Raw genomic sequence first — 461,373 nt, 5'->3', positions numbered from 1 at the left:
GGATGAGTTCGCCGCACCAGACGCGCCACATATGGACTTCATCATCACCGTTTGCGATAACGCGGCCGGCGAAGCCTGCCCGCACTGGCCAGGGCACCCAGCGACAGCACACTGGGGCTTTGAAGATCCAGCTGCGGCAGAAGGTACTGATGAAGAAAAACGTGCCGTGTTTGAAAAGATATATCGTCAGATTCTGGCGCGGATGAATACTTTCCTCAGCCTTCCACTGCACGTGCTGGAAAAGCACGCCATCCAGCAAGAACTCCGCAAGATTGGTGAAACACCGGTCGCAGCCTAACCGTCATGACAGCTTCACAAGCGGCCGTCGCGAAAGAGGCAGCACCAAGCATTGGTTTTTTTGAGCGATATCTGACGGTCTGGGTCGCGCTATGCATTGTTGTCATCGGCATCGGGCAGGTCTTCCCTTCCGTGGTACGTGTAGTTGGCGGCATGGAAATCGCCCAGGTCAATCTGGCGGTGGGCGTACTGATCTGGGTGATGATCATTCCAACTGCCCATCAAGCGCCATGTAGTGGCAAGTTTGCCATGCGAATAGATGGCAACTTTCAGATGCGACCCGTAGCAGGTTTGTTATGCGATCAGATGGCAAGGTTGCGATGCGAATCGATGGAAGTTTTGATGCGAATATTCACTTTAGAGCGTACCGTAGAAATTTCAGCCAAGATATCAATGCCAGATAAGGCAAGTATAGAAAAGTTAGGAAAGTTATCGAAATTTCCTAACTTTGACGACTGAGACTTGGTTATGCGATTCGCCTTCAACTGCAATGATGACAAATTAACAAATTGTTGGTAAATATTCCTAGTATCGGATCTCACCTTCCTGAATAATTATCGGGCGCCATTTGCGCATGAATTACTTGGGAGGAAACATGAAAAAACTATTAGCCGTGGCATGCATGCTTTTGATGAGCTCTGCAGCCTTTGCTCATTCGGGCGGAACCGATAAAAATGGTTGCCACAATGATCGTAAAAATGGCGGTTATCACTGCCATTAAGATTGACGATGTGATTGGTGGCTTACGACAGGATGCAGTAAGCCACCTTCTTCTACCCTTCCCCTAGGGATTGGGGTTGGAATTTGTCGAGCAACCCACGCAGCTCTGCAATCCGGTTTTCTTGAGAATCAATTTGAGCGGTCGCGGCGGCAAGCTGTAGTTGCGACTGTTGTAGATCCACAACGGACCGCGCATATTGTGTATCGCGCTCGACCAACATTTTCTCCTTTTGCGCCAAATCCTTTTCAAGCAAGTTGCAGCGTTCCTGGAATGGCCGTAACACATCTATTTTCTGTTCGGTCTGATGCAGACGGGTATCCCGTTCGCGTAGCGCCAATTCAGCATGTGAAATTTCATTGACCAGTCGACTTCCCTCTTGATTGAGCCGCGTCACTTCTTCTTGCTTAACGACCAGGCTTTGCTGGAGGTGTCGCATTTCGGCTTGTAGTTGCTGAATTTGCTGCTCATGCCGGCGACTATCCTGATCGCGCTGCTCTTTTACCGAGTGTCGATAATGCTCCAGCGCTTCTCTGGCATGCTGATGCTTTTCTTCCAGCGAACGTCGATGCCCTTCGTTTTCCAAAAGGCGCTCTTTGAGATCAGCCACTTGCTGTTCAGCCGTATGTCGCGCAATCGATTCTGATTGGAGTTGCGTTCGGCGTTGCTCCTGACTATCTGCCAGAGCGTTGTAAGCGTTTCGTACCTGGTCAAGCTGGGCAGTCAAGGAATCGATTTGCGCCCTGAACTCGGCAGCAGTGTCCGCGTGGTACCGCTCGCGTTCAGCCGCTTGTACCTGACATTCATCGATCTTGGCGCGCGATTCGTTTTCCAACTGCATGGCCAACCGCTCCACCAGGTCCAGCACTGCCTCGGAGACGGTCATGCAGCCATTAGCAACACCGCCCTCTTCGTCTTCCAGTTCCTTCAGGTATTTGTGGATCGTTGTTTTGGAGCCGGTATTGCCCAATTCAATACGTATGGCATCAAGCGATGGGTGCCGGCCAAGCGCCAACAACGCATCACGTGCCTTTTTCACGTCAGTCTTATATAGACCGCTTCGCGCCATTGGATCGTCCTCAATCAATATCATACCGTGGTACGTACCACGTATATACATACTAATAATACCGCAATTCTGGAGAAAAATTTGAACTGATTGATGCCAGATAATAAAAAATTATCCTATGTGATGCCTCCAGAATGCACATTTAGCACGGTGCTTGCCTGTACCGCAGCGTTAGGCAGCACGATCGTTAATGCAACGAATAAAGCTTTAATCAGGACGCGAATTTGCAACGATGATGGCTGTCAAATCAACGTCGGAATAATATTTGGAATAATTTGTTGAATATTTTGTTGTTGCGGCATATGATTCAGACATTCCGATCCTATGGAGTCTGTATGCCGTTTCTGATCAAGTCCCAAGCTGATACTCTGCTACGTCCATTTTTCAACGATTTCGAACAAATCATGCGTGCCGCCTGGCAGGATTGGCGGGATAACCGGTTGGCAGCACAGATGCAACATAAGCGTGTGCGAGCAGCCATTGTATGGAACCAGATGTTGGCACATGCCAAACGGCAGTTTGATGGCCGCGAGGACGTCACTGTTGATACGGTCAAGGAATGGGAAGGCATCCTGATTGATGGGCGAATCTTTATCCGCATGAAAAAAGGGACGGATAAGCTACTTTCCCGCAATTTTCCTACACAGACAGCATTGGCGTTTCATGATCAGGATCAGGATTTGTTCGGCGGAATTGTCCGTCTAGAATTACTTTATGTGTTGAACACGGCCGAAACAGACATTGAGCGCATCGTTTTGATTCAACGACACAAGAAGCAAATTGTTTGGTCGATTGACTTGCTCGACGAAGCAGACGACAGGCACAATGTACAGCCGCTTATTCCGCTGGAACCCGCCCCCGAAACGGGCTCTGTGGCGGACCGGATTATCAAACCGAAGACAGATCAAATAGACAAGAAGCAATATGGAAGCTCAGGCGTCGATTCCTAACGCGGTATTTCGCCCGGATTTATTGGGCCTGCGTCGCCGCATGCGCGACATGGGGCAGGCCCAATTGGCCGATGCATGTGGGATTGGCCAAGGAACCTTGTCCAAGATTGAACAAGGCCTGCGTGAACCAACGGAAGAGATCGTACATAAGCTGGCCTCAGCCCTGCACTGCTCTCCCTCATTCTTTTATCAGGCAGAGCGTGAATACGGCTCACCGATGAGTGCGCATCCGATGTTCCGCAAAAAGGCTTCGGTCGGACAGAAAGTGCTCGATCGCGTCATTGCGGAATTGAATGTCCGCATCGGGCATATTCGGACGTTTCTATCGAGCGTCGATTTTGCACCTGAATTGCCTTTTCCGCAGTATGACGTGGATGACTATAACGGCGACATCGAAACAATCGCCGAACACGTGCGCCGCGCCTGGTACGTGCCCCGTGGTCCAATCAAATCGTTAACGGAGTTTGCCGAACGTGCCGGCTGTCTGGTTGTGCACTGTGACATGGAAGCAGCGCGCATCGATGGTGTCAGCTACCGTATTCCAGGCCTTCCGCCAATTATTTTCCTGAATCGCAATCAGCCGGCTGACCGTATGCGGTTTTCACTGGCCCATGAACTAGGGCATTTGATTCTGCATGACTATCCAACGCCAGACATGGAGAAGCAGGCCGATCAGTTTGCGTCTGCATTGCTGATGCCGAAAAGCGATATTGGTCCAGAATTGAATGGGTTGACGATCGAAAAAGCCGCGTACATGAAACCGCTGTGGCGCGTGTCGATGGCATCGCTGATTTATCGCGCCTCAACGCTCAATCGCATCGATCAGGGGAAATACATCTATCTGTGGCGTCAAATGTCGGCACGGAACTTCCGCTTACGTGAGCCAGCTTCACTGGATTTTCCTCATGAGGTTCCCAGCGTCATGGACGCCCTGGTGACCAATCTCACCCACAACATGGGTTACTCCCATGACGAACTGGCCGCGATTCTGCACCTGTATTACGACGAAGTTGCACATATGTACAACTTGACGCCGTCTGCTCCGAAAACTGGCTTGCGTGTTGTGAAGTAATGTCTGGTGTCACAAAAGTCGAGCAATACCTGCAAGCCGCCATACGGGAAAACACCCGTAAAAGCTATGATGGGGCAATCAGGCACTTCGAGATCGAGTGGCGAGGATTTTTACCGGCAACGGCTGATAGTGTTGCCCGTTATCTAGCCGACTATGCTGGCAATCTATCCGTCAGTACGTTGCGCCAACGTCTTGCCGGACTAGCGCAATGGCATGTCGACCAAGGCTTTCCGGATCCGACAAAAGCGCCGGTAGTAAAAAAGACCATGCGTGGTATCCAAGCGCTGCATCCAGCGCGAGAAAAGCAGGCACGGCCGCTGCAGCTGGCGCAGCTCGATCAAGTCTCTAAATGGCTGAATCAAGAAATCCAGCATGCCCAAGACTGCGGCGACAGGCCCACATTTTTGCGTCATTCCCGTGACAAGGCTCTTCTTTTACTGGGATTTTGGCGAGGCTTTCGAGGAGACGAGCTATCGCGATTGGAAGTGCAAAATGTGGAGGTCGTTTCCGGCGCAGGGATGACGGTGTTTTTGTCGCGCACCAAAGGCGACCGCAACAACCAAGGAACATTTTTTAAAGTGCCTGCATTGTCCCGACTCTGCCCAGTCGAAGCGTATTTGGACTGGATCTACGCGGGAGGTCTAACTGAAGGGGCAGTTTTTCGCCGCGTCGATCGCTGGGGGCACATCGGCGATCGCGGACTGCATATAGACAGCCTCGTACCGTTACTACGTATCGCATTCGCATCTGCGAACGTGCCATTTGCAGATCAATATAGCGGCCATTCGCTGAGACGTGGATTTGCCAACTGGGCGACTTCCAATGGATGGGATCTAAAAACCTTGATGGAATATGTCGGATGGAAGAGTGTTCAATCTGCTATGCGCTACGTTGACTCCGTAGATCCATTTGGACAGGCGAGAATCGAAAATGCGCTGTCAGCGAACCAATCGCGCCATATTCCTTCATAAAACTGCTATCTATTAATGTTCGTGCTCTGGTTCGTACGACTGACAATAGCAATCACGGATATTCCTCTACTAAATCACTAACGAGATGCACTGTTAGACTGGTCTTTCCACTTGGAATGTCCCATACGTGAAGGTCGGGACGTCCCCCAAGTATGGCACGCAAGGACCGTCAATATCCGCAACGCTAGTCTCTTCCTGGCACACTTTCCAACAGCACATTGAGACTGCTTCTAAGTAAGGTCCACGTTCGCGGTAGCACCCAAAAACAGATTGCCACTGCTACTACAGAATCGCCCCATGTCCACCCCGTATAGCGGATGATGACGGCGCCTACAATAACACCAAGCGAACCAAGCATATCGCTCCTCACTTCGAAATACGGCCCCTTCATGCTCTTGTCTTTACCACCGGACAGAACACACATGCTGACGAGGTTGGTTATCAACCCAAGTATGGCAATGATCAGCATGCCGGCGGACTGGATTTCTGACGGTAATTGCAAGCGCCGATAGATGTCAAAGAGAATATATAAGGCGACACCGAACAGCAATACAGCGATGAATGCAGCAGCCAGAATCCCGAAACGGTAGTAACCGAAGGTTCGCATTCTGTTCGTTGGTCGCCTACCAATACGGATTGCGGCAAATGCGATCGCTAGCTCCGTGGTATCAGTAAACATATGGGCTTCATCGGATAGCAACGCCAGACTGCTGGTCAATATGCCACCAATCACTGTAGCGATCAGGAAGTCGGTAATCAGACCCAGCGCGAGCAGCAATGCCTTCTCACTCCCCTCACCTTGCGGCACGTGGGAATGCGAATGACCCAAGTGAGAATGCCCGTGTCGCATCATGTCGCTCCTTTCGGATAAGCTCGCCGCCTCCAAAACAGGAGTCTCGCGTACCATGAACTGTCCTGTGCGCCATTCATTCCAGTCGATTCATCGTCACGATGCATAATCTCGTACAGTAGCGGCAATACCAGCAGCGTCAGCAGCGTCGAGGATAAAATGCCGCCAATAACCACTGTTGCCAGTGGTCGCTGTACTTCGGCTCCGGTACCGGTGGCCAATGCCATCGGCACGAAGCCGAGTGAGGCGACAAGCGCAGTCATCAATACCGGGCGCAACCGTGTCATCGCTCCTTCATGGATGGCATCAGACAACGCTCTTCCCTCTTCCCTCAAGTTGCGAATGAACGAGATCATCACCAATCCATTCAACACGGCCACGCCAGACAGTGCGATGAAGCCGACCGCAGCCGAGATAGATAAGGGAATCCCGCGCAACCATAGTGCGATCACACCGCCCGTCAGGGCAAACGGGATGCCCGTGAAGACCAGCAAACCGTCCTTGATATTGCCGAACATGGCAAACAGCAGCACAAAGACCAGCAGCAAGGAGATTGGCACCACGATTTGCAGTCGTTGTGCTGCCGATGCAAGGTTTTCGTACTGGCCGCCCCATGCTATCCAATAACCAGGAGGAATCTTCACGCTTTGGTTGACTTGCACCTCGGCATCCGCAACAAAGGAACCGAGATCCCGTCCGCGGACATTGGCGCTGACCACTACCCGGCGCTTGCCGTCTTCACGGCTGATCTGGTTCGGGCCCGGTGCAATATCCAGGCCAGCGATCTCCCCCAGAGGGATATAGCTGGCGTTCTGGTTCGGGTTCGTCGCCGGCAACTGGATCGGCAAGCGTTTCATCGCTTCGGGATCACCACGTATCGATTCTGGCAGGCGGACGACAATATCGAAGCGGCGGTCCCCCTCGAATAAGGTTCCGGCTTCCTGACCACCTATCGCTGTCGAAATCGCCTGCTGGACCGTGGCAATGTTGAGGCCATAGCGCGCCGCTTTGTCACGGTCGATATTGATTGTCAGCATAGGCAACCCGGTGGTTTGCTCCACTTTGACTTCAGACGCGCCGGAGACGCCCTTCAGAGCTTGGGCAATACGATTTGCCGTTTCATTCAACACATTCATATCGTCACCGAACACCTTCACCGCGACGTCACTTCGCACACCGGATATCAACTCATTGAATCGTAGTTGAATCGGTTGCGAGAACTCGTAGCTATTCCCCGGTATCTTGTCGACTACCTCTTGAATCTGCGCAAGCAGCTCGTCACGTGACTTTCTCGGTTTGGGCCACTGATCTTCCGGCTTCAGCATGATGTAGCCGTCGGAAATATTCGGCGGCATCGGATCGGATGCGACTTCCGCAGTGCCAGTGCGTGCGAAGACACGCTCGATCTCAGGGAAGGTCTTTATCAAGGTCGTTTCGATCTGCCTTTGCATTTCGACGGATTGCGTCAGGCTGGTAGCGGGAATCCGTAAGGCTTGAATGGCAATATCGCCTTCATTCAAGCTGGGTACAAATTCGCTTCCCATGCGTGAAGCGATTAACAAGCACAACACAATGATTGCCCCAGCCAGCGCCAGAATCACCGGTTTGTTCGCCATTCCATGCTTGAGCAAGGGCTCGTACCGAGCTCTGGCGTATTCCATCAGCCGATTTTCTTTTTCCTGAACCTTATCCCCGATGAACAGCGCCACCGCGGCTGGAATGAAAGTTACCGAGAGGATCATCGCACCGAGCAAGGCCGTAACAACGGTGAAGGCCATCGGATGGAACATTTTCCCCTCTACGCCAGAAAGAGCAAAGATGGGCAGGTACACGATCATGATGATCAACTGGCCGAAAATCAGCGGTCGGCGCGCCTCCCTGGAAGCGGCGTAGACCTCGTGGAAGCGTTCGGAGCGCGTCAACGGACGGCCGTGATGCCTTTGCGCGTGCGCGAGCCGCCGCACGCAGTTCTCGACGATGACCACCGCACCATCGATAATGATGCCAAAATCCAGCGCGCCCAGACTGAGCAGATTGGCGCTGACCTGATTGCTGACCATGCCGGTGAATGTGAACAGCATCGCGAGTGGGATCACCATCGCGGTGATGAGCGCCGCACGAATGTTCCCAAGAAACAGGAACAGAACCGCGATCACGAGAATGGCACCCTCCAGCAGATTCTTTTTGACCGTGTGAATCGCCTTGTCCACCAGGACGGTTCGGTCATAGACGGTGATGGCTTCCACGCCAGGCGGCAGGGTCTTGTTGATCTGCTCCATGCGTTTGGCTACCGCCTTGGAGACTGCACGGCTGTTCTCTCCCATCAGCATGAACACCGTTCCAAGAACCACTTCGCGCCCATTGTCTGTTGCTGCGCCCGTGCGCAGCTCGCGGCCGATATCGACCGTTGCCACATCGCGGATGCGAACCGGCACCCCACCGGTATTGGCGACAACGATATTGCGTATGTCGTCCAGCGTGCTGACCTGCCCTGGCACACGGATCAGATATTGCTCACCTCGGCGTTCAATGTAGCCTGCGCCGACATTGCTGTTGTTACTCCCCAGCGCCGTGACCAGGGATTCCAGCGTCAGATGGTAAGACGCGAGTTTTTCGGGCGAAGGCGCGACGTGGTATTCCTTCGCATAACCACCGATCGAGTTTATCTCAGTGACACCGCGCACGTTGCGTAATTGCGGTTTGATGATCCAGTCCTGGATCTCACGCAAGTCTGTTGCGGTGTAACCGGTACCGTCAGGCTTTTTGGCGTTTGGCTTCGCTTCGACAGTCCACAGGTAGATTTCACCCAGGCCCGTGGAAATTGGACCGAGCTTAGGCGTGATGCCAGCTGGCAAACTGTCTTTTGCTTCCTGTATCCGCTGATTGACCAGTTGGCGAGCGAAGTAGATATCCGTACCATCCTTGAAGACAACGGTAATTTGCGATAAACCATATCGCGACAGCGAGCGCGTCTGCTCCAGGTCAGGCAAACCAGCCATTACCGTTTCGATCGGATAGGTAATGCGTTGCTCTGTTTCGAGAGGTGAATAGCCAGGTGCCGCCGTGTTGATCTGGACCTGGACGTTTGTGATGTCGGGAACTGCGTCGATTGGCAGCTTCTGGTAGCTGTATATTCCATATCCTGCCATGCCCAGCACGGCAAGTAATACAAGCCAGCGATGGGCGATTGAAAATTGAATGATGCGTTCAAACATGTCGTTTTCCTCTCGCATCAATGCTCATGTTCGACATCGTTCTTGCCCTGTTCTGCCTTCAGGACAAAGCTGCCAGTAGCTGCATATGAAACGCCCTGCTGCAAGCCTTCCACTATTTCGACGTAATGGACGTCACTACGGCCCGTCTCTACGTGTACAGGAATGAAGCCCTGTGGCACCCGCACGAAGACGGTCGGCTTTTCTTCCACCGACTGGATCGCATCGGACAGCACTGCAAGGGGGACCTCAAATTCGCCGGACGCGATCTCCACGTTGGCAAACAGACCGGGGCGCCATGCCCCCTTCGGATTCGGCAATACGATGCGCGCCGTTGCGGTTCTGGTCTGTTCGCCCAGCAGTGCTCCTACGTACGAGACCCTCCCCTTGGCTTCGGAATCAAAGGAGGTGGCGCGCACCACAGCGCTTTCTCCCACGCGGACAGCGTCGAGCTGATGCGCTGGCACGCTGATTTCCGCCCACACGGTTGACAAGTCGGAAACGGTGAAGACATTCAGGTCTTCACGTACCGACTCTCCCTGCGAAATGTGCTTTTCGACGACCATGCCGTCGAACGGCGCGCGAAGTTCGAAGCGGTTCAATGCGCCAGTGTTTGCACTTGCACCAATCGCTGTCAGCTTTTGGCGTGCATTGCGTGCAGCGATTTCCGCCTCACGCAGCGCCTGCTGCGCCTGCAGATAATCCTGCTGTGCGGAAATTTTCTCCTCCCATAGCTGTCTCTCGCGCTTGTAGGTTGCGCGTGCCAATGCCAACCGTTCCTCAGCATTCAGCAAATCGCTGCGCAGATCCGAGACCACGGTACTGCTGATCGTTGCGAGCAACTGGCCTTTTTTGACTTGCTGACCGAGGTCGGCGGAAACCGACTCGACAATACCCGTTACGCGAGGGACGATATGCGCCGTTCGATCCTGATTGAACTTGATTTCCGCTGGAAGCTGGATCGTCGACGCAATGGTCGCCGGGCCGCTGGTCGCCAGTTTGATTCCTGCTTGAGCTATCTGCGCCTCATTCAGTACGATCGGCTTTTCTTCATCGGCGCGATGCCCAGCTTCGCCTTCATGTGCGTTGCTGTCTTGTGGGCGGTTCGCCGTTTCCGCAGTGGCGTGCGTTTCGCTTGGTTCGGCTTCGTTGCCGCTACTCTGCGGACGATCCAGCACAAGGATCAATGCACCAAGCAGCGCCGTGACGACAACGATGGCCAGAATGGCCGTCTTCTGTTTCTTGTTCATAAGTTCTCGCTTATTTTGTTGTGCCGGCGGCGCCGGTCAGCCGCTCGATCTCGGCCGCCGCGATATGGGCCTCCGAAAGAGAGCGCAAATATTGGGATTCGGCCTGAAAGAGGGTTCTCTGCGCATCAAGTACGTCGATGAAGTCAAATTTGCCGTATTCGAATCCCTTGGTCGCCGCTTGGTAGGCCGTCGTCGCGTCAGGCAGTATTTCCGATCGGTAAAGCGTCGCTTCTTCGTGCGCCGTCTTCAAGCGTTGATATTCACGGCGTATTTCATTTTCAGCTCTTACGCGCACAGCCGTAAGTTCGTCGTTGGCTGCATAGCTGCGGCTCAATGCCTCGTGGAGACTGCCTTGATTACGGTCGAATAGTGGCAATGGAATGGAAAGACCGATTACCGTCTGATCCCGGCCCAGCGTTTCATCGCGCTTGTTGCCGATGGTGAGCGTCAGATCACCGACCCGCTTGGAACGCTCGACGGCTACAAGTGCTCGCCGCCGCTCAAACTCCAGCCGCGCACGTATCACTTCTGGCGATTGACCTACCTGTGCCTGTACCGTGCTCCATGCAGGCAGTGCAGGCAAATCGTCGACCTCACCCCGTACCGTATCGAAATCCGGCTCGCCGATGCCGAGAAGCGCTGCCAAGCGGAATCGCGCATTGATCAGATCGCTGTTCGCCTGACTCAACTCCACCTGCGCGGCGGAGCGAGCCACACGGGCCTTGGTCTCATCTAGCGGAGAAACCTTACCGGCGGCGACGCGCTTTGCCGCAATATTCCTCGCTCGTTCTGCCAATTCGAGCGAGCTCTGCGCGATGCGGTATCGCTCTTGCATCGCCAGAACGGTGTAAAAAGCGCCCACGACTTCAGTTCTGATCTCAATACGTTTAGCGCGCAACGCCTCATCCGCAATGTCGGCGCCACGCTGAGCCGCTTCCATACGTGCAGCACGTTTTCCACCCAGCTCGATCGGCTGGCTTAACTGTACCGTCGTCGTGCGCGTTTCCTTGTGCAGATCTTCAAGCAGATAGCCGAGTTCGGGATTCGGTATCGCACTGGCCTGACGTTTCAATCCGGCATTGGCCTCTACTTCATGCAGCGCGATGCTAATCTCCGGGTTGTTTTGCAAGGCGCGGTCGATCGCTTGCTGCAGGGTGAGCGCACCATCGTCCTGGTGAAGATAGAACGTTTTTTGCTCGCTGCGCGATTGAATATTTTGAGGCGGTTCTGCGAATGCGATTTGCATGACAAACGGCACGGCGCAAATGAGCCAATATGACTTCGATGTCATCAGATTCTCCAAATGAAAAACAGGAAAAATCCGGCGACAAGCTCAGCGAGTCAGCAATGCAAAAATATGAAGACTGAGGTCAACGCCGGACTAGACGGCAGCTGACCACTTGGGACGCTCAGGGCGAGGAGAAGGAAGTGACGCGAAGAAGGTTGCTGTCGAAATCAGCGATTTAAAAGCTATGACGTTGAATATTGGTGCAGCCAAGCCAAGCGGTGGCAGAATGACATTGGAATGATGCGCCAGATGGCATACCGAGCAATTGTCATCAAAACCAACAGGCGTTTTATTGGTGTGAGAGTTGTCCGCAACGACTTCTCTACTCCCGTCATCATGATTATGAGCGAAATAGCCGCCTGTCGCCTCCGCCAGCTCGGAAGAGCTATAGAGGACAACGGCTCCCCAGCTCGCCTGAAGCGGCAATATGAAAAGCATGAAGATAATCACAAGACGACGCATGTTCCGAATAATAAGGTCTGGAAGCGCCGAATGCAATCCTCCAGAATTGCTAGTGGTCGCAACTACTTGAACGTACGCTCACCATACTTTTTATTCGCCATTTTTGAACCTTTTTCAGAATAGGGTTTGCCACAGCCCCTCTTAATTAACTCATCTATTTGCTTCAAGCCGCTCAACAGTGAAAAATGCTTGACCTTCCCACATGGGAAGGCCTAGGCTTGCGAAAATAAGAGAAAATTGCGCTGTCGACATGACTCGTTTCGTAAAAACCGTTCTGCTTTGGCTGTTGATCGCCGCGCTGCCCCTCCAGGGAATAGCCGCTGCGGTAAAGGCCGCTTGCGGCCCGGAACATCACGAAACAATAAGTTCAAATATCATGTCGTCTCATGAGGCGATGCCGGACGAAGAGCATGCACATCACACAATGGTGATGAACGATGCCGGAAATCCTTCCGATCACGGTTCGAAGAGCCAGCATCAGCATAAGAGCGCCTTTTGTAGTTCCTGTGCAGCCTGCTGTGTCGGTGCAGTCGCTCCGCCTGTCAGCTTGAAACAACCTTCCCCGCCGACTCTTTCTGAGACGGCACATGTTCTTGCCTCGCCATGGATTGCAGGATTCATTCCCGCCGGTCCTGAACGCCCTCCTCGACACCTTTCCGCTTAATCGAACGCGAATCTGCGCGTAGCGACACTTGTCGTTTGCCGTAGATCTATTGTGATCGCGCATTTGCGCGATCGCCTCATCGATTCTGAGGGAAATTATGGTCTTTTCATATCGGCTTATCGCCGCTGCTGTCGCGCTTCTGCCGGCAGTCGCGATGGCCAACCCATCGCACACCGCGCCCGATCCGGTCAGTGCAAACACAGCAGTACCGACACTGCAATATCAATCGAGTTTTGCATCCTATCGCGCCGCCGTCGATGAAGAAGCGACGCCTGATGCCCGCTGGATCAGCGCCAATCAGGAAGTTACTGGCGGCGGGCATTCCATGCACGGCATGCATGACATGCAGACCTCCAGTCCCGCCCCCATGCAGATGAATATGCAGGCGCATGAGGGACATGAAATGGGAGGTCACTAGGATGCGGCAGAACAAGAAACTTCGCCGTTATGTCGGCATTCCATTGATGCTTTCAATGCTCATCCTGGGCGGTTGTGCTTCCTTTTCGCAGGACGGCGGCTTTGACTCGGTATCGGCCCTGACAAAGGAACGTTCTGGCCAAAGCGTCCAGAAAATCGCTTCGCCGGATGCAGAAGATGCTGCGCGCGCAAAAGTGCGTGAGCTGCTTGCCACCCCTCTTACACCCGACACCGCCGTTCAGATCGCACTGCTGAACAACAAGGGATTGCAAGCATCGTTTGCCGAACTCGGGATCGCGGAGGCGGATTATGTGCAGGCCGGGCGCATGCGTAATCCGGGATTCTCGTTCGGAAGACTCGGTAATGGCAGTGACGCCGAGATCGACCGCAGTGTCATGTTCGATTTGATTGGTCTGCTCACAATCCCGGTAAGAAGCGGAATCGAACAGCGTCGCTTTGAACAGACGAAGCTACAAACCGCCAAGGAAGCGATCATGCTCGCTGGCGAAACACGGCGTGCCTATTTCAACGCCGTTTCTGCCGCGCAAACCGCGCAATACATGCAGCAGGTCCAACAGGCAGCCGAGGCCGGTGCAGAACTCGCACAACGAATGGCACGCGTGGGCAACTGGAGCAAATTGGATCAGGCGCGTGAGCAAGCATTTTATGCCGACGCAACCGCTCAGGTAGCCCGTGCCCGTCACAACGCAGTTGCTGCGCGTGAAAAATTGAATCGACTACTTGGGGTCTGGGGTAGCGGTTTGACCTACGAGCTGCCAGACAGGCTGCCTGATCTTCCCAGTTCTGTCGTGGAGGCAGGGAATATTGAGCAAAAAGCATTGGAACAACGGCTCGACGTCCAAATTGCAAAAGGCGATGCCGTGGCAACCGCTCGAGCCCTTGGCCTGACCAAGGCAACGCGGTTCATGAATGTGCTGGATGTCGGTTACATAAACAAGAGCGAGGCCGGCATGCCACGCGAGAACGGCTATGAAATTTCGCTCGAATTGCCGATCTTCGATTTCGGCGGCGCCCGCACGGCGAAAGCTGAAGCGATCTACATGCAGTCGGTAAACCGTACTGCGGACATCGCTATACGTGCCCGCTCCGAGGTACGTGAAGCTTATTCCGGATACAGAACTTCCTACGACATCGCGAAGCACTATCGGGATGAGGTAATCCCACTTCGCCAGAAGATTTCAGACGAAGTCATGCTCCGCTACAACGGCATGCTGGTGAGTGTTTTTGAATTGCTGACAGACGCCCGCGAGCAGATAAGCAACGTCAATGCGGCAATCGAAGCACAACGGGATTTCTGGATCGCAGAAACTGACCTTCAAGCTGCGATGAATGTTGGAGGCGCGGATAACGGCAGCTCGATGCAGGTTGCCAGTGGCGGCGCACCAAGCGCAGCTGCACACGATTAAAAGGACGCAATAAATGGTTTCTCGTAGAAATTTTTTCAAAGGTGCCGGTGTGGCGGTTACCGCTGGTCTTGTCAGCCGCGTCAATGCCGCGACCTTGCCCGAAATCGTCAACATGTCAGGGCCCGCGACGCAGCAGCCCTCGTTGCCCGCCAGCGGCCGCCCGTTCAATCCGGTCATCACGCTCAACGGCTGGTCTTTACCTTGGCGAATGAATGTCGGTGTCAAGGAGTTTCATCTGGTGGCTGAACCTGTCGTGCGCGAAATTGCGCCGGGCATGAAAGCGAACCTGTGGGGCTACAACGGCCAAAGCCCAGGCCCCACGATTGAAGTGGTTGAAGGCGATCGCGTCAGGCTGTTCGTGACCAATCGCCTGCCAGAAGCGACAAGCGTGCACTGGCATGGCCAGCGCTTGCCAAGCGGCATGGATGGCGTAACAGGCCTCACACAACGTGCAATCGAGCCGGGCAAAACATACGTGTACGAATTTGTCGCCGAGCATGCTGGCACGTTCATGTATCACCCGCATGCCGACGAAATGGTACAGATGGCGATGGGGATGATGGGATTCTGGGTCACTCACCCACGCAACCCGGCAGAGCATCGCGTCGATCGCGACTACGTCATGCTCCTCAACGCCTATGACATCGATCCCGGCAGCTATACGCCCAAAGTCAACACGATGCTGGACTTCAATTTATGGACCATCAATTCGCGTTCCTTCCCTGGCGTGGCGCCGATGGTCGCGACGACCGGAGATCGGGTTCGGGTGCGTATCGGCAATCTCACGATGACGAACCATCCGATACACCTGCACGGCTTTTCGATGGAAGTAACGGGCACCGATGGTGGCTGGGTACCGAAATCGGCACGCTGGCCGGAAGTGACAGTGGATATTGCCGTGGGCCAAATGCGCGCGGTCGAGTTCGTGGCCGACAAGGCGGGAGATTGGGCTTTTCACTGCCATAAGTCGCACCACACGATGGGACCAATGGGCCACTCGGTACCGACCATGATTGGCGTCAAGCAGGACGATATCACCAGGAAGATCAACAAGCTGGTGCCGGATTACATGGCAATGGGACAAAACGGCATGGGAAGCATGGCAACCATGCAGATGCCGATTCCCGACAATACCTTGCCGATGATGGACGGGCAAGGGCCATTCGGCGGAATCGAAATGGGCGGCATGTTCACGGTCCTGAAGGTACGAGATGGCCTGCCGCGTAACGACTATCGGGATGTCGCTTGGTACAAGCATCCGAAAGGCAAGCTCGCCTATGAATGGACTGGTGACAAGCCGCCAGTTAGCCAGGCGCCGAAGATGGACAGCGGTGTGCCGGCAACGGAAGTCACTGTCCGCAAACCTCAAAGTCATCAGCATTAAATTTAACCAAGGAGCTTTAAATGAAATCCGCAAAGAAATTCGTTCTGTCCGCCCTTTTTATTGCCGCGACTGCAGGACAGGCAACGGCATGGGCGCACGCAACCTTGCAAAGCGCGACGCCGGCAAAGGATGCCGAGGTCACCGTTGCGCCAAAAGAAGTCGTGATGCACTTCAACGAAGACCTTGAACCAGCATTTATTTCGGCCAAAGTCGTGGATAGCACGGGCGCAGTGGTTTCCACTGAAAAGGCCGCCCTGGATGCAAAGGACGCCACCGTCATGAAACTGGCTGTGCCGGCGCTGTCGCCGGGCAAGTACACCGTACAGTACAACGCCGTAGGCCATGACGGCCATCGTCGCAAGGGCGAATATTCCTTCACGGTGAAATAGCACATGGAAGCTTCGCTCCCACAGGTCATTGCGACCTCCTTCATTAACGTCAGCCTGGCATGGGTCGTCGGCGCGCTGGCCGCTCGCGCCTGGCTGACGAAAGTGAGCGCCGATTGGCGCATTCCGGCCAGCCGAGCCTTGTACCTCCTTATGCCGTATGCACTAATCACTTGCGCGTGCGCCCTCCTCTTTTCTCTCTGGTCTGAAGCCGTAGTTATGGCTGACGTTCCATTTTTTGAGGGAGGAGCGGCATTTAAGGAAATGCTGAAATCAACGCATTACGGACATGCGGGGCTGACCGCAATTACCGCCGTCGTATTGGCGCTGGCAGGACATCTGGTTTTGGCAAATCGGGAGACACCAAAATTCTACGCAGCGACAATCGCCGTCTTCGTCGTTCTACTCGGCGCTGCCCGCGTAAGTATCGGTCACGCATACGAATATGGCGCGTTCAGTCTGGCGACAGCAGTCGAGCTTGTCCACGTCCTTGCGATGGCCATGTGGGCCGGCATTGTCTTTATCGCCGGTTGGGTAGCGCTGCCAATAGTAAGCAAATCAGAGCACACCGCGATACCGGATCGCGCATCTTTTCTTAATAGCCTGTCGGACTGGGCGACCGTGGCGCTGATTGCGATCGTGGCCACTGGTGCATACAACGCTTACCGTGTTCTGCATGCGCCGGCAGACCTGTTCAGCTTTTACGGCAACGTACTGCTCTTCAAGCTCGCCATGGTAGCGATTGCGATTCTGCTCGGTGCCTACAACAAGTTTTTCGGCCTGCCTGGCGCATCCGCCTACGAGTTCAACGACAACACATCTGGTTTGCGCCGTGTAATCACCGTCCTGCGTGTGGAATCGGTTGCTCTATTTTTGGCAATAGTTGCCGCTGCAGTGCTGACTGGCAGTGCGCCGCCGGCATGATCACCCCACTTTTTATTTTTTGAAAGGAAGTCTATGAAATCAATCTCTACCGCCATCTTTTCCGCCATGTTGGTAATGGCTGCCGCTCCGGCTCTTCACGCCCAAAACGCCCCTGCTACAACGGATGCGTCTGCAGCGATGTCGAGCGGAGAGATAAAGAAAGTCGACAAGAGTACGGGCAAGCTCACCATCAAGCACGGGCCGCTCGTGAATCTCGGCATGGATGGCATGACGATGAACTTCAAGGTGTCCGATCCTGCGATGCTGGATGCCGTGAAGCCGGGCGACAAGGTGAACTTTATTGCCGAAGAGCCCAACGGCCAGTTGACTGTAACGAAGATCGTTAAACAGTAACTGATGCGCCGCTGCTTGCAGCGGCGAATTTAACACGATCTTGACGAGCGAAATGTTCGGGGAGGCGTACGTCCGTACGATTGGTGTTGTACCAGAAAACTTGAAATGTTATTTAAAAAATGATGAACATTTTTCCAATTCTTCGCTCGTAAATTGGTATCTACACCGTCGAGAAATCAGGGATCTGAGGTAGAAAACTTTGATGAGCACACGAAAGAATGACGGAATAGAACAAGGAATGGAATCTTACAGATAAAGGTGCTCACCCACCCCCAACCTGAAGGAGAAATGCCATGAATCAACAGCAATTCCAATCTTGTATCAACGCCTGTAACGACTGCGCAAATGCCTGCGATTACTGTTCCGCCGCATGTTTGGGCGAACAAGATGTGAAAGCGATGACGCGTTGTATCGCTCTCGATATCGACTGCGCACAGATCTGCCGCATGGCGGCGGCCTATATGGCGCGTGGCAGTGAATTCGCAGAACTGATTTGCCGCGCCTGCGCCGATATCTGCGACGCCTGCGGAAAAGAATGTGCGAAGCACAAGATGGACCACTGTCAGCAGTGTGCTCAAGCTTGTCGGCGCTGTGCCGAAGAATGCCGCAGCATGGCCGCGCAGCCGGCATAAGAACAGGACAGTAACGCCGCTTGCTGAATCCATGATGGAAGACGCAACGAAAGCTCGCGTATCAGGAGGTTGCCATGTACAAAATACAGGTAGAGAAGATGAGCTGCGGCGGATGTGCCAGCCGCGTGACCGAGGCAACCAAGGCCGTTGATCCGGCCGATCCCATTCCGGGGGCCGGATATTTCACCTTGGCGCGAACCTGACGCGCCTGGACGAGGGAGAAGACATGGACACGAAAACGCATTCTCACCATCGGGAACATGCCCACCAGACGGTCGAAGCTGGGACTGGTAAGCCCTTTATCGATCCCGTCTGCAAGATGACGGTGGCGGACGATCCGACTAAGCGAATTGAGTTTCAAGGAACGACCTACCACTTCTGCAGTACCGGCTGCATGGCCAAATTCCGCGAACATCCGAATACTTACCTGGCACCCTCGCCGTCAAACGACAACAAAAACGAACAAGCGGACACGGTCTACACGTGCCCAATGCATCCGCAGATTAGACAGAGTACACCGGGCGATTGCCCGATTTGCGGCATGTCGCTTGAACCGGTGATGCCTTCATTGGAAGAAGAATCGAATCCAGAACTTGCTGATTTTAGGCATCGCTTCTGGTGGACACTTCCCCTTACCGCTGCAGTCGTGCTGATTGCGATGTTTGGACATCAATTTGTCGCTGGTGGCCTTCCCAAGCAAAGTTGGATCGAACTGGTTCTCAGCTCGCCGGTGGTCTTGTGGGCCGGATGGCCGTTTCTGGTCCGATGTGTGCAATCTATCCGTCGTCGAAGCCTCAATATGTGGACGCTGATCGGCGTCGGCGTTTCCGCGGCATACTGGTATAGCGTTGCCGCCACCCTGTTTCCACAAATATTTCCCCAAAGCTTTGCCATGCAAGGACGCGTCAGCGTCTATTTCGAAGCGGCGTGCGCTATCGTTTCGCTGACCTTGCTCGGTCAAATTTTGGAGCTTAGGGCACGTTCACAGACTTCAGCCGCAATCAAGCTGTTGCTTGGCATGGCACCGAAAACCGCGCGCCGCATACTTTCAGACGGCACCGAAGAGGATATTCCGCTGACGCATGTTCATCCAGGGGACATCTTGCGCGTGCGGCCAGGAGAAAAGATCCCGGTGGATGGCGAGGTCATTGAAGGGCAAAGTGCGGTAGATGAGTCGATGTTGACCGGCGAACCGGTCCCGGTCACCAAGAAACTTGGCGACAAGATCATTGGCGCTACCTTGAATACCAGCGGTAGTCTCGTCATGAAGTCCGAGAAAGTCGGTGCTCAGACCGTGCTTTCTCAAATCGTACAAATGGTTGCGCAGGCACAGCGTTCGCGTGCGCCCCTGCAACGACTGGCCGATGTCGTCGCAGGTTATTTCGTGTTTGCCGTCATCGGTATTGCTGGCCTTACGCTGCTGGGATGGGGATTGTTCGGCCCGCAACCGAGCTGGGTATACGGGTTCATCAATGCGGTCTCCGTATTGATTATTGCCTGTCCCTGCGCGCTTGGTTTGGCCACACCTATGTCGATCATGGCCGCAACAGGCCGCGCTGCAGGGCACGGCATCCTGTTTCGGGACGCCGCCGCGATTGAGGCATTACGCAGCATCGATACGCTCATTGTCGACAAGACAGGCACCTTGACAGAGGGGCGTCCCGTGTTCAACCGCGCTCTCCCCGCCACCGGCCATTCTGAAGATGAAGTCATTCAGCTGGCTGCCAGCATTGATCAAGGTAGCGAACATCCCCTGGCGCAAGCCATCGTGGCGGAGGCGAATAAACGCAATCTATCCCTGGACAAACCGACCATGTTTGATTCAGAAAGCGGGATTGGTGTACGTGGGGTCGTGAAAGAACACCAGATCGCTTTGGGAAACTCGGCATTGATGGATGCAGAACAGGTTGATTGGTCATCATTGGCACAGCAAGCAGAAGCGCTGCGGCGTGAGGGTGCAAGCGTGATGTTTCTAGCCGCCGACGCACGTCTGGTTGGACTTCTCGCCGTTTCCGATCCGTTGAAGGCCAATACCAGCGAAGCTCTGCACGCCTTGCTGGGAAGCGGTATGCACGTCGTCATGGCGACCGGCGATGGCCTTACGACCGCACGGGCAGTTGCCGAGCGCCTGGGGATTAAAGACGTGTATGGCGAAGTCAAGCCGCAGGACAAATTACATCTGGTTGAAGATTTGCAGAAAGCAGGAAAGAAAGTCGCCATGGCGGGCGACGGCATCAATGACGCGCCCGCACTTGCACGCGCCGATGTCGGCATTGCGATGGGAACTGGCACCGATGTCGCAATCGGTAGTGCGCACATAACGCTGGTCAAGGGGGACTTGCGCGCCATTGCACGCGCCAGGGATTTATCGGAAGCGACGATCAAAAACATGCACCAGAACCTGGGATTCGCATTTATCTACAACGCGCTTGGCATTCCGTTGGCCGCCGGCCTGCTTTATCCGTTCACCGGACATTTTTTATCACCAATGATTGCCGCCGCCGCAATGAGCCTCAGTTCGGTTTCGGTCGTCATGAACGCGCTACGCCTGCGGCGGGATTGATGCCGAATTCACAACAAAAAGTTATTTATTGAAGAGGGAATGATGAGCTCCTATCAATTTGAAGAAGTGGACACATGGAGGCGGCGGCTGTTGAAAAGCGCAGGCGCTGTCGGCGCGTTGATGGGCTTCGGACCGGCGGGACGTTTTGCGTGGGGAGGCGATGCACCGGCACCGCAACCATCGGTATTACGGGGAACTGAATTCGAGCTCGATATCGCGCCAACGCCAGTGAACATTACCGGACAGGCACGCATTGCGACCGCAGTGAATGGTCAAATTCCAGCACCAACCCTGTACTGGCGCGAAGGCGACACAGTCACACTGCGTGTCACCAATCGTTTGTCGGTACCGAGTTCGATTCACTGGCACGGCATTCTTCTGCCGGCTGGTATGGATGGCGTGCCAGGCCTGAGCTTCCATGGCATTGCCCCTGGAGAAACCTTTGTCTATCAATTCGAAGTCAAGCAGACCGGCACTTACTGGTATCACAGCCACTCCCGATTCCAAGAACAAACGGGACTGTATGGATCCATCGTTATTGAACCGCGCGATGGAGAACGCTTCAAGGCCGATCGCGAGCATGTGGTGATGTTGTCGGACTGGACCGACGCGGAGCCCGAATCCATTTTTGCCAAGTTGAAAAAGACCGGGGATTTCTTCAACTTCAATCAACCCACGGTGGGTGGCTTCATGCGCGACGTTTCCCGCATGGGACTCAGCGAAGCGGTGAAAATGCGAAAAATGTGGAACCAGATGCGTATGATGCCCACCGACTTCAGCGACGTTACGGCAGCACTGGGCACCAGCGCCAGATTGACCTACCTTGTCAACGGGCAATCCGCTTCCAGAAATTGGACCGGCCTCTTCCAGTCAGGGGAAAAGCTCAGGCTGCGTTTTATCAACGGTTCCGCGACAACGATTTTTGACGTTCGGATACCTGGCCTGAAAATGACAGTCGTATCGGCTGACGGACAGGACGTCGAGCCAGTCCCCGTTGATGAGTTCCGGATATCCGTTGCCGAAACATACGATGTGCTTGTTGAGCCGCAGGGGGATAACGCCTACACCATCTTTGCCCAATCCATTGACCGTACCGGTTACACCAGGGGCACGCTGGCGCCCCGCCTCGGCATGCAAGCTGCCGTGCCGGCAGTCGATCAGCCGGAATGGTTGACCATGAAGGACATGATGGGTGCCATGGCCAGCATGGGGGGCATGAGCGGCATGGGGAAGATGGACGGCGCGGCCATGGATCATTCGATGATGCCCGGCATGCAACATGACCAGATGAACGGCATGTCGGACATGCCGATGCCAGCGGTACGCCATGCGAGGACTGAATACGGGCCGAACGTGGATATGCACGTCAATATGCCGCGCACCGACCTGCAGGATCCGGGCGTCAATCTGCGCAACAACGGAAGGCGCGTTCTCACCTACAACGATCTGCATACCATCGGCGGGCCGCTGGACAAGCGTCAGCCGTCACGCGATATCGAGTTGCATTTGACAGGCCACATGGAACGTTTCGTGTGGTCCTTCGACGGCCAGAAGTTTTCGGAATCCATGCCTATCCATTTCCGCTTTGGCGAACGCCTTCGGATTATTCTGGTGAATGACACCATGATGAATCATCCCATTCACCTGCATGGCATGTTCAGCGAACTGGAGTCGCCAGACGGTCAATTCCTGGTGCGCAAACATACGATCAATGTGCAGCCCGCGCAACGCATCGCCTATCAGGTAACGGCAGATGCGCCGGGACGCTGGGCCTTTCACTGTCATTTGCTGTATCACATGGAAGCGGGCATGTTCCGGGAGGTGGTGGTGTCATGAACATTCTGAAAACAAGCGGTAGAGCCGCGCTCTCTGCAGCCCTTTTGATTTCCATCCTGCAGCCGCACAGCGGCATGGCGCAAGCGACGATGTCGGATCACATGTCGACGATGCCTGGCATGGAGATGCCGGCCACCGAGACAATGTCTCACGGCAAATCGATGAACGGAATGTCCGGAATGGACCATGGCGACATGCCGATGCAGGGCATGCCTAATATGCAAGAAAAGCCGGTTTCTCCTGCCAGTGACATGTCGGATATGAAGATGGACGACATGCCGCAAATGGATATGAGCGGCATGCAAGGTGGCAAGGCGCCTCCCGACGCCCGCGATCCTGATGCCTATGCTGAAGGACTATCAAAGGAGCCCATGCCAGGTATGGACATGGCGGATGACCAATCGTTCGGTCGGCTACTGGTAAATGAACTGGAATACACCAATAGCAATAGCGCCCACGGACAGAATCTCGATATGGAGGCGTGGTATGGCGGCGATCTGAATAAAGTCTGGTTCAAGGCCGAAGGTGAGCGAAGAAATGGGACTCTGGAAGATGCACGCACCGAGGTACTGTGGGATCAGAATATCGCCACCTACTGGAGCAGTCAGCTCGGCTTACGACACGACAATGGAAACGGCGAATCGAAGAACTGGTTGGCCATCGGCGTGCAGGGCCTGGCGCCATATTGGTTCGAGACCGAAGCTACTGCCTATGTCGGAAGTGGCGGTTCCCTCGCCGCCCGCCTGGGAGCACGCTATGAATTACTGTTTACCCAGCGGTTGATTCTCGAGCCGAAAATCGAAACGAATTTGTATAGCAAGAATGATGCTGACAGAGGTATCGGGTCTGGCTTGTCCGATATCTCCGTTGGACTGCGGCTGCGTTACGAAATCAACAGGCAATTTGCCCCTTATATAGGTGTTTCATGGAATCGCAAGTATGGAAACACTGCGGACTATGCGAGGGAAGCCGGCGAAGACGTTCACGATACGGAGTTGGTTGCCGGTGTGCGGATGTGGTTTTAGCCTATTAACATCGGAGTCATCGAAAGCCACACCTGGATTTTTTTTGGAAAACGGAGTAGGAATGAAAAAATTGTTCATCGCGAATTTGCTCTTGATGACGGCGACGCTCGCCAACGCTGCTGGCGAAACCATTACCGTCTACAAAGACCGTAACTGCGGTTGCTGTGCCGCTTGGGTCGATCACTTACGCGAATCGGGCTATCAGGTCAAAGCAGTCGACTCGGAAGATATGTCGGCAGTGAAAAAGCGCTTTGGCGTTCCCGCATCCCTGCAGTCGTGCCACACGGCTGTTATCGACGCCTCTGGACAAATCATCGAGGGCCATGTGCCGGCTGCGGCGGTGGCAAAACTCATTGCCACCCCTGGAGTAAAAGCTGTAGCTGTGCCGGGAATGCCCATGAATTCACCTGGGATGGGAAAAATGGATGGCAAGCTTGTCACGGTGGAATTTTCGGGTAAGCAGTTTTCCAAGAATTGACCGCGCAATATTGCCGACCGTTTGTGCTTCGCTTCATTGAAGATTTAACTTTAGGAGGTCATCATGAAATCACCATACTCTCTATCAATGCTGGCGGCCGCCGCCTTGATCGCAACAACGCTGGCTGGCTGCGCAGCCAGCCAGTCACAACGCCCCCAGCAATCGCAAGGTTCAATGGGGTCAATGGACATGTCCAACGCTGACTCGATGGCGATGTGCAAAGAGATGCACACGCAAATGATGAATGCAAAGACACCGGAAGAACGGCAGGCGATGATGGCGGAACACATGAAAAACATGTCTCCGGAGATGATGCAGCACTGTCCTATGATGCAGGGGCAGCAAGGCGGAGCATCCACGAAGTAAGTCTGGTTCGGCAGAAAGACGCGGGCTGAAGCGTAGTCAACGTCGCAAAGGCTTCGTTTTTTGGCCTTCCTGCGTACAGGGCTTCTCTATTCCGGGTAATTCTGTTATACACTCGGCGAAATTCAAAAAGCCATGCGCCAATTCATTTCATCATTTCGACGCGGTATCGCCGCCTTCCTGGCATTGTCGATTTTGACATCGACCATTGCCATGGCGGCTTACCTGTGTCCGCAAGTGCCGGTAGCACCGATGCCAGAAATGGCTATGGATGCACCTTGCGCGAGCGTGGATGTAGAAAAGCCGGTGCACTGCGCAACATCGCAATCGCCTGTCCAGTTGGCGCTGGAGCACCTATCCGCAGCGCCGGCCTTGGCCTTGCCGATGATCGTTTTCGTCTTGGCGATCCTGGCGCCTCGCTCCTCCTCTTTCGTCCCTCGCTCGGCATGGATTTCGAGCCCACTCGGGGCGGATCCCCCCTACCTTCGTACGCAGCGCCTTCGCATTTGATCTAACCCTCTGTTGCTCTATCGGCAGGCATTAGCCGTCGATTATTTTCGTCTTCACACAGAGGGTTGTATGACCATATCGCTATTAACGCGAGCACGTTCAGGATGCTCGCATTTCGCATGGCACATGAGTGCGTGCGCATTTTTCTTGTCTGTTTCTTCCTTCGCCTTCGGCCAGGCGAATGACTTGCTCCTCGATCAGGCCCTTCAATTAGCCCAAGATCGTGCCGGTTCTGTAAAGGCAGCTGGCGCCTCAGTACAAGCCAGCCGGGAACTGGCTGTCAAGGCCGATCAGTTACCAGACCCCATGCTCAAGGTTGGCATCGATAATCTGCCTGCTACCGGCGCCGATCGCTATAGCACGACCAGCGACTTCATGACGATGCGCCGCATTGGCATTGAACAGGAATGGGTATCGTCCGATAAACGTGCCGCCCGTGCAGCACGTGCGCAGCGTGCGATCGAAATGGGGGACGCCACCTACCTTGAAACGATCGCCAACGTCCGAGAGCAGACAGCAAAGGCTTGGCTGAATGTCTTGTATGCCCAGCGCAAGCTGGACTTGGCCCATGAAATGGAAGCAAACGCTGCGGACACGCTGAAAGCCGTGAAAGCGGCACATCGGGCGGCAGCAGCGGCAGCCGAAGAAGCCGTTCAAGCTCAAACCGCACTATTGCTCGCCCAAGATGCAAAAAGACGCGCCGAGCAAGAACTGCGCATCGCACAGCGAAGCTTGAGCCGCTGGACGGGCATTCCCTCCCCGACCGTAGCAGACGTAACGCCGACACTGACTTCCCACGTCGCCAATCTTCCTGTTGAAGAACTTGAAAAATATCATCCGATGCTGATGGCGGCGCGTCGTGCGATTGCACTGGCTGACGCAGACAGCACTGTCGCTGTAAAGGAAAGTTCACCGAACTGGAGCGTGGAAGCGTCTTACAGTCAACGCGGCAGCCAGTATTCCAACATGGTCTCCGTCGGCATCAGCATCCCGCTCACTTTGAATCGTGAACGCCGGCAGAACCGCGACATCGCTGAAAAAGCTGCACTCGGCACCAAGGCCCGAATGGAATACGAAGAGACCTTGCGTGCCCTGCGCGAGGAAATCGAAAATCTGTCGACGACGATCAATAGCGACAAGGATCGCATCGCATTTCTCAATGCAAATCTTCTTCCTTCCGCCAGGCAGCAAGTGCAATTGGCCGAGGCTGCCTATCGCGCAGGGTCTGGCAAGCTCGCCGGAGTGTTTGCCGCGCAAAAAAATCTTCTGGATCAGCGGCTGCAAGTTCTGGAACTCGAGCAAGCGGCCTCGATTGCCTGGGCCTCACTGGAATACCACGTCATCCCGCATGACATGACAGTATCTGGAGACACAAAATGAAAAAACACACTCTCATCAAAACAGCGGTAGCTGCCTTTTCTGCTGCAGCACTTCTCCTGATCGGCTACAAACTTGGTCAATCGAATCAGTCGATGGACATGAACACAGATGCATCCATGTCAAAGGGCAACGCCTCCGTCGATCCTAAAACAGGCCGGAAAGTCCTGTACTGGCATGACCCGATGGTTCCGGGACATCGTTTTGACAAACCGGGCAAAAGCCCTTTCATGGACATGCAGCTCGTTCCGGTTTATGCGGACGAAGGCGCACAAGACGGCGGTGTCAGGATCGATCCTTCTCTGCAACAGAATCTTGGCATTCGCCTCGCCACTGTTCGCCAGGAATCGATCGCACAGGCCTTCGATGTCGTCGGAACGACGGAATTCGATGAAAGTGCCGCCGAGGTCATACAAAATCGCGCAAACGGCTACATCGACAAGCTTTATGCCCGCATTCCGATGCAGCGGATCAAACGCGGCGAAGCGGTCGCATCGATTTTTGTTCCAGATTGGGTGCCGCCGCAAGAGGAATATCTGGCACTGAAGCGTAACGGAAATAGCGAACTGGCTGCAGCAGCCCGACAACGCATGCGCGTCCTGTCGATTCCAGACTCCTTGATCGCACAAATTGACCGAACCGGACGATCCCAATCACACGTGGTGCTCACCTCCCCGGTCACCGGCGTCGTAACGGAGCTGCCGCTACGCGAAGGTGCGGCGGTCACGCCCGGGATGACGATTGCGAAGATCAACGGGCTGAGCAACGTGTGGTTGACGGCCGAGATTCCGGAAACACTCAGCGGTAGCGTCAAGCCCGGCATGCAGGTCACTGCCACGGCATCGAACAATGACGCCGAAGAATATAGCGGAAAGATCCGCGACATCTTGCCGGGTGTGAACGCAGCCACCAGAACCGTGCAGGCGCGCATCGAGCTCGCGAACAAGGACGGTCGCTTGATCCCGGGATTGCTGATGCGCGTCCGATTGTCATCGACAGAAAAGCGCAGCCGGTTGCTGGTGCCGACCGAAGCCATCATCTCGGACGGCAAGCAAACGGTGGTCCTGCTCAAGGAGCAGGAAGGCGGCATTCGCCCGGTGGTGGTCGCCGTCGGCCAGGCCTTCGGCAACGACACGGAGATCACAGCCGGTTTGACGGAGGGTCAGCAAGTCGTCGCATCCGGACAATTCCTGATCGATTCGGAAGCGAGCCTGAAATCAGTCCTGCCAAAGCTGTCGGGCGGTATTCCCCCAGCCAAGACGCCTGCAGCAGCCACCATTTACGAAGGCAAAGGCCGCGTTGAAAGCGTCAGCAAGGATGGAATCACCTTCTCGCACGAACCGATACCGGCGCTCGGCTGGGGGGCCATGACGATGGAGTTCAACAAGGCCAAGCCGAACGACTTCGCCGACATCAAGCCAGGACAGCAGGCCAACTTCCGTTTCCACGAAACGGAAAACGGCTACGTGCTGGAGGAAGTTCATCCGACTGGAGTGCAGCCATGATCCCGCGCATCATCCGTATCTCGATCGAGCAACGCTTCTGGGTCATGCTTGGCGCGATCGCCATTGCTGTCTGGGGCGTCTGGTCGGTTGGCAAGACGCCTCTGGACGCGCTCCCGGACCTGTCGGATACGCAGGTCATCATCCGCGCCCAATTTCCCGGTAAAGCCCCGCAGCTGGTCGAGGATCAAGTCACCTATCCGCTGACCACTGCGCTGCTTGCCGTGCCAGGTGCAAAGACTGTTCGTGGCTACTCCTTCTTTGGCGACTCCTTCGTTTACGTCCTGTTCGACGATGCCACTGACCAGTACTGGGCGAGATCGCGCGTACTGGAATACCTGAGTCAAGTGCAAAGCCGCCTTCCACCGGGAGTCAAGACCGAGCTCGGTCCTGATGGCACGGGCGTGGGCTGGATCTACGAGTACGCGCTGGTTGACCGCACCGGCCAGCACGACTTGAGCCAATTGCGCACCTTGAACGACTGGTTCCTGAAATTCGAGCTGAAGACCGTACCGGACGTCTCGGAAGTCGCAAGCATCGGCGGCATGGTCAAGCAGTACCAGGTCGTGCTTGACCCCGACAAGCTGCGCGCATTCGGCATTTCGCAAGCCAAGGTGCTGGAAGCGCTGGATAAAGGAAACCAGGAGTCTGGTGGCTCGGTTGTGGAAATGGCAGAAACCGAATACATGGTGCGTTCTCACGGTTATCTGCATACGCTGGACGACTTCCGCAACGTCGTCATCAAGGCCAATAATGCCGGCACGCCCGTCCTGTTACGTGATGTGGCGACCGTCCGATTGGGTCCTGAAATGCGGCGCGGCATTGCCGAATTGAATGGTGAAGGCGAAGTGGCCGGTGGCGTCGTCGTCATGCGGTCGGGGAAAAATGCGCTAGAAACCATCAAGGCAGTCAAAGCCAAAATGGCATCGCTGCGGTCTTCCCTTCCTGCCGGCGTGGAAGTGGTGACCACCTATGACAGGTCGACCTTGATCAAGGCCGCGGTAAGCAACCTGACGCACAAGTTGATTGAGGAATTCATAGTCGTTGCATTGGTATGCGCGATCTTCCTGTTTCATCTGCGAAGCGCCTTCGTCGCAATCGTATCGCTTCCCCTTGGCGTCCTGGCTGCTTTCATTGTCATGCGATATCAGGGAGTGAATGCCAATCTGATGTCGCTAGGCGGCATCGCGATCGCCATCGGCGCCATGGTCGACGCTGCCATTGTGATGATAGAAAACGCGCACAAGCGCCTTGAGGCCTATGGCCACCAGTATCCGGATCGTCCGCTGGAGGGAAAGGCGCGCTGGGATTTGATTGCGGAGGCAGCAAGTGAAGTCGGGCCAGCGCTGTTTTTCTCGCTTCTCATCGTCACGCTGTCGTTCGTGCCGGTATTCGCGCTTGAGGCGCAAGAGGGCAAGCTGTTCGCTCCCCTCGCCTATACGAAAACCTACACGCTGGCTGCCGCAGCCGGACTGGCCATCACGCTCATCCCGGTTCTCATGGGATACATGATCCGGGGACGCATCCCGAGCGAAGCGTCGAATCCGATCAACCGGATTTTAATCAACGCATACCGGCCGGCGCTGGATCTCAGCTTGCGGCATCCTGTCTGGACACTGTCGATCGCTGTGCTGGCGCTCGTGTTGACCGCCATTCCTGTGTCGCGCCTGGGCGGCGAGTTTCTTCCGCCGCTGGATGAGGGCGATTTGCTGTACATGCCGTCGGCCTTGCCGGGATTGTCCGCCTCAAAGGCGGCCGAGCTGCTGCAGCAGACCGACCGCCTGATCAAAACCGTGCCGGAAGTTGCGACCGTATTCGGCAAGGCGGGCCGGGCCGAATCCGCCACCGACCCTGCCCCGCTGGAAATGTTCGAGACCACTATCCAGTTCAAGCCTAAAGACCAATGGCGGCCGGGAATGACGCAAGCCAAGCTGATTGAGGAACTGGATCGCGTCGTGAAAGTGCCGGGACTGTCCAACGTATGGGTGCCGCCCATCCGCAACCGGATCGACATGCTGTCCACCGGGATCAAGACACCGGTCGGGGTCAAGGTATCCGGCCCGGACCTGGCCGTTATCCAAACGGTGACAGAGCAAATCGAATCTGCGGTGAAATCAGTTCCCGGCGTGACCTCCGCCCTTGCAGAACGCGTCAGCGGCGGGCGTTACATCGATATCGATATCGACCGTCTGCGCGCGGCGCGCTACGGGCTTTCCATCACCGACATTCAATCGGTCATTTCGTCGGCCATCGGCGGCGAAAACGTGGGCGAAGTGGTCGACGGACGACAACGGTTTCCCATCAATGTACGTTACCCGCAAGCCTACCGCGATTCCGTACAGACGCTGCGATATCTGCCGATCGTAACCGATGCTGGTGCGCAGATCCGTCTGGCCGACGTCAGCGATATCAAGATCATTGACGGCCCGCCGATGATACGTAGCGAGAATGCCCGTCTATCCGGTTGGGTCTACGTCGACGTTCGCGGGGTGGATCTCAGCACTGCCGTCAAGGACATGCAAGCTGCTGTATCCCAGAAAGTGAAGCTTCCGCCAGGCTATGCGATTGGCTGGTCAGGTCAGTTCGAATATCTGCAGCGCGCCGCAGACAAGCTCGAAACGGTGATACCGCTGACCTTGGGCGTAATCTTTATTCTGCTCTACCTGGCGTTTCGCTCGTTCTCGGAAGCGGCACTATTGATGTTGACCGTTCCTTTTGCCCTGATCGGCGGTTTCTGGTTTATCTGGCTGCTGGGACACGCGGTCTCCGTCGCCACCGCAGTCGGTTTTATTGCATTGGCGGGGCTGGCGGCAGAGTTCGGCGTCGTCATGCTTGTGTATCTGCGGAATGCGCTGAACGAACGACTTGCCTCCGGACGTGCGCTCGACAAAGGCTTGATCGAAGAAGCGATTCGTGAAGGAGCCGTGTTGCGTGTTCGTCCAAAAGCCATGACCGTTGCCGTCATTCTGGCTGGCCTTATTCCCATCATGATCGGTAGCGGTGCGGGCTCCGAAATCATGCAGCGTATTGCCGCGCCCATGGTGGGCGGCATGGTAACCGCCCCCCTGCTATCGCTTTTTGTTATCCCCGCAGCATGGCGCCTGCTTCAAGAGCGCAAATTGAAATCAACCCAACCAAAGGAGTCAATATGAAACATTTGCCTATCGTCATCGCAGTCGTCGCCGCCCTTGCGGCATCGAGCAGTTTCGCCCAGCAATCGCATCAAGGTATGGATATGGGAGGCATGAAAATGGATGGCACATCATCCATGGGCACCAGCTATCCCTTGACTACGGGTGAAGTAAAGGCTGTGAACAAGGAGCGGCAAATGATCACGCTCAAGCACGCAGCGATCAAGAGCGCGACAGTGGAAATGTCGCCAATGACAATGGCGTTTCCAGTGAAAGACGCTGCCATGCTCAAGAACGTCAAGGTCGGTGATACAGTGAAGTTCACCGTTGAGAACGTAAAGGGACAGGCGATGGTGACTGTGCTGGATCCACAGACATAACGCACTTCTATCGTAATTTTTGCGATTTTTTATGCTCGCAAAAGCTCGCCTTGGCAGCTTCCCACGGTCTAGTCATGCGCTATTCGGTCAGGAAACTGTTTGGGGCGAGCAGACAACGAAAAACGATAGCGAGACTATCGCAGAGATGCCACGCACTCTCTTGTGGCCGGCGGCAACAGGCCGCATCCCCGGCCGAGACACACATAGGCCAGCATCTATTTGATCAAGTTGACTTTGGAACACCTCATTGGCAGTGTATCAATTTTTTTCAAAATTGACTGCGTATGGCGGGAGCATAGTTTGAGCAGCATCCATGAAACGGCTTACCCACGCTTCAAGCCGGACTTGACCCAGCGTGAATTAGAAGAAATCTATACACCAAATGAGACTGAACAGCGTTTTGCACGCCGACTTAGTCGTAGCAATGCTTCACGGCTGTATTTGATGGTTCTGTTGAAAACCGTTCAACGGCTGGGTTATTTCCCGATGTTCGCGGAAGTGCCAGAAGCCATCGTGACTTTTATCACTAAATCCATTGGCGTACCCCCGGTACCGTTACGCGCAATGGTGGCGGAAGAGAAATCGCGCTCTCGGCGTGATTTTATCGATGTAATCCGTACATATTTGAAGATCCAGCCAATCTCAAAAGAGACGGACAAGGCAATCGAGTTGGCGGCAACGCAAGCCGCCCAAACCAAACAAGAATTGGCAGACATCATCAATGTCGTTATCGAAGAATTGATACGTCAGCGCTACGAACTTCCTGCATTCAGCCGCTTGAATCGCGCCGCATTTCGAATTCGAAATCACGTCAATGAACAATACTTTCACACACTGGCTGATCCATTGCCATCAGCCGTCATCAACCAGTTCGATGCCATGCTGATTCTCTCCCCCGGCCAGTTAATCACCGGTTGGCAACAAATAAAACAAGATCCGAGAAAGCCGACCAACACCGAAGTCCGCCAATATCTCGAGCGTGTGAAATGGCTCAAAAGCTGGGCTTGCGGATTGCCACAAGTTGACCATATTCCGGTGGCCAAGCGCACACAATATGTCAACGAAGCACGTGCGCTGGATGCAGCAGATCTAAAGGCCATGCAGCAGAACAAGCGCTATGCGTTGATGGTGTTGTTATTTCATTCGCAATTGAGTAAAGCACTAGACGATGCAGTCGATATGTTTATCCGCAAAATGCGAAAAATCCATACCGGTGCGGTAGAACAACTGCAACTGTATTATTTGGAACACCAAAAGCGTACGGAAAAACTCGTTTCGCAATTGCGTGATGTGCTTGAAGCGTTTCAAGAGGGAGAAACCGATCAAGAACGAGGCAAACGGATTGCCATTGCCATGCATGGCGATCCCGAAAGCCTTCTCGCCGAATGCGAGGAGCACATGGCCTATGCAGGAAACAATTATCTTCCGTTTATGTTGGCGCCATACCAGACACAACGGCCTTTGTTGCTGAACTGCTTGAGTCTGCTTGACCTGGAATCCACATCTGCCGACGTGTCTCTCATAGAGGCGATTCGGTTTGTTCTGGCGAATCGACAAAGCCACAAAGAATGGTTATCGATCGTTGGCACGAATATCAACTTGAAATGGCTCCCGGAAAAATGGCGGCGGCCTGTGACTGGCCAAAAATCGGGCGCTGTCATAGAAATCAACCGCAAGTACTTTGAACTCTGTGTTTTAACCGAAGCAATGCAGGAACTGCAGTCGGGCGATCTTTATGTGTCCAATAGCGATCAATATAGTGACTACCGCACCCAGCTAGTCGACTGGGATACCTATGAAGCCCAAGTCACAGAATATGGGGCGATGCTTGATTTCCCTACTGATTCCAAACAATTTGTCAGCAACCTCAAAAAATGGTTTTCTGACACAGCTTTCCGCGTCGATCAGGGTATGCCAAACAACGAGCATCTTGATTTAAACGGCAATGAAATCGTCTTGAAAAAACACGGCAAGGACACCAAACCTGCAGCTCTGGACCATATCGACAAAGAGATTACGGCGCGCCTTCCAGAAAAGAATATCCTCGACATCCTGGTTGAATCAGAGACGTGGCTCGATCTTCACAAACAGTTCGGAACCTTATCTGGCTTTGAAGCCAAAATTGACGATCCGCGTAAGCGATTCGTCACGACATTGTTTTGTTATGGCTGCAATCTCGGCCCTACTCAAACGGCGCGATCGGTCAAAGGGCTAAGCCGTAAGCAAGTAGCCTGGTTAAATTTGCACCATATAACTGAGGAGCGATTGGAAAAGGCAACTGTTCAAGTTATCAACGCCTATAACAAATTCGCACTCCCCAAGTTCTGGGGATCTGGAAAAAGTGCGTCGGCCGATGGCACCAAATGGAACATGTATGAGCAGAACTTACTGTCCGAATACCATATTCGGTATGGCGGATATGGTGGAATCGGGTATTACCACGTCTCAGACATGTATATCGCCTTATTCAGCCACTTTATCCCTTGTGGGGTCTACGAGGCTATCTACATTCTGGACGGTCTTATCAAGAACGAATCGGATATTCAGCCTGATACGCTGCATGGTGACACGCATGCTCAGAGCGCACCGGTCTTCGGCTTGGCATATCTGCTGGGTATCAATTTGATGCCGCGTATTCGTCAGCTGAAAAAACTGGTTTTTTACAAGCCAGAACGAGGCGTACGGTATGAACATATTAATGGCCTGTTCAGTGAAGCCGTCAATTGGGAAATTATCGAGACCCATTTGCCAGATATGTTACGCATTGCCTTATCGATTAAAGCCGGCAAAATCACGCCATCGACGATCCTACGGCGGCTCGGGACTGCAAGCCGAAAAAATAAGCTTTATTTTGCCTTCCGTGAGTTGGGGCGCGTGGTCAGAACAGAGTTTCTGTTGAAATATATTAGCGACCTCGATCTGCGCAAAACTATCAACGCAGCGACAAACAAGAGTGAAGAATTCAATCAATTCATCAAGTGGCTATTTTTTGGCAATCAGGGCGTGATTGCTGAAAATGTCCGTCATGAGCAACGTAAGGTAGTGAAATACAATCAGTTGGTGGCCAATCTGGCAATTTTGCACAATGTCGAGGCAATGACGGGCGTGCTGAAGGATATGCAGGAAGAGGGACTGCCCATAACCGAGGAAGTGTTGGCCTCTTTGGCGCCATATCGTACTGAACATATCAACCGATTCGGGGATTACACCTTAGATTTTGATCGAGTGGTTCCGCCAATGAACTACAAGACAAAAATTATTTAAATCAAAAAGTTAGGTGGGATTTTGGCAAATTTTGCAAGAATCCCGGCCGTCCCTCCTGTTGCGCGATTTCGAGCGGTACATCAACAGGAAGTACGCCAAACAACTCGGCAAACGGCCGCTGACCATCTATATCATCCCGACCACGCGCGACAAACTGATCAGCGGCCTTGAGCAAGGTCTGGGAGACATCGCGGCCGGCAATCTGACGGCAACGCCAGAACGCATGAAGATCGTCGATTTCGTCGCGCCCAAGGATGCGTTGCCGGCATCCGAATTGCTGATTACCGGCCCCAAATCCCCTGCCGTCGCCACGATCGACGATCTTTCCGGCAAGACGGTACATGTGCGTCCTGCGTCGAGCTACTACCAGAGCCTGGTCGCGCTCAATGAGCACCTGAAGAAGATCGGGAAAGCGCCGGTGAAAATCACGCCGCTGCCGGATGAACTGGAAGACGAGGACATCCTCGAAATGCTCAACGCAGGCCAGCTTGCATTTACCGTGGTCGACGCATGGAAAGCAAAGATATGGGCGCAGGTGCTGCCCAAGATCAAGGTCAGAAACGACATCGTGCTGCGCAGCGAAGGCTATATCGGATGGGCCATACGCAAGAAAAGTCCCAAGCTTGAAGAAGCCATTGTCGACTATTACAAGAAGCAGGTCGTCAAAACCGGCGGCATCGCCGGCCGTATCGCCAGCTACAACAAGCGCATCAAGCAGATCTCGAACAACACGTCCAGCGCCGAAATGAAGCGTTTCGAAAGCACGCTGGATCTATTCGAGGAATACGGCGCCAAGTATGGTTTCGATCCGTTGATGCTGGCCGCGCAGGGTTATCAGGAATCGCGGCTCGACCAAAATGCGCGCAGCCATGTCGGCGCCATCGGCGTCATGCAGATCATGCCGGCAACCGGCAAGGAGCTTGGAGTCGGCAATATCCACAAGATCGAGCCGAATATCCATGGCGGTGCCAAATACATGGACAAGCTGATGACGCGCTATTTCCCCGATGCCAAGTTCAGCGAATCGGACCGGCCGCTGTTTGCTTTCGCCAGTTACAACGCTGGCCCCGGCAATATCTCCAAGATGCGCAAGCTGGCGGCGAAGCGCGGGCTCGATCCGGACAAATGGTTCAACAACGTTGAGATTGTGGTCGCCGAGAAGATCGGCATCGAGACTACGACTTATGTGCGGAACATCTACAAATACTACGTTGCCTACAAACTGATCCTTGACGCCCAGGCAGCGCAGCAAGGTGCACGGAAAAAATTCGGCAATTAGAACAGGCAATGCAACCAATCCACAGGCGACAGCGGCATGCCACATGGAAAGAGGCATCCGCTGTCCAAGTGCATGAAACAAAATTGATTTAAGATGCGCGCTTCCCTCCTCCGCGCCAACGATGAACTCCCATTTTTATAAAAACGCCCTTGTACTGGGCCTGCTGTCGGCCATCGGTCCATTCGCCATCGACATGTATCTGCCGGCATTGCCGTCGATCGGCGCCAGCCTCGATGCGCCGGCCAATGCCGTGCAGGCCAGCCTGATGGCGTTTTTCATTTCGCTCGGCATCGGCCAGTTGCTGTACGGCCCGATCTCGGACATGGTCGGCCGCAAGCCGCCGCTGTATTTCGGATTGCTGCTGTTTGCCGTCTGCAGCGTCGGCTGCGCGCTGGCACCGAATATCCATACGCTGATCGTGCTGCGTTTCCTGCAAGGACTGGGCGCAGCAGCCGGCATGGTGATTCCGCGTGCGATCGTGCGCGATCTGCATACCGGCCATGATGCGGCACGGCTGATGTCGCTGCTGATGCTGGTGTTCAGCGTGTCGCCCATTCTGGCGCCGCTGGCCGGCAGTTTTCTGATCGAATGGAGCGGCTGGCGCAGCGTATTCTGGGCGGTGGCCATTGCCGCCGGGCTGGCGCTGATTCTGCTCGCCAGCGGCCAGCAGGAAACGCGTACACCCGAGCAGCGGGTCGGCAGCAGCGTCAGCGGTGCGCTGAAAGCCTATCTGTTCCTGTGCCGCGACTGGCATTTCCTGGGACTGGTCTTCATCGGCTCGTTCGGCGTGGCGAGCTTCTTCACCTATCTGGCCAATTCGTCGTTCGTGCTGATCAACCATTACGGCCTGTCGCCGCGCGAATACAGCCTCGCCTTTTCGGCGAACGCGGCATCCTTCATCGGCGTATCGCAGTTCACCGGCCGGCTGAGCCGGCGCTACGGACTGGTGCCGGTCGTGAAGGTCGCCGTCACCGGATTCACCATCATGATGGCAGCGTTGATGCTGCTGAATCTGGCCGGCGTGACGCGGCTGGATGTAATGCTGGTAATGCTGTTCATCGGCTACGGCTTTCTCGGCCTGGTGGTGCCGACCACGGCCGTGTTGGCGCTAGAGGAACACGGCGAAATTGCCGGCACCGCTTCGGCATTGATGGGAACGCTGCAGTTCGTGACCGGCGCCGTGATGGTTGCGCTGATCGGCCCGTTCGCCGACGGCACCGCGCGGCCGATGGTGGTCGGCATCGCCGTTTGCGCGATCGCGGCTTGGGTGATCTCGGCGATCACCTTGCGCCATGTGAGAGAACATTCTGCTGGATCGAACTGATTCGATTCGCTGTTCTCACCGCTTCAGGAAAAGCCGGAAATCAGGAAACGGTCGCCTCGCCCCAATAGTTATACGAAAGCGAGCGCGGCCAGGCGACATAGGCCGATTCGCCGTTCACGGTAAAACCAGCCTGCTTCAGCAGCGACGGCACATGACGTGTCAGGTGGCAGCCGCCAGCGACTTTCGACCAGTACGGTTCCAGCCGCGCCTGATGGCGCGCCACATGCGCATCGGGCGCTAGCCCGTGTTCTGCGTACAGCAGTCTGCCGCCGGGACGCAGCACACGGCGCATCTCGTGCAAGGCCGTCAGCGGATCGGGAATCGAACAGAGCGTGTAGGTGCAGACGATGCAGTCGACGCTTGCGTCCGGCAGTGGCAGCCGTTCTGCCGATAGCTGCAGCAATTCGACCGGCAGATCGGCGCGCAGACTGCGACGCCGCGCCAGCGCATGCATCTGCGCGGCCGGATCGACGCCGATCAATTTTTCGATTTGCTGCCGCTTGTAGAACGCCAGGTTCAGGCCGGTGCCAATGCCGATTTCCAGCACCTGCCCCGCCGCACGCGGCACGATCAGTTCGCGTTGCCGCGCGATCGGCGCCATGCCGCAAGCGACATCCAGCAGATACGGCAGCACGTGCCGGTCGTACCAGCCGGGCGAATGGCTCATTTTCGGAACCGGCTGGTGCGACATATGCGGGCTATGCGATACATGTGATCTCGCAACCGCAGGCCGGCAACGGCCATCATTTCGTGGCGACCTGATCGAGAATATGCTTGGGCACCGGCGCGTAGTGCTTGAACTCCATCGTGTACGTTGCCCTGCCCTGCGTCAGCGAACGCAGCGTCGTCGAATAGCCGAACATCTCGGCCAGCGGCACTTCGGCGCGTACCAGCTTGCCGCCGCCACCGGCGATGTCGTCCGTGCCCTGCACCATGCCGCGCCGCGACGACAGATCGCCCATCACGTTGCCGAGGAATTCCTCCGGCGTCTCGACTTCGACGTGCATCATCGGCTCCAGCAGCACCGGATTGGCGCGGCGCATGCCTTCCTTGAAGGCCATCGAACCGGCCATGCGGAAGGCATTCTCGTTCGAGTCAACATCGTGATACGAACCGAAGGTCAGCGTGACTTTCACGTCCACCACCGGATAGCCGGCCAGCACGCCGCTCTTCAGCGTTTCCTGGATGCCCTTGTCGACTGCCGGAATGTATTCGCGCGGAATCACACCGCCCTTGATCGCATCGACGAACTCATAGCCTTTGCCCGCTTCCAGCGGTTCCATCGTCAGCACCGCATGGCCGTACTGGCCGCGGCCGCCCGACTGCTTGACGAACTTGCCTTCGACGTCGCTCACCGTCTTGCCGATGGTTTCGCGATAGGCGACCTGCGGCTTGCCGACCGTGGCTTCGACGTTGAATTCGCGTTTCATGCGATCGACCAGGATTTCCAGATGCAGCTCGCCCATGCCGGAAATGATGGTCTGGCCGGATTCCTCGTCGGTATGCACGCGGAACGACGGGTCTTCCTGCGCTAGGCGATTGAGCGCGATGCCCATCTTTTCCTGATCGGCCTTGGTCTTCGGCTCGACCGCCTGCGAAATCACCGGCTCCGGAAAGATCATGCGTTCCAGGATGATGACCTTGTCGGTGTCGCACAGCGTGTCGCCGGTCGTCACATCCTTCAGCCCGACGGCGGCCGCGATGTCGCCCGCGTAGACTTCCTTGATTTCCTTGCGCTCGTTCGCGTGCATCTGCAGGATGCGGCCCAATCGCTCCTTCTTGCCCTTGATCGGGCTGTAGACGGTATCGCCCGAATTGACGACGCCGGAATACACGCGGAAAAAGGTCAGCTGGCCGACGAAGGGATCGGTCATGATCTTGAAGGCGAGCGCGGAGAACGGCTCGTCGTCGCCGGGATGACGCTCGATTTCGCGGTCCTGTTCGTCGTGACCCTTGATCGCCGGCACGTCGATGGGGGACGGCAGATATTGAATAACTGCATCAAGTAACGCCTGTACACCCTTGTTTTTAAAAGCACTTCCGCACAGCATCGGCACGATTTCCCCGGCCACCGTACGGCGACGTAGCGCGCCGACGATTTCCTCTTCGCTCAGCATTTCGCCGCCGAGGTATTTGTCCAACAAGGTTTCATCGGCTTCGGCAGCGGCTTCGACCATCTTGTCGTGCCATTCCTGCGCCTGATCCTTCAGCTCTGCCGGAATCTCGCCGTACTCGAATTTCACGCCCTGGCTGGCTTCGTCCCACAGGATGGCCTTCATCTTGACGAGGTCGATCACACCCTGGAAATGGTCTTCCGCGCCGACCGGCAGCTGAATCGGCACCGGATTGCCCTTCAGGCGATCCTTGATCTGCTGGTAGACGCGCAGGAAATCCGCGCCGATGCGGTCCATCTTGTTGACGAAGGCCAGACGCGGCACCGCGTACTTATTGGCTTGGCGCCAGACGGTTTCGGATTGCGGCTGCACGCCGCCGACCGAATCGTAGACCATCACCGCGCCGTCCAGCACGCGCATCGAACGCTCGACCTCGATCGTGAAATCGACGTGGCCCGGCGTGTCGATGATGTTGATGCGGTGTTCGGGGAAATTGCCGGCCATGCCTTTCCAGAAGGCGGTCGTCGCGGCCGACGTGATCGTGATGCCGCGCTCCTGCTCCTGTTCCATCCAGTCCATGGTTGCCGCGCCGTCGTGCACCTCGCCGATCTTGTGGTTCACCCCGGTATAGAACAGCACGCGCTCGGTGGTCGTGGTCTTGCCGGCGTCGATATGCGCCGAAATACCGATATTGCGATAACGCTCGATGGGGGTTCTGCGGGTCATGACTGTGCCTTTCGAAAATAGGATTCGCGCCGGCGACGGCAGGTGTTGCATGTTACTGCTTTCGCGGAAAAGTCGCGGGAAATGCAGGTGGAGCGCGATTTTCTCGTCCCGTTGGATGCCGGAGAGCCGACTATATGCCGGCTGGAATCATGTTTTCAAGTAAGGAGAAATCGTCTTGCGGGATGAATAGTCCGGCAGCCGGGCAGCATAAAAATGGCAATAAAGTGGCAATAAAAAAGCCCGCCGAAGCGGGCTTTGAGGGAAGCGGACTACGGCATTCGCATGGATTATTCGTCGACATCGTCCGGCCCGAGTCCTTGCTCGATACGGTCGACGTCGATATCGCGCATGCCCGTGTTGTCGTCGCTGCGCTCGACACTGGCGCGCTCGCCGGTTCCGGTCGCGTCGGTGTCGCCATGACGACCGGGCGTGCCGACCATGTCGCTGCCGCTATCCGACGAATCGCTTGGACCGAGGGCATCGATGTCATGTCCCTCACCCAGCCTGTGTTCCTGTGCGCGATCCAGTTCAAGATTGTCGGCATTGTCGGGATCGATGGTGCTTTTGCTCATGATGTCCTCCTTGGTCTGGAATACCTTCATGCTAGCAATCGACTGCCGCATCGCGCATAGGAAAACACGGGCAATCCATGTAAGAAATTTACAGTGACATTTTCTGCAATATCACTTTAATTTTTATTCACAAGTCATTGTTTTTAAATGAACATAAATTATAGAGAATAGTTGATGTCATGGATGAGATACGGTCACGAATAGAGCAACTTTTCTTTGCGGTAATGGCGAACGTCATTCCTTCTTTCCATTCAGGTCGTAAGCCACACTTCCCTTCGGATGCCTGTACCAGCCCGGATCCTTGTAATCGCCGGGCCGCTGATCCTTCCTGATCTTGACGGTGGTAAACATGCCGCCCATCTCGATCGGTCCGAACGGGCCATTGCCGCTCATCATCGGCAACGTGTTTTCCGGCAGCGGCATCTGCATGGTGCCCATGTCGGCCATGCCCTTGCTGCCCATTGCCATGTAATCCGGAATGATGCGTACGATCTTTTCGGCGATCTTGCGCTGGTCGACGCCGATCATTGTCGGCACGTCATGCCCCATCGCATTCATCGTGTGGTGACCCTTGTGGCAATGGAATGCCCAGTCGCCCGGCTCCGTCGCATCGAACTCGATCGCGCGCATCTGGCCGACGGCAACATCCGCCGAGACTTCCGGCCAGCGCGCACTCGGCGGAACCCAGCCGCCGTCGGTGCCGGTCACCTCGAATTCATGGCCGTGCAGATGAATCGGATGATTGGTCATGCTGAGATTGCCGCAGCGAATGCGCACGCGGTCGCCCTGCCGACAGACGATGGGATCGATGCCCGGGAAGACACGGCTGTTCCACGTCCACAGGTTGAAATCCAGCATCGTGTTGACGCGCGGCGTGCTGCTGCCGGGCTTGATGTCGTAGGCATTGAGCAGGAAGACGAAGTCGCGATCGACGCGATATTGCTGCGGGTCTTTCGGGTGCGTGACCCAGAAGCCCATCATGCCCATCGCCATCTGCGTGACCTCGTCGGCATGCGGGTGATACATGAAGGTGCCAGGACGTTTCGCCTCGAATTCATAGACGTAAGTCTTGCCCGGCGGGATCTGCGGCTGCGTGACGCCGCCGACGCCGTCCATGCCGTTCGGCAGGCGCTGGCCGTGCCAATGGATGGTCGTGTGCTCGGGCAGTTTGTTGGTGACGAAGATGCGGACCTTGTCGCCCTCCACCACTTCGATCGTCGGGCCGGGGCTGGAGCCGTTGTAGCCCCATAGCGTGGCGTGCATGCCGGGCGCCAGCTCGCGGATCACCGGTTCGGCGATCAGGTGGAATTCCTTCCAGCCGTTCTTCATCCGCCATGGCGCGCTCCAGCCGTTCAGTGTGACGACGGGGTTGAACGGTCGGCCGTTCGGCGGTGCCGGCGGCGGCATCGTATGTGCGTGCGAGATGATCTGCGCCTCGGGAATGGCGGCCGCATTGGCGCGACTGACCAGGCCTGCGCCGATCAGCGCCGTTGCGCCGCTCAGGAAATGTCTGCGTGAAACCATGTTCGTTCCTCGTCAATGTTCTTGGTTGCCGGAGATGGCCGTCGATGTGGACGACAAGGCCGTACTCCCTTGCTGGTTGATGGGGCCTGTGCCGTTGATCGCAGTCTGCAGATCGATTTCGGCCAGCCAGTAGTCGCGTTGCGCGGCGATGGCGGCGCTGACGCTTTGCATCTGCATGCGTGCGTCGGCCAGCAGATCGAAGACGCTGGCCAGCATGCCGTTGTAGCGCAGCAGCATGTCGTCCGATAGCTGCTTGCGTAGCGGGATCACTTCATCGCGATAATGGCGTGCCAGATCGTAGGCCGTGCGCCAGGCGAGATAGGCTTCCCGCACTTCGGATCGGGCACGGATCGCCGTCTCGGCGGTGCGATGCACGGACTGCATGTACAGCGCCTCGGCCTTGCGGGTCCTGGCTTCGCCCCAGTCGAACAGCGGCAGTTCGATGCTGACTTCGTAGCCGTTGCTGCGCGATTTGCCGGTCTCGCTCTTGTTGACGTACCCGGCATCGAGCACGTTGATGAAGCGCGTCGTCTTTGTCAGGCCCAGTGCATCGGCGGTGGCGGTTGCGTTGTGCTTTGCGATCTGTATGTCGAGTCGCTGCGTCATGGCACGCGCTTCCAGATCGGTCATTGCAGGCAGTTGTGCCGGCAGTGCCGGCAAACGGTCGGGCAACGTGAATGCCATATCGGATTGCCACAAGCCGAGCAGACGCGTCAGCCTTTCGCGCGCAGCCGAGGCCGTCTGGCGGTCGCGTGCCAGTTGTGCCGCCGCTTCGGCATGGAACAGTTGTTCGCGCGTGGCATCTTGCAGGTTCCAGTTGCCGACTTGCCGCATCTGCCGGGCCAGTTCGGCGCCGGCTTGCGCCGCTTCGTTTGCACGCTCCATCAGTTGCGCGCGCTGCTCCGATGCCACGGCTTCGAACCAGGCGCGACGCACGTCGGCGGCCAGCGCGATGACGTCGGCTGCGGCTTGCAGCTTGGCCTGCTCGAAACGGCCGCTTTCGATACGGCTGCGCATCGACATCGTCAGCAGGCCGGCGAGATCGAAGAAGACGCCGCGATCGATCTCGTCATCGCCGCCCCCGCTCAGGCGCCCGAATGAAAAGCCCGGATTGCGCAGGCGGCCGGCCTGCACCAGATCTGCTTCGGCCACGCCAACCTCGGCCAGCGATGCCTGCAAGCCGCGATTGTTGAGCAATGCGATGCGCACGGCACTATCTGCATCCAGCGGCTTGGCCAGCATGTCGCGCACTGCCTGCCGGCTCGCGTCGTTCTGGTTGAGGCCATTCTGCGATATCGGTTGGCCGATGCGCTCCGCCGTCATCGCAGAGACGTCGTTCATGCCGCCGTCCGTAGAGAACGATGCGCAACCGGACAGCAATATGACGACGGCAAGCGCAGCCGTGCACTTCAGCGCAGCGGGACGTTGGGAAAAAGACGGACGGCGCGTCATTTCCCGCCTCCATGATGGTGCTGATGCATGTCATGTCCAGCGCCGTGCCCGGTATTGCGATCGACAGGATGAGCAGTCTGGTGGTCAGTTTGGTGGTTGGCCTGATGGCCGGTTTGATGATTGGCGTGATCGGCATGCGATGCATCGCCCTGCGATTTGGTGTCGGACGACGGCATCTGCATGTGGCCCGCATGCATATCCGACTTGCTCACGGCATCGTTTGCTGCGCGCCAGGCGTGGCTGGACGGACGCACCGATTTGCGCATTTCAGCGCTTTCCCGATAGCCGTCGAAAACGGAACGGTATGCAGGCGCAGAAGCGGAATATGCCGCGTCCGCCGGATCAGCGGAAGGTGCGGAGACAGGCGGTTGTGCGTGGGCGCTCAACGCGAAGACGGCCGACAGCCCTGCCGGCAATAGAAAAATCGATTTCATGATGTTCTCGTTCGTGAAGATCAAAATGATCAAAAACGCGCGATCGGGCGAATACGCCATCCGCTAAACGGACGGACGCATCAGCTTGCGACCGGCGGGAACCGGATAGCTAAACGAGAACGGTTCTGGGAGGACGCTTGATGCCGTCGGGAACGTGGCCGACGAAGGAGGAAGCCGGCGTGACGACGACCGGAGTGGAAGCAATGGCCGACAGCGGCCAGTCGGAAGAAGACGGCAATGCAGTCAGGCCGACGTAACAGGCAGCACAGGCGCTGCATTTTGCATCGCCAAGCTTGGCGGGAACCGGCGAGGAATCGCCGTGCATGTCTGCGGCGGCCGCTTCGTGCATGCCGTCATGCATCGCGTGATGATTCTGCGCACGCGGCGTTTCATGCGATGTGTAGCCGGATGCCTGTGCCGGATGATGCATCGTCGGCGCGCAGGAAATCTGCGTGGCTGCAGCCCATCCCTGCACCGGCAAGGCCAGCGCAAGAAGCCACAGCAATACGATTTTGACGATGCGATTCATGCGGGAAAGTGTAGCACGGCAGTTTTGCGCATCGTTCATCCTGTGTCATTTTTCTGCGTCTGTTTTCGTATTACGACAGCTATCTGGATGACTATTTCAGATAGGAACGCAAAACGCCGACCACCTGTTCCAGATCGTCGCGCCTCTGTGCCGCCGTCACCTTGTCCGAGCCCAGATGTTCGCGGATATGCGTTTCCAGCACCTGTCCCATCAAACCGTTGGCTGCACCACGGATGGCAGCGATCTGCTGCAGGATGGCGCCGCAATCGGCTCCCTGTTCCAGCGCCTTCTCCAGTGCCTGCGCCTGCCCCTTGATGCGCCGCACGCGGGCCAGCAGCTTGCCGTTGTCGCCTGTCATGTGTGACATTTCACTCTCCCATCCTCGGAACTGATAATATACTGGGGTACAGTATATTCGGAAACGCACTCATGTCCACATTCGACGATCATCTTCCCGTTCATGACCATGTCTTCAACGACGACAATCCGCTGGCGGAAAGAAAGACGCTATGGGCGCTGGCCCTGACGATGACGATGATGGTGGCCGAAATCAGCGGCGGCTACCTGTTCAATTCGATGGCGTTGCTGGCCGATGGCTGGCACATGAGTTCGCACGCCGTGGCGCTCGGCCTGTCGGCGCTGGCCTATGTGCTAGCAAGACGGCTGGCGCATGACGTGCGCTTTGCATTCGGCACCTGGAAGATCGAGATTCTCGGTGGTTACACCAGTGCCCTGCTGCTGCTCGGCATGGCCGCGCTGATGTTCTGGCAATCGTTCGAACGCCTGTTGAATCCGCAGGCCGTTCATTACGACCAGGCGATTTCCCTTGCCGTCGTCGGCCTTGTTGTCAATCTGGCTTGCGCCTGGCTGCTGAAGGATGATCATCATCACCATCATGGCCATGAACATGCGCACGACCACGACCATGATCACGATCATCATCATGGCCATCATCACCATGATCTGAACCTGCGTTCAGCCTATCTGCATGTAGTGGCTGACGCCGCAACGTCGGTTCTGGCAATCGTCGCACTGTTCGGCGGCAAGCTGTACGGCGCGACCTGGCTGGATCCGGTGATGGGCATCGTCGGCGGCGTGCTGGTGTCGGTGTGGGCAGTCGGATTGATACGCGACAGCGGCCGTATCCTGCTCGACGCGGAAATGGATGCGCCGGTCGTCGATGAAATACGCGATGTCATTGCCGCCAGCCCGATCGCTGCACGTATTTGCGATCTGCATGTCTGGCGCGTGGGCAGGCAGAAATACGCCTGCATCCTGAGTCTGGCTGTCGCCGAGGATGTGCCACCGGATTACTTCCGCCGGCAGCTCGCCATCCATGAAGAATTGGCGCATGTGACTGTGGAGATCACGCACGCCCCGTCGCTACAGACGCCATAAGAGACTGCCGGCGCCGTTGGACGATCAGTCGGCGGCCGGCCGGTCGAGGAAGAAATTGACCGCGAGCTTGACGATAGGCGGATGGATGATGTGCTTTTCGTTGAACTCGACGTATTGCACATCGTAGCCTGCGGCTTTCAGCTGATCCGCATGCTTGCGGCCGCTGGTCTCGATCGGCAGTTGTTCGTCGATTAATCCGTGCGAGATGAAAACCTTGGGCGAACCCTCTTGCATGAAGACCGACATGAAGCCGCCGGAGAATACGATCACATGGCTGACCAGATCGCCGTTCGTGATGCCCATCGACAGCGAATAGCTGCCGCCGTCGGAGAAGCCGGCAAAGCCGAAATGGCTGGTATCGATCTGGTAACGCGAGAAGACTTCATTCAATTCCTGTTCCAGGCGTTCCAGATCCGGGCCGCTGCCACCGATGACGATATCCCAGGTCGGATACAGCGAATGCGGCGCCAGGATCAGGAAACCTTCGCGTTCCGCATGCTCTTCCAGGAACGGCAACACCTTCTCCGGGAAGCCGCCCGCGCCGTGAAACATCACCAGCAGCGGAACCGGCCCTTCCTTCGGCAAGCTGGATGGCACGTACAGTACGGCATCCCGTTCGGCGAAGAGGCCGAGATGATTGCGGCCCGGATTGGCGAACGGCGGCTTGCTCGGTGCAATGTGCGTGAAGGAAAGACGGCCCATCAAGGAAGGTGCAAACATGGCGATCTGATCGTTGTGATTGTTGTGGATGAAAGCAGCGGCCGCATGCAACATTTCGCATCTGCATCAAATGCGCATCGACTTGGCGTCAATGGCGGCCAACCTCGGATTATGGCAAATTTTATCCCGGCCGGACATGGCCGGAATCTGGCAATCCTGTTGGAACAGACGCAAAGCCGTCATTGAGTGAGGTATTTCACGGTATTTCGCCTGCCAGAGCGGGATGTTCGTATTTCCTGCCAGCCTCGCACCGTCTTTCACTCATCAAATAGCTTGGTTCAAGGTAAAACACCGGCATTTCTGCGTCGATTACCGACGCGTGCGTTATCAAGCAATTTGCTGCATGTCCTTTTCCGCGCGTTTATCGTTGCCTGTGCGGCCGGCTACGTCGCTTTGTTGCCAAGCAAGCCGATTCCGGCCATGCATGGCACAGTCGTCGGAGGCTAAAATAGACGACGATTGCAACCAAACAGGAGAATACGATGAGCGACAATGCCGCCGACAACACCAATGACGCATCGACCGAAAAGCCGAAAACCATCAACAAGAGCGAATTTGAGTCATTGTGCCGCCATGTTGGCCGTAGCCTGAAAGGCACAGGCAGCAGCGATGCAAGCCTGGCCATGCACATGATGAAGGAAGCCGAACATCTGCGGGCAAACGGTTTCGACAATGCAGCGGACATGTTCAGCACGATTGCGGGCACACTGGATCCCAGCCTGCCAGTGAAGATGGAAATCGCCCGCCGTCAGGCAAACTGACGCCATGAGCGACGACGATCTTCCGCCGCCCAGCAAGCTGACTCTCAGCAAGGAACGCTGGGCGCAGGATGGACGTCGCCCCGCAGGCAGGCAATCGAACGATGCACGCCTGCCGCCGGGCCAGCATCGCACCAGCGACTGGCCGGTGCTGGATCTGGGCGAACATCCCGATATCGCGCCGGGCGCGTGGCAATTGCAACTGTTCGGCGCAATTGCGCGCCCCGCCATCTGGCGCTGGACCGACCTGATGGCGCAACCGCAGATCGATGTCGTGTCCGATATCCATTGCGTGACCAGCTGGTCGCGCTACGACAACCAGTGGCAAGGCGTATCCACCATCGATCTGCTGGAATCCGTGGTGCCGCTTCCCGCCACGCGTTTCGTACTGCTGCACTCTTCCGATGGCTACACGACGAACCTGACGCTGGACGACTTTGCCGCCGAAGGCGCAATGCTTGTGCACACCTGGTCCGGCAAGCCGCTGGCGCGTGAGCATGGCGGGCCGGTGCGGCTGGTCGTGCCGCATCTGTATTTCTGGAAAAGCGCAAAGTGGATCAACAGGATCGAGTTCCGTACGCAGGACGCGCCGGGATTCTGGGAGGTGCGCGGCTATCACAACCGCGGCGACCCGTGGCGCGAACAGCGCTATTCAAGCGACGAATAGACAACGAACTCAGCAATAGTCCGCAACAAGCAGCAACAAGCAGCGACGAATGACGGTCGTGCAATCAAACTGCTGTCAAAGAACAATCAAGCCGCCGTCTGACGCCATCAAACATTTTCAAACTTTTATCGGTTACAAAAAATAGTCGCGAATAGTCGCGCCTACGCATCACAACCGTATCATTCCTGCCGGAAACAACGCTATTATCGCTGCTCGATGGAAACTTTCCGAGCGCAGACATGATCCGTTCGTTTCTTCTCTCCGCCCTTCTCGTCCTTTCCGCCATTGGCCAGCAGGCCGGTGCCGTGTCGCTCGGCTCCAAGCATGCGATCGTCGTCGATGAAGATACCGGCCAGGTCCTGTTCGAAAAGAACGCGACCGATATCGTGCCGATCGCCTCGCTGACCAAGCTGATGACGGCCATGATCGTGCTCGATGCCCATCAGGACATGCAGGAGCCGATCACAATCACCGAGGACGACGTGGATACGCTGAAATTCAGTTCGTCGCGCGTGCCGGTCGGTGCCGTGCTGACGCGCCATACGCTGCTGGAACTGGCCCTGATGTCGTCCGATAACCGCGCCGCGCATGCACTGGCGCGCACCTATCCGGGCGGCATGCCGCATTTCCTGGTCGCCGTGCGCAACAAAGCGCATGCGCTGGGCCTGCGCCGCACCAACATCGAAGAGCCGACCGGCCTGTCGCCATACAACACGTCCACCGCCAGCGATCTGGCGAAACTGGCGATGGCCGCAGCGCGCTATCCGGCAATCGAACAGATCACGACCGTCTCGGGTGATCTGATTGACGTCCACGGCATGCCGCGCCACTATCACAACACCAATCATCTCGTCAGCGACAAGAACTGGAACATCCTGCTATCCAAGACCGGCTTCACGCGCGAGGCTGGCCGCTGCATCATCATGCGCGTGCGTACTGCCGGCCGCGATGCCGTCATGGTGCTGTTGAATGCACGCGCCACCGCAACCCGCACCGCCGATGCAAACCTGCTGCATCGCCTGCTGATGGGCGACACGCATTCGACCGAAGTCGTCGCCGGATTACAGCTGCAATAAAACCTGCGGCGCAACATCAAAAGAAAACGGCCGGCGATACAACGCCGGCCGTTTTTTATTTTTGTTTGCTTTCCTGTTTGTCTTCCGTGAGGACGGCTTGCCAGCCGTTGCGTTCTTACCGGATGTTTTCTAAATGTTCCGGTGAAATTTCAGCGGCTTGACGTCGCCTTCCAGCTTGTCGTTCTTGCCATCGGCTTCCGGATTCGATTCGCAAGTGGAACAGGTATTGCAGCCGCTGCCGCAACCGCCGCCCGCCTGGTCGCCGGGATGCAACCATCTCCCCAACGCGCGCAATGCTGCCGGGCGCTGCGGCTTGTCCAGCAGCGTCGCCAGTTCCTGCTGCCGTGCATGCATCCACTTCGGCAGCAGGCGGCGCAACACGTGCAGCGCGCTGACCAGCACGATCGCGCCGATGATCAGTTGCTGCACGGTATCGGAATGCATCATGTCAATGCCTTGGTAATTTGGTACGTCACAAACGAAGCCAGATAAGCCAGTCCGAATAGGTAGCCGGCCATCACTGCTACTGTACGCCAGGAATTGGTTTCGCGTCGGACCACGGCCAGCGTGGACAGGCATTGCGGCGCGAAGATGTACCAGACCAGCAGCGAGAATGCGGTCGCCAGCGGCCACTGTGTCGCGATCAGGGTACCCAGTTGCGATGCCACCGCATCTTCGCTGCCGGACATCGCGTAGACGGTGCCGAGCGCGGATACCGCCACTTCGCGTGCCGCCATGCCGGGAACCAGCGCGATGCAGATTTGCCAGTTGAAACCGATCGGCGCAAACACATGCTCCAGCGCATAGCCGATGCGGCCCGCGATACTGTAGTCGATCGCCGGTAGCGTCGCGCCTTCCGGCGGCCCCGGGAAAGTCGTCAGGAACCACAGCAGCACGGTCAGCGACAGGATGATCGTCGTCACGCGGCGCAGGAAGATCAGTGCGCGCTCCCACAGACCGATCGCCACGTTGCGCACGCTAGGCAAACGGTAGGACGGCAATTCCATCAGCAGCGCATGTTCGCTCTTGTCCTTGCGGATGCGCTTGATGAACCAGGCGACTGCCAGCGCGCTGACGATGCCGGCCACATACAACACGAACAGCACGATGCCCTGCAGATTGAAAAGTCCCCACACCGTGGTGCCCGGAATGAAGGCGCCGATCAGCAGCGTATACACCGGCAGACGCGCCGAGCAGGTCATCAGCGGTGCGACCAGGATCGTCGTCAGCCGGTCGCGCGGATCCTGGATGCTGCGTGTCGCCATGATGCCGGGAATCGCGCAGGCGAAGCTGGACAGCAACGGAATGAAGGAACGCCCGGTCAGCCCTGCCTTGAACATGATGCGATCCAGCAGGAAGGCCGCGCGCGGCAGATAGCCGGATTCCTCCAGCACGAGAATGAACAGGAACAGGATCAGGATCTGTGGCAGGAATACCAGCACCGAGCCGAGGCCGGCGAAGATGCCGTCGACCACAAGGCTGCGCAGCAGGCCGTCCGGCAGCGTCGCACCGAACCATTCGCCGGTCACGGTCACGAGTTCGGTGATACCGTCCATCAGCGGTTCTGCCCACGAGAACACGGCCTGGAAGATGAAGAACATCACGACGGCAAGAATTGCCAGGCCCAGCACCGGATGCAGCAGCCAGCGATCCATCGCATCGTCGATCGCCGACGTCGAACGCGGCATCGTCACCGCAGCCGACAGGATGCGGCGCACCTGGCCGTGGACATCGGCATCCACCTCATCCGCACGCGCCGGCGGCGGCGCGTCGATCGCATCCAGATGATCGACTAGCGCCTGCGTGCCGCCGTGCTGAATCGCTACCGTTTCGATGACGTCCATGCCCAGTTGGCGCTGCAGTTCTTCGCGATCGATGCGGATGCCTCGCTTGCGTGCCGCGTCCATCATGTTCAAGGCGAGGATCATCGGCCGGCCGAGCTTCTTCACTTCGAGCACGAAGCGCAGGTGCAGTCGCAGGTTGGTCGCATCGACCACGCAGACGATCAGTTCGGGAATTTCCTCACCGGCTACGCGACCGAGGCAGATGTCGCGCGTGATGACTTCGTCGGGGCTGGTCGCATCCAGGCTGTAGGCGCCCGGCAGATCGAGTATGCGGAAGGCGCGGCCGGAAGGTGCGGTGAAGCGGCCCTCCTTGCGCTCGACCGTCACGCCGGCATAGTTGGCGACCTTCTGGCGACTGCCCGTCAGTTGGTTGAACAAGGCGGTCTTGCCGCAATTGGGGTTGCCGACCAGCGCAATACGAGAAATAGCCATTGAATATTCAGAAAAGGATCAGGCGGGATGGATGTTGACGCGCTGCGCTTCGGAGCGGCGCAGCGCAAAGCGCGTGAAGCCGATCTGCACCAGCAGCGGATCGGCGCCGATCGGGCCGCGCGCGACGATGCTGACGGGTTCGCCTTCGACGAAGCCCAGTTCGCGCAGGCGCTTTGCGATCGGATCGTCGCTGTCGAGACCGGTGACGGTATCCACTACTGCGGCGGTAAATGGGGAGAGTTCGGAGAGGTTCACGGCATCTTCTCAAATAACAATGATTCTCATTATAGCGACATTCCGTTTCCTATGGTCACGCATGCAACGCAAAGAAACGGCAAAACTGCATTCATATCGCTTCGTGCCGCTTGAATGTGGCCGCAATCTTGTCAGGAAATCATGGAGAGCAAGGTTCGGCCGAATGATTTTTGAGATTTTCGCGCAGCGATGACCGCATGCGATCGACGAATGCATGTCGATATGCGTGCGGCCCCGCTATCAGGAAGCGGAAAAGCCTTCGTGATAAATGACGTTCCCCGACGTCTCGGCATCGCCGAACGACAACCGCATGAAGTATTCGGGTGGCACGCCTTCATAGCGAATCGCCGGATCATGCGCGAAGCCGAAGCGCTGGTAGTAACCCGGATCGCCCATGACGACGCATCCACGCGCGTGCATTGCTTTCAGGCGAATCAATCCTTCGCGAATAAGCGCGCCGCCTATTCCCTGCTTCTGCAAATCCGGCCGGACCGAGACCGGTCCCAGACCGAACCAGCCGACCGCCGTGCCGATCGTGACCGGTGAAAAGGCAACATGGCCGACGATTTCTTCATCCACCGTCGCAACCAGGGAAATGACAAGCGCATTTGCCGCACGCAGCGCATCGATGATGGCGCTTTCCGTGCCGCTGTGATGTTCTGCAAGCGCAAAAGCCGCCTGCGTGATCCGACGGATGGCATCTGCATCGTCGGGCCGCTCGGCGCGGATGACATATTTCATCGTTTCGTCTTTCTTCAATTCTTTCTCCGCTTTTCTTTTGTCATACGTAATTTCGTGCTTATCTTGTGTGTACAGACACATGAAGCGAAAATGCATCGAGCGCTTTCAACCGGCAATCGATAAAATCAGCGGTCTACCGGCACGCCGGCCTTCCCTATCTGCGCTCGCATCATGCATCCCGATCACCTGCACAAGCTCGTCACCACGGCCATGCCTTACGGTAAATACAAGGGACGCATGCTGGCCGATCTGCCCGGTCATTATCTCGGCTGGTTTGCGCGCGAAGGTTTTCCGAAAGGCGAACTCGGCAGTCTGATCGCATTGATGTACGAGCTGGACCACAACGCCTTGCGCCATCTGCTCGATCCGCTGCGCGCGGAACAGGCACGGCGTTAATGCAATTAGCCGAGATTAACCGAGTAGCCAGACCAGCCGTGCATCGTCACGGCAAGCCGCGCTCAACCATGTCCAGCAACCGGCCGCCTAAGCCTTCGGCTTGCTGATCGTCCAGCCAGCGCAACGGACCGTCGATCAGCAGCATCGCCAATCCGTGCACCGCCGACCACGCCAGAAATTCCGCGCCCTGCCGCCGCTCCGGACGCAGCACGCCGGCCTGCTGCAATTCGTCCAGCGACCGGCTCAATAACTGGAACGGCGTCAGACCGCTCTTGCCTGCCATTTCGGGAATCGTCGCCTTCTGCAAATCCTCGTGCACGGAGAATGCCGTGCGGAACAGGCCGCGCTCGCTGCGCGCAAAGCGCAGATAACCGGTACCGACTGCCGCCAGATGCGCGCGCGCGATATCGGCCAGATCGCCTTCGGTCGAACAACGCTCCCATTCCGCCTCGATCGCCAATGCCAGTTCGGCCTGCGCGGCGGAGCAGACCGCCTGCAGCAAGGCATCGCGATCGGCAAAATGCCGGTACGCCGCATTCGGCGCCACGCCGACCTGGCGCGTCGCCTCGCGCAGCACGACCGCGTTCGGCCCGCCCGCGCGAGCCAACTTGGTACCGGCTTCCAGCAAGGCCCGGTAGAGGTCGCCGTGCCGGTAGGTTTCTCTTTTGGTATTTCTTTTCGGTTCGCTTTTTGCCGACGCTTTTTGTGTCATTTTTCTGTCATTTTGAATAATTGTGTACATCGTACACTTTTTGCGCTATCGTCACTGGACACTGTACACAATAACGGATTCCAAAGGAGAAACAACATGAGCACAAATACCAACGCGGGCGAAAATACAGCCGCCATCCGCGCCCTGCTGGACGAATGGGCGAAAGCCGTCATCAAGCGCGACGTCCCTGCCATCATGTCGTTCTATGCCGACGACATCGTTTCGTTCGACGCAATCGGCCCGCTGCGCTTCGTCGGCAAGGCCGTCTACGGCAAGCACTGGACCGATTGCATGCAGATGTGCCAGGGTGAGATGATTTTCGAACCCGGCAACTGGCACATCGAAACCGGCGGCGACATTGCCTTCGCCCACAGCCTGTTGCATTGCGGCGGTACCGGGCCGGACGGCAAGACGATGACATCGTGGATGCGCCTGACCAGTTGCTGCCGCCGCACCAGCGGCAAATGGCAGATCGTTCATGAGCACTATTCGATGCCGATGGACATGACCAGCGGCAAGGTCCTGACCGACCTGCAACCCTGATCCGCCTATTTCGTCCAACGATGTCCCTGCCCGTTCAACCTGACGCCCCAACTCCTGCTGCCACGGCGGCGGAACGGCAATATCGCCAGTGGATTGCACGTTTCGACGCCTTGTGGGCAATGCCGTCGTCATCGGAACGGCACCGGCAGGAAATGCAACAGTTGCTGCAACACATCGAGCTTTACGAGGCATCGCACGCTGCGCAGGCAACGTACCCGGTAACGCAACACCCTTCACTTTCACAAACAGGAGACATGCAATGAGCCAACCCGCCGTAAAACCCATCCCCGACGGCATGCACACCGTCACCCCGCACCTAGTCTGCGCCGATGCGGCTGCTGCAATCGATTTCTACGTCAAGGCATTCAACGCTGTCGAACTTGCGCGCCTGCCCGGCCCGGACGGCAAGATGTGGCACGCCATAGTGCGCATCGGCGATTCGCCGGTGATGCTGGTCGATGAATTTCCGGATTACGGTTCGCTCGGGCCGAAGGCGCGCAAGGGCACGTCGGTCACGCTGCACATGTACGTCAAGGATGCCGACGCCGCATTCAAGCAAGCCGTCGATGCCGGCGCCACCGTCAAGATGCCGCTGGATAACGCTTTCTGGGGCGACCGCTACGGCATCCTGGAGGACCCGTTCGGCCATTCGTGGTCGATCGCCACGCACATCAAGGATCTGACGCCGGAAGAAATCGGCAAGGCCGCACAGGAAGCGATGAGCAGCGGTGCTGGCTGTTCGGAAAACAAATGAGCATCCGGCGGTCTAGAGGTTGAACGAACATTCAGCGAACGAATGTTCATAATTTGAATATTCGTTCGCGCTGCATTGCGCATAAATACTGCGCATAGGCATTGTGCGAGAAACAAGCGATTGCAAGTAAGTAACAGGAAGCGGGAAATAAGAGGAACCAGGAAATAAGAAACGAGTGGCCAATCGCCAATCCTAACCGGCCTTGCGAAAAGTCAGATTAACGCGGCAGTCTCCCGTCAGCGGGTGGCTGCCGTTTTTCAATGGTGCGATGCCGTGGTAACGCAAGCGCGCCGTGCCGCCCCAGACCACCACATCGCCGTGCAGCAGCGGCACGCGCAAGGCCTTGTCCTCCCGCTTCAATCCGCCGAACAGAAACACCGCCGGCAAGCCGAGCGAAACGGAAACGATGGGCTGGTCGAAATCCCGTTCGTCCTTGTCCTGGTGCAGCGACATGCGCGCACCCGGCGGGTAGCGATTGATCAGGCAGGCATCGGGAACGAAGCCGGCAAAACCGGCGGCCTCCGCCGCTCGCCCCGCCAGCGACTGCAACGCTTCAGGCATCGCCGGCCACGGCTTGCCACTGACCGGATCGCAGGCTGCATAGCGATAGCCGCGTCGATCCGTCATCCAGCCCAGCGGTCCGCAATTCGTCATCGCCACCGACATCCGGAAACCGCCGGGCGTCGTCATCTGGCGAAAAGGCGCATCGGCTGCAACCTGCGCGACCGCATCGAGCACGCTTTTTTCTTCAGGCAAGGCGAAGCCGCGCAACAAAACGGCATCGGCGCACAGGGTTTCGCTCCCTGTGCGCCGATGCGCTTGATCGCCGATCGGATCGGCTGTCGAATTGTCGATCAAGTTGTCAAACAGGTCCCGCGTCATCGTTCGCTCACTGATCTTTCATCGCTTGCGCCGCCGTCATGCAGGATGCACGAAGGGGCGACATGAAGGATCAGTATGAACGATGTTCGCCGTCGTTACCGGTTGACCAGCTCGCGCGGCTGCAGCAATGCCAGCAAGGCGCCCAGCACCAGTGCACCGGCGACGAAGTACATGCCGGCGTTCGTGCTGTTCGTCACGTCCTTCAGCCAGCCGACGATGGACGGGCTGACGAAGCCGGCCAGATTGCCTACCGAATTGATCAGGCCGATGCCGGCTGCCGCGGCAGCGCCGCTCAGGATCGCACTCGGATAGGTCCAGAACACCGGCATCGTCGACAGCATGCCGGCCGTGCCGAGCGACAGCGCACACAGCGCCAGCACGACGTTGTCGCCGAAGATGGTGCTCAGGTACAGGCCGAGGCCACCCAGCGCGCTGGCGATCGCGAAGTGCCAGCGGCGTTCGCGCGTGCGGTCGGCGCTGCGCGCCACCAGCAGCGTCGCGATGATGCCGCAGGTATACGGAATCGCCGTCAGCAGACCGACGTCCAGCGCATCCTTGACGCCGGATGCCTTCACCAGCGTCGGCAGGTAGAAGCTGATGCCGTACAGGCCCATCATGCAGCAGAAGTAGATCGCCGCCATCAGCCATACGCGCGGATTCGAGAACACGCCGGCGACCGAATGTGATTTGGCCGCGCCGCCGCCATCCTGCGCGATGTTTTCTTCCAGCACCTGCTTTTCTTCTTCGGACAGCCAGTGCGAAGCGCGGATGCCGTTCGGCAGATAGAACAGGCACATGATGCCCAGCGCCAGCGACGGCAGCGCTTCCAGCAGGAACAGCCATTGCCAGCCGTGCCAGCCATGCACATCGGCAAAGGCCTGCATGATCCAGCCCGACAGCGGGCCGCCGACCACGCCGGCGACCGGGATGCCGATCATGAACAGCGCATTCATGCGGCCGCGGCGCGAGGCCGGGAACCAGTACGTCAGGTACAGCACGATGCCGGGGAAAAAGCCGGCTTCGGCCACGCCCAGCAGGAAGCGGATCACGTAGAACATCGCCGGCGTGGTAACGAACATCGTCGCCGCCGACAGGATGGACCAGGTGATCATGATGCGCGCGATCCAGACGCGTGCGCCGACGCGATGCATGATCACGTTGCTCGGCACCTCGAACAGGAAGTAGCCGATGAAGAAAATGCCGGCGCCCAGGCCGTAGACGGTTTCGCTGAACTGCAGGTCGTTCAGCATCTGCAGTTTGGCAAAGCCGACGTTGACGCGGTCCAGATAGGCGGCGACATAGCAGAGGAAAAGGAAAGGCAGTAACCGCAAGGTCACCTTGGTGTAGATCGCGTCTTCCAGCCGGGCATGTTCGCCGGTAAGACTGCTCGAATGAATGGCACTCATGGAATTTCGTTTCGGAATGTTCGTGACAACACAAAAGACCGCGCACAGGCGGGCACCGGCATTCGCACACAGCAAATGCGAGGCCGGGCAAGGTAGCCCGGCAAGAGATCCGATTCGCAGGTAATTGAGACGGATACCGGAACGAGATAGGCATTCCGGAAGATGGACGTCGATTTTGCCGACGTGACGATCCTAGCCCGACGCTGCCTTGCCATGGGTGCAAAATTTTCATCGGCCGGGAAGAATGCTGCCGGTTGCATGCAACTGTTGCCGTCCCGTCATGCATGCGCGGCTTGTGTTTTCGCTGACGTCTCCGCTGCGGCATCTCTGCTGTGGCCTTGCTGCATGTCGAACATTCCGATTGCTGCACTGCCTGTTTTTGTTCGCTGTCTGTTCGTCTTTTATCCGACCCTTGACCGCTTTCCTTGCCTGTTTTGTATCGGCATGTATCGAACTGGCCCCGCGATACGCAGGCTTACCGTTCTCCGCCTTCGCCGACACAGAAGCGATACATGGCTGCGATGTAATGGCCGCATTGAAGTCGTGCGTTTTCGAACGCTTCAATACGCAATCATTCATTCAATCAGAAAAGGGAAATCACATGAACGCCATTCCACGCCGCATCCGCCTCGCCATCAACGGACTTGCCGCCGCTGCCCTGCTCGGCTCCGTCGCACTGCCGTCCGCCTCGTTCGCCGCCGAGACAGCCGGAATCAAGCCGACCGTCGTGCTGGTACACGGCGCCTTTGCCGATTCGTCCAGCTGGGATGGCGTCGCCGCCAGGCTGATTGCCGACGGCTACCCGGTCATCGGCGCCGCCAATCCGCTGCGCAGTGTCAAGAGCGATGCGGATTACGTCGCGCGCATCGTGCACAACGTGCAAGGTCCGGTGATCCTGGTCGGCCATTCCTACGGCGGGTCGGTCATCACCGAAGCGGCCAACGGCCGCGACAACGTCAAGGGTCTGGTCTACGTTGCAGCATTCGCGCCGGAAACCGGCGAAACCGTCGCCGGGCTGGCCGGCAAGTTCCCCGGCAGCACGCTGGGCACGGCGCTGGCGCAACCGGTCGCCTTGCCGGACGGCGGCAAGGATCTGTATATCGATCAGCAAAAATTCCGCGATCAGTTCGCCGCCGACGTGCCCGCCGCCAAGGCGCGCCTGATGGCTGAAGCGCAGCGTCCGGTGACGGAAGCCGCGTTAAACGAAGCGTCCGGCACGCCGGCATGGAAGTCGTTGCCGTCGTGGTTCATCTACGGCAGCGCCGACAAGAACATCCCGCCCGCCGCCCTCGCCTACATGGCGCAGCGCGCCGCGGCAAAGAAGACGGTGGAAATCGCCGGCGCCTCGCACGTCGTCATGACCTCTCATCCGGCCGAAGTGACGAAGCTGATCGAGGAAGCGGCGAAGAGCGTGAAATAAGCCACGCAGCAAAACAAAAAGCAAAAAACAAAACGCCCCGGCGTGCAGTGCGCCGGGGCGTTTTTATTCAGTGTTTTAATTCGGTGTTTCTTGTCGATCTCCGTGCCTCAGGCGCCGACCAGTTTCTTGAACGTCGGCAGCACCGCATCGCCCTTGAACGGCTTGACGATCCAGCCCTTGATGCCGGCCGCCTTGCCGCGTTCCTTCATGATCGGCGAATTCTCGGTCGTCAGCATGATGATGTTGACGTTCGCATTGCCCAGTTCGCTGCGGATTTTTTCCGCCATCGTCAGGCCGTCCATGTTCGGCATGTTGACGTCGGAGACGACCAGCTTGATGCCGGAATCTGCCTTCAGCTTGGTCAGGCCGTCGCGGCCGTCCACTGCCAGCGCGACGTCCAGCCCGTTCTTCTTCAGAAAATCGCCTACTTCGTTACGCACCGTGCTCGAATCGTCGACCACCAGAATTTGTGCCATGATTTTTTCCTTGCAATGATTTAAAACAGTTCCAGTTCGCCGGTGTTCGCGCCCAGCTCGTCTTCGGCGACAGCGAAATCGATGTCCGCATAATCCGATACGCACAACGTCACGTGGAAGCGCGGCGCGTCGGCTATGTCCACCGCAAAATGCTGGACGTGGCCGCAGTTGAGCATCTGCAGATATTCGGCGCAGCGGCGGTCGATCACGATCGGTGTGGACATGCCGATATGCGGGAAAAAGCTGCCGAGATCGCGGTTCAGGATGCCGCAGCACAGGTTGCCGCATTCGGCAATCGCGTCCATGAAGGCCTGCTCGTCCAGTTCGCCGTCGACGTTGTTCAGCCGCGCGAAATGCGCCTTGGTGGCTGCATCCGGCGTGAAGTAGAACATCACCATCAGGCGGAACAGATAGGACGATACGGTCAGCACAACCATGCTGCGTTCCTGAATCGCTTCGTCATGCGGCAGCGCAGTCACTGTGCAGGCGGCATCGAACGGCACCATGCTGTCCTGCAACGCGCGCGTCAGCAGCGCATCGAAACCTTCCTTGGCGGATTGCGTGATCATGGTGTCCGCCTCAGGCTGCCAGCGCTTCGCGCGTTTTCTTGTTGATCTGATCCAGTCCGATGACGGCACCGACGATCATCTTGCCGCCGGCCTGCAGGTCCTGGAAAGTCGTCGTCGTGATCAGATCGCTCTGGTACAGGCTGCCGCGATAGCTCTTCGACAGCTTTTCCGCGCGCTGCGCCAGCTCGCGCACCTCGGCCGCCACTACCGCGAAGCCGCGGCCGTGCACGCCGGCGCGCGCCGCCTCGATCGACGCGTTCAGCGCGACGATGATGACCTGGTTGACGATCAGTGCGAACTCGTCGTTCTTGCGATGCATGTCGCGGTTGTGCGTGATCAGCACGTTCATGTCGTCGTGCCAGCGCTCGAAGGTGCGCATCAGGCCCAGCAGGTTCGCGATGGTTTCCTGCGAGGCATTGCAGTTCTCCACGATGCGCGCCATGCTGTCGGCATTTTGCTGCTGCAGTTCCGACAGTGAGCGCGTGTTTTCGCTGCGCATGCTTTCGATGCGCTTTTCGGCCGCGTGGCGTTCGTCGTCCAGTTCCTGCCGGTGTTTTTCCAGGTCCTGCTGCTGTTCCTGCATCGTCAGGTGCACGCTGTGCTTCAGCGCTTCCACCTGCTCCACGTCGATCATGCGTGCGATGCGCTGCTTCAGCCTGGCGATTCGCCACAGCAATGGCGCGGCGCCCAGCACGATGCCGAACGCGAAGAAAAGGTATGGGAAAAGTGATGAATCCAGTGTCATGACATTCCGTATTTCTGATGATTCTCGCGGTCGCGCTGCACGCGCGCCGCTTTCTGCATGCGTCTTGATCTTGTATGCGTATCCGTTCAGGCCACGCGCGAATCGTCGCTATCGTCTTCCGGCGGCAGTTCGGCAGACGCGACCGTATTCGGTTCCTGCCCTGCGACTGGATAGGGAACGTCGATGCCGTCCACTTCGACGACCACGCGTTCCGGCAGCATCACGATGACCTGGAAGGTGCGGAAGTCCGCGCCTTCTGCATTGTCAGTGAAGCGGATCTCGATACGGCCCTGTTCGCGTGTGACGAAATCCAGCACCGCATCCATGCCCACGCCGCGGCCGGAGACGTTCGTCACCTCACTGCGGGTGGAGAAGCCCGGCTGCATGATCAGACGCGCCAGTTCGGCGTCGTGCATCGTTGCCGCCGCATCGGCCGTGATCAGATGGCGATCGATCGCGATCTGGCGAATCCGCTTCAGCGCCAAGCCGCGGCCGTCATCGGACAAGGCCATGTGCGCCATGTTGTCCATCACGCCGACTTCCAGCTTGATCGTGCCGGCCGCCGGCTTGTTCTTGATCACGCGCTCTTCGGCCGATTCCAGTCCGTGATCCATCGCGTTGCGCACCAGATGCATGAAGACGTTTTTCAGCACTGGCGCGGCATGCGCGTGAACGACATAGCCGTTGTCTTCGATGACGAAGTTCGGCGCCGGTTTTTCCAGTTCGTCCGCCAGTGCCGGCAACGAGGCGGTGATGCCGTCCAGCATGTCGGCGATCGGTTCCGTGCCCAGCAGGCGCAGCGTGCGGCGCACTGCATTCCGCACGGCGACCAGTTCGTGCAGGTTGGCCGTATTCACCGTTTCCAGACGGTGCAGGCTTTCCTGGATGTGCTTGCGGTCTATCGTCAGCGTGTGGCGTTCGATCTCGCTGGCGGCTTCCGCGTTCTTGCGGCCCAGCGTCACTTCGTTGATGCGTGCGTAGCGGTCTATCGTGTCGCGCACGGCGACCAGCCCTGCCAGCAGTTCTTCGCGATCCCAGACCGCGCCGGTTTCCGGGTGGCGCAGGTCGTCGTAATGCTGTTCTGCCGTATGCACGACGTTGGCCAGATGCAGCAGGCCGTAGGTGCGGCCGTTGCCCTTGATCGTGTGCATGTTGCGGAACAGCTTGGCAATCGCGAACGCGGTCGCTTCCGGGTTCTGGCGCACGATCTGCTCGTTCTCGTCGAGGAAGCGGCGCGAGGTGGCGATGAATTCCTGAAACTTGCCGGCTTCGACCGCGAGGATTTCGCCGATCATTTCCAGCTCGCGCTTCTGTTCGTTGGCTTCGGCGGTCAACTTGCGCAGCTCGGTGACGTCGCGCACGCACAGCATCAGACGAATGACCGTGTCGGCCTCGTCGGTGATCGGCGACCAGCCGAGATCGAGAATCTTGACGCGGCCATCGGCCATCTTTTTCTCGACTTCGCCGACCATCAGGTGTTCGTTGAACGCGAAATTCATCACGTCTTCGCCGATGCAGGCGCCGCCGATCGCTTCGATCTGCGACAGCGTATCGGCGCCGAGATTGGTATCGGCAAACACCAGCTCCATCAGATCGCGGCCGGCGATGTCCTGCGTTTCGAACACGGTTTCGAGGAAGGCTGAATATTCAGGATGAATCCGGTTGCCGTCGACGATGGTCAGGATGCCTTGCGGGATATTCTGCAGCATCGCCTGCATGTCGGCCGTCTTCTGCTTGACCTGCGCAGATGCTTCCTGGATCTTCTCGATCATGCCGTTGAAGGCGACGATCGAATGACCGACCTCGTCCATGCGCTGCACCGGCAGGCGGCGCGTGAAGTCCTGGCTGGTGGCGATCTCGCTCATCATCGTCTGCATGCGGCTGATCGGGCCGGTGATCTGGCGATACAGCAGGATGCCGATCAGCGTCAGCAGCACGACCGCCGTGGCGGAGACGATGGTGATTGCGGTGCTGGTGGTCGACAGGTTTTCGTTCAACGAGGCGATCGCGACATCCTTGCTGCGATCCTTCTCGATGCGCATCGTCGAAACGATGCTTTCCAGTTCTGCCTGATACTGCATCACGCCACCGAAAAAGGTCGCCTGCGCGATATCGTTCTTGCCAGCCAGCTTGAACTTGGCGACGCCGTCGATCGCATCGAAATAGTTGTCCAGGCTTTCCTTCGCCTGTTCGACCAGGCCGCGCTGCGCATCGCTGTCGGCATGCTGCGACTGGAAGACCAGCGCTTCCTGCAGCGCCGTCTTCTTCGCGGCGAGCTTCTCGTTTTCCTGCGGGATGAGAGTGTCGTCCGTCTCGCCGACCATCACCATCGCGGCGAGTTGCACGTCCTTCAGCTTGCCGACCAGATCGGACGAGGCCAGCACGCTGGGCACCACGCCTTCGGTGACCGATTTCACCTCGACGGCGCTGCTGCGCGACTGGAACACGGCATAGCAGCCGATGGCGGAAATGACGATGAATGTCAGGGCGACAAGCAGGCTGATGCGCAGGCGGATGGTCATGCTGTTTCCTTCAAATCTGTGGCGGAACGGCTCAGCCTTTTTCGGATGACGAATTGATTTGAGGAAATTATTGGCGCGGACTATGACCCTGCCATGACATCAATGTGACAAAAGGTGACATCGCATGACAATTCACGCGAAAACGGAAGATCAAAAACAGAAAGAGCAGGACGGCATTGCACCGTCCTGCCGTCGGCATCAGTACTCCAGCTTTTCCAGTTTCAGGTAGGAAGCTGCCGCGACCATACCGAAAATCACATGGGCCGCACAGGTTTCCACACCACGCATGGCGACGAACCAATCGAAAACATGTGCCATGACGTAGAAATTGAACAGATAGAGCACGACGCCGAACACTGCGCCGGTCATCAACACCGTACTCATCCTGGCATCGAAATGATACGGTGCGACGATACCCGCCAGAACCAGGCCGAACACGATGCCGAGCACGTAATGCGTGACCAGGGCAACGACCACCACAGGCAGGCTGAAATCAGTCGGTTGCAGCACATCCTGTCCCATGACGATAGCCGCCACCATGTGGACCGTCTGCCAGGGATTGCCGTCGTTCACCAGCGTCGACCACAGCAGTTCCAGCACCATCACCACGGCACCTGCGACGAAACCGGATACTATTGCTGCCCGCCAGTCCGGCAACGGACGATCCCAGCGATGCGAATGCATGAGTTCCATGTCAACCTCCGTCAAAAAGCGATCACCAAGTACGGCGCATGGCGCACGGCCATGTCCGCAGGCGCCGTCCGGCAGTTTTCATACTGCCTTCGCCATTCCCTTTCCTCCTTGTCAGGGGAAGACGGGAATGTGCGATTCCTCGCCGCCGAATCGCGTTTCCGGATGGCGCTCGGCAAGCATGTGTTCGATCTCGCCGACGCGCCGCGACGGCACATCGGCAATCATCAGGATTCTTCCCTTCTGCAGCTCCGGCACGAAGGCCTTCAATCGCGAGTTCGGCAAAGCCGCAGCAGCCATGCTCGAAGCCCATGCGCCGAACAACAGTCCCATCAGCGCCGTCAGCAGCACGGTCGCCTCGCCCAGTCCGGCGTAGGCAACCAGCATCACGCCGAGCAGGATACCCAATATGCCGCCGACTGCCATGCCGGTTGCAGCACCATGCAAGGCATCGGTCTTCAACAGAAAACCGGCTTCGGGAAGATCGTGGGGCAACGGCGCGCCGCCGGAAAGAAAGCGGACGTGCCGCTGTTCAATGCGATGCAGAAGAAGATCGTCGAAAGCGCGTCGCGCGCTGTCCGTATCCGGAAGGAAATAGTAAAGTCTGTGTCTCATGACCGACTCCTCGTTTGCCTTCATGCTTACAGTATAGAAAGGGAACGGGCGTTTTCAATGCATTAATTTTGCCGCTTTGCTTCATAAAAAATGCATCATCCGATTTCTCTCAAACGCCTTGCCTGTGCGCACTGCCTGCGTCCGCAATCCGCCTGCATCTGTCGCTGGATTCGTCCGCTCGATCATGCAACGGAAGTGTTGTTCCTGCAGCATCCGCTGGAGGTCGGCAATGCCAAGGGCAGCGCACGACTGCTGCATCTGAGCCTTGCGCGCAGCAGGCTCGTCGTCGGCGAAACGTTCGACGAACGCCAGTTGCATGCCTTGTTGTACGAACCGTTCGACGAGAATGAAAAGAAAAGCGGCAGCAATATCGAAGGTCTGCAGAAAAACGCCACCGTGATTCGTCCCGTACTGCTCTATCCCGACACCGCCGACCGGAAAAACGCCGCATCCATTGCTGCGTCAATCGGTGAACCGCCGCCGGCAAGCGCACGCATCCGGCTGGTGGTGCTCGACGGCACCTGGCGCAAGAGCGGCCGCATGTTGCATGCCAATCCGCTGTTGCAGCAACTGCCGCGATTCACTCTCGATAATCCGCCGCCGTCGCATTATGCGATCCGCAAGGCGCGCCGGCCGGATCAGTTGTCCACCTATGAAGCGACCTGCCTGGCGCTGGCCGAACTGGAAGGCGATGCGGAAAAATTCGCGCCGCTGCTGGATGCTTTCGACGGTTTCGTCGCGCAACAGCAGGCATACGTTCCTACGCGCCCGAAGTAACGCAAAACTGCAGTGAAGTATCGCCGGCAGCCTTTGGCGTTCCTTCCTATAATCGCTGCAGCTTTGCCCTTCAACGCTGTCACGATCCAAGGAAAAACCATGGCCATTTCTCTCTACGCCGCTTCCATCCCCGTCTACAAGCAGATGCTTCACAGCCTGTCCGATATCCTGAAAAAGGCCGAAGCCCACGCGACCGACAAGAAGATCGATCCGAACGCACTACTGCAGGCGCGTCTCTATCCGGACATGTTTCCGCTGCTGCGCCAGGTGCAGATCGCCTGCGACTTTGCGCGTAGCGCCGCCGCCCGGCTGTCGAATGCCGATATCCCGAAAGTAGCCGACGATCAGCAGAACTTTGCCGACCTGCAGAAGCTGATCGCCGACGCGATCGCCTTCATCGATACCGCCACCTCGGACAAGATCGACGGCCAGGAAGCGCGTGAATTCGTCGTACGCGCCGGCACGCCGCACGAACGCACGTTCAACTGTCAGCACTATCTGCTGCACTACGCACTGCCGCAGTTCTTCTTCCACGTGACGACCGCCTACGACATCCTGCGCCACAACGGCGTGGAAATCGGCAAGAAGGATTACATGGGCGCGTACTGATCGCTGCCCTGCGATTTCGCGAGCGGCCTTGTGCCGCTCTTTTTGTTTCTTCCTTCGTTTCTTCGACCGATTGCATTTCGGGGCTGTGCGGTAGGCAAACTGGTACAGCACGTTATACTGTACAAATAACCAGTAATTTGCCGCTTCGCCGTTTACCCATGTCCGCCGCCCTACCCGATTCGTTTACTGATCTCCAGGTCGATTCCCAAGCTGATTCCTTACCCGGCCAGCTGCCCGATCCGTTCTACTACCTGCAGAACTTCGAGCGCGTGCTCGACTGGATCGCCGCGCGCTACGACGATCTGCTGGACGATGCTGAACGCGGATTCATCGCCCGTTTCCCACAATTACCGAAAACCTCCCGCGCGCTGCTGGTTCGCATGGTCATGCGCAAGGGAGACTGTTTTCGTTCCGGCAAGCTGCGCTATGCAGAAATCGGCTGCCCCGTTGCCGCCGCCGAGGCCTTGATCGCCGAAGGCTGGCTGCAGCGCGATCCGGCGCTCGATGCCGATCAGCTGTTTTCGTTGCTGAAAAAATCCGAACTTGCCGCCGTGCTCGATCTGTCGTCATCCCAGCTACAGGCAAGCAAGGCGGCATTGCTGGAGCAGCATCGCGAACGGATCGTCTCGCACCGGCTGACCGGCTGGCAGGAACGCATCTACCGCGTGACGATTGCGCCGCTGTGCGAACGGCTGCGGCTGATGTTCTTCGGCAATCTGCGGCAGGACTGGTCGGAATTCGTGCTGGCGGATCTGGGCATTTATCGTTACGAGCAGGTGGAGTTTTCGCCATCGTCGCGCGGTTTCCAGAATCGTCACGACATCGACGATTACCTGCATCTGCATCGCTGCCGCGAACGCTTCGATGCCGGCGATTACCTCGACGACATCCTGCCGGACATTCCCCTGCAGCCGCATGCGAATCCATGGCTGGAGACTCGCCGCAACCGACTACTGTTCGCAATCGCGCAGCAATACGAACGCTGCAGCGAATGGCAAGCCGCACGCGAGCTGTACCGCCGCTGCCGCCATCCTGAAGCGCGCCAGCGCCTGATCCGCGTGCTGGAAAAACTGCAAGCCTTCGACGATGCTCATGCACTGGCCGAATCAGCGCAGCAGGCGCCGGAAAACGAAGCCGAACGGCAGGCGCTGGCCCGCATGCTGCCGCGCCTGCGACGCCGGCTCGGCCATCCGAAACTGGCGGCGGCGAAACGTGCCGACGTCGCGCGGCTTGACCTCGTATTGCCGCTTCCGGAAGATGGCACCTGCGTCGAAATTGCCGCCGTGCGCCACCTGTCGCGTGACGACGCGCCGGTCTTTTATGTCGAGAATGCGCTGCTCAATTCGCTATTCGGCCTGTTGTGCTGGCCGGCGGTATTCGCCGCGATTCCCGGCGCCTTCTTCCATCCTTTCCATGCGGGGCCGGCCGATCTGCACAGCCCGGATTTTCTGTCGCGGCGCAGTACGCTGTTCGCCGATTGCCTGTCGCAGCTCGACAGCGACGCTTACCGCGAAACGATGCTCGCCACCTACCGCGCCAAGCAAGGCATCGTGTCGCCCTTTGTCTACTGGGAGACGATCGACGAACCGCTGCTGCAGTTGGCGCTGGACTGCCTGCCGCCTATGCATCTGAAGCATTGCTTTGTGCGCATGCTGGACGACATCCGCGCCAACCGTTCCGGCTTTCCGGATCTGATCCAGTTCATGCCGATGGAAAAACGCTACCGGATGATCGAGGTCAAGGGACCGGGCGACCGGCTGCAAGACAACCAGATTCGCTGGATCGACTACTGCCTCGCGCGCGGCATGCCGGTCGAAGTCTGCCACGTGCAATGGGCGGAAACAGCGTGAACGGCACCGCTTACACAGTCGCCGTGCGCGCGCTGTGCGCGTTCACCGCCAGGCAAGGTGATCTTGACCTGCGTTTCACGCCGTCGCCGACGGCACAGGAAGGCATCGTCGGCCATGCTACCGTCACCAGCCGCCGCGGCGCGCAATACGAAACCGAAGTCGCACTGAACGGCAGCTTTCGCCACCTGCAGGTGCGCGGCCGTGCCGACGGCTACGATGCAAAACGCAATCGCGTAGAAGAGATCAAGACTTTTCGCGGCAGGCTGGAGTCCGTGCCGGACAATCACCGCCATCTGCACTGGGCACAGGCCAAGATCTACGGCTGGTTGCTGTGCACATCGCGCGGACTGGCCAGCATCGACGTCGCCCTCGTCTATTTCGACATCGTCAGCCAGAAGGAAACGGTGCTGGTCGAATCCTGGACCGCCGAAGCGCTCCGGGAACACTTCGAACAGCAATGCGAACGATTCATCGCATGGGCCGATGCAGAACTGCAGCACCGCGCCGCACGCGATATGGCACTGACGGAACTGGCATTCCCGCACGAAAGCTTCCGCAGCGGACAACGCGAACTGGCAGAAGCGGTCTATCGTAGCGCCGTCTCGGGCCGTTGCGTGCTGGCGCAGGCGCCGACCGGTATCGGCAAGACCATCGCCACCCTCTTCCCGCTGCTGAAGGCTGCGCCCGGGCAATCGCTCGACAGGATTTTCTTCCTCGCCGCCAAGACGCCGGGCCGCGCACTGGCGCTGGAAGCCATCGCATTGCTGCGTCGCGCCCAATCGACATTGCCGTTGCGCGTACTGGAACTGACCGCGCGCGACAAGGCCTGCGAACATCCAGACAAGGCCTGCCACGGCGAATCCTGTCCGCTGGCGCAAGGCTTCTACGACCGCATCGCCGCCGCGCGCGAGCAAGCCGTCGCGGCGAGCACACTGGATCGCGCATCGCTACGTGCCATCGCACTGGCGCACGAAATCTGTCCGTATTACCTGGCGCAGGAGCTGGCGCACTGGTGCGACGTCGTGATCGGCGATTACAACTACTACTTCGACGCCAGCGCAATGCTGTACGGTCTGACGGTGGAGAACCAGTGGCGCGTCGCATTGCTGGTGGATGAAGCGCACAATCTGATTGACCGCGCGCGCGGCATGTACACGGCCGAACTCGACCAGACTACGCTGCACTTCGCGCGCAAGTCCGCGCCGCCGGTGTTGAAGAAATCGCTGGACCGCGTACAGCGGCAATGGAACGAGCTGACCCAGGAGCAGAAAGAAGACTATCTGTTGCATGCCGCGGTGCCGGACAAATTCCAGTTCGCACTGCTGAAAGCCGGCGCCGACATCGCCGATGCCATGACCGAGCAGCCGGACGGCTTGCCGGAAGACCTGCAGCGCTTCCACTTCGATGCCCTGCACTTCATGCGCCTGGCTGAAGTCTTCGGCGATCATTCACTGTTCGATGCGACGCGCCAGGCGGAAAGCAGCCACGACTACAGAGCAAGACGCACTACGCTATGCCTGCGCAACGTCGTGCCGGCGCCTTTCCTGAAGGCACGCTTCGCCGCCGCTCATTGCGCGACACTATTTTCTGCGACGCTGAGTCCGCCGCATTTCCAGATCGACATGCTGGGCCTGCCGGACGACACCGTATGGATGGACGTCGCCTCGCCGTTCGACGCCGATCAGCTCGCCGTGCACGTCGCGCGCCATATCTCGACCCGCTATCGCGACCGCCACCGTTCGCTAGATGCCGTTGCCGATCTGCTGGCGCGCCAGTACCGGCAGCGGCCTGGCAACTATCTGGCCTTCTTCAGCAGCTACGATTACCTGGAACAGGTTGCGGCCGCATTCACCTCGCAGCATGCAGCCATTCCGTCGTGGCAGCAGGCCCGCCGCATGCAGGAAGCGGAGCGCACGCAATTCCTCGAACGTTTCGTGCCCGGCGGGCAAGGCATCGGCTTCGCGGTGCTCGGCGGCGCGTTCGGCGAAGGCATCGATCTGCCCGGCGACCGTCTGATCGGCGCATTCGTCGCCACGCTTGGCCTGCCGCAATTGAATCCGGTCAACGAACAGATGCGGCAACGCATGGATGCGCTGTTCGGCAGCGGCTATGACTATGCCTATCTGTATCCGGGTCTGCAAAAGGTCGTGCAAGCCGCCGGGCGCGTGATCCGTACGCAGCAGGATCGCGGCGTGTTGCACCTGATCGACGACCGTTTCGGCCGTGCCGATGTGCAGGCGCTGCTGCCGGGTTGGTGGGATATCGATGGTTGTGCCGCCGACGATAAGCAATAACGATGATCATCAATGACGACTGCTAATGATGCTTGCCGGCGATGGCCGATGATGACTGATGAGCAATCGCATAATTGTGCAAATAATTTCGCGAATAATTACCAAAATAAGTAATGAAAAAGTAAGCGAATGAGCATTCCGTCATCGCCACGCATCCGGAATGTGGAAATTGCGCATCGGATTGCGCTTCCGATGCAACTTGTCCTTACGGATGTGCGATCCGGCTCCTATAATGAATCAGGGCAACCACCGAGCGAGTCTTGCCATGAGCGACAGGAAAATGTTCTCCGAAATGGACAGCGACAGCCGGCGCTTCTACGCGAAGATCGTCAATACTGCACTGTCGAATCTGTATGCCGTCGAGCATCAGCTGTTCGATACGCTGATCTGCGAATCCGACGATCCCGACGTCATGCTGCGCTGGGAAGAAGCCGAACCGCTGATCCTCGAAACGATACAGCGCCGCATTGATGCCGATCCCGAGGATCGCAGCTGGCTGGGACTCTGAGCCGCCCTGTCTGCGCCTCCGCATTGCCCACCGTTTTCGGCGGGACGTCACCATTCTTTCATCGTCATCCTCTACACTGCATCTTTTGCCTGAACAGCTGAACGATGCAAATGCCTTTCCCGCTCCCGTTTTTTCCCCGTTTTTCCGATCGACTTCGTGGCACCACCCTGCTGGCCGGTGTCGCGTTGCTAGCCGGCTGCAGCCAGTTGCAGCCGGCGCACAAGACCGAATCCGCCTCTGAATCCGCACCCGTGTTGTCGCCTGCACAAGCGGCGACACCGATGCCATCCGCAGGCAGCGCCGACGAAGCGTCGGTCAGGGTTCGCATCCTCGCCTTCAACGACCTGCACGGCAATCTGGAACCGCCGCATCTCGCCATCGCCGTACCGGATGCAGACCGCAAGACCGTCCTCGTGCCGGCCGGCGGCATCGCCTACATGGCCGATGCAATCCGCCGCCTGAAGCAGGAAAACCCGAACCATGCCGTCGTCTCTGCCGGCGACATGATAGGCGCATCGCCGCTGCTGTCCGCACTGTTTCTCGACGAAGCAACGATCGATGCCGTCAACGCGATCGGCATCGATTTCAATGCCGTCGGCAATCATGAATTCGACAAGGGTAGCGACGAACTGCTACGCATGCAGCACGGTGGCTGCGAACGCTACACGCCGCGTCTGCCGTGCGCACTGGATGGCCATTTCGCTGGCGCCAATTTCGGCTTTCTCGCTGCCAACACGCAACGCAAGGACGGCGGCACGCTGTTCCCCGCCACCGGCATCAAGACCTTCGGCGACGGCGCACGCGGCGTCAAGGTCGGCTTCATCGGCCTGACGTTGAAAGGCACAGGCAAGCTCGTCGCCCCCGGCGGCGTGCGGAATATCCGCTTCGCCGACGAAGCTGCGACCGTCAATGCGCTGGTGCCGCAATTGAAGGCGCAAGGCGCCGATGCGATCGTCGTGCTGATCCATCAGGGCGGCACGGCCGAAGGCGGCATCAATGGCTGCAGCAATCTGTCCGGCGGGATCGTGCCGATTCTCGACCGGCTCGATCCCGCCGTCGACGTTGTCGTTTCCGGCCATACCCATTACGCCTATATCTGCGACTATCGCCCGCCACATGCGAGCCGCGCCCTGTTGCTGACCAGCGCCGGCCGCTACGGGATGCTGCTCACCGATATCGAACTCGCCATCGATCCGCGCACGCATAAAGTCGCCGGCAAATCGGCACGCAACGTGATCGTGCAGAGCGAAGGCTATGTCGACGGCAACGGCCGCACAATCGCGCCGGTTGCCGCCTATCCGCGTTTCGACAAGGACCCGGCCGTCGCCGCCGTCGTCGCACGCTATGGGGAAGCGGCAGCGCCGCTGGCACAGCGCACGGTCGGCACACTGACGGCTTCGCTGTCGCGCCGGCCGGTCGCCTCCGGCGAAAGCCCGCTGGGCAACATGATCGCCGATGCGCAACTGGCCGCGACACAGGCACCACAGAACGGCGGCGCGCAACTCGCGTTGATGAATCCCGGCGGCGTGCGTGCCGACATTGAAGTGCCGCCGGAGGGTGGCACCGTGAATTTCGCGCAATTGTTCAAGGCGCAGCCGTTCGGCAACAACCTCGTCGTGCGCCGCTTCACCGGTGCGCAGCTGCGCGCGATACTGGAACAGCAGTTCCACTCCGGCAGCAACGCAGTACGGCCGTGTGTGCTGTTTCCGTCGCAGGGATTCAGCTATGCCTACGATCTGCTGCAACCACCGGGAAAACGCATCCGCGACATGCGCCTGCACGGCCAGCCGATCCGTAACGATGCGCACTACCGCGTCACGATGAACAGCTATCTGGCGGCCGGCGGCGACAATTTCAGCGTATTCACGCGCGGAGAACGCGTGGCCGGCGGCATGCCGGACATCGATGCATTGGAAGGCTATCTGCAGATCAATTCGCCAGTTTCTCCGCCGGCAACCGACCGCATTCACCGGCTAGACCGCTAGAGATGCGCAAGTTCAGAGCAGGCACCATGGCCGACGGTTGCCAGTTGCCGCTACACCCGCTGCACCTTCACAGCATTTCTGGCCTGAACTTCGCGCGGCGGCTCACCTGTTTTCCCGACAGCGTGAAGATGCCGTCGCCGGTGTAGTGCACGGTCTGCGGATATTTCGGTGAACGCGCGACGTGCGCCTTGACCACTTCGAAGATGAAGAAATCGTAGCGGCCAACCAGCCGCTTGTCGTACAGATGGCATTCGAGATTGGCGAAGCATTGCGTCAGCAGCGGCACATCGACGCGCGCTGCCGCGGCAGTCGCCAGTGAAAAGCGTGCAAACTTGTCCGTGTCCGCACCCGAGCAGTTGCCGATGCCGACGACGGTATCCAGCATGTCCGCCGTCGGGATATTGATCACGCATTGCCCGCTCTTGCGGATCAGCGCGTGGCTGTGATTGCCGCCGGCGATGATGCAGCCGACCAGCGACGGTGTGAATTCCATCACCGTGTGCCAACCCATCGTCATCACGTTGTCCTCGCCCTTCCAGCGCGACGTCACCAGCACGATCGGGCCGGGTTCCAGATAGCGGCGGATTTCCGCCACCGGCAAATTCCTTTTGGCCTTCGCTTTGGCCGCCTTGATGCCGCTGCCTGCCGTGATTTTCCTGCTCGTTGCCCGCATGCCGAACCACCTTTCGTTCGCCGATGTCATAACGAAACACGCCTTACTGTGCCGCTTGCGTATCGTTTGTGTGCCGCTTGCCTGTCGGCATTTCGACCGGGCACAGCGCCGAAAGTTGTCTTCACCCTCGTCATGGAGCTTGCGATGTCCAACCGTACCCTGAATCTCGACGATACGCTGTACCGCTACCTGCTCGACGTCTCGCTGCGCGAGCATCCGGAGCTGGCCGAACTGCGTGCCGCCACGCAGACGCATCCGCGCAGCAACATGCAGATCGCGCCCGAACAGGGCCAGTTCATGGCATTGCTGATCCGCCTATTAGGCGCGCGGCGTGCACTCGAGATCGGCACTTTCACCGGCTACAGCGCGCTGGCTGTGGCATTGGCGCTGCCGGACGACGGCCAGTTGATCACCTGCGACGTCGATGCCGGCACTACCAGCTTGGCGCAGGAATACTGGCAGCGCGCCGGTGTCGACCACAAGATCGATCTGCGCCTCGCTCCCGCACTGCAAACGCTGGACGCGCTCATTGCCGAAGGACAGGCCGGCACCTTCGATTTCGTCTTCATCGACGCCGACAAGGCCAGCTACGACGCTTACTATGAACACAGCCTGCAACTGCTGCATCCTGGCGGGCTGATCACGATCGACAATGTATTGTGGGACGGCAAGGTCGCGCATCCGGCGGAACACGGCGACGCCGATACGCGCAGCCTGCAGTCGCTCAACGAAAAACTGCACCGCGACGAACGCGTCGATCTGTCACTGCTGCCGCTGGCCGACGGCCTGACGCTAGCAAGGAAACGTTGATCGACATTTGCGCTGTTCAAGCGATCGACACACGGCAAACTGCATACGTAATACGCCCCTCATTCCGGAAAATCGTTGTATTTTTATTGATTACGCATGACATCTATTTTATTTATGACGATTGTCATCTATTATTCCGTTTCATGCAGAATGGAAAGGATGAATCGTCATGCCACGTGTCTCCAGGGAACAGGCCGGGTTGAACCGGCAAGCGATTGAATCCGCCTCCACCAGGCTCTTCAAGGAAAAGGGATTCGGCGGCGTCAGCGTTGCCGATCTGATGTCTGCCGCCGGCCTCACCCATGGCGGCTTTTACGGACACTTTTCGTCCAAGGACGAACTTGCCGCGGTTGCCTGCGCCAATGCATTCGGCCAGTCTGCCGAACGCTGGGAAAAACGCATTGCGGATGCGCCGGACGAAAAAGCCGCACTCCGCACCATCGTCGAACATTATTTGTCGCAGAAGACTTTGCGCGATGCCGGCAACGGCTGCCCCGGTGCGGCGCTGGCGGTCGACGTCGCTCGCGAACCGGACGACAAGCCGGTGCATGCCGCCTACCGAACCGGCACCGCCGAGCTGGTCGAAATCCTGGCGACGCTGGCATCCGGCGACGCCGATCAGCGGCGCGCAACTGCCTTGACACAATGGTGCACGATGGTCGGCGCTGCCGTGCTGGCGCGGGCGACGCGCGGCGATCCGATGGCCGACGAACTGCTGGCCGCTGCACGCGACCATTTGCTTTCCGATCGCTGATCCGCTCTTCATTTTTTCCCGAGAATCTGCATGCTTGCCCATTCTTTTTCTTCATGGCTGCAGCGCCGCGGCCTGCATTATTCGTGGCTGATCGTCGCCATCACCTTCCTTACGATGCTGACGTCTTCCGCCGCTCTCGGCTTGCCAGGTGCGCTGCTGCAGCCGCTAAGCCGCGAGTTCGGCTGGAATACCGACCAGATTTCATCGGCACTGGCGATCCGTTTCATCCTGTTCGGCCTGATCGGCCCGTTCGCAGCGATTCTCATGGAGCGCTTCGGCCTGCGCCGCGTGATCTGCATCGCGCTGATGCTGATCGCTGCCTGCCTGATTCTCTCCACGCAGATGACGCAGCTGTGGCACCTTTTTGCATTATGGGGATTGGTGCTCGGCGTCGGCTCGGGCATGACGGCGCTGGTATTGGGTGCAGTGGTTGCCAATCGCTGGTTCGACAAGCGGCGCGGCCTCGTCATCGGTTTGCTGACTGCCAGTTCGGCTACCGGTCAGTTGATCTTCCTGCCCTTCGCCGCATGGCTGATCGAGCATTTCGGCTGGCGCACCGCCGTGTTTCCGGTCTTCGTCAGTTGCGCCATCGTCTGCGTATTGGCGTTTCTTTTCATCCGCAGCCATCCGCATGAAGTGAAGCTGACGCCATACGGCAGCGATCCGAATCTGGCGCCGACAGCACCGGCAACGACCATGCGCATGACGATCTGGGAACCGTTGCGCATGCTGGCGGAAGCGTCACGCAACCGCACTTTCTGGGTTCTGGCCGGCACCTTTTTCATTTGCGGCCTGAGCACCAGCGGCCTGATCCAGACGCACTTCATTTCATTGTGCGGCGATTACGGTCTGTCCGCCGTGCCGGCCGCCAGCGTGCTGGCGATGATGGGCGCCTTCGATTTCGTCGGCACCATCCTGTCCGGCTGGCTGTCGGATCGCTACGACAACCGCAAGCTGCTGTTCTGGTATTACGGGCTGCGCGGCCTGTCGCTGCTGTGGCTGCCGCATTCGGAATTCACGCTGTACGGTCTGTCGCTGTTTGCGATGTTCTACGGACTGGACTGGATCGCCACCGTACCGCCGACAGTACGTCTGACCGGCGCGACTTTCGGCAAGGAACGCGCCGGCATGGTGTTTGGCTGGATTTTCGCCTTCCACCAGCTCGGTTCGGCCTTCGCCGCCTATGGCGCAGGATTGAGCCGTACCTGGCTGCTGACGTATACGCCGGCGCTGTATGCAGCGGGCGGTGCCTGCCTGTTCGCGGCGGCGATCATCTTCATGATCCGCAAACCGCAAACGCAGGCGGCACGCTCCTAGCCTTTGAAGCCGGAGTCTTGCTCCGGCTTCAATCTGCCTTGCGCCAGACCGAAGCCAGCCACGGCTGCTGGTCGCGCGGCAGGCCGGCTGGCCGATAGTAATGTTCGAGTTCGACGAAGCCGGCATCTGTCATGTAGCGCTGCCAACTTTTCAGCGTGTGATAGCTACCGTAGCGGCCGCGGTTCCAGCCTTCTTCATCGTTGCCGCGCGGATTGGAGGCAAACAGCACGCCGCGCGGCTTCAGCGTCGCCTGCAATTCACGCAATACGCGCGGCAGTTCGACAGACGGCACATGGAACAGCGAGGCATTGGCGAACACGCCATCGAAATACGCAGGCGGCAATTCCAGCTTCAGGAAATCCTGCTGCCAGACGTCGCAACCGCTTTCCGCTTTTGCCATCTGCACGAACTCCGCCGTGCCGTCGAGGCCGATCGGCGCATGGCCGCGTGCGACGAATGCTTTCAAGTCGCGTCCCGGACCGCAGCCGAAATCGAGAATGCGCAATGGCGGCGTTCCCTCGATATGCCGCAACAGTGCATCGATGTTCTGGCTGACGTCGTGATCCCGGGTGCCTTCGCGGAAGGCGTCGGCAGATTCGCTGTAATGTGCGATCGTGACGCCGCTGACTCGCTCCGGCGATTCGCCGGCATTTTCTTCGTTGAATTTTTCGTTCATCCTGTTTTCCGTCTATGCGTCAGCGTTTGTGGACTTTCATGATGCGCTGCTGTTCGCGCTGCCAGTCGCGTGTTCTTTCGGTATGACGCTTGTCGTATTCACGCTTGCCCTTCGCCAGCGCAATGCTGCATTTCACGCGGCCGCGCACCCAGTGCAGATCCAGCGGCACCATCGTGTAGCCGGCTTGCGCGACCTTGGAAACCAGCTTGTCGATTTCCCGCGCATGCAGCAGCAGTTTGCGCGTGCGGCGTGCTTCCGGATGGCTGAACGACGACGTGCTTTCGAGCGAGCTGACATGCGCGCCGAACAGGAAGATTTCATTGTCGCGTGCGATCACATAGGCTTCCTTCAACTGCACGCGGCCGGCGCGGATCGCCTTGACTTCCCAGCCCTGCAGCATCACGCCGGCTTCGTAGCGGTCTTCGATTGCATAATCGTGAAATGCCTTTTTGTTGTCTACAATGCTCATGTTCCATTCATCCTTCTCGATAACAAGAGTGTAACCGCGATACCGGAACGCCAAGACACCTTGCCAGCCGCCTTCCCGCCGATTCCTTCATGACTTCCTATATCTTCGTCCTGCTGGTCGGGCTGATTGCCGGTGTCGTCAGCGGCGTGATCGGCACCGGATCGTCGATCATGCTGCTGCCCATCCTGGTCTATACCTTCGGCCCCAAGCAGGCGGTGCCGATCATGGCGGTGGCCGCCGTCATGGCGAACCTTGCGCGCGTGCTGGCATGGTGGCGGCTGGTGGACTGGCGGGCCTTCGCCGCATATTCGGTCACCGGCATTCCGGCAGCGGCACTGGGCGCACGTACCTTGCTGGCACTGCCGTCCGATATCGTGAATGCCTGCCTCGGCATTTTTTTCCTCTTCATGATTCCGGCGCGGCACTGGTTGAGGAAACACAATTTCCGCCTGAAGCTGTGGCAGCTTGCCGTTGCCGGCGCCGGTATCGGCTATCTGACCGGCCTCGTGCTGTCGACCGGGCCATTGAGCGTACCGGCCTTTACCGCCTATGGCCTGACCAAGGGCGCGTTCATTTCGACCGAGGCAGCCAGCTCGCTGTTCCTCTACGTCAGCAAACTGGCGACTTTCGGTGAACTTGGCGCGCTGCCGCCGGATATCCTGACGAAAGGCCTGCTGGTCGGCGCATCGCTGATGGCCGGCACCTTCGCCGGCAAGGTCGTGATGCTGAAACTGAGCGACGACGGCTTCCGGCTGCTGCTCGATGCGTTGCTGTTCTGCTCGGGACTGTCGCTGCTGTGGGCGGCCATTCGTTGAAAAAGCCGCAAGGTTGACGAAAATCCCCCAGCGGCTATACTCGGTCGTTCTGCTGTCCCGTTTTGCTTTCCCGATTCATTTAATTTTCATTCCGATATCACGCGATGATTTCGTACGCCGCCCTGTCGAACCGCATGTCTTCCCTCCGGGAAGCAGCGTGCGCGCGCGCGTCGCGAATGACGGCACACCTTGCCGTCGCGTTCGCCGCCTTCGCGGCCTTCACCAAAGACCTCGCCTGCCTCCCTTCGGCTCGGTGAGTGTCCCTCCGGAACCGGTACGGTTCCTTCTTCGCTCCCGAGCCTTCCACACAGTTTCTTCGTTCGTATTCCGTTATCTGCCGGTGCGCTGACGCGTCGGCATCGATCGTTTTTCTTTGTGCCGGCTGATGCCGGTCGGGAGTTATATCGCCATGAGCCAACAAATCCGTCTGAATCGGCAGGATGCCACCCGTCTGCAGGCACTCGCCGAACAAATCCTTCACCACGATGGTGCGGAGAGCGCAGCAGCCGAACGCCTGCTCGACATCGTTTCCGCCGCATTGCTGCCGGACGAAGCGCCTGAACATGCATCGCTGCATTCCACCGTCACCTATGCCGCCGCCGGCGCCACGCAAACGGTCACGCTGGTCGAACCGACCGAAGCCGCTCCGGGCACGACGCGCATCTCGGTGCTCGCGCCCGTCGGGCTTGCCTTGCTGGGACGCAAATCGGATGACGAATCCGAGGTCATATTGCCGTCCGGCCGTATCGCGAAAATCCATATCGTCGCCGTCACGCAGCCGGCCACCGACGCATGCGCCATCCCATGAACGACCGCTATCGTCCGCGCCACGGCAATGCTGCACGCATCATCGAGAATGTCCGCCAGAGACGCAGACGGTGGTGCATCGCTGCACTGGTCATCGCCAGCATGTTCCTGGCCGCACCGTTGCTCACATTGCTCGACAACTGATCCTGTCGACAATGCGAAGGCTCGCCCTGTCCACGCCCTCATCCCTGCTCCGCCTGCTGCATAGCCATAACGGTCGACGAGGCGACGGCGTGACACATTGTTCTAGGGATTTTCCGAATTACAACCGGATCGCCGCAAATCAGGGCATGTTCATGCGAGAATGCACGCCGCTCGCGCGGCATGCATCATGCCGCCCAGCCTTTGCCAACCTCCATTTGATCATCGGCAGGCACGAAACGGTCTGCCAAAGGAAATCTCATGCTGCAAGGACTTTCGCTGCTCTATGTCGGCGCCGTTCTCTTTCTCAATGGCCTGTGGCTGCTCGATCGCATCGGCGACCGGGAAATATGGGTCATCAATCTGTTCTCGGGCGGCATCACGCTGCTGGTCGCCCTGCGGATGGCTTTCGGCGCCGATGCGGATGCCGAATCGATCCGGGGCGCGGCGCTGACGCTGTTGTTTACGTTCACCTATCTGTGGGTCGCGCTGAATCGCTTCAACGGCGCCGACGGCCGCGGGCTGGGATGGTTCAGCCTGTTCGTTGCGATCACCGTCGTTCCCGTCACCGTCGATGCACTGTCGCACGCCGAGACCGTGCGCGATATCTGGCTCGGCCTGTCGTGGGGAAGCTGGGCCATGCTGTGGTTCATGTTCTTCCTGCTGCTGGCCAAGGGGCGCAATATCGCCCGGCAAACCGGCATCGTCACCTTGCTACTCGGCATCCTGACAGCCTGGCTGCCCGGCTGGCTGATCCTGGACGGCATTCTTTAGCGCGGCCTCCCCCTAGCCGAATTCCATAACCAATATGCAGGGCGCGCGTCCACGGACTGCGCGCCGAAAGCATCAGGGCAGTTGCTGCGGCGTACGCGCCGACTTGATTCGGCGTAATAAATTATTCAACCAATTGGTTTACTTTTCCAAAAACATCGCCTATATTCAACCATATGGTTGAATTACATTCCGAAAAACTCGACGCCGTCTTCACGGCGCTGGGAGACCCGACGCGGCGGCAGATGCTGCGTCGTCTGGCCGATGGCGACTGCACGATCGGTGAACTGGCCGCACCGTTCGACATGTCGTTCGCCGGCGCATCCAAGCACGTGAAGATGCTGGAAAACGCCGGCCTGATCAGCCGCAGCGTGCAAGGCCGTACGCACGTCTGCTCGCTGCAGGCCGCACCGATGGCGGAAGCGGAGCAATGGCTGCGTTTCTACGAACGTTTCTGGAACGGCCGGCTCGATGCGCTGGAACGCGAATTGCAGCGAGCGGCCGCCGACAAAAGGAGAAAGCGATGAACGATTTCGGCAAATATATCGATACGCAAACCGTCACGATCGAACGCGTGCTGTCCGGCTCTGTGGAGGACGTCTGGGCCTATCTCACCGATCCGGACAAGCGGCGTACCTGGCTGGCGTTCGGGCCGATGGAATTGAAGGTCAGCGGCAAGGTCGTGCTGATGTTCGATTTCAGCTACGCCTGCAACGAGAATCCGCCCGAACGCTTCCGTTCGATACATCAGGATGGCCATACGGTTCGCGGACAGGTCACATTATGTGACCCGCCGCATCTGCTGGCATTCACATGGGACGAAAAGGACGGGACGAATTCCGAAGTACGCTTCGATCTTCAGCCGCAAGGAGAAAAGACAGTTCTGACCGTCACGCATTTCAGGCTGCGCAACCGCGGCGAAATGGTCAGTGTCTCCAGCGGATGGCATACGCATCTGGGCATTCTGGAAAGCCGTCTCGAAAATCGGCCTCAGCGCCTGTTCTGGGATACCTTCCTTGAGGTAGAAGCGGAATACGAGAAACGCATTCCGCAAGCCGGCACGGCAAAGTAAATCAGGACACGAGACCCGATTCGCTCAACAGATCGACGACACCGTGCCAGAAGATTTCGATGCCGATGCACAGCAGGATGAAGGCCGATAGCCGCAACACGACCATCGTGCCGAGGCGACCCAGCATGCGCACCATGCCGTTCGCATAGCGATAGCACAGCAGGATCACCAGCGTCGTCAGCCCCACGCCCAGCACCGCACTGCCCGCCGAGATCACGATGTCGGGCAGCCGCATCGGCGTATTCGCGCCCAGCGTGATCGAAGCGGCGATTGAGCCGGGGCCGACCGTCAGCGGAAAGCTGATCGGATAGAAGCTGCGCACCTTGAATTCGTCTTCCGACCAGACCTGGCGCGTCGCCACCTGCGCGCGGATCGCATCGCCGTCGCCGCTGTTGCTGTCGTCGTTCAGCAGCCGCCAGCCGGTCGCGATCACCAGGATGCCGCCGCCGACGCGCACGATCGGCAGCGAGATACCGAAGAACGCCAATACGTGCGAGCCGATGAACATCGCGCCCAGCAGCATGAAGAAACAGTTGATCGCCACCTGCCGCGCCAGCCGCTTTTCCGCATCGCGGCTGATGCCGGTGGACAGCCTGGCGAACACCGGCGCATTGCCGAACGGATTCAGGATAGGCAGCAGCGTGATCGGCACCAGGATGGCGGCCTTGAAGAATTGGATCAGGATCGGTTCGGTCATCGTATAAGGATACAGGGGCGCGGCGTCAGTCGGATGCCGTCGAGATCAATTCTGTTCCAGCGAATAGCCCGCGGCGATCCACGCATCGATGCCGCCGGTCAGCGGCCGCACGCGCGTATAACCGCGCTGCATCAGCCGTTTTGCCAGCCGCGCGGCCGATACCTCATTCGGGCAGGCGCAATAGATGATGACTTCGGAATCGGTTTCGGGATTGATGACCAGCGCGCTCAGATCGTCGTCGGCCGACATCACCATCGCACCGGGGATGCGTCCGTTCTGCTGCGCTAGGCCGGTACGCACATCGATAATGGTTGGCGGATTACCGCCCTTCAGCAATTCATCGAGCTCCTTCACCGTGATGCGTGCCATCCGCAGATCCTTCAGGAAGGAATAACGCTGCCACCACTTCTTCGCCAGATAGACGGCAAAGGCCAATGCCACCAGCGCCAGGCCCCATTGCCCCAGGCTGGCCAGGATATCCAGCAGATCGGAGACCGCCGAACTGAACAGCGAACCGAGAAAAATCGCCGAGCCGCTCCACAAGGCCGCACCCAGCGCATCGAAGAAGAGAAACTTTCCCGAACGCGTGCCGATCGCTCCCGCCAGCGCGCTGGCGACCGACGCAAAACCCGGCACGAATTTGGCCACCAGTAGCGATGCAGGGCCGTAACGCATGTAGACGCCTTCGGTCTGCCGCACGCAGGAATCCGGCGACAGCGAGATGCGGCAAAGCTTCGCCATCACGCGTCCGCCGTAACGGCGGCCTGCCAGATACCACGCGTAATCGGCAATCAGCGCCGCCACCACGCCGGTCAGCAGCAGCATCGGCGCCGAGTATTCGCCGCGCCCCAGCAATGCTCCGGTGATCACCAGCGTCGGATAGGCCGGCACCGGCGCGCCAAGCTGCTCCACCAGCACGTTGGCGAAGACGAATAGCAGGCCGTATTGTTCGATCAGATCCAGCAGGAAGCTCATGGCGATTTCCGTTTGTGCAGCGAATGCAGAGAAATTTGTGACGCGATGCGAAGCATATCAGCCCATATCGGGGCGTGGCGTAACATTTCAAAACGGCAAGCGATTGTTTTTTGCCATGACGGCCATAGCCGAGCCGAATCTTTGGCCATACTGCGAGTCCAACCGGCATATTTGCACGAGGAGAACGACATGGCGCGTACGAGCAAGGAGAGCGGCAACCACATGATGGAAGAAGCGGATATCGGCAGCGGCGAGAAAAAGCCGGCCGATCACGAAACGGAACAGGAAATCAGAAAGATCAATCCGTCCGGGCACAAATCCGCAGATGAAGCCGAACGCGATGGAACGGACAAGGGCTTGCTGCAGGATGAGCCGTTTCCGCCCAAGGGAAACTAGACGACAAGATCGGGAATCGAAGGCCGGCAATGCTGCCATCAGGAAACATGACGGCATTGCCCTTCATGCAGCGCTTACACGTCTGCTTATATCCCTTATATCCCTTATATCCCTCAGGCACCACGCAACGCCGGCATGAACAGGCCAGCCACGAACCAGACCGCATGGCAAATCCACCACAGCAGCACATACAGGCGAATCTGCTCGGCCGACCACCACGCCGCATGAAACCAGTCGATGAACAGCACGGCGCGCCAGCCTTCCATCCATTCCGCACCCTGCCCGCGCAGCACCCATAGCATGTAGGCAGTATCGGCGGCGAAGAACAGGAGCCAGATGCCGAGACTCATGCGCCTGTTGTGCCGCCTGCGCTATCGTCCGCTGCGTCGGACATGCTTGCCGCATCGGCTGCCGCGCCCGCCTTCGCTTCGGCCACGACTTCGCTCATCGCCTCGCCCAGGCGCACCGGCCCGGACGCCAGCCAGTTCGCATTGAACGTCAGCCTGTCCTTGGGAAACAGCATGACCACCGTGGAGCCGAGCAGGAAGCGGCCCATCTCGTCGCCCTTCTTCAGCGTCAGGTGCTGCCTGTCGTAACGCCATTCACGCACCTTGCCGGGACGCGGCGGATTGACGACGCCATGCCAGACCGTCTGCATGCTGCCGACGATGGTCGCCCCCACCAGCACCATGACAAAAGGGCCGCGCTCGCTCTCGAATACACAAACCACGCGTTCGTTGCGCGCAAACAAGCCGGGCACGCCGCGCGCCGTCGTCGGATTGACCGAGAACAGACTGCCGGGCACATAGACCATGCGCATCAGGCGGCCGTCGCACGGCATGTGGATGCGATGGTAGTCGCGCGGGCTCAGGTACAGCGTCGCAAAACTGCCGTCGATGAAATGCGCAGCCAGGTCGGCATCGCCGCCGACCAGCGCGGTCGCCGAATAGCTGTGTCCCTTCGCCTGGAAAATACGGTCATGCTCGATGCGGCCGAACTGGCTGATTGCGCCGTCGACCGGACAGATCAGATCGGCCGCAGCGATCGGACGTGCACCGCTGCGCAAGGCACGCGTAAAAAATTCGTTAAAGGTCGAATAGCTGGTGATGTCCGGGTTGGCGGCCTCGTGCATATCGACGCCGTACTTGCCGACGAACCAGCGGATCAGCGCCGTCGTGATGCGGCCCAGGCGGGCGCCGGCGATGCAGCCGGCGAAGACGGTCAGCGCCCTTTTCGGCAGCAGGTATTGAGGGATGACCGGCAGGCGGGTAAACAACATAGAGTAAATCGCTGGTGGAAGTCGAAATGATTCGGAATGATCCGAAATGCGTGCGGCCTAGGTCGTCCGGATCGCCGTGACGCGATCGACGAAGAATGCGCCATCGATGAAACGGCGATGCGGCACACCGACGAGCTCGAAGCCGTCCGCGCCGCCATCGGCGATCCATTGCTGCGCCAGTGCATCGAATTCCTCCGGCTGCATGCGCAGCATCTGTGCGGAGAGGACGAACTGCGCGCCATCCTTCTGCTTGTCGACGATTTCCTGCACACTGGCCATCCGCTCTCCCGGGGAATCAAAAGTGCCGTCATCATAGCGGGTGTTGCGTTCGAATTCCATCAATGTCCCGTTAAGGCATATGAATGCCCATCAATAGCCGTGATGCCCATTGTTGTCTATTGATGCCAGGAATCAATCCACTGCATGCGGTTCGTGCGCTGGCGCAGGCTGTGCAGCACTTTTCCCGGCATCTTCCCTTTTCCCGTCGTTCCGCCCGCGAAAAACCTGCTGGCACGGATCGGATTCCGGATTTGCGCCATCCCAGATCGAGGTGACGATGATGCTCGCACCGCTGGTCAGGATGGCGGCACCGATGCGCGCGATGGTGCCGACCTTTCCTGCTTCGTCTGTTTCCCATTGCGGCTTGGCGATCGGCCCGCTGATCTTCACGTTGCCGCCGAAGGTAGACCAGCCAAGCGCCACGCCGGAACGCGCGCGCACGCGGCCGCGCAGATCCAGCGTCTGCGAACGCATGTCGATCGTGCCGCTGGTCAGCAGTTGGCTGACGTCGCTGCGCGCGCCCGCGATGCCTTCTCCGCTCGCCACACCGTCGCGGAACGGCAGCCGCGCACTGATGCAGGACAGATCGATGCTATCGGCATCCTTGGCCGACAGCAAACCGGTCAGCCAGAATTCCGCCTGCCCCGCCTTCTGCGACAGCACCTGCGCACGCGCAATGCGGATATCGAGCGGCCCCGTGACAGATGCCGCCAATGCCTTCATCGACGCGCCAGCCGCATGCACGCGCATTTCCACCTGCATGCGCCCTTCGCTCAGCGCGACCTTCTTGTCCGTTTCCTTGAACCAGCGGCCGAGCAGCGTATTGTCCAGCTTCAGGTTCAGATCGACTGCCTGCCGCTTTCCTTCGAACACGGCATCGCCGCTGGCGCTACCGTCCAGCAGCTTGCCGCTGAACGACGGCACGGCCATCCTGTCGTCACGAAAATCCAGCTGTGCCGCCGCTTCGCTCACTTCGATGCCGTTGCGCAGCTTCAGGCGGTCGATGGCAATCTCCGCATGACCATCCTTGCCGGCCAGCGCGGCCAGCAATGGCCACGGCAACGGCTTGTCGCGAAACAGTTGCCCCGTTTCCTTCGCTGGCAACGGCGGACGCCCGGCATCGAGAAAAGTCTGAATCATGTCGACACGATCGGCATGCAGATTGGCATTGAAACGCGGCCGCGCGCCGCGCTCCAGCCAGGCCTCAGCGCGCAGGTTCAATTGCCCCATCTGCAGCTTTCCTTCACGCAGATTAAGCCGCTTGCCATCGCCCTGCAGCATCGCACTGGCTTTCAGCTGCACCGGCGGGCGTTCGGTAATATCAAGAAAGGCATAGGCTTGCTGCAGCGATTTCGCATCGACGGAAACAGTAAACGCATAACGCTGCAGCGCCGGATCGAGCGGCAGTTCTCCTTCGAGCGCCAGCGCCGCTTCGCCGATCCGCGCATTCAATCGTCCCTTCGTCGTTGCACCGGGCGTGCCGGTTGCAGACAGATCTGCCAGCGTGCCATCTAGTTCCAGCAACTGCCCGTTGCGTCGTACTCGGGCATCGATCATCAGATTATGCAGACGGCTGCCAGCATGCAGGCGCAAGGTTTCAAGCTGCCATTTGCGCTGCGTACCGTCGGCACTGCGAAAAGTGATACTGCTGCCGTCAGCGCGCAGATAGCGCAAGTCGAACGTCGACTGCTTGCCGTTCACTGGCGGCAATAGCCAGTTTTGCCGACCGTCGCGATCGGTTTCGGCATGCATCTTCAATTCATCGAACTGCAGGCCATCGACGATGAACTCGCCATGCAACAGCGGCAGCAGCGCAAAACGTGCGGTAATGCCGGAAGCGCGCAGCATATCGCGCTCCTGCGTCCAGTCTGGGTTCGACAGCGCGACGTCTGCCGCGTGCAGGCGCGGCGTCGGCAGCAACGACAGCGAAACTTCACCCATCGTCAGTTCGCGTCCCCACGCCTGAGCGACGTATTCACGCGCAAGCTGCTTCAAGCGATTGCTGTCGGTTAGCGCGTGCAGTGCGATGACGCCTGCTGCCAACAGCAGCATCAGGAGCGCCGCTCCCCACAACACGCCTTTTTGCCATCCGCGCATCCGCCCTCCGACATGTAATGCGGATGAGCATAGTACAGACGCCATGCCGCGTCATGCCGGACAGTCGGCCAAGCCGCGTAGGAAAGCGACGACAAGACAGGCGCCGGAAACGTGGTCGCATTTCACAACGCACAGAAAGAGGCGGCTAACGCCACCGCGGCAACATGGCAACGCAATGGAGCAACCAGATAGCCGCAGTGTTACAGTAATTACCGTCGGTCAACGAAAGGGAGAATCTGCATGCCGCATCGCCCGCATTCCGAACAGCATCCCAACGAACGCATCGGCTGGCTGCGCGCGGCCGTTCTCGGCGCCAACGACGGCATCATCTCCACCTCCTGCCTGCTGCTCGGCGTGGCCGCTGCCAACGCCGAACGCGGCGAACTGCTGACGGCCGGCGTCGCCGCACTGGTTGCCGGCGCCATGTCGATGGCAGTCGGCGAGTACGTCTCCGTCAGTTCGCAAAGCGATGCCGAAAAGGCGTCACTGGATCGCGAACGCCAGGAACTCCGCGACCGTCCCGTTGCCGAACAACGCGAGCTGGCAGCGATCTACGTATCGCGCGGCGTGACGCCCGAACTGGCAACACAGGTTGCACAACAATTGATGGCGCACGATGCGCTGAGCGCCCATGCACGCGACGAGCTCGGCATCCGCGAGGACACGGCTGCACGCCCGGTACAGGCAGCGGTGACATCGGCCGTCACGTTCTCGACCGGCTCCGCGCTGCCGCTGCTGATGGCGATCGTGGCGCCTGCCGAGATGCGTATTCCATTGCTGGCGGCAACGTCGCTGCTGTTCCTGATCGTACTCGGCTGGCTGGGTGCCGCCATCGGTAATGCACCGCCGCTGCGTGCCGCGTTGCGCGTCGGTGTGCTGGGCGCAATCGCAATGGCCGTCACCACCGGCATCGGCGAACTGCTCGGCACCGCAGTCGGCTAGCAGCGAGAAAACGCACGTATCACGATTCGATCGTCATCAAGGATTTCTGACCAGGCAAACGCAAGAGGCGCAGATGAAATTCAAGGACTACTACGAAACGCTGGGTGTCAAACGCGACGCCACGCAGGACGAGATCAAGAATGCCTATCGCCGGCTGGCGCGCAAATACCATCCGGACGTCAGCAAACAGGACGACGCCGAAGAACGCTTCAAGGAAGTCGGCGAAGCCTACAAGGTATTGAAAGATCCGGAGAGCCGTTCCGCCTACGACCGCCTCGGCGCCAACTGGCAGAACGGCCAGGATTTTCAGCCGCCGCCGGATGCAGGCGGCTTCGAATTCCGCAGCAACGGCGGCGGATCTGCCGGCTTCGAAGGCATGGATTTCGGCGATTTCTTCGAACAGATGTTCAGTCGCCAGGCCGGGCATGGCGGCTTCCGTACACATGGCACACACGGCACGCACACGATGCGCATGGCCGGCGAGGATCATCACGCCAAGGTACAGATCGATCTGGAAGACGCCTATCGTGGCGCGGAACGATCGATTTCGCTGCGCCTACCAGAAGTCGACGAACACGGCCACGTCGTGCATCGCACGCGCACGCTGAGCGTGAACATTCCCAAAGGCATACGCACCGGACAGAACCTGCGGCTCGCCGGCCAGGGCGGCGCCGGCATCGGCGGCGGGCCGGCCGGCGACCTCTATCTGGAAATCGCGTTCCGCCCGCATCCGCACTATCGCGTCGACGGCGCCGACGTCTACATGGATTTGCCGCTGGCGCCGTGGGAAGCGGCATTGGGCGCAAGCGTCACCGCCAACACGCCGGCCGGTGCGGTCGAACTGACGATCCCGCCGAACTCCACCGCCGGCCGCAAATTGCGGCTGAAAGGAAAAGGCATTCCCGGCAAGGAAGCCGGCAATCTGTACGTCGTACTCGCGATCGCGCTGCCGCGTGCCGAGACCGACAGCGAGAAGGAAGCCTATCGCGCCTTCCAGCAGGCATTCAACTTCCATCCGCGCACCAAGTAAGGAGAGACGATCATGACCGACACTGCAATTCACAGCCAGTTGATCGACGACGACATCACCTTCAGCATGACCGAACTGTGCCACTGCTGCGGCACCTCGCACGACACGATAACGGCCTGGGTATTCGAAGGCGTATTACAACCGCAAGGCGAACAGCCGCAGGACTGGCGCTTCAGCGGGCCGATGTTGCGGCGCGCACGCCTGGCACAGCAACTGGCGCAGGAGATGGAAGTCAACGCACCCGGCATCGCGCTCGCGCTCGATCTGCTGGAACGCATCGATGCGTTGCAGGCAGAGCTGACACGCGTCAGCCATTTCCATGCCCGCTTCTGATTTCGGCTACACAGTAATCAGGGCGGACTAGGCCTATCTCAAATCCGACCTTATCCGATTGACCCAACATCTCAATCCGGCTCCAGCAGACGCGGCCCCGTTCCCTCTTCCGCCAACGTGTCGGCCGGATTGCGCAAGCGGCAATCGCGGATCGACAGGCAACCGCAACCGATGCACTGATTGAGCTGATTGCGCAGCTTCAGCAGGTTCTCTATCCGTTCATCCAGATCTGCCTTCCAGACGGCCGACATGCGCCGCCAGTCTTTCGCCGTCGGCGTGCGCCCGGACGGCAGCGTTGCCAGCGCCTCGCCGACTGCCGCCAGCGGAATGCCGATCCGCTGTGCGACCTTGATGATGGCGACACGCCGCAGCACGTCTCGCGCATAGCGACGCTGGTTGCCGGCATTACGCCGGCTGGCAATCAATCCCTTCGCTTCATAGAAATGGACGGCCGAAACCGCCACGCCGCTGCGCTCCGCCACCCCGCCGACCGTCAGTTCTTCATGCAAACCGTGCGGCCCGGCCTTTCTTTCCATTTTTTTCATATCAAGCGCTTGACCTAAAGTTAAGTTGAGGTTTTACACTGGCCGCCGCTCAATTGCAAGAAATCGATGGAGATCGCAGAGATGGCGGGAAACGATGTGAAAGATGAGGAACACATACGACTGGCACTGCTGCTCGGCAGCACGCGAGAAGGCAGATTCTGCGACACCGTTGCCGGCTGGGCATCGCGCCAGATTGGCCGGCATTTGGATTTTTCACTGGATATCATCGATCCCGACGTACTCGATCTGCCGCCGCATCTGGAAAGGAATTGCAGCCCTGCGCTGGCCACCCTGAAACGGCGGCTGGACGAAGCCGATGCCTTCGTGATCGTCACGCCGGAATACAACCACGGTTATCCGGCCGTGCTGAAGCAGTTGATCGACTCAACCTACGGCGTCTGGCAGGCCAAGCCGGTCGGCTTCGTCTCGTACGGGGGATTAGCGGGCGGCGTTCGCGCCGTCGAGCAGTTACGCCAAGTATTCGCCGAAGTGCATGCGATGACGGTACGCAATAGCGTTGCCTTCATTGATGCATGGGAACAGTTCGATTGCAACGGCAATCTGGCATCGCCAGCGCGTGCCGAGCAATCGATGACGATGATGCTGGCGCAGCTACGTTGGTGGGCGATGGCGTTGAAACAGGCTCGTGAGTTGCAGTCTTATGCTGAAATCGCTACCTGAGGCATTTGCGTGTTCAATGATCTGGTTAACGGCAGGTTCTGAAGGGTAACCTGTCCAACAATACAGGTCGAACGATCGTTTTTCCACCGTCAAGTGCAACAATCTGTCGTATTCGCACTCCCTGACAGACGCCACGACGAAACTCCATCGAGGTATCGTAATCCTGGCCGGGGCGTGGTGTAAAAATCGTATATAGTGGACCGCAAGATTCCCACGTTCGACTGGCATTCTGTGCCTGCCAATACATTTTCACCGTAAGGGGTTTGTTCGCCGGAACCACATACTCGTTGTATGAAAATGGAATGTCATTCGTAGCCGGCATACCTATTCTCTTGTTCTGCGCCAGATAAGAGAAACCTCCATTGCCCGCATGAATAACCTGATGAGTGTCGCCGTCACAAACATCCCCAAGATAGAGGTATGCTGCCGTTCCGTGAAACACACGAATCCGCGCTTGGACAGTCGGATCGAATTCGGCTTGCATGCCGGATGACATTGCGCATCCCTGCAAAAACGCGAAAAAAACGATCGCCAGGAAAATCTGAACTAGGGAACAGAAAGAGCTACACCGCATGAACGTCATTTCTATCTGGCTGAAGCCATCACAAAGGGAATTCCAGCAACATCAGATAAGTTTCATGTTCCGGAGCACCAACAAAACATACAGGCCTGCTGGAACGCACTGTCCCTTGTGGCAATTTGAGTAACGCAGCCTCCAAAGTCGCAGCAGTTACCTCCTCGTTATCACCGACGACGATAATTGCCGGTCTAACGAACAACGACATCGTTTTTACCAATGAATCCATGGCATTAGAACCAGTCGACTTTACGGTTGCAACGATCAATTTATTCGAGATGAAATTGTCAGCCGCCGGGACATCGACAATTAGGAAATCTGATCCTTTGACTGCAGCAATACAAGCACTGGTGTCATCTTTTGAGTTATGGATATTTTCCGTACCTAGCACAACCGGATATGAAACTTGCAGCAAATAATAGAAATAAGATTCTTTTCATTTTTGTGAAATAGCGAAATTATTAGAACTCTTTTTTATTTTCGATTTTTCAAAGATTGACATGACGGCAGATGCTGGAATTCAGGATAAATATCCTTGCATTGTCTATGAGCATTTTCATAGGGAGAATCTATAAAAATAAAACCATTTCTTAGCATGCAATTGTCTATATCCTTCTGGATCTGCATATTCCAGTTCGAATCGTTATAACCACATTTAATATATGCACGCCGAACCTGTTCTTTATTCAATCCATCTTTGACCCATCTATCGCCAGCGTCCAACGGAGGATTACCCATTTCAGGAAGACTACATGCCGTGCAAATACATGTGACCACAAAAATCTTGGCAAAAGATTTACTATTCATATATCAACCTTCTCAGCGGAGTTTAAGGTGCAGCTGGCACAGATAAACTACCGCCATTAGTTCCCCAAATCCGATATTGATCATCCCTTTGTACATTCGGCCCATAGTTCGTATGAGCATCCACAAAACTACTTATGAATCCACCAGTTGCAGGATTTCTTCCCAAAAACGTACTTACCAAGTCATTTTGATGCGTTGATTGAAATACCTTGGCATTTAATCTTGTAGCAACATCCAATACCTGCTGTGCAGCCCATGCATTAACCGGAGATCCATTCATCTGCATTACGCTTAAAGGCACATCCGTTTCTCCGCTCTGAAGTTGTGCCTGTGTTGCATTAAAGCTGGTGATGTTGCCACGGCTATGATCAACCTCAACAATCATGCCGCCCGCAGCCTTGACCTGTTCACGTATATCTATATTTGCTTCGCTAGCATTACTAATGCCAAAAATTGGGGAAGCCACTGTATCCCACGCCGCATACACTATTTCTGCCAAGGGGCTACCTGTATGAGGATTAATCACGACGTAGACCCCTTGTTCAAGTGCGTTCGCATTACTTTGTTTCGCGGCGTTGTCCAAAGCCTGTCCTTCTGAATTCATGATCCCATGATTGAAAACATATACCTTGCCATCCGGCCCTATCGCAAGCTCATGAGTATTCATATCAACTTCTACCGCATCACAATTCTTTCCTTGTGCATTGCATTTTTGCAGCATTATTTTCTTTGGCCCGGTAGCTGATCTATAAACTGCATCCGTCACCATGACCGCTTGCTTGAATGCCTCCTGCTTTATCATCCGCTCCGCTTCTACTGCTCTTTCCATTGCTTCCACATCCAGCCTCTGCGCGGCATTTTGTGCATTTGCAGTATCACGATTCAAGCTCGCAACCGTTTCATCTGCGGTCTTGCCGGTCCATACCAATTGCTTGGTCTCATTAGTCAGTACAATTACCCCGTCCTCTACTGCACTGTGAGTAATTCCCCGAGAAGAACCTGACTCTTTTCCAGAGTTCAACGCATTGCCGATTAATCCCTTGGCAATACCATATTTTCCTTGCGTTGCTATATCACTGGAAAGGCTGATGCCGCTGCTTTTCGCACTGGCATTGGCATAATTTTCTATGTCGCTGGTAGTAAGGGTCCCTGTAGTAAGAATATTCCTTCCATTACCTGCAGCTTCACCCGTGCTGGCTATCACACCTCCTTTAAGGTCGGTATTTCCCCCGACATTGATCTGAAAGCCATCATCGCCAGTCTTAATCCCGCTCTGCTCGGTCACGCTGGCGTAGTCACTCTTGACGCTACTCTTGCTGTAGCTGATGCTGCCGGAGACACCCGCGCCAACCGTGATGCTGCCACCGATGTTCTTCTGTTTGCTGTCGTATTGGCTGGTGTCCTGCAGGCTTTCGATATTCAGGTCGCCACCCACGTTGGCGATGACCTGATTTCCGCTGACGACCGCCCCCTTTATGGTCGTATTGCCGCCAGACTGCATGGCAACTTGATCCCCGGCCGTTACATGCGTATTGCTCCAGCCAACATCACTGCCATCCGCCTTGCCACGACCGGAACTGGCGGATGCCGTTACACCGAAACCGCTAGTACCAATGCTAACGCCCAGGCTTCCGCTACTACTCTTGTTGCTACTATGCTGCTCCGCCGTATTTCGAGCGGCGATCAACTTGATTTCATCCTCCGCCAGCATCGCCAGATTATTCCCGGCCGTGATGTTGGAACCGTGAACCGTGATATCGGAATCTTTTCCCGCTCCGGCAGCAACGATCATTACGTTGCCACCTGCAGCAATCTCAGAGCCAACAGCCGCGCTGCTGGCTTGCATCGACTTGCTTTCGCTCTTGGAAGAGCCAATACTAATGCTGAGATCGATTCCGCCCACCTTTTCTGCCGCGTTGGCATCACGCGTTTCAGCTTTTCCTTTAGCATCTTTTTTGCCGGTTTCTATCTGATTTTCTTTTCCATTGATCTTCGTTCCCTGTCCACGTTGTATCGCGCCATAAGCATCGTTAATCGCCAATGCCGAAGTGGCTCGAGCAAGTTTTTTCGTTCGCCCATCATCGGTTTGGCTTGCCGCCTCAGCCATCTGTTGCACCGTTTGAATCGCACTGATAACCGGACTGCTGATGGCAATCGTCAAGCCGCTCTGCTTGAAGCGCTGCTCGCTTTGAGCGAGTTGCGAATCCGCGATCGCATTGATATCGACCTTCTGGGCAATGATATTGATGTCCCCTCCCGGAGAACTGACCTGGCTGGCCGTCTGCGTATACTGCTTGCCGGCTGTAAGGTCTACATTGCCATCAACGCTACCGACAATAGAGCCCACATTTGTCTCTTTCGTTACCCATTGCTTCTGGGTGAGTTTCTGGCTACCTATGGTCACACCGAAGCCGCCCCCGGAGAACATGCCGGATTTCTTCTTTTCGTAAAAATAATATGATTTGGATTGCTGTTGATCCGCTCCGAGGGTTAGATTTCTGCCTGCGGTGATTTGCAGATCATTGTCTGCAACGATCTGGCTGGCCTTGACCAACACGTCGCCGGTCATATCAATCAGATTTCCTGCCTGAACGGCAACCGATTTTCCGCTGACGACGCTGCCTTCAACCTGCTGCCTGGTCGCCAGATCTGCGATCGTGACCACTTTGGTACTGAACATGCTTTTCGACTTCTTGTAATACTCATACGCGGTCGAATGTTCAGTCTTGATCGCACCAATTTCCACATTGTTGTTGGCAACAACGCCAACCTGTCCATTCTGAGACTGCAAATAAGCGCCCGACAATTTGACGTTACCCGTGCCAGCGATCGGCTTTACTTTGTCATTCTCTCCGACACTTCCTGCCTCTCCCGTCGCACGGACGATCAGATCGTTTCCTGCAGAAATGACACCACCCGAGAGCGTTTCGCCTGATCGCATGTGGCGTAGATAACGGTTCTTGCTGACGTTCTGGATATCGTCAAGCTGGGAGTCCTTGACTGCTTCGATCGTGACATTGGTTCCCTGCATGACGATGCTGTCACCAGCCGCCGCATTCACGCCGGTGAGTGCAATATCGCCCTTGCCCGCCGTTCCTGCGGCCATGACAATGCTATTGCCAGCACCAAAAACACCCAGCTGGTTAGTAACATTTTCTTCCTTGAGATAGGCGGTACGTCCTTTTGTAACGCGGCCGCCACGCTGATCGTTGATGGTATAGCTGGTTTCGAGGGCGCTAACCTTGATGTCGCGACCGGCGACTACCGCAAGATCCTTGTCGGCGAGTACGGCGCTTGCCTTGCCGATCATGTCACGGCCGGCATCAAGCGTGACATCGCCACCTTGCACCGTCGCAATCCGATCCGCGTTCACACGTTTGGAGGCGACCGTGGTAGCAGTTCTGGTGGTTTCACCGGAAATCGTGCGCGTTTCCAGCACAATGTCGCGGCCGGCCGACAAGGCGACCTTGCTGTTTTCTCCTGTTCCCAGGATCGTTCCAGAAATATTCTTCAGATCATTGTTGGCGCGTACGTAGACATCCTGACCATCGATACGGCCATCGCGATTGATCAGGTCGCCACCTGCCACCAGCGTGGTTTCGTTATCGGCGGAAATCTGACCGCTATTGACGATATCACCTACAGACTTGATCGTCACATCCGATCCCGCGATCAATCCACCGCTCGGCAACAGGTCTCCTTCCTTCGGTCGACGCAGATAAACCTGCGGCACCAGAACTTCCTGCGCGCTGCCGTCGGCTAATGTAACGAACTGTTTGATCAGCAACACAACATCGGTCGTCAGCAGCGCCATTTGTTCTGCCGACAACGCCACGCCTGGACTGATCTGGTATTGCTGCGCGAAGGCAATACCTGCATCCATCAGGCCCTTGTATTCGCTTTCCGTATCGGTGTAACCGCTAAGATAACGCCTTCCCGTCAATGCAAGAATCTGATCATTGATCAGCTGCTGTTCTGCGAAACCGTCTCCATAACGCTTGATTTGCAGCTCCGGGCTAGCGCTTAATTTATTGGCGTAATAGTCGCTCGACAGGAAATTTTTCTCGATAATGAAACGCGGATCAGTTTCGATCAGATATTTCGCATCCGGTGCAGCCTTGGTAGTAAAGATGCTGCTGTTCGGAATCGTCCATTCGCGGTGTTGCACCTGACCGGACAATTGATCAATCGCCTCGTCCGGAAGCGGTGTCACTGGTGTCGAACCGGCACTGGATGTCAGGTCCCTTGATGCGACGGGTGCCGATGCATTCTGCTTATAGGTATACGCTTGCAGCGTCGTTGTGGTGACGACAGGAGCGCCGGTAACCGCTCCCTGATCATACCAATCCAGTTCAGGATCATTCGTCGTGCGTGTCACATAACGAATCCGCAGATGACCGACATCCGTCTCTGTTCGCGTACCTTGCGTGCCGCGATTCTCGACATTCGCACCGACAATGTTGATTGCACCGCCGGCCACCATGCTGCTATTGTCATTCAATACCGAATTGCTGGCATCAATGCTCAATGCACCTCCGGCCAAAATTTCGGCTGGGCGTGTGGAATCGACAACCGTATTGGTGATGTTCCTTCTTGTCCACTTGTATTCGTACCAGTCGTCGAATGAACGCGCAGTTAGATTCGCATTGAAAGCAAGAATCTTGTTATTTAAGGTACGGGCGTGCTCAATATCCTGCCCTGGCGTTACTCCGAAAAGTTTCCATATCGGATCAGAATTGGTGTAATTGAATATGTAATTGCATTTATTAGTTTCTGAATCACACCCGCCTCTATACGCCACCTCTTTAGGCTCAGTACCGTAGGTAGTAAACGGATAAGCCGCGCTTGGCAACACATAAGCGCCCATGCCTCTTCCCAACTTCGAAGACCAGCCTAATTGCGACGGATCGTATTTCGTCAAATCGCTGCTTTCGTGACGCCGAATTTGTGTTTTGTTGATCGGCGTGCTGCTCGTCACTGTACGTGTCACCAGTTCATCATTCCGGTTGGTCAAATTCCTGACTGCGATATCGATGTTTCCTGCCGCTTCTATCTTTGACGAAGCATTAAGCAGCATCTCGACCTCTCCCGTAGCATTGCCATTGCCATCGAAATTCCCTGCAACTGCAATGTCTCCGTTGCTGTAGACTAGTCCGCCATCCGTATTACGAATGTTCCTTGCACCCAGCAAAAGGTTCTCGCGCGCAGCAATGACGCCCGTTCCGCTATTGTCCAGCGTATCGGTCTGGATCTTCAGCAAATCGCCATAGACACGCCCCTTGTTATCGATTGCATTCGCACTGATTGCCGTGGTGTTGCCGTCCACCAGACCGGTAGCGGTGTTCGTCAACGTGCCTGCAAGATTCAATGCCGTTTCACTACCGGCACTCAGTTCGCCTTCATTCAGCAGATTCCCCGTAGTGGCAGTCAGTTTCTGGCCGGCATTCATCGTGCCGCTATTTACGATATTTGTGGCGTTGACGCTCAGATCCTGTGTGGACGACAGGATGCCGTGATTGGTGTAATCGCCGTTAATGTCGAGCATCAGATTTCCGGAGGAAGCGAGCGTACCGTTCGTGTTGTCCAGCAGCGCCGTAGAAACTGCCGCATCGGTACCCGCATGCATGTTTCCTTCCGCGTTATTCAATTGCGCCCCTTTGGTATCTATATGCAAGGTGCCATCCGTTGCAATCGTTCCCTGTGCATTGCGTATCTCGCCGCCGACCAATGCAACAGCTGTATTGCCGACCAACGTACCGGACTGGTTGTCTAGCAAACCGCCGTCAGATGTCATCAACGATAGCGCCCGATTGGCGAGAATGCTGCTCGCACGATTATCGATGCTCCCTGCCTGTAACGATGCATTCCCGGCCGTCTGCCACGTACCACCCGCATTGGCGACTCGCCCGGCCGCAGCGATATCCAGGTCGCCTCCTGCATAGAGCGTGGCCTTGTCTCCTTCCACATTACCGGTCAATGCGGTCAGCATGGCATTGCCGTCCGCCGTGAGTGCCGTCTCGTTCAGAGTAATTTCATTAGCATGCAGCGACAAATCACGAGCAGCCATCAGCTTGCCTTTATTGTCGGTCAGGCTGGCCGCCTTCATTTCGAGATTTCCACCGCTGAACACGATGCCTAGATTGTCGAGATTACCGACAGTGGCAACGCGCACTGCGTTATCACCGATGGCTTTGCTCTTCAAGGTGACATTTCCGCTTGCCGCAACCTGTAGATTCTGTCTGGCATAACTATCGCTCAATGCCAGATCGCCATTGGCCGCCAGTGTCAAATTACCCTGCAAAGCCGCGAGACGCCCTGTGCTGTTGACACCGAGCCCCTGCTCGGTTGCGACCATGTAAATCTGGTTGGCATACATGCCGCCCAGTTCCTTGATATCGATTGCGAATCCGGTAGTCGCATCGCTTCCATTCTGTGCAATGGCTTGCAGTGTGCCGTAGAGAACCTGGTTTCTGCCAGCAATGACGTTCAGGTTTTTGCTCCAGACTTCGCCTTCGATGACGATACCGCGTGCAATCAGATCGAGTTGCTCGACATTGGCGGCGCTCAATCCCTGGGCGCCGATATTCAACTTCCCCTGACCGACGTTAAAGCCGGTCAAAGCGCCACCAGCGCCGAATTGTGGCGAACCAGCAGCCAGCGTTGCGCGGTCCGTGTTCAGGAAACCACAACCGTCGCAAGTCACGCCGTTGGGATTGGCAATGACGATAGCAGCCCTCTGGCCTGCCACCTCGATCGTGCCCCTCAATTGGGATGGATTGCCGGATACCACTTCATTGAGAATGACGCGCGCAGCTTGCGCTCCCATCTGCGGATTGCCGGCAACCCAGCCGCCGAGCTGCGTCTGGCTGTTGTTGCGGCTGTTATTCAAAATCAACCCTTTGGAATTGACATTGAAATCCTGGTATTGATTGCGGCTGACACCCTTGGCTGAGGGCGGCGCGATGTTAACGATGGGTACACCGTTGTTGGCTGCATCCATGATGGGACGCCGTCCGGCCGGCGCGTTCTTATACGCGACGACCTGCGCAAAGGCAGAGGCGATCGGTCCGAAGATTTGGGCAAGGTAGAGGAAGGTGACAACCTGAGCAACCAGGCGTACCCATGGACGGCGCACAACACGTGTTTCACCCGGTTCGATCAAATCAATATTGAGATTGGATTGCTGATTCATCGTCGATTCCCCTTGTCCCTGCCAATACCTGGTGTCGTTCAATTGCTCTTCGCTGTTTCTTGGAAACTTAGAATCCGTATGTCACCGACAGGTACAGATTCGTATTACGTGTCGTGAAACCTTCCGGCTTGTAGAGCGGCGTCGCCACCGCCACATCCCACTGCAGCGCCTTCCATTGGCCGCGCAGACCAGCCACGGCACCGGCCAGCTTGGTACCAATCAGCAGGGTGGCGCTCTCCCCCCATACCCTGCCAAGATCGATACCTGCATACGCTTGCATGCCGACGCTCTCGCCTAGTTGAAACGAGGTGGCTACTTCGTTGCGCAGCGAATAGCCGCTTTCGGCCAGCAGGATGCTTTCTCCATCAAAGCCGCGCACGCTATATCGATTGCCGATCGAGAACTGATCGTTCGATGTCGTCACATCCCTGGTGTGCTGGCCGTTAAGAGATAGGCTGTACTGGAAAGGCCGTTCCGCGATCTTGAAAGGCTTGCTGAAATTTGCAGAGAACAACCACAACTTCGGGCGCAACGTCAGGCCGTCTATGCTTTCTTCAAAATCTTTCTGCGCATCCTTCCATCCCATGCCGCGTCGATAACCGACTTCCAGATAAACCGTGGCATCGCCAATGAGTTTCTTGTAGTTGATGCCCGTCTCGAAGTTGGTGGTCCGCCGCTTCTGAACCAGCAGTTCCACATCGTCCAGAAAACTTTTGGCACGTCGTGTCGACACGGCGGCATAGACGCCGAATTTTGAGGAGGCATCCCGCAGGACAACATGATCCAATTGGAACTGATCCGAACTACTGGAACCGCTGGAGAGGAAGTGCGCTGTCGTGCCTTGCACGACCTGGGCGTAGCGACTTTTGGAGTGGTTATAGGAAAGTGTGCTGTAGCCGAAAGGAATGCTGTAGCCGACGGAAGCACTTTGACTGCGATGTTCGGAGTTCAAATTCTCCGTATTGCTGCTGACGTTAAGACTAAGGATGTCATTCAGGCCAAGCGGATTATCTACAGATATGCATCCTGAAAACTGTTTTTTCCCCAATGGTTCGGTGCCTGAATTATCCAGCGTCAAACATCCGCGAATCCGGTCGGCGAAGCTGCCTGTTTGCCGTTCGACGACAACGACGCTGGTGTCGGCCTGCTCGCCCGGCTCGATCCTGTTGCGCACCGTCTGGCTCGGCAGCCGCTGCATTTGTTCAGTGCCTTGCTCCAGATCGCGGATATTCAGCACATCGCCGACGGATACCGGAAATGCATTGCGCCACGTCCCCCATGCCTTGTCCGGCATATTGGTCCCGGCTTCGACGAATCGCACCTCCGATACTTTGCCGACATGCAAATGGAACGTCAGCGTGCCGCTGCTCAGGTTCTGTGCAGGCAAGCTGCTTTTTGTCGTCGCATAGCCCCATTCGACCAGCTTGGCATCCAGCAAAGAAGCAATCCTGCGTACGCCTTCCAGACCGATGCAATGCCCCTGATAGGGAGCCACGACGTTCTTCAACCAAGCGAACCGCTTTGCCCCGCTCCCTTCAAAACGGAAGTTTTCAATGACAAAACAGGGAGTTTCGTCCGGCAGCGTTGTAACCAAGGACTCCTTCTGCTCTGGTCTCAACACATCCTGCTTCGGCATCTGCTGCTGCAGTTGCTCACGCAAACGCTCTTCCTGCCGACGCAGACCTTCTTCTGCCCGTTGTGCAGGTCCGGCACCCGCGGATTGCGCCGATGCAGGGATTGATGGCAACAGCAAAAACGCCATCAAGACACAAAAGGCCGTCGATAAACGCGGAACTGTGAAGGAAAGAGAAGGAAGCATCGAAAGCAAGAAATTGCTCAACCGCTTGCTTCCAATCACATTGAAGAATTTGCCTTGTAACTGCATCTGTCCAGCTATCCGTACATCAAATCGAATAGCGGAAGTTACCTCAAGGAAATTTTCTTTAAAGCCCCATATCTATGGGGTAATTGTTAATTATTGTGTCTTTACTTAATTTAAAAATGAGAGCATCGCGCTTTATCACATTGATTTATCGATTTATTTTTCTCTGCCGGTTTGACGATCACCGTACAAGTCATGCCCGCCGCCAGCTTGTGATCCTTCGGCAAATCATCAATGCGAATGCGCACCGGAATGCGCTGTGCCAGCCGCACCCAGTTGAAGGTCGGGTTGACGTCGGCCAGCAATTCCCTGCCCGTCGTCGCATCGCGGTCGGTGATGCCGCGCGAAATGCTGTCGATGTGGCCGTGCATCGCCGGGCTACCGTCTAGCATGCGGATTTCCACTGCGTCACCGACATTCAGATAAGGCAGCTTGGTTTCCTCGAAATAGCCACTGACGTGGAAGGAATTGCTGTCGATTACCGCCAGCCTTGCCACACCGGCTGAAACATAATCGCCGGCATAGACGTGCAGATTGGTCACATAGCCGTCGGCCGGTGCGCGCACGTCGGTTCGCTCCAGATTCAGCTTTGCCGTATCACGCGCGGCGATGGCGGCTTCATAACGCGCAGCGGCGACTGCCGATAGCGATGCGGCCGATTCGCGATCCTCGCTGGTGACGATGGCCGCATCCAGTCCTGCGCGGCGGGCTGCTTCCCGCGCGCGCATGTTTTTCTCCGACTGTTGTGCGGCGACGTTTGCTTCCGCCTGCGCCAGCGCCTGTGCATAGCGATCCTTGTCGATCGTGAACAGCAGATCGCCCTTGTGCACGAACTGGTTGTCGATGACGGACACGCCAGTCACGATGCCCGACACATCCGGCGCGACGTGGATGATGTCGGCCTTGATGCGTCCATCGCGCGTCCATGGCGAATTCATGTTGTCGTTCCACAGATAGCGGCCGAATAAGAATGCGATCAGCAGCAGTACCGCTGTGATCAGATAACGCAGATAGACAGATTGACGCATGATGCGCTCCCGTTTCTTGTTGATGTGTTCAATAAAGCAGCAAGGCCAGCACGCCGAAGATGCAGACCAGCAGGCACAGGCGGAACAACGACTTGTGCCAGACGTAGCGATAGACGCCGAAATGGCCGCACAGCCAGTCGACCCCGACATGGATCAGCAGGCTCAGTACGAAGACCAGCAGCAGCGACGGCATCAGGATGCCGAAAACAGCAATTTCACGCGCCATGTTCGGCACCTCCATTCAATGCGGCGGCGAACGGCCGGGATGTGTTCAGCGAGGAATCCAGCAGCGAAGCGTAGATCAGATGCAGATCCGTCAGCGCACGTTGCAGTACGCCGGCTTCGTCGCCATCCGGAGCCGCTTCCGCCTTCAGTGCGCGCAACTCGACACCGGCCTCGCGCGTAGCCACGAGCGCACGCGCGTGCGTGGTCGATTGTGGCCGGCTGAAATAAGTTGCCAGCACGTCCATGCATTTCTCGGTTTCGATGCGCGCCAGATGGCCGGACGGCAGTTGTGCATTCAGCGCGCGCAAATCGAGGATGGCGTGGCCCAGTTCCAGCAGCGCAATCGCCTGGTTCAGCACGCGGCGCGTTTCGGCATCGGCCGTGCCACGTATGCCCATGTTCAACTGGTTCAGCAGATCGCGCATGCGATTCTCGAAGTGATGGCGCAATTGCAGCCGGTCGCTGATGCACAGCAGCAGCGCTTCTTCCCACATGGCGCGCTCGATATGGCGGCGTGAACCCTGGCGATGCTCTGGCAGGATCAGTGCAAACATCACCGACGCCAGCACCAGGCCGATGATCTGAGCGATTGCGTCGTTGAAGAATGTGACGACGTTGAAACGCATCAAATTTTCCGGCGCGATGATCTGCGCGAACATCAGGTTAAAGCCGAGGCCGATGCCGGCCACGCGGCGCCACGTCGTCGCATATAAACCGAACACCAGGAAGCTGCCCATCGACAGCACCAGCATCAGATAGCCCTCGACGTGATTCAGCATGTAGAACGCGCAAATGAAGGCGAATGGCGTCGCTGCGGCAAAGCCGATCGTCACCTGCTTGATCATCTGATTCGGGTCCGGCGACGAGGCTGCCAGCGCACAGAAAACCACCGTCAGGATCACCGCGCCGCCGGCGCTCGGCCAGTTCAGTCCATACCAGGCCAGCGCCAGGATCAGCAATGCAGCGGCGGCGCGCAGGCCGGCTGCGACGGCGATGACGCCGGGCGTGCGTGCGCTGTATGGCAATGGCTTGGCCTGCCCTGCGCGCGCTGCTTCGGTCAGCCGCCCCGGCAGCGCGTGATAGATCGCGATTAGTTGATACATCTCATCGTTGAAGCGCTGCATCAGTTCGAGCGCGGTATCCATGTCCAGCCGCTGGCGGCCGGAAGGATCGGCCAAGGCAAATTCGGCGCGTGCCTGTTCGATCATCTGCGGCAGTTGCTGCTGCAGCGATGCAAATCGTTCACGCGTCACGGCGGCTTCCGCCGCCGTACGCGCCGGCAACTCGGTCACCAGCAAGGCTTGCGAAAAGGAGGCATACAGCGGCGCCATCGCATGCGGCACCGGCGAATCGCCACGATCCCGCAGACGCTGCATCCACTGATGCAACGTATGGAACGTCGTCAGTGCCGCCATCGCCGCTGCGTTGAACGCATGCAACTGTTGCGTGCGTGTGCGGATGTCGCCGGCTTCAAAAAAAGCAGCAGCGCGGTTCGATTCCAGCGCCGCGACTTCGGTGGCGAACTGCAGATGCAGCTTTTCCAGTTGCGTCTCGCTGAGCTTGCCGCGCATCGCGTCATGGCATAGCTGTGCAAAGTTCAAATAGAGACGGCGTACCGCCTGCACCAACTGCTCGCTCTGGTGTCGCGGAAACAGCGCATCGTTGACGACCGCCACGCACAGGATGCCGAGCGTGATTTCGGTAACGCGTGCAACGGCAAGATTGAAAACACCCAGAGGATCGTCGATCGCCGGAATCGCGATCATGCAGGCCGTATAGCCGGCCAGCACGAAGCCGTAAGAACGCGCATTGCGTAGCAGCGTGGAGCCGCCCGTGCACAGCGCAACCCAGATCGCCAGCGCGATGAACAGCAGCATCGGCTGCTGCGGAAACAGGCCGACGATGGCCAGCGCCGCACCGCAGCCGACCAGTGTGCCGATCAGCCGGTAGAAACCCTTTTCCAGTACCAGGCCACTACTCGGCAGCGCGACGATGAAGACCGTCATCATCGCGCTGCGCGGCGAATCGAAGCCGAGCCGGAACGCGATCCATAGCGCGAGAAAAGCGGCGAACAATGTCTTCAGCACGAACAGCCAGCGTTCGCCTTCGCTGCCAAGCCAATCCTGCGCAACGGCCCGCGACAGGCGGCCGAGATGGCGCCGGCGTGCCGGTCGCGTCTCTGCCGCTGTCTTTGCCGCTGTATCGGCTGACACGCTCACTGCGCCTCCGCTTCGAGATTGGCGAGCTGGCGCTTCAGCAATTCTTCATGCTGGCGCAGATCGCGTTCGGCGATGCCTTCATAGGTGCGATGCAGAATCGCCCAATGTTCCGGCGACAGCTGCTCGACGCGCTTGCGCCCTGCCGCCGTCAGCGAGATCGTCACGCTGCGGCGATCTTCCACGCCGGAGCGGCGCTTGATCAAGCCCTGCTGTTCCAGCTCGTTACAGATGCGCGTCATGTTGGCCGGCTTTTCCGAGCAGGCTTCGCCCAGATCGGACGCGCGCTGCGTTTCGTTTTCCGAGCCATACAGCACCATCAATGCAGTGAAGCTGACGTTCGTCAGTCCGTGCTTTTTCAGCACGGCGTTCAACTGGTCCTGCGAGCGTTTCTGGATGTGATAAGCCAGACGGCTCAGGGTCACCAGCTGCCCCGGATAATCCGGCATGCGTTCGCTGCAGCGCGCAATGCGGCCGGCCGTACTGTCGAATGCGCTCATGGCTGCTCCGTTTTCGGTTGATCGTCGCCCGTTTTGGTTGCCTGCACCGGTTCGGGTTGATAGCCGCCGCCCAGCGCCAGCATCAGCGCTGCATGGCTTTCCAGCATGCGCGCGGCGATCCGCGCCTGCAATTGCTCCTGCGACAGCAGCCTGACTTCGCTGTTCAGTAATACGAGAAAGTCAGCCAGGCCTGCGGCGAATCCCTTGCTCGCCAACGTGCGGGCATGCTCGGCCGTGGCGACCGCCGCATCGTTCATCTTCTTCTGCTGCTGCAGCGATTGGGCAGTGACCAGCGCATTGGAAACGCTTTCCAATGCATGGATGACGGTGGCGTTGTAGTTCTCTACCGAGGCGTCGTAGACGGCGGTGCGCGCACCCAGATTGCTGCGCAGGCGGCCGCCGTCGAAGATCGGCAGAGAGATTGCCGGACCGATGCCGCGTATCGCCGATTCGTTGTTGATGAAACGGCTGAAACCGACCGACTGAAATCCGATGAAAGCCATCAGGTTGATGTTGGGATAAAAGGCTGCCTTGGCCGCATCGATTTCACGCGCAGACGCTTCCACGCCCCAGCGTCGCGCCGCCACGTCGGGACGGCGCCCGATCAGATCGGCCGGCAGCGTCGACGGCAGGCTCAGCCAGTCGTTGTTCTCCAGTTTCATCGTCGGCCGCGCGATCTGCGTGCCGGCGGATGGTCCCTTGCCGGTCAATGCAGCCAGTTGATTGCGCAGCAGGATGATTGCTTCGTCGTACTGCTCGACCTGGATTTGCAGCGGCGGAATGGCAGCTTCCAGTTGCGTGACGTCCATCTCCGTCGCCAAACCGACCGCCAGCCGCTTGCGCACGACTTCCAGGCCTTTTTCGCGATGCTTGAGCGTTTCCTCGGCGATATCCTTCAGCGCGAACTGCAGCGACAGCTGCACATAGGCGCGCACGATATTGTTTTCCAGCGCCAGCCGCGCGATCTGCGATTCGGCCTCGGCCACCTTTACTTCATTGATGGCAGCTGCCAGCGCCGAACGCTGCCTGCCCCACAGATCGAGATCGTAGGTCGCTTCCAGCGCAGCGCGGTTGTACCAGTCGACGTGGCCGGCCTGCGGCGGCGGGATGAAATCGTGTTCGGAAAACAGCTGGTAAGTCATCGCCGTCTTCGCCTCGACCTGCGGCATGGTTGCCGCTTCGGCGCCGCCGGCGATCGCCTGCGCCTGACGCACGCGTGCTTCAGCAATGCGCAGGTTCGGATTGCCGGCCAGCGCCTGATCGATCAGCGCATCGAGCTGCGGATCGCCATAGGCTTTCCACCATTGCGCCTGCGGCCACTGCGCTGCCTCGATGCCCTTGCCTGCCTGCTCCGTGCCGACGCCGCCCAGCGTATTCGCGTCCACCTGCTGCGACTGCGGCACGATGTGCCCCATGTCGGCGCAGGCGCCGAGCAAGGCTGTGCAACAAATCAGGCTGAGACTGGCAATCGTTTTCATCTTCGCGCCGCGTTCGAGTTGGGATGCTTTTTATTTTACTCCAAAATATTTTACTAATGAAATATAAATTTCTGAAATATTTACATCTGCCGTTGCACCTGCGTCGAATCCGACGCGAATCCATTATTTACCGGTAGAAACGGTGCGGCAAGATTGTCGAAAAGAAAACGGGAAAAAAGAGAAGCGATGCAAAACGGCGGTTGCCGGAAAATCCGGACAACCGCCGTAAACGGGGAAATTTGCGGTTATTTTGCTGCGGTTTTTCGCGCCCCCAGATGAAAGGCCATGTAGATGCCGTACAGTGCCGACAGGCCGACCAGCAGATAGATCAGGCGTGCGCCTGGTCCGTCGCCGAAAATCATGGCGACGACATCAATGTTCATCAAGCCGATCAGTCCCCAGTTCAGGCCGCCGAGAATCAGCAGCGCCAGCGGAACCCAGTCGGCTCCCGTCAATCCAGGTCTGACCGTATTTGTACGACGATCGAGCAGTTGGCGCCGTTCGACCATGGGAGTATCCAGTGTTGCCATGACGATCTCCTATATGTTGAATGTCGTGTTGCCTGCATTATCGATATTGATAGAAAACAACAATACCAACGGCCGATCCGTCGACCGCCTGCCCGCATTCTTCCACACCGTGCGGAAACATCCAGTAGGAAAACACCTTCAATCCTCGTCAGAATTCTTTTTGAGAGGAGCGCCGATTTACTGTTTTCTTCCGACGAAAACGTCGACAGGAACGATTGATGTGCCCCGCGTTCTACCGGTCATAACCTTTGCAAAGGAGAACGCATGAACATCCTGATTACCGGCCACCATCTGGAATTGACGCCCGGCATCCGCGAATATATCGTCGGCAAGCTGGATCGCATCGTCCGCCGTTGCGATCGCATTATCGAAATCGACGTCGTGCTGAGCGTCGATACGCTGCCCCAGAAGGAAATCCGCCAGCGCGCCGAAGTCACTCTGCGCCTGAAAGGCGAAACGCTGCATGCGGAAGAACACGCACAGGATCTATACGCTGCCATCGACGGTCTGGTCGAAAAACTGGACAGGCAGGTCGCCAGATATCAGGGAAAGATAAAAGACCATCGCCGCGAAAGCCCGAAGCGCATGCAGGGAGAAAGTACGAACGAAATCGGCGACGAAGATGCCGGCACGATTGCCGACGAAGCAGCAACCGCCAGCGAACCGCAATCAGCGCCGCGATGAAATCACGATGCCGCCGACGATTAGCGCGAACGCCACACCGTGATACAGGTGCGGCATTTCACCGAGAAAGGCCGATGACATCAGCGCCGCGAACAGCGGCGTCAGGTTGCTAAAGAAGCCGGCAATCGTCGGCCCTACGCGCTGCACGCCAATGCCCCAGCAGCGCAGCGCGATGATGGCCGGGCCGATGGCGACGAACAGCAAGGCCGCGGCCAGCGGCCAACCCCAGACGATTTGCTGCGCGCCGATCGCCCATTCTCCCGCGGTGAACAATGCCGACCAGGCGACGCCGAATGCCACCTGTGCCAGCAGGAAGGCCGCCCAGTCTTGCCGTATCTCCTGCGGATCGCGCGGCAGCGTCAGCAGCCAGCTGTAGAACGACCAGATGATGGCCGCGAGAATCATCAGCAGATCGCCCGGCACCAGCCGCATGGACAGCAGCACCTGCCAATCGCCGCGGCTCAGCACCAGCAACACGCCGCAGATCGACAGCACCGCACCTATCGTCTGCCGATGCGAGATGGACGAGCCGAAGAACATGCGTCCAATCAGCATCATCCAGACCGGCATGCTGGCCGCGACCAGTGTCACGTTGATCGGCGACGATGTATGCAGCGCCAGATACTGGAGTGTGTTGTACAGCCCCACGCCCAGCAATCCCAGCAGCGAAAAACGCTTCCAGTTCGGCCACAGCGCACTGCCGCTGCGAAACACCTGGCTTGCCAGCGGCAACAGGATCAGCATCGCAATCGTCCAGCGCAGCAGGTTCAGCGTGACCGGCGGCACCATCTCGTTGACCGTGCGGCCGACAATCGCATTGCCGGCCCACAACAACGGTGAAATCGTCAGGAACAGTACGGTGGACGGCGTGAGCTTCTGGGTCATTGATAAGTTTCCTGCAATCGAAAGGCGGCCAGTGTAGGACCTCAACCTGAGTTGAGGTCAACATCTGCATCGACCAAATGAAAAACGACCGCAGCGAGCTACAACAAAACGAAAGACAGAGAATACCGGATTACGCCTGCGCAATGTTTTTCCGGCATTGAACTTCACCTCGCATTCACGATCAATCGGGCTGAAACAGGCAATACCGGATACTCAATACCGATCCGCATCGACGACGCTCATGCCGATGCCGACGCTAACCCAATCGTTTCTACAGGCGGCGTTCATGGCAAATCAGGATTCCTCTTTCCCCCTCCCCGCGGCCGGCAACGCTCCCTCCCTGCCGTCGCAGCCGGCACGGCGTGATTTCCTCAAGCCGGTGGGCGCAGCCTCCGGGCTGGCGGTGACTGGCAACAATGCATGGGCGCAATCTGCACACACTGTGGAAGCGCCGGCAGCAGCGGCACAAAAAGCTGACGGCAGTCACGCCATCAACATCACGGTCAACGGCAAGATGCACACGCTGCAGGTGATGCCCAACGCCATCCTGCTGGACGTGATCCGCGACCAGTTGCAACTAACCGGCACCAAGAAAGGCTGCGACCACGGCCAGTGCGGTGCATGCACGCTGCACATCAACGGCAAGCCGATCAATTCATGCCTGTCGCTGGCCGTGTCGCACGACGGCGACACCATCACGACCATCGAAGGGCTAGAGCGCAACGGCCAGCTGCATCCGGTCCAGCAGGCATTCTGGGAACACGATGCGTTCCAGTGCGGCTACTGCACATCCGGCCAGATCATGACGGCCGTCGCCGTGCTGAACGATCCACACATCGGCAGCGACGACGCCAGCGTACGCGAAGCGATGAGCGGCAACATCTGCCGCTGCGGCGCCTATAAGAACATCCTCTCCGCCATACAGGATGCACGCGGAAAACTGAAAGGAGCCGGCTGATGCGCAACTTTGACTACACGCGTGCCGCCGATCCGGCTCAGGCCATTTCTTTCCATGCGCAACTTCCCTCTTCCTATCTTGCCGGCGGCACTACGCTGCTGGATCTGATGAAAATCGACGTGATGCGCCCACAGCGCGTCGTCGATATCACGCGGCTTGCGCTGGATCGCATCGAGCCGTTGCCCGACGGACGTCTGCGCATTGGTGCGATGGTCACCAATACCGCACTTGCGCAGGACGAGACGGTGCTGCGCGACTATCCGGTGCTGTCGCAGGCGCTTTTGTCAGGCGCCACCACGCAGCTGCGCAACAAGGCGACGACAGCCGGCAACGTGATGCAACGTGTGCGCTGCGGCTACTTCCGCGACGGCGTCTCCCCGTGCAACAAACGAGAACCGCATTCCGGCTGCGCCGCCATCGACGGCCATAACCGCAGCGTGCATGCCGTGCTCGGCACCAGCGAACACTGCATTGCCTCGCATCCGTCCGACATGTGCGTGGCGATGGCGGCGATCGGCGCGACCGTGCATGTGCAAGGCCCGTGCGGCGAACGCACGATCGACTTCCTCGATTTTCACCTGCTGCCCGGCAGCACGCCGTGGAAGGAACATGCATTGCAGGACGACGAACTGATCACGCACGTCGTGCTCGCATCGCCGATCGCCGGCAGTCGTTCCGGCTACCTGAAGCTGCGCGATCGCGCGTCCTACCAGTTCGCACTGGCGTCCAGCGCCATCATCATCGCAGTGGACGGCAGTACCGTACGCGATGCGCGCATCGCACTGGGCGGCGTCGCCACCAAGCCGTGGCGTGCGCGCAATGCCGAACAGGCGCTGATCGGTCAGACGATGACACCGGATACGTTCCAGCGCGTCGCCGCAGCAGCGATGCAAGGCGCAGTGCCGTACAGGCACAACGCCTACAAGATTCCGCTGGGCCAGCAGGCTGTCATACGCAATCTGCAAACCTTGGCTGCGTAACGACAGAAGCTCGACGATGGAGAACGGCATGACAGACAACAACATGATCGGTGCAGCCGTACGGCGCGTGGACGGCCGCCTCAAAGTGACCGGAGCGGCCATGTATGCGGCAGACCACTATCTGCCCGGCATGACCTACGCCTACGGCGTGTTCAGCACCATCGCCAGCGGCCGCGTACGCCGCATCGACGATAGCGATGCAAAGAAAGTGCCGGGCGTGATCGGCATCTATCATTACCAGCATTTCTCCAAACTGTTTCGCACCCCGAAGAACGCCTTTTCGCCACAGGACATCGCCAACAGCAGCAAGGTCGACGAGAGCCGGCTTCCCTTCGAGGACGATCGTGTCCATTACGCAGGCCAGTTCGTCGCGCTTGTCGTGGCAGACACCTTCGAGCATGCGCGCGAAGCGGCCTATCGCGTCAAGGTCGATTATGCGAAAGACAAACCTGTCGCCAATCTCGCGCAAAGTCTGCGCAAAATGGAGCCCAAAGCCACGCCGAAGAACTTCAGCAGCGGCAATGCCGCCAGTGCATTCAACAGCGCACCGCGCAAGGTGGATACCGTCTATGTCACGCCGGTCGAAACGCACAACCCGATGGAAATGCACGCCACCACCGCCAGCTGGAACGGCGATGCGCTGCACGTCTATGAAGCCACGCAAGGCGTCGTCATTCATCGCAACACGCTGGCGCGCATCTTCGGCCTGCCGCCGGATCGCGTGACCGTCGAGGCGCCGTTCATCGGGTCCGGTTTCGGCAGCAAGCTGTGGGCGTGGCCGCATTCGATCGCCGCCAGCGCCGCCTCGCGGCTGGTCGGCAGACCGGTGCAACTGGTCGTGCCGCGCGGTCAGATGTTTACCACCACCGGCCATCGGCCGGAAACGCAACAGCACATGAAACTGGCGACCGATACCAACGGCCGGCTGGTATCGCTGCAGCACGATTCGATCAACACCACATCGTTCACCGACACCTATGTCGAGAACTGCGGCGGCATGACGCAAGGCGGCTACAGCTGCCCGAACATGACCGTCACGCACAAGACCGCGCAGGTCAACCACGGCACGCCGACGTCGATGCGAGCGCCCGGTGCCGCGCCCGGCCTGTTCGCGCTGGAATCGGCCATCGATGAAATGGCGATCGCCAACGGCATCGATCCGCTGGAATTTCGCCGGAAGAATTTCGCCGAGACCGACGAAAGCGAAAAACTGCCATGGTCCAGCAATCATCTGCGTGAAGCCTATGACCAGGCCGCGAAAAAATTCGGCTGGGAAAAGCGCGATCCGCGTATCGGCAGCATGCGCGACGGCAATGAAATTATCGGCTACGGCATCGCGGCCTGCAGCTGGGATGCAATGCGCACACCGGCCGAAGCGCGCGTCTCGCTGCGCAACGATGGCACTGCGCATGTAACGTGTGCAGTGCAGGACATCGGCACTGGCACCTACACCGTGGCCGCGCAAACGGTCGCCAGTCTGACCGGCCTGTCGCCGGAACGCATCGTCGTGCGGCTCGGCGATTCGTCCTTTCCGGCGGGGCCGGTATCCGGCGGTTCATGGGCCACGGCCAGCGTGATGCCGGCCATCGCGCAAGCTACACGCCATGCACTGGATCAATTGAAAACGCTGGCTGTCGCCGAAGGTGGCAGCTTCCAGGGCGCCGACCAGGAAGAACTGACCGTAGGCAACGGCATGCTGAAACAAGGCGCGCGCGCCATCACCTTCGCGCAAGTGCTACAGGCGCAGAAAACCGCCAGCGCGGAAGGCCAGGGAAACACGATGCCCGAACAGGCCGGCAAGGTATCGTTCCGCTCGTTCGGCGTGCATTTCGTTGAAGTACGTTGGGACCCGGGCATTTCTCGCCTGCGCGTGGCGCGCGTGGTCAGTGCGATCGACGTCGGCCGCGTGGTCAACCGGACGACGGCAAGCAATCAGGTGGAAGGCGCCATCGTGATGGGCATCGGCATGGCGCTGTTCGAAGCAACCGAGTACGACGAACGCAGCGGCCTGCCGGTCAACAACAACTATGCCGAGTACGTGGTGCCTGTGCATGCCGACCAGCCACAGATCGACGTGATCCTGCTCGACTATCCGGATTACAAGCTGAACGAATTCGGCGTGCGCGGCATCGGCGAAATCGGCATCACCGGACTGGCAGCTGCCGTCGCCAATGCCGTTTACCATGCCACCGGCAAGCGCATCCGCACACTGCCGATCACCAACGACAAGTTGATGGATGGTGTGCCGGCCGTACATGCCTGACGATTACGACCGGCAAAACAGTGCGCCAAGTCAAACCAGCCGATTCGATACTTCGATCAAATTCAAATCCGGATCGCGGAAATAGATAGATGATCCAGATGGTCGATTTTCATTTTCCTCTCCGGCATCAGTCTCGCGATTGCGGCTCAGTGGTGATGGTGATGATGGATTTGACCGGTGGCGACAAAGGTCTCGACGGCTTCCCTGTCTCCCGTTGCATGGCGGCGCAGTTCGCCGCAATCGCAAATGCCCTGATACGGTTGCAGGTGTGTGCAGGCGGAAACCTTTTGCAGGCGCACCTGCACCGGCTTGCCGCACTTGGCGCATTTGAAGTTTAGAAAACGTGCCGGTTTGTTGGCCATGTGAATACTCCTTGATTCCTTGTATCGAAAAATCTTCCTGCCGTTCAGCGCGCCGCCAATCGCCACAGAGACGTGATTTCCTGCGAACGCGCTGCGTGCAGCGGATCGTCCGGATCGGTGGCGCGTCCATGCTGCGGCTTGGCATCGTGCCGGGCGATCACCGTCAAACCGGCATCCGCAATCATCTGCAGCAAGGCATCGCGCGATCGCAACCCCAGATGTTCGGCCAGATCGGACAGGATCAGCCAGCCCTCGCCGTCTTTTTCCAGATGCGCCGCCAGTCCGTCGAGAAAACCGCGCAGCATGCGGCTGTCCGGGTCGTAGATCGCGTATTCGATCGCCGCATTCGGCCGCGCGGGAATCCACGGCGGATTGCAGACAATCAGCGGTGCCCTCCCCGGCGGAAACAGATCGGCTTCGACGATTTCGACACGATCGGCATAGCCAAGGCGATCGATATTTTCTCTTGCGCAAGCCAGTGCGCGCGCATCCTGATCCGTGCCGATCACGCGCGCCACGCCGCGTTTTGCCAGCAGCGCCGCGATCACGCCGGTACCGGTGCCGATGTCGAAAGCCAGTTCGGTCGACGGCAGCGGCGCCGTCGCGATCAGATCCAGGTATTCGCCGCGCACCGGCGAAAACACACCGTAATAAGGGTGAATACGCGGTTGAATGTTCGGATCGCCATGCCCGGCCAGCGCAGCGATCGGCACGCCTTTCCTGCGCCATTCGTGCGCGCCTATCCAGCCCAGGATCTCGCGCAGCGATACGATGAAGGTGTTTGCATCGCCGCCGCAGGCCTCCGCACAGGCTTGACGAATGTCGGGTGCACGGCGCAACGGAATGGCGCCATCGACCACCTCGATCAGCAGCATGCTCAATGTACGGGCACGCTGCGACTGCAATTGGCGATGACGGTTGAAGGTATCGACCGGCGATGCAACAGCCGGGACTTTTTTCGGCTTGCGGTCGATGCGGCGCGTCAAGGCCTGCAGCAATTGCCGCGCATTCTGATAGTCGCCTCGCCACAGCAAGCCAGTGCCTTCGCTCGCCAATCTGAACGCGGTATCCGCATTCAGCGTATCGTCGGCCAGGACCACACGGCGCGGCGGCGCGGCATGGCGTTCCGATCGCCAGCGGGCGGAACGTGTTGCGCCATCCTCTTCCCAGACGATAATCGGTTCTTCGGGTTCTTCATTCATGGGCATGCGTCCTTCGTATGGGAAACAGCAAAAAGGGAAAGAATCATGCGCAATCCGGCAGGCAGGGGCAACAAAGCAAAGGCAGCATTGTGCGGCAATGCCCGCCAACGGAAAAGGAAGTTTTATCGGTGAAGGGAACGAAGCGGCCGCAATGCCTGTCCATTCGGGGGAGCATCGTTTCCATCCAGACAATATCCAGCCGGCAAAAAGCAGCGCAGCAGCACAAGAAAGCAATGCAGGAAACGGATGCAAAGGCTTGAAAATTGCCTATATTGAAACAGAACCATGCCGTCAACCGGCGTTCATTTGCATTAATTGGCAAGCAATAGTCGCCCTATTCTTCCATTAGCTGTCGCCGGAACATGTCAGAATGATCTCGCAGCACGCATGACAACAATCTCGACAGGATGAATAAACGCCAGGCTGCACGAACAAACAAAACATGAAATTCAAGGACTACTACGCAACGCTGGGCGTGCCGCCCGATGCCTCGCTGGATGCCATCAAGAAGGCATATCGCCGGCTCGCGCGCAAATACCATCCCGACGTCAGCCGCGAACCGCTGGCCGAGCTGCGCTTCAAGGAAGTCGGCGAAGCCTATGCTGTGCTGAAAGACCCTGAAAAACGCCAGATCTACGACCTGACGCCGCGCCCCTTCAGTTTCACCCGCCGCGAAACACCGCAAGCCGAGCGCCGCGCCGATCCTCCACGCGAAAGCGCCCGCCAGCGCGAATCGCGCCAGACACACGAAAAGACCGCCGGAACGGCTGGCGGTGCACGCCGCGAACGCCCGGAAAACTTCGGCAACATCCTCGACGAAATGATGGGCCGCCCCGATCTGCAGCCGCCGCGCCAGCGCAACATCAACGTGCACGGCAGCGACCAGCACGCCAAGGTGCAGATCGATCTGGAAGACACCTACCACGGCACGGCACGCAGCATCTCGGTGCCGACCTGCACGACCGACGATTACGGCATGCCGCTCGTTTCCAAGCGCACGTTGAAGGTCAGCATTCCGAAAGGCGTGCGCGCCGGCCAGACGCTACGCCTCGCCGGCCAGGGCTTCCCCGGCATGGGCGAAGGCAAGGCTGGCGACCTGTATCTGGAAGTCGTGATCCGTCCGCATCGCCGCTATCGCGTCGAGGGACGCGATGTCTATGTCGATGTACCGGTCAGCTCCCATGCCGCCATGCTGGGCACGACCGCCCATGTCTTCACGCCGGAAGGTTCGATCCAGCTGTCGGTGCCGCCCGGCACCATCGCCGGCCGCAAGCTGCGCGTGCGCGGCAAGGGCATTCCCGGCGAACCGGCCGGCGATCTGTACGCCGTCATCACGACGATCGCGCCGCCAGTTCATACGGTCGTCGCGCAGAAGGCTTATCGCGCGTTGAAGGCTGCCTTCGATTTCTCGCCGCGCACCAGCAACGGCCGCTGATTTCCGCATCCTGCATCGCCGTTCTGCGGCGATGCAACTTCCCTCTTGCTTCCCGCTTCTTTCTCGGTCGTGGCGCAACCCGCTATACTTGCCGGATCGCCTGAGCAAAATGCCTGGGCATCCGTGCACCGATTTTTCCAAGAAAAACAGCAAGCCTCATGACATACGACGTAGTCGATACGCAACTCTCCCCCGAAGGCCGTCTGGACGTTCTCTCCAAAGCCGAAGTCCACAGGCTGCTCGATACCCGCAACGGCGGCCTATACGAACTCTTCCGCAACTGCGCGCTGGCCGTGCTCAATAGCGGCAGCAGCACCGACAACGGCAAGGAACTGCTGGAGCGTTATCCGTCGTTCCAGATCGACATCATCGAACGCGAACGCGGCATCAAGCTCGACATCAAGGGTGCGCCCGCTTCCGCCTTCGTCGACGGCACGATGATCAAGGGTATCCACGAACATCTGTTCTCGGTGCTGCGCGACGTGCTGTTCATCCACGACGAAATCCTGCTCAACCCGACCTTCGATCTCGAATCGTCAGCCGGCATCACCGATTCCGTCTTTCATATCCTGCGCAACGCCAACGTGCTGAAACCGCACATCGACCCCAAGCTGGTCGTCTGCTGGGGCGGCCACTCGATCTCGCGCGAGGAATACGACTACACGAAGAAAGTCGGCTACGAGCTCGGCCTGCGCGACATGGATATCTGCACCGGCTGCGGACCGGGTGCAATGAAAGGGCCGATGAAAGGCGCGACGATCGGCCATTCCAAGCAGCGCATCGGCGGCGGCCGCTATCTCGGCATTTCGGAGCCGGGCATCATCGCGGCCGAAGCGCCGAACCCGATCGTCAACGATCTGGTCATCATGCCGGACATCGAGAAACGCCTCGAAGCCTTCGTACGCGCCGGCCACGGCATCGTCGTCTTCCCCGGCGGCGCCGGCACGACGGAAGAAATTCTCTACATCCTGGGCATCCTGCTGCACCCGGACAATGCCGATCTGCCTTTCCCGCTGATCTTCACCGGTCCGCTCAGCTCGGAAGATTATTTCCGCCAGATCGACCACTTCATCGGCATCACGCTTGGACCGGATGCGCAGAAGCTGTACGAAATCATCATCGACGATCCGGCACGTGTCGCGCGCACCATGCAGGACAGCGTCGCCGAAGTGCGCGCCTTCCGCAAGAACAAGGGCGATGCCTACTATTACAACTGGACGCTGAAGATCGACCATGAATTCCAGCAGCCCTTCGCGCCGACGCACGAGAATATGCGCAATCTGTCGCTGCACAGGAATCAGGAACGCCACCTGCTGGCGGCCAACCTGCGCCGCGCGTTTTCCGGCGTGGTAGCCGGCAACGTGAAGGAAAGCGGCATTCGCGCCATCGAGAAATATGGCCATTTCGAAATCAGCGGCGATCCGGACATCATGGAGCCGATGGATGCACTGCTGGCGGCCTTCGTGCTGCAAGGCAGGATGAAACTGCCGGGCACTGCCTACACGCCCTGCTATCGCATCATCAAATAAGGGAAACCGATTAAAGCATCGCTGGGTACGCCAGCGGTGCTTTAGATGCAAATTGCGTGGAATGCGCGTTATGAGATGCGGCTGCTTTTTGGGCGGTTACTTTTTTGCCGCATTTTCCATACGTTCTTCTTTCTCACTTCACTCTATTTAATCGAGCGGCTTCAACAGCGCCAGCTGTGCCTCATCGAGATAGGTCCACTCGCCTTCTGCCAGTTCCAGCGAAGCCAGCGTCAACCCGCCAATCGCCACGCGCGTCAGCGCCGCGCAATGATTGCCGGCCGCTGCCAGCATGCGCTTGACCTGATGGTATTTGCCCTGTTCCAGCACCATTTCGAGTTGATGCTCGCCCAGCATGCGGCAACTGACTGCCGCCAGAGGTGCCGGCTCGTCATGCAGCTGCACGCCTTCCAGCAATTGCGCGACCAGTTCCGGTGATACCGGATCGGCCGTCGTCGCCACATACACTTTGGGTACGTGCCGCTTGGGCGACGATTGCGCATGGATGAACGGTCCGTCGTCGGACATCAGCAGCATGCCGGTCGTGTCGTGATCGAGCCGGCCGACCGGCTGCAGTTCACGCCAGGTGAACTGTTCCGGCAGCAGCGTCAGCACGCCAGGATGATGGCTGGGCTTGCGCGAACATTCGAAATTGGGCGGTTTGTTCAGCACGATGTAGACGTGCTCGCGATAACGCCAGGTCTCGTCGAAGATCGTGAATTCCAGGCCGTCGGTCTCAAAGGCGGCCTTCCAGTCATCGACGACTTCACCGGCTATCGTTACTTCGCCGTCCGCGATCAGCGCGCGGCAGTATTTGCGGGTGCCGAATCCCTGCGATTGCAGGATGCGATCCAAAGTCAGTTTTGCCATGGGCGGCACTCTACCAGAATCTCCCGAAAGGCCGGGCTCCGATAGAATAGGCGGTTCGTCAACAAAGGAAGCCGTCATGAGTCAATTCTGGAGCCCGCTGGTACGCACGCTGACCCCCTACGTGCCGGGCGAACAGCCGAAAATCACCGGACTGATCAAGCTCAACACCAACGAGAATCCCTACCCGCCGTCGCCCGCCGTGATGCAGGCGATGCACGACGTCAGCGCCGATGCGCTGCGCCTGTATCCGGACCCGGATTCCAGTGTACTGAAGCAGACGCTGGCCGATTATCACGACGTGCAACCGAACGAAATCTTTGTCGGCAACGGCTCCGACGAAGTACTGGCCTTCGCCTTCATGGCGCTGCTCAAGCATTCCGCACCTTTGCTGTTTCCGGACATTACGTACAGCTTCTATCCGGTCTATGCCAGGTTGTGCGACATCGACTACGAAGAAGTGCCGCTGAACGATGCGATGGAGATCGACATCGCCGATTACGTCAAACGCGAATGCGGCGGCATCATCTTCCCGAATCCGAACGCCCCGACCGGTATCCCGCTGCCGCTGTCGAAGATCGAGGAACTGCTGATCGCGCAACCGAATGCCGTGGTCGTCGTCGACGAAGCCTATGTCGATTTCGGCGGCGAGACCGCGCTGCCGCTGATCCGCAAATATTCGAACCTGCTGGTCGTGCGCACATTCTCGAAGTCACGCTCGCTGGCCGGCCTGCGCGTCGGTTTTGCGATGGGCAATGCCACCCTGATCGAAGGCATGGAGCGCGTGAAGAACAGCTTCAATTCCTATCCGATGGATCGTCTTGCGGTGGCCGGAGCCGTCGCCAGCTACGGTGACGATGCGTATTTCCGTGAAAAGGTGCAAGCCATCATCGACAGCCGCGAACAGATGGCACAGGAGCTGCAGCAGCTCGGCTTTACGGTACTGCCGTCCTGCACGAATTTCATTTTCGCGCGCCACCCGACGATTCCGGCAGAGCAACTGGCTGCCGGACTGCGCGACCGTGCGATCATCGTGCGGCATTTCAAGCATCCGCGCATCGACCAGTATCTGCGCATCAGCATCGGCAATCCGGACGAATGCAGACTGCTGGTGCAAACCCTGGAAATGCTGACGTCACGCTTCTGATCAGCTCGACCATTGGATGCGACGATAACCGCGTCTTGATGAAAACGATGGCAGTCCACACGCCATCGCTATAATCGCAACATCACAACCAGCGAGGATGCGATGCACGGAGACGACGAACAATCGAAAGAAGCGCCCGCCCGGAAGATGTCCTTCTTCGAAACGCTGGGCGCGGTGTTCTGGTCCTTCATCGGACTGCGCCGCCGTTCCGATTACGAGCGCGACGTAACCGGGTTGAATCCGGTCTACGTGATCGTGGCGGCGCTGGTCGGCGTTGCTCTCTTCATCGCCCTTCTGCTGCTGGCCGTTTCGTTCGCGCTCAAATAAGAAACTAGGCATCGCGGCGGCAGCAATCCTCGGACTGCCTCTTCCCGATTCATCAGGCGGCTTCGCCACCTGCATGAATCCTGCGCAATGATCCTGCTCAATGGCAGGAACGAAAGCCGGACAATTCTCTCGAATCTCCATCACGGACAGGAAAGGATTGCCATGCGCGCCAAGCTCATCAATGACGGTTCAGAGAAAACCTACGCACTGATACTGGAAAGCGGCGAGGAAGCCGTTTCACAGTTGCAGCGTTTCGCACGGGAAAACAAGCTGGATGCCAGCCGCTTTACGGCGATCGGCGCCTTCAGCAGTGCCACGCTCGGTTATTTCAACTGGGAAAGCAAGGATTACGAAAACATCCCGATTAACGAGCAGGTCGAGGTGCTGTCGCTGATCGGCGATATCGCGCTGCAGGATGGCGAACCGAAAATTCATGCGCACGTCGTCGTCGGCATGCGTGACGGCAGCGCGCACGGCGGCCATCTGCTGGCGGCCTACGTGCGCCCCACACTGGAAATCCTGCTGACGGAATCGCCAGGCTGGCTCAAGCGCAGCTACGATGCGGAAAGTGGCCTGGCGCTGATCAATGTAGACAGGGAATGAACATTGCCGGCAGGCCGGCGCATGCATCAGAATGCCGAGCGCACCACACCGCCATCCACACGCAGCGCTGCACCGTTGGTAGCCGAAGAGGCTTCCGAACAGACGTAGACCACCATGTTCGCGACTTCTTCGGTCGTCGTGAAGCGCTTCAGCAACGAGGTCGGCCGTACCGTCTGGAAGAACTCCTTTTCGATGACATCGAACGGCTTGTCGCCGGACAGTTTGTGCACGAAGTCGGATACGCCTTCCGATTTCGTCGGTCCCGGCAGCACCGAATTGACAGTCACGCCGGTGCCCGCACAGCTTTCCGCCAGGCCGCGCGCGAGACTGATCTGCGCAGTCTTCGTCACGCCGTAATGGATCATCTCGACCGGAATCTGCACGCCGCTTTCGCTGCTGATGAAAACGATGCGTCCCCAGTCGCGCGTCTTCATGCGCGGCAGATAGGCGCGCGACAGACGCACGCCCGACATCACGTTGACATCGAAGAAGCGCTGCCAGTCTTCATCCGGAATTTCTTCGAACGGCTTGGGGTCGAAAATGCCGAGATTGTTGACCAGCACGTCCACAGCCGGATGACGCCGCACCAGTTCGTCGATCCGCGCAGCATCCGATAGGTCGCCCGCGTAACCTTCCACTTGCGCATCGGGTACTTCCTTGCGCAATGCCGCCAGTGCCTGATCAACCGATTGCGAGGTGCGCCCATTGATGATCACGCGCGCACCTTCACGCGCCAGTCCTGCCGCAATCGCATAACCGATTCCCTTCGTCGATCCTGATACCAGAGCGAGCTTGTTCTTCAGATGCAGATCCATGAATGTTCTCCAGTGATGAAATTGGAAGCATGAGGCAGGGAGCACTGCACGCGGACAACGACAGCTTCGTGCGTTCCTGCACGCAGTGTAGGACATCGACGACAACGATGCCGCAGGTCTTGAAACGACGGCGTCATGCGTTTGTAAAAAATACCGGCGCGTTCGCTTCTTTTCTCTCTATTCATCCCCGAAAAACGGCCTGAAGAAATCTCGTTTCAGGCCGCAAAGCATTGCAGTACAAGGCTTTCAGATGAAAACACGATGACTGGCACGGTAAATGCCTCATACATATCGGAAGCCATCGCGTTGCCGCATCTGTTCCGGCATGCATTGCATACCGTGCGGCAATCCTTCTTCATTCCAAAAACAAGGAGTAACGCCATGAAAAAACTGATGACCATCCTGCTGACGCTGACCTTTGCTGCCTTTACCGCTGCATGCTCATCTACCGCGACCTCGCGCAGTACCGGACAGACCTTCGACGATGCGACACTGACCAGCAAGGTCAAGAACGAGATCGCCCAGAATCAGGGCATCAGCAAGGCGGCTGCCATTAACGTCGACACCTATCGCGGCGTCGTATCGCTGGCCGGCTTCGTCGACAATCGCGACCAGGCCGCTGCTGCCGTTCAGTCGGCAAAAAGCGTCGAAGGCGTGAAAGACGTCAAAAACAATCTGCAGATCAAGCCGTCCAAATAACCGGCTTTGCAGAACGGCTTCATAAGAAGCCATCAGAAAGAAACAGCCCCGTCGGCCTTGTGCCATGACAGGGCTGTTTCTCTTGGGAGAATGGCTCGCATTCACGCCCTTATCCGCATTCTTGCGCTCCCGCGCTCTTCCTTCCCTGGAGCTGTATAGCTTGCCTATCGTCTAGCGAACGCCGGACGGGCCTTCAGAGCGAAATGCGGCAAAATTGCCACATCCATCATGCAGCCTCTTCCAATACTGTATAAACATACAGTATATTTGCGTTGTCGCGGCGCTGCCGCACTTCGTCAACCACTCAGGAGGTCCCATGGCTGCAGTCCCGTCCGCTATCCCGTTTAGCTCATTGGGCGCATCGTCGACGCCGTTGTCGTCCCGTTCCGCTTCCATCGGCTCCGGCCATCCTTCGCTGGACCGCAGTCTCCCTAACGGCGGCTGGCCGACCGGTACGATGACCGAACTACTGCTCGCCCATCCTGACAGCGGTGAACTGCGCCTGCTGGCACCAGCACTGATACGCATCGTTCATGCAGGCAAGAAATTGGTGGTACTGGCACCCTCCTATATCCCGTTCGCGGCAGCGCTGCATGAACTGGGCATCGACAGCAGACACATCCTGTCCATCGAGGCAGAGCAACCTGCCGATCGGCTCGCTTCGGTAGAACAATTGCTGAAGACGAAGAATGCAGGTGGGCTGCTGTGCTGGCTGCCGGAAGCGCGTGACGACCATCTGCGTCGCCTGCAGCAAGCCGCTGCCTGCTTCGACGGACCGACTTTCCTGTTTCGTCCGCTGCCGGCACAGAATCAGCCTTCTCCCGCACCGCTGCGCCTGCTCTGCCAGCCGATGCCGGCAGGCCGGATGTCGGTCGAGATCATCAAGCGGCGTGGTCCGGTGCATCTCGATCCGATGATCCTGCCGCTGTCGTTGCCGGAAATCATGGCGAGATCGCTGCCGACGCGCACGCCAGCAACGATGGCAAGCGCAACGGCCAAACCGCTGATGTCCGTGGTACGCCCGTTACGGCCGCTGCGCGGGATTCAAACGCCCTTATCCGTCTGAGCCGCTAGGTCGCCGAGTCGTTGAACCGCCAGGCTGTTTAATCGGGATTGCCCTGCAAGGGAAGATTGATCTGCCTGACTTCCATGCGGCCATCGCGGATCTTCAGACGCTGTACGCCGGGCAGCGCAATCAGGTCGCGATCATGGCAGGCCATGATGATGCTGTGTCCTTCGGCGACCAGTGCGGGGATCAGCGAAATCACCTGCTCACGCGCGGCGCCATCGAGGTTGGCGGTCGGCTCGTCCAGCAGCAGCAGCTTCGGCGACAGCACGCGCGCGCGCGCCAGCGCCACGCGCTGCTTTTCACCGCCTGACAGGTAGTTCGGCACGCTGTTGCGAAGATGCGTGATGCCGGCCCAGACAATCGCTTCCTCGACCTTTTCCTTGATGATCTTCTTCGGCACGCCGCGCGCAGCGAGTCCATAGCCGATATTGTCGGCAACACTGGTCGAAAACATCACCGGATGCTGATGCACGTAAAGAACATCGTCGCGCATCGCGCGCGGATAGGGCGACAAGCTGACCGACTGCCCCATGAAACACACATCGGCCACATCGGCCGACTCCAGACCGGCCAGGATGCGCATCAGCGTGCTCTTGCCTGAGCCGTTCACGCCCGTCAGCACATAGGCGCGCGACGCCATGATCGACAGGTTTTCGATGTCGAGCAGGCGCCGCCGGTGAAAATTCTTCTGCAGATGCCGGATTCCGAACAGTTCCATCGATGTCTCCATCAGGCATTCCTTATCAGGCGTTTCTTGCAGGACGCGTATCGCCCTGAAGCAACAGCATTCCCGCATTGATCAGCAGCGCGATTGCGATCAGCACGATCCCGAGCGCAATGCCTTGCGCAAACTCGCCCTTGCTGGTTTCCAGCGCAATCGCAGTCGTGATCGTGCGCGTCTCGCCTGCGATATTCCCGCCGACCATCATGGCGCAGCCGACTTCCGAAATCACCCGGCCGAAGCCGTTGATGACCGCCGCCATCACGCCGAAACGTACTTCATGCAAGACCGTAAGCATCACACGCCACGGGGATGCGCCATGCACGATGGCCGTCTCCGCCAGCCGCGGATCGGCAGCCTGCACCGCCGACAGCGTAAACGCGACCAGCACCGGCAGCACGATCAATATCTGGCCGAATATGATGCCGGTTTGCGTAAACAGCCATTGCATCGGGCCCATTGGTCCCTGGCGCGACAACACCAGATAAAGCAGCAGACCGACCAGCACCGTCGGCAGCGACAGCGTCGCCTGCGCAATCCAGATGACGATGCGGCGGCCGATGAATTCACGCGTGGCGATCAGGTAGCCGATCAGCACGGCGATCGGCGTGGCGACCAGCAAGCCGACCAGGGAGGTCTTCAGCGATATCCAGATGATTTTCCAGAGCACCGGATCGCCGGAGAACAGCAGGCCGAACGCATCGCGGGTAGCGTCGATGAGGGACATGGCATCGAAGAGTGAGACGGCGGCAGGCAGTTGCCATCGTCATGTTGAACAGCCGCAATTCTAGCGCACCGTCACGGTGCGGCAAACGATTACGCGCGAGATTGCACGTGATGCGGCTGGTGAGAAGTTTTCAGGAGAATCAGGCGACGCGCAGCGAAGCGTCGAGCAGATGCGGCTCGTAGACCATTCGCTGCTTGCCCGTCACCAGCAGGAAATGGCGTCCCGTGCAGCGGGCCAGCAGCGTCATGCCGGTTTTTTCCGCGACTGCATGGCCGGTCTGCGTCGTGCCGGAACGCGAAATGAGGAAGGGAATGCCCATCTGCGCGCCCTTGATCACCATCTCGGAAGTCAGCCGTCCGGTCGTATAGAACACCTTGTCACCGCCCTGCACATCGTCCAGCCACATCATGCCGGCAATCGAATCGACGGCGTTGTGACGGCCGACATCCTCGATGAAATACAGCAGATCGCCGTCGGCCGAGAACAGCCCGCATCCGTGGACGGAACCGGCCTTCACATAGATGGAATCCTGCGTGCGTATCGTATTGACGATGCGATACAGCACCGATTGCTTCAGCCGCGCATCGGCCGGTAGCGCGATCGCATCGATCTCGTCCATCAGATCGCCGAACATCGTCCCCTGCCCGCAACCCGTGGTCACCACGCGGCGCGCAGTCCGTTGCTCGATGTCGTCGATACCGCCGCGCGTAGTCACCATGACCTTGTTTGCCGGCCAATCGACGTGGATGGAAACGATATCCTCCACGCGCTCCACCAGCCGCTGGTTGCGCAGGTAGCCGAGCGTCAATGCCTCGGGGGCTGCGCCCAGCGTCATCAGCGTGATCAGCTCGCGTCCGTCGACGAGCACCGTCAGCGGACGCTCGGCCGGAATCGAAATCGTCGAGACGTGCCGCGTCTCGTCGATCGCATCGACTTCGTAGGTCAGCTTGACCGGCGAACCGGTGAATTCTGGGCGGTACGGCATGTTTGCAGATAGTGAAAGCCGGATGACGGCGTTTCTGAAGGCGATATATGGTGCGCTGGTGTGTCAGTGTGATTTCAGGCACGACATCGAGGCACAAAAAGCAGCATGTAGAAAAGCTAATTTCCACGCTGCGCGAATATCGAATTATAGCCGGGACACCCTGTTTTTGCCCTGCGATGGTGCGGATGATCGCGCGGATTGACGGGCTTGATGGCTCGCCTGCGTAATATCGAGGATAATGCCGTCCTTATACGCATTTACGCACTTATATGCAATTTTGCTATACGCAGTTTTCTGCGTAGCGATCACGTAACCATCTTCTTCGATGAAATACCCCGCCCTGCTTCCCATCCAAGACGTTTTGTCGCGGCTCGACCAGTTCGATACCGTGATCGACGTGCGCAGCCCGGGTGAATTCGAAGAAGATCATCTTCCCGGCGCCATCAACTGCCCGGTTCTCGGCAACGACGAACGCATCAAGGTCGGCACGCTGTACCGCCACGCCGGCACCTTCGAAGCGAAAAAGATCGGCGCGGCGCTGGTCGCAAAAAACATCGCGCTGCATATCGAAACCCGTTTCATCGACCAGCCGCATAACTGGAAGCCGCTGGTCTATTGCTGGCGCGGCGGCAATCGCAGCGGCGCAATGGCCCACATCTTCGGACGCATCGGCTGGCAGGTCGTGCAGCTCGAAGGGGGCTACAAATCTTTCCGCGGACAGGTCAACAGCGATCTGGCCGTGCTGCCTTCCGGACTGCAATTCACCGTGCTGTGCGGGCCGACCGGCAGCGGCAAGAGCCGCCTGCTGCAGACGCTGGCCGCCGAAGGCGCGCAGGTGCTGGATCTGGAGCAGCTGGCCGCGCATCGCGGCTCGGTACTCGGCAACCTGCCGGCGATGCCGCAACCTTCGCAGAAACTGTTCGAAAGCCGCATTTGGCAACTGCTGCGCAGCTTCGACCCATCTCGCCCCGTCTTCGTCGAAGCGGAAAGCAAGAAGGTCGGCAAGCTGCGCGTGCCCGACGCGCTGATGGACAGGATGCGCGCATCGGCCTGCATCTCGGTCGAACTGGCGCTGCCGCTACGCGTGCAATTGCTGATGGAAGACTATCCGCATTTCGTCGCCGATCCTGAGCAGCTGAATACGCAGCTCGGCTTCCTGACGCCGCTGCACGGCAAGGAAAAGATCGCCGAATGGCAGCAGCTGGCGCTGGCCGGCCGCACGGCCGAAGTCGTGGAAGCGCTGCTGCGCCAGCATTACGATCCCGGCTATATGCAATCGATACGCCGCAATTTCAGCCTCTTCGACCAGGCCACGCCGCTGGCCTTGCCGGGCATCTCCGACAACGTCTTCCGAGAGACGAGCTCACAGTTACGCGCAGCCGAACTGGTCCATTCCTGATGCACCGATCGGCCCGCCCTGGCGCAGCCGACCGTTGCACTGTCCGCAGTACAAATCAGCAGCAACGATTAGAAGTAACAACCCGCAGCAATCACCAAACGCACTGACAACATGACCGATCTCAAGACACCCGATATTCGACTGACCTCGTTCTCGCACGGCGGCGGCTGCGGCTGCAAGATCGCGCCCGGCGTGCTGACGGAAATTCTCAAGGGAACCGGCGGCCTGCCGATGCCGAAGGAACTGCTGGTCGGCATCGAAACCTCCGATGATGCCGCCGTCTACAAGCTGAACGATGAACAGGCGCTGATCGCCACCACCGATTTCTTCATGCCCATCGTCGACGATCCGTTCGACTTCGGCCGCATTGCCGCAACCAACGCGATCTCCGACGTCTATGCGATGGGTGGCACGCCAATCATGGCGCTGGCGCTGGTCGGCATGCCGGTCAGCCAATTGCCGCCGGGCGTCATCGGCAAGATCCTGAAAGGCGGCGAGACCGTCTGCGCGCAAGCCGGCATCCCGATCGCCGGCGGCCATACGATCGATTCGGTCGAGCCGATCTACGGTCTGGTCGTAATGGGCCTTGTCCATCCGTCGAAGATCAAGCGCAATGCCGATGCACGTGCCGGCGATAAGCTCATTCTCGGCAAGCCGCTGGGCGTGGGCGTGCTGTCCGCCGCGCTGAAGAAAAACCTGCTCGATACGGCCGGCTATACGACGATGGTCGCCGCCACGACCAAGCTGAATACGCCAGGCCGCAAGCTCGCGCAGCTGGACGGCGTCCACGCGCTGACCGATGTCACCGGCTTCGGCCTGCTCGGCCATCTGCTCGAACTGGCACGCGGTGCAAAACTGCGCGCACGCATCGACATGCAGGCGGTGCCTTTCCTGCCGCAGGTCGTGTCGCTGGCAGAGCAAGGCTGCGTGACCGGCGCATCCGGGCGCAACTGGCAAAGTTACGGCCACGATGTGGCACTGGCAACGTCGGTTCCTCCACTTCAGCAAGCGCTGTTGACCGATCCGCAGACCGCCGGCGGCCTGCTGGTATCCTGCTCGCCCGAAGCGGTCGATGAAGTATTGGCGGTTTTCCGCGAGGAAGGCTTTGCCGATGCCGCCGTGATCGGCGACATGCAACAGGGCGCCGCCGGCATCGACGTCGCCTGAATCATTGCGCAGCATTTTAACCAGCCGTTTCCTGTTCTCGTTTCCTATTCTCATCAACCAGAAAGAGACCATCATGATCCGTTCCTCCTTCTTCAAGCTTCCCGTACTGGCAGCAGCATTCCTGACGACGATGGCCATCGGCCTGACGCCGGCTGCGCACGCGCAGCAGAAAGTGTTCCGCGTTTCCGCCATTCCCGATGAAGCGCCGACCGAACTGCAGCGCAAGTTCAAGCCGCTGGGCGAATACCTATCGCAGAAGATCGGCATGAAGGTCGAATTCACGCCGGTGACCGACTATGCAGCCTCGGTCGAAGGCCTGATCAACCACAAGCTGGACATGGTGTGGTTCGGCGGCTTCACCTTCGTACAGGCCAACGTGCGCAGCGGCGGCAAGATCGTCCCGCTGGTGCAGCGCGAGGAAGACGAGAAATTCCGTTCGGTCTTCATCACCACCGACAAGTCGATCAACAAGCTGGAAGACCTGAAGGGCAAGAACTTCAGCTTCGGCGCCGAATCGTCGACGTCCGGCCACCTGATGCCGCGCTCCTTCCTGCTGTCCGCCAAGATCAATCCGGACATGGACATGAAGCGCGTTTCCTATTCCGGCGCGCATGATGCAACCGTGGCAGCCGTCGCCGGTGGCAAGGTCGATGCCGGCGCGCTGAACATCTCGGTCTGGGAAAAACTGGTCGAGGCCGGCAAGGTCGACACGAGCAAGGTCCGTGTGTTCTACACCACGCCGCCGTACTTCGACTACAACTGGAGCGTGCGCAGCGACATCGATCCGGCCGTGCGCAAGAAGCTGACCGATGCCTTCCTGTCGCTGAACGCCGATACGCCGCAAGGCAAGGAAATCCTGCAATTGCAACGTGCGACGCGCTTCATTCCGACCAAGCCGGAAAATTACAAGGCCATCGAGGCAGCCGCGCGCAATGCGGGCCTGCTGAAGTAATTGCACAAAGATAGATTGATACGGATTCGTCGATGACGTTCGAGCTTCAAGACATCGCCGCGCGCCACATCGGCGCGGCGAAAAACGCCTATGCGCTGCGCGGCCTGTCGCTGCGCATCGCACAGGGAGAACAGATCGCACTGATCGGGCCGTCCGGCGCCGGCAAGACCAGCCTGCTGCATACGCTGGCCTGCGCGCTGAAACCCGAACAGGGCAGCCTGCGCGTCTTCGACGAAAATCCGTGGGAAGCACCGGGCGGCGCACGCCACGCCTTGCGCGCCCGTCTCTTTCTTGCACCGCAGACGCCGCCGCTGCCGCCGCGCCAGCGCGTCGTCAATGCGGTACTGGCGGGACGCCTACCGCAGTGGAACATCTGGCAGGCGATCCGTTCGCTGATCCACCCTCTCGATCCGGCGGCGGCCTACGATGCGCTCGCGCATTTCAACCTGCAGGACAAGCTGTACGCGCGCGTCGATCGCCTGTCCGGCGGCGAGCGCCAGCGCTGCGGCATGGCGCGTGCACTGGTATCGCAGGCCGAGGCCTTTCTCGTCGACGAGCCGCTGTCCGCGCTCGACCCGACACTCTCCGTACAGACGCTGAACGTATTGCAGCGCGAAGCGCACAATCGCAATGCCACGCTGGTCTGCAGCCTGCACCAGGTCGAACTGGCGCGCGCGCATTTTCCGCGCATCGTCGGCCTGCGCGACGGCCGCATCGTCTTCGATGCCGCCAGCGGCGACATCAGCGATGCGATGATCGCCGAGCTGTATCGCAACCGGCAGGACGAGTTGCTTCCGGCATCGTCCGACCATTCGGAAATCGCCGTTGCGGCGACGCCGCGCTGCTGATGTCCGCGCTTCATCCCTCCATTCATCCATCCGGCATGCCGCCGCGCGATCCTGCATGGCGTGGCCGCATCATTGGCTGCATCGTCTTCGTGCTGGTGTTGTGGCCGATGCTGGTGCAAGCCGAGTTCAAGCCGTGGATACTGTTCGATGCACAAAGCCTGCAGGCCACCGGCAATTTCGTCGCCAGCTTCTTCCCGCCTGCGCACTCGGCCGAATTCCTCCAGCTCGTTGCCGTATCGACGTGGGAAACCGTCGCCATGGCCACCGCCGGCATGGCGCTGGCGATGCTGGCCGCCATCCCCATGACGCTGCTGTCGACCGAGCTGCTGTCCGTCTCGCGCCTCGGCAGCGGCCGCGTGGCGCGCCTGCCGGCATGGCTGCGGCAAACGGTACGCTGGTTCCTGATCGTGCTGCGCAGCATTCCGGAACTGGTGTGGGCGCTGCTGCTGGTGCGCATCGTCGGCCTCGGCCCGACCGCCGGCGTCATCGCGATCGCGCTGACCTATTGCGGCATGCTGGGTAAGGTCTATGCCGACATTCTGGAATCGTCGGAAGCAGCCGCATCGAATGCATTGCTGCAGAACGGCAGCGGCCGCCTCGCCGCCTTCCTGTACGGTGCGCTGCCTGAAGCTGCGTCCGAGCTGCTGTCGTATACGGTCTATCGCTGGGAATGCGCGATCCGCGGCTCCATCGTCATGGGCTTCGTCGGCGCAGGCGGACTGGGTCAGCGGATGGACGAGTCGATCAAGATGATGGCCGGCGGCGAACTGTCGACCATGCTGATCGTGTTCATCCTGCTGGTGGCGGCGGCCGACGCCGTCTCCGCCCTGCTACGCAGGAGGCTGGATTGAAACCTGCATTCAAAGCCGAATTGAAGGCCGAGCGCATCCTGCCGCCTGCCCCGCGCACCCACTGGTCGAACGTGCTGCTGCTGATCGGCCTGATCGCGCTGGTCGCCGCCAGCTTTGCGACACTGCCGCTGAAGTGGCACGACTTCTTCAGCGCCGATGCAATCCGCACCACGCGCGAATTCCTGCACGGATTCATGCCGCCCGAATTGCGTCCTGCCTTCCTGACGAAAATCGCGATCGCCACTTTCGAAACGTTTGCGATGTCGGCCATCGGCACGCTGATTGCCGCGTTCCTGGGTGTACTGCTCGGCCTGCCGGCCAGCGGACGCTTCGGATTGACGGCACGGCTTGCCACGCGCGGCGTGCTGAACGTGCTGCGCTCGATCCCGGAACTGGTCTGGGCGTCGGTGCTGCTGATCGCTGCCGGACTCGGCCCGTTCGCCGGCACGCTGGCGCTGGCGCTGCATACGTTCGGCGTGCTCGGCCGCCTGTTTGCCGATGCGTTCGAGAACTGCCCGCCGCAGGCTGCCGCGACGTTGCGCATCAATGGCGCCCATCCGATTGCTGCATTCTTCTATGCGACGCTGCCGCAAAGCAGCCCGCAACTGATGTCCTACACGCTGTACCGCTGGGAAAACAATATCCGCGCTGCCGCCATCCTCGGCGTGGTCGGCGCCGGCGGGCTGGGGCAGATGCTGAAATACCATCTGTCGCTGTTCCAGATGCCGCAGGCAGCCAGCGTGATCATCGCGATGATCCTGATGGTGGGCGTGGTGGATGGATTGAGCTATCTGCTGCGCAGAATGATGACGCGTTGATCCCGGATGACCGCAACGGCAACCGGCTTCCCGGACGATGGCTGCCCTGTTAAAAAGAAAACCGCCGCATGAAAAACGCGCGCCGACGAGAGCATCGCCGGCGCGCGTTCGTACAGGAAAACGATCGGCCTATTTCTTGGCGCCTGCCGCAGGAACAGGTTTGGCATCCGCCACCCCGACATCGGCCGCAGCCAACGGGACATAGGGGCCGGGATTTGTGCACGGCGGCACCTGCGCGTTCGGTTTCGGCTTGCCCTTTTCTCTCAGATATTGTGCTGCGACGCGGTCCTGCACCAGACACAGCTTGTAGGCGGCAACCTTGCTGCTCCAAGCCGTCTTGTTCTTGGCTTCCGCAGCCTTCGCCTTGGCAGCGTCATCCAGCGGCGGCAGTTTGGCAGCAGCCGCTCCGGCAACCATCATCGCAGCCAGCGCAATCGACAATTTCGCGTTCATCTTCCTCTCCTTCCGGCTCACACGGTCTTGGTCGTCGACGTTGCCGCCGGCTTCGCTGCACCATCCTTGCTGCGCACGCGTGGCACCTTGCCGCTCTGGATATCGTCGTACCAGAGGTCGTGGTGCTCCTTCGCCCATGCATCGTCGACATAGCCGGTGCGCATCGCCTGGTAGGCGCCCTCGGTGCCCAGCGTGCCCATGTAGATATGCGCCAGTGCCGCGCTGAAGATCAGTACGGCTGCCACCAGATGAATCACGTTGGCGATTTGCATGTTGCCGCGCGTGTAGAGAATGCCAGGCACCAGCATATCCAGCACGAAGCCTGATGCGCTGACGATCACGCCGAGAAAGACCACGCCGCCCCAGAACCACAATTTCTCACCCGCATTGAAACGACCGGCATGCGCATGGCCGCGCGCACCGCCCAGATTCTTGATCCAGTCGACATCACCCCTGCCGGGGAAATTGTCACGCACGAAGATCGCGAACATCACGATCAGCGCGACGGCAAACAATGGGCCGACGAAGTTGTGCACGGTCTTGCACGCATAGGCAATCCAGCCGAACAGCGTATGCCCGAATATCGGCAAGATGACGTGCTTGCCGAACAGCATCAGCAGGCCGGTGAACGCCAGCACCAGAAAACTGATCGCCACCGTCCAGTGCGTGATGCGTTCAACCGACGTGAAGCGTTCGATCAGCCGTCCCGTGCGCGGCTCTTTCGTGCGCAACGGGCCGAATACGAAATAGAAGGCGATGATGCCGACCGCAGCGACGATGATCAGCCAGCCGCCGTACAGCGTCAGCGGACCATTGCGATACAGCCGCCACGCCTCGCCGGCAGTCGTCGCACGGGCCTGCCCCGGAAACTGCGCATGCGGCTGGATCAGCATGCCTGCCTCCAGCGCGGGCAGACTGGAATAGTGAGTCTGGCCTTCCTTGATCTGGCGATAAACCGGCGCCATGTTGCCGGGCTGCACGCGCGTACGCTCTGCCTGGTTCTGCTGCAGATAGCGGATATCTTCCGAATCCACATTCGGCAGTCCCTGCGCCGTCGGCATTGTCCCTTGAGCGGACTGCGCACTTGACTGCACATCCGGCTGGGAGCCCGATTGCGCCAGCGCTGCGCCGGACGTCAACGCCGCAAAGGACATGGCGATGGCGAGCTTGATGAACCATGGTTGTCTCATGACTATCCCCTCGCTGAGATCAGTTGCCGCCGATCTTCACGTATTCGTTCTGCGTCTGCGTTCTAGTGCGCATCTGGTTGTCCCATTCCGTCTTGTTACCCGGCGTCCAGCCCTTGGCGACGAACGGATCCTTCGCACCCTGATACGGCGGCACGTCGCCGGAATCGCGCGCATCGGCCTGCGACTGGCTCTTCTCACCGCAACCGGCCAGCACGGCCGTCGCTGCCAGCATCATGAATAGCAAACGTTTCATGGTTTCTCCTTCGCCGGTGCCTTGGCTTGCGGATTGTGCGACTGGCCGTAGGCCGTGCCCCAGCCCCACACTTCGCTGCCTTTGCCGCGATGCACGACGCGCGTGCGGAAGATGTCGGCGATCACGTCGCCGTCGCCGCCCAACAGCGCCTTGGTCGAACACATCTCGGCGCAGGCCGGCAGCTTGCCTTCGGCCAGACGGTTGCGACCGTACTTCTCGAATTCCGCCTTGGAGCCGTTTTCTTCCGGGCCGCCGGCGCAGAACGTGCACTTGTCCATTTTGCCGCGCAAGCCGAATGCGCCGTTCGACGGGAATTGCGGCGCGCCGAACGGGCAGGCATACGAGCAATAGCCGCAGCCAATGCAGATGTCCTTGTCGTGCAGCACGACGCCTTCGTCGGTGCGGTAGAAGCAATCGACCGGGCAGACCGCCATGCATGGCGCATCCGAGCAGTGCATGCAGGCGACCGAGATCGATTTTTCCTGGCCGATCATGCCGTCGTTGATCGTCACCACGCGACGCCGGTTGACGCCCCACGGCACCTCGTGTTCGTTCTTGCAGGCGGTCACGCAGCTATTGCACTCGATGCAGCGTTCCGCATCGCAAATGAATTTCATCCGTGCCATGTCAAGTCCTCCTCATCCCTGATGTCGTGCGGCTGTCGCATGCCTTATGCCCACTTTTCGATATTGCAGATCGTGGTCTTGGTTTCCTGCATCATCGTGACCGAGTCATAACCGTAGGTGGTCGCCGTGTTGACCGCCTCGCCGCGCACGATCGGATGCGCGCCTTCCGGATAGAAATCGATCATGTCCTTGCCCTGCCACCATCCGGAGAAGTGGAACGGAATGAAGGCCGTATCCTCTCCCACGCGCTGCGTGACGAGCGCCCTGACCTTCAGGCGTGCGCCAGTCGGCGTCGACACCACCACGTAATCGTTGTTGCGGATGCCGCGCGCCGAAGCCGCTTTCGGATTGATCTCGACGAAGTTCTCCTGCTGCAGTTCTGCCAGCCATGGGTTGGAACGCGTCTCTTCGCCGCCGCCCTCGTATTCGACCAGGCGGCCGGAGGTGAGGATGATCGGGAATTTCTCGTACAGTTTTTCTTCGACGTTCTTCTGCTGCAGCGACTTGTACAGCGTCGGCATGCGCCAGAAGGCTTTCTTGTCGTCGTGCGTCGGGTATTTGGCGACCAGATCCGGGCGCGTGCCGTAGATCGGCTCGCGATGCAGCGGCACGCCGTCCGGGAAATTCCAGACCACCGCGCGCGCCTTCGCGTTGCCCCACGGATGCACGCCGTGCACCTGCATGCAGACGCGCTGGATGCCACCGGAAAGGTCCGTCTTCCAGTTCTTGCCTTCGGCTGCCTTCTTCTCAGCCTCGGTCAGATCGTCCCACCAGCCCAGTTTCTTCAGCAGGATATGATCGAACTCCGGATAGCCGGTTGTAATCTCGGAACCTTTTGAGCACGAGCCGTCTTCCGCCAGCAGATTGACACCGTCCTTCTCGACGCCGAAGTTGGCGCGGAAGTTGCCGCCGCCGTCCATCATGCTCTTCGATGTGTCATACAAATTCGGCGAGCCCGGATGCTTGAGTTCCGGCGTGCCATAGCACGGCCACGGCAATCCGAAATAATCGCCGCTCAGGTCGTAGCCCGTTTCCGCGTCCTTGCCGGCCTTGCAGCGCAACGTCTTCACATCGAACATGTGCATGTTGCGCATGTGCGCTTTCAGGCGTAGCGGCGACTGGCCGGTATAGCCGATCGTCCACGAACCGCGATTGATTTCATCCAGCATCGATTCCGGTTCCGGCTCCATCATGCCGCCCTTGCCCGGCACCAGCTTGATCTTCGCAACCAGTTCCTTGCCGAAGCCAAGCTTCTGCGCGAGCTGGTACATGATCATGTGGTCGGTGCGCGATTCGAACAGTGGCTCGATGACTTTTTCACGCCATTGCAGCGAGCGGTTGGATGCCGTGACCGAACCCGACGTCTCGAACTGCGTAGCAGCCGGCAGCAAGTACACGGCGCGGTTTGGATTCAATTCCTGGCCGTCGACTTTCATCGCCGCCATTGCGGCCGTTGCCGACGGATACGGATCGATGACGACCAGCAGATCCAGCTTGTCGAATGCCTTCTTCATGTCGAGGCCGCGTGTCTGCGAGTTCGGAGCATGCCCCCAGAACACCATGGCCTTGACCGTGTTGTCCTGGTCGATGTTCTCGCTCTTCTCCAGCACCGCATCGACCCAGCGCGACACGGTCGTGCCGGATTTTTCCATCATCTCCTGCGACACGTACTGCTTCTTCACCCATTCGTAGTCGACGCCCCAGACCGCGCACCAGTGCTTCCACGAACCGGTCGCCAGGCCGTAATAACCCGGCAGCGAATCCGGGTTCGGACCGACGTCGGTCGCGCCCTGCACGTTGTCATGGCCGCGGAAGATGTTGGCACCGCCACCGGAAACGCCAATGTTGCCAAGCGCCAGCTGCACGATGCAGGAAGCACGCACCATCGCATTGCCGATCGAGTGCTGCGTCTGGCCCATGCACCACACCAGCGTCGACGGACGATTCTTGGCCATCGTCTCGGCGGCCTTGTACATTTCCGCTTCCGTCACGCCGCAGGCATCTTCCACCTTGTCCGGCGTCCACTTCATGACTTCTTCGCGAACCTTGTCCATGCCGTAGACGCGGTCGTTGATGTATTTCTTGTCTTCCCAGCCGTTCTTGAAGATGTGATACAGCAGACCCCACAGGAACGGGATATCGGTGCCCGAGCGGATGCGAATGTATTGATCGGCCTTCGCCGCCGTACGCGTGAAGCGCGGATCGACCACGATCATCTTCGTGCCGTTTTCCTTCGCATGCAGCATGTGCAGCATCGATACCGGGTGCGCTTCGGCTGCGTTCGAGCCGATGTACAACGCAGCCTTGGAATTCTGCATGTCGTTGTAGCTGTTGGTCATGGCGCCGTAGCCCCAGGTATTCGCCACGCCGGCCACCGTCGTCGAGTGGCAGATGCGGGCCTGGTGATCGGTATTGTTGGTGCCGAAGAAGGAAACGAACTTGCGCAGCAGTGCCGACTGTTCGTTGTTGTGCTTGGAAGAACCGACGAAGAACACCGAATCCGGGCCGCTGGCTTTCTTGATGCTCAGCATGCGGGCGGAAATCTCGTTCAATGCTTCGTCCCAGCTGATGCGCTGATATTTGCCGTTGACCAGCTTCATCGGGTATTTCAGCCGATGTTCGCCGTGGCCATGCTCGCGCAGCGCGGCGCCTTTCGCGCAATGCGCCCCCAGGTTAAGCGGCGAATCGAATACCGGCTCCTGGCGTACCCAGACGCCATTTTCGACGACCGCGTCGGAAGCGCAGCCGACCGAACAGTGCGTGCAGACCGTGCGGCGCACCTCCACCTTGCGGCCGTCGGCACCGGCGGCCTTGCCTCCTTCGGCTGCCTTGGCCTTCTGGATCAGGCCGACCTGCGCCGCCGCGATCCCGGCACCGATGCCGATACCCGAGCGCTTCAGGAATCCGCGCCTGTCCATTGTCGGCAAGGCACGTGCAAGACTGCCCGCGAGGCTGGAAGAAAGTCCGGATGAGACGCGTGCAGGCGCACTGCCGCCAGCAACATTGCTTTTGCGAGTCAACAGCATGGTGTCACCTCAAGTCAGATTGTGGTGGTGCGATAGTATTTTTTGACGTGCTCGGTGAGCCGATAGCTGTCGCCAGTCGGCTCGGGCGCCGCAACGGCGCTGTCGGTCAAGGCTTGGGGGGCTTGCGGAAGCAGTTTGGCGGCAGTACCAGCGGCGGCTACGGCGCCAAGTCCTGCAAAGAAACTGCGGCGGGAAAGTTTGGGTTGTTGCTCAGCCATGATCGTCTCCTGATTGAGGGGCAGGACGTAATATGCTTTTTTGAAGCTTATAACAACATGGCTGGAATTTAACACGCTTTTCACAGCTTGCATCCCTTTTTGCAATAAAAGATGCTTTTTTTCAATTCCGATGACAAGAAGATGAAATTAATTCAACGGATCATCTTGAAGTAAACGTCAGGCCATGTCGAACGCTTGCATTTCGACTTCGAAAAACCGGCGTGCCAATGCTGCCGCCAACCGATAAAACTGCGCATTCGGATGGTTTTCCACCGCTTCGCAGCAGGCCAGCACCCAGGAACGCATGTGTGTATCGAAGAATTTTTGCTGTGCCGCTAGGCTGCCATGCACGGCATCGTCGGACGTAATCAGATAGCGCATCACGTCGCACAGCGCCGCCAGGTGGTCCTCGCTCTCCGACATCGATTCACTGCGCTCCAGCCCCAGCTTCGCCAGATCGGCGCGCAATTCCGCCAGCGGCTTCTCCATCAGAAAGCCCGACAGATAGAACGATCCATACAGAAGCACATCGGGTTTGCCGACGCCGATGAACAACCCGTCATATTCTTCCCGCACTTGCGACGGTTGCGCATGCCGGCATGCAGCGGCCAGCTCGTTCCACGCCTGTTCAAGCAGGCTTTCGCCGACAGCCGGTGCTGCTGCGATCGCGTCCAGCAACGCCTGTGCCGGCGGCGCATAGAACAATGCGGCCAGCAAGCCGTAAACTTCTGCCCGCGCCGCTTCTTCGCCTTGATCCGGCGTTTCGAACGCCACCGCTTGCGCCGTGAGTTTTGCTGTCATCCGTCTCCCCTCGTATCACCGCTCTCTGTATTACCGCTTTCTTTTATTACCGCGCTTATCAATGCCGCTTCAGATCGGCAATCGTCGATTCCTGGCGGTTCGCCATCATGTCGACTACACGGCAGTCCGCGCACATCTTCAATCGGTCGGTGTTGCCCGAAAATGCGCCATGTTGCGACAGTTTCGCCACCATGTTGGCAATCATCTGCGCCGTGCCGAACGGCTTGCCGCAACTGATGCAATGGAAGGGTTGCGCCTCGTTCAGCACCACGGGCTGCCTGACAGTATCGGCAAGCGACAGGCGCGGCTTCAGCGTAATGGCATCTTCCGGACAAGTCGTTTCGCACAATCCGCACTGCACGCAATTGGTTTCGATGAAACGCAGTTGCGGCAGATCCGGATTGTCTGCCAATGCGGCTTCGGGACAGGCACCGACGCATGACATGCACAGCGTGCAGGCCTGTTTGTTCACCTGCACCTCGCCGAACGGCGCACCCGCAGGCAGGACGATTTCCTCCGGTGTGGCTGGCGCCACGCTCTTCAGGTGATCGATTGCCAATCCCAGTGTCGTCCGTTTTTCGGCAGCCACATGGAACAACGCTGTCTTTGCCGGCACTTGTGCAGGCTGCAGGGCCGCCAATGCCGAATCCAGCTCTTTCGGCGTTGCCGCCTCGATCAGCGAAAAATGGCTGCCGGCATATCCCATGCCGCTCAGGATGGTTTGCGCCACCTCCATCTGCCGCTTCAGGGCCATCATGTATTGCGGCGCTTCGCTGCCGGTCGTCAGTACAGCGATATGCGCGGCGCCATACGCCACAGCCGCCAACCAGACATCGATGCCGGTCGATGCAGTGTGGTGCAAGGCGATCGGCATTACGCGTGCCGGCATGCCGGAGAGGCTCTGCGACAGTCCGTCCTTCGCCTGTGCCGCGCGACCGAGCCGGTTGATGAGGTTCGCACCGTTTTCCTGATCGTGCAGCAGCAGCATCGGTTGCGTGCCGCCGGCCTTGCCGTACGCCCCCAGCATCGTCTGTATCCGCAAACCGATATCGGTCGCGCGCGGATAGGCGTAGGCCAGCGCGCCGGACGGACACTCCGTCGTACATGCGCCGCAGCCGACGCACAGGTTCGGATTGACCTTGATCCGATTGCCGTCGTGACTCACTGCCTCGGCCGAGCAGACGTCGATGCAGGCCGTGCAGCCGATCTGACCGTTGCGGCCATGCGCGCACAGTTTTTCCTTGTAGAGGAAAAACTTCGGCTTGCTGAACTCGCCAACCATCTGGGTCAGCTTCAGCGCATCGTCGATCTGCTTCTGCACATCCGCGCCGGGAGCAAAATAGCCTTGCGGCGGCTGATGCAGGGTCAGCAGAGATTTATCCGAAAGATCGAAGAGCAGATCGGCTACCGTATTGCGACGCGTATCGCTGCGTGCAAAATCGATGGCGCCGATCGCACCGCATGCCTTGACGCAATCGCGATGCGAACGGCATTTCGCCATGTCGATCTGATAGTCCAGGCCGATTGCCTGCTCTGGGCAAGCCGTCACGCAAGCATTGCAGCGCGTGCAGATTTCCAGGTCGATCGGATTGTCCTGCTGCCATTCCACCGTAAAAGCACCCAGCCAGCCGGTGACCGAGATCTGCCCACCGGAAAAAACCGGGAAGGTTCGCTCGGCCGGCATTTCAACATGCGTCTCTCCGGTCAGCAGCACGCTTACTTCCAGTTGATCCTGCAAGCGCCGCGCCCATGGCAAGGCACGATCTGCCGGTCCGACGATCAGGACATGGCCTTCGGAACGGTAATCGACGATCGGCACGGGCTCCGGATCCGGCAATGCGGCGGCGGCCAGCAACGCTGCCATTTTCGGCAAGGCCTGCTTCCTGTCCGCGCCCCAACCGCCCGTCTCCCGGAGATTGACGAAACGCAGCGGTGCCACGCTGCCCTTTTGCTGTGCCAGTTCGGCAAACAACGCCCTTTCCTGCGTACAACCGACGATGACGTCGTCGACGCCATCCAGCGCGCTCAGATAGGAGGTCACATCATGCCGGCACAGGTCAGTCGCTACGGGCAACGATGCGGTACCGAGCACTGCACCGATCTGTTCTGCCGCAGTACCGTCGATCGGCATGCTGCGGTTGCAATTGCATAATTTGAATGTCGTCGTCATTGGCTGGCTGGAATTGCTGGCTGATTGCGATTGCTGGATAGATTACTGCGTATGCTCCGCTTCTAGTTATCGTCCACTTTATGTGCGGCGGCATCCTGTTCTTTTGCGTACGTCGTTTCATCCTTGTCCGGCGGCTCCGTTTCGCCGGCGTCGGCTATCTGTCGTGGAGCATCGAGGTGAACGCGTTCCTGCAAATGCTGTTCCTGCGGGTCTTGCTGAGAGTCTTGCTGCGAGTTTTGTTCATGCCGCGCCTCGGCAGTATCGCCCTCGACTGCACTCGCCGGCCGATCCTCCTGCTCCGGCAAATCGAGCAAGCGCATCAGCGATGCCTGTTTGCCCGCGACCGGACTGAGCAACTCCTTTGCATGCTCCAGCGATGCCAGCATGGCCGGTGTGATCGGTTCGAATTTGGTGAAGTCCTCGATATAGACATCGAGGCCGTCCATGACATTGAAGTGCGGATCGGAAAAGAGTTTCTTCATGGCGGAACGCTTCACTGTCTCGTCCACGCCCTTTGCCATGAAAGGCGAATAATCGGAATCACGCGTCAGCCGGGCGACATCCTCCATTGTCGGCAATGGCTGTTCATCCTTGCGAATCTGCTGTCGGTCCTGCCCGTCCTGTGAAGATTGCGGAGTCTGGGGAGTTTGAGTCAGGCCCTGTCCGCCGGCAGATGATTCCGTAGTGGCCGACATATCGGCCGGCGCTTCCGATTCCTGCCGCTTCTTCGCCCATCGCGCAAAAAAATCTTCAGCCGCCATGCACCTTCTCCTCGGCGCGCGCCATCCGCTCGACACCTTCGCCGCCCTCGAACGACGGCTTTTTATGTTTGCGCTTGGGTTCGGGATGATAGTGTTCGCGCGTGAATTCAGTGAGCCATGCGATGACCTCGTCCGAAGCCGGCAGCGTATCGACACGCTCGCCGCTATCCATCTGGCGTGCGGCTTCGTTATAGGAAAGCGTGACTGTCTTGGGAACGGCAATCTCTTCGCCGTCGATCTCTTCGATGCGCCACATGATGAACCAGCACGGTTCGGGCGCGCTAATGTTCAGGAAATAACCTTCCGCTTCGCTGGAACACAGATTGAAGGAAAGGTCGTTGAAGAGCCAGAGCGTATTGGTATTGGCAGGATCGTCATGCAGACGGCGCGGCGCATGCGGGGAACCGGCCTCCCCGACGATCTCGACGGGCTGCCATTGAAAAGGTTGCCATCTGCTCGCTACCGACGTGCGTCGCATGACGACGCCGACGCGTATTGCTTCCGTCTCCATGTTTCTCCAATGCGGCAAGGCCGCCTTCGTTGCAACGATGGCGCCGCTTCGGCGCCGGAACCGCATGCCGGTCTGCGGCATACGGATGCAGGAAGATCATGTCGCGCGGGCATTTTGCCCACGCATAGAGAAACATCGCTGTTTCGGGATGAACATACCCCGAAACAGGAACAGCATCAAGCGCAGAAAATCAATCGTTCTTGACGACGATGGTCGGAAACTTCGACGACATGTCCTTCGCCTTTTCCGCCACCTTGATCGCGATGGTGCGTGCAATCTGCTTGTAGATGTCGGCAATCGGCCCTTCCGGATCGGCAATCACCGTCGGCCGGCCGGAATCGGCCTGTTCGCGAATCGACATCGTCAGCGGCAATGCACCGAGGAAATCCACGCCGAAATCCTTGCACATCTTTGCGCCACCGCCTTCACCGAAGATCGGCTCGGCATGTCCGCAGTTCGAACAGATGTGCATGCTCATGTTTTCGACGATGCCGAGGATGGGAATACCGACCTTCTCGAACATCTTCAAACCCTTGCGCGCATCCAGCAACGCGATGTCCTGCGGCGTCGTCACGATCACCGCGCCGGTTACCGGCACTTTCTGCGACATCGTCAGCTGCACGTCGCCGGTGCCCGGCGGCATGTCGACGATTAGGTAATCCAGATCGCGCCAGTTGGTCTGGTCCAGCAACTGCGTCAGCGCCTGCGTGACGATCGGGCCGCGCCAGACCATCGGCTCGTCCGGATCGATCATGAAACCGATGCTCGATACCTGCAGGCCGTAGTTTTCCATCGGCTCCATCGTCTTGCCATCCATCGTTTCCGGGCGACCGGAAATGCCCATCATCATCGGCTGCGACGGACCGTAGATGTCCGCGTCCAGGATGCCGACCTGCGCACCCTCGGCCGCCAGGGCCAGTGCCAGATTGACGGCTGTCGTCGACTTGCCGACGCCGCCCTTGCCGGACGCGACCGCGATAATGTTCTTGACGTTGGATTTCAGCTTGACACCGCGCTGCACCGCATGCGCGACGATTTCCGAATAGACGTTGGCCGTGACTGCGCCAGCGCCCTCGACGCCGCGCACTGCCTCGACCGCGGCCTTGCGGATTCCATCGATCTGGCTTTTCGCCGGATAGCCGAGTTCGACGTCGAATAGCACGTTGTTGCCATTGATCTGGATGTTTTTCGCCGAACGGCTGCTGATCAGATCCTTGCCCGTATTGGGATCGATGACGGTGGACAAGGCTGCCTTGACTGCTTCGATGGTAATGCTCATTGGTTCTCCTGATTTGATGGTGCAAGTCTAAACCAATTTGCTCCTTGTCCGCTTTGCAAGAACGTGCCGAAGACAAGTTTTCGCACCTTCCCCAGGCGACTTCGGTTCAATATCGAATTCCGCATCGAATCCCATCTCTTATTTCATGACATATCGCCATCTCCACATTGAATTTCGGCGACAAAACCGCATCTTTTCCACGAAACCGCGTTCCTTGCCGGCAAAACGGCGATCCCTGTTCGACAGTGCCAGCGCGAAACACTTACAATGTAGGCTTGACGCCTTTCCTTGCCATGACCGAAAAAATCATTCCGCTCGCCGACCAGCGGTATCTGAATCAGATACCGATCGTGCCGGCACATCTTGAAGCGCCCACCGGGCTGCTGGCGGACAAGCGTGCGCGCCCGCTACACGACTTGCGGATTTCGATCACGGACCGTTGCAATTTCCGCTGCGTCTACTGCATGCCGAAGGAAGTCTTCGACAAGGATTACGCCTACCTGCCGCACAGCTCGCTGTTGTCGTTCGAAGAAATCACCCGCGTCGCATCGCTGTTCGTCGCGCACGGCGTCGAGAAAATCCGCCTCACCGGCGGCGAACCGCTGCTGCGCAAGAACGTCGAAAAGCTGATCGAGATGCTGGCCGCACTGCGCACGCCAGATGGCCGCGAACTAGACCTGACGCTGACGACCAACGGCTCGCTGCTGGCACGCAAGGCACAGGCGCTGAAGGATGCCGGCCTGAAGCGCGTCACTGTCTCGCTGGACGCGCTCGACGATGCCGTCTTCAAGAAGATGAACGACGTCGATTTCGCCGTCACCGATGTGCTGGAAGGCATAGAAGCCGCGCACCGTGTCGGCCTGGGTCCGATCAAGATCAACATGGTCGTCAAGGGCGGCATGAACGATCAGGAAATCATCCCGATGGCGCGCCACTTCAAGGACACGCCTTACATCCTGCGCTTCATCGAATACATGGACGTCGGCACCTCGAACGGCTGGAAGATGGATGAAGTCATCCCTTCCGCCGAAGTCATCCGCCGCATCAATGCAGAGATGCCGCTCGAACCGATTGCGCCGAACTACACCGGCGAAACGGCCAATCGCTGGCGCCATGTCGACGGCAATGGCGAAATCGGCGTCATCTCCAGCGTTACGCAGGCATTCTGCAGCGACTGCAGCCGCGCCCGCCTGTCCACTGAAGGTAAGCTCTACACCTGCCTGTTCGCCACCAGCGGACACGATCTGCGCGCATTGCTGCGCAACGGCAGGAGCGACGAGGAAATCTCCACCGTCATCGCCCATCTCTGGCGCGCGCGCGACGACCGCTACTCCGAATTGCGCACGGCCAATACCGCCGAGCTGAAGGAACGCAAGGTCGAGATGTCATACATCGGCGGCTGACGCCTACCAACCTTCTTCGATTACACGATCACATGAATACCAGCCGCATCACAGGACTCATACTTGCCGGCGGACGCGGCACGCGCATGGGCACGGTCGACAAGGGATTGCAGGTTTTCCGCGGCGCGCCGATGGCGCTGCATGCGCTGATGCGCCTGGCGCCGCAGGTTGGTCATGTGATGATCAATGCCAACCAGAACATTGCGCCCTATGAAGGCTTCGGCGTTCCGGTCTGGCAGGACGAAATTACCGGTTTTGCCGGGCCGCTGGCCGGCCTGCATACCGGCCTGATGCATTGCGAAACCGATTTCCTGGTGACCGTTCCCTGCGATTCGCCGTTCGTTCCCACCGATCTGGTGGCGCGACTGGCGGCCGGCCTGGAAAAGGAAGATGCCGATCTCGCCGTGGCAGTCACCGGCGAAGGCGAAACCCGCCAGCCGCATCCGGTTTTCTGCCTGGTCAAGGCATCGCTGCTGCCGCATCTGACGCTCTACCTGCAGGAAGGCGGTCGCAAGTTCGATAAATGGTATGCATCGCTCAAAACGGCCGAAGTGCATTTCGACGATGAAGACGCCTTCCGCAACATCAACACGCTGGATGAATTGCGCAAATACGAAACGGAGTGACCGATGAATCTGCGCAATACCCGTTTCCTCCGCGACTCCGATCTTTCCGCTCTCGACGACGACATGGATAACGATTCCGCTTCTTCCCGCACGACGCTGGCTGGCGTCATCAGCTGCCTGTCTGACTATGATCCCGATGCGCTGCCGGTGCAGGATGCGCAAACCATCATCCGCCAGTTCATCGCACCGGTATCGGCCATCGAGAAAGTAGCGATCCGCAGCGCGCTCGATCGCGTTCTCGCCGCCGACATCGTTTCGCCGATCAACGTCCCCGCACACGACAATTCCGCGATGGACGGCTATGCCCTGCACGGCGCCGATCTGAAGGCAGATCAGGACGTCAAATTGAAGGTTCTCGGCACCGCCTATGCCGGCCGTGCATTCGACGGCAAAGTCGGCAGCGGCGAATGCGTGCGCATCATGACCGGCGCCGTGATGCCGGGCGGCTGCGATACCGTGATTCCGCAGGAATTCACGCGCGACGAAAGCGAATCCGGCGTGACTGTGCCCGCCGGCAGCGTCCGTGCCGGCGACAATCGCCGCTTGAAAGGCGAAGATCTAGCACAAGGCACGCCGGCGCTGCGCAAGGGCAAGATCCTGCGTCCGGCCGATCTCGGCCTGCTGGCATCGCTCGGCATTGCCGAAGTGCCGGTGCACCGGCGACTGCGCGTCGCCTTCTTTTCAACCGGCGACGAACTGCGTTCGATCGGCGAGACGCTCGACGAAGGCTGTGTCTACGACAGCAATCGCTACACGCTGTACGGCATGCTGACGCGGCTCGGCTGCGACATCGTCGACATGGGCGTCGTCAAGGACGATCCAGTCTCGTTGGAGAATGCGTTCCGCACCGCCTGCGAAAATGCCGATGCGATCATCACCTCCGGCGGTGTTTCCGTCGGCGCCGCCGATTACACGAAGCAGATGATGGCGCAGCTGGGCGACGTGACGTTCTGGAAGATCGGCATGCGTCCGGGACGTCCGATGGCATTCGGCCGCATCAGCTCGCACGGCAAGGATGCCTTCCTGTTCGGCTTGCCCGGCAACCCGGTGGCCGTGATGGTGACCTTCTATTTCTTCGCGCGCCAGGCCTTGCTGACCATGATGGGCGCCTCGGAAGAACAGACCCCCATGCCAGTGCAGGTTCGCTCGAAAGCGGCGATCCGCAAACGCCCCGGCCGCACCGAATTCCAGCGCGGCATCCTGAGCATTGCCGAAGACGGCGTGCGCGAAGTACGCATCACTGGCTCGCAGGGTTCGGGCGTATTGCGCTCGATGTCGGAAGCCAATTGCATGGTCGTGCTGGAGCACGATCGCGCCGAAGTGAAGGCTGGCGACATGGTGAGCGTGATCCTGTTCGATGGCTTGATCTGACGCTTGATCCAACGGAGATCGCCGCCATCTGTTCATCGAGCAGATGAAAGGAGCGCGACATGAGCAAGAAGAAGTGCTGCAAGAGCAAGAAGCCCTGCAAGGATTGCCCGCGCAATAAAAAGAAGAAGATCGGAGCGATTGGCCTTGGTACGGCCAATGCTGAAGACAAATCCTGGAAAATACTTGCCTGGAGCCGCTGCTTCGATCAGTAGCTGCCGATGACGGAAAAAATACGGCTCTCGACAGACTGGAGAATCGACGGCGGCATGCCCGTCATTTATTGCCAAAAAACAACCGCTTTTCCGCCGTTTGGATTATGCTGTTCCAAAAATATCCGCACAGGATAGGTACGGCTCGGACTGCCAGCGGCTTCGTCAATCATGCGCGATGCAATCCGGCACAGTAGTGTTATCGGGAGAACACTATGTCTGGACAAGCGGTATCCGGAACCGGCGCCACGCAGGAACTCGCGCGCCCCGTCAACATTCCCCCTCGCCCCGCCCTGCTCATCGCGCTGCAACACGAAATCACCAGGGATGAACCGCACATCGGAAAAATCGCGCGACTGATCAATCGCGATGTCGCGATCGCCGGCAACCTGCTGGCCATCGCCAATTCCGCCATGTTCAATCGGGGCCGGCATGTCGAAACGATAGAAGGTGCCATTTCCATGATCGGGCTGAATCATTGCCACGCCTTGCTGACACGTCTGATGGCGCGTCGCGTACTGGCCCACGGCAGAATGATGCTGCCGCGCTTCTGGGATGTATCGGAAAAGCGCTCGTGGGGCATGCTGCACGTGGCAAGCAAGATGCGCATCGCATCACCGGAAGCGGCGCATAACTTCGGCCTGTTTTCCGATATCGGCATTCCGTTGATGATGGCCTCGTTTCCGTCTTACCCTGAGACGCTGCTGCTGGCAAACCGTATGGAAACCTGCGGCTTCGTCCAGCTGGAAAACCAAAGGCATCGCATCAACCATGCAGTGGTCGGTGCCATGCTGGCCGAACACTGGAATATCGATGCCGACATCGTGCTCGCTATCCGCAAGCACCATTCATCCGACGTGCTGGACGATGACGCGGTATCGGACTCAGTGCGTCAACTGATCGCCGTACATCTGGTCGTGGAAAAGGCCGTTCAGGATTTCCGGCATGCCGTCTCCGGCGAATGGAACAGCCGCGGCACGTTGGCAATGGCGGCCCTGCGATTGTCGGACAGCGACGTCCAGGCATTATGCGAGGAACTGCAGACGCTGTTCCTCAGTCCCGGCTTTCGCTTCCCGCGATGAAGCGCGAACGAAGTGTTCGCGGTATCCGCCGGCCTTGTGAATGACGCTGCAAATTACAGTTTGCCGGCCTTCTTCAGGCGGTAGGTCAATCCCTCGACGATATCCTTGTGGCCGCCCTGTTGTGCAAAATCGATGGCCGTCATGCCGGCATCATTCTTCAACGTCGCATCTGCGCCGGCATCCAGCAGCAGCTTGACGGTCAGGATATGGCCGCCGCGTGCCGCCATCATGATCGGCGTCGTATTGTTCGGCGATTTCGCGTCGAGATCGGCATCCTTGTCCATCAGCATCTGCACGATCTCGTTGTCGCCCGACGCTGCGGCGTAATGCAGCGGCGCCCAGCCGCTGCGATTGACCTGCGCGCCCTTCGCCAGCAGCATGCGTACTGCCTCGCGATTGGCCTTGTAGGCGGCGATCATCAGCGCCGTATCGCCGTTCTTGATGCCGTAATTGATATCGGTTCCCGGCGTATCGAGCAGCAGCTTGAAGACCTTCATCGAATCTTCGCGCAGCGCCAGAATCATGCCTGTATCGCCGCGATCCGGCTCCACCGTATTCGGATCGAAGCCGCGGCGCAGCAACTCCTTGACCGTATCCGCGTCGTCGTTCTGTGCCGCCTGGAAATAATCGTCGTAGGAGCCTGCATACGCCGGCATCGCCGTAAAAGCCAGCAGCGCCAGCGCAACCAGAAAAACTTTGCGCATGCCGCCAGCCAAGGAAAGAAAAAACGGTGGGGAAACCATCATCGCGCGATCTTGAACAGGTTGAAGAAATTATCGGTCGTCTGCCGTGCCACTTCATCCACCGCTACGCCCTTCAGCGTCGCCACGAATTCCGCGACGTGGCGCACCAGCGCCGGCTCGTTCATCTTGCCGCGAAACGGTACCGGCGCCAGATACGGCGAATCGGTTTCGATCAGCATTTTTTCCAGCGGCACCTCACGCGCCACGGCCTGCAGTTCCTTCGCACTCTTGAACGTGACGATGCCGGAAAACGAGATATAGAAGCCCAGCTCCATCGCCGCCTTCGCCACTTCCAGCGATTCGGTGAAGCAGTGCATGACGCCTGCAGCGCCGCCGTCGGCAATGCCGGCCCCTTCTTCACGCAGGATGCGGATCGTATCTTCGGAAGCGGAGCGCGTATGAATGATCAGCGGCTTGCCGGTCGCGCGCGAGGCGCGAATATGCGTGCGAAAACGTTCACGCTGCCATTCCAGATCGCCTTCCAGTCGATAGTAATCGAGTCCGGTCTCGCCAATGGCGACAATGCGCGGATGCTGCGCCAGCCGGACCAGTTCGTCGACTGACGGCTCCGGCGTGTCTTCATAATCGGGGTGCACACCGACCGACGCGTAGACGTTCGGATGCTGCTCGGCCAGCTTCAGCACGTCAGGAAAAGTCGGTAGATCGCAGGAGACGCACAGCGCATGGCTGACATCGTTCTCGTCCATCCGCGCCAGGATTTCCGGCATGCGGGCGGCCAGTTCGGGGAAATTGATGTGGCAATGGGAATCGATATACATGATCCCGCCATTGTACGCGCCTGCCGCTTGCGCCGTTATGCTGCCATGTCATTACGCCGCCGATGCGGCGCGGCAAGCACAGAAAAACGGGCGAACGGGATTACAGCGTATGCGTCGCGCGTGACGAGCCGAGCGCGGAACCGAGCAGTTCCTCGATGCGCTGCCTGACGCGCTGACCGCTCTCGTCGGCCGAGAACTGCACGCCTATGCCCTGCGCCTTGTTGTTGTTCGCACCGGCCGGTGTGATCCACGCGATCTTGCCGGCGATCGGATACTTGGCCGGATCGTCCATCAGCGTCAGGATCAGATAAATTTCATCGCCGACCCGATAGGCCTTGGTGGATGGCACGAAGATGCCGCCGTTGGCGAGGAAAGGCATGTAGGCCGCGTACAGCGCAGATTTCTCCCGGATCGGCAGCGACAGCACCGAAGGCCGGACGGCGGCACTTGCAGCTGCATTCGGTGTTTCTGCCATGTCTGTCTCCCCAGAAAATTCTTTGTGCCGATAACGATCGATCAGCGCTTGTCAGCAATCGCGTCAGGAAAAGAGCTTCGCGTAATCGAGAAGCATGTCCTCGACGAAAAGCCGCGGCGCCAATGGATGCTCGGCAATTGCGCGACGTTCGCCGACGCTCTTGATCGCCTGCAGCAGCGCCGCTGTCTCGGCACGCGCGGCCAGCGCGCCTATCTCCTTGCCGTAGCGCGGATAGTAACGGATTGTGCCGGAAAGTTTGACGGAAAGCACGTCGTACAGCCAGCGCTGTTGCCATGCCACCAATGCGGCAACCGGCGTCTTCTGCAATCGTTCGGCCGTGCGCAATGCCGTGTCGATACCCGGCTGCGCCAGCTGCCGCAGCAGATCGTCCATCGCCTCGCGGCTGTCGTCCTGCGATGCGTCGAACGCCGCCAGCGGCGCACCACCCTGCTCGGCCAGCCAGCCTTCTGCATCCTTCACTTTCTGTTCCTGCAACCATTGCAGCGCCTGTTGCCGATCCGGCATCGCCAGCGCGAACTTGCGGCAGCGCGACAGGATGGTCGGCAGCAGGCGATCGAGGCTGTGCGTGATCAGCAGGAAGACAGTCTGCGGTGGCGGTTCTTCCAGCATTTTCAGCAGTGAGTTGGCCGACGCCGTATTCAGCGCCTCGGCCGGATGCAGCAGGATCACGCGCATGCCGGATCGGTGCGTGGAAACGTTGATGAAATCGCCCAGCGCACGCACCTGTTCGATGCGGATGTCCTTCGAAGGCGCCTTGGTCGATTTGGATTTCTTCGTCTCGCCTTCCTCGTCGCCGTCGGACTCGTCATCCTCCAATGCTTCAGGGCGCACGCGGCGATAGTCGGGATGACTGTACTGTGCAAACCAGCCACAGGCCGCGCAACTGCCGCAGGCGTGACCGTCGACCGTCGGCGTTTCGCACAGTAGCGCCTGTGCGCAAGCTTCGGCGAAAGTCGTCTTGCCTATGCCTTCCGGCCCGTGAAACAGGATCGCATGCGGCAAACGTGCACGCAGCTGCTGCCATTGCCGCCAGGCCGTCTGCTGCCATGGATACAGCATGTCTTTCATGCAAGCAGTTCCTCAAGGAGTACACGCAACTGCTGCTGGATGACATCGATAGGCTGTGTGGAATCGATGACGCGAAAGCGTTGCGGAAATTCGGCGGCACGACGCAGATATTCGGTGCGCGTGGCGTCGAAGAAATCCGCCTTTTCCTGCTCGAACTTGTCCAGCGTGCGTGTGGCATCCAGCCGCGCGCGCGCCACGTCCAGCGGCACATCGAACAGCAGCGTCAGATCGGGCTGCAGATGCGGATGCACCCATTGTTCGAGTGCATTCAGCTTGTCGCGCGCCAGCCCCCTGCCGCCGCCCTGATAGGCGAAGCTGGCATCGGTGAAGCGGTCGGAAATCACCCAGTCGCCACGTGCCAATGCCGGCTCGATCACCTGTGCGATGTGTTCGCGCCGCGCGGCGAACATCAGCAACGCCTCGGTTTCCAGATGCATCTTCTCGTGCAACAGCAGATTGCGCAGCGATTCTCCCAGCGCTGTGCCGCCCGGCTCGCGCGTAACGACGACCTGCTTGCCCAAGGCACGCAGCGCATCGGCCACGAATGCCAGGTGCGTCGATTTGCCCGCGCCGTCGATTCCTTCGAAGGTGATGAATTTCGCGTCGTTCATGGTGGTTGCGGATCGCCTTTTACTGTCCCAGGCGGCGCTGGTATTTGTTGACCGCGTTGTTGTGGTCGGCCAGGTTGGACGAGAACTGACTGGTGCCGTCGCCGCGCGCGACAAAGTACAGCGCGTTGCTATTGGCCGGATGAAAGGCTGCATGCAGCGATTCAGCCCCCGGCAATGAAATCGGCGTCGGCGGCAAACCGGGGCGTGTATAGGTATTGTGCGGCGTATCCGTCAACAGATCGCGCCGACGAATGTTGCCCTTGAAACTGTCGCCCATGCCGTAAATGACGGTCGGATCGGTCTGCAACGGCATGCCGACGCGCAGGCGGTTGACGAAGACGGCAGCGATCATGTCCCGCTCCGATTTCCGGCCGGTTTCCTTTTCGATGATGGAAGCCATCGTCAACGCCTGGTATGGCGTCGCATACGGCAGCGACGGATCGCGCTGCTGCCATTCGGCATCCAGCTTCTTCAGCATCAACTTGTGCGCCTGCCTGAAGATCTGCAGATCGCTGGAGTTCTTGGCGAACATGTAGGTATCCGGATAGAACAACCCTTCCGGCAACGTGTATTCGGAAGAAACCTTCGCCATCAGTTCGCGATCGCTCATGCCGAGCGTTTCATGTTTCAGACCTGGGTGCGCGTTGATCTCGGCACGCATCTGCGCAAACGTCCAGCCCTCGATGATGACCAGCGCTTCCTGCGCAAACTCGCCACGCACCAGTTGCTGAATCAGGCGCAGCGGCGACGTGCCCGGCTTCAATTCGTAGGTACCAGCCTTCAGCTTGGTGCTATTGCCGGTCAATTGCGCCAGCGCAGTGAGCATCATCGGATGGGTCGGTACGCCGGCATTCTCAATCTGCCGCATGCTGCTGCGCAAGCTGCTGCCGGAAGCGATGGTGAATTCGATCGGAGGCTGGCCTTCGTCGAGGATGGGACGTTGCGCCCAGTAGCCGAACGCTGCGGCGACGATCGCCAGCAGGACCAGCAGCTTGAACAGTTTTTTAATCAAATCGGAACTCTGCAAGAATCGAAAACGGCACGGTGTAACCGGCGGCACAAATCGGCCGTCGCCGGACGCATTTTCACCACGCCACTATAATCAGACCCTAATGATAATCGCTGAACCCGGCCTGACTCCAATTTATTGCTGAAATCATGACTCCCTGGCTAGACTTCCTCGCACAGCGCGGTGCGCAATTCAGTGCCGACACGGTGCCGCAACTGCTGTCGTTCGGCAACGGCAGCGCCACGGAAACCGCGCGCACCAATTTCATCGCGCCGTTGACCCATCTGGGCCTGATTGCCGCCACCGGCGACGAAGCCGCGCATTTCCTGCACAACCAGCTGACCAACGACGTCGAGCATCTGGACACGGCGCAAGCGCGCCTGGCCGGCTATTGCTCGCCGAAGGGACGCCTGCTCGCCAGCCTGCTGATCTGGAAGAATGCCGACGGCATCCTGCTGCAGATTCCGCGCGAGATTCAGCCGGCCGTACAGAAGCGCCTGCAGATGTTCATCCTGCGCGCCAAGGCGAAACTGGCCGACGTCGGCGACGAATACGTGATGCTCGGCCTCGCCGGCCCGGCCGCCGCCAGCGCATTGCTGCCGTGGTTCCCGGAATTGCCGCTGGCGATCTACGACAAGATCGATACCGAAGCCGGCACGTTGATCCGTCATCCGAATGCCTTCGGCATCCCGCGCTATCAATGGATCACGACACCGGCGCTGGCGATGCAGGCTTGGCCACAACTATCCGCCGTGCTGCAGCCGGCCGCGCCCGATGCATGGCAGCTGGCCGACATCGAAGGCGGCGTGCCGCAAATCACGGCAGCGACGCAAGAGCAGTTCGTGCCGCAGATGATCAACTTCGAACTGATCGGCGGCGTCAATTTCAAGAAAGGTTGCTATCCGGGACAGGAAATCGTCGCGCGCAGCCAGTATCTGGGCAAGCTGAAACGCCGCATGATGCATGCGCGTGTGGAAGTCGCCGACGTTGCCGCCGGTACTGAAATCTTCTCGGCAGACGATCCCGGCCAGCCTTGTGGCATGGTCGTCAATGCCGCGCGTGCCAATGCGCAGAGTTTCGACTGCCTGATCGAGATCAAGCTCGCCTCCGCCGATGGCGAAGTGCGCCTGGGTTCCGCCGACGGCCCGCCGCTGTCGTTCCAGCCGCTGCCCTATCCGTTGACGGACCCGGCCGCCTGAGCCGTCGTCTGCAGCATCGACCGGAATCACGGAAAATAGGCATGGACCTTTACATCTACTACCGCGTGCGCACGGCCGATGCCGATGCCTTTCAGCGCAAGGCCGTCGCCATGCAGCAGATGCTGAAACGTCAATACGGCGTCGATGCCGCGCTCAAGCGCCGGCCCGATGCGAAGGACGGCCTGCATACGTGGATGGAAGTCTATCCAGCAGCCGAATCGGATTTCGCCGGCAAGCTGGAACAGGCTGTCGCAGAAAGCGGGTTGCTCGCCTTCATCGACGGCCCGCGTCATACGGAACAATTTGTGGATTTATCGACATGTGTCTGATCGTCTTTGCGTGGCGCGTACTGCCCGACATGCCGCTGCTGGCAGCCGGCAATCGCGACGAGTTTTATGTGCGCCCGGCAGCAGTCGCCGGCTGGTGGCAGGATCACCCGAACATATACGCAGGACGCGACCTGCAAGGCGGCGGCACCTGGATGGGCATCACGCGCGACGGCCGCTTCGCCGCCATCACCAATATCCGGGCGCCATCCGAAATGCGCGCCGACCGTCCGTCGCGCGGCGAAATCGTGCGCAACTATCTAGCCGGCAATGCCTCGCCTGCCGACTATGTGCAGACGCTGGCTGCACAACAGATCGATTACAACGGCTACAACCTGCTGATCGGCAATCAGGACGAGCTGATCTGGTATTCGAATCGCGGCGACGGCGACGAACGCAACGGCAAGCCGCTGATGTCCGGCATTTACGGTTTGTCGAATTCGCTGCTCGATTGCGCGTGGCCCAAGGTCGTGCGCACCAAGGCGCAGTTCTCCAGCCTACTGTGCCAGGGCGCGCCGGAAGACGCCTATTTCGAAATGCTGTCCGACACCACCTGCGCCTCCGACTGCCGGCTGCCGCAGACCGGCATTCCGCTAGAGCGCGAACGGTTGCTGTCGGCCGTTTGCATCGAATCGCCGGACTACGGCACGCGCGTCTCGACACTGGTGCGCCTACAGAACGGCTGTCCGCCGCTGCTGATCGAGCGGCCGGCCATGCCGATGTCTGCACCGGTGCAGGAACGTGCGCACGGGCGCTGCATGCGGGGCATCTGACGCATCTACCGCCTCAGATATGTGAAATCAGATATTCGGACGTCAATCCGGTATTTAACTGTCCGGCGCTGCCTGTTCAGCGTTTAAGTCTGGCGCGCAACAGTTCGCGCACATGCGGCGCTTCTTCGTAGGGATCGTAGGGATTGCGCTGCTGCAGCACGTCTTCCATGCGCTTGCGCACCTGTACCAGCGGTTCCTGTTCCGAGTAGATGTAGAAACGGTCTTCGCGTATCGCATCGAAGGTCAGCTCGGCCACCTGCTCCGCCGATACCCTGCCGGATGTCACCGCTTTTTCCGTGAAGCTTTGCGCTGCACGCTGGCTGACGGTCAACACTCCTTCGTTCGACATCGCCGCCGGTCGGTTACGCGCCGATTGATGAATGCCGGTCGGCACGAAATACGGACACAGCAGCGACACGCCGATCGGCGCCTCGACGATACGCAAATCCTGAAACAGCGTTTCCGTCAGCGACACTACCGCGTGCTTGGACACGTTATAGACACCCATCGTCGGCGCATTCTGCAATCCTGCAACCGATGCGGTATTGACGATGTGGCCGCGATAAGCAGGATCGTTCTTCGCGCATGCCAGCATCAGCGGCGTGAAGATGCGCACGCCGTGGATCACGCCGAACAGGTTGACGCCCAGCACCCATTCCCAGTCCGCGGCCGAACTTTCCCACACCAGTCCGCCGGTTCCGACGCCGGCATTGTTGAACAGCAGATGCACGGCACCGAAGCGCACCATCGCCGCATCGGCCAGCGCCTGCACCTGTGCGGGTTGCGATACGTCGCACGGAGAGGCCAGCACGTCGGCGCCCTGCTGCGTCAGTTCATCCGCTACCTGCATCAGCGTATCCTGCTGCACATCGGCCAGCACCAGTTTCATGCCGAGCGCGGCGCCCTGCTGTGCGAAGGCGTGACCGAAACCGCTGGCGGCGCCGGTGATGACAGCGACCTTGTTATGAAAGTCCTTCATGCCAGTTTCTTCGCGACGTCGTTGCGGCGGATGAACTTGAACGTACCGGTCGCCTTCGCCACCAGCCTGTCCTCGTTCCACAGTTCGCCTTCACAGAAGTAAATGCTGGACGACGCATGCATGACCTTGCCCTTCGCCACCAGTCGACTGCCTTCGATGCCGCCCGGCTGCATGAAGCTGGTCTTCATTTCGATCGTGACGCCGCTGCGGATTTCCGGGTCGAGCGAGCGTCCCGCCAATGACATCACGTTGTCCAGCATCGTCATCACCACGCCGCCATGCGCGACACGCCAGCTGTTCAGGTGGCGTTCCTGCAGCGTCAGCTGTACCTGTGCGGTACCGGCATTCGATTCGACCACTTCGATGCCGAGTTCCTGCAAAAAGGGAATGAGAACGGGAGAAGGTGCAGCGGGATTCGTCATTGGAACTGTCGTCTGAAAAATGCCGCCATTGTAAAACATGCGGGTGGAAAGACCGGCGATCCCGGGCTGCACGCCTTTCGCTCCGCATTCCTCGCAAACTGTTTTTCCGACGTAAGCGCCACGTAAGTTTCACGCAAGTATCGCGTAAGTTTCGCGTCGCACACTCCGCATGCGACCCGGTGCGCGGACATATTGCGACGCGCTCCCTTATAACGATTATATGGAGGACGATCATGGCGACAGCATCCACACCTGCACGCGGGATCACGGCGGAGGAGCGGAAGGTCATTTTCGCTTCATCGCTGGGTACCGTTTTCGAATGGTATGACTTTTACCTGTACGGCGCGCTGGCGGGCATCATCGCCAAGCAGTTCTTTGCCGGCACCGATCCCAACACGGCTTTCATCTTCGCACTGCTGGCTTTCGCGGCGGGTTTCATCGTGCGTCCGTTCGGCGCCATCGTGTTCGGCCGGCTGGGCGACATGATCGGCCGCAAATACACCTTCCTCGTCACCATCGTGATCATGGGCTCGTCGACCTTCATCGTCGGCCTGCTGCCCAATTACAATTCGATCGGCATTGCTGCGCCAATCATCCTGATCGCACTGCGCATCCTGCAAGGCCTGGCGCTGGGCGGCGAATACGGCGGTGCCGCAACCTACGTCGCCGAACATGCACCGCAAGGCAAGCGCGGCGCCTTTACGTCGTGGATTCAGACCACGGCCACGATGGGCCTGTTCATGTCGCTGCTGGTGATTCTGGGAACGCGCAATGCCGTCGGCGAAGAAGCCTTCGCCGACTGGGGCTGGCGCATTCCGTTCCTGCTGTCGGTCTTCCTGCTCGCCATCTCGGTGTGGATTCGCATGTCGATGTCCGAATCGCCGGCATTCATGAAGATGAAAGCAGAAGGCAAGACGTCGAAAGCGCCGCTGAGCGAATCCTTCGCCCGCTGGAAGAATCTGAAGATCGTCATCCTCGCGCTGATCGGCCTGACCGCCGGCCAGGCCGTCGTCTGGTATGCCGGCCAGTTCTACTCGCTGTTCTTCCTGACACAGACGCTGAAGGTCGACCTGTCGACCGCCAATCTGCTGATCGCCGCCGCGCTGCTGCTGGCCACGCCGTTCTTCGTGATCTTCGGCACGCTGTCCGACCGCATCGGCCGCAAGCCGATCATCATGGCCGGCTGCCTGATCGCGGCGCTGACCTACTTCCCGATCTTCAGCGCGCTGACGCACTATGCGAACCCGGCGCTGGAAAAGGCACTGAAGGAATCGCCGGTCGTCGTGACGGCCGATCCGAAAACCTGCCAGTTCCAGTTCAACCCGACCGGCACGAAGAAATTCACGTCGTCCTGCGACATCGCGAAAGCCAAGCTGGCTGCCGCTTCCGTCGCCTATACGAACGTCGATGCCGCACCGGGTACGGTCGCCACCATCAAGATCGGCGACACGCTGCTGACCTCGTATGATGCCGCCGGCCTGTCGAAAGAGGATGCCGCCGCCAAGGACAAGGCTTTCGCGAAGGAACTGGGCGACGCCATCAAGGCGCACGGCTATCCGACCAAGGCCGATCCCGATCAGATCAACTACGGCATGACGCTGCTGCTGCTGTTCATCCTCGTGATCTACGTGACGATGGTGTACGGCCCGATCGCCGCGATGCTGGTCGAGATGTTCCCGACGCGTATCCGTTACACGTCGATGTCGCTGCCGTATCACATCGGTAACGGCTGGTTCGGCGGCCTGCTGCCGACCACATCCTTTGCGCTGGTTGCCTACAAGGGCGACATCTACTACGGCCTGTGGTACCCGATCGTCATCGCACTGATCACCTTCGTGATCGGCATGCTGTTCATACGGGAAACCAAGGACAACGACATCTACGCCAACGACTGATCCCATTCCCGTCCTTCGGGAATGCTCCGCTGCCGCACGATGCTGTGCGGCAGTTTTTTTTGCGCTTTATTTTGAGCTTGACGATCGTGTGCTCCGTACATCTGTTCGCATCCTTCTATACTTCTGCGCACTTTTCGCGCATCTCTTGATTAACGCGATTTCCATATGGAAAGAACTGCGATGGCGCTGTCCAAACTGCGCAGGATTTGCTATTGTCTGGATGCTAACGCCTCAACGGCTCACGTCGACATCTCATGAATCAAAGCAACAACCTCCTCCGCCGCATCGGCACCCCTCTTTCTTCTTCCGCAACAAAAGTCATGCTGCTCGGTTCCGGCGAACTCGGCAAGGAAGTCATCATCGCGCTGCAGCGGCTCGGCGTCGAAGTCATTGCCGTCGATCGCTATCCGGATGCGCCCGGCCACCAGGTCGCGCATCGCGCACACGTGATCGACATGACCGACGGCGCACAACTCGCCGCGCTGATCGACAAGGAAAAACCTGATCTGATCGTGCCGGAAATCGAAGCCATCGCCACCGCCACGCTGGTGGAGCTGGAAAAGGCCGGCCGCGTGCAAGTCGTGCCAACCGCGCGTGCCACCTGGCTGACGATGGATCGTGAAGGCATCCGCCGGCTCGCCGCGGAAGAACTCGGCGTACCGACCTCGCCTTACCGCTTCGCCGACAATCTCGAAGAGCTGCAGCTGGGCTGCACCGAAGTCGGTTTTCCCTGCATGGTCAAACCGGTCATGTCGTCGTCCGGCAAGGGACAGACGCGCGTCAATGCACTGGAAGAAGTCGAAACCGCCTGGGAGAATGCAGCAGCCGGCGGCCGCGTCAATGCAGGCCGCGTGATCGCCGAAGGCTTCATCGATTTCGATTACGAAATCACGCTGCTGACGGTGCGCGCAGTCGGCGCAGACGGCAAGGTGGAAACGCAATTCTGCGAACCGATCGGTCATCTGCAGCAAAGCGGCGACTATGTCGAATCATGGCAGCCGCAGGCGATGCCGCCCGCTGCATTGCAGAAGGCGCAGGACATCGCGCGCCGCGTGACGGACAATCTCGGCGGCCTCGGCCTGTTTGGCGTCGAACTGTTCGTCAAGGGCGATCAGGTCTGGTTCTCCGAAGTCAGCCCGCGTCCGCACGATACCGGCATGGTCACGATGGCCAGTCAATATCAGAGCGAATTCGAGCTGCACGCAAAAGCCATCCTCGGCTTGCCCGTCAACGCTGCGCTACGCACGCCGGCCGCCTCGGCCGTGATCTATGGCCGGCACGATGCCAAAGGTATCGCCTTCGAAGGCGTGGCCGATGCCTTGCGCATCGAAGGTAGCGATATCCGCCTGTTCGGCAAGCCCGAATCCTTCGTCAAACGCCGCATGGGTGTCGCGCTGGCCGCTGCGCCCGATGTGGACACAGCACGCAGCCGGGCACGCCAGGCCGCCGCGCTGGTCAAGCCGGTCACTGCAGATCGATGAATGCGCCGCTGCTGCATACGCCCCGCGCGCCGATCGTCCTCACCGGCAACGATATCTTTCGTACCGCGTCGCTACTGCTGTATGTCACGCTGCTGTTCCACATTCTGCTGCTGCTCTATTCCAGCCACCTGACGCTGTCGCGCCCCGCGCTGTTCGCGATCGCCCTGCTGCCGCCGCTGCTGCTCACCGCCTTTGTGCGCCACTTCCGTCCGCGCAACACCTTCCTGCATTGCGAGAGTTTCCTGCTGGTCGAAATGTCGGCCGCCACTTTCGTCATCGTCGTGCTGGCGCTACTGGATCGCAGCGCGGCATTGCCGATGCCATGGCTGATCGCGGTCGCCGGCATCTTTCCGCTGGTGCTGAGCAACCGCATCGCCATCGGCGCCATCCTGATCCTGGCTTTCCTGGGCTATCGACTGAACGCCTATCTGGGCGCCGCCGTCGGCGAATGGCTGCCGAATTTCTTTGCCACCGTCTGCATCGGCTGGCTGGCATTGCTGTTGTCGCGCACGCTGAACCTGAATCGCGTCGCGCTGAATCAGGCCCGCACCAACGAACGTCGCTTCAATGCGATCGCGCGCCTGACGCGGCACGTCTTCATGATCACCGATGCGAACTACCGTGTGCAGTTCGCCAATCCTGCAATGCAGGAAGTCGTCGGCTATACGCCGGAGGAAATCATCGCCGGCAGCGTCCGGCCGGAACTGCATCCGGACGATGAGAAAGAGCACAAGGAAAAGCTGCGCTATTTGCGCGACACGCCGCATGCGACGATCTTTTCGCGCCATCGTGTGCGCCATCGCGACGGCCACTGGATCTGGCTGGAAACCTGCGGCTTCAACATGCTGCACGATACGGCGATCAACGGCCTCGTCTTCAGCATCGAGGACATCACGCTGCGCAAGGACGTCGAGCTGAAGCTGCAGGAAGAAACCGCGCTGCTGCGTTCCGTGCTCGATCTGAACCCGGCGATGATCTATGCCAAGGATACCGAAGGTCGCTTCACGATCAGCAACCTGAGCTTCCAGAAACGCTTCGGCTTTTCCAGTGAAGAGGAAATGCGCGGCAAGACCACCCACGATCTGTGCCTGAAAATGGCGAACGACGAGGACAAGCGCAGCGCCGAAGAAATCGCCGACGAAGTGCGGCAGCAGGACGTGCAGATCATGCAAAGCGGCAAGCCGATGCAGGACATGGAAATGCAGGGCTTCTGGCGCAACGATCTGGACCGCTGGTTCCAGACCAGCAAGTATCCGCTGCCCGACGCGAAGGGCCGCATCATCGGCGTGCTCGGCGTCACGCGCGACATCACCGAACACAAACAGTACGAATCGCGCATCGCCTATCAGGCCTTGCACGACATGCTGACGGGGCTGCCGAATCGCCGTCATCTGACCAACACGCTGCAGGCCGCGATGGCCACCAGCCGGCAGAATCAATCCAGCCTGACGATGCTGTTTCTCGATCTGGACTTCTTCAAGAGCGTCAACGACACGCATGGCCACGATTTCGGCGACAAGTGCCTGGTCGAAGTCAGCCGGCGTCTGGTCGCCACGCTGCCACAGAAGGATTTCGTCGCCCGCTTCGGCGGCAACGAATTCGCGATCCTGACCAATGCCTCGCTGGCCGAAGCCGCGGTCAAGGCCAACGCCGTCATGCGCGCCGTCTCCGAGCGCGTCGTCATCGACGACGTCGCCGTCAAGATCCAGACCAGCATCGGTATTGCACAATTGAACGCCGATCATCATGCGCCCGCCGATCTGGTGCGCGATGCCGATGCCGCGATGTACCAGGCCAAGGAACGCGGCCGCAACCGCATCGAAATCTACGATGCCGCATTGCAGAGCAAATCGACCAAGCATGCGCGCATGGACGTCGCATTGCGTTTCGCGCTGGAACGCAACGAGCTGTCGGTCGCCTGGCAGCCGAAAGTATCGCTGAAGGACGGCAAGGTAAAAGGCTTCGAGCTGCTGCTGCGCTGGAACAATCCGGAATACGGCCTGATCTCGCCGAACGAGTTCATTCCGATCGCCGAAGCGTCCGGCATGGTGGTGCCGATCGGCATGTGGGCGATGGAAGAAGGCTGCCGTCAGCTGGCCGCGTGGCAAGCGAAATATCCGAAGATGGGCAGCATGAGCGTGGCCGTCAACGTCTCGATGCGGCAGCTGCTGCAGACGTCGTTCTTCACGCAGGTGCGCGACATCCTGGAGAGCAGCGGCGTCGCGCCGCAAACGGTGGAGCTGGAACTGACCGAGACTTCGGCCATGGCCAATCCGCTGCAGACGATGGAAACATTGTCGATGCTGAAGAAGCTGGGCGTCCGCCTCGCGCTCGACGATTTCGGCACCGGCTATTCGTCGCTGGCCTATCTGCAGAAACTGCCGATCGACATCCTGAAGATCGACAAGGCCTTCGTGCACGGCATCGACACCAACCAGAGCGACGTCGAAATCATCCGCCTGATGATCGCGCTGGCGCAGACGCTGAAGCTGCAGACGGTTGCCGAAGGCCTGGAAACGCTGGCGCACATCGACGAACTGGCGAAGATGGGCTGCGATCTGGGCCAGGGCTACATCTTCTCGCCGCCGCTTTCCACCGCCGAGGCCGAAACATTGATTGGCCATCCGCATACCTTCGCGCTGGCCTGATTTTCTGCACAGGTCGCGCAGGCATACGCAGGCGCGCAATTTCACATTTCCCCTGGCTCTTTTCCCCTCCAATGGCGTGGTTTTTCGCCGTTCGCCGCCAAATCGAATATAGTCATGGGTTCGCTTTTCCCGTTTTGACCGATTCATCTCTATCCAGATTATGAAATTTGACGTCGCCATCGTCGGCAGCGGCCTGGCCGGCCTGTCCGTCGCCCTTCACCTCGCGGAGACCCGCAAGGTCGCTGTCATCTCCAAACGCACGCTGCTCGACGGCGCCAGCAGTTGGGCGCAAGGCGGCATCGCCGCCGTGCTCGACTCCAACGACAGCGTCGACGAACACGTCGCCGATACGCTGGTCGCCGGCGGCGGGTTGTGCGACGAAGCAGCCACCCGCTTCATCGTCGAACACGGCCGCGAAGCCATCGAATGGCTGATCGCACAAGGCGTGCCGTTCACACCGGACCCGACGGCGGAACTGGGCTTTCACCTGACACGCGAAGGCGGTCACGGCCAGCGCCGCATCATCCACGCCGCCGACGCCACCGGCCACGCGGTGCAGGTGACACTAGAACAGAAGGTACGCGCCCATCCGAACATCACGCTGATGGAGCATCACTACGCGATCGACGTCATCACGTCCGAAACGCTGGAACGCAAGAAGAACGGCCCGCGCTGCCTCGGCCTCTACGTGCAGGACGTCAAGACCGGCAAGGTGCTGACGATTTCCGCCGAACACACGGTGCTCGCCACTGGCGGCGCCGGCAAGGTCTATCTGTACACGACGAACCCGGATACCGCGACCGGCGACGGCATCGCAATGGCATGGCGTGCAGGTTGTCGCATCGCCAACATGGAATTCATCCAGTTCCATCCGACCTGCCTGTACCACCCGTATGCAAAATCCTTCCTGATCACCGAAGCCGTACGCGGCGAAGGCGGCGAATTGCGTTTGCCGATGAGCGCTGGCAAGGATGGCGGAAAGCGCTTCATGCCGGGTTACGACGAGCGCGCCGAACTGGCGCCGCGCGACATCGTCGCCCGCGCGATCGACGCCGAGATGAAGAAACGCGGCCTCGATTTCGTGCATCTCGACATCAGCCACAAGTCGTCGGCCTTCCTGAAGGAACACTTCCCGACCATCATGGAGCGCTGTGCACAGTTCGGCATCGACATCACGAAGGAACCGATTCCGGTCGTGCCGGCCGCGCACTACACCTGCGGCGGCATTATCACCGATCTGTCCGGCCGCACCGACCTCCCCGGCCTGTATGCGGTCGGCGAAGCGACCTGCACCGGCCTGCACGGCGCCAATCGTCTCGCCAGCAATTCGTTGCTCGAATGCCTGGTGCTGGGCCGCTCTGCAGCCAAATACATCGAAGCGCAGCCGAAACAGAAAGGCATCGCGCTGCCGGCCTGGGACGAAAGCCGCGTCACCGATGCCGACGAAGAAGTCATCATCGCCAACAACTGGGAAGAACTGCGCCGCTTCATGTGGAACTATGTCGGCATCGTGCGCACGACCAAGCGTCTGGAACGCGCGCAGCACCGCATTCGTCTGCTGAAGGAGGAAATCGACGAGTACTACGCGAACTTCCGCATCACACCGGATCTGCTGGAACTGCGCAATCTGGTCGAAGTCGCCTCGCTGATCGTCAACAGCGCGCTGACGCGCCGCGAGAGCCGCGGCCTGCACTTCAGCCGCGACTATCCGGACACCTTGCCGAAAGCGCTGCCGAGCGTGTTGACACCGGACCGCAAGAAATGATCCGGCAGCCATCCCGTTCGAATACGCCATAAAAAAAGCCGCGATTTCCGCGGCTTTTTTCCATAGAGGCTGACGTGCCCTATCGCGATGCGACGATCCGCAGCGAATAATCCGTTGCCCGCACATCCTTCGTCAGGCTGCCGACCGAGATACGGTCGACGCCCGTCTCGGCAATCGCGCGCACCGTTTCACGGTTGACACCGCCGGAACCTTCCAGCAGCGCGCGGCCGGCAGTCAGCTTCACCGCCTCGCGCATCGATTCCAGCGAAAAATTGTCGAGCAGGATCGATTGCGCACCGGCATCCAGCGCTTCCTGCAGTTGCGCCAGATTCTCGACTTCGATTTGGATGGAAACGCCCGCATCCAGCGCCAGCGCATTCAGCATCGCCGCTCGCACGCCGCCGGCAGCGGCGATGTGGTTTTCCTTGATCAGAATGCCGTCATACAGCGCAATGCGCTGGTTGCGCCCGCCGCCGACACGCACCGCGTACTTTTGCGCGAGGCGCAGGCCCGGTAATGTCTTGCGTGTATCGAGCACGGCCGCCTTGGTGCCGGCCACCAGATCGGCATAGCTGCGCGTTTCGGTCGCCACGCCGGACAGCAGCTGCATGAAATTCAGCGCCGTACGCTCGGCCGTCAGCAAGGCACGTGCCGGCGCTTCGATTGCGCAGACTTCGCTGTCGGCTCGCATGCGGTCGCCTTCCCCGTAGCGCCATTCGATTCGGATGCGCGCATCCAGCTGTTTCATTACGGCTTCGAACCACGGCGCGCCACACAGCACGGCATCTTCGCGCACGATCACGCGCGCCTGCACCCATTCATCTTCCGGCACCAGCTTGCCGGTCACGTCGCCGGTGCCGACATCTTCTTCCAGCGCGGCACGGATGTTCGCCTCGAACGCATCAGTCAATGCTGCGTCGAACGGCGCAAACGGATTCTTCAATGTGCTCATGCGGGGCCGATGCCGGAAAACAGTTGCTGTTCCTTCGCCAGATCGCCGGACGGACGCACATTGGCTTTCTGTGCAGCAGCGAAATCGAGCATGCGATCGATGCAGACTGTTGCCTTGCGGCCGATTTCCGGATCGACGTGGATTTCGTTGCGGCCGGTTTCCAGCACGTCCAGCAGGTTCTGCAGGCCGTTCATCGCCATCCACGGGCAATGCGCGCAGCTCTTGCAGGTAGCGCTGTTGCCGGCGGTCGGCGCATCGATGAAGATCTTGCCCGGTGCAGCGGCGCGCATCTTGTGCAAAATGCCGTTGTCGGTGGCGACGATGAATTCGGTTGCGTCCAGCGTCTGCGCCGCATGGATCAGTTGCGAGGTCGAACCCACCGCATCGGCCTGCTCGACGACGTTCGCCGGCGATTCCGGATGCACCAGCACTTTCGCGTTCGGATGTTCGCGCTTCAGCAGTTCCAGTTCGATGCCCTTGAACTCGTCGTGGACAAGGCAGGAGCCCTGCCACAGCAGCATGTCGGCGCCGGTCTGCTTCTGGATGTAGCTGCCCAGATGCTTGTCCGGCGCCCACAGGATTTTCTTGCCCTGCGCGTGCAGGTGCTCGACGATCTTCAGGCCGATCGACGACGTCACCATCCAGTCGGCGCGCGCCTTCACGGCGGCGCTGGTGTTGGCATAGACGACGACCACGCGGTCCGGATGCGCATCGCAGAATGCGGTGAACTCGTCGACCGGGCAGCCGAGATCGAGCGAACAGGTCGCGTCCAGATCCGGCATCAGGATGGTTTTTTCCGGGCTCAGGATTTTCGCCGTCTCGCCCATGAACTTGACACCGGCAACGATCAGCGTCTTGGCCGGATGATCGCGACCGAAGCGCGCCATTTCCAGCGAATCGGAGACGCAGCCGCCGGTTTCCTCAGCCAGGTCCTGCAGATCGGCATCGACGTAATAGTGCGCGACCAGCACGGCCTCTTTCTCTTTCAGCAACTGCCTGATGCGCGCCTTCAGTGCGACTTTTTCTTCCGGTGACGGCGCGGCCGGCGTGCGCGCCCACGCATGGGCGACGCAGCTGGTGCCGCTTTCCATCATCGGGCGTTCGAATTCAACGGTCTTGATTGGCTCGGTATGCATGGCTGATCAAATGGATGCGATGGCAAGGCCGCGGGAATGCGGCAATCGGAGAACGGATTGTAGCGCCATTCGAATATGGCGGCCGCAGCGGACGATACAAGAGAAAACGGAAGAAAAACGGCATGCCGGGCAAAACGCCGGCATGCCGCAATGGATGCAATTATTCGATGCCCTGGCTGGTCAGGTATTCCTCGTAGGTGCCCTGGAAATCGACGATCTCGCCATCCTTGACTTCCAGCACGCGCGTTGCCAGCGAGGAAACGAATTCGCGATCGTGCGAAACGAAGATCAGCGTGCCGGCATATTTTTCCAGCGCGATGTTCAGCGATTCGATGGATTCCATGTCCATGTGGTTGGTCGGCTCGTCCAGCAGCAGCACGTTATGGCGGCCCAGCATCAGCTTGCCGTACATCATGCGGCCCTTCTCGCCGCCGGACAGCACCTTGACCGATTTCTTCACGTCGTCGCCGCCGAACAGCAGGCGACCGAGAATCGAACGCACGGCCTGATCGTCGTCGCCCTCTTTGGTCCACTGGCCCATCCAGTCGGTCAGGTTCTTGTCGCTGGCGAATTCCTCGGTCGGATCCTGCGGCATGTAGCCGACGTTGGCATTTTCCGCCCACTTGACGTTGCCGCTGTCAGCAGCGAGACCGGCGATGTCCGGACCGCCAATGCAGCGCAGGAGCGTCGTTTTACCGGCGCCGTTGGCACCGATGATGGCGATACGTTCGCCGGCTTCGACCATGATGCTGAAGCGATCGAAAATCTTGCGGTCATAGGTTTTGGAGATGGCCTCGGCCTCTACAGCCAGGCGATGCAGTTTCTTCTCGCCTTCGAAACGTACGAACGGGTTCTGGCGGCTGGATGGCTTGACATCTTCCACCTTGATTTTGTCGATCTGCTTGGCACGCGAAGTTGCCTGACGCGCCTTGGATTTGTTGGCCGAGAAGCGGCGCACGAAATCCTGCAGTTCCGCGACCTTTTCCTTGGCCTTGGCGTTATTCGCCAGTTGCTGCGCACGCGCCTGCGACGATGCCAGCATGTAGTCGTCGTAATTGCCCGGATACACCTTCAGCGTGCCGTAATCCATGTCGGCCATGTGCGTGCAAACCTGATTCAGGAAGTGACGATCATGGGAAATGATGATCATGGTCGAGTTGCGCTGATTGAGCACGTCCTCGAGCCAGCGGATCGTGTTGATGTCGAGGTTGTTGGTCGGTTCGTCCAGCAGCAGGATGTCCGGATTCGAGAACAGCGCCTGCGCCAGCAGCACGCGCAGCTTCCAGCCCGGCGCGACAGCGCTCATCGGCCCCTGGTGCTGGTCCAGCGACACGCCTACGCCCAGCAGCAGTTCGCCGGCGCGCGCTTCGGCGGTATAGCCATCGAATTCTGCAAATTTTGCTTCGAGATCGGCGGCACGCATGTAATCGTCGTCGGTGGCGTCCGGGTTCGCATAAATCGCATCGCGCTCGCTCATTGCCTGCCACATTTCGACATGCCCCATCATCACGACGTCCAGCACGCGCATTTCTTCGTAGGCGAACTGGTCCTGGCGCAATTTACCCAGGCGCTCGCCCGGGTCCAGCATCACGTTGCCCGCGCTCGGCTCCAGATCGCCGCCGAGAATCTTCATGAAGGTCGATTTGCCGCAGCCGTTGGCGCCGATCAGGCCGTAACGGTTACCTTCGCCGAACTTGACGGAAATGTTTTCGAACAACGGCTTGGGGCCGAACTGCATTGTGATGTTTGCGGTGGAAAGCACTGAGAAAACCTTTGTGGAACGGTGTGGAACAAGCCCGCCATTCTATCATCGCGGGGTGGCAAAGACGGGACTTGCCGGAATGGAAGACGGCGCAGCGTTCAGGTCAGATGCGGATAAGCGGACATTTGCAGCGTGAACCGGCCGTTTTCCGATTGTAGATGCGCCTGCGCACCGACGGCCAGCGTGGCCTTGTCCCGTCCGTGACCGAACGGCAAACCTGTCAATAACGGCGCCTGCAGGCGCGACCGCAGGTAATCGACCATTGGCACGAAATCGTAGCCGTTGTCGTAGTCGCTCAGTCGGTAGCCGGAAAAATCGCCGAACAGGATTGCACGCTGCTTCTGCAGCACGCCGACATGCAGCAATTGCAACATCATCCGTTCGATGCGATATGGGTGCTCGTTGACATCCTCGACGAACAGGATGCCGCCGTCGATCTGCGGCAGCCAGGGCGAGCCGGCCAGATGCGTCAGCATCGCCAGATTGCCGCCCCACAGCGTGCCATGCACGTCGCAATCCGGATTGCCAGCGTCCTCCCCGGAAACCGTATGCGCCGGCTGCGTCAGGCATTGCCAGAAATCGGCCAGCGTGAAGGCGCTCGGCTCGTCGCGCACGAAGTCGTCGCACAGCATCGGCCCCGCAAAGCTGAGGCCGCCCTGCTGCAACATGCACATCTGCAGGACCGTGAAGTCGCTATGGCCGACGAACAGCTTGCCGCTGGCCGCCAGTTGCGCGAAATCCAGCGACGGCAGCAGGCGCGACAGGCCGTAACCGCCGCGCAGCGCGAGCACGATATCGATGTCGGCGTCGTTGGCAGCCGCATACAACTGCGCGATGCGTTCGTCGTCGGTCGCGCCGAAGCGCTGGAATTTCCTGTCGGGATCGGTAAAGTCGCGCACGCTGCAGCCCTGTGCACGCAACGCGGCGATGCCGCGTTCGACCAGCTCCGGACGTGGCGCATAGCCGCTGGGCGCGACGATGGCGATACGCGGTGTGCGTCGGCCGCCGTCGGTTGCCAGCATGCGCAGGCGCGCGTCCAGTCCGGATTCGGTCATGCCTGCGCGGCCTGCAATTCGGCAGATGCCTGATCGGCCGATGACGCGGCGCGGCAATGCTCGCCTATCCATTGCGTGATCTGCGGCATCAATACATCCGGCAGATCGTGCCCCATGCCGTCGACTTCCTTCATCACCGCGCCCGGCACCAGCCGCGCCGTATCACGGCCGCATTCGACCGGCACCAGAGGATCGTCCTTGCCATGAATCACCAGCGTCGGCACATGCACCTGCTTCAACAGTTCGACGCGGTCGCCGGAAGCGGCGATCGCCAGCAACTGGCGCGTGGTGCCGATCGGCTCCAGACTGCGCTCGACGCCGATGCGAATGCGCTGGTACAGCGTGTCATCCGTCGGCATGAATTCGCGGCTGCCGATCGTGCGCACCGTCTGCACGAAATGCCAGGTGACGGCATCGACGCCCTTTTCGATCGGCGGCCGGCGGAACAACACCTTACGCGCATCCTTCGTCGGCTCCGGCAATCCGCGCCGGCCGGTGGTAGACATGATGGACGTCAGGCTCAGCGTGCGCTCCGGATATCGCGCGGCGACGATCTGGCCGATCATGCCGCCCATCGACACCCCGACCACGTGTGCCTTTTCGATGCCCAGTGCATCGAGCACGCCAACAGCGTCAGCCGCCATGTCGTCCAGCGTGTAGCCGGCCTTCAACGGCAGACGCAGCATCAGCTTCAGCACGGCCATCAGCACATTCGGCTCACCCAGATGCGAAAGCTTGGTGGACAGGCCACTATCGCGGTTGTCGATGCGGATCAGGCGGAAACCCTGCTTCACCAGCGCATCGCAGAAGGATTCGGGCCAGGACACGAGCTGCATGCCCAGTCCCATGATCAGCAGGATCGGTTCACCGTCGGGATTGCCCAACGTGTCGTATTCGATATCGATGTCGTTGAGGTGTGCGGTCGGCAAGGCGCGTGCTTTCGAGGAATGAAGAATGGATACGGAAGAACGCGGCCGCGTCGGGCCGCGCATGCATGCTGCGATCATACCGTCGGACAAACGATCGTGCCAACACCGCGCAGAGCGGCTTCAGATTCGAGCTCGGATTCAGGCAGGCAGATCGGGTTCGCCCGCGCGCAAGGTCTGCGCGGCGCGGCGGCGCTCCGCGAAAAATTCCCTGAGCAGCGCACCGCATTCATCGGCCAGCACGCCACCGACCAGTTGCGTGTGATGGTTCAAGCGCTCCTGCGCGAACAGATCGACGATGGAGCCGCAGGCGCCAGTCTTCGGATCGATCGCGCCGTAGACGACGCGCGCGAGCCGCGCATGCATCATCGCGCCGGCGCACATCGCGCACGGCTCCAGCGTGACGAACAGTTCACAGCCGGGTAGCCGGTAATTGCCGAGAATGGTCGCCGCGGCACGCAATGCCATGATCTCGGCATGCGCGGTTGGGTCGTGATTGCCGATCGGCTGGTTGAAGCCGGTGGCGATCACCTCACCGTCGCGTACGATGATCGCACCGACCGGCACTTCGCCCAAGGCCCAGGCGTTACGTGCCTGGTCCAGCGCCTGGCGCATCCAGATCGCGTCGTGCGCGCCCTGCCCCATCGGCATCATTTGTGTATCATCCTTCCGCCGTGATCTCGGCCCAGCAGTTCGGTGTTTCGTGCAGCACCAGCTTGTGCAGGCGCAGGCCGGTGCCGTAGCGGTCGGTGTAGACGGTATTGAGGATATCGAACGCGGTCTGCGCCAGATTCTCCACCGTCGGGATGCGGTTGATAATGACAGTCTTGTGCCCTGGGATGCTTTCGAGGAAGGCGCGTACCTTGTCGTCTTTTTTGTAAACCAGGAAGGCGTGATCCCAGACGTCGATCAGGTGCTGCTTCGCCAACGATTTGACATCGGAGAAGTCCATGATCATGCCGTTGTCCGAGCTGCCTTCCTCATCGATGACATTGCCGATCAGTGTGATTTCCAGCACGTAGCGATGGCCGTGCAGGTTGCGGCACTGGCTCTTGTGGTCGGGAATGCGGTGGCCGGCATCGAATTCGAGCTTGCGGGTAATGGTCAGCATGGGATTACGGTATCTGTAAAAGTTTGTGGGTCTGCAGGCTGAGTTTCCATTTCGGATTGCGCTTGCAGACGTCGATCGCGAGCTGCGTGTTTGCTTCCTTTTGCGGGCCGTCCATCGGCTGCACGAAGAAATGGTCGAATTGCAGGCCTTCGTAGTCGGCCAGCGACTGGTTTTCCTGCGGAATCACGACCTTGAGTTCGCTGCCCTTGCTCACCACCAGCGGCGCACCGATCTTGGGGCTCACGCAAACCCAGTCCACGCCGTCGGGCACCGGCAGCGAACCGTTGGTCTCGATCGCGATCTCGAAGCCGACCGCGTGCATCGCGACGATCAGTTCGGCGTCCAGCTGCAGCAGCGGCTCGCCGCCGGTGAAGACGACATACTTGCTCGCTGCATACGAAGCCGGCCACAGCGCATCGATGGTCTGCGCCAGCGCGGCGGGATCGGCAAACTTGCCGCCGCCCTCGCCATCGGTGCCGACGAAATCGGTATCGCAGAAACGGCAGACCGCCGTTGTGCGGTCGCTTTCGCGCCCCGTCCACAGATTGCAGCCGGCAAAACGGCAGAACACCGCCGGACGCCCGGCCTGGGCGCCTTCGCCTTGCAATGTGTAGAAGATTTCCTTGACGCTATACGTCACGGTGAGGACCTCATTCGGCGGAAACGGAACCCGCCATTATAGATCAGCGACGCTCTGCCGGCATGGCACGCCGCGTTTGCCTTCAATGTTCCGAATCTCGCGACAAGGCGCCCTCGATCAGGTCCAGTTCGCGCAGCAAGCGCCGGTGCAAGGCATCGTCGAGCTTGCTGTGCAGCCACAGTTGGAACAATTCCTCGCGCTCGGCATGGATCGCTTCCAGCCGCAAATTGCGTTCCGCTTCGGCCACCGTGCGTGCGCGTACCGCTTCGTCGCCTTCGCTGGTGCCGTAATCCAGCCGTCGCCGGTAAAGTTCCGTCACGCGCGCAAGCGCTTCGGAATTGGTTTCGCCGCCGCGTTTCTCGCCGAGATGGCGCAGCGCCGCTTCCGCTGCCGCCGCTCGCGCCCAGCCCTCTTCCTTGCCGATCGCCGGCTCCGGCACGAACTTCAGATTACGCGTCAACAATGGCAATGCGATGCTGGCGCTCAGCAGTGATAGCAGAATCACGCCCTTGGCAAGGAAGATCAGCAGATCGCGTTTCGGAAACAGGCTGCCGTCCGGCATCAGCAGCGGCAATGTCAGGATGCCGGCCAGCGTCACCGCGCCGCGCACACCGGCGAACGCCGTCATCAGCAGCAGGCGCAATGACGGCTTGGTCGTTTCGGCCTGATCGCCGCGCTTGCGGAATAGCGTGAATTTCAGCGAGCTCCAGACCCACAGGAAACGCAGCACGGCCAGCACAGCCGTGATCGCCACGACATACAGCAGCAGCCACGCCGGATGGTTCATGCCCAGTTCCGCTGCCACCGCGGGCAGACCTTCGATGGTCGTACGCAGTTGCGCGCCAAGGATGACGAAGATCACACCGTTCAACGCCATCTGGATCGTGTCCCAGACGGCGATACGCTGCATACGCGTCGAAGCGAGCCGGCGGCCGAACATGTCGGCGTAATGCGTGGTAATGCCAGCCGCTGCCGCCGCGAGAATCCCGGACACGTGCAGGTGATCCGCCGCCAGATAAGCGGCAAACGGCACCAGCAGGCTGATCAGGATTTGGCCGCTCGGGTCCTCGCCCGCCACCGTGACCAGCCAGCGGTTCAGGATGCCGACCAGCCATGCCACCGCGACGCCGATCAGCAGGCCGCCGCCGGCCGCCATCAGAAAGGTCAGCGAAGCGTCGAACAGCGAGAACGTTCCCGTCACCACGGCCGCAACGGCAAAGCGGAAGCACACCAGACCGGACGCATCGTTGAGCAGCGATTCGCCCTCGAGGATGTGCATCAGCCGCGACGGAATCGGGCTTTGCGAGGCGATTGCCGAAACCGCCACCGGATCCGTCGGCGACAGGATGGCGGCCAGCGCCAGTGCCGCCGCCAGCGGCACCGACGGGATCATCCAGTGGATGAAATAGCCGACGCCGACCACCGTGAACAGCACCAGCCCGATCGCCAGCGTCATGATCGGCCGCACGTCGCGGAAGAAGGCGCTTTTCGGAATACGCCAGCCGTCGAGAAACAGCAATGGCGGAATGAAGAACAGGAAGAAGAATTCCGGATCCAGCGGCACACGCAGGCCGAATCCGTACGAAAGACAGGCGCCGACGGCAATCTGTACCAGCGGCAAAGGCACCTTCAACGGCAGCATGCGTGCGATGAATCCGGCAGCGACAACGGCCAGCAGCAGAACAAGCGAAATGGTGACTGAATGCATCGGCAGGATGTGCAGGTTGTCAGTCTTCGATTATGGACTAGGGATTGCCGTTTCCGCGCAGACGGTTACTTTTTTTCACGCCGTATTTCATGCGTGCGACATTTCAATCTCACTGCGGTATCGCCGCCGGAACCGCATCGCGCAGCAGGCTGGTCCACAGCACCAGCAGCGGCGGGATCACCGCGCACCAGACATCGATCAACAGATAGGCAAGCGCACCGATCATGCAGCCGATCGCAAACGCCGCCAGACTACTCGCCATCACCGAAAGACGCGCCTTGATGTCCGCCAGTTGTTCACCCGATGCGCCATGGAGCAGATCGGCGACATCGAGCATGATCTGCGTGGTGGTGCCCGTCATGAGCGTCGTCGGCGGCGCATTGGAAAGATGGACCTTTTGCACCGCATTCTGAATGGACATCGCCATCACCAGGATCATGCCGGTCGTGATCGCCTGCCAGGTATCGCCGTCATGGAACGGGCCCCAACGGATCGCCAGCACCGCGCCGACGATCAGCAGAATCAGCATCAATCCCAGAAAGGTACGCAACACTGGCAAACCCCATGCGAGAAGCCAGTAGCGCAACAGCCGCATGAGTATCACCACCGCGCAAAACACGGGCAAGGCCAGCAGCTTGGCTGCCGCGCCGGACGCTCCCTGCGCCATCGATGCGCCCAGCGTGACGAAGTTGCCTGTCACATGGGCGGTGAACAGGCCGTGCAGCATCAGGAAACCTATCGTGTCGACAAACCCGGCATTCAGGCTCAGCAGCTTGGGGACGTTCGGTTTCAGCAGCATGCGTCGTTTCCTGTTGTTCAATTCGAAGCGGCAATTCTATATGCAAGACGGCAACGTCCGACAGCATCCAAACGTGCACAACAGAGACACTCTTTCATTCCACCGGTATTCCACCGGTCGAAAACCATGATTTTCCGTGGCGTCGCATTTTTTTCACAAAATGCTTGACGCCAAGAGAACGATCGTTCTACCATTCATTCACCCAAAGAGAATGATCGTTCTACCATGATGAATTCGACCATCGATCCACAAAACGACACGCTGAAAAAGCTGCTCGATACCACCGAGCGGCTGATCTATGCCGGCGGCATCGGTGCTACCGGCATGGATCAGATCGTCAAGTCGTCCGGCGTCGCCCGCAAGACGATCTACCGCCATTTCAAGACCAAGGACGAACTGGTCGCCGAAGCACTGCGCAAGCGCGACGAACGCTGGATGAATTGGTTCATCACCGAAAGCGAAAAAGGAGATACGCCGACGGCCAAGCTGCTGGCGACCTTCGACGCGCTGGAACAATGGTTCCTCATGCCGGATTTCCGCGGCTGCGCGTTCATCAACGCGGCCGGCGAAATCGGCGACCCTGCCGATCCTATCCGTGCCGTTTCGAAACTGCACAAGGTCAGGCTGCACGATTACCTGTTGCAGTTGACGAAGGAATACGGCGCCGCCGATCCGGAAGAGCTGGCTTACGAATTCCTGATGCTGATCGATGGCGCCATCACGGTGGCGCTGGTCATGAACGACAGAACTGCCGCACGCAAGGCGCAACAGCTTGCGCGCAGACTGCTCGCCGCTTGACGCGCTTGCCGCAATAGCGCGTACGGGAATCGATCGACGCGCCATCCATGCTTCCATTTGCTGTGATTTGTCGTTTTGTAGCCCGCTGTTTTTCGCCACTTACCTCAAGGAGAACCACATGTCCGCCAATCCGAATGCCCGTCCGCCGCTGCCGCCTTTCACCCGTGAAACCGCCATCCAGAAAATCCGCCTGGCCGAAGACGGCTGGAACGGCCGCGATCCTGCCAAGGTCGCCCTCGCCTACAGCGTGGATACCAAATGGCGCAATCGCGCCGAATTCATCAAGAACCGCGACGAAGCGCAAGCCTTCCTCGCACGCAAGTGGGCAAAGGAACTCGACTACCGCCTGATCAAGGAACTCTGGGCCTTCACCGACAACCGTATCGCCGTGCGCTACGCCTACGAATGGCACGACGACGCCGGCAACTGGTTCCGCTCCTACGGCAACGAAAACTGGGAGTTCGGCGAGGACGGCCTGATGAAAGTGCGTCACGCCTGCATCAACGACCTGCCGATCAAGGAATCGGAACGCAAGTTTCACTGGCCGCTGGGCCGCCGTCCGGATGATCATCCGGGGCTGTCCGATCTGGGGCTTTGATTCCTTGATGAGTGCGACACGCCTGTTGCATACATCGAAATAAAAACGGGCACGGAGCATATTCGCTCCGTGCCCGCTTGTCGTTCTGCGTCAGAAACTTTAGAAACGATAAGTTGCGCTTGCCACCACGCTGCGGCGCGCACCATACCAGCAGTCGCCACGGGAAAGGCAGCTCGCCACATAAACTTCGTCAGTCAGGTTATTGATGTTCAGCGCATAACGCCATTGACGGTTCTCCCATGCCAGCATCGCGTCATACAGCGTAACGGACGGAGTGGTCGGCGCATCGCCATCGCGGAACGAGCTCATGTAACGCACGCCTGCACCGGCGGAAAAACCATCAAGGCCAGCAACGGAGAAGCGCCATTTCCCCCACAGTGCAGCCTGATGGCGCGGCACCTCGTCGAGTTCTTCATCCAAATCCGTGTAGTTGTAGTGCGCCAGCGCGTCGATGCTTTTCGTGATGGAACCGCGCCACTCGAGTTCGACACCGCGACTCTTCGTGCGGCCAGCTTGAATCTGGTTATTCCCGTTGTTCGGATCCTGAACCAGCTGGTTCTCTTCCCGGATGCTCCAGATCGCCGCAGTGATTTGGCTGTTGCTGTCGGCCGGCATGTATTTGACACCGCCTTCCACCTGCTTGCCGCGCTTCGGTTTGTAGCGCTCGCCGTAGAAATCGGCACCGCTAACCGGCGTAAAGGATTCGCTGTAACTGAGATATGGAGACCAGCCGTTTTCTGCCAGATACATCAAACCGAGGCGCTTGGTCGTCGCACTATCCTTTTCATCCTCGCGGCCTTCCAGTTCATTGGTGGCGCGGTCATGACGCAACCCTGCCACTACGACCCAGTTACGACCGATTTTCATCTGGTCCTGCAAGTAGAGGCCGACTTGCCGTTGCACGGCACGCGGCTCTTCCGTCAACGAGACCGGTGCTGGATTGCCATAGACGGGATCATAGATATCGATCGTGTCGTAGGATGCAATATATTGCGAATCGCGATCACGGCGATAACGCGTGTAGTCCAGACCGGCAAGCAGCGTGTGCTGCACATCGCCGGTCTGTATCTTCCCCTGCAAATGCTGATCCAGTGTTGCGATATGGACTTTCGTCACACTGTAATCGGCATCACGCTCGATGATGCGCTGGTTAACCGGGTCCAGCGGGAAGCCGGTTCCGCCAGTACGCAACCAGCCGCGGGCATAGTGGGTGAAGTAATCGACCTTGTTGACCGCGTAGCGAAAATTCTGGCGGAAGGTCCATTCGTCGTTGAACTGATGTTCGAGAAAGTAGCCCAGCGATTCACGATCGGTATCGTAACGATCAGTCGGTTCACCGATGAAACGTCCCGTCGGAATACGTCCATTCGGATTGGGTAGCACCATGCCCTCCCACGGCAGGAATTGCGACGTCGAACCGGTGCGGTCGCGCTGGATCAAACCCTGAAAGGTCAACGTCGTAGCGCCGTTCGGCTTCCATGTCAGCGACGGCATCAGCAACGAACGATCGTCTTCCACATAATTGACTTGGGTATCGGCGTCACGTCCGACTGCCACCAGCCGGTACAACCATTCACCATCGGCAGTCAGCGGTCCCGTAACGTCGGCCTGTACCTGCCGCAATCCACGGTTGCCGACCAACACACCTACTTCGCCCTGAAAAGTTTCCTGCGGCCGCTTGCTGACGAGATTCACCACGCCGCCGGTACTGCCCTGCCCGTACAGCATCGCCGCAGGGCCACGCAACACTTCTATACGTTCCAGCGTGAATGGATCGGGACGTGCTGCACTGGTGTAGTAATCGTTCGCCTGTCGCAACCCATCGATGTACAGATCCGGCGTACCGCTGCGTACCAGCACCGAATCGGTACGCGAATCAAGTCCGTATGCATCGGAGCGCACGCCGGCGGCATAGGTCAGTGCGTCCTGAAGGTTCAGCGCTCCCTGATCGACGATCTGGTCGCGGGTGACGACAGTTACGGCCTGCGGCGTTTCCGCCAGCGGGGTATCGGTCTTGGTAGCAGTTGCCGACCGCGTTGCGCGATAGCCGACGACCGGACCGACCGCGCTCTCGGCATTCGTCACCACGTTGACGGCGGGCAACGTCGATACCGGCGTTGCTCCATCTGCCTGCGGCAGCTTGCGCAGCGAGAAGCCGCCGTTGGTCTCGGCCACAGGCTGCAAGCCGGTGCCGGCAGCCAGCATCGTCAGCGCCTCTGCAGCCGTATAGCTGCCGTCAATACCGCCGGTCTGTTTGCCGGCAACATCTGCCGCCGTATAGGAGATCATGACGCCGGCACTCTGGCCGAGGCGGATCAAAGCGTTCTCCAACGAACCGGCCGGAATCGTGTAATGCTTGCGCGCAGATTGCACCTGTTCGGCATGCGCAACAGCAGGCATGGCCAGCCAGACAGCGCCGGCCGCCGATGCGAACAGAGCGTGGCTGACTGCCAGCACCAGCGCGCGATGCTTCAAGCGCCGCACAGACGGTTTGGAAATGGGACGCGCAAGCGCGCCAGGCGAATAACGATGCATGAGGAGATTCCTTTTCCCGAAAGTGAAAATATGGTCTTCACTCCCTTTGCCCCGCGAGAATCGAAAACACCTCAGCTTTTTTGAAAAATTTTCTGTGCCTTGCCGGATCAAGCATTCTTCGATGGTGTAGGCGTATTGCGCGGCTTCAGACGTACCCAGTAACGTGTCATCGCATGGATTTCGACCGGCAGCGTACGCTGCAGCATGTCCAGTACGCGATCCGTGTCGGCTAGCGGATAGATGCCCGACACGCGCAATGCGGCGATGGCCGGATCGCAGCCCAGGCTGCCGTTACGATACGGCGCCAGCGCATCGAGGAAATCGTCCAGCCGCATATCACGCGCGACCAGCATTCCCCCAGCCCAGGCAGCGGATTGCTCATCGACTTCCGCCAATGGCCTCTCCGCGCCATCTTGCGAAAATCGCGTCTGCTGCCCCGCCTGCACGACATAGTCCTGATCCCGCGCCTTCGCCGGGCGAACACGCACCGCCCCTTCGAATACCTCGACCTGCACATCAGCCTGCCGCTGATGAACGGTAAAGCGCGTACCGAGCGCCTGCAGGCAGCCTTGTACAGTCTGCACATAGAACGGGCGAGCGACTGCCCGCGGATCCGGCGCAGTCTCGATCAGGATTTCCCCTTCCAGCAGCGCGATCAGCCGTCGATCCGCATCGAAATGCACATCAACGGCACTGCGGGCATTCAATGTCAAACGCGTTCCATCATCCAGCATGACGACGCGCCGCTCTCCGGTACCTGTACGGTAGTCGGCCAGCCATTCACGTGCCGGCACGCGTTCCACTGCCAGCCATGCACCGCCAGCGGCTGCCATGATCGCCATCAGCTTGGCTGCACGACGGCGCCCTTTGTCCGGCACATGCTCGGCAGCCAGCACATCATGTGCGGCGGATGACGGCAGCGTGCGCAAACCGGAAAGAAAGGTTTCGACACGCCGCCAGGCGTGCTCATGCTCGGGCTTTTCCGTTCGCCACGTCTGCCATGCATCGCGCATGTCCTGCGTGACGTGCTCGCCTTGCAATAGCACCAACCAATGCACGGCCTGCCGGCCGATGGCATCGGGCAACGGCGATTCAGCCGAATCCGGGAAGATGGCAATAGGCGTATCCATGCATCTTCAGAAAATCAGGTCGCAAACAGGCAGCGATGAAGCGCCTTCGCGATGTAACGCTGTACGCTAGCCAGGGAAATGTCGAGCTCCCTGGCGATTTGCGGCTGCGTCATACCGTCCAGCTGCGACAGCAGAAAGGCACGGCGCACCACAACCGGTAAACCATCAAGGCGGCGATCGATCTCGATCAACGTCTCCAGCAGGATTGCCCTTGTTTCGACATCCGGCACCTCGGGCTCCGGCAAAGCCGCCAGTGCCTCCAGCCAAGCCGCCTCGACATGTCGCCGTCGATAGAAGTTGGCAACCAGTCCTTTTGCCACGGTCGTCAGGAAGGCGCGCGGCTCCTGCGGCGCAATCATCTCCTCACGATTCAGCAAGCGCATGAAGGTATCGTGTGCCAAATCCGCGGCGTCGAAAGAGTTGTCCAGCTTCTTGCGCAGCCATCCCTGCAACCAGCCGTGGTGATCGTGGTATAGGGCGTGCACTTGCTGGCGTGTCGCGGATTCGGCCACTGTCATGGAATATGGCGGCCGGGAGCACCGCGCTGGAACGAAATGATAATAATTCTCATTATATTTCCAAAAAAAGCGGCGACGCAACGATTGCTCATGTAACAAGATTGACCGCTCGAAACCGTCGCGTCTGCATCCACACTGCAAAACGTCATGTCGCGCCATCAAACGATAGGCATCTCACCGTCCCGTCCACGCCCAAGCCGAATGCATCCCTGAACGAGTAAATCCGCAATCGGGAACGTGGCGGAATCTTTCTTCATCCAATGGTCAGGCAGGGTAAAAACGCCGAACAAATTCATCGCCCTCTCGGCCAATTCAGGAACTGAAGCAAAACTGGAATGGACCACAAACCGTTCTTTATATCGACAGGTGAAACAAATGCTGACCTACACCGTTATCGTATTTGCAGTTGCCGCTGCCGGAGGCTTGCTGCTTGCGGCACATGTCCTGCGCAACAAGTTCGGGCCGTGGCTGCTGTCATCGCTGCATGCATTGCTGGGTGCAACTGGCCTGGTTCTGCTGATCGTGTTGCTCGTGCAAGGCAACACTCCGCAAAGAGTGCTGATCGGTTTCGTATTGATGTTGATAGCAGCGCTCGGTGGATTCTTTCTGGCTTCGTTCCATCTGCGTAAAAAGTTACCGCCCAAGGCCGTGGTCGTAATTCATGCCTGCGTGGCCATCGCGGGTTTTCTGACACTTGCCAGCGTGCTTCTGTAATGTCGCGCCATCCCCTGCATCCAGCCCTGGTGCACTTCCCCATTGCTTGCTGGTCGCTGGCCGTAACTACCGACGTTTCCGGGCTGTGGCTTGGTGATCTTGCCTGGCGCTGGTCGAGCGGACTTTTTGCAGTCGGCTGCATCACGGCATTGGTGGCCATGCTTGCCGGTCTGATCGAACTGTCACGCGTACCCGATGGCATTGCGATGCGAATCGCTTACTGGCATATGGGCGCAATGCTTCTGGCCAGCATCTTCTTCAGCGTTCGCTTGTTTCTGCGACTGGAGGATATGCATGCACTGGAACCGAATGTTATTTCCTTGCTGCTGGATGCCGCTGGTTTTGCCTGTTTGATCCTGGGCAGCTGGCTGGGCGGCACGCTGGTTTATCAGCATGGCGTCGGACGCTCCAATCACTGAGTCGAATACATTCCATCACAACACTAAAGAGCCCATTTATGCTGTTAGAACCTGTGCTTGAAAAAGAAGCGGCTTTGCCGAAAGAAAACGCATCCGATCGTATTCGCTATCGTCTCGTCAACGCAAAGCAGCGCTTTCACGCAAACGACAACATTGCCGCCTTCATTCGTGATGGCGAATTGGATGAACTATGTGCCGAAGTCGAGCATAAGATCCACGACCTTCTACGCTCCTTGGTAATCGATACCGCCAGCGACCATAACACCGCCGAAACGGCAAGACGGGTCGCCCGGATGTTCATACACGAAGTGTTTCGCGGCCGTTATGAAAAACCACCCCAGGTGACAGCCTTCCCGAATGTTTCGCAACTCAACGAACTCATGATTGTCGGCCCGCTCACGGTACGTAGCGCCTGCTCGCATCATCTATGCCCGATTCTGGGCAAGGTGTGGATAGGCGTGCTGCCCAATGCAACGTCCGATCTGATCGGCTTGTCCAAGTACGCGCGATTATGTGAATGGATAATGAATCGGCCACAGATTCAGGAAGAAGCCGTGGTCATGCTGGCAAACGAACTGGAACATCGCATCAAACCAGATGGCCTGGCTGTCGTCATGGAGGCAAGTCATTTCTGCATGAGCTGGCGCGGCGTCCGGGAAGATGGGGCACTCATGCAAATTCCGTGATGCGTGGCGCATTTTTGAAGGATGCGACGTTACGGCGCGAATTCTTAAGCTTGCTTAAAAACGGCAGCTGAACGCATGATCAACGCCATGCAGGAAACGTCAGTTGCGACCGAGATCAATACAGGGAAATACGTGGCAAGGAATCTCATGATCAGCGAATCATTCTCTCGCCTGCCGCAGACGGCTCCATTCACAACGTCTGTACACGAAGAACCTTATCCATTCGATAGTCCGGAGACAAGATGCTGAATGGTCGGCAAACATCCACGCTCACGCCAACGCCTCTCTCGGAAGCAGAACTCGTTTCACGCGCCGCCCGGGGAGATGAATCGGCTTTTGAAGCGATCATGCGATGCAACAACCGGCTGTTGTTTCGCACTGCGCGCAGCATTTTGAAGAACGATTCCGAGGCTGAAGAAGCGCTTCAGGATGCCTATCTACGCGCCTGGCGTGCACTAAGCGATTTTCGCTCTGATGCAAAACTGTCGACCTGGCTGGTACGGATTGTCGCCAACGAGGCGTTGGGACGCCTCAGACGAAGGGACACGCAAGTCATTCCACTGGAAACCGCCATGAATTCCATCGAACCAGAAATCCAGGCGTCACTCACCGACGATCCTGACGATCGCCCTGAACATTCGGCAATGCGTGCCGAGATGCGCAAACTGGTGGAAGCGCGCATCGATTTGTTGCCGGAAGCATTTCGTACCGTTTTCATGTTGAGGGCAGTCGAGGAAATGAATGTAGAAGAAGTTTCACAGGCACTCGGCATTCCGGAAGCAACGGTACGAACCCGTTTCTTCAGGGCACGCAGCATGCTGCGCGAAAGCCTGGCGAGCCAGATCGATCTTGCACTCAACGATGCCTTCGCCTTTGATGGTGCACGCTGCGACCGGATTGTTGCAGGCGTGTTGGCCAAGGCAAACTCCGAAGCGCTATCCATCAAAAGTTAGCGAAACTTTCAGGGCATCAATCGCACGAATCGGAAAGAAAAAGCCCGCATTAACGCGGGCTTGATATATGTTTTCTTGCTAGATAACACTGATCGGCATCAGACGTCCGAATCATTCCCACTCGATCGTCGCCGGCGGCTTGCCGGAAATGTCATAGACGACACGATTAATGCCACGCACTTCATTGATGATGCGGTTCGACACCTTGCCCAGCAGCTCGTGCGGCAGATGCGCCCAGTGCGCCGTCATGAAATCCTGTGTCTGCACCGCGCGCAACGCAACCACGTATTCGTAGGTGCGGCCATCGCCCATCACGCCGACCGACCTCACCGGCAGGAAGACGGCGAAAGCCTGGCTGGTCGCGTCGTACCAGTTCTTGTGGAAGTGACTATCGCCACCGCCGGCTGCCAGTTCGGTCGACAACGGAATCTGCGTATTGCGCAACTCTTCGATGAAAATCGCATCGGCGCGACGCAGCAGGTCGGCGTATTCCTTCTTTACTTCGCCGAGGATGCGCACGCCCAGGCCCGGGCCCGGGAACGGATGGCGATAAACCATGTCGTGCGGCAGGCCGAGCGCAACGCCCAGTTCGCGCACTTCGTCCTTGAACAGTTCGCGCAGCGGCTCCAGCAGCTTCAAGTTCAGCGTCTCCGGCAGGCCGCCGACGTTGTGATGGCTCTTGATCGTGTGCGCGCCCTTCTTGCCCTTGCCGGCGCTTTCGATCACGTCCGGGTAGATCGTGCCCTGCGCAAGCCATTTGGCGTTCTTCAGCTTGCCGGATTCGGCCTGGAAAACTTCGACGAATTCACGACCGATGATCTTGCGCTTTTCTTCCGGATCGGTGACGCCGGCCAGATGTCCCATGAACTGATCGGTGGCATCGACATGAATCACCTTCACGCCGAGGTTCTTGCCGAACATGTCCATCACCATCTTGCCCTCATCCAGGCGCAGCAGGCCGTGATCGACGAACACGCAGGTCAGCTGGTCGCCGATCGCACGATGGATCAGCGCTGCAGCAACACTGCTGTCGACACCGCCGGACAAGCCGAGGATGACTTCTTCCTTGCCGACCTGTGCGCGGATCTTCTCGACCGCCTCACTGATGTAGTCCGGCATGTTCCAGTCGGATTTGCAGCCGCAGATTTCGTGCACGAAACGGCCGAGGATCGCCTTGCCCTGCAGCGTATGCGTGACTTCCGGATGGAACTGGAAGGCGTAGAAGCGACGTTCCTCATCCGCCATGCCGGCAACCGGGCAATTCGGCGTGGATGCCATCAGCTTGAATCCCGGCGGCATGTCGTTGACCTTGTCGCCATGACTCATCCAGACCTTCAGCATGCCGTAGCCTTCCGGCGTCGTGAAATCGCTGATTTCCTTCAGCAACGCGGTATGTCCATGCGCGCGCACTTCGGCATAGCCGAACTCGCGCACCTTGCCGTTTTCGACCTTGCCGCCCAGCTGCTCGGCCATCGTCTGCATGCCGTAGCAGATACCCAATACCGGTACGCCCAGTTCGAACACGGCCTGCGGCGCACGCGGCGTATCGCCTTCGGTAACCGAACTCGGGCCGCCGGAGAGAATGACGCCGGCTGCGCCGTAGTTACGCACAAAATCGTCGTCGACATCGTACGGATAGACTTCGGAAAAAACGCCGGCTTCGCGCACGCGGCGCGCGATCAGTTGTGTGACTTGCGAGCCGAAATCGAGAATCAGAATCTTGGAATGCATGGGAAGGAAACCAGTATTAACAGAATGTTTGCGGAATAATCAAAATTGCATATCGGGCCGCGCCTGCTTCACGCAATTGCGCCCTGCGTCCTTGGCGGCATACAACGCACGGTCGGCATGGCCAATCAATTCATCGGTGCCGGCAGCCGGAAACAAATCGGATGAAGCAATGCCGGCGCTGACCGTCAGATTGACCATCGCCTCGCCGATCGGCTCCGGCTCAGCCGCAACCGCCGCACGCATGCGCTCGGCAATTGCCTGCGCTTCTTCCTGCGATGCGCCGGGAAGCACGGCCAGAAACTCCTCGCCGCCATAGCGACCGACCGAATCCTGGCGACGGATACTGGAACGCAGACGGCTCGTCACCTTGACCAGCACGGCATCACCGGCAGGATGGCCGTAGGTATCATTGATCTTCTTGAAAAAATCGAGATCGACGACGATGACCGACAACGGTTGGCCTGCTTTTTCGCAACGAACCGATTCGATACCGAGAATGCGCATGATCGCGCCGCGATTCCACGTACCGATCAGCGGATCGATCAGGGATTTGCGGCGCAAGGTCTTGTTCTTCTTCTCCAGATCGAGCTGGATCGCATTCAGCGAACGCACATGCAGTTCGCGCTCGGCAATACCAACCAGATCGGCCATCGCACGCTTGTCGATCTCGCTGAAGCTGCGTGCGCGGTAGTCGACCAGATGCACGGCGCCGACGATCGCCTTGCCCGCATCGCGGATCGGACTGGCCGCGTGGAAACGAATGCTCGGTTCGCCGCTGACCATCGGATGCGTCGCCAGCAAGGGATCGACGGAAGCATCCTGCACGATCGTCAGCGCATCGGCCTCTGCCAGACTGCGGCAGAATTCGTGCGCAATCGCCTGCCTGCCGTCGTGGAAACCGCTGCTCGCGTCGGCAAACGTTACGACGCAATGTGCGACGTTGAACAACCTTTCGCCGATGTGCTGGATGCGCAGCAACTGTGCATCCGATGCCAATGCATCCGCATCGGCCACAGCGATGGAAGCGGAAACGCTGTTCGGCGTGGTGGTCATGGCTGGGCTGGTCCGGAGGCCGTCCTGTTCCGCCTGCGATCAATCCGCGCGGTAGTTCGGCGCTTCCTTGGTGATCTGCACGTCGTGCACGTGCGATTCGCGCATGCCAGCCGACGTGATTTCGACGAATTCCGCTTTTTCCTTGAATTCATCGATCGTCGCGCAGCCGCAGTAGCCCATCGACGAACGCACGCCGCCGACCAGCTGGTACAGGATGGCGATCGCGCTGCCCTTGTACGGCACGCGGCCTTCGATGCCTTCCGGCACGAACTTGTCGACGTTGTTCGCCGCATCCTGGAAGTAGCGGTCGGCCGAACCGTCGGCCATCGCACCCAGGCTGCCCATGCCGCGATACGATTTGTAGCTGCGGCCCTGGAACAGGATCACTTCGCCCGGTGCTTCTTCGGTGCCGGCGAACATGCTGCCCATCATCACGCTGGAAGCGCCTGCTGCCAGCGCCTTGGCGATATCGCCGGAGAAACGGATACCGCCATCGGCGATGCACGGCACGCCCGTGCCCTTCAAGCCTTCTGCTACATTGGAAATCGCAAACACCTGCGGCACGCCGACGCCAGCGACGATACGCGTGGTGCAGATCGAGCCTGGACCGATGCCGACCTTGACGCCGTCCGCGCCGTGCTCGACCAGCGCCTTGGCTGCCGCTGCGGTCGCGATATTGCCGCCGATGACGTCGACATCCGGATAGTTCTGCTTGACCCAGCGCACGCGATCCAGCACGCCCTTCGAATGGCCGTGCGCAGTATCGACCACGATCACGTCGACACCGGCCTTGACCAGCAGATCGACGCGCTCGTCGTTGTCCGGGCCGACGCCGACTGCCGCGCCGACGCGCAGCTTGCCCTGGCTGTCCTTGCAGGCCATCGGATGTTCAGTAGATTTCTGGATGTCCTTGACGGTGATCAGGCCGCGCAATTCGAAATCCTCGCCGACTACCAGCACGCGCTCCAGACGGTGCTTGTTCATCAGGCGCTTGGCTTCTGCCAGATCGGCGCCATCCGGCACGTAGACCAGCTTGTCGCGCGGCGTCATCTTGGCGCTGACCGGCGCGTCCAGTTCCTCTTCGAAACGCAGGTCGCGGTTCGTGATGATGCCGACGACCTTCTTGCCTTCGACGACCGGAAAACCGCTGATGCCATGCTGTTGCGACAGCGCGATGACATCGCGGATCTTCGTGTTCGGCGGAATCGTGATCGGGTCGCGCACGACGCCGGATTCGAAACGCTTGACCTTCGCCACTTCGCGCGCCTGTTCGCGGGCCGTCAGATTCTTGTGAATGATGCCGATGCCGCCCTCCTGCGCCATCGTGATCGCCAGCCGCGCTTCGGTCACGGTATCCATTGCCGCAGACAGCAACGGAATATTCAACGTGATGTTGCGCGTCAGACGCGTGGCAAGGGAAGTATCTTTGGGGAGAATGTCGGAGTAGGCCGGGACCAGCAGCACGTCATCGAATGTGAGTGCCTTTTGTAGTAGACGCATAGTGTTTTTCCTATTGGCGCAAAAGCGAATTATACAGAAATCCGTCCGCCGCGTCCCGCCGTTTCAGGCCGGATTTAAGCCGTTTTTCAGGCCGCTCCGCCCCGCCGGGCACAAAAATGCGGCTGTCATTGACATCGCTGCGGAAGCATGGCGAAATCGCATCACTCCGCGACTCTCCAGGGATTTCCATGCATACGAATTCGCTCAAACGGCTCACCCTCGCGCTGCTGCTGTCCTGCAGTTGCACCGCAGTACTGGCTCAGTATGTCTGGCTGGACGGGAAAGGCGTCAAGCAATATTCGGACATGCCGCCACCGGCTTCGGTGCCGAACAGCCGCATCCTGAAATCGCCGGGAGCACTGCCGCAAACCGCAGTACCGGCCGCCGCTGACGAAACCGCTACCGAGACCGAAACGGCAAAGGAAGACGGCGCCGCACCAAAGGCACCCCCTACGCTCGCGGAAAAGAACGCCGATTTCCAGAAACGACGCGCGGAACAGGCGGAAAAAGACAAACAGGCAGCCGAACAGGCAAAGCAGGCTGCTGCAAGGAAGAAGAATTGTGAGCAAGTCGGCAACTATCAGCGCGCGCTGCAATCCGGCCAGCGCATTACCCGGCTGTCGCCGACCGGCGAACGTGTCTATCTGACCGACGAGGAACGTGCAAACGCCGTGCGGGAAAACCGGCAGGCGCTGTCCGACTGCAAATAACAGGGAAATGACGGGAATGAGCGGCGCCCGATAGATCGGCTGGCGGAACGATTTGGCGGCATCGAGCTGGGCGCGCCGCGGCCCTGTGCGAGGAAGTCGGGTCAGACGTCCTTGCCGCCATCCTTCCCGCTTTTATTCGCGCGGCGTCGGCGCGAATCCTTGGGATCGGCAATCAACGGCCGATAAATCTCGACACGGTCATGCTCGCGCAGCACCGTATCCAGCGTCTTCAACTTGCCGTAGATGCCAACGCGCCAGACGCTGATATCGATTTCCGGCGCCAGCTCGACAATTCCGCTACGCTCTATCGCCTGCTGGATTGTCGTGCCTGTTGCCACATCCAGCGGCAACAGGAATTGCCGGTCCATTCTTGCGTAACAGACCTGAACGGCAATCGTTGCCGGCGCATCAGCCATAGACCTGCTCCGCCCGCTTGCTGAACGAATCGACGAAACTGGTCGCGATCATGTTGAAGACCGGGCCGATCACGCCTTCGATCAACTTGTTCGAGAATTCATACTGCAAGTCGAAATCGATGCGGCAGGCATCTTCGCGCAACGGTTTGAATTGCCACGTGCCGTGCAAATGCTTGAACGGCCCTTCGAGCAATTGCATCGTCATCGAATGCGGCGGGTTGTTGGTGTTCTCCGTCGTGAAGCTCTGGCGCACGCCGTGAAAATTGATTTTCAATGTCGCGATCAGCTTGTGTTCGCTGCGCTCCTTGACCTCCACACCGCCGCACCACGGCAGAAACTGCGGATAATCCTCCACACGATCGACCAGCGCGAACATCTGTTCCGCGCTGTAACCCAGCAAGACTGTTTTGTGCACTACCGCCATCGATTATGACCCGAGTATGTCCGTTTGATAGAATCGCAAGGTTGCCATTTTAACCGACCCGTTGCAGAACCCTCATGAGCATTGTTGACAACAGAAAAGCATTCCACGACTACTTCATCGAGGAGCGCTTTGAGGCCGGCATTGTTCTGGAAGGCTGGGAAGTGAAATCAATACGAGCCGGCCACGTGCAACTAAAGGAAGCCTACGTGATTGCCCGCAACGGCGAAATCTTCCTGTTCGGCGCACACATCAGCCCATTGGCGACCGCCTCCACCCATGTCACGCCCGATCCGGTGCGCACGCGCAAGCTGCTGCTGAAGGCTGACGAGATCAAGAAGCTGAAAGCCAGGGTCGAACGCGCCGGCTACACGATGGTACCGCTGAACCTGCATTTCCAGCGCGGCCGTATCAAGTGCGAGATCGGTCTGGCAAAGGGCAAGAAACAGCACGACAAGCGCGATACCGAGAAGAAGCGCGATACGCAACGCGAAATCCAGTCGGTGCTGAAACAGAACCGGCGATAATGAACGGCAATAAAAAACGGCGCCCTCAATGTAGCGGCGCCGTCTTCAATTCGTGCAAAGCACTCAGGCCTTGCCGCGTGTTTCCTGCGATTTCACCACTGTCAACGCGCTTGCGATCAGGCCGCTGATATCGCCCAGATTGGCAGGCACGATCAGCGCATTGTTGGTCTTCGCCAGTTTGCCGAATGCTTCGACGTATTGCTCGGCCACCTTCAGGTTCACCGCACCCTCGCCGCCCGGTTCGCGAATCGCCGAGCCGGTCTTGCGGATCGCCTCGGCCGTCGCTTCGGCAATCGACAGGATGGCTGAAGCCTCGCCCTGCGCGCGGTTGATCGCAGCCTGCTTCTCACCTTCCGACCGCGCGATTGCTGCCTCGCGCTCGCCGGTGGCGATATTGATCTGTTCCTGCTTGCGACCTTCCGACGCCGCGATCAAGGCGCGCTTCTCGCGCTCCGCCGTGATCTGCGACTGCATCGCATGCAGAATTTCCTTCGGTGGCGTCAAATCCTTGATCTCGTAGCGCAACACTTTCACGCCCCAGTTGGTCGCCGATTCGTCGATCGCGCCGACGACCGCATGGTTGATCGCCTCGCGTTCCTCGAAAGTCTTGTCGAGCTCCATGCGGCCGATCACCGAACGCAGCGTCGTCTGCGCCAATTGCGAGATCGCCAGAATGTAGTTCGACGAACCGTAGGAAGCACGCATCGGATCGGTCACCTGGAAATACAGGATGCCGTCCACCTCCAGCTGCGTGTTGTCCTTCGTGATGCAGATCTGCATCGGCACGTCGAGCGGGATTTCCTTGAGCGAATGCTTGTAGGCGATGCGGTCGATGAACGGCAGCACGATCTTCAGGCCGGGCCCGAGCGTCGCATGATATTTACCGAGCCGCTCGACGACCCATGCATGCTGCTGCGGCACCACGTTGACCGTCTTGACGACGAAAACGATGACGACGAACAGCAGGAAAAACAGGATGGATGTATCGAACATGGAATTTCCCTTATTGTGACGAATCGGATGCTTCGGCCAGCTCGCGCCGGACGACGTCGGTATTGATGAGGACAAGTCGATTGCCTCTCACCTCGCGGATCATGAACAGTCCCGGCATCGCCGTGCCGCCGGGCGCCAGTTCCGCATCCCACAGCGCGCCACGATACATGACACGTGTAACGGCCGATGCGCCGTCGGCAACACGCCATTCACCGACTTCCAGCGCCTGGCCGATGTCAAGATTGATCGCCGGATCGCGCGCGGCATCGACACGCTCGCTGCGGCCGAGCTTGCTGCGACGTAGCGCGGCAGTGGCGACTGCGGCGACGACGGCCGCGATCACGCACTGCGACGTGCCGTGCAGGCCGACAAAGGCGGCAATACCGCCCGCTGCCGCGCCGAAGGCGATCATCAGCAGATAGAAGGTGCCCGTCGCCATTTCCAGTATGACGAGCACACAAGCTGCCGCAAACCAGATCATCCAGTCTGCCATTCGTTTGCATCCTTTCGATTACAAGCGTGAATCTTCGCCCCGCGCGGAGACGCCTGGAAACCGGCTGTTGCAGTTTCCCGCCACAGTCTATTCCAAAACGCTCTCGGGAAAGAACCGTTTTCTCGGTTTCGCTGGCAGGTCTATCGCCTGCCTGCGAGATTCATCCACGTCTCGACGACCGAGTCGGGATTCAGCGACAGCGAACCGATTCCCTCCTTCATCAGCCACGCGGCAAAATCCGGATGATCGGACGGCCCCTGCCCGCAAATGCCGACGTACTTGCCTTGCTTGCGGCAAGCAGCGATCGCGCGCGAGAACATCGCGGAGACGGCTGGATCTCGCTCGTCGAAATCGGCGGCGAGTATCTCCATGCCGGAATCGCGGTCCAGGCCCAGCGTCAACTGCGTCAAATCATTGGAGCCGATCGAGAAACCGTCGAAATAGGCAAGGAATTCCTCCGCCAGAATCGCGTTGGACGGCACTTCGCACATCATCACGATACGCAGGCCGTTCTCGCCGCGCTTCAGGCCGTTCTTCTCCAGCAGCGCGATCACCTTCTCCGCCTGCCCCAGCGTGCGTACGAAAGGCACCATGATCTCGACGTTCGTCAGCCCCATGTCCTCGCGCACGCGCTTCAGTGCCATGCATTCCATCGCGAAGGCTTCGGCAAAATCGGGAGCCAGATAACGTGCCACACCGCGGAAGCCGAGCATCGGATTTTCTTCGTCCGGTTCGTAGCGCGAGCCGCCGATCAGTTTCTTGTATTCGTTCGACTTGAAGTCCGACAACCGCACGATCACCGGCTTCGGCCAGAATGCCGCACCGATGGTCGCGATGCCTTCGGTCAGCTTGCCAACATAAAATTCGCGCGGCGACGCATAGCCGCGCATCGCAGATTCGACCGCCTTCTTCAGATCGGCATCGATGGCCGGATAGGCCAGCACCGCCTTCGGATGCACGCCGATATTGTTGTTGATGATGAATTCCAGCCGCGCCAGGCCGACGCCGTGATTCGGAATCGACTGGAAGTCGAACGCCAGCTGCGGATTGCCGACGTTCATCGTGATCTTCAGCGGCAAGTCGGGCAAGGCACCGCGTGCGATCTCGGTTACTTCGGTTTCCAGCTGGCCTTCGTAAATTTTTCCCTCGTCACCTTCCGCGCATGACACGGTGACCAGCGTTCCATCGCGCAGCGTCTCCGTCGCATCGCCGCAGCCAACCACTGCCGGCACGCCGAGTTCGCGCGCAATGATCGCCGCGTGACAGGTGCGGCCGCCGCGATTGGTGACGATGGCCGAGGCGCGTTTCATCACCGGTTCCCAATTCGGATCAGTCATGTCGGCAACCAGCACATCGCCCGGCTGCACGCGTTCCATTTCCGACGGATCGCGAATCACGCGCACCGGCCCAGCGCCGATCTTCTGGCCAATTGCACGGCCAACCGCCAGCACCGGGCCGTCCGCCTTCATGCGGAAACGCTGCTGCACGTCGGACGCCGTTTGCTGCGACTTCACCGTTTCCGGACGCGCCTGCAAGATGTACAGCTTGCCGTCCTTGCCATCCTTGCCCCATTCGATATCCATCGGCCGGCCGTAATGCTGTTCGATGATGACGGCGTAACGCGCCAGTTCGACGATATCCGCATCGGTCAGCGAGAAACGATTGCGCAAGTCCGCCGGTACATCGACGGTGCGCACCGATCGCCCTGCCTTCGCCTCGTCGGTGAATTCCATACGGATCAGCTTGGAACCGATGGCGCGCCGGATGATCGCCTGCTTTCCCTGCGCCAGCATCGGTTTGTGCACATAGAATTCGTCCGGATTGACCGCGCCCTGCACCACCGTTTCACCCAGCCCGTAGCTGGCCGTGATGAAGACGACGTCGCGGAATCCCGATTCGGTATCGAGTGTGAACATCACGCCGGCGGCACCCAGATCGGAACGCACCATGCGCTGTACGCCGACCGATAGCGCGACATCCGCATGTAGATAGCCCTTGTGTACGCGATAGGAGATGGCGCGATCGTTGTACAGCGATGCATAGACCTGGCGCATCGCATCGAGCACGTTGTCGATGCCGACCACGTTCAGGAAAGTTTCCTGCTGCCCGGCAAACGAGGCGTCCGGCAGATCTTCGGCCGTGGCGGAAGAACGCACGGCGAACGACGGCTCGCCAGCCGACTTGTCGGCCGATTGCGTCAGTTGTGTATAAGCTTGTGTGATCTCTTGCCGCAGACGCGGCGGGAATGGCGTCTGTACGATCCAGCTGCGGATTTCCGAACCGGCCTGCGCGAGTGCGCGCACATCGTCGATATCCAGCCCCGCCAGCCGATCGGCGATGCGTTGCGCCAGACTGCGTTCGCCGGTCTCGACATGCGCAAGAAAATCGCGATACGCCTGCGCCGTCGTCGCGAAACCGCCCGGCACCCGCACGCCGGCCGCCGCCAGCTGGCTGATCATCTCCCCCAGCGAGGCATTTTTTCCGCCGACCGCATCGACGTCGGTCATGCGCAGACTCTCGAAAGCGATCACGTAGGCATCGGCCTGCCGATCCTGCCTGCTTCGCGTGTGCAATGCTTCAGACATGGGCACCTCGTTCGATGAAGAGAAATCAGCATGCCCGTATCCCGGGCACGAGCCATTTTGTTATTCTTCAACAGCGGTATTGCGAGCGATCCGGCACTCATTCTAGCGAATCCTCGCCTGTCGCGAACGATGGTGAAGCGATTTATTAACTTACGCGATTCTTACAAATCATTTACATCGAATCATGCCCACTCCAGTCGATCCAGCCTCCCGACCGTTGCCGATGCGCACGGCATTCTTCGTTTCGGACGGCACCGGCATCACCGCCGAGACTTTCGCGCATTCGGTGCTCTCGCAATTCGACATGCTGTTCCGGCAGATACGCCTGCCCTTCGTCGATTCGATCGACAAGGCGCATCAGGCGCTACGTCGCATCGACGAAACCTGCATCATCGATGGCCAGCGTCCCATCGTCTTTTCCACGCTGGTCAAGACGGAACTGTCAGATATCGTGCGTACTTCGCAGGGGTTGTACATGGATCTGATCCAGACCTTCGTCGAACCACTGGAGCAGGAACTGGGCATGAAGTCGATGCACACGATCGGCCGCAGCCACACGCCGGCCGATTCTGCCGAATACCGCGACCGCATCGAAGCCATCAATTTTTCGCTGGCGCATGACGACGGCCAATCGAACCGCAATCTGTCGCAGGCCGACGTGATCCTGGTAGGCGTATCGCGTTCCGGCAAGACACCGACCAGCCTTTTCCTGGCGATGCAATACGGCATCAAGGCGGCCAACTATCCGCTGACGCCGGACGATTTCGCCCGCCGGAAACTGCCGCCCGCATTGCTGCAGCACAAGGAGAAGATGTTCGGCCTGTCGATCGCTCCGGAGCGGCTGGCGGAAATCCGCCACGAACGCCTGCCCGACAGTAAATATGCGTCGATTGAGAATTGCCGCTATGAAATCGATGAAGCGGAAAGAATGATGCAGCGCGAAGGCGTGCGCTGGTTGTCGTCGACGACGAAATCGATCGAGGAAATCGCCGCCACCATCCTGCAGGAAATCAAGACGGAGCAGCGTTCCGGCTAAACCGGATCAGCGTGCAGTCCGCTGGCGCACCTGTTCGAAGAAGCAGACTGCCGCGCTGGCCGCCACATTCAACGATTCGATCGCACCGAGATGCGGAATCGTCACGCGATGCGTCGCGCACTCAAGCAAGGCATCGGCAACGCCTTGTCCCTCATGGCCGAACAACCAAGCGACAGGCTGCACCAGATCGAGATCGTAGAGACGTTGCTGCGCATGCGAACTGGTCGCCACGACCGGAATGTCCGTCCTCGCCAGCAGATCGGCCAAATCGACGTGTTCGTATATCTCCAGCAGAAAATGCGCGCCCATGCCTGCACGCATGACCTTGGGCGACCAGGCGAAGGTCGTTCCCGTACTGCAGAACACCTGTTCGATCCCTGCCGCCGCTGCGCTACGCACGATGGAGCCGAAATTGCCGGGGTCCTGCACACGATCCAGCAGCACGGCGGATCGTGTCAGGCGCGGCGGTTGCGCCAATTGCGGCGTCTCAATCAGAAAGAGGATATCGATGCCGTTTTCGACCTGACTCAGCGCATTGAAAAGCTGATCCGGCAGCAGGATGGTTTGCGACGAAAGATCATCGCATCGACGCAGGATGGCTGCTACCTCGTCATTGCGCATCGCCGTTTCACCCACGATGCACAATAGCGGCTTGCCGACTTGAACAAGATAGCTTTCGCAAAGATGCACGCCGTCAAGCAGCGTCCGCCCTTCCTTACGCCGCGCCTGCGAACTGGCCGCAAGCAGTTTCAACTCCTTGTAGAGCGGATTGTCGCGCGACGATATCGGCTTGATCGACATCTTCAAGCTTCCTTTGTAACGTTCACGGTCACGCCCTCGATCAATGCACGCACCGGTGCATAGGACCGGCGGTGCACCGGCGAGATGCCATGCAGGCGCAACCGTTCCAGATGCAGTTCAGTCGGATAGCCCTTGTGCTGGTCAAAACCGTAATTCGGATACTGGGCATGCAACAGACGCAGCGCATGATCGCGCGCCGTTTTTGCAAGAATGGATGCCGCCGAAATCGCCGGCACCAGATCGTCTCCCTTGACGATTGCCTCGGAACGAACGGTCATGACCGGACAGCGATTGCCATCGATCAGTGCCAGCGTCGGCAGCATCGACAAGCCCTCGACCGCACGCCGCATTGCCAGCATCGAAGCCTGAAGAATATTCAGTTCATCGATTTCCTGCTCCGAACATTGCGCGATCGACCATGCCAGTGCATGCGTCTTGATTTCCAGCGCCAATTCGTCTCGCTTGGCTTCGGTCAATTTCTTCGAATCGCGCACGCCGGTTATCGGCCGTGCAGGATCGAGAATGACTGCTGCGGCAAAGACCGGCCCCGCCAGCGGGCCGCGGCCGGCCTCGTCGACACCGCAGATGACGTCGTTCGCATAATCGAACAACGGCAGCGTCGTATCGGTTTTCTTCTTTGCAGGCGGCATGTCTGTAGATTCGTGCAATCGGTTACGCCGTACGCGACGGATGGCCGATCAGGTTCAGTACTGCCTGCGCGCTTTCCACAGCCGTATCGCGCAACAGGGTGTGATGCATTTCGGTAAAGCGCCGTTGCAGATATTCGCGATGTGCATCGTCGCACAACTGCGTCCACATCGCATCGGCCAATGCCTGCGGTGTGGCGGCATCCTGCAGCAGTTCCGGCACCAGGAATTCGCGCGCAAGGATGTTCGGCAGGCCGATCCACGGTTGATATCCCATATGGCGCAGCACATGCCAGGAAGCACGCATCATCTTGTAGGCAATCACCATCGGTTTCTTGAACAAGGCAACTTCCAGCGACGCCGTACCGGAAGCGACCAATACCGCATCCGCTGCAGCCATTGCGCGGTACGACTCGCCATTCGTCACCTGGATCGGTACATCCTGCAATCCCGCCTGCGCGATCAGTTCGTCGAAATACCGGCGTTGCGCATCGCCGGCCATCGGCGCGACGAATTGCAGCGATGGATCACGCTGCCGCAGCAATCTGGCTGCAGCGACAAAGGCGACAGCGTTGTATTTCAACTCGGACATGCGGCTGCCCGGCATGATGGCAACGACGCGCGCATCCGGCTGCAATCCCAGCAAGGCACGCGCCGCCTGCACGTCCGGCTCCATCGGAATGACCTGGGCCAGCGGATGACCGACGTAAGTCGCCGGAATGCCGGCCTTGCGGTAGATTTCTTCCTCGAACGGAAAAATCACCAGCATGTGCGACACGGCACGCGCAATCTTCCTGATGCGTCCGCCGCGCCAGGCCCAGATCGACGGACCGATGAAATGCATGGTCGGAATGCCTGCCTCTTTCAATTGCGCTTCCAGCCCGAGATTGAAATCCGGTGCATCGACGCCGATGAACACGGCCGGACGCTCCGCCAGCAACCGATCGCGCAATGCATTCTGTATGCCCTTGATCTCGCGATAATGCGCCAGCACTTCGAACAGGCCGCGCACCGACAGCTTTTCCATCGGAAAATCGCTGACGAAACCGTGCTGCATCATGTGGGGACCGCCGATGCCGTGCATCAGGGCATCGGGCAGATGGGGACGCAGGCCCGACAATAATCGGCTTGCAAGAAGATCGCCGGACGTTTCGCCGGCGACCAGGGCGATTGCGGTCTTGTCCGCTGCGTCAGCGAATGATGCCACGCGGAGAGTCTTCGATGAATTCGCGCAGTTGGCGCAAATAATCGGCAGCGTCAGGAGAAGCGGTTTCTTCCGCACGCAAGGCGGCTTTCGCCTCTTCCAGCGGAAGTCCCGAACGATAGATGGTGCGATAGCCGCGCTTGATTGCAGCGATCTGGGTGCTGGTGAAGCCACGACGGCGCAGACCTTCGCTGTTGATGCCGGCCGGCACCGCACGATTGCCGGCAGCGGTCACGAATGGCGGCACGTCCTGGCTGACCGCAGCGGTGAAAGCCGTCATCGCATGTGCGCCGATATGGCAGAACTGGTGCACCGACGTAAAGCCGCCGAGGAACACCCAGTCCTCCAGATGTACATGGCCGGCCAGCGTCGCGTTGTTGGCAAGGATGATGTTGCTGCCGAGCTGGCAATCGTGTGCGATGTGCACGTAAGCCATGATCCAGTTGTCGTTGCCCAGTCGCGTAGCGCCGGCATCCTGCACCGTGCCGAGATTGATGGTGACGAATTCGCGGATCGTGTTGCGATCGCCGATGTGCAATTCGGTCGGTTCACCTGCGTACTTTTTGTCCTGCGGCGCCGCGCCGATCGACGCGAACTGGAAAATCTTGTTGTCGCTGCCGATGCGCGTATGGCCCTCGACGACCGTGTGCGGGCCGATCCATGTATTCGCGCCGATCGACACGTGCGGACCGATGACCGCGTAAGCGCCGATCTCGACCGAATCTGCCAGCTGCGCCTGCGGGTCGACGATCGCGGTCGGATGGATGCGCGTCATTACTGCCCCGCTGGCTGGCTGGCGTCGTTGATCGTGCGCATCGTGCACATCAGTTCGGCTTCCAGCGCGACCTGGCCATCGACGGAGCCGACCGCCTTGTATTTCCAGATACCGCGCGCATTGCGCAGGATTTCGACTTCCATCTTCAACTGGTCGCCCGGCTCCACCGGACGCTTGAAGCGCGCACCATCGATGCCCACGAAATACACCACGCTATTGTGGTCCGGCTTCTGGCCCATCGTCAGGAAGGACAGCAAGGCGGCAGTCTGCGCCAGCGCCTCGATCATCAGCACGCCCGGCATGACCGGCTTGTGCGGAAAGTGGCCGTTGAAGAATTCCTCGTTGGCGGTGACGTTCTTGATTGCGGTGATCGATTTGCCCGATTCCCACGTCAACACGCGATCGACCAGCAGCAGCGGATAGCGGTGCGGCAGGTATTCCTTGATCTGGTTGATGTCGAGCGTCTTCATGTGCTGCATAGTTCCCTGATTAGTCATTCTTGTCTTCGCCAAGCGATTTGATATGTTTTTCCAGTTCGCGGATTTTCTCACGCATCGACGACAAATTGCGCACGATGACGGCAGATTTTTCCCACTCCGCGTTCTTGGCCAGTGGATAGAAACCCGTGTATTGCCCCGGCTCATGGATAGAGCGCGACACCATGCTGCCAGAAGAAATATGGACGTTGTCGGCGATCGTCAGATGCCCCAGGACCATTGCCGCGCCGCCGAACGTGCAATGCTTGCCGATGATCGCGCTGCCAGCCACGCCGACGCAGCCCGCCATTGCCGTATGCGCGCCAATGTGGCAGTTGTGGCCGATCTGGATCTGGTTGTCCAGCTTGACGCCATCCTCGATTACCGTATCGGCCAACGCACCGCGATCCACCGTCGTGTTTGCTCCGATTTCGACGTCGTTGCCAATCTCGACTGCTCCGGTTTGCGGAATCTTGATCCACGCACCACCTTCGTTCGCAAAGCCGAAACCGTCCGCGCCGATCACCGCGCCGGAATGCAGGATGCCGCGTTCTCCGATGCGGCAACCCGCCAGGAAAGTCACGCGCGGATGGAACAGCGTGCCCTTGCCGACCACCGCGTCGCGGCCGATAAAGCAACCTGCCCCGATTACGCAATCGTCGCCAATGTGTGCGCCGGCTTCGATCGTCACATGCGGTCCGATCGACGCACTGGTCGCCACGCTGGCCTGCGGATCAACAGCCGCAGTTGGATGAATGCCTTTGGGCGCAGCATGCGCGTGCAAGGCCGCGAAAAACTGGGCCGCGCGCGCAAAATACGCATACGGGTTGGCCGTGACGATGCGCGTACCGGCATAGTCCGGGCCAACGACCTCGTCATCAGCTTCCGACAGGATCAGGGCCGCCGCCTGCGTCTGTGCCGCCTGCTTTCTGAACTTGGGATTGGAAAGAAACGTGATGTGCGATGCATCGGCATCGCTCAATGGCGCGATGCCGACAACTTGCTTGTCGGCATCACCAATCAACCGGCCCCCCAAGCGTTCGACCAAGTCTCCCAGTCGAGTGCTCATCGTAGCCTTTTCTGTTATTTGCCGAGTGCCTTCAGCACCTTGTCGGTGATGTCGATGCGTGGGCTGACATACGCTGCTTCCTGCAGAATGATGTCGTATTTTTCCGCTTCCGCGATCTGCTTGATCACTTTATTTGTGCGATCGATCGCTGCAGCAGTTTCTTCGTTACGGCGCTGGTTCAGATCTTCCTTGAACTCGCGTTGCGTGCGCTGGAAATCCTTGTCCAGATCGGCCAGTTCGCGCTGACGCTTCACACGCTCGGAATCCGCCAGTACCGGCGCATCCTTGTCGTATTTGTCGGCCATCGATTTCAGGCGCGTTGCCATGTCTTGCAACTCTTTCTGGCGCTTGGAAAATTCCTGCTCCAGCTTGGCCTGTGCCGCCTTGTATGGCGCCGCTTCACGGAAAATGCGCTCAGTGCTGATGAAGCCGATCTTTGCCGACTCCTGCGCTTGCGCGACGGAAACAAAACCGAGGCCGGCGATCAACAACACCAGGCATTTGGACATTACTGAGGATTTGATTGAAGCCTTCAAAATAATTCTCCACATCTCAAATTTCAACCACCAATTGTTTATTATGCCACCAGCCTTTAAAAGCCGGTACCCAACTGGAACTGGAAGGCCTGCTCATCATCCTCCGGCTTCTTGTTCAGCGGTTTGCCGAAACTGAGCTTGAGAGGACCGATCGGCGAGACCCAACTGAAACCGATACCTGCCGATGCCTTCAAGTCACTGCCGAAGCTTTGATTATCGTCATAGACGTTGCCGGCATCGAAGAAAGTAAACCAGCGCAACGTACGATCGTTCTCCGATCCCGGGAACGGGAATTGCAATTCCGCATTCAGAATCAGCCGTTTGGAACCGCCGAGCGGATCGCCGTTCGAATCTTTCGGACCGAGCGATGCGCTTTCATAGCCGCGCACCGAACCGATGCCGCCTCCGTAGAAGTTCTTGAAGATCGGATATACGTCTCCGCCCAAAGCCTTACCGTAGTTGATCTCGCCATTCAACGCCAGCGTCGTGCTCGAGAACAACGGCTTGAAGTACTGCTGCTGGAACGTCGCCCGGTAGTACTTCGTATCTCCGGCCGGTGAAATCTCGAAGTTGATTCGTTGATAACGACCTTTAGTCGGCACCAGTGCACTATCACGATTATCCCGCTGCCATGCGATGGTCAACGGAATACTGGTCGCGGACGCACTGTGCTCACCGGTTTGTGAGGCATCGTTATTGCCATTAAGTTCATTGACATAGTCGATGTAGCGTTGCGGGCTATCATCCTTGTCACTGTCCTCGGCGCCCAGCCCTTTATAAACGGTGATCTCGGTACGCTCCACACCTGCGCCGAAGAACACTCTATCCACTTCCGAGAACGGCACACCAAATCGGATGTTGCCACCCGTACTGCGGAAGCGATAATCGCCGGTGCTAATCGATGGCGGACGCGTAGTGCGTGTAAACAACTCGTAGGTGCGGCTGACGCCATCATCGGTGAAATACGGATTCGTTGCCGAAACCGCGATCGTACGATAATACTTGCTCGTATTAACGTTCACACCGACCGTGTTGCCGCTACCGAAGGCATTGCTCTGGTTGATCCCGCCGCTCAAGGTCAAGCGCTCGCTGCTGGAAAAACCTGCGCCCAACATGATGTTGCCGGTCGGCTTTTCCGTCACGGCGAAGTTGACGTCCACCTGATCGGTCTTGCCCGGCACGTCCGGCGTTTCCACCTTCACGTCGGTAAAGTAGTCGAGACGGTCCACGCGATCGCGCGACAACTTGATCTTCTCGCCGTCATACCAGGAATTCTCGAATTGCCGCAGTTCGCGTCGAATGACTTCGTCACGGGTTTTCGTGTTGCCCGCAATATTGACGTTGCGCACATAGACACGCCGCCCCGGATCGACGAAGATCGTGAACGCCACCTGCTTCTTCTCGCGATCGATCTGCGGATTAGCATTGACGTTGGCAAACGCATAGCCGAAATTGCCCATGCGCTCGGTGATGTTCTTCGTACTGGCCGTCAGTTTCTCGCCCGAATACACGTCGCCGGCCTTCAACTGTACCAGCGAAGCCATTTCCGCTTCACGACCGAACATCTCGCCTTCCAGCTTGACGTCGGATACCGTGTATTTTTCGCCTTCGCTGATGTTGATCGTGATGTAGATATCCTTCTTGTCCGGCGTAATCGACACCTGCGTCGATTCGACGCGCATCTCGATATAGCCGTTGTTCTGGTAGAAGGATTTCAGCGTGTCGATATCGGCCGCAAGTTTCTGCTTCGAATACTGATCCGCCTTCGAGTACCAGGTAAACCAGCCCGGTGTGCGCAATGCAAGCTTTTTAACAAGATCCTTCTCGCTGAAGGCCTTGTTGCCGATGATGCTGATGTTCTTGATGCGGGCGACATCACCTTCGTCGACGGCAAAGTTGATCGCCACGCGATTGCGTTCCAGCGGCGTGACCGTCGTCGTGATGGCGACCGAATACAGACCACGCGACAGATATTGCCGCTTCAGTTCCTGTTCTGCGCGATCGACCAGCGACTTGTCGTAGATGCGAGATTCGCCGACGCCGATTTCCTTCAGCGCCTTCGTCAGCGTTTCCTTGTCGAACTCCTTGGTACCGGTGAATTCCACACTGGCGATCGCCGGACGCTCCTCCACGAACACGACCAGCACATCGCCTTCGGTCTCGATACGCACGTCCTTGAAGAAGCCCGTTGCGTACAGCGCCTTGATCGCCGTCGTGCCTTTCTCGTCGGTATAGGTATCGCCGACACGTACCGGCAGATAACTGAACACGGTACCGGGCTCGGTACGCTGGATGCCTTCGACGCGGATGTCCTTGACGGTGAAGGGATCGACCGCATACGCATGGCTCGCGCACAGGGCGAAGGCGGCAGCGGCAATCAGACGGCGGGGAAAGAAAGGCGGGTTGAAACGCTCAGAATGTAATTTCATCGGCTATGGTAATCAAGATACTTGGTCAGACCCGGCAAGGCACGCACCATCAGGAAACAAGCCGGTTGATGTCGTTGAAGACTGCCACCAGCATCAGGGTCATCAGTATCCCCACACCTGCCCGTTGCGCGATCTCCCCGAAGCGCTCGGAAACCGGGCGGCCCGTCAAAACTTCGACAGCATAATACAGCAAATGCCCGCCATCCAGCACTGGAATGGGAAGCAGATTCATGACGCCCAGACTGATGCTGACGAAGGCGATAAAACTCAGGTAGCTGATCCAGCCGATGCGTGCCGTCTGCCCCGCATAATCGGCGATCGTGATCGGTCCGGTGACGTTCTTCCAGGAAACCTCGCCGACAATCATCTTGCCGACCATCTTGACCGTCATTGCACTGGTATCCCAGGTCTTTTTCACTGCCTTGCCGAGCGCCGCCAGCGGGCCGCTGCCGGCCGTGACCATCTCCGGCATCATCGCCACCTCGACCTTGATGCGGCCGAAGGTCTGGTCGCCCTGCTCGACCGTCTCCGGCGTGACCGGCACAGTCAGCGATACGCCGTCCCGCAGCAGATCGACCTGCAGCATCTTGCCCGGTGACGCGCGCACTGCATCGACGAAAGCCATGCCATCCCGAATCGGCTTGCCGTCGACGGCAACGACTTTATCGCCCTGTTGCAAGCCCGCGCGCATGCCGGCACCGTCCGGCACAATATTGCCGAGCACAGCTGGCGGCCGCGCCAGATCGATGCCGAGATCGGCCAGGAATTCGCCCTCCAATTTTTCGGTCGGAACGCTATCGACCGGGACGATCGCGCTTTCCTGCGCACCTGCCGCATCCACCACGTCCAGTCTTGCCGGCTTGCGATCGACAACCGCCTGTACCATCAGCCAGCGCAGATCACCCCATGCCTGCACCGGCTCGCCGTTGACGGCCGTCACACGCTCGCCGCCACGCAAGCCCGCCTTCCATGCGATCGACTGTTCGGATGGCGTGCCCAGCTTGGCGGCCGGTTCCGGAATGCCATGGCTGTACAGTCCGGCGAACAACAGGATCGCCAGCAGGAAATTGGCGATCGGTCCTGCCGCCACGATGGCGATGCGCTTCCACACCGATTGACGCGTGAATTCACGCTGCATATCCTGTGTCGAAACATCTGCCAGATCGCCGTCGCGGGCATCCAGCATCTTCACGTAACCGCCCAGCGGCAGCATCGACACCGCCCATTCGGTCTGGTCCGGCCCGAAGCGACGCGACCAGACGACCTTGCCCATGCCGACCGAAAAGCGCAGCACCTTCACGTTGCACCAGCGCGCCACCAGATAATGGCCGAGCTCGTGCACGATGATCAGCACGCCGAGAACGACGGCAAAGGCGACGATGGTTTGCAGCAGCATCATGATGGCTGGATGGTGGATAGTGCGATTTCCCGTGCACGGCGATCCTGTTCGCACACCGATTCGATATCGGCGACCGAGCAAAACGGCAGCGCGTCCATGACGCGGGCGATCAGGTCATTGATCGTGCGGAAACCGATGCGCCTGTCGAGGAAAGCCTGTACCGCCACCTCGTTGGCCGCATTCATGACGGCCGGCGCCGATCCGCCCGCGTGCAATGCATCATACGCCAGTTTCAGGCACGGAAAACGCTGCAAATCCGGCTGCTCGAACGTCAACTGCGCGATCTGCACCAGGTCAATGGGCGCGACACCGGAAGCGATGCGTTCCGGATAGGCCAATGCATGCGCGATCGGCGTACGCATGTCGGGATTGCCGAGCTGTGCCAGCACCGAACCGTCGACGTAGGACACCATCGAATGCACGACACTCTGCGGATGGATGACGACATCGATATTGGACGCCGACACGCCGAACAGCCAGTAGGCCTCGATGACTTCCAGCCCCTTGTTCATCATCGTCGCCGAATCGACGGAAATCTTGCGGCCCATCACCCATTTCGGATGTGCGACCGCTTCTTCGCAGGTGACCTTGTCCAGCGTATCCAGTGGCCGCTTCAAGAATGGCCCGCCGGAAGCCGTCAGCAGGATTTTCCCGATGCCGTGCTTTTCCGGCACGCGGCTGTAGCCATCAGGCAGGCACTGGAAGATCGCATTGTGTTCGCTGTCGATCGGCATCAGTACGGCGCCGCTGGCGGCCACTGCATCCATCAGCAGCTGGCCGGACATGACCAGCGCTTCCTTGTTCGCCAACAGCACTTTCTTGCCGGCACGTGCTGCAGCCAATGTCGGCGCAAGACCAGCGGCACCGACGATGGCCGCCATGACCGTATCGCATCCAGCCGCAGACGCCACCGCACACAATGCCGGCTCGCCGAATTCGACCTGGGTCGCTACGCCTTTTTCGCGCAGCAGGCTACTCAGCTTCTGCGCCGCCTCCGCATTGCCGACAACGGCCACCTGCGGGCGGAACTGCACGCATTGCTGCGCCAGTTCTTCCACCTTGCTCTGCGCAGTCAGCGCATAGACGGCATAGCGGTCGGGATGGCGGGCAATGACGTCCAGCGTCGAAAGACCGATGGAGCCGGTCGAGCCAAGAATGGTGATGTGCTGCATGAAATTACATCCAGTAACCGACGAGAACAGCCAGCGGCAGAGTCGGAAGCAAGGCGTCGATGCGGTCGAGGACGCCGCCATGGCCAGGCAGCAGATTGCTGCTGTCCTTCATGCCGGCACGACGCTTCAATTGGGATTCGAACAAGTCGCCGACGACGCTGGCAGCCGTCATCAGAATCAGGATCGCGAGAAAGCCGCCCCAACCCCATTTCAGATAAAGCTGTACGGCGAATGTATCCTGCAAGGCGGGAACGGCCAGCGTTGCGGCACCGGCCAGCAGCACGATGATCGCACCGCCGATCGCGCCTTCCCACGATTTGCCCGGTGAAATCGACGGCGCCAGCTTGCGTTTGCCGAAGGCCTTGCCACTGAAATAGGCGCCAATGTCGGCCAGCCAGACGATCGCCATCACGGAAAACATGTACAGCGCCGAACGCGAGAACAGCACGAGCACGGCGACGAAAGCGCCGAGAATGGCCACGCCGTAAATGCCCATCGCCAAGCGATCGCCGATGCTGCCCGGCGGCGGCAGTCCGATCGCCAGCGACGGCGTGAGCCGCAATGCCCAGATCACAACGCACAGCGCAGGCAGCAGCGGACCGTCGATACGTCCGAACAGAACCAGCCATGCAAACGCGATCGTCCACAACGCAGCGCCGATCATCGGATGGCGGTTGCCGAACAGGCGCAGGCATTCCCATGCCGCAGCAGCAAAAAATGCAATGACCAACAACGTGAATACCAGCGGATAGCCGGAAAAAATCGCCAGCAGCAGCACGGCCAGCAAAACCACCGCCGTGATGATGCGCGTCTTCAGCATTTGACTGCCGCCGCTTGTTCGGTCAGCTGCTCGCTGGTGCGGCCGAAGCGCCGTTCACGCTTCTGGTAGGAGGTGATCGCTTTTTCCAACGCGGCCGCATCGAAATCGGGCCAGTAGGTTTCGGTGAAGTACAGCTCGGTATAGGCAAGCTGCCACAGAAGGAAGTTGGAAATCCGCTCTTCCCCGCCGGTGCGAATGAACAGATCCGGCTCCGGTGCATACGCCATCGACAGGTACGGCTCCAGCATTTCCTCAGTGAATTCGGTCGCCCCGGGATGCGCCGCCACCATCTTGCCGGTCGCCTGCATGATGTCCCAGCGGCCGCCGTAGTTGGCGCAGACGGTCACCGTCATTCGCGTATTGCCGGCCGTCTTGCGTTCCGCGGAAGCGATCATCTGCTGCAGCTTGTCGTCAAAACGATCGAGGTCACCGACAATCTTCAGTCGGATGCCATTCGCATGCATCTTGGCGACTTCACGCTCCAGCGCCGTCATGAACAGGCGCATCAGCACGCTGACTTCTTCCTGCGGCCGGCGCCAGTTCTCGGAACTGAAGGCGAAGAAAGTCACATATTCGACGCCCGCCTTCGCGCAGGCTTCCACCACGCCGCGCACCGCTTCCACGCCTTTGGCATGGCCGGCGACGCGTGGCATGAAGCGCTTGGTCGCCCAGCGTCCATTGCCGTCCATGATGAGCGCAATGTGGCGCGGCACCAGCGACACTTCCGGCACGGTCTGGGTTGAACTCTTCAGCGTCATGAGCGGGCAACCGGAGTGGAGAGAGAAATTGAAAGCCGGCTCAAACCGTCAGCACTTCTTTTTCTTTTTCGGCGACGATCTTGTCGACTTCGACGACGAACTTGTCGGTCAGCTTCTGTACGTCATCCTGTGCACGACGCTCCTCGTCTTCCGAGCAGGCCTTGTCCTTTACCAGCTTCTTCAGCGATTCGTTGGCATCGCGGCGGATGTTGCGGATCGCGATCTTCGCATCCTCGGCTTCACTCTTGACCAGCTTGACCATTTCCTTGCGGCGCTCTTCGGTCAGCGGTGGCGTCGGCACACGAATCAGATCGCCTTGCGTCGACGGGTTCAGACCCAGATCGGATTCGCGGATCGCCTTCTCGATGGTGGCGACCATTTTCTTTTCGTACGGCTGCACGCCGATCGTGCGTGCATCGACCAGCGTCAGGTTTGCCACTTGCGGCAACGCGGTCGGCGTACCGTAGTATTCGACCATCACATGGTCCAGCAGGCCGGTATGTGCACGGCCGGTACGCACCTTCGCCAGATCGCTCTTCAGCGTCTCGAGCGACTTCTGCATTTTCTGTTCGGCGATTTTCTTTGCATCTGCGACAGTCATTACTGCTCTCCTATTTACTGCAAATTGGACTGGATTGGATTATCGGCGTTCCCGAATATCAACATCGTCAGTGTTACAAGCTGTATCAGACGTGCACCAGCGTGCCTTCGTCCTCGCCCATCACCACGGATTTCAGCGCACCCGGCTTGACGATCGAAAACACCTTGATCGGCAGGCGCTGGTCGCGGCACAGCGCGAAGGCCGTCGCATCCATCACCTGCAGGTGCTTGGAAATCGCCTCGTCGAAGCTGATGGTCGAATAGCGCGTCGCCGCCGGATCCTTGTTCGGATCGGCGCTGTAGACGCCGTCGACCTTGGTCGCCTTCAGCACGATTTCCGCACCGATCTCCGCACCGCGCAGCGCGGCAGCGGTATCAGTCGTGAAGAACGGATTACCGGTGCCGGCAGCAAAGATGACGATCTTGCCTTCTTCTAGGTACTGCAGCGCCTTCGGGCGCACGTACGGCTCGACCACCTGCTCGATGCCGATTGCCGACATCACGCGCGCCGTAATACCGATCTGGCGCATCGCATCGGCCAGCGCCAGCGAATTCATCACGGTGGCCAGCATGCCCATGTAATCGGCCGTTGCGCGGTCCATGCCTTGCGCGCCGGGCGCGACGCCACGGAAAATATTGCCGCCGCCGATGACGATCGCCACTTCCACGCCCAGTTTTGCGACTTCAGACACATCCGCCACCATGCGCTCGATCGTCGCGCGATTGATGCCGTACGGATCGTCTCCCATCAACGCCTCGCCCGAAAGTTTAAGGAGAACGCGTTTATATGCTGGGGTCGTCATGGGCTGGATTCCTTGTCTTGTCCGTTTTTATTGCCAGGCTGATTCTGTATTCCGGTACTGCCATTCCGCTCTGCGGCGGCCGGCAGCCACACCGCTACGGAATATTAATCGCTAACGCGCCGTCCGCGCATCAGCAAAACGCCATCGAATCAAGCATACCCGATCGACGGCGTTAAAAAAACGGGCCTTGCGGCCCGCTTTCTGCTTACGCCTGCTTTGCTGCGGCAACCTGCGCCGCGACTTCTGCTGCAAAGTCGTCCTGTTTTTTCTCGATGCCTTCGCCGACGACGAACATCTTGAACGATTTCACGGCCGTCTTGGTTTCCTTCAGCATCTGTTCGACGGTCTGCTTGTCGTTCTTCACGAACGGCTGATTCAGCAGCGAAACTTCCTTCAGGTATTTCTGCACCGAACCTTCGACCATCTTGGTGACGATATCGGCCGGTTTGCCCGATTCGGCAGCCTTCTGCTCGGCAACCGAACGCTCCTTGGCGATCAGATCGGCAGGCACGTCGCTTGCTGCCAGCGAAACCGGTTTCATTGCAGCGATATGCATCGCGACATCCTTGCCGATCTGGTCTTCTGCGCCGTCGAAGTCGACAATGACGCCGATACGCGAACCATGCAGATAGGAAGCCAGCTTGCCGGTGGTTTCGAAGCGTGCAAAGCGGCGGATCGACATGTTTTCGCCAATGCGACCGATCAGTTCGGTACGGGTTTCTTCAGCGGTCTTGTCGCCCAGCTTGACGTCGCCCAGTGCGGCCACGTCGGCCGGGTTGGCGTCGGCGACAGCCTTGGCCAGTGCGTTGGCAAATGCCAGGAAATCGTCGTTCTTGGTCACGAAGTCGGTTTCGCAGTTGACTTCCACCATCGCGCCGACGTTGCCGGACACACAGGTGGCAATCACGCCTTCGGCAGTCACGCGCGAAGCGGCTTTCGATGCCTTGCTGCCCAGCTTGACGCGCAGAATCTCTTCCGCACGCTCCATGTCGCCGTCGGCCTCCGTCAGCGCCTTCTTGCATTCCATCATCGGCGCGTCCGTGCGTGCACGCAGTTCGCCCACCATTGCTGCAGTAATAGCTGCCATTACAATCTCCTAACTTGCGGACGCCCTTCAGACGCCCTCGATACGAATATGTTCAACATGCGCTCGAAAAAAAGGGGCGAACTGCTGTTGCCCCTTTCCTTGTTCTGACGCGCAAACCATCAGAGAGTCAGGGATTACGCCTGCTCTTCGACCTCGACGAAATCGTCGCCGCCCTTGATCGACTCGACCAGATCGTTGGTCGCGTTGGCACGGCCTTCGAGGATCGCGTCGGCAACGCCGCGTGCGTACAGCGTGATGGCTTTCGACGAGTCGTCGTTGCCCGGGATCACGTAGGTCACGCCGTCCGGCGAGTGGTTGGTATCGACCACGCCGATGACCGGGATGCCCAGCTTGGCAGCTTCGGTGATCGTGCCTTTGTGGTAGCCGACGTCGATGACGAAGATCGCGTCAGGAATACCGCCCATATCCTTGATGCCGCCGATGGATTTTTCCAGCTTGGCCTTCTCACGCTCGTACATCAGCGCTTCTTTCTTGCTCATCTTGGCCAGGGAACCGTCTTCGCTGGCAGCTTCCATGTCCTTCAGACGCTTGATCGAGGTCTTGATCGTCTTGAAGTTGGTCAGCATGCCGCCCAGCCAACGCTGGTCGACGTACGGCATACCGGCGCGCTGCGCTTCAGCGGCGACGATGTCACGTGCCTGGCGCTTGGTGCCGACGAACAGGATGGTGCCGCGGTTGGACGACAGTTGGCGGATGTACTTCATCGCCTCCTGGTACATGCCCAGGGTCTTTTCCAGGTTGACGATATGAATCTTGTTGCGATGACCGAAGATATACGGGGCCATCTTGGGGTTCCAGAAGCGGGTTTGGTGACCGAAATGGACACCGGCTTCCAGCATTTCACGCATGGTTACGGACATGTTTTTCTCCAGGGTTGGGTCTGGAATCCGTTCGGTTCACCTCGCTGCCGTTTGGCGGAAACGAGGCACCCTTGTCGAGCGGATTCGCGATTTTTACAAAACAATTTACAAACCTGCCCGAAAGACGATTCAGGCAAGCCCGCAATTCTACCCCGAAGCCAGCCTTCTTTTCAAGCTTTGCGCGACTTTCCGGGCGAACAAGCGCCCGCTCGTCTATAATCTTCCCCTCACGATCCATTCTGCCGCGTTGCGGCAACTTTCTGTTTCCTTATGGGCAATATTTCCATCAAGACAGCTGAAGACATCGCCGGCATGCGCATCGCCGGTCGCCTCGGCTCCGAAGTCCTCGATTACATCACCCCGTTCGTCAAACCGGGCGTAACGACGGGCGAGCTCGATCGCCTGTGCCATGAATACATGGTCAACGTGCAAGGGACGATTCCCGCGCCACTGAACTACTGCCCGCCGGGCTACACGCCGTTTCCCAAAGCGGTCTGCACCTCGGTCAACGACGTGATCTGCCACGGCATTCCCGGCGACAAGGTGCTGAAAAACGGCGACGTGCTGAACATCGACGTCACCGTCATCAAGGACGGCTACCACGGCGATACCAGCCGCATGTTCTTCATCGGCGAGCCGTCCATCCTCGCCAAGCGCCTGAGCGACATCACCTACGAATGCATGTGGCTGGGCATTTCCAAAATCAAGCCGGGCGCGCATCTGGGCGACATCGGCTTCATCATTCAGCAGCATGCAGAAAAAGCCGGTTACAGCGTGGTGCGCGAATTCTGCGGCCACGGCATCGGCAAAATCTTCCATGAAGAACCGCAAGTGCTGCACTACGGCCGTCCCGGCACGCTGGAGAAACTGGCACCGGGCATGATCTTCACGGTCGAGCCGATGATCAATGCAGGCCGCCGCGAAATCCGTGAAATGAACGACGGCTGGACCATCAAGACCAAGGATCGCAGCCTGTCGGCGCAATGGGAACACACGGTACTGGTCACCGAAACGGGCTACGAAGTGCTGACGGTGTCTGCCGGCAGCCCGCCGCCGCCCGCCTTCATCACCGCTGGAGCCGCGCCCCAACCCGTCAGCGCCTGATATCCGCCATGCCCACGCTTGCCGTCGCCCTGAAGGAACAGCTCAAGGCAGAACGCCAGACCGCCATCGATACCTTTCTGGCACACGGCAAGGTGGAAATGCTGCTGACACGACTGAAAGACAATGTCGATGCCGCGCTGATCGAAGCCTGGAAGACATTCGAACTGCCGTCCAGCGCCGCGCTGGTCGCCGTCGGCGGCTACGGCCGCGGCGAACTGTTCCCGCATTCCGACGTCGACGTGCTGATCCTGCTGCAGGAAGCGCCAGACAGCGCACTGCAAGGCCGGCTGGAAGAACTGGTGCAACTGTTCTGGGATATCGGCCTGGAAATCGGCCACAGCATCCGCACCATCGACGAATGCCTATCTGAAGCCGCCGCCGACATCACCGTGCAAACCAGCCTGCTCGAAGCGCGGCTGATCACCGGCAATGCGGAGCAATTCCGCCTGTTAAAGGAACGCTGCGATGCCGCCATGGACCCGCAAGCATTCTTCCAGGACAAAACGCTGGAACTGCGCCAGCGCCACGCCAAATACGAAGACACGCCCTACAGCCTGGAGCCGAACTGCAAGGAAAGCCCCGGCGGCCTGCGCGACCTGCAAGTCATCCTGTGGGTCGCCAAGGCTGCACAGCTCGGCGATTCGTGGCGCAAGCTGGCCGAGCGCGGCCTGATCACCGATACCGAGGCACGCCAGCTGAAGCAGAATGAACGTGCGCTGAAGGACATCCGCATCCGCCTGCACATCATCACCAACCGGCATGAAGACCGCCTCGTATTCGACGTGCAGACCGCGATCGCCGAGTCGGTCGGTTTCAAGAATTCGCCGACCCGCCGCGCCAGCGAATACCTGATGCAGCGCTACTACCGCGCCGCCAAGGCCGTCACACAGCTGAACGCGATCCTGCTGCAGAACATCGAGGCACAACTATTCCCGCAGATGACCTCGCCGGTTGCGATCAATGCGCGCTTCAACGAAGTCAACGGCTTCATCGACATCGCCGACGACGACACCTTCCAGACCACGCCGTCGGCGATGCTGGAAGTCTTCCTGCTGCTGTCGCTGCATCCTGAACTGAAAGGCATGGCGGCGCGCACGTTGCGCGCGCTGTGGCATTCGCGCTTCCAGATCGACAACAACTTCCGCCGCGATCCGAAGAACCGCAAGCTGTTCATAGATATCCTGAAGGCGCCGCAAGGCATCACGCATGCGCTGCGCCGGATGAACCAGACCAGTATCCTCGGCCGCTACCTGCCGAACTTCCGCCGCATCGTCGGCCAGATGCAGCATGACCTGTTCCACGTCTACACGGTGGATCAGCACATCATGATGGTGGTGCGCAATGTACGCCGCTTCATGCTGAGCGAGCATGCACACGAATATCCGTTCTGCAGCCAGCTCGCCGCCAATTTCAACAAACCGTGGCTGCTGTACATTGCCGCGCTGTTCCACGATATCGCCAAGGGCCGCGGCGGCGACCATTCGCTGCTCGGCATGGAAGATGCACGCGACTTCTGCATCGATCACGGTTTGACGGAAGAAGAAACCGAACTGGTCGTGTTCCTTGTCGAGCAGCATCTGACAATGTCGCAGGTCGCACAGAAACAGGATCTGTCCGATCCGGACGTGATCGCCCATTTTGCGCAAACGGTCGGTGACGAACGTCACCTGACCGCTCTTTATCTGCTGACGGTAGCCGACATCCGCGGCACCAGTCCGAAGGTCTGGAATGCGTGGAAAGGCAAGCTGCTGGAAGATCTGTACAACATGACGTTGCGCGTGCTCGGCGGCGAAGCGCCGTCGGCCGAGCGCGAACTGAAGAACCGGCAGGAAGAAGCACTGAAGACGTTGCGCCTGTTCACACTGCCGGAAAACGCGCACCAGAAGTTGTGGGAGCAGCTCGACGTCGTCTACTTCCTGCGGCACGACGCCAACGACATCGCCTGGCAGACGCGTGTGCTCTACGACAAGATCGACAGCGCCGTCCCGGTCGTCAAATGCCGACTGGCGCCGATCGGTGAAGGACTGCAGGTGGCGGTTTACGTCAAGGACCGCTCCGACCTGTTCGCGCGCATCTGCAGCTATTTCGACCGCAAGAACTTCAGCATTCTCGACGCCAAGATCCATACGACCAAGCATGGCTACGCGCTCGACACCTTCCTGATCACCGAACCGGCCTTCGCCGCCAGCTACCGTGACCTGATCAGTCTGATCGAGCACGAACTGGCCGAACTGCTGACGCAACCGGTCGAACTGCCGGCGCCGAGCAAGGGCCGTCTGTCGCGCCTGTGCCGTACTTTCCCGGCCACACCGACTGTCGACCTGCGTCCGGATGAACGCGGCCAGTATTACCTGCTGACCGTTTCCGCCAACGACCGCAACGGCCTGCTGTATTCGATCGCCAGCGTACTGGCCAAGTACAAGGTCAATCTGCACACCGCCAAGGTGATGACGCTGGGCGAGCGCGTGGAAGACGTTTTCCTCGTCGACGGCCCCATGCTGAACAATCTGCGCAACCAGATCCAGCTGGAAAGCGATCTGCTCGACGCATTGCGTATCTGATGCTATCAATTTCAACCGCTGCACACCGTGACCGTGCAGCCGCTTTCATTTTTTCGTAACGCCATGACTGAACCGCTCCGCCTTTCCAAACGCATGTCCGAACTTGGCCTCTGCTCACGCCGCGAGGCCGACGAATGGATCGCACGCGGCTGGGTGCGTGTCGACGGCAAGGTCGTCTCCGAACTCGGCACCAAGATTCTGCCGACACAAAAGATCACGATCGAACGGCAGGCCGCCGCCGAGCAGTCGAAGCGCGTGACGATCCTGATCAACAAGCCAGTCGGCTACGTCAGCGGCCAGGCCGAAGATGGCTATAAACCGGCCGTTGCACTGGTCAAGCCCGAAGCGCGCTGGAAGGAAGACAAGACGCCGACGCAATTCCATCCGACGCAACTGCGCAGCCTGGTTCCCGCCGGCCGCCTCGACATCGATTCGGTTGGATTACTGGTGCTGACGCAGGACGGTCGCATCGCCAAGCAATTGATTGGCGAAGATACCTCGATCGAAAAAGAATATCTGGTGCGCGTGCAGTACACGAAGCCGGGCAAGCTGCCGGACGCCGAACTGCAGCGTCTGAATCATGGCCTCATGTTGGACGGCAAGAAGCTGCTGCCGGCCAAGGTCAGCTGGCAGAACGACGACCAGTTGCGCTTCGTTCTGCGAGAAGGAAAGAAACGCCAGATCCGCCGCATGTGCGACATCGTCGGGCTGAAGGTATTGGGATTGAAACGGGTGCGCATCGGCCGCGTCAAGCTGGGCGATCTGCCAGCCGGACAGTGGCGCTATCTGCGCGAAGACGAAGGCTTCTGAACGAAGCGCGTCCCGGCAGATTCCTGTTCAGTCGTCGTCGTTCGGGTCGAGCTCGGGGAACAGGATTTCGGTAAAACCGAACTGCGAAAAATCTTCTATCCGCATCGGATACAGGATGCCGTCCAGATGGTCGCACTCATGCTGCACGACACGCGCATGAAAACCGTCGGCATCGCGACTGATCCTGTTGCCGTACTGATCGACACCTTCGTAATGCATGGCTGCAAAGCGCGGCACCACGCCGCGCATGCCGGGCACCGACAGACAACCTTCCCAGCCCTCTTCGCGATCGGCCGATAATGGTCGCAGCACCGGATTGATCAGCACCGTTTCCGGCACCGGTGGTGCTTCGGGATAGCGCGTGTTCTGCTTGAAGCCGTAGATGACCACGCGCAGGTTCACGCCGATCTGCGGTGCGGCCAGACCGGCGCCGTTCGCCGCATGCATCGTATCGAACATATCGGAGATCAATGCATGCAGTTCCGGCGTATCGAATGCCTTCACCGGTTCGGCGACGCGCAGCAGGCGCGGATCGCCCATCTTCAGGATGGGACGGACACTCATTTCTTCATCGACTTCATGAACTCGGCGAAGCCGGCACCGGTTTCGGCATGCTTCAGCCCCATCGCCACCGTCGCCTTCAGATAGCCGAGCTTGGAACCGCAATCGTAGCGCTGGCCATCATAGCGATACGCCAGTACTTTCTGATCACGCATCAGCGCGGCGATACCGTCGGTCAGCTGGATTTCGCCACCCGCACCCTGCCCGATGTTTTCCAGGTAATCGAAGATACGGCCGGTCAGCACGTAGCGGCCGACCACCGCCAGCGTCGACGGTGCAACATCCGGCTGCGGCTTTTCAACGATCGCGTTGACTTCCTCCAGCCCGTCCTTGTATGGCGTCGCGCTGACGATACCGTACTGACGCGTGTCGCTGCGCGGCACGTCCTGCACGGCCAGAATGCTGTGGCCCTCGCGACTGAAGATGTCGGTCATCTGCGCCAGCACCGGCTTGGTGCCGGCATTCGTATCCATGAAATCATCTGCCAGCAGCACCGCAAACGGTTCGTTGCCGACCACCGGACGCGCACACAGTACCGCATGGCCGAGACCCAGCGGCGCCGGCTGGCGGATGTAGATGCAATTGACGTTTTTCGGAATCACATTGCGCACCAGGTCCAGCAATGCCGCCTTGCCGGCCGCTTCCAGTTCCGTTTCCAGTTCATAGGCCTTGTCGAAGTGATCCTCGATCGCGCGCTTGTTGCGGCCGGTGATGAAAACCATCTCGGTCACGCCGGCAGCGACGGCTTCCTCGACTGCATACTGGATCAACGGCTTGTCGACGATGGGCAGCATTTCCTTGGGCTGCGCCTTGGTCGCAGGAAGGAAACGGCTGCCGAGGCCAGCCACGGGAAAAACTGCTTTTCTGATCTTGATCATTCGCTATCCAATAATTGAAGTAACCCTGCTTCGTCCAGAACCGGCACGCCGAGTTCCTCGGCTTTCGCAAGTTTACTGCCTGCCTCTGCACCTGCCACGACATAACTTGTCTTCTTCGAAACCGAACCAGCCACCTTGCCGCCAGCCGCCTCGATTTTCTCCGCCGCTTCGTCGCGCGTCATGTTCGGCAACGTGCCGGTCAAAACGAAAGTCTTGCCTGCAAACGGTTTCGCTTCGCGTTCGACCACATGCTCCGGCCAGTGTACGCCGGCCGCGCGCAGTTGCTCGATCAGCTCGGCATTCATCGGATCGTCGAGGAAACTGCGGATGGATGCCGCCACCACCGGGCCGATGTCGGCGACTTCCAGCAACTGCTCCTCGCTTGCTGCCAGGATCGCGTCAAGATTGCCGAAATGGCGCGCCAGCTCCTTCGCCGTCGCCTCGCCGACATGGCGGATACCCAGCGCATAAATGAAGCGCGCCAGCGTCGTCTTTTTCGATTTTTCCAGCGCCGCCATCACGTTCTGCGCCGACTTGTCCGCCATGCGGTCCAGCTCGGCCAGTGCGCGGAACCCGATCTTGTACAGATCGGCTGCCGTCGTGACGATGTGCTTGTCGACCAGTTGTTCGACCAACTGGTCGCCCAGGCCTTCGACATCCATTGCGCGACGCGACACGAAATGCAGCAGCCCGCCCTTGCGTTGCGCCGCACATTTGATCCAGCCGCCGGAACAGCGCGCCACCGCTTCGTCTTCCGGCCGCACGATGGGCGAACCGCAGACCGGGCAGGACGTCGGCATCGCGAATTCGCGCGCATCGGCTGGGCGCCGTTCCGGCACGTAGGACAGCACTTCGGGAATCACGTCGCCGGCGCGGCGCACGATCACGGTGTCGCCGATGCGTATGTCCTTGCGCCGCACTTCGTCCTCGTTGTGCAGCGTCGCATTCGTCACCGTCACGCCGCCGACCGACACCGGCGTCAGGCGCGCCACCGGCGTGATCGCACCGGTACGGCCGACCTGCACTTCGATGTCCTGCACCGTGGTCAGCGCTTCTTCCGCCGGGAACTTGTGCGCCAGCGCAAAGCGCGGCGCGCGCGACACGAAGCCCAGTTGCTGCTGCTGCGCCGCATCGTTGACCTTGTAGACCACGCCGTCGATTTCGTACGGCAGGCTCTTGCGCTTGTCGCCGATGCCGCGATAGAAGTCCAGCAGGCCCTGCGCCCCTTTTACGACCGCGCGCTCTTCACAAACCGGCATGCCGAGTTCGCGGTACCAGTCCAGCAACGCAGAATGCGACGGCGGCATGTCCACGCCTTCCAGCGCGCCGATGCCGTAGGCGAAGAAGCGCAGCGTACGCTGTGCGGTGACGCGCGAATCGAGCTGGCGCAGGCTGCCGGCTGCCGCATTGCGCGGATTGGCGAATTCCTTCGCACCGGCTTCGCGCTGCTTGGCATTGAGCTTGGCGAGGTCGGCCTTGTACATCATCACTTCGCCGCGGATGTCGATCACTGCCGGCGGATTGTTCGTGTGCAGACGCAGCGGAATTGCGCGTATCGTGCGGATGTTTGCCGTGACGTTTTCGCCGGTAAAGCCGTCGCCACGCGTAGCGGCACCGGTCAGAATACCGTTCTCGTAACGCAGGTTGATCGCGAGACCGTCGAATTTCAGTTCGGTCGCGTATTCGACTTCCTCTTCCGTATTCAATCCGTCACGCACACGGCGATCGAAATTGACGATGTCTTCGTCATTGAAGCCGTTCCCCAGCGACAGCATCGGCACCGCATGCGCCACCGGCGGAAATGCCGTCAGCGCCAGCGCGCCGACGCGCTGTGTTGGCGAATCGGGAACGATCAAATCGGGATTTTCCGCCTCGATCAGCTGCAGTTCGACGAACAGCTTGTCGTATTCCGCATCGGGAATCGTCGGATTGTCGAGGACGTGATAGGCGTGATTGTGGCGGTTCAGTTCGGCACGCAGCCAGCGCGCGCGCTCGGCGGGATTGCGCGGGTCCGGCGCTTCGCCCGCCGCCGCGCCGAACAGATCGGATTGCGTCATCGGTCAGGCGTCAGTTGAACAGTCGCAGCGCGCGTGCCGAACCGGCGGGGATATCGGCTGCATCCATATCGGCGTAGAAGGCTTGCAATTGACCGGTAATTTCGGTCAGGGCGGCATCGGCCAGCGGCTGGTTGCCGTCGTCGACGACCGTGCCGTCGAGACGCGACGCCAGGGTGCGCGCGCAGGCGATCATCGCACCGAAACCGTCGCGTTCCGGCGCCACCACCGGCACATCGAGCAGCAGCGTCAGATGGCTGGTGGTTTCCTCCGCCAGCGTGACGTTGGTCGACAGCGAGAACAGCACGCCGCCATCACCGTCCGGCATGACCAGGCGGCCTTCCGGGCGAACGTCGAAACCTTGCCGCTCCAGCGCAGCCAGCAGTGTCGTCACCGACCACGGCGCGCCATTGGTGCGCACGTTGACGCTGAGCTTGGCATCATATTCGGTCACGAAATGATGCAAGGCGCGCGCGCTTGCCATCACTTCCGTCATGTCCGGCACGTCGGGATCGGCATCCAGGTCGTCGGCAATCTGACGCAGCTTCATCACGAATTCGGAATACTCCAGTTCATTCAGTGCGCTGCTGCGGTTGGCCAGCTGCACGCCGGCCGTCAGTGCCTTGTAGACGCCGCCATGCGTCACGGCTTCCCATTTCGCATCCATGCGCTGACCGATGAAATGCACCGGCTTGCCGCCGACGTGGCGCAGCGACTGGATCGCCGCCAGCACCTTCTCGCCGCGCAGTTGCATGACGGGCGTCAACGGAATCGTGCAGTCGATCAGGTAATCGACAGGCAGATCGCGCTCTTCGGCATGAAAAGCTAGTTCCACCGGCACGCCATCCGAAGCACTGACTGCCGCCACATCTGCCGGCATATCCTGATCGATCGCTTCCTGCTGAATCGCTTCGACGTTGGCCATCGATTCCGGCATTTCTCCCGGCGAGAATCCCGGCTCCCGGCGTTCGGCGGCTGGTTTGTCGCCACTGCCCATCAGAACATCGTCATGCGATGACGAAAAAGCGCGCTCGACGCTTTTCTTCGCCTTGTATTCCTGCCATTTGTTATAGCTGATAACGCCGCCGACGATCACGGCGCCGATCACGATCAGGCTGGTCTGTAGATCCGTCATGCTGCACCGGCCGTTTCAATGAGTTGTCGAGAAGATGGGAGCGGCATCGCGACGCAGGCGCGAAGCCGGAATGAAGAAGAGAAATCGGATTGACTCATATAAATCCAAAGGTTCGACGGGTTCCGCCAGCCGCTTCGCCACAGACCACGATACAGGCCGTCATCAGTGCGAATCCTTGGCGCGGCAACCCGCACAATGCCGTGCCTAGGGTACGTTCTGCAAAGAATTTTTGTCAAGCCGACATACCCGCCGGAAAGGCTGGCGCACTATGCTTTCGGAGGTTTTTACCGCACGAAAAGATAACGGAAGACAACAGGAAATCACGCATTCGAACACTCGGTTCCCAATTACCTCGGATCGCTTCCTCTCGTGCAACTTATGCCGCCTCCGACGCGAAGTTTGCTGCCGACTCCATATCGACCGCAACGATGCGCGACACGCCCTGTTCCTGCATCGTCACGCCGATCAGCTGCTGCGCCATCTCCATCGCGATCTTGTTGTGCGAGATGAAGAGGAATTGCGTGTGCGACGACATACGCTTGACCATGTTGCAGAAGCGTTCGGTGTTGGCATCGTCCAGCGGCGCATCGACCTCGTCCAGCAGGCAGAACGGCGCGGGATTCAGCTGGAACATCGAGAACACCAATGCGGTCGCCGTCAGCGCCTTCTCGCCGCCCGACAGCAAGTGAATCGTCGCGTTCTTCTTGCCCGGCGGCTGCGCCATCACCTGCACGCCGGAATCCAGAATCTCTTCGCCGGTCATGATCAGCTTGGCCTGGCCGCCGCCGAACAGAATCGGGAACAGTTCGCCGAAATGCTTGTTGACCTTGTCGAAAGTGTCCTGCAGCAGATCGCGCGTTTCCTTGTCGATCTTCGCGATCGCGTCTTCCAGCGTGGTGATCGCTTCGGTCAGGTCGGCGTTCTGCGCGTCGAGGAAGTTCTTGCGCTCCGATGCCGCGGCCAGTTCGTCCAGCGCTGCAAGGTTGACGGCGCCGAGGCCCGCAATCGCATTGGTCAGGCGCGTGACTTCACCCTGCAGATACGACGGGCGCACGTCGTCGTTCAGCTTTTCGGCTAGCGCGGCTTCGTCTGCCTGTGCTTCGGCCAGCTGCTGCGCGTACTGTTCCTGGTTCAGGCGCGCGGCCTGTTCCTTCAGTTGCAGTTCGGTGATGCGGTCGCGGATCGGCTGCAGGCTGCGTTCTGCCTGCATGCGCGATTCGTCGTGCGTGCGCAGTTGCTGCGTCAATTGATCCAGTTCGTGGCGCGCATCGGCCAGCGCGCGCTCCTGTTCGCTGCGCTTTTCCAGCAGCGCCTGCAGGCCGGCCTGCGCCGCCTGATCGTCCAGGCTTTCCAGTTCCAGCGTGCCCTGCTGCATGTTGGCGAACAGTTGCGCCGCCTGTTCCAGCGCGGTGGCGATGCTGCGCTTCAGCTCCTCGATCTTGTTGCGCTGCGATTTCTCGGAGAATTCCGCTTCCTGTGCCGCGCGCTCCAGTTCACGTACCTTCTGGCGCGCGTCGTTCAACTGCTGTTCCTTCGCCAGATAGTCGGTCTGGCCTTCTTCGTGCGTTTGCTGCAGTTCGGCCAGTTCGGCATCCAGTTGCTCGAACTTCGCTTCCGATTCGGCCTTGATCTGCTGCTGCTCGGCTTCCTGCGCGGCGATTTCTTCCAGATCGGTGGCGATCTGCGTGCTGCGCTGGTTGAAGCGTTCCTGCACCTCGGACAGCTTCATCACGTCGATCTGCAAGCCATGCACGGATTGCGTCAGTGTATTCACGCGCTGGCGGATTTCCTGCAGGCGCTGCGTGGCCTGCGTCAGTGCGGCTTCCGAACGCACGAAGCGCGATTTCGCCTCGTCGGCCAGCATCTGCTGTGCGCGCAACTGCTTGGTGATGTTCTCGATTTCCTGCTGGCGCGCCAGCATGCCGTCCTGCTCGGAATCCGATGCGTAGAAACGCACGCTGGACTTGCCGATCACATGGCCCTGCTTGGTGACGAAGCAGGCGCCGTTCGGCAGCTTGCTGCGATCGACGAAGGCGGAGGCGACATCGTCGGCGATATAGACATTGTGCAGCCAGTCCTGCATCAAGGCGCGCAGGCCCGGATCGTTCAACTGCAACAGATTCAGGAAAGGCTTCAGTCCCGCAACCGGTTCGCTCGTCTCGCTAGCAACGGCATTCGGCGTGAACAGGGCCAGCTTGGCCGGCGGTGCATCGTTGAAGAATGCCTTGGCCCAGTCCAGATTCGACACTTCCAGCGCCGACGTGCGCTCGCGCAGTACCGATTCCAGCGCGGTTTCCCAGCCCTGACCGATGTGCAGCTTCTGCCACAGGCGCGGCAGTTCGCCGAGTTCGTGCTTCTGCAGCCACGGTTGCACCTTGCCTTGCGTCTGCACGTTTTCCTGCAGTTGCTTCAGTGCGGCGAGGCGCGCTTCCAGTTGCGCGTTGTTGGCGGTTTCGGTATTGACCTGCTGCTGCGCCGTACGACGCTCTTCTTCCAGCTTCGGCACTTGCTCCTGTGCCTCTTCGAGCTGCATCGTCGCTTCTTCCAGCGTCGCCTGCTTTTCTTCCAGTTGCAGCTTCAGGTTGGACAGATGCGTGGTATCCGGCGCGTTCAAGCCGTGCTGCTCCTGCGTCAGGCGGTCGCGGCGCGCTGCAAGGTTCGACAGGATGCCGGAAGCATTACGCTGGTGCGCCGATTCCAGTTCGATCTGTTGCTGCGCCTGCATGATGCGGCTGCGCGATTCGGTGCTTTTCAGCTGCGCTTCGCGCCAAGCCTGTTCCATCGCCGGAATGCCGTCATTCTCGCGCTGCGCGATTTCCTGCGCCTGCTCGACGCGCATCGTCTGCTCTTCCAGATGCATTTCGGCTTCGGTCAGGTCTTCCTGATATTGCGAGCCCTGGCGCTGCCACTGGTCGCGCTGCGCGGTCAGCGAGTTGAGTTGCGACTGCAGACGGGCGCGCGATTCGATGACGAACTTGATCTGCGCTTCCAAGCTGCCGATCTCGGAATTGGTCTGATACAGATGCCCTTGCGCCTGATGCATGCGGTCGCCGGCGGCATAGTGCGTCTGGCGCATGTGCTCGAGTTCGGTTTCGACATGGCGCAGCTTGGCGGTCTGCTCTTCCAGTTCGATCTGCGCCTTTTCAATATCGCGGAAGAATTTTTCCTGCTCGTTCTTCGCCTCGTTCTTGCGCAGCAGCCACAGCAGCTTCTGCTTTTCGTCCTGCTCGGCCTGCAGTGCATGGTATTTCTGCGCGACGGCGGCCTGGCCTTCGAGTTTTTCCAGGTTGGCGTTCAGTTCGCGAAGGATGTCCTCGACGCGCAGCAGGTTTTCGCGCGTATCCTGCAGGCGGTTTTCGGTTTCGCGGCGGCGTTCCTTGTATTTCGAAACACCGGCGGCTTCCTCGAGGAAGATGCGCAGCTCTTCCGGGCGTGCCTCGATGATGCGCGAGATCATGCCCTGCCCGATGATCGCGTAGGCGCGCGGACCGAGGCCGGTACCGAGGAAGATGTCCTGGATGTCGCGGCGGCGCACCGCCTGATTGTTGATGTAGTAGGTCGAAGTGCCGTCGCGCGTCAGCGTGCGCTTGACGGCGATTTCCGCATACTGGCTCCACTGGCCCGACGCCTTGCCGTCGCTATTGTCGAATACCAGTTCGACCGACGAGCGGCCTGCTGGCTTGCGGTTGGTCGTGCCGTTGAAGATTACGTCCTGCATCGATTCGCCGCGCAGTTCGGACGCCTTGGATTCGCCGAGCACCCAGCGCACGGCATCGATGATGTTGGACTTGCCGCAGCCATTCGGGCCGACCACACCGACCAGCTGGCCCGGCACCTGGAAGTTCGTGGGATCGACGAAGGATTTGAAACCCGATAATTTAATGGAAGTTAAACGCACGTTATCGACCGTTTCCTAGGATATACAACAAATTCAGTTGATCTGACGCGGCGCGGCAGCCCTGCAAAAGGGACTAATCATAGCATTGCGGACAACGATGCCAAGCATTTGAAACGGCCCGATATGACATCAAACCGGCACCGCGCCGAGATCAAGCCAGCGCCCCGCCAGCATCGACAGGCCGCGCAGCGGCAGGACGGTATAATGTTGCCATTTTGAACCGCGCATTTTCCCGCGCCTCTTCCGATTTCCCTGCCGTGAATCCTCTCCTGAACCAGCTGCAACCCTATCCGTTCGAAAAGCTGAAGCAACTGTTCGCCGGCGTCACGCCGAATCCGGACTATCGTCCGATCAGCCTTGGCATCGGCGAACCCAAGCATCCGACGCCGCCCTTCATCCAGAAAGCGCTGGCCGACAATCTCGACGGCCTCGCCGTCTATCCGACCACGGCCGGCGCCGACACCTTGCGCGCCACGATCGCCGGCTGGCTGGAACGCCGCTACGGTCTGCCGAAACTGGATCCGGCAACGCAGGTGCTGCCGGTCAATGGTTCGCGCGAAGCGCTGTTCGCGCTGGCGCAGACCGTCGTCGATCCGCGCGGCGATGCGCTGGTGATGTGCCCGAATCCGCTGTACCAAATTTACGAAGGCGCGGCTTTTCTGGCCGGTGCGCAGCCCTACTACGTCAACTGCAATCCGGCGCGCAACTTCGCGCCCGACTTCAGCATCGTCACGCCGGAAACCTGGAAGCGCGTGCAACTGGTCTACGTCTGCTCGCCCGGCAACCCGGCCGGCGCGGTGCTGACGCTGGACGACTGGAAGGAACTGTTCGAGTTGTCCGACCGCTACGGCTTCGTGATCGCCGCCGACGAATGCTATTCCGAGATCTACTTCAAGGACGAGGCACCGCTGGGCGCACTGGAAGCCGCGCACAAGCTGGGCCGCACCGGCTATCCGCGCCTGATCGGCTTCTCCAGCCTATCCAAGCGATCCAACGTGCCGGGCATGCGTTCCGGTTTTGTCGCCGGCGATGCCGAAATCCTGAAGAAATTCCTGCTGTACCGTACCTATCACGGCAGCGCGATGAGCCCGTCAGTGCAAAGCGCCTCGATCGCCGCATGGAACGACGAACAGCACGTGATCGAAAATCGCCAGAAATACATCGCGAAATTCAATCAAGTCACGCCGATGCTGCAGGAAGTCGTCGACGTCGCCCTGCCGGACGCCGGCTTCTACCTGTGGGCAAAGGTCGACAAACTTGCGCCGATCAGCGACGTCGAGTTCGCGCAGCGCCTGTACGCCGAATATAATGTGACGGTTCTGCCCGGCAGCTATCTGGGTCGCGAGGCGCACGGCGTCAATCCAGGGGAAAATCGCGTGCGCATGGCGCTGGTCGCCGAAGTCGACGAATGCCTGGAAGCTGCACAACGCATCGTCGCCTTCTGCCGCAAGCTGGCCGCCTGATTGTCGTATCCCGTTTTCGATTCATCCATTCACCATCAGCAAAGCAAAGACATGACCCAACAACTCGAACAATTCATTGATCAGGCCTGGGAAAACCGCGCCGATTTTTCGCCGAAGAACGCACCGGCCGATGTCCGCAATGCGGTCGCGCAAGTTATCGACCAACTGAACAAGGGCGCGCTGCGCGTGGCGCAAAAGGCCAACGGCGAATGGATCGTCAACCAGTGGGTCAAGAAAGCCGTGCTGCTGTCGTTCCGTCTGGAAGACAACGTCGTGATGCCGGCCGGCGGCAGCACGCAGTTCTACGACAAGGTACCGAGCAAGTTCGCCAATTACTCCGAAGCCGATTTCGCCGCCGGCGGCTTCCGCGTGGTGCCGCCAGCGATCGCCCGCCACGGCAGCTTCATCGGCAAGAACGTCGTGATGATGCCGTCGTACGTGAACATCGGCGCCTACGTCGATGAAGGCACGATGGTCGACACCTGGGCCACCGTCGGCTCCTGCGCGCAGATCGGCAAGAACGTCCACCTGTCCGGCGGCGTCGGCATCGGCGGCGTGCTGGAACCGATGCAGGCCAATCCGACCATCATCGAAGACAACTGCTTCATCGGTGCACGTTCGGAAATCGTCGAAGGCGTGATCGTCGAGGAAAACTCGGTCATCTCGATGGGCGTGTACATCGGCAAGTCGACCAAGATTTATGACCGCGCCACCGGCGAAGTCAGCTACGGCCGCATCCCAGCCGGCTCGGTCGTCGTCTCCGGTAACCTGCCGTCGGCCGACGGCAAGTACAGCCTGTACTGCGCCGTGATCGTCAAGAAGGTCGATGCACAAACGCGCTCGAAGACCGCCATCAACGAACTGCTGCGCGACTGAGACTGACACGATGCCGCAACTCTTTGCGGCATCGTGCTTTTCATCCACCAACCTGAACGGGACAGACAGCCATGGCAATGGATCGGTTATTTCTTCTGATGAAGGGAAAGGCGGCATCCGACTTGTTTATCGCAGTCAATTCGCCGATCCACATCAAGATCGATGGCAATCTGATCCCGATCAACCAGCAGAAGCTCGATCAGCAGGCGATCATGTCGCTGCTGGGCGAAGTCGTTTCGCCCGCCAAGCTGGAAGAGTTGGAACGCGAGAACGAACTCAACATCGGCATCCCGGTCGCCGGCGTCGGCAGCTTCCGTCTGTCGGCCTTTCGTCAGCGTGGCAGCATCTCGGCCGTGCTGCGCTACATTCCGGGTGAAATCCCGCCGCTGGACAGCCTGAACCTGCCGCCGGTACTGGCCAATCTGGTCATGGAAAAACGCGGCCTGCTGCTGGTGGTCGGCGCGACCGGCTCCGGCAAATCGACGACGATCGCGTCGATGCTGGACCATCGCAACATCATGAAGACCGGCCACATCCTGACGCTGGAAGACCCGATCGAATTCCTGTTTCGCAACAAGCGCTCCATCGTCAACCAGCGCGAGATCGGCAACGACGCGAACGGCCTGCAGATCGCGCTGAAGAATGCGCTGCGCCAGGCACCGGACTGCATCATGATCGGTGAAATCCGCGACCGCGACACGATGTCCGCCGCGCTCGCTTACGCACAATCCGGCCATCTGGTGATCGCCACGCTGCATGCGAACAACAGCTATCAGGCGTTGATGCGGATCATCAACTTCTTCCCGCTGGAAACGCGCCAGTCGCTGCTGAACGACCTGGCTTCCACGCTGCGCGGCATCGTTTCGCAGCGGCTGGTGACGTCGATCAGCGGCGGCCGCCGCGCGGCGGTCGAAGTCATGCTGAACACGCCGCACATCGCCGAACTGATCGAAAAAGGCGAGATCACGCAGATCAAGGAAGCGATCGAGAACAGCATGTCGGCCGGCTCGCAGACATTCGAGCAGGCGCTGCTGGCGCTGATCAAGGATGGTATCGTCACACAGGACGAAGCGCTGGCCCACGCCGATTCCGCCAGCAACCTGTACTGGCTGCTGAACAATTCGACGCAACCCAAACCGGTTGAAGAACCGCAGCCTGAAGAACAAGGCGCCAGCTTCACCGAATTCACATTGAAGATGTAACCATGAGCATTACCCTGTACGGCATACCGAACTGCGATACCGTCAAGAAGGCGCGCACCTGGCTGGAAGCCAGCAAGACCGACTACGCCTTTCACGATTTCAAGAAGAACGGCATCACGCACGAACTGATCACCGGCTGGCTGAAGGACGTGCCGTGGGACGTGCTGGTCAACCGCAAGGGCACGACCTGGCGCAATCTCAGCGACGAACAGAAAGCCGCCATAAACAACAGCAGCGACAACGCCAGCGCAATCGAACTGATGCTGGCGTCGCCCTCCATCGTCAAGCGCCCGGTGCTGACCGGCGCCGGCAAAACGCAGGTCGGCTTCTCCGCCGACATGTACCAACAGATTTTCAAGAAATGACCATGAGCAAGACGCTCGCACTGACCGAAGAACTGATCGCCCTCTCCTCCGTCACGCCACAGGACAACGGCTGCCAGGCACGCCTGATCGAATTGCTGGAACCGCTCGGTTTCGCATGCGAAACGATTTCGTCCGGCGGCGTCACCAATCTGTGGGCACGCCGCGGTACGACGCAACCGCTGCTGGTGTTCGCCGGCCATACCGACGTCGTGCCGACCGGCCCGCTGGAACAATGGACCTCGCCGCCGTTCGAACCGACGCAGCGCGACGGCAAGCTGTATGGCCGCGGCGCAGCCGACATGAAAACGTCGATCGCCGCGATGGTCGTCGCTGCCGAGGAATTCGTGCAGGCGCATGCTGATCACAAGGGCTCGATCGGCTTCCTGATCACGAGCGACGAGGAAGGCCCGGCCACCGACGGTACCGTCATCGTCTGCAATGCGCTGAAGGAGCGCGGCGAACAGCTCGACTACTGCGTGGTCGGCGAGCCGACGTCCAGCCAGGTGCTGGGCGACATGATCAAGAACGGTCGCCGCGGCAGCATGTCTGGACGGCTGGTCGTCAAGGGCATCCAGGGCCATATCGCCTATCCGCAGCTGGCACGCAATCCGATCCATCAATGCGCGCCGGCGCTGGCCGAACTGACCGCCGAAAAATGGGACGACGGCAACGAATACTATCTGCCGACTTCGTTCCAGGTTTCGAACATGCACGCCGGCACCGGCGCATCGAACGTGATTCCGGGTGAAGTCGTCATCGATTTCAACTTCCGTTTCTGCACCGCCAGCACCGTCGAAGGCCTGCAACAGCGTGTGCACGCGATCCTCGACAAACACGGCCTTGAATACGATCTGAAGTGGTCGATCAGCGGCCATCCGTTCCTGACGCCGAAAGGCTCGCTGAGCGATGCCATCGGCGACGCGATCCGCAGCGAAACCGGCGTCGAGACCGAACTATCGACCACCGGCGGCACATCCGATGGCCGCTTCATCGCGCGCATCTGCCCGCAGGTCGTCGAATTCGGTCCGCCGAACGGCAGCATCCACAAGATCGACGAACACATCGAAGTCCGCTTCATCGATCCGCTGAAGAACATCTATCGGCGCACGATGGAGAACCTGCTGCTGTAACGCCGGTCAATACTGAAACGTAATAACACGTGCTGCCGGACCCATGCCGGCAGCATGATGATTTCCCGCCCCTACGGGAACCACCACTATTCGGACGATGCGCGCATCGTTCATCATTCTCGATCGCATCATGCCAACGACCACGCCCGCTTCCTTCTCGACGATCCGCGACCTGCTGCGCTATGCCGTCACTCGTTTCAATACCGAACAGCTGTTCTTCGGCCACGGCACGACCAATGCGCTGGACGAAGCCGCCTACCTGATCCTGCATACGCTGAAGCTGCCGCTGGACAAGCTCGATCCCTTCCTCGATGCGCAGCTGCTGCAAGAAGAAGTGTCGGCCGTGCTCGACGTCATCGACCGCCGTGCCGTCCAGCGCGTGCCCGCTGCCTACATCACCAACGAAGGCTGGCTGGGCGGCTATCGTTTCTATGTCGACGAACGCACGATCGTGCCGCGCTCCTTCATCGCCGAACTGATTCCGGAACAGTTTTCCCCCTGGATCGGCAAACCGGATAGCGTGACCAACATCCTCGAACTGTGCACCGGCTCCGGCTGCCTGCCAATCATGCTGGCCGATGCCTTCCCGAATGCGCAGATCGACGCGGTCGATATCTCGGCCGATGCGCTGGCTGTCGCACAGCGCAACGTCGACGACTACGACCTGAACGATCGCATCACACTGATCCAGTCCGACCTCTACGAGAACGTGCCGGAAAACAAGTACGACCTGATCGTCACCAACCCTCCTTACGTCAACGCCGGCTCGATGGACAAGCTGCCGCCCGAATACCTGCGCGAACCGCAGATCGCGCTGGCCGGCGGTGAGGACGGCATGGATCTGGTACGCAAGATCGTCGACGGCGCAGCCAAGCGGCTGACCTCAAAAGGCTTACTGATCGTCGAGATCGGCAACGAGCGCCCGTACGCGGAAGCGGCTTTCGCCGACCGCGACCTGACGTGGCTGACGACCAGCGCCGGCGACGACATGGTGTTTCTGCTGACCGCCGACCAGCTGAAGTAATGGCAGTAATGAATCGAAGTAACAAGCAATGATCCGCTTTCAAAATGTTTCACTCGCGCGCGGCATCAAGCCGCTGCTCGACGGCGCCGACCTGACGCTGAATCCCGGCGACAGGATCGGCCTGATCGGCGCCAATGGTGCCGGCAAATCCAGCCTGTTCGGTGTGCTGCGCGGCGAACTGCATGCCGACCAGGGCAGTGTCGATTTCCCTGCCAAGTGGCGCGTTTCCCACGTCGCACAGGAAACGCCGGCACTGGATACGCCCGCCATCGAATACGCGATCGACGGCGATACCACGCTGCGCGCACTGCAACGCCAGCTCGCGCAACTGGAAAGCCAGCCGGAAAGCGCCGACAACGGCACGCGCATCGCCGAACTGCATGCTGCGCTGGCCGATGCCGATGCGTACACGGTGCGCTCGCGCGCCGAGCAATTGCTGCTCGGTCTCGGCTTCACGCTGGCGCAGATGGAGCAACCGGTCGCCAGCTTCTCCGGCGGCTGGCGCATGCGCCTGAATCTGGCGCAGGCGCTGATGTGTCCTTCCGATCTGCTGCTGCTCGACGAACCGACCAATCACCTCGATCTCGATGCCATCCTGTGGCTGGAAGACTGGCTCAAGCGCTACGAGGGCACGCTGCTCGTGATTTCGCACGATCGCGATTTCCTCGACGGCATCGTCAACGTCATCGTGCACATCGACGAACGCAAGCTGAAGCGCTATTCCGGCAACTATTCCGCCTTCGAGCGCCAGCGCGCCGCGCAACTGGTACTGGCACAAAGCGCGATTGAGAAGCAGGCGCGTGCCCGCGCGCATCTGGAATCCTTCATCACCCGCTTCAAGGCCAAGGCCACCAAGGCACGCCAGGCGCAAAGCCGCATGAAGGCATTGGCGAAGATGGAAGAACTGGCACCGCTGCGCGCCGCCGCCGAGTTCTCGTTCGAATTCCGCGAACCGGCAAATGCGCCGAATCCGCTGCTGGTGATGGAAAGCGTCGCCGCCGGTTACCGCAGCGGTGAAGGTACGTCCGCCATCGAGAAGACCATTGTTTCCGGCATCGACTTCTCGCTACAGACTGGCCAACGCATCGGCCTGCTTGGCGTCAACGGTGCCGGAAAATCGACGCTGATCAAGACTATCGCCGGCGAACTGGCACCGCTGCACGGCACAGCCCGCACCGGCAAGGGATTATCGATCGGCTATTTCGCGCAGCATCAGGTCGAAATGCTGCGCCACGACGAATCGCCGCTCTGGCACCTGATGCACATTGCGCCCGATACGCGTGAACAGGAACTGCGTAACTTTCTCGGCAGCTTCAACTTCAACGGCAACATGGTAACCAGCAAGATCGCGCCATTCTCCGGCGGCGAGAAAGCACGCCTGGCACTGGCGCTGATCGTCTGGCAGCGCCCCAATCTGCTGCTGCTGGACGAACCGACCAACCATCTGGATCTGGAAACGCGCGAAGCGCTGACGATGGCGCTCGCACAATTCGAAGGCACGCTGCTGCTGGTCTCGCACGATCGTCATCTGTTGCGTGCTACGACCGACCAGTTCATCATCGTCGCCGACGGAAGGCTGCAACCTTTCGACGGCGATCTGGACGATTACCGCGACTGGCTGTTCAAGACGCGGCTGGCAAGCAAGCAGGAAGAAAGCGCACCGCTTCCAACGAAAGCGGAGACGACACAAATTGCGGCAACGCCGGCAGCGGCACCAGACCGGCGCGAACAGCGCAAGCAGGAAGCCGAAGAACGCCAGCGCCTGTCCGTGCTGCGCAAGCCGATAGAAACCCGCATCAAGCGTCTGGAAGAACAGATGGCCAAATGCCAGGTGAAGAAGTCCGAGATCGATATCCGCCTCGCCGACAGCACGATCTACGATGCCGCCAACAAGGAAGAATTGAAGCAGTTGCTGACGGACCAGGCTTATTGCACGCGCGACCTCGACCAGCTGGAAGCCGAATGGCTGGAACAGCAGGAAGCGCTGGAAGCGATTCGCTGAATATACGATGCCGATGTCCGCGCCCCCTACCCTGAACATCGTCGGCTGCGGCAAGGTCGGCCGTGTGCTGGCGCGGCTATGGCATGCGGCCGGCATCGTGCAATTGCAGGACATCGTCAACCGCACGCCGCAGAGCACGGCAGAGGCCGTCGCCTTCATCGGTGGCGGCACACCCGCCACGCTGTCCACGTTGCGCCGCGCCGACCTGACGCTGGTCGGCAGCGGCGACGATCAGATTCCAGCCTTGGCTGCTGCGCTGGTAGCGACCGACACCTCGTTCGACGACAGCATCGTCTTTCATTGTAGCGGTGCGTTGCCGGCATCCGTGCTCGCCCCATTGCAGCAACGTGGCGCCGCCGTCGCCAGCGTGCATCCAGTGCGCAGCTTCGCATTGCCGCAAAAAGTCGTCGCGCAATTTGCCGGCACGTGGTGTGGCGTCGAAGGCGACGCAGCGGCGCTCGCTACAATGGAACCACTGTTCGCCGCTATCGGTGCACGCTTCGTCGCCATCGACGGCGAACGCAAAGCCCTGTACCACGCCGGTGCAGTCTTCGCGTCCAACTATCTGGTCACGCTGCTCGATACCGCAGTACAGGTCTATGGCAAGGCCGGCATCGCGCCAGACGTGGCATTGCAGATGATGTCGGCGCTGGTGCGCGAAACGGCAGACAACGTGCTGCAGGATGGCCCGGAAAAGGCATTGACCGGACCGATCGCGCGCGGCGATGCCGGCACCGTGATCCGGCAATATCATGCCGTCAGGGAAAGCGATGCATTGCAGGGGGACCTATATCGCCGGCTGGGCAGACTGACGCATCGTCTGGCGAAGCGCGCACGCGCCAGTCGTCGTTAAAAGCGTCGTTTAAAACGGCAGCGCGAAGTTCGCTGCTTCACGCAACGCTCAGACCGCTTCCATCACCGCGCGCAGGAAACTCTGCGTGCGTTCCTGCTGCGGCGCACCGAACACCCGTTCCGGCGGCCCTTGTTCCAGTATCTTCCCTTCCGAGAAGAAGCAGACACGATCGGCGAATTCTTTCGCGAAACCCATCTGGTGCGTCACCATCAGCATCGTCAGATTGTGTTCGTCACCGAGGCGGCGGATCACGTTCAGCACTTCGCCGCACAGCTCCGGGTCCAGCGCTGACGTCACCTCGTCGAACAACATGATCTGCGGCCGCATCGCCAGTGCGCGTGCGATTGCCACGCGCTGCTGCTGGCCGCCGGAGAGCTGCGGCGGATAATGATCGAGCTTGTCGCCCAGGCCCACCATCTCCAGCAGTTCGGCGCCGCGCTCGCGCGCTTCCTTGCGCGACAGGCCGAGCACGCTGTTCGGTGCTTCGGCAACATTTTCCAGCGCCGTCATGTGCGGAAACAGGTTGAAGCTCTGGAACACCATGCCGATGCCGCGCCGCCCTTCGCGCTTGTAACGTTCGTCTGCCGGCACCAGCGCGCCGTCGCGTCCCGGCATATGCGTCAGCGACCGGCCATCGACTTCGATCACGCCGCCATCAATGCCGTCCAGCAGCATCAGCGTGCGCAACAGCGTGGATTTGCCGGAGCCGCTGGGGCCGATCAGCGCCACTTTCTCGTTGCGTTCGATATCCAGATTCAGGCCGTCCAGCACGGTCAGCGGGCCATAGCGCTTGCTGACGTCGCGAAAGCGAATCATCGGTTCCGCTGTCGCTTCCGTTGTCGTAATCATCGGCGTTGTTGTCATCATGTGCTCCTTGCCTGATTGGCCGGCAGCGCGGTGACGCGCTCCAGCCGCCGCACCAGCATCGCCGCCACGAGACTGATGCAGAGGAAGAAAATGCCGGCCATCGTGATCGGCTCCAGGTAGCGGAAACTCTGCGAGCCGATGTTTTTCGCCTGCAGCATCAGTTCGACGACGGTGATCGCCGACAGCACCGGCGTATCCTTGAACATCGCCACCAGGTAGTTGCCCAGCGCCGGCAGCACCGTGCGCAATGCCTGCGGGAGGATCACGCGGCGATAGGCGGCGAACGGCGGCAGACTCAATGCCTTGCACGCTTCCCACTGTCCGCGCGGCACCGCGTCCAGCCCGGCGCGATAGACCTCCGCCACGTAGCAGGCGTAGTGCAGCGCGATGCCGGCGATGCCAGCGGCCGTGGCCGACAGCATCAGGCCGAATTCCGGCATCACGTAGAACAGGAAATACAGCTGAATCAGCAGCGGCGTGCTGCGGATGAATTCGATCGTCGCCGTTGCCGGCCACGACAGCAGCGGAAAATGGCTGCGCCGCATCAAGGCCAAGGCGAGCCCGGCGACCAGCGCGATCGCAAAGCCGGCCAACGTGATGACGATCGTCGTCATCGCCGCCGACAGCAGGCTCGGCAGGATGCGCCACGCGAAATCGACATCGACCAGCGCTCCCATCAGCGTACGCTCCGCCCGTGCGACAGGCGGCGTGCCAGCATGCGCATCGCGACGTTGATGCATTGCGCCAACACGAAGTAGATCAGCAGCGTCAGGCCGAAGACCTCGCGGCTGAGAAAAGTAACCTGCACGATCTGGTTGGCGCGAAAGCTCAGGTCCGCCAGCGTGACCAGCGAGACCAGCGACGTTCCCTTCAGCAGTTCGATCAGCAGATTGGTGCCGGGCGGAATCGCATTCACCAGCGCCTGCGGCAGCACGATGCGCATGAAGCGGCGCCATGGCGGAATGTTCAGCGCGATGGCTGCCTCGATCTGGCCGCGCGGTACGCTGGCGAAGGCGCCGCGCATCACTTCCGCACCGTAGGCGCCGATGTGCAGGCCGAGACCGACCACGGCGACGGAGAACGGCGACATCGATACATTGAACGGCGGCAGCGGCAACACGAAGTACAGCCAGAACAGCTGCACCAGCAACGACGTGCCGCGAAAAACCTCGATATACACGTTGGCCGCCCAGCGCAGCGAACGCGCATGCGACATCTTTGCCAGCGCTGCAATCATCGCCAGCGCGATCGCCAGTAACGAGGCCAACAGCGTGATCTCGATCGTCACGCCGACGCCGCGCAGCAGCAATGGCAGGATGTCAGCAAGCATAGGCTGCCTCCTTCATCGTGCTGGCGATGCCGATCGGCACGCGACAGAAATCGTGATTCGGAAAATGCTCATTCTTCGGGAAAGTCCGCAAGCGTCCTGTCGGTCAGGTTGGAACGATCGAAGCCGAAGGGTGCAACCGTTTCCAGATGTTCGTCCGTGCCCAGCCATTGATGCATGACGCCGTTGACCGCGTCGCGCAGATCCTGATCGTCTTTGCGGAAAGCCAGTGCGCCATAACCGATATGGGAGGGATCGTCGGTGAAATCGGCGACGGCTTCGAGCCGACCGTCGCTTTTCGTCGCCATGTCTTTCATCGTCAGCGCAGTGCCGACGGCGGCATCGGCGCGCTGCGTCATCACGGCCTGGAATTGTGCGATCGTGTTCGGCACTTGCAGGATCTGTTCTTCTGCGACGCCGGCGCCGACTGCATAATCGTATTCCGCAGTGCCGGCCACGATCGCCAGCCGCAGTGCAGGATCAGCCGCGATGTCGGCATAGCTGGAAAGGTGCGCCGGATTGTCCTTCTGCACCAGCAGCGTATCGCGCATCTGGTAATGCGGATCGGCGAACAGCACCTGCTTCATGCGCGCCGGCGTGATGTACATGCCGGCGGCAATCACGTCGAAACGATGCGCCTGCAGTCCGGGGATCAGTGCGCCCCATTCGGTCAGTACCGGTTCGATCTGCGTCACGCCCAGTTGCGCAAACAAGGCCTTGGCGATTTCCGGCGATTCGCCGGTCACCTTGCCCTGCAGATCGATATAGGCGTATGGCACCTCGTTGGCAAAACCGATTCGGATGGTTCCGGTTCGCTGTGCGCGTTCCAGCGTGGTCTCGGCCGATGCCGTTCCCATCGCCCACAGCGTTGCGAGCAGGATGGCAATCTGCCATCGTCTGATGATGCGTCCGGTCATTCTCCCCCTTGCGTGCCTGTCACCGGCGCAGGCCGCCGGACAGCGGCAATGGTAGCCATCGATTTGATGCGATGTCAAATCATTCGTATTGAAATCATCTGATAGCGATCATCACGCCTTGCCGATCACATGGGCGAACATCAAGTCGAGGAAGTTACAGCCCAGCCCCGGACTGACGCCGTAATCCGGAAAAAGAGGCTGGAAAAAGAAAAAGCGGAGAAAGAAAGGAAATCAGTCTTCGGGCGTGACCGGCACCTCGGTCACCGTCTCCGGCAGCCCGGACAGGATCATCAGCTGTACGCGACGATTGCGCATGCGCCCTTCCGGCGTGTCATTGGAAGCGACAGGCTCGTTCGCCGCGTGTCCCATGGCAACCATGCGTTTCTCATCAATACCGCTGTCGATGAACAGCCGCACCACGCTGCTGGCACGTACTGCCGACAATTCCCAGTTCGACGGGAACATTGCATTGCTGATCGGCACGTTGTCGGTATGGCCTTCGACCTGAATCGCGTTATCCACCTTCGTCAGCACCTTGGCCACGGCACGCAACGCCGCTTCCGATTCCGGGCTCAGCTTCGCGTCGCCGAGCGCGAACAGCACGCTGGCGTTGATCTCGACGCTGACGCCGCGCGCACTCTGCGTTACCCGCACCTTGCCCTGGCTGATCAACGGCGCCATCGCTTTCAAAATGTCGCGCGCGATATCGGTCATCTGTGCGCGCTCGCGCTTGATTGCCGGATCGAGACGTGGCTGCGGTTGCGGCTGCGGCATCTGGATCGGCAACGGCACGATGGTGCGTACGCGTTCAGCTTCGCGAATCACCGTCGTCTTTTCGGTCGGGCCGCCGAAGGCGATACCCAGCGATTCGGAAAGCACGCGATACTTGCCCTCGTTGACCGACGAAATCGCATACATGACGACGAAGAACGCGAACAGCAGCGTGATGAAGTCGGCATACGACACCAGCCAGCGCTCGTGGTTTTCGTGTTCTTCCTCGTGCTTTTTACGTGCCATGCGGATTGCGCTCGCGAGTGGTGAACGAAGGCGCCGTCACGCCAGATAGATGTTCATCCGCTCTTCGATCAGACGCGGATTGTCGCCGGATGCAATGCCGGCAAAGGCATCGGCCAGCATTTCATGCCGGAAGACATCGCGGCTGACCAGCGCCTTGAGCTTGTTGGCGATCGGCAGGAAGACCAGGTTCGCAAAGCCGACGCCGTAGATCGTCGCCACGAAGGCGACCGCGATGCCGCTGCCCAGCTTGCTCGGATCGGACAGGTTTTCCATCACATGGATCAGGCCGATCACCGCGCCGAGAATACCGATCGTCGGCGCATAGCCGCCGGCCGATTCCCACACCTTGATCGCCAAGCGCTGCTTCGCTTCATGCGCAGCGATCTCCAGATCCAGCACTTCGCGCAGTTTCTTCGGGTCCACGCCATCCACGATCAGGCGCAGGCCATGCTCGGTAAAGGGATCGTCGATGTCGCTGATCACGCGTTCCAAGCTCAGCAAGCCTTCGCGACGCGCGATCACGCTCCAGCTGGTGACGTTGCGAATCAGCTCGACATAATCGTCATGCTTCGGCATGAAGACCTGCCCCGCCATCCGGATGCCCGCCGCGAAGTTGCTCCACCCGCTTTGCAGCAGAACCGCACCGACCGTACCGATGATGACGATGACGAAAGCCGCCGGTTGAACCAGCGAACCGATCTTGCCGCCTTCCAGAGTCTGCCCGACAAGGATGCCGCCGAGCGCCAGTATGATGCCGACTAAGCTACCCCAGTCCACGCTTTCTCCCTTAGATTGGCACGCATCCGCGCGATCGCCTGGCTATGCAGCTGCGACACACGCGATTCGGTCACACCCATGATGGCGCCGATTTCTTTTAAGTTCATTTCCTGTTCGTAGTACAGGCCCATCAATATCTTTTCCCGTTCCGGCAACGCTTCGATGGCGGCGATGACGGCTGAACGGAAACCGGAATTCATCAGACTCTGCAACGGATCGGCCGATGTGTCGGTGCAGTAGCGATCGAGGAAATGTTCGTTGTCCTCGTTGTCGTGGAAATCTTCGTAGTAGACCAGTTGATGGCCGCCGCCGTCGCTCAGCAGATCCTGGTAATCGGCCAGCGACAATTTCAACTGGCGCGCCACTTCGCTTTCATTCGGCGCACGGCCCAATTGCTGTTGCAACTGGTTCATCGCCACCTCGATCTTGCGCATGTTCTGCCGCATGCTGCGCGGCATCCAGTCGCTGCTGCGCAATTCGTCCAGCATCGCGCCGCGTATGCGTTGCACCGCATACGTTTCGAACTGTGCGCCGTGCGTCTCCTCGTAGCGGTTGACCGCGTCCAGCAAACCCATCATGCCAGCCTGGATCAGATCGTCCACTTCCACGCTGGGCGGCAGCTTGGCCTTCATCTGGTGCGCCAGCTTCTTGACCAGCGGGACATGCTCGCTGATCAGATGTTCCTTGTCGGATTTGCCGGTCGCTGTATACATTGCCATCATGCTCCGAAGCCCATCTCCCGCGCAGGCAACGCAAAGCGTTCCGCCAGTCGCCGGAACGCAACCGAAGCGCCAGCCATCGGAAAGGCGTCGATGACGGCACGGCCCAGACGCGCTGCACGCGTGACCTGCTCGTCGGTCGGCACCGAGCCGAGATCGTAGAGTTGCACGGCCAGATAACGGCTGGCTGCCTGCGCCATGTTGCGATAGACAAGATGCGCTTCCTGCTCGTCGGCACCGGTGACCAGAATGCCGAACGGGCGGCGCCCCAGCTGCGCATTCAAACGCTTGATCAGTGCATAAGCCTGTTTGATCGATGCCGCGTCCGGCGAAACCTGGATGACGATGTCGCCTGCGGCCATGGCTTCCAGCGGCAGGCCGGCATCGCCATCTTCCAGTTCCGCATCGACGATCAGCACATCCGATTGCGATGCGAGCACGCCGAAGGCATTCGTCAGACGTCGACGCTGATCGACGTCGTACATGGCTGCGTACAGCGAGCCTGCCGTCAATGCCGCAATACTGAAGCCTTGCGGCATCGTCTGCACGGCCTGATCGAACGCGCGCTGCTGACGCACGACATCCAGGAGCGTGGCCTGCAGTTCGGCGCCCATGCGGCGTGCGATGCCGTTCGCCGATGCGCAGGCATCGAGCAGCACGACCGCGCTGCCGCCTGCAGCGAGCGAGGCAGCAAGATTGACCAGCATCGTGCTTTTTTCAGCGATCGATGTGGCGGAGAGAAACGTGAAAATGCGCGGTTTCGGTCCGGCGAGCATGCGCCGCAGACCTTCGGCCTGATCACATTCGAAACTAGCCAAGAATCACCTCACGCAAACCTTTGTCTTTCATTGCCCGTGCCGTATTCGCCATCACCAGCGGGATTTCCGCTTCGTTGAACTGGAACGGTGCCGTTTCGCGCTTCAGCTTGAATGCGCGATCGACCAGATACTGCTGGCTGGCGACGTGCAGATCTTCCGGCACGCGTTGTCCGTCGGCGACGTAGTATAAGTTCAATTTCTGACGGATGACGACATCGAGTGCATTGCCAATGGTTGCAGCTTCATCCAGTTTGGTCAATATGCAGCCGGCAAGGCCATCACCCATGTACGAGCGTGCGACTTCGCTCAGCGTTTCACCGTTGGAGGTCGCATTCAGGCATAGCAGGCGCTTGACCTGGCTGCCTGCGGAAGACAGCATCGCGATCTGCTCGGCCACCATCTTGTCGCGCTGGCTGACGCCGACGGTATCGATCAGCACCGTGTGCTTGCCTTTCAGTTCATCGAGCGCGATGCGCAGATCGGCTTCGTCGCGCACCGAATGCACCATCACGCCGAGGATCTTGCCGTAGATGCGCAATTGTTCGTAGCCACCGATACGGTAACCGTCGGTCGTGATCAATGCGAGCTTGCCGGGGCCGTGGCGCATCACGCAGCGCGCAGCCAGTTTGGCGGTCGTCGTCGTCTTGCCGACACCGGTCGGTCCGACCAATGCGTAGACGCCGCCTTTTTCGAGAATCTCGTTTTCGTTGCCGATGGTCGCCAGATTGCGCATCAGCACCGACTTGATCCAGTCCATGCCGCCCTGATGCGAGACGCCTGCCGGCATGCGTTCGATCATGTAGCGCGCCAGGCTGGGGCTGAATCCTGCCGACAGCATTTCGCGCAGCGCGCTGCTCTTGGCCGGCTCGCGCTTTTGCTGTTCGCTGCTCCAGGCCAGTTCCGCCAGTTGCGTTTCCAGCATGCCGCGCATCGAGCGAATCTCGCTCATCAGCGTATCGATTTCGAGACGGCTGGCTTCAGGCACGGCGATTTCCTGCTGCGCCGGCTTGCCTGCCGGCGCCGCTACCGGAACGGCACCGATCTTTGCGGCGGCGCCGGAGAACGTCAACGGATTCGGCTGCGCGCTGGATTGCGTATTTTCCAGACGCTTGTGTTTGGGTGCCAGCACGGACAGCGTCTGCGCCGAGATCGCCGGCTTCTCGATCACTGGTTCCGCCAGCGAAGCCATGTCTTCGCCGGCCAATGCCAGAATCTCGACGCCGGCATCCACCGTGCGATTGGAGAGGATCACCGCGTCCGGGCCCAGCGTTTCGCGAACCATGCGCCACGCTTCCCGCGATGTCGATGCAGTGAATTTTCTGACGTTCATACCTGTCCTCCAACTAAGCTAGTTACTCTGATCGTTTTCGAATCCGGCACCTCGGCGTGCGAAAGCACCTTCAATTGCGGCAACGTGCGGCGCAGGAAGCGCGACAGCAGCGTTCTCAGTTGCGCCGGCACCAACAGCACCGGCGTCAATCCCATTTTTTCCTGCTGCTGCGTGGCAGCCTCGGCCTGTGCGGCGATCGTGTCGGCAAGTCCCGGCTCGATACCGCCGCCTTCAGGACCGCTCGATTGCAGCGCCTGCATCAGCAGACGTTCGAGACGATTGTCCAGCGTCATCACCGACAGTTCGTTGGTGGACGGGAACAGCTGCTGCACGATGGCGCGGCCCAGCGCGATACGCACCTGCGCGGTCAGTTCGTTGACGTCCTGCGTGTAAGCCGCGTGTTCGGTCATCGTCTCGATGATGGTTTGCATGTCGCGGATGTGTACGCCTTCGGCCAGCAGGTTCTGCAGCACTTTCTGCACGGTGGACAGCGGCACCAACTTCGGCGTCAAATCTTCCACCAGCTTCGGCGATTCCTTCGTCAGATGATCCAGCAGTTGCTGCACTTCGTGGCGGCCCAGCAGTTCGGCCGCATGCGTGGTGATCAGGTGATTCAGGTGCGTGGCGACGACGGTGCCGGCATCGACCACGGTGTAACCCATGCCCTGCGCCTGTTCGCGCAGGTTTGCATCGATCCAGGTTGCCGGCAGGCCGAACGCCGGATCGCTGGTGACGGGACCCGGCAGTTGGCCACTGACCATGCCCGGATTGATCGCCAGGAACTGGCCTGCATTCGCTTCGCCGCTGCCGACTTCCACGCCCTTCAGTGTGATGCGATAGGCGGACGGCTTCAGTTCGAGGTTGTCGCGGATATGTACGGACGGCGACAGAAAGCCGACTTCCTGCGCGAATTTCTTGCGGATACCCTTGATGCGGCGCAGCAGTTCGCCGTTCTGAGCCTTGTCCACCAGCGGGATCAGGCGATAGCCGACTTCCAGGCCCAGCGTATCGACCTGCACGATGTCCTTCCAGCTGGCCTCCTCCATTTCCGGCGGCGCAGTCGGCGGTGCGGCGACTTCCGCTTCCATTTCCGGCGCCTTTTTCAGGCGCTGTTCCAGCATGTAGCCGGCACCACCGATGACGGCAGCCAGGAACAGGAAGGCGATGTGCGGCATGCCCGGGATTGCGCCCATGCCGCCGACGATGGCGGCCGTGATGTACAGCACCTGCGGCTTGGCGAACAACTGGCCGAACAGCTGACCGCCGATGTCCTGCTCGCTGGCCACGCGCGAGACGATGATGCCGGCCGCGGTCGAAATGATCAGCGACGGAATCTGCGCGACCAGGCCATCACCGATCGCCAGCAGCGTGTAGTTTTCCAGCGCGTCACCGAAGACCATGTCGTGCTGGATCATGCCGACGATCAAGCCGCCGACGATGTTGACCAGCGTGACGATAATGCCGGCGATGGCGTCGCCGCGCACGTATTTGCTGGCACCGTCCATCGCACCGTAGAACTCGGCTTCCTGCGCGACTTGCGTGCGGCGCAGTCGTGCCTCCTGTTCGCCGATCAGGCCGGCATTCAGGTCGGCATCGATCGCCATCTGCTTGCCCGGCATCGCATCCAGTGCGAAACGCGCGCCAACTTCCGCAATACGGCCAGCGCCCTTGGTGACGACGGTGAAGTTGATGATGGTCAGGATGATGAAGACGACGATACCGACCGTGTAGTTGCCGCCGATCAGGAAGTGGCCGAAGGCTTCGATCACCTTGCCGGCCGCATCCGGACCGGTGTGGCCATGCGTCAGCACCACACGGGTGGACGCGACGTTCAGCGACAGACGCAACATCGTGCTGACCAGCAGCACGGTCGGGAACACCATGAAGTCCAGCGGCTTGACTGTGTATAGCGCCGTCAGCAGCACGATGATTGACAACGCGATGTTGAAGCTGAAGAACATGTCGAGCACGATTGCCGGCAGCGGCAGCACCATCATCGACAGCATCATGATGATGAGGATCGGCGCGGCGATCGCTTTGGAATTCGGGCCCGACAGCCAGGCCGGCAATCTCAGACTGTTCATTGTGGCAAGCCGTTGCTATCCGCATCTTCGGCGGAAGGGTTGAGGGGATCGAGCTGCGGCGGCACGTCCAGATCGGTCGGCGCTTCCGGCCGCATGCCGCCATGCTTGCTGTAGGCACGCAGCTGGAATACGTAGGCCAGCACTTCGGCCACCGCGATGTACAGCGATTCGGGAATCTCGTCACCGAGGTCAGCATGGCGATACAGCGCACGCGCCAGTGGCGGCGCTTCCAGCAGGACCACGTTGTTTTCGGCGGCGATTTCGCGGATCTTCGCGGCGACTTCGTCCGCACCCTTGGCGACGACGCGCGGCGCGCGCATGCCGGTTTCCGAATACTTGAGTGCGACCGCGAAGTGAGTCGGGTTGGTGACGACGACATCGGCGGTCGGCACTTCGGCCATCATGCGACGGCGCGCCATCTCACGCTGCTGCTGGCGAATCTTGGCCTTGATTTCCGGATTGCCGTCGGACTCCTTCATTTCCTGCTTCAGCTCCTGACGCGACATCATCAGCTTCTTCGCGTGCTGCCACATCTGGTACGGCGCATCGATCGCCGCGATCAGGATCAATCCGCTGACGATGAACATGAAACTGGCCAGCAGCAGCTGGCCGACGTGTTCGGCGCCACTCTGGAGCGGCTCCACGCTCAGCGCCATCACGGCGTCGATCTCGTAGCGCACCACCATCCACGCGATCCAGCCGACCAGGATGGTCTTGCCGATCGCCTTCAGCAATTCGACCAGCGCGCGGACCGAAAACATGTTGCCGATACCCTTGATCGGGTTCATGCGGCCGAAATTCGGCTGTAGCGCCTTGGCGCTGAACAGCCAGCCGCCGATCAGCAGCGGCGACATCAATGCGACGACGATCAGCACCAGTGCAACCGGTGCAAAAGCGATAAGCAGATCGACAAGATGGACCGCCGAACGCTCAAACAGCAGGTTCATGTCGTAAGCCATGTCGCGGTCGAACGACAGTCCCGCGGCCAGCATCGCGTTCAATTCCTTGATCAGGTGGCCGCCGGTGAACCAGAAAGCGGCGCCTGCGCCCAGCAGCAGCGTGCAGGGCGCCAGCTCGCGCGAACGCGGAACGTCACCCTCTTCACGCGCCTGCTCCAGCTTGCGCGGCGACGCGGGTTCCGTCTTTTCGAGATCACTTTCTTCAGCCAAGGCCGACTCCTGAACCGATCCGGCCGGCATCGGGATGACGCCATACGGACCAATGGAGTGGATTATTGGTCAGAAAGCTGTTGCACCATCGAAAGAATAAGGTGGAAAACTCCCCGCTTTTAACCGTCTGCGCAGGGAGTTTCGAGGAGAACGGGCGTCAGAGCTTGATGCCCTGCGCCCAGGCCAGTGCGGCCAGATGGGCTTCATTGACGCGGCGGGCGCTGATGAACAAGGCGTCCGCCAGCGCGGAGACATCGCCGTTGCCGGCTTCGCAGGCTTCGGCCAGCGCCAGGAACGGACCGTACATGCCGTCGCGCGTCAGCAGCGCCTGCGATACCGCGTCGGACAGATGCACTTTTGCCAGCACTTCGGTCATCGGCAGACCGAGCAGGCGGTCCAGCAACGAGAACATGCCGACTACGAACAGATTTTCCGCCTCGTTCTTCGGCAGGATGCCGTGCGCCGCCAGCTCGGCGAAACGCCCGCGCACGATGGCGGTCTGCATCAATACCGCGCCGTGGCTGTTGGTGCTCGCCGTGGCCAGCAGCAACGACAGCCAGCGATACAGCGGCGAATAGCCGAGCATCGTGACGGCATGGCGCAGCGACTGGATTTCCGCGCCGAGGCCGAAGCCGGCGTTGTTGATGTATCGAAACAGCTTGTACGACAGCCCGGCGTCCCGTTTCATAACGTCTTCCAGCTGGCGCACGTCGGCATTCTGCTGAACCATTTCCATCAACTGAACGATGATGAGCTGTGCCGAATTCAGTTCCTTGCGCTCCTGGCCGGGGCGCGGCTGCGCGTACACATTGCCGAGGAAAACGTGCATGCCAGCCGCCATGCAGGCATCGAATTCCTCCCAGCCGGCCAGGTTGCGGGCGACGATCTTCACGCCGGCAGCCTTGAAATCGGTACGCGACAGCGTACGGGCATGCGATTCCTCGTTGCCGAACGGCCCTTCGACGTAGTTGACGACAGACAGCAACGGACTGCCGAGCGGAAGCTCATCGGCATTGCACAGCGAAATGCCGTAACCGCGCTGACGTAATTCCTGCACTCGCTTCAACGTGTCGCTGTCCGACAGATCGGCTGCAGTCAAGCGAAACACCGTGCCTTTGGCCGGCAAGGTTTCGACGGCATCCGAAGCAATCACCGCAGGCGTCGTTTCGAAGAACAGCACACCGTCGCCGTACAGGCTGGCCGCTTCGTCACTTTCCAGTTGAGATGCGACGAAGGTCAGCAATTCCTGCAGCTCGTCATCGCTCGCCATGCCGCTGCTCGTCCCGCCGTCATGCCAGGACAGTTCGTAACCCTGAATCTGCTTCGCCGCGTTAAGCAGCGGTTCACGCACAATGAATCTTGTTTCTGACATGGGAATCAATACTGAAGAATCGAAAAACGGAAACCGGAAAATTCGATAAACCGCTCACGCCGGCAGTGCATCGGCGCGCGGACAACGAACAAGGGAAATGGCAGACAGGAAGCCGAACCGGCAGTCGAACAAGAGAGGCGAATGACGGAAGGCTGCGCAAGCGGCTTCACGCAAAGCGTGTTATCGGCATGGCGACGATTCGCAGATGCGCACATCGGCAGCATTCGCACTCCCCTTGATGCCGTGTCGTGAACAGACACGGCGAAGGCCGCTCAGGCCCCGCCCATTTTTTCGAAGATCTTTGCCAGCTTTTCGTCCAGCGTGGCAGCGGTGAACGGCTTGACCACGTAGCCGTTTGCACCGGCCTGTGCGGCCGCAATGATGTTTTCCTTCTTGGCCTCGGCAGTCACCATCAGCACGGGAAGCTTGGACAGTGCAGGATCGGCACGAATCTGCTGCAGCATCGTCAGGCCGTCCATGTTCGGCATGTTCCAGTCGGAAACAACGAAGTCGAACTGCTCGGAACGCAGCTTGGCCAGCGCCATCGCGCCGTCTTCCGCTTCGTCGACATTCGTATAGCCCAATTCCTTCAGCAGATTGCGAACAATGCGACGCATTGTTGAAAAATCATCAACTACGAGAAATTTGGTGTTTGGACCTGCCATGAATTGCTCCGTTCTTCCTTAATCAGTTCCGATCCCGAACAGGGTCTGCAATATTTCACACCGCTATTATGCACCGAGGAAGCCGTCTAACTTCCAAAATAATGATGCCGTACGGCAATTTTTTAAACGCGTAATGCCCGGCTGCTGTTTGCCGCCAGATAACCGAGCACCATTCCCGGCAATGCCTGCAAAGCGCCGACTTCATGTGTGGCGCCGACTGCAATCGCTTCGCGCGGCATACCGAACACGACGCACGAGGCTTCGTCCTGCGCAAAATTGTAGGCGCCGGCATTTTTCATCTCCAGCATGCCGAGCGCGCCATCCTTGCCCATGCCGGTCAGAATCACACCGACCGCATTCTTGCCCGCATGCGCAGCCGCAGAACGGAACAGCACGTCGACAGACGGGCGATGCCGGTTCACCGGTTCGCCATGATCCAGTTGCGTCATGTAGTTGGCGCCGCTGCGGATCAACTGCAGATGCGAATGGCCAGGCGCCAGATAGGCATGGCCGGGCAATACGCGCTCGTTGCCTTCGGCTTCCTTGACGCTGATCTTGCACAGATTGTCGAGCCGCTGCGCGAAGGATTTGGTGAAGCCAGGCGGCATATGCTGCGTGATCAGGATGCCGGGGCAATCGGACGGCATCTGCACCAGGAAATCCTTGATCGCCTCGGTACCGCCGGTCGATGCGCCGATGATGATCAGCTTTTCGCTACTGGTCAGCGGATTGCGGATCGCCGGCAGCACGCCATCGCCACCTGGCTTTTGTTGATCGTGCGGTGCCACCGTACGCGACTTGAGACGTGCCTTCGACGCCGCGCGGATCTTGTCCGAGATCATCTCCGTGTATTCGAGCATGCCGCTCTGAATCGACATCTTCGGCTTGGTGACGAAATCGACAGCACCCAGCTCCAGAGCGCGCAACGTGATTTCCGAACCGCGCTCGGTCAGCGAAGACACCATAACGACCGGCATCGGGCGCAGCCGCATCAGCTTCTCGAGGAAATCCAGCCCGTCCATACGCGGCATTTCCACATCCAGCGTCAGCACGTCCGGATTGGTCTGCTTGATCAGCTCGCGCGCGATGATCGGATCCGGTGCGACGCCGACCACTTCCATGTCCGGCTGGCTATTGATGATTTCCTTCATCACGCCTCGGATCAGCGCGGAATCGTCGACGACGACGACCTTGATTTTCATGCTGCCACTCCAGCAGAATGTTGATTGTTCATTGTTTCAAGAAAAAAGTTCGACATCGCCGCCAACATTTTGCGACTGCAAGCGATTTGCGTAATCCTGCTCGCGGTTGACCAGCGTGTTGTTGTTCAGCTGGCGCAGCTTCTTGACCAGCACCTTGCCGCTGCGCGGGAAGTAATACACTTTGCGCGGATGGATGTCATTGAGGTCCTCGGCGGCAATGCGAATGTTTTCCGTCTTCAGGAAATTGCGGACGAACTGCGCATTGCGCTCGCCGACGTTCATCGCGACGAAGCCGCGCAGCACGGCACCGCCGCCAAAAACCTTGGCCTCCAGATTTTCCCGTCTGGCGCCCGCCTTCAGCAAATCGTTGATCAGGATTTCCATCGCATAAGTGCCGTAGCGCGCCGATGCGGAAACCGGGCTGTCCGCATCGCCGTCCGGCAGCATGAAATGGTTCATGCCGCCCACACCGCTGACGCGATCGCGTATGCAGGCTGACACACAGGACCCCAGCACCGTCACGATCACCATGTCCTTGCCGGTGTAGTAGTACTCGCCCGGCAGGATTTTGGCGGCATCGCAATCGAATGTGCGGTCGTAGTAGACGTTGGTCGCGAAATGCTCTTTGATCGATTCATTCATGCGTTCAACCTCACGCGCGGCGCGGAATGGCGCTTTCCGCTTTCCTGTTGCGATCCAGCTCGTACACGGTCTTGCCGCGCAGCTTGAAGGCATCGGAAACGTACAGGAAGTTTTCCGAATGCCCGGCGAACAGCAGGCCGTCTTCCTTCATCATCGGCGCAAAACGATTGAGTATCCTGCCCTGCGTCGGCTTGTCGAAATAGATCATCACATTGCGGCAGAAGATCACGTCGAACGGCCCCGACACGCCCCATTGATCGGCCAGCAGGTTTACCTGCTTGAAGGTGATCATCTGGCGCAGTTCCGGACGCACACGCACCAATCCTTCACGCGCGCCTTTGCCGCGCAGGAAGAAACGCTTGGCGCGCTCCGGTTCCATCTTGTCGATGCGGTCGATCGAATAGATGCCATTGGCGCCGGTGTTCAACACGTTCGTGTCGATGTCGGTCGCGATGATGCGTACCGGCGGCGTCAGCGTGTTGTAGGCTTCGCAGGCCGTCATCGCAATCGAATACGGTTCTTCGCCGGTCGATGCGGCGGAACACCAGATCTCGATGGGCTCACGCCCTTTCCGCTTCATGTGCTCGGCGAGGATGGGGAAATGATGCGCCTCACGGAAGAACGACGTCAGGTTCGTCGTCAGCGCATTGGTGAACGCCTCCCACTCGTCGGCGTCGCCGCCCTGCTCCAGTCTGTCCAGATAGGAGGTAAACGAATCGATGCCGGTCGCGCGCAACCGGCGCGCCAGGCGGCTATAGACCATTTCCTGCTTGCTTTCGGCAAGCGCGATACCGGCACGCTTGTGAATCAGCGCCCGCACGCGTTCAAAATCGCGTGGTGTGAAATCGAATTCCTTGACGCCTTCCGCGCGCCCTTGCATGCCTGCTTTCATCGTCCGATATCCTTCATGCTTGCATCGTTTCAGCAGACACCCGCACCGCCCATCCGTCTATCCGGATTTATTAGGCGGCGATCTTCTCGATCAATCCCATTTCCGAGCTGGACATCAGCTTGTCGATATCCACCAGGATCAGCATGCGCTGGTCCAGCGTGCCCAGACCGATCAGGTAATCGGTGTTCAGCGCCGTACCCATTTCGGGAGCCGGCTTGATCTGCTCCGGCGACAGCGTGATCACGTCGGAGACGCTGTCCACCACCATGCCGACCACGCGCCCGCCGATGTTAAGGATGATCACGACAGTAAACTGATCATAGGTCGGCTCGCCCAGATTGAACTTGATGCGCATGTCGACGATCGGCACGATGATGCCGCGCAGGTTGACCACACCCTTGACGAACTCCGGCGCATTCGCAATGCGCGTGACGGTTTCATAGCCGCGGATTTCCTGCACTTTCAGGATGTCGATGCCGTACTCTTCCTTGCCGAGCGTGAAGGCGAGAAACTCGTTGCCGGTTTCCGCGCCGCTTCTGTTGTCTTGGTTTTGAATCATGTTGATTCTCCTCTTCAGGAATAAATGGATTCGTCGCTCAGTTGGCGACTTGAACGCAACAATGCTGCCACATCGATGATCAGCGAAACGCCGCCGTCACCCAGAATCGTGGCGCCCGATATACCTGCCACTTTACGATAATTCGACTCGAGATTCTTCACCACGACCTGCTGCTGGCCGACCAATTCGTCGATAAACAACGCTGCCTTGCGACCGTCGGATTCCAGAATGACAATAATGCCTTCCGACGGATCGGAAAAACGCGGCACGACATCGAAGATCTTGTACAACGGGATCAACGGCAGATAGTCGCCGCGCACCTTGACGACCCTGCCCTGTCCGGTGATCTCCTTGACATCGTCCGGTGCCGGCTGCAACGACTCGACGACATAGCCAAGCGGCAGGATATAGATTTCATCGCCGACGCGGATCGACATGCCATCCAGGATCGCCAGCGTCAACGGTAGCGAAATCGAGATGGTGGTACCAAAGCCCTTCATCGAACGGATGTCGATCGCACCGCCCATCGACGTGATGTTGCGCTTGACGACGTCCATGCCGACGCCGCGTCCCGAAACATCGGTCACCGTCTCCGCCGTGGAAAAACCCGGCGAGAAAATCAGTTGCCACACATCTTCGTCAGGCATGTCGTCCGACACCGGCATTTCCTGCTGCCGCGCCTTGGCGAGAATCCTGTCGCGATTCAGGCCACCGCCGTCGTCGCTGACCTCGATGATGATATTGCCGCCCTGATGCGCAGCGGACAGCGACAACTGCCCGGCCTGCGCCTTGCCTGCGACAACACGGGCTTCCGGCATTTCGATGCCGTGATCGATGCTGTTGCGCACCAGATGCGTCAGCGGGTCGACGATGCGTTCGATGAGTCCCTTGTCCAGTTCGGTCGCGGCGCCATGCGTGACGAAATCCACCTTCTTGCCGAGCTTGGCTGCCAGATCGCGCACCATGCGTGGGAAACGGGAAAACACGTAGTCCATCGGCATCATGCGGATGGACATCACTGCTTCCTGCAGATCGCGCGTATTGCGCGTCAACTGCGAGATGCTCTCTAGCAGGCGTTCGTTCGCGATGGGATCGAGCGTTCCGCTACGCTGTTCGATCATGGCCTGCGTGATCACCAGCTCGCCGACCAGGTTGATCAGTTGATCGACTTTCTCGATACCGACGCGGATCGACGAGGATTCGGCGCTGACGGCAGAGCGTTCTTCGCGCTTGGGGTTCGTCGCCTTGGGATTGCCCGCAGCAGTGACGGCAGCGCCTTTCGCGGACGACGCTTCACGTTGCGCGTCGTACTGCGCTTCGGGTTCTTCCTCGTCATCGGCCTTCTTCACATCCTGATCCGGCAAAGGCTTCGGCACGAACGGCGGGAAGAAACCATAACCTTGTGCTTCTTCCTTCGCCTTGTGTTCCGATTCCGCGATCGCCGAATGCAGCGGCTCGAAGAAACCGTAACCCTGCTCCGCCTCGATACGGCGACGATCGTCGATCGAGCGATCCAGTCCCTCGTACGGTGCCGGTACCGCTTCCTCCGTAATGACCAGTTCCTTCGGGTCCAGAATGAAGGAGCAGATTGCGACGATACTGTCAGGCCCTTCCTGCGTGGTCAGCGTAAAAACCGTACGCTGGTCGTCCAGCGTCGCCCTGCTGATATCGCCCAGCAATCCCAGTTCCGCAGCCAGTGCTTCCACATCGCGCGGCGTGACTGGCGGCATTTCGATCCGGAAGCGACGGTCGACATGCCCGGCCGCAGCATGTGCGTCGGGCAGCGACGTATTAGGCACGGTCACCGGTATACCATCCTTTTGCGACAGCGATTCCAGCATCATCCGCACATTGGCGACGGCATCGAGATCGACATCGGTGTGCAGGCGATGTCCATCCAGCTGCATCTTCAGGATGTCCTTGGCCGACAGGAATGCGTCCACGTGGTCGGACGTCAGCGCCATTTCGCCCTGGCGGATCTTGTCCAGCAAGGTTTCCAGCACGTGTGTCACTTCCGTCAAATCGGTGATGCCGAACGTGGCAGCGCCACCCTTGATCGAATGCGCGGCACGGAAAATCGCGTTCAGATCTTCCGGATCCGGCGCTGCCGCATCGACGGCAAGCAGCAGCTTTTCCATCTCCGCCAGCAGTTCTTCGGTTTCGTCGAAGAACACCTGGTAGAACTGGCTCATGTCGATGCTCATCGCTCTGCTCCGTTATCCGTGTTCGTGCCTGGCATGCCTGTCGTCACCGACACTCAGCCGATCACCTTGCGCACGACTTCCGTCAGCCGTTGCGGATCGAATGGCTTAACCAGCCAGCCGTTGGCGCCGGCGGCACGTCCCTTCGCTTTCATCTCGTCGCTGGATTCCGTCGTCAACACCAGAATCGGCACGCTTTGATAGGTCGGCAGCGCCCTCAGCGAACGGATCAGCGTGAAGCCATCCATGCGCGGCATGTTCTGGTCGGTCAGCACCAGATCGAACACCTGTGTCTTTGCCTTGTCGAGTCCGTCCTGGCCATCGACAGCTTCCGTTACCTGATAGCCCGCAGCCCGCAGGCTGAACACCACCATCTGTCGCAATGATCCCGAATCGTCGACTGCCAATATCGTCTTTGCCATTTCCACTCCCGTTTCCTGCTAATTCTGTCCTCGATGCGCCAACCTGTGCCGTATCGTCATCAAAACAATTCGATGTCGCCGCTTTCCATATGCGTCTGCCGTACGGCTTTCCACAGCTCGCGTTCCAGCACGGCGTTTTCCGCTTCCAGCATCTCATTGATCTTGCTCAGCGCGCAGATCATTTTATCGTCGCTCGCTTCCGCTTCCAGCCCTTCCGCGCCATTTCCGAGAATCTCCAGCACGTCGCGAAATCCGACCACGCGACGCATCGTGCGCCCGATCAATTGATTGGTCATATCCTGGAACTGCAGTCCGGTCACCGCGGAATTGACATGCAAATCGATCTGGCTTGCCTGCTCACGGAGCCGCACCATGTCCGCCTGCTGAGACGCTTCGTTCGCCATCAATGCATCGACAAGCTGCTGCTGGGCCGTCACTGCCGCATGGATCGCCATGAAACTGGCGCCGAGCTTCTCGATCGCTTCCGTCAGCAGCACGTTCGTCTGCATCAGATCGGTCTCAAGCTCGTTCAGATGCTGCCGGCCATGTTCCGACAGCGTCGACAGCAGATCCTTGATCTGAAGCGCCAGCGAATTGGAGGTGGTCGTCATGATGGAAATATGCCCGATCGTTGTTTCATCGACATGTTCAATGTGCCGCTGGCGCCTGAGGAATTTGCGGCGTCTCCATCGATTGCGGTATGCCCGGCTGTACCACGCCCGATACATTGACGGCCTCGCCCACTACCTGCTTCGCCTCCGCGCCATCCGCGACGTGCGCGTCGGTATTTTCCTTGGTAATGGATTCTTCCGTCTTCTTGTTCATGACGATGATGCTGATGCGCCGGTTGACGGGATTGTAGGGATTCTTCGCGTCGAACAGCACAGCCGACGACAATCCCACGACACGCAGCACCTTGTTCTCCGCCATGCCGCCTGCCACCAGTTCACGCCGCGACGCGTTCGCCCGGTCGGCAGACAGTTCCCAGTTGCTGTAGCTCTTCTCCCCGCTGGAATACGGCGTGGCATCGGTATGACCGGACAGGCTGACCCTGTTTGGAACGTCGTTGAGAATCTTGGCGATCTCGTGCAGGATCACCTTGGTATACGGTTGCAATTCGGCGCTCGCCAGCGCGAACATCGGGCGGTTCTTCTCGTCCACGATCTGAATGCGCAAGCCTTCCGACGTAATGTCGATCAACAGCTGCTTCTGGTATTGCTGCAGGCTGGGAATGGTTGCGATCGCTTCTTCTATCTTGTCCTTCAGGATTTGCAGACGCTTCGCTTCGGCTCTGGCAAGCTCTTCCTCTGCCGCCTTCAGGCTGTAGTTGCGGGCAGGCGTCAGATCCTCGCCTTTCTTCTGCTGGCCGTCGATGCGTGTCATGTCCTTGCCGCCGCCCTTGATGACGCTGGTCGCGTCACCACTGCCCGAACCGCCCGCCATCGCCACCTTCAGCGGCGTACTGAAATAGTCGGCAATGCCTTGCAGATTGCCCTTGGTCGTCGAACCCAACAGCCACATCAGCAGGAAAAACGCCATCATCGCCGTCACGAAATCGGCATAGGCGATCTTCCAGGCGCCGCCATGATGGCCGCCGCCCGGTTTTTTCACACGCTTGATGATGATGGGACGGAGTCCTTCGTCGGCCATGTCAGTCTCCGCTCGCTGTTCTTTTCTTGTTTATGTGTACAACTTATTTCGACTTCGACTGCCTGATGTGATCTTCCAGCTCGGTAAACGACGGACGTTCGGTCGAGAACAGCACTTTCCGGCCGAATTCCACAGCCAATGCAGGTGCATAACCGTTCAGGCTGGCCAGCAGCGTGACCTTCACGCACTGGAATACCTTCGACGATTCGTGCAGTTTCTGCTCGAGCACGCTCGACAACGGCGTGACGAAACCATAGGAAAGAAGAATACCGAGGAAGGTGCCGACCAGCGCGTTCGCGATCAGGATGCCCAGCTCTGCCGGCGGCAATCCAACCGACGCCATCGTATGCACAACGCCCATCACCGCGGCGACGATACCGAAAGCCGGGAGACCTTCGCCCATCTTGGAAATGCAGTGCACGGGAATCTCGCCTTCCACGTGATGCGTTTCGATTTCGTTGTCCATCAGGTTCTCGATCTGGAACGCATCCATGTTGCCCGATACCATCAGGCGCAGATAATCGGTCATGAATTCCGTCAGATGATGGTCGGCCAGCACTGCCGGATACTTGGAAAAGATCGGGCTTTCCTCGGGGCTCTCGACGTCGCCTTCGATCGACATCAGACCTTCCTTGCGTACCTTGCTCAGAATTTCGAACAGCAGCGTCATCAGCTCCATGTACAGCGCCTTCGAGTACTTGGAACCTTTGAGTGCGGAAGGCAGTGCTTTCAGCGTAGCCTTGATCGCCTTGCCGCTATTGCCGACGAAGAATGCGCCGGTAGCGGCACCGCCAATCATCAACAACTCGACCGGCTGGAACAGGGAATGCAAGTGTCCGCCTGCCAGTGCGAACCCGCCAAACACCGAGGCGAGGACGACCACATATCCGATAATGACTAACAAGCGCAGGCTCCCCGTTTGATGAGTATGAGTTATAAGTTGCCATTATTGCCTCAACAATTGCCAATGCGCAACCAGAGTAGCCATGGCATGCCGAGACAAATCGGCACCTTCACATACTCACTTTCAACGGCTCGGATTATCGGAACTTGATGTTCGCCTGCAAACGAAAAGCGAATAAATTTTCAAAGACGCCAGACATGCAGGTCGGGACCATCGTCCTTGAGAGAGACAATTTTGTCCGCCGGAACTCCGGCAATGGGGAATTCATAACTGAGCAACAAGCTGCCGGGACGCATCTCGGCACATGCCTTTTCCCATAAGCCCGGCATGGCAACGGGAGACAGATAAGCGAAGACGACGTCGTAATCTGCAAAATTCAGCGAGCGGTAATCGCCACGCATAAACTGCGCCGCACCACCTGCCATGCGTGCACGCAGCAAGGCGATGGCCCAAGGAAGCGGTGCAATTTCGATACCGAAAAAGCGGCCGGAAAGCCGTCGCGCAAGGTAGAGAACCAAACCGCCGAATCCGCAACCGATATCGATGAAGCGCATCCCCTCTCGCTCCGGCAGCATTCCTTCGACCGCCTGCCACACCGACAGACGCGAGGGATAGTACGGTACCTGCGTTCTGAACGTACTCCAATACAGAAAGAGGAAGACGAGAAAGGCCGCCAAAAACACAGCCGGCGGCAACTGCAGCGCCAGCGCCAGGATCAGCAGAATGGGGAAAAGAAACTGAATGATCCACCACCAGCGAGCCTGCCGGCACCAACAGGACAAGGCAGCGGCGATTGTTCCTTGCAGGATGGCCGCGGCAAGAAGATTGATCGATATCTGAAAAATCAGGTCGAGACCTGCAGCAAGCAACAGAACAATCAAAAAAGCGGATATCTGCAGCAGCAGCGCCAGGATGGCAGGCGTTTTTACGAATGCCGGAGGCGCCGGTCTTGCGCCGGAGCGCCTCTCGATTTTCACAGAAGGTAGTTGGGTTGGGTCTTTTTAAGCCGCCACGGCATTTGCGTCCTGCTTGGCACGCTTGGTCTTGCCAGCGCGGGACGGCATATGACACAGACCGCAGGTATAGTTTGCGTTCAGGTCCAGATGATGGACCACAAAATGGCCGCCGCACTCGCTGCAGCAAGCGGTCGACAGCATTTTACTCTCGAAGAAGCGCACCAACGTCCATGCGCGCGTCAACGACAACACCGGCTCGCCATCCGGCCCCGGTCCGACCTGCTCCAGATACAGCTTGTACGCCTTGATGACGGCCTGGATGCCGGTCACCTGCGCATGTTCGATCAGGTATTTATGGATACCGATGAACAGCGACGAATGGATGTTCGGCTGCCAGGTAATGAACCAGTCGGTCGAAAACGGCAGCATGCCCTTCGGCGGAGAGACACCGCGCAGCTCTTTATACAATTTCAACAAGCGTTCGCGCGACAGCGATGTTTCAGATTCCAGCAATTGCAACCTTGCGCCAAGATTGATCAGCTCGATGGCGAGTTGAATTTCCTGGGATTCCGACACAACGCTTTTCTTTGCCATTTTGTGCTCGCTGCAGATGAAATAAGGAAACGAACCGGAACAGATATCAGGCGATCTGTTCCACTGCCTGGCCTGCCATCAGAATGGCGGCGTGCGAGTGGGAAAGCGAGCGGTCCTTGTTGTAGTCGGCCAGCATGCCGAGAATCGCGCCGTCGTCGAAGCGGAAACGAGCGAGCATCATGTTGGCGCCGGCAAGCTTCAGAATCTGCGCATTGCTCATGCCTTCAATCAGGTCGGCGATTTCGTTGCTGATGCCCAGCCGGAAAATTGCAGTCGCCTTGTCAGCACGAATCATCTGTTGCGCCAGCATCAGATAACCCAGATTGGCGTCACGAATTTCAGCAATGATGTCGTTGGTTGTCATGGTCGTCCTCGCCCCTGAATGTAATCGGCTGTAACAATTTGTTTCACCGTGGAATGCATTCTGCTGCGAGCGGAAAGCTGCCGAAACTGGCGGCACTCCGTTTTTGAATACAGCGAAGACGACAAAAGGCCGGTAGGCGTTTGTCTTACAAACGTCAACCAGCAAGAGGCGCAGCCTTTAAAAAATCAGGCTGGAAACGGCTTGGGTATTAGGCCTCGGGATTTAGCAACTCCCGCAAAACCATCCCCTGAAAAAGAACAATCAAGAAAGACTCGTCTATCTTTTAATCACGCAAATTTCTGAATTTTTGACTCGTCGCGGCGAATGAATCTGCTTTTTCACCACATCTATTCTCTTTAACGGCAGCTTTTTTCAGAACTTTAGGGCTTGACCCAAAAAATTTTGAAAATATTTTCGTGCCTATCTGGATGAAATAACGGCATTGCTGTCCGGAACTTTAGGGAAGTAGATAAAATTTTTACGCGACGCCTTTGAATGCAATTTATGCAACTTTTTGCCGATTGGATTCCCGCTTTAAGGACAACTCAATAAAGAAGGAAAAGATCGCTCAGACTGGAAAGCTAGGTTCCGCAGCGGCATCAGACACCGCTTTTGATCTGTTCACGAACAAATCAAAATGAGGTAAATCAAAACCGCGACACCAAATGAAAAAGCCCTCGACTTTCATCGAGGGCTTTTCTTGATTTCTTGGCGGAGACGGAGGGATTCGAACCCTCGATACAGGTTTAAGCCCATATGCTTCCTTAGCAGGGAAGTGCCTTCGACCACTCGGCCACGTCTCCACATCGATCAACGGCAAGAACGCACCGTTGCGAGGTCCAGCATCATAACTTCTCAAGCATGTTCGGGTCAACCAAACGATGCAATCGATCCGGCTTAATTGCTCTTTTCGAGATCGAACGTCTTATGCAAGGCGCGTACGGCAAGCTCCATGTACTTCTCGTCGATCAACACGGAAATCTTGATCTCGGAAGTCGAAATCATCTTGATGTTGATGCCCTCTTCCGACAACGTACGGAACATCTGCGATGCGATGCCGACATGGCTGCGCATGCCGACGCCAACCACGGAAACTTTCGATACCTTTGTGTCGCCTTCAATGCTGGCTGCACCGATATGCGACTTGACGCTGTCGTTCAGGACGTCGATGGCCTTTGCATAGTCGTTGCGCGGCACGGTAAAGGTGAAATCGGTTTTGCCATCGACCGACTGGTTCTGGATGATCATATCGACTTCGATATTCGCATCTGCAACCGGGCCGAGAATCTGATAGGCGATGCCCGGACGATCCGGCACGCCGAGTACGGTAATCTTCGCCTCGTCGCGATTGAAAGCAATACCGGTAATTGCAGCTTGTTCCATGTTTGTATCTTCCTCAAACGAAATCAGGGTGCCGGACTTTGCTTCTTCTTCCAGCGGCATCATCGGGTCGGTCAGCGACGACAGCACGCGCGTCGGCATGCGATAGTTACCGGCAAATTCGACCGAACGGATTTGCAGAACCTTGGAGCCCAGCGATGCCATTTCGAGCATCTCTTCAAAGGTCACGGTGTTGAGCTTGCGCGCTTCGCTCACGACACGCGGATCGGTCGTATAGACGCCATCGACGTCGGTATAAATGAGGCACTCCTGCGCTTTCATCGCGGCGGCCACTGCCACAGCCGACGTGTCCGAACCACCGCGACCGAGCGTCGTCACGTTGCCCCCATCATCCACGCCCTGGAAACCGGTAATAATGACGACACGACCGGCTTCGAGATCCTTGCGTACCTTGGCGTCATCGATCGACTGAATGCGTGCCTTGGTATGCGCCGAATCGGTCTTGATCGCAACCTGCCAGCCGGCATACGACACGGCTTCCTTGCCAATGGCCTGTAATGCCATCGACAGCAACGCGACGGAAACCTGCTCGCCGGTCGAGGCCAGCATGTCGAGTTCGCGCGGATCGGGCTGCGGCATCACTTCCTTTGCCAATCCGATCAGACGATTGGTTTCGCCGGACATGGCCGACGGTACAACGATGATCTGGTAACCGGCGTCATGCCACTTGGCAACGCGTTTGGCGACGTTCTTGATGCGCTCGGTGGAGCCCATCGACGTACCGCCGTATTTGTGAACGATTAAAGCCATAAAGGGGGAGAAATGCTGAAGTGAGGAGCAAAAATCAACCCACGACTTTACAGCCTGCGGCACGGAATGACAAGCCCGACAACGATCAGAGGGGTGATTTTTCTTATCAAATCAGAATCACATCTGCAATTGGCCTGCGGCGTCGAATTCCCAGCGGAAGCGCACTCGCACGCCGGGTTCGGTCCCGAAAGCATGGCAATCCATGCCGACGCCAGCGGCAAACAACAATTGCTTTCCCGCAAAAATCAACGGCAGGCGCTCGCGCTCCCACGAAGGCACGTCGCACGCCTGATAATGCGCTTTGAGACTGCGCGTGGGACGATTCCAGGCCGGCTTCAGCCGCTCGCCGCCGCCGCGCAAGGCGATCGTCAGCGTCTGTTCGGACAACCAGCCGATGTCGATGCCCTGCTCGGCCGTTTCCACATACAACATGCCGCCGAATGCGGGAAACGGGATGGATGCTTCGCCGTTCCACCGGAAATGCTGCATACCGGTCGTAGCGCCATCGCTGCGCTTCGGCGTGATGAAGACATGATTGCGATGCCGACGCACATCGCCGTCGGGATGCATGACGCACAAACGAGCGTCAGGTTTCGCGCTCAGCAATTGTTCGCGCACTTCATCCAGCCATGATGTCGACGGCATGCGCATCCCATGCAATGCGAACCAGTATCGCAGCAGATTGTCGATGCGCTCGATATCGAATTGCGCCAGCTTCGTTACGTCCAACGCTTCGCCATCCAGGCAGACGGACAAATCCTGCGCCGCGAGCGTATCGAGCAGTTTCTGCGCGGATTGCGCATGATGCGCCGTCCTCGAAAAGCGCTGCTGGAATCCGGGGAAATGCCGTACCAGGGCCGGCATCACTTCCTGCCGCAAGGCATTGCGCGCATAACGCGTATCCGTATTTGATTCGTCCTCGACGAAAGAAATCGCCTTGTCGTCAGCCCACGCTTCCAGATCAGTGCGCGCGCATTGCAGCAGCGGCCGCCCCATCATCAGCGCCGCATCGCCGAGCAAACCGGCTGCATGATTGGCTTCGTCCATGCCGGACAGCCCCGCCACGCCCGAACCGCGCAACAGCTGCAATAGCACCGTCTCCGCCTGATCGTCCTGATGATGTGCAGTCAGCAGCAACGGCACACGATGTGCGATGCACATGGCGCCCAATGCCGCGTAACGACTATGGCGCGCCGCCTCTTCCACGCCGCGCTTCTCCGCCTGTTCGATGTCGATATGCCGAGAGTCGAAAGAAACGCCTAACTGCCCAGCTTGCTGCGCGCAATGTGCCAGCCAGCGGTCCGCATTCAGGCTCAATCCGTGATGCACGTGGAAGGCGAATAACTGCAATCCATGTTCTGCCACACAGGCATGCATCAGTTGCAAAAGCGCCGAAGAATCCAGCCCTCCGCTATATGCCACCGCCACGCGTTGCATATCGAAGCGCTCCGGATCGGGCGCAGAAAGAGAAACGCGCGTCCGGATTTCCCTGAACGCGCGTTCGCATGCCTGCTGCAACGTGGGCATCTGTTTATCGGACATGCCTCATTCCGGCGTGTTGAGTTCCTTGAATTTGCCGTAGCTCATCAGTTTTTCATGGCGAGCGGCCAGCAGATCCTTGGTTTTCATGCCTTGGAACTGGCGCATCGTATCGGCCAGCGCACGCTTCAGCATCGCTGCCATCTGCTTCGGATCGCGATGTGCGCCGCCCAGTGGTTCATTGATGATCTTGTCGATCAGGCCCATGGCCTTCAGACGATGCGCGGTCAAACCCAGCGCCTCGGCCGCATCGGATGCGCGCTCCGCGGACTTCCACAGGATCGATGCGCAGCCTTCCGGCGAAATCACCGAATAGGTCGAATACTGCAGCATCAGCACCGCGTCGCCGACGGCAATTGCCAGCGCGCCGCCGGAGCCGCCTTCGCCGATGATGGTCGCAATCAGCGGCACCTTCAGTTCGGCCATCACATACAGATTGTGGCCGATCGCTTCCGACTGGCCACGCTCTTCCGCATCGATGCCCGGAAATGCGCCCGGCGTATCGACAAAGGTAAAGATCGGCAAGCCGAATTTTTCCGCCAGCTTCATCAGGCGCATCGCCTTGCGATAGCCCTCCGGCTTCGGCATGCCGAAGTTGCGCATGCTGCGCTCCTTCGTATCGCGGCCCTTCTGATGACCGATCACCATGCACGGCATGCCGTTGAAGCGCGCCAGGCCACCGACGATCGACAGGTCGTCCGCATAGGTGCGGTCGCCGTGCAGTTCGTGGAAATCCGTGAAGATTTCATTGACGTAATCCATCGTGTACGGACGCTGCGGATGGCGCGCGATCTGCGACACCTGCCATGGCGTCAGCTTGGCGTAGATATCCTTCGTCAGTTGCTGGCTTTTCTTTGTCAGACGGTCGATTTCTTCCGAAATGTCCACGGCCGAATCGTCCTGCACAAAACGCAGTTCCTCGATTTTCGAATCGAGTTCCGCGATCGGCTGCTCAAAGCCGAGGAAAGTTGTTTTACTCATCGTGCCTCCTTGTTCAACACGGAGATAGCTTGTTCGTATCGTTTGGTCCCGCCTCAATAGGCAACGGGTACCGGCTCAAGACTGCGCCACAGGTACCAGGTTGCGACGGTACGGTATGGTTCCCAATTGGCGGCGACTTCGCGCGCATCGCTGCGCGAAACCGGCTCACCGGAAAAATAATTACGGCTGATTCCCGCCAGCAGGCCGACGTCGTCCAGCGGCAGGATATTCGGGCGGAGCAGATTAAATATCAAAAACATCTCCGCTGTCCAGCGTCCGATGCCGCGAATCTGGATCAATTCGGCGATGACGGCCTCGTCTTCCATCTCGGTCCACTTGTCACAATTGACACGTTTTGCCTTGAAATGGTCTGCCAGGTCGAGGATGTATTCCGCTTTGCGCTTGGAAAGACCGCAGGTCGCAAGCTTGTCGCCAGCCCGGATGACCTGCGCCGGCGTGCACTTCGGACAGGTTTCCAGAAGCCGCTGCCAGACGCTTTCAGCTGCCTTGACGGAAATCTGCTGGCCGATGATGGAACGCGCCAATGTCAGGAAAGGATCGCCGCGACTGACCAGATGGAGATCGCCGAACTGCGGAATCAGCTTGCGCATGATCCGGTCGCGCTTCATCAGCTCGACCTTGGCCTCCTCCCAATATGGCGGCAGGATGCATGTTTCTTCAGCGACGATCAGTTTCCCCATGCGACCTTATGCCTTTCGCCATTCGGTCAAACCACCCGGCTTGTCTTCCAGAACGATGCCCTTTTCCAGCAGAACTGCGCGAATGCGATCCGCTTCTGCAAAATTCCTTGCCTTCTTGGCATCGATGCGGGCGGCGATCTGCTCGGTCACGAATGTTTCCAGATCGCCATCGTTGGCCAGGCCGGCATGCAGGAATTCCTGCGGTGTGCGCTGCAGGAGACCGACTATACCAGCGAGACCGACCAATTGGCGCGCCAGTACCGGAGATTTTGTCTTGTTGACTTCATTCGTCAGCTCGAACAGCACGGCAACGGCCAGCGGCGTATTGAAATCGTCGTTCATCGCCTCGGCAAAACGCACCGCATGCGCTTCCGTCATGTCCAGCGGCAAGCCATCCGGTGCGACATCCTTCAATGCCGTATACATGCGGGTCAGCGCATTGCGCGCATCGTCCAGATGCGCATCCGAATAATTCAGCTGGCTGCGATAGTGCGCGCGCAGGATGAAGAAGCGCACGACCTCGGCGTCGAATTTCGCCAGCACTTCACGGATCGTGAAGAAGTTGCCCAGCGATTTCGACATCTTTTCGTTGTCGACGCGCACGAAGCCGTTGTGCATCCAGTAATTGACGAAAGTTTTGCCGGTCGCGCCTTCGGATTGTGCAATCTCGTTCTCGTGATGCGGAAATTGCAGATCGGCGCCGCCGCCATGGATGTCGAAATGCTCGCCCAGCAGCTCGCAGGACATTGCCGAGCACTCGATATGCCAGCCGGGGCGGCCGCTGCCCCACTTCGATTGCCACTTCACTTCGTCGGGCTCGGATGCCTTCGATGCCTTCCACAGCACGAAGTCCAGCGGATCGTGCTTGCCTGTATTCACGTCAACGCGCTCGCCGGCGCGCAGATCGTCCAGCGACTTGCCGGACAACTTGCCGTAACCGGCAAAGTGGCGCACGGCGAAATTGACGTCGCCGTCGTCGGAACGATAAGCCAGGCCATTTCGTTCCAGTGCCTCGATCAATCCCAGCATCTGCGGTACGTAAGCAGTGGCACGAGGTTCCTGATCCGGTTTCTGCACGCCGAGCGCGGCCGCATCTTCGTCCATCGCATCGATGAAGCGCTGCGTCAGTTGCGAAATCGATTCGCCGTTTTCCGCTGCCCGCTTGATGATCTTGTCGTCGATATCCGTGATGTTGCGCACGTAAGTGACGTCGTAACCTGAAGTGCGCAGCCAGCGCTGCACCAGATCGAACACCACCATCACGCGCGCATGCCCGATATGACAGTAGTCGTAGACGGTCATGCCGCAAACGTACATGCGCACCTTGCCCGGCTCGATCGGCGTAAACGGCTGCTTCTCGCGCGCCAGCGTGTTGTAGATCTTCAGCAAACTCATGGATATCGTGTGTCGGTCAGGAATGTACCGCTGGCTGGATGCGTTTACCGCTCGCATCCGCAACGGCATTTCGTCAGATGGCGCGGCGGTCACGCCAGACACTTGGTCATACTTCTTTTGATAAAATGCACGTTTTCGCGGCAGTATAGCATTGATGAAAACGGCTCAAGCCGGCTTATCGATTGCTGCAGACGCTCCTTCGTCTCTTTGCCACGCACAACAAGGATGTCGCAAAGGGACGGCATGATATGCCAGCAGGACTGTTATCGCAACCGCGCTCTGCCGCCCGGGCATGACATTTTTTTCAATCCGTCTTGAACAGGAAAACCGCATGCAACCACTCCGCCGCCGGCTTCTGGGTTTTGCAGCCGCATTGTCGCTGTCGATCGCGTTTCTTCCAGCTTATGCCGCAGCTCCTCGCGTGCTGCTGAAAACCAGCATGGGCGATATCGAACTGGAATTGAATGCCGACAAGGCGCCAAAATCGGTCGCCAACTTTCTGCAATATGTAGAGAGCGGCCAATACAACGGCACGATCTTCCATCGCGTAATCGGCAATTTCATGATCCAGGGCGGCGGCTTCGACAAGGATATGCGCGAAAAACCGACGCGTGCGCCGATTCCGAATGAAGCGAAGAACGGCCTGCGCAATGACGTCTATACGATCGCAATGGCGCGTACCAGCGAACCGAATTCGGCCGCTGCACAATTCTTCATCAACACGAAGAACAACGATTTCCTCAACTATCCTGGCCAGGACGGCTGGGGTTACGCCGTCTTCGGCAAGGTCGTTAAAGGAACGGAAGTCGTCGACAAGATCAAACAGGTTCCTACCAGCAACCGCGGCTACTTCCAGAACGTACCGACCACACCGGTCGTCATTGAATCCGCCACCGTCGTCCGGTAATCTCTGTCATACATTCATATCAACCCATAAGAAGGAATATCCATGGCTGTCATCCTCACCACCAACCACGGCAAGATCACCATCGAACTCGACGCCGAGAAAGCACCGAAGACGGTGGAAAACTTCCTCGCCTACGTCAATGCAGGCCACTACGACGGTACGATCTTCCATCGCGTGATCGACGGTTTCATGATTCAGGGTGGCGGCTTCGAGCCGGGCATGAAACAGAAGCCGACCAACGAACCGGTCGAGAATGAAGCCAAGAACGGCCTGAAAAACGATCACTACACAATCGCGATGGCGCGCACTTCGGCACCGCACTCGGCAACCGCGCAATTCTTCATCAACGTCAACAACAACAGCTTCCTTGACTATCCAGGCCAAGACGGTTGGGGCTACTGCGTGTTCGGCAAAGTCACCGACGGCACCGACATCGTCGACAAGATCCGTTCGGTCAAGACCACGCGTGCCGGCATGCATGCCGACGTGCCGGTTGAAGACGTCGTGATCGAGAAAGCCGAAGCTGTCTGATGACGGCGGCACGATGACCGTTCAGGCATCAAGACGAGCGCAGCCGGAAATGGCTGCGCTTTTCGTTTCCGACCTGCATCTGCAGCAAGACATGCCACGCACCATGCAGGCATTCCTTTCCTTCCTGCAGGAGCAGGCGCCGCGCGCCGCGCAACTCTATCTGCTGGGCGACATCTTCGAAGCATGGGTCGGCGACGACGATATCGACGATCCTTGCCACCGCCTCATGGCGGACGCCATCCGCTTTCTGAGCGAACAGGGAACCAACGTTTTCTGGATGGCAGGCAATCGCGACTTTCTCGTCGGCGAGCGCTTCGCACAGGCCGCCGGCATGACCTTGCTGGACGACCCAGTCGTCACCACGATTTCTGGCCGCTCTCTCGTGCTGACGCATGGCGATGCGTGGTGTACCGACGATACCGCCTACATGCAGTTCCGGGAACAGGTGCGCCAGCCGGAATGGCAGAAGAACTTCCTTGCACTGCCGCTCGCGCAACGCAAGAAAATCGCGGAAGAGTTACGTGCCGGCAGCCGGGAAGCGCAAATAGGCAAGTCCTATGCAATCACCGACGTCAACGACAAGGCCATAGCCGACCTGTTCGAACGTACTGAAGCGACGGTCATGATCCACGGCCACACACACAGGCCGGCTGTACACCAGCATCAAGTCGACGATGCCGCACGTCTACGCTACGTACTTTCGGACTGGGATCTGGATCATGGTGCGCCGCGCGGCGACTGGCTATCGATCGACAACCATGGAACGATACGCCGCCACGACCTGCATGGCGGCGAAATCGAAAACTGAACCGGGATATTTACGCCGCTGACTTGCACCGCTGACGGTTTGCGCAACTGGCAGCGGCTTGGCGGCAGACTACTCGAACTGCGCGCGAAATCTTCCGAATTGCTCGGTCAGCGCAGCAACTTCTGCCTTCAGCGCAGCGACCTCATGCTCCAACTCAGCAATGCGGTCATTTCGCGACACCGGTGCAGCAACATCGGCACCACCGGAAGCGATCGTCGATGGATCGACCTCTCCCGACAGCAGTTGCACATAGCGCGCCTCCTTCGAACCCGGCGCGCGCGATAGCTTCGCCACCAACGGCGGATACTTATCGATCAGGAACTGCAGGCAGGCTTCGACGTCTGCCAACGACGCAAACTCCTGCAGACGGCCACAGCGAGCACGTATCTCTCCTGCCGTTTGCGGGCCGCGCAGCATCAGGATGACCAGCACGGCCAGTTTGTCCTGTTCCAGCGCCCACTTGATCCGCAGCCGATGTTCGTACTTGGGAACACGTGCTCCCGACTGATTGACTTCGGCAACGAAGCGCTCCTGCATCAATCGCTGCAAGGCCTGCTGCACATCATTCTCGCTCAGTGCCATCACCGGCTCGCGGCTGGACAACTGGTTGCAGCCATTGACCAGTGCATTCAACGACAACGGATAGTTGTCCGGTATCAGCGCTTCTTTTTCCGCCAGTACTGCCAGTACGCGCAGCTCATGCGCATCGAACAAGTCCTGTCCTTCGACCGGCGTTGCGACGATCGGCTGTGTTTCTTCACTACTCATTATTTCGTCTGGTTGTCGCAGATTGTCACTTGCCGTACTTATTCGACGAGCTTGTTCAACTGTTCTGCATCGAATTTTTCGGTCGACTGCAGCGTTTCGCAATCGATGCCTGCACATTTCAACGCGGCGAGGATTTTCTCGATCTGATGTTCCTGTGTCGCTGCATTGTCGATCAGGCCGTGCAAGGCCTTGGACAGCGGATCGTCGCCATTCGGCGTCACGCCGTAGGCAGCAAACATGCGTGCAGCCGTTTCATCGCGCGCATTGGTTTCCTTCAAAATGATGCGTGCCGGATTGCCAACCGCCGTCGCACCTGCCGGCACTTCCTTGACGACAACCGCATTCGAGCCGACCTTGGCGCCCTCGCCGACCGTGAACGCACCCAGTACCTGCGCGCCGGCGCCGATGATGACACCGTTCGCCAGCGTCGGATGACGCTTGGCGCCCTTGCTCAGCGACGTGCCGCCCAGGGTTACGCCTTGGTAGATCGTGCAATCGTCACCGACTTCGGCCGTCTCGCCGATCACCACGCCGAAACCGTGATCGATGAAGACGCGACGCCCGATCGTCGCGCCCGGATGGATTTCGATGCCGGTCAGGCCGCGCGAAATATGCGACGTGAAACGGCCCAGCCATTTGCAATCACGCTTCCAGAACCAATGCGCCCAGCGATGCATGACGATGGCGTGAAAACCCGGATAGCAGGTAATGACCTCCCACGCGCTACGCGCGGCGGGATCACGCGTCATGATGTTGGCGATGTCTTCTCGGATACGGCTGAACATGGATTTCGGAATGCTGAAAAATGCGTAGGATGCAGGACTTTAATGATTATGCGTATTGCGCATGAAAAAATGCGCAATACGCAAGTTTAGCCTGTAATGGCCGATCATGAATGCCGCCGCACAGGGACGTCGGCGACAGGAACGGCTGAATGTCGTCAGACGATCCGTTGGCGGCGCGCTTCGTACAGACAGACGCCGGAAGCAACGGAAACGTTGAGGCTTTCGACCGAGCCGAACATCGGGATGCCGACCAGCACGTCGCAGGTTTCGCGTGTCAGACGGCGCATGCCTTCGCCTTCCGAACCCATGACCAGTGCCGCCGGACCGGAAAAGTCTGCCTGATAGAGGTTTTTCTCCGCATCGTCGGTAGTGCCGACCAGCAGAATGTCGCGCTCTTTCAGTTCACGCAGCGTGCGCGCCAGATTCGTCACCGTGATGTACGGCATCGTATCGGCAGCGCCGCTGGCGACCTTGGCCGCCGTCGCGTTCAGGCCGACGGCGCGATCCTTGGGTGCAATCACGGCATGCGCGCCGGCGCCGTCCGCCACGCGCAGGCAGGCGCCGAGGTTGTGCGGATCGGTCACGCCGTCCAGCACGAGCAGCAACGGCGGTCCTTCAATGCCGTCCAGCAATTCGTCCAGATTGCGTGCCAAAGACAACTGGCCAGCCTTCGCCACCACCCCTTGGTGGCGGCGCGTGCCGACGATGGCATTCAGGCGGGCGTCGTCTGCCTGGATCATGCGTACGCCGGCTGTCTGGATCGCGCGGATCAATTCCTTCATGCGCGGATCGCGGCGTTCCGCGTCGATATAGATTTCCTCGATCGACGAGGCATCGTGGCGCAGACGCGCCGTCACGGCATGGAAGCCGAAAATCATCTTGCTTTTCATTGTTATCGTTTCTTCTTGCCTGATCGGGAAGCGGCAGCGCGCTGCTTGCGTGGCGGCGCTGCACGCTTGGGCTGCGCCTTGGCTTTTTTCGCGGAAGCCGGTTTGGGCGGAGCCGCCTTGGCCGATTTCTTCGGCTTGGCTGCGCGGACGCCCTGCTCGACTTCTGCGCGTCGCGCCTCGTTTTTCAATACCGTACGAATTCCCGGTTCATTGACCAGTCGCAGATCGATCTTGCGCGCATCCAGGTCGACACGACTGACCTGCACCGTCACGCGATCCGTCAGCTGATACCGAATACCCGTACGCTCGCCGCGCAACTCGTGCCGTGCTTCGTCGAATTTGAAATGGTCTGCCCCCAGTTCGGTGACATGCACCATGCCTTCGATGTACAACGCATCGAGCTGCACGAAAATGCCGAATGCCGCCACGCCGGAAATCGTACCGGTGAACTCTTCGCCCAGTTTGTCGCGAATGAAGTAGCACTTCAGCCATGCCTCGACATCGCGCGAAGCTTCATCGGCCCTGCGCTCGTTTGCCGAGCAATGAATCCCCAGTGCTTCCCAGATAGCCAGATCGCCTTCCGCTTTCGCCTTCTGCCTGCCTTCCGCCTTGTCCTGCGCGTTCTTCTTGCGTGCTGCCGGCGACAGCATGGTATTGAGCTGGCTGGTGTCGATGCTCTTCGGCGTGTAGCGCTTGCCGTGCAGGATCGCCTTGATTGCGCGATGCGTCAGCAGATCCGGATAACGGCGGATCGGGCTGGTGAAATGCGCGTATGCCGCATAGGACAAGCCGAAATGGCCGATGTTGTCGGGACTGTAGACCGCCTGCTGCATCGAGCGCAGCAGCATCGTCTGCAGCAGCAAGGCATCCGGCCGCGTCTTGATCTTCGTCATCAATTCGGCATAGTCCGCCGCTGCCGGCTTGTCGCCGCCGCCCAGATTCAATCCAACCTGTTTCAGGAAGGTGCGCACCTGATTCAGCTTTTCCGTCGTCGGCAGCGCATGCACGCGATACAGGCTCGGATGCTTGTGCCGCTCCAGCAAATCGGCTGCGCAAACGTTCGCCGCCAGCATGCATTCTTCGATCAGCTTGTGTGCTTCGTTGCGCGTACGTGGGACGATCTGTTCGATCTTGCCAACCTCGTTGCAGACGATATACGTTTCGGTCGTCTCGAAATCGATGGCGCCGCGCGCATGACGAGCCTGCAGCAATGCCTGATAGACGCCGTACAGATGCAACAGATGCGGCACCAGCGCCTGCTTGCGCGAGGCCTCGATACCTTTCGTATTGCCGAGAATCGCGGCAACTTCGGTATAAGTCAGACGTGCAGCTGAATGAATGACGGCAGGATAGAACTGATAGGCCTTGATCTCACCCTTCGCGGTAATGACGGCATCGCACACCAGCGTCAGGCGGTCCACATCGGGATTCAGCGAACACAAACCGTTCGACAGCTTTTCCGGCAGCATCGGAATCACGCGGCGCGGGAAATACACCGACGTACTACGCTCCAGCGCATCCACATCCAACGGCTCACCAGGCTTCACGTAATGGCTGACGTCGGCAATTGCAACGATCAAGCGAAAGCCGGAAGCGCGGCCGATCTTGCACGGCTCGCAGTAGACGGCATCGTCGAAGTCACGCGCATCTTCGCCGTCGATCGTCACCAGCGGCACATCGCGCAGATCGACACGCTCGTTCAGATCCGCTGCACGGACCTCGCTCGGCAGTTTGGATGCCGCTTTCTTCGCCTCTTCGGAAAACTCGTGCGGCACACCGTATTTGCGTACGGCAATTTCGATTTCCATGCCCGGATCGTCGATATCCCCGAGCACCTCGACAATGCGGCCGACCGGCTGGCTGAAACGCGACGGCTGTTCGATCAATTCAACGCTGACCACCTGCGCTGCCTTCGCCTTGCCAGGCGATCCGGCCAACAGGATGTCCTGACCGATGCGCTTGTCTTCCGGCGCGACGATCCAGACGCCATTTTCGTTCAGCAGACGACCGATGACATGCGTGTTGGCGCGTTCGACCACTTCGACGATTGATCCTTCCGGACGGCCGCGCCGATCGGTGCCGACGATGCGCACCTGCACGCGATCGCCGTGCAACACTTTCTGCATCTCTTTTTCCGGCAGAAAGATATCCGAACTGGCGTCGTCGGGAATCAGGAAACCGAAACCGTCGCGATGACCGCTGACACGGCCTTCGATGAAGTGCGACGAATGTGCAAGTTGATAATTACCAGCGCGGTCCGGCTTGATCTGTCCGTCGCGCTCCATCGCATTCAGGCGACGCGTGAATCCTTCCATTTCGTCGGGCTTGACGCCCAGCGCCGCAGCAAGCGAATCGGCATCATGGGAAGTGGCCGCCGTGCGAAGAATGCCGAGGATTTCTTCCCGGCTCGGGATGGTATATGTGTATTGGCTCAAAAGCGCTTTCTACTGACTAAAATTTGATTGAACGAAGCGAGTGTAACGGAGCATGTGGATGTTTGCATGACAAGTCGGTGATCCGACAAATTATCTGGCAATGGGTGTTGACAGCCTCCGTAATCCCTATATAATGGCGGTCTTTCTGCAGCAGTACAGCAGCAGGCCCACGTGGCGGAATTGGTAGACGCGCATGGTTCAGGTCCATGTGCCGCGAGGTGTGGGGGTTCGAGTCCCTCCGTGGGCACCAGGTCACAAAGAGAAACCCGTTGATTCGTCAACGGGTTTTTTCTTTTCTGCCGGCACATTCGTGCCCTCTTGTACTCTCTTCTTGCTTGTGCACTTCACTGCGGCGTATTGTGTACTTGTGTCCTGGTCGCGCAATCGCTCGATTTGCGCTCGATTTGATTACGAACCTTTTCTGCGCGCCGCCAGTTGATGCGGCCGCAAATCGTCATATTGCTCGAACGGCTGATGTATCCATGGATTGTCGGCCAGGTAGTCGAGATAAAAATCCGGCTTGACCGAAGAACATGCCTTGTACCAGATGACTGCCGTTCTGATCTCGCTCACGGCGGGAAAACGCTCTGCCAGATGACGCTGCACCTGCTCCAGCGTCACGCCCGAATCCACCAGATCGTCGATCAGCAAGACCTTGCCACCCAGCGTGCCCTTGGTCATCGTGATATGCGCGGCGATATCCAGTTGCCCCTGCGCCCTGCCCGCATCCGCACGGTAGGAACTCGTCGACAGGATCGCAAGCGGCACATCGAAAATGCGCGAAAAGATATCGCCCAGCCGCAAACCGCCGCGCGCCAGACATAGCACCTGGTCAAATGCCCATCCTGATTCGTGAACGAGCAGCGCCAGCCGCTCGATGGCATCGTGATACGCGTCCCAGTCAACCCAGAGATCAGAGGAAGCCGGTTCACACGCATCACGCATTACATCACCCGTCGATTATTTGAATGGATGACGCAGAACGATCGTTTCTTCACGATCGGGACCGGTCGAAACCATGTCGATCGGCACGCCCACCAGTTCTTCGATGCGCTTGATGTAGGCACGTGCATTGGCCGGCAGCACGTCCATCGACTTGGCGCCGACCGTGCTTTCCTTCCAACCCGGCATTTCCTCGTAGATCGGTTCGCATGCTGCGGCATCCTCGGCACCGACAGGGAAGATATCGACCTGTTTGCCATGCAGTTTGTAGCCGGTGCAGATGTGCAACGATTCCAAACCGTCCAGCACATCGAGCTTGGTGAAGCACATGCCAGTCACGCCATTGATCTGCACCGAACGGCGCAGCAATGCAGCGTCGAACCAGCCGCAGCGGCGCGCACGGCCGGTCACCGTACCGAATTCGTGGCCGACGGTAGCCAGATGCTTGCCGATGCCTTGATCCGTCGGCAGTTCCGACGGGAACGGGCCGGAGCCGACACGCGTCGTGTATGCCTTGGTGATGCCCAGTACATAGTGCAGCATGTCGGGGCCGACGCCGGCACCGGTTGCGGCATTACCGGCCACGCAGTTGCTCGACGTGACATACGGATAGGTACCATGATCGACGTCCAGCAGGCTGCCTTGCGCGCCTTCGAACAGCAGGTTGGAACCGTTGTTGAATGCCGCATACAGCTCGCTCGACACATCGCCCACCATCGGTTTCAGGCGCGGCACGTCGGCCAGCGCATCGTCGAGCGTCTTTTGATAGTCGATCGCCTGCACCTTCAGATAATGCGTCAGCACGAAATTGTGATAGTCGAGATTTTCCAACAGCTTCTCGGCAAAACGCTTTTCGTTGAGCAAGTCGGCCACACGAATTGCGCGGCGCGCGACCTTGTCTTCATAGGCCGGGCCGATACCCTTGCCGGTAGTGCCGATCTTGTTCTCGCCGCGTGCCACTTCGCGCGCCACGTCCAGTGCCACGTGATACGGCAGGATGATCGGGCAGGCTTCCGAAACCTTCAGTCGCGACGGCACTTCGACGCCGATCGCCTGCAGCTTGTCGATTTCACGCAGCAGATCAGGCACGGACAGCACGACGCCGTTGCCGATGTAGCAGGCCACGCCTTCGCGCATGATGCCCGACGGGATCAATTGCAACGCCGTCTTGTGACCGCCGATCACCAGCGTATGGCCGGCATTGTGGCCGCCCTGAAAGCGCACCACGCCTTGCGAATGGTCGGTCAGCCAATCGACGATCTTGCCCTTGCCTTCGTCGCCCCACTGGGTGCCGACAACTACGACGTTCTTTGCCATGTTTTTTGTAGACATCACTTAACCTAAATTTTTGATAATCCAGTTGCCATTCTCGAAGACCAGTGCGCGATCGCACTCGAATTCGTCCTGATCGTTTTCGTCGCCGGACAGGCTGTGTATCACCACCTCGCCCGATTTGCGCAGCGACGCAATGGTTTCATGCAGCTTCGCGTCGCGCCCCCACGGTGCGCGAATGGCGCGCTTGGGTGCCGCGGCAGGCAGCAATCGCGCCAGCTCACGCAAATCCATCGAAAACCCGGTTGCCGGCCGCGCACGGCCGAACGCTTCGCCCACGTGATCGTAACGGCCGCCGCGCGCTACCGCGTTCGGCAGGCCGTCGACGTAGATCGCAAACATCACACCGCTTTCATACTGATAACCGCCGAGATCGGCCAAATCGATCGTGATGACGTTCGCCCCACCCGCCAGCTTCGACAACGATTCCAGCTCATTCAACGCCCGCGTGATGCCCGGCAATTCAGGCAGCACTTCGCGCGCGCGCGCCAGAACCGATGCATCACCGTACAGTCCAGGCAATGCCAGCAATGCGCGCCGCGTATCATCCGCATAATTCGCCGTGATCTTCTCCAGTTCCGGCACGTCCTTGGCACGCAGACAGGCATACAGCAAAGCCTCGTCCTTGCGTGCGTCCGCATCGTTTTCCAGAATCGCGCGCAGGATGCCGACATGGCACAAGTCCATGCGGACATGCTTGACGCCCGCCAGCGCCAGCGAAGCTAGCGCCAGTTCCTGAATTTCGGCGTCGGCCTCCAGGCCCGCGTGACCGTATATCTCGGCACCGATCTGCAATGGTTCGCGCGTCGCATGCAGGCCGCTTGGGCGCGTATGCAGCACGCTGCCGGAATAGCACAAACGCGTAATCGAAGGCCGATTCAGCAGATGCGCGTCGATGCGCGCCACCTGCGTCGTCATGTCGGCACGAATGCCAAGCGTACGGCCCGACAACTGGTCTACCAGCTTGAACGTGCGCAATTCCACGTCATGCCCGGCTCCCGCCAGCAGCGAATCCAGATATTCCAGCATCGGCGGCATGACGAGCTCATAGCCGTACAGATGGAAATTGTCGATGATCGCTCGACGCAGCTCTTCGATCTTGCGCGCTTCGGACGGCAGGACGTCGGCGATATTTTCGGGTAACAGCCAGTTAGGCATGACGGGAAACGAAATAACTCAGGAAAGAAACAAAAAAGGCAAAAGCCGGGTTCATCGGCATAACGCCGATCCACCGGCTAGCGGCAGACTCCTGCCGCACGGGAAAAAGGCCGCGCCTTTTTCCCCACATGCTCATACAACGGGCATCAATTCTTCTTGCCGCCCTCACTCTTGAAATACTTGAAGAATTCGGAACTCGGGTCGATGACCAGCGTATCGTTACGCGTCTTGAAGCTGGCACGATAGGCTTCGAGGCTGCGATAGAACTTGTAGAACTCCGGATTCTGACCGAATGCCTGTGCATAGATACGCGAAGCCTGTGCATCGCCATCACCGCGAATACGTTCCGCATCGCGATAGGCCTCCGCCAGGATCACCGTACGCTGACGATCGGCATCAGCACGAATCTTTTCGGATTCGGCAGCGCCAAGCGAACGCAATTCATTCGCCACGCGTGCACGTTCGGATTTCATCCGATCGAAAACGGAATTGTTGATCTGTTCAACGTAATCTACACGCTTCAGGCGCACGTCGACAATCTCGACGCCGATCTGTTTGGCTTCCTCCGACACCTTCTTCTGGATGCCATCCATCACCTTGCTGCGCTCGCCGGAAATCACTTCGCGCACGGTACGTTTGGTAATTTCCTCGTTCAGCGAAGCCTTGACGATCTGGTTCATGCGATTCTGCGCACTACGCTCGTCGCCGCCGAAACTGACGAAATACAGGCGAGGATCGACGATGCGCCATTTGACGAAAGCATCGACAAGAATGTTCTTCTTCTCTGCCGTGATGAAGCGATCGGCATCCGGCGTATCCAGCGTCAGGATGCGCTTATCGAGAAAAATGACGTTCTGGAACGGCGGCGGCAACTTGAAGTGCAGCCCCGGTTCCTTGATGACGCTCTTGACTTCACCCAGAGCAAACACAATCGCATACTGTCGCTGGTCCACCACGAACATCGTGGAGAACAGCAGCACCAGCGCAATGGCCAGCGCAATCAGATAGGAAAACAGGCGATTCATCAGCGCACCTCCCTTTCACGGGAACTACGATCATCGCCGCGCAAGCGCGGATCCTGTTGCAATTGCATCTCCAGTGTTGATTGATCGTTTCGTATGATCGATGACGATGTGGCATGCGATTGCGATGCCGTGCCCGTCGACGGCGTTGCGCCTTGCGGCTGCGCCGACTGCGAGATCAGTTTGTCCAGCGGCAGATAAATCAGGTTGTTGCTGCCTTTCGCATCCACCATGACTTTGGTCGTACTGGCGAAAATCTTCTGCATCGTGTCCAGATACATGCGATCGCGCGTCACGGCCGGCGCCTTCTGGTATTCCGCATTGATCTGCTTGAAGCGAGACGCCTCACCTTCCGCATTCGCGATGACGCTCGAACGATATGCTTCCGACTCTTCCAGCAGGCGCGAAGCCGCACCGCGTGCACGCGGGATCACATCGTTCGCATAGGCCTGGCCTTCGTTCTTCTGGCGTTCGCGATCCTGGCCTGCCTTGACCGCATCGTCGAATGCCGCCTGCACCTGCTCCGGCGGTTGCACCGCCTGCATCGTCACATTGGTGATCTGTACGCCGGCCTTGTAGCGATCGACGATCTGCTGCATCAATGTGCTGGTATCGAAAGCAACCTTTTCACGACCTTCGTACAGGACGAAATCCATCTTGCTGCGGCCGACGACTTCGCGAATCGCCGTTTCCGCCACCTGCTTGACCATTTCGTCCTGCTCGCGATTGTTGAATATCCAGTCGGATGCATTCTTCAACGTGTATTGGACTGCGAACTGGATGTCGATGATGTTCTCGTCTTCCGTCAGCATCAGCGATTCCTGCGGCTGCTTGTTCTTCACATTGCCGCGATAGCCGACTTCGACGGTACGGATTTGCGAGACATTGACGATTTCATGACTCTGGATCGGAGTCGGCCAGCGCCAGTTGAAGCCGGATTGCGTCATGTGGCTGTATTTGCCGAAGGTCATGACGACACCCGTCTGGCCTTCCTGCACGATGAAGAAGCCGCTGACCAGCCACAGGAAAGCGACAATCGCCGCGATCACCGCCGCGCCGATTCCTGCTCCTCGCATATCCGGCGTGAATCCTTCGCCGCCGCCGGCATCGTTGCCGTTGCCTCCGCCGCCTGTTTTGCGATTGCCGAACAGACCGCCCAGGCGCTGGTTGAAATCGCGCCAAAGCTGATCCAGATCCGGCGGGCCGTCATTCGGCCGCCGACCGTTCTGGTTCTTGTCATCCTGCGAACCACGTCCCCAGCGGGGATCGTTGAGAGAAAACTTCACACCAAGTCTTTTTTTAAGGGAAGCAAGCATGCGTTCGCGGTCCGGGCTGAAAAGTAAGGGGTGGATTGCCAAGTCAATTACATTACGCATTTACATCGTCCGATGCGACAAGCGATGCATCTTCTAGGCTAGCGGCGCGCGCTTTTGCGCATTCGGCTATCGCTTCTCGCAATAGATCCAATCCGCTTCCAGTCTGGGCACTGACAAAAACCCGTCGGATTTTATCATATTCATCACGCTCCAAAGCAGGTTCCAGCCCTGCTGCATCGATCTTGTTCCAGACGAGAATTTGCGGAATTTTATCGGCGCCGATTTCCTGCAAAACCATGTTGACCTGCTCGATCTGCTCCATGCGCGCCGGGCTGGCGGCATCGACCACATGCAGCAGCAAATCAGCATGAATGGTTTCTTCCAGCGTGGCGCGGAAGGCCGCCACCAGCTGGTGGGGAAGCTCGCGGATGAAGCCGACTGTGTCCGAAATGACGACACTGCCCGCCTCGCCAAGATAGATGCGGCGCGACGTCGTATCCAGCGTGGCAAACAACTGGTCCGCCGCCAGCGTCCGCGCCTTAGCCAAGGCGTTGAACAAGGTGGATTTGCCGGCGTTGGTATATCCCACCAGCGACACGGAAAACGCATTGTTGCGCCCGCGCGCACGGCGTTGCGTGGCGCGCTGCTTCTGCAGCTTTTCCAGTTTGGAGCGCAGCATCTTGACGCGTTCGCCAAGCAAACGGCGGTCGGTTTCCAGCTGCGTTTCACCGGGACCACGCAGGCCGATGCCGCCCTTCTGGCGCTCAAGGTGGGTCCAGCCGCGCACCAGGCGCGTGGACAGATGCTGCAATTGCGCCAGTTCGACCTGCACCTTGCCCTCGTGGCTTTGTGCGCGCTGCGCAAAGATGTCCAGGATCAGGCTGGTGCGGTCCACCACGCGCACCTTCAGGTGGCGTTCAAGATTGCGCTGCTGCGCCGGAGACAGGGCGTGGTTGAAAATGACGATGTCGAGGCCGTTGTCGGCAATCGCATCGCCGATCTCGTCCGCCTTGCCGGAGCCGACGAACAGGGCGGCATCCGGAGCGGAACGCTTGCCCGTGACGATGACGACCGGATCGGCACCGGCCGATCTGGACAACAGGGAAAGTTCTTCGAGGCTTGCGGCAAAATCGCCTTTGCCGAAATCGACGCCTACCAGTACAGCACGCATATCAGTACCGCACCGGCAGGGTAAAAATGCTGCGCTTACTCAACGTCGGAATCGACGTTCAGATTGACGGCACGTGCAGGAACAACGGTCGAAATTGCATGTTTGTACACCATTTGCGTCACGGTGTTACGCAGCAGGACGACATACTGATCGAACGATTCGATATGTCCCTGCAGTTTGATGCCATTGACGAGATAGATCGAAACAGGAACATGTTCCTTGCGCAAGGCATTGAGGAACGGGTCTTGTAAAAGTTGCCCTTTATTGGTCATAACAGCTCCATTGTGTTGTTGTGATAAGGAGGTTGAGACATCTTTCCTGTTTTCAAGTGCCTCTACTCAGTGGGAATGTAATCGATTTCGCGTATTTTCGCCAAATTACGCTATTTTTCGGACCGTTTGAACGGATTCTTCCCGGTACGAAACTCGATACGTAGTGGAGTCCCGACCAGTGAAAAAGTTTCTCGGAAATGCTTTTCGAGGAATCGTTTGTAATTGGCATCGATGGCTTCTACCGCGTTGCCATGGACGACGACGACCGGCGGATTCATGCCGCCCTGGTGTGCATAGCGCAGTTTGGGCCGAATCGATCCCTTGCGGCGCGGTTGCTGATGCTCGACCGCCTCGATCAGCGCGCGCGTCAGCTTCGGCGTGGACAGGTTCGACATGGCTGCCGCATAAGCCGCATCCACCGATTTCATCATCGGCCCGATACCGGTCGAATTCAGCGCCGAGATGAAATGCGTCTTGGCAAACGACAGGAAATTCAGCTTGCGCTCCAGATCCATCTTGATTTCGTCGCGTCGGTCGCTCGTCAGGCCATCCCACTTATTGACGCCGATCACAAGCGCCCGGCCCGATTCCAGAATGAAGCCGGCGATATGTGCGTCCTGCTCGGAGATATCCTGCTGCGCATCCAGCAGCAGCAAGACGACGTTCGCCTCGGATATCGATTGCAGCGTCTTCACGACCGAAAACTTCTCGATCGCCTCGAACACCTTGCCGCGGCGACGGATGCCGGCAGTATCGATCAGCGTGTAATGTCGTCCGTCGCGCTCGAACGGGATCTCGATCGAATCGCGCGTCGTGCCCGGCATGTCGAAGGCGATCACGCGGTCCTCACCCAGCAGCGTATTGACCAGCGTCGATTTGCCGACGTTCGGGCGTCCGACGATGGCCAGACGAATATGCTTGGCTAGTGACGGCGGCTCCTCTTCCTCCGACGGTCGCTGCTCTATCGCCAGATTCAGCGATTCTTCCACCAGATCGTGCACGCCGTCGCCATGCGCGGCCGAAATCACGTAGGGATCGCCCAGGCCGAGTTCGTAGAAATCGGCAGTGACCGTCGTGTATTTCATGCCCTCGGCCTTGTTGACCACCAGCATTACCGGGCGGCCAGACTTGCGCAGGAAATCCGTGATGGTCTTGTCATGCGGCGTCAGCCCCTGACGTCCATCGACGATGAAGATCACTGCATCCGCTTCGGCCACCGCCTGCTTCGTCTGCTTGGCCATTTCATGCATGATGCCGTTCTTGGCAACAGGCTCGAAACCGCCGGTATCGATCACCAGGAAAGGCCGTTCGCCGATGCGTCCTTCACCGTAGTGGCGGTCGCGCGTCAGCCCGGGCAGATCGGCAACCAAGGCATCGCGCGAGCGCGTCAGCCGGTTGAACAGTGTGGATTTACCGACATTGGGTCGGCCGACAAGTGCGATAACCGGCTTCATTGAATAGTGTTACTCGGCCGCCAGAGCAGCCACGGTTCCTGATTGAGTTTGGAAAACGAGATTGCCCCGAACTGACAGCGGCACGCTCATGATCGCGCTGCCATCGGTGGCAACGCGTGCCAGGAAGTTGCCATCGTCCTTGGAAAGGAAATGCACATATCCCTGATAATCGCCGACTGCCACTGCACGACCGGATGCGATCGGCGTCGAAAGTCGACGATTCTTCAACTTGTTGTTGCGCCACAGGATGCCACCGCCCAGACGCGAAATCGCCACCACGGTACCCTCTTCGTCGGCCGCATAGACAAAGCGATTGTCTGCCGCAACGCCGACGTCGCTCGACAGTGGTGCAGCCCAGCGCGGCGTACCGCTGGCAGAATCGAAACAGGCTACGCGCCCCTGATAGGCGACTGCGCAGACATCGCGGCCAGCCACCAGCGGCGTACCGGAAATATCGGCGATGCGCTCCAGCTCGGTCACTCCGCGCGGATCCCCGACAGCGACTTCCCAACGCGGCGCACCGGTTGCGAGAGCGACAGCCAACAGCCGGCCTCCCGACAAGCCGATGTAGGCATTCGGTCCGGCGATCGCAATGCCGGGCGACGTACGCAACGTCAATGCAGGCGCCGTACGCTGCACCGTCCACTTGCGGCTGCCATTATCAGCATCGAAAGCGGTAATCCGATTATCCATGCTGCGCACGACGACGACGCTCTGTCCGATCGCGGGCGCCGACAACACTTCGCTGCTGGCCCTCGCCTTCCAGCGCTGCTTGCCGTCTTCCGCATCGAAAGCGAGGATCGCGCCATTTTCCGCTGCCACCACGACCGACACGCCATCGCTACCGACGCCGGCAGTCAGCTTCGTATCGGCATCGATGCGCCAGACCGTACGTCCCGTATCGGCCTCGATCTTAACAATCGTGCCGTTTTCAGAAGCGGCAAAAATGAAATTGCCGACCGAGACCGGCGTAAACACGTATTTTTCCGACTTGCCAACCGAAGCAGTCCAGATGGTACGGACATCCATCGTCGACTTGAACTCGACCAGCGGCGCCGGCTGCGTACGCGGCGACGGCTTGCTGGCGAACGGGTTCAGCCACGAACAACCGGCCGTTGCAATCAACAGCCCTGTGCAAAGAATCTTTGACGTGAAGCGCATCTGATCTGTCTTCCTTCTGTTCTCGGATATTCTCGGATCGAAACGTTATGCTGCCTTGTCGGCCGGCGAACCGCCGATGGCATCGAGTTTGATCTGCATCAGCTGGCGACCGGGATTGCGTGCGTCGGTCTTGTCGATCGCAGACTGGTATGCCGCACGCGCTTCATCCAGCTTGTTCTGCGCCACCAGAATGTCGCCTTTGCGATCTTCCATCACGCCGGCAAACTGCGCCGGGAAATCGCCGGACAGCACTTTCAGTCCTTCTTCATACGCCTTCTCATCCAGCAGGATGCCGGCCAGACGTACTTTGGCAATGGCCTTGTATGCGTCATCGCGACCGTGATCGATCACCCACTGCAATTGCGTCTTTGCCGCCTGATAATCGCTGCTGTCGAAGGCCATCTTGGCTGCAGCCAGCGCACTCATCTGTGCATAGGCCGTGCTCGTATAACGCTCCTGCACGTCGGATGCCACACGCAGCACTTTATCCTTGTCCTGCGCTTCGGCAGCCTGCTGCAATTCTTCGTACAGATGCGCAGCCTGCGCCGACTGGTTGCGCTGATAGTAATTCCAGCCGTTCCAGCCCGCATAGGCAGCCAGGGCAATGATGACTACCCAGGTAATGAGATTGCCGTACTGGCCCCACCATGATTTGAGGCTGGCCAGTTGTTCCTGTTCTGCGTGATCGTATGCCATGATGGTCCGAAGAATTAGTGGTGATAGTGTACGTGCTCGTGATCGTGGTCATGATCGTCGCCGACGATCTGATCGACCAAATAGTCCGGAATCGCCGCAAAAGCGACATGCGACTGGCTGCCGCCGGTTTCCGCGCCGCGCATTTCCTTGACGACCGCCTCGCCTTTCGCGATTTCATCCTCGCCGATGATGATGGCATAGGCCGCACCGCTGGCGTCTGCCCGTTTCATCTGCGACTTGAAGCTGCCGAGTCCGGTTGCCGATGCACAGTGCAATACGACATCGAGTCCGGCGTCGCGCAAACGTTCCGCCACGACGGTCGCCTGCAATTGCGCCTCTTCGCCCTGATGGACGACATAAACGTCGCACTGGTTCGGCGTCAGCTGGTCGCCGTTGGCCTTCATCAGCTCCAGCAAGCGTTCGACACCCATCGCAAAACCGCACGCCGGCGTCGGCTTGCCGCCAAACATTTCGACCAGCGGATCGTAGCGGCCGCCGCCGCAGACGGTGCCCTGCGAGCCGAGCTGATCGGTTACCCATTCGAATACGGTGCGATTGTAGTAATCCATGCCGCGTACCAGGCGCGGATTGATCGTGAACGGAATATTGTTGTGACGCAGAATCTTCTGTACGCCTTCGAAATGCGTGCGCGATTCGTCGCCCAGATAGTCGAGCAGCTTCGGCGCCGCATTGACCATCTCCTGCATCGCCGGATTCTTGGTATCCAGGATGCGCAACGGATTCGAATGCAGGCGACGCTTCGCTTCCTCATCCAGCACGTCGAGATGCTTTTCGAAATAGGCGATCAGATCGGCGCGATGGCGATTGCGCTCGTCGGCATTGCCGATTGAATTCAATTCGAGGCGTATATTCTGCAGGCCGAGATCGTCCCACAGGCGCTGGCACATCAGGATCAGTTCGGCATCGATGTCCGGACCGGCAAAGCCGATCGCTTCCGCGCCGATCTGGTGGAACTGACGATAGCGGCCGCGCTGCGGACGCTCATGGCGGAACATCGGGCCTGCGTACCACAGGCGCTTGGGGCTGTCGTAGGTCAGATTGTGTTCCAGCACGGAGCGGACGACACCCGCCGTGCATTCGGGGCGCAGCGTCAGTTCGTCGCCATTCATCGTATCGGTGAAGGAATACATTTCCTTCTCGACGATATCGGTGACGGCGCCGAGACCGCGCGCAAACAACGCCGTCGGCTCGACGATAGGGGTGCGAATCTGCTGAAAGCCGTAGCTTTTCAATACCGTATGGACGGTATTCTCGAACAACTCCCACAAGGGAGCGTCGGCCGGCAGGATGTCGTTCATCCCTTTCACGCCGACGATTTTTTCTGTTTTCTTGTCTGACATTGGTGTTCTGCGGCCTTGCCGCCGCGTTGATATGGCCTGACTGCTCAGGCCGTCTGCGAAACGATCTCTTGTTGTTCTTTGCCGTAGCGGCGCTTCACGTAATCCAGCACGATATCCTGAAATTCTTGCGCGATATTCTCGCCGCGCAATGTGACAGTTTTCTCGCCATCGACGAATACCGGCGCCGCCGGCGATTCGCCCGTACCCGGCAGACTGATGCCGATGTTCGCATGCTTGGATTCGCCGGGACCGTTGACGATGCAGCCCATAACGGCCACGTTCATCTCTTCCACTCCTGGATACTGCTTTTTCCAGACCGGCATCTGCTCGCGCAGGAAGGTCTGGATGTCGTCGGCCAGTTCCTGAAACACGGTCGACGTCGTGCGGCCGCAGCCCGGACACGCGATCACCATCGGCGTGAACTTGCGCAAGCCCATCGTCTGCAGGATTTCCTGCGCAACGATGACTTCCTTCGTACGGTCGCCACCCGGTTCCGGCGTCAGCGAGATACGGATCGTGTCGCCGATACCTTCCTGCAGCAATACCGACAGCGCAGCCGTCGACGCGACGATACCCTTGCTGCCCATGCCGGCCTCGGTCAGGCCGAGATGCAGCGGATAGTCGCAGCGGCGCGCCAGTTCGCGGTACACCGCGATCAGGTCCTGCACGCCGGACACCTTGCACGACAGGATGATGCGGTCGCCAGCCATTCCGACTTCCTCGGCGCGCTGCGCATTCTCGATGGCGGACGTCACCAGCGCTTCGTACATGACGGCCTGCGCGCTCCACGGCGTTGTGCGTGCGGCATTCTCGTCCATGATGCGCGCCAGCAGTTCCTGATCCAGGCTGCCCCAGTTGACGCCGATACGCACCGGCTTGTCGTAGCGGCAGGCAATCTCGATCATCTGCGCGAATTGCGTATCGCGCTTGGCGCCCTTACCAACGTTGCCCGGATTGATTCGGTACTTGGCCAGCAGCTTTGCGCACTCCGGAAAATCGCTCAACAGCTTGTGACCGTTGTAATGAAAATCGCCGACCAGCGGCACAACGACGTCCATCTTGTCCAACTGTTCGCAGATCGACGGCACGGCCGCCGCCGCTTCCGGCGTATTGACCGTGATACGCACCATTTCGGAACCGGCACGCGCCAGCTCCTTGATCTGGATCGCCGTGCCGATCGCATCTGCCGTATCGGTGTTCGTCATCGACTGCACGACGACAGGCGCGTCGCCGCCGATGCGGATTTCGCGCTCGCCGGCACGCACGACCGCGGTGCGACTGCGACGGCGGGCCAATGGGCCGGAAGCGATCTGCTGTTGCTGGGACATAATTACTTCACATTCAGGCGGGCAACGTTGCTGCTGTTGCCCGATATATCGAGCGGCTTGCCGCGCAGCGTGACACTGACGCCCGCAGCATTGCCGATGACCATCGACGACGGACCGGTGATCTCGAAAGCCTCGGTCGTGCCGGCCTTGAACAGGCGCGACACCAGGATGCTGTCATCCGCACGGCGAATTTCCACCCAGGTATCTTCCTTCACCTGGAAGACCAGCGCATTCTTGCTGTCGATCGCCACCGGCGCTGCATTGTCCACCGCAGTTTCCATCGCGACCGGCGATGCAGACGTCGTTTGCGTCTTTTCTTCGGCCACGGTTTGCGACTGCACCGCTTCGACTTGCTGGCTCGCTGCAACAACCGGAGTCGACATCGTGTCTACAGGTGCTGGCGTTTCCGTCGGCGCTGAAGCATCTGCAGCTGTCGCCGGCTCTTCCGCCGTCACGGAATTCGTCGCGCTCGTCACATGATTCGATGTCTTCGACATCCAGCCCATGCGCTGCGCAAACACACCGAGCGCCGCAATGACAACCACGGCCAGAACCGCGAACAGGATCTTCGACGATGCGTTGTTCGATTTGGCGGAAGGTATCTTGCCCTCGGAGAACGTTGCCGAAAGCGACCCACGGTCCTGCAGCACGACCGGCTCACTTTGTTCGTCGGCGATGGCCGCCAGAATAGGTGCAGCATCGGCGCGCAACAGCTTTGCATAGGAACGGATAAAGCCGCGCACGATGACCATGCCCGGCAAGGCCGCGTAGTTATCGGTTTCCAGCGCATGCACCTGACGGCTGGCCAGATTCAGCTGGCTTGCCACCTGCTCGATCGTCCAGCCGCGCGCTTCGCGCAAGGCAGCCAATTGCGTGCCGGCAGATACTCGCGGCGCCGACATTTCCTCTTGCCCTTGCGGTTCTTCGCGGTTCTCCTCTACTGCATTCACTTCATCACTCATTGAATACTCCGCGCTGATAGGAGGCAAATTCCGGAGAATCCGGATAACGACGACGCAATTGCGTTCCCAGACTGTTTTCCGTCGAACGGTTACCCAACTTGTGCTCGACGCGAATCGCCAGCCACAACACTTCTGCCGTCAGCACGTTCGCGTTTACCAGCCGATTGGTATAGAACTGCGCATTCTTCAAATCGCCGCGCGCCAGATTAATGCGCGCCAGATTGACGTTGGCTTTCACATCGGTCGGATCGCGATGGAAGGCTTCATTGAAATAACGTTCGGCTTCCGCCGTATTCTTCAGCAGCAGACTGCAGCTGCCTGCGTTCGACAAAGCCTTGGCCGGCGACTGGTAGGCCTTGTTCTTCACGGCCGCTTCGAAGTATGGAATCGATTGCTGCGCACGGCCGTTCTGGCACAGGAACCAGCCGTAGTTGTTGCTCAGGTCCGGATCGTTGGGCGACAGTTTCATCGCGCGCAGGAAATATTCTTCTGCTTGCCGCGCATCGCCCAGCTCCATATAGGTCAACGCCGCCATCGTGTAGGCATCGGTCAGCGTCGGATCGATCTGGATAGCCTGGCGTGCCTCGTCCAGCGCCGTTTGCCACTGCCTCTGCTGGTAGTAACTGACGGCCAGTTGCAACCGGATACCGGCGCGACGCTGCACATCATGATCCTGGTCGGCCGTCTGGTCGCCGGCGGATGCCGCATTCTGGTTGGTCGCGCAACCTGCAAGCAAAACGGCAGAAAGCGCAGCGGTGGCCGCCCAGGCCAAACAGCGTTTTATCCTCAAGATGAAATCTCCACGATGCGTCCGAAATCTTTGCCGAATTTTTCTTGGTACTCGGTCATTTTCTTCATCCGTTCCTGCACGCGCGTACGATCCTTCACCTCGCCGGCCAACTGGCCACAGGCAGCATCGATATCGTCGCCGCGCGTCTTGCGAATCGTCGTGACAATGCCGGCATCCATCAGGATTTGAGCAAACGCTTTGATGCGCGGATTCTGCGAACGGGTCAGGCCCGATTCTGGAAACGGATTGAAAGGAATCAGATTGAACTTGCACGGCACAGGATTGCTTCCCTGCACCAGCGCGATCAGTTCCCGCGCATGCTGGTCACTGTCGTTGACCCCATCCAGCATGCAGTATTCGAATGTAATGAAATCGCGCGGCGCAAACGCCAGATAGCGGCGACATGCATCCATCAATTCGCGCAGCGGATATTTCTTGTTCAGCGGCACCAGTCCGTCGCGCAACGCATCATTCGATGCATGCAGCGATACCGCCAGCGCCACCGCGCAATCCTGCGACAATTTGTCGATCATCGGCACCACGCCACTGGTGGACAACGTCACGCGGCGGCGCGACAGGCCGTAGCCATTGTCGTCCAGCATCAGCTTCAGCGCGGTGACGGTCGGCTCGTAGTTCAGCAGCGGCTCACCCATGCCCATCATCACGACGTTCGTGATCTGCCGTTCGCCTTTCGGTCCCGGCGCAATGCCCTTGGTGCGGCGCAGCTCGAATTCCGCCATCCACAGCTGGCCAATGATTTCGCCGACGTTCAGATTGCGGTTGAAGCCCTGCTTGCCGGTCGAACAGAAACGGCAGTTGACCGCACAGCCCGCCTGCGTCGAAATGCACAGCGTGCCGCGGTTTTCTTCGGGAATGTAGACGGTCTCGACCGCATTGCCGTTACCGACATCGACCAGCCATTTGCGGGTGCCGTCGGCCGACGTGTGGTCGGAAATGATCGCAGGAGCGACGATTGTCGCGCGTGTCTTCAGCTTGTCGCGCAGCGATTTCGCCAGATCGGTCATCGCGTCGAAATCGCTGGCGCCGAACTGGTGAATCCAGCGCTGCAATTGCTTGGCGCGAAACGGCTTCTCACCCAACTCGCCGCAGTAGGCGACGAGCTGCGCAGGATCGAGGTCCAGCAGATTGGTGAGAGTCGTCATGGTCTTGCCTTGTTACCGCACCTCACGCGAAACGCTTCGCGAGAAGGACGCAATACATCAACGCGAGTAGACGTTCAGCGCCGGGAAGAAGTAGGCGATTTCGTTCTTCGCCGTATCTTCGCCGTCGGAGCCGTGCACGGCATTGGCGTCGATCGAATCCGCGAAGTCAGCGCGGATCGTGCCTTTGTCTGCCTTCTTCGGATCGGTGGCGCCCATCAGGTCGCGATTCTTGGCAATCGCGCCTTCGCCTTGCAGCACTTGAATCATGACCGGGCCGGAAACCATGAAGTCGACCAGATCCTTGAAGAACGGACGCTCACGGTGAACAGCATAAAAACCTTCCGCTTCGGCGCGCGACAGTTGTGCCATGCGCGCGGCGACGATTTTCAGGCCGGCGCTTTCGAAACGGGTATAAATCTGGCCGATCACGTTTTTCGCGACTGCGTCCGGTTTGATGATCGACAGGGTGCGTTCGATTGCCATCTGAAAAAACTCCAATAAAAATAAGGGGTTAAGATAAAAATGTGAGAATTCGGCTAACCATTGATTCTAGCATGAAACACCCATGCATAGGCGTCAAAGTCGGGCGCTTTTCGAGAGAAACCCGCATCGGCACGCGTTCTGCCGCGGATTGCCGTTCGGATATTTTTCTCATCCACGGTCAACTTTTCCCGCCTTGATGAAATGACAGCATCCCAACGAAAAACCGGCCTACGGCCGGCTTCATCAGACGCAGCGCTATGCCTACCCTTGCAGGTCGAACACCGCCATCGATTCGACGTGCGAGGTATGCGGAAACATGTTGACCACGCCGGCATGCTGCAGGATGTAACCGCCCTGTGCCAGCATCGCCGCATCGCGCGCCAGCGTCGACGGATTGCATGACACGTAGACGATGCGGCGCGGCAGCAGTTCCGGATGCGTCTTCGCCAGTTCCATCAGCGCCGCGCAGACGGCGGCAGCCCCTTCACGCGGCGGATCGATCAGCATGCGGTCGAATTTGCCCAGCGCGACGAAATCCTCGGGCGTCGCCTCGAACAGGTTGCGACAATGGAAGGCCGTGTGTTCCGCCACACCGTTGGCAGCCGCGTTTTCCAGCGCACGCTCGGTCAGCCTATCGCTGCCTTCGATGCCGACGACTTCCCTGGCCAGCGTCGCGATCGGCAAGGTGAAATTCCCCAAACCGCAGAACAGGTCGGCAACGCGATCTTCCGGTTGCACGTCCAGCAGGCGCAGTGCACGCGCCACCAGCACGCGATTGATGCGGTGATTGACCTGCGTGAAATCGGTCGGCTTGAACGGCATCTTGATACCGAATTCCGGCAACAGGTAATGCAGATCGGCATCCGACGGATCGAGAGGATGAACTGTGTCCGGCCCCTTCGGCTGCAACCACCATTGCACGCCGTACTGTGCGGCAAATGCAGCCAGTTTCTGCTCGTCGTCCGGCGTCAGCGATACCAGATTACGCAATACCATGGCCGTGGTCGCACGGCCGTTTTCTCCTTCGCCGACCGCCAGTTCGATCTGCGGCATCTGGTCGATGATGGATAGCGACGCGATCAGATGCCGCAACGGTACCAGCATCGCCGATACGTTCGGCGGCAGAATTTCGCAGCTTTTCATGTCGCAGACGTAGCTGGATTTGCGCTCATGGAAGCCGACCAGCACGCCGCCCTTCTTCGGCACATTGCGCACCGAGATACGCGCGCGATAGCGGTAGCCCCAGGTCGGCCCGTGGATCGGACGCAGCATCGTCTGCGCCCTGACCTTACCGATGTGCTTCAGGTTGTCTTCGAGGATGCGCTGTTTCATCGCCACCTGCGCGCCGGCATCCAGATGCTGCATCGAACAGCCGCCGCAGACGCCGAAGTGCGGGCATTTCGGCTGCACGCGCTGCGACGATTCCTTGTAGATATCGGTCAGCTTCGCCGCTTCCCAGTTCGGCTTCTTGCGAAACGAAGAAAAACCTACGCGCTCTTTCGGCAGCGCGCCCTCGACGAAAATGACCTTGCCCGGCGTGCCGTCCTCGTTCTGCAGATGGCCGACGCCGCGCGCCTCCATGTCGAGGGATTCGATATCGATGGTGGTTTGCTGCATAAAAATGGAAGTTGCCGGAACCGCAAGACGCGCCGGCTGATGATCGGTGAAAAAATCGCGAGTGCGGATGATAGCAAATTGCGTCGACAACAACGCATTGCCTTCGAGGCAAACTGAAGATCAGAGGGAAATCAGAGCAGCGAATCCTTGCCGACGCCGGTGCGCGCCAGCGAGCGCTTGAGCTTGATCAGCGCTTCCTGCTGGATCTGGCGGATGCGTTCGCGCGTCACATTCATTTCGGACGCCAGTTCTTCCAGCGTGGCCGGATCGTCGTTGTCCAGCCCGAAACGGCGGGTGATCACCAGACGTTGCTTGTCCGGCAGCTTATCCAGCCAGTCGCGCACCAGTACCGTCATTTCGTGATGTTCCGCTTGCGTGTCGGGATCGTTTGCATGATCGCCCGGCAGCAGATCGATCAGACTGGCTTGCGGATCGCCATCCAGTGGCGCATCGAGCGACGTCGCATGTTCTGACAGAGCAAGAATGTCCTGCACGTCCTCGACGCTGCGATCGACTAGATGCGCAATGTCTTCTGCCGTCGCATCCTTGCCGTCGTGATGCTGCGCTTCCAGATGGAATTTCGCACGCAGCGTCTGGTTCAGTTCGCGCACCACATGCACCGGCAGGCGCACGGTACGCGCCTGGTTCATGATCGCGCGCTCGATGCTCTGCCTGATCCACCAGGTTGCGTAAGTAGAGAAGCGGAAGCCGCGTTCGGGCTCGAACTTGTCGATCGCGCGCATCAGGCCGATGTTGCCTTCCTCGATCAGGTCGAGCAGCACGACGCCGCGGTTGATGTAATGCTTGGCAATCGAGACGACCAGGCGCAGATTGTGCTCGATCATTTTCTGCCGGCCGGCGAAATCGCCCTGCTTGGCCAGCGTCGCATAGCGCACTTCTTCCTCGACCGTCAGCAACGGACGCGCACCGATCTGATTCAGGTAATGCTGGGTGGCATCGGTGGACAGTTCGGTCGATAGAACTTTCTTCAGTTCATCGATGCCAGCGACCTCGGCCGGGGCCTCATGGGCCGGCTCCTGCTGTTTTTCCTCGTCCTCGTCGTCGTCGGTACGGTCAGTCTCGTCGGCGGATCGAAACGTCATGTCCGACGGCAATGCATCTGCATTTTGCTCGTCGTCGGACTGCACGTCGCGATTTCTGCTCATTATCGGGCCGGCAGGAATTTGGCAGGGTCGACAGGCTTGCCCTGCTGACGGATTTCGAAATGCAGTTTCACCGCATCGGCATCGGAATCGCCCATCTCGGCGATCTTCTGTCCTTTGCTGACGGTCTGGCCTTCCTTCACGCTGATCGTCTTGTTGTGCGCATAGGCCGACAACAGCGTGCTGGTGTGCTTGACGATCACCAGATTGCCGTAGCCGCGGATGCCGCTGCCTGCGTACATGACCTTGCCAGCGCCGGCCGCCAGTACAGGCTGGCCCGATTTGCCAGCGATGTCGATGCCTTTCTTGCTGTCATCGAAGTTGGAAACGACCTTGCCATCTGCCGGCCACATCCAGGAAACCGCGCCCTCGTCACCGTTCGCTGCTTCCGGCTTTTCGTCGCCTTTCTGCATTCCTGCCATCGTCGCATCCGAATATGGACGCTTGTCGCCATGCGGCTCGGTCTTGTTGCTGCCGGCAACCGGCGCAGGCGCCGACAGCGAACGCGTTTCAACGCCGGACGACGTCGATACCGCGCCGACCTGTGCGCCACCGCTGCGTGCGGCAGGCATGTCGGGCTGTGCAACGCGCAGCACCTGGCCGACCTTGATGTCATTTGGATCGGAGAGATTGTTCCAGGTCACCAGTTCGCTGTAGCTCTGGCCGAAATCGAGTGCGATGCGATACAGCGTATCGCCCTTCTTCACCGTATAGTAGGTGCGATCCTCCGCCTGCCGCACCGGCGTGCTGGTGCCGCCGATCGTACGTTCGGTCACCGGTGCATTGTGCTTCGTCGTGCTGCATGCGGCCAGCCCGACGGACAGCAACAGCGGAAATATCAGTCGTAATTTTTTCATTTTCTTGCGTTCAATCTTTTCCTACATGCGCGCTGCCTAACCCATCATTCCAGGGCGCAGCGGCACGAAATGGCAATCTTCCAGCGTCGAAGTCGTCCAATCGAACTTGCCGACGCGCTCTATCAGTTGCAGCACCTGCCTGCGGTCGCCTACCGGAGCGACCAGGCGTCCGCCTATCGTCATCTGCTCCAGCAGAGCCTGCGGCACTTCCAGCCCGGCTGCGGCAAGAATGATGCCGTCGAACGGGGCTGCCTGCGGCAGGCCAAGCATACCATCTCCGTAATGCAAGCGGATGTTGGCCACGCGCATAGGACGCAGGTTGGCCTTCGCAAGTTCATGCAATCCCTTGATCCGCTCGATCGAATAGACTTCCTTCGCCACCAGCGACAGCACCGCCGCCTGATATCCGCAGCCGGTACCGATTTCCAGCACGCGGTTGAGCGCACCGCCGTGGGAATTGGCGCGCATTACTTCGATCATGCGCGCAACGATGTACGGCTGCGAAATCGTCTGGTGATAGCCGATCGGCAGGGAAGCGTCGATATAGGCCTGGCTGGCCAGCGCCGGTTCGATGAAAAAATGGCGCGGCACGGCATCCATCGCGGCCAGCACTTTCGCATCCTTCACGCCCTGCTGTGCCACGCGCGCCGTCATGGCTTTGCGGATCGCATCCGACACCAGCGGCGCGCCGCGGCCGGAAGATGGTGAGGATGCGGATGTCGGCACGGTCGGCTTCAAAGCAGCATTCGACTTTACGATCGGATTCGATGCAACGGTTGCACGCTTCGCATGCTGCGCCGCATTCGACGTCGCCGTTTGCGGCGTCACCACGCGTGAGACGTGCCGTTGCGGCTGGCTGGCGATGCCTGAGCGCGGCGCTTTTTCCGATAGCGAAGACAGCGACAGCGGAAAACGTTTGCCCTTGTCTTTGTCCGTCATGCCAGCGCCTTCTTCAATCCGGCAAGCTGCGCGTTGTGCGTCAGGTCGATCTGCAATGGCGTGATCGACACATGACCGAGCGCCGTCGCATGGAAATCGGTACCTTCACCCGCATCCTTCTGTCCGCCGCAAGGACCGATCCAGTAGATTTCACGACCGTGCGGATCGTAGGCCTTGATGACCGCTTCCGATTGATGGCGCTTGCCGAGCCGCGTGGGCACCGGCGGCTTCAACTGCGCATAAGGCAGATTGGGAATATTGACGTTCAACAGGAAATGATCGGAGAACGTGTCTTCAAGGCGACGCTCGACAATATCGCGTGCCACGCGCGCTGCCGATGCCAGTTCGCCCCAGCCCTTCTCGACTTGCGAAAACGCGATCGCCGGCAAACCGAACAGATACCCTTCCGTCGCCGCCGCCACCGTGCCGGAGTACAACGTGTCGTCGCCCATGTTCTGTCCCTGGTTGATGCCGGAGACGATCAGGTCGGGCGCTTCGGTCATGATGCCGGTCAGCGCGATATGTACGCAGTCCGACGGCGTGCCGTTGATGAAATAGAAACCGTTGGATGCCTGGAAGACGGAAAGCGGGCGATCGAGCGTCAGCGAATTGGAACTGCCGGAACGATTGCTGTCGGGCGCGACGACGGTGATGTCGGCAATCGGCGCCAGCGCATCCGCCAATGCGCTCAAACCCGGCGCCAGATATCCATCGTCGTTACTGATAAGAATTCTCATGGAACGATTCTAACCGAAGCACTCTCTTTTCCCGAAGCCAACACGCGTTCTTTATCACCCTTCACCCACCCTGCATGACACTTTTATGCCACGTCTTCCGCTTGTTCGGCGGATGCAAAGAAAGCCTGCACGACGGGCAGTTCGCGCGTCCGCTTGAACGGCGGCAAGCTTTGCCAAATGCGGCGTCCGTACGGTTTGGAAATCAGCCGCGGATCGCAGATCATCAGCACGCCACGATCGGTTTCATCGCGAATCAGGCGGCCAGCTCCCTGCTTCAGATTGATGATCGCCGCCGGCAACTGATGATGGATGAAGCCGTTCATTCCCTTTTTCTCCAGCGCCTCGATGCGCGCCGCCAGCACCGGATCGTCCGGCGGCGAGAACGGCAGCTTGTCGATGATCACCAGAGATAATGCATCGCCGCGTACGTCCACGCCTTCCCAAAAACTCTGGCTGCCGATCAGCACCGCGTTGCCCGCTGCACGAAAACGATCAAGCAATTCTGTACGCCCCGCTTCGCCCTGCACCATCAACGGGAACGGCAGCTTGCGCCGCGCGAATTCGTCGCGCAAACGTTCGGCTGCACGATTGACCGCGCGTATCGTCGTGCACAGCAGGAAGGCGCGACCGCCTGCCGCCTCGATCACCGGCAGCGCGGCATCGATGACGGCATCGGTATATTCGAGCGCATTCGGCTGCGGCAGGTTTTCCGGCACATAGAGCAAACCCTGGTTGCCGTAATCGAACGGGCTGGGCCAGCTTTGCGCCGGCTCTTCCCACAATCCCATCTGCGCGCTGTAGTGGTTGAAATCGTTCTTCACCGCCAGCGTGGCTGACGTGAATATCCACGAACGCGGCGAACCTTCGCGCTGCTTGTTGAAGATGGGCGCGATCGACAGCGGCGTACGGTGCAGTTGCAGCGACGAGGCAAACGCTTCGACCCACTGTACGGTTTCCTGGCCGATGATCGGATCGGCCACCGGCTTGTTCCATGCATCCAGGCGCATCGCGAGTTCCAGCGCACGCACGCGGCACTGTTCGATCGTCTCGGCACGCTCCGCGTGTTTCTCGAGCACGGCCAGCATCGCGTCCAGTTGATCCTTCAGCCCGTCGAGCGCCGGGAAGAACGGGCTGGACGGCGCGATCTGCCCTACGGAAAAACGTACGGAATCCTGCGGGAACGTCAGGCGCAGATCGCGCGCCGCGCGCTCTACCGTCGTCACGACGGCCGGCCAGTCGGCGCCGCCACGCGCATGCGCCAGTCCTTCGGCCAACACGTCGCGACACAGCTCCAGAACCTGCGACGTCGACACCGTCTCACCGAAGAACAGCGTCGCCGTCTCCGGCAACTGGTGCGCCTCGTCGAAGATCACGGTATTCGCCGACGGCAGCAATTCGGCCACGCCGGTATCCTTCAGCGCAACGTCGGCGAAGAACAGATGGTGATTGACGACCACCACGTCCGCCTGCTGCGCTTCCTTGCGCGCTTTCATCACGAAGCAGTCCTGGTAATACTGGCATTCGGCGCCCATGCAGGTGTCGCGCGTCGACGTCACCAGATTCCAGACCGAAGCGGTTTCCGGCACCTTGGACAATTCGGCCTTGTCGCCGGTGCTCGTGGTTTTGACGAAGCGCGAAATCTCGCGAAGGTGGCCGACATCGTCGCGCGACGTCAGCCTGCCGTTCTGCAGCGTGCGTTCGAGATGGAAATGGCAGACGTAGTTGGCACGTCCCTTCAGCAATGCAACCGAAACCGGCGCATTCAGCGCGCGACGCACGGTCGGAATATCGCGCAGGTACAGCTGGTCCTGCAGATTCTTGGTGCCGGTGGAAACGATGACCTTGCCGCCCCACAGTAGCGACGGCACCAGATAGGCGAAGGTTTTGCCGGTACCGGTGCCGGCCTCGGCAATCAGCGTGCGCCGGTTGGCGATGGCGCTGGCGATCGCCTTCGCCATTTCAGTTTGAGACTGGCGCGGCCGAAACCCGCCGACCGCCTCTCCCAGCGGACTGCCGGTACCGAAGAGGACGTCGATTTCGTCATCGTGGTCCGCAGGTTCGGGTATGGCAGAGGATTCGACGGTCAAAATACAGCCTGGAAAATGCGTTGATGAATGCGTTGGTAATCAGAATCGGCAACGCCTGACGTTGCAGCAATACGCCAAGAATGCGAAAGATGCGTCCATCAGGCCGGGATATCCGGCACCAGCTGCATCTTCAGCAAAGTGATGTTGTCCTTCAATTGCAGCTTGCGCTTCTTCAGGCGGCGCAACTGCAGTTCTTCATGCCGTCCATCGCGAATCAATGTTTCGATCGCGGCGTCCAGATCGCGGTGCTCGACTTCGAGTTCGATGATCCGGCGCTGGATGTCTTGCGAAGAATTCGTTGCCATAGTGTCATTCCCGACGCAGTCGCTCATGCCCGAAGGCCTCATTCAAAACGTGGCAATTTATCTACAAAAGCCTTCATCCAACACACAATGTGCGCATCGGTTCGTGCAAATTCGTTATCTTTATGTCACGACTCGCGAAAGGCGGCTGCAAAAGATTTTTACAATTTCGCTCCGCCCGCTTTCGATTACAGAATGCATGACACATGCAATAATCCGGCGCACAACAACCGAGCCATAAGTTTAATCTACGCAGACGCATGAGCCAATACAAGATAGAAGCCGGAACCGGCCAGCACATCGGAGACCGTCAGGAACAGCAGGATAGAACCGCTCTCTTCGCGGCGCCCAAGGCGCCCGGCCACATGCTGGCCGTGATCGCTGACGGCATGGGCGGCATGTCTGGCGGCGCGCTGGCAGCCGAACAGGTCGTGCGTACCGCACAACAGATCTTCGAACGCTTTTCGCCGCTGACCGACGATCCGGAAACCGTCTTGCAGACGATCGCGCACGAAGCCGATACCGTCATCAAGTTGTCCGCGATGTCGTCCGACAAGAAGCCGCACAGCACCGTCGTGCTGTTGATCCTGACGCCGCAAAACACGGCAATCTGGGCCCATGCTGGCGACTCCCGCCTGTACAGCTTCGATGGCCCGAACTGCGTACGCCGCACCGAAGACCATACCTATCTGGCGCAATTGAAAGCGGAAAACAAGCTGGATGACGAAAAGGCAAGAGATCCGCTGCTGGCCAATCTGCTGGTCAACGTCCTCGGCAGCAGCACCAATGAATTGTCCCTGACCATCGGCCGGCGCGACAATCTGAAAAGCGGCGATGCCTTCGTGCTATGCACCGACGGCCTCTGGCAATATTTCACCGATGCCGAACTGGGCGCTGCCATCGCGATGAACCCGGCACGGCAGGCCTGCGAAATGCTGGTGGCGAAAGCTCGTGCCCGCGCCATACCCGGCAAAGCCGACAACTGCACGCTGGCAGTCGTCAAGCTCGTCAAGCCGGTTGCCGAACCCAAGGACTACACCGCGAAGAAAATGCGGCGCGCCGTCTAACGGCAGAATTCAAGAACAAAATTTCACATTTCCGCTGTTTCGCGGAAACTCTTTCCGCGCTGCCCCGGTCTGACGACACGGGAAAGCACGCTGCGGCATGGCGCATTCCGTCCATATCGACTACATTGAAAAGTGACGGCCATCGCATCCGCATCCGATGATTATCAAAAAGTCCACGCTTTGAAAAAGAATCTCGGCCAGAAGCTCAATTTCGACAGCTTGCGCAGCCGCTTGCTCGTCCTCGTTTTGCTTGCGATCGTCCCGCCGGTGATCCTGACCGTCTATGGTGCATGGAAGGAGCGGCAGCAAGCCATCCGCATCACCGAAGACAATCTGCAACAGATGACGCAGCTGGCCGCCACCAGCGAGGCGCGCATGATCGAAGGTGCGCGCCAGTTGCTGACCGTGCTGTCGACCTTGCCCGAATTGCAAGGCAGTCCAAAAACCTGCAGCCAGTTCCTCTCCGGCGTCCTGCAGCGCAACGAAGGTTATACGAACTTCGGCCTGATCCAGTTGAATGGCGACGTGAGCTGCAGCGCTCTGCCACTGCAGAACAAGGTCAACCTTGGCAGCCGCGCCTATTTCAAGCAGACGGTCGAACAACGCACTTTCACTGCGGGCGATTACGTGTTCGGCCGCATGAGCCGCAGGCACACGATCAATTTGACCTACCCCGTGCTGGACAACAAGGGCAACGTGCGCTCCGTGATCTTCGCCGCGCTCGATCTCAGCTATCTGGATCGATTCGTCAGCGACATCGCCTTGCCGAAAGGCGCCGTACTGATCACGGCCGACAGCCGTGGCACCATCATCGCGCGCCGGCCCGACCCTGAAAAATGGATAGGCACGCGCACCTCGCCATCGCTGTTCGACGTGATGATCAAGGTCGGCTTCGGCACATCCGAACTGACCGACACCGACGGCATCACGCGCCTGCATGCATTCGCACCGGTCGGTACCAGCGACGTCTCCAACTTCAAGGTCAGCATCGGCGTGCCGATGGACGACATCGTGGCACCGGCCAACCGGCTGCAGATGGTGGAACTGGGCACGCTGGCCATCATTGCTCTTCTGGCGCTGCTGGCAGCCTGGTTCGTCGGCGACGTCATCATCCTGCGTCGCGTCAAGACGCTGGTGCGAACTGCCGATCAGGTCGGCGCCGGCAATCTGCGCGCACGCACCGGCATCCGCTACGGCCGTGAGGAAATCAGCCAGCTGGCACGCGCCTTCGACGGCATGATCGCTTCGCTGCAACAGCATGAGGCGGAACGCGAGGAATCGAAGGCTGTGCTGTTCGCCGAAAAGGAGCGCGCACAGGTGACGCTGGCATCGATTGCCGATGCCGTCATCACGACTGACAAGCTGGGCAACATCGAATACATGAATCCGGTCGCCGAACAGCTGACCGGATGGAGCAAGACCGAAGCGGAAGGACTGCCGTCATCGCGCGTGTTCCGCATCATCAACGGCTTCACGCGCGAACCGGTGGCCGATCCGGTCGAAACCGCGCTGGCGCAACAGGACAACGTCGAACTGAGCAAGGACAGCGTACTGCTGAGTCGCAACGGCAACGAATATGCAGTCGAGGATTCCGCTGCGCCGATCCGCGATCGCGACGGCGAGATCATCGGCGTCGTGCTGGTCTTCCATGACGTCAGCGATTCGCGCAAGCTGGCGATCCAGCTGTCGCATCAAGCCGCGCACGATCCGTTGACCGGTCTGTTCAACCGCCGCGAGTTCGAACGCCGGCTGGAACTGGCGATCGATACGCTGGCGCGCCAGCCGCGCCAGCATGCGCTGCTCTATCTGGATCTGGATCAGTTCAAGATCGTCAACGATACCTGCGGCCACAGCGCCGGCGACGAACTGCTGCGCCAGATCACTGCCCTGCTGCAACCGCTGGTGCGCGACAGCGACACGCTGGCGCGCCTGGGTGGCGACGAGTTCGGCGCCTTCCTCGAAAACTGCTCGCCGGAATCGGCCGTGCGCATCGCCGAAAAACTGCGGCAAACGATCTGCGACTTCCACTTCATCTGGCAGGACAAAATCTTCCCGATCGGCGTCAGCATCGGCCTGGTCAACTTCAACAACAACACGCTGTCGCTGCCCGATCTGCTCAGCGCGGCGGATACGGCCTGCTACATGGCCAAGAACAATGGCCGCAATCGCGTGCATATCTATCGTGCAGAAGACCATCCGCACGGCACACGCGAAGGCGAAGTCAAATGGAACGAACGCATTCAGAAAGCGTTCGAGAACGACAGTTTCCGGTTACAGGTGCAGCGCATCGTCAACCTGAAACCGAACCGCAAAGATCACCTGTTCGAGGAACTGCGTCTTTACATGGCAGGCGAGAACGGCCGTCTGATCCCGCCGAGCGCCTTCATTCCCGCAGCAGAGCGCTATCACTTCATGCCGACGATCGACCGCTGGGTGATCCGCACCGCATTCGCGCAACACGCCGTAACGCTGCGCGCGATGGACGCCGGCGGCGACCTCGGCGCGCACGTGTTGATGCTGAAGATATCGGGCAATTCACTGGATGACGAACACTTTATCGATTTCATCCACGAACAGTTCGCCGAATTCGATCTGCCGCGCAACGCCATCTGCTTCTCGATCGCAGAAACGACAGCCATTGCCAATCTGACGCGCGCGCTGCGTTTCATCGAAGCACTGAAACCGCACGGCTGCGCCTTTGCGCTGGACGATTTCGGCAGCGGCATGTCTTCCTTCGCTTACCTGAAGCACCTGCACGTCGATTTCCTGAAAATCGATGGAAGCTATATCCGCGGCATGGCCGGCGATCCGGTCGACTATGCCAAGGTGGAAGCCATTCAGCGCATCAGCAGTGTGATGGGAATCGACACCATCGCGCAGAACGTCGACGATGCAGAAAAGCTGGCAATGCTGCAGCGTATCGGTATTGGTTACGCGGAAGGTGCGGTCGTCGGCAAATCGGCTTCCTTCTATCCGCCCGCCGAAAGCAACGCCACAGTCTGACCGCTGATCTTTAGCGGCTGAACAAGAAAAGCCCCGCAGGGAAATATTCCATGCGGGGCTTTTTTATCGGTGCATGCAGCCATGCCGAATCTTTCTGCTAACGATTATCCCGTTTTGCGAACATCACACCCAGCAGAATGCCGAGCCCGGCCGAAAGCGTGACGGCACGCCACGGTTTCTGATGCACGTACTCATCGGTGGATACTGCGACCTCCTTCGTGCGCGTCGCTGCGATCGTCGGTACTTCCTTGGCGGCGGCCATGGCGGAATTCAGGAATTCCGTGCATTTCTTGCTCAACTCGCCAGCCTTTTCCCGCACATCTTCCTGCGCTTCGCTCGACAGTGCCCTGGCATCCTTCGACAGGTTTTTCACATCCTTGGTGACATCGTCCAGTTTCGTTTCCATCATCGTTACACTCCTCCGTATCGGGTTGATATCCGATCTGCCAGTTTGATCCGCCAAGAGCGGTTGAACAGATCGCCAGCAATCGGCTGCGCAACCTAGTGTGCCGCAACGCGTGCCCGATCGCGCATGGTCTTGACGATGTCATGGTTCTTCAACACTCCCTGGTATTGACGTTCCACGACTGCGCGCACATCAGGAGGAAGGTCCTTCTCCAGTGCATTCGCGTAGCTTTTTTTTGCCACATCCTCGCCGCGCTCGCATTCGTTGAGAATCGCTTCGTCGTCCTTGCCCATGATGGCGGACTTGATGTCCACCCAGCGACGATGCAAGGTGCCGCTCAAGCTGGAACGCGTTTCGGGATCACCGCCACGAGCCAGCACAAGACCGGTCAATTCCTGTGCCGCCGCCGCACAGCCGGCTGCCAGCGTCAAGAACGGCTGGCGGTACTGACTGTCGGCGATGTCCTCTGCACAGGTCTTGAATCCTTTTTCGCCGTCCTTGCAGGTTTCGATCAGGTCGTTCAAGGTCGAAATCACTTCGCTATCTTTCATGATTATGTCCTTTCAGAAATCGCTCGGAACATAGTGCTGTCCGGCATCGCCGACGTGGCCCGGAAAATGGACCAAAACGCGCCAACGGGATTTGAAAAAACCGATGCAACCGATGCACCGGCGAATGAAGTTCACTATGAGGGAAATCGTATGCCTGCTCTGTTCGACAGCGCACATAGAAAACATCGTACAAGGCATGCGCCGTCACACTCGACTGCATGCTGCACGGTGATGCATTTCACTTTTTATTTCAACGATTGCAGAAGGCAAAGCGGGAAGTTGCCGCGACGGAATGCCATGACTCATGCAGTACGATGTATTCGGCATAATCGGAGCGGCTGCCGATGTCGACGGCTACCGCTTCGGGCAGCAATGGCACCCACGCGATAATGCCGATCGCCGCGGCCAATGTGAAGGCGACCAATATGGCGCTCATCAGAAACAATCGGAATGGTTTCGTCCTTCCATTACCTGTGCCATCCATTTCCGTCTCCCCCGCCGCCAAGATCGCGATGGAAACATCTTATGCATCCGCCCGGCAATGCTCTGTACGCTGACGCACGCAACGGAACACGCCATTGCCGCCATGCAACGCACAATGCTTTTTCTACAGTACGGCAATGGAATAAGCTTCCGGCAGAAGATGGCCGGTACCCAGAACGAGAGAAATAAACATGGGACATGCCAATAAGGATGTCCCATATAGAAATGCAGGAACGTGTCGCGCCTTCAAGCTACACGATTCAGCGCAGCCATCGCAGATCGCGCCGCAATGCTATCAAGCGTGATCGTCGTGTTCCATTTCGGTTTGCACGATACTGACCGGCTTGCCTTTCGCCAGTCGCCAGAAATAGACGACATAACCTGAAAGACCATACAGGATGAACAGGCCGAACAGCACTTTCGGCGGATCGCCCGCCACCGCGACCAGCGCCAGCACGATCAGAAAAATCGTAATGAACGGCACCGACTTGCGATAGTTGATGTCCTTGAAGCTGTAGAACGGCACATTGGTCACCATCGTCAGACCTGCATACAGCGTGATGATCCATGCGGGCCAACTCAGCTCCGCTCCCGGATAGCCCAGATCCTGCATCAGCCAGATGAAACCGGCGACCAGCGCTGCCGCAGCCGGACTCGGCAAACCCTGGAAGTAACGCTTGTCGACCACGCCGATATTGGTATTGAAACGCGCCAGCCGCAGTGCGCCGCCCGCGCAGTAGACGAAAGCCGCCAGCCAACCCAGCTTGCCCATGCCCTGCAACGCCCAGACATAGACGACCAGCGCCGGCGCCGCACCGAAGGAAACCATGTCGGCCAGGCTATCGTATTGCGCACCGAATTCGCTTTGCGTATGCGTCAGCCGCGCAACGCGTCCGTCGATCGAATCCAGCAGCATCGCGGAAAAAATCGCGATCGCCGCATAATCGAACTTCTGCCCCATCGCCATGACGATTGCATAGAAGCCGCAGAACAATCCGGCAGTCGTGAAGGCATTCGGCAGCAGATAGATGCCGCGCCGACGCAGCGTATGGCCGGACGAAACGGCATCGTCTTCCCTCTCTTCAGGCAACGCCTGCCTGCCCCGTGCCAGCTTGCCGAGCGGACGCGTTCTTGCATACGTGGAAGAAGTGTTTTTCGCCTTGCGACGATTAAAGCTTGGCATGCGATCCCGCCTTGTCAGGTAATGTTCTTAGTGGAAAATCGGAGGCCGCTAGTGTAGCAGACCGATATCCGGTGTCTGCTCGTCAAAACTTTGAAACCGGAACGAAAGCACGTGAAAAATCGCATCGGCGCCGAAGACGCACGATGCGATTTTATCTGTGACGGCCGCCGTCAGCGGATGCCAATACCGCCCATCAGCGGAAACGCACCTTGCCGACCACGCGCATCGACAACGTTGTTTCTCCCGGCTCGAAACTTGGCTCTTCGACTGCTGCCTCGGATTTTGCCATCATGGATGTCCGCATCATCTGCGGTGCTGCTGCAACGGCATCCTGCACGTAATTACCCGAACCTTCGAAATCGACGGTATCCAGCACTGCATCGGCAGGATTACGACCCATCGCCCGTGCGATCGAGACGATGCGTTCGTTCAGGTTTTTGTAGGTAGCATCAATGCGTTGCGCATCCAGCTTGCGCGTCGTTGCATCCGTCAAACCGAAACGCAGCCCGTTAAGCGACAGAATGCTCTGCACGGACGATACTGTTTTCGGCAGGCCGGACAGATTCGTCGTTTTCACATCCAGATACTGGCCGACACGCCAAGCCACCGGTTGCGGCGGTTTGTTGCTCGCCTGTTTAGGCTGCGGCTGCGTTTCCGGATAGACGGCATAGGTGTAATAGCCGCGTGTGGACAGCACCGCACCCGGGTCCTGCTTGCGGACGATGTCCATGCCCTGCTTCATCTTCTGGTTGACGCGCGATGCAGCGGCCGCCTTGTCCTTGTCCTGCTCCTCGACCGTCAGCGTCAGCACGGCCTGATCGTTGGCATGCTTGACCTCGCCGAATGCGGGAACGATGACCAGCGTGCCGCTGGTCTGCGGAGCAGATTGAGCAAAAGCGGCAGAACCGGCAACGGTACAGGCAGCGGCGAACAACAGCGATTTCAGTCGTGGCATGACGATCTCCTGAATAGCGGGCAATACAGTGTGAGATTTGCCCTGATGATGGAAATGAAGCGTGTTGTTATGACAGAAACAGAGGCGTTTTGGTTCTTTCCTTTCGGCAAGCGGTCTGTTTCTATTGCAACAAACTGTAAACGAAAAAAGCCGTAGCTGTGTACGACTTCACTCGGAAGGCCCAGAGCACAGCATGCTGCCTGAATTCGTTCTCCCCTTGTTCGATTTCTTTGCTCTTTCACTTTACGTACAAAAGAGCAATAAAAAAGCCACGCAAATGCGTGGCTTTTCGTCCGAACGCGGCATGCGCTTGCAAGCGCATGCCGATGATGCCCTGCTTCGACAAAAGCTTAGTTTTTCGATTGATCGACCAGCTTGTTCTTGGCGATCCAAGGCACGTGAGAGCGTAAAAAAGCCGCACTTGTGTGCGGCTTTTAGCTCGGACGCGGTGTTCGCTTGCAAGCGAACACCGCATGATGCCTTACTTCGATAAGAGCTTAGTTCTTCGACTGATCAACGAGCTTGTTCTTGGCAATCCAAGGCATCATCGCACGCAGCTTCGCACCGACCTGTTCGATCTGGTGTTCTGCGTTCAGGCGACGGCGCGAGATCAGCGTCGGTGCGCCAGCCTTGTTTTCCAGGATGAAGCTCTTTGCGTATTCGCCGGTCTGGATGTCTTTCAGAACCTGCTTCATGACCTTCTTGGTGTCTTCAGTCACGACGCGCGGGCCGGTCACGTATTCGCCGTATTCCGCGTTGTTCGAGATCGAGTAGTTCATGTTGGCGATGCCGCCTTCATAGATCAGATCGACGATCAGCTTCAGTTCGTGCAGGCACTCGAAGTACGCCATTTCAGGCGCATAGCCGGCTTCCACCAGCGTTTCGAAACCGGCCTTGATCAGTTCGACCGCGCCGCCGCACAGAACGGCTTGTTCGCCGAACAGATCGGTTTCGGTTTCTTCACGGAAGTTGGTTTCGATGATGCCGGCACGGCCGCCGCCGTTCGCCATTGCGTACGACAGCGCGATGTCGCGCGCGACGCCGGACTTGTCCTGGTACACGGCGATCAGGTGCGGCACGCCGCCACCTTGCGAGTAGGTGCCGCGCACGGTGTGGCCCGGAGCCTTAGGCGCGATCATGATGACGTCGAGGTCGGCACGCGGCACGACTTGGCCGTAGTGCACGTTGAAACCGTGTGCGAAGGCCAGGACGGCGCCCTGCTTGGCGTTCGGTGCGACGTTTTCGTTGTAGACCTGGGCGATGTTCTCGTCCGGCAGCAAGATCATGATGACGTCGGCGCCTTTGACGGCGTCGTTGACTTCCGCGACTTTCAGGCCGGCCTTGGCAACCTTGTCCCACGACGCGCCGCCCTTGCGCAGGCCGACGGTGACGTTGACGCCGGAATCGCTCAGGTTTTGCGCGTGCGCGTGGCCTTGCGAACCGTAGCCGATGATGGCGACTTGTTTACCCTTGATCAGCGACAGATCGCAGTCTTTATCGTAGAAAACTTTCATGATGTTCCTAGTGTGTGTTGAATTGGAATTGGTTGAAACGGTGCTTTGTACTTGTTAAACCTTCAGGATGCGTTCGCCGCGGCCGATGCCGGAGCCGCCGGTACGAACGGTTTCCAGAATGGCGGTGCGGTCGATCGAATCGATGAACGCGTCCAGCTTGGTCTTGTTGCCGGTCAGCTCGATCGTGTAGGTCTTGTCGGTGACGTCGATGATGCGTCCGCGGAAAATGTCCGCGGTGCGCTTCATCTCTTCACGTTCCTTGCCGACCGCACGAATCTTGATCAGCATCAGTTCGCGCTCGATGAACGCGCCTTCGGTCAGATCGACGACCTTGACCACTTCGATCAGACGGTTCAGGTGCTTGGTGATCTGTTCGATCACGTCGTCCGAACCGCTGGTGACGATCGTCATGCGCGACAACGTCGCATCCTCGGTCGGCGCCACGGTCAGCGTTTCGATATTGTACGCACGTGCGGAGAACAGACCGACCACGCGCGACAACGCGCCCGCTTCGTTTTCCAGCAATACAGAAATGATATGGCGCATTACAGTTCCTCCGAGCCCAGCAGCATCTCGGTCAGGCCCTTGCCGGTCTTGACCATCGGCCAGACGTTTTCGGTCTGGTCGGTGATGATGTTCATGAATACGAGACGATCCTTCATGTCGAACGCTTGCTTCAGCGCGCCGTCCAGATCGCCCGGCTTGTCGACCGTCATGCCGACGTGGCCGTAGGATTCGACCAGCTTGTCGAAATCCGGCAGCGAATCCATGTACGACTCGGAATAACGCGAACCGTATTCGAGCTGCTGCCACTGGCGCACCATACCGAGGAAACGGTTGTTCAACAGGATGATCTTCGGCGTCAGGTGGTACTGCTTGCAGGTCGCCAGTTCCTGGATGCACATCTGGATCGACGCTTCACCGGTAATGCAGGCGACGGTCGCATCCGGATTGGCCATCTGCACGCCCATCGCGTACGGCAGGCCGACACCCATCGTGCCCAGACCGCCGGAATTGATCCAGCGGCGCGGCTTGTCGAACGGATAGTACTGCGCGGCCCACATCTGGTGCTGGCCGACGTCGGACGTGATGAACGCATCGCCCTTCGTGATCTGCCAGACCTTCTCGATGACGGATTGCGGCTTGATGACTTCGGTCGACGGCGTGTATTTCAGGCATTCGCGCTTGCGCCATTCGTTGATCTGCTTCCACCAGTCGGACAGCGCAGCGCTGTTCGGTTTGGCTTCGGCCGCGTCCAGTTGCGCCAGCAGTTCCTGCAGCACTTCCTTGACGTTGCCGACGATAGGAATATCGACCTTGACGCGCTTCGAGATCGACGACGGATCGATGTCGATATGGATGATCTTGCGCGGCGTGGCGGAGAAATGCTTCGGATTGCCGATCACGCGGTCGTCGAAACGCGCACCGATCGCGATCATCACGTCCGAGTGCTGCATCGCCATGTTGGCTTCATAGGTGCCGTGCATGCCCGGCATGCCGACAAACTTGTCGCTGGTCGCCTTGTAGCCGCCCAGGCCCATCAGCGTGTTCGTGCACGGATAGCCGAGCTTGTCGACCAGACGGTTCACTTCTTCGGAAGCGTTGGCCAGAATGACGCCGCCGCCCGTGTAAATCATCGGACGTTCCGCCTGCAGCAGCAGCTGTACCGCCTTGCGGATCTGGCCCGAATGGCCCTTGTCGACCGGTTTGTACGAACGCATTTCGACTTCCTTCGGATACGAGAAGGTCGTCTTGTGCATCGTGATGTCTTTGGGGATGTCGATCAGCACAGGGCCCGGACGGCCGGTAGTCGCGATGAAGAAGGCCTTCTTCATCGTCTCGGCCAGATCCTTGACATCCTTGACGAGGAAATTGTGTTTGACGCACGGACGGGTGATACCGACCGTGTCGCACTCCTGGAACGCATCCAGACCGATCGCATGCGAAGGCACCTGACCGGAAATGATGATCATCGGGATCGAGTCCATGTAGGCGGTCGCGAGACCGGTGATGGCATTGGTCACGCCGGGGCCAGAGGTGACGATACAGACGCCGACCTTGTTCGAGCTGCGGGAATACGCATCCGCAGCGTGCACGGCAGCCTGTTCGTGACGAACCAGGATGTGCTGGAATTTGCTGATGTTGAAGATCGCGTCGTAGATGTAGAGCACTGCGCCGCCCGGATAGCCGAACACATGTTCGACACCTTCTTCTTCCAGACAACGAACGACGATCTCAGCGCCGGTCAGCTCTTCGCCGACGGCCTGACTTGTTTCTGCGGTCATGCTAAGTCCTTTCAAGGTCCATTGGAAATTGATCGGATGCTCTCTCCTGTGAAACCGCATACGGCTCCAGTGCTCTGACGTCCCTTTTTTGTGCGGTCACGGCGATTCTTCACACATCTGTGAATGTGCTGCAAACCAGCGCTAAACGCGACTCGTTCGGTCGGAGGTGCTGAAGGCGGTATTTGCGGGATTTCTCGCGCTTGTGGCGCGGGTTAGAGCAAACTAGCTTTCAAAAATTGAAGCGCGCCTTTTCGGCAGGTCTGCATCATGCGCAGGCCGCGACAGGCTATCGATGCCCCTTCGAGATGGCAAAGGGACCTGATACGTTACCGCGCTGCACCATTCAGGTCAAGTCGAAATTGGGCAAAACCGCCGTCAAATCAAAGATTTCATGCAAAAAACACGCGCGAATGAGGCTTTTTTGCTAGCATGCGTGCAGTTTTGAAAACGACGACGCCGGCGAAGGCGCCCTTCCTGCGATATCCCCGGCAGCGCACGCAGCGCTGCATCCAATGGCAACCGACAAAGAACTTTCCGATTTCCTCGAAGACGTCGAACGCCGCGCGTTCAAGCAGGCGGTCTATGCGGTACGCAAGGAAGAATCCGCGCTGGATATCGTGCAGGATGCCATGATCAAGCTCGCGGAAAAATATGGCGACAAGCCCGCCGCGGAGCTGCCGATGCTGTTCCAGCGCATCCTGCAAAACACGATCCGCGACTATTTCAGGCGGGAAAAGGTGCGTAGTTCGTGGATCAGCCTGTTTTCCAGCTTTGCCGGCAAGCAGCCGGATCAGGAAAACTTCGATGCGATGGAAATGATCGAAGCCGAGGTAGGCAGCTACGGCGCCGAATCGGGTCAGAATGCCCTCGAGCGACAGCAGATTCTCGACATCATCGAGAGCGAAATACAAAACCTGCCGCCCCGTCAACGCGAGGCCTTCCTGATGCGTTATTGGCAGGACCTGAACGTATCGGAAACTGCAGCGGTGATGGGATGCTCAGAAGGAAGCGTCAAGACGCACTGCTCACGCGCCACGCATGCCTTGGCCCATGCGCTCAGAGCCAAAGGAATCTATCTATGAACGCGAAAGACCTGACTCTTGCCTATAAAGTACGGCATGCGCTGGATCAAGGTGCCGAAAATTTGCCCGAAAATGCTGCTGAACGCCTTGCATCTGCACGCAAGATTGCCCTTTCCCGCAAAAAGCAGGAATCCGAGCAAATCGCGTTCGCACCGCGCGCGGCAGGCGTCGGCCACGATCATGCGCGCCACACCTTCCATTTTGACAACCTGACAATCTGGGCCGGACGCATGGGCGTCCTGATCCCGCTGGTAGTCATGATATTCGGCCTGATGGGACTGTACCGGTATGAACAGCGCGAGCAGATCATCGAAACGGCCAACATCGATGCCGAGGTGCTGACGGACGATCTGCCGCTGTCCGCCTATCTCGACCACGGTTTCAATGCCTTTCTGTCAAATGCCAACGAGGATGACAACTGACATGCAAGCATGTTTTCCGCCGGATTGCCGTCTCCGCTACGGAAGAATCGCCGCGTCACTGCTGTTCGCCTCCGCGCTGATCGGAACCGCTGCCGCGAATCCTGTGCCCAGCGCTCCTGCGGCAGCGCCCGAGACGCCTGCCGCACCGGCAAATAGCGCATCGGCGCCCCCGCATCCGACGCCGGTAGCCAAGGCCGCCGTGCCGGTCAAGTCCGCCAAATCGTCGAACGGCAAGTCGCCGACTTCGGACTGGAACAAACTGACGGCGACACAACGCAGCGCACTCGCGCCGCTGGCCAACGATTGGAAATCGCTCGACAGCTTCCGCCGCAAGAAATGGCTGGAACTGGCCGACCGCTATGCGGCGATGTCGCCGACCGAACAGGAACGAATGCAGGAGCGCATGCAGAAATGGGTGCGCCTGTCTCCCGAGCAGCGCCGCATCGCGCGCAAGAACTATACGCGGGTCAAGAAGCTGCACGCCGAGAAGAAATCCGAACAGTGGGAGCAATACCAGCAACTGCCGGAAGAAAAGCGGCAGGAACTGGCATCCCGCGCACCGACCAGGCGCATGGTCGCCAAGCCGCCGCGTCCGCATGCAGCAGCACCATCAGCATCCGCTCCGGCAGCTGCCTCGGCACCCGTATCCACCGCACCGGCCCCGGTCACATCCGCCGCATCCGTAATGCCGGCATCTTCTGCACCTGCCGCGGAAACTCCTCCTCCGCACGCCATCCCTGTACAATCGTCGCCTTCCACGCCCTGATCCGGTAGCGACGCATGCAAGCGAACAGTTCCGAAACTTCCTTCCCTGCTCCCACCATCAAACGCCGTCTGACCACCATGCTGTATGAAGGTGTGCTGCTGTTCGGCGTCGTTGCCATTGCCGCACTGCTGTTCGGCATCCTGTTCCAGCAACGCAGTGCGATCACGCTACGGCACGAACTGCAGTACTGGCTGTTCATCGTGATCGGCGCCTATTTCGTCTGGTTCTGGACGCACGGCGGACAAACGCTGCCGATGAAGACATGGCGCATGCGCCTGGTCACGCGCGACGGGCATGCCGTCACGCTAGGTCGTGCCGTCGCACGCTATCTGCTTGCCTGGCTGTGGTTCCTGCCCGGTGCTGCGATCGCGTGGATGCTGGGTGCAAAGGCATGGATGGCAGTAGCCCTCATCGTCGCCAACGTCATTGCCTGGGCATTGTCCGCCTGCCTGCATCCCAGCCGTCAATTTTTGCATGACCGCATCGCCGGGACCAAGATGATCCAGTTGCCGCGCAATCCTGCAGCGGCGGCATGACACACAATCCATTTTTCATTCACGTTCTGGCTCCATGAAATCGATTTGCATCTATTGCGGCTCCTCGTTCGGTAATCGACCTGTCTATGCCGAAGCCGCACGTGCGCTGGCCGCAGAAATGGTCGCGCACGGCATCGGCCTGGTCTATGGCGGCGGCAAGGTTGGCCTGATGGGCGTTATCGCGGACGAGATTCTGCGATTGGGCGGCGAAGCGACCGGCGTGATTCCGCAGGCCTTGATGGACAAGGAAGTCGGCCACACCGGACTGACGCATCTGTACATCGTGCAGAACATGCACGAGCGCAAGGCAAAGATGGCGGAACTGGCCGACGGTTTCATCGCGATGCCGGGCGGCCTGGGAACGCTGGAAGAGTTATTCGAAATCCTGACCTGGGCGCAACTGGGCTTTCACCAGAAGCCGGTCGGCGTATTGAACGTCGATGGTTTCTATGACGGGTTGGTTGCCTTCCTGCAAACGCAGGTCGACTGCGGATTCGTCAAGGCGGATCAGGCTGAACTGATGCTGCATGCGCCGACAGCGCCGGACTTGATGCAGCAATTGCGCAGTTTCGTACCGAAACACAGCACGAAGCTGCGCGATGCGCTGGCCGCGCAACAGCTGTTCAAATAAACGGAAATAAACGACGTCAGGCGTCAGGCATCAGCCGAGCGCCTGGCGGAAATCCTCGACCAGATCGGTCGTATCCTCGATGCCCACCGACACACGGATCAGCGATTCGGCGATGCCCATGCTGGCGCGGCGCTCCGGCCCCATCTCGTAGAAGATCGTGTGCGAGACCGGAATCACCAGCGTACGCGTATCACCCAGATTGCTGGCCGATACGCCCAGCTTCAGGCGATTCAGATAATCGAAGCAGTCGATGCTGTCCTTCAATTCGAAGCTGAACAGGCTGCCGTAAGAGCGAAACAATTCCGTCGACAGCACATGCTGCGGATGCGATTTCAAACCCGGATAGTAGACGGCTGCCACACGATCGTCCGCTTCCAGCATCTGCGCGACCGCCAGCGCATTCGCGCATTCGCGCTCCATCCGCAACGCCATCGTCTCGGCACCCACGGCAAGATGGTGCGCCGCTTCCGGCCCCAGCGAAGCGCCGAAGTCGCGCAAGGCTTTCGCACGGATCTGCGCCATGCCCCATTGCGGCGTCGGATAACGCTTGTAGGTTTCCAGGATGTTCGAATAGCGCGACCAGTCGTACAGGCCGGTATCGGTCAACGCGCCGCCCAGCGCAATGCCGTGGCCGCCGATCGACTTCGTCAGTGAATTGATGACGATGCCGGCGCCAACCGTTTTCGGACGGAACAGATACGGCGACGTCATCGTGTTGTCGACCACGTACAGGATGCCGCGCTCGGCGCACAGCTTGCCGATGCGCGCCAGATCAGCCACCTGCGTGCGCGGATTGGCGATCGTTTCGACGAACACCAGCTTCGTTGTCGGCTTCAGCACCGCCTCCACGTTGGCGACATCGGTCGCATCGACCATCGCCACGTCGACACCGTGCCCGGCCACCGTCTGCCACAGGCTGTTCGTATTACCGAACAGGAAGGAAGACGACACGACGTGATCGCCGGCACGCAGCAGCGCCTGCGCCAGCGCGCCGATCGCCGCCATGCCGGTGGCGAAGCAGATCGTCGAAGCGCCCTCTTCCATACGGTTGATCTTGTCTTCCAGCGCCGACACGGTCGGATTGCCCTGACGTCCATATCGGTATCCCGGCTTCTTGCCCTGGAACACCGTCGCCAGCTCACGTGCATCGTCGTAACCGAAGGTCACCGAGGTATGGATGGGCTTGTGCAGCGAGCCGTGCTCGATCGCCTTCTGGCGGTCGCTGTGCAGGATGGTCGTCGTGAAACCGTATTTTTTCTTATCGTTCATGATCGTCGTCAAAAATGAAAATGCCTGATTGCACGCACGCGCAATCAGGCATCTGATCGGCGCGTGCGCGGCTTAATCGACCTGTGCCAGATTCAGGTTCAGTTGCGAGCGCGCCAGTTCCTCGGCCTTGCTGTTATGGCGCGCAAACTCGATGCGGTCCAGGTAGTCGCGCGAGATGTCGCCGGTCACATAGACGCCGTCGAAGCAGGATGCCTCCAGGCTCTTCAGTGCCGGATTCACATCGGAGATCGAACGCTTCAATGCATCCAGATCCTGGTAGATCAGCGCATCGGCCGTAATCTCGCGGCAGACTTCTTCTTCCGTGCGGCCGTGCGCGATCAGTTCGGCACGCGTCGGCATGTCGATACCGTAGACGTTCGGGAACTTGACCGGCGGCGCGGCGGAAGCGAACAACACTTTCTTCGCGCCGGCATCGCGCGCCATCTGCACGATCTCGCGGCTGGTCGTGCCGCGCACGATGGAATCGTCCACCAGCAGCACGTTCTTGCCCTTGAATTCGGAACCGATCGTGTTCAGCTTCTGGCGCACAGACTTCCGGCGCGTGCTTTGCCCCGGCATGATGAAGGTGCGGCCGATATAGCGGTTCTTGATCAGGCCCTCGCGGTATTCGATGTCCAGGCGATGTGCCAGCTCCATTGCCGCAGGACGCGACGAATCGGGAATCGGCATCACGACGTCGATGTCGCCCAGCGGAATCTCGCGACGGATCTTCTCGGCCAGGTATTCGCCCATCTTCAGGCGCGTCGCATAGACGGATGCGCCGTCGATGACGGAATCCGGACGCGCGAAATAGACGTATTCGAATGCGCAGGGATTCAGCGACGGATTCTCCGCACACTGCTGGTTGTACAGCTTGCCGTCGATGTCGATGAAGATCGCCTCGCCCGGCAGCACGTCGCGCAGGAAGCGGAAGCCCAGGCCTTCCAGCGCCACTGATTCGCTGGCGATCAGGTATTCGGTGCCGGCGTCGGTTTCGTTGAAGCCGATGCACAGAGGACGGATGCCCCATGGATCGCGGAAAGCCAGCAAGCCGTAGCCGGCGATCTGCGCCGTCACCGCGTAAGAGCCACGCACGCGCTTGTGCAGCACGGAAACCGCCTTGAACAAGGCAGCCGGATCGAGCGAGTAACCGGTCGTCGCTTCCTGGATTTCATGCGCCAGCACGTTCAGCAGCACCTCCGAATCGGACGTGGTGTTGATGTGGCGGCGATCGTTCTTGAACATCTCGATCTTCAGCTGTTCCCAGTTCGTCAGGTTACCGTTGTGCGCCATGATGATGCCGAACGGTGCATTGACGTAGAACGGTTGCGCTTCGTCCTCGCTGGAAGAGCCGGCGGTTGGATAACGCACCTGGCCGACACCGGCATTGCCGGGCAGCGAGCGCATGTTACGGGTGCGGAACACGTCGCGCACCAGACCGTTGGCCTTGTGCATGCTGAACGCATTGCCATTGTCGGTGGCGATGCCCGCCGCATCCTGGCCGCGGTGCTGCAGCAGCAGCAGCGCATCGTAGATCAATTGATTGACAGGACTGTGGGAAACAACGCCGATAACGCCACACATGGTGGACTCCTCAACTTAAAACAAACCAAAACTCAAAACGCGCATCCATTAGAACCGGATACGCTGCGCCAGTTCTCCTGGCAGAAACGGCACCACGGTCATCGCGGCGGTTTCCGCCAGCGGACTCAGCAATGCCTGCTTCCAGAACGGCTGCTGCGGCATCGCCGTCATCCCGCACAGCAATACCGCCGCCAACACAATCAGCAGCCCGCGCGCCAGGCCGAACAATCCACCCAAGCCGCGATCCGCCAGCGTCAGGCCCGCTGCCTTGATCACCGCATCCAGCGCCATCGCCAGCAATCCCATCAGGATGCGCACGCCGATGAACAGCGCGATGAATCCGACGATCAGGCGCGCCGTGCTGCCGGGAATCGCATCCGGCAGCCACTGCGCCAACGTACCGCCCCAGGCATTGGCGACGACGAAGGCGACGATCCAGCCCAGCAGCGACAAAATCTCTTTCACCAGCCCGCGCAGCATACTGATGACGACCGAACAGATCAGGACGAACAGGACCAGATAATCGAATATCGTCACAATCGCCCTGCTTTACCGCAATCCGCTGCGCCACACAGCCGACATCAGGCCGGCACCAGCTTGCCGCTCAGACCTGCCTTGGTCAGCTTGGCACGCGCCTTTTCCGCTTCCGCCTCATTCGCGAACGGACCGACACGCACACGAATCACGCTGCCCGCCGAAGTCGACACCTTCTCCGTATATGACTTCAATCCTGCCGCCTGCAGCTTCTTCTGCAGTTCATTCACTTTATCCTGCGATGCCAATGCTGCAACCTGTATTGCGACCTTGCCGGCAGTTTTTGGCTGCGATGCGACAGCCTTGCCTTCGAGGATGGCGCGTGCGCGTGCGGCATCGGCTGCCGCCTTGTCTGTCGCAGCCTTGTCGGCGGCTGTTGGCGCAGTATGAGCTTTGTCTTGTGCGGGCGTGTCCGGCTTGTGCTCGGCCGGCTTGGTGCTCGGCTTGGGTTCGGAAACTGCCGGTGCGGCTGGCGTTTTCGCCGGCTCAGGCTGCGATTGCGGTTGCAGTTGCGGGGCAGCCGAAGCCGCTGGCGCGGCTTCTTCCGGCTGCGCGACCTTCTCCGAATTGCCAGCAACTACGGGAGCCGGAGCAGGCGTATCGCGGGAAGGAATCTGGATATTGATGTCGTCGGGCAGCGGCTTGGGTTCGGGATCGAGAATCATCGGCAGACCGATGACGACCGCCAGCACCAAGGCAATGGCGCCGACCAGGCGGCGGCGTGCGCGTTTCTTTTCCGGCAGAACCGGATCTACCGGCTCATCTCGCTTGCTGCTCTTGCGTCTGCGTCCGGCCGGGATTTCTTCATCGGCCCGAGAATAGAAATCGCTGCTGCCGGTCGACGATTCCTGCTTGTTTTTACGAAAAGACGAGAGCAAGCCCATACGATTCAATGTTCAATTCGTTGAGTGGTGCGCGGCATGGCGAATTTCCATGACGCCAGCGACGGTCAGGAACGATCCGAAAACCACAATTCTATCATTCTCCCCCGCTCTGCTCAGAGCGTTTGCATAGGCTTCTGCCGGTGATGCAAAGGACTGGATGCTGATTTCGGCCTGTGGCTCGGAATCACCGTAGACTTGCCTGAGTTTTTCGGCGATATCATCGGCCGCTGCCGCGCGCGGCAGCGGCAGGTCCGTCACGCACCAGTGATCGATATGCCCCTTCAAATGCGCGACGATACCGTCGATATCCTTGTCCTGCATCGCACCGAATACTGCATAGGTATAGGGATGGAAACCCATGTTGCCGAGGTTCTGCGCCAGCGTCGCTGCCGCATGCGGATTATGAGCGACGTCGAGGATGACGGTCGGTCGCCCCGGCAATACCTGAAAGCGTCCCGGCAGCTCGACCTGAGCCAGTCCGGAACGCACCTCCTGCGCACTGACCGGCAATCGCAGATGCAAGGCTTCCAGTGCCGCCAATACCGACGACGCATTCAGCAACTGGTTGGCGCCGCGCAGTCCCGGATAGGCCAGCGCATTACGGCGTCGTCCGCGGCCGCTGAAGTTCCATTGCTGGCGGTCGCCCGCATAGTTGAAATCGCGATTGAACAGCCAGAGGTCGGCGCCGATCTTTTCCGCATGTTCGACCAGCGATGCGGGCGGTACCGGATCGCCGCAAATTGCCGTCTTGCCGCTGCGGAAAATACCGGCCTTCTCGAAGCCGATCTTCTCGCGCGTGTCGCCCAGGTATTCGGTATGGTCGATATCGACGCTGGTGACGATCGCAACATCCGCATCCAGCACGTTGACGGCATCCAGCCGGCCACCAAGGCCGACTTCCAAGATCACCGCATCCAGCTTCGCATCGGCAAACAGCTGCATCGCCGCCAGCGTGGTGAATTCGAAATACGACAGCGATGTCTCGCCGCGCGCCGCTTCGATCTTGTCGAAAGCAGCGATCAGCGCTTCATCGCTTGCCGACTGCCCATTCACGCGCATGCGCTCGTTGAAGACCAGCAGATGCGGCGACGTGTACAGACCGACGCGATAGCCGGCGCGCAACAGGATGGATTCCAGCATCGCGCAGGTCGATCCCTTGCCGTTGGTGCCACCGACGATGATGACCGGGCAATCGAACTGCAGCCCCATCGCCTGCTTGACTTGCGTCGTGCGCTCCAGCCCCATGTCGATGGCTTTCGGATGCATGGCTTCCAGGCGAGCCAGCCAGTCGTTCAGTGTCGTTGGCAAAGTGTTCATGCAGAAGGAAACAGGAAGAATTCCAAGGAAAGCCCCGGGAAGAAACAACAGATAGATGACGCCATTCGGTCAAATAAAAAGCCCGAACCTTGCTGCGGTTCGGGCTTGTCCGGATCGGCCTGTGTTCAGGCCAGTACGTCAGCCGCCTGATTCTGCAACAGCGCCAGCACGCGCGCGATTTCCTCGCGCATCTTGCGGCGATCCACGATCATGTCGACCGCGCCTTTCTGCATCAGGAATTCGGCGCGCTGGAAGCCTTCCGGCAGTTTTTCGCGCACAGTATTCTCGATCACGCGCGGACCAGCAAAGCCGACCAGCGCCTTCGGCTCGGCGATGACGACGTCGCCGAGGAAGGCGAACGAAGCGGACACGCCGCCCATCGTCGGATCGGTCAGCACGGAGATGAACGGCAGTTTCTTTTCCGACAACTTGGTCAGCATTGCGGTCGTCTTCGCCATTTGCATCAGCGACAACAGGCCTTCCTGCATGCGTGCCCCCCCGGTTGCGGTAATGCAAATCAGCGGCACTTTCTGTTCCAGCGCCACCTGTGCAGCACGGGCAAAACGCTCGCCGACGACGGAACCCATCGAACCACCCATGAATTCGAATTCGAAGCAGGCAACCACCACCGGCAGGCTCATGATCGAGCCGCCCATGACGACCAGCGCATCGGTCTCGCCGGTCGCTTCCAGAGCCGATTTCAGGCGATCCGGGTATTTCTTGCTGTCCTTGAATTTCAGCGTATCGACCGGCAGCACTTCCTGGCCGATGTCGTAGCGGCCGCCGGCATCCAACAGCGCATCCAGACGATCGCGCGCGCGAATGCGCAGGTGATGCGAACATTTCGGACAAACGTGGATGTTGGATTCCAGATCGGTGCGGTACAGCACCGATTCGCACGACGGGCACTTGACCCACAAACCTTCCGGCACCGATTTGCGTTGCGCGCTGTCGGAGCGCTGGATACGGGGCGGAAGCAGTTTTTCTAGCCAGCTCATCGCAGACCTTTCAGAATTCGAATGGGCGAATTGTACCGAATTTGTCCTGTTCGAACGGCAATTCGCCAGTTGTTGCATGTTTTACCAAACCGGGCGGCATTGTACCCGCCCGGCCGGACAATTTCACCTTATTCGTCCAGCGCCTTGCGGATGCCGGACAGGAAGGTGCGTACGGCATCTACCGCCTTGTCCTGCGGGGTATTTTCCAGTTCCTGGATGATGCGACTACCGATCACGACCGCATCGGACACGGCCGCCACCGTCTTCGCCGTCGCCGCGTCGCGGATACCGAAACCGACGCCGATCGGCAGCTTCACGTATTTGCGGATCGCAGCGATACGCTGCGCCACTTCGGCCGTATCGATATGCGCAGCGCCGGTCACGCCCTTCAGCGACACGTAGTAGCTGAAGCCGCTGCCGAAACGGGCGACCTGCTGGATGCGCTCTTCGGTCGACGTCGGCGCCAACAGGAAGATCGCATCAAGGTCGGCGGCCTTCAGCAGGACAGCGAATTCCTCGCATTCTTCCGGCGGATAGTCGACGACGATGGTGCCGTCGGCGCCGGCTTCCTGCATCGCCTGCACGTAGGCGGCCTGTCCCATGCGCTCGATCGGATTGGCGTAGCCCATCAGCACGACCGGCGTGGCGGTGTTGGTTTTTCGGAATTCGCGCACGAAGCCGAGCACGTCCTGCATGCTGACGTTGAATTTCAGTGCGCGCTCGCAGGCGCGCTGGATGACCGGGCCTTCGGCCATCGGATCGGAAAACGGCACGCCGAGCTCGATGATGTCGGCACCGCCTTCGACCAGCGCGTGCATCAGCGGCACGGTCAGTTCGGGTGCCGGATCGCCGGCGGTGATGAACGGGATGAGTCCCTTTTTCTTGTTTGCCGCCAGCGCGGCGAATGTAGCTTGGATTCTGGACATGATCTTGTTCTGATGATTTGTTTCGGGCATCCCTGCGGACAACGGACGAAAGAAAGGCGCTCCGTGAATGCGAAGCGCCTTGCCTTCAGTCGAACTTCAGCCCAATGCGTTGCGCGACGGTATGCATATCCTTGTCGCCGCGGCCGGAAAGATTTGCCAGCACGATCTTGTCCTTCGGCAGCGTCGCCGCCAGTTTGGTCGCATAGCTGATCGCATGGCTGGATTCCAGAGCGGGAATGATGCCTTCGATATGGCAGCAATCGTGGAAAGCCTGCAGCGCTTCCTCGTCGGTAACCGAGACGTATTGGGCACGCGACGAATCCTTCAGCCATGCATGCTCGGGACCAACGCCCGGATAGTCGAGACCGGCCGACACCGAATGCGTTTCGATGATCTGGCCGTTCGCATCCTGCAGCAAATAGGTGCGGTTGCCGTGCAGCACGCCGGGCGAGCCCGCCGTCAGCGACGCTGCGTGACGGCCGGTATCCAGGCCGTCGCCAGCGGCTTCGACGCCGATCAGCTGCACGTCCTTGTAATCAATGTATGGATAGAAAATACCCATCGCGTTGGAACCGCCGCCGATGCAGGCGACGACATAATCCGGCTGGCGGCTCGCCATTTCCGGCATCTGCTGGATGCATTCGTTGCCGATCACCGACTGGAAATCGCGCACCATCATCGGGTAAGGATGCGGGCCGGCGACGGTGCCGATGATGTAGAACGTCGTTTCGACATTCGTCACCCAGTCGCGCATCGCTTCGTTCAGCGCGTCCTTCAATGTCTTCGAACCCGACTCGACCGGCACGACAGTTGCGCCCAGCAGTTTCATCCGATAGACGTTCTGCGCCTGGCGCTTGACGTCTTCACTACCCATGTAGACCACGCATTCGAGGCCGAAACGCGCGCAGATCGTCGCCGTCGCCACGCCGTGCTGGCCAGCACCGGTCTCGGCGATGATGCGTTTCTTGCCCATGCGGCGCGCCAGCAGCGCTTGGCCGATCACGTTGTTGATCTTGTGCGCGCCGGTGTGATTCAAGTCTTCGCGCTTGAAGTAGATCTGCGCGCCACCGATTTGCCGCGACCAGCGTTCGGCGTGATAGATCGGGCTCGGGCGGCCGACGAAATGCTTGAGGTCGTAATGGAATTCGGCCAGGAAGGAAGGATCCTTGCTGTAGCGCGCATAAGCTTCCCGCAATTCCGCCAGCGCATGGCTCAGCGTTTCGGAAACGAAGCTGCCGCCGTACGGACCGAAATGACCGCGTACGTCCGGCAGGTTGTAAGGAGCAGCCTGGTGCAATGCCGCTTCGTTCAGCGCTTGTCGCTCGGCGAAATTGCCGAGCGGATCGAGTTCTTTCATGTGTATTCTCTTTGTCTGTCAATCCGTACGCATCGCATCGGCTGCGCGTACGGCGGAGATGAAGGCGCGAATCTTCGCGACGTCCTTGATGCCCTTCGCTTCCTCGACGCCGCTGCTGACGTCGACTGCATGGGGGCGAATGCGCTGCACGGCGTCAGTCGCGTTTTGTGCGTTCAAGCCACCACTTAAAACGGCCCGAGGCGCGAGACTTTCTGGAATGAGAGACCAATCGAAGACCTTTCCACTGCCGCCATAGCTGTCGACATAGGTATCCAGCAACAGGCCGGAAAACAGCGAACTGGCAGCACGATATTCAGACTCGCATTCTAGCAAATCGCCTGCCGTCGTTTCCGGTTTCACGCGCACTGCGCGCATGAAGGGACGATTGACTGCCGTCGCGATCGCCGCACATTGTTCCGGCGTCTCGTCGCCATGAAATTGCAACATGGAAACAGGCGCATGCGCGAGCACAGCCTCTACTTCTTCCAGCGACGCATTGACGAACAGGCCGACAGGCGTGACGAATGGCGGTATCTGCCTGATCAGCTTGCCTGCCGCTTCGGGCACAACGTAGCGCGGACTCTTCGCATAAAACACGAAGCCGACTGCATCGGCGCCGGCCGCGACGGCCCCCAGCAGATCCTGCTCGCGCGTCAATCCGCAGATCTTGATGCGTGTGCGATGCGTCATGGTGCTGTCTTCATGTCGAGAATGAATGATCGGATTGAAAATTGAAACAATTCAATTGCATGGTTTACAACCACAGGAAATTCTGCGGCGGTGTCTGCGGCAATTTCCAGTTGGGATCGTAATCGATTTTCGCAAGGTACAAGCCGTCCGGCATGAAGGTCGGCGCAGCAACCTTGCGATCGCGCCCGTCCAGCAACTCTTTCACCCACATCGGCGGACGTGCACCGGTACCGACGAAAATCAGCGAGCCGACGATATTGCGCACCATGTGATACAGAAAAGCGTTCGCATGCAAGGTCAGCAGCAGGATGTCGCCACGCCGCTGCAGATCGATCGCATACATCGTCTTGACCGGCGATTTCGCCTGGCACTGCACGGAACGGAACGACGAGAAATCGTGCTCGCCCAGCAGATGTGCCGCGCCTTCGCGCATGCGATCCACATCCAGCGGGCGGAATACCCAGCCGGCCTTGCCATCCAGCAGCGGCGCACGCACCGGATTGTTGTACAGCACGTACTGATAGGTGCGCGAACGCGCACTGAAACGCGCATGGAATTCCTGCTCCGCGTTACCGGCCACTGCGGTCGCCCAGCGCACCGCGATCGACGGCGGCAGGAAGGTATTGACGCCACGCACCCATGAATTCATGTCGCGATCCAGCGGCGTATCGAAATGCACGACCTGCTCCAGCGCATGCACGCCGGCATCGGTGCGGCCCGCGCAAGTGGTCGCCACATCCATGCCTGCGAACTGGCGCAGCGCAGCCTCCAGACGATCCTGCACGGTTTCTCCGTGCGGCTGTGTCTGCCAGCCTTGCCATGGCGCGCCGTCGTATTGCACGCCGAGCACGATGCGTTTGGAATCGTCGTTCATTGACGGAAATGAAATCAGGACAAAAAAGAAAACGGGCGCAAGCTGCGCCCGTCGTTCAGCGGCTCAATTATCTCAGGAAAGCTTGGCGAGCAGTTCGCCGGCACGCGCCGACTGTTCGCTGTTGCCGCCTTTGACGACTTCTTCCAGCAATTCGCGTGCACCTTCCTTGTCGCCGATTTCCTGATAGGCAATCGCCAGATCCAGCTTGGTCGCCATCTCGGTATTGCTGGAGAAGCTTTCGTCGTCCAGACCTTCCAGTGGCGGCAGCGCATCGGATGGCTGTTCGGCAGCCGATGCAGAAGACGGCTCCAGTTCCAGCGTAATGTCGGACAGATCAAATTCTTCCGGCTTGGCAGCCGGCTGCTGCGCCGAAGCCGGTTCATTGGAAGACGGGAATTCGAGATCGAACGATTCCGGCAACGATGCTTCAGGCGCAGACGGTACCGCAGCTTCCGATGCCGATACCGATTCGGACGCCGCCGGCTTGTCGCCGTCGAGGAAGCCGAAATCGATGGATGCGACATCGGCCGGCAATTCGGCTTTCGGCGCAGGCGTATCTGCTTCTTTCTTTTCAGACTGGCCGATATCGAAACCTTCCAGATCGAAATCCAGATCGGTGACCGGCGGCTTCTGTTCGTCTGCGGCAGCCGCCGGCGTTTCCTTCGGCATCATCGGCTGCGTATCGCCGGTCAGCATCGTCGTATTGTTGAAATACGGCGAGCTTTCCAGTGTCGTGTTCGGATCCGGCTGCGTCGTATCGAGCAGCGCATCCAGCCCTTGCTCGTCGAGCGGCTGCGTGGAAGCAGTCAGCGACGAAGCCTTCGCCGCGACGTCTGCCGGCAGTACATTGCCCGATGCATAGAGCGGGTTGCTCGGATCGAGCGCCATGCCGAGCGCGGCGGCCTGCTGCCAGTCCTCGCCTTCGCCCTTGGTCATGCTGTACAGCTCGGTCGCAAGAATTTCGAATGAACGCACATCGTTGCGATTGGAATAGATTTCCAGCAGCTTGACGCGCACGGCATGACGGTCCGGCTGCGTGCGTAGCGCTTCCTTCAGGATTTCCTCGGCTTGCGCATCGCGGCCATAGGCGATGTAGACGTCTGCTTCGGCAATCGGATCGACTTCGTTGGTATCCAGCTGGCTGGCCGACGGCACGAAATTGGAGTTGAAGACGCTGTTGTTCGTATCCACGCTCTGGCCGCCGGTCGAACCGAACAGCGAATTCGATTTCAGGCTGGAATCGGTAATGATGCTGTCTTCAAACGACTTTGCCGGCTGCTTGCGGCGGCGCGAGCTGTAGATGCCCAGACCGGCCAGCAAGGCCAGCAAGACGGCAGCGCCCGGCAGGAACATCGGGTTGGCGGCCAGATCGTCGAAGAAGCTCGGTTGCTGCACAGGAGTCGGCGGAGGCGGCGTGCGTTTTGGTTTTGGCGCAGGTTTGGGTTGCTCCGCGGCCGGGGCTGCCGCGGCATCCGGAGAGGATGCGGCTGCTGGCGGTTCAGATGCGTCGGTAGCCGTGGCGTTCGCAGCAGCATTTGCGGACGTATTGGCTGCGTTATCGGCAGCTTCTGCTGTCGGCTTCTCTGCTTCAGCGGATGCAGCAGCAGGGCTCGTCGCCGTACCGGCAGCCGGGGCTGCGGTCGTTTCCGCCTGCTTCTGCTGTGCTGCCAGATCCTTGTTCTTGATTTCCAGGATCTTCTGCAATTCACTGACGTTCTTTTCCAGCTCCTTCACGCGCGCATTCGCCTCGGCCAGCGCCTTGTCGCGTGCGATCAATTCCTCTTCGGTGACGCCGGCATTGCCGGTCGAACCGACAGCCGTACCGGATTTCGACAGTTTCAGCTTGTCCTGCGCATCATTATTGGCAGAACCGGATTCTTCCTGGATGCGCGTGGTGATCTTGCCGCCTGCGATCTGGCGCCCCTCTTCCGAAGGCTGCGCATTGGCGGCGGCAACCTGGGCCGCCAGCTTGCTGCGATAGCGGTTGAAATCTGCCGCCTGCGCCACCACGACGCCACGCGCTTCGGATTGTTCGATGACTTCGGCCGTCGTCGCTGCAGGGATCGACAGAATCTGTCCCGCGCGCAGGCGGTTCATGTTCTTGCCGACAAAGGCGTCCGGATTGGCGCGATACAGGGCGACCAGCATTTGGTCGAGCGACACGCCGGGCTCACGGTACTGGTTGGCGATCTTCGCCAGCGTATCGCCCTTCTTGACCTCATAGTCCGGATTTGCTGCGGCATTAGCAGGCGCTGCCAAATATTGTACGGGGCGCGATGGCACCGTGTTGCTTCGTGCGGCGCTCGTCGGCGCAGCAGCTGCCGGCGCCGACCGTACAGGAGCGGATGCGGCAGGCGGCGCGGATTGCGCCGGCGCCGGAGAAGATTGTCCGATCGCGACCGGCGTCACCTGCGATGCGCGCGCCGAACGCATTTCAGGCGGATCGAGCAGGAAGGTGTATTCACGCACCAGCTTGCCCTTGGTACCGCCCAGTTCCAGCAGCATGTCGACGAACGGTTCGTTGATCGGCTGCGTCGACGTCACGCGGATGATCGGCGTGCCGTTGCGCTGCTCGGTGGCGAAGCGCAATGAAAGCAGCACCGGATTCAGATCGATATTGGCCTGACGGTAGGCATCGGCCGGCGCCAGACGCGGCACCAGTGTGCCCAGTTCATCCGGTTCGACCGATGTCAGTTCGATCTCGGCACGCAGCGGTTGCCCCAGCGACGATAGCACCGTCAATTTCCCCAACCCGGCGGCGTAGACATTCGACAGCATCGCGGCGGACAGCAGCGCCGCGCTCAAAGTCTTCAGTTGAAACGAGGAAACCTTGGAACGAGAAATTGACCGCATTTTTGGAGGCATGGGGAATCCGTTGGCGTACGTTGGAAGGACTGCAAGCGACGCTTACTTATAGTTTTTTTAAGGACTTTTACCTTAGCATCATGGACTTACACGCGCAAGCGCAAGCAGCTTGTCACATAATTTAAAACCCGCCATCCAAGCGTGAAACGCTTCGATTTGGCGGGTTTATGTTGCGTCTGGACAACGCGATCCGGACGGTAATCGGGCTTTTCAGGGGGGCCTTATTTACCCAAAATGATGCGCAGCATGCGGCGCAACGGTTCGGCCGCACCCCACAGCAGTTGGTCGCCGATGACGAAGGCCGACAGATACTCCGGTCCCTGGTTCAGCTTGCGCACGCGACCCACGCCAATTTCCAGACCGCCGGTAATCGATGCCGGCGTCAATTCCTTGACGGTGATTGCACGCTCGTTCGGCACCCACTTCACCCACTGGTTGCCACCACGGATGATCTGTTCGATCTCGGCCAGCGGCACATCCTTCTTCAGCTTGATCGTCAGCGCCAGGCTGTGGCAACGCATCGCGCCGATACGCACGCACAGGCCGTCGACCGGGATCGGCTGCGTGTTGCCGAGGATTTTGTTGACTTCGGCCTGACCCTTCCATTCTTCCTTGGACTGGCCATTTTCCAATTGCGCATCGATCCACGGGATCAGGCCGCCAGCCAGCGGCGCACCGAAGAACTCGGTCGGCACGTCCTGACGGATCGTCTGCGCTACCTTGCGGTCGATATCGAGAATCGCCGACGACGGCGTCTTCAGTTCCTCGGCCACCGAGTTGTACACAACGCCCATGCCCGACAGCAGTTCGCGCATGTGGTTGGCACCGCCGCCGGACGCAGCTTGATACGTCATCGAGCTGACCCAGTCGACCAGGCCGGCATGGAACAAGCCGCCCACGCCCATCAGCAAGATGGAATTGGTGCAGTTGCCGCCGATGTAGTTCTTGATGCCGCGACCCATCGCGTCCTTGATGACGTTCAGGTTGACCGGATCGAGCACGATGACAGCGTCGTCCTTCATGCGCAGCGTCGAAGCGGCGTCGATCCAGTAGCCATCCCAGCCTGCAGCACGCAGTTTCGGGAAAATCTCGGTCGTGTAGTCGCCGCCCTGGCAGGTAATGATGATGTCGCATTGCTTCAATGCGTCGATGTCGTTGGCATCCTGCAGCGTCTTTTCGTTCTTCGCCATCGCCGGCGCCTGGCCGCCCTTGTTCGACGTCGTGAAGAAAATCGGCTCGATGTGGTCGAAATCCTTCTCTTCCTGCATGCGTTGCATCAGGACCGAACCCACCATACCGCGCCAACCGACCAAGCCAACTCGTTTCATCATCATTTCCTCAAGAAGCGGCATTGCATCGCCGCGTTCATCAAACCGCCGTAGTACATCCTCCGGCGGCGTCTCTGTCTTATGCCAATGCCTTCACGACCGCGTCGCCCATCTGCGTGGTGCTGACCTTGGTCGTGCCGGCTTCGTAGATATCTGGCGTACGCAGGCCCTGCTTCAGTACGGCCTTGACCGCAGCTTCCACGCGATCGGCCTGCTCGGCCTTGTTCAGCGAATAGCGCAGCATCATCGCCAGCGACAGGATCTGCGCCAGCGGGTTGGCCATGTCCTTGCCAGCGATGTCCGGCGCCGAACCGTGCGACGGCTCATACAGACCCTGATTCTTGGCATTCAGCGAAGCCGACGGCAGCATGCCGATCGAACCGGTCAGCATCGCGGCCGCGTCCGACAGGATGTCGCCGAACATGTTGCCGGTGACAACGACGTCGAACTTCTTCGGCGCGCGCACCAGCTGCATCGCGGCATTGTCGACGTACATGTGGTCGAGCTCGACGTCCGGATATTCCTTGTGGACGTCAGTCACGACGTCACGCCAGAACTGGAAGGTTTCCAGCACGTTGGCCTTGTCGACACTGGTCAGGCGCTTGCCGCGCTTCTGCGCTGCTTGGAAGGCGACGTGCGCGATGCGGCGGATTTCCGGCTCCGTGTAGCGCATCGTGTCGAAACCTTCGCGCTCGCCCTTGAACGGACCGTCCGGTGCTTCGCGCATGCCGCGCGGCTGGCCGAAATAGATGTCGCCGGTCAGTTCGCGCACGATCATGATGTCCAGACCGGAGACGATTTCCGGCTTCAGCGACGAGGCGCCGGCCAGTTCCGGATACAGGATCGCCGGGCGGAAGTTCGCGAACAGAGACAAATGCTTGCGCAGACCCAGGATCGCCTGTTCCGGACGCAGCGAACGCTCCAGCGTGTCGTACTTGAAATCGCCAACGGCGCCGAACAGGATGGCATCCGCTTCCTTAGCGACTTTCAGCGTCGATTCCGGCAACGGGTGGCCGTGAGCCGCATACGCTGCGCCGCCGACCGGCACGGTTTCAGTTTCGAATTTTTCGCCAAGGACATTCATCACCTTGACGGCCTGGTTCATGATTTCGGGACCGATGCCGTCGCCGGGCAGGATTGCGATTTTCATTGGATGACTTCTTAAAAAATGGAAATGGGATCGTGAGCGTAGATCAGTGAAACAGGTTCAAATCGTGTTGGACAGCCACGGCTGCGCAGCCAGATGGCGTTCTTCGTATGCACGAATCTTGTCAGCCTTCTGCAGCGTCAGTCCGATGTCATCCAGACCGTTCAGCAGGCAGTACTTGCGGAACGAATCGATCTCGAATGGATAGGTGATGTTGCCGTTGCTGGTGCCGATGGTCTGCTTTTCCAGATCGATGACGAGGCGGAAACCCGGGAAGGCCTTCACTTCATCGAACAGTTTGTCGATCTGCGATTCGGTCAGCACGACCGGCAGCAAGCCGTTCTTGTAGCAGTTGTTGAAGAAGATATCGGCGAAGCTGGGCGCGACGACAGCGCGGAAGCCGTACTGGCTCAACGCCCACGGCGCGTGTTCGCGCGACGAACCGCAGCCGAAATTCTTGCGCGCCAGCAGGATGGAAGCGCCCTGATAGCGCGGCTGGTTCAGCACGAAGTCCGGATTCAGCGGACGCGTGGAATTGTCCTGGCCCGGCTGGCCGATATCCAGATAACGCCATTCGTCGAACAGGTTCGGACCGAAACCGGTACGCTTGATCGATTTCAGAAACTGTTTCGGGATGATCGCGTCGGTATCCACGTTGGCGCGATCCAGCGGCGCCACCAGGCCGTCGAGAAGAGTAAATTTTTCCATGCCGTTCAACTTCAACTTGATGATGGACATCGGCTAACGCCGACGTCATTAGGGCTGCAAACCGGAGGATTTACCTGCCTTGGATTTTTTCGCCTGCACGTTCGACATCCTTGCCGAAGCCGTTCACGGTATTGCAACCGGCCAGCAGCCAGACAGAAGCGATCAGCAGAAGCACAACCTTTTTCATGTTTTTCTCCCTTGCTTACTTTCGGTACTTCACACAATCAAATTACTTCAACAGGCGAACATCGACGAAATGGCCTTCGATACCGGCCGCCGCAGCCATCGCCGGGCTGACCAGATGCGTGCGGCCACCGGCTCCCTGACGGCCCTCGAAATTGCGGTTGGACGTCGAAGCACAGCGCTCGCCCGGTTCCAGACGGTCGGCGTTCATCGCCAGACACATCGAACAGCCCGGATCGCGCCATTCGAAACCGGCATCGCGGAAAATCTTGTCCAGGCCTTCACGCTCTGCCTGCTCCTTCACCAGACCGGAGCCCGGCACCACCATCGCCAGCTTGACGTTCGATGCGCGCTGCTTGCCGCGCACGACGGCGGCAGCTGCGCGCAGATCCTCGATGCGCGAGTTGGTGCAGGAACCGATGAACACCTTGTCGATGCGGATATCCTCGATCGGCGTATTCGGCTTCAGGCCCATGTAGACCAGCGCCTTTTCCATGCCGTCGCGCTTGACCGGATCCTTTTCCTTGTCCGGGTCCGGGACGCGGCCGTCGACCGGCACCACCATCTCGGGCGACGTGCCCCAGGTGACCTGCGGCAGAATCTCGGCGGCATTCAGCGTGACGACCATGTCGAATTTCGCACCTTCGTCCGAATGCAGCGTGCGCCAGTATTCGACGGCGCGATCCCAGTGCGGGCCGACCGGCGAGAGCGGGCGTCCCTTGACGTAATTGATCGTCGTGTCGTCGACGGCGACCATGCCGGCGCGCGCGCCCGCTTCGATCGCCATGTTGCAGATCGTCATACGGCCTTCCATCGACAGCGAGCGGATCGTCGAACCGCCGAATTCGATCGCATAACCGGTACCCCCGGCGGTGCCGATCTTGCCGATGATGGCCAGCACGATGTCCTTGGCAGTCACGCCGGTCGGCAGTGCGCCGTCGACCTGCACCAGCATGGATTTGGATTTCTTCTGCAGCAGCGTCTGCGTCGCCAGCACGTGCTCGACTTCGGAAGTGCCGATGCCGTGTGCCAGGCAGCCGAACGCGCCGTGCGTGGACGTGTGCGAATCGCCGCAAACCACCGTCATGCCCGGCAGCGTCGCGCCCTGCTCCGGGCCGATCACGTGGACGATGCCCTGGCGCTTGTCGCGCATGCTGAAGTAGGTCAGCTTGAATTCCTGCGCGTTGTGGTCGAGCGTCTCGACCTGCAGGCGCGATGTCGGATCGGCGATCCCCTGGTCGCGGCCGGAAGTCGGCACGTTGTGGTCGGCCGTCATCAGGTTGGCGGAACGGCGCCACGGCTGACGATGCGCCAGCTTCAGTCCCTCGAATGCCTGCGGACTGGTCACTTCGTGCAGCAGGTGACGATCGATGTAGAGAATCGTCGTGCCGTCGTCGGCAGTATCGACGACGTGCGCTTGCCAGAGTTTGTCGTAGAGAGTCTGAGCCATGTTTCGCTTGCTGTAGAGGCTGGCACTAGGCCGGGAAAGCTCTCGATTATGCCATATTTGCGCCCTGCCTGAATGAGCAAGGCTCGAGATTGCCAACGCGGCTGAACGCGTTTCGTTGACAAGATGGGGATGATTTCCGCCGTTACAACGCGGCGGAATCGACGGCAATTGTCACCGGGGCAGCGGCTATTTTTTTGCCTGTAGATAAAGTGGCATCACGCGCTGCGAATAATCGGTCAGGTCGCGGCTGCGGTCGGCGCTGGACGGGTGCGTGGACAGGAACTTGATCGGCTCGCTGCCGCCGACGCGGCCCATCTTCTGCCACAACGTCACGGCGGCACGCGGATCGTAGCCGGCACGGGCGGCCAGTTCGACGCCCATGCGATCGGCCTCGGTTTCGTGGCTGCGCGAGTTCGGCAGGCCGACCAGTCCCATGTAGGCGTATTGCGCGCCCTGCTGCCCCAGGTCGCCGAGGCCGAACAATGCCGAACCGACCGAAATCAGGCTGCCGGCCACCATCTGCTCGGACGCACGCTCACGCGCGTGTTCGCGTAGCGCGTGGGAAATCTCGTGGCCGATCACCGCAGCCAGTTCGTCATCGGTCGGCTTCACCTTGTCGATCAATCCCGTGTAGACCGCAATCTTCCCGCCAGGCATGCACCAGGCATTGACCTCGGACGACGACAACACGTTGACTTCCCATTTCCAGCTGCGCGCGTCCGCACGGAACACCGGCGTCTGCGCGATCAGCCGGTCAGCGATCCTGCGCACGCGTGCGACCTGCGCCGCATCGCGGTTCAATGCATTCTTCTTTTTCTCTTCGGCGATCAATGCCGTGTACTGCTTGGTGGCTGCCTGATCCAGTTCCTGCTCCGATACCAGCATGCGCTGCTGGCGATCGATGCCGACCGTACCGCCTTGCGTCGTCTGCACGGTTTCGCACGCTACCAGCGATAGTGCGCCGGCGATAACAGATGCGGAAATCAGGGTACGCAGGCCAAACGGTTTCATCTTCCTTCCTCCAGACATAAAGGCATAAAGAGACGTAAAGGCGCCGATGGCGCCGACCCGGCTCAGCGTGCGGCCGGAATCTTCGGCGTGGCGACAGAAACATCGCCGCATTGGGCGCGATGGCGTAATGCGTGATCCATCAGCACCAGCGCCAGCATTGCCTCGGCGATCGGCGTGGCGCGAATGCCGACGCAGGGATCGTGACGTCCCAGCGTTTCCACCGTAATCGGATGGCCGGCCTTGTCGATCGACTGGCGGCCGGTGCGAATACTGGAAGTCGGCTTGATGGCGATCGATGCCGTGATGTCCTGGCCGGTCGAAATGCCGCCGAGCACGCCGCCGGCATTGTTGCTGCCAAAACCTTGCGGCGTCAGTTCGTCGCCATGTTCGGTGCCCTTTTGCGCCACCGAGCGGAAACCCGCGCCGATTTCGACGCCCTTGACGGCATTGATGCCCATCAGCGCATAGGCGATGTCTGCATCCAGCTTGTCGAACAGCGGCTCGCCCAGGCCGATCGGTACATTCTGCGCCACCACGTCAATGCGCGCACCGCAGGAATCGCCGTCCTTGCGCAACTGGTCCATGTAGGCTTCCAGCTGCGGCAGGATGCTCGCGTTGGCCGCGAAGAACGGATTCTCCGGCACATGCTTCCAGTCCTCGAATGGAATCGCGATCTCGCCCAACTGGCTCATGCAGCCCTTGAACGTCGTGCCGTACTGTTCCTTCAGCCACTTCTTGGCGATTGCCGCCGCGCCGACGACAGGCGCAGTCAAACGCGCCGACGAACGGCCGCCACCGCGCGGATCACGGATGCCGTACTTGTGCCAATAGGTGTAATCGGCGTGGCCGGGACGGAAGGTATCGACGATGTTGCCGTAATCCTTGCTGCGCTGGTCCTCGTTGCGAATCAGCAGCGCAATCGGCGTGCCGGTGGTCTTGCCCTCGAATACGCCGGACAGGATTTCGACAGTATCCGACTCCTGGCGCTGCGTCACATGGCGCGACGTGCCCGGCTTGCGACGGTCCAGTTCTGGCTGAATGTCGGTTTCCGACAACACCATGCCAGGCGGACAACCATCGATCACGCAGCCGATTGCGGGGCCGTGCGATTCGCCGAATGTAGTAACGGTAAACAGTGTGCCTAGGGTATTGCCGGACATAATGGGACGCGAGGTTGACTTGGTAAAGTGGTCATTCTACCAGCGCAGCAGCCGACGTCGTTCCAATTCCATAGGGAAAAAGCATTGCCTGATGCCGGATCGGTGTGCAATATACGGTTTCCAAACGGGAACCCATAAGAATCGGAGACGGCACCCATGAGCAAGGCGGTCAGCCATCGCAAGGATGACCTTGTATTTCTGGAAGAAACGGTGCGCGGCTCCGGTGACAACAAGACTGAAACAAAAGATCTGCCATGGCAGATTCTGATCATCGACAACGATGCGGATGTCCATTCCGCAACGGCCTCTTCCCTCGATGGTATTGAGATACAAAACCGGCCGCTGGCATTCCTGCATGCCTATTCGGCACCGCAGGCCCACGAAATCCTGGCAGCGGAACCTCATATCGCAGTCATCCTGCTGGATGTCGCGATGGTGCAGCACGAAAGCCTGCAGTTGCTCCGTTACATCCGAGAGGATTTGCTCCGTACTGAAGTGCGCATCATCCTGCGCACCGGACAATTCGACCTCACACCGGAAATCGATGCCATCCTGCAGTACGACATCGACAACTACAAGACCAAATCCGAACTGACCCGCGTCAAGCTGTTCACCGTCGTCGCGGCTGCGCTCCGCTCCTACGAACAGATTCGCACGATCAACGCCAACAGCACCGGCCTGGACAACATCCTGCGCGCCAGCACCGAACTGATGGCGCAAACCACGCTCGAGGAATTCGCCACGAACGTCATCCGGCGCATCGGCAATCTGCTGAATCTGCCAGCCGACGGCCTGCTCTGCGTACAGGAAACGCTGCACGACAAGCAGACCGAACTGTTCGTCGTTGCGGCAACCGGCATCTACGGCAATCTGGTCAATCATCCGATTTCATCGTTCGACGATGCGCTCGTCGGCAATGCGCTGAGCCGCGCGCTGAGCGAAAGCCGTAACATTTATGGCCGCGATTTCGCCGCGCTGCATTTCACCGGTGACGCCGCACGTAACTTCGCCGCATTCATTCGCACCGAACGGCCGTTGAACGATATCGAGATCCGTTTGCTGGAAGTTTTCTGCAGCAACATCTCCGTCGGTCTTGCCAACCTGATGCTGGTCACACGGCTGCACAACTCGGCGTTCTACGATTCGCTGACCAAGCTTCCCAACCGCACGCGCCTGAAGGACATCATCGACGAAACGCTGGCCGCGGCGCGCAAGAACCGCTCGGTCAGCCGCCCCACCACGCTGGCGCTGATCGACATCGACCACTTCGCCGAAACCAATGACACGCTCGGCCACCAGTTCGGCGACCTGCTACTGTTGTCGGTCGCCACGCGCCTGCAGTCTCGACTGGGCGACCGCCTCATCGTCGCACGTGTGAGCGGCGACACCTTCGGTGTGCTCGGCGACGACAATCAGGTCAATCCAGACACCGTGCTCGCGCAATTCGAGAAACCCTTCAGCATCGATGGACAAGACGTCCAGCTGTCGGCTACCGTCGGCCTGGTCCGTCTGTCCGAACACGAGGGCCGCGGCGCCGAGGCATTGAAGAATGCGCACATCGCGCTGAAGCGTGCCAAGCTGCAGCAGCGCACCGGACACTTCTACTTCTCGCGCAGCATGGGCATCGACATCCGCGAACGCGTCAACATGATGCATGCGCTGCGCGCCGCCTTCGAAGAAAAGCAGTTGTACGTCGTCTACCAGCCGCAGATCGACATCGCCACCCGCACCCCGGTCGGCGCCGAGGCGCTACTACGCTGGCGCGACGATGACGGCACGATGATCTCGCCGGACCGTTTCATTCCGATCGCCGAATATTCGGGACTGATCATCGATCTCGGCGAATGGGTGCTGCGACAGGCGTGCCAGGAACTGGTGCGCATTCACCAGTTGGGGTTCACCGACTTCATGGTGTCGGTCAACGTATCGCAAGTGCAGTTCCGCCATCCGCATTTCCTTGCGATGCTGCGCCGCACGCTGCAGGAGACGCAGGCTCCCGCGCATTGCGTGGAACTGGAAATCACCGAATCGATGGCGATGGAAGAACCCGAAGCGCTGATCCGGCTGCTGGATCAGATCACGGCCACCGGTGTCAGCATCGCGATCGACGACTTCGGCACCGGCTTCTCATCGCTCAGCCATCTACAGAAGCTGAACGTGGACCGCCTGAAGATCGACCGCGCGTTCGTCACCGAAATCACCGAATCCGCACGCGGCAGCAGCATCGCCGAAGCGATCATCCAGCTCGGCCGCAATCTGGATCTGGACGTCGTCGCGGAAGGTGTGGAAGACGAACGTCAGGCCGAAATTCTTGCCGAACTCGGCTGTTCGGTCGGGCAAGGCTATCTGTTCGCCAAACCGCTGACTTCCGACGTACTGCACGACTGGCTGCACGAATATACGAGTCGGCACTAGGCACTAAATTGCACGGCCTTCCGCCGCTCACCTGAGTCTGGCGCAATAACGACGACAAGCAACGGGCAAGGTCAGCGACGTCCTGTCATCCACGCCACAAAACGCGTCACGAATTCCGGCATCGTCGAGAAGATCACGATGGCAACCACCGCATTCAGCAGGGCCGTCACCAGGAATATCTGCGGAATCGTCATGCCGGCACGCAGCAGCAGCATCGCCAGCAATGCCGCCACCACCATGAACAGGGCATTCAGGATATTCATGCCGGCGATCGTGCGCGAAATATGCGTGGGATCGCAACGTGTCTGGATCAAGGCGAATAGCGGCACGATGTAGAAACCGCCGAATGTGCCGATCAGCAGACAATCGAATACGATGCGCCAACTGCCTGTCTGCTGCAGAAAGCCGCCGATGTCGACCAGCATGGTATTCGTATAGCTGTCGCTGGCCAGATACAGGTCAAATCCGAACAAAGTCAGCCCCAGCGCACCCAGCGGCACCAGGCCGATTTCCACACGCCTGCCGGAGAGGCGTTCGCACAGCAGCGAACCGGCGCCGATGCCGAGCGAGAAGATCGTCAGCAGCAGCACGAAAATGCCGTAGTCGCCATGCAACCATTCCTTCGCATATAACGGGAACTGGGCCAGCACGATGGCGCCGTAGAACCAGAACCATGAATTGGCCAGCATCGCGGTAAACACCGGTCGATTGCGCATCGAGAAGCGGATGTTGCGCACTGTCTCCGCCGCAATGTTCCAGTCGACCCGCAATTCCGGTGCAGGAGCAGGCGAATACGGCATCGCGCGGCCGGCGATCCAGCCAGCAACCGCAACCACGATCGTGCCGACGGCCACGAGTTCGATGCCCCATGGTTTCTGCGATACCAGCATGGCGCCCAGCACCTGTCCCAACAGGATGCCGACGAAGGTTCCCATTTGCACCATGCCGTTGCCGCCCACCAGTTCATCGACGTGCAGCTTCTGCGGCAGATACGCATGCTTGATCGGGCCGAACAGCGTCGAATGCAATCCCATGCCGGCGACCGCTGCGATCAGCAGCCACAAATCGTGGTGCAACCAGCCAAAGGCAGCAACCAGCATGATCGCGATCTCCAGCAGCTTGATACGCCGCACCATGCCCGCTTTCTCGAACTTGTCGGCAAGCTGCCCGGCCAGCGCGGAAAACAGCACGAATGGCAGGATGAATAGGCCTGGAATCAGGTTGTTGAGGAAGCCGCGATCCAGCGTGGTCCAATCCATCGCCTCGAACGTCAGCACGGTTAGCAAGGCCGTCTTGAAGACGTTGTCGTTGAAGGCGCCAAGAAATTGCGCCCAGAAGAACGGCGCGAAGCGGCGCTGCGCGAGCAGCGAAAACTGATTGGGTTTGCGCATCTTGGAATCGGGAAAACACCCGGAACAATCGAAAAAGATGGGAAGCGATCGGCAGAAGCGAAACAGATGTACTGCTTTCAGTTCACGTCCTGCTTCGCTTTCGGCTCACCGGATTGTACGTGATGCGTTGCGGATAGTGACGCTGATGCCAGCGAATGCAAATGGGGAAGCGGGATATCGATGCCTCAAACAAAAAACCGTTCGCGCACCTGTGATGATGCGCGAACGGTTTTTCTTTCCGAGAAAATCCTATTCGTCAGGCTTCTCTCTCGTCGGCGACTGCAGGCCAATCCTGGATATAGGATTTCAGCATCTTGTTCTCGAAACTCTGCGCTTCCAGCACCGCCTTTGCGACGTCGTAAAACGACATCACGCCGACCAGTATCTTGCCGTCCAGTACCGGCACATAACGCGCATGTTTTTCCAGCATCAGCCGTCGTACTTCGTTGATATCGGTGTCGGAAGAAATGGTGATCGGGCTCCTGTGCATGTGATCGCGCACGGTACCGCCACCGACAGAACCGCCATTTGCATGCACGGCCGCCATCACTTCACGAAACGACAGCATGCCGATCAGGTTGCCGCCCTCCATGACAACCAGCGAACCGATGTCCTTTTCCGCCATGGCATTGACGGCGTCGAGCATCGGGCTGTCCGGCGTCACAGTGAAAAGGATGTTTCCCTTTACCTTCAGTATTTCGGATACTTTCATGGCCCCGTCCTCGCAAGTTATGGTTGTACTTCGACTCTGGACGATTCCAATGTAGCCCAAGCAGGACGAAAAATCCACAGCGGCGGCGCGATGTAAGTTATGCGTCAGGAACATTGCACTTCGCAGCTCCCTTCACCACTTCCGACATCGTTTCGTTCGGTACTCCCGGCAAGACAATCCATCCGCAACAGGCGGCCACGAAATAACTGCACGGCAGCGCGCACGGCTTGCATTCCTCCGTCTTGCAGACTAGTCTGAAACGAGCACCGTAGCGGGAGACCCACCATGGCTGTCATCGCACACAAGAATCATCCGACGTTCGCCGCGTTCTATGCCGATTATCTGACAGGACACACGGACCGTACGTCGCGCGAACTGCATTTCTTCGGCTCAACGCTGGCGATCTTTTTCCTGATCGCGTTGATGCTGACAGGCAATATGACATGGCTGCTGGCAGCCGCATTGTCGTTCTACGGCTTCGCATGGATCGGCCATCTGATGTTCGAAAAGAACAAGCCGGCCTCGTGGCGCCAACCCTTCTATTCGTTCGCCGCCGCCTGGCTGATGTACTGGCAATTGTTGACGGGGCAAATTTCCTTCTAGTTCGGCATTGCTGCCGGCGCAGGATGGGAAAAATGCGCTTCCAGCGTCTGCTGCAATCCCTGCTCGACGGCGCCCTCCACCTGCTTCGCCAGTTCGGCATTGCCTGACGCATCGAAGACGAACATCCGGTAGACGTCTGCCAGTGTCAGGCTGGCCGGATTTGCCACCAGTATCCAGCTGTCCAGCCCGTCAACGATGCGCTTGCCCCATTGCATGCGGCGCGGGCCATCGGCCTTGATGCGCGCTACCCAGCCGGCATCCAGCATCTTCTGCAACAACGTTTCCGCTTCGTCGAAGCCGAGCCGCGTGCATTGGCGGATATCCGCCATTTCGACCAGTGCCAGTCGCGACTGCCGTGCCCCGTACAGCACTTTCAGCAGCGCCATCGCATCGACGAAGGCGCTTCCCGGCTGCGGCACATGCCACCAGCGTTCGTACTTGACGATAGGCAGCGCCGCAGTCAGCACAGCGCCGCTCAGCGTGATCAGCCAACCCAGATAGAGCCAGACGAGGAAGATCGGAAATGCCGCCACCGCGCCATAGATCACCGTGTAGGTCGGCACCTTCACGATGAACACTGCAAACAGCCGCTTGATGATCTCGAACGCCAGCGCCGCCAGCAGGCCGCCGCACAAGGCATCGCGCCATTCGACCAGCCGGTTCGGCACGACGACGTACAGCGACGTAAATGCCACCGTCGTCAGCAGAATGGAAACCGACGAATAGAAGATCGCGCCGAGAAAAGGCACATGTTTGACCGCGCCGTTCGTTGCTGAAAACAGGTAGGACGTCAGCGTGATGGATGCGCCGATCAGCAACGGCCCCAGCGTGACGATCGCCCAGTAGACGAGGATGCGCTGCGCGATCGGCCGTTTCGTCTTCACGCGCCAGATCTGGTTGAACACGCGATCGATCATCAGCATCATCGCCACTGCCGTCACGATCAATGCCACCGCGCCGAAAGCCGATAGCCGTGTCGCCTTGCTTGAGAACTGTGTCAGATAACCGAGAATGGTATTGGCGATCCCCTTCGGCATCAGGTTCTGCACAAAGTACGCTTCCAGCGATGCGCGGAAGGTATTGAACAGCGGGAAGGTCGTGAAGATCGCCAGCGCGATCGTCAGGATCGGCACCAGCGCCAGCACCGTCGTGAATGTCAGGCTGCCGGCCACTTGAGGCAAGCGCTCTTCGTCGAGCCGGCGTGCGGCGAACCGGAATAGGTCGCGCACCTGCGGCCATGTCAGGTCGCGCGCGAAAGTAAATCGATGCTTCATGCGTCGTCTGTTCAGATGCCATCGAATTGCCATCGCTATCGCCGATGCCGTCGATGGTTGCAGAACAGAATGAGTTGTCTATAAAGCATCCTATAATACCAAGCATGCACGCATCCACACTCCCCATTCTCGTTCTTTATTATTCACGCCACGGCGCCACGCGCCAATTGGCCGAACTGATCGGCCAGGGCATCGACAGCGTCGCCGGCTGCGAAGCGCGATTGCGCACGGTGCCGGCCGTTTCTACCGTTACCGAAGCGACCGAACCGGCAATTCCCGCTGAAGGCGCGCCCTATGTCGAACTGCGCGATCTGGAAGAATGCGCGGCGCTGGCGCTGGGTTCGCCGACCCGCTTCGGCAACATGGCCGCCGCGATGAAATACTTCTGGGACGGCACCACCTCACAATGGCTGGCCGGTGCACTGTCTGGCAAACCCGCTTGCGTCTTCACCTCCACCGGCAGCCTGCACGGCGGCCAGGAGTCGACGCTGCTGTCGATGATGCTGCCGTTGCTGCATCACGGCATGCTGCTGGTCGGTCTGCCGTACACGGAAGCAGAACTGATGACCACCTCCAGCGGCGGTACGCCTTACGGCGCTTCGCACTGGGCCGGCGTCAACGGCAACCATCCGATTTCGACCGAAACGCGCACGCTGACCATCGCGCTTGGCCGGCGGCTGGCGCAAACTGCCGTCAAGTTGCAGAAGACTTGAGGAAGGCGTGAGGCCGGCATGAATGCGCAACACCAGAAATTCTTCCACGTCGGCGCCATCGCCAGTCTGATCGCGCTGATTCTGCTGTGTATCGCGTGGGAAATGCTGCTGGCGCCGCTGCGTCCGGGCGGCTCATGGCTGGTGCTGAAAGTCATTCCGTTGCTGCTGCCGTTGCGCGGCATTCTCAAACGAGATCTGTACACGATGCAATGGTCGTCGATGCTGATCCTGCTGTATTTCGGCGAAGGTCTGGTGCGCGGCGCCAGCGATCCGGGCCCGTCGGCCATGCTCGGCTGGATCGAGGTAGCGCTGGCGCTGGTCTTCTTCGCCTGTCTGCTCTGCTATCTGCGCCCCTACAAGAAAGCTGCCAAGGCATTGACGAAACAGGCGCTGAAAAAGGCCGCCGAATGACCGATTTCGTCGCCGCCTGCCGCCGCGCGATCGGCGCGCGACACGTGCTGACGGAAGAAGCGGATACCGCTCCCTACCTGCTCGACCGGCGCGGCCGTTTCACCGGCACCGCTTGCGCTGTCGTGCGCCCTGCATCGACGGAAGAAGTCGCCGCCATCGTCCGGCTCTGCAACGAATTCAACATCCCCATCGTGCCGCAAGGCGGCAATACCGGCCTCGTGCTCGGCGGCATTCCGGACCGCAGCGGCCAGGCCGTCGTCCTGTCACTGCAGCGAATGGATTCCATTCGCACCATCGATACCGTCAACAACACGATGACCGTCGAGGCCGGCTGCATCCTGCAGCGCGTGCAACAGGCCGCCGCCGAGGCACAACGGCTGTTTCCGCTGTCGCTGGCAGCCGAAGGCAGCTGCACGATAGGCGGCAACCTGTCGTCGAACGCTGGCGGCACGGCGGTTCTCCGCTACGGCAATAGCCGGGAGCTTTGCCTGGGGCTGGAAGTCGTCACGCCGCACGGCGAGATCTGGAACGGATTGCGCGGCCTGCGCAAGGACAATACCGGCTACGATCTGCGCGATCTCTATATTGGGGCAGAAGGCACGTTGGGCATCATCACCGCCGCGGTGCTGAAACTGTTCCCGCAGCCCAAGGCACAACGTACCGCGCTGGCGGCATTGCATTCGCCGGCAGACGCACTGCGCCTGTTGACACTGACGCAGCGGCAATGCGATGCGGCACTGACCGGCTTCGAGCTGATGTCCGGCTTCTGCCTGGCACTGGTTGTCCGGCATTTTCCACAGACTTCCCTGCCGTTTGCCACGCCGCATCCCTACTATGCGCTACTCGAACTGTCCGACCATGAATCGGAAACGCATGCCGCAGAACTGCTCGATGGCGCGCTCGGCGAAGCACATGCGCAAGGCATCGTCCGCGACGCCGTCGCTGCCCTCTCGCTGACGCAATCGCAGCAATTATGGGCACTACGCGAACGCATCCCGCTGGCGCAGGCGGCAGAGGGACGCAACGTCAAGCACGACGTCTCGCTGCCGATCTCGCACATCGCCGATTTCATCGATGCTACCTACGCCGAACTGCAGCAGTCGTATCCCGGCCTGCGCCCGGTGATCTTCGGCCATCTCGGCGACGGCAATCTACATTACAACATTGCACAGCCCATTAGTGAAGACGATACCTGGCTGCTGCCGCATCAGGACGCCATCACCCGCATCGTGCATGACAGCGTGCACCGCTTCGGCGGCTCGATCTCCGCCGAGCACGGACTGGGTGCGATGAAGCGCGAGGAAATCCTGCGTTACAAGTCGCCGGTCGAAATGCAGCTGATGCGCACCATCAAACAGGCGCTCGATCCCCGCAACCTGATGAATCCGAGCAAGGTCGTCTGATTCGATTTTTCAACTCTCCGCGAGACCACGATGCATCACTCTCTGCTTCTGCTTGCGTTCTTTACCATCTCGTTACTCACCTTTTCCCCGCCTGCGCTGGCAATCTACAAGTGCGAATCCGGCGACCGCGTCGTCTACAGCGACACGCCGTGCCGCAGCGGCAAGACGACCACGCTCGACATCGATGCGGGGCCGATCGGCGATCCCGAGGCTGCGCTACAGCGCACCGAGCAGGACAAACAAGAACTGCAGCGGCTGGAAAACGCGCGGCAGAAAGAGCAAGCCGCCGATGAACGTGCATACCGCAAACACCAAAAGGCGCAAGCCTCGAAAAAGAAGAAATGCGACAACCTGGCGCTGCGTCGCAAATGGGCCGAAGAAGATGCCGCCCATGCCCATCCAAAATCGTCCGAGCGCGCACGTCGCACAGCGAAACGCGCGGCCGAAAAACATGAACTGGAATGCGCAATCTGATTCACGCGCAACGGAATAAACTTTTCTGCCAGGCAGCATGCGGCCGCTTATGACTGTTTATGACCGCTTCTGACCGATTGCAGCCGTTTGTAAAACGCCGGTCACATGCCGCTGTTATTCTGGCCGCCGGCTCTGTGAAGGAGCTCCCCTGGCGGCACAGTCCCGCCCTACCGGGGCTGGCGGTCGGGAAACATACCAGCACCAGATTCGCAAACGGCGTCCGCAAAAAAGCGATGGTCGGCCGCACCTTGCATCGTCGCATGCAATATCGTCGCGCAGATGATATAAATATCGCTCGTCAAAGCCGTGCCGGGTTATCGGCGGTCCGCGATGCCCGGTTATTTTCTTGAACCTTCCAGTAAGGAGATATTCATGAAAGAAATCGCAGAATTCCGCGTCAAAAGCCCGAGCGGCAAGGAAATCATCCTGGAACAGGATGGCAAGGGCGTTACCTATCTCGATTACGGTTCGATCAAGCTGCCGCGCGACTTCACCGGCTTTCGCATCAAGGACACCGATCGCATCGCGGAAGATCTGGGCAACGGCAAGTTCAAGCTGAAGGGAGACGGCGAAGTCTATACTCGCCTCTGATCCCTGACGGCGAAACGCAACCTTTCGCTCTCACGACGGCAATCCCGATGCAGATCGGGGTTGCCGTTTGTCTTTGTGTGCGACTTTGCACGTCTCTCTTCTCCCATTTTCGTCATTCCCGGCCATCTTCTTTTTCGTCCTCGAACGATAGAATCTTCCTAGTTTCATCATCACTTTTTCCAAACGCCGCAGCGCAAAACCCGGTGCTAGAATCGTTCGGCAATATGGATTCCCGATTGGATTCCCAGTCTCTCGATCACCCACTTGAAGGAGCAAGGCATGTCCAAGAAAAAACTGACCACCGTTGCCGGCGCCCCGGTCCCCGATAACCAGAATGTATTGACCGCGGGCCCGCGCGGACCGCAGCTCCTGCAGGATGTCTGGTTCCTCGAAAAGCTGGCTCACTTCGATCGCGAGGTTATTCCGGAGCGACGCATGCACGCGAAAGGCTCCGCCGCCTACGGCACTTTCACCGTCACCAACGACATCACCAAATACACGAAAGCGAAACTGTTTTCGCAGATCGGCAAGAAGACCGACCTGTTCCTGCGCTTTTCCACCGTTGCAGGCGAACGCGGCGCGGCCGATGCGGAACGTGACATCCGCGGCTTTGCCGTCAAGTTCTATACCGAGGAAGGCAACTGGGATCTGGTCGGCAACAATACGCCGGTCTTCTTCTTCCGCGATCCGCTGAAATTCCCCGACCTGAACCATGCCGTCAAACGCGATCCACGCACCAACATGCGCAGCGCGAAAAACAACTGGGATTTCTGGACTTCGCTGCCGGAAGCGCTGCATCAGGTGACCATCGTCATGAGCGATCGCGGCATTCCGGCCTCGTACCGCCACATGCACGGCTTCGGCTCGCACACCTTCAGCTTCATCAATGCGAAGAACGAACGCTTCTGGGTCAAGTTCCACTTCCGCACGCACCAGGGCATCAAGAATCTGACCGATGCCGAAGCGAGCGAACTGGTCGGACGCGATCGCGAAAGCGCGCAGCGCGATCTGTACGATTCGATCGAGAAGAAGGATTTCCCGCGCTGGACGATGTCGGTGCAGATCATGCCGGAACTCGATGCGGAGAAAGTGCCCTACCATCCGTTCGACCTGACGAAAGTCTGGCCGAAAAAGAACTATCCGCTGATCGAGGTCGGCGTGCTGGAATTGAACCGCAATCCGGACAACTACTTCGCCGAAGTCGAACAGGCTTCATTCAATCCGGCCACCATCGTTCCCGGCATCAGTTTCTCGCCAGACCGCATGCTGCAGGGTCGTCTGTTCTCGTATGGCGATGCGGCGCGCTACCGCCTCGGCGTCAACCATCACCAGATTCCGGTCAATGCGCCGAAATGCCCGTTCCACTCTTTCCATCGCGACGGCGCAATGCGGGTGGACGGCAATCACGGCAGTCTGCTGCACTACGAGCCGAACAGCTACGGCGAATGGCAGGAGCAGCCGGATTTCCGCGAACCGCCGCTGAAGCTGAACGGGGCAGCCGACCGTTTCGATTTCCGCAAGGATGACGACGATTACTTCTCGCAACCGCGTGCGCTATTCAAGTTGATGACGCCGGCGCAGCAGCAGGCGCTGTTCGACAACACGGCACGCGCAATGGGCGATGCACCAAAGGAAATCAAGCAACGCCACATCGACAACTGCACGAAATGCGATCCGGCCTATGGTGCCGGCGTAAAGAAAGCGCTCGGCATGTAAGCGGTATTCGTACTGCATTGCGCAGTACATTCGGCGCAACAAAAAAGCCGGGCACATCGCCCGGCTTTTTTCATGCATGGCCCGTTCAGGCCTTGACGACGCGTACCGACAAATCCGGCAGGCCGTCGATATGTCCCGTCATCACATCGCCCGGAACAACCGGGCCGACGTTCTCCGGCGTGCCGGAGAAGATGATGTCGCCCGGCATCAGCTCGAAGGCCTTCGACAGATTGCTGACCTGTTCGGCAACCGACCAGATCATGTTCTTCAGATCTGAGCTTTGCTTGACCTGACCGTTGACCTTCAGCCAGATCTTGCCTTCGGTGAAGTTGCCCACCTTGGAAGCCGGATGGATCGGGCCGATCGGCGCGGCATGGTCGAAGCTTTTGCCGATTTCCCACGGCTTCTGTTCTTTCTTCATCGCACCTTGCAGATCGCGCCGCGTCATGTCCAGGCCGACCGCATAGCCGTAGACGTGCTGCAGTGCACTTTCGACCGGAATGTTCTTGCCGCCCTTGCCGATGGCCGCCACCAGTTCGATCTCGTAATGGTAGTTCTTCGTGAGTGTCGGATATGGGTGATCGATGGTCGTGCCGATCGGATCGTACTGGATCGCGTCGCTCGGTTTCTGAAAGAAAAACGGCGGCTCGCGCGTCGGATCGGAGCCCATCTCGCGTGCATGCGCCGCATAGTTGCGGCCGATGCAGTAGATACGACGAATCGGGAAGACATCACTGGTGCCGACGATAGGAAGCGTCGGTTGTTTCACGTCAAAAATGGTTTTCTCCTTGTTTGCCGCATTGATCGGCATCGCACAGCCGGTAACGGCACCTGCCGCCATCAGGCCGGCTGTCTGAAGGACGCCGCGTCGGTTCATGTCTGTCATGTTGTCTCCTGGCTCCGAGTGGTTTATTGGTTGTGCATGGTGGACAGGTCATCCGGCCGTGCGTTGCCATATATACACGCTCTGTATTGCCAGGCAATTGAAAATTATTGCACGGCCAGCCAGTCCTTGGCATCAGACAAATCAGGAATGAACGTCCAAGCCACGTTCAAAGTCGGAGACTGCATTCCTGCCGAAAAGAGATGAAACGGACTGACCATCCTGCGCTTCTATCGGGCAGATCAATGGACCTTCCTGCAGGAGAAATAAAATGGGAAAGAGGATGAAGAAGATTGGCCTGCCCAGCAGGAGTCGAACCTGCGACCTACGGCTTAGAAGGCCGTTGCTCTATCCAGCTGAGCTATGGGCAGAATGTGCAGCTACGCTGCGCCGGCACGCGGCAAGGCGTTGCATTATGCCCTGTTTGATGTGGCGTTTCAATGTTGCAAGACGGGCGGGATCGCCGCCTTCATAAGCCGCCTCGCGGCGGCCCTTATCTTTTTAATCCGTCGACCATGACATAGCCACGTGCAAAACCGGCCGCGAGCGCCGCGCTTTGCGAGGCGTAATCCGCGTCGTCTCCCGATTCCGCCACCAACTCGCTCTCCGCCGTAGCGTCGACGCCGGGTTCGCAAATGCGTACCGTATAGTCCCATCCCTGCGCCGCCTTCTCCTTTTGCAGGGTCGTCACATGGACTTCCATGCCCTTGTACAACTCGGTACTCCAGTTCAATTGCTTGTCCATGGCTTTCCTTGTTCTGGGAGGTTTTCCGGTTGGGGAGAAGGCACCGGCTCATCCTGCGGAACCGGATGTTCCCCCGGCAATGGATCCTCAGGTGGTTCCGGCGTAGGTGCGCGATGCAAATGCATCGCATGTGCCGACAATCGCCCCCCTATCGGGCAAAACGGCGCCGGCTCTGCGTACCCTGTGTACATAGCAATCATGAGAGATGCTCCCTCGATCAAATCCTCGATCCTGAAAGACATACAAGCGCGCCGATGAGTTCCGGCAACTGCATGCGCCGGCACGATTTTCCTACATGGCGATGTCATATTATCCGATAGGCATCCTGTCGCGGTCTTTTTAAGATCGGCGCATGACCCACCCACGTAGAGGAGTATTCATGCCGAATCAAGATAACCCAAGCGACAAGGCCGGCAGCAAGGAGAAGAAGCAGGAACGCATTTCCGCCAGCAAAAACAGGCAGGAGGAGAAAGGCAAGGCGGTCGACCAGAACGACTATATCGATACGGAATCGGAATTTTCCGTCATCGAGTCGTTACGCGAAAAACGCTGACTGTTTTCAGAGAATACCGGACTATCACTGGACTATTCCCTTCCTATCGCGGCAAATTCCTGCCGCGATTTTTCTGTCATTTCTAGACTATCGGAGCCGTGGAACAGGTTGCACAGGACATTACTTGATAATCGTCAGGACGTCGCCGTTTGACGTCTTGAACCGGTTCGGATCGATGGGATCCTGTTCAAGATATTCCGCATCGTCGGTGACATAGCATTCGCTTCCGGGCCGAAAATCCGTCGGCATCAACTTGATGACCGTACAGAGCGCGCCGGTGGTCTGGTTTCGAAATTCGCCGACGATGAAGGTGCTCGACATAATGAAGAAAGCAATCGCTGTGGAGGAGACGCGATTACATAGCAGCGCATACATTGTCACAATCCCATGAATATGGCGATTGCTTGCAGAAACCGGCGAATGCATGCCTGACAGAAATGACAAAACGAAAAGGGGCTGGAAGATTTCTCTTCCAGCCCCTTGATTGTCTTTATGGTCGGAGTACTAGGATTCGAACCTAGGACCCTCTGCTCCCAAAGCAGATGCGCTACCGGGCTGCGCTACACTCCGAACAAGAACGAAATTCTACCTCATTTTGGCGCTTGCGGCAATGCACAAGTTTTTTATCTTGTCGCCTTCAGGCCGCGGCAGGTTCCAGCGTGGAAGCAATCCGTTTTGCCATTTTTTCGGCAACATGCGCATCTCTCGCCTCCACCATTACCCGGATCAGGGGCTCCGTTCCTGATGCACGGATCAGCACGCGTCCTGATTCGCCCAATTCCTGCTCAACTGCCTCTTTCTCGGCAAGCAGTGCCGGATTCTTTTTCCAGTCAAAACCCGGGGTGACGCGCACATTGATCAGCGTCTGCGGGAACATAGCGATATCTGCAGTCAACTGAGCCAGGCTCTTGCCGCTACGTTTCAACGCAGACAGTATCTGCAGCGCGGAAATGATGCCATCGCCTGTCGTATGCTTGTCCAGGCAAAGCATGTGCCCCGATCCTTCGCCACCCAGCAGCCAGCCACGCTCCTGCAATGCCTCCAGCACATAACGATCGCCGACATTGGCGCGGACGAAGTCGACCCCCATTTTCCTGAAAGCGACTTCCAGCGCCATATTGGTCATCAACGTGCCGACCGCACCATCGACCGCATGCACGTTCATGCGGTCCCGCACCATGATGTAGAGCAATTCGTCGCCGTTATAGATGCGTCCGTCGGCATCGACAACCAGCAGGCGATCCGCATCACCATCCAGCGCAATGCCGAGATCGGCACGATGCGCGCGTACGGCTTCCGATAGCGCGGCAGGCGCCGTCGCACCGACCTTGTCGTTGATGTTGAACCCGTTCGGCTGATTGCCGATGGCGACCACTTCCGCGCCCAGTTCGTGGAACACGTCCGGCGCGATATGGTAAGCCGCGCCATGCGCGCAATCGACCACCATCTTCAGGCCGCGCAGGTCGAGCTCATTCGGGAAGGTGCTTTTACAGAATTCAATATAGCGGCCGCGCGCGTCGTCCAGGCGCTTTGCCCTGCCCAGCTTCTCCGAAGCTACGCACTGCATGGGCGTATCGAGTGCTGCCTCGATTTCCAGTTCGACCGCGTCCGGCAACTTGTTGCCTGAGGCGGAGAAGAATTTGATGCCGTTGTCTTCATAGGGATTGTGCGAAGCGGAGATCACGACGCCAGCCGCCAGACGCAAGGCACGCGTCAGATAAGCGATGGCAGGTGTCGGCATGGGGCCGGCCAGCATCACATCGACGCCGGCTGCGGCGAATCCCGCTTCCAGCGCCGCCTCCAGCATGTAGCCCGAAATACGCGTGTCCTTGCCGATCAGCACAACCGGCCGGCTGCCGGCGGATTCCGCTTTTGCCAGCACGCTGCCGGCCGCATAACCGAGTCGCATCACGAAATCCGGAGTGATCGGTGCGCTTCCCACGCGTCCACGTACGCCATCGGTGCCGAAATATTTACGTGTCATTTCCGCTCTCTTCTTTTCGTTTTTCTTTATCAGGCCAAAGCCTGCCAAACCTTCAACGCATCTACGGTTTCCGCCACATCGTGCACGCGCACGATACGCGCACCGTGCATGACTGCCGCCAGTGCGCCCGCGAGACTGCCGGCCATCCGCTGTTCGACGGGTCTGCCGGTCAATGCGCCTATCATCGATTTGCGCGACAAACCGGCCAGCAGCGGGAAACCCAGATCATCCTGCAAAGTACCGATATTCTTCAGCAGCATTGCATTGTGTTCAAGCGTCTTGCCGAAACCCAAGCCGGGATCGATGCACAGTCGCTGCGGTGCAATGCCGGACTGCTGCATCAGACTCGTCCGGTCGGCCAAAAATTCCCTGACTTCTGCGCAGACGTCGGCATATTCCGGATGCAGCTGCATCGTCTGCGGCTCGCCCTGCATATGCATCACGCACAGCGCGCAATCTGCATCCCGCACCGCCTGCAGTGCGCCTTCGGCCCGGAAACCGTTGATGTCGTTGATCATGTCGGCACCAGCGGCAATCGCCTCGCGCATCACTTCCGGCTTGTAGGTGTCGATGGACAATGCCTTGCCGCAATCGCGCAACGCGAAAATCAGCGGCATCACGCGATCCAGTTCCTGCTGCAACGATACGGGTGCTGCGCCCGGCCTGCTGGATTCGCCGCCGATATCGATGATGTCGACGCCGGCCGCGATCATTTCTTCCGCATGCGACAGCGAAGCATCCAGCGTCGCATAGCGGCCGCCATCGGAAAACGAATCCGGCGTGACATTCAACACGCCCATGACCAGCGGCCTGGCCGCCGCATCGACAGGAAAGCGGTAACGGCCGCATTGCAGATGAGAGAAAAGCATTCGGGATATGAAATACGGAGGCAAACACCGGTACAAACAAAAGGGGGCGAGGATCACTCCTCACCCCGTATTTGGATGCCGCTCAGCAATGCTTCACGACAAACGCCATCGGATCAGCCAATCAGGCAGGTGCCGTCGCCGGCTCCACACCATCGGACGGATTGTCCGGCGTCGTGTTCTTGGTCGGCTGACCGGCTTTCGGCGGACGCGGATCGCGGCCTTCCATGATGTCGTTGATCTGGTCGGAATCGATGGTTTCCCAGTCGAGCAGCGCCTTGGCCATTACTTCGACCTTGTCGCGATTGTCTTCCAGCAGTTTGCGCGCCAGCGTGTATTGCGTATCCAGGATGGTACGGATTTCCTGGTCTACCTTCTGCTGGGTTGCTTCCGATACCGTCTTCGACGACATGCGGCCGAAGTAGGCATCCTGCTCCGTATCTTCGTAGACCATTGTGCCCAAGGTCTCCGACATGCCGTAACGAGTCACCATTGCGCGTGCCAGTTTCGTTGCACGCTCGAAGTCGTTCGATGCGCCGGTGGACATCTGGTGCATGAAGATCTCCTCGGCAATACGGCCGCCGAACAGGATGGAGATTTCTTCCAGCATCTTGTCCTTGTACATGTTTACGCGATCATGCTCCGGCAATTGCCAGGTCAGGCCCAGCGCAAAGCCGCGCGGCATGATCGTGACCTTGTGCACAGGATCGGCCTTCGGTAGCAGCTTGGCGACAACCGCGTGGCCCGATTCATGGTACGCGGTGTTGCGGCGCTCTTCTTCGCGCATGACAGCGGACTTGCGCTCCGGACCCATGATGATCTTGTCCTTGGCATCTTCGAAGTCCTGCATCTCGACCAGACGCTTGTTGCGACGTGCGGCGAACAATGCAGCCTCGTTGACGAGGTTGGCCAGATCGGCACCAGAGAAGCCCGGCGTGCCGCGTGCCAGAATGCCAGCCTGCACGTCGGACGCAATCGGCACCTTGCGCATGTGAACATTCAAGATTTGCTCGCGGCCACGGATGTCCGGCAGGCCGACGATGACCTGACGGTCGAAACGGCCCGGACGCAGCAGCGCCTTGTCCAGCACGTCGGCACGGTTGGTTGCGGCGATCACGATGACACCGGAATTCGGCTCGAAACCGTCCATCTCGACCAGCATCTGGTTCAGGGTCTGCTCACGCTCGTCGTTACCACCGCCCATACCGGCACCGCGATGACGGCCGACCGCATCGATCTCGTCGATGAAGATGATGCAAGGCGAATGCTTCTTCGCATTCTCGAACATGTCACGCACGCGGGATGCGCCAACGCCGACGAACATCTCGACGAAATCCGAACCCGAGATCGTGAAGAAAGGTACCTTGGCTTCGCCTGCGATCGCACGCGCCAGCAAGGTTTTACCGGTACCCGGAGGGCCAACCATCAGCACGCCGCGCGGAATACGGCCACCCAGCTTCTGGAAGCGCGACGGATCGCGCAGGAATTCAACCAGCTCGCCGACTTCTTCCTTGGCTTCGTCGCAGCCGGCGACGTCAGCGAAGGTCACGGCATTCTGCGTTTCATCCAGCATGCGCGCCTTGGACTTGCCGAACGAGAACGCCCCGCCCTTGCCACCGCCCTGCATCTGTCGCATGAAGAAAACCCAGACGCCGATCAGTAACAGCATCGGGAACCAGGAAATGAATATCTGCGACAGGAAGGATTGTTCTTCCGGCTGCTTGACGTCGAACTTGACGCCGTTGTTGATCAGGTCGCCGATCAGGCCGCGATCCAGATAGGTGATGGCAGACTTGATCTTCTTGCCGTCGGTCGTAGTCGCGACGATGACGCGGTCTTCGATCGTGGCTTCGCGAATGCGCTTGGCTTTGACTTCATCGAGGAAATCGGAATACGGAATCGGTGTCGCTGCGCCGGCTGCCGTACGGCCGTCGAACTGCTTGAACACCGTGAAAAGGACCATGCCGATGACCACCCAGATGGCGGCCTTGGAAAACATGTTGTTCACTAGGACTCCTCGACGCCAGACGCGCCTTTTACTTGGAAATGTAGATCGATTCTACTCGTAAACACCGGGACGTGCAGTATCCGGTATGGGGACAATTCACCCTGAAACAAGGCTGCAAATGTTGTCAAAGCGGATTTTTCAGCGTTTTCCCGAGCAAAAACACTTCCGACGACTTGTCGCGGCTGGCTTTGGGCTTTTTCTGCGTGACGGTTTTGAATTCCTGACGGAATTTTTCCACCAGATAATTGTATCCGGAGCCGTTGAAACACTTAACCAGCAGCGAGCCGGACGGCTTCATGTGATGCTGCGCGAAATCCACCGCCAGATCGATAATATCCTGCACGCGGGCCGCATCAGCTACGGCAATGCCGGACAAATTGGGCGCCATATCCGATAGCACCAGATCAACTTTCTGGCCTTGCAACACCTCTTCCAGCTGCTCCAGGACATCCTGTTCGCGAAAGTCGCCGAGAATGAAATGCACATCGGCGATCGGCTCCATCGGCAGCATGTCCAGCCCGATGATCGTGCCGTTGATGCCGCCGCCAGCCGCACCGGCCAGCTTGTTGCGCGCGTACTGCGACCAGCTTCCCGGCGTACAGCCCAGATCGACGATGATCTGCCCGGGCTTAATCAGCTTTTCGTCCTCGTCGATTTCCTTCAGCTTGTAGACGGCGCGCGCGCGATAGCCTTCCTTCTGAGCCAGTTTCACGTACGGGTCATTGATGTGGTCGTGCAGCCAGCTTTTGTTTAATTTCTTCTTTGCCATTCGCGTAGAATACCGGTTTATTACTTGGGCGAGGATGCAATCCGCCGTCCCGCGCCCTCTACCACTTCATTCGGTTCATCATGTTGAAAATCACTTCTGCCGAGCGCAGCGCCCTGCGCGCCCAGGCTCATCCGCTCAACCCCGTCGTCATCATCGGGGAAGCCGGCCTGACGCCCGGCGTACTCAAGGAAATCGACACCAGTCTCGATTCCCACGGACTGATCAAGATTCGCGTGTTCGGCGACGATCGCGAGGCGCGCCTGGCAGTCTACGAGACCATCTGCAGCAAACTCGGCGCCGCACCGATCCAGCACATCGGTAAATTGCTCGTCGTCTATCGCCCGCAGAAAGAAGCCGTCAAGACACGTAGCGATTCACGCGGCAAAGGCCTGCGCGAAGTCACCATCGTCAAGGCCAGCGCGAGCGGCACCAAGCGTCCGTCGGTTACCAAGGTCATGGTCAAGGGAAATGAGCGCGTTACCCAGGGCGGCAACATCAAGCGCGCCAAGGCGCGCCAGAGAAGCACGAAGAAATCGGCACTCGGCAGTTAAGCCGGCGGGCTCAGCGCATTAACGCATTCTGAGGACCAGCAACGCTCCCAGGATGCTCTGCACAATGTAAAAACCGGTGGAAACGCCATGCAGGATGCCGAACTGCTTTTTCGCCTCGGCTACCTGTCCAGCGTCCACCGTCACATGCAGAACCAGACGCAGTTCCGCCATCTGCGGCTGCAGGGCGAAATAGCCGATCAATACGCAAGCCACCATGCCGAGAATCAGCCAGAGTGCACTCCGTGCATTCGCGGCGTCCATGTTCTTGCGCAACACCAGCAGCAATACGGCACAAACGATCGACAGCCATGCCGTCACGCGGAACAGGCTGCCGGCGATCGTTCCCGCCAAGGCCTTGTCCGCCAATGTCGCGAACAATGTCGGCGCGACGATGAATCCCACCGTCCACAATGCACCGACCCAAAGTACGGCAATCAGCAAGCGGCAACGCGTCAGCATGATCAGATATAACGTACTTTCAGCACTTCGTATTCGCGCAAGCCGGCCGGCGCCTCGACAGCCACGACATCGCCTTCGTACTTGCCGATCATCGCGCGCGCGATCGGCGACGTGACAGATACCTTGTTTTCCTTCAGGTCTGCCTCATCGATGCCGACGATCTGATATGTGACCGTCTCGCCCGACTCCAAATCTTCAAGATCCACCGTCGACGCGAAAACGATACGGCCATCGGCCTCCAGCGTTTTCGGATCAATGATCTGCGACGAACCCAGCTTGCCTTCAATGTCCGCGATGCGGCCTTCGATGAAGCTCTGGCGTTCCTTGGCGGCATCGTATTCGGCGTTTTCCGACAGGTCGCCCTGCGCACGCGCTTCCGAGATGGCGTTGATGACAGCCGGACGATCCTTGGTTTTCAGACGCTGCAATTCTTCCTTCAGAAGATTCGCACCGTGCAACGTTATGGGAGTGCTCATAATTTTCGATCCATAAGTGGAAAACCACAGAGGCCGCAGATAACATCGGGATATCCGATGCCCTCTGTGACCTCTGTGGTTACGGTTTGACTTTGGGCCTAGTGTAAAGTTTTATGCAGGCCTTGTAAATCGTAGACGTGCAACTCGTCCAAGTGGGCCATGCCTTCCACTGCGGCCTCCGCGCCGGCGATCGTCGTGTATGTCGTCACGCGAGCAGCCAGCGCCGAAGTGCGGATCGTACGCGAATCGGCAATTGCGCTACGTTTTTCCTCGACCGTATTGATGACCAACGCAATTTCATTGTTCTTGATCATGTCGACGATGTGCGGACGACCTTCAGCCACTTTGTTGACCGATTGCACCTCGACACCTGCAGCTGCGATCTCGGCGGCCGTACCCTTGGTCGCCACGACCGAGAAACCGATGTCGACTAGATCCTTGGCAATCTGCACGGCGCGCGGCTTGTCGCTGTTCTTCACACTGAGGAACACCTTGCCTTCGCGCGGCAGCTTGATGCTTGCGCCCAGCTGCGACTTGACGAAGGCTTCGCCGAAGGTCTTGCCGACGCCCATCACTTCACCGGTCGATTTCATTTCCGGACCGAGGATGGTATCGACGCCCGGGAACTTCACGAACGGGAACACGGCTTCCTTGACACTGAAGTATTCCGGCACGACTTCATCGGTAATCTTCTGGCTGTCCAGCGACTGGCCCACCATGCAGCGTGCAGCGATCTTCGCCAGTTGCAGACCGGTCGCCTTCGAAACGTACGGCACGGTACGCGAGGCGCGCGGATTGACTTCCAGCACGTAGACGATGTCCTGCACCTTGCCATCGACTTCCTGCTGCTGGATCGCGAACTGCACGTTCATCAGACCAATCACGTTCAGGCCTTTCGCCATCAGCGAAGTCTGACGCTTCAGTTCGGCGATCGTTTCCTGCGACAGCGAGTACGGCGGCAGCGAACATGCCGAGTCGCCAGAGTGCACGCCGGCCTGTTCGATGTGTTCCATCACACCACCAATGAAAGTACGCTTGCCGTCGGACAGGCAGTCGACGTCCACTTCGATCGCATCGTTCAGGAAGCGATCCAGCAGCACCGGCGAATCGTTCGAAACTTTCACCGCTTCGCGCATATAGCGTTCCAGATCGCGCTGCTCGTGCACGATTTCCATCGCACGGCCGCCCAGCACGTAAGAAGGACGGACCACCAGCGGATAACCGATTTCCTGCGCCAGCGCCAATGCATCCTCTTCCGTACGCGCAGTACGATTCGGTGGCTGACGCAGCTTCAGTTCATGCAGCATCTTCTGGAAACGCTCGCGGTCTTCCGCAGCGTCGATCATGTCCGGCGAAGTACCGACGATAGGCACGCCATTGGCTTCCAGATCCAGCGCCAGTTTCAGCGGCGTCTGGCCGCCGTACTGCACGATCACGCCGTGCGGTTTTTCCTTGTCGACGATTTCCAGTACGTCTTCCAGCGTCAGCGGCTCGAAATACAGACGATCCGACGTGTCGTAGTCGGTCGAAACCGTTTCCGGGTTGCAGTTGACCATGATGGTTTCATAGCCGTCTTCGCGCATCGCCAGCGCAGCATGCACGCAGCAATAGTCGAATTCGATGCCCTGGCCGATACGGTTCGGACCGCCGCCCAGCACCATGATCTTCTTCTTGCCGGTCGGATTCGATTCGCACTCTTCGTCGTAGGTCGAATACATGTAGGCGGTGTTCGTCGCAAACTCGCCGGCACAGGTATCGACGCGTTTGTAGACCGGACGGATGTTCAGCGCACGGCGTTTTTCGCGCACTTCCTTGTCGGTCGTCTTCAACAGCTTGGCCAGACGACGATCGGCAAAGCCTTTCTGCTTCAGGCGGAACAGCGTATCGCGATCGAGTGCGGATAACGATTGCGTTTCCAGCCACAGTTCGATATCGACGATTTCCTTGATCTGTGCGAGGAACCACGGATCGATATGGGTCAGTCCGTACACTTCCTCCAGCGTAAAACCCTGCGCGAAGGCATCGCCGACGTACCAGATGCGCTCCGGTCCTGGTTCGCCCAGTTCTTCCTCGATGGTTTCACGGTCGGTGGTCTTTTCGTTCATGCCGTCGACGCCGACTTCCAGACCGCGCAGCGCTTTCTGGAACGATTCCTGGAAGGTACGGCCGATCGCCATCACCTCGCCTACAGATTTCATCTGCGTGGTCAGATGGCTGTCTGCCTGCGGGAATTTCTCGAACGCGAAGCGCGGGATCTTCGTCACGACATAGTCGATGCTCGGCTCGAACGACGCCGGTGTCGCGCCGCCAGTGATCTCGTTGCGCAATTCGTCCAGCGTGAAGCCGACTGCCAGCTTGGCCGCGATCTTCGCGATCGGGAAACCGGTCGCCTTCGATGCCAGCGCAGACGAACGCGACACGCGCGGGTTCATCTCGATGACGATCATGCGACCGTCCTTCGGATTGATCGAAAACTGCACGTTCGAGCCGCCGGTATCGACGCCGATCTCGCGCAGCACCGCGATCGATGCATTACGCATGATCTGGTATTCCTTGTCCGTCAGCGTCTGTGCCGGCGCGACGGTGATCGAGTCGCCGGTGTGCACGCCCATCGGATCGAGGTTCTCGATCGAGCAGACGATGATGCAGTTGTCGGCGCGGTCGCGCACGACTTCCATCTCGAATTCCTTCCAGCCGATCAGCGATTCCTCGATCAGCAGTTCGGACGTCGGCGAGGCTTCCAGGCCGCGCTTGCAGATCGCTTCGAATTCTTCCGCGTTGTAGGCGATGCCGCCGCCTGTGCCGCCCATCGTGAACGATGGACGAATGATGACCGGGAAGCCGATTTCCTTCTGCACTTCCCACGATTCTTCCATCGTGTGCGACACGCCGGAACGTGCCGAACCGAGGCCGATCTTGGTCATCGCCTGCTTGAACTTGGAACGGTCTTCCGCCTTGTCGATGGCTTCCGGCGATGCGCCGATCAGTTCGCACTTGTATTTGTCGAGCACGCCGTTGCGCCACAGATCGAGCGCGCAGTTCAGCGCGGTCTGACCGCCCATCGTCGGCAGGATCGCATCGGGGCGTTCCTTGTCGATGATGCGTTCGACTGCCTGCCAGGTGATCGGCTCGATGTAGGTAACGTCGGCCATTTCCGGATCGGTCATGATCGTGGCCGGATTGCTGTTGACCAGAATGACTTTGTAGCCTTCCTCGCGCAATGCCTTGCAGGCTTGTGCACCGGAATAGTCGAATTCGCACGCTTGGCCGATCACGATCGGACCGGCGCCGATGATCAGGATGCTTTTAATGTCGCTGCGTTTAGGCATTTTTATTTTTCTCCATCATCGCCACAAAGCGATCAAACAAGGGGGCGATGTCATGCGGGCCGGGCGATGCTTCCGGATGCCCCTGGAAGCAGAATGCCGGTTTATCGGTACGCTCGAAACCCTGCAGCGAACCGTCGAACAGCGACACGTGCGTAACGCGGCAGCTGGCTGGCAGCGTGGCAGCATCGACGGCGAAGCCGTGGTTCTGCGACGTGATCAACACCTGCTTGCTGTCGAGATCCTGCACCGGGTGGTTGGCACCGTGGTGACCGAATTTCATCTTGAGTGTTTTTGCGCCGGAAGCCAGCGCCATGATCTGGTGACCAAGGCAGATGCCGAAGGTCGGAATGCCGCGCTCGATCAGTTCCTTCGTCGCCGCGATCGCGTAATCACACGGCTCCGGATCGCCAGGCCCATTGGACAGGAAGATGCCATCCGGATTCAGCGCCAGCGCGTCGGCAGCAGAAGCCTGTGCCGACAGCACGGTAACCTTGCAGCCACGCTGCGCCAGCATGCGCAGGATGTTGAACTTGACGCCGTAATCGAAGGCGACCACATGGTATTTCGGCGCAGTCTGCTCGCCATAGCCCTGACCGAGTTGCCATTCGGTTTGCGTCCAGACGTAGGGTTCCTTCACCGACACGACCTTCGCCAGATCGAGGCCGGCCAGCCCGCCGAACGATTTCGCAAGTTCCAGCGCCTTTTCCGGCGTGGCATCGGCACCCGCCAGAATCGCACCGTTCTGTGCGCCCTTCTCGCGCAGGATGCGCGTCAGTTTGCGCGTATCGATGCCGGCAATGCCGACGACGTTTTCGGACTTCAGGTAATCGGACAGCGTCTGCGTGGAACGGAAATTCGAGGTCAGGATCGGCAGATCCTTGATGATCAGACCGGCAGCGTGAATCCTTTTCGATTCGACGTCTTCGGCATTGACGCCGGTATTGCCGATATGCGGATAGGTCAGGGTGACGATTTGACTGTTGTAGCTGGGGTCGGTGAGGATTTCCTGATAACCGGTCATCGACGTGTTAAAGACGACTTCGCCGATGGTATGGCCGGAAGCGCCAATCGAAAAACCTTTGAAAATCGACCCGTCTGCCAGTGCCAGGATGGCGGGGACCGTTTGGTCGGAAAAGAATGGCGGCAAGGGGTAACTCCTGATGTAGTTACCGCCGCTGCGCTGCGCCAGAACGACCGTCGAAACACCCGCGTACTTTGCGCGCGTTGCGCCCGAGCCGGAGGGCTCGCAAAGGCGTCGTACAGGTCCTGTTGAGACGATGGGAAGTGGGTATGCGCTACGGCGGAAGAAAATTAGCTAAACCGCCGAATTATAGCGCAAGACGCCCTCGTCTGGCAACTTGAAACGGTGCCGCGAGAGCGTCTGGAAAGGCGTCGAATAACGGCCTGCGTCAGCCGCCGATCGCGACGATACCGGCCTTGGCAATCTGCACGTCTTCGATCGATTTCACGCCCGACACGCCGACCGCGCCCAGGCACTGGCCGTTGATGATGATCGGCACGCCGCCTTCCAGCATGCCTTCGAGTTCCGGCGCCGTGATGAACGAGAAACGGCCGTTGTTGATGATGTCTTCATAGACCTTCGATTCGCGGCGGCCCAGCGCGGCAGTCTTTGCCTTGGCCGGTGCGATATGCGACGAAATCGGCGCGGCGCCGTCCATGCGCTGCAGCCACAGCATATGGCCGCCGTCATCCACGATGGCGATCGTGACGCACCATTTGTGCAAGTTCGCTTCGGTCTCCGCTGCTGCCGCAATTTTCTTCACGTCTTCGAGCGTCAGTATCTGTTTGGTTTGCATGGTGCCTCCTATCAAATGAAGATCGCATTGTACGACAGCGATTCCGACTCAGGAACGCTGCTGCTTCAGTAGAAGATCGACCAGCGGCTGCAGTTCGGCCGACACCTTGTCGATGTGCGCCAGCACTTGTGCCTCCCTGCCTTCCTTGATCCAGCGCAACAGCGTCGCCAGATCGATGGACAGTTCCGCCGCCACATCGACCGACTGCCGCGCATCCGGCAGCAAATCCGGCGGCCGCTGGCCCTGACTCAGCAGCATTTCTTCCTGCGAGCCGATCACGCCGGTGATACCGTTCTGCAAGCCGAGCAAGGCGCGGCGATTCGCCACGTCGCGCATGTCGGCCAGCGAACCATCCGTCATCATTTTCTCGTGCGGGTATTCGGTAATCGAGACGACACCGCAGCTTGCGATCAACGCTGCCCCACCGGTATTGCCCAGATCGGCGTGGACAATTGCGCGACATACGCGTTCGGCGAAATTCCGCGCCGAATCGAAATGAATGCTGCCGGTAGCGATCGTGAATGCGATATCACCGGTACGCGCCACGCAATCGGTCTGCCGCACCGTGCGATGCAGTAATTGCCCGACTGCTTCGACGATATCGGTCGGTGGCACAACCGGTATGTTGCCATCGCTCTGCCGTACACCGATGCAGGCATTCAGGATCACGAAATTCCGGTTCTGCCGCACTGCGCTGGCGCGCATTCCTTCGGCCTGCTCTTCCCATGCCTGCGGCGTCGGCAACACGATACGTTCTGCATCGTGCTGCATCAGCGCTTCCAGGCCTCGCTCGAATTCACTCTGCGTGCTAACCAGCTTGGACAGGATTTCGAGTTGCGACAGCAGTTGCGCCGTGCCGATGCCCTTCGTGATCAGGTCTGTCGCGCCTGCCGCCTTGGCGCGCTCACGCTCGGCCTGTTCGTCGCTTCCCGATACCACCACCACCGGCATAGTCCGGATCCGGCCGATCCGCGACGAACGGATACGCTGCAGCAGGCCATAGCCATCCAGTTTCGGCATCGTCAGATCCGAAATGACGACACGGATGCTCGGATCGATCAGCAGCGTTTCCCAGGCCTGCTCGCCGTCCAGCGCCTCGCGAAACTCGAACATTCCTTCGATCTGCTTGATCAGCGCCGCACGCACGATACGCGAATCGTCGGCAATCAAAATACGGGGTTTCAGGGAAAGATCGCGGGATGAATCAGGGCGCATGCAGTTACCTTTTCAATATCACCCAAGCATACCGCCGGCGAATAAATTTTGACAGCACTTCGAGTTTCCCTTACATTCGTTCGGTCTCAATACAGGGAAATACCTTTGATGACAATTTTTCAACACACTCCCAGCCTCGGTCGACTGACGCGCGCCGCGATGTTTGCGGCTGCCCTGACGGCGGCCGGCTCGGCATGGAGTAGCGATATTTCCCTGGCATTTCCCCCTTCCGACAAACCCGTCTCCCGCCTGCACCAACTGACCGATCGCGCCTCCGAACTGGCAATGCGCGCAATGGGAATGCTGGGCATCGACTACAAGTACGGTGGCAACACGCCCGAAACCGGACTCGATTGCAGCGGCCTGGTGCATCTGATCTTCAAGGAAGCATGGGGCAAGGATGTGCCGAGAACGGCCAAGGAATTGAGCCAGACCGGCGAGCACGTCGAGAAAGCAGATCTGCAGCCCGGCGACTTGGTTTTCTACAATACGCTGAAGCGCCGCTTCTCCCACGTCGGCATCTATCTGGGCGACCACAAATTCATCCACGCGCCTTCCACTGGCGGCAAAGTGCGCATCGAAAGCATGGACGTCGGCTACTGGAAGAAACGCTTCAACGGTGCGCGACGCATCAGCGCCCCCGGGGTGTCGCAAGCTTCCATAAAATAAAAAAACCGCACCGAAGTGCGGTTTTTTATTGCAGCGCCGTCTGTTTCACCATTGCCGGTTTCACCTGAATAGCGTCCAGCTTGCGCCGGATTTCCGGCATCGCCGCCATCGTTGCCTGCTCTCCCGCCAGAATCGCGCGATTGCGTCCCGTGAAGTCGTTGCCTTTCATGCTGCCCAAGGCTGGCTGAATGACCACATCCGCGCCCGGCAGCTCGAAACGGTTGATGCTTTGCCCCATGATGGCGAACGTCTGCAACAGCACGTCGAACGAACTGGAAGCCGCCTGCACTTCCGGCTGCACCGAGATGTTGACTGCGATGATGAAATCCGCCCCCATGTCGCGCGCGAAATGTACCGGGACCGGCGCTGCTAGCCCGCCGTCCACATACAGATGGCGGCCGATCTTCACCGGCTGGAACACGCCCGGCACGGCGGATGATGCGCGCACGGCAATACCGGTATTGCCACGCTGGAACAGAATGGGTTCGCCGCTGTTGAGATCCGTGGCGACGGCGGCGAACGAAATCTTCATCCTTTCGATCGGCAGGTTGCCGACCGCCCTGTTGACGTAATTCTGCAAGGCGTCGCCCTTCAGCACGCCGCTGGAGGTGGAAAAGAACGGCACGGACCAGTCGGAAATCGCCGCCTCGTCCATCTGCATCGCCATCTTCTGCAATGCGAAGCCATTATTGCCAGCCGCATAAAGCGCACCGACCACACTGCCTGCGCTGGTGCCGACCACCATGTCCGGCACGATGCCTTGCGATTCCAATACCTTGATCACGCCGATATGCGCAAACCCGCGTGCAGCGCCGCCGCCCAGCACCAGGGCGATTTTCGGCTTTACCGGGGCAACGGCTTCAGGTTGCGCCGCCGGCGACTCGGGCGCAGATTCCGGCCGCGGCCGGGAAAGAAAGGAACAACCTGCCAGCGTCATTACGAGCGCAACAGCGGCGATACGATGGATACAAGCTGTCAACATCATGGCGTCATTCTGGACAAAGAACGGAAGGGTACACTTTTTCCAGCGACGGGGCTGCCGCGGTATCCGGCATGGATAAAGAACCCGGGGGGAAAGAATCGATGCCGGATCTACCCAAATTGGCGCCCAGATTTATCTCATGCATCCAGGCAAAGCTGCAATGCCGCCTGCCAATCGGGAAGCCCGCAAAAGGTACGCATCAACTTGTCAGATGACAAAACGGAGTTCTGCGGCCGTCTCGCCGGCAACGGATAATCCTGCGTCGCAATCGGCACCACCACAGGTTTTCTTGCGGTCGAGGCGTGATCGACGATCGCCTGCGTAAAACCGTGCCAGCTGGTCCTGCCCTGAGCCGTCAGGTGATAGAGCCCTGAATATTCGCGCCAGACATCCGCCGCAATATCCGCGCTGCCGGCCGATTGCGAAACGGACTGCAGCTTCATGACGATATGTGCCGTCGTTTCCGCAATCGTCCGGCACCAGGTCGGCGCACCGAATTGATCGGCAACGATGCGCAGCTCGTCGCGCTCCTGCGCAAGACGCTGCACCGTGCGCAGGAAATTCCGTCCGCGCATGCCGTACACCCAACTGGTGCGCAAAATAATATGCGGCACGCCGCTTGCGGCAATCGCCTGTTCGCCGGCCAGCTTGCTGCGGCCGTAGACGTTCTGCGGATTCGGCGCATCGACTTCGACATAAGCACTCGCCTTGGCGCCATCGAAAACGTAATCGGTCGAATAATGAATCAATGCCGCGCCAAGCTTCTTCGCCTCTTCCGCCGTGACAGCCGGCGCTTCGGCATTGACGCGCATCGCCAATTCCGGTTCGCTTTCCGCCAGATCGACAGCAGTGTACGCAGCCGGATTGACGATCAATCCCGGCCTGACCGAACGGATCACTTCCCGTACCTGATCCAGATTGGCCAGGTCCATGCGCGCCCGATCCACCGCAACGACTTCGCCCAACCCTTGCAGCGAACGCTCCAGTTCGTAGCCGACCTGCCCGCTCCTGCCGGTAAGCAGAATCTTCACGCGAAGACCTCCGCATCAGCCAGCGACAAGCCCCGCTTGTCCTTCTCGGACAGCACCGGCGCACCGTCAATCGGCCAGGCGACGCCGACCGCGGGATCATCCCATGCGATGCAGCGTTCATGTTCTGGCGCCCAGTAATCGGTTGTCTTGTACAGGAATTCGGCCGTATCGCTTGTCACGGCGAAGCCGTGCGCAAAGCCTTCTGGAATCCACATCTGACGCTTGTTTTCGGCGGACAGAGTCATCCCGACCCAGCGGCCGAAGGTCACCGAATCCTTGCGAAGATCGACCGCGACATCGAAAACCTCGCCCGCCACGACGCGCACCAGCTTCCCCTGTGGCTGCCGGATCTGGTAATGCAGGCCGCGCAGCACGCCGCGTGCCGAGCGAGAGTGATTGTCCTGCACGAAGGCAACCGTCCTGCCAACCGCTTCGGCAAAACGCGCCTCGTTGAAACTCTCGAAGAAAAATCCCCGGTCGTCGCCGAACACCTTGGGTTCGATCACCAGCACATCGGGAATTTCCGTACGTATGACATTCATCTCAAAACACCTTGTCCTTCAGGATGCGTAACAGATAGCGGCCATAGCCATTCTTCTTCAGCGGCTCGGCCAGCTTTTCCAGTTGGGCCGCATCGATGTAACCCTTGCGGAACGCGATCTCTTCCGGACAGGCGATCTTCAATCCTTGCCGATGTTCGATGGTCGCGATGAACTGCCCCGCCTCCATTAGCGACTCGTGCGTACCGGTATCCAGCCACGCCATCCCACGCCCCATGACCTCCACATTCAGCTGTCCGCGCTCCAGATAATGCCGGTTGACGTCGGTAATCTCCAGTTCGCCGCGTGCCGACGGCTTGATCGACGCCGCGATGTCGCACACCTGGTTGTCGTAGAAATACAGCCCCGTCACCGCATAGTTGGACTTCGGCACCGTTGGCTTTTCCTCGATGCTGACCGCGCGTTGATTGGCGTCGAATTCCACGACGCCATATCGCTCCGGATCCAGCACATGATAGGCAAACACCGTGGAACCCTCGGCCGATTGCGCCGCCTGATGCAACTGCTGGTCGAACGCATGGCCGTAATAGATGTTGTCACCCAAGATCAGCGCGGAAGGATCGTTGCCGACGAATTCGCGCCCGATGATGAAAGCCTGCGCCAAGCCGTCCGGCGAAGGCTGCACCGCATAGCGCAGGTTGATTCCCCACTGGCTGCCGTCGCCGAGCAGTTCGCGAAAGCGCGGCGTATCCTGCGGCGTGGAAATCAGCAGGATGTCGCGTATCCCCGCCAGCATCAACGTGGTCAGCGGGTAGTAGATCATCGGCTTGTCGTAAACCGGCAGCAACTGCTTCGAGATCGAAATCGTCACCGGATACAGGCGCGTGCCGGAACCACCGGCGAGGATGATGCCCTTGCGGGCAACGGATTGGGAAGGCTGGCTCATGCTATCTTCTGTGTTTCGCCTGCGCCCGACAGGCTGTCTCTCTGGTTGTAATTCCGTTCCAACCAATGCATGTAATCGCCGGATTGCACGTCGCGCACCCATGCCTGATTGTCGAGATACCACTGCACGGTCTTGCGGATGCCGGTTTCGAACGTCTCCGCCGGCTTCCATCCGAGCTCACGCTCGATCTTGCGCGCATCGATCGCATAGCGGCGATCATGGCCGGGACGATCCGTCACATGCGCGATCAGCGTACGATAACTGTTGCCGTGTGCCGCCGGCGACAATGCATCGAGGATGTCGCACAGCACGTGTACCACTTCCAGATTGGCCTTCTCGTTCCAACCGCCAACGTTATAGGTTTCGCCCGGTTTGCCGGCCTCCAACACACGGCGGATCGCCGCGCAATGGTCGCCCACGTAGAGCCAGTCGCGAACCTGTTGCCCATCGCCGTAAACCGGCAACGACTTGCCCGCCAGCGCATTGGCGATCATCAGCGGAATCAGCTTTTCCGGGAAATGATAAGGGCCGTAGTTATTGGAGCAATTGGTCGTCAGCGTCGGCAAGCCGTAGGTATGGTGATAGGAGCGCACCAGATGATCGGATGCCGCCTTGGAAGCGGAATACGGACTGTTCGGCGCATAGGCAGTCGTTTCGGAAAACGGCGGATCGTCCTTGCCAAGCGAGCCGTACACTTCGTCGGTGGAAACATGCAGGAAGCGGAAAGCCGTTTTCTCGGCCGCTTCAAGCCCCGACCAGTATGTCAATACCGCCTGCAGCAAGGTGAACGTGCCGTTGATGTTGGTTTCGACAAAGGCCGCCGGACCATGGATGGAGCGATCGACATGGCTTTCCGCCGCAAAGTGCACGATGGCGCGGGGACGGTGCTTTTCCAGTAGCGACGCCACCAGCGCGGCATCGCCGATATCGCCATGTACGAACACATGCCGCGCATCGTCCTGCAGCGAACACAGATTGCTCATGTTGCCCGCATAAGTCAGCTTGTCGAGATTCACCACCGGCTCGTCGCACTGCGCAAGCCAGTCCAAGACAAAATTGGAGCCGATGAAACCCGCTCCGCCCGTTACCAAAATCATCCGGATGATTCCTCAAAGATGCACGACGGCAGAAAATTGCCGTCTTCAGATCACCTGTTTCAGGTGCGATCGCACTTGTTCTTCCCTGCCGCTTTCCAGCTTCTTCTGGTACATGCCGGCATCCCTGTTTTCGCGCCAGAGCAGATCCTCGATCTCGCATTGCGGCGCGTACTCCTCCACTGCCTGCTGCAGCAACTCACGAATCTTCTGATAATCGAAGCCTTCGCAGGCATCTTCCAACTTTGCCAGAATCGTATTCAGCTCATCCCACGGCAATTCGGTTTCCTGTGCACGCATGATCAACGCATGCTGCGTGCCTTCGACATTGGCACCGATCAGCAGCTCCTCATACAGCTTCTCGCCCGGACGCAAGCCGACATGCTCGATTTCGATCGCATCCGGCGCATCGCTCTCACCACGCACTTCCAACCCACTCAGATGCACCATTCTCTTTGCCAGATCGAGAATCTTCACCGGCTCGCCCATATCCAGCACGAACACATCGCCGCCCTCGCCCATCGATCCAGCCTGCAACACCAGTTGCGCCGCTTCCGGAATCGTCATGAAATAGCGCGTGATCTCCGGATGTGTCACCGTAACCGGTCCGCCAGCCATGATCTGCTTGCGGAACAGCGGCACTACGGAGCCGGAAGAACCCAGCACATTGCCAAAGCGCACCATGCAGAATCGCGTAGTCTGCTGCGTACGTGCAAAAGCTTGCAGAATCAATTCGGCAAGCCGCTTCGTCGCCCCCATTACATTCGTCGGGCGTACAGCCTTGTCAGTCGAAATCAGCACGAAGCAGGAGACGCCCGCATCGACCGCAGCCTGCGCTAGTACTTTCGTCCCCAGTGCATTGTTGCGCACCCCCTGGATCGGGTTATGTTCCACCAGCGGCACGTGCTTGTAAGCTGCTGCGTGATAAATCGTATCGACCGCGAAGGTGCGCAAAATCTGCTCGCACTTGGCGCCATCCAGCACGGAACCGAGGAAAGGCAGCACCTCAAGCGGGATATTTTTGTTTTTCAGGATCCCTTGCAGCTCCTGCTCGATCTGATATAGGCCATATTCCGATATATCCAGCAGAATCAGCCGGGATGGCGAAAGCAGGACGATCTGACGACATAGCTCCGAACCAATGGAACCGCCGGCGCCCGTCACCATCACGGTCTTGTTCTCAATGCAGGTAGAAAGCAATTGCGGGTCAGGCGTAACCGCATCGCGGCCCAGCAAATCCTCAATCTCGATATCACGAATATCCTGCACACGCAGTTCGCCATTAACCAAACTGGCGATCGGCGGCGTCACCTTGATCTTGACTTTCAGCGGTTCCAACTTCTCAAGAATAGCTTTCTGCTGAGCCTTGCTGAGTGATGGCATTGCCAGCAGAATCTCCTTGACCCGCCTTTTTTCTACCAGTCTCGGCAGCTCGGCAGGCGACCATACCTGCACGCCAGCAATGGTCGCGCCATGCAATTCCTTCCGGTCATCGACTAGGGCCACCGGCAAATAATCATGCCCGGCACGCAATGCGCTTGCCAGCTGCATACCCGCGTGGCCGGCTCCGTAAATCGCCACGCGTATCGCATTGCCATCGTGATCCATCCGAAGCAGGTATCCGCGCGCCAGGAAACGACTGGCAACCACATACAGAATTGCACTAACCCAGTAAATGCCAAACACACCGCGGGACAAATGCGCCATATGCGTAAAAGTTCCTAGTGCTGCCAAGCAGACAACTGATAGTGTGACACCCAACACGACCACATATACGATCTTCTGATCGATGAATCGAATGACCGCCCGATAAAGACCAAGTCGGATGAAAATCGGAATTGAAATCAAAGGTGCCGCAACGATCATCCAAAAATACATCTCGAACAATTGCGGCGTGCTGCTGTCATAGCGCAGCAACACGCAAATGTAGAAGGTCAGAGGCAGCATGACAAGGTCAACGGCGGCTGCCAGTAATTGCTTCTGAAACCTCGGCAAGTCGAGGAAGAATTTCATCTAGGTTTTCTCAGTGGGTAATACCGTCTTTTCGGAAGACCTTCCAGAAAGTCAGCAGAATGATCTTTATATCGAACCAAAACGACTGCCGCGCCATGTACTCAGCATCCAGCTGCACTTTCTGCGGAATTGGCAGTTCATCCCGACCGTTGATTTGCGCCCAACCAGTCAGTCCCGGCTTAATGTTATCAATACCATAACTTGTTCGTAACGATATCAGATCATCCTGATTGAACAAAGCCGGCCGCGGACCAACAAAACTCATGTCCCCCACAAGAATGCTCCAGAGTTGAGGCAATTCGTCCAGACTCGATCTGCGCAGAAAGGAGCCGACAGGCGTCAGGAATTGCTTGGGGTCTGCCAACAAATGCGTTGCCACCGCCGGTGTATCCACCAGCATGGTTCGGAACTTCGGCATACTGAAAATGGCATTGTGCTGCCCGACCCTGTCCGACCAATATATAACCGGCCCCCTCGAAGTCAACCGTACCACCAAGGCAACCAGCGCGATCGGTACCAACAGCGTGATCAATGCCAGCAAGGCCACACAGAAATCGAACGTTCTCTTCATACCGGGAATCAGGAATGCGATAAAAAATGCGCAACAGTAGCATCAATCGCATCATGCATAGCGATGCAAGGCGTCCACTCCAGCTTTTCCCTGGTATGGGAAATTTCCACTTGCAGCGAGCCAAGTACCCTTTCCGCCGCCGCGCCTTTTCCCAGCACAGCGGCGGCTCCGGCCAGCAGACGCACCGGCACCGGCACCAGCATGGCATGTCGTCCCATGGAAGCAGCCAACATGCGAATGAGCTCCGGCGTACTGACATCCTGATCGTCCGAGACGAGGAAAATCTGTCCGGCAGCGGCTGGATGGCGTGCGCACACAATAAGCAGGTCGACGAGATTTCCCCACGCCACCATGCTACGTCGATTGCATACCGCCCCCAGCGGCAATGGCATGCCCTTCCGGACAAGATTCATCAAGCGCTGGAAATTCGCACCGACGCCAGGCCCGTATACCAGCGGCGGGCGGACAATCACAACCTCCAGACCGGTTTCCCGAGCCAGATCGGCCAATCCCACCTCAGCCTCCAGCTTGGACTTTGCATAAGGATCTTGCGGATTCGGCGCATCAAAGGCGGAAAACGGCCTGCCGGGTACAGTATGCTCTCCGTTCACCTTGATGCTGCTGACGAACACGAAGCGCCGGATACCTGCCTGTACCGCCTGCCTCGCCAGGTTCAGTGTCGCATCGCGATTTACGCGGAGATACTCCGTCAAAGAATCAGTCGCACTTTCCCGCATCATGTGGACACGAGCTGCGAGGTGGATCACCGTATCGCAGCCGGGCAAAGCCTCATCCCACCGCGTATATGCATCCAGATCTCCCACTTCGATCTGCCCTTCCGCGGTCGCACGACGGACAGCTGGCACGAAGGCGATGCTGCGCATTCGCAACATCTCGCACAACGCATTGCCGACAAAACCGTTTGCGCCCGTTACCAGGACTCTACCCATCGTGTTGAACTGGTTCATGATGCCAGCTCACGGAACAGATCGGCATATGCCTTGCCAAGCGCCGGCCCGGAAAAGAGCCGCTCATAACGCTGCCTGGCCGACGCCCCCATGCCATCGGCAAGCGATGCATTTGTCAACAACACAGACATGGCACGAGCCAGCTCGTCGGGAGATTCCGGCTTCACAACGAATCCAGTCTCCTCATGACTATTCACGAACGATGTGCCGGTCCCGATCTCGCAGGAAATCAGCGGACGTCCGAACATCGCCGCCTCGACCAGCACCATGCCATACGCTTCCGATCGAAGGTGCGACGGCAACACCAACGCCCGGCAGTGCTGAAGCAGCGCCACCTTCTCGGCATCGCTGACCTGACCGGCGAAAATCACGTTGTCGGCTCCCGTCTCGTCTGCCAGTGCGTGAAGACGCTCCCCTTCCGGCCCCGAACCGGCAAAGACGACCTTGGCACCCACCTGTCTCGCCGCCTGCACGAGAAAATGCGCGCCCTTGTAATAGCGAAGGACCCCAATGAACAGGAAGTACGGTTCCTCCCTTTCCAGGCCAAGACGGCTCAAAATCGTCTCATCGCCCTCCTTCAGATACGAGGACTCCTCAATCCCCAGCGGAATGATCCTGACCTTTTCCCGTATTTCCGGATGCGAAAGAATCGGGCTGGTGCGAGCATAGGCCGGTGCATTGGCGACGATCACGCGCATCTGGCGCAAGGTCCGCCACATCAACGGTGCATAAACTGTTCCCAGAAAACGCTGGCGCACAACATCCGATATGTAGGTCATTACCGCAGGACGATCCGGTCGTACCGCAGCATGCAGGACGTCGGCAAACGGCCATGGAAAGAGATAATGCAGCACGTCCGATTTCTTCGCCAACCGGGAAAATTCGGAAAAAGCAGCGATCCCACCAAGATCACAGGAAGCCGGCGCCAGCCACGAGCGCCGACGCACCACGTGTGCTTCCGGGCGCTGCAATACCGCTGGCTCCGGTTGTGGAGACAGCGTGAAGATCGTGTTGTCGATGCCATACATACCGCTCGCCAATGCAATCTGCCGGATAGCTTCCTGCAATCCTCCCGGCGGATCCGGAAAATAGGTTCGGTACACATGCAGTACAGCCGGATTCATCACATCGCCTCTCCTTGCAACTTGCTACGTCGACAGCGATGCCAGACCCCTATACCCACGGCGCATCCGAGTACTGCCTCGGTCACCACGGTCATCCAGGCCGCGCCTAATGGACCGTGTGTCGGAATCAGCCATATATTCCCCGTCACATTGACAACGGCAGCAATCGTCGCCGAAATGGCAAACCATCTCTCCAGTCCTAACGCCAGGGCTGCCTGATTCAATACGCCGTTTGGAAGAATGAAAAGAAGGGAAACACCTAGTGCTGCCAAAAGGTTATGAGCGCCGGCATACGCAGCTCCATATACCAAATTGATCAACTGCTCACTGAAAAGCATGATGCCAACCATCAATGCAAGGCCAATCAATTGCGCCCCAATCAACGCCGGTATCATTTCCTTCAACATCTTGCCGGGCGATCCACTGCCAAGCCGGAATTTGCGAAACAGGATCAAACCTACGGGAGACGCAAACAAAATGACCGCCTCAATCAGCCGATAGGCAACGCCATACTTGCCAACTTCGAACTTGGGAACATCAAGCCACTCCAGCAAGAGCATGTCCGCCCGAAAATATAGGGCAGTTGCCAGATCAAGCCATACAAACGGCAACGTGGCTGCATAAACGGCAGGAGGGATTTTCCATAGCGGTCTCATGCGCAAAAAACGCATGACCAGGAAAGCAAAGGCGGCAGCGCCAATGAACTGGGCAAAGAATATCTGCCAAGGTTGCCCCGCCCCCAACATGATAACGATACCCACACACACGGCTGTAAACGTCCGACTACCAACCTGCCAGGAAGCATCCTTCACCATGCGCCCCTCGCCACGCAGAATGGACAGCCCAAACTGGGTTATCACCGATGCGGCATAAAACCAGATCGCAGCAACCGTCGTCGGTGCATGCTTGGTAAAGAGGAACACAGCAAACAGAGACAGGACACCTGCGGCAACGATCACGTGTCCCAATGCTGCTTGCGGTAATACCGGAAGAAAGTGGAGCAATGTGTCAGTGGGATGCGCACGTTCACGCTGCAGCAAACGTCCGAAGCCACCGTCCAGCAAGATGGCTGCGATAGCACCACCCGACAGGGCGATGGAATATACGCCAAACAAATCCGGGCCCAGAGTGCGAGCAGTAAGGATGCTGACCATGAGGGAAATCGCCCCCACAAAACTTACTGCGAACCATTGCGCACTTAAAAAGCGGATGAGCATGAGGAAGTATGTATCACCATGAAACCGTAGATTTACAACTCAGGTTAAGTCGCTGCGATTGTCTTCTTATAGACATCCAGGGTCATATCGACTGTCCGGCTCCAGGAATATGTCAAGGCTCGCTCACGCCCTTTTAGACTAAAAGATTCTGCAATATCGTTATTTTCCAGCATCAACTGCATTGCGGCAGCGATCTCTTGCGTATCGAATGGATTAACCAATAACGCCGCGTCACCCGCAACTTCGGGCAAAGAAGTACTGTTTGATGTAATCACAGGCGTCCCTGCCGCAAAAGACTCGATGACAGGCAGGCCGAATCCTTCATACAACGAAGGGAACACAAGGGCAGTCGCCCCTTTTAGCACAGCCAGCAAATCAGCATCCGGCAAATGCTTGAGCCATACGAGAGTGGGGCCATATGAATTGGCATTCAACGCCTCCACAATATCTTCGCATTGCCACCCTCCCCTACCAACAATTACCAATGGCACTTCGTTGCGAACTCCTTGTGGCAGAGAACGATATGCTTCAATTACGCGCGCAATATTTTTTCGTGGCTGCAAGGTGCCGACAAATAAAAAATAATTTTGTGGCAAGCCATACCGCTGCATCGTTGCATCCATCAATTCTGCAGGAACAGGACGAAACCACCTTTCATCAACCCCAAGTGGAGTCACACTAATTCTTTCGGATTCGATTCCGAAATATTGTTCGATCTCGCGTTTCGAATATTCGGAGATGGTGATGATATGCGATGCCCAACGGGTTGTACGTTTCCACACCGCATTCTTTATCTTGCGAGACTTGATCGTTACCCATTCAGGATGCGCCAGAGGGATTGCATCCATAAGGGTGGCAACAACCGGAATCTTTCCATGATGAGGAATCAAGTGATCCGTTGCGTGAACCAAATCTACTTTCTTCTTCACCTCACTAGTGCCCGGAAACGACATTCCAGAAAGAACAGAGAAAGCAACCGAACTGGCAAATCCACCGAACTCCAATGTATTGGAAGGAATATCGGGAAATTGTGCAACCGGATGTCCGTACGAAACAGGAACAAGATCAATATCGTCCTTAACGGCCAATCTTTTCAGCAGCTCACGTGTGTAATTACCAATGCCATCCACACCATTCGATGCCAAGCATCGGGCAAGCACGGTTACGCCAAATCCTAGCCGCATCATTCCGGTGAAGCCTGCTCAAGCATGTTCTGCAAAGTTTCCTGCAAAGGTGGCAACGGAACTTTGCCGATTGCATCGATCAGCTTGGCAGGATCGCCACAGAGCCGCTTAATCTCGTTACTACGCACGAAGCGAGGATTCACGCTGACCTCAAGATCATGACCAGTCAACTGCTTCAACAGGTCGATCACCGCACGCAAAGTAAGCGGAGCACCCGTACAGATGTTGTACACCTCACCCGGTACGGCTTTCTGCAGCAAACTCAAGTAAGCTTCACAGACAAAACGAACATCGTTGAACTCGCGCTCGACATCCAGATTGCCCAATTCAACCGCAGGCGCACGGCGTGCGAAATGCGCGACAAGCTTGGGAATGACGAAAGATGCATCCTGCCCCGGCCCTGTGTAATTAAAGGGGCGCGTGAAGAACAAGGACAACCGATCCGCATACGTTCTCGCCATGTACTCCATGGCCAATTTGCTCATCGCATAGTGGTTCACGGGCGCTGGCGGTTGCGTTTCCGCGATAGGGGAACACTCTGTGTTTCCATAAACATTGGCGCTGCTTGCCAACAACACACTGCGCGGAGGTTGCGGCAACGCCACCAAGGCATCCAGCAGGTTCAGCGTGCCGACAACATTCACGTCATAGAAAGCACTGGTATCGGCATGCCCAACGAAACTGATCGCGGCCAGATGAACAACTGCATTAGGCGTCGCAGCCAAAACCGCGTCCTTCAACGCTGCCGCATCCTTCAAGTCCGCCGCCAGCGGGATCACCTGATGTCCCGCCGCTTCGGCAGCGGCGAGGAAATGGCGGCCGGTAAATCCATCAGCTCCTGTAACCAGAATCCTCAAAACGAGAATCCTTCGTTGTTGCGGCGCAGATCAGCTTCCACCATCATCTGGCACAGCTCTTCCAATGTGGCCTTCGGTTCCCAGCCCAGTTTGGCCTTGGCCTTGGCTGGGTTGCCGATCAGCAGATCCACTTCGGCAGGGCGATAGAACTTCGGATTGATGCGCATCACGGTCTTGCCGGTTGCCACATCGATCGCCGTTTCTTCCTCGGCCTTACCCTTGAATTCCACCGCAATGCCTGCGCCTTTGAAGGCCATCGTGACGAAATCACGCACGGTTTCCGTCCGGTTCGTGGCAAGGACATAGGTATCCGGCTCATCTACCTGCAGCATGCGCCACATGCCTTCGACATAGTCCTTCGCAAAACCCCAGTCGCGTTTTGCATCAATATTGCCTAGCTCCAGACAATCGAGTTTGCCCAGCTTGATCTTGGCAACCGAATCGGTAATCTTTCGCGTCACGAATTCACGGCCACGCAATGGACTTTCATGATTGAACAGGATACCGCTACATCCGAAGATGTCGTAACTTTCACGGTAGTTGACGGTCATCCAGTGCGCATACAGCTTGGCTACACCGTAGGGGCTACGCGGGTAAAACGGCGTATCTTCGGTTTGCGGAATCGCCTGCACTTTGCCGAACATCTCCGAAGTGGAAGCCTGATAGAAACGAATCTTGCGATTCACCAATCGGATCGCTTCCAGTAGATTGAGCGCGCCGATGCCGGTAATCTGGGCCGTCGTGCTGGGTTGATCGAAGCTGACGCCAACAAAACTTTGTGCGGCCAGATTGTAGATTTCATCCGGCTGCACTTTCTGTACCAAGGCAATGCTTGCTCCCAGGTCAGTCAGATCATATTCGACAAGATGAAGATTAGGATGATTTTGAACACCTAATTCTTCGATACGCCAAAAGTTGACGGAACTAGTACGGCGATAGGTGCCGTAAACAACGTACTCTTTGTCAAGTAAAAGTTGGACGAGATATGCGCCGTCCTGACCTGATATACCGGTAACAATGGCTGTTTTTTTCATTGTCTATGTAATATTTAAAAACTCGAATTATACCCAACGTAATTTTTAATTCATCGCATGCATAAAGAGAACGAGTACACCATCGAGTCACCCCCATGCTAAGCTCACGGCAGTTTCCCAGCACGGGGGGACGTCTTGACCTTATGACAAAGTAGAGCTACTGAGGATTTAATGAGATCAGCTTCCGTAGGAGATACAAGGAAGACAATGGCGTGATAGCCTCAACATCAAAATAACAGCTTCAATAGGTTTAAATATTCAAACTGTTTTCCGGACCATAATTAGTTGCAATGCAATTGTGACACCCGCCCTCATTCGTAAGCTTCTTTTCGTTAAGATCTTCATTGGTGTAGCAATTCAATTCGCTGAAGAGCAATGCCAAGCACGCGAGCATCAACTGAGAGATTCAAGGCATTTGGCGATGTCGCTTCCGGTATTGAAATTAAAATTCTTCGTACCCCCTCCGTCCCAGCCAGTGGAACATTTACTTCGATCACATCTGCTGAATTTGCCACTATTCTCTGAGACCATTGCCATCCTTGCTCCGCACTATTGAAGTTAACTGAAATAAGTCGTTCCGGACTCGCACCAAAAACACCAAATTTTAGAACTGCAAAGCAATTATTCTTTTCACATCCTTTTGGAATAGGAAGTGCCAACTTTGCGACAGCTCTCGACCAGACATGATGCGCCTCCAGTGGATACCATCCCTCTCTAAGCACATATAAGCTTTTATCAAATTCTGAATTTAATAAAATTGGGTATCGAATATTCTCCAAATCAGCAGCGCGCAATACCGCACGGGCGAATTCCCCTGAAAATTCAGGACGCAATCTTACTGTGGCAAATAGCTCGGAGTCCGACACTTCCACATAAGGCGACTCACGTAAAGTAGCAATGAAAGATTGAAGCTCTGCCTTTCGTTCACTCAAGCAGACAAACTTAGAAATACGACGGGAAGATTCGTGTTGCTCTTCATTTAATTGGCTAGGTATTAGGCGCCCGCATGGCCAATAGTGTGCGGCTTTAAGCATGTCAAAGTAAGGCAAAACTAAAACATCCGCAGTGCCATCAATTAACATTTTTACTGCGATCGGAGCTTTAAAAGCATCAAGTTTTCCTCCTAAAGCAAGCATTTCGGGTGGCCAACCCAATTGCGCAGCAGTCACATTTTTATCCCCCCCTATGTTATAGGTCTTTATGTTCAATGCTGGCGCTAAATAATTAACAAAAAAATCGTTCCCATTAGGTAAAAACGCAACTATTTCGCCTACGGAAAGTTTTTCTCTCAAAGAGCTCAATAATTCATGATTGATATCTTTAAAATTATTGTAATTCCCTTCCTTTTCATCAATAACCATTTGGATATTCGGGACATACAATAAGAAAAGACCAATAATTAAAAAAGAATTTATCCACTTAGACTTTCCAGATAAATATAAAACGAAGAGAAACCACAAAGAAAAATATGTAAGAAAAATCCATCTATAGGAAGCGCGCATATTTCTAAAACCAGGAATATTTGTAGACAAGATGGCACTGCCTGTACGAAATATCGCCTGCTCCTTCTTCATTACTCTTTGTTCAGATTCATATTCTTTCTTAGTTGAGAAAAACTTAACTGATGGACCGAGTGACATATAGAAACTAAAAAGTCCTATAGCCAATGCTGCAAAAAAAGTTGCATTACGTTTATTCAATCGGAATGAAGCAATAAATACAACCGCAAACAATGGCAATATAAATGTTGTAATCCAAACAGAGGAATCACCAAAAAATTGACTACTCAGTCTTGTAGTAGAGAAGCCCAACAAGTCCCAAAACCAATGCACACCAGAAGTTGGCAACAAAGCAAAGGACAAATCCATCCCCCATCCCCTAAAGAAATCAATGGGAGAAGATTCAAACTCAGACATGCCAATATATGAACTGAACAATATATAGGCACTCAAGAATGCGACAACATGTACAGGATATATAACTGCAAATAGTTTTCTTCTAATTTCTTTATTAAAAATAAAATGAGACACAAAAAAAATAGAGGATGAAACTGCTGCAAACATAAATACATAACCGTCAGTAAATGCAAGGACGATTACTGTTGCCACATAAAGAAATATATAAAAGAAAAGCCTTTTAGAAAAAATACTATCTATCAGCGAAAGCAAAACATAAAAAAGAAAAGGAAAAAAAACAAATCCAAAATGCAAATGTATGTAGCCTTTTGAGTTCCAAATAATGGGGAAACTCATCCAAAGCAAAGCCAAAAAAGCACAATTAAAAAAATTCACCTTACATTTTGCTGCGATAGAGCACAAACCCAAAAAGCCAAATGAATACCAAACTATAAAAGCGAGACTTATTGAGTTAGCAGGGCTGGCCCCTATAAATAAGAAGAACTCCATGACTAATGCCGGAGCGAGCATGGTGCTCATAGGGGATTGCGACGGGAAGCCCATATGTGATGCATATAGGCTGAATGTTTCTTGATGCAAAAAACTAATTGGGTAGCCAACGACAGCAACAGATTGTCCAAGTGTCGTTAAGCCAAAGAAAGGTATTGCGCCCTGTAGAATAAGGCCAAGTAAATAACAACATAGCAAAATAACAAACTTGTAAATATATTCTTCGCTCTGTTTATTTCTCATGAACGAATTCATATCTTTGTTGCCATTCCAACTTAAATTCATATTTACCATGTCTATTACTTAATTTGCGCCTTTAGTCATATTCGAAGCCACGATGCCGTAATGGCAGAAAAAACGAAGTGCTTCATCAAGAATTATTAAGCGCTTAACCCAATGGTGCCTCCAGTCATCTTTCAACCAATGTTTTAGCATTGTTTTTTTTTAATAGATGCCGCGCAAATAACGCCAGCAAAAAACAGATCCCATCTCCCAATATTGTGACTAACCTTAGGGCGAGGCTTAGTCCGACTGCAACACTGCCGCCATAAAGCGGCGTCATAAAAGACAATAGAATTGCCTCCCGTACGCCAAGCCCCGCTGGTGCACCAGGCACTACATACCCAGCAATCCACGATAAAGCAAAAATGCCTGAGAGCATCAGCACGTGGTTGTTCGTAGCGCCAAAAATGAGTTTGGCCTGAAGATCCATTATCAGTCCCATGATAAGAAAGCTGCCAAGATAGGCAGACCAGCAGAAGAGCATTGTATGGAGACGAGGAAACTCAATACCATCACTGCCGAAATAGCGCTTGCCATATCTCAACAAAAAAAAGTTACAAAGCCAAACCACGAGCCACGGCAACAACATGGAGAAAACTGCCGCCGCTATAAGAATAGAGAGTGAAATATCGTTAGCACGGTGCGCTTCATAACTGAAATAAACTAACCCTGACAACGCAACGCACGATGCAGCACTTACGCTCCATAGAAATTCATTCAACATCGAATGGCCTGTGGTGCGGGCAGGAATACCGGCTGCTTTTGCCAAGACAACCCGCCCCACATGATGTCCAACATTCCCTGGCAGATATTTTCCAAATTGAGCTAACGCGTATATGCCTAATGTTCTGCCCAACTCAAACCGTATCCCAAAGTCCTTTAAAATCCGCTGCCAAATTATGGCCCCAAGGGAAATATTCACGATCCACAATAAAATACAGATGCCAAACACCGCAATATTGTCAATTGCCCATATGCTCGACGGAATATCGTGAATGTATTTACTTGCATAGTCCAGAAAATACACTCCAGACATCAAGGCCACTGCAATGCTTGCCAAGCGCCATAACGCTTTCATTGTCATTATTTATGTGCCACCGCAATCAAGTTGACACTAGGTGACACATCACGTGCAATCATGAGATCTGATTCATTGAAACTAAATGGGCCCGCATTTTTTTGTGCTGCCTGTTTATTCTGGTTAGCCAGACGTTTCAACATCTTTAGCCCTCCAATTCGCATAGCTTCCGGCAGAAACGGTAACGTAATCGGAAGCGTTAACCACATCAACTTTTTTGTGCGTTTTATCTCCAGGTCTAACACGGACTGTTTCCCGCCCATGCGAAGTATATTAATGGTAGAAAAATAAGATCCCAACGCATGGCCCAAGCCTTCTTCATCGTACTCGTGTACATGCCACATATTCCAAGGTTTTTGACCTGGAAAAAGACGAGTGGATCGATCAGGAGTTGCACACACGAACACCCCCCCCGGCTTCAATACTCGACGGATTTCCGATAAATACGGTCCGACATCCTCTATATGTTCTATAACTTGAAATGAGAGGACAGTATCAAAACTAGAGTCGTCGAATGGAAGCGGCGCAAGGTCGGCACGTTCAATTTTTTGATACGTCAAATTATTGGCAACGTAATTTGTTTGAGCATATTCGATAGCCTCTGCAGCAATATCTACTCCAATAATATTGTCACATGATGATGCTATACGATGCGTTCCATAACCACTGCCGCATCCATAATCAAGAATCTTCTTTCCATGCACAAATTCAGCCGCAAAGTTGTACGTCGCAATATGAAACAAATATATAAGAAAGTTTTGTGGTGAACTATGGTAGAACTCTTCGACCATCCGCTCGCCTGTTGGCTCTAATTCCATTAATGATCTCCATAAGAATCTTCGCAACTCGGCAATTTTTTATTAGCCAAGTTTTATAATTGAAATTATTTCGGCATAACACCCATAGGCTTTTTTGCCAGTAAAAGATAGCCGGTCCCCCAATCTTTGAAACGACTATGATGCTGAAGTAGTAAAGCAAGGCGCATAGCCATTAGTCCTGGAAAACTTTTAAGAATAGGATATAGTCGCGATTCTGCATCTCGCTCCACACCACTTCGATCATTATTAGTTGCACGTACCGCTGATGATTCTCCATTCAAGTTTCGCGCGTGTACTCGCGCCCTTAGCGGCAACAACAGATTGGATAATGGAAAGCCGTAAGTCTCAATTTTTTCAATCTCAAATCCAACAACCATCATCAGATCTTTAATTTGTTGCATTTCATAGCGCCGATAATGTCCGGCCCATACATCGGATGACGTCCACTTTTTCATATGAGCTGGCACCGATATCAATATCGTTCCACCCGGTTTTATCCAACGATACCAATCTACCAATGCCTTCTGATCGAACTCAATGTGCTCCAAAACTTCAAAAGCAAACACATAGTCAAACTTATCATTCCAGTCACACTTTGCTTCCTTATGAAAGGTGACATTTTCACCGTTAACATGTGTAGCCACCTCCAACGCAGCGGATGATGTTTCCAACGCCTCACATATGAACTTCCGTTGGCTCAGCTCATACAAAATTGTTCCAGCGCCACACCCAATCTCAAGAAGCCGACCAGGTCGACAACCGTCCATCAAGCGCAATATTCTGTCCCTTCTTAAGAGAAAACTGGGCGCCGGAACCCATGCTTTTTCCGTAACACTGAGACCGTATAACGGGTGATATTCCATAAGGTAGCTTTATACCGATTTGTTCATATTTATAAGCTCCAGCCAACGCAATCCCAAGGACGCAGGAACGATCTGACGTCTAAACTGTTCATGCATACCTTCGGCCGCCACAGTACGGACAGCCTCACGAACGGCATCCAGCAGCGCTGTGGAATCCGATGGTGGGACAAGCCACACGCCTACACTTCCTGGTTCTATCAATTCTCTTATAGCTGCAGAATCGCGGGTAATAAGGGGCTTACCACTCATCAGTATCTGAAACACTTTATTGGGAATAACAAGCGAAGCTTTCTCGGTATTCCCAAATATTCCTAGACAAACAGAAGCACGTTGGAGCCAATTGCTTAGCTCGGAATATTTTGCCCAAGGAATCCACGTTAAACGTGGAATAGGGCTGGTATCAAGCATGGAACGTATCCATTTCGCCTCTTGACCAGTGCCAATAATCACCCAATCAATATCGTCCTGCTGCGCAGCTCGCGCAGCCTTGATGATGGTTTCGATTCCATGCAAGGGAATAAATTGACCATAAAAAACAACGATAGGCACGGCATTCGATATTTTCGTTGATAGCGGTGGAAACACCTCAGGCTCTGCTCCAACGAAGATCGCCGCCGTTTTCTGTACAGGCAATTGGAATGTCCGCACAAAATAGTCGGCGTGAGCACGGGTGTCCAAAACCACACGATTCACAGCCCGGCAGGCCAACCATTCCAACATCCATAGCAGCCGCGCTAGCGGGTTACGTGGCGAAAGCATTCGCCGATCTTCCACTACGGTGTTATACAGCGATAAAAACGCATCCCATATGATAGGGACACCGCGAAGCCGTGCGAATGGCCACAAAATTAATACATCTAAATGGCCTAAATAGCTGACAACAACCGCATCATGTTTAGGAAGACGAAGAAAACGCCAGATAAGAAATGGGTAGCTCGCTAACCATTTCAGTAATAACATTAACCGACGCCACCCGCCCTTTACTTGGCTTTTATCCTCAATTGCACCCCACACGTTTGTGTGACACTCTGAAACTGTTACACCATTCTCAATTAAACCTCGGCGTAAAATTCTGACTCGGGGCTTCCCCTCGTCATAAGTCCCCCACATCACAATATGCATGAGTTACTGCCACTCCTGAAGTTCGGTTGTAGCAGTCATCCGAGTTACAGGCAAATGCCCTACTTGTTGCTCCTCTTTTTCCCGCAAGCGAATTCGCACATCCTCTATCAACTTGCGATTTGCGGCCAGCAAATCGGCAATGATCGCGACCAACAAGGTCTGAAAACCGGCTCCGAGGAATATCGCAGCAAGAATTACTGACTGTACGTGTCCATCGCCATCGCCATTAATATAGTGATATACAAATCGCAAGCCCAACAAAGTACCAACACTAAACAGCATCGCTCCGATTGCTCCCAAAAAACGGAACGGCCGATAGATAATAAAAATACGAATGATGGTGATAACGCTACGTTTGATATAAGACGGAATGCTTTTTACCAAACGAGAGGGACGCAAGTCTTCATTGACTCGAATAGGCACTGACACAATGGACATGTTTTTCTGCCCTGCCTGAATAATCGTCTCCAACGTATAGGTATAATCATTGAAGACCATCAAACGCTGCGCTGCAGAGCGACTCATTGCACGAAAACCACTTGGCGCATCAGGGATATCAGTATTACTCGCCACGCGAACAACCCAGCTTCCTAGCTTTTGCAGCATCTTCTTGATGGGCGAAAAGTGCTCGATCGTCTCGATCGGACGCGCACCTACCACGATGTCAGCGCGGCGTTCCAGAATGGGCGCAGTCAAGGCGGGAATATCGTCCGCGTTGTACTGGTTATCTGCATCAGTATTGACGATGACATCCGCACCTAGATGAAGGCAAGCGTCCAATCCTGTCATGAAACCACGGGCCAATCCTTGATTACAGGTATGACGGACGATATGATCAACCCCATTCTCACGAGCCACGTGAACCGTATCATCCTTGCTACCATCATCGATGATCAACCATTCCACTACATCGAATCCCGGGACCTTTCGCGGCAACGCAGACAACGCAATAGATAGTGTTTGCGCCTCATTGAAACAGGGAATTTGGATGATAAGTTTCAAAATTTCCTCCCCTTATTTTTGAAACCGCCATTCTAGTTATCTAGAGGATAGGTGCAAGAAAATTCTTGCATCTATGAAAAACTATTCCGAGGAAACAGTTTTTCTTTCAATAACTCGGCACTCTGCTTCCAAGTCAGCCATGGCATGTTTTCCGAGCTGGGGGCTAATCCTTGTTTATGTAATTGCAACCAGTTCTCAATCGCAATCGCCAAATCTTCAGACTCCGTACCCGAAAAATAAAATGCGTGATTCTGCGCGACCTCTCGGAAAACTGGAATATCACGAACAATAAGAGGTTTTTTATGTTGTGCAGCCTCTATCAGAGGCAATCCAAACCCTTCGCCCTCGCTCGCAGCAATTAGGCAATCGCTGCATGAATAAATTTTCTCCAAATATTCATCGCTGATACCTTCCAGCCAGAACAACCTATGTCCCAATTCAATATGCGACTGTAGATCTGCCACTAGAGGCTCTACCAACCAACCTTTTTTCCCAACAATAACCAAATTTACATCTTCATAGTGTTGCCAAAGACGTTCAAATGCCTTCAACATCTGCGCATGTCCTTTACGAGGCTCCAACGTACCCACCGTCAAAAATGTCGTCCGCTTTGCCAACTTACTCAAAACATCCGATGCATCATCTGGGACGCCCCGCGTCGGAGCGCTATTCTGCATATCCGCTCCTAGATGAAAACTTTGAACGTTCGGCAAAATTTGGCGCTTAGGTGGATTCTGTCTCAACCACTCATGTACCTCATCTGCAACGGAAGCAGAAATACAAAGTAAGCCCGATGCAACATCACAAATATTTCGTAGCCAGCTCTCAAAAATCTGACTGATGCCCTTGACCCACCACTCAGGATGATGAATTAATAAAAGATCATAAACAATAAAATAAAGCTGCACGCCTCTTCTTCTTAACACTTGATGATATGGATGTGCCAAGGAAGCCAAATGTGCATTCAAATCTAACGCCAGATAGATGTCATCTTGGTGAAACTCAACAATTTCATCTTCACCTTCCCATAGTGAGTGTTCTGCAATCTTGGAGACAAAATGATTGGCATATCTATAATTGCCTGCATCATCAAAATAAATCGGCCTTACAGCAACATTATCTGGCGGTGATGAAAGTAATGCCAGCAACAAACTTCGTACCACTCGTTGAATTCCTGATTTCACATCCTCTCGGACAAGAACAGAAATATCTAATAAAACTTCCCGACTTCTCGCAAGAGGCAAATTAAATGTGATGCATTCTGCAATTTCCGCAAGTTCCTCTTCACCGATCTCATTAATCTTTGGGGTCTGCATTATCGAGCTTATGAGCGATTTCGAATCATTCGGAGAAACTCTATTGCCAGCTGAAGACTTCAAATCTCCGAGCGCCTTAATCGCCTTTCTTGCGCAATCGTCCCATGAGAATTTTTGGGATTGAACCATCCCGTTTTGACGAAGTCTCTCCCGGAACAATACGTCCGAAAGCGCTCTATTCATTTTTTGGGAAATGGCAACAGCGGAATCCGGATCAAATAACGCCTCTTCACACCCAATCACCTCAGGGATGCTTGTCGCATTAGATCCAACCACCGGAGCTCCACACGTCATCGCCTCCAAAACAGGCAAGCCGAATCCCTCATGCTTCGATGGAAACACAAATAATGTCGCTTCGGAATATAGTTTCACAAGATCTTCATCTTGGAGATAATCCGTCAATATCAGCTCATCGTCCTTTAAGCCTGTACTTTTTCTAATTTTCTCTAGACGGTTTTTATTCTCTTCCGTCATTTTGCTGGCAATCACCAGTTGATGGTCAGATCGTATTTCTGGTGTCAATAAGCTATACGCTTGAATCAGATTCTCAATGTTTTTTCTCGGATCAAATCCGCCAGGAGCACATAGCACCATCTTTTTGGAAATACCAAGCCGTTGTAGTAGGGGGAAAGTTTTTTCCCGAGAATAGATCCGAAATCTTTCATCTATAGCCGTAGAAATAGAGACAACTTTACTAGGCGCAATTCCTAACGTTTCAATTGCCTCTTGACAGGAATAATCAGATATTGCGAGTAGCAGCCCAGCATTTTTTAGATATTGGATTTTTTGTCGATAAAAATTTCTGTGAGCATCCGTATTCAGATAAGCCTTCGGATTTAATAACGGGATCAGGTCATACAAAATAACAGCTGTATTCCCGCCGTCACAAAAAGCTCCCACCGAAGCCACAGCATCATCGGATATCCCCTCAAACAGACTTGTTATCAGTACGGCATCGGGGTCCATCCGTTGAATAAAGTCTTCCCTAATTTTTTCTGCAACCCGGCTACGCACTAAATTTTTTGGATCAACTTCAGCTAATGGAGCAGGCACATCAAAAATGCGAATATTTTCCCTAGAAATCAATCCCGAGAAAGCTTGGAATAACTCCTCAATATTTTCATGCAAACGACCGTTCAGCACGATAAAAACCTCATGTGCTGTGGCCTGTTTCGCAATTGCCCGTGCCAGAGAAAGAGAATAACGGCCGATACCCCTATAGCGACTTTCGGTTTGTGCTCCTTGCAAATCAATCACTATACGCATTAATTACTTCCCTGTTTTCCCTGAATACCGGTTTTAAGTTGCGCGTATATTTGCTGGCCACGGGGAGACAAATTTTCTACGCTAATACGTCTTGACTGATGAGGAGAGGCATATACTCTTATCATCATCATTCTCAACCAATGCCTCTGAGTGGGTAGGTGATTTAATATACGCATCACAACACGTCTAAGTGCTGGCCTACAATTGATATACAACGCTATATGTATTAACAGCGTCTTAAGTCTTGCTTTCACGCCATCCCCATCATTTCCAATATATCTTTTACAGTTGGCTAGGCCTGCCTAATTTTTTAACCACACTAACAATTCTTCTGAGTGGGGCCGTAAGCCTCCATAAAATACTATTGCGTATCGTGTCTAATACTCTTTCAACTTGTTGTACCCTAGCCTCAATCTCCCCTATCTTAGACAACATTTTCCGATCATATTCCGAAGCAAGCATTTCCAACGTTACGCCATATCTCCTTTCAAAAAATTCCGCATTTCTCTCAAGGACGTCAGCGTTCGCCATCTTCTGAGCCACAATGGCATAATCTGGGCTTACTCCCTCCAAAACCGTCAGCAAATTTGTATGTTTATCGTTTACCGATTCCGGTTCTTGTAAACGCAATACGTTCACTTTTTTATAGCCATAATATTCTGGCAAAAATGCGAGAAGCTGCGAAGGAATGGGCCGTTGATGTGTCGGGTCTAAATAAAAAGAGGCCGTACCAACCACAATGTTTTCTGGGTTAGGTGTTTCAAGAATTAATAGTCCTCCCGGTTTTAAAACACGCAAGGCTTCTTGTACCAATAATTGCAAATTTGAAAAACAGATATGCTCCACAATATGAAAACCTGAGACAACGAGTTGACTCTCATTTGGCAATTTTTTTAGAAATGCAATGGCATCACCAGATTCGACATTTAGGCCCAATTGACGGCAACCGGCGAGCATTTCCTCATCCAGATCTACTCCTCGCGCATCAAATCCAGCAGACTGCATAAGTTCCAGCCACTCCCCCCTTCCACAGCCAAGATCTACTATTGAGGACTGAGAATATAAGCCCTGCAACGGGAGGACAAAGGGCAAATACACCTTCAAACGAGAAATAATCAAGTCACGCGAACCCCGATACCTATCCTCAAATTCCCTATAAAAAGAATCACTCATCGCTTCACCTCAACAACCGGCGCTAACCAGTTACATCCCACAAATTCTTGACGATCATAGTTAACAACGGTAAATAGAAATGCTAAATCACGCCACTCATAGTTGTCCTGCAAATGTGTATCAGCATTAGTCAAAGCCGTTGCTACAGAATAGTTGCCACTTCCAAGATTGGCAGAAAAAGTAAAGCGATACTCTATTGATTCCCCTTCCCTTACTTCGTTTAGAGGGATTCTCATATGATGAGTATTGGTACCGAACATAGGTTGCCCCAATCTGTCCTTGATCATGTAACCTAAAACGAGGCAAGGAATAGGGGCATGCGCTTTAATCTTGACAAAAAGAGTGACTAGTTGACCTACATTTATTGATTCAATTCGCTGTCCCTTATCATTCAATAGCTCAATCTTTTCAACAGTTGCTTCCCCTGTTCCAGAGGTAGTCTGCACTCTTCCGTCGTCTATTCTTCCGCGTACTATTTGATCTTCTTTCTCGGCAAGAAGCGCATTGTAGTAGTCCATTACTGCTTCAGGCTTTCCCTCCATCGCCAATTTTCCACTATCGAGCAAAATGGCACGGTCACATATAGACTGGATGGCTGCCTTATCATGCGACACGATCAACAGCGTAGTACCTTGTTTACGGAACTCACGTATGCGGTCAAAGCTTTTGTGTTGAAAATAAGTATCCCCCACCGACAAAGCCTCATCTACGATCAATACATCGGGGCGGACTGCCGTGGCTACACTAAATGCCAGACGTACCTGCATACCGCTAGAGTAGACTCGTACCGGCTGGTCAATGTAGTCACCAATTTCAGCGAAGGCCTCTATTTCTGGCATAAGAGATAGGACTTCCTCGGCGGTCATGCCCAACAGTTGACCTGCCATGATAGCGTTCTGACGTCCAGTAAAATCCGGATGGAATCCCATGCCCAGTTCGAGCAGTGCCGCAACTCGCCCCATCATCTGCACCCTACCGGTGGTTGGATGGGTAGTACCAACGATCATCTTCAGTAGCGTGCTCTTACCTGCTCCATTTATACCAATGATGCCAACAGCCTCCCCGGAAAGCACGCTGAAATCCAAGTTTTGTAGTACCCAATGTAGTTGATGATGAGGCTTACGACGCGGGTCCAACCATTCGATCAAACGCGACCAGCGTGTTGGATACTGCTTGTAAGCCTTACCAAGATTGGTGACAGTAATAGTACCCATCAGAGTTCATCCACCATTTCGCCAGCATGCTTACGGAACAACCACAATCCGAGAAAACACAGTAGTAACGCCCAAACCAGAACTGGGACAAGCTGCACCCATTGCGGCCATGCATCATGCACCATGATGGTCTGGTAGGCATTGATTATTGGCGTCATCGGATTCAGCATCACCAACCGCCGTACCCACTCCGGCAAACTTGTCAACGGATAGACAATGGGGGTCAGCCAGAACCAGAACTGCAGAACAATGCCAAAAAGTTGCCCCACATCCCGGAAGAATACGTTCAGCACGCCAATGACCATACCCAGACCAAGCGCAAAAAGGATCTGCACGCACAGAATCGGCAGCACTGCAAAAAATGGCCAACCGGGGAAATTACCTGAAGCAATCAGGAAACAGGTGAACAATCCAAAAATGATTGCGAAGTTGATGCAGGCATTGAGCACGACAATCACAGGCAATGCAATGCGCGGAAAACTGAGTTTCTTCATCAAATTTGCATTGTCGATGAACATGTTCTGGCAACGTGCCACCATTTCGGTGAACAACCCCCATGTCAGAATTCCCGCACACAGAAAGATGCTGTAACCAAAGGCGGTGTCCACGCCAGGCAAGCGCGCCCGCATCACATTAGCGAAGATCAGCGTATACACCAGTATCTGTGCTAGCGGCTGCAATACCAGCCATGAAACTCCAAGCATGGAATTACGGTAACGAGAAGCGAATTCGCGCTTGACGCTACCGAGGATGAAGCCGCGGAAACGGTAAATATCGGAAAGGTAGGGAACCATGTGCTCAGGCTGCGGATTGAATCATGTCCCGTGCGAGATGATTCGCAAGAAGGGCTTCCACTTCGGCCACACGCTGCGTGACCAGGCTGGCATCGCCTTTCGCTTCGATGTTCAGCCGCAACAGCGGTTCGGTGTTAGAACTACGCAAGTTCAAACGCCAGTCTGAAAATTCCAGACTGAGACCGTCCGTCGTGTCTTCCTTCGGATACGCTTTTGCGTAGTGCGCATGCACCGCCCGTATCGCTTCGCGTGCATCGATTACCTTGTAATTGATCTCTCCACTACAAGGATAGGCGTGGATGCGTTCGCCGACGAGTTGCGACAAAGGTTTGCCACTGCGACTGAGCAGTTCAGCTACTAGCAACCACGGAATCATGCCGCTGTCGCAATATGCAAAATCGCGGAAATAATGATGGGCGCTCATCTCGCCGCCGTAGATGGCATTTTCCGCACGCATGCGTTCCTTGATGAAGGCGTGGCCGGTCTTGCTCTGTATTGCAATGCCACCAGAACGCTGGACGATATCGATGGTGTTCCACGTCAAACGTGGATCATGGATGATCTTTTCGCCCGGATGCTTGCGCAGAAAGGCTTCAGCCAGCAGGCCTACGATGTAATAACCTTCAATGAACTCACCGTTTTCGTCGAACAAAAAGCAGCGATCGAAATCGCCGTCCCACGCGATACCCATGTCGGCCTTGGTAGTCTTGACCGCTTGGGCTGTGGCAGCACGATTTTCCGGTAGCAGCGGATTAGGAATGCCGTTGGGGAAGGTGCCGTCCGGTTCATGATGCACCTTGATGAAGGTGATCGGAACGGCGCGGACGCGAAATGCTTCTTCCAGCGCATCAATGACGTGGCCGGCTGCGCCGTTGCCGGCGTTGACGACAAGCTTGAGCGGCTTGATGGCTGTAGCATCAATGTAGCCGAGCAGATGCTCGATGTATGGCGCCAGTATCGATTGGCCAGTCAACGTGCCCTTCTTCGGTGCCGGTGCGAAGTTGCCCATTTCGGCCAGTGCCTGAATGTCCTTCAGTCCCGTATCCCCACTGATCGGCTGCGCACCACGACGCACCAACTTCATGCCGTTGTAGTCGATGGGATTGTGACTGGCGGTAATCTCTATGCCGCCGTCTACATCGAGATGAAAAGCGGCGAAATAGATTTCTTCCGTTCCGCTCATGCCGATGTCAATGACATCGGCACCAGCATCCATCAGCCCTTGTGCCAATGCTTGCTTCAGCGATTCACTGGAGAGGCGAATATCGCCGCCAACCGCTACACGTTTTGCGCCCAAGAATTGTGCGAAAGCACGACCAATACGATAGGCGATGTCTTCGTTGAGCTCCTCGCCCAGACGCCCACGGATATCATAAGCCTTGAAGCATGTCAGCGCTGCCATCAGACACGCCCGTAGTTATCCTGGAAGCGGACGATGTCATCTTCCCCGAGGTACTCGCCGCTCTGCACCTCGATCATGACCAGGTCCAACACACCGGGGTTTTCCAGTCGGTGTTTATGCCCTGCCGGGATGTACGTGGATTCATTTGTATTGACGAACAGTTCGCGATCGCCATTGACCACTTTTGCCATACCGCTGACGATGATCCAGTGCTCGCTGCGATGGTGGTGCATCTGCAGACTAAGGCTCGCACCCGGCTTGACCTCGATACGCTTGATCTTGAAGTTGCTGCCTTCTTCCAGCACCGTATAGGTGCCCCATGGACGATGCACCGTACGATGGTAATTGGCGGTAGCATGGGACTGAAGCTTGAGCTGTTTGACGACACCTTTGACATCCTGCGCACGGGAATTGTGTGCAACTAGCAGCGCATCTGGCGTATCGATTACCAACAGGTTGTCGATGCCGATACCGGCCACGATGCGGGAATCACTCTGGATATAGCAATTTTCCGTATCGACGAGCAAGGTTTCGCCGTTGACCCTGTTGCCCTTGGCATCCGGTGAAACCAACTCGGCAAGAGCGCTCCAGGAACCGATGTCGCTCCAGTCGAAATCCGCCGCAATGACGGCGACTTTCGAAGCACGTTCCATTACGGCATAGTCGATGGAGATGTCCGGGCATTGCGCAAAACTGTCCGCATGCAACATGACCGGCGCGATATCGAGACTGCTTTCAGTCATTGTGCGTTCTACTGCTGCTAATACATCCGGAGCATGCTCGCGCAAGGCGGCAATCATCGTTCCTGCCGCGAAGCAGAACATGCCGGAATTCCAGCTGAAACGTTTCGAAGCGATATAGGATTCAGCGGTTTGCAGATCCGGCTTCTCGACAAAGCGAGCAACCTGGCGTGCGACACTTCCTTCAATGCTGTCGCCACCCTCTATATAGCCGTATCCCGTTTCTGGCCGCGTGGGTTCCACGCCAAAGGTGACTAGCCAGCCCTTTCGTGCCAGTTCGACAGCCTCAGCAACAGATCGAGAAAACACTTCCTCGTTGCCGATCAGGTGATCGGCCGGCAGCACCAGGAGAACCGTATCCTCGCCGTATTGTTGCGCGGCCTGCAATGCTGCCGCGGCAACGGCGGGAGCCGTATTACGGCCGGCGGGTTCCAGCAAGTAATCGTGATCGACGTTCACGCCGGCCGCCTCATATTCGTCACGGGTCAGAAAATAGTATTCTTTGTTCGTTACCGTCAGAATGCGTTGAACATCTTTCAGCCCCGCGGCACGCTGCAAGGCCTTGCGCAGCAACGTCGCACCGTCCGGCAGTTTGATAAATGGCTTAGGTAAAGTTTCGCGCGAAACGGGCCATAGCCTCGAACCTGCGCCACCTGACATGATTACGGGGAGAAACATTCAATTGCCTCAGTAGAATTCAAAAAACCCGCCATTCTATATTCACAGCAGAAATAAACACTCTCATGAATATGGGAGGGATTATATTGCCAATCAGTCACTTCCAAACAGATCGCGTGTATAGACCTTATCCTTTACATCCATCAATGGCGTGTCCAATCTATTGGCCACGATCACATCCGCCTCTCGCTTGAATGCCGCCAAATCCTGCACAACTCTAGACCGGAAGAATTCGTCTTCCTGCAAAACGGGTTCGTAGACGATCACTTCTATGCCCTTGGCCTTAATGCGCTTCATGATCCCCTGGATGCTGGAAGCGCGGAAATTGTCTGAGCCGGCTTTCATGATCAGGCGATAGATACCCACGACCTTTGGGTTCATCCGGACGATGGAATCGGCGACGAAATCCTTGCGCGTCGTGTTGGAATCCACGATCGCCCGCATCAAGGTCTGCGGCACATCGCGATAGTTCGCCAGTAGCTGTTTCGTATCCTTGGGCAGGCAGTAGCCGCCGTAACCGAACGATGGATTGTTGTAGTGGTTTCCAATACGCGGATCCAGCGAGACGCCTTCGATGATCTGGCGCGTATCCAGTCCATGCGTGGCGGCGTAGCTGTCCAGTTCGTTGAAATAAGCCACTCGCATCGCAAGGTAGGTATTCGAGAAGAGTTTGACGGCCTCGGCCTCGGTGGAATCCGTGAACAGGACAGGAACGTCCTTCTTGACCGCACCTTCCAGCAGCAGATCGGCAAAAACTTTCGCGCGTTCGGAGCGCTCGCCGACGATGATGCGCGACGGGTAAAGATTGTCGTATAGCGCCTTGCCTTCCCGCAGGAATTCCGGGGAAAAGACGATGTTGTCACTGCCCGTTTTGGTTTTGATCGCAGCGGTATAACCGACCGGAACGGTGGACTTGATCACCATAACGGCCTGCGGATTGACGGCCATCACATCGGCGATCACCGATTCGACGGAGCTGGTATTGAAGTAGTTAGTTTCAGTATCGTAGTCGGTCGGCGTGGCGATCACGACGAAATCTGCACCTGCGTAGGCTTCCCTCTTATCCAGCGTCGCCTTCAAATCCAGATTGCGATTCTTCAGGAAATCCTCGATCTCGGTATCAATGATCGGGGATTCATGGCGATTAATTAGTGCAACACGTTCGGAATTAATGTCAATTGCGACCACCTCGTGGTGCTGCGCCAGCAAAACGGCGTTCGACATCCCCACATAACCTGTGCCGGCTACGGCTATTTTCAATTTAGTCTCCGGCATACAAATAATCCACTACTGCCTACTTCCACCTCATTTGTTTTTTGTTAGGAATTGAGGAATGGAAAGCTTCTAGGTGCAGCGATTCTGCCACAAGCCCATGCCTTTTTGTTATCTATTTACATCCGGTCACAGGAACACTCTTCCGCTCTGGAAAGTGCTTGCCTATTTGCAAAGAAAAAGGGATTAGCTAAAAGATGGGAAATTGAAACGCACAGTAAACGTACTGCCCTGCTCCGGCTCTGATTCAATCGCCAGCGCAGCGCCATGACGCAACAGTACGTGCTTGACGATCGCCAGCCCCAAGCCGGTGCCCTGCGTTTCGCGGGAGCGGCTCTTGTCGACGCGGTAGAAACGTTCGGTCAGGCGCGCGATATGTTCGGCGCTGATACCGATGCCGTCGTCCCGGACGGAGAATTCCGGGCCGGCTTCGCCGTTTTTCCATGCGATATCTATATGGCCGCCTTCCGGCGTATAGCGCACGGCATTGGAAACAAGATTGCTGAAGGCGCTGCGCAGCTCGTCGCTGCTGCCCTGCACGTCCGGTCCGTCGACAGACAACGAAATCGTATGGCGGCCGCCGGATAGCGCTCTGGCTTCCTGCAGAATCTGCTCCAGCAGATTGGGGATGTTGACGGGTTCGGCGCGCAGCGGATAGTCAATCGATTCCAGCCGCGTCAGCGTCAGCATGTCCTCGACCAGATTCTGCATACGCTGGCCCTGCTCGATCATCAGCTTCAGATGCGCCATGCGCGTTTCCTGCGCAAGGTCCGGCTGGCTATAGGCGATTTCCAGGAAGCCGTTGATAACGGTCAGCGGCGTACGCAGTTCGTGCGAGGCGTTGGCAATGAAGTCGCGGCGCATCATCTCGATGCGTTCGGACTCGGTCGCGTCGTGCGTGACGAGAATCTGGCGGCGGTTCTCGAACGGGATGATCTGCACGATCAGCTTGCGGTCGCGCAGAGAGAGCGTCAACGGCTGTTCGTAACGGCCGAGGATAATGTAGTCGATGAAATCCGGGCTGCGGATCAGGTTCGTCACCCGCATACCCTTGTCGCGGCTGTTGTTCAGACCCAGATGCCGCTCGGCGGCAGGATTGCACCATTCGAGGAACAGCACGTCGTCCATGATAGCGACGCCGTCCGGCAGCAGGCTCATCGCCTGGCGAAAGCGTGCCAGCCACTCGCTCAGCTCGGCGCGGTTGCGTTCGTCGTCGCGGCGCAGCTTGTACAGGCGGGAAAAAATGTCGGTCCAGGCGCCCCAGCCGTCCGGCAGCTTTTCGCTGTCGGGGCGATCAAGCCAGCCGGAGAGCAGGTACAGGTAGTTGAGCTGGACAAGTATCAGCGCGATCGCGCAGAAAAGTCCCACAGCCAACCCTGCGACCGGGCCGAAGAACCAACCGACAACGGCTGCACCAGCCAGGACGAGGCAAAGCCGTAGCGCAGCAGGCACCCAGAACAGCAACTGTGGACTCATGGACGGAATGGGTTCGGCTTATTTTTCAGAGAGCATATAGCCTACACTACGAACCGTCTTGATCAGGTGCTCCGCATCCTTCAACGCCTTGCGCAGGCGCAGCACGTGAACATCGACCGTACGTTCCTCGATGACGACGTGGTCGCCCCACACCTTGTCCAGCAGCTGGTTGCGCGAGAACACCCGTTCCGGATGCGCCAGCAGGAACTTCAGCAGCTTGAATTCGGCGTGGCCGATGTCGATCTTGTCGCCCTGCAGCGTAACGCTGCAGCTGATCGGATCGAGCGTGATCGGTCCGGCGCTCATCAGCGTCTGCGAATGCTCGGGCGTCTTGCGGCGCAGCAGCGCATTGATGCGCGCCGTCAGCTCGCGCGGCGAGAACGGCTTGGTGACATAGTCGTCGGCGCCGTTGTCTAGGCCGGCGATCTTGTCCTCTTCCATGCTCTTGGCCGTCAGCATGATGATCGGCAGTTCGTTGAACTGGCGGTCGCTGCGGATGCGCGACAGCAGGCGCAGGCCGCTCTGGTCCGGCAGCATCCAGTCCAGCAGGATCAGTTGCGGCAGGCGCTGCTGCAGGAATTCCCACGCTTCGGCTGCATTCTGCGCGGAAGCGACGTTCCAGCCGGCGCCTTTCAGTGTGAACGTCACCAGTTCGATGATGGGCAGTTCGTCTTCGACAATCAGGATCGTTGGTTTTTCAGCGGGCATATTCGATTAGCTGGCGGTACGTTCATCCAGGCGGGAAGCCGCATAGTCGGTATGACGGATATCCTTGCCTTCGACAATGTAGATCACGTATTCGGCGATGTTCTTCGCATGATCGCCGATGCGCTCGATCGCCTTGGCCACCCACAGCGTATCCAGCGCGCTGGAGATGGTGCGCGGGTCTTCCATCATGAAAGTGATCAGCATGCGCATGACGGAGCGAAACTCGTGATCGATCGCCTGATCCTGCGCAATCAGCCTGATCGCCTGCTTGCCGTCCAGGCGTGCGAAAGCATCGAGCGCATCATGCAGCATATTACCTGCACTGGTGGCCATGACGCGAATCGTTTCGTAATGGTTGACGGCCGTCACGCCGCGCTCGCTGATGGTTTTGGCGGCACGTGCAATCTTGGACGATTCGTCACCCACACGCTCCAGGTCGGTGATGACCTTGATCGTCGCCATCACGGTACGCAGATCGTTGGCGGCCGGCTGGCGCTTGACGATCAGGTGGCTGCACGCGTCGTCGAGCGAGACCTCGAGATTGTTGACGTTTTCGTCCGCCTTGATGATCTGGTCTGCCTGCGCCACGTTGCCGCTGCGGAAAGCGGAAATGGCATCCTGAAACTGGCTTTCGACCAAGCCGCCCATCAACAACACCTTGGAACGGATGGTTTCCAGATCCATGTCGTATTGCTTGGAAGAGTGTTCGCCTGTCATGGTTTCTCCTGAATATTCGTTTAACGGGTCGCTCGCTGATGTCGTGCGTCGCGTCGTTCTTGCATTTCTTCTCGTCGCGATCAGCCGAAGCGGCCGGTGATGTAATCCTGCGTATCCTTCTTGGCCGGATTCATGAAGATCTGATCCGTCTCGCCGAATTCGACCAGCTCACCCAGATACATGTAAGCGGTATAGTCGGAGCAGCGCGCCGCTTGCTGCATGTTGTGCGTGACGATGGCGATTGTATAGTCGCCCTTCAGTTCGCTGATCAGTTCCTCGATCTTCGCCGTGGAAATCGGGTCCAGCGCCGAGGTCGGTTCGTCCAGCAGCAACACGTCGGGCTTGACCGCCACGCCGCGTGCAATGCACAGGCGCTGCTGCTGACCGCCGGACAGCGACAGGCCGCTCTTGTTCAGCTTGTCCTTCACCTCGCTCCACAGCGCTGCCTTGTTCAAAGCCCATTCGACGCGCTCGTCCATTTCGCCCTTCGGCAGGTTTTCGTACAGGCGCACACCGAAGGCGATGTTGTCGTAGATCGACATCGGGAACGGCGTCGGTTTCTGGAACACCATGCCGACCTTGGCACGCAGCATGTTCACGTCCTGCCCCGGCTCGAGGATGTTCGCGCCGTGATACAGGATGCGGCCTTCCGCGCGCTGGCCCGGATACAGGTCATACATGCGGTTGAAGGTGCGCAGCAGCGTCGATTTGCCGCAGCCGGATGGGCCGATGAAAGCCGTCACCTTCTTGTCGTGAATGTCCAGGTTGATGTTCTTCAGGCCCTGGAAGCCGCCGTAGTAGAAGTTGAGATTCTGGATCTCGAGGGTCTTTTTGTTGATCATGTCCGCAGACGTTTGCGTAGTCATAGAGTGTGCCCGGAAGAATTCAGTGATTGATCTTTTGGTTGAACATCGAACGCGACAGGATGTTGAGCGCCAGCACGCTGAACGTGATCAGCAGCGCACCGCCCCATGCCAGCGCGCGCCAGTTTTCATACGGGCTCATTGCGAACTGGTAGATGACGACCGGCAGATTGGCCATCGGCGCGTTCATGTTGGCGCTGTAGAACTGGTTGTTCAGCGCGGTGAACAGCAGTGGCGCCGTTTCGCCGGAAATGCGTGCCACTGCCAGCAGCACGCCGGTGATCACGCCGGCCTTGACCGCACGCAGCCGCACGAAGGTGGAAACACGCCAGCGCGGTGCCCCCAGCGCGAATGCCGCTTCCCGCAGGCTGGTCGGCACCATGCCGAGCATGTTGTCCGTGGTGCGCACGACGACCGGAATCGCGATCAGCGAAATCGCGAAGCTACCGGCCCAGCCGGAGAAGTGCTGGACGTTCGCCACGTAAATCGCATAGACAAACAGGCCGATCACGATGGACGGCGCCGACAGCATGATGTCGGTCACGAAGCGCGTGACTTTCGCGAACAGGCTGACTTCGCCGTATTCGGCCAGATAGACGCCGGCCAGGATGCCGATCGGCGTGCTGATCAGCGTTGCCGCGCCCACCATCAGCAGGCTGCCGACGATGGCATTCATCAGGCCACCGCCTTCGCTGCCCGGCGCCGGCGTGGTTTCGGTAAAGATCGCCACGTCGATTGCGCCCACGCCCTTGACGACCAGCGTGAACAGAATCCACATCAGGAAGAACAGGCCGAGCACCATGGCCAGGAACGACAGCGTGATGCCAACGCGATGGATGAACAGGCGTTTGCGGTAGACGGGATTGACCTGCTCTTTTTTCATGACGGTATCGGTCATTTTGCGCCCTCCTTGCGGGCCATTCCCATCAGCATCAGCTTGGCAGCCGACAGGACGAGAAAAGTAATCACGAACAGGATCAGGCCAAGCGCAAACAGCGACGACACATGCAGCGTCGTCTCCGCTTCGGCGAATTCGTTCGCCAGCGTCGACGCGATACTGTTACCGGCCGCGAACAACGACCACGACAGCTTGTGCGCATTGCCGATGACGAAGGTAATCGCCATCGTCTCGCCCAGCGCGCGGCCCAGACCCAGCATCACGCCGCCGACCACACCGATGCGCGTATAAGGCAGTACCACCTTGCGCACGACTTCCCATTTGGTGCAGCCGAGTGCATAGGCCGACTCCTTCAGCACCGGCGGCACGATCTCGAACACGTCGCGCATCACCGAAGCGATGAAGGGAATGATCATGACGGCGAGGATGATGCCGGCGGCCAGGATGCCGATGCCCATGTGCGGGCCGGAAAACAGGTTGCCGATGATCGGCAGCTTGCCCAGTGTTACCGCCAGCGCCGGCTGAATGACTTCGGAAAACAGCGGCGCGAAGACGAACAGGCCCCACATGCCGTAGATGATGCTGGGTACACCGGCCAGCAATTCGACCGCAGTGCCCAGCGGGCGCTTCAGCCAGGCCGGGCAGATTTCAGTCAGGAACAATGCGATGCCGAAGCTAACCGGAAACGCGATCAGCAAGGCGATAAGCGAAGTAACCAGCGTGCCGACGATCGCGATCGCCGCACCGTACTGGTCGTTGACGGGATCCCATTCGATGCTGGTGATGAATGGCAGGCCGAATTCCTTCAAGGCCGGCCACGCGCCGATCATCAGCGAGGCGATGATGCCCAAGAGGACAAGCAGCACGCTCAATGCGAACAGGAAGGTAACCTTGTGAAACAGAAAATCCTGCAAACGCTGTCGGCGCATCGTGGCCATCAGCGACTTGCTGAAAACGGCGCCCTGGGTTTTGGCATCCTGGCCCATCATGGCCGGAGCGGAAAGAGTATCGGGACGTGCGCTCATGGTTTTTTCAGTGGAATTGGGCCGGGGCAAAGCGGAACCCTTGTCGGATTTCGTCATTGCAGCCGGCCCGTTATGTTAAGCAGCGTGAAACGTCGATTACCAGATCGCCTTGCCGGAAGCGTCCTTGATGTCGGCTTTCCAGGCGTCCTGCACCAGTTTCACGACAGACTCAGGCATTGCGACATAGTCCAGTTCGGAAGCCATTGCGCCACCGTTCTTGTACGACCAGTCGAAGAACTTCAGGACTTCCTTCGCACGTTCAGCCGAAGCTTGCGATTTGTGCATCAGGATGAACGAAGCACCGGTGATCGGCCAGCTGGCTTTGCCCGGCTGGTTGGTCAGCACGATTTGCATGCCCGGGGTCTTGGCCCATTCAGCGCCGGCAGCAGCTGCCTTGAAGCTTGCGTCGTCAGGCTGGACGAAATTGCCGTCGCGGTTCTTCAGCTGCGTGTGCGACAGCTTGTTCTTGTGCGCATAAGCGTATTCGACGTAACCGATCGAACCCTTGATACGCTGCACGTTGGCGGCGACGCCTTCGTTACCCTTGCCACCTACGCCGACCGGCCATTTGACAGCCGTGCCTGCACCGACTTCATTCTTGAAATCGGCATTGGTTTGCGACAGGAAGTTGGTCCACAGGAAGGACGTGCCCGAACCGTCCGAGCGGTGGACGACGGTGATGTCGCTGTCCGGGAGCTTCACGCCTGGGTTGATCGCACTGATCTTGCCGTCGTTCCACTTGGTGATCTTGCCCAGATAGATACCGGCCAGCACGTCCGGCGTCATCTTCATCTGGCCTGGCGCCACGCCGTCCAGGTTGACGATAGGCACCACGCCGCCCATGATGGCAGGAAACTGCACCAGGCCTGCTTCCTGCAGGTCTTCCGGTTTCAACGGCATGTCGGATGCGCCGAAGTCGACGGTTTTCGCCTTGATTTGCTTGATGCCGCCGCCGGAGCCGATCGACTGATAGTTCAGGCCGGTGCCGGTTGCTGCTTTATAGGATTCTGCCCATTTCGAATAGATAGGGTACGGGAAGGTTGCGCCGGCGCCGGTGATGTCTGCCGCCATTGCCGAAGTGATCGTCAAAGCCGCACCTGCAGCGATGACAGCGGATTTCACGAAGAGATTCAATCGCATAACTGCTCCTTAGATAAATAACCAACTTGGTGAGACATGCGAGACTCTACCCAGCAAATATGACAGCTTTATGACGCCGCAAAATTCGTGTCATAAATGCGAAAAATCACGATTTTCCTGTCATCAAGTTGTCATAAACGACTAATAGACTCAGCGTGTCTTCATGAAGAAATCCAGGAAAATGCACAAGAAAGCCGTACTTGAGATCGTGCCGGCCCATGTTCCGCCGAAGTCTGCCATTTATCTGAATCGTGAGCTGTCGCAACTGGCTTTCAATCGGCGCGTACTGGCACAGGCCGAAAATCCGAATGTGCCGCTGCTGGAACGCCTCAAGTATCTCTGCATCGTCAGCAACAACCTCGATGAATTGTTCGAGGTGCGCATTGCCAGCCTGCTGGCGAACAACCATATGGAAGTCGAGCCGTCCGAAGTGCCGGCGATCTCGGCTGCGTTGAGTATTGCCGGAGCGGAATGCCATCGACTGGTCGAACACCAGTATCGCGTATTGAATGAAAATATCCTGCCGCAGCTGGCGCAGCAAGGCATTTATTTATTACGCGATCAGGACCGCAGCGACGAGCAGCGCGCCTGGGTCAAGCAGTATTTCGACCGCGAAGTCCGCCCGCTACTGACGCCGATCGGCCTCGATCCCGCGCATCCCTTCCCGCAGGTCGTCAACAAGAGCCTGAACTTCATCGTCGAACTGTCCGGCAAGGATGCCTTCGGCCGCGGCACCGGGATTGCCATCCTGAAAGCGCCGCGTGTTTTGCCGCGCGTCATCCAGTTGCCGCCGGAGCTGTCGAAGGACGGCATCGCGTTCTGCCTGCTGTCTTCCGTCATCCACGCGCACATCAACGATCTGTTTCCCGGCCGCGAAGTCATGTCGTACTCGCAATTCCGCGTCACGCGCAACAGCGATCTGTGGGTGGACGAGGAAGAAGTGAAGAATTTGCGCCAGGCGCTGCAGGGCGAATTGCAAAGCCGCAACTTCGGCGTCGCAGTACGGCTGGAAGTCGCGAAGAATTGCCCGCAACAGTTGTCCGATTTCCTGCTGCAGCAATTCTCGATCGACAAGTCGCGGCTGTACGCGGTCGACGGTCCGGTGAATCTGGTGCGCCTGTCGGAGATCATCGATCACGCGTCGAAACCGGAACTGCGCTTCCCGCCCTACTCGCCGACCTACCCGCCGCGGTTGGCCAATGTCGACCTGTTCGCCGCCATCCGCAAGCAGGACGTGCTGCTGCACCATCCGTATCAATCGTTCCAACCGGTGCTGGAATTTGTGCGCGAAGCGGCGCTCGATCCGGACGTGGTCGCCATCAAGCAGACCATCTACCGCACCGGCATGAACTCGGACCTGATGGAATCGCTGATCCTGGCCGCCCAGCGCGGCAAGGAAGTGACCGTCATCGTCGAGCTGATGGCGCGCTTCGACGAAGAAGCCAACATCAACTGGGCCGACCGACTGGAGCGTGCCGGCGCGCAGGTGGTCTACGGCGTCGTCGGCCTGAAGACGCACGCCAAGCTGGCGCTCGTCATTCGCCGCGAGGAAGGCACGTTCCGCTATTACGCCCACCTCGGCACCGGCAATTACCATCCGAGTACGACCAAGTTCTATACCGATTTCGGCCTGATGACAGCCAATCCGGCGATCTCGACCGAGGTCAACGAAGTTTTCATCCATCTGACCAGCCTGACCAAGCCGAAAACGCTGCACCACCTGTGGCTGGCGCCGTTCGCGCTGCAGAAGGAATTCATCCGCGCCATCCGCAACGAAGCCAAGATCGCGAAAGCAGGCCGCCCAGGCCGCATCATCGCCAAGATGAACGCGCTGCTGGATGAATCGGTGATCCGTGCGCTGTACGCTGCTTCTGCCGACGGCGTGAAAATCGACCTGATCGTGCGCGGCGCCTGCGCCCTGCGTCCCGGCGTGCCAGGCCTGTCGGAAAACATTCGCGTGCGCTCCATCGTCGGCCGCTTTCTCGAACACAGCCGCATCTATTACTTCCGCAACGATCTGGCGCACGACGTCTACCTGTCCAGTGCCGACTGGATGAACCGCAACCTGTTCCGCCGCATCGAGGTCGCCTTCCCTGTTCTTGATCCCGCATTGAAGAAACGCGTCATCAACGAAGGCCTGAATCCCTACCTGAAAGATAACGTCAACGCCTGGGAACTCGACTCGGACGGCAACTATCACAAGAGAAAGCCGCGCGGAAAACTGGCCGCGTTCGGCGCGCAGCAATATCTGATGCAGATACTTGGCACCCCTGTGGAGTAAAACGATGGAACTGATCCTGTGGCGACATGCGGAAGCGGAAATGGGTGAGCCCGATGAAGGCCGCGCGCTAACGGCCAAGGGTCACAAGCAGGCGTCGAAGATGGCCGAATGGCTGGACCGCAACCTGCCCAACAGCTGCCGCATCATGGTCAGCCCCGCCACGCGCGCCGTGCAGACCGCCGAAGCGCTGGGCCGCAAGTTCAAGATCGTTCCCGACCTCGCCCCCGATTCGACAGCCGAACGGATACTCGCCGCCGCGCACTGGCCGGACAGCCGCGAGCCGGTGCTCATCATCGGCCACCAGCCGACGCTGGGTCAGGTCGCCGCCACGCTGCTAACCGGCACGCCACAGGACTGGACGATCCGCAAGGGCAACATTTGGTGGATCGTGCAGCGCGAGCGCGAAGGCGTGACCGAACATTTCATCCGATCGGTGATGGGACCCGATCTTGCAAAATGATTTGGCGAAATGGTGTGAAGCAAGGCTGAAATACTGAAGTAAAGCCGCTGAAACAATGACGGCAAAGTAATGCCGTCATCATGCCGAAGCTCATCAATCCGATGCCGGCATCAAAACGACAAGCGGGGGCAAACGCCTCCCGCTTTTTTCATTTCTTCCAACCGACGGTCAGGCAATCGACGAGCGCACCGCCGGCAATGCCTTGACGCCGCGCACTGGATGCAGATGCCGCACAAACTGCTGCGTCGCCTCTTCCCACGAATAGCAGAGCGCATGCTCGCGCACCGTCGAGCGTTTCATGCCAAGCGCTGCAAAGCAGGCCTTGGCCAGATCCTCGTCCAGCATGCCCGACTTGCCATGCGCCACCACGTCCACCGGCCCTTCGACCGGATAGGCCGCCACCGGCACGCCGCAGGCCATCGCCTCGATCATGACCAGGCCGAAGGTATCGGTATGGCTGGGGAACACGAACACGTCGGCGCAGTTGTAAAAGGCCGGCAGCATCTCGTGCGTCTTCGCGCCGAGGAAGCGCACATGCGGATACTTCGCCTCCAGTTCCTCGCGCATCGGGCCGTCGCCGATCACCCATTTCGCGCCCGGCAGATCCATCTGCAGAAAGGCTTCGACGTTCTTCTCGACCGCGACGCGGCCGACGTACAGGTACAACGGCCGCTCCTGCGTCAACTCCTCGCGCGGGCCCGGCTTGAAATGCTGCGTATCGACGCCGCGGCTCCACAGCACCACGTTGCGGAAACCGCTGCGCTCCAGCGCTTCGCGCATGCGTGGCGTCGGCACCATGACGGATTTCGACGGACGGTGAAACCACTTCAACCAGCGATAGGAAATCGCCAGCGGCAGGCGGAAACGCGCGCGCAGGTATTCCGGAAAGCGCGTGTGATAGGCCGTCGTGAAGTCCAGCCCGTTGTTCAGGCAATAGCGGCGCGCCGCCAGTCCCATCGGCCCTTCGGTGGCGATATGGATGCAATCCGGATCGAACGTTTTCAACGCTGCCGCCACTTTTGCATAGGGCTTGTAGGCCAGCCGGATTTCCGGATAAGTCGGGCAGGCATAGGTGCGCATGTTTTCCGGCGTCAGCATCAGCACCGCGTGGCCGAACGCGCGCAACTGCCGGCGCGTGGCTTTCAGCGTATTGACGACGCCGTTGACCTGGGGTGCCCAGGCATCGGTCACGATGGCGATACGCATGCTTCCTCCATTTTTTGCTTGGCGGCGGCCGACGGCGCAACGATTTCCTGCCAGCTCACCAGCCGCAGTTCGCCGGAATGCTCCTCCACCAGCGCCGACAGGCTTTCCACCCAATCGCCGTCGTTGCAGTAGAGAATGCCCTCGATGCTGCGGATCTCCGGTTTGTGGATGTGGCCGCAGATGACGCCGTCCAGCCCGCGTCGCTGCGCCTCCTCGGCCAGCGCATGCTCGAAGGACGAGATATAGCTGACCGCATTCTTCACCTTCAGCTTCAGATACTGCGACAACGACCAGTACGGCAGGCCAGCACGGGCGCGCCAGCTGTTCAACCATTGGTTCCATTTCAGGATCATCGTGTACAGGCTGTCGCCCACATAGGCCAGCCACTTGGCGCAGGCGATCACGCCGTCGAAACGGTCGCCGTGCAGTACCAGCATGCGCTTGCCCTGCGCCGTCGTATGCACGAGTTCGTCGCGCACGCGGATGCCGCCGAAATCCAGATCGATGAACTGGCGCACCGCTTCGTCATGGTTGCCCGGCACGAAGATGACTTCGGTGCCCTTCTTCGCCTTCTTCAGCACCGTCTGCACCACGTCGTTGTGCGACTGCTCCCAATACCAGCGGCGCTTCAGCTGCCAGCCGTCGATGATGTCGCCGACCAGATACAGCGTCTCCGATTCGGTGCGGCGCAGGAATTCAAGCAGCCGCTGCGCCTGACACCCCGTCGTCCCCAAATGCACGTCCGAAATCCAGATGGTGCGGAAGCGGACCGGTTCGCGCTTGCCGGAACCGGACGCGGTGTCCGCACCGATGAAATCTGCCGTCAGAAAGGGATCGCGTGGTTTCATGCTGGCTGGCTCTCCTTCAGGTAGTGGCGGGCGTAGCGACTGTCCAGTTTGGCGAGCGGCAGCATCATGAACAGATCCGCGCTGTGGAAATCAGGATCCCATGCCGGTTCGCCGCAGATCCAGGCGCCGCTGCGCAGGTAACCCTTGATCAGCGGTGGAATCGTCGGCGCCTGCGTGGCATCGCGATCTTCCAGCGGAAACGGCAGGTGCGGGCGAACACGGTATTCGGTCGGCGCCAGATTGCTTTCGCTGACCTTGCTGTACAGCGCCGCGGCATTGTGGCCGCCGTCCGCCAGGCTGATGCTGGCGCAACCGATCAGGTATTCGCATTTTTCACGCTGCATGAAGGCGGCCAGGCCGGCCCACAGCATCATGATGACGGCGCCGCTGCGATAGGCAGGATCGATGCAGGCACGGCCCGCTTCGGCGATGCGGTTGCGCAGGTGATGCAGGCGACCGAGATCGAACTCCTGCTCGGAGTAGAAACGGCCGGCACGGCGCGCGCCCTGCGGGCTCAGCACGCGATAGGTGCCGACCACTTTCAGCGTTTCGGCATCGCGCACGATCAGGTGATCGCAATAGGCGTCGTATTCGTCGCGATCCAGGCCTTCCGCATTGGCAAGCGCGGTCAATCCCATCGCTTCGATGAACACCTTGTAGCGCAAGCGCTGCACTTCGCGCACTTCTTCCGGCGTGCTGGCGAAGCTCAACGTCAGGCGCGAGGAGGAAGCGGCTGCATCGGCGGAGGTCGTCTGTGTCTGCATGTTTCGTCCTTTGTAGTGTGACGGGACGAAGCGTAACCACCGATTACTTCAGCAAAATGACAGCGTCATGTCAGTTTGATGACACTACAACAGATGAAAAAAGGCCGGCGCGTATTCCCGCGCCAGCCTTGGGTATTGCAACCTGCATTCTCTATAGCAACAGCCGTGTAGTTTGCTTATTTTTCCTTCTTCGGACGGCCTGCCTTGATCGGCGCCAGCGCCTGGATCACGCCATTGAGTTTGCCGATATCCGTCGTGCGGATCAGCACCAGCCCTGCGCGCAGCAATTCGGTCTTCTTGACCGAAACACCCTGCTTCAGGAATGCCTTCTTCACGTCCGCCAGCACCTGGTATTCGGATTCCGGTATCGTGAAACTGTCACGCACCAGCTTGGCCTTCTTGGCCTTTTCCTTCACTTCAGCCTTCGGCTGGCTTTTTGGCGCCGGCTTTGCCGCAGGTTTCGGCGCCGATTTGGTTGGCGACCCGGCCGTCGGTTTCGGAGACTTTACCGAGTTTGCTGCCGACGTTGCAGTCCTGGTGGTCGCCCTGGTTCCCGTCTTTCTGGCAGGCTGTTTCGCCGCAGAGCCGGTTTTCGCCGGCGCAGCCTTTTTCGCCGGTTGTTTTGCCGCCGGCCGCTTTGCTGCCGCCTGTTTCTTCACCGGCGTTTTTCCGGCCGGCTTGCCGGCCGCAACTGGTTTATCCTTCGAAACGGCTACCGTTTCCTTTTGCGCTGCCGGCTTGCCGTCCGACACCTTGTCTGCATTTTCCTTCACACCACCCTCCTCAAGAATAAATCGTATAAATAATATATATAGTTTATTCAATTTAGGCAAGACGTAAGACTGACGCAATTTACGCCCGTTTCCGCTTCGGTCTGCGGCGTCATTCATCAGACCATTCATCAACACGTCACAATCGGCAAGCAGAATCGCGCTCCAATAGGACACCTCTGCGCCAATACATGCTGCCACGCCTTTTCCGCTTTCTCTCCATTGCCTCCACCGCACTGCTGATGACGACCCCGGCCTTCCCGGCCGACGAGCCCGACACCATCGTGGTCGGCCAGGTCATCGACCTTTCCAGCCCGAATGCCGCCATCGGCCGCGATTACGTGGCTGGCATCAAGACCTATTTCGACGCGCTGAATGCGGCCGGCGGCATCAACGGCAAGCGGATACGCTACGTCACGCGCGACGATCAGGCCTCGCCGCAGACAGCCGCACGGATGGCGAGCGAGCTGATCGAGCGTGATCGCGTCGATTACCTGCTCGGCGGCGTCGGTGACGGCGTAACAAGAGGAATCCTGGATGCGCCGGCCTTCAAGCGCAGCCATCTGCAACTGTTCGCGCCGCTGGTGGCATCGACCGGAATCGACAGCCCGCGCGTCGTGTTCTGGCGTCCCGACTATCTGCAGGAAATCCGCCACATCCTGTCGCACTTCGCGCCGCTGGGCATGCAGAACGTCGGCGTCGTCTACCAGGACGATCCCTCTTCGCAACAGGCATTCCAGGCGCTATCCGCCGAACTGAAGCAACGCAAGCTGCAGTTGCGCGGCACGGTGCGCATCGGTGCCGACGAGAAACGCAATGTGCAGGAGATCGAACAGTTGGCTGCCGCCAAGCCCGGCTTCGTCATCGCGATCGGCGATGCGATCGGCACGGCGTTGTTTTTGAAGGAATTCCGCAAATCGGCGCCGCAGACCTTCGTTGCCGGCACTTCGCTGACCAATCTGGAAACGCTGCGCGAACTCGCCGGCCAGCGCGCGGTGGAATGGACGGTGTTTTCGCAGGTCGTGCCCAATCCGAACAACGGCAAGACCGCGCTGCAGCTGGAACACCTGAACATGATGAAGAAGTACCGCGACGAACCGCCATCGGCGCTGACGCTGGAAGGCTTCGCCGTGGCAAAGACACTGGCACTGACGATCCGCCGCAGCAAGCGCCCCGACGGCGCCATGCAGGAACTGACGAAGCCGGGCAGCGTGATCGAGCTCGGTGGCCTGACAGCGGTCGCCAAGCCGGACAACCGGCTGTCTGACTATGTGGATATCGCGCTGTTCATGAAAGGCGCGCTGGTGTTCTGATCAGTGCTGCGGCTTGAAGCGGATGAAACGATAGACGTAGACCGCCACTACGGTCAGCACCACCAGCTTGGACAGCGGATCGACATAGCCTTCGACCACCTCATACTGCGATTCGAGCAGGAAGCCGGCCATCGTCAGCAGCGTGGTCCAGATCAGCGAGCCGATCGTCGAATAGGCGAGAAATGGCAGCATCGGCATGCGCACGATGCCGGCCGGCACCGAGATCAGCGTGCGGATCGCCGGAACCAGACGGCCGAAGAACACCGCAGCGCCCTCGTGTCGCTCGAACCAGTCGGAGGCCATGTCGATATCCGCCGGCGAAACCGTCATCCAGCGGCCGAAACGATTCGCCATCCGCTTCAATCTGTCCTTGCCGAACAAGGCGCCGGCGTAATACCACGGCAGCGCACCGACCACGGAGCCCGCCGTGCCGGACAGGATCACCAAGATCAAATCCAGCTCGCCGCGCGCCGCGACAAAGCCGGCCAGCGGCATGATCAATTCGGAAGGAATTGGCGGGAACACGTTTTCCGCCAGCATCAGCAGAAAGATGCCCAGATAACCGCTTTGCGAGACGATGTCGGTAATGCTGTCGAACAAGATGTACTCCGGAAAAAGTGTGGGAAATATCGCGTCCGCCATTGTAATGCGGCACGTGATCTCTCTATCGTGTAGAAACCTGCGCTGATTCAGAGAGGATGCGCCGGCAAAGGTTCAGCCGACGCTGTGACAATCACGCCAGACGAACGGAAAAATCCACGCCGACCTCGCCCCAGGCCTCCTGCTCCTTGGCGATCCAGTAGGAAACCGTCGGATGGCTTTCCACCCACGCACGCGGCATTTCCAGCTCGATGCGGTTTTTCATCTTCAGGCGTACCGCATCCGGGCCGACATCGATACGCGCATGCATCAGCGTTACTGCCAGCCGCAAGGCCAGCACAGCCTTGGCGAAATCCGCATCGGCCAGGCTGTCGCCGATCTTGCGCAGATTCCCCTTCTGCGCCAGCACGAAGCGCCCCATCGTACGCTGCTCGCGCGTCGTGAAGCCTGACAGGTCGGCGTTCTCGATCATGTAGGCCCCATGCTTGTGATAGCCGCTGTGCGAGACCGACAGGCCGATCTCGTGCAGCAGCGCGCTCCAGTACAGCAAGCGCGCATAGGTATCGTCGTTCGGCTTCAGCAGTGCAAATATCGTCGCTGCAATATGGGCGGCACGATCGGCACGTCCCTCGTCTGCATGAAAACGCCGCAGGAAATCGCGCGCCGACCATTCGCGCCGGTCGCGCAGCGTTGCGCGCAGCTGCAGATCCCACAACACGCCCATCCGCAAGCCGGCTTCCACCGGCTTCATCGAACGGATGCCGAGTTCCTGCATGATGCCGATCAGCGTCGCCAGCCCGCCGGTAATGCTGGTCGCGCGGTCGGCCTTCATGCCGGCCAGATCGATGCGGCTGGCATGGCCGAACTGAATCAGGCGGCGCTTCATCGCTTCCAGGCTCTTTAGCGTCAACTCCGCGCCGTCGCCGATGCCGTTGCGCGCAATCGCATCGGCAATCGCCCGTATCGTGCCGGACGAACCGTAGGCATTCGTCCACGATTTTTCGCGATATTGCGGCGCGGCATCCTCGAAGCGCGAACGTGCGGACAGGATGGCGGCATCGAAGGCGGCCGCATCGATATTGCCGTCCGCAAAGAAGCCGTTCGTCTGCGGCACCGTGCCGATGCTGAACGATTCGACGACCTCGATTTCCGTCCCTTTGCCGAGGATCAGTTCGGTCGAGCCGCCGCCGATGTCCAGCACCAGCCGGCGTTCGTTCGACGGCAAGGCACTGGCGACGCCCAGATAGATCAGTCGCCCTTCTTCCTCGCCGGAGATGATTTCGATCGGATAGCCGATCGCCGCTTCCGCGCGCGGCAGAAAAGCCGAAGCATTCTTCGCAATGCGCATCGTGTTGGTGGCGACCACACGCACCGCATTCAATGGATAAGTGCTCAGGATGGAATTGAAACGGGCCAGTGATTCGACGGCGCTGTCCATCGCCGCGGCAGTCAGATTGCCTTTGTTATCCAGCCCGGAGCCAAGGCGGATCGGATCGCGTGCGCTCTTGATGATGCGCATCGTCTCGCCATCGTGTCGGCCGATATGCAGGCGAAAACTGTTCGATCCCAAATCCACTGCCGCAAACATCTGATCCTTTCAGGCGTGTTTTCCTGTGCGCGGCAGCATCGAGCCGCGACGAAAAGTTCGTGAAGATAATCCTGCATTGTGACCGCTTGATGACGATTCCAGTCGCCAGCAAACTGCGATCGGAATCTCATGTCGAAAAATACGGAAATTATTTATACCATTTTAGCTCTACGTCCGCCAAACAGGAAACACGCCTCATGTTGTGTGTCGCCTGAATGTCAGAAAAATGGCAAATGATCAGTGCCAATCAGTTCGCTACAAAACGCAACTGCACGAATGGCAGTCTGGAGATCGGAAATGCTTCAGCCGAATTTTCTTGCCGCATCCAGCGCCAGTCCGGCGCCAATGCTGCCGAATAGATCGCCTTCGACACGACGTGCGGCAGGCAGCAATGCGGCAATGCGTTCGCGCAGCAGATTCACGCCGCTGGAACCGCCAGTGAAGACGACGGTATCGACGTCGTGCGCGGCGATGCCTGCATCGACCAGCAGGCACGCCACCGTATTTTCGACGGAATCGACCAGCTTGCCGATGGCTTGCTCGAATCTGTCGCGCTTCAGCAGTAGCAACTCCGCCGGCTGCAGGCGATCAAGATGCAATTCGGTCTGCAGTTCCGACGACAGCGCGATCTTGCCTTCTTCCGCCTTCAGCGCCAGCCAGTGGCCGGCACGCTGCTCGATCACGTTCAGCAGACGATCCAGCTTTTCCTTTTCACGTGCATCGCGGTAGATGTCCTTGATCTGCAGCCAGGTCTTCTGCGTGTAGGCCAGATTGATCGTGTGCCAGGTCGCCAGGTTGAAGTAATAGCTGGACGGCACTTCGGTGCCGTTGGACAGGCGCGAACCCAGCCCAAGCAGCGGCATGATGCTGTCCAGACTCATGTATTTGTCGAAATCGGTACCGCCGATATGGACGCCGCCGGAAGCCAGGATATCGCTGCGGCGGTCGGCCTGTTTCGCACGCTGCGGCGACAGGCGCACCAGCGAGAAGTCCGACGTGCCACCGCCGATATCGGCAATCAGCACCAGTTCCTCGCGATCGAGTTGCGATTCGTAGTCGAAAGCGGCAGCGATCGGTTCGTACTGGAATTCGATTTCCTTGAAGCCGACCGATTGCGCGATCTCGTACAGCGTATCCTCGGCCAGCATATCCGCCTCTTCGTCACCATCTACGAAATATACGGGTCGTCCCAATACTGCATTCGTGAATTCGCGCCCCGCCGCTGCTTCCGCGCGGCGCTTCAGTTCACCGATGAACTGCGTCAGCAGCATGCGGAACGGCAACACCGTTCCCATCACTTCCGTCTGATCGTCGATCAGGCCGGTGCCGAGCAGGCTCTTCAGCGACCGCATCAGGCGGCCTTCGTAGCCTTCAAGATAGTTGGAGAGCGCCGCACGGCCGTAGTAAACCTGTTCTTCGTCCGCGTTAAAGAAGACGACGGACGGCAGCGTCACCTTGTCGTCCTCCAGCTGCAGCAGCGGCGATTGCCCCGGCCGATGCCAGCCGAAGGTCGAGTTCGATGTGCCGAAATCGACACCGCATGCGTTTGTCATGGCGCGTTCCATTGGTGAAAGGGCCATGATGATACGGCATTACGGAAAAAGAAGACGGAAGCAGGATGCTTCCGCCGGAAACGGACAGGGAGGACAATACCGAAGCATTGCACTCCCCGTCTTACGGAAAGGATTAGAAGTCCATCGAAGCGCTGACGGTGAACGTGCGCGGTGCGCCTTCGGTCAGGTAGCCATTGCCCGGATAGCCGCCGACGGACGCCCAATAATCGCGATCCGTAACGTTGTCGACACGTGCCCGCAATGTCAGCAGCTTGCCGCTCACTTCCATCATGTAGCGCGCGCCCAGATCAAGACGCGCCCAACCCGGTACCCGCTGTGTATTCGCCGCATCGGCATAAGAGCTTCCCGTCGCGACGATCTGCGAATCCAGAGAGAATCCCTGGATGCCAGGCACATCCCATTCGACACCGAGATTGCCCTGGACCTTGGGAACGCCGATGACGCGATTGCCGTCGTTCGTTCCGCCCGCCGTATCGCGCTGCTTGGCGTCAAGGAATGTCACGCCGCCCAGGACACGCAGGCCTTTTGCCGCTTCGCCGTATACCGACAATTCAACGCCTTGGTGCCTGTCCTTGCCGCCTTCACTGAAGATTTTCGTGACGGGATCCAGCACGCCACTCGGTTTCTCGGTGGTGAAGAAGGCGACGGTGCCACCAATACGGCCACCGTCGTACTTCAGGCCGACTTCCTTCTGCTTGGAGACGTACGGTGAAAGCATGGCCGTATTGTTGATGGCGTCGCCAGGCGCCGCATCTCCTTTACTGAGACTCTCAATGTAATTGGCATAGGCAGACAGACCGTCACGCACTTTCCAGACTACGCCGGCGAACGGAGAATTATTGGATTTCTTGTAGGCATCCGTTTCAGCGCTGGTATTGTAGTCATACGAGCGATCGTCAATGCTTTGATGGCGCATGCCCAAGGTCAATAGCACGCGATCGTCCGCGAACGACAGCGTGTCGCCAATTGCCGTGCTATTCAGCCGAGTACGTCCCGTGATCGCAGGATGGTCCAGAACGCCGCCCCTGAACCCGTCAAGAGCCGGTGGAGCGTAAAAAGTCGGGCGATAGAGATTGGTCGGCAATGCGTAATAACTGCTCCATGCATACGCAGCCTTTTTATCTAAGCGGTAGGTCGAGGCGGAGGCCACGATGCTGTGCCCCACGTCGCCCGTACGTACTTTCCAGCGCACGCCAACTTCCCCGCTCTTGGCCGTATCTTCGCGCGTCGTGTCGGCACGGTAAGTGCTGGCGTCTCCGGTTTGCGCATCATCCACCCTGATGCCGGCAAGCGAACTTGCCTCCTTGCTCTTGCGTATACCGACGGCACCCCATGCTGTCATATTCGGAGCAATATCATACTCGCCGCGCAGCGTTGCAAATTTGTCGCGTTCATTGGAATAGGTCCAATTCTGCGCCCAGTTGTCGTCGCTATCTGGGAGACTTGGCACAGAAGTCAATCCTGCTCCCAGCGTCACGCTTGGCCTGGTTCGCTTGAGTTGATTGTCCTGGAAGCCCAAGTCGGCGGACAACCGCACATCGCGACTATGCCAATCTGCCCCGACGGACAACACGCTGGTATCCACATTTTCCCTATCAACTCCTGTACCACCATTTCCGCGTACTGCATTGATACGGATACCAACACTTTGATCCGGCCCAAAACGACGCGCGATATCGGTCGATACCCGGTATTGCTCACCAGTCGCCTCGCCAACGGTCACGCGCGTCAAAGGTTCGTTACCCGCGCGCTTAGGCACCAAATTGATCGAACCGCCAATAGCACCGCCGCCCGGCGCCGCGCCGTTCAGGAAAGCGCTCGCGCCGCGCAGTACTTCGACGCGTTCGACGAGTTCCGTGGCGATCAACTGGCGCGGCAGAATGCCATACAAGCCGTTATAAGCAACCTCGTCGGATTGCAGAATGAAGCCGCGAATGAAGTAGGAATCCTGAAAATTACCGAAACCGCGTGCCACGCGCACCGATGCATCGTTTTTCAACACATCGCCAATCGTGCGTGCCTGCTGATCCTGAATCAGCTCATTCGTATAGCTGGTGATATTGAACGGCACATCCATATTGTCCTGCGTCCCCAAAATCCCGATACGACCGCCGCGCGCCACCTGCCCGCCTGCATATGGTTTCGACAAACCCTCCGCCGAAGCGTCTGCAGACGCATTGACGACGATGGTGCCGAGCGTCTGCTCGGGCGTGGTGACAGTCGTATCGGTCGACTGTTGTGCAAAAGCGCCGCCGGCCACGAGAAAGGCTGCAATGGCTATGGGGGAACGTCGGAATCGGGAGGACATGAGGAAATACCTGTCTTTCAGATGAGAAAGGTTCTCATTGTAGTCGCCGTCATTTCAAATGGGAATGATTTGCATTAATATTCGTCATTCATACAACAGGATCGACATGAAAGCCCACCGCCTCCGCCAATGGGCATGGATACACAAATGGAGCAGCCTGGTCTGCACCGTATTCATGCTGCTGCTGTGCCTGACCGGCCTGCCGCTGATCTTCCACCATGAGATCGGCCATCTGCTGGGCGACGATATCGAGGCGCCGGAAATGTCCGCCGATGCGCCGCGCGTCAGCCTGGATCGCGTGATGGAAGTGGCGAAATCGCAATTCCCCGACAAGGTCGGCATGTTCGCCGCACAGGAGGAAGATGACGACCGTATCTGGTTCGTCACGATGGGCGCAACGCCGACTTCCGACACCGACCTGAAGCAGGTCGCCGTCGATGCACGTACCGGCGCCGTGCTGGGGCAACCGAGACTGGAAGGCGGCTTCATCAATCTGATGTTCCGTCTGCACGTCGACTTGTTCGCCGGTCTGCCGGGCACGCTGTTCCTCGGTTTCATGGGGCTGCTGCTGGCAGTGGCGATCGTCTCCGGCGTCATCCTCTACTCCCCTTTCATGCGCAAACTGGATTTTGGCACCGTGCGCCGCGACAACTCGCCGCGCGTCAAATGGCTGGACCTGCACAACCTGCTCGGCATCGTCACGCTGGTATGGGCATCGGTGGTAACGCTGACCGGCGTCATCAACACGCTGGCCGATCCGATCATTGCCTACTGGCGCTACGACCAGATGAGCGAAATGATCGCGCCGTACAAGAACCTGCCGCCGCCTGCACGTCTCGGCTCGCTGCAGCAGTCGGTCGATGCAGCGCGGGCACTGGAACCCGGCATGAAGCTGTCTTTCATCGCCTTCCCAGGTACCTCGTTCTCCAGCCCGCATCATTACGGGATTTTCATGCGCGGCGAGACGCCGGCGACATCGCGCCTGCTCAAGCCGGTGCTGGTCGATGCGCAAACCGCAAAGGTGACGGACAGTCGCACGCTGCCGTGGTACGCAACGGCGCTGCTGATTTCGCAACCGCTGCACTTCGGCGATTACGGCGGCCTGCCGATGCAGATCCTGTGGGCGCTACTGGATATCGCCACCATCATCGTGCTCGGCAGCGGTCTGTATCTGTGGCTCAAGCGCAAGAAAGTGCCGAAAGCCAACGAGTCCGCACAGCCGGCGCTGGCTACCGCAGGAAAGGAAATCTGATGGATGCCGCCTTCAAACGCATGTGGGGCGTGCCGATCCTGATCGGCATCATCACCGCCGTCGGCCTGATCGCCGCACTGCTGGGCGACGACGTGTGGGATGCGTTATCGGCTGTCGCGCTGGCGATCCCGGTGGTCGTGGCTGGCTGGTACAGCCTGCCAAAACACTAGAGATTTCGACGGCTTCCGTTTTTCACCGCACATTCCTTGCGGCGGAACCGTAATAGAATCGACGATATCCCCGTTGTTGTTGTATCCCGTCCATTTCGATAGGAGACCATCATGGTGAACGTCGCACTGCAAGTCCGTCTGGAAGCCAAGCCCGGCAAGGAAAAGGAACTGGAAGAATTTCTGCGTGCGCAACTTTCCTATGCGCTGGGTGAGCCGGCGACCGTCTCATGGTTCGCCGTCAAGTTCGACAATCACACCTTCGGCATCTTCGATGCCTTTGCCGATGAAGCCGGCCGCAAGGCGCATCTGGAAGGCGAAATCGCCAAGGCGCTCGGCCAGCGGGCCGGCGAACTGCTGGCCAGGCCGCTGGCAATAGAACGCATGGACGTCATGGCAGCCAAGCTGCCGGGCAACGGCGAAGTGCCCGATTCGCTCGGCTGACTGACGACACTGGCAGCGCTGGCATCGGCATCGTAAAATACCGGCCTGCAAGGAGAATCTTATGAATACCAGCTGGGGCAACGACGAAGACGCGGAAATCGACGACGAGCTGATCCACGATCTCGAATTCCTCGTACCCGATCGCCAACGCAATCGCGGCGACATCGGCACGCGCGATTTCTACGATCGTCAGGACAGGATGGCGCGCGAGATCGTCGATCGTCCGCGCTGAACTGCTCTCGACACGAAAAACGGCGGCCTTGGGGCCGCCGTTTTTTCATCTCCCTCCTCAGTTTCTCTTCTCATCGCGCTGCTCGCGGGATTCGTTGCCTTTCTTCTCATATTGAAATTGCAGCATCGATAGCCGATTGTTTTCCCGGCAATAGGGTTGCGTCATTGCAGTGCGTCCATCCCTCAAGGCGATGGCACCATTATTGCTACAAGGGAACGATGAATTGTCGCCATCGTGATCCGAATCGTTCGCCCATGCTGCTGTCGATGCCATCCGCCTCCACCGATCCTGCGTTGCTGGCACGCATGCTCGGCACACTACTCGCCAACCTCGAAGGCATGGTCTATCGCTGCCGTCTGGACGAACACTGGACGATGGAATTCGTCAGCGAAGGTTGTCTGGCGCTGACCGGTTACCGCGAAGAAGACATCCTGTTCAACAGCCGCATCTCCTACGACCAGATTACGCATCCCGAAGACCGCCGGCACGTACGCACGACGATCCTGGAAGCCGTCGCCAACAATCGCCGCTTCGACATCGAATACCGGATCGTGCGCGCCGACGGCGCCATCCGCTGGGTATGGGAACGCGGCACCAACATCACACCGGGGCGCAAGCACTGGGATGTGCTGGAAGGTTTCATCCAGGACATCACTGAACGCAAGCAGGCCGACGAAGCGCTGCGCGAGGCCGAGCGCCGCTACCGCAGCATCTTCGAGAATGCAATCGAGGGGATTTATCAATCAACGCCGAACGACGGCTACCTCGCGGTGAACCCGGCGCTGGCGCGCATGTACGGCTACGATTCGCCGCAGGAAATGATCGACATGCTGCGCGACATCGATCATCAGCTCTACGTCGATCCGCATCGCCGCACCGAATTCATGCGGCTGATGGAGCAGAACGACGTCGTCACCAATTTCGAATCGCGCATCTACTGCCGCAATGGCGAGATCATCTGGATTTCGGAAAACGCACGCGCCGTACACGACAGCAGTGGCAAACTGCTGTTCTTCGAAGGCACGGTGGAAGCGATCACCGAACGCAAGCTGCACGAAGCCGAGATCCGCTTCCAGGCCACGCACGATGCCTTGACCGGCCTGCCCAACCGCACACTGCTGTACGACCGCATGCAGCAGGCGATGCTGCATTCGGAACGCTACGGCAACCTGACTGCGATCGCCTTCCTCGATCTGGACCAGTTCAAGTTCATCAACGACAGCCTCGGTCACCAGGTCGGCGATGAACTGCTGAAGATCACCGCGCAGCGGCTCAAATCCTGCCTGCGCGAAAGCGACACGGTCGCCCGCCAGGGCGGCGACGAATTCGTGCTGCTGCTGACCAGTCAGCCGAACGAGGAATCGATCACGCAGACGATGCAGCGGGTACTGCACGAAGTGGCAAAACCGTGGGCCGCCAACGACCTGGAATTCCGCATCACCTGCAGCGTCGGCATCACGCTGTATCCGAACGACGGCCGCGATGCGGAAACGCTGCTCAAGCACGCCGATTCGGCGATGTACAAGGCCAAGGAACTTGGCCGCAACATGTTCCAGTACTACTCGGCCGAGATGAATTCCACCGTCACCGACCGGCTGGAACTGCTGAACCGGCTGCGGCAGGCGATTCCGAACGACGAACTGGTGCTGCACTACCAGCCGAAACTGAATCTCGCCAGCGGTGAGATAATCGGTGTCGAAGCGCTGATCCGATGGAACAGCCCGCATTCCGGCCTCATCTCGCCCGGCGCCTTCATCCCGCTGGCGGAGGAAACCGGCCTCATCATCCCGATCGGCGAATGGGTGCTGCAGACCGCGTGCCGCCGCAATCGCGCGTGGCAGGATGCCGGCTATCCGCCAGTCGTGATTTCCGTCAACCTGTCGCCGCGCCAACTGGCTCGCGGCGACATCGTGCAGCAGGTCGAGCGCGTACTGGCGGAAACCGGCCTGGAAGCGCAATGGCTGGAACTGGAAATCACCGAAAGCGTGATGGCAACCGAAGTCGAGAAATCGTTCGCGATGCTGACCGAGTTGCGCGCGATGGGGGTGAGGATTTCGCTCGACGATTTCGGCACCGGTTATTCCAGCCTCAGTTACCTGAAACGCTTCCCGGTCGATACGCTGAAAATCGACCAGTCCTTCGTGCGCGACATCGCCACCGACGGCAACAGCGCCGCCATCGTGCGTGCCATCGTCTCGCTCGGACACAATCTCAATCTGAACGTGCTGGCCGAAGGCATAGAAACCTCGGAACAGTCCGCATTGCTGCGGCAGAACGGTTGCAACGAAGGACAAGGCTATCTGATCAGTCGGCCGGTGCCTGAAAAGGATTTCCTGCGTCTGCTGCAGACATGAAGCCATCGGCCACCACGCGCAAGGGCGGATCAAAATGAAAACGGCCGGCATGTTTGCCGGCCGTTTGCCTTCGGGCAAGACGTATCAGAACGTCATCCGCTTCACGCCTTCCGCCGTGCCCAGCAGGCCGACGTTGGCACCGCGCTGCGCGAACAGGCCGACCGTCACCACACCGACGATCTGGTTGATCTGCTGTTCCGCCGCAACCGGATCGCCAATCCGCAGGCCATGCACGTCAAGAATGTAGCAGCCGTTGTCGGTAACAACCGGCTTGCCGTCTTTCGCACGCAGTTGCGGATCGCCACCCAGTGCACGCAGGCTGCGCGCAACGGCGGCATGCGCCATCGGGATTACCTCGACCGGCAGCGGAAACTTGCCGAGCATCTTGACCAGCTTGGAACCGTCGGCGATGCAGACGAACTGGCGCGCCACCGATGCGACGATCTTTTCGCGCGTCAACGCCGCGCCGCCGCCCTTGATCATCGCGCCCTGCAGCGTGATTTCGTCGGCGCCGTCGATGTAGACGGCCAGCGAATCGACGTCGTTCAGGTCGAACACTTCGATGCCGTGGCCGCGCAGTCGCTCTGCCGTCGCCTCGGACGACGCCACCACACCCTTGATGCGATCCTTGATCGCGCCGAGTTCATCGATAAAGAAGTTGGCCGTGGAGCCGGTGCCCACGCCGATGATCTCGCCGGGCACCACGTATTCGATGGCGGCGCGCGCCACCGCCTGTTTCATTTCGTCTTGAGTCATTGCAATTCGGAAAAGGAAGTCTGGTCGGAAGGCTGCTATTTTAACGGATGCGTGCGGTTCCCTGCCGCGGGCAAGGCTGAATCGATGCGCAACGGCGTTCGCATCATGCATTGCCATCCGGCTCGCCCTTCAGCGTATCGAACAGCGCGATCTGCAGCCGCGAATGCCAGCGCACAAAAGGTCGCCACATCAATGCGGTCAGCGCTGCGGCACAGATCAGAATAATCATCAGCATCTCGGGCGACGGCAGAATGCGCCGGCTCAATGAAGCGATCAGCGCCAGGATCACGACGATCGAAACGATGGGAATCACTTCGGAAACCACGCGCCGCAGCCCGCGGCCGACAATGCCGGCGTCGCCGATCGCCAGTTCGGCGAGCAGCAGGCTCAAGGCCTTCAGCTTGCGGTAGGCGGCAATCAGGAACGGCAGCGATATCGTCAGCGCGCCGCCCCAGACGATGGCCTTCTGGATTTGTTCGTCGGAAATCGACGACGCCAGGTTCAGTTCGATCACGCCGAAGATGTAGATACCGGCGACGAACACCGCCACCGTCATCGCAAAATTCACCAGCACCTGTGCAACGATGCGCAGCACGATGCGGATCAGCGCCGCGCGGTCGCCCTCCGGCTGGCTGCTGCGCAGCCACGCCGTGTAGCGGCTCGCGACATTGGCAATCGATGCTGGCATCGCGTCCGCCGCCTGCCTCGACAGCGGATCGGCCAGCTTGATTAAATAAGGTGTCAGCAGTGTGGTCACGGCCGACACGGCCACCACGATCGGATAAAGGAATTCGCTGGTTACCCGCAGCGACAGGCCGAGCGATGCGATGATGAACGAGAATTCACCGATCTGCGACAACCCCATGCCGACGCGCAGCGAAGTTCGGCCGCCGTTGCCGGTGACGAAGGCACCCAATCCGCAAGACACCATCTTGCCCAGCACCACCGCCACCGTAATCAGCGCAATCGGCAGCGCGTAATCCACCAGCACCGCCGGTTTGAATAGCAGGCCGACGCCGACGAAGAACAGCGCGCTGAACATGTCGCGTATCGGCCCGATCAGCCGTTCGATCAAATGCAGCTGGCGCGCTTCCGCCATGATGGCGCCGATCATGAAGGCACCGAGCGCGATGCTGTAGTCCAGCTTCAGCACCAGCAGGCAGAACCCGAAGCACAAGCCGAGCACGGCAATCAGGAACATTTCCGTACTCTCGAAGCGCGCCACCCAGGCCAGCAGCCGCGGCACCATCAGCAGACCCAGCACCAATGTGACGATCATGAACAGCGACAGCTTGCCGACGGTGGCGAACACATCTCCGGCATCGACCGAACCGTTCATCGCGATGCCGGACAGCAGCGCGATCATGCCGATCGCCAGGATGTCTTCCACGATCAGGATGCCGAAGATCAGCTGCGCGAAGCGTTCGCGCTTCATGCCCAGTTCGTCGAGTGCCTTGACGATGATGGTGGTGGAAGAGATCGCCAGCATCGCACCGAGGAACAGCGAATCCATCGTGTTCCAGCCGAAGTAGCGGCCGATCTCGTAGCCGATCCACGTCATCAGCACGATCTCGGACATCGCGCAGACGAAAGCCGTCAGACCGACGCTGCTGAGTTTCTTCAGGTTGAATTCCAGCCCCAGCGAAAACATCAGGAACACCACACCCAGCTCGGCCACGATCTTGATCGTGTGGTCGTCCTGGATCAGCTCGAACGGCGGCGTGTGCGGGCCGATGATGACGCCGGCCAGGATGTAGCCGAGCACGACCGGCTGCCTGAGCCAGTGGAACAGCAGCGTGACGATGGCGGCGATCAGCATGATCACTGCAAGGTCCTGAATGAATTCCGCTCCATGCATAGCTGCCTCTTCCCAAAGTCTGAAGCCGCCCGCCGGGATTACGCAGACGGGAAGATATCCGTACCGCTGTTCGCTGCCATCAAATTACACAGTGGTGATTCCGGTGTCCACACAATGATCTTGCGCCGGCATAACGCGGCTATACTATGCCCCGCCTTCCAGACCGATCATGCTCAACTCCTTCAATCTCCTGCTGCTTACGGCCGCTTTCGGCGTCGTCATGCTGTTCGTGCTGCTGTCGCTGATGCGCAGCGGCATCCCCGGCGTGCGCGACTGGCTGCTGGCGATCGTGAGCGCCATCGTCGCGCTGCTGCTGTTCGCCAGTCGCGGCAAGATCGCTCCCATCCTGTCGTTCGAGCTGGCGAATACCTTGTATGCCGCTGCCATCTGCCTGCTCTATACCGGTTTCTGCCGCTTCTTCGCGCGCCCGGTTCCGACGAAAACGCTGGCTGGGTCGCTGGCGCTGCTGATCGCACTGCTCGCCCTGTTCCATTACGGCTATGACATGCTGCACGTGCGCATCGCACTCGTCTCGCTGTTTCACGGCGTGCTGTGCCTTGCCATCGGCCTGCTCGTACTGCGCGCCTCCGCCAACGATACGGCACGCTATTCCTGCCGTTTCACTGGCTGCATGGCGATTTTTTTTGCGTTCTCCCATGGCGTGCGTGGCATCGTGCATGGCAGCAATATCGAGCAGCTGTCGTCGGCATTCCAGTCGTCGCCGGTGAATCTGCTGTTCATCTCGATGGGTACGATGGTGATTCCCGTATTCGCGATGGGCATCATCATGATCGTCCACAACCGCATGATGGAACAGGCGATGGCCGCCGCCAACCGGGATTTCCTGACCGGTGCTTGGTCGCGCCGTGCCTTCTTCGAACTGGCCGAACGCGAACTGGTGCGCGTGCGCCGTACCGGCCGGGCGCTATCGCTGCTGCTGTTCGACGTCGATCATTTCAAGCAGATCAACGATACGCACGGTCATGCGGTCGGCGATCGCGTGCTGCAGGAAATCGTCCAGCGCGCGGAAAAGGAGATTCGCGGCATGGATTGCATCGCGCGCGTCGGCGGCGAGGAATTCGCGGTGTTGCTGCCGGAAACCGATGCGGCAGCAGCCATGGTGATCGCCGAACGATTGCGTCTGACATTGGCGGCAGCGCCCGATCCGGAGCAAGTCCGTCTGGTGTCCTGCACGGTCAGCATTGGCATGGCCGTACGCACGGGACAGGAATCGATTGCCGACCTGATGCGGCGTACCGACGCTGCCCTCTACCAGGCCAAGGCGGGCGGGCGCAACCGCATCGTCAGCGCCGCCTGATCGAGATCAGCGCAGCGCCGCTGCCGCCTTAGCCATTTCCGTAATTCGCGCCCAGTCGCCGGCTGCCAGCGCATCCTTCGGCGTCAGCCACGAACCGCCGACGCAGGCGACATTCTTGCAAGCGAGGAATTGCGCAGCCGTCTGCTGCGTGATGCCGCCGGTCGGGCAGAACAGCATGTCGGGAATCGGCCCCGCAATCGCATTCAGCATGCCGACGCCGCCCGCCGGTACTGCCGGGAACAGCTTGACCTGGCGGAATCCGGCTTCGCGGGCAGCGAGGATCTCCGACGGCGTCATCACGCCGGGCAGTAGCGGCAACCCGCTGGCCGCTGCTGCCTGGATCAAGGCCGTCGTCAGCCCTGGCGACACGCCGAATACCGCGCCTGCGTCGCGCGCCTGCGCAAACTCTTCAGGCCGCGTCAGCGTGCCGACACCGACGATGGCTTCCGGTACCTGCTCCGCGATTGCACGAATCGCAGCAATGCCGTGCGGCGTGCGCAGCGTGACTTCCAGCACACGAATGCCGCCGGCCGTGAGGGCCTTCGCCATCGGTACCGCATGACGGATGTCGTCGATCGCGATCACCGGAATCACCGGCGAGACGCGCATGATTTCAAGCAAATTCATCATGGATGGCCTATATCGATTGTTGGACGTGGGTATCTTCGTCGCTGAACGGCTCGGCATCACCCTTGGGCTGGTTGATTTCCGTCGATGCCGGCGTCATCAGATGCGGCAGGCCGAAGCTGGCCGCGCCCTCTTCCGCCGCACCGGCAGTGGCGCGGAACATCGCAAACAGTTCGCGCCCCATGCCGATCATGTTGGAAGACAAGTCTGCTGCTGCCTGCGGCCGGAGCTGCCACTCCGCTTCGTCGACCAATGCCTGCAGCGTGCCGCCTTCGGCATCGAGGCGAATCATGTCGCCGTCGCGCACACGGCCCAACGGACCGTTCGCCAAAACTTCAGGTGACACGTGGATCGCCGCCGGCACCTTGCCGGATGCGCCGGACATGCGTCCGTCCGTCACCAGCGCGACGTGATAGCCGGCATCCTGCAGACTGCCAAGCGCCGGCGTCAACGCATGCAGTTCCGGCATGCCGTTCGCCTTCGGCCCCTGGAAGCGCACCACGGCGACAAAATCGCGGTTCAGCTTGCCGTCCTGGTAGGCGTGCATGAAATCTTCCTGCGAATTGAAGACGATGGCCGGCGCCTCGACCAGATGATGCTGCGGCTTGACGGCAGAAATCTTGATCACCGCGCGGCCGAGATTGCCGGTCAGCAGACGCAGGCCGCCATCCGGCGCGAACGGGCGCTCGGCCGGGCGCAATACGTTCTCGTCGGCACTGGTATCGGGAGAATCACGCCAGACCACATTCTCGCCTTCCAGGAAAGGCTCGCAGCAATGCGCGCGCAAACCCTTGCCGAGGATGGTCGTCACATCGTCGTGCAGCAGGCCGGCGTCCAGCAGTTCGCGGATCACGAAACCGGTACCGCCGGCGGCATGGAAATGATTGACGTCGGCTTCGCCGTTCGGATAGATGCGCGTCAACAAAGGCACAACAGTCGACAGATCATGGAAATCATTCCAGTCAATGACGATGCCGGCCGCACGCGCGATCGCCACCAGATGAATCGTGTGGTTGGTCGAGCCGCCCGTCGTCAGCAACGCAACGATCGCATTGGCAATGGTCTTTTCATCCACCAGCTGCCCCACCGGCGTGAACGCCCCGCCCTGCAGGCTGATCTCGACGGCGCGGCGTGCCGCCTGCGCGGTCAGCGCATCGCGCAGCGGCGTATTCGGCGTGACGAAGGCTGCACCCGGCAAATGCAGGCCCATCACTTCCATCAGCATCTGGTTGCTGTTGGCGGTGCCGTAGAAGGTGCAGGTGCCGGCGTCGTGATACGACTTGCTCTCCGCTTCCAGCAATGCATCGCGATCGATCTTGCCCTGCGCATACAACTGGCGGATGCGTGATTTCTCGGAATTGGACATGCCGGTCGTCATCGGTCCGCTCGGGATGAACACGGCCGGCAGATGGCCGAAGTGCAGCGCGCCGATCAACAGGCCCGGCACGATCTTGTCGCAGATGCCCAGATAGACGGCGGCGTCGAACATATTGTGCGACAGCGCAATCCCGGCCGACATCGCGATCGTGTCGCGCGAAAACAAGGATAGTTCCATGCCCGGCTGCCCCTGCGTGATGCCGTCGCACATCGCGGGCGTGCCGCCGGCGAACTGCGCGACGCCGCCAGCATGGCGCACCGCTTCGCGGATGATGTCGGGAAAGCGATGATAGGGCTGATGCGCCGACAGCATGTCGTTGTAGGCGGACACGATGGCGACCGACGGCAGCTTCTGCTGCTTCAGGACCAGCTTGTCGTTCGGCGGGAAAGCGGCGAATCCGTGCGCCAGGTTCGTGCACGACAGCGTGCTGCGATGCACGCCGCGGCTGACGGATTCCGAAAGATGCTGCAGATAGGCGGCGCGATAAGGGCGGCTGCGCTCGATGATGCGTCCGGTAACGGCGGCTAGGACGGGGTGGAGCTGCATGGATTCTTCCTCGAAATCGAATGTGAAATTTTACTACAAGATGACATGCCGTCCGGCAAGCAAATGCGGAAATGCTCCCGGAAATGCTCCAGCACGCGCGGCCGGTCTTTCCCGCTATGACTGCCGATCACGGATGAAATTCATTTCTGCCCGATGACAATCGGCGGACGTCCGCGAAGCGCTTTCCCCTGTCAATGGAACTTTCCGCCGATCGCGTTATCCGTTACAGGACGCTTGCGACCGGACAATGCGTCTCCCGTTCGCTTCGCAGGCACTGCACCGAAACTATTTGTAGTGGAATTACCATAATCTGATATAGTTATTTCAATCATCGCCATACCGTCATGCCCACTTCCCTTACCGACACTCCTGCCTACCAAGCGCTGCAACAGCATCTGGAGGATGCCCGCCATTGGCAGCTGCGCGACCTATTCGCCCGCAATGCCAAGCGTTTCGAGACATTCTCCACCGAAGGCGCCAGCCTGTTCCTAGACTACTCGAAGAACATTGTCGACGAAAAGACGATGACGCTGCTGTGCGCTCTCGCACGCAATGCGCAAGTCGAGAAAAAACGCGATGCGATGTTTGCCGGCGAGGAAATCAACGGCACCGAACATCGCGCGGTACTGCACACGGCACTGCGCCGGCCGCGTGGCGACAAGCTGCTGCACGACGGCCACGACGTGGTTGCCGACGTGCATGCCGTGCTCGATCGCATCGCGGAATTCACCGAACGCGTGCGTTCCGGCGCATGGCTGGGCCATGACGGCCGCACGATTACCGACATCGTCAACATCGGCATCGGTGGCTCCTATCTGGGCCCGAAGATGACCTGCCAGGCGCTGCGCCCGTTCTGCCATCCGCGCTTGAAGATGCACTTCGTCTCCAACGTCGACGGCCACGATCTCGATGCGCTGCTGCCACAGATCGATGCGTCGACCACGCTGTTCATCATTTCGTCCAAGACCTTCAGCACATCCGAGACGATGACGAATGCGCAATCGGCACGCGCGTGGTTCCTGCAGCATGCGCCGGAAAGCGGATTGCCGCAGCATTTTGTCGCCGTCTCCACGCATCTGGAACTGGTGACAGAGTTCGGCATCGCGCCGGAAAACATGTTTCCCTTCTGGGACTGGGTCGGCGGACGCTATTCGGTGTGGTCGGCAATCGGCCTGTCGCTGGCACTGGCAATTGGCATCGACGGCTTCCGCGATTTCCTTGCCGGTGCGCATGCGATGGATACGCATTTCCGCACCACGCCGCTGGAAAAAAACCTGCCGGCCATCATGGCGCTGACCGGTATCTGGAACCGCAATTTCCTCGGCAGCACGTCGATTTCGATCGCGCCTTATCATCAGGATCTGTCGCTGTTCCCCGGTTATCTGCAACAGCTGGAAATGGAGAGCAACGGCAAGCGCGTGCAGATGGACGGCGCACCGGTATCGGTCGCCACCTGCCCCGTCATCTGGGGCGACACCGGCACCAACGGCCAGCACGCCTACTTCCAGATGCTGCACCAAGGCACCGATATCACGCCGGTCGACTTCATCGCTGCATTGAAACCGTCGCATCACCTTGAACATCATCAGGCGCGCCTGCTGGCGAACTGCTTCGCGCAATCGGAAGCCTTCATGCGCGGCAAGACCGCCGACGAAGTGCGCGCCGACATGACAGCGCAAGGCTTGCCCGATGCCGAAATCGCACGGCTGATCCCGCACCGCACCTTCCCCGGCAACCGTCCCAGCAACACGATTCTGATGGATGCGTTGACGCCGTCAACGCTGGGCGCACTGATCGCGTTGTACGAGCACAAGGTTTTCGTGCAGGGTGCGATCTGGGGCATCAACAGTTTCGATCAGTGGGGCGTGGAGCTCGGCAAGGTGCTGGCGAAGAACATCGAGGCGGAACTGGTCGGCCAGCCGAAACCGGCGCAGCACGACAGTTCGACCAATGGCCTGATCGCACGTGCCCGCAAGGCGCTGTAGTGTTCCGTAACGTTTTCAACGTTCCGATTCACGCCCCCGATGAATGACTTGAATGCGCATTGTGCGAATTGCCGCTGCCGGAAACTCCTGCTACCGTTCACGAAGCCCGAAAACCCAAGCAATACCTGACAACACATACCGGATTCCTTCATCATCATGGCACTCAACGATTTCGATCTAGTCCTGTTCGGCGGCGGCGGCGACCTGTCGATGCGCAAGCTGATTCCCGCGCTCTACGCCCGCGACCGCGCCGGCGATCTGCCGTCGACTGCGCAGATCGTCTGCGTCGGCCGCCATCCCTGGAGTGATACGGAATTCGTCGGCGCGCTGAACGAGAACGCACGGCCGCACATCGCCGAAAAGGCATTCTCGCAGGCGGCATGGGACAAATTCTGCGCACGCATCCGTTATGTTTCTCTGGACGCGACCGACGCTTCCACCTATCAGCCGTTGATCGACGCATTGCGTAACGATGCGAAACTGACGCGCGTGTTCTATCTCGCCGTGTCGCCGACGCTGTTCGCGCAGATCTGCCATAACCTCGCCGAGCGCGGCCTCGCCACCGACAATTCGCGCGTCGTGCTGGAAAAACCGCTGGGCCGCGATCTGGAAAGCGCCAAGCAGATCAACCAGGAAGTCGGCCGCGTCTTCAAGGAATCGCAGATCTTCCGTATCGACCACTATCTCGGCAAGGAAGCCGTGCAGAATCTGCTGGCGCTGCGCTTCGGCAACGTGCTGTTCGAACCGCTTTGGCGGCGCGAATGGATTTCAGACGTGCAGATCACGATTGCCGAGGAAATCGGCGTCGGTAACCGCATGGGCTACTACGAAACGTCCGGCGCGCTGCGCGACATGATGCAGAACCACCTGCTGCAGCTGCTGTGCATCACCGCGATGGAACCGCCGCTGTCGGTCGGTGCCGATGCGGTACGCGACGAGAAACTGAAAGTCCTGCGTTCGCTGAAGCCGTTCACGCCGACCACCCTGTCGCGCAACGTCGTGCGCGGCCAGTATCGCGCTGGCCACGTCGAAGGCAAGCCGGTGCCCGCCTACCGCCAGGAAGACGGTGCCGATCCCGATTCGAACACCGAAACCTTCGTCGCGGTGAAAGCCGAGATCGATACCTGGCGCTGGGCCGGCGTGCCGTTTTACCTGCGTACCGGCAAGCGCATGGCCGACCAGTTGGCCGAGATCGTCGTGCGCTTCAAGTCGCTGCCGCATTCGATCTTCGCGCAATCGGCCAGCAGCTTCCTGCCGAACTGCCTCGTCATCCGCCTGCAGCCGGACGACGGCCTGCAGCTGAACCTGATGGCGAAGACGCCGGGCGACGGCATGCGCCTGAAGCCGGTCGAACTGGAACTCGATTTTTCCGAAACCTTCAAGACGCCGCGCATGGATGCCTACGAGCGCCTGCTGCTGGACGTGCTGCGCGGACATCTGACGCTGTTCATGCGCAGCGACGAACTGGAAGCCGCCTGGGAATGGGTCGAACCCGTGCTGCGCTACTGGGAACAGGAAGGCAACGAGCCGATTCCGTATACCGCCGGCAGCTGGGGCCCGGCCGCCGCCAGCGCGCTGATCGGGCGCGACGGCTTGCAATGGCGCGAAGAAGTGCTGCCCGAATAAGCCGGATCACTTTCTCGCATGCTGCTCGACGCCATCCGCACGCAATACGATTCGCTTTCCCCGTCGGAAAAGAAAGTCGCTCTTGCCGTGCTGGAGCAGCCGGAACGCGCCATCGATGCCAACATCGCCGCACTGGCGAAGAAAGCCGGCGTATCGGAACCGACCGTGGTGCGCTTCTGCCGCGCGATCGGCTTCGACGGCTGGCATGCCTTCAAGCTGAAGCTGGCGCAAAGCCTGGCGCTGTCTCCCGGCGCGGATGCATCGCCGGCGCTGGAAGATCCCGCCGCGGATCTGGTCATCAAGATCTGCGGCCGCTCGATCAATACCCTGCTCGACCTGCGCAACAGCCTCGACCCCGATGCCGTCGAGCGCGCGCTGCAACTGTTGTCGCACGCCACGCGCATCGAGTTCTACGGCCAGGGCACCTCCGGCATCATCGCCGCCGACGCGCAGCACAAGTTCTTCCGTTGCGGCATTCCGACCGTTGCCTACAGCGATCCGCACGTGCACAGCATCGCGGCGTCGCTGCTGAAAAAAGGCGATGCCGTGGTCGCCATCTCGCAGCGCGGCACTAGCCCGGAACTGCTGCGCAGCGTGCAGCTGGCGCGCACGAGCGGCGCCGATGTCGTCGCGCTGGCGCCGAGCGGCACGCCGCTGGCCGAACTGGCGACGGCGCTGATCCCGATCGACCTGCACTTCCACACCGATCCGTACACGCCGATCTCGGCACGGCTCGCGCATCTGGTCGTCATCGATATCCTCGCCGTCGGTCTGGCACTGCGCCTGCCGGCCGAACGCCGCCGCAAGATGGCCCACGCGCAAAAGGCATTGCAGAAGATCGAGATGCAATTCGATTCTTTCCTGCAAATGCCGGACGGCGATTAGATCGCCCGGCTTCTGCCCCCACCGGCACTGCAGTCCGCGACGCAAAGCACGACGTACAATAGAACCTGCTTGCACAGATAAATAACAGAAAACGACAGAGACCGTCATGAACCAGCTCGAACAATTGAAGCAGTACACCACCATCGTCGCCGACACCGGCGATTTCCAGTCGATCAAGGCGTTTGCACCGCAGGATGCCACCACCAATCCGTCGCTGATCCTGAAAGCCGTGCAGAAGGACGAATACCGCCCGATCATGGAACGCGTCGCGCGCGATCATGCCGGCAAGCGCACCGAAGAAATCATCGATCGCCTGCTGATCGCCTTCGGCCAGGAAATCCTGAAAGTGATTCCGGGCCGCGTCTCCACCGAAACCGATGCGCGCCTGTCTTTCGATACCGAAGGCACGATTGCCAAGGGCCGTGCGTTGATCCGTCTGTACGAAGAAGCCGGCATCGCACGCGAACGCGTGCTGATCAAGATTGCTTCGACATGGGAAGGCATACGCGCAGCGCAGGCACTGGAAGCCGAAGGCATCCGCTGCAACCTGACATTGCTGTTCTCGCTGCCGCAGGCAGTCGCCTGCGCCGAAGCCGGCGTGCAACTGATCTCGCCATTCGTCGGCCGCATCTACGACTGGTACAAGAAAAGCACCGGCACCGACTATACCGGCGCCGACGATCCGGGCGTGCAATCGGTCAAGCGCATCTACACCTACTACCGCAAGTTCGGCTACAAGACCGAAGTCATGGGCGCGAGCTTCCGCAATACGTCGCAGATCGTCGAACTGGCCGGTTGCGATCTGCTGACGATCAGCCCGGAACTGCTGCAGAAGCTGGCCGAAACCGATGCGCCGCTGGAACGCAAACTAAGTCCCGAAGCGGCACAGCAGACGCAAGTCGACAAACTCGTGCTGGACGAAAAGACATTCCGCCTGATGCTGAACGACGATGCGATGGCGACGGAAAAACTGGCGGAAGGCATACGCGCGTTCTGCGCGGATGCGGTGAAACTGGAAAAGCTGATTGAGGCACTGTACTGAGGCATTGCACTGAGGCGCCACACTGATCCATCGTCGGGCCTGCTCCCGGCGGCGTCCGATGTGTTATCGCGAACCGTCATCGAAAGGAAACCAGATGCCCGTACCCTGGACCACCATCATCGCCACGCTGCCGACGCTGATCGATACGGCCAGCAGGCTGTTCAAGAAAACCAGCGCACCGCCGCCACGCATCAATCCCTCCGCCGATCACGAGGAAAAATTGAACGCGGCGATCAAACAGCTCGAATACTACGAATCGCTGCAAGCCGAGCAATCGAAACTGCTGAAGGAAACGATCGAGCAATTGCAGAATGTCTCGCTCTCCTGCTCGACGATGGCGCGCCGCGCCAATATCGCAATCGTGCTGGCCATCGTGTCGCTGCTGATCACAGCCGGCACACTGCTCGGCAAATGAATTGACCGGGAATCCTATGCATTTCGGGCGCATCACGCCCCTGCTGCGCATCTTCGATGTGGACAAGGCGACGGAATTCTATGTGGACTTTCTCGGTTTCGGCATCGACTGGACGCATAGTTTCGGCGAGAATTTTCCTCTCTATCTGCAGGTGTCGCGCAACGAATGCGTGCTGCATCTGACCGAACACCACGGCGACTGCAGCCCCGGTACGGCGCTGCGGATAGAAACAGCGCAGCTGGATGACTTCCATGCCGAACTGACGGCAAAAAATTATCGCTACATGAAACCGGGCATCGAAGACACGCCATGGGGCAGTCGCGAAATGACCGTCCACGATCCGTTCGGCAACCGGCTGGTTTTTGTCGAGACCGGGACCTGATCGCCTGCATCTACTGCTGCCCGCGCCCGCGACATTCGCTGAAAACGACAGCGGAACGAATTGCCCTGTGTCATGTCAGACCGATATCGTTCCCTCTTTTTCAGATGCATGATCACTACCCCATTGATGCGTTTCACGTCGACTTTCATCGTCGCGCTTCTCTTCTGCGCGCCGCTTGCCGCATCGGCGCAGGCGGAAACCGGCAATACTGCCGACAATGCAATCGACGTCGCCGCACCTGAAAGCGCGCCGCACAATCTTTATTTCAACACCAGCATCGCCACCCGCCATTTCCATCCCGATCCGATACACAACAACACGCAGCATCTGCTGAATCTGGAATGGAATTACCGCGACAATACCGTCGTCGGCGGTGCCTATTTCAAGAACTCGTACCGGCAACCGACCACGTTGATTTACTGGGGAAAGAAATATCATCCCTTCGATGCCGCGCCGAATGCCTACATCAAGATCGTCGGCGGCCTGATCCACGGCTACAAGGATGAATACCAGGACAAGATCCCGTTGAACAAATACGGTACGGCGCCCGCCGTGCTGCCCGCAGTCGGCTACTGCTATAAGCAGCTCTGCACCGAAATCATCGTGTTCGGCACGGCCGGCGCGATGTGGACCGGCGGGGTGCGCTTCTAAGAGCGCAAAAAGCGGCATAAAAAAATCGGGCACCGCCCTGCAGCGATGCCCGATTTTTATCTTCGACAAACGGCTTATTTCAATTCGTCCGGCACCTTGCCGCCATTCTCTGCCAGTTTGATCATCACCTGCTTGTGCAGCCAGATGTTCATCGTCGCAGAATCTCCCATGTCGCCCTTGTAACCAAGCTCCTGTGCCAGCGTCTTACGCGCCGTCAGGCTGCTGTCGAGATCGAGCAGTTTCATCAGATCGACGATGGACGTGCGCCAGTTCAGTTTCTGCGGATTCTTGACGGCCAGATCGTTCAGGATGGCGGCGACATCGACCTGTGCAGCGGGTGGAGCCGCCGCGGCTGATCCTGCCGCCGGAGCGGAAGTCGATGCCGTTGCAGTCGGTGCCGGTTCTGCCTTGGCGGACGGAAAAATCTTGCTGAAAATCGTGCTCAGAATGCCCATCTGATCCTCCTTTTCAAGTGAAGAAAATTCCCCGGCGCTTCCGGTACGACAGTCCGGCGATGCCTGAACGGCAGGGAAGCTTATTTAAGCAGATTTCCCGTGGCAGCAGAAGCCTGCAAATAAATCGGAACATGCAGCACTAACCGAAGAGGCCGTTGAACGACCAGTATCCCAGCAGGAACAAGGCCAGCGCGATCGCGAACTGCTTCCAGAATTGACGATTCATTCGTGCCCTCTCTTTCGTCACACCACGCCGTCGGCACGCAGTACGGCGATGCCTTGTTCATCGTATCCCAGCGATTGCAGCACCTCGTCGGTATGCTGTCCGAGCTGCGGCCCCAGCCAGCGCGTCTCGCCTGGCGTAGCCGACAGCTTGGGCGTGATCGCCGGCAGCTTGACCGGCGAACCGTCGGCGAACGCATGCTGCTCAAACATGTTGCGCGCAAGGAATTGCGGATCGGTCAGCATGTCGCGCACCGAATAAATCTTTCCGGTCGGCACATCGGCCTTTTTCAACGTTTCCAGTGCGCTGGCTATGGTCTGCGTTGCGCACCATGACTGGATCGCTTCGTCGATCTCGACCGCGCGCGGCACACGGCCATCGTTGCGCGCCAGTTGCGGATCATTGGCCATGTCGTCGCGACCGATGGCCAGCATCAGGCGCTTGAAGATCGCATCGCCGTTGCCGGCGATAACAATGTTTTCACCGTCGCCGGTCGTATAGGTATTCGACGGCACGATGCCGGGCAGCGCGCCGCCGGTGCGCTCGCGCACGACGCCGGCGACATCGTATTCCGGCACCAGCGATTCCATCATGTTGAAAACGGCTTCATACAAGGCCACGTCCACCATCTGTCCCTGCCCCGCCACACAATCTGTATCCGACTTTCCGTTCCAGCGTCCGCCGGTGACATCGCGATGGCGCAGCGCCATCATCGCACCGATCACGCCGTGCAGCGCCGCCAGCGAATCGCCGATCGAGATGCCTACGCGCAGCGGCGGACGATCCGGAAAGCCCGATACATAACGCAATCCACCCATCGATTCGCCGACCGCGCCGAAACCCGGCTGATCCTTCATCGGCCCGGTCTGGCCGAAGCCCGACAGGCGCACCATGATCGTGGCCGGATTGATCGCCCTCAACTGTTCGTAGCCGAGCGACCATTTTTCCAGCACGCCGGGACGATAGTTCTCGATGATGATGTCGGCATCCAGCGCGAGCTTGCGCGCGATTTCCTGCCCGCGTGCATCCTTCAGGTTCAGCGTCAGGCTTTTCTTATTGCGCGACTGCACACTCCACCAAAGCGAAGTGCCATCCTTCAGCACACGCCATTGGCGCAGCGGATCGCCGCCGTCCGGCGTTTCGATCTTGATGACGTCGGCGCCAAACTCAGCCAGCATGCGCGAGCAGAACGGACCGGCGATCAACGTGCCGAGTTCGAGAACCTTGATGCCTGCCAGCGGACCGGAGGCTTTATCAGATGCATTGTTTGATGCGTTATTCGATACGTTTGTCGTCATGTTGCAATTGGCTATGTTCAAGTCTGCGCGAGCTCGCGCAATTCCGATTCGAGATTCATTCTGGCCTGACGTTCATGCCCATCCGCCATTGTCGTCGTGAAGAACAGTGCCGGCCGTTCGAGGAAGCGCTGCAGGAAACCGCCGCGCGCGATCTTGTATTCAGCCAACGGCACCCAGCCGTACTCGGCTCGGATCACTTCGCTGTATTGCCGGTAGATTTCTTCCCGCGTACCGAGAATCGCTAGGTCAAAATCGAGAAACAACGGCAGATCGGCGATGCGCGACGATGCGATTTCATGCCGCTCGGTAGCGCTGATGCATTCCATCACCGGAGGAATATGCCGCTCGTCGATCTGCATTGCCACCATTGCACGACGCGCCCATTCAGCACTGCGCCGCTCGTTGTCCTTCAGGTGCGTATCGTAGATGACATCATGGAACCAGATCGCGAATTCCACCGTTTCCATCCGGCTGATCTGATGGCGGTGCGTTTCCGCATGACGCAACAGCGTCATCACGTGCGACAGATTGTGATAGGCGCGGTGCGGTTCGGAATAATGGCGGATCAGTTCATCCCAGACCGCATCGGAAGCTGCCGGCTGCGCCTGCACCGACATGACTAGCGCCTGCCACTTGTTGCGCAGCCAACCCTGGTTTTCCGGCGAGTGCGTAAACATGGCGATCACCTTTCGCGAAAGGATGAAGCATCGACAGATATCCGGCACATACCCAGCGCCCCAGCACCGGCAAGCAGCACATACCTGCAAGATACACGCGTGCCGCGTTCAGGTCGAGCGTCGGTCCAGCATCGCACGCGCGATAGTGCCGGCGTCCACGTATTCCAGTTCGCCGCCGACCGGCACACCGCGCGCCAGCCGGCTGACCTTCAGGCCGCGTGCCTTCAGCGTTTCGCTGATGTAGTGCGCGGTGGCTTCGCCTTCGTTGGTGAAATTGGTCGCCAGCACGACTTCCTCGACGATACCGTCGGTAGCACGGGCAACCAGTTTTTCCAGATGGATATCCTTGGGACCGATGCCGTCCAGCGGTGACAGCCTTCCCATCAGCACGAAGTACAAGCCCTTGTAGGTCAGCGTCTGTTCGATCATCAACTGGTCGGCCGGCGTTTCGACCACGCACAGCAGCGCGGCATTGCGTTCCGGATCGACGCAGGTTTCGCAGATATCGTTTTCGGTGAAGGTATTGCACATCGCGCAGTGCTGGACTTTTTCCACGGCCTGCGTCAACGCACGACCCAGCATGGCCGCGCCGTCGCGATCGTGCTGCATCAGATGATAGGCCATGCGCTGCGCCGACTTCGGGCCAATACCCGGCAAGCGACGCAATGCCTCGGTCAGGAAATCGAGACTGGACGGTGTTTTCACTACGCGCCGTTTTTAGAAAGGCATCTTGAATCCGGGCGGCAGCGGCATGCCTGCCGTCACACCGGCCATCTTTTCCTGCGAGGTGGCCTCGGCCTTGCGCACGGCGTCGTTGAAGGCGGCAGCAACCAGATCTTCCAGCATGTCCTTGTCGTCGCCCAGCAGCGAAGGATCGATGGTGACGCGCTTGACGTCATTCTTGCAGCTCATCACGACCTTGACGAGGCCGGCGCCGGACTGGCCTTCGACTTCGATCGTCGCCAGCTGCTCCTGCATCTTCTTCATATTGTCCTGCATTGCCTGCGCCTGCTTCATCAGGCCTGCCAGCTGATTCTTCATCATGGTGAACTGCTCCTCTGCAAAATCGAAAAATGGGAAAAGGTAATCAAGCCGGGATGATCAGTTCCGGCATCAGACCGGACGTATGGAGCCCGGCACGATGGTTGCGCCGAACTCGCGCATCAATTTTTGTACGAAGGGGTCGTCCTGCATTGCCTGCTCGGCTTCGCGCTGTCGCTCGGCACGGTCGGCCTGTGCCTGCACATTGGCCGTGTAGCGCACGGGACCGATGCTGGTGACGACGCGCGCCGGCTGGCCGAAGCGCTCGGTCAACGCGGCGGCCAGCTTGTCCACGCTGCCGGCGACCAGCAGTCCGTCAACGGCAACCTGCAGATCGAAACGGAAAGCATTGCCGTCCGCCTCGCATTTCAGCAGCTCGCTCTGTTGCGCCAGTTGATGCACGACGCCGCGCACCGGCAATGTGGCGGCCAGCTTGGGCCAGTCGCCGTCCCATTGCAATTCGAGAACCGGTTGCGGCACATAAGGCGGCAACGGCGCGGCTGTGGATTCGGCTGCTGCGCTTGCGGAAACAGTAGATGCGGCAGTTGCGTCGGGTGCGAGTGCAACATTTTCCGCTACGGCAGGCTCTTCAGTTTTTTTTTGAGCCGAAGGCTGCACAAAGCCTGGCTCGTCGTCCCATGGCGGTGCCGGCGGCAAATCGGGAAGATCGATGGGCGGTGCCTGATCGAAGGATGCCGGCACCTGCGCCGCTTGCAATACCGTTGCGGACGGCGCCGGTGCGGATGGTTGCGGCGTGGCCTGTGCCGTGGGAGACGGAGACAGTGCACGTGGCGACGACGACATCTTCGCACCTGCGCCAGCACGCGCTGCTTCCAGCGCTGCCCGCGCCGGGCTCATGCCGGCCGGACGTGCAGCAGATGCAGAAGATACAGGAGTTGCCGATACCGGCGCACTGGCAGGTGCGCTCGAAATCGCCGCCTGCGGCGCCGCACTCAGCCTTGCGGCCGGGGCGGAAGCGGACGATGGGCTAGCGGCTGCGGCTGGACGAGCTACCGACGACGGTGCAGCAGCCGGCTTCGCCTCTGCCGGGCCGAAGCCGGGGCGGAACGCCAGCATGCGCAGCAGCGTCATCGAGAAACCCGCGTATTCATCGGGCGCGAGGCCCAGCTCGTTACGGCCATGCACGGCAATCTGGTAGAACAACTGGATTTCCTCGGCATCGAACAATGCCGCCAGCCGCAGGATGTCTTCACGTTCAGGCAGATCGTCCGGTACCGCACTCGGCACCGATTGCGCCAGCGCAACGCGATGCAATAGTGAGCCGAGATCCTGCAGCGCCGCGTTGTACGACAGGCTGCGCGCCGCCATCTCGTCCGCCACCGCCAGCAGGCCGGCACCGTCATTCTGCGCCAGCGCATCGAGGAGACGCACGAGGAAGGACTGGTCGAGCGCGCCCAGCATGCCCTGCACCGCGTCGAGCGTGACCTTGCCGGCCGCATAGGCGATCGCCTGATCGGTCAGAGACAGCGCATCACGCATCGAGCCGTGCGCACCCTGCGCCAGCAGACGCAACGCCGGCGTTTCGAATTCGATGCTTTCCTGACCGAGGATGTTTTCCAGATGCGAGACGATGTGTCCCGGCGGCATCTGTTTCAGGTTGAACTGCAGACAACGCGACAGCACCGTCACCGGAATCTTCTGCGGATCGGTGGTCGCGAGGATGAACTTGATGTGCTCGGGCGGCTCTTCCAGCGTTTTCAACATCGCGTTGAACGCATGGTTGGTCAGCATGTGCACCTCGTCGATCATGTAGACCTTGAAGCGCGCATTGGACGGCGCGTAGATCGCCTGCTCCAGCAATTGCGCCATCTCGTCGACACCGCGATTGGAAGCGGCATCCATCTCGATGTAGTCGACAAAGCGGCCGGCATCGATCGCGGTGCAGGCTTCGCAGACACCGCACGGCGCGGCCGTGATACCGCCGTTGCCGTCGGGGCCGGTGCAGTTGAACGATTTGGCGAGAATGCGCGACAGCGTGGTCTTGCCGACGCCGCGCGTACCGGTGAACAGATAGGCGTGATGCAGCCGCTTGTGCTCCAGCGCATGCGTCAGCGCCCGCACGACGTGCTCCTGCCCGACCAGGGTGTCGAAGCCTTTCGGGCGGTACTTGCGGGCGAGAACTTGATAGGACATGGAAGCCGTTCGCGAATGAAAGCAAACCGCATTTTACCTGACAGCCGCGCCGGATTCTCCGTCATCGCATCCATCGCACCGGGCAGGCTGGCAATTCCGGCGGATGTACGCTAAAACAGCAGAAACAGCGACGGAACAGAGCGGCAAAACAGAACGACAGAGCGCGGCGACGAAGCGCAACGACGGCAGCCGTACCGTTTGTCCAGTTTGCCTTGAACCGGAAAGGAATGTTCATGCAGTGGCCCACCCATGACGTTGCCAACCAGGCGCCCGATCTGCCCGACTGCAATCTCTATGCAATCGATGCCGCGCTGCAGCAAGCCGTGCAACGTGACGCCGCCTGGCATGCCGCGGCACTGGCGCACAGTGGCGCGACGCTCGGCACGCGCGCCATGCGCGAAACTGCCGCGCTCGCGAACCGCCATCCGCCCCAGCTGCAGACACACGACCGCGTCGGTCGCCGCGTCGACAGCGTGGTCTTCCATCCGGCATGGCACGAACTGCTGGCGCTGCAGCGGCAGGCCAATCTGCAATCGCTGCCGTGGTCGGAGCCGCGCGCCGGCGCACATACGGCGCGCACGGCCGGCTATTACCTGCAGGCGCAGCTGGAATCAGGCTCGCTGTGCCCGATCACGATGACCTTCGCGTCGATTCCGCTGCTGCAGCAGGAGCCGGCACTGGCTGCCGTGCTGGGGCCGAAACTGTTCGCGCACGAACACGATCCACGCGACCTGCCGATCGCCGACAAGCGCGCCATCCTGATCGGCATGGGCATGACGGAAAAACAGGGCGGCTCCGACGTGCGCACGAATGCCACGGTCGCGCACGCCACCAATGCCCGCGGCCGCGGCCATCCCTATCTGCTGACCGGCCATAAATGGTTCTATTCGGTGCCGCACGCCGATGCGCATCTCGTGCTGGCGCAGGCCGAAGGTGGCCTCTCCTGCTTCTTCGTGCCGCGCTGGCGTCCCGACGGCGGCAAGAATGCCGTGCTGATCCAGCGCCTGAAGGACAAGCTCGGCAACCAGTCGAACGCCAGCGGCGAAGTCGAATTTCAGGATGCCTGGGGCCTGATGGTCGGCGAAGAAGGCCGCGGCATTCCCACCATTATCGAGATGGCGAACCATACGCGGCTCGACTGCGTGATGGGCAGCGCCGGCCTGATGCGGCATGCGCTGGTACAGGCGATCCACCATGCGCGCCATCGCAGCGCCTTCGGCCGGCTGCTGGCCGAACAACCGTTGATGCAGAACGTACTGGCCGACCTTGCGCTGGAAAGCGAAGCCGCCATGCTGCTGATGATGCGACTGGCACAGGCAGCGGATGCAACGCACAACAACGAAGCCGATCCGCTGGAGTGCGCATGGCGGCGCATCGTGGTACCGGCCGCGAAGTTCTGGATCTGCAAGCGCGCCATCGAATTCTGCGGCGAATGCATGGAAGTCTGGGGCGGCAACGGCTACGTCGAGGAAGCGCCGATGGCGCGCATGCTGCGCGAGGCACCGGTCAATTCGATCTGGGAAGGCTCAGGCAACGTGATGTGCTTGGACGTGCTGCGCGCAATCGAACGCGAACCGGAAGCATGGGCCGCGCTGCTACAGCATCTGCAGGAAACGGCAGCCGGACATGCCGTGCTCAAAACGCAACTGCACGCACTACGCGAGATGACTGCCTTGCCGCTGGACCAGTTGCAAATGCAGGCCAGACGCCTCGCACAGCAACTGGTGCTGGCTGCGCAAGCAGTCTTGATGCTGCGCTACGCGCCGCAGGAAAGCGCGGAAATCTTTGTCGCGAGTCGTGGCGACGCAGCCAATGGCCGCGTATATGGAACGTTGAGCCGCACCCTCATTGGAAGTCCGGGCAGTACGTCGATCAGCACATGGGACATCTCCAGCGCAGCATTGCAGCGCATCCTGCAACGCGCCTATCCGGCCTGAACCACTAACGCGCCGCCGCTTCCTGTTCGGCCGTCAATTGCAGCGGCCCTGCGCCGCTGAAACGGTCGAAGTACAAATAGATGACCGGCGTGATCAGCAGCGTGATCACTTGCGACACCAGCAAGCCACCGACCACCGCCAGCCCCAGCGGCTGGCGCAATTCAGCGCCCGCCCCCAGTCCCAATGCGATCGGCAAGGCGCCGACCGCTGCCGCCAACGTCGTCATCATGATCGGCCGGAAACGCAGGATGCAGGCCTGACGGATCGCTTCCGACGGCGGCAGACCCTGGCTGCGCTGCGCATCCAGCGCAAAGTCGATCATCATGATCGCGTTCTTCTTGACCAGGCCGATCAGCAGCAGGATGCCGATGGTCGCGATCATCGTCAGTTCGAAACCGAAGATGCGCAGCGCCAGCAACGCACCGACGGCAGCCGACGGCAGACCGGCCAGAATCGTGATCGGATGGATATAGCTTTCGTACAGCACGCCGAGCAGGATGTAGATGACGATCACCGCCAGCACGATCAACGCCGCCTGGCTCGCCTGTGACGACTGGAATACGGCCGCGTCGCCCGCATAGTTAGTCACGATGCTGGACGGCAACTGGATCGCTTTCTTGATCTGCTCGATCTTGCCGGTCGCCGCACCCAGCGACACACCGGGCGCCAGGTTGAACGAGATCGTCACCGCCTGCAATTGCCCCTGATGGTTGACCGAAATCGGCCCGGCCGTGCGATGCACGGTCGCCACGCTCAGCAAGGGCACCAGCGCGCCGCTACCGCCGCGCAGATAGATCTTGCTCAATGCCGATTCGTCCAGATCGCCGACACCCGCATCCTGCAGGATCACCGAATAGCTGTTGCTGCTGGTATAGATCGTCGAAATCTGGCGATCGCCATAGGCGCTGTACAGCGCCGTGCGGATCGCCTGGATATCGATGCCTGCCTCATTGGCGCGATCGCGGTTGATGTCCACTTGCGCCTGCAACCCCTTCAGTTGCGAATCGCTGGTGACGTCGATGAAGCTGCGGTCGGTGCGCATTTCCGCCTGCATCTTTTCCGCCCATTCGGTCAGCTCTTCGGCACGCACGCTCTGCAACACGAACTGGAACTGGCTCTTCGTCGTACGTCCGCCCAGCCGCAGGTTCTGCACCGGATTCAGATAGACGGTCACGCCGGGTATCGCAGCGAGCTTGCGGCGCAGGTCGTGCAGCACCTTGTCCATCGCATCGCGCTCACCGCGCGGCTTCAGCGCGATGAACAGATTGCCGACATTGCTATCGCGCGTGCGCGAAGTCGTCGTCGCCACGTTCGGATCGTTCTGGATGATGTCGGCTGCCTGCGTTATCAAGCTCACCATCGTCGGATACGACGCATCGTCCGGCCCTTCGACGGTGGCGCTGATCTGGCCGATATCCTCGACCGGAAAGAAACCCTTGGGAATCGTGATGAACAGCCAGGCCGTCATGGCAAACGTGACGAAGGCCAGTGCCAGGATCGTGCGGCGATGTGCGAGCGACCAGTCGAGCGCGTGCGCATAAAGGGCCAGCGTGCGATCGAACAGACGCTCGAAGGCACGGCTGACCGCATTGTCGCGATGTTCTTCCGCTTGCTCTTTCCCCTTCTCGTGGCGCAGCACGCGGCTGCACAGCATCGGCACCAGCGTCAGCGACACGACCGCCGACACCAGCACGGCCAGCGACACGACTGCGGCAAATTCATGGAACAGCAGGCCGATCACGCCCGGCATGAAGAAGATGGGGATGAAGACGGCCACCAGCGAAATAGAAATCGAGATGATGGTGAAGCTGACTTCGCGCGAGCCTTTCAGCGCAGCCGCCAGCGGTTCCATGCCGTCCTCGATGTGGCGCACGATGTTCTCCAGCATCACGATGGCATCGTCGACGACCAGGCCTACCGCGATCGTAATGCCGAGCAGCGACACGTTGTCCAGGCTGTAGCCCAGCCAGTACATCAGCGCGCAGCAGCCGATCAGCGAAATCGGCAGCGACAGTACCGGGATCATGGTCGCCGTCAGCCGCTTCAGGAACAGGAAGATCACCAGCACGACCAGCACGATGGTTAGCGCCAGCGTGAAGTTGACGTCGTGAATCGCCTCGCGGATCGACGTCGAACGGTCGTTCAGCACCCGCATCTCGATCGAGTTCGGCATCTGGTCACGGAATTGCGGCAGCGTATTCTTGACGGCATCGACGACCGCCACCGTGTTCGCGTTCGGCTGGCGCTGCACTGCCAGCACGATGGACGGTTCACCGTTGGCCCAGCTGCCGCTCTTCGTCACTTCGACGCTGTCTTCCACCGTCGCTACGTCGCGCAGCCGCGTGACCTGGCCGTCATTGGTCGCGATGATCAGATTGCTGAAAGCTGCCGCATTCTGCAATTGCCTGTTGGCCTGCAACGTCAGCGTCTGGCGCGGGCCGTCGAGCACGCCGACCGGCGAATTGGCATTGGCGGCGCGGATCGCACCGGCCAGTTCGTCCAGCGTCATGTTGCGCCCGGCCAGCTCGTCCGGCTTGACCTTCACGCGCACCGCATAGCGGCGCTGGCCGTACACCTGCACCTGCGCCACACCGTCGATCGTCGACAGCGATGGTGAAATCAGGTTCTCGGCATAATCGTTCAGTTCGGACAGCGACAGAGAAGGCGATGTCAGCGACAGCAGCAGCACGGCCTGATCGGCCGGATTGACCTTGCGATAAGCCGGCAGGTCCGTCATTTCCTCCGGCAGGCTGCGCTGCGCGCGCAGCAATGCAGCCTGCACGTCCACCGCGGCCGCATCGATGTCGCGGTCCTGGTCGAATTCGAGAACGATGGACGTGTTGCCCAGCGTGCTGCTGGAACTGATGACGTCGATACCGGCGATCGTCGAGAACTGTTTTTCCAGCGGCGTCGCCACCGAGGACGCCATCACCTCGGGACTTGCGCCCGGCAGCCTGGCGGTGACGTTGATGACCGGTCGGTCGTAGCTCGGCAGCGCGGCGATCGGCAGCTTGAAATAACAGAACAGGCCGATCACGACTACCGCGATCGACAGCAGCACGGTCATGACCGGCCGGCGTATGCACAGTTCGGAAATATTCACGCGCTATGCCGCCTGCAGGACGATGATCATGGCTGGATGGAAATGCGCCACCATCAATCGGTACCCGGCGCCGGCTTCTTGCGCGCCGCGCTTTCGTCTTTTGCTTCGACGATGCGGCTGCCGGGGCGCAAATTCTGCGAACCTTCGACGACGACTCTTGCGCCGGCTGCCAGCCCTGTCACCGCCGCATTTCCGTTTTCGATGGCAACCACGTCGATCTTCTGCTGCACGACCTTGTCGTCAGTGCCGACCACATAGATGAACTTGTCGACCGGCCCGGTGACGACAGCCTGTGCCGGCACCAGCACCGCGTTCTCGACATTGCGCGAAACCAGGCTGACGCTCACATAACTGCCCGGCCACAATTTGTGTGAGCCATTGGCAAATTCAGCCTTCATCTTGATCGTGCCGGTCTGCGGATCGGTGGTGTTGTCGATAAAGACCAGCTTGCCGGTCATCTCCGGCTGGCCCGGCAACTGCACGCGCACGGGCGCGCCGCCGTTCGGATAGGTCGTCGTGATGTTGGTCAGCTCACGCTCAGGCAGCGAGAAGCTGACATGGATGGGATCGATCTGCGTGATCGTCACCATAGGATCGCCGGAAGGTTGCGCCAGGCTGCCCGGATGCACGTTGATGACGCCGAGACGCCCCGTGATCGATGCCGCGATGCGGTTGTAGCCGAGCGCCACGTTGCTGGCCTGCGCTGCGGCCTGGTTCGCCTGCAGCGTGCGACGCAGCGATTCCACCTTGTTGCGCGCAGTATCGACGACGGATTGCGAAACGAAATTCTTTTCCAGCAGTTCCCGATTACGTTTCAGCGTCAGTTCGGCGTCGGCCAAGTCGGCGCGCCCAGCTTCCGCTTCGGCACGCGCACGTTCGAGATTGGAACGGTCGCTGCGATCGTCCAGCGTAAACAGCAGTTGCCCCGCTTTGACGAACTGCCCTTCCTTCACATGGATTTCGCGCACGATGTTCTGTACCTGCGGCCGCACGTCAACGGTATTGATGGCAGTGACGTAGCCGTTCGCATGCACGGTGATCGGAATCGTCTTGCGTTCGGCCAGTGCGGTGCGCACCGATTGCGCCGTAGCGCCATGCGTTGCCTGGCGTTCGTCCGACAGGGCGAAATAGGCAATCGCGCCGACGACTATCAGTCCGGCACCGATCGCGAGAATTTTTCTGGTGTGTTGCATGTTCACGCTTGCGAGACGCCGCCAACGGGCAGCGAGGTAAGAGACTGTTAGAAATCCGTTAGTCGCATAGGATAACCGGCAGCAGAATAGCATGTCCCTCGTACCGGACGGCAACAGGGCTTCGAATGACTGAAAGAGAAATGCCCCGACAATCTGCGGAAAGAAGAACCGCAGGACAGATAAAGAAAAATCGAGGGAGGAAAAACAGGTAAGAGGCGAGCCTTGTCTACGGCACTTGCGGGGAATGGCTGTGGCTGCTTCGTTCCCGACCTGACCAGATTGACCATGCCACAATGCGCAGGGGCCCGCCGACGAATATTTTACCAGTAATGACAGGCAGCCGCTGCGAAAATTGCGGCTACGCTGTCATTCCCGATGCTGCAGTTCTTTTCGACAAGGCGCGTCCGACACCCGACACTGGTCGCCCGCCTTCCTTGTTCGATTTCAAATACCCAACTGTTGCCAGATCTGATCGACGCGCTGCTTCACGTCGTCGCTCATCACGATCGGCGTGCCCCATTCGCGGCTGGTTTCGCCCGGCCACTTGTTCGTCGCATCGATGCCCATCTTGCTGCCGAGGCCGCTGACCGGCGAGGCGAAATCCAGATAGTCGATCGGCGTGTTGTCGACCAGCGTCGTATCGCGGGTCGGATCGACGCGCGTCGTGATCGCCCAGATCACTTCCTTCCAGTCACGGATATCGACATCCTCGTCGACCACGATGATGAACTTCGTATACATGAACTGGCGCAGGAAACTCCAGACGCCGAACATCACGCGCTTCGCATGGCCGGCGTAGGCCTTGCGCATCTGCACGACCGCCATCCGGTAGCTGCAGCCTTCCGGCGGCAGGTAGAAGTCTGTGATTTCCGGGAATTGCTTTTGCAACAAGGGCACGAACACTTCGTTCAGCGCCACGCCCAGCACAGCTGGTTCGTCCGGCGGCTTGCCTGTATACGTAGAGTGATAGATCGGGTCGCGCCGCATTGTGACGCGATCGATCGTGAAGACCGGGAAACTATCCTGCTCGTTGTAATAGCCGGTATGGTCGCCGTACGGCCCTTCCAGCGCATGCTCGTAGCCGGACGGATGGTTCGCGTCCGGATAGATATGGCCTTCCAGCACGATCTCTGCCGAAGCCGGCACCCGCAGTTCGCTGCCGATCGCCTTCGTCAGTTCGGTTCGGCTGCCGCGCAGCAGGCCGGCGAACTGGTATTCGGACAGGCTGTCCGGCACCGGCGTCACTGCACCCAGGATTGTTGCGGGATCGGCGCCGAGCGCGACCGCAACCGGGTAAGGCTGCCCCTTGTTAACAATAGTGTGCTCGCGAAAATCCAGCGCGCCGCCGCGATGCGCGAGCCAGCGCATGATGACCTTGTTGCGACCGATCACCTGTTGGCGATAGATGCCGAGGTTCTGGCGCTTCTTGTGCGGTCCCTTCGTAATCACCAGTCCCCATGTAATAAGAGGCGCAATGTCGCCCGGCCAGCAATGCTGGATCGGCAACTTCGACAGATCCACGTCGTTGCCTTCCCAGACGATGTCCTGGCACGGCGCGCCACGCTTCTCCTTCGGCGTCATGTCCCACAGCGACTTCACCAAGCCACCCAGGCCCAGCACATCCTTGAATCCCTTCGGCGGTTCCGGCTCCTTCAAGGCCGCCAGCAGATGACCGATGCGACGCAATTCGCCGATGTCGGATGCGCCCATTCCCAGTGCCACGCGTCGCGGCGTACCGAACAGATTGCCGAGCACGGGGATATTGTGCCCCGTCGGTTGCTCGAACAGCAGCGCCGGTCCCGCAGCGCGCAAAGTCCGGTCGCAAATCTCGGTCATCTCCAAATGCGGCGAAACAGGCACATTTATGCGCTTAAGTTCGCCCATTTGTTGCAATTGGGAAATGAAGTCGCGTAAATCCAAATATTTCATGTGTTTTTCACAGTGGCCGACTTCGGAACTAGTCATTGAAGTGAAAAGTCCAAGTCATTGATTTCATTTACTTTCGAGAAAAAATTAATAAAAAGTAAGACATAAAAGTTATTGAATTACATTTTTATAGTATTGACTCGATATAAACCGACTCCTACAATTCGCGCAGCTTGAAGAGCTGGCCCCGTATTGGAACACCAAATCCGGGATAAAGGAAACCGCTCTTCACTTCAAGTGGGACTTCGGGATCCCAACCAACCCAGGAGTGCTTCAAAGGCAATTCGCCTTCTCCCGAAGAAATGCAGTTGTTTGCTTTACCAGGGATGCCGCAGAGCATCGATAAGTAATCAACTCCGACGCTTGTTCATACGCGGGATGCGGTGACAGGCGATTTCTCTGATTCACGGCATGTTCAGGGTTCTACATTCAAGATTGTCTAGTGGAGCCCTTCACCTGCCGCGTCAATCCAGCAGGAGTTTTAAATGTTGAATCACATGACAACGGCGATGCGAAAGATCGCCAGCCAATCGGCACAAAAAACGATTGCGCGCTCGATTTCGATGCGCGAAACCACCAACCGCATGATTGTCGCGGCCAAGCACGGACTGATGGTCTTCGGACTGATCGCCCTCGGCATCGTGACGTTGATCTTCTTCAAGCCTGAAGTCGCCGACGAGCTGCAAGCGCTGTCGCCGTTCACGCCGGCCGTCGCTTCGACCGCATCGGACGAAATGCCGGCACTGGCCAATCTGATGGAAGAACCTGCCGCCGCCACGGTTTCGGCCGCGGCGACGCCGGATACGGTCGCACCGGCACCGATCAGCACCGCACCAAGCCCGATGCTCGGCACCGATGTCCAACAGAAGCGTGTCACGGAGTGGCTGTCCAAACGCTACCGCGTGGCCGGCGATGCAACGAACATGCTGGTTTCTGCCGCCTACCTGACGGCCAAGGAAATCAATCTGGACCCGCTGCTGATCCTGGCAGTGATGGCGATCGAATCGCGCTTCAACCCGTTCGCGGAAAGCCCGGTGGGCGCGCAGGGCCTGATGCAGGTCATGTCCAAGGTCCACCATGACAAGTTCGCCGACATGGGCGGCACGCAGGCAGCGCTGAACCCGGTCGCGAACATCCGCGTCGGCTCGATGATTCTGAAGGAATACGTTACGCGCGGCGGCTCGGTCGAAGCCGGCCTGAAACGCTATGTCGGCGCAGCCGAAATGGCGACCGATGCCGGTTACGGCGCCAAGGTGCTCGGCGAATACGATCGCCTGAAAGCCGTGGCTGCAGGCAAGCGCATTTCCATCTATGCCTCGATGGCCAGCCGCGTGACGCCGAAAGCTGCACCGGCTGAAGCCAAGGCACCGAGCATGATCGACGCCAAGACTGCCATGGAAGATCAGGCCGTCAAGCAACCGGCGAACGGCGGCGACAAGACCACCTCGCTGTAATCCGATGCCGAAACGATAAAAAAGGAGCCAATGGCTCCTTTTTTATTTGCCTCCGCCCCCGATTCAGGATCGGTCTCGCAGGAATTTCTCCAGCCGGGAAACCGCCTCGCACAGATTTTCCATCGACGTCGCATACGAAATGCGTACGTGGGTACGCGTAGTAGAAGGGCCGAAGTCCAGTCCCGGCACCATGACAACGCCTGCCTGCTCCAGCATCTCACGCGTGAAGCGATCGGCATCGTCCGACAATGCCGAGCAATCCGCGTATACATAGAAGGCGCCGTCCGGCATCACCGGCACACGGAATCCCAGGCGCAACAATTTCGGCACGATGTAATCGCGGCGGCGACGGAATTCATTCTTGCGTTCCTCATAGATCGTCAGCGCTTCGGGCGTGAAACAGGCCAGCCCCGCATGTTGCGCCACGCTCGAAGCGCAGATGAACAGGTTCTGCGCCAGCTTTTCGATCGGCGCGACCAGCCGCTCCGGCACCACCAGCCAGCCAAGCCGCCAGCCGGTCATGTTGAAATATTTGGAGAAGCTGTTGATGACGATCACGTCATCGCCCAGCGACAACGCCGAGAACGGCGCAGCATCGGCTTCGGCACCGTAATGCAGGCCATTGTAGATTTCGTCGACGATGGTAAAGCCGCCCCGCTCACGCACGGTTTCGACGATGCGGCGCAATTCCGCTTCCTCGATCGAGGTGCCGGTCGGATTGGACGGCGATGCCAGCAGCACGCCGCGTGCAGCGCTCGACCAGTTCTCGAGCACCATATCGGCCGACAACTGGAAACGATGTTCGGGACCGCTGGCGATCATCTTCGCCACGCCGTCGAAGGCAGCCACGAAGTGCCGGTTGCACGGATAGCAAGGATCGGACATCAGCACTTCCGCGCCTTTTTCCACCAGCGCCGCACACGCCAGCAGCAAGGCGGCCGAGGCCCCGGCCGTGACGACGATGCGCGACGGCGCGACATCGACCTGATAACAATCGCGGTAATACTTGGAAATTGCCTGCCGCAGTTCAGGCAGGCCGGTGGCCGACGTGTACTGCAGTTTGCCGTCCGCCATCGCGCGCGATGCGGCGTCGATCACGGGCTGCGGCGCCGTGAAATCCGGTTCGCCTATACCCATGTGGATGATGTGCCGCCCCTGCCGTTCCAGGTCGGCCGCCACCTTCGCCAGTTCCATCACGTGGAAAGGCGCGATATGTTCCAGACGAGCCGCCAGGCCGGCAAATTGTTCGGGCTGCAACATCAACAACTTCCTCAATGAAAATCGCCACCGGCAAGGCGGTGGCGAAGCAATCAACAATCATTACCCGGTCAATCAATCCGGTCGGTTCGTCAATCCGGCAAATCTAAATCGATCAACGCCAGCGATCAGGCGACATGCCCGATTAAATTGGCACCTCACTTACGGCCGGCATGCACCTCGGTCTCGCGTACCGACGCCGCGTACTTGTCCAATACGCCATTGACGTACTTGTGGCCGTCGATGCCGCCGAACGATTTGGTCAGTTCGACCGCTTCGTTGATGACAACTTTGTACGGAATCTCGATGTGATTCTTCAATTCATAGGCTCCGATCAGCAGTGCCGCATGTTCGATCGGCGACAGTTGTGAGATTTCGCGATCGATCAGCGGTGCCAGTCCGGCGCGCAGCTCATCGGCCTGACGCACGGCACCGTACAGCAACGCATCGAAATGCTCGATATCGGCCTTGTCGAAACCGTGCGCCTGACGGATGTGCAATTCGATGGCGCGGACTTCTTCATTATTCAGCAGCCACTGGTACAGGCCTTGCAGCGCGAATTCGCGCGCGCGATGGCGCGGCGTGCGGTTCTTGTTCGGGTTGGCGTGTTCGGATTTGGTATTCATGGACTAACCGGAAAATTCAGCGCTACGTAGATCGCAGCGGATAAAAGCAGGTAAATGATATTGGCAGCGCGATACTGTGCTGTGACGCTCGCGCCAAACCTGAAGCTGTTCGGCACCGACGCGGCAGACTTACTGCTCGTCGTCGGTTTCGTCGGCCAGTTCTTCCAGCGCGATCGTCAGGTTCGCCATCTCGACGGCGACGCGCGCCGCATCGGCACCCTTCTCTTCCATCCGGGCTTCAGCCTGTTCGTCGGTATCGGTCGTCAGCACCGCGTTGGCGACCGGGATGCCGAAATCGAGGCCGACGCGCGTGATGCCGGCACCGGATTCGTTCGACACCAGTTCGAAGTGATAGGTCTCGCCGCGAATCACCGCGCCGATCGCGATCAGTGCATCGAACTGCATGGTTTCGGCCATCTTGCGCAGCGCCAGCGGAATTTCCAGCGCGCCGGGCACCGTCACGTGCAGTACGTCCTCGTCTTCCACGCCCAGATGCTTGAGTTCGGCCAGGCAGGCAGCCAGCAGACCGTGGCAGACGTCTTCGTTGAACCGGGCCTGCACGATGCCGATGCGCAGGCCTTCGCCGTCCAGGTTCATTTCATAGGTGCCAACTGTCATGGTGATTCCTTCATGCGCTGCTGCGCTTTCGATTCCTGTATTGTGCCTGCGACTGCATGCACTGCGTTGATTTTTCTGTGAAATTCCGCCGAAGCGGAATGAGCGTTCAATTTTCCGGCGTTGCCTGATAACCCGTTACTTCGAGATTGAAGCCGGCCATCGACGGCATCTTGCGCGGATTGGCGAGCAGTTTCATCTTGCCGACCGACAGGCTGCGCAGAATCTGCGCGCCAATGCCGTAGGTGCGCAAATCCATGCGTGCGGCGCGTGGTTGCGGTTGTGATTGCGCATCCGGCTCGGACAGCGCAGCGAACTGGGAAAACAGTTCATCGGCCGATTCCTCGCAATTGAGCAGCACCAGCACACCGCGCTCGGCCTGCTTGATCGCTGCCATCGCCGACGCCAGATTCCACGAATGCGTGGTCGCCTTGGTTTCCAGCAGATCCAGCACGGACACCGGCTGATGCACGCGCACCAGCGTTTCGCGATCCGGCTGGATGTCACCATGCACCAGCGCCAGATGCGCACAACCGCTCGGCTTGTCGCGGTACAGCACGGTCCGGAAGCTGCCGTGCGCGGTTTCCATCGTGCGCTCGCCGATGCGATCGACGAAGCATTCGTTCTGGCTGCGGTAGTGGATCAGGTCGGCGATCGTGCCGATCTTCAATCCGTGCTCCTTGGCAAATTCGATCAGGTCCGGCAGGCGCGCCATCGTGCCGTCGTCCTTCATGATCTCGCAGATCACCGCCGCCGGCGTCAATCCGGCCAGCTCGGCAAAATCGCAACCGGCTTCGGTGTGGCCGGCGCGCATCAGCACGCCACCCTTCTGCGCCTTCAGCGGGAAGATGTGGCCGGGCTGCACGATGTCGGCCGGTTTTGCGTTCTTGGCAACGGCAGCCTGCACGGTACGCGCACGGTCGGCGGCGGAAATACCGGTGGTCACGCCTTCGGCCGCTTCGATCGATACCGTAAAGGCGGTACCGTAGGACGTGCCGTTGCGGGCGGTCATCATCGTCAGCGCAAGCTGGTCGCAGCGTTCTTCGGTCAGCGTCAGGCAGATCAGGCCGCGGCCGTACTTCGCCATGAAGTTGATCGCTTCCGGCGTGACGAAATCGGCGGCCAGCACCAGATCGCCCTCGTTCTCGCGATCTTCCTCGTCGACCAGGATGACCATCCGGCCGGCGCGCATTTCTTCGATGATTTCCTGGGTAGTTGAAATGGACATGTGGCTATCTCGTAACAGGCCCGCTATTTTAAAGGATTTGCACTGCGGCACGGCATTCCGCGCCAACTATCGCTCTGCATCGATTTACTTGCCCGCTTGTCACTGCCGCACACCGATCAATTCCTGACTGGCTTAGTCAGGATCAGGAAAATTTTCGTTTCCGCACGTTAATATTATCGCGACCGTCGACATATCGTCGTTTCAGCATACGAGCATCTTCTCGTCAAACACCCACGGAGTCCAGATCGATGCGCAATAACCAGCCCGTTACCAACAACGAATACGTCCTGAAAGACGGTACGTCACTCGTTTCGAAGACGGATACCAAGGGACGCATCATCTATTTCAATCCGGCCTTCGCCGAAACCAGCGGTTTTTCCGACAGTGAACTGATGGGCGCGCCGCACAATCTGGTGCGCCACCCGGACATGCCGGAAGAAGCCTTCGCCGATCTGTGGGAAACGCTGAAACAAGGCCATCCGTGGAACGCCATCATCAAGAACCGCCGCAAGAACGGCGATTTCTACTGGGTGCAGGCCAATGCCACACCCGTCCGCGAAAACGGCAAGGTCGTCGGCTATATGTCGGTACGCAACAAGGTCTCGCCTGAACAAATCCAGGAAGCTGCAGCACTGTACGCGCGCTTCAAATCCGGCAATGCCGGCAACATCCGCTTCAAGCGCGGCCAGATCGTCCCGACGGGCCTGGCCGGCTGCTTCGCCGCATTGCGCAATATCGGACTCGGCATGCGCATCGGCATCAGCATGATGATCCTGAACCTGCTGATCCTCGGCATGGGTGGCCTCTCCATCCTGAGCGCTGAACCGGACGAAGTGAATAACTTCGTCGTTGCAACCGCCATCGGCGTGCTGCTTACGCTGGGCGTCTGGTTCTTCCTGCATCAGGCTATCGTGGGGCCGTTGCGCACATTGATCGCCGGCGCCAACACGATGGCAGGCGGCGACCTGACTATTGCCTTCGATACCAAGCGGTCGGATGACATGGGCCAGTTGCAGAAGGCAATCCAGCAGATGAGCATCAATCTGCGCTCCGTCATCGGCGATGTCTGCACCAATGTCGCGTCGATCAATGTCGCCACCCGCGAAATCGCCAGCGGCAACATGGACCTTTCCGGCCGCACCGAAGCACAGGCTTCCAGCCTGGAAGAAACCGCATCGAGCATGGAAGAACTGGCTTCTACCGTCAAACAAACGGCTGACCACGCATCACAGGCGAACAGGCTGACGCTGTCGGCTTCGGAAGTCGCCGGCAAGGGCGGCAGCGCGGTGCAGAACGTCAGTACGACGATGAACGAAATCAGCACCTCGGCCAAGCGCATCGTCGACATCATCGGCCTGATCGACGGCATCGCCTTCCAGACCAATATCCTGGCGTTGAACGCTGCTGTCGAAGCCGCACGTGCGGGCGAACAGGGACGCGGCTTCGCCGTGGTCGCCGCCGAGGTCCGCAGCCTGGCGCAACGTTCGGCCGGTGCCGCCAAGGAAATCAAGGCGCTGATCGACGATTCGGTGCAAAAAGTTGAAACTGGCAATCAACTGGTCGGCAGCGCGATCGCCACGATGGACGAGATCGTCCAGTCGGTGCAACAGGTCACCGACATCATGAACGAGATCGCCACTGCTACCCGCGAACAGGGCAACGGTATCGATCAGGTCAACATGGCAGTCACGCAGATGGATGAAACCACGCAGCAGAATGCGGCGCTGGTGGAACAGTCAGCGGCAGCGGCCAAGAGTCTCGAAGAGCAAACGCTGCAATTGCTGCGCTCGATCTCGGTCTTCCGCACCGGTCGCGAGCAGGATGCGTACAACGGCCCGGCCATCGTCGATGCCAGCGTCAGTACGCGCCGCAAGATGCTGCCGCGTTAATTATCTACGCTGACTCTCTGCCTCAATTGTCTACGTTGATTTTTTGAGGCTGATTCTTCCTATCGACGTAGCGCGCGATAGTGCGCGACGGCGTCATCCAGCATCGGCATCATCGCCACGGCCAGCAAGGCAAAGGCAAACGGCAGCACCACGCTGAAGCCGATGTGCTTGAAGCCGAGCGCGCCGATGATGCCGCCGGCGAAGAACATCGTCAGGATGCCGATCAGCATCGCCAGTTTCGGCTTGCGCGCGCCCACGTAGCCCGGCGCATCCTTGCCGTGCGTACGGTTCCAGTACAGCATCCGGCCCAGTTCGATACCCAGGTCGGTAATCACGCCAGTCAGGTGCGTGGTGCGGATTTCCGCATTCGACATCTTGGACATGATCGCATTCTGCAATCCCATGATGAAACACAGCAGGATCACCGTCAGCGGCACCGTCACCGCCATGTAGATTTCGAGGTGTGCGCCGAGAAAACCGAACAGCAGCAGCAACACCGCTTCCGCCACCAGCGACAGCGCGTATTCCGCCTGCAGATCACGGTGCCGCGCCCAGTTGATCAGCACCGCCGTACAGGCGGCACCGGCGAGGAAGGAAAGAATGGAGCCCAGCCCGGCCAGCATCAGCAGCATGTTGCCGAGCACGAGATTGTCGGCCACCGAGGAAACGAAGCCGCTCATGTGCGACGTGTACTGATGAACGGCTAGGAAGCCGCCCGCATTGACTGCGCCGGCGATCAGCGCCAGGAAACCGCCGAGCTGCTTGTTTGCGCGCGGCGTCCGATGACGGCCGGACAGGCGGCGCATGAAATCCAATGGCATATTCCCCCCTTCCACACGATACGTGCCGAAGGGAATGATACGCCGGATACCTCAGGGAATCAGCACATGCGTGCCGCGCAGGAAGGGAATTACTTGTCGGAGAACTGCAGCATCCGCTCGACATAACGCGCGATCAGGTCCACTTCGAGATTGACCTTCGCGCCTTTCTGCAAATGCTTCAGCGTCGTCACTTGCACCGTATGTGGAATCAGGTTGACCGAGAACTCGCAGCCCGCCGCCGTATCACTCACGCTGTTCACTGTCAGCGACACGCCGTTGACGACGATTGATCCCTTGAAAGCCAGATAGCGCGCCAGCGATTTCGGTGCCTGAACGACCAGCAGCCACGATTCTCCCGCCGGTTCGAATTTCACGACCTCGCCCAGTCCGTCCACATGGCCGGATACCAAGTGGCCGCCGAGTCGTTCCGATAGCGTAACCGCCTTTTCCAGATTGACTTCGCCGAGACGATCCAGGCCGGACGTGCAGTTCAGGCTCTCGCGCGAGACGTCGACCTGGAAGCTGCGATCGGTTTTCGTCACCACCGTCATGCAGGCGCCGTTCAGCGTGATCGAATCGCCGAGCGCGACGTCGGCCAGCGGCAGCGTGCCGGCATCGACAGTCAGGCGATGGCCGGCCTGCACGTCGCCCAGCGGAGATATCTCGGTGATTTTGCCGATAGCGGCAACGATTCCTGTAAACATGGCGCGAAGATGAAAAAATGAATCGGGTGAAAAAAGTCAGGTGAAGCGGGCAAGGATACGCAAATCCGCGCCGATCTGCTTGATGTCGTGGAAAGCCAGCGTCTTCTTCTGCTGCAACGATTCCAGTGCCGGCAGATTGAACATGCGCTGTGCATCGCCCAGCAGCGACGGCGCCAGATAGACCAGCAGCTCGTCGGTGCAGCCTTCGCGGATCAGCGATCCGTTCAGCTTGAAGCCGGCTTCGACGTGCACTTCGTTGATCTGCCGCTTACCGAGTTCCTGCATCAGCGCCGGCAATTCGACCTTGCCGTCGGCGTTCGGCAACAGGATCACTTCATGCCCCGCATCGCGCAGCATCTTTTCCTTTTCCGGCTGCGGTTGCGCAGCGACGATCCAAGTGCCGCCACCTTCCAGCACGCGTGCATGCGGACTGATCTGCAGGCGACTATCAATGACGATACGGCGCGGCTGGCGCGGCGTATCGATGGCGCGCACCGTCAGTTGCGGATCGTCTTCGATGACGGTGCCGATGCCGGTCAGAATGGCACAGGCGCGCGCGCGCCAGTGATGGCCATCGGCACGCGCTTCGTCGCCGGTGATCCACTGGCTTTCGCCGTTGTGCAGCGCGGTCATGCCGTCCAGGCTGGCCGCTGTCTTCATCCGCACCCACGGCCGGCCGCGTTGCATGCGCGCAAAGAAACCGATGTTCATCTCGCGCGCTTCGTCTTCCAGAACGCCACTTGTAACCTGAATGCCGGCCGCTTCCAGCTTCGCGATGCCCTGCCCCGCCACCAGCGGATTCGGATCGGTAATCGCCACCACCACCCGCGCCACGCGGGAGCGAACCAGTGCATCGGCACAGGGTGGCGTACGGCCGAAATGGCTGCAGGGTTCCAGCGTCACGTAGACGGTCGCGCCGGCCACGTCGAACCCTTTGGCCGCCGCATCGTTCAAGGCCTGCACTTCCGCATGCGCCTGGCCGGCCGGCTGCGTGTAGCCGGCACCGATCAGGCGATCGTCCTTGACGATGACGCAGCCAACGCGCGGATTCGGCGTCGTCGTGAACATGCCCCTTGCTGCCAGTTCCAGCGCAAGGCGCATGCCTTGCACATCGCTATGAATTTCCACGTGATTCTTTTTTGGATGATGGATTGACGAGAAGCTGCCCGCATCAGCAACCGGCGGCAGACTGCGGATCGCAGACGCGCGGCCGACCAAGAAAATTGATGACGATCTTGCGCGATTGCGTGCCCAGTTCCAGCAGCCAGTGCCCCGATTGCGACGTATGCCGGCTGGCGTTGGTACGCGTGCGGCCGCTGCCGTTGAACGCGATATATTGTACTTTCGAATCGGTGAAGCGGGGCGTGATGCGCAGATCGCGATCGACCGGATCATGCATGAAAACGATAGTCTCGCCGGCGTCCGGATGCCGATTGCCGTTGGTATCGACGAAGATCACCCAACCATCGTTCCACGAATGACCGCCTCCCGCCGGTACCAGATCGACGCGCGTGCCGCGCTGTATCGCTTCCGAACGCGTCAGGTTGACGGCCATGAACAAGGCATTGGCCGCGGTCGTCAAGCGTTGACGCTGGATCAGCGACTGGAAAGATGGAATGGCGACGGCCAGCAGAATACCGACGATCGTCACGATTGCGATCAATTCGATGGCCGTAAAACCGGCAGTATGGCGATGGAGACGACAATTGTGCGACCGCATCTGCATCACCAGCAATGATCCGCATTGGCAGACTTGTTCCCTTCGCTGGTCAGCACCAGCGTGCCGCATGCGAGATCGCTGTAATCCGGATTGACGTTCTGCGTGCCGGGCACGGCCTTCAGCTTCACGCAATCGCGAATGTCTTTACCTTCGCACGCCTGCGCGCTGATTTCATACAGGCTGGCCTGCGGATTGTCGCCGGAATACCAGCGAAAACCCCGCGCCTCATCATTCGATGCTGCCGAGAAAACCAGATAGCGCGCATGCATCGAATAATAGCGCTCCTGCTGCTGCATAATTCGCATCAAGGCAGACTTGCCTTCGACGCGCTTGGTCTTTAGCACGGACTCCTGATAGGAAGGAAAGGCGATCGCCGCCAGGATCGCCATGACGATCAGTACGACCATCAGTTCGACCGCGGTAAAGCCATACATCCTCATCGTTCGCATCTTCGTCTCCTTATCTTTCACTACGCAATTCCTGCCAATCGATGATTTCCCGCCAGCTGAGACGGCCTGCCGTCGTCACCGCTTCAACGATCGTTTCGTCCGACGGCGCATTCGTATCCGAATTCGCTTTCTCCGCTTTTGTCCTTCTCAAACGCGTAACGACGCGTCGCTTACCGGTAGCATCGCGTTCACTCGTTTCGACCGGCATGACGAAAAACGGCGGCGGGATGCCTGGGAAACTCGCTTCTGACAAAACAGCATCGAAATGCGCCGAAACAGGAAGACCGGTTAGCGCATCAAGCAAATAGATGTGTCCGAGAGGAGGCACGCATGCCGATGAAGCTGGAATCAGCGTGCCGAACATGAGCTGCGTATCGAGCATGGTTGCCGATGCAATGCTGCGCTCGCCGGTGCGTTCCGATTGCGGGAAATCCAGATACCAGCCTCGCTTGCCGGCCGGCACGTACATCAAGGCTTCTCCGTCGACCGTGTATCGACCATCGCTGCCCTGCGGCTGCACAATCCGTGCGACCAACGCTCCGCGACCGTTGATCCGCGCACCATCGCGATCCCATATGGCGTAGAACGATTGCGGCGCATACGCACCGTGATCCAGATCGCGCCTTTCCAGATATTTGCCGGTGCCGAACAGCACCATGTAACCGCGCTCAGGCGCGAACACGATACGCGGCCGTTGCGTGATCGGCTGGCGATTGCCGGCGGCATCGCGCGCGACGAACAGCAACTGTGGAGATCGATCGTCCAGCACATTGCCGTCGAAATCGAATCGCCACAGATTGCCGAGCAAATCGCCCGCGTATGCGACGCTGGCCGAACCATCGGGCAATGTGCTCATCGCCAATTCGACGATACCGTTCGCGCGACTGGCATCGGATGTTGGCAATACAAACTTGAAATAGTTGGTGTCGGCTTGCCACGGCTCCGCCGCCGGCTTGTCCAGCGCCAGCAGGAACAGCGCCGCTTTACCTGCCGGCTTGAACCGCCCGTCGCCATCAGCAATGTGATTGTTGACTCCGCCCGGTACTACCGCGAAATAACGATACTGCGGCACGCCACGTGCAAGCCCTGTTCTGAATTTCGCGATAAGCGGCGTGCCGATCACATTGCCGATATCGGCATCGTCCGCATCGGTGAATTCCCACAGCACGTCGTTGCCATCAAAACTATCTGGCGTCGAAATATCGAGTGCGAAGACGCCTTGCGCACCTCTTCCGATGCCGGCCACCAGAACGTTGCGCCAGCGATCACCCGTCTGCACATCGCTGACCGCAATCCCGCCATCGATGGGCAGACCTTCCGCATTGCCGGCTTGCGTCAGCGACGGCAACCGATCGAAAACGGCACGCGGAAGGTAAGCGAACACCTCACTGCCATCTCTCGCGTCGAATGCATGAAGCATGCCGTCACTGGCGCCAGCATAAACAATCGAACGATAATCGTCCGTCGCGGCGAAAGACCGTCCGGCAACCACGGGAACACCATGCACGATCGCCGCCAGCAAGCGTTCCCGTACCGGAAACAGATTCGTCTCGCCCGTTCGCACGCCGCGCAGATACGCCAGCCGCTTTGCCCCCAGTCCGTCGTCGCTGCCGTCGACAGGCGAACGATTCAACGCAAGCCGCTGTTCCGCATCCAGCGATGCCCATTCAAACGGCATGCCGCGATGGCTGCCGCCTTCGCGGCTCGCGCTCCATAGCCTGCGTGCCGATGTACGGACATTCAGCAGCCCGCCGGCATCCCATTCGAATTCCGTCCGGCTGCTGGCCCATCGTTTCTTCAGACTGCCGGCTCCCGTTGCAGGACGATATCCGGTTTGATAGACGATCGCTGCCTCATCATCATTCGACTGTACGGAAGTCGTCTCCACCCAGTTGCCAGCCGTGGAGGACGGACACGACAGCCGATGCAAGGGCACGTTCTGCAGTTCGACCGACGGCAGCGCCGCGACTGCCGTCTTCAGCGTCAACGCAATCGTCATCGGAAGCAGCAACAGTAAGTTCTTCATCGACTTGCCTTGCGATAAACGGTCTGCAAGGCCACTTGCGTGGTTTCGCGAACGCCGAAACCAACGGCCGTGATCCGGTAAACGTGCTGCGTGTCATCAGCCGCAGCTCCCGATTTCCGATACGGCAGCACTTCGATGACGTAGCGCGGCAATCTGGCCGGCAGCGGCCCGACACCTGCCGGAAAGGTTTGTCCGGTGAATCGACCGTAAGGCACCGACTGCACCGATGCCATGTCGGCTATCAAGAAATCGGCGTAGCGCCATGCCGGCTCGTCTTCTCCCGCATATCCGCACACGCCGAGGAAGACATTGTTTTCACCGCTGGCGCAGCTTGCTTCGACCGTTTCCGTAAAACCTTCCACACCGCTTGCAGAAAACAGATGGCTACGGGAACGCAAGACATCGGGCGATGCTTCGATATCGGTTTCCGCATCGAGCAAGGCCGCTTCGGCAGCCTGGAAGGCGATCTGGCGATCGCGATTGTTGCGCGAAGATTTTTCACCCTGCAAGGCAATCTGCGATGCAGACACGCCCAGTAGCAGAACGACGATCAACAACAAGAGGACGATAATCAGCGTCGCGCCACATTCTCTCACCACTGCGCCGGCCGAAACAAAACCGTACGGTCCGCTCGTCATACGGCACCGCCGGCGACATCATTGCGCAACTGAATCGTCTGTTCGAATATTTTTCTGAGCCGGTTGCGTTCGACAGGTGGAATATCGCCTTCCCTCACAAGCGTCCCGCGATCTCTTTCTGCATACGTATTCGCGTATTCCGCGCCGAACAATTCATAGACGGCAGACAGATCGTCATCGCGCGCCGGCTGCGTGCCGCGCACCAGAATCGCGATACGAATCGAACGAATTTTCTTCCAGTGCGTCCTGCGCTGCAGATCCGCCGCACGCGCGACGGCATTCTCTCCACTCAGCGGCAATTGTCCATCCAGTGCATCGACCGCATCCGCATTCACGAACCGATCCGGCAGGCCATCGTCATCCGCGTCCACGCCGTACAGCACCTGAAAGGATTCGACGCCGCGCACGATGGCATCGGCATTCCATCCCGTTTGCGTTCGATACTTGCAGCGTAGTTCGGGCTCGCCCTTTGCATCCTCGCCGGCGAAGAAAATACTCCAGCCGCGTCCCGATTCGGCGTCGTCCGAGACGTCCGCCGCCGCAACCGGCAATCCTGCGCAATTGAGAATGGTGCCGTCCTGTTCATCCGTGCCGTCACCGAAGAAGCGCAATGCCAGCACATCGCTGCCGTTCACCACGCCTTTTGCCGAAGCACCATCCAGACCGGCAGCGGTTTTCTTCAACGTCATCGCATCCAGGCCGATGACGTTCGGCGTCGCCTCCTGCGTCATCGCTACCGGCAGCATGCGACTGTCTTCATGGCCGGCCTGACGTATCGCGCGCGTCAGAATCTCCATTGCGTAACGGCCGCTCTCCTGTACATGCGCCGTCTGATCCTGCACCGTGTAGCCGGCCTTGCTGGACAGCAGCAGGCCGGTTGCCGCCAACAAGACGAACAAACCCAACGCCATCGCAATCATCAGTTCGATCAGCGTGAGCCCGGATTGGGCCGGCGAGTAACGACGGATATTCATTCGGCGTAGGGCGCAACCAGCAATGCGATGCCGGGCGCATCGTTGCCGTCTTCATGCAGCAGCCGGCCATCGGCATGCCGTTCCCGCCAACCGATCTTGATGACGATAGATGCAATGGCATGGCCTTGCGCAGCCGTACACTCCCATCGGAACCGTTGACCGCCCTCGTCCCAGGGAGCTGCATCGCGGCAGATTCTGGTGCGTGCGCCCGGCAATGCCATCGTCAGGCGGCGTAGCCATTCGGCGATTTCGAATTGCGCCAACTCGTTCGCATCGCATTGCGCATCGATGCCATAACAACTGATCAAGGGAGCCGGCAAAGTCGCCGTCGCAGAGAAACGGTAATCGACATGCAGATAGGGATTGACGGCATCAGCACGCTTCATCTGTCCGACGTTGGCACGCATGACCTCGGCCATCTCGGCAGCCAGATGCAACGCACGTGTCTGGAAGGACGATTGCTGCGACGTACGCAAGGCGGCCAGTTGCATTCCTGCCGCACCGATCACGCCGACTGCCAGAACGAATACGGCAACCAGAACTTCAATCAGCGAAAAACCATTTTCTGTTGATGCCTGCATGTGGAAAATCTCCGGCAACGTCATGATGCAAGCCGTCATGCGCAACACAGTGCATCGCAGCGGCCAGGCCCATGCCGGACATACCGACAAAAAGCGTTGCGATTATTGCAATCACTTGCGCGTTTTCCAATCCCATCGATATGGGACGATCAAAACCAGAACTGAAATGGAACGAAATTGAATTTCGTCGCGCGATGCCAATCGACGATCGGGGCAACGGCAAGAAGGAGATGGAAGCGAAAGGAAGGATGCGTTCGAGAAAGGGAATCGAATCGGAATCGAAGCGAGATCGATGCAGAAAAGAAAAACGCCACGCGATTGCGTGGCGTTTTATTTGGCGTCCCCTAGGGGATTCGAACCCCTGTACTCACCGTGAAAGGGTGATGTCCTAGGCCTCTAGACGAAGGGGACAGAAAACTGTCCTTGTTACTGACCTACTGCATTTCGGTGGTGGAGATAAGCGGGATCGAACCGCTGACCTCTTGCATGCCATGCAAGCGCTCTCCCAGCTGAGCTATACCCCCTCGAGTGCAGAAGCGAGATTATGCAGATGTTTCTCGCTCTTGTAAATACCCTTTGGAAAAATTTCTCAAAGATATTTCCGGATGCGTGCCAACACCACGTTGCGATCGAACAAGGCGATGACGGCATCGATCGACGGCGTCTGCAACTGGCCGGTGATCAGCAGGCGCAACGGCATCGCCAGTTGCGGCATCTTCAGCTTGTGCGCAGCCAATGTCTCCTTCAACGCGGCGGACACGGCTTCCTTATTCCAGTCGATTGCTTGCAATTGATCCGCGAATTGCGCAAGCGCAGGCTTGATCGCATCGGTCACGTGTTGTGCCAGCAGATCGGCATCCGGCGCAGGCTGGCGATAGAACAGCATGGCAGCAACGGCCAATTCGTTGACCGTGTTGAAGCGGTCCTTCATCAGTGCGATCACCGCTGGCAACTCCGGCGCGCCGTCAAACTGCGCGCCGTGCTCGGACATCAGCGGACGCGCGATATCGGCAAGACGGCCGTTGTCGGCCTGCTTGATATAGTGATTGTTCAGCCAGTCGAATTTCTCGAAATTGAATTGCGCCGGCGATTTCGTCAGGTGATCAAGATCGAACCACTGAACGAATTGTTCGATCGAGAAGATTTCATCGTCGCCATGGCTCCAGCCCAGGCGCGCCAGATAGTTCAGCATCGCTTCCGGCAGATAGCCCTGCGCCGGATAGTCCATCACGCTGACGGCGCCGTGGCGCTTGGAGAGCTTCTGGCCGTCGGTGCCGTGAATCATCGGCAGATGGCCGTACTGCGGCAGTTCCGCACCGAGCGCGCGCAGGATGTTGATCTGGCGCGGCGTATTGTTGACGTGATCGTCACCGCGGATTACGTGCGTGATCTTCATGTCCCAGTCGTCGATGGCGACGCAGAAATTGTAGGTCGGCGTACCGTCGCTGCGCGCGATGATCAGATCGTCCATTTCGCGGTTGGCGATCGTGATCGTACCTTTGACGACGTCGTTCCACGTCACTTCACCGTCGAGCGGATTGCGGAAACGCACGACCGGCTTGCGGCCTTCCGGTATCGCCGGCAAAGTCTTGCCCTCTTCCGGACGCCAGGTGCCGTCGTAACGCGGCTTCTCGCCGATGGCACGCTGACGCTCGCGCATCGCCTCGACTTCTTCCGGCGTGCAATAGCAGTGATAGGCCGAGCCGACCGCCAGCATCTGCGCGATCACTTCGCGATAGCGATCCATGCGCTGCATCTGGTAGAACGGACCTTCGTCGTGCTGCAGGCCCAGCCAGTTCATGCCGTCGATGATGGCCTGCACCGCTTCCGGCGTCGAACGTTCAAGATCGGTATCCTCGATGCGCAGGATGAATTGGCCGCCGAAGTGGCGAGCATAAGCCCAGGAAAACAGCGCGGTGCGCGCGCCGCCAACGTGGAGATAGCCGGTCGGGCTGGGAGCAAAACGGGTACGAACGGTCATGAAATAAAAACGGCCTTGTTGCCAAAGCCGTCACTCAATACATTGGAAGTTCGTCATTTTAGCGTTTCACTAAACACTTGTTTAGAAAACTAAACCCGATGTTTAGTATTTCATTAAGATCGCCATCTCAATGAGGCCACCAACCGACGGCATCAGCACTGCTAAAATGTCGCCTTTCCCCGAAATTTCCGTCCAGCATCACCTTATGAGCAATTCCACGCCGCGCAAGCTGTTCATCACCACCGCCCTTCCCTACGCCAACGGCGCCTTCCACATCGGTCACATCATGGAGTACATCCAGGCCGACATCTGGGTCCGTTTCCAGCGCATGCAGGGCAACGAGGTGAATTTCGTCGGGGCCGACGATGCACACGGCGCGCCGATCATGATCGCGGCGGAAAAAGCCGGCCTGACGCCGCAGCAGTTCGTGGCGAACATCGCCGCCGGCCGCAAGCAGTATCTGGACGGTTTTCACATCACGTTCGACAACTGGCATTCGACCGACGGGCCGGAAAACCACGCGCTCGCCAAACAGATCTATCTGGACCTGAAGAAGAACGGCCTGATCAAGACGCGCACGATCGAGCAGTTCTACGATCCGGAAAAGAACATGTTCCTGCCGGATCGCTACATCAAGGGCCAGTGTCCGAAATGCGGCGCGCAGGACCAGTACGGCGACAACTGCGAAGTCTGCGGTGCCGTCTATGCGCCGACCGACCTGATCAATCCGTACTCGGCATTGACGGGAGCCACCCCGGTGCTGAAGCATTCGGATCACTTCTTCTTCATGCTGTCCGACCCACGCAGCGTGGCCTTCCTCGAGGAATGGATTTCCGGCAACGACGTCGACGGCAAGCCGCACCTGCAGCCGGAAGTCGCCAACAAGGTCAAGGAATGGTTCACCGTACGCGACAACATCGACGGCTCGACCAGCGAAGGCCTGAGCGACTGGGACATCTCGCGCGACGCGCCCTACTTCGGCATCGAAATTCCCGATGCGCCGGGCAAGTATTTCTACGTGTGGCTGGACGCGCCGGTCGGCTATCTGGCCTCGCTGAAAAACCTGCTCGACAAGCGCGGCGAGAGCTATGACACCTACATGGCCGATCCGAAACTGGAACAGGTTCACTTCATCGGCAAGGACATCGTCAATTTCCACACGCTGTTCTGGCCAGCGATGCTGCATTTCAGCGGCCGCAAGACGCCGAACAAGGTATTCGTGCACGGCTTCCTGACCGTCAACAACGGTGAGAAGATGAGCAAGAGCCGCGGCACCGGCCTCGATCCACTGAAATATCTGAGCCTGGGCATGAACCCGGAATGGCTGCGCTACTACCTTGCCAACAAGCTGAACGCGCGCAACGAGGACATCGACTTCAACCGCGAGGATTTCATCGCGCGGGTCAACAGCGATCTGGTCGGCAAGTACGTCAACATCGCCAGCCGCGCCGCCGGCTTCATCACGAAGAAATTCGACGGCCGCGTCGTCACCGACTGGGCGACCGCAGACGATGCCTTCATCGCGAAGCTGCGCAATGCCGCACCGGAGATTCAGTCGTTCTACGACCAGCGCGAATACGGCAAGGCCCTGCGCGCGATCATGGAGCTGTGCGACGCAATCAACGTCTACGTCGATGCCAACAAGCCGTGGGAGCTGGCAAAGGATCCGGCCAACAATGCAGTGCTGCAGCAGGTCTGCAGCCGCCTGCTGGAAGCTTTCCGTATTCTCACGATCTATCTGAAGCCGGTGCTGCCGAATGTCGCTCAACAAGTCGAAGCCTTGCTCAACATTGCGCCGCTGCAATGGAGCGACGTCGGCACGCCGTTACCGAACAATCATCAGGTCAATGCTTATGCGCACCTGATGACACGCGTCGAACCGAAAATGCTGGATGCGCTGTTCGAAATGCCGTCAGCCAATGCTGCGGCAAATACGGCAGACAATGCGGCGACCGCGGCAGCGACCGGCATCGAACCGCTGGCCGACGAAATCAAGATCGACGATTTCGCCAAGGTCGATCTGCGCATCGCGAAGATCGTCAACTGCGAACACGTCGAAGGTTCCGACAAACTGCTGCGCCTGACACTGGACGTCGGAGAAGGCCGCATGCGCAACGTCTTCTCCGGCATCAAGTCGGCCTACAAGCCGGAAGACCTGGTCGGCAAACTGACCGTGCTGGTCGCCAACCTTGCGCCGCGCAAGATGAAGTTCGGTGTCTCCGAAGGCATGGTGCTGGCCGCATCGGCCCCCGACGAGAAACAGAATCCGGGCATCTACATCCTGAATCCGTGGCCCGGTGCCGAACCGGGCATGCGCATCAGGTAAAGCGATAGCAAAACGCACCGTTCGCCATCATGCAGACCCAGATACGCGAAGCCACCCTGGAAGATGCGCAACTGATCGCCAGCCTGACGCGTGCGGCCTGGGCCAATCGCGTGGCCGTCACATCCGGCGGCCATCGCGAGACGGCAAGCAGGGTCAGCCAGCATCTTCTGCATGGCGGCGGCTTCATCCTGCTGGTCGACGGCGAACCGGTCGGCTCCGCGCGCTGGCTGCCGCGAGAGGACAATCCCGCGATCTGGGAAATGCTGCGCATCGGCGTGCTGCCGGCCTACCGCGGGCTGGACCTGTCGCAGCAATTGGTGGAGGCCATCATCCACCACGCCTACGTCAATGAAGTGGAAGAATTGCGGCTGGCGGTACGCCACGACCAGCCCCGCCTGCTCGATCTTTACGCAGCCTACGAATTCTGCGAGGCGCCCGAACTGGAATATGCGCACGCCAATCCGATGGACCCGCCGCCGACCGTCATGCGGCGCATCCTGAAGAACTGAGAACTACGGAACTGCCATCCAGCCATTGCGCGGCAATCAGCCGTGCAGTTCCTCGGATTCCGACATCCGCACGACGCGATTGCTGCCGCGGTCGAAATGCACGTTGAAGAATTTGTCCTCTCCCGGCGAAGCCTGATAGCGCCAGTCCCAGACCTCCTCATTCTTCAACGGAAACGTCACCACGGTACGCGGCTTGCCGAGCTTGCGGCGCACTTCGTCGCGCGTCATGCCGACCTCGACGGTGGCGAAATTCTCCGGCGTCAGCACCTGCCGCCAGTCGCGCATGGTGCCGCCGGCATCGATCTCGATCATGAAGGTGCGATGCCCTTCCGGGCCTTTCGGATATTCGAGCGTGCGCCCGCCGCCACCTTGCGGCCAGACTGCTTCCGGTTCGCCCATTGCCGCACGCACATCCGCTTCCGTGGAAACACCCTTCGTCAGTTTTTCCAGGCCGAAATCCTCGACTGGCCGGCAACCGAACATCAGCAAGCCGCACAACAGGCCGAAAACCGCACGCAGAAAGTTTTTCATGAAAGCTCCGCAGAATGAGACTGCCGTCAATTTGCCCGAATCGCTCTGCCATCGCAACCTGCCGGCTGGTCCGATTGGCGCAAAGACAAGGTAAAATAGCGGCTGTTTCCGTCCTGTTATCAAATCGACCATGTTCAGCAAACAGCACTATAACTATCAATCCGAAATCACCAAGTTCATCAACGAACTGAAGGAAAAAAACCCGAACCTGGAAGCCTCGCAACGCGCCGGCCGTGCGCTGCTGTGGGACAAGGCGCCGCTCGATCTGGAGCAAATGGAACGCAACAAGGCGTCGCGCGTCAAGCAACAGGCCTACGTCTACCAGAACAAAGTCCGCTGATTCGATGAGCGACGAGCGCAGCGGCGCACATCCGATGCTGGCGCAGATGCCTTCGAGCGCGCCGGACATCGAAGTCGCCGGCCAGCCGGACACGACACCGGACGTCATCGACGGCGTCGCCTTTGCTCGTCTGTACGGCGAACCGCTGTTCAAGCTGCCGAACGACCTGTACATTCCGCCGGATGCGCTCGAAATCTTCCTCGAAGCCTTCGAAGGCCCGCTTGATCTGCTGCTCTACCTGATCCGCAAGCAGAACTTCAACATCCTCGATATCCCGATGGCGCAAGTCACGCTGCAATACCTGCAGTATGTCGAGCAGATCCGCATGAGTAATCTTGAACTGGCGGCCGAATATCTGCTGATGGCGGCGATGCTGATCGAAATCAAGTCGCGCATGCTGCTACCGGTGCGCAAGGCCGATACCGGCGAGGAAGCGGAAGATCCGCGTGCCGAACTGGTGCGCCGCCTGCTGGAATACGAACAGATGAAGCTGGCATCACAGCATTTGGACGCACTGCCGCAGCTCGGCCGCGACTACGTGCGCACGCAGGTCTACATCGAACAGAACACCGTGGTGCGCTGGCCCGAGGTCAACATGAACGACCTGCAGGCCGCGTGGGCCGACGTGCTGCGCCGCGCCAAGCTGACTGCGCATCACACGATCACGCGCGAAGAACTGTCGGTGCGCGAGCACATGACATCCATCCTGCGCCGGCTGCAGACCAGCAAGTTCGTCGAATTCACCGATCTGTTCGATCCGTCGCGTGGCGTGCCGGTCGTCGTCGTCAACTTCGTCGCACTGCTGGAGCTCGGCAAGGAAACGCTGATCGAGATCACGCAGGCAGAACCCTTCGCTCCCATCTACGTCCGTCTGGCCTACGCGCCGACCTGATCCCTTCCCACTCGACATATCGCGCCGACGGCGCATGCGCTCTATCAAGGTAATCAAGGCAGGTTTATGAAAATCATCTCTTCGATCGAGGAATTGCGCGATCACTTGCGCGGCCAGTTGCGTACCGCTTTCGTGCCGACCATGGGCAATCTGCACGACGGCCATCTGTCGCTGATGAAGCTCGCGCGCAAGCACGGCGATCCGGTCGTCGCATCGATTTTCGTCAACCGCCTGCAGTTCGGGCCGAACGAGGACTTCGACAAATACCCGCGTACCTTCCAGGCCGATGTCGAAAAGCTCGAAAAGGAAGGCGTCTACATCCTGTTTGCGCCAACCGAGAAGGACATGTATCCAGAGCCGCAGGAATACCGCGTGCGGCCGCCCGACGATCTGGGCAATACGCTGGAAGGCGAATTCCGCCCCGGCTTCTTCACCGGCGTGACGACCGTGGTGCTGAAGCTGCTCTCCTGCGTACAGCCGCGCGTGGCCGTGTTCGGCAAGAAGGATTACCAGCAGCTGATGATCGTGCGCAACATGTCCAAGCAGTTCGCGCTGCCGACCGAGATCATTGCTGCCGAAACTTTCCGCGCGGAAGACGGACTGGCGCTGTCGTCGCGCAACAGCTACCTGTCTGCCGACGAACGCACCGAAGCGCCGACGCTGTACCGCGTGCTGAACGAAGTCGCCAACGAAGTCCGCAGCGGCCATCTGGATGTGTCCGAGCTGGAGCGCAAGGCCATGGCCGAACTGACGCAGCGCAACTGGAAACCGGATTATGTATCGATCCGCAAGCAATCCAATCTGCAGCCGCCGGCCGCTGGCGACATGGCGCAGGGAGAAAAACTCGTCGTGCTTGCTGCGGCCAAACTGGGCAGCACACGTCTGATCGACAATCTGGAAATCTGATCTTCCGTCACTCGTCCGGACGAAAAAAATGCCGCACTTTGTTGCGGCATTTTTTATCCGATCAGGCAACGTTCATTTGCCGCCCACCCAGCGCAGGATATCCTGCCACTGTTCCCTATCCCTTTCGACGCGGCCCGGCGCCACATCCCACAGCGTCGCGCCGTTGGCGGCCAGTTGTACGTAATTCTGCGTGCTGCGCAGGAAGCCCAGCACCGGCAGACCTAGTCCTTCGACATAATTTGCCAACTGCTCCGAAGCACGCGTACGCACGTCGACGCGCATGCCCAGTACGCCGACATCGACCTTGTCCTTCTGCTTGCGATCGGCCAGCTTCTGCAGGAAATCCTGCGTTGCAAGAATATCGAACATCGACGGCTGCAGCGGCACGATGACCTTGTCGGCGATGTCCATCACTTTCTCGAAACGCTTGCCGCCGAAACCGGCGGGCGTGTCCAGCACGATGTGCGTCGTGCCCTTGGGCGGCTTGGCGACATGGCCGTCCTCGATTTCCCATGCCTGAATGGCCGGTAACGCCGGCGAACGCAGCTTCAGCCATGCA

The 461,373-nt window shown here is 58.7% G+C and carries 434 protein-coding genes, 6 tRNA genes, 1 other RNA gene and 3 pseudogenes (2 of these 444 only partly in view); 152 read left to right on the top strand and 292 right to left on the bottom strand.

Features of this window, described 5'->3' with window-relative positions; translation table 11 throughout:
* The 3 genes and pseudogenes from ACO1VH_RS09445 to ACO1VH_RS09435 form a co-directional block, all read left to right on the top strand.
* Positions 1-298 carry the 3' portion of an arsenate reductase ArsC gene (locus tag ACO1VH_RS09445; RefSeq protein ID WP_188422774.1) on the top strand. 209 nt of this gene lie to the left of the window's left edge, so 298 of the gene's 507 nt are visible here — the last part of the coding sequence; the start codon falls outside the window, past its left edge; the stop codon is at positions 296-298.
* 5 nt (positions 299-303) lie between these two features.
* A pseudogene (locus ACO1VH_RS09440) lies at positions 304-510 on the top strand (arsenical-resistance protein); the annotation flags it as partial.
* Between the two features lie 382 nt (positions 511-892).
* A complete protein-coding gene (locus ACO1VH_RS09435; RefSeq protein WP_188422775.1) occupies positions 893-1,018 on the top strand; it encodes a YHYH domain-containing protein in 126 nt (41 codons plus the stop codon).
* A gap of 52 nt (positions 1,019-1,070) precedes the next feature.
* Here the strand turns inward: ACO1VH_RS09435 and ACO1VH_RS09430 are convergent, their stop codons facing one another.
* Positions 1,071-2,108: a DNA-binding protein gene (locus ACO1VH_RS09430; protein ID WP_229724166.1), complete on the bottom strand. Its 1,038-nt coding sequence runs from the start codon at positions 2,106-2,108 to the stop codon at positions 1,071-1,073.
* Positions 2,109-2,419: 311 nt separating this feature from the next.
* Between ACO1VH_RS09430 and ACO1VH_RS09425 the strand changes: the two genes are divergently transcribed.
* From ACO1VH_RS09425 to ACO1VH_RS09415, 3 genes are read left to right on the top strand one after another with little or no spacing between them, the layout of a single operon-like run.
* Positions 2,420-3,034 carry a hypothetical protein gene (locus ACO1VH_RS09425; protein WP_188422776.1) on the top strand — a complete coding sequence of 205 codons (615 nt, stop codon included), beginning with the start codon at positions 2,420-2,422 and terminating at the stop codon, positions 3,032-3,034.
* On the top strand, positions 3,009-4,106 hold the full coding sequence (locus ACO1VH_RS09420) for a helix-turn-helix domain-containing protein (RefSeq protein WP_188422777.1): 1,098 nt from the start codon (positions 3,009-3,011) through the stop codon (positions 4,104-4,106). The genes ACO1VH_RS09425 and ACO1VH_RS09420 overlap by 26 nt, the downstream gene beginning before the upstream one ends.
* A complete protein-coding gene (locus ACO1VH_RS09415) occupies positions 4,106-5,077 on the top strand; it encodes a site-specific integrase (protein WP_188422778.1) in 972 nt (323 codons plus the stop codon). The genes ACO1VH_RS09420 and ACO1VH_RS09415 overlap by 1 nt, the downstream gene beginning before the upstream one ends.
* Positions 5,078-5,261: 184 nt before the next feature.
* Here the strand turns inward: ACO1VH_RS09415 and ACO1VH_RS09410 are convergent, their stop codons facing one another.
* The 5 genes from ACO1VH_RS09410 to ACO1VH_RS09390 all read right to left on the bottom strand — a co-directional run bounded on the left by ACO1VH_RS09410 (position 5,262) and on the right by ACO1VH_RS09390 (position 12,139).
* Entirely contained in the window at positions 5,262-5,927 is a 666-nt protein-coding gene (locus ACO1VH_RS09410; RefSeq protein ID WP_443093955.1) for a cation diffusion facilitator family transporter, read from the bottom strand.
* Positions 5,927-9,142 (bottom strand): CusA/CzcA family heavy metal efflux RND transporter, encoded by a 3,216-nt coding sequence (locus ACO1VH_RS09405; protein WP_188422779.1) that lies wholly within the window; start codon positions 9,140-9,142, stop codon positions 5,927-5,929. The genes ACO1VH_RS09410 and ACO1VH_RS09405 overlap by 1 nt, the downstream gene beginning before the upstream one ends.
* A 17-nt stretch (positions 9,143-9,159) precedes the next feature.
* On the bottom strand, positions 9,160-10,389 hold the full coding sequence (locus ACO1VH_RS09400) for an efflux RND transporter periplasmic adaptor subunit (RefSeq protein WP_188422780.1): 1,230 nt from the start codon (positions 10,387-10,389) through the stop codon (positions 9,160-9,162).
* Between the two features lie 10 nt (positions 10,390-10,399).
* Positions 10,400-11,680, bottom strand: a complete 1,281-nt coding sequence (locus ACO1VH_RS09395) for a TolC family protein (protein ID WP_188422781.1) — start codon at positions 11,678-11,680, stop codon at positions 10,400-10,402.
* 90 nt (positions 11,681-11,770) lie between these two features.
* Positions 11,771-12,139 carry a hypothetical protein gene (locus ACO1VH_RS09390; protein ID WP_188422782.1) on the bottom strand — a complete coding sequence of 123 codons (369 nt, stop codon included), beginning with the start codon at positions 12,137-12,139 and terminating at the stop codon, positions 11,771-11,773.
* Positions 12,140-12,957: 818 nt separating this feature from the next.
* On the opposite strand from ACO1VH_RS09390, the gene ACO1VH_RS09385 reads away from it, so the two are divergent.
* The 20 genes from ACO1VH_RS09385 to ACO1VH_RS09290 all read left to right on the top strand — a co-directional run bounded on the left by ACO1VH_RS09385 (position 12,958) and on the right by ACO1VH_RS09290 (position 37,359).
* The gene (locus ACO1VH_RS09385) at positions 12,958-13,221 is read left to right on the top strand and encodes a hypothetical protein (protein WP_188422783.1); all 264 of its coding nucleotides are present in this window, start codon (positions 12,958-12,960) and stop codon (positions 13,219-13,221) included.
* Positions 13,202-14,647 (top strand): TolC family protein, encoded by a 1,446-nt coding sequence (locus tag ACO1VH_RS09380; RefSeq protein WP_229724167.1) that lies wholly within the window; start codon positions 13,202-13,204, stop codon positions 14,645-14,647. Before ACO1VH_RS09385 ends, ACO1VH_RS09380 begins: the two co-directional genes overlap by 20 nt.
* Before the next feature lie 13 nt (positions 14,648-14,660).
* Positions 14,661-16,031 carry a multicopper oxidase family protein gene (locus ACO1VH_RS09375; protein WP_188422785.1) on the top strand — a complete coding sequence of 457 codons (1,371 nt, stop codon included), beginning with the start codon at positions 14,661-14,663 and terminating at the stop codon, positions 16,029-16,031.
* A 20-nt stretch (positions 16,032-16,051) separates the two neighbouring features.
* Entirely contained in the window at positions 16,052-16,420 is a 369-nt protein-coding gene (gene copC / locus ACO1VH_RS09370) for a copper homeostasis periplasmic binding protein CopC (RefSeq protein WP_188422786.1), read from the top strand.
* Positions 16,421-16,423: 3 nt separating this feature from the next.
* A complete protein-coding gene (locus ACO1VH_RS09365; RefSeq protein ID WP_188422787.1) occupies positions 16,424-17,341 on the top strand; it encodes a copper resistance D family protein in 918 nt (305 codons plus the stop codon).
* A 75-nt stretch (positions 17,342-17,416) separates the two neighbouring features.
* Positions 17,417-17,695: a copper-binding protein gene (locus ACO1VH_RS09360; protein ID WP_229724169.1), complete on the top strand. Its 279-nt coding sequence runs from the start codon at positions 17,417-17,419 to the stop codon at positions 17,693-17,695.
* Between the two features lie 293 nt (positions 17,696-17,988).
* Positions 17,989-18,327, top strand: a complete 339-nt coding sequence (locus tag ACO1VH_RS09355; RefSeq protein ID WP_188422789.1) for a four-helix bundle copper-binding protein — start codon at positions 17,989-17,991, stop codon at positions 18,325-18,327.
* Between the two features lie 74 nt (positions 18,328-18,401).
* Positions 18,402-18,530 carry a heavy-metal-associated domain-containing protein gene (locus ACO1VH_RS09350; protein ID WP_188422790.1) on the top strand — a complete coding sequence of 43 codons (129 nt, stop codon included), beginning with the start codon at positions 18,402-18,404 and terminating at the stop codon, positions 18,528-18,530.
* A gap of 23 nt (positions 18,531-18,553) precedes the next feature.
* Positions 18,554-20,890 (top strand): heavy metal translocating P-type ATPase, encoded by a 2,337-nt coding sequence (locus tag ACO1VH_RS09345; RefSeq protein WP_188422791.1) that lies wholly within the window; start codon positions 18,554-18,556, stop codon positions 20,888-20,890.
* 39 nt (positions 20,891-20,929) lie between these two features.
* A complete protein-coding gene (locus ACO1VH_RS09340) occupies positions 20,930-22,726 on the top strand; it encodes a copper resistance system multicopper oxidase (protein WP_308632403.1) in 1,797 nt (598 codons plus the stop codon).
* Complete coding sequence (locus ACO1VH_RS09335; protein ID WP_229724168.1) at positions 22,723-23,751, top strand: copper resistance protein B; 1,029 nt, start codon at positions 22,723-22,725, stop codon at positions 23,749-23,751. The genes ACO1VH_RS09340 and ACO1VH_RS09335 overlap by 4 nt, the downstream gene beginning before the upstream one ends.
* A gap of 61 nt (positions 23,752-23,812) precedes the next feature.
* Entirely contained in the window at positions 23,813-24,229 is a 417-nt protein-coding gene (locus ACO1VH_RS09330; protein WP_188422792.1) for a DUF411 domain-containing protein, read from the top strand.
* 63 nt (positions 24,230-24,292) lie between these two features.
* Entirely contained in the window at positions 24,293-24,595 is a 303-nt protein-coding gene (locus tag ACO1VH_RS09325; RefSeq protein ID WP_188422806.1) for a hypothetical protein, read from the top strand.
* Positions 24,596-25,171: 576 nt separating this feature from the next.
* Complete coding sequence (locus ACO1VH_RS09320; protein ID WP_486244219.1) at positions 25,172-26,482, top strand: TolC family protein; 1,311 nt, start codon at positions 25,172-25,174, stop codon at positions 26,480-26,482.
* Positions 26,479-27,984 carry an efflux RND transporter periplasmic adaptor subunit gene (locus ACO1VH_RS09315; protein WP_188422795.1) on the top strand — a complete coding sequence of 502 codons (1,506 nt, stop codon included), beginning with the start codon at positions 26,479-26,481 and terminating at the stop codon, positions 27,982-27,984. The genes ACO1VH_RS09320 and ACO1VH_RS09315 overlap by 4 nt, the downstream gene beginning before the upstream one ends.
* Positions 27,981-31,133 carry an efflux RND transporter permease subunit gene (locus tag ACO1VH_RS09310; RefSeq protein ID WP_188422796.1) on the top strand — a complete coding sequence of 1,051 codons (3,153 nt, stop codon included), beginning with the start codon at positions 27,981-27,983 and terminating at the stop codon, positions 31,131-31,133. The genes ACO1VH_RS09315 and ACO1VH_RS09310 overlap by 4 nt, the downstream gene beginning before the upstream one ends.
* The gene (locus tag ACO1VH_RS09305; RefSeq protein WP_188422797.1) at positions 31,130-31,492 is read left to right on the top strand and encodes a copper-binding protein; all 363 of its coding nucleotides are present in this window, start codon (positions 31,130-31,132) and stop codon (positions 31,490-31,492) included. Before ACO1VH_RS09310 ends, ACO1VH_RS09305 begins: the two co-directional genes overlap by 4 nt.
* A gap of 300 nt (positions 31,493-31,792) precedes the next feature.
* Complete coding sequence (locus ACO1VH_RS09300; protein ID WP_188422798.1) at positions 31,793-34,756, top strand: Tn3 family transposase; 2,964 nt, start codon at positions 31,793-31,795, stop codon at positions 34,754-34,756.
* Positions 34,757-34,787: 31 nt separating this feature from the next.
* Positions 34,788-36,035: an MltF family protein gene (locus ACO1VH_RS09295; RefSeq protein ID WP_486244218.1), complete on the top strand. Its 1,248-nt coding sequence runs from the start codon at positions 34,788-34,790 to the stop codon at positions 36,033-36,035.
* Positions 36,036-36,156: 121 nt separating this feature from the next.
* The gene (locus tag ACO1VH_RS09290) at positions 36,157-37,359 is read left to right on the top strand and encodes a multidrug effflux MFS transporter (protein WP_486244217.1); all 1,203 of its coding nucleotides are present in this window, start codon (positions 36,157-36,159) and stop codon (positions 37,357-37,359) included.
* A gap of 40 nt (positions 37,360-37,399) precedes the next feature.
* On the opposite strand, the gene ACO1VH_RS09285 is transcribed toward ACO1VH_RS09290, so the two are convergent.
* The 8 genes from ACO1VH_RS09285 to ACO1VH_RS09250 all read right to left on the bottom strand — a co-directional run bounded on the left by ACO1VH_RS09285 (position 37,400) and on the right by ACO1VH_RS09250 (position 45,077).
* Positions 37,400-38,026, bottom strand: a complete 627-nt coding sequence (locus ACO1VH_RS09285) for a class I SAM-dependent methyltransferase (RefSeq protein WP_486244216.1) — start codon at positions 38,024-38,026, stop codon at positions 37,400-37,402.
* A gap of 76 nt (positions 38,027-38,102) precedes the next feature.
* The gene (gene fusA, locus ACO1VH_RS09280; protein ID WP_486244215.1) at positions 38,103-40,199 is read right to left on the bottom strand and encodes an elongation factor G; all 2,097 of its coding nucleotides are present in this window, start codon (positions 40,197-40,199) and stop codon (positions 38,103-38,105) included.
* A 287-nt stretch (positions 40,200-40,486) separates the two neighbouring features.
* On the bottom strand, positions 40,487-40,771 hold the full coding sequence (locus tag ACO1VH_RS09275; RefSeq protein WP_486244214.1) for a hypothetical protein: 285 nt from the start codon (positions 40,769-40,771) through the stop codon (positions 40,487-40,489).
* Positions 40,772-41,005: 234 nt separating this feature from the next.
* Positions 41,006-42,295 carry a multicopper oxidase family protein gene (locus tag ACO1VH_RS09270; protein ID WP_486244213.1) on the bottom strand — a complete coding sequence of 430 codons (1,290 nt, stop codon included), beginning with the start codon at positions 42,293-42,295 and terminating at the stop codon, positions 41,006-41,008.
* A gap of 12 nt (positions 42,296-42,307) precedes the next feature.
* Positions 42,308-43,747, bottom strand: coding sequence for a TolC family protein (locus ACO1VH_RS09265; RefSeq protein WP_486244212.1), 1,440 nt, complete (start codon positions 43,745-43,747; stop codon positions 42,308-42,310).
* Positions 43,744-44,181 carry a hypothetical protein gene (locus ACO1VH_RS09260; RefSeq protein ID WP_486244211.1) on the bottom strand — a complete coding sequence of 146 codons (438 nt, stop codon included), beginning with the start codon at positions 44,179-44,181 and terminating at the stop codon, positions 43,744-43,746. The genes ACO1VH_RS09265 and ACO1VH_RS09260 overlap by 4 nt, the downstream gene beginning before the upstream one ends.
* 109 nt (positions 44,182-44,290) lie before the next feature.
* Positions 44,291-44,710 (bottom strand): hypothetical protein, encoded by a 420-nt coding sequence (locus ACO1VH_RS09255; RefSeq protein WP_486244210.1) that lies wholly within the window; start codon positions 44,708-44,710, stop codon positions 44,291-44,293.
* Between the two features lie 91 nt (positions 44,711-44,801).
* The gene (locus ACO1VH_RS09250; RefSeq protein WP_486244209.1) at positions 44,802-45,077 is read right to left on the bottom strand and encodes a metal/formaldehyde-sensitive transcriptional repressor; all 276 of its coding nucleotides are present in this window, start codon (positions 45,075-45,077) and stop codon (positions 44,802-44,804) included.
* Between the two features lie 62 nt (positions 45,078-45,139).
* Between ACO1VH_RS09250 and dmeF the strand changes: the two genes are divergently transcribed.
* Positions 45,140-46,108, top strand: coding sequence for a CDF family Co(II)/Ni(II) efflux transporter DmeF (dmeF, locus tag ACO1VH_RS09245; RefSeq protein ID WP_486244208.1), 969 nt, complete (start codon positions 45,140-45,142; stop codon positions 46,106-46,108).
* A gap of 24 nt (positions 46,109-46,132) precedes the next feature.
* On the opposite strand, the gene ACO1VH_RS09240 is transcribed toward dmeF, so the two are convergent.
* Positions 46,133-46,828 carry an alpha/beta hydrolase gene (locus ACO1VH_RS09240; protein ID WP_486244207.1) on the bottom strand — a complete coding sequence of 232 codons (696 nt, stop codon included), beginning with the start codon at positions 46,826-46,828 and terminating at the stop codon, positions 46,133-46,135.
* Positions 46,829-47,310: 482 nt separating this feature from the next.
* Between ACO1VH_RS09240 and ACO1VH_RS09235 the strand changes: the two genes are divergently transcribed.
* The 3 genes from ACO1VH_RS09235 (at position 47,311) to ACO1VH_RS09225 (ending at position 49,329) form a co-directional block, all read left to right on the top strand.
* Positions 47,311-47,589, top strand: a complete 279-nt coding sequence (locus ACO1VH_RS09235) for a hypothetical protein (protein WP_486244206.1) — start codon at positions 47,311-47,313, stop codon at positions 47,587-47,589.
* A 4-nt stretch (positions 47,590-47,593) separates the two neighbouring features.
* Positions 47,594-48,253 (top strand): sulfite oxidase-like oxidoreductase, encoded by a 660-nt coding sequence (locus ACO1VH_RS09230; protein WP_486244205.1) that lies wholly within the window; start codon positions 47,594-47,596, stop codon positions 48,251-48,253.
* 239 nt (positions 48,254-48,492) lie between these two features.
* Positions 48,493-49,329, top strand: a complete 837-nt coding sequence (locus ACO1VH_RS09225; RefSeq protein WP_486244204.1) for a serine hydrolase — start codon at positions 48,493-48,495, stop codon at positions 49,327-49,329.
* A 129-nt stretch (positions 49,330-49,458) separates the two neighbouring features.
* On the opposite strand, the gene ACO1VH_RS09220 is transcribed toward ACO1VH_RS09225, so the two are convergent.
* From ACO1VH_RS09220 to ACO1VH_RS09205, 4 genes are all read right to left on the bottom strand, one after another.
* Entirely contained in the window at positions 49,459-49,776 is a 318-nt protein-coding gene (locus ACO1VH_RS09220; RefSeq protein WP_486244203.1) for a DUF6587 family protein, read from the bottom strand.
* A complete protein-coding gene (gene feoB, locus ACO1VH_RS09215) occupies positions 49,773-51,605 on the bottom strand; it encodes a ferrous iron transporter B (protein ID WP_486244202.1) in 1,833 nt (610 codons plus the stop codon). The genes ACO1VH_RS09220 and feoB overlap by 4 nt, the downstream gene beginning before the upstream one ends.
* 18 nt (positions 51,606-51,623) lie before the next feature.
* Complete coding sequence (locus ACO1VH_RS09210) at positions 51,624-51,860, bottom strand: FeoA family protein (protein WP_486244201.1); 237 nt, start codon at positions 51,858-51,860, stop codon at positions 51,624-51,626.
* 240 nt (positions 51,861-52,100) lie between these two features.
* On the bottom strand, positions 52,101-52,601 hold the full coding sequence (locus tag ACO1VH_RS09205) for a GNAT family N-acetyltransferase (protein WP_486244200.1): 501 nt from the start codon (positions 52,599-52,601) through the stop codon (positions 52,101-52,103).
* Between the two features lie 171 nt (positions 52,602-52,772).
* On the opposite strand from ACO1VH_RS09205, the gene ACO1VH_RS09200 reads away from it, so the two are divergent.
* The gene (locus tag ACO1VH_RS09200) at positions 52,773-52,997 is read left to right on the top strand and encodes a DUF3820 family protein (protein ID WP_486244199.1); all 225 of its coding nucleotides are present in this window, start codon (positions 52,773-52,775) and stop codon (positions 52,995-52,997) included.
* Between the two features lie 46 nt (positions 52,998-53,043).
* Here ACO1VH_RS09200 and ACO1VH_RS09195 read toward each other — a convergent pair whose 3' ends face one another.
* Positions 53,044-53,709 (bottom strand): TetR/AcrR family transcriptional regulator, encoded by a 666-nt coding sequence (locus ACO1VH_RS09195; protein ID WP_486244198.1) that lies wholly within the window; start codon positions 53,707-53,709, stop codon positions 53,044-53,046.
* 96 nt (positions 53,710-53,805) lie between these two features.
* On the opposite strand from ACO1VH_RS09195, the gene ACO1VH_RS09190 reads away from it, so the two are divergent.
* Positions 53,806-54,252: a YybH family protein gene (locus ACO1VH_RS09190; protein WP_486244197.1), complete on the top strand. Its 447-nt coding sequence runs from the start codon at positions 53,806-53,808 to the stop codon at positions 54,250-54,252.
* A gap of 259 nt (positions 54,253-54,511) precedes the next feature.
* Positions 54,512-55,006 carry a VOC family protein gene (locus tag ACO1VH_RS09185; protein ID WP_486244196.1) on the top strand — a complete coding sequence of 165 codons (495 nt, stop codon included), beginning with the start codon at positions 54,512-54,514 and terminating at the stop codon, positions 55,004-55,006.
* A 192-nt stretch (positions 55,007-55,198) separates the two neighbouring features.
* Here the strand turns inward: ACO1VH_RS09185 and alkB are convergent, their stop codons facing one another.
* Complete coding sequence (alkB, locus tag ACO1VH_RS09180; protein WP_486244195.1) at positions 55,199-55,888, bottom strand: DNA oxidative demethylase AlkB; 690 nt, start codon at positions 55,886-55,888, stop codon at positions 55,199-55,201.
* 95 nt (positions 55,889-55,983) lie between these two features.
* Positions 55,984-57,294, bottom strand: coding sequence for an MFS transporter (locus ACO1VH_RS09175; RefSeq protein ID WP_486244194.1), 1,311 nt, complete (start codon positions 57,292-57,294; stop codon positions 55,984-55,986).
* A gap of 601 nt (positions 57,295-57,895) precedes the next feature.
* Between ACO1VH_RS09175 and ACO1VH_RS09170 the strand changes: the two genes are divergently transcribed.
* Complete coding sequence (locus ACO1VH_RS09170; RefSeq protein WP_486244193.1) at positions 57,896-58,714, top strand: alpha/beta fold hydrolase; 819 nt, start codon at positions 57,896-57,898, stop codon at positions 58,712-58,714.
* A 107-nt stretch (positions 58,715-58,821) separates the two neighbouring features.
* Here ACO1VH_RS09170 and ACO1VH_RS09165 read toward each other — a convergent pair whose 3' ends face one another.
* The 6 genes from ACO1VH_RS09165 to ACO1VH_RS09140 all read right to left on the bottom strand — a co-directional run bounded on the left by ACO1VH_RS09165 (position 58,822) and on the right by ACO1VH_RS09140 (position 64,331).
* Positions 58,822-59,190: a response regulator gene (locus ACO1VH_RS09165; protein ID WP_486244192.1), complete on the bottom strand. Its 369-nt coding sequence runs from the start codon at positions 59,188-59,190 to the stop codon at positions 58,822-58,824.
* A gap of 20 nt (positions 59,191-59,210) precedes the next feature.
* Positions 59,211-59,759 (bottom strand): hypothetical protein, encoded by a 549-nt coding sequence (locus ACO1VH_RS09160; RefSeq protein ID WP_486244191.1) that lies wholly within the window; start codon positions 59,757-59,759, stop codon positions 59,211-59,213.
* A gap of 10 nt (positions 59,760-59,769) precedes the next feature.
* The gene (locus ACO1VH_RS09155; RefSeq protein ID WP_486244190.1) at positions 59,770-60,504 is read right to left on the bottom strand and encodes a methyl-accepting chemotaxis protein; all 735 of its coding nucleotides are present in this window, start codon (positions 60,502-60,504) and stop codon (positions 59,770-59,772) included.
* Between the two features lie 86 nt (positions 60,505-60,590).
* Positions 60,591-63,026, bottom strand: a complete 2,436-nt coding sequence (locus ACO1VH_RS09150) for an Hpt domain-containing protein (RefSeq protein ID WP_486244189.1) — start codon at positions 63,024-63,026, stop codon at positions 60,591-60,593.
* A 198-nt stretch (positions 63,027-63,224) separates the two neighbouring features.
* Positions 63,225-63,719, bottom strand: a complete 495-nt coding sequence (locus tag ACO1VH_RS09145) for a hypothetical protein (protein WP_486244188.1) — start codon at positions 63,717-63,719, stop codon at positions 63,225-63,227.
* Positions 63,720-63,830: 111 nt separating this feature from the next.
* Positions 63,831-64,331, bottom strand: a complete 501-nt coding sequence (locus ACO1VH_RS09140; protein ID WP_486244187.1) for a DUF1269 domain-containing protein — start codon at positions 64,329-64,331, stop codon at positions 63,831-63,833.
* A gap of 90 nt (positions 64,332-64,421) precedes the next feature.
* Between ACO1VH_RS09140 and ACO1VH_RS09135 the strand changes: the two genes are divergently transcribed.
* From ACO1VH_RS09135 to ACO1VH_RS09110, 6 genes are all read left to right on the top strand, one after another.
* Positions 64,422-65,108, top strand: coding sequence for a tRNA-uridine aminocarboxypropyltransferase (locus ACO1VH_RS09135; protein ID WP_486244186.1), 687 nt, complete (start codon positions 64,422-64,424; stop codon positions 65,106-65,108).
* Between the two features lie 99 nt (positions 65,109-65,207).
* Positions 65,208-65,717, top strand: a complete 510-nt coding sequence (locus ACO1VH_RS09130) for a DUF1993 domain-containing protein (protein WP_486244185.1) — start codon at positions 65,208-65,210, stop codon at positions 65,715-65,717.
* 158 nt (positions 65,718-65,875) lie between these two features.
* Positions 65,876-67,567 (top strand): VRR-NUC domain-containing protein, encoded by a 1,692-nt coding sequence (locus tag ACO1VH_RS09125; RefSeq protein WP_486244184.1) that lies wholly within the window; start codon positions 65,876-65,878, stop codon positions 67,565-67,567.
* Positions 67,549-69,861 carry a helicase C-terminal domain-containing protein gene (locus ACO1VH_RS09120; RefSeq protein ID WP_486244183.1) on the top strand — a complete coding sequence of 771 codons (2,313 nt, stop codon included), beginning with the start codon at positions 67,549-67,551 and terminating at the stop codon, positions 69,859-69,861. The genes ACO1VH_RS09125 and ACO1VH_RS09120 overlap by 19 nt, the downstream gene beginning before the upstream one ends.
* 265 nt (positions 69,862-70,126) lie before the next feature.
* Positions 70,127-70,369 carry a hypothetical protein gene (locus ACO1VH_RS09115; RefSeq protein WP_188420981.1) on the top strand — a complete coding sequence of 81 codons (243 nt, stop codon included), beginning with the start codon at positions 70,127-70,129 and terminating at the stop codon, positions 70,367-70,369.
* Positions 70,370-70,479: 110 nt separating this feature from the next.
* Complete coding sequence (locus ACO1VH_RS09110) at positions 70,480-72,354, top strand: bifunctional metallophosphatase/5'-nucleotidase (protein WP_486244182.1); 1,875 nt, start codon at positions 70,480-70,482, stop codon at positions 72,352-72,354.
* A 67-nt stretch (positions 72,355-72,421) separates the two neighbouring features.
* On the opposite strand, the gene ACO1VH_RS09105 is transcribed toward ACO1VH_RS09110, so the two are convergent.
* On the bottom strand, positions 72,422-73,027 hold the full coding sequence (locus ACO1VH_RS09105; RefSeq protein WP_486244181.1) for a flavin reductase family protein: 606 nt from the start codon (positions 73,025-73,027) through the stop codon (positions 72,422-72,424).
* 144 nt (positions 73,028-73,171) lie between these two features.
* On the opposite strand from ACO1VH_RS09105, the gene ACO1VH_RS09100 reads away from it, so the two are divergent.
* From ACO1VH_RS09100 to ACO1VH_RS09090, 3 genes are all read left to right on the top strand, one after another.
* Positions 73,172-73,837 carry a class I SAM-dependent methyltransferase gene (locus ACO1VH_RS09100; protein WP_486244180.1) on the top strand — a complete coding sequence of 222 codons (666 nt, stop codon included), beginning with the start codon at positions 73,172-73,174 and terminating at the stop codon, positions 73,835-73,837.
* Between the two features lie 169 nt (positions 73,838-74,006).
* Positions 74,007-74,591: a TetR/AcrR family transcriptional regulator gene (locus ACO1VH_RS09095; RefSeq protein WP_486244179.1), complete on the top strand. Its 585-nt coding sequence runs from the start codon at positions 74,007-74,009 to the stop codon at positions 74,589-74,591.
* Positions 74,592-74,621: 30 nt separating this feature from the next.
* Positions 74,622-75,908 (top strand): MFS transporter, encoded by a 1,287-nt coding sequence (locus ACO1VH_RS09090; protein ID WP_486244178.1) that lies wholly within the window; start codon positions 74,622-74,624, stop codon positions 75,906-75,908.
* 28 nt (positions 75,909-75,936) lie between these two features.
* Here the strand turns inward: ACO1VH_RS09090 and ACO1VH_RS09085 are convergent, their stop codons facing one another.
* Together ACO1VH_RS09085 and smpB (ACO1VH_RS09080) are read right to left on the bottom strand one after the other, a co-directional pair.
* Positions 75,937-76,584, bottom strand: a complete 648-nt coding sequence (locus tag ACO1VH_RS09085) for a class I SAM-dependent methyltransferase (protein WP_486244177.1) — start codon at positions 76,582-76,584, stop codon at positions 75,937-75,939.
* Positions 76,585-76,603: 19 nt separating this feature from the next.
* Positions 76,604-77,053, bottom strand: a complete 450-nt coding sequence (smpB, locus tag ACO1VH_RS09080; RefSeq protein ID WP_486244176.1) for an SsrA-binding protein SmpB — start codon at positions 77,051-77,053, stop codon at positions 76,604-76,606.
* An 89-nt stretch (positions 77,054-77,142) separates the two neighbouring features.
* On the opposite strand from smpB (ACO1VH_RS09080), the gene ACO1VH_RS09075 reads away from it, so the two are divergent.
* From ACO1VH_RS09075 to ACO1VH_RS09050, 6 genes are all read left to right on the top strand, one after another.
* Entirely contained in the window at positions 77,143-77,868 is a 726-nt protein-coding gene (locus ACO1VH_RS09075; protein ID WP_486244175.1) for a sulfite exporter TauE/SafE family protein, read from the top strand.
* 409 nt (positions 77,869-78,277) lie between these two features.
* Positions 78,278-78,676 (top strand): GreA/GreB family elongation factor, encoded by a 399-nt coding sequence (locus ACO1VH_RS09070; RefSeq protein WP_486244174.1) that lies wholly within the window; start codon positions 78,278-78,280, stop codon positions 78,674-78,676.
* Complete coding sequence (locus ACO1VH_RS09065) at positions 78,673-78,819, top strand: hypothetical protein (protein ID WP_486244173.1); 147 nt, start codon at positions 78,673-78,675, stop codon at positions 78,817-78,819. The genes ACO1VH_RS09070 and ACO1VH_RS09065 overlap by 4 nt, the downstream gene beginning before the upstream one ends.
* 258 nt (positions 78,820-79,077) lie before the next feature.
* Positions 79,078-79,590, top strand: a complete 513-nt coding sequence (locus tag ACO1VH_RS09060) for an AmiS/UreI family transporter (protein WP_486244172.1) — start codon at positions 79,078-79,080, stop codon at positions 79,588-79,590.
* 173 nt (positions 79,591-79,763) lie between these two features.
* Positions 79,764-80,114 carry an ArsR/SmtB family transcription factor gene (locus tag ACO1VH_RS09055; RefSeq protein ID WP_486244171.1) on the top strand — a complete coding sequence of 117 codons (351 nt, stop codon included), beginning with the start codon at positions 79,764-79,766 and terminating at the stop codon, positions 80,112-80,114.
* Positions 80,111-80,659 carry an SRPBCC family protein gene (locus ACO1VH_RS09050; protein WP_486244170.1) on the top strand — a complete coding sequence of 183 codons (549 nt, stop codon included), beginning with the start codon at positions 80,111-80,113 and terminating at the stop codon, positions 80,657-80,659. The genes ACO1VH_RS09055 and ACO1VH_RS09050 overlap by 4 nt, the downstream gene beginning before the upstream one ends.
* Before the next feature lies 1 nt (position 80,660).
* On the opposite strand, the gene ACO1VH_RS09045 is transcribed toward ACO1VH_RS09050, so the two are convergent.
* On the bottom strand, positions 80,661-81,344 hold the full coding sequence (locus ACO1VH_RS09045; RefSeq protein ID WP_486244238.1) for a MarC family protein: 684 nt from the start codon (positions 81,342-81,344) through the stop codon (positions 80,661-80,663).
* Positions 81,345-81,401: 57 nt separating this feature from the next.
* A complete protein-coding gene (locus tag ACO1VH_RS09040) occupies positions 81,402-82,331 on the bottom strand; it encodes a DedA family protein/thiosulfate sulfurtransferase GlpE (protein WP_486244169.1) in 930 nt (309 codons plus the stop codon).
* Between the two features lie 189 nt (positions 82,332-82,520).
* Here ACO1VH_RS09040 and ACO1VH_RS09035 point away from each other — a divergent pair, with 189 nt between their 5' ends.
* Positions 82,521-82,727, top strand: coding sequence for a hypothetical protein (locus ACO1VH_RS09035; RefSeq protein WP_486244168.1), 207 nt, complete (start codon positions 82,521-82,523; stop codon positions 82,725-82,727).
* Between the two features lie 113 nt (positions 82,728-82,840).
* On the opposite strand, the gene ACO1VH_RS09030 is transcribed toward ACO1VH_RS09035, so the two are convergent.
* The 4 genes from ACO1VH_RS09030 to ACO1VH_RS09015 all read right to left on the bottom strand — a co-directional run bounded on the left by ACO1VH_RS09030 (position 82,841) and on the right by ACO1VH_RS09015 (position 86,382).
* Positions 82,841-83,077, bottom strand: a complete 237-nt coding sequence (locus ACO1VH_RS09030; protein ID WP_486244167.1) for a hypothetical protein — start codon at positions 83,075-83,077, stop codon at positions 82,841-82,843.
* The gene (gene asd, locus ACO1VH_RS09025; RefSeq protein WP_486244166.1) at positions 83,074-84,006 is read right to left on the bottom strand and encodes an archaetidylserine decarboxylase; all 933 of its coding nucleotides are present in this window, start codon (positions 84,004-84,006) and stop codon (positions 83,074-83,076) included. The genes ACO1VH_RS09030 and asd (ACO1VH_RS09025) overlap by 4 nt, the downstream gene beginning before the upstream one ends.
* Positions 84,007-84,063: 57 nt before the next feature.
* Positions 84,064-84,345, bottom strand: a complete 282-nt coding sequence (locus tag ACO1VH_RS09020; protein ID WP_486244165.1) for a hypothetical protein — start codon at positions 84,343-84,345, stop codon at positions 84,064-84,066.
* A 72-nt stretch (positions 84,346-84,417) separates the two neighbouring features.
* Positions 84,418-86,382 (bottom strand): AsmA family protein, encoded by a 1,965-nt coding sequence (locus ACO1VH_RS09015; RefSeq protein WP_486244164.1) that lies wholly within the window; start codon positions 86,380-86,382, stop codon positions 84,418-84,420.
* 240 nt (positions 86,383-86,622) lie between these two features.
* On the opposite strand from ACO1VH_RS09015, the gene ACO1VH_RS09010 reads away from it, so the two are divergent.
* The 3 genes from ACO1VH_RS09010 to ACO1VH_RS09000 all read left to right on the top strand — a co-directional run bounded on the left by ACO1VH_RS09010 (position 86,623) and on the right by ACO1VH_RS09000 (position 88,687).
* Entirely contained in the window at positions 86,623-87,324 is a 702-nt protein-coding gene (locus tag ACO1VH_RS09010; protein WP_486244163.1) for a VIT1/CCC1 transporter family protein, read from the top strand.
* A gap of 73 nt (positions 87,325-87,397) precedes the next feature.
* Complete coding sequence (locus ACO1VH_RS09005) at positions 87,398-88,354, top strand: DnaJ C-terminal domain-containing protein (protein WP_486244162.1); 957 nt, start codon at positions 87,398-87,400, stop codon at positions 88,352-88,354.
* A 12-nt stretch (positions 88,355-88,366) separates the two neighbouring features.
* Positions 88,367-88,687 (top strand): chaperone modulator CbpM, encoded by a 321-nt coding sequence (locus ACO1VH_RS09000; protein WP_486244161.1) that lies wholly within the window; start codon positions 88,367-88,369, stop codon positions 88,685-88,687.
* Between the two features lie 71 nt (positions 88,688-88,758).
* Here ACO1VH_RS09000 and soxR read toward each other — a convergent pair whose 3' ends face one another.
* On the bottom strand, positions 88,759-89,232 hold the full coding sequence (gene soxR, locus ACO1VH_RS08995) for a redox-sensitive transcriptional activator SoxR (protein WP_486244160.1): 474 nt from the start codon (positions 89,230-89,232) through the stop codon (positions 88,759-88,761).
* An 81-nt stretch (positions 89,233-89,313) separates the two neighbouring features.
* On the opposite strand from soxR, the gene ACO1VH_RS08990 reads away from it, so the two are divergent.
* Entirely contained in the window at positions 89,314-89,913 is a 600-nt protein-coding gene (locus ACO1VH_RS08990) for an NADPH-dependent FMN reductase (RefSeq protein ID WP_486244159.1), read from the top strand.
* 25 nt (positions 89,914-89,938) lie between these two features.
* On the opposite strand, the gene ACO1VH_RS08985 is transcribed toward ACO1VH_RS08990, so the two are convergent.
* From ACO1VH_RS08985 to ACO1VH_RS08940, 10 genes are all read right to left on the bottom strand, one after another.
* A complete protein-coding gene (locus ACO1VH_RS08985) occupies positions 89,939-90,409 on the bottom strand; it encodes a hypothetical protein (RefSeq protein ID WP_486244158.1) in 471 nt (156 codons plus the stop codon).
* Positions 90,410-90,515: 106 nt separating this feature from the next.
* On the bottom strand, positions 90,516-90,905 hold the full coding sequence (locus ACO1VH_RS08980) for a hypothetical protein (protein WP_486244157.1): 390 nt from the start codon (positions 90,903-90,905) through the stop codon (positions 90,516-90,518).
* 414 nt (positions 90,906-91,319) lie between these two features.
* Complete coding sequence (locus ACO1VH_RS08975; protein WP_486244156.1) at positions 91,320-98,489, bottom strand: two-partner secretion domain-containing protein; 7,170 nt, start codon at positions 98,487-98,489, stop codon at positions 91,320-91,322.
* Positions 98,490-98,556: 67 nt separating this feature from the next.
* Entirely contained in the window at positions 98,557-100,374 is a 1,818-nt protein-coding gene (locus tag ACO1VH_RS08970; RefSeq protein ID WP_486244155.1) for a ShlB/FhaC/HecB family hemolysin secretion/activation protein, read from the bottom strand.
* A gap of 110 nt (positions 100,375-100,484) precedes the next feature.
* Entirely contained in the window at positions 100,485-101,399 is a 915-nt protein-coding gene (locus ACO1VH_RS08965) for an efflux RND transporter periplasmic adaptor subunit (protein ID WP_486244154.1), read from the bottom strand.
* A gap of 28 nt (positions 101,400-101,427) precedes the next feature.
* Positions 101,428-101,625, bottom strand: a complete 198-nt coding sequence (locus tag ACO1VH_RS08960; protein ID WP_188420925.1) for a DUF1656 domain-containing protein — start codon at positions 101,623-101,625, stop codon at positions 101,428-101,430.
* On the bottom strand, positions 101,615-103,837 hold the full coding sequence (locus ACO1VH_RS08955; protein WP_486244153.1) for an FUSC family protein: 2,223 nt from the start codon (positions 103,835-103,837) through the stop codon (positions 101,615-101,617). Before ACO1VH_RS08955 ends, ACO1VH_RS08960 begins: the two co-directional genes overlap by 11 nt.
* Before the next feature lie 2 nt (positions 103,838-103,839).
* Positions 103,840-104,340 (bottom strand): MarR family winged helix-turn-helix transcriptional regulator, encoded by a 501-nt coding sequence (locus ACO1VH_RS08950; RefSeq protein ID WP_486244152.1) that lies wholly within the window; start codon positions 104,338-104,340, stop codon positions 103,840-103,842.
* On the bottom strand, positions 104,337-105,818 hold the full coding sequence (locus ACO1VH_RS08945) for an efflux transporter outer membrane subunit (protein ID WP_486244151.1): 1,482 nt from the start codon (positions 105,816-105,818) through the stop codon (positions 104,337-104,339). The genes ACO1VH_RS08950 and ACO1VH_RS08945 overlap by 4 nt, the downstream gene beginning before the upstream one ends.
* A gap of 245 nt (positions 105,819-106,063) precedes the next feature.
* The gene (locus ACO1VH_RS08940; protein ID WP_486244150.1) at positions 106,064-106,348 is read right to left on the bottom strand and encodes a DUF378 domain-containing protein; all 285 of its coding nucleotides are present in this window, start codon (positions 106,346-106,348) and stop codon (positions 106,064-106,066) included.
* A 264-nt stretch (positions 106,349-106,612) separates the two neighbouring features.
* On the opposite strand from ACO1VH_RS08940, the gene hpf reads away from it, so the two are divergent.
* A complete protein-coding gene (gene hpf / locus ACO1VH_RS08935) occupies positions 106,613-107,032 on the top strand; it encodes a ribosome hibernation-promoting factor, HPF/YfiA family (RefSeq protein WP_486244149.1) in 420 nt (139 codons plus the stop codon).
* Here hpf and ACO1VH_RS08930 read toward each other — a convergent pair.
* The gene (locus ACO1VH_RS08930; protein ID WP_486244148.1) at positions 107,018-107,917 is read right to left on the bottom strand and encodes a DMT family transporter; all 900 of its coding nucleotides are present in this window, start codon (positions 107,915-107,917) and stop codon (positions 107,018-107,020) included. The genes hpf and ACO1VH_RS08930 overlap by 15 nt on opposite strands.
* A 286-nt stretch (positions 107,918-108,203) precedes the next feature.
* Between ACO1VH_RS08930 and ACO1VH_RS08925 the strand changes: the two genes are divergently transcribed.
* The 3 genes from ACO1VH_RS08925 to ACO1VH_RS08915 are packed head-to-tail and all read left to right on the top strand — an operon-like array spanning position 108,204 to position 112,118.
* On the top strand, positions 108,204-108,875 hold the full coding sequence (locus ACO1VH_RS08925; RefSeq protein ID WP_486244147.1) for a (2Fe-2S)-binding protein: 672 nt from the start codon (positions 108,204-108,206) through the stop codon (positions 108,873-108,875).
* A complete protein-coding gene (locus tag ACO1VH_RS08920) occupies positions 108,875-109,855 on the top strand; it encodes an FAD binding domain-containing protein (RefSeq protein WP_486244146.1) in 981 nt (326 codons plus the stop codon). Before ACO1VH_RS08925 ends, ACO1VH_RS08920 begins: the two co-directional genes overlap by 1 nt.
* Positions 109,856-109,883: 28 nt before the next feature.
* A complete protein-coding gene (locus ACO1VH_RS08915; RefSeq protein ID WP_486244145.1) occupies positions 109,884-112,118 on the top strand; it encodes a xanthine dehydrogenase family protein molybdopterin-binding subunit in 2,235 nt (744 codons plus the stop codon).
* A 146-nt stretch (positions 112,119-112,264) separates the two neighbouring features.
* Here ACO1VH_RS08915 and ACO1VH_RS08910 read toward each other — a convergent pair whose 3' ends face one another.
* Both ACO1VH_RS08910 and ACO1VH_RS08905 read right to left on the bottom strand, forming a co-directional pair.
* Positions 112,265-112,480: a hypothetical protein gene (locus ACO1VH_RS08910; protein WP_486244144.1), complete on the bottom strand. Its 216-nt coding sequence runs from the start codon at positions 112,478-112,480 to the stop codon at positions 112,265-112,267.
* Between the two features lie 44 nt (positions 112,481-112,524).
* On the bottom strand, positions 112,525-113,682 hold the full coding sequence (locus tag ACO1VH_RS08905) for a methyltransferase (protein WP_486244143.1): 1,158 nt from the start codon (positions 113,680-113,682) through the stop codon (positions 112,525-112,527).
* On the opposite strand from ACO1VH_RS08905, the gene ACO1VH_RS08900 reads away from it, so the two are divergent.
* The 3 genes from ACO1VH_RS08900 (at position 113,681) to ppnN (ending at position 116,646) form a co-directional block, all read left to right on the top strand.
* Positions 113,681-114,031 (top strand): hypothetical protein, encoded by a 351-nt coding sequence (locus ACO1VH_RS08900; RefSeq protein ID WP_486244142.1) that lies wholly within the window; start codon positions 113,681-113,683, stop codon positions 114,029-114,031. The genes ACO1VH_RS08905 and ACO1VH_RS08900 overlap by 2 nt on opposite strands.
* Before the next feature lie 93 nt (positions 114,032-114,124).
* Complete coding sequence (locus ACO1VH_RS08895; protein ID WP_486244141.1) at positions 114,125-115,117, top strand: DnaJ C-terminal domain-containing protein; 993 nt, start codon at positions 114,125-114,127, stop codon at positions 115,115-115,117.
* A 158-nt stretch (positions 115,118-115,275) separates the two neighbouring features.
* On the top strand, positions 115,276-116,646 hold the full coding sequence (ppnN, locus tag ACO1VH_RS08890; protein WP_486244140.1) for a nucleotide 5'-monophosphate nucleosidase PpnN: 1,371 nt from the start codon (positions 115,276-115,278) through the stop codon (positions 116,644-116,646).
* A gap of 147 nt (positions 116,647-116,793) precedes the next feature.
* Here ppnN and ACO1VH_RS08885 read toward each other — a convergent pair whose 3' ends face one another.
* Positions 116,794-117,513, bottom strand: coding sequence for a pseudouridine synthase (locus ACO1VH_RS08885; protein WP_486244139.1), 720 nt, complete (start codon positions 117,511-117,513; stop codon positions 116,794-116,796).
* Positions 117,514-117,589: 76 nt separating this feature from the next.
* Here ACO1VH_RS08885 and hisC point away from each other — a divergent pair, with 76 nt between their 5' ends.
* The 3 genes from hisC (at position 117,590) to ACO1VH_RS08870 (ending at position 119,587) form a co-directional block, all read left to right on the top strand.
* Entirely contained in the window at positions 117,590-118,657 is a 1,068-nt protein-coding gene (gene hisC / locus ACO1VH_RS08880; RefSeq protein ID WP_486244138.1) for a histidinol-phosphate transaminase, read from the top strand.
* Positions 118,658-118,804: 147 nt separating this feature from the next.
* A complete protein-coding gene (locus tag ACO1VH_RS08875) occupies positions 118,805-118,984 on the top strand; it encodes a DUF2970 domain-containing protein (RefSeq protein WP_486244137.1) in 180 nt (59 codons plus the stop codon).
* Positions 118,985-119,146: 162 nt separating this feature from the next.
* Entirely contained in the window at positions 119,147-119,587 is a 441-nt protein-coding gene (locus ACO1VH_RS08870; protein WP_486244136.1) for a PPC domain-containing DNA-binding protein, read from the top strand.
* A gap of 26 nt (positions 119,588-119,613) precedes the next feature.
* Here the strand turns inward: ACO1VH_RS08870 and ACO1VH_RS08865 are convergent, their stop codons facing one another.
* Positions 119,614-120,402 (bottom strand): SDR family NAD(P)-dependent oxidoreductase, encoded by a 789-nt coding sequence (locus ACO1VH_RS08865; protein WP_486244135.1) that lies wholly within the window; start codon positions 120,400-120,402, stop codon positions 119,614-119,616.
* Positions 120,403-120,783: 381 nt separating this feature from the next.
* Between ACO1VH_RS08865 and ACO1VH_RS08860 the strand changes: the two genes are divergently transcribed.
* A complete protein-coding gene (locus ACO1VH_RS08860) occupies positions 120,784-121,101 on the top strand; it encodes a BON domain-containing protein (RefSeq protein WP_486244134.1) in 318 nt (105 codons plus the stop codon).
* Between the two features lie 316 nt (positions 121,102-121,417).
* Positions 121,418-122,167 carry a translesion DNA synthesis-associated protein ImuA gene (imuA, locus tag ACO1VH_RS08855; protein WP_486244133.1) on the top strand — a complete coding sequence of 250 codons (750 nt, stop codon included), beginning with the start codon at positions 121,418-121,420 and terminating at the stop codon, positions 122,165-122,167.
* Positions 122,168-122,204: 37 nt separating this feature from the next.
* On the opposite strand, the gene ACO1VH_RS08850 is transcribed toward imuA, so the two are convergent.
* The 3 genes from ACO1VH_RS08850 to ACO1VH_RS08840 form a co-directional block, all read right to left on the bottom strand.
* Positions 122,205-122,888, bottom strand: coding sequence for an energy-coupling factor ABC transporter ATP-binding protein (locus ACO1VH_RS08850; protein WP_486244132.1), 684 nt, complete (start codon positions 122,886-122,888; stop codon positions 122,205-122,207).
* A gap of 25 nt (positions 122,889-122,913) precedes the next feature.
* Positions 122,914-123,618, bottom strand: a complete 705-nt coding sequence (locus tag ACO1VH_RS08845) for an ABC transporter permease (protein WP_486244131.1) — start codon at positions 123,616-123,618, stop codon at positions 122,914-122,916.
* 139 nt (positions 123,619-123,757) lie between these two features.
* Complete coding sequence (locus ACO1VH_RS08840; protein ID WP_486244130.1) at positions 123,758-124,603, bottom strand: formate dehydrogenase accessory sulfurtransferase FdhD; 846 nt, start codon at positions 124,601-124,603, stop codon at positions 123,758-123,760.
* A 325-nt stretch (positions 124,604-124,928) separates the two neighbouring features.
* Here ACO1VH_RS08840 and mnmH point away from each other — a divergent pair, with 325 nt between their 5' ends.
* The 6 genes from mnmH to phnE all read left to right on the top strand — a co-directional run bounded on the left by mnmH (position 124,929) and on the right by phnE (position 130,638).
* Complete coding sequence (gene mnmH / locus ACO1VH_RS08835) at positions 124,929-126,002, top strand: tRNA 2-selenouridine(34) synthase MnmH (RefSeq protein WP_486244129.1); 1,074 nt, start codon at positions 124,929-124,931, stop codon at positions 126,000-126,002.
* Between the two features lie 111 nt (positions 126,003-126,113).
* A complete protein-coding gene (gene selD, locus ACO1VH_RS08830; protein WP_486244128.1) occupies positions 126,114-127,169 on the top strand; it encodes a selenide, water dikinase SelD in 1,056 nt (351 codons plus the stop codon).
* A 130-nt stretch (positions 127,170-127,299) separates the two neighbouring features.
* Positions 127,300-128,121, top strand: a complete 822-nt coding sequence (locus ACO1VH_RS08825; RefSeq protein ID WP_486244237.1) for a putative selenate ABC transporter substrate-binding protein — start codon at positions 127,300-127,302, stop codon at positions 128,119-128,121.
* Between the two features lie 32 nt (positions 128,122-128,153).
* A complete protein-coding gene (locus tag ACO1VH_RS08820) occupies positions 128,154-128,969 on the top strand; it encodes a phosphonate ABC transporter ATP-binding protein (RefSeq protein WP_486244127.1) in 816 nt (271 codons plus the stop codon).
* Positions 128,969-129,820 carry a PhnE/PtxC family ABC transporter permease gene (locus tag ACO1VH_RS08815; RefSeq protein WP_486244126.1) on the top strand — a complete coding sequence of 284 codons (852 nt, stop codon included), beginning with the start codon at positions 128,969-128,971 and terminating at the stop codon, positions 129,818-129,820. Before ACO1VH_RS08820 ends, ACO1VH_RS08815 begins: the two co-directional genes overlap by 1 nt.
* Complete coding sequence (phnE, locus tag ACO1VH_RS08810; protein WP_486244125.1) at positions 129,817-130,638, top strand: phosphonate ABC transporter, permease protein PhnE; 822 nt, start codon at positions 129,817-129,819, stop codon at positions 130,636-130,638. Before ACO1VH_RS08815 ends, phnE begins: the two co-directional genes overlap by 4 nt.
* A 129-nt stretch (positions 130,639-130,767) precedes the next feature.
* On the opposite strand, the gene ACO1VH_RS08805 is transcribed toward phnE, so the two are convergent.
* The 11 genes from ACO1VH_RS08805 to apbC all read right to left on the bottom strand — a co-directional run bounded on the left by ACO1VH_RS08805 (position 130,768) and on the right by apbC (position 141,926).
* Positions 130,768-131,091, bottom strand: a complete 324-nt coding sequence (locus ACO1VH_RS08805) for a hypothetical protein (protein ID WP_486244124.1) — start codon at positions 131,089-131,091, stop codon at positions 130,768-130,770.
* Between the two features lie 17 nt (positions 131,092-131,108).
* Positions 131,109-132,281: a formate dehydrogenase subunit gamma gene (locus tag ACO1VH_RS08800; protein ID WP_486244123.1), complete on the bottom strand. Its 1,173-nt coding sequence runs from the start codon at positions 132,279-132,281 to the stop codon at positions 131,109-131,111.
* A gap of 19 nt (positions 132,282-132,300) precedes the next feature.
* Positions 132,301-132,534: a hypothetical protein gene (locus ACO1VH_RS08795; protein ID WP_486244122.1), complete on the bottom strand. Its 234-nt coding sequence runs from the start codon at positions 132,532-132,534 to the stop codon at positions 132,301-132,303.
* Positions 132,531-133,160 (bottom strand): formate dehydrogenase FDH3 subunit beta, encoded by a 630-nt coding sequence (gene fdh3B / locus ACO1VH_RS08790; RefSeq protein ID WP_486244121.1) that lies wholly within the window; start codon positions 133,158-133,160, stop codon positions 132,531-132,533. The genes ACO1VH_RS08795 and fdh3B overlap by 4 nt, the downstream gene beginning before the upstream one ends.
* A gap of 44 nt (positions 133,161-133,204) precedes the next feature.
* Positions 133,205-136,186, bottom strand: coding sequence for a formate dehydrogenase subunit alpha (locus tag ACO1VH_RS08785; RefSeq protein ID WP_486244120.1), 2,982 nt, complete (start codon positions 136,184-136,186; stop codon positions 133,205-133,207).
* Positions 136,187-136,200: 14 nt separating this feature from the next.
* Positions 136,201-136,497, bottom strand: a complete 297-nt coding sequence (locus tag ACO1VH_RS08780) for a formate dehydrogenase (protein WP_486244119.1) — start codon at positions 136,495-136,497, stop codon at positions 136,201-136,203.
* An 84-nt stretch (positions 136,498-136,581) separates the two neighbouring features.
* Positions 136,582-137,205 carry a TorD/DmsD family molecular chaperone gene (locus ACO1VH_RS08775; RefSeq protein WP_486244118.1) on the bottom strand — a complete coding sequence of 208 codons (624 nt, stop codon included), beginning with the start codon at positions 137,203-137,205 and terminating at the stop codon, positions 136,582-136,584.
* A gap of 58 nt (positions 137,206-137,263) precedes the next feature.
* On the bottom strand, positions 137,264-139,375 hold the full coding sequence (locus ACO1VH_RS08770) for a 4Fe-4S dicluster domain-containing protein (protein ID WP_486244117.1): 2,112 nt from the start codon (positions 139,373-139,375) through the stop codon (positions 137,264-137,266).
* 62 nt (positions 139,376-139,437) lie between these two features.
* Positions 139,438-140,136, bottom strand: coding sequence for a DUF3306 domain-containing protein (locus ACO1VH_RS08765; protein ID WP_486244116.1), 699 nt, complete (start codon positions 140,134-140,136; stop codon positions 139,438-139,440).
* Positions 140,126-140,647 carry a DUF3305 domain-containing protein gene (locus ACO1VH_RS08760; RefSeq protein WP_486244115.1) on the bottom strand — a complete coding sequence of 174 codons (522 nt, stop codon included), beginning with the start codon at positions 140,645-140,647 and terminating at the stop codon, positions 140,126-140,128. Before ACO1VH_RS08760 ends, ACO1VH_RS08765 begins: the two co-directional genes overlap by 11 nt.
* A gap of 190 nt (positions 140,648-140,837) precedes the next feature.
* Complete coding sequence (apbC, locus tag ACO1VH_RS08755; protein WP_486244114.1) at positions 140,838-141,926, bottom strand: iron-sulfur cluster carrier protein ApbC; 1,089 nt, start codon at positions 141,924-141,926, stop codon at positions 140,838-140,840.
* 293 nt (positions 141,927-142,219) lie between these two features.
* Between apbC and moaA the strand changes: the two genes are divergently transcribed.
* The 5 genes from moaA to ACO1VH_RS08730 all read left to right on the top strand — a co-directional run bounded on the left by moaA (position 142,220) and on the right by ACO1VH_RS08730 (position 146,617).
* On the top strand, positions 142,220-143,329 hold the full coding sequence (gene moaA / locus ACO1VH_RS08750; RefSeq protein ID WP_486244113.1) for a GTP 3',8-cyclase MoaA: 1,110 nt from the start codon (positions 142,220-142,222) through the stop codon (positions 143,327-143,329).
* A gap of 32 nt (positions 143,330-143,361) precedes the next feature.
* Positions 143,362-143,955 carry a molybdenum cofactor guanylyltransferase MobA gene (mobA, locus tag ACO1VH_RS08745; RefSeq protein ID WP_486244112.1) on the top strand — a complete coding sequence of 198 codons (594 nt, stop codon included), beginning with the start codon at positions 143,362-143,364 and terminating at the stop codon, positions 143,953-143,955.
* Between the two features lie 63 nt (positions 143,956-144,018).
* A complete protein-coding gene (moeA, locus tag ACO1VH_RS08740) occupies positions 144,019-145,326 on the top strand; it encodes a molybdopterin molybdotransferase MoeA (RefSeq protein ID WP_486244236.1) in 1,308 nt (435 codons plus the stop codon).
* Positions 145,327-145,385: 59 nt separating this feature from the next.
* Complete coding sequence (locus ACO1VH_RS08735) at positions 145,386-145,538, top strand: hypothetical protein (RefSeq protein WP_486244111.1); 153 nt, start codon at positions 145,386-145,388, stop codon at positions 145,536-145,538.
* A gap of 212 nt (positions 145,539-145,750) precedes the next feature.
* The gene (locus tag ACO1VH_RS08730; protein ID WP_486244110.1) at positions 145,751-146,617 is read left to right on the top strand and encodes an HDOD domain-containing protein; all 867 of its coding nucleotides are present in this window, start codon (positions 145,751-145,753) and stop codon (positions 146,615-146,617) included.
* A gap of 53 nt (positions 146,618-146,670) precedes the next feature.
* On the opposite strand, the gene ACO1VH_RS08725 is transcribed toward ACO1VH_RS08730, so the two are convergent.
* The 6 genes from ACO1VH_RS08725 to mltG all read right to left on the bottom strand — a co-directional run bounded on the left by ACO1VH_RS08725 (position 146,671) and on the right by mltG (position 151,323).
* A complete protein-coding gene (locus tag ACO1VH_RS08725) occupies positions 146,671-147,321 on the bottom strand; it encodes an ankyrin repeat domain-containing protein (RefSeq protein ID WP_486244109.1) in 651 nt (216 codons plus the stop codon).
* 38 nt (positions 147,322-147,359) lie between these two features.
* Positions 147,360-148,139: a TatD family hydrolase gene (locus ACO1VH_RS08720; protein ID WP_486244108.1), complete on the bottom strand. Its 780-nt coding sequence runs from the start codon at positions 148,137-148,139 to the stop codon at positions 147,360-147,362.
* 100 nt (positions 148,140-148,239) lie between these two features.
* A complete protein-coding gene (locus ACO1VH_RS08715; RefSeq protein ID WP_486244107.1) occupies positions 148,240-148,614 on the bottom strand; it encodes a PilZ domain-containing protein in 375 nt (124 codons plus the stop codon).
* A 63-nt stretch (positions 148,615-148,677) separates the two neighbouring features.
* A complete protein-coding gene (locus ACO1VH_RS08710; RefSeq protein ID WP_486244106.1) occupies positions 148,678-149,703 on the bottom strand; it encodes a DNA polymerase III subunit delta' in 1,026 nt (341 codons plus the stop codon).
* Positions 149,700-150,314 carry a dTMP kinase gene (gene tmk, locus ACO1VH_RS08705; protein ID WP_486244105.1) on the bottom strand — a complete coding sequence of 205 codons (615 nt, stop codon included), beginning with the start codon at positions 150,312-150,314 and terminating at the stop codon, positions 149,700-149,702. The genes ACO1VH_RS08710 and tmk overlap by 4 nt, the downstream gene beginning before the upstream one ends.
* A gap of 19 nt (positions 150,315-150,333) precedes the next feature.
* Positions 150,334-151,323, bottom strand: coding sequence for an endolytic transglycosylase MltG (gene mltG, locus ACO1VH_RS08700; protein ID WP_486244235.1), 990 nt, complete (start codon positions 151,321-151,323; stop codon positions 150,334-150,336).
* Positions 151,324-151,472: 149 nt separating this feature from the next.
* Between mltG and ygfZ the strand changes: the two genes are divergently transcribed.
* Genes ygfZ through ACO1VH_RS08685 form a run of 3 tightly spaced genes read left to right on the top strand, consistent with a single transcriptional unit; the run spans position 151,473 to position 153,621 of the window.
* Positions 151,473-152,522 (top strand): CAF17-like 4Fe-4S cluster assembly/insertion protein YgfZ, encoded by a 1,050-nt coding sequence (ygfZ, locus tag ACO1VH_RS08695; protein ID WP_486244104.1) that lies wholly within the window; start codon positions 151,473-151,475, stop codon positions 152,520-152,522.
* A 41-nt stretch (positions 152,523-152,563) separates the two neighbouring features.
* Complete coding sequence (locus tag ACO1VH_RS08690; protein WP_486244103.1) at positions 152,564-152,851, top strand: DUF4936 family protein; 288 nt, start codon at positions 152,564-152,566, stop codon at positions 152,849-152,851.
* A complete protein-coding gene (locus ACO1VH_RS08685) occupies positions 152,842-153,621 on the top strand; it encodes an NRDE family protein (RefSeq protein ID WP_486244102.1) in 780 nt (259 codons plus the stop codon). The genes ACO1VH_RS08690 and ACO1VH_RS08685 overlap by 10 nt, the downstream gene beginning before the upstream one ends.
* 76 nt (positions 153,622-153,697) lie before the next feature.
* Here ACO1VH_RS08685 and ACO1VH_RS08680 read toward each other — a convergent pair whose 3' ends face one another.
* A complete protein-coding gene (locus ACO1VH_RS08680; RefSeq protein WP_486244101.1) occupies positions 153,698-154,600 on the bottom strand; it encodes an SDR family oxidoreductase in 903 nt (300 codons plus the stop codon).
* On the bottom strand, positions 154,597-155,022 hold the full coding sequence (locus tag ACO1VH_RS08675; protein ID WP_486244100.1) for a PaaI family thioesterase: 426 nt from the start codon (positions 155,020-155,022) through the stop codon (positions 154,597-154,599). Before ACO1VH_RS08675 ends, ACO1VH_RS08680 begins: the two co-directional genes overlap by 4 nt.
* Positions 155,023-155,255: 233 nt before the next feature.
* On the opposite strand from ACO1VH_RS08675, the gene ACO1VH_RS08670 reads away from it, so the two are divergent.
* The 4 genes from ACO1VH_RS08670 to nadB all read left to right on the top strand — a co-directional run bounded on the left by ACO1VH_RS08670 (position 155,256) and on the right by nadB (position 162,811).
* Positions 155,256-156,917: an MFS transporter gene (locus ACO1VH_RS08670; RefSeq protein WP_486244099.1), complete on the top strand. Its 1,662-nt coding sequence runs from the start codon at positions 155,256-155,258 to the stop codon at positions 156,915-156,917.
* Positions 156,918-157,171: 254 nt separating this feature from the next.
* The gene (purT, locus tag ACO1VH_RS08665; protein ID WP_486244098.1) at positions 157,172-158,398 is read left to right on the top strand and encodes a formate-dependent phosphoribosylglycinamide formyltransferase; all 1,227 of its coding nucleotides are present in this window, start codon (positions 157,172-157,174) and stop codon (positions 158,396-158,398) included.
* Complete coding sequence (locus ACO1VH_RS08660; RefSeq protein WP_486244097.1) at positions 158,395-161,046, top strand: putative bifunctional diguanylate cyclase/phosphodiesterase; 2,652 nt, start codon at positions 158,395-158,397, stop codon at positions 161,044-161,046. Before purT ends, ACO1VH_RS08660 begins: the two co-directional genes overlap by 4 nt.
* A 160-nt stretch (positions 161,047-161,206) precedes the next feature.
* Positions 161,207-162,811, top strand: a complete 1,605-nt coding sequence (gene nadB, locus ACO1VH_RS08655) for an L-aspartate oxidase (protein WP_486244096.1) — start codon at positions 161,207-161,209, stop codon at positions 162,809-162,811.
* 79 nt (positions 162,812-162,890) lie between these two features.
* Here the strand turns inward: nadB and nadC are convergent, their stop codons facing one another.
* The 10 genes from nadC to ACO1VH_RS08605 form a co-directional block, all read right to left on the bottom strand.
* On the bottom strand, positions 162,891-163,763 hold the full coding sequence (gene nadC / locus ACO1VH_RS08650) for a carboxylating nicotinate-nucleotide diphosphorylase (RefSeq protein WP_486244095.1): 873 nt from the start codon (positions 163,761-163,763) through the stop codon (positions 162,891-162,893).
* Positions 163,760-164,899 (bottom strand): quinolinate synthase NadA, encoded by a 1,140-nt coding sequence (gene nadA / locus ACO1VH_RS08645; protein WP_486244094.1) that lies wholly within the window; start codon positions 164,897-164,899, stop codon positions 163,760-163,762. Before nadA ends, nadC begins: the two co-directional genes overlap by 4 nt.
* A 160-nt stretch (positions 164,900-165,059) precedes the next feature.
* Positions 165,060-166,661: an ABC-F family ATPase gene (locus tag ACO1VH_RS08640; protein ID WP_486244093.1), complete on the bottom strand. Its 1,602-nt coding sequence runs from the start codon at positions 166,659-166,661 to the stop codon at positions 165,060-165,062.
* 98 nt (positions 166,662-166,759) lie between these two features.
* On the bottom strand, positions 166,760-167,716 hold the full coding sequence (gene ldcA, locus ACO1VH_RS08635) for a muramoyltetrapeptide carboxypeptidase (protein ID WP_486244092.1): 957 nt from the start codon (positions 167,714-167,716) through the stop codon (positions 166,760-166,762).
* Positions 167,713-168,645 carry an alpha/beta fold hydrolase gene (locus tag ACO1VH_RS08630; RefSeq protein ID WP_486244091.1) on the bottom strand — a complete coding sequence of 311 codons (933 nt, stop codon included), beginning with the start codon at positions 168,643-168,645 and terminating at the stop codon, positions 167,713-167,715. The genes ldcA and ACO1VH_RS08630 overlap by 4 nt, the downstream gene beginning before the upstream one ends.
* Positions 168,646-168,783: 138 nt before the next feature.
* The gene (gene tadA, locus ACO1VH_RS08625; RefSeq protein WP_486244090.1) at positions 168,784-169,296 is read right to left on the bottom strand and encodes a tRNA adenosine(34) deaminase TadA; all 513 of its coding nucleotides are present in this window, start codon (positions 169,294-169,296) and stop codon (positions 168,784-168,786) included.
* 7 nt (positions 169,297-169,303) lie between these two features.
* Positions 169,304-169,753 (bottom strand): 6-carboxytetrahydropterin synthase QueD, encoded by a 450-nt coding sequence (queD, locus tag ACO1VH_RS08620; protein ID WP_486244089.1) that lies wholly within the window; start codon positions 169,751-169,753, stop codon positions 169,304-169,306.
* 4 nt (positions 169,754-169,757) lie between these two features.
* Positions 169,758-170,393: a 7-carboxy-7-deazaguanine synthase gene (queE, locus tag ACO1VH_RS08615; RefSeq protein WP_486244088.1), complete on the bottom strand. Its 636-nt coding sequence runs from the start codon at positions 170,391-170,393 to the stop codon at positions 169,758-169,760.
* A gap of 82 nt (positions 170,394-170,475) precedes the next feature.
* Positions 170,476-172,101, bottom strand: coding sequence for a Na+/H+ antiporter (locus tag ACO1VH_RS08610; RefSeq protein WP_486244087.1), 1,626 nt, complete (start codon positions 172,099-172,101; stop codon positions 170,476-170,478).
* Positions 172,102-172,210: 109 nt separating this feature from the next.
* Entirely contained in the window at positions 172,211-172,894 is a 684-nt protein-coding gene (locus ACO1VH_RS08605; protein WP_486244234.1) for a YoaK family protein, read from the bottom strand.
* Positions 172,895-173,125: 231 nt separating this feature from the next.
* Between ACO1VH_RS08605 and ACO1VH_RS08600 the strand changes: the two genes are divergently transcribed.
* Both ACO1VH_RS08600 and ACO1VH_RS08595 read left to right on the top strand, forming a co-directional pair.
* The gene (locus ACO1VH_RS08600; RefSeq protein ID WP_486244086.1) at positions 173,126-173,698 is read left to right on the top strand and encodes a TetR/AcrR family transcriptional regulator; all 573 of its coding nucleotides are present in this window, start codon (positions 173,126-173,128) and stop codon (positions 173,696-173,698) included.
* 118 nt (positions 173,699-173,816) lie between these two features.
* The gene (locus ACO1VH_RS08595; RefSeq protein WP_486244085.1) at positions 173,817-174,296 is read left to right on the top strand and encodes a nuclear transport factor 2 family protein; all 480 of its coding nucleotides are present in this window, start codon (positions 173,817-173,819) and stop codon (positions 174,294-174,296) included.
* A 99-nt stretch (positions 174,297-174,395) separates the two neighbouring features.
* Here ACO1VH_RS08595 and ACO1VH_RS08590 read toward each other — a convergent pair whose 3' ends face one another.
* The 3 genes from ACO1VH_RS08590 to ACO1VH_RS08580 all read right to left on the bottom strand — a co-directional run bounded on the left by ACO1VH_RS08590 (position 174,396) and on the right by ACO1VH_RS08580 (position 178,479).
* Positions 174,396-176,831, bottom strand: a complete 2,436-nt coding sequence (locus ACO1VH_RS08590; RefSeq protein ID WP_486244084.1) for a TonB-dependent siderophore receptor — start codon at positions 176,829-176,831, stop codon at positions 174,396-174,398.
* Between the two features lie 107 nt (positions 176,832-176,938).
* Positions 176,939-177,961, bottom strand: coding sequence for a FecR domain-containing protein (locus ACO1VH_RS08585; RefSeq protein ID WP_486244083.1), 1,023 nt, complete (start codon positions 177,959-177,961; stop codon positions 176,939-176,941).
* 14 nt (positions 177,962-177,975) lie between these two features.
* A complete protein-coding gene (locus tag ACO1VH_RS08580) occupies positions 177,976-178,479 on the bottom strand; it encodes a sigma-70 family RNA polymerase sigma factor (RefSeq protein ID WP_486244082.1) in 504 nt (167 codons plus the stop codon).
* A 237-nt stretch (positions 178,480-178,716) separates the two neighbouring features.
* Between ACO1VH_RS08580 and ACO1VH_RS08575 the strand changes: the two genes are divergently transcribed.
* The 4 genes and pseudogenes from ACO1VH_RS08575 to ACO1VH_RS08560 all read left to right on the top strand — a co-directional run bounded on the left by ACO1VH_RS08575 (position 178,717) and on the right by ACO1VH_RS08560 (position 181,251).
* Positions 178,717-179,193 carry a hypothetical protein gene (locus ACO1VH_RS08575; RefSeq protein ID WP_486244081.1) on the top strand — a complete coding sequence of 159 codons (477 nt, stop codon included), beginning with the start codon at positions 178,717-178,719 and terminating at the stop codon, positions 179,191-179,193.
* Positions 179,193-179,612, top strand: coding sequence for a DUF2231 domain-containing protein (locus tag ACO1VH_RS08570; protein WP_486244080.1), 420 nt, complete (start codon positions 179,193-179,195; stop codon positions 179,610-179,612). Before ACO1VH_RS08575 ends, ACO1VH_RS08570 begins: the two co-directional genes overlap by 1 nt.
* A gap of 38 nt (positions 179,613-179,650) precedes the next feature.
* Positions 179,651-180,369: pseudogene (gene folE / locus ACO1VH_RS08565) on the top strand (GTP cyclohydrolase I).
* Between the two features lie 171 nt (positions 180,370-180,540).
* Positions 180,541-181,251: an RNA polymerase sigma factor gene (locus ACO1VH_RS08560; RefSeq protein WP_486244079.1), complete on the top strand. Its 711-nt coding sequence runs from the start codon at positions 180,541-180,543 to the stop codon at positions 181,249-181,251.
* 111 nt (positions 181,252-181,362) lie between these two features.
* Here ACO1VH_RS08560 and guaA read toward each other — a convergent pair whose 3' ends face one another.
* The 3 genes from guaA to guaB are packed head-to-tail and all read right to left on the bottom strand — an operon-like array spanning position 181,363 to position 185,535.
* Positions 181,363-182,982, bottom strand: a complete 1,620-nt coding sequence (gene guaA, locus ACO1VH_RS08555; RefSeq protein ID WP_486244078.1) for a glutamine-hydrolyzing GMP synthase — start codon at positions 182,980-182,982, stop codon at positions 181,363-181,365.
* A gap of 39 nt (positions 182,983-183,021) precedes the next feature.
* Positions 183,022-184,035: a GGDEF domain-containing protein gene (locus ACO1VH_RS08550; protein ID WP_486244077.1), complete on the bottom strand. Its 1,014-nt coding sequence runs from the start codon at positions 184,033-184,035 to the stop codon at positions 183,022-183,024.
* Positions 184,036-184,074: 39 nt separating this feature from the next.
* Entirely contained in the window at positions 184,075-185,535 is a 1,461-nt protein-coding gene (gene guaB / locus ACO1VH_RS08545; protein ID WP_486244076.1) for an IMP dehydrogenase, read from the bottom strand.
* Between the two features lie 188 nt (positions 185,536-185,723).
* Between guaB and ACO1VH_RS08540 the strand changes: the two genes are divergently transcribed.
* A complete protein-coding gene (locus tag ACO1VH_RS08540) occupies positions 185,724-186,245 on the top strand; it encodes a DUF4124 domain-containing protein (RefSeq protein ID WP_486244075.1) in 522 nt (173 codons plus the stop codon).
* 101 nt (positions 186,246-186,346) lie between these two features.
* Here the strand turns inward: ACO1VH_RS08540 and ACO1VH_RS08535 are convergent, their stop codons facing one another.
* Both ACO1VH_RS08535 and ACO1VH_RS08530 read right to left on the bottom strand, forming a co-directional pair.
* Positions 186,347-186,661 (bottom strand): RnfH family protein, encoded by a 315-nt coding sequence (locus tag ACO1VH_RS08535; RefSeq protein WP_486244074.1) that lies wholly within the window; start codon positions 186,659-186,661, stop codon positions 186,347-186,349.
* A complete protein-coding gene (locus ACO1VH_RS08530) occupies positions 186,654-187,085 on the bottom strand; it encodes a type II toxin-antitoxin system RatA family toxin (protein WP_486244073.1) in 432 nt (143 codons plus the stop codon). The genes ACO1VH_RS08535 and ACO1VH_RS08530 overlap by 8 nt, the downstream gene beginning before the upstream one ends.
* 74 nt (positions 187,086-187,159) lie before the next feature.
* Between ACO1VH_RS08530 and smpB (ACO1VH_RS08525) the strand changes: the two genes are divergently transcribed.
* The gene (gene smpB, locus ACO1VH_RS08525; protein ID WP_486244072.1) at positions 187,160-187,609 is read left to right on the top strand and encodes an SsrA-binding protein SmpB; all 450 of its coding nucleotides are present in this window, start codon (positions 187,160-187,162) and stop codon (positions 187,607-187,609) included.
* Positions 187,610-187,672: 63 nt separating this feature from the next.
* Here smpB (ACO1VH_RS08525) and ACO1VH_RS08520 read toward each other — a convergent pair whose 3' ends face one another.
* The 3 genes from ACO1VH_RS08520 to ppsA form a co-directional block, all read right to left on the bottom strand.
* Positions 187,673-188,602: an SPFH domain-containing protein gene (locus tag ACO1VH_RS08520; RefSeq protein ID WP_486244071.1), complete on the bottom strand. Its 930-nt coding sequence runs from the start codon at positions 188,600-188,602 to the stop codon at positions 187,673-187,675.
* A gap of 10 nt (positions 188,603-188,612) precedes the next feature.
* Positions 188,613-189,095, bottom strand: a complete 483-nt coding sequence (locus ACO1VH_RS08515; RefSeq protein WP_486244070.1) for an NfeD family protein — start codon at positions 189,093-189,095, stop codon at positions 188,613-188,615.
* 140 nt (positions 189,096-189,235) lie between these two features.
* Positions 189,236-191,680 carry a phosphoenolpyruvate synthase gene (gene ppsA, locus ACO1VH_RS08510; RefSeq protein WP_486244069.1) on the bottom strand — a complete coding sequence of 815 codons (2,445 nt, stop codon included), beginning with the start codon at positions 191,678-191,680 and terminating at the stop codon, positions 189,236-189,238.
* A 184-nt stretch (positions 191,681-191,864) separates the two neighbouring features.
* On the opposite strand from ppsA, the gene ppsR reads away from it, so the two are divergent.
* Entirely contained in the window at positions 191,865-192,716 is an 852-nt protein-coding gene (gene ppsR / locus ACO1VH_RS08505; protein WP_486244068.1) for a posphoenolpyruvate synthetase regulatory kinase/phosphorylase PpsR, read from the top strand.
* 6 nt (positions 192,717-192,722) lie between these two features.
* Here ppsR and ACO1VH_RS08500 read toward each other — a convergent pair whose 3' ends face one another.
* The 16 genes from ACO1VH_RS08500 to rpsB form a co-directional block, all read right to left on the bottom strand.
* Positions 192,723-193,517, bottom strand: a complete 795-nt coding sequence (locus ACO1VH_RS08500; RefSeq protein WP_486244067.1) for a TrmH family RNA methyltransferase — start codon at positions 193,515-193,517, stop codon at positions 192,723-192,725.
* A 2-nt stretch (positions 193,518-193,519) separates the two neighbouring features.
* Positions 193,520-194,167, bottom strand: coding sequence for a ribonuclease HII (gene rnhB / locus ACO1VH_RS08495; protein WP_486244066.1), 648 nt, complete (start codon positions 194,165-194,167; stop codon positions 193,520-193,522).
* Positions 194,168-194,189: 22 nt separating this feature from the next.
* Entirely contained in the window at positions 194,190-195,371 is a 1,182-nt protein-coding gene (gene lpxB / locus ACO1VH_RS08490; protein ID WP_486244065.1) for a lipid-A-disaccharide synthase, read from the bottom strand.
* On the bottom strand, positions 195,355-196,143 hold the full coding sequence (gene lpxA, locus ACO1VH_RS08485; protein ID WP_486244064.1) for an acyl-ACP--UDP-N-acetylglucosamine O-acyltransferase: 789 nt from the start codon (positions 196,141-196,143) through the stop codon (positions 195,355-195,357). Before lpxA ends, lpxB begins: the two co-directional genes overlap by 17 nt.
* Positions 196,143-196,613: a 3-hydroxyacyl-ACP dehydratase FabZ gene (gene fabZ / locus ACO1VH_RS08480; protein ID WP_188421171.1), complete on the bottom strand. Its 471-nt coding sequence runs from the start codon at positions 196,611-196,613 to the stop codon at positions 196,143-196,145. The genes lpxA and fabZ overlap by 1 nt, the downstream gene beginning before the upstream one ends.
* A gap of 19 nt (positions 196,614-196,632) precedes the next feature.
* A complete protein-coding gene (gene lpxD / locus ACO1VH_RS08475; RefSeq protein WP_486244063.1) occupies positions 196,633-197,688 on the bottom strand; it encodes a UDP-3-O-(3-hydroxymyristoyl)glucosamine N-acyltransferase in 1,056 nt (351 codons plus the stop codon).
* Positions 197,689-197,702: 14 nt separating this feature from the next.
* Positions 197,703-198,197 (bottom strand): OmpH/Skp family outer membrane protein, encoded by a 495-nt coding sequence (locus ACO1VH_RS08470; RefSeq protein WP_486244062.1) that lies wholly within the window; start codon positions 198,195-198,197, stop codon positions 197,703-197,705.
* Between the two features lie 83 nt (positions 198,198-198,280).
* Positions 198,281-200,653: an outer membrane protein assembly factor BamA gene (gene bamA / locus ACO1VH_RS08465; protein WP_486244061.1), complete on the bottom strand. Its 2,373-nt coding sequence runs from the start codon at positions 200,651-200,653 to the stop codon at positions 198,281-198,283.
* Between the two features lie 49 nt (positions 200,654-200,702).
* On the bottom strand, positions 200,703-202,052 hold the full coding sequence (gene rseP, locus ACO1VH_RS08460; protein WP_486244060.1) for an RIP metalloprotease RseP: 1,350 nt from the start codon (positions 202,050-202,052) through the stop codon (positions 200,703-200,705).
* Entirely contained in the window at positions 202,049-203,224 is a 1,176-nt protein-coding gene (gene ispC, locus ACO1VH_RS08455) for a 1-deoxy-D-xylulose-5-phosphate reductoisomerase (RefSeq protein WP_486244059.1), read from the bottom strand. Before ispC ends, rseP begins: the two co-directional genes overlap by 4 nt.
* Positions 203,225-203,228: 4 nt before the next feature.
* Entirely contained in the window at positions 203,229-204,044 is an 816-nt protein-coding gene (locus tag ACO1VH_RS08450) for a phosphatidate cytidylyltransferase (RefSeq protein ID WP_486244058.1), read from the bottom strand.
* A complete protein-coding gene (gene uppS, locus ACO1VH_RS08445) occupies positions 204,038-204,802 on the bottom strand; it encodes a polyprenyl diphosphate synthase (RefSeq protein ID WP_486244057.1) in 765 nt (254 codons plus the stop codon). The genes ACO1VH_RS08450 and uppS overlap by 7 nt, the downstream gene beginning before the upstream one ends.
* Before the next feature lie 40 nt (positions 204,803-204,842).
* Positions 204,843-205,403, bottom strand: a complete 561-nt coding sequence (gene frr, locus ACO1VH_RS08440; protein ID WP_486244056.1) for a ribosome recycling factor — start codon at positions 205,401-205,403, stop codon at positions 204,843-204,845.
* An 85-nt stretch (positions 205,404-205,488) separates the two neighbouring features.
* Entirely contained in the window at positions 205,489-206,205 is a 717-nt protein-coding gene (gene pyrH, locus ACO1VH_RS08435; RefSeq protein WP_486244055.1) for a UMP kinase, read from the bottom strand.
* A 205-nt stretch (positions 206,206-206,410) separates the two neighbouring features.
* On the bottom strand, positions 206,411-207,292 hold the full coding sequence (gene tsf / locus ACO1VH_RS08430) for a translation elongation factor Ts (RefSeq protein ID WP_486244054.1): 882 nt from the start codon (positions 207,290-207,292) through the stop codon (positions 206,411-206,413).
* Positions 207,293-207,426: 134 nt separating this feature from the next.
* Positions 207,427-208,173 (bottom strand): 30S ribosomal protein S2, encoded by a 747-nt coding sequence (gene rpsB / locus ACO1VH_RS08425; RefSeq protein WP_486244053.1) that lies wholly within the window; start codon positions 208,171-208,173, stop codon positions 207,427-207,429.
* 270 nt (positions 208,174-208,443) lie between these two features.
* Here rpsB and map point away from each other — a divergent pair, with 270 nt between their 5' ends.
* The 3 genes from map to ACO1VH_RS08410 all read left to right on the top strand — a co-directional run bounded on the left by map (position 208,444) and on the right by ACO1VH_RS08410 (position 212,648).
* The gene (gene map, locus ACO1VH_RS08420) at positions 208,444-209,277 is read left to right on the top strand and encodes a type I methionyl aminopeptidase (protein WP_486244052.1); all 834 of its coding nucleotides are present in this window, start codon (positions 208,444-208,446) and stop codon (positions 209,275-209,277) included.
* An 8-nt stretch (positions 209,278-209,285) separates the two neighbouring features.
* Positions 209,286-211,838, top strand: a complete 2,553-nt coding sequence (locus ACO1VH_RS08415; protein WP_486244051.1) for a [protein-PII] uridylyltransferase — start codon at positions 209,286-209,288, stop codon at positions 211,836-211,838.
* A gap of 63 nt (positions 211,839-211,901) precedes the next feature.
* Entirely contained in the window at positions 211,902-212,648 is a 747-nt protein-coding gene (locus tag ACO1VH_RS08410; RefSeq protein WP_486244050.1) for a pseudouridine synthase, read from the top strand.
* A gap of 27 nt (positions 212,649-212,675) precedes the next feature.
* Here ACO1VH_RS08410 and def read toward each other — a convergent pair whose 3' ends face one another.
* From def to smc, 5 genes are all read right to left on the bottom strand, one after another.
* Positions 212,676-213,212: a peptide deformylase gene (gene def / locus ACO1VH_RS08405; RefSeq protein ID WP_486244049.1), complete on the bottom strand. Its 537-nt coding sequence runs from the start codon at positions 213,210-213,212 to the stop codon at positions 212,676-212,678.
* Positions 213,209-214,087: a UTP--glucose-1-phosphate uridylyltransferase GalU gene (galU, locus tag ACO1VH_RS08400; protein WP_486244048.1), complete on the bottom strand. Its 879-nt coding sequence runs from the start codon at positions 214,085-214,087 to the stop codon at positions 213,209-213,211. The genes def and galU overlap by 4 nt, the downstream gene beginning before the upstream one ends.
* Positions 214,084-216,144 carry an NAD-dependent DNA ligase LigA gene (gene ligA / locus ACO1VH_RS08395; protein WP_486244047.1) on the bottom strand — a complete coding sequence of 687 codons (2,061 nt, stop codon included), beginning with the start codon at positions 216,142-216,144 and terminating at the stop codon, positions 214,084-214,086. The genes galU and ligA overlap by 4 nt, the downstream gene beginning before the upstream one ends.
* A 10-nt stretch (positions 216,145-216,154) precedes the next feature.
* Entirely contained in the window at positions 216,155-217,276 is a 1,122-nt protein-coding gene (locus tag ACO1VH_RS08390) for a cell division protein ZipA C-terminal FtsZ-binding domain-containing protein (protein ID WP_486244046.1), read from the bottom strand.
* Positions 217,277-217,652: 376 nt separating this feature from the next.
* Complete coding sequence (gene smc / locus ACO1VH_RS08385; protein ID WP_486244045.1) at positions 217,653-221,174, bottom strand: chromosome segregation protein SMC; 3,522 nt, start codon at positions 221,172-221,174, stop codon at positions 217,653-217,655.
* Between the two features lie 257 nt (positions 221,175-221,431).
* Here smc and dapC point away from each other — a divergent pair, with 257 nt between their 5' ends.
* The 8 genes from dapC (at position 221,432) to ACO1VH_RS08345 (ending at position 230,089) form a co-directional block, all read left to right on the top strand.
* Entirely contained in the window at positions 221,432-222,637 is a 1,206-nt protein-coding gene (gene dapC, locus ACO1VH_RS08380) for a succinyldiaminopimelate transaminase (RefSeq protein ID WP_486244044.1), read from the top strand.
* A gap of 51 nt (positions 222,638-222,688) precedes the next feature.
* Complete coding sequence (gene dapD / locus ACO1VH_RS08375; protein ID WP_486244043.1) at positions 222,689-223,513, top strand: 2,3,4,5-tetrahydropyridine-2,6-dicarboxylate N-succinyltransferase; 825 nt, start codon at positions 222,689-222,691, stop codon at positions 223,511-223,513.
* 71 nt (positions 223,514-223,584) lie between these two features.
* Complete coding sequence (locus ACO1VH_RS08370) at positions 223,585-224,715, top strand: PilT/PilU family type 4a pilus ATPase (RefSeq protein ID WP_486244042.1); 1,131 nt, start codon at positions 223,585-223,587, stop codon at positions 224,713-224,715.
* A gap of 2 nt (positions 224,716-224,717) precedes the next feature.
* On the top strand, positions 224,718-225,080 hold the full coding sequence (locus ACO1VH_RS08365) for an ArsC family reductase (RefSeq protein ID WP_486244041.1): 363 nt from the start codon (positions 224,718-224,720) through the stop codon (positions 225,078-225,080).
* Between the two features lie 2 nt (positions 225,081-225,082).
* Positions 225,083-226,210 (top strand): succinyl-diaminopimelate desuccinylase, encoded by a 1,128-nt coding sequence (gene dapE, locus ACO1VH_RS08360; RefSeq protein ID WP_486244040.1) that lies wholly within the window; start codon positions 225,083-225,085, stop codon positions 226,208-226,210.
* Positions 226,211-226,340: 130 nt separating this feature from the next.
* Positions 226,341-227,234 (top strand): 50S ribosomal protein L3 N(5)-glutamine methyltransferase, encoded by an 894-nt coding sequence (gene prmB, locus ACO1VH_RS08355; protein WP_486244039.1) that lies wholly within the window; start codon positions 226,341-226,343, stop codon positions 227,232-227,234.
* A gap of 28 nt (positions 227,235-227,262) precedes the next feature.
* A complete protein-coding gene (locus tag ACO1VH_RS08350) occupies positions 227,263-229,236 on the top strand; it encodes an ATP-binding cassette domain-containing protein (RefSeq protein ID WP_486244038.1) in 1,974 nt (657 codons plus the stop codon).
* Between the two features lie 13 nt (positions 229,237-229,249).
* Positions 229,250-230,089: a Rossmann-like and DUF2520 domain-containing protein gene (locus ACO1VH_RS08345; RefSeq protein WP_486244037.1), complete on the top strand. Its 840-nt coding sequence runs from the start codon at positions 229,250-229,252 to the stop codon at positions 230,087-230,089.
* A 48-nt stretch (positions 230,090-230,137) separates the two neighbouring features.
* Here ACO1VH_RS08345 and ehuA read toward each other — a convergent pair whose 3' ends face one another.
* The 31 genes from ehuA to cysS form a co-directional block, all read right to left on the bottom strand.
* Positions 230,138-230,956, bottom strand: a complete 819-nt coding sequence (gene ehuA / locus ACO1VH_RS08340; protein WP_486244036.1) for an ectoine/hydroxyectoine ABC transporter ATP-binding protein EhuA — start codon at positions 230,954-230,956, stop codon at positions 230,138-230,140.
* Entirely contained in the window at positions 230,953-231,633 is a 681-nt protein-coding gene (ehuD, locus tag ACO1VH_RS08335) for an ectoine/hydroxyectoine ABC transporter permease subunit EhuD (protein WP_486244233.1), read from the bottom strand. The genes ehuA and ehuD overlap by 4 nt, the downstream gene beginning before the upstream one ends.
* On the bottom strand, positions 231,633-232,286 hold the full coding sequence (gene ehuC / locus ACO1VH_RS08330; RefSeq protein ID WP_486244035.1) for an ectoine/hydroxyectoine ABC transporter permease subunit EhuC: 654 nt from the start codon (positions 232,284-232,286) through the stop codon (positions 231,633-231,635). The genes ehuD and ehuC overlap by 1 nt, the downstream gene beginning before the upstream one ends.
* Positions 232,287-232,354: 68 nt before the next feature.
* Complete coding sequence (gene ehuB / locus ACO1VH_RS08325; protein ID WP_486244034.1) at positions 232,355-233,200, bottom strand: ectoine/hydroxyectoine ABC transporter substrate-binding protein EhuB; 846 nt, start codon at positions 233,198-233,200, stop codon at positions 232,355-232,357.
* A 231-nt stretch (positions 233,201-233,431) separates the two neighbouring features.
* The gene (gene motD / locus ACO1VH_RS08320) at positions 233,432-234,217 is read right to left on the bottom strand and encodes a flagellar motor protein MotD (RefSeq protein WP_486244033.1); all 786 of its coding nucleotides are present in this window, start codon (positions 234,215-234,217) and stop codon (positions 233,432-233,434) included.
* Between the two features lie 36 nt (positions 234,218-234,253).
* Entirely contained in the window at positions 234,254-234,994 is a 741-nt protein-coding gene (locus ACO1VH_RS08315) for a flagellar motor protein (RefSeq protein ID WP_486244032.1), read from the bottom strand.
* Complete coding sequence (locus ACO1VH_RS08310; RefSeq protein WP_486244031.1) at positions 234,976-235,707, bottom strand: RNA polymerase sigma factor FliA; 732 nt, start codon at positions 235,705-235,707, stop codon at positions 234,976-234,978. Before ACO1VH_RS08310 ends, ACO1VH_RS08315 begins: the two co-directional genes overlap by 19 nt.
* Before the next feature lie 5 nt (positions 235,708-235,712).
* Positions 235,713-236,531 (bottom strand): MinD/ParA family ATP-binding protein, encoded by an 819-nt coding sequence (locus tag ACO1VH_RS08305; RefSeq protein ID WP_486244030.1) that lies wholly within the window; start codon positions 236,529-236,531, stop codon positions 235,713-235,715.
* A complete protein-coding gene (gene flhF, locus ACO1VH_RS08300) occupies positions 236,524-237,861 on the bottom strand; it encodes a flagellar biosynthesis GTPase FlhF (protein WP_486244029.1) in 1,338 nt (445 codons plus the stop codon). Before flhF ends, ACO1VH_RS08305 begins: the two co-directional genes overlap by 8 nt.
* Complete coding sequence (gene flhA, locus ACO1VH_RS08295) at positions 237,858-239,945, bottom strand: flagellar biosynthesis protein FlhA (protein ID WP_486244028.1); 2,088 nt, start codon at positions 239,943-239,945, stop codon at positions 237,858-237,860. The genes flhF and flhA overlap by 4 nt, the downstream gene beginning before the upstream one ends.
* Positions 239,942-241,114 carry a flagellar biosynthesis protein FlhB gene (gene flhB / locus ACO1VH_RS08290; protein ID WP_486244027.1) on the bottom strand — a complete coding sequence of 391 codons (1,173 nt, stop codon included), beginning with the start codon at positions 241,112-241,114 and terminating at the stop codon, positions 239,942-239,944. The genes flhA and flhB overlap by 4 nt, the downstream gene beginning before the upstream one ends.
* A gap of 157 nt (positions 241,115-241,271) precedes the next feature.
* Positions 241,272-242,486, bottom strand: a complete 1,215-nt coding sequence (locus ACO1VH_RS08285) for an EAL and HDOD domain-containing protein (RefSeq protein WP_486244026.1) — start codon at positions 242,484-242,486, stop codon at positions 241,272-241,274.
* A 272-nt stretch (positions 242,487-242,758) separates the two neighbouring features.
* Positions 242,759-243,151 (bottom strand): chemotaxis response regulator CheY, encoded by a 393-nt coding sequence (gene cheY / locus ACO1VH_RS08280; RefSeq protein WP_486244025.1) that lies wholly within the window; start codon positions 243,149-243,151, stop codon positions 242,759-242,761.
* Positions 243,152-243,273: 122 nt separating this feature from the next.
* Positions 243,274-244,353, bottom strand: coding sequence for a protein-glutamate methylesterase/protein-glutamine glutaminase (locus ACO1VH_RS08275; protein WP_486244024.1), 1,080 nt, complete (start codon positions 244,351-244,353; stop codon positions 243,274-243,276).
* A 36-nt stretch (positions 244,354-244,389) separates the two neighbouring features.
* A complete protein-coding gene (cheD, locus tag ACO1VH_RS08270; protein WP_486244023.1) occupies positions 244,390-244,995 on the bottom strand; it encodes a chemoreceptor glutamine deamidase CheD in 606 nt (201 codons plus the stop codon).
* Between the two features lie 10 nt (positions 244,996-245,005).
* Positions 245,006-245,887 carry a CheR family methyltransferase gene (locus ACO1VH_RS08265; protein ID WP_486244022.1) on the bottom strand — a complete coding sequence of 294 codons (882 nt, stop codon included), beginning with the start codon at positions 245,885-245,887 and terminating at the stop codon, positions 245,006-245,008.
* A gap of 70 nt (positions 245,888-245,957) precedes the next feature.
* Positions 245,958-246,446, bottom strand: coding sequence for a chemotaxis protein CheW (locus ACO1VH_RS08260; protein ID WP_486244021.1), 489 nt, complete (start codon positions 246,444-246,446; stop codon positions 245,958-245,960).
* 14 nt (positions 246,447-246,460) lie between these two features.
* Entirely contained in the window at positions 246,461-248,650 is a 2,190-nt protein-coding gene (gene cheA, locus ACO1VH_RS08255; RefSeq protein WP_486244020.1) for a chemotaxis protein CheA, read from the bottom strand.
* 53 nt (positions 248,651-248,703) lie between these two features.
* Positions 248,704-249,069 (bottom strand): response regulator, encoded by a 366-nt coding sequence (locus ACO1VH_RS08250; RefSeq protein ID WP_486244019.1) that lies wholly within the window; start codon positions 249,067-249,069, stop codon positions 248,704-248,706.
* A 59-nt stretch (positions 249,070-249,128) separates the two neighbouring features.
* Entirely contained in the window at positions 249,129-249,680 is a 552-nt protein-coding gene (locus tag ACO1VH_RS08245) for a chemotaxis protein (protein ID WP_486244018.1), read from the bottom strand.
* Positions 249,681-249,717: 37 nt separating this feature from the next.
* Positions 249,718-250,719 (bottom strand): flagellar motor protein MotB, encoded by a 1,002-nt coding sequence (gene motB / locus ACO1VH_RS08240; RefSeq protein ID WP_486244017.1) that lies wholly within the window; start codon positions 250,717-250,719, stop codon positions 249,718-249,720.
* Positions 250,720-250,762: 43 nt separating this feature from the next.
* On the bottom strand, positions 250,763-251,623 hold the full coding sequence (gene motA, locus ACO1VH_RS08235) for a flagellar motor stator protein MotA (RefSeq protein WP_486244016.1): 861 nt from the start codon (positions 251,621-251,623) through the stop codon (positions 250,763-250,765).
* A 182-nt stretch (positions 251,624-251,805) separates the two neighbouring features.
* Positions 251,806-252,600, bottom strand: coding sequence for a class I SAM-dependent methyltransferase (locus ACO1VH_RS08230; RefSeq protein WP_486244015.1), 795 nt, complete (start codon positions 252,598-252,600; stop codon positions 251,806-251,808).
* A 24-nt stretch (positions 252,601-252,624) separates the two neighbouring features.
* A complete protein-coding gene (gene flhC / locus ACO1VH_RS08225) occupies positions 252,625-253,173 on the bottom strand; it encodes a flagellar transcriptional regulator FlhC (protein ID WP_486244014.1) in 549 nt (182 codons plus the stop codon).
* 46 nt (positions 253,174-253,219) lie between these two features.
* Positions 253,220-253,537 carry a flagellar transcriptional regulator FlhD gene (gene flhD, locus ACO1VH_RS08220; protein ID WP_486244013.1) on the bottom strand — a complete coding sequence of 106 codons (318 nt, stop codon included), beginning with the start codon at positions 253,535-253,537 and terminating at the stop codon, positions 253,220-253,222.
* 709 nt (positions 253,538-254,246) lie between these two features.
* Positions 254,247-254,340: transfer RNA gene (locus tag ACO1VH_RS08215), tRNA-Ser, on the bottom strand.
* 94 nt (positions 254,341-254,434) lie between these two features.
* Entirely contained in the window at positions 254,435-255,688 is a 1,254-nt protein-coding gene (locus ACO1VH_RS08210) for an aspartate kinase (RefSeq protein ID WP_486244012.1), read from the bottom strand.
* 117 nt (positions 255,689-255,805) lie between these two features.
* Entirely contained in the window at positions 255,806-257,230 is a 1,425-nt protein-coding gene (gene tilS, locus ACO1VH_RS08205; protein WP_486244011.1) for a tRNA lysidine(34) synthetase TilS, read from the bottom strand.
* A 3-nt stretch (positions 257,231-257,233) separates the two neighbouring features.
* Positions 257,234-258,208 carry an acetyl-CoA carboxylase carboxyltransferase subunit alpha gene (locus tag ACO1VH_RS08200; RefSeq protein WP_486244010.1) on the bottom strand — a complete coding sequence of 325 codons (975 nt, stop codon included), beginning with the start codon at positions 258,206-258,208 and terminating at the stop codon, positions 257,234-257,236.
* Positions 258,209-258,261: 53 nt separating this feature from the next.
* The gene (locus tag ACO1VH_RS08195; RefSeq protein WP_486244009.1) at positions 258,262-258,909 is read right to left on the bottom strand and encodes a DNA-3-methyladenine glycosylase family protein; all 648 of its coding nucleotides are present in this window, start codon (positions 258,907-258,909) and stop codon (positions 258,262-258,264) included.
* Positions 258,910-258,915: 6 nt separating this feature from the next.
* Positions 258,916-260,304 (bottom strand): cysteine--tRNA ligase, encoded by a 1,389-nt coding sequence (cysS, locus tag ACO1VH_RS08190; RefSeq protein WP_486244008.1) that lies wholly within the window; start codon positions 260,302-260,304, stop codon positions 258,916-258,918.
* Positions 260,305-260,635: 331 nt separating this feature from the next.
* Here cysS and ACO1VH_RS08185 point away from each other — a divergent pair, with 331 nt between their 5' ends.
* Genes ACO1VH_RS08185 through ACO1VH_RS08175 form a run of 3 tightly spaced genes read left to right on the top strand, consistent with a single transcriptional unit; the run spans position 260,636 to position 262,550 of the window.
* The gene (locus tag ACO1VH_RS08185) at positions 260,636-261,211 is read left to right on the top strand and encodes a peptidylprolyl isomerase (RefSeq protein WP_486244007.1); all 576 of its coding nucleotides are present in this window, start codon (positions 260,636-260,638) and stop codon (positions 261,209-261,211) included.
* Between the two features lie 42 nt (positions 261,212-261,253).
* Positions 261,254-261,742 (top strand): peptidylprolyl isomerase, encoded by a 489-nt coding sequence (locus tag ACO1VH_RS08180; RefSeq protein ID WP_486244006.1) that lies wholly within the window; start codon positions 261,254-261,256, stop codon positions 261,740-261,742.
* Between the two features lie 49 nt (positions 261,743-261,791).
* The gene (locus tag ACO1VH_RS08175) at positions 261,792-262,550 is read left to right on the top strand and encodes a UDP-2,3-diacylglucosamine diphosphatase (RefSeq protein WP_486244005.1); all 759 of its coding nucleotides are present in this window, start codon (positions 261,792-261,794) and stop codon (positions 262,548-262,550) included.
* A gap of 69 nt (positions 262,551-262,619) precedes the next feature.
* On the opposite strand, the gene ACO1VH_RS08170 is transcribed toward ACO1VH_RS08175, so the two are convergent.
* The 4 genes from ACO1VH_RS08170 to rnr all read right to left on the bottom strand — a co-directional run bounded on the left by ACO1VH_RS08170 (position 262,620) and on the right by rnr (position 267,428).
* On the bottom strand, positions 262,620-263,318 hold the full coding sequence (locus ACO1VH_RS08170; protein ID WP_486244004.1) for a YceH family protein: 699 nt from the start codon (positions 263,316-263,318) through the stop codon (positions 262,620-262,622).
* Between the two features lie 38 nt (positions 263,319-263,356).
* The gene (cysE, locus tag ACO1VH_RS08165; protein WP_486244003.1) at positions 263,357-264,103 is read right to left on the bottom strand and encodes a serine O-acetyltransferase; all 747 of its coding nucleotides are present in this window, start codon (positions 264,101-264,103) and stop codon (positions 263,357-263,359) included.
* A gap of 155 nt (positions 264,104-264,258) precedes the next feature.
* A complete protein-coding gene (rlmB, locus tag ACO1VH_RS08160) occupies positions 264,259-264,993 on the bottom strand; it encodes a 23S rRNA (guanosine(2251)-2'-O)-methyltransferase RlmB (protein WP_486244002.1) in 735 nt (244 codons plus the stop codon).
* A gap of 2 nt (positions 264,994-264,995) precedes the next feature.
* Entirely contained in the window at positions 264,996-267,428 is a 2,433-nt protein-coding gene (gene rnr / locus ACO1VH_RS08155) for a ribonuclease R (protein WP_486244001.1), read from the bottom strand.
* A gap of 165 nt (positions 267,429-267,593) precedes the next feature.
* On the opposite strand from rnr, the gene ACO1VH_RS08150 reads away from it, so the two are divergent.
* Positions 267,594-267,678, top strand: a tRNA-Leu gene (locus tag ACO1VH_RS08150).
* Between the two features lie 158 nt (positions 267,679-267,836).
* Here ACO1VH_RS08150 and ACO1VH_RS08145 read toward each other — a convergent pair.
* The 23 genes from ACO1VH_RS08145 to ACO1VH_RS08035 all read right to left on the bottom strand — a co-directional run bounded on the left by ACO1VH_RS08145 (position 267,837) and on the right by ACO1VH_RS08035 (position 291,744).
* Entirely contained in the window at positions 267,837-268,373 is a 537-nt protein-coding gene (locus tag ACO1VH_RS08145) for a phosphoribosyltransferase (protein WP_486244000.1), read from the bottom strand.
* Between the two features lie 15 nt (positions 268,374-268,388).
* Positions 268,389-269,702, bottom strand: coding sequence for an adenylosuccinate synthase (locus ACO1VH_RS08140; RefSeq protein ID WP_486243999.1), 1,314 nt, complete (start codon positions 269,700-269,702; stop codon positions 268,389-268,391).
* A 3-nt stretch (positions 269,703-269,705) separates the two neighbouring features.
* Entirely contained in the window at positions 269,706-270,860 is a 1,155-nt protein-coding gene (locus ACO1VH_RS08135) for an ATP phosphoribosyltransferase regulatory subunit (protein WP_486243998.1), read from the bottom strand.
* 146 nt (positions 270,861-271,006) lie between these two features.
* The gene (gene hflC / locus ACO1VH_RS08130) at positions 271,007-271,885 is read right to left on the bottom strand and encodes a protease modulator HflC (protein ID WP_486243997.1); all 879 of its coding nucleotides are present in this window, start codon (positions 271,883-271,885) and stop codon (positions 271,007-271,009) included.
* Positions 271,885-273,198, bottom strand: coding sequence for an FtsH protease activity modulator HflK (gene hflK, locus ACO1VH_RS08125; RefSeq protein WP_486243996.1), 1,314 nt, complete (start codon positions 273,196-273,198; stop codon positions 271,885-271,887). The genes hflC and hflK overlap by 1 nt, the downstream gene beginning before the upstream one ends.
* Before the next feature lie 52 nt (positions 273,199-273,250).
* On the bottom strand, positions 273,251-274,369 hold the full coding sequence (gene hflX, locus ACO1VH_RS08120) for a GTPase HflX (RefSeq protein ID WP_486243995.1): 1,119 nt from the start codon (positions 274,367-274,369) through the stop codon (positions 273,251-273,253).
* Positions 274,370-274,404: 35 nt separating this feature from the next.
* Positions 274,405-274,641 (bottom strand): RNA chaperone Hfq, encoded by a 237-nt coding sequence (gene hfq, locus ACO1VH_RS08115; RefSeq protein WP_486243994.1) that lies wholly within the window; start codon positions 274,639-274,641, stop codon positions 274,405-274,407.
* Between the two features lie 110 nt (positions 274,642-274,751).
* Positions 274,752-276,095, bottom strand: coding sequence for a ribosome biogenesis GTPase Der (gene der, locus ACO1VH_RS08110; RefSeq protein WP_486243993.1), 1,344 nt, complete (start codon positions 276,093-276,095; stop codon positions 274,752-274,754).
* 9 nt (positions 276,096-276,104) lie between these two features.
* The gene (gene bamB, locus ACO1VH_RS08105) at positions 276,105-277,256 is read right to left on the bottom strand and encodes an outer membrane protein assembly factor BamB (protein ID WP_486243992.1); all 1,152 of its coding nucleotides are present in this window, start codon (positions 277,254-277,256) and stop codon (positions 276,105-276,107) included.
* A gap of 45 nt (positions 277,257-277,301) precedes the next feature.
* Complete coding sequence (locus ACO1VH_RS08100; protein WP_486243991.1) at positions 277,302-277,952, bottom strand: tetratricopeptide repeat protein; 651 nt, start codon at positions 277,950-277,952, stop codon at positions 277,302-277,304.
* Positions 277,953-277,966: 14 nt separating this feature from the next.
* Entirely contained in the window at positions 277,967-279,313 is a 1,347-nt protein-coding gene (gene hisS / locus ACO1VH_RS08095; RefSeq protein WP_486243990.1) for a histidine--tRNA ligase, read from the bottom strand.
* Positions 279,314-279,357: 44 nt separating this feature from the next.
* Positions 279,358-280,641: a flavodoxin-dependent (E)-4-hydroxy-3-methylbut-2-enyl-diphosphate synthase gene (gene ispG, locus ACO1VH_RS08090; protein WP_486243989.1), complete on the bottom strand. Its 1,284-nt coding sequence runs from the start codon at positions 280,639-280,641 to the stop codon at positions 279,358-279,360.
* Between the two features lie 2 nt (positions 280,642-280,643).
* Positions 280,644-281,603, bottom strand: a complete 960-nt coding sequence (locus tag ACO1VH_RS08085) for a helix-turn-helix domain-containing protein (RefSeq protein WP_486243988.1) — start codon at positions 281,601-281,603, stop codon at positions 280,644-280,646.
* On the bottom strand, positions 281,596-282,375 hold the full coding sequence (gene pilW / locus ACO1VH_RS08080; RefSeq protein WP_486243987.1) for a type IV pilus biogenesis/stability protein PilW: 780 nt from the start codon (positions 282,373-282,375) through the stop codon (positions 281,596-281,598). Before pilW ends, ACO1VH_RS08085 begins: the two co-directional genes overlap by 8 nt.
* A 14-nt stretch (positions 282,376-282,389) precedes the next feature.
* Entirely contained in the window at positions 282,390-283,556 is a 1,167-nt protein-coding gene (gene rlmN / locus ACO1VH_RS08075; RefSeq protein ID WP_486243986.1) for a dual-specificity RNA methyltransferase RlmN, read from the bottom strand.
* Positions 283,557-283,613: 57 nt separating this feature from the next.
* Positions 283,614-284,039 (bottom strand): nucleoside-diphosphate kinase, encoded by a 426-nt coding sequence (gene ndk / locus ACO1VH_RS08070; RefSeq protein ID WP_486243985.1) that lies wholly within the window; start codon positions 284,037-284,039, stop codon positions 283,614-283,616.
* A 261-nt stretch (positions 284,040-284,300) separates the two neighbouring features.
* On the bottom strand, positions 284,301-285,656 hold the full coding sequence (gene rlmD / locus ACO1VH_RS08065) for a 23S rRNA (uracil(1939)-C(5))-methyltransferase RlmD (protein ID WP_486243984.1): 1,356 nt from the start codon (positions 285,654-285,656) through the stop codon (positions 284,301-284,303).
* Between the two features lie 131 nt (positions 285,657-285,787).
* A complete protein-coding gene (gene rpoS, locus ACO1VH_RS08060; protein ID WP_486243983.1) occupies positions 285,788-286,822 on the bottom strand; it encodes an RNA polymerase sigma factor RpoS in 1,035 nt (344 codons plus the stop codon).
* Positions 286,822-287,676: a peptidoglycan DD-metalloendopeptidase family protein gene (locus ACO1VH_RS08055; protein WP_486243982.1), complete on the bottom strand. Its 855-nt coding sequence runs from the start codon at positions 287,674-287,676 to the stop codon at positions 286,822-286,824. The genes rpoS and ACO1VH_RS08055 overlap by 1 nt, the downstream gene beginning before the upstream one ends.
* A 36-nt stretch (positions 287,677-287,712) precedes the next feature.
* On the bottom strand, positions 287,713-288,615 hold the full coding sequence (locus ACO1VH_RS08050) for a protein-L-isoaspartate(D-aspartate) O-methyltransferase (protein WP_486243981.1): 903 nt from the start codon (positions 288,613-288,615) through the stop codon (positions 287,713-287,715).
* Entirely contained in the window at positions 288,612-289,352 is a 741-nt protein-coding gene (gene surE / locus ACO1VH_RS08045; RefSeq protein ID WP_486243980.1) for a 5'/3'-nucleotidase SurE, read from the bottom strand. The genes ACO1VH_RS08050 and surE overlap by 4 nt, the downstream gene beginning before the upstream one ends.
* Positions 289,353-289,435: 83 nt before the next feature.
* Positions 289,436-291,439, bottom strand: a complete 2,004-nt coding sequence (gene yoaA, locus ACO1VH_RS08040; RefSeq protein ID WP_486243979.1) for a DNA repair helicase YoaA — start codon at positions 291,437-291,439, stop codon at positions 289,436-289,438.
* 98 nt (positions 291,440-291,537) lie between these two features.
* Positions 291,538-291,744, bottom strand: coding sequence for a YdcH family protein (locus tag ACO1VH_RS08035; protein WP_486243978.1), 207 nt, complete (start codon positions 291,742-291,744; stop codon positions 291,538-291,540).
* 257 nt (positions 291,745-292,001) lie between these two features.
* On the opposite strand from ACO1VH_RS08035, the gene ACO1VH_RS08030 reads away from it, so the two are divergent.
* Together ACO1VH_RS08030 and ACO1VH_RS08025 are read left to right on the top strand one after the other, a co-directional pair.
* On the top strand, positions 292,002-292,808 hold the full coding sequence (locus tag ACO1VH_RS08030) for a PP2C family protein-serine/threonine phosphatase (RefSeq protein ID WP_486243977.1): 807 nt from the start codon (positions 292,002-292,004) through the stop codon (positions 292,806-292,808).
* 180 nt (positions 292,809-292,988) lie between these two features.
* Complete coding sequence (locus tag ACO1VH_RS08025) at positions 292,989-295,811, top strand: EAL domain-containing protein (RefSeq protein ID WP_486243976.1); 2,823 nt, start codon at positions 292,989-292,991, stop codon at positions 295,809-295,811.
* A gap of 97 nt (positions 295,812-295,908) precedes the next feature.
* On the opposite strand, the gene ACO1VH_RS08020 is transcribed toward ACO1VH_RS08025, so the two are convergent.
* From ACO1VH_RS08020 to ACO1VH_RS08000, 5 genes are all read right to left on the bottom strand, one after another.
* Positions 295,909-296,220: an ElaB/YgaM/YqjD family protein gene (locus ACO1VH_RS08020; protein ID WP_486243975.1), complete on the bottom strand. Its 312-nt coding sequence runs from the start codon at positions 296,218-296,220 to the stop codon at positions 295,909-295,911.
* Positions 296,221-296,312: 92 nt separating this feature from the next.
* Entirely contained in the window at positions 296,313-296,768 is a 456-nt protein-coding gene (locus ACO1VH_RS08015; protein WP_486243974.1) for a PA2169 family four-helix-bundle protein, read from the bottom strand.
* 250 nt (positions 296,769-297,018) lie between these two features.
* A complete protein-coding gene (locus tag ACO1VH_RS08010; protein ID WP_486243973.1) occupies positions 297,019-297,204 on the bottom strand; it encodes a hypothetical protein in 186 nt (61 codons plus the stop codon).
* A gap of 342 nt (positions 297,205-297,546) precedes the next feature.
* Positions 297,547-298,434 carry a CDP-diacylglycerol--serine O-phosphatidyltransferase gene (pssA, locus tag ACO1VH_RS08005; RefSeq protein ID WP_486243972.1) on the bottom strand — a complete coding sequence of 296 codons (888 nt, stop codon included), beginning with the start codon at positions 298,432-298,434 and terminating at the stop codon, positions 297,547-297,549.
* 193 nt (positions 298,435-298,627) lie between these two features.
* Complete coding sequence (locus ACO1VH_RS08000) at positions 298,628-299,389, bottom strand: SIMPL domain-containing protein (protein ID WP_486243971.1); 762 nt, start codon at positions 299,387-299,389, stop codon at positions 298,628-298,630.
* 193 nt (positions 299,390-299,582) lie between these two features.
* Between ACO1VH_RS08000 and ACO1VH_RS07995 the strand changes: the two genes are divergently transcribed.
* Positions 299,583-299,882, top strand: coding sequence for a hypothetical protein (locus tag ACO1VH_RS07995; protein WP_486243970.1), 300 nt, complete (start codon positions 299,583-299,585; stop codon positions 299,880-299,882).
* Positions 299,883-299,886: 4 nt separating this feature from the next.
* Here the strand turns inward: ACO1VH_RS07995 and ilvC are convergent, their stop codons facing one another.
* From ilvC to ACO1VH_RS07980, 3 genes are read right to left on the bottom strand one after another with little or no spacing between them, the layout of a single operon-like run.
* Positions 299,887-300,903, bottom strand: coding sequence for a ketol-acid reductoisomerase (gene ilvC, locus ACO1VH_RS07990; protein ID WP_486243969.1), 1,017 nt, complete (start codon positions 300,901-300,903; stop codon positions 299,887-299,889).
* A 54-nt stretch (positions 300,904-300,957) separates the two neighbouring features.
* Entirely contained in the window at positions 300,958-301,449 is a 492-nt protein-coding gene (ilvN, locus tag ACO1VH_RS07985; RefSeq protein ID WP_188420550.1) for an acetolactate synthase small subunit, read from the bottom strand.
* Positions 301,449-303,188, bottom strand: coding sequence for an acetolactate synthase 3 catalytic subunit (locus tag ACO1VH_RS07980; RefSeq protein ID WP_486243968.1), 1,740 nt, complete (start codon positions 303,186-303,188; stop codon positions 301,449-301,451). Before ACO1VH_RS07980 ends, ilvN begins: the two co-directional genes overlap by 1 nt.
* Positions 303,189-303,700: 512 nt before the next feature.
* On the opposite strand from ACO1VH_RS07980, the gene ACO1VH_RS07975 reads away from it, so the two are divergent.
* The 5 genes from ACO1VH_RS07975 (at position 303,701) to ACO1VH_RS07955 (ending at position 306,625) form a co-directional block, all read left to right on the top strand.
* Positions 303,701-304,270 (top strand): RNA polymerase sigma factor, encoded by a 570-nt coding sequence (locus tag ACO1VH_RS07975; protein ID WP_486243967.1) that lies wholly within the window; start codon positions 303,701-303,703, stop codon positions 304,268-304,270.
* Positions 304,267-304,692 (top strand): DUF3619 family protein, encoded by a 426-nt coding sequence (locus ACO1VH_RS07970; RefSeq protein ID WP_486243966.1) that lies wholly within the window; start codon positions 304,267-304,269, stop codon positions 304,690-304,692. Before ACO1VH_RS07975 ends, ACO1VH_RS07970 begins: the two co-directional genes overlap by 4 nt.
* A 103-nt stretch (positions 304,693-304,795) precedes the next feature.
* A complete protein-coding gene (locus tag ACO1VH_RS07965) occupies positions 304,796-305,458 on the top strand; it encodes a DUF3106 domain-containing protein (RefSeq protein WP_486243965.1) in 663 nt (220 codons plus the stop codon).
* A 14-nt stretch (positions 305,459-305,472) separates the two neighbouring features.
* Positions 305,473-305,994 carry an RDD family protein gene (locus tag ACO1VH_RS07960; RefSeq protein WP_486243964.1) on the top strand — a complete coding sequence of 174 codons (522 nt, stop codon included), beginning with the start codon at positions 305,473-305,475 and terminating at the stop codon, positions 305,992-305,994.
* 34 nt (positions 305,995-306,028) lie between these two features.
* Complete coding sequence (locus tag ACO1VH_RS07955) at positions 306,029-306,625, top strand: LOG family protein (protein WP_486243963.1); 597 nt, start codon at positions 306,029-306,031, stop codon at positions 306,623-306,625.
* Positions 306,626-306,655: 30 nt separating this feature from the next.
* Here ACO1VH_RS07955 and ACO1VH_RS07950 read toward each other — a convergent pair whose 3' ends face one another.
* The 18 genes from ACO1VH_RS07950 to aroC all read right to left on the bottom strand — a co-directional run bounded on the left by ACO1VH_RS07950 (position 306,656) and on the right by aroC (position 326,910).
* Entirely contained in the window at positions 306,656-307,894 is a 1,239-nt protein-coding gene (locus tag ACO1VH_RS07950) for a cystathionine gamma-synthase family protein (protein ID WP_486243962.1), read from the bottom strand.
* A 72-nt stretch (positions 307,895-307,966) separates the two neighbouring features.
* Positions 307,967-309,478, bottom strand: a complete 1,512-nt coding sequence (purF, locus tag ACO1VH_RS07945) for an amidophosphoribosyltransferase (RefSeq protein WP_486243961.1) — start codon at positions 309,476-309,478, stop codon at positions 307,967-307,969.
* 48 nt (positions 309,479-309,526) lie between these two features.
* The gene (locus ACO1VH_RS07940) at positions 309,527-310,015 is read right to left on the bottom strand and encodes a CvpA family protein (RefSeq protein WP_486243960.1); all 489 of its coding nucleotides are present in this window, start codon (positions 310,013-310,015) and stop codon (positions 309,527-309,529) included.
* 44 nt (positions 310,016-310,059) lie between these two features.
* Entirely contained in the window at positions 310,060-310,896 is an 837-nt protein-coding gene (locus tag ACO1VH_RS07935; protein WP_486243959.1) for an SPOR domain-containing protein, read from the bottom strand.
* Positions 310,897-310,908: 12 nt separating this feature from the next.
* Positions 310,909-312,213, bottom strand: a complete 1,305-nt coding sequence (gene folC / locus ACO1VH_RS07930; protein ID WP_486243958.1) for a bifunctional tetrahydrofolate synthase/dihydrofolate synthase — start codon at positions 312,211-312,213, stop codon at positions 310,909-310,911.
* A 125-nt stretch (positions 312,214-312,338) separates the two neighbouring features.
* Positions 312,339-313,211, bottom strand: a complete 873-nt coding sequence (gene accD / locus ACO1VH_RS07925; protein ID WP_486243957.1) for an acetyl-CoA carboxylase, carboxyltransferase subunit beta — start codon at positions 313,209-313,211, stop codon at positions 312,339-312,341.
* Between the two features lie 128 nt (positions 313,212-313,339).
* A complete protein-coding gene (trpA, locus tag ACO1VH_RS07920; protein ID WP_486243956.1) occupies positions 313,340-314,137 on the bottom strand; it encodes a tryptophan synthase subunit alpha in 798 nt (265 codons plus the stop codon).
* Positions 314,138-314,222: 85 nt separating this feature from the next.
* Positions 314,223-315,494: a tryptophan synthase subunit beta gene (gene trpB / locus ACO1VH_RS07915; protein ID WP_486243955.1), complete on the bottom strand. Its 1,272-nt coding sequence runs from the start codon at positions 315,492-315,494 to the stop codon at positions 314,223-314,225.
* 18 nt (positions 315,495-315,512) lie between these two features.
* Positions 315,513-316,184 (bottom strand): phosphoribosylanthranilate isomerase, encoded by a 672-nt coding sequence (locus tag ACO1VH_RS07910; protein WP_486243954.1) that lies wholly within the window; start codon positions 316,182-316,184, stop codon positions 315,513-315,515.
* A gap of 64 nt (positions 316,185-316,248) precedes the next feature.
* The gene (gene truA, locus ACO1VH_RS07905; protein ID WP_486243953.1) at positions 316,249-317,058 is read right to left on the bottom strand and encodes a tRNA pseudouridine(38-40) synthase TruA; all 810 of its coding nucleotides are present in this window, start codon (positions 317,056-317,058) and stop codon (positions 316,249-316,251) included.
* A 72-nt stretch (positions 317,059-317,130) separates the two neighbouring features.
* On the bottom strand, positions 317,131-319,911 hold the full coding sequence (locus ACO1VH_RS07900) for a motility hub landmark protein FimV (protein WP_486243952.1): 2,781 nt from the start codon (positions 319,909-319,911) through the stop codon (positions 317,131-317,133).
* A gap of 233 nt (positions 319,912-320,144) precedes the next feature.
* Positions 320,145-321,251 carry an aspartate-semialdehyde dehydrogenase gene (gene asd / locus ACO1VH_RS07895; protein ID WP_486244232.1) on the bottom strand — a complete coding sequence of 369 codons (1,107 nt, stop codon included), beginning with the start codon at positions 321,249-321,251 and terminating at the stop codon, positions 320,145-320,147.
* A gap of 79 nt (positions 321,252-321,330) precedes the next feature.
* Positions 321,331-322,401: a 3-isopropylmalate dehydrogenase gene (gene leuB, locus ACO1VH_RS07890; RefSeq protein ID WP_486243951.1), complete on the bottom strand. Its 1,071-nt coding sequence runs from the start codon at positions 322,399-322,401 to the stop codon at positions 321,331-321,333.
* Positions 322,402-322,458: 57 nt separating this feature from the next.
* Positions 322,459-323,106: a 3-isopropylmalate dehydratase small subunit gene (leuD, locus tag ACO1VH_RS07885; RefSeq protein ID WP_486244231.1), complete on the bottom strand. Its 648-nt coding sequence runs from the start codon at positions 323,104-323,106 to the stop codon at positions 322,459-322,461.
* A 70-nt stretch (positions 323,107-323,176) separates the two neighbouring features.
* A complete protein-coding gene (locus tag ACO1VH_RS07880) occupies positions 323,177-323,293 on the bottom strand; it encodes an entericidin A/B family lipoprotein (protein ID WP_486243950.1) in 117 nt (38 codons plus the stop codon).
* A 42-nt stretch (positions 323,294-323,335) separates the two neighbouring features.
* Positions 323,336-324,739 (bottom strand): 3-isopropylmalate dehydratase large subunit, encoded by a 1,404-nt coding sequence (gene leuC, locus ACO1VH_RS07875; RefSeq protein WP_486243949.1) that lies wholly within the window; start codon positions 324,737-324,739, stop codon positions 323,336-323,338.
* 186 nt (positions 324,740-324,925) lie between these two features.
* On the bottom strand, positions 324,926-325,750 hold the full coding sequence (locus ACO1VH_RS07870; RefSeq protein ID WP_486243948.1) for a M48 family metallopeptidase: 825 nt from the start codon (positions 325,748-325,750) through the stop codon (positions 324,926-324,928).
* Positions 325,751-325,812: 62 nt separating this feature from the next.
* The gene (gene aroC / locus ACO1VH_RS07865) at positions 325,813-326,910 is read right to left on the bottom strand and encodes a chorismate synthase (protein WP_486243947.1); all 1,098 of its coding nucleotides are present in this window, start codon (positions 326,908-326,910) and stop codon (positions 325,813-325,815) included.
* A gap of 156 nt (positions 326,911-327,066) precedes the next feature.
* Between aroC and ACO1VH_RS07860 the strand changes: the two genes are divergently transcribed.
* A complete protein-coding gene (locus ACO1VH_RS07860) occupies positions 327,067-329,325 on the top strand; it encodes a putative bifunctional diguanylate cyclase/phosphodiesterase (protein WP_486243946.1) in 2,259 nt (752 codons plus the stop codon).
* A gap of 86 nt (positions 329,326-329,411) precedes the next feature.
* Here ACO1VH_RS07860 and ACO1VH_RS07855 read toward each other — a convergent pair.
* Together ACO1VH_RS07855 and ACO1VH_RS07850 are read right to left on the bottom strand one after the other, a co-directional pair.
* A pseudogene (locus ACO1VH_RS07855) lies at positions 329,412-330,716 on the bottom strand (MFS transporter); the annotation flags it as partial.
* A gap of 256 nt (positions 330,717-330,972) precedes the next feature.
* Complete coding sequence (locus tag ACO1VH_RS07850) at positions 330,973-331,428, bottom strand: CBS domain-containing protein (protein WP_486243945.1); 456 nt, start codon at positions 331,426-331,428, stop codon at positions 330,973-330,975.
* Positions 331,429-331,713: 285 nt separating this feature from the next.
* On the opposite strand from ACO1VH_RS07850, the gene ACO1VH_RS07845 reads away from it, so the two are divergent.
* Positions 331,714-332,031: an Mpo1-like protein gene (locus tag ACO1VH_RS07845; RefSeq protein WP_486243944.1), complete on the top strand. Its 318-nt coding sequence runs from the start codon at positions 331,714-331,716 to the stop codon at positions 332,029-332,031.
* On the opposite strand, the gene ACO1VH_RS07840 is transcribed toward ACO1VH_RS07845, so the two are convergent.
* Entirely contained in the window at positions 332,028-333,305 is a 1,278-nt protein-coding gene (locus ACO1VH_RS07840) for a YihY family inner membrane protein (RefSeq protein ID WP_486243943.1), read from the bottom strand. The genes ACO1VH_RS07845 and ACO1VH_RS07840 overlap by 4 nt on opposite strands.
* Before the next feature lie 104 nt (positions 333,306-333,409).
* Here ACO1VH_RS07840 and wrbA point away from each other — a divergent pair, with 104 nt between their 5' ends.
* The 6 genes from wrbA to ACO1VH_RS07810 all read left to right on the top strand — a co-directional run bounded on the left by wrbA (position 333,410) and on the right by ACO1VH_RS07810 (position 338,613).
* The gene (gene wrbA, locus ACO1VH_RS07835; protein ID WP_486243942.1) at positions 333,410-334,018 is read left to right on the top strand and encodes an NAD(P)H:quinone oxidoreductase; all 609 of its coding nucleotides are present in this window, start codon (positions 333,410-333,412) and stop codon (positions 334,016-334,018) included.
* Between the two features lie 18 nt (positions 334,019-334,036).
* Positions 334,037-334,429 carry a DUF2069 domain-containing protein gene (locus ACO1VH_RS07830; protein ID WP_486243941.1) on the top strand — a complete coding sequence of 131 codons (393 nt, stop codon included), beginning with the start codon at positions 334,037-334,039 and terminating at the stop codon, positions 334,427-334,429.
* Positions 334,426-335,832, top strand: a complete 1,407-nt coding sequence (locus tag ACO1VH_RS07825) for an FAD-binding oxidoreductase (RefSeq protein ID WP_486243940.1) — start codon at positions 334,426-334,428, stop codon at positions 335,830-335,832. The genes ACO1VH_RS07830 and ACO1VH_RS07825 overlap by 4 nt, the downstream gene beginning before the upstream one ends.
* Before the next feature lie 30 nt (positions 335,833-335,862).
* Entirely contained in the window at positions 335,863-336,306 is a 444-nt protein-coding gene (locus ACO1VH_RS07820; protein WP_486243939.1) for a DUF4124 domain-containing protein, read from the top strand.
* Between the two features lie 372 nt (positions 336,307-336,678).
* The gene (locus ACO1VH_RS07815) at positions 336,679-336,897 is read left to right on the top strand and encodes a hypothetical protein (RefSeq protein ID WP_486243938.1); all 219 of its coding nucleotides are present in this window, start codon (positions 336,679-336,681) and stop codon (positions 336,895-336,897) included.
* Positions 336,898-337,176: 279 nt separating this feature from the next.
* Positions 337,177-338,613, top strand: coding sequence for a catalase (locus ACO1VH_RS07810; protein WP_486243937.1), 1,437 nt, complete (start codon positions 337,177-337,179; stop codon positions 338,611-338,613).
* 85 nt (positions 338,614-338,698) lie between these two features.
* Here ACO1VH_RS07810 and ACO1VH_RS07805 read toward each other — a convergent pair whose 3' ends face one another.
* The 3 genes from ACO1VH_RS07805 to ACO1VH_RS07795 form a co-directional block, all read right to left on the bottom strand.
* Positions 338,699-339,499 carry a fumarylacetoacetate hydrolase family protein gene (locus ACO1VH_RS07805; RefSeq protein WP_486243936.1) on the bottom strand — a complete coding sequence of 267 codons (801 nt, stop codon included), beginning with the start codon at positions 339,497-339,499 and terminating at the stop codon, positions 338,699-338,701.
* A gap of 291 nt (positions 339,500-339,790) precedes the next feature.
* Positions 339,791-339,867, bottom strand: a tRNA-Arg gene (locus ACO1VH_RS07800).
* A 122-nt stretch (positions 339,868-339,989) separates the two neighbouring features.
* A complete protein-coding gene (locus tag ACO1VH_RS07795; RefSeq protein WP_486243935.1) occupies positions 339,990-340,241 on the bottom strand; it encodes a hypothetical protein in 252 nt (83 codons plus the stop codon).
* A gap of 379 nt (positions 340,242-340,620) precedes the next feature.
* On the opposite strand from ACO1VH_RS07795, the gene ACO1VH_RS07790 reads away from it, so the two are divergent.
* Positions 340,621-340,794, top strand: coding sequence for a hypothetical protein (locus ACO1VH_RS07790; protein ID WP_486243934.1), 174 nt, complete (start codon positions 340,621-340,623; stop codon positions 340,792-340,794).
* 120 nt (positions 340,795-340,914) lie between these two features.
* On the opposite strand, the gene ACO1VH_RS07785 is transcribed toward ACO1VH_RS07790, so the two are convergent.
* The 6 genes from ACO1VH_RS07785 to ACO1VH_RS07760 all read right to left on the bottom strand — a co-directional run bounded on the left by ACO1VH_RS07785 (position 340,915) and on the right by ACO1VH_RS07760 (position 346,421).
* Positions 340,915-341,169, bottom strand: coding sequence for a hypothetical protein (locus ACO1VH_RS07785; protein ID WP_486243933.1), 255 nt, complete (start codon positions 341,167-341,169; stop codon positions 340,915-340,917).
* A gap of 118 nt (positions 341,170-341,287) precedes the next feature.
* Positions 341,288-341,364: transfer RNA gene (locus ACO1VH_RS07780), tRNA-Pro, on the bottom strand.
* A gap of 67 nt (positions 341,365-341,431) precedes the next feature.
* Positions 341,432-342,778, bottom strand: a complete 1,347-nt coding sequence (gene glmM / locus ACO1VH_RS07775; RefSeq protein ID WP_486243932.1) for a phosphoglucosamine mutase — start codon at positions 342,776-342,778, stop codon at positions 341,432-341,434.
* Between the two features lie 29 nt (positions 342,779-342,807).
* Positions 342,808-343,647, bottom strand: coding sequence for a dihydropteroate synthase (gene folP / locus ACO1VH_RS07770; RefSeq protein ID WP_486243931.1), 840 nt, complete (start codon positions 343,645-343,647; stop codon positions 342,808-342,810).
* Between the two features lie 121 nt (positions 343,648-343,768).
* Positions 343,769-345,652, bottom strand: coding sequence for an ATP-dependent zinc metalloprotease FtsH (gene ftsH / locus ACO1VH_RS07765; RefSeq protein ID WP_188420510.1), 1,884 nt, complete (start codon positions 345,650-345,652; stop codon positions 343,769-343,771).
* Positions 345,653-345,776: 124 nt separating this feature from the next.
* Complete coding sequence (locus tag ACO1VH_RS07760) at positions 345,777-346,421, bottom strand: RlmE family RNA methyltransferase (protein WP_486243930.1); 645 nt, start codon at positions 346,419-346,421, stop codon at positions 345,777-345,779.
* A gap of 80 nt (positions 346,422-346,501) precedes the next feature.
* Here ACO1VH_RS07760 and ACO1VH_RS07755 point away from each other — a divergent pair, with 80 nt between their 5' ends.
* Positions 346,502-346,972 (top strand): YhbY family RNA-binding protein, encoded by a 471-nt coding sequence (locus ACO1VH_RS07755; protein ID WP_486243929.1) that lies wholly within the window; start codon positions 346,502-346,504, stop codon positions 346,970-346,972.
* A gap of 18 nt (positions 346,973-346,990) precedes the next feature.
* On the opposite strand, the gene ACO1VH_RS07750 is transcribed toward ACO1VH_RS07755, so the two are convergent.
* The 6 genes from ACO1VH_RS07750 to ACO1VH_RS07725 form a co-directional block, all read right to left on the bottom strand.
* Complete coding sequence (locus ACO1VH_RS07750; protein WP_486243928.1) at positions 346,991-347,431, bottom strand: DUF4149 domain-containing protein; 441 nt, start codon at positions 347,429-347,431, stop codon at positions 346,991-346,993.
* A gap of 2 nt (positions 347,432-347,433) precedes the next feature.
* Complete coding sequence (gene greA, locus ACO1VH_RS07745) at positions 347,434-347,907, bottom strand: transcription elongation factor GreA (protein ID WP_486243927.1); 474 nt, start codon at positions 347,905-347,907, stop codon at positions 347,434-347,436.
* 98 nt (positions 347,908-348,005) lie between these two features.
* Positions 348,006-351,236: a carbamoyl-phosphate synthase large subunit gene (carB, locus tag ACO1VH_RS07740; protein WP_486243926.1), complete on the bottom strand. Its 3,231-nt coding sequence runs from the start codon at positions 351,234-351,236 to the stop codon at positions 348,006-348,008.
* Positions 351,229-352,383: a glutamine-hydrolyzing carbamoyl-phosphate synthase small subunit gene (carA, locus tag ACO1VH_RS07735; RefSeq protein ID WP_486243925.1), complete on the bottom strand. Its 1,155-nt coding sequence runs from the start codon at positions 352,381-352,383 to the stop codon at positions 351,229-351,231. The genes carB and carA overlap by 8 nt, the downstream gene beginning before the upstream one ends.
* 262 nt (positions 352,384-352,645) lie before the next feature.
* Positions 352,646-353,053, bottom strand: a complete 408-nt coding sequence (locus ACO1VH_RS07730) for a GlcG/HbpS family heme-binding protein (RefSeq protein WP_486243924.1) — start codon at positions 353,051-353,053, stop codon at positions 352,646-352,648.
* 48 nt (positions 353,054-353,101) lie between these two features.
* Complete coding sequence (locus tag ACO1VH_RS07725) at positions 353,102-354,268, bottom strand: response regulator (RefSeq protein ID WP_486243923.1); 1,167 nt, start codon at positions 354,266-354,268, stop codon at positions 353,102-353,104.
* 108 nt (positions 354,269-354,376) lie between these two features.
* Between ACO1VH_RS07725 and ACO1VH_RS07720 the strand changes: the two genes are divergently transcribed.
* On the top strand, positions 354,377-354,937 hold the full coding sequence (locus ACO1VH_RS07720) for a C40 family peptidase (protein ID WP_486243922.1): 561 nt from the start codon (positions 354,377-354,379) through the stop codon (positions 354,935-354,937).
* A 25-nt stretch (positions 354,938-354,962) separates the two neighbouring features.
* Here the strand turns inward: ACO1VH_RS07720 and ACO1VH_RS07715 are convergent, their stop codons facing one another.
* The 33 genes from ACO1VH_RS07715 to pstS all read right to left on the bottom strand — a co-directional run bounded on the left by ACO1VH_RS07715 (position 354,963) and on the right by pstS (position 392,710).
* The gene (locus tag ACO1VH_RS07715; RefSeq protein ID WP_486244230.1) at positions 354,963-355,919 is read right to left on the bottom strand and encodes a patatin-like phospholipase family protein; all 957 of its coding nucleotides are present in this window, start codon (positions 355,917-355,919) and stop codon (positions 354,963-354,965) included.
* Between the two features lie 137 nt (positions 355,920-356,056).
* Entirely contained in the window at positions 356,057-356,950 is an 894-nt protein-coding gene (gene rfbD / locus ACO1VH_RS07710; protein WP_486243921.1) for a dTDP-4-dehydrorhamnose reductase, read from the bottom strand.
* Entirely contained in the window at positions 356,947-357,492 is a 546-nt protein-coding gene (gene rfbC / locus ACO1VH_RS07705) for a dTDP-4-dehydrorhamnose 3,5-epimerase (protein ID WP_486243920.1), read from the bottom strand. Before rfbC ends, rfbD begins: the two co-directional genes overlap by 4 nt.
* 1 nt (position 357,493) lies before the next feature.
* The gene (gene rfbA, locus ACO1VH_RS07700) at positions 357,494-358,396 is read right to left on the bottom strand and encodes a glucose-1-phosphate thymidylyltransferase RfbA (RefSeq protein WP_486243919.1); all 903 of its coding nucleotides are present in this window, start codon (positions 358,394-358,396) and stop codon (positions 357,494-357,496) included.
* Positions 358,393-359,493, bottom strand: a complete 1,101-nt coding sequence (gene rfbB / locus ACO1VH_RS07695; protein ID WP_486243918.1) for a dTDP-glucose 4,6-dehydratase — start codon at positions 359,491-359,493, stop codon at positions 358,393-358,395. Before rfbB ends, rfbA begins: the two co-directional genes overlap by 4 nt.
* 45 nt (positions 359,494-359,538) lie before the next feature.
* The gene (locus ACO1VH_RS07690; protein ID WP_486243917.1) at positions 359,539-361,503 is read right to left on the bottom strand and encodes a polysaccharide biosynthesis protein; all 1,965 of its coding nucleotides are present in this window, start codon (positions 361,501-361,503) and stop codon (positions 359,539-359,541) included.
* Positions 361,504-361,513: 10 nt separating this feature from the next.
* On the bottom strand, positions 361,514-362,074 hold the full coding sequence (locus tag ACO1VH_RS07685; RefSeq protein ID WP_486243916.1) for a sugar transferase: 561 nt from the start codon (positions 362,072-362,074) through the stop codon (positions 361,514-361,516).
* Between the two features lie 8 nt (positions 362,075-362,082).
* On the bottom strand, positions 362,083-363,042 hold the full coding sequence (locus ACO1VH_RS07680) for a UDP-glucose 4-epimerase family protein (protein WP_486243915.1): 960 nt from the start codon (positions 363,040-363,042) through the stop codon (positions 362,083-362,085).
* The gene (locus ACO1VH_RS07675) at positions 363,039-364,166 is read right to left on the bottom strand and encodes a glycosyltransferase (protein ID WP_486243914.1); all 1,128 of its coding nucleotides are present in this window, start codon (positions 364,164-364,166) and stop codon (positions 363,039-363,041) included. Before ACO1VH_RS07675 ends, ACO1VH_RS07680 begins: the two co-directional genes overlap by 4 nt.
* Positions 364,166-365,383 carry an oligosaccharide flippase family protein gene (locus ACO1VH_RS07670; RefSeq protein WP_486243913.1) on the bottom strand — a complete coding sequence of 406 codons (1,218 nt, stop codon included), beginning with the start codon at positions 365,381-365,383 and terminating at the stop codon, positions 364,166-364,168. Before ACO1VH_RS07670 ends, ACO1VH_RS07675 begins: the two co-directional genes overlap by 1 nt.
* A 44-nt stretch (positions 365,384-365,427) precedes the next feature.
* A complete protein-coding gene (locus ACO1VH_RS07665; protein WP_486243912.1) occupies positions 365,428-366,513 on the bottom strand; it encodes a glycosyltransferase family 4 protein in 1,086 nt (361 codons plus the stop codon).
* A gap of 53 nt (positions 366,514-366,566) precedes the next feature.
* The gene (locus tag ACO1VH_RS07660) at positions 366,567-367,424 is read right to left on the bottom strand and encodes a GDP-mannose 4,6-dehydratase (RefSeq protein ID WP_486243911.1); all 858 of its coding nucleotides are present in this window, start codon (positions 367,422-367,424) and stop codon (positions 366,567-366,569) included.
* On the bottom strand, positions 367,421-368,458 hold the full coding sequence (gene gmd / locus ACO1VH_RS07655) for a GDP-mannose 4,6-dehydratase (protein WP_486243910.1): 1,038 nt from the start codon (positions 368,456-368,458) through the stop codon (positions 367,421-367,423). The genes ACO1VH_RS07660 and gmd overlap by 4 nt, the downstream gene beginning before the upstream one ends.
* A gap of 341 nt (positions 368,459-368,799) precedes the next feature.
* Complete coding sequence (locus tag ACO1VH_RS07650; RefSeq protein ID WP_486243909.1) at positions 368,800-371,106, bottom strand: hypothetical protein; 2,307 nt, start codon at positions 371,104-371,106, stop codon at positions 368,800-368,802.
* Positions 371,107-371,272: 166 nt separating this feature from the next.
* Positions 371,273-372,229, bottom strand: coding sequence for a lysylphosphatidylglycerol synthase domain-containing protein (locus ACO1VH_RS07645; RefSeq protein ID WP_486243908.1), 957 nt, complete (start codon positions 372,227-372,229; stop codon positions 371,273-371,275).
* Positions 372,229-373,041: a class I SAM-dependent methyltransferase gene (locus ACO1VH_RS07640; RefSeq protein ID WP_486243907.1), complete on the bottom strand. Its 813-nt coding sequence runs from the start codon at positions 373,039-373,041 to the stop codon at positions 372,229-372,231. The genes ACO1VH_RS07645 and ACO1VH_RS07640 overlap by 1 nt, the downstream gene beginning before the upstream one ends.
* Positions 373,042-373,106: 65 nt before the next feature.
* On the bottom strand, positions 373,107-373,904 hold the full coding sequence (locus tag ACO1VH_RS07635; RefSeq protein WP_486243906.1) for a class I SAM-dependent methyltransferase: 798 nt from the start codon (positions 373,902-373,904) through the stop codon (positions 373,107-373,109).
* A 9-nt stretch (positions 373,905-373,913) separates the two neighbouring features.
* Positions 373,914-374,864: a glycosyltransferase gene (locus ACO1VH_RS07630; protein WP_486243905.1), complete on the bottom strand. Its 951-nt coding sequence runs from the start codon at positions 374,862-374,864 to the stop codon at positions 373,914-373,916.
* A gap of 165 nt (positions 374,865-375,029) precedes the next feature.
* Positions 375,030-376,028 (bottom strand): glycosyltransferase family 2 protein, encoded by a 999-nt coding sequence (locus ACO1VH_RS07625; protein WP_486243904.1) that lies wholly within the window; start codon positions 376,026-376,028, stop codon positions 375,030-375,032.
* Between the two features lie 71 nt (positions 376,029-376,099).
* Positions 376,100-378,610, bottom strand: coding sequence for a glycosyltransferase family 4 protein (locus ACO1VH_RS07620; protein WP_486243903.1), 2,511 nt, complete (start codon positions 378,608-378,610; stop codon positions 376,100-376,102).
* Positions 378,611-378,892: 282 nt separating this feature from the next.
* On the bottom strand, positions 378,893-379,783 hold the full coding sequence (locus ACO1VH_RS07615) for a class I SAM-dependent methyltransferase (protein WP_486243902.1): 891 nt from the start codon (positions 379,781-379,783) through the stop codon (positions 378,893-378,895).
* Entirely contained in the window at positions 379,780-380,997 is a 1,218-nt protein-coding gene (locus ACO1VH_RS07610; protein WP_486243901.1) for an ABC transporter ATP-binding protein, read from the bottom strand. Before ACO1VH_RS07610 ends, ACO1VH_RS07615 begins: the two co-directional genes overlap by 4 nt.
* Positions 380,997-381,791, bottom strand: coding sequence for an ABC transporter permease (locus ACO1VH_RS07605; RefSeq protein WP_486243900.1), 795 nt, complete (start codon positions 381,789-381,791; stop codon positions 380,997-380,999). Before ACO1VH_RS07605 ends, ACO1VH_RS07610 begins: the two co-directional genes overlap by 1 nt.
* A 4-nt stretch (positions 381,792-381,795) precedes the next feature.
* A complete protein-coding gene (locus tag ACO1VH_RS07600) occupies positions 381,796-383,193 on the bottom strand; it encodes a phosphohexomutase domain-containing protein (RefSeq protein WP_486243899.1) in 1,398 nt (465 codons plus the stop codon).
* Entirely contained in the window at positions 383,193-384,611 is a 1,419-nt protein-coding gene (locus ACO1VH_RS07595; RefSeq protein WP_486243898.1) for a mannose-1-phosphate guanylyltransferase/mannose-6-phosphate isomerase, read from the bottom strand. Before ACO1VH_RS07595 ends, ACO1VH_RS07600 begins: the two co-directional genes overlap by 1 nt.
* Before the next feature lie 93 nt (positions 384,612-384,704).
* The gene (locus ACO1VH_RS07590; protein WP_486243897.1) at positions 384,705-385,871 is read right to left on the bottom strand and encodes a nucleotide sugar dehydrogenase; all 1,167 of its coding nucleotides are present in this window, start codon (positions 385,869-385,871) and stop codon (positions 384,705-384,707) included.
* Between the two features lie 198 nt (positions 385,872-386,069).
* Entirely contained in the window at positions 386,070-387,359 is a 1,290-nt protein-coding gene (phoR, locus tag ACO1VH_RS07585) for a phosphate regulon sensor histidine kinase PhoR (RefSeq protein WP_486243896.1), read from the bottom strand.
* Positions 387,360-387,377: 18 nt separating this feature from the next.
* A complete protein-coding gene (locus ACO1VH_RS07580) occupies positions 387,378-388,067 on the bottom strand; it encodes a response regulator (RefSeq protein WP_486243895.1) in 690 nt (229 codons plus the stop codon).
* Positions 388,068-388,073: 6 nt separating this feature from the next.
* Entirely contained in the window at positions 388,074-388,784 is a 711-nt protein-coding gene (gene phoU / locus ACO1VH_RS07575) for a phosphate signaling complex protein PhoU (RefSeq protein ID WP_486243894.1), read from the bottom strand.
* Between the two features lie 80 nt (positions 388,785-388,864).
* Positions 388,865-389,650, bottom strand: a complete 786-nt coding sequence (gene pstB, locus ACO1VH_RS07570; RefSeq protein WP_486243893.1) for a phosphate ABC transporter ATP-binding protein PstB — start codon at positions 389,648-389,650, stop codon at positions 388,865-388,867.
* 19 nt (positions 389,651-389,669) lie between these two features.
* Positions 389,670-390,545, bottom strand: a complete 876-nt coding sequence (pstA, locus tag ACO1VH_RS07565; protein WP_486243892.1) for a phosphate ABC transporter permease PstA — start codon at positions 390,543-390,545, stop codon at positions 389,670-389,672.
* Complete coding sequence (gene pstC / locus ACO1VH_RS07560) at positions 390,542-391,531, bottom strand: phosphate ABC transporter permease subunit PstC (RefSeq protein ID WP_486244229.1); 990 nt, start codon at positions 391,529-391,531, stop codon at positions 390,542-390,544. Before pstC ends, pstA begins: the two co-directional genes overlap by 4 nt.
* Before the next feature lie 135 nt (positions 391,532-391,666).
* On the bottom strand, positions 391,667-392,710 hold the full coding sequence (pstS, locus tag ACO1VH_RS07555; protein ID WP_486243891.1) for a phosphate ABC transporter substrate-binding protein PstS: 1,044 nt from the start codon (positions 392,708-392,710) through the stop codon (positions 391,667-391,669).
* A gap of 181 nt (positions 392,711-392,891) precedes the next feature.
* Here pstS and ppk1 point away from each other — a divergent pair, with 181 nt between their 5' ends.
* Positions 392,892-394,991: a polyphosphate kinase 1 gene (ppk1, locus tag ACO1VH_RS07550; protein WP_486244228.1), complete on the top strand. Its 2,100-nt coding sequence runs from the start codon at positions 392,892-392,894 to the stop codon at positions 394,989-394,991.
* A gap of 4 nt (positions 394,992-394,995) precedes the next feature.
* On the top strand, positions 394,996-395,451 hold the full coding sequence (sixA, locus tag ACO1VH_RS07545; protein WP_486243890.1) for a phosphohistidine phosphatase SixA: 456 nt from the start codon (positions 394,996-394,998) through the stop codon (positions 395,449-395,451).
* A 168-nt stretch (positions 395,452-395,619) separates the two neighbouring features.
* Here sixA and ACO1VH_RS07540 read toward each other — a convergent pair whose 3' ends face one another.
* The 4 genes from ACO1VH_RS07540 to ACO1VH_RS07525 form a co-directional block, all read right to left on the bottom strand.
* Entirely contained in the window at positions 395,620-396,657 is a 1,038-nt protein-coding gene (locus tag ACO1VH_RS07540; RefSeq protein WP_486243889.1) for a glycosyltransferase family 4 protein, read from the bottom strand.
* Positions 396,639-397,505 (bottom strand): UDP-2,3-diacylglucosamine diphosphatase, encoded by an 867-nt coding sequence (locus ACO1VH_RS07535; RefSeq protein WP_486243888.1) that lies wholly within the window; start codon positions 397,503-397,505, stop codon positions 396,639-396,641. Before ACO1VH_RS07535 ends, ACO1VH_RS07540 begins: the two co-directional genes overlap by 19 nt.
* On the bottom strand, positions 397,502-398,269 hold the full coding sequence (locus ACO1VH_RS07530) for a GNAT family N-acetyltransferase (protein ID WP_486243887.1): 768 nt from the start codon (positions 398,267-398,269) through the stop codon (positions 397,502-397,504). Before ACO1VH_RS07530 ends, ACO1VH_RS07535 begins: the two co-directional genes overlap by 4 nt.
* 176 nt (positions 398,270-398,445) lie before the next feature.
* Entirely contained in the window at positions 398,446-398,685 is a 240-nt protein-coding gene (locus tag ACO1VH_RS07525; protein WP_486243886.1) for a hypothetical protein, read from the bottom strand.
* Here ACO1VH_RS07525 and ACO1VH_RS07520 point away from each other — a divergent pair.
* Positions 398,669-399,109, top strand: a complete 441-nt coding sequence (locus ACO1VH_RS07520) for a hypothetical protein (protein WP_486243885.1) — start codon at positions 398,669-398,671, stop codon at positions 399,107-399,109. The genes ACO1VH_RS07525 and ACO1VH_RS07520 overlap by 17 nt on opposite strands.
* A gap of 121 nt (positions 399,110-399,230) precedes the next feature.
* Positions 399,231-400,352 carry an ABC transporter substrate-binding protein gene (locus ACO1VH_RS07515; protein ID WP_486243884.1) on the top strand — a complete coding sequence of 374 codons (1,122 nt, stop codon included), beginning with the start codon at positions 399,231-399,233 and terminating at the stop codon, positions 400,350-400,352.
* On the opposite strand, the gene ACO1VH_RS07510 is transcribed toward ACO1VH_RS07515, so the two are convergent.
* The 4 genes from ACO1VH_RS07510 to ACO1VH_RS07495 all read right to left on the bottom strand — a co-directional run bounded on the left by ACO1VH_RS07510 (position 400,353) and on the right by ACO1VH_RS07495 (position 406,422).
* Positions 400,353-400,952 carry a DedA family protein gene (locus ACO1VH_RS07510; protein WP_486243883.1) on the bottom strand — a complete coding sequence of 200 codons (600 nt, stop codon included), beginning with the start codon at positions 400,950-400,952 and terminating at the stop codon, positions 400,353-400,355.
* Positions 400,953-401,085: 133 nt separating this feature from the next.
* On the bottom strand, positions 401,086-402,540 hold the full coding sequence (locus ACO1VH_RS07505) for a Ppx/GppA phosphatase family protein (RefSeq protein WP_486243882.1): 1,455 nt from the start codon (positions 402,538-402,540) through the stop codon (positions 401,086-401,088).
* A gap of 302 nt (positions 402,541-402,842) precedes the next feature.
* Positions 402,843-404,093, bottom strand: a complete 1,251-nt coding sequence (locus ACO1VH_RS07500; protein ID WP_486243881.1) for an Hsp70 family protein — start codon at positions 404,091-404,093, stop codon at positions 402,843-402,845.
* A gap of 133 nt (positions 404,094-404,226) precedes the next feature.
* Positions 404,227-406,422, bottom strand: a complete 2,196-nt coding sequence (locus tag ACO1VH_RS07495; RefSeq protein ID WP_486243880.1) for a TonB-dependent receptor — start codon at positions 406,420-406,422, stop codon at positions 404,227-404,229.
* Between the two features lie 106 nt (positions 406,423-406,528).
* Between ACO1VH_RS07495 and ACO1VH_RS07490 the strand changes: the two genes are divergently transcribed.
* The 5 genes from ACO1VH_RS07490 (at position 406,529) to ACO1VH_RS07470 (ending at position 410,871) form a co-directional block, all read left to right on the top strand.
* On the top strand, positions 406,529-407,674 hold the full coding sequence (locus tag ACO1VH_RS07490; RefSeq protein ID WP_486243879.1) for a PepSY-associated TM helix domain-containing protein: 1,146 nt from the start codon (positions 406,529-406,531) through the stop codon (positions 407,672-407,674).
* Positions 407,674-407,844: a hypothetical protein gene (locus ACO1VH_RS07485; protein ID WP_486243878.1), complete on the top strand. Its 171-nt coding sequence runs from the start codon at positions 407,674-407,676 to the stop codon at positions 407,842-407,844. Before ACO1VH_RS07490 ends, ACO1VH_RS07485 begins: the two co-directional genes overlap by 1 nt.
* Positions 407,845-407,955: 111 nt before the next feature.
* Positions 407,956-408,285 (top strand): putative quinol monooxygenase, encoded by a 330-nt coding sequence (locus ACO1VH_RS07480; protein ID WP_486243877.1) that lies wholly within the window; start codon positions 407,956-407,958, stop codon positions 408,283-408,285.
* A 61-nt stretch (positions 408,286-408,346) separates the two neighbouring features.
* Complete coding sequence (locus ACO1VH_RS07475; protein ID WP_486243876.1) at positions 408,347-408,517, top strand: hypothetical protein; 171 nt, start codon at positions 408,347-408,349, stop codon at positions 408,515-408,517.
* A gap of 254 nt (positions 408,518-408,771) precedes the next feature.
* Entirely contained in the window at positions 408,772-410,871 is a 2,100-nt protein-coding gene (locus ACO1VH_RS07470) for a putative bifunctional diguanylate cyclase/phosphodiesterase (protein ID WP_486244227.1), read from the top strand.
* 84 nt (positions 410,872-410,955) lie between these two features.
* On the opposite strand, the gene rpiA is transcribed toward ACO1VH_RS07470, so the two are convergent.
* Together rpiA and ACO1VH_RS07460 are read right to left on the bottom strand one after the other, a co-directional pair.
* Positions 410,956-411,627 (bottom strand): ribose-5-phosphate isomerase RpiA, encoded by a 672-nt coding sequence (gene rpiA, locus ACO1VH_RS07465; protein ID WP_486243875.1) that lies wholly within the window; start codon positions 411,625-411,627, stop codon positions 410,956-410,958.
* A gap of 103 nt (positions 411,628-411,730) precedes the next feature.
* Positions 411,731-413,485 carry a cation:proton antiporter gene (locus ACO1VH_RS07460; RefSeq protein WP_486243874.1) on the bottom strand — a complete coding sequence of 585 codons (1,755 nt, stop codon included), beginning with the start codon at positions 413,483-413,485 and terminating at the stop codon, positions 411,731-411,733.
* A 169-nt stretch (positions 413,486-413,654) separates the two neighbouring features.
* On the opposite strand from ACO1VH_RS07460, the gene ACO1VH_RS07455 reads away from it, so the two are divergent.
* Positions 413,655-414,803: a GGDEF domain-containing protein gene (locus ACO1VH_RS07455; protein ID WP_486243873.1), complete on the top strand. Its 1,149-nt coding sequence runs from the start codon at positions 413,655-413,657 to the stop codon at positions 414,801-414,803.
* Between the two features lie 6 nt (positions 414,804-414,809).
* Here the strand turns inward: ACO1VH_RS07455 and eda are convergent, their stop codons facing one another.
* A complete protein-coding gene (gene eda, locus ACO1VH_RS07450; RefSeq protein WP_486243872.1) occupies positions 414,810-415,433 on the bottom strand; it encodes a bifunctional 4-hydroxy-2-oxoglutarate aldolase/2-dehydro-3-deoxy-phosphogluconate aldolase in 624 nt (207 codons plus the stop codon).
* A gap of 7 nt (positions 415,434-415,440) precedes the next feature.
* Positions 415,441-417,354 carry a phosphogluconate dehydratase gene (gene edd / locus ACO1VH_RS07445; RefSeq protein ID WP_486243871.1) on the bottom strand — a complete coding sequence of 638 codons (1,914 nt, stop codon included), beginning with the start codon at positions 417,352-417,354 and terminating at the stop codon, positions 415,441-415,443.
* A 344-nt stretch (positions 417,355-417,698) separates the two neighbouring features.
* Here edd and pgi point away from each other — a divergent pair, with 344 nt between their 5' ends.
* From pgi to ACO1VH_RS07410, 7 genes are all read left to right on the top strand, one after another.
* The gene (gene pgi, locus ACO1VH_RS07440) at positions 417,699-419,339 is read left to right on the top strand and encodes a glucose-6-phosphate isomerase (protein WP_486243870.1); all 1,641 of its coding nucleotides are present in this window, start codon (positions 417,699-417,701) and stop codon (positions 419,337-419,339) included.
* Positions 419,340-419,495: 156 nt separating this feature from the next.
* The gene (gene zwf / locus ACO1VH_RS07435; RefSeq protein ID WP_486243869.1) at positions 419,496-420,965 is read left to right on the top strand and encodes a glucose-6-phosphate dehydrogenase; all 1,470 of its coding nucleotides are present in this window, start codon (positions 419,496-419,498) and stop codon (positions 420,963-420,965) included.
* Between the two features lie 18 nt (positions 420,966-420,983).
* A complete protein-coding gene (locus tag ACO1VH_RS07430; RefSeq protein ID WP_486243868.1) occupies positions 420,984-421,850 on the top strand; it encodes a MurR/RpiR family transcriptional regulator in 867 nt (288 codons plus the stop codon).
* A gap of 106 nt (positions 421,851-421,956) precedes the next feature.
* Entirely contained in the window at positions 421,957-422,892 is a 936-nt protein-coding gene (tal, locus tag ACO1VH_RS07425) for a transaldolase (protein WP_486243867.1), read from the top strand.
* A gap of 94 nt (positions 422,893-422,986) precedes the next feature.
* Entirely contained in the window at positions 422,987-423,307 is a 321-nt protein-coding gene (locus ACO1VH_RS07420; RefSeq protein ID WP_486243866.1) for a hypothetical protein, read from the top strand.
* 16 nt (positions 423,308-423,323) lie between these two features.
* Positions 423,324-423,689 (top strand): glyoxalase superfamily protein, encoded by a 366-nt coding sequence (locus tag ACO1VH_RS07415; protein ID WP_486244226.1) that lies wholly within the window; start codon positions 423,324-423,326, stop codon positions 423,687-423,689.
* 108 nt (positions 423,690-423,797) lie between these two features.
* A complete protein-coding gene (locus ACO1VH_RS07410) occupies positions 423,798-424,340 on the top strand; it encodes a sn-glycerol-3-phosphate transporter (protein WP_486243865.1) in 543 nt (180 codons plus the stop codon).
* Between the two features lie 74 nt (positions 424,341-424,414).
* On the opposite strand, the gene ACO1VH_RS07405 is transcribed toward ACO1VH_RS07410, so the two are convergent.
* The 6 genes from ACO1VH_RS07405 to ACO1VH_RS07380 all read right to left on the bottom strand — a co-directional run bounded on the left by ACO1VH_RS07405 (position 424,415) and on the right by ACO1VH_RS07380 (position 430,188).
* On the bottom strand, positions 424,415-424,795 hold the full coding sequence (locus ACO1VH_RS07405; RefSeq protein WP_486243864.1) for a DUF3597 domain-containing protein: 381 nt from the start codon (positions 424,793-424,795) through the stop codon (positions 424,415-424,417).
* A gap of 243 nt (positions 424,796-425,038) precedes the next feature.
* On the bottom strand, positions 425,039-426,316 hold the full coding sequence (locus ACO1VH_RS07400) for a CaiB/BaiF CoA transferase family protein (protein WP_486243863.1): 1,278 nt from the start codon (positions 426,314-426,316) through the stop codon (positions 425,039-425,041).
* A 17-nt stretch (positions 426,317-426,333) separates the two neighbouring features.
* Positions 426,334-426,993 (bottom strand): HD domain-containing protein, encoded by a 660-nt coding sequence (locus ACO1VH_RS07395; protein ID WP_486243862.1) that lies wholly within the window; start codon positions 426,991-426,993, stop codon positions 426,334-426,336.
* A 108-nt stretch (positions 426,994-427,101) separates the two neighbouring features.
* On the bottom strand, positions 427,102-427,698 hold the full coding sequence (gene recR, locus ACO1VH_RS07390) for a recombination mediator RecR (RefSeq protein ID WP_486243861.1): 597 nt from the start codon (positions 427,696-427,698) through the stop codon (positions 427,102-427,104).
* A 12-nt stretch (positions 427,699-427,710) separates the two neighbouring features.
* Complete coding sequence (locus ACO1VH_RS07385) at positions 427,711-428,037, bottom strand: YbaB/EbfC family nucleoid-associated protein (RefSeq protein WP_188420436.1); 327 nt, start codon at positions 428,035-428,037, stop codon at positions 427,711-427,713.
* Between the two features lie 69 nt (positions 428,038-428,106).
* Entirely contained in the window at positions 428,107-430,188 is a 2,082-nt protein-coding gene (locus ACO1VH_RS07380; RefSeq protein WP_486243860.1) for a DNA polymerase III subunit gamma/tau, read from the bottom strand.
* Between the two features lie 233 nt (positions 430,189-430,421).
* Between ACO1VH_RS07380 and ACO1VH_RS07375 the strand changes: the two genes are divergently transcribed.
* Positions 430,422-432,125 carry an isovaleryl-CoA dehydrogenase gene (locus tag ACO1VH_RS07375; protein WP_486243859.1) on the top strand — a complete coding sequence of 568 codons (1,704 nt, stop codon included), beginning with the start codon at positions 430,422-430,424 and terminating at the stop codon, positions 432,123-432,125.
* A 4-nt stretch (positions 432,126-432,129) separates the two neighbouring features.
* Here ACO1VH_RS07375 and ACO1VH_RS07370 read toward each other — a convergent pair whose 3' ends face one another.
* The 4 genes from ACO1VH_RS07370 to ubiD all read right to left on the bottom strand — a co-directional run bounded on the left by ACO1VH_RS07370 (position 432,130) and on the right by ubiD (position 438,350).
* On the bottom strand, positions 432,130-435,228 hold the full coding sequence (locus tag ACO1VH_RS07370; RefSeq protein ID WP_486243858.1) for an efflux RND transporter permease subunit: 3,099 nt from the start codon (positions 435,226-435,228) through the stop codon (positions 432,130-432,132).
* 53 nt (positions 435,229-435,281) lie between these two features.
* Positions 435,282-436,421 (bottom strand): efflux RND transporter periplasmic adaptor subunit, encoded by a 1,140-nt coding sequence (locus tag ACO1VH_RS07365; protein WP_486243857.1) that lies wholly within the window; start codon positions 436,419-436,421, stop codon positions 435,282-435,284.
* A gap of 211 nt (positions 436,422-436,632) precedes the next feature.
* Positions 436,633-436,731: signal recognition particle sRNA small type (gene ffs, locus ACO1VH_RS07360), an RNA gene on the bottom strand.
* A 134-nt stretch (positions 436,732-436,865) separates the two neighbouring features.
* Positions 436,866-438,350 (bottom strand): 4-hydroxy-3-polyprenylbenzoate decarboxylase, encoded by a 1,485-nt coding sequence (gene ubiD / locus ACO1VH_RS07355; RefSeq protein ID WP_486243856.1) that lies wholly within the window; start codon positions 438,348-438,350, stop codon positions 436,866-436,868.
* 482 nt (positions 438,351-438,832) lie between these two features.
* Here ubiD and ACO1VH_RS07350 point away from each other — a divergent pair, with 482 nt between their 5' ends.
* On the top strand, positions 438,833-439,801 hold the full coding sequence (locus ACO1VH_RS07350) for a transglycosylase SLT domain-containing protein (protein WP_486243855.1): 969 nt from the start codon (positions 438,833-438,835) through the stop codon (positions 439,799-439,801).
* 63 nt (positions 439,802-439,864) lie between these two features.
* On the opposite strand, the gene ACO1VH_RS07345 is transcribed toward ACO1VH_RS07350, so the two are convergent.
* From ACO1VH_RS07345 to ribBA, 4 genes are all read right to left on the bottom strand, one after another.
* Positions 439,865-441,061, bottom strand: coding sequence for a pyridoxal phosphate-dependent aminotransferase (locus tag ACO1VH_RS07345; protein ID WP_486243854.1), 1,197 nt, complete (start codon positions 441,059-441,061; stop codon positions 439,865-439,867).
* A gap of 155 nt (positions 441,062-441,216) precedes the next feature.
* Positions 441,217-441,684: a transcription antitermination factor NusB gene (nusB, locus tag ACO1VH_RS07340; protein WP_486243853.1), complete on the bottom strand. Its 468-nt coding sequence runs from the start codon at positions 441,682-441,684 to the stop codon at positions 441,217-441,219.
* 129 nt (positions 441,685-441,813) lie between these two features.
* Positions 441,814-442,302 (bottom strand): 6,7-dimethyl-8-ribityllumazine synthase, encoded by a 489-nt coding sequence (gene ribH, locus ACO1VH_RS07335; RefSeq protein ID WP_188420427.1) that lies wholly within the window; start codon positions 442,300-442,302, stop codon positions 441,814-441,816.
* Positions 442,303-442,408: 106 nt separating this feature from the next.
* Positions 442,409-443,527, bottom strand: a complete 1,119-nt coding sequence (gene ribBA, locus ACO1VH_RS07330; RefSeq protein ID WP_486243852.1) for a bifunctional 3,4-dihydroxy-2-butanone-4-phosphate synthase/GTP cyclohydrolase II — start codon at positions 443,525-443,527, stop codon at positions 442,409-442,411.
* A gap of 248 nt (positions 443,528-443,775) precedes the next feature.
* Between ribBA and ACO1VH_RS07325 the strand changes: the two genes are divergently transcribed.
* Positions 443,776-445,416 carry a methyl-accepting chemotaxis protein gene (locus ACO1VH_RS07325; protein WP_486243851.1) on the top strand — a complete coding sequence of 547 codons (1,641 nt, stop codon included), beginning with the start codon at positions 443,776-443,778 and terminating at the stop codon, positions 445,414-445,416.
* A gap of 59 nt (positions 445,417-445,475) precedes the next feature.
* Here ACO1VH_RS07325 and ACO1VH_RS07320 read toward each other — a convergent pair whose 3' ends face one another.
* The 12 genes from ACO1VH_RS07320 to gltX all read right to left on the bottom strand — a co-directional run bounded on the left by ACO1VH_RS07320 (position 445,476) and on the right by gltX (position 455,310).
* Positions 445,476-446,237, bottom strand: a complete 762-nt coding sequence (locus ACO1VH_RS07320; RefSeq protein ID WP_486243850.1) for a YoaK family protein — start codon at positions 446,235-446,237, stop codon at positions 445,476-445,478.
* An 89-nt stretch (positions 446,238-446,326) separates the two neighbouring features.
* Entirely contained in the window at positions 446,327-446,941 is a 615-nt protein-coding gene (locus ACO1VH_RS07315; protein WP_486243849.1) for a riboflavin synthase, read from the bottom strand.
* A gap of 36 nt (positions 446,942-446,977) precedes the next feature.
* Positions 446,978-448,069, bottom strand: a complete 1,092-nt coding sequence (gene ribD, locus ACO1VH_RS07310) for a bifunctional diaminohydroxyphosphoribosylaminopyrimidine deaminase/5-amino-6-(5-phosphoribosylamino)uracil reductase RibD (protein ID WP_486243848.1) — start codon at positions 448,067-448,069, stop codon at positions 446,978-446,980.
* Positions 448,070-448,112: 43 nt separating this feature from the next.
* Positions 448,113-448,661, bottom strand: a complete 549-nt coding sequence (locus tag ACO1VH_RS07305) for a GspH/FimT family pseudopilin (protein ID WP_486243847.1) — start codon at positions 448,659-448,661, stop codon at positions 448,113-448,115.
* Positions 448,662-448,666: 5 nt separating this feature from the next.
* Entirely contained in the window at positions 448,667-449,110 is a 444-nt protein-coding gene (locus ACO1VH_RS07300; RefSeq protein WP_486243846.1) for a type IV pilin protein, read from the bottom strand.
* 10 nt (positions 449,111-449,120) lie between these two features.
* Positions 449,121-451,136, bottom strand: a complete 2,016-nt coding sequence (locus tag ACO1VH_RS07295) for a pilus assembly protein (RefSeq protein WP_486243845.1) — start codon at positions 451,134-451,136, stop codon at positions 449,121-449,123.
* Complete coding sequence (locus ACO1VH_RS07290) at positions 451,133-451,774, bottom strand: pilus assembly PilX family protein (RefSeq protein WP_486243844.1); 642 nt, start codon at positions 451,772-451,774, stop codon at positions 451,133-451,135. The genes ACO1VH_RS07295 and ACO1VH_RS07290 overlap by 4 nt, the downstream gene beginning before the upstream one ends.
* On the bottom strand, positions 451,771-452,748 hold the full coding sequence (locus tag ACO1VH_RS07285) for a PilW family protein (RefSeq protein WP_486243843.1): 978 nt from the start codon (positions 452,746-452,748) through the stop codon (positions 451,771-451,773). Before ACO1VH_RS07285 ends, ACO1VH_RS07290 begins: the two co-directional genes overlap by 4 nt.
* Positions 452,745-453,329 (bottom strand): type IV pilus modification protein PilV, encoded by a 585-nt coding sequence (gene pilV, locus ACO1VH_RS07280; RefSeq protein WP_486243842.1) that lies wholly within the window; start codon positions 453,327-453,329, stop codon positions 452,745-452,747. Before pilV ends, ACO1VH_RS07285 begins: the two co-directional genes overlap by 4 nt.
* Positions 453,330-453,664: 335 nt before the next feature.
* A tRNA-Glu gene (locus tag ACO1VH_RS07275) sits at positions 453,665-453,740 on the bottom strand.
* Between the two features lie 37 nt (positions 453,741-453,777).
* Positions 453,778-453,853 (bottom strand) — tRNA-Ala (locus ACO1VH_RS07270).
* Between the two features lie 65 nt (positions 453,854-453,918).
* Positions 453,919-455,310 (bottom strand): glutamate--tRNA ligase, encoded by a 1,392-nt coding sequence (gene gltX, locus ACO1VH_RS07265; protein ID WP_486243841.1) that lies wholly within the window; start codon positions 455,308-455,310, stop codon positions 453,919-453,921.
* A 205-nt stretch (positions 455,311-455,515) separates the two neighbouring features.
* On the opposite strand from gltX, the gene metG reads away from it, so the two are divergent.
* Both metG and ACO1VH_RS07255 read left to right on the top strand, forming a co-directional pair.
* Complete coding sequence (metG, locus tag ACO1VH_RS07260; protein ID WP_486243840.1) at positions 455,516-457,636, top strand: methionine--tRNA ligase; 2,121 nt, start codon at positions 455,516-455,518, stop codon at positions 457,634-457,636.
* A 29-nt stretch (positions 457,637-457,665) separates the two neighbouring features.
* Positions 457,666-458,145, top strand: coding sequence for a GNAT family N-acetyltransferase (locus ACO1VH_RS07255; RefSeq protein ID WP_486243839.1), 480 nt, complete (start codon positions 457,666-457,668; stop codon positions 458,143-458,145).
* Between the two features lie 36 nt (positions 458,146-458,181).
* Here ACO1VH_RS07255 and bamE read toward each other — a convergent pair whose 3' ends face one another.
* Positions 458,182-458,676: an outer membrane protein assembly factor BamE domain-containing protein gene (bamE, locus tag ACO1VH_RS07250; protein WP_486243838.1), complete on the bottom strand. Its 495-nt coding sequence runs from the start codon at positions 458,674-458,676 to the stop codon at positions 458,182-458,184.
* Between the two features lie 130 nt (positions 458,677-458,806).
* Here bamE and ACO1VH_RS07245 point away from each other — a divergent pair, with 130 nt between their 5' ends.
* From ACO1VH_RS07245 to panC, 3 genes are all read left to right on the top strand, one after another.
* On the top strand, positions 458,807-459,016 hold the full coding sequence (locus ACO1VH_RS07245) for a DUF3460 family protein (protein ID WP_486243837.1): 210 nt from the start codon (positions 458,807-458,809) through the stop codon (positions 459,014-459,016).
* A gap of 34 nt (positions 459,017-459,050) precedes the next feature.
* Positions 459,051-459,908, top strand: a complete 858-nt coding sequence (locus tag ACO1VH_RS07240; RefSeq protein ID WP_486244225.1) for a segregation and condensation protein A — start codon at positions 459,051-459,053, stop codon at positions 459,906-459,908.
* Positions 459,909-459,974: 66 nt separating this feature from the next.
* On the top strand, positions 459,975-460,814 hold the full coding sequence (gene panC, locus ACO1VH_RS07235) for a pantoate--beta-alanine ligase (RefSeq protein WP_486243836.1): 840 nt from the start codon (positions 459,975-459,977) through the stop codon (positions 460,812-460,814).
* A gap of 72 nt (positions 460,815-460,886) precedes the next feature.
* Here panC and ACO1VH_RS07230 read toward each other — a convergent pair whose 3' ends face one another.
* Positions 460,887-461,373, bottom strand: the 3' portion of a protein-coding gene (locus tag ACO1VH_RS07230; RefSeq protein ID WP_486243835.1) for a ParA family protein. 134 nt of this gene lie beyond the right edge of the window; the window shows 487 of its 621 coding nt (coding positions 135-621); its start codon lies off the right edge, out of view; its stop codon occupies positions 460,887-460,889.

The organism is Oxalicibacterium sp., from assembly GCF_057353965.1.
This window is presented reverse-complemented; position numbering and strand designations above follow the sequence as displayed.

Excerpts from the sequence above, each read along its gene's own strand:
- ACO1VH_RS09135 (WP_486244186.1), top strand. The coding sequence starts at position 64,422 with ATGCATCATCCGATTTCTCTCAAACGCCTTGCCTGTGCGCACTGCCTG.
- ACO1VH_RS07820 (WP_486243939.1), top strand. The coding sequence starts at position 335,863 with ATGCATCACTCTCTGCTTCTGCTTGCGTTCTTTACCATCTCGTTACTC.
- leuC (WP_486243949.1), bottom strand. The coding sequence starts at position 324,739 with ATGGCTCAGACTCTCTACGACAAACTCTGGCAAGCGCACGTCGTCGAT.
- leuB (WP_486243951.1), bottom strand. The coding sequence starts at position 322,401 with ATGAAAATCGCAATCCTGCCCGGCGACGGCATCGGTCCCGAAATCATG.
- dapE (WP_486244040.1), top strand. The coding sequence starts at position 225,083 with ATGAGCAAGACGCTCGCACTGACCGAAGAACTGATCGCCCTCTCCTCC.
- trpB (WP_486243955.1), bottom strand. The coding sequence starts at position 315,494 with ATGAAAGAACTCGATCCGCTCGGCAATTTCGCCGAGCGACAAGCGCTG.
- ACO1VH_RS08765 (WP_486244116.1), bottom strand. The coding sequence starts at position 140,136 with ATGGCGGCTGAAGATTTTTTTGCGCGATGGGCGAAGAAGCGGCAGGAA.
- ACO1VH_RS08210 (WP_486244012.1), bottom strand. The coding sequence starts at position 255,688 with ATGGCTTTAATCGTTCACAAATACGGCGGTACGTCGATGGGCTCCACC.
- ACO1VH_RS08245 (WP_486244018.1), bottom strand. The coding sequence starts at position 249,680 with ATGACGACCACCTCCAATTCGCTGGCGCTTCAGATCAAGGATCTGCTG.
- ACO1VH_RS07305 (WP_486243847.1), bottom strand. The coding sequence starts at position 448,661 with ATGCGGTCGCACAATTGTCGTCTCCATCGCCATACTGCCGGTTTTACG.
- rfbA (WP_486243919.1), bottom strand. The coding sequence starts at position 358,396 with ATGAGCCAGCCTTCCCAATCCGTTGCCCGCAAGGGCATCATCCTCGCC.
- ACO1VH_RS08175 (WP_486244005.1), top strand. The coding sequence starts at position 261,792 with ATGGCTGCGCTTTTCGTTTCCGACCTGCATCTGCAGCAAGACATGCCA.
- ACO1VH_RS07840 (WP_486243943.1), bottom strand. The coding sequence starts at position 333,305 with ATGAAGCATCGATTTACTTTCGCGCGCGACCTGACATGGCCGCAGGTG.
- ACO1VH_RS08450 (WP_486244058.1), bottom strand. The coding sequence starts at position 204,044 with ATGCTGAAGACGCGCATCATCACGGCGGTGGTTTTGCTGGCCGTGCTG.
- feoB (WP_486244202.1), bottom strand. The coding sequence starts at position 51,605 with ATGGCTATTTCTCGTATTGCGCTGGTCGGCAACCCCAATTGCGGCAAG.
- ACO1VH_RS09120 (WP_486244183.1), top strand. The coding sequence starts at position 67,549 with ATGGGCGGAAACAGCGTGAACGGCACCGCTTACACAGTCGCCGTGCGC.
- ACO1VH_RS08910 (WP_486244144.1), bottom strand. The coding sequence starts at position 112,480 with ATGGCCAACAAACCGGCACGTTTTCTAAACTTCAAATGCGCCAAGTGC.
- gmd (WP_486243910.1), bottom strand. The coding sequence starts at position 368,458 with ATGAAAAAAACAGCCATTGTTACCGGTATATCAGGTCAGGACGGCGCA.
- ACO1VH_RS08680 (WP_486244101.1), bottom strand. The coding sequence starts at position 154,600 with ATGAAGGACTTTCATAACAAGGTCGCTGTCATCACCGGCGCCGCCAGC.
- trpA (WP_486243956.1), bottom strand. The coding sequence starts at position 314,137 with ATGTCCAGAATCCAAGCTACATTCGCCGCGCTGGCGGCAAACAAGAAA.
- ACO1VH_RS09260 (WP_486244211.1), bottom strand. The coding sequence starts at position 44,181 with ATGAAATCGATTTTTCTATTGCCGGCAGGGCTGTCGGCCGTCTTCGCG.
- ACO1VH_RS07870 (WP_486243948.1), bottom strand. The coding sequence starts at position 325,750 with ATGAAACCGTTTGGCCTGCGTACCCTGATTTCCGCATCTGTTATCGCC.
- ACO1VH_RS08085 (WP_486243988.1), bottom strand. The coding sequence starts at position 281,603 with ATGAGTGATGAAGTGAATGCAGTAGAGGAGAACCGCGAAGAACCGCAA.
- ACO1VH_RS07610 (WP_486243901.1), bottom strand. The coding sequence starts at position 380,997 with ATGGGTACTATTACTGTCACCAATCTTGGTAAGGCTTACAAGCAGTAT.
- ACO1VH_RS08805 (WP_486244124.1), bottom strand. The coding sequence starts at position 131,091 with ATGAACGCGAAATTGTCGATTGCGCTGGCTGCGATGATGGTTGCCGGA.
- ACO1VH_RS09055 (WP_486244171.1), top strand. The coding sequence starts at position 79,764 with ATGGTTGAATTACATTCCGAAAAACTCGACGCCGTCTTCACGGCGCTG.
- ACO1VH_RS07485 (WP_486243878.1), top strand. The coding sequence starts at position 407,674 with ATGGATGCCGCCTTCAAACGCATGTGGGGCGTGCCGATCCTGATCGGC.
- ACO1VH_RS08930 (WP_486244148.1), bottom strand. The coding sequence starts at position 107,917 with ATGACCCAGAAGCTCACGCCGTCCACCGTACTGTTCCTGACGATTTCA.
- frr (WP_486244056.1), bottom strand. The coding sequence starts at position 205,403 with ATGACTGTCGCAGATGCAAAGAAAATCGCCGAACAGAAAATGCAGAAG.
- ACO1VH_RS07470 (WP_486244227.1), top strand. The coding sequence starts at position 408,772 with ATGCTGCTGTCGATGCCATCCGCCTCCACCGATCCTGCGTTGCTGGCA.
- metG (WP_486243840.1), top strand. The coding sequence starts at position 455,516 with ATGAGCAATTCCACGCCGCGCAAGCTGTTCATCACCACCGCCCTTCCC.
- ACO1VH_RS09125 (WP_486244184.1), top strand. The coding sequence starts at position 65,876 with ATGTCCGCCGCCCTACCCGATTCGTTTACTGATCTCCAGGTCGATTCC.
- ACO1VH_RS09220 (WP_486244203.1), bottom strand. The coding sequence starts at position 49,776 with ATGATGCATTCCGATACCGTGCAGCAACTGATCATCGGCGCGATCGTG.
- ACO1VH_RS08780 (WP_486244119.1), bottom strand. The coding sequence starts at position 136,497 with ATGCAAGCTGTGAAAAGCGTGTTAAATTCCAGCCATGTTGTTATAAGC.
- ACO1VH_RS09385 (WP_188422783.1), top strand. The coding sequence starts at position 12,958 with ATGGCCAACCCATCGCACACCGCGCCCGATCCGGTCAGTGCAAACACA.
- ACO1VH_RS09005 (WP_486244162.1), top strand. The coding sequence starts at position 87,398 with ATGAAATTCAAGGACTACTACGAAACGCTGGGTGTCAAACGCGACGCC.
- ACO1VH_RS07430 (WP_486243868.1), top strand. The coding sequence starts at position 420,984 with ATGCTGCTCGACGCCATCCGCACGCAATACGATTCGCTTTCCCCGTCG.
- ACO1VH_RS09155 (WP_486244190.1), bottom strand. The coding sequence starts at position 60,504 with ATGACACTGGATTCATCACTTTTCCCATACCTTTTCTTCGCGTTCGGC.
- ACO1VH_RS08515 (WP_486244070.1), bottom strand. The coding sequence starts at position 189,095 with ATGGCAGACTGGATGATCTGGTTTGCGGCAGCTTGTGTGCTCGTCATA.
- ACO1VH_RS09325 (WP_188422806.1), top strand. The coding sequence starts at position 24,293 with ATGAAATCACCATACTCTCTATCAATGCTGGCGGCCGCCGCCTTGATC.
- ACO1VH_RS07910 (WP_486243954.1), bottom strand. The coding sequence starts at position 316,184 with ATGACGCATCGCACACGCATCAAGATCTGCGGATTGACGCGCGAGCAG.
- pyrH (WP_486244055.1), bottom strand. The coding sequence starts at position 206,205 with ATGACGACCCCAGCATATAAACGCGTTCTCCTTAAACTTTCGGGCGAG.
- ACO1VH_RS07500 (WP_486243881.1), bottom strand. The coding sequence starts at position 404,093 with ATGACAAACGCATGCGGTGTCGATTTCGGCACATCGAACTCGACCTTC.
- folP (WP_486243931.1), bottom strand. The coding sequence starts at position 343,647 with ATGCTTTTCTCTCATCTGCAATGCGGCCGTTACCGCTTTCCTGTCGAT.
- phoU (WP_486243894.1), bottom strand. The coding sequence starts at position 388,784 with ATGACAGGCGAACACTCTTCCAAGCAATACGACATGGATCTGGAAACC.
- ACO1VH_RS09375 (WP_188422785.1), top strand. The coding sequence starts at position 14,661 with ATGGTTTCTCGTAGAAATTTTTTCAAAGGTGCCGGTGTGGCGGTTACC.
- tadA (WP_486244090.1), bottom strand. The coding sequence starts at position 169,296 with ATGATGCCGATGGGGCAGGGCGCGCACGACGCGATCTGGATGCGCCAG.
- ACO1VH_RS09250 (WP_486244209.1), bottom strand. The coding sequence starts at position 45,077 with ATGTCACACATGACAGGCGACAACGGCAAGCTGCTGGCCCGCGTGCGG.
- wrbA (WP_486243942.1), top strand. The coding sequence starts at position 333,410 with ATGCACGCATCCACACTCCCCATTCTCGTTCTTTATTATTCACGCCAC.
- ribBA (WP_486243852.1), bottom strand. The coding sequence starts at position 443,527 with ATGTCCATTTCAACTACCCAGGAAATCATCGAAGAAATGCGCGCCGGC.
- ACO1VH_RS08985 (WP_486244158.1), bottom strand. The coding sequence starts at position 90,409 with ATGTCATCCGGCATGCAAGCCGAATTCGATCCGACTGTCCAAGCGCGG.
- ACO1VH_RS09105 (WP_486244181.1), bottom strand. The coding sequence starts at position 73,027 with ATGCGGGCAACGAGCAGGAAAATCACGGCAGGCAGCGGCATCAAGGCG.
- ACO1VH_RS07785 (WP_486243933.1), bottom strand. The coding sequence starts at position 341,169 with ATGTATGCGCTGCTATGTAATCGCGTCTCCTCCACAGCGATTGCTTTC.
- def (WP_486244049.1), bottom strand. The coding sequence starts at position 213,212 with ATGAGTGTCCGTCCCATCCTGAAGATGGGCGATCCGCGCCTGCTGCGC.
- guaB (WP_486244076.1), bottom strand. The coding sequence starts at position 185,535 with ATGCGTCTACTACAAAAGGCACTCACATTCGATGACGTGCTGCTGGTC.
- ACO1VH_RS07640 (WP_486243907.1), bottom strand. The coding sequence starts at position 373,041 with ATGGAATTAGAGCCAACAGGCGAGCGGATGGTCGAAGAGTTCTACCAT.
- ACO1VH_RS08500 (WP_486244067.1), bottom strand. The coding sequence starts at position 193,517 with ATGTCGATCAAGCCGATATCGTCGCGCGACAATCCGCTCTACAAGGAG.
- ACO1VH_RS09130 (WP_486244185.1), top strand. The coding sequence starts at position 65,208 with ATGGCCATTTCTCTCTACGCCGCTTCCATCCCCGTCTACAAGCAGATG.
- ACO1VH_RS08180 (WP_486244006.1), top strand. The coding sequence starts at position 261,254 with ATGGCTGTCATCCTCACCACCAACCACGGCAAGATCACCATCGAACTC.
- ACO1VH_RS09165 (WP_486244192.1), bottom strand. The coding sequence starts at position 59,190 with ATGGCACAAATTCTGGTGGTCGACGATTCGAGCACGGTGCGTAACGAA.
- ndk (WP_486243985.1), bottom strand. The coding sequence starts at position 284,039 with ATGGCAATCGAACGCACCCTGTCGATCATCAAACCGGACGCAGTCGCG.
- ACO1VH_RS08520 (WP_486244071.1), bottom strand. The coding sequence starts at position 188,602 with ATGTTCGATACATCCATCCTGTTTTTCCTGCTGTTCGTCGTCATCGTT.
- ACO1VH_RS09100 (WP_486244180.1), top strand. The coding sequence starts at position 73,172 with ATGTCCAACCGTACCCTGAATCTCGACGATACGCTGTACCGCTACCTG.
- ACO1VH_RS07395 (WP_486243862.1), bottom strand. The coding sequence starts at position 426,993 with ATGTTTACGCACTCGCCGGAAAACCAGGGTTGGCTGCGCAACAAGTGG.
- ACO1VH_RS08850 (WP_486244132.1), bottom strand. The coding sequence starts at position 122,888 with ATGGAACTGTTCGGAATCCGGCATCTGCAGAAGAATTTTCACCGGCGG.
- pstB (WP_486243893.1), bottom strand. The coding sequence starts at position 389,650 with ATGACTACGCAAACGTCTGCGGACATGATCAACAAAAAGACCCTCGAG.
- ACO1VH_RS08725 (WP_486244109.1), bottom strand. The coding sequence starts at position 147,321 with ATGCGCAAAGTTTTTCTGGTTGCGCTGGCGCTGCTGGCTTTTACGGCG.
- ACO1VH_RS09075 (WP_486244175.1), top strand. The coding sequence starts at position 77,143 with ATGACTTCCTATATCTTCGTCCTGCTGGTCGGGCTGATTGCCGGTGTC.
- ACO1VH_RS09420 (WP_188422777.1), top strand. The coding sequence starts at position 3,009 with ATGGAAGCTCAGGCGTCGATTCCTAACGCGGTATTTCGCCCGGATTTA.
- ACO1VH_RS07810 (WP_486243937.1), top strand. The coding sequence starts at position 337,177 with ATGTCCAAGAAAAAACTGACCACCGTTGCCGGCGCCCCGGTCCCCGAT.
- ACO1VH_RS09230 (WP_486244205.1), top strand. The coding sequence starts at position 47,594 with ATGAGCGACGACGATCTTCCGCCGCCCAGCAAGCTGACTCTCAGCAAG.
- ACO1VH_RS07815 (WP_486243938.1), top strand. The coding sequence starts at position 336,679 with ATGAAAGAAATCGCAGAATTCCGCGTCAAAAGCCCGAGCGGCAAGGAA.
- cheA (WP_486244020.1), bottom strand. The coding sequence starts at position 248,650 with ATGAGCATCGACATGAGCCAGTTCTACCAGGTGTTCTTCGACGAAACC.
- mnmH (WP_486244129.1), top strand. The coding sequence starts at position 124,929 with ATGAAATACCCCGCCCTGCTTCCCATCCAAGACGTTTTGTCGCGGCTC.
- ACO1VH_RS07750 (WP_486243928.1), bottom strand. The coding sequence starts at position 347,431 with ATGCTGACGCGTTGCCGCTTGCTGATTGCCGTACTTTGGGTCGGTGCA.
- phoR (WP_486243896.1), bottom strand. The coding sequence starts at position 387,359 with ATGAGTCCACAGTTGCTGTTCTGGGTGCCTGCTGCGCTACGGCTTTGC.
- ACO1VH_RS08345 (WP_486244037.1), top strand. The coding sequence starts at position 229,250 with ATGTCCGCGCCCCCTACCCTGAACATCGTCGGCTGCGGCAAGGTCGGC.
- ACO1VH_RS08000 (WP_486243971.1), bottom strand. The coding sequence starts at position 299,389 with ATGCCACGACTGAAATCGCTGTTGTTCGCCGCTGCCTGTACCGTTGCC.
- ACO1VH_RS08670 (WP_486244099.1), top strand. The coding sequence starts at position 155,256 with ATGGCGACAGCATCCACACCTGCACGCGGGATCACGGCGGAGGAGCGG.
- ACO1VH_RS07400 (WP_486243863.1), bottom strand. The coding sequence starts at position 426,316 with ATGACGACAAACGTATCGAATAACGCATCAAACAATGCATCTGATAAA.
- ldcA (WP_486244092.1), bottom strand. The coding sequence starts at position 167,716 with ATGACCGAATCCGGACTGGACGCGCGCCTGCGCATGCTGGCAACCGAC.
- ACO1VH_RS07295 (WP_486243845.1), bottom strand. The coding sequence starts at position 451,136 with ATGAAGAACTTACTGTTGCTGCTTCCGATGACGATTGCGTTGACGCTG.
- ACO1VH_RS07680 (WP_486243915.1), bottom strand. The coding sequence starts at position 363,042 with ATGAACCAGTTCAACACGATGGGTAGAGTCCTGGTAACGGGCGCAAAC.
- ACO1VH_RS09320 (WP_486244219.1), top strand. The coding sequence starts at position 25,172 with ATGACCATATCGCTATTAACGCGAGCACGTTCAGGATGCTCGCATTTC.
- ACO1VH_RS09090 (WP_486244178.1), top strand. The coding sequence starts at position 74,622 with ATGCTTGCCCATTCTTTTTCTTCATGGCTGCAGCGCCGCGGCCTGCAT.
- ACO1VH_RS08860 (WP_486244134.1), top strand. The coding sequence starts at position 120,784 with ATGAAAAAACTGATGACCATCCTGCTGACGCTGACCTTTGCTGCCTTT.
- flhA (WP_486244028.1), bottom strand. The coding sequence starts at position 239,945 with ATGAACAGTCTGAGATTGCCGGCCTGGCTGTCGGGCCCGAATTCCAAA.
- ACO1VH_RS07515 (WP_486243884.1), top strand. The coding sequence starts at position 399,231 with ATGCTGCCACGCCTTTTCCGCTTTCTCTCCATTGCCTCCACCGCACTG.
- ACO1VH_RS07860 (WP_486243946.1), top strand. The coding sequence starts at position 327,067 with ATGAGCAAGGCGGTCAGCCATCGCAAGGATGACCTTGTATTTCTGGAA.
- ACO1VH_RS09065 (WP_486244173.1), top strand. The coding sequence starts at position 78,673 with ATGAACGACCGCTATCGTCCGCGCCACGGCAATGCTGCACGCATCATC.
- ACO1VH_RS08410 (WP_486244050.1), top strand. The coding sequence starts at position 211,902 with ATGACTGAACCGCTCCGCCTTTCCAAACGCATGTCCGAACTTGGCCTC.
- hflC (WP_486243997.1), bottom strand. The coding sequence starts at position 271,885 with ATGAATCGCCTGTTTTCCTATCTGATTGCGCTGGCCATTGCGCTGGTG.
- ACO1VH_RS07255 (WP_486243839.1), top strand. The coding sequence starts at position 457,666 with ATGCAGACCCAGATACGCGAAGCCACCCTGGAAGATGCGCAACTGATC.
- ACO1VH_RS08800 (WP_486244123.1), bottom strand. The coding sequence starts at position 132,281 with ATGAGACAACCATGGTTCATCAAGCTCGCCATCGCCATGTCCTTTGCG.
- motB (WP_486244017.1), bottom strand. The coding sequence starts at position 250,719 with ATGGCCGACGAAGGACTCCGTCCCATCATCATCAAGCGTGTGAAAAAA.
- rfbC (WP_486243920.1), bottom strand. The coding sequence starts at position 357,492 with ATGAATGTCATACGTACGGAAATTCCCGATGTGCTGGTGATCGAACCC.
- ACO1VH_RS07505 (WP_486243882.1), bottom strand. The coding sequence starts at position 402,540 with ATGTTTGCGGCAGTGGATTTGGGATCGAACAGTTTTCGCCTGCATATC.
- ACO1VH_RS07350 (WP_486243855.1), top strand. The coding sequence starts at position 438,833 with ATGTTGAATCACATGACAACGGCGATGCGAAAGATCGCCAGCCAATCG.
- ACO1VH_RS08135 (WP_486243998.1), bottom strand. The coding sequence starts at position 270,860 with ATGCCTAACTGGCTGTTACCCGAAAATATCGCCGACGTCCTGCCGTCC.
- ACO1VH_RS09095 (WP_486244179.1), top strand. The coding sequence starts at position 74,007 with ATGCCACGTGTCTCCAGGGAACAGGCCGGGTTGAACCGGCAAGCGATT.
- ACO1VH_RS07315 (WP_486243849.1), bottom strand. The coding sequence starts at position 446,941 with ATGTTTACAGGAATCGTTGCCGCTATCGGCAAAATCACCGAGATATCT.
- ACO1VH_RS08815 (WP_486244126.1), top strand. The coding sequence starts at position 128,969 with ATGTCCGCGCTTCATCCCTCCATTCATCCATCCGGCATGCCGCCGCGC.
- truA (WP_486243953.1), bottom strand. The coding sequence starts at position 317,058 with ATGAACGACGATTCCAAACGCATCGTGCTCGGCGTGCAATACGACGGC.
- ACO1VH_RS09010 (WP_486244163.1), top strand. The coding sequence starts at position 86,623 with ATGCCGCATCGCCCGCATTCCGAACAGCATCCCAACGAACGCATCGGC.
- ACO1VH_RS07760 (WP_486243930.1), bottom strand. The coding sequence starts at position 346,421 with ATGGCAAAGAAGAAATTAAACAAAAGCTGGCTGCACGACCACATCAAT.
- cheD (WP_486244023.1), bottom strand. The coding sequence starts at position 244,995 with ATGAATGAATCGATCAAAGAGCATTTCGCGACCAACGTCTACTACGAC.
- ACO1VH_RS07365 (WP_486243857.1), bottom strand. The coding sequence starts at position 436,421 with ATGCAACACACCAGAAAAATTCTCGCGATCGGTGCCGGACTGATAGTC.
- ACO1VH_RS09265 (WP_486244212.1), bottom strand. The coding sequence starts at position 43,747 with ATGACGCGCCGTCCGTCTTTTTCCCAACGTCCCGCTGCGCTGAAGTGC.
- ilvC (WP_486243969.1), bottom strand. The coding sequence starts at position 300,903 with ATGAAAGTTTTCTACGATAAAGACTGCGATCTGTCGCTGATCAAGGGT.
- ACO1VH_RS08685 (WP_486244102.1), top strand. The coding sequence starts at position 152,842 with ATGTGTCTGATCGTCTTTGCGTGGCGCGTACTGCCCGACATGCCGCTG.
- ACO1VH_RS08675 (WP_486244100.1), bottom strand. The coding sequence starts at position 155,022 with ATGACGAATCCCGCTGCACCTTCTCCCGTTCTCATTCCCTTTTTGCAG.
- ACO1VH_RS07420 (WP_486243866.1), top strand. The coding sequence starts at position 422,987 with ATGCCCGTACCCTGGACCACCATCATCGCCACGCTGCCGACGCTGATC.
- ACO1VH_RS08775 (WP_486244118.1), bottom strand. The coding sequence starts at position 137,205 with ATGACAGCAAAACTCACGGCGCAAGCGGTGGCGTTCGAAACGCCGGAT.
- hisC (WP_486244138.1), top strand. The coding sequence starts at position 117,590 with ATGAGTCAATTCTGGAGCCCGCTGGTACGCACGCTGACCCCCTACGTG.
- map (WP_486244052.1), top strand. The coding sequence starts at position 208,444 with ATGGGCAATATTTCCATCAAGACAGCTGAAGACATCGCCGGCATGCGC.
- ACO1VH_RS09205 (WP_486244200.1), bottom strand. The coding sequence starts at position 52,601 with ATGAAATATGTCATCCGCGCCGAGCGGCCCGACGATGCAGATGCCATC.
- ACO1VH_RS07795 (WP_486243935.1), bottom strand. The coding sequence starts at position 340,241 with ATGGACAAGCAATTGAACTGGAGTACCGAGTTGTACAAGGGCATGGAA.
- ACO1VH_RS07600 (WP_486243899.1), bottom strand. The coding sequence starts at position 383,193 with ATGGCAGCGCTGACATGCTTCAAGGCTTATGATATCCGTGGGCGTCTG.
- ligA (WP_486244047.1), bottom strand. The coding sequence starts at position 216,144 with ATGACGCAATCCGATCTGTTCGGCGCGGCGGCGGGCGAAGCGCCGGAC.
- folC (WP_486243958.1), bottom strand. The coding sequence starts at position 312,213 with ATGAACACTTTGCCAACGACACTGAACGACTGGCTGGCTCGCCTGGAA.
- ygfZ (WP_486244104.1), top strand. The coding sequence starts at position 151,473 with ATGACTCCCTGGCTAGACTTCCTCGCACAGCGCGGTGCGCAATTCAGT.
- ACO1VH_RS08535 (WP_486244074.1), bottom strand. The coding sequence starts at position 186,661 with ATGGCTGATGCGCCGGCAACGATTGCCGTTCAGGTCTGTTACGCAAGA.
- ACO1VH_RS07635 (WP_486243906.1), bottom strand. The coding sequence starts at position 373,904 with ATGGAATATCACCCGTTATACGGTCTCAGTGTTACGGAAAAAGCATGG.
- ACO1VH_RS09410 (WP_443093955.1), bottom strand. The coding sequence starts at position 5,927 with ATGCGACACGGGCATTCTCACTTGGGTCATTCGCATTCCCACGTGCCG.
- ACO1VH_RS08865 (WP_486244135.1), bottom strand. The coding sequence starts at position 120,402 with ATGGATCTGCATCTGAAGAACAAGCTCGCTCTGGTATCAGGATCGACG.
- ACO1VH_RS09330 (WP_188422792.1), top strand. The coding sequence starts at position 23,813 with ATGAAAAAATTGTTCATCGCGAATTTGCTCTTGATGACGGCGACGCTC.
- ACO1VH_RS08730 (WP_486244110.1), top strand. The coding sequence starts at position 145,751 with ATGTCTGGACAAGCGGTATCCGGAACCGGCGCCACGCAGGAACTCGCG.
- dmeF (WP_486244208.1), top strand. The coding sequence starts at position 45,140 with ATGTCCACATTCGACGATCATCTTCCCGTTCATGACCATGTCTTCAAC.
- ACO1VH_RS09355 (WP_188422789.1), top strand. The coding sequence starts at position 17,989 with ATGAATCAACAGCAATTCCAATCTTGTATCAACGCCTGTAACGACTGC.
- ACO1VH_RS08285 (WP_486244026.1), bottom strand. The coding sequence starts at position 242,486 with ATGTCAGAAACAAGATTCATTGTGCGTGAACCGCTGCTTAACGCGGCG.
- ACO1VH_RS07345 (WP_486243854.1), bottom strand. The coding sequence starts at position 441,061 with ATGTTGCAGCCCGAACAATTTGCCGGCCTGGCGGCTCGTCTGGAACAT.
- ACO1VH_RS08145 (WP_486244000.1), bottom strand. The coding sequence starts at position 268,373 with ATGCGTGATGCGTGTGAACCGGCTTCCTCTGATCTCTGGGTTGACTGG.
- ACO1VH_RS09070 (WP_486244174.1), top strand. The coding sequence starts at position 78,278 with ATGAGCCAACAAATCCGTCTGAATCGGCAGGATGCCACCCGTCTGCAG.
- ACO1VH_RS08825 (WP_486244237.1), top strand. The coding sequence starts at position 127,300 with ATGGCCATCGGCCTGACGCCGGCTGCGCACGCGCAGCAGAAAGTGTTC.
- pstS (WP_486243891.1), bottom strand. The coding sequence starts at position 392,710 with ATGCGATTGAATCTCTTCGTGAAATCCGCTGTCATCGCTGCAGGTGCG.
- ACO1VH_RS07385 (WP_188420436.1), bottom strand. The coding sequence starts at position 428,037 with ATGATGAAGAATCAGCTGGCAGGCCTGATGAAGCAGGCGCAGGCAATG.
- ACO1VH_RS07380 (WP_486243860.1), bottom strand. The coding sequence starts at position 430,188 with ATGTCCTATCAAGTTCTCGCCCGCAAGTACCGCCCGAAAGGCTTCGAC.
- ACO1VH_RS08050 (WP_486243981.1), bottom strand. The coding sequence starts at position 288,615 with ATGACGGACAAAGACAAGGGCAAACGTTTTCCGCTGTCGCTGTCTTCG.
- ACO1VH_RS08140 (WP_486243999.1), bottom strand. The coding sequence starts at position 269,702 with ATGTCTACAAAAAACATGGCAAAGAACGTCGTAGTTGTCGGCACCCAG.
- ACO1VH_RS07805 (WP_486243936.1), bottom strand. The coding sequence starts at position 339,499 with ATGACAGACATGAACCGACGCGGCGTCCTTCAGACAGCCGGCCTGATG.
- rlmN (WP_486243986.1), bottom strand. The coding sequence starts at position 283,556 with ATGACGACTCTCACCAATCTGCTGGACCTCGATCCTGCGCAGCTCGTC.
- ACO1VH_RS08250 (WP_486244019.1), bottom strand. The coding sequence starts at position 249,069 with ATGGCAAAGACGATATTGGCAGTCGACGATTCGGGATCATTGCGACAG.
- bamA (WP_486244061.1), bottom strand. The coding sequence starts at position 200,653 with ATGAAATTACATTCTGAGCGTTTCAACCCGCCTTTCTTTCCCCGCCGT.
- moeA (WP_486244236.1), top strand. The coding sequence starts at position 144,019 with ATGGATAACGATTCCGCTTCTTCCCGCACGACGCTGGCTGGCGTCATC.
- ACO1VH_RS07720 (WP_486243922.1), top strand. The coding sequence starts at position 354,377 with ATGACAATTTTTCAACACACTCCCAGCCTCGGTCGACTGACGCGCGCC.
- ACO1VH_RS08275 (WP_486244024.1), bottom strand. The coding sequence starts at position 244,353 with ATGAAAATCAAGGTCGTCGTCGTCGACGATTCCGCGCTGATCCGAGGC.
- nusB (WP_486243853.1), bottom strand. The coding sequence starts at position 441,684 with ATGAATACCAAATCCGAACACGCCAACCCGAACAAGAACCGCACGCCG.
- hisS (WP_486243990.1), bottom strand. The coding sequence starts at position 279,313 with ATGTCAGACAAGAAAACAGAAAAAATCGTCGGCGTGAAAGGGATGAAC.
- ACO1VH_RS09305 (WP_188422797.1), top strand. The coding sequence starts at position 31,130 with ATGAAACATTTGCCTATCGTCATCGCAGTCGTCGCCGCCCTTGCGGCA.
- ACO1VH_RS07685 (WP_486243916.1), bottom strand. The coding sequence starts at position 362,074 with ATGAAGAGAACGTTCGATTTCTGTGTGGCCTTGCTGGCATTGATCACG.
- tsf (WP_486244054.1), bottom strand. The coding sequence starts at position 207,292 with ATGGCAGCTATTACTGCAGCAATGGTGGGCGAACTGCGTGCACGCACG.
- ACO1VH_RS09290 (WP_486244217.1), top strand. The coding sequence starts at position 36,157 with ATGAACTCCCATTTTTATAAAAACGCCCTTGTACTGGGCCTGCTGTCG.
- pssA (WP_486243972.1), bottom strand. The coding sequence starts at position 298,434 with ATGCCAAGCTTTAATCGTCGCAAGGCGAAAAACACTTCTTCCACGTAT.
- ACO1VH_RS08550 (WP_486244077.1), bottom strand. The coding sequence starts at position 184,035 with ATGACCACCACGCCGAACAGCGTTTCCGCTTCCATCGCTGTGGCCGAT.
- ACO1VH_RS09315 (WP_188422795.1), top strand. The coding sequence starts at position 26,479 with ATGAAAAAACACACTCTCATCAAAACAGCGGTAGCTGCCTTTTCTGCT.
- ACO1VH_RS08200 (WP_486244010.1), bottom strand. The coding sequence starts at position 258,208 with ATGAGTAAAACAACTTTCCTCGGCTTTGAGCAGCCGATCGCGGAACTC.
- ACO1VH_RS09145 (WP_486244188.1), bottom strand. The coding sequence starts at position 63,719 with ATGGAACTCATGCATTCGCATCGCTGGGATCGTCCGTTGCCGGACTGG.
- ACO1VH_RS09405 (WP_188422779.1), bottom strand. The coding sequence starts at position 9,142 with ATGTTTGAACGCATCATTCAATTTTCAATCGCCCATCGCTGGCTTGTA.
- ACO1VH_RS08770 (WP_486244117.1), bottom strand. The coding sequence starts at position 139,375 with ATGACGACGACATTCAAATTATGCAATTGCAACCGCAGCATGCCGATC.
- ACO1VH_RS08945 (WP_486244151.1), bottom strand. The coding sequence starts at position 105,818 with ATGAAAACGATTGCCAGTCTCAGCCTGATTTGTTGCACAGCCTTGCTC.
- ACO1VH_RS08990 (WP_486244159.1), top strand. The coding sequence starts at position 89,314 with ATGGCGGGAAACGATGTGAAAGATGAGGAACACATACGACTGGCACTG.
- ACO1VH_RS09400 (WP_188422780.1), bottom strand. The coding sequence starts at position 10,389 with ATGAACAAGAAACAGAAGACGGCCATTCTGGCCATCGTTGTCGTCACG.
- ACO1VH_RS08970 (WP_486244155.1), bottom strand. The coding sequence starts at position 100,374 with ATGCAGTTACAAGGCAAATTCTTCAATGTGATTGGAAGCAAGCGGTTG.
- ACO1VH_RS09240 (WP_486244207.1), bottom strand. The coding sequence starts at position 46,828 with ATGTTTGCACCTTCCTTGATGGGCCGTCTTTCCTTCACGCACATTGCA.
- ACO1VH_RS08950 (WP_486244152.1), bottom strand. The coding sequence starts at position 104,340 with ATGAGCGCATTCGACAGTACGGCCGGCCGCATTGCGCGCTGCAGCGAA.
- ACO1VH_RS09060 (WP_486244172.1), top strand. The coding sequence starts at position 79,078 with ATGCTGCAAGGACTTTCGCTGCTCTATGTCGGCGCCGTTCTCTTTCTC.
- ACO1VH_RS07490 (WP_486243879.1), top strand. The coding sequence starts at position 406,529 with ATGAAAGCCCACCGCCTCCGCCAATGGGCATGGATACACAAATGGAGC.
- hflX (WP_486243995.1), bottom strand. The coding sequence starts at position 274,369 with ATGCGTGCTGTACTGGTAGGCGTCGATTTCGGCAAAGGCGATTTTGCC.
- ACO1VH_RS09395 (WP_188422781.1), bottom strand. The coding sequence starts at position 11,680 with ATGACATCGAAGTCATATTGGCTCATTTGCGCCGTGCCGTTTGTCATG.
- ACO1VH_RS09365 (WP_188422787.1), top strand. The coding sequence starts at position 16,424 with ATGGAAGCTTCGCTCCCACAGGTCATTGCGACCTCCTTCATTAACGTC.
- ribH (WP_188420427.1), bottom strand. The coding sequence starts at position 442,302 with ATGACAGTTGGCACCTATGAAATGAACCTGGACGGCGAAGGCCTGCGC.
- alkB (WP_486244195.1), bottom strand. The coding sequence starts at position 55,888 with ATGACGCGGGACCTGTTTGACAACTTGATCGACAATTCGACAGCCGAT.
- ACO1VH_RS09015 (WP_486244164.1), bottom strand. The coding sequence starts at position 86,382 with ATGCGCGGATGGCAAAAAGGCGTGTTGTGGGGAGCGGCGCTCCTGATG.
- zwf (WP_486243869.1), top strand. The coding sequence starts at position 419,496 with ATGGCACTCAACGATTTCGATCTAGTCCTGTTCGGCGGCGGCGGCGAC.
- ACO1VH_RS09335 (WP_229724168.1), top strand. The coding sequence starts at position 22,723 with ATGAACATTCTGAAAACAAGCGGTAGAGCCGCGCTCTCTGCAGCCCTT.
- ACO1VH_RS07300 (WP_486243846.1), bottom strand. The coding sequence starts at position 449,110 with ATGCGAACGATGAGGATGTATGGCTTTACCGCGGTCGAACTGATGGTC.
- ACO1VH_RS08820 (WP_486244127.1), top strand. The coding sequence starts at position 128,154 with ATGACGTTCGAGCTTCAAGACATCGCCGCGCGCCACATCGGCGCGGCG.
- ACO1VH_RS07675 (WP_486243914.1), bottom strand. The coding sequence starts at position 364,166 with ATGAATCCGGCTGTACTGCATGTGTACCGAACCTATTTTCCGGATCCG.
- ACO1VH_RS09285 (WP_486244216.1), bottom strand. The coding sequence starts at position 38,026 with ATGAGCCATTCGCCCGGCTGGTACGACCGGCACGTGCTGCCGTATCTG.
- ACO1VH_RS08035 (WP_486243978.1), bottom strand. The coding sequence starts at position 291,744 with ATGGCAACGAATTCTTCGCAAGACATCCAGCGCCGGATCATCGAACTC.
- ACO1VH_RS07580 (WP_486243895.1), bottom strand. The coding sequence starts at position 388,067 with ATGCCCGCTGAAAAACCAACGATCCTGATTGTCGAAGACGAACTGCCC.
- ispC (WP_486244059.1), bottom strand. The coding sequence starts at position 203,224 with ATGCAGCACATCACCATTCTTGGCTCGACCGGCTCCATCGGTCTTTCG.
- ACO1VH_RS07455 (WP_486243873.1), top strand. The coding sequence starts at position 413,655 with ATGCTCAACTCCTTCAATCTCCTGCTGCTTACGGCCGCTTTCGGCGTC.
- ACO1VH_RS09040 (WP_486244169.1), bottom strand. The coding sequence starts at position 82,331 with ATGAGCTTCCTGCTGGATCTGATCGAACAATACGGCCTGCTATTCGTC.
- ACO1VH_RS09225 (WP_486244204.1), top strand. The coding sequence starts at position 48,493 with ATGATCCGTTCGTTTCTTCTCTCCGCCCTTCTCGTCCTTTCCGCCATT.
- ACO1VH_RS07375 (WP_486243859.1), top strand. The coding sequence starts at position 430,422 with ATGCAGTGGCCCACCCATGACGTTGCCAACCAGGCGCCCGATCTGCCC.
- ACO1VH_RS07850 (WP_486243945.1), bottom strand. The coding sequence starts at position 331,428 with ATGAAAGTATCCGAAATACTGAAGGTAAAGGGAAACATCCTTTTCACT.
- ACO1VH_RS08585 (WP_486244083.1), bottom strand. The coding sequence starts at position 177,961 with ATGGATACGCCTATTGCCATCTTCCCGGATTCGGCTGAATCGCCGTTG.
- smpB (WP_486244072.1), top strand. The coding sequence starts at position 187,160 with ATGAGCATTGTTGACAACAGAAAAGCATTCCACGACTACTTCATCGAG.
- ACO1VH_RS07970 (WP_486243966.1), top strand. The coding sequence starts at position 304,267 with ATGAACGCGAAAGACCTGACTCTTGCCTATAAAGTACGGCATGCGCTG.
- ACO1VH_RS09000 (WP_486244161.1), top strand. The coding sequence starts at position 88,367 with ATGACCGACACTGCAATTCACAGCCAGTTGATCGACGACGACATCACC.
- ACO1VH_RS08415 (WP_486244051.1), top strand. The coding sequence starts at position 209,286 with ATGCCCACGCTTGCCGTCGCCCTGAAGGAACAGCTCAAGGCAGAACGC.
- hflK (WP_486243996.1), bottom strand. The coding sequence starts at position 273,198 with ATGCTTGCTTCCCTTAAAAAAAGACTTGGTGTGAAGTTTTCTCTCAAC.
- ACO1VH_RS09150 (WP_486244189.1), bottom strand. The coding sequence starts at position 63,026 with ATGACCATCCGCCTGCGCATCAGCCTGCTTGTCGCCCTGACATTCATC.
- ACO1VH_RS08870 (WP_486244136.1), top strand. The coding sequence starts at position 119,147 with ATGCGCGCCAAGCTCATCAATGACGGTTCAGAGAAAACCTACGCACTG.
- mobA (WP_486244112.1), top strand. The coding sequence starts at position 143,362 with ATGAATACCAGCCGCATCACAGGACTCATACTTGCCGGCGGACGCGGC.
- nadA (WP_486244094.1), bottom strand. The coding sequence starts at position 164,899 with ATGCATACCGAGCCAATCAAGACCGTTGAATTCGAACGCCCGATGATG.
- pgi (WP_486243870.1), top strand. The coding sequence starts at position 417,699 with ATGCCCACTTCCCTTACCGACACTCCTGCCTACCAAGCGCTGCAACAG.
- ACO1VH_RS09340 (WP_308632403.1), top strand. The coding sequence starts at position 20,930 with ATGATGAGCTCCTATCAATTTGAAGAAGTGGACACATGGAGGCGGCGG.
- ACO1VH_RS09140 (WP_486244187.1), bottom strand. The coding sequence starts at position 64,331 with ATGAGACACAGACTTTACTATTTCCTTCCGGATACGGACAGCGCGCGA.
- ACO1VH_RS09085 (WP_486244177.1), bottom strand. The coding sequence starts at position 76,584 with ATGAACGAAAAATTCAACGAAGAAAATGCCGGCGAATCGCCGGAGCGA.
- ACO1VH_RS07955 (WP_486243963.1), top strand. The coding sequence starts at position 306,029 with ATGAAATCGATTTGCATCTATTGCGGCTCCTCGTTCGGTAATCGACCT.
- ACO1VH_RS07980 (WP_486243968.1), bottom strand. The coding sequence starts at position 303,188 with ATGACCGCAGAAACAAGTCAGGCCGTCGGCGAAGAGCTGACCGGCGCT.
- panC (WP_486243836.1), top strand. The coding sequence starts at position 459,975 with ATGAAAATCATCTCTTCGATCGAGGAATTGCGCGATCACTTGCGCGGC.
- ppnN (WP_486244140.1), top strand. The coding sequence starts at position 115,276 with ATGACATACGACGTAGTCGATACGCAACTCTCCCCCGAAGGCCGTCTG.
- ACO1VH_RS09035 (WP_486244168.1), top strand. The coding sequence starts at position 82,521 with ATGGCGCGTACGAGCAAGGAGAGCGGCAACCACATGATGGAAGAAGCG.
- flhF (WP_486244029.1), bottom strand. The coding sequence starts at position 237,861 with ATGAACGTCAGAAAATTCACTGCATCGACATCGCGGGAAGCGTGGCGC.
- ACO1VH_RS09115 (WP_188420981.1), top strand. The coding sequence starts at position 70,127 with ATGAGCGACAGGAAAATGTTCTCCGAAATGGACAGCGACAGCCGGCGC.
- ACO1VH_RS07935 (WP_486243959.1), bottom strand. The coding sequence starts at position 310,896 with ATGGGCTTGCTCTCGTCTTTTCGTAAAAACAAGCAGGAATCGTCGACC.
- ACO1VH_RS08965 (WP_486244154.1), bottom strand. The coding sequence starts at position 101,399 with ATGCGTCAATCTGTCTATCTGCGTTATCTGATCACAGCGGTACTGCTG.
- ACO1VH_RS08390 (WP_486244046.1), bottom strand. The coding sequence starts at position 217,276 with ATGACGGATCTACAGACCAGCCTGATCGTGATCGGCGCCGTGATCGTC.
- ACO1VH_RS07690 (WP_486243917.1), bottom strand. The coding sequence starts at position 361,503 with ATGAAATTCTTCCTCGACTTGCCGAGGTTTCAGAAGCAATTACTGGCA.
- leuD (WP_486244231.1), bottom strand. The coding sequence starts at position 323,106 with ATGGAAAAATTTACTCTTCTCGACGGCCTGGTGGCGCCGCTGGATCGC.
- ACO1VH_RS09435 (WP_188422775.1), top strand. The coding sequence starts at position 893 with ATGAAAAAACTATTAGCCGTGGCATGCATGCTTTTGATGAGCTCTGCA.
- ACO1VH_RS09160 (WP_486244191.1), bottom strand. The coding sequence starts at position 59,759 with ATGATCACGCAATCCGCCAAGGAAGGTTTCGATGCGCTGCTGACGCGC.
- ACO1VH_RS08960 (WP_188420925.1), bottom strand. The coding sequence starts at position 101,625 with ATGGCGCGTGAAATTGCTGTTTTCGGCATCCTGATGCCGTCGCTGCTG.
- uppS (WP_486244057.1), bottom strand. The coding sequence starts at position 204,802 with ATGACGCTGAAGAGTTCAACCCAGACCGTGCCGGAAGTGTCGCTGGTG.
- ehuB (WP_486244034.1), bottom strand. The coding sequence starts at position 233,200 with ATGACCGGACGCATCATCAGACGATGGCAGATTGCCATCCTGCTCGCA.
- guaA (WP_486244078.1), bottom strand. The coding sequence starts at position 182,982 with ATGCATTCCAAGATTCTGATTCTCGATTTCGGCTCGCAAGTCACACAA.
- ehuD (WP_486244233.1), bottom strand. The coding sequence starts at position 231,633 with ATGGGAGCGCTGGTCGATGTCGATTTCGCGTGGCGCATCCTGCCGAGC.
- ACO1VH_RS08170 (WP_486244004.1), bottom strand. The coding sequence starts at position 263,318 with ATGAGTAGTGAAGAAACACAGCCGATCGTCGCAACGCCGGTCGAAGGA.
- prmB (WP_486244039.1), top strand. The coding sequence starts at position 226,341 with ATGCCAACGACCACGCCCGCTTCCTTCTCGACGATCCGCGACCTGCTG.
- ACO1VH_RS09030 (WP_486244167.1), bottom strand. The coding sequence starts at position 83,077 with ATGAGTCTCGGCATCTGGCTCCTGTTCTTCGCCGCCGATACTGCCTAC.
- rpiA (WP_486243875.1), bottom strand. The coding sequence starts at position 411,627 with ATGACTCAAGACGAAATGAAACAGGCGGTGGCGCGCGCCGCCATCGAA.
- galU (WP_486244048.1), bottom strand. The coding sequence starts at position 214,087 with ATGATCAAGATCAGAAAAGCAGTTTTTCCCGTGGCTGGCCTCGGCAGC.
- dapD (WP_486244043.1), top strand. The coding sequence starts at position 222,689 with ATGACCCAACAACTCGAACAATTCATTGATCAGGCCTGGGAAAACCGC.
- ACO1VH_RS07950 (WP_486243962.1), bottom strand. The coding sequence starts at position 307,894 with ATGAACGATAAGAAAAAATACGGTTTCACGACGACCATCCTGCACAGC.
- ACO1VH_RS09310 (WP_188422796.1), top strand. The coding sequence starts at position 27,981 with ATGATCCCGCGCATCATCCGTATCTCGATCGAGCAACGCTTCTGGGTC.
- ACO1VH_RS08310 (WP_486244031.1), bottom strand. The coding sequence starts at position 235,707 with ATGTATACAGCGACCGGCAAATCCGACAAGGAACATCTGATCAGCGAG.
- ACO1VH_RS08905 (WP_486244143.1), bottom strand. The coding sequence starts at position 113,682 with ATGAATGAAGAACCCGAAGAACCGATTATCGTCTGGGAAGAGGATGGC.
- ACO1VH_RS07880 (WP_486243950.1), bottom strand. The coding sequence starts at position 323,293 with ATGAAAAAGGTTGTGCTTCTGCTGATCGCTTCTGTCTGGCTGCTGGCC.
- surE (WP_486243980.1), bottom strand. The coding sequence starts at position 289,352 with ATGAGAATTCTTATCAGTAACGACGATGGATATCTGGCGCCGGGTTTG.
- nadB (WP_486244096.1), top strand. The coding sequence starts at position 161,207 with ATGAAATTTGACGTCGCCATCGTCGGCAGCGGCCTGGCCGGCCTGTCC.
- ACO1VH_RS07630 (WP_486243905.1), bottom strand. The coding sequence starts at position 374,864 with ATGTTATTACTGAAATGGTTAGCGAGCTACCCATTTCTTATCTGGCGT.
- ACO1VH_RS08195 (WP_486244009.1), bottom strand. The coding sequence starts at position 258,909 with ATGGGGAAACTGATCGTCGCTGAAGAAACATGCATCCTGCCGCCATAT.
- ACO1VH_RS07415 (WP_486244226.1), top strand. The coding sequence starts at position 423,324 with ATGCATTTCGGGCGCATCACGCCCCTGCTGCGCATCTTCGATGTGGAC.
- cheY (WP_486244025.1), bottom strand. The coding sequence starts at position 243,151 with ATGGCAGGTCCAAACACCAAATTTCTCGTAGTTGATGATTTTTCAACA.
- apbC (WP_486244114.1), bottom strand. The coding sequence starts at position 141,926 with ATGAGCATTACCATCGAAGCAGTCAAGGCAGCCTTGTCCACCGTCATC.
- ACO1VH_RS08540 (WP_486244075.1), top strand. The coding sequence starts at position 185,724 with ATGCATACGAATTCGCTCAAACGGCTCACCCTCGCGCTGCTGCTGTCC.
- ACO1VH_RS07900 (WP_486243952.1), bottom strand. The coding sequence starts at position 319,911 with ATGCGGTCAATTTCTCGTTCCAAGGTTTCCTCGTTTCAACTGAAGACT.
- flhC (WP_486244014.1), bottom strand. The coding sequence starts at position 253,173 with ATGGCAAAGAAAAGCGTTGTGTCGGAATCCCAGGAAATTCAACTCGCC.
- rfbB (WP_486243918.1), bottom strand. The coding sequence starts at position 359,493 with ATGATTTTGGTAACGGGCGGAGCGGGTTTCATCGGCTCCAATTTTGTC.
- ACO1VH_RS08010 (WP_486243973.1), bottom strand. The coding sequence starts at position 297,204 with ATGAGCGCCATATTGGTCGCCTTCACATTGGCCGCGGCGATCGGCATT.
- fabZ (WP_188421171.1), bottom strand. The coding sequence starts at position 196,613 with ATGAAGACGCTCGACATCAACCAGATCAAGGAATACCTGCCGCACCGC.
- ACO1VH_RS08940 (WP_486244150.1), bottom strand. The coding sequence starts at position 106,348 with ATGGCAACACTGGATACTCCCATGGTCGAACGGCGCCAACTGCTCGAT.
- ACO1VH_RS08900 (WP_486244142.1), top strand. The coding sequence starts at position 113,681 with ATGGGCATGCGTCCTTCGTATGGGAAACAGCAAAAAGGGAAAGAATCA.
- ACO1VH_RS09270 (WP_486244213.1), bottom strand. The coding sequence starts at position 42,295 with ATGGTTTCACGCAGACATTTCCTGAGCGGCGCAACGGCGCTGATCGGC.
- ACO1VH_RS08840 (WP_486244130.1), bottom strand. The coding sequence starts at position 124,603 with ATGCCGTACCGCCCAGAATTCACCGGTTCGCCGGTCAAGCTGACCTAC.
- ACO1VH_RS07320 (WP_486243850.1), bottom strand. The coding sequence starts at position 446,237 with ATGCCATTGGATTTCATGCGCCGCCTGTCCGGCCGTCATCGGACGCCG.
- ACO1VH_RS07995 (WP_486243970.1), top strand. The coding sequence starts at position 299,583 with ATGCTGCCTGAATTCGTTCTCCCCTTGTTCGATTTCTTTGCTCTTTCA.
- eda (WP_486243872.1), bottom strand. The coding sequence starts at position 415,433 with ATGATGAATTTGCTTGAAATCATGCGCGTCTCGCCGGTGATTCCGGTG.
- rseP (WP_486244060.1), bottom strand. The coding sequence starts at position 202,052 with ATGATGCTGCTGCAAACCATCGTCGCCTTTGCCGTCGTTCTCGGCGTG.
- ACO1VH_RS08020 (WP_486243975.1), bottom strand. The coding sequence starts at position 296,220 with ATGATGGAAACGAAACTGGACGATGTCACCAAGGATGTGAAAAACCTG.
- ACO1VH_RS09255 (WP_486244210.1), bottom strand. The coding sequence starts at position 44,710 with ATGAATCGCATCGTCAAAATCGTATTGCTGTGGCTTCTTGCGCTGGCC.
- ubiD (WP_486243856.1), bottom strand. The coding sequence starts at position 438,350 with ATGAAATATTTGGATTTACGCGACTTCATTTCCCAATTGCAACAAATG.
- ACO1VH_RS07960 (WP_486243964.1), top strand. The coding sequence starts at position 305,473 with ATGCAAGCGAACAGTTCCGAAACTTCCTTCCCTGCTCCCACCATCAAA.
- pilV (WP_486243842.1), bottom strand. The coding sequence starts at position 453,329 with ATGCAGGCATCAACAGAAAATGGTTTTTCGCTGATTGAAGTTCTGGTT.
- flhD (WP_486244013.1), bottom strand. The coding sequence starts at position 253,537 with ATGACAACCAACGACATCATTGCTGAAATTCGTGACGCCAATCTGGGT.
- ACO1VH_RS08530 (WP_486244073.1), bottom strand. The coding sequence starts at position 187,085 with ATGGCGGTAGTGCACAAAACAGTCTTGCTGGGTTACAGCGCGGAACAG.
- ACO1VH_RS08365 (WP_486244041.1), top strand. The coding sequence starts at position 224,718 with ATGAGCATTACCCTGTACGGCATACCGAACTGCGATACCGTCAAGAAG.
- ACO1VH_RS07460 (WP_486243874.1), bottom strand. The coding sequence starts at position 413,485 with ATGCATGGAGCGGAATTCATTCAGGACCTTGCAGTGATCATGCTGATC.
- ACO1VH_RS08580 (WP_486244082.1), bottom strand. The coding sequence starts at position 178,479 with ATGACAGTGGCCGAATCCGCGACACGCCAGCAAGTGCACGCCCTATAC.
- ACO1VH_RS07410 (WP_486243865.1), top strand. The coding sequence starts at position 423,798 with ATGATCACTACCCCATTGATGCGTTTCACGTCGACTTTCATCGTCGCG.
- ACO1VH_RS07595 (WP_486243898.1), bottom strand. The coding sequence starts at position 384,611 with ATGTTTCTCCCCGTAATCATGTCAGGTGGCGCAGGTTCGAGGCTATGG.
- ACO1VH_RS09190 (WP_486244197.1), top strand. The coding sequence starts at position 53,806 with ATGAGCACAAATACCAACGCGGGCGAAAATACAGCCGCCATCCGCGCC.
- ACO1VH_RS09050 (WP_486244170.1), top strand. The coding sequence starts at position 80,111 with ATGAACGATTTCGGCAAATATATCGATACGCAAACCGTCACGATCGAA.
- bamE (WP_486243838.1), bottom strand. The coding sequence starts at position 458,676 with ATGAAAAACTTTCTGCGTGCGGTTTTCGGCCTGTTGTGCGGCTTGCTG.
- ACO1VH_RS07285 (WP_486243843.1), bottom strand. The coding sequence starts at position 452,748 with ATGAATATCCGTCGTTACTCGCCGGCCCAATCCGGGCTCACGCTGATC.
- rlmD (WP_486243984.1), bottom strand. The coding sequence starts at position 285,656 with ATGCAGCAAACCACCATCGATATCGAATCCCTCGACATGGAGGCGCGC.
- purF (WP_486243961.1), bottom strand. The coding sequence starts at position 309,478 with ATGTGTGGCGTTATCGGCGTTGTTTCCCACAGTCCTGTCAATCAATTG.
- ACO1VH_RS07540 (WP_486243889.1), bottom strand. The coding sequence starts at position 396,657 with ATGCGTATCGCCATCGTGACCGATGCCTGGGCACCCCAGGTCAACGGC.
- ACO1VH_RS09170 (WP_486244193.1), top strand. The coding sequence starts at position 57,896 with ATGAACGCCATTCCACGCCGCATCCGCCTCGCCATCAACGGACTTGCC.
- ACO1VH_RS08265 (WP_486244022.1), bottom strand. The coding sequence starts at position 245,887 with ATGAAAGCAGGCATGCAAGGGCGCGCGGAAGGCGTCAAGGAATTCGAT.
- hpf (WP_486244149.1), top strand. The coding sequence starts at position 106,613 with ATGAACATCCTGATTACCGGCCACCATCTGGAATTGACGCCCGGCATC.
- ACO1VH_RS08690 (WP_486244103.1), top strand. The coding sequence starts at position 152,564 with ATGGACCTTTACATCTACTACCGCGTGCGCACGGCCGATGCCGATGCC.
- rnhB (WP_486244066.1), bottom strand. The coding sequence starts at position 194,167 with ATGCCGCCTGCAAAGAAGAAAACCGATACGACGCTGCCGTTGTTCGAT.
- ACO1VH_RS07480 (WP_486243877.1), top strand. The coding sequence starts at position 407,956 with ATGGTGAACGTCGCACTGCAAGTCCGTCTGGAAGCCAAGCCCGGCAAG.
- ACO1VH_RS08975 (WP_486244156.1), bottom strand. The coding sequence starts at position 98,489 with ATGAATCAGCAATCCAATCTCAATATTGATTTGATCGAACCGGGTGAA.
- der (WP_486243993.1), bottom strand. The coding sequence starts at position 276,095 with ATGAAGCCGGTTATCGCACTTGTCGGCCGACCCAATGTCGGTAAATCC.
- ACO1VH_RS09390 (WP_188422782.1), bottom strand. The coding sequence starts at position 12,139 with ATGCGTCGTCTTGTGATTATCTTCATGCTTTTCATATTGCCGCTTCAG.
- ACO1VH_RS08470 (WP_486244062.1), bottom strand. The coding sequence starts at position 198,197 with ATGTCCAAATGCCTGGTGTTGTTGATCGCCGGCCTCGGTTTTGTTTCC.
- sixA (WP_486243890.1), top strand. The coding sequence starts at position 394,996 with ATGGAACTGATCCTGTGGCGACATGCGGAAGCGGAAATGGGTGAGCCC.
- motD (WP_486244033.1), bottom strand. The coding sequence starts at position 234,217 with ATGGCACGTAAAAAGCACGAGGAAGAACACGAAAACCACGAGCGCTGG.
- ehuC (WP_486244035.1), bottom strand. The coding sequence starts at position 232,286 with ATGCTTGCTGACATCCTGCCATTGCTGCTGCGCGGCGTCGGCGTGACG.
- ACO1VH_RS07830 (WP_486243941.1), top strand. The coding sequence starts at position 334,037 with ATGAATGCGCAACACCAGAAATTCTTCCACGTCGGCGCCATCGCCAGT.
- ACO1VH_RS09415 (WP_188422778.1), top strand. The coding sequence starts at position 4,106 with ATGTCTGGTGTCACAAAAGTCGAGCAATACCTGCAAGCCGCCATACGG.
- ilvN (WP_188420550.1), bottom strand. The coding sequence starts at position 301,449 with ATGCGCCATATCATTTCTGTATTGCTGGAAAACGAAGCGGGCGCGTTG.
- ACO1VH_RS08760 (WP_486244115.1), bottom strand. The coding sequence starts at position 140,647 with ATGGAGACGGAAGCAATACGCGTCGGCGTCGTCATGCGACGCACGTCG.
- ppsA (WP_486244069.1), bottom strand. The coding sequence starts at position 191,680 with ATGTCTGAAGCATTGCACACGCGAAGCAGGCAGGATCGGCAGGCCGAT.
- ACO1VH_RS07645 (WP_486243908.1), bottom strand. The coding sequence starts at position 372,229 with ATGACAATGAAAGCGTTATGGCGCTTGGCAAGCATTGCAGTGGCCTTG.
- greA (WP_486243927.1), bottom strand. The coding sequence starts at position 347,907 with ATGAGCACTCCCATAACGTTGCACGGTGCGAATCTTCTGAAGGAAGAA.
- pstC (WP_486244229.1), bottom strand. The coding sequence starts at position 391,531 with ATGGGCCAGGATGCCAAAACCCAGGGCGCCGTTTTCAGCAAGTCGCTG.
- ACO1VH_RS07845 (WP_486243944.1), top strand. The coding sequence starts at position 331,714 with ATGGCTGTCATCGCACACAAGAATCATCCGACGTTCGCCGCGTTCTAT.
- ACO1VH_RS07245 (WP_486243837.1), top strand. The coding sequence starts at position 458,807 with ATGTTCAGCAAACAGCACTATAACTATCAATCCGAAATCACCAAGTTC.
- asd (WP_486244166.1), bottom strand. The coding sequence starts at position 84,006 with ATGTTGTTTACCCGCCTGCCGGTCATCCCTCAATACCTGCTGCCGAAA.
- ACO1VH_RS08710 (WP_486244106.1), bottom strand. The coding sequence starts at position 149,703 with ATGAAAGACATGCTGTATCCATGGCAGCAGACGGCCTGGCGGCAATGG.
- ACO1VH_RS08100 (WP_486243991.1), bottom strand. The coding sequence starts at position 277,952 with ATGGCATACGATCACGCAGAACAGGAACAACTGGCCAGCCTCAAATCA.
- tmk (WP_486244105.1), bottom strand. The coding sequence starts at position 150,314 with ATGAACGACGCGAAATTCATCACCTTCGAAGGAATCGACGGCGCGGGC.
- ACO1VH_RS09195 (WP_486244198.1), bottom strand. The coding sequence starts at position 53,709 with ATGACACAAAAAGCGTCGGCAAAAAGCGAACCGAAAAGAAATACCAAA.
- fusA (WP_486244215.1), bottom strand. The coding sequence starts at position 40,199 with ATGACCCGCAGAACCCCCATCGAGCGTTATCGCAATATCGGTATTTCG.
- rpoS (WP_486243983.1), bottom strand. The coding sequence starts at position 286,822 with ATGAGCAGAAATCGCGACGTGCAGTCCGACGACGAGCAAAATGCAGAT.
- ACO1VH_RS09235 (WP_486244206.1), top strand. The coding sequence starts at position 47,311 with ATGAGCGACAATGCCGCCGACAACACCAATGACGCATCGACCGAAAAG.
- ACO1VH_RS08600 (WP_486244086.1), top strand. The coding sequence starts at position 173,126 with ATGATGAATTCGACCATCGATCCACAAAACGACACGCTGAAAAAGCTG.
- ACO1VH_RS07725 (WP_486243923.1), bottom strand. The coding sequence starts at position 354,268 with ATGCGCCCTGATTCATCCCGCGATCTTTCCCTGAAACCCCGTATTTTG.
- rpsB (WP_486244053.1), bottom strand. The coding sequence starts at position 208,173 with ATGTCCGTAACCATGCGTGAAATGCTGGAAGCCGGTGTCCATTTCGGT.
- ACO1VH_RS07535 (WP_486243888.1), bottom strand. The coding sequence starts at position 397,505 with ATGAAACCACGCGATCCCTTTCTGACGGCAGATTTCATCGGTGCGGAC.
- ACO1VH_RS09185 (WP_486244196.1), top strand. The coding sequence starts at position 54,512 with ATGAGCCAACCCGCCGTAAAACCCATCCCCGACGGCATGCACACCGTC.
- ACO1VH_RS09430 (WP_229724166.1), bottom strand. The coding sequence starts at position 2,108 with ATGATATTGATTGAGGACGATCCAATGGCGCGAAGCGGTCTATATAAG.
- ACO1VH_RS07755 (WP_486243929.1), top strand. The coding sequence starts at position 346,502 with ATGTTGAAAATCACTTCTGCCGAGCGCAGCGCCCTGCGCGCCCAGGCT.
- ACO1VH_RS08370 (WP_486244042.1), top strand. The coding sequence starts at position 223,585 with ATGGCAATGGATCGGTTATTTCTTCTGATGAAGGGAAAGGCGGCATCC.
- queD (WP_486244089.1), bottom strand. The coding sequence starts at position 169,753 with ATGCTGACCATTACCCGCAAGCTCGAATTCGATGCCGGCCACCGCATT.
- ACO1VH_RS07650 (WP_486243909.1), bottom strand. The coding sequence starts at position 371,106 with ATGAGAAATAAACAGAGCGAAGAATATATTTACAAGTTTGTTATTTTG.
- ACO1VH_RS08570 (WP_486244080.1), top strand. The coding sequence starts at position 179,193 with ATGTCGCGCCATCCCCTGCATCCAGCCCTGGTGCACTTCCCCATTGCT.
- ACO1VH_RS08260 (WP_486244021.1), bottom strand. The coding sequence starts at position 246,446 with ATGATTCAAAACCAAGACAACAGAAGCGGCGCGGAAACCGGCAACGAG.
- ACO1VH_RS08350 (WP_486244038.1), top strand. The coding sequence starts at position 227,263 with ATGATCCGCTTTCAAAATGTTTCACTCGCGCGCGGCATCAAGCCGCTG.
- lpxD (WP_486244063.1), bottom strand. The coding sequence starts at position 197,688 with ATGAGCACTCGACTGGGAGACTTGGTCGAACGCTTGGGGGGCCGGTTG.
- pstA (WP_486243892.1), bottom strand. The coding sequence starts at position 390,545 with ATGACCGATACCGTCATGAAAAAAGAGCAGGTCAATCCCGTCTACCGC.
- ACO1VH_RS07475 (WP_486243876.1), top strand. The coding sequence starts at position 408,347 with ATGAATACCAGCTGGGGCAACGACGAAGACGCGGAAATCGACGACGAG.
- ACO1VH_RS09380 (WP_229724167.1), top strand. The coding sequence starts at position 13,202 with ATGAAATGGGAGGTCACTAGGATGCGGCAGAACAAGAAACTTCGCCGT.
- moaA (WP_486244113.1), top strand. The coding sequence starts at position 142,220 with ATGACCGAAAAAATCATTCCGCTCGCCGACCAGCGGTATCTGAATCAG.
- fdh3B (WP_486244121.1), bottom strand. The coding sequence starts at position 133,160 with ATGGCACGGATGAAATTCATTTGCGATGCGGAACGCTGCATCGAGTGC.
- ACO1VH_RS08845 (WP_486244131.1), bottom strand. The coding sequence starts at position 123,618 with ATGTCCCTCATCGACGCTACCCGCGATGCGTTCGGCCTGCTGTTCTCC.
- ACO1VH_RS09345 (WP_188422791.1), top strand. The coding sequence starts at position 18,554 with ATGGACACGAAAACGCATTCTCACCATCGGGAACATGCCCACCAGACG.
- ACO1VH_RS08560 (WP_486244079.1), top strand. The coding sequence starts at position 180,541 with ATGCTGAATGGTCGGCAAACATCCACGCTCACGCCAACGCCTCTCTCG.
- soxR (WP_486244160.1), bottom strand. The coding sequence starts at position 89,232 with ATGAAAAAAATGGAAAGAAAGGCCGGGCCGCACGGTTTGCATGAAGAA.
- ACO1VH_RS09275 (WP_486244214.1), bottom strand. The coding sequence starts at position 40,771 with ATGAGCAAAAGCACCATCGATCCCGACAATGCCGACAATCTTGAACTG.
- ACO1VH_RS07605 (WP_486243900.1), bottom strand. The coding sequence starts at position 381,791 with ATGGTTCCCTACCTTTCCGATATTTACCGTTTCCGCGGCTTCATCCTC.
- ACO1VH_RS09200 (WP_486244199.1), top strand. The coding sequence starts at position 52,773 with ATGCATCCCGATCACCTGCACAAGCTCGTCACCACGGCCATGCCTTAC.
- ACO1VH_RS07730 (WP_486243924.1), bottom strand. The coding sequence starts at position 353,053 with ATGCAAACCAAACAGATACTGACGCTCGAAGACGTGAAGAAAATTGCG.
- lpxA (WP_486244064.1), bottom strand. The coding sequence starts at position 196,143 with ATGACGCGCATCCATCCGACCGCGATCGTCGACCCGCAGGCGCAGCTG.
- nadC (WP_486244095.1), bottom strand. The coding sequence starts at position 163,763 with ATGAGCACATTGAAGAATCCGTTTGCGCCGTTCGACGCAGCATTGACT.
- ACO1VH_RS07290 (WP_486243844.1), bottom strand. The coding sequence starts at position 451,774 with ATGACGAGCGGACCGTACGGTTTTGTTTCGGCCGGCGCAGTGGTGAGA.
- gltX (WP_486243841.1), bottom strand. The coding sequence starts at position 455,310 with ATGACCGTTCGTACCCGTTTTGCTCCCAGCCCGACCGGCTATCTCCAC.
- bamB (WP_486243992.1), bottom strand. The coding sequence starts at position 277,256 with ATGCGCTTCACGTCAAAGATTCTTTGCACAGGGCTGTTGATTGCAACG.
- tilS (WP_486244011.1), bottom strand. The coding sequence starts at position 257,230 with ATGTCCGATAAACAGATGCCCACGTTGCAGCAGGCATGCGAACGCGCG.
- rlmB (WP_486244002.1), bottom strand. The coding sequence starts at position 264,993 with ATGAAAAGCAAGATGATTTTCGGCTTCCATGCCGTGACGGCGCGTCTG.
- ACO1VH_RS08720 (WP_486244108.1), bottom strand. The coding sequence starts at position 148,139 with ATGTATATCGATTCCCATTGCCACATCAATTTCCCCGAACTGGCCGCC.
- ACO1VH_RS08925 (WP_486244147.1), top strand. The coding sequence starts at position 108,204 with ATGGCAAATCAGGATTCCTCTTTCCCCCTCCCCGCGGCCGGCAACGCT.
- ACO1VH_RS08590 (WP_486244084.1), bottom strand. The coding sequence starts at position 176,831 with ATGCATCGTTATTCGCCTGGCGCGCTTGCGCGTCCCATTTCCAAACCG.
- carB (WP_486243926.1), bottom strand. The coding sequence starts at position 351,236 with ATGCCTAAACGCAGCGACATTAAAAGCATCCTGATCATCGGCGCCGGT.
- ppsR (WP_486244068.1), top strand. The coding sequence starts at position 191,865 with ATGCCCACTCCAGTCGATCCAGCCTCCCGACCGTTGCCGATGCGCACG.
- ACO1VH_RS07790 (WP_486243934.1), top strand. The coding sequence starts at position 340,621 with ATGCCGAATCAAGATAACCCAAGCGACAAGGCCGGCAGCAAGGAGAAG.
- accD (WP_486243957.1), bottom strand. The coding sequence starts at position 313,211 with ATGAGCTGGCTAGAAAAACTGCTTCCGCCCCGTATCCAGCGCTCCGAC.
- ACO1VH_RS08785 (WP_486244120.1), bottom strand. The coding sequence starts at position 136,186 with ATGCTGTTGACTCGCAAAAGCAATGTTGCTGGCGGCAGTGCGCCTGCA.
- ACO1VH_RS07670 (WP_486243913.1), bottom strand. The coding sequence starts at position 365,383 with ATGCTCATCCGCTTTTTAAGTGCGCAATGGTTCGCAGTAAGTTTTGTG.
- ACO1VH_RS07825 (WP_486243940.1), top strand. The coding sequence starts at position 334,426 with ATGACCGATTTCGTCGCCGCCTGCCGCCGCGCGATCGGCGCGCGACAC.
- ACO1VH_RS08610 (WP_486244087.1), bottom strand. The coding sequence starts at position 172,101 with ATGCATTCAGTCACCATTTCGCTTGTTCTGCTGCTGGCCGTTGTCGCT.
- selD (WP_486244128.1), top strand. The coding sequence starts at position 126,114 with ATGACCGATCTCAAGACACCCGATATTCGACTGACCTCGTTCTCGCAC.
- ACO1VH_RS07405 (WP_486243864.1), bottom strand. The coding sequence starts at position 424,795 with ATGGGCATTCTGAGCACGATTTTCAGCAAGATTTTTCCGTCCGCCAAG.
- ACO1VH_RS08915 (WP_486244145.1), top strand. The coding sequence starts at position 109,884 with ATGACAGACAACAACATGATCGGTGCAGCCGTACGGCGCGTGGACGGC.
- ACO1VH_RS08875 (WP_486244137.1), top strand. The coding sequence starts at position 118,805 with ATGTCCTTCTTCGAAACGCTGGGCGCGGTGTTCTGGTCCTTCATCGGA.
- ACO1VH_RS07495 (WP_486243880.1), bottom strand. The coding sequence starts at position 406,422 with ATGTCCTCCCGATTCCGACGTTCCCCCATAGCCATTGCAGCCTTTCTC.
- ehuA (WP_486244036.1), bottom strand. The coding sequence starts at position 230,956 with ATGATGACAACAACGCCGATGATTACGACAACGGAAGCGACAGCGGAA.
- asd (WP_486244232.1), bottom strand. The coding sequence starts at position 321,251 with ATGAAACGAGTTGGCTTGGTCGGTTGGCGCGGTATGGTGGGTTCGGTC.
- ACO1VH_RS08595 (WP_486244085.1), top strand. The coding sequence starts at position 173,817 with ATGTCCGCCAATCCGAATGCCCGTCCGCCGCTGCCGCCTTTCACCCGT.
- ACO1VH_RS07240 (WP_486244225.1), top strand. The coding sequence starts at position 459,051 with ATGCTGGCGCAGATGCCTTCGAGCGCGCCGGACATCGAAGTCGCCGGC.
- ACO1VH_RS09175 (WP_486244194.1), bottom strand. The coding sequence starts at position 57,294 with ATGAGTGCCATTCATTCGAGCAGTCTTACCGGCGAACATGCCCGGCTG.
- cysE (WP_486244003.1), bottom strand. The coding sequence starts at position 264,103 with ATGTTCAGCCGTATCCGAGAAGACATCGCCAACATCATGACGCGTGAT.
- ACO1VH_RS08885 (WP_486244139.1), bottom strand. The coding sequence starts at position 117,513 with ATGGCAAAACTGACTTTGGATCGCATCCTGCAATCGCAGGGATTCGGC.
- ACO1VH_RS07325 (WP_486243851.1), top strand. The coding sequence starts at position 443,776 with ATGCGCAATAACCAGCCCGTTACCAACAACGAATACGTCCTGAAAGAC.
- ACO1VH_RS08715 (WP_486244107.1), bottom strand. The coding sequence starts at position 148,614 with ATGGCAGAAACACCGAATGCAGCTGCAAGTGCCGCCGTCCGGCCTTCG.
- ACO1VH_RS09110 (WP_486244182.1), top strand. The coding sequence starts at position 70,480 with ATGCCTTTCCCGCTCCCGTTTTTTCCCCGTTTTTCCGATCGACTTCGT.
- ACO1VH_RS07615 (WP_486243902.1), bottom strand. The coding sequence starts at position 379,783 with ATGAGTGATTCTTTTTATAGGGAATTTGAGGATAGGTATCGGGGTTCG.
- ACO1VH_RS08055 (WP_486243982.1), bottom strand. The coding sequence starts at position 287,676 with ATGAAAAAATTACGACTGATATTTCCGCTGTTGCTGTCCGTCGGGCTG.
- edd (WP_486243871.1), bottom strand. The coding sequence starts at position 417,354 with ATGCAGCTCCACCCCGTCCTAGCCGCCGTTACCGGACGCATCATCGAG.
- copC (WP_188422786.1), top strand. The coding sequence starts at position 16,052 with ATGAAATCCGCAAAGAAATTCGTTCTGTCCGCCCTTTTTATTGCCGCG.
- ACO1VH_RS08030 (WP_486243977.1), top strand. The coding sequence starts at position 292,002 with ATGAGCCAATACAAGATAGAAGCCGGAACCGGCCAGCACATCGGAGAC.
- aroC (WP_486243947.1), bottom strand. The coding sequence starts at position 326,910 with ATGTCCGGCAATACCCTAGGCACACTGTTTACCGTTACTACATTCGGC.
- cysS (WP_486244008.1), bottom strand. The coding sequence starts at position 260,304 with ATGAGTTTGCTGAAGATCTACAACACGCTGGCGCGCGAGAAGCAGCCG.
- ispG (WP_486243989.1), bottom strand. The coding sequence starts at position 280,641 with ATGTCCCAGCAACAGCAGATCGCTTCCGGCCCATTGGCCCGCCGTCGC.
- tal (WP_486243867.1), top strand. The coding sequence starts at position 421,957 with ATGAACCAGCTCGAACAATTGAAGCAGTACACCACCATCGTCGCCGAC.
- ACO1VH_RS09020 (WP_486244165.1), bottom strand. The coding sequence starts at position 84,345 with ATGGAATTCGAACGCAACACCCGCTATGATGACGGCACTTTTGATTCC.
- ACO1VH_RS07620 (WP_486243903.1), bottom strand. The coding sequence starts at position 378,610 with ATGCGTATAGTGATTGATTTGCAAGGAGCACAAACCGAAAGTCGCTAT.
- ACO1VH_RS08015 (WP_486243974.1), bottom strand. The coding sequence starts at position 296,768 with ATGAAAGATAGCGAAGTGATTTCGACCTTGAACGACCTGATCGAAACC.
- smpB (WP_486244176.1), bottom strand. The coding sequence starts at position 77,053 with ATGAGCATTGTAGACAACAAAAAGGCATTTCACGATTATGCAATCGAA.
- ACO1VH_RS08920 (WP_486244146.1), top strand. The coding sequence starts at position 108,875 with ATGCGCAACTTTGACTACACGCGTGCCGCCGATCCGGCTCAGGCCATT.
- purT (WP_486244098.1), top strand. The coding sequence starts at position 157,172 with ATGAATCAAAGCAACAACCTCCTCCGCCGCATCGGCACCCCTCTTTCT.
- ACO1VH_RS07975 (WP_486243967.1), top strand. The coding sequence starts at position 303,701 with ATGGCAACCGACAAAGAACTTTCCGATTTCCTCGAAGACGTCGAACGC.
- ACO1VH_RS07715 (WP_486244230.1), bottom strand. The coding sequence starts at position 355,919 with ATGTTGACAGCTTGTATCCATCGTATCGCCGCTGTTGCGCTCGTAATG.
- hfq (WP_486243994.1), bottom strand. The coding sequence starts at position 274,641 with ATGACCAATAAAGGGCAACTTTTACAAGACCCGTTCCTCAATGCCTTG.
- ACO1VH_RS08660 (WP_486244097.1), top strand. The coding sequence starts at position 158,395 with ATGAATGCGCCGCTGCTGCATACGCCCCGCGCGCCGATCGTCCTCACC.
- ACO1VH_RS09360 (WP_229724169.1), top strand. The coding sequence starts at position 17,417 with ATGGCTGCCGCTCCGGCTCTTCACGCCCAAAACGCCCCTGCTACAACG.
- ACO1VH_RS08795 (WP_486244122.1), bottom strand. The coding sequence starts at position 132,534 with ATGAAACGTTTGCTATTCATGATGCTGGCAGCGACGGCCGTGCTGGCC.
- ACO1VH_RS09425 (WP_188422776.1), top strand. The coding sequence starts at position 2,420 with ATGCCGTTTCTGATCAAGTCCCAAGCTGATACTCTGCTACGTCCATTT.
- ACO1VH_RS09350 (WP_188422790.1), top strand. The coding sequence starts at position 18,402 with ATGTACAAAATACAGGTAGAGAAGATGAGCTGCGGCGGATGTGCCAGC.
- ACO1VH_RS08735 (WP_486244111.1), top strand. The coding sequence starts at position 145,386 with ATGAGCAAGAAGAAGTGCTGCAAGAGCAAGAAGCCCTGCAAGGATTGC.
- ACO1VH_RS08895 (WP_486244141.1), top strand. The coding sequence starts at position 114,125 with ATGAAATTCAAGGACTACTACGCAACGCTGGGCGTGCCGCCCGATGCC.
- glmM (WP_486243932.1), bottom strand. The coding sequence starts at position 342,778 with ATGACACGTAAATATTTCGGCACCGATGGCGTACGTGGACGCGTGGGA.
- ACO1VH_RS08185 (WP_486244007.1), top strand. The coding sequence starts at position 260,636 with ATGCAACCACTCCGCCGCCGGCTTCTGGGTTTTGCAGCCGCATTGTCG.
- ACO1VH_RS07530 (WP_486243887.1), bottom strand. The coding sequence starts at position 398,269 with ATGCAGACACAGACGACCTCCGCCGATGCAGCCGCTTCCTCCTCGCGC.
- imuA (WP_486244133.1), top strand. The coding sequence starts at position 121,418 with ATGGCTGCAGTCCCGTCCGCTATCCCGTTTAGCTCATTGGGCGCATCG.
- ppk1 (WP_486244228.1), top strand. The coding sequence starts at position 392,892 with ATGCACAAGAAAGCCGTACTTGAGATCGTGCCGGCCCATGTTCCGCCG.